347 protein-coding genes and 9 pseudogenes (2 of these 356 running past the window's edge) are annotated in these 461,373 nt (G+C 58.6%); 163 read left to right on the forward strand and 193 right to left on the reverse strand.

What is annotated here, in order from left to right:
* A protein-coding gene (locus HUW52_RS12945; RefSeq protein WP_175553850.1) for a Tc toxin subunit A crosses the window boundary here: on the reverse strand, window positions 1-1,066 show its start. 2,555 nt of this gene lie to the left of the window's left edge; 1,066 of the gene's 3,621 nt are visible here — the first part of the coding sequence; its start codon is at window positions 1,064-1,066; its stop codon lies beyond the left edge, outside the window.
* 331 nt (window positions 1,067-1,397) lie between these two features.
* Here HUW52_RS12945 and HUW52_RS12950 point away from each other — a divergent pair, with 331 nt between their 5' ends.
* Entirely contained in the window at window positions 1,398-5,645 is a 4,248-nt protein-coding gene (locus tag HUW52_RS12950) for a hypothetical protein (RefSeq protein WP_175553851.1), read from the forward strand.
* Between the two features lie 242 nt (window positions 5,646-5,887).
* Here HUW52_RS12950 and nuoN read toward each other — a convergent pair whose 3' ends face one another.
* The 23 genes and pseudogenes from nuoN to HUW52_RS13060 form a co-directional block, all read right to left on the reverse strand.
* Entirely contained in the window at window positions 5,888-7,351 is a 1,464-nt protein-coding gene (nuoN, locus tag HUW52_RS12955; RefSeq protein WP_175553852.1) for an NADH-quinone oxidoreductase subunit NuoN, read from the reverse strand.
* A 7-nt stretch (window positions 7,352-7,358) separates the two neighbouring features.
* Window positions 7,359-8,891, reverse strand: coding sequence for an NADH-quinone oxidoreductase subunit M (gene nuoM / locus HUW52_RS12960; protein ID WP_175553853.1), 1,533 nt, complete (start codon window positions 8,889-8,891; stop codon window positions 7,359-7,361).
* Between the two features lie 39 nt (window positions 8,892-8,930).
* Complete coding sequence (nuoL, locus tag HUW52_RS12965; RefSeq protein ID WP_123376613.1) at window positions 8,931-10,784, reverse strand: NADH-quinone oxidoreductase subunit L; 1,854 nt, start codon at window positions 10,782-10,784, stop codon at window positions 8,931-8,933.
* The gene (gene nuoK / locus HUW52_RS12970; protein ID WP_003223790.1) at window positions 10,781-11,089 is read right to left on the reverse strand and encodes an NADH-quinone oxidoreductase subunit NuoK; all 309 of its coding nucleotides are present in this window, start codon (window positions 11,087-11,089) and stop codon (window positions 10,781-10,783) included. The genes nuoL and nuoK overlap by 4 nt, the downstream gene beginning before the upstream one ends.
* A 3-nt stretch (window positions 11,090-11,092) precedes the next feature.
* On the reverse strand, window positions 11,093-11,593 hold the full coding sequence (gene nuoJ / locus HUW52_RS12975) for an NADH-quinone oxidoreductase subunit J (protein ID WP_007920176.1): 501 nt from the start codon (window positions 11,591-11,593) through the stop codon (window positions 11,093-11,095).
* Between the two features lie 9 nt (window positions 11,594-11,602).
* Window positions 11,603-12,151: an NADH-quinone oxidoreductase subunit NuoI gene (gene nuoI, locus HUW52_RS12980; protein ID WP_007920177.1), complete on the reverse strand. Its 549-nt coding sequence runs from the start codon at window positions 12,149-12,151 to the stop codon at window positions 11,603-11,605.
* Window positions 12,152-12,162: 11 nt separating this feature from the next.
* Window positions 12,163-13,170, reverse strand: coding sequence for an NADH-quinone oxidoreductase subunit NuoH (gene nuoH / locus HUW52_RS12985; protein WP_007920179.1), 1,008 nt, complete (start codon window positions 13,168-13,170; stop codon window positions 12,163-12,165).
* On the reverse strand, window positions 13,167-15,881 hold the full coding sequence (gene nuoG, locus HUW52_RS12990; protein WP_175553854.1) for an NADH-quinone oxidoreductase subunit NuoG: 2,715 nt from the start codon (window positions 15,879-15,881) through the stop codon (window positions 13,167-13,169). Before nuoG ends, nuoH begins: the two co-directional genes overlap by 4 nt.
* Window positions 15,882-16,017: 136 nt before the next feature.
* Entirely contained in the window at window positions 16,018-17,373 is a 1,356-nt protein-coding gene (nuoF, locus tag HUW52_RS12995; protein WP_007920184.1) for an NADH-quinone oxidoreductase subunit NuoF, read from the reverse strand.
* The gene (gene nuoE, locus HUW52_RS13000) at window positions 17,370-17,867 is read right to left on the reverse strand and encodes an NADH-quinone oxidoreductase subunit NuoE (protein WP_007920186.1); all 498 of its coding nucleotides are present in this window, start codon (window positions 17,865-17,867) and stop codon (window positions 17,370-17,372) included. Before nuoE ends, nuoF begins: the two co-directional genes overlap by 4 nt.
* A 2-nt stretch (window positions 17,868-17,869) precedes the next feature.
* Complete coding sequence (nuoC, locus tag HUW52_RS13005) at window positions 17,870-19,654, reverse strand: NADH-quinone oxidoreductase subunit C/D (RefSeq protein WP_016987416.1); 1,785 nt, start codon at window positions 19,652-19,654, stop codon at window positions 17,870-17,872.
* 73 nt (window positions 19,655-19,727) lie between these two features.
* On the reverse strand, window positions 19,728-20,402 hold the full coding sequence (locus tag HUW52_RS13010; RefSeq protein ID WP_175553855.1) for an NADH-quinone oxidoreductase subunit B family protein: 675 nt from the start codon (window positions 20,400-20,402) through the stop codon (window positions 19,728-19,730).
* 10 nt (window positions 20,403-20,412) lie between these two features.
* Window positions 20,413-20,826 carry an NADH-quinone oxidoreductase subunit A gene (locus HUW52_RS13015; protein WP_003223812.1) on the reverse strand — a complete coding sequence of 138 codons (414 nt, stop codon included), beginning with the start codon at window positions 20,824-20,826 and terminating at the stop codon, window positions 20,413-20,415.
* A 645-nt stretch (window positions 20,827-21,471) separates the two neighbouring features.
* Window positions 21,472-22,797, reverse strand: coding sequence for an isocitrate lyase (gene aceA / locus HUW52_RS13020; RefSeq protein WP_007920195.1), 1,326 nt, complete (start codon window positions 22,795-22,797; stop codon window positions 21,472-21,474).
* Window positions 22,798-23,271: 474 nt separating this feature from the next.
* Complete coding sequence (locus HUW52_RS13025) at window positions 23,272-24,033, reverse strand: secretin N-terminal domain-containing protein (RefSeq protein WP_016987415.1); 762 nt, start codon at window positions 24,031-24,033, stop codon at window positions 23,272-23,274.
* 248 nt (window positions 24,034-24,281) lie between these two features.
* Window positions 24,282-24,707 (reverse strand): GNAT family N-acetyltransferase, encoded by a 426-nt coding sequence (locus HUW52_RS13030; RefSeq protein WP_034155132.1) that lies wholly within the window; start codon window positions 24,705-24,707, stop codon window positions 24,282-24,284.
* Window positions 24,700-25,869, reverse strand: a complete 1,170-nt coding sequence (locus HUW52_RS13035; protein ID WP_175553856.1) for a cupin domain-containing protein — start codon at window positions 25,867-25,869, stop codon at window positions 24,700-24,702. The genes HUW52_RS13030 and HUW52_RS13035 overlap by 8 nt, the downstream gene beginning before the upstream one ends.
* Window positions 25,870-25,955: 86 nt before the next feature.
* Entirely contained in the window at window positions 25,956-27,326 is a 1,371-nt protein-coding gene (gene purB, locus HUW52_RS13040) for an adenylosuccinate lyase (protein ID WP_003223822.1), read from the reverse strand.
* A gap of 127 nt (window positions 27,327-27,453) precedes the next feature.
* Window positions 27,454-28,077 carry a high frequency lysogenization protein HflD gene (gene hflD / locus HUW52_RS13045; protein WP_016987411.1) on the reverse strand — a complete coding sequence of 208 codons (624 nt, stop codon included), beginning with the start codon at window positions 28,075-28,077 and terminating at the stop codon, window positions 27,454-27,456.
* Window positions 28,074-29,198, reverse strand: a complete 1,125-nt coding sequence (mnmA, locus tag HUW52_RS13050) for a tRNA 2-thiouridine(34) synthase MnmA (RefSeq protein WP_175553857.1) — start codon at window positions 29,196-29,198, stop codon at window positions 28,074-28,076. The genes hflD and mnmA overlap by 4 nt, the downstream gene beginning before the upstream one ends.
* A 59-nt stretch (window positions 29,199-29,257) precedes the next feature.
* Window positions 29,258-29,704 carry an NUDIX hydrolase gene (locus tag HUW52_RS13055; protein ID WP_175553858.1) on the reverse strand — a complete coding sequence of 149 codons (447 nt, stop codon included), beginning with the start codon at window positions 29,702-29,704 and terminating at the stop codon, window positions 29,258-29,260.
* 28 nt (window positions 29,705-29,732) lie between these two features.
* A pseudogene (locus tag HUW52_RS30340) lies at window positions 29,733-29,831 on the reverse strand (metal ABC transporter ATP-binding protein); the annotation flags it as partial.
* 71 nt (window positions 29,832-29,902) lie between these two features.
* Complete coding sequence (locus tag HUW52_RS13060; RefSeq protein ID WP_175553859.1) at window positions 29,903-32,128, reverse strand: NADP-dependent isocitrate dehydrogenase; 2,226 nt, start codon at window positions 32,126-32,128, stop codon at window positions 29,903-29,905.
* A gap of 481 nt (window positions 32,129-32,609) precedes the next feature.
* Between HUW52_RS13060 and icd the strand changes: the two genes are divergently transcribed.
* Window positions 32,610-33,866: an NADP-dependent isocitrate dehydrogenase gene (icd, locus tag HUW52_RS13065; protein ID WP_095118226.1), complete on the forward strand. Its 1,257-nt coding sequence runs from the start codon at window positions 32,610-32,612 to the stop codon at window positions 33,864-33,866.
* Window positions 33,867-33,943: 77 nt separating this feature from the next.
* Here icd and HUW52_RS13070 read toward each other — a convergent pair whose 3' ends face one another.
* The gene (locus tag HUW52_RS13070) at window positions 33,944-34,225 is read right to left on the reverse strand and encodes a cold shock domain-containing protein (RefSeq protein WP_016987406.1); all 282 of its coding nucleotides are present in this window, start codon (window positions 34,223-34,225) and stop codon (window positions 33,944-33,946) included.
* Between the two features lie 224 nt (window positions 34,226-34,449).
* Between HUW52_RS13070 and clpS the strand changes: the two genes are divergently transcribed.
* Together clpS and clpA are read left to right on the forward strand one after the other, a co-directional pair.
* Complete coding sequence (gene clpS, locus HUW52_RS13075; protein ID WP_016987405.1) at window positions 34,450-34,833, forward strand: ATP-dependent Clp protease adapter ClpS; 384 nt, start codon at window positions 34,450-34,452, stop codon at window positions 34,831-34,833.
* Window positions 34,834-34,863: 30 nt separating this feature from the next.
* Window positions 34,864-37,134, forward strand: coding sequence for an ATP-dependent Clp protease ATP-binding subunit ClpA (gene clpA, locus HUW52_RS13080; RefSeq protein ID WP_175553860.1), 2,271 nt, complete (start codon window positions 34,864-34,866; stop codon window positions 37,132-37,134).
* Between the two features lie 1,071 nt (window positions 37,135-38,205).
* Here the strand turns inward: clpA and infA are convergent.
* From infA to aat, 3 genes are all read right to left on the reverse strand, one after another.
* Entirely contained in the window at window positions 38,206-38,424 is a 219-nt protein-coding gene (infA, locus tag HUW52_RS13085; protein ID WP_002553999.1) for a translation initiation factor IF-1, read from the reverse strand.
* A 112-nt stretch (window positions 38,425-38,536) separates the two neighbouring features.
* Window positions 38,537-39,244, reverse strand: a complete 708-nt coding sequence (locus tag HUW52_RS13090; RefSeq protein WP_016987044.1) for an arginyltransferase — start codon at window positions 39,242-39,244, stop codon at window positions 38,537-38,539.
* Between the two features lie 57 nt (window positions 39,245-39,301).
* Window positions 39,302-39,982, reverse strand: coding sequence for a leucyl/phenylalanyl-tRNA--protein transferase (gene aat / locus HUW52_RS13095; protein ID WP_175553861.1), 681 nt, complete (start codon window positions 39,980-39,982; stop codon window positions 39,302-39,304).
* A 538-nt stretch (window positions 39,983-40,520) separates the two neighbouring features.
* On the opposite strand from aat, the gene HUW52_RS13100 reads away from it, so the two are divergent.
* The 6 genes from HUW52_RS13100 (at window position 40,521) to cysG (ending at window position 48,146) form a co-directional block, all read left to right on the forward strand.
* On the forward strand, window positions 40,521-42,929 hold the full coding sequence (locus HUW52_RS13100; RefSeq protein WP_016987046.1) for a DNA translocase FtsK: 2,409 nt from the start codon (window positions 40,521-40,523) through the stop codon (window positions 42,927-42,929).
* A gap of 67 nt (window positions 42,930-42,996) precedes the next feature.
* Entirely contained in the window at window positions 42,997-43,617 is a 621-nt protein-coding gene (gene lolA, locus HUW52_RS13105; RefSeq protein WP_095118231.1) for an outer membrane lipoprotein chaperone LolA, read from the forward strand.
* A gap of 141 nt (window positions 43,618-43,758) precedes the next feature.
* Window positions 43,759-45,081, forward strand: a complete 1,323-nt coding sequence (locus HUW52_RS13110) for a replication-associated recombination protein A (protein ID WP_034155144.1) — start codon at window positions 43,759-43,761, stop codon at window positions 45,079-45,081.
* On the forward strand, window positions 45,081-45,455 hold the full coding sequence (crcB, locus tag HUW52_RS13115; protein ID WP_007908079.1) for a fluoride efflux transporter CrcB: 375 nt from the start codon (window positions 45,081-45,083) through the stop codon (window positions 45,453-45,455). The genes HUW52_RS13110 and crcB overlap by 1 nt, the downstream gene beginning before the upstream one ends.
* Window positions 45,456-45,470: 15 nt before the next feature.
* A complete protein-coding gene (gene serS, locus HUW52_RS13120; RefSeq protein WP_007908080.1) occupies window positions 45,471-46,751 on the forward strand; it encodes a serine--tRNA ligase in 1,281 nt (426 codons plus the stop codon).
* The gene (gene cysG, locus HUW52_RS13125) at window positions 46,752-48,146 is read left to right on the forward strand and encodes a siroheme synthase CysG (protein WP_175553862.1); all 1,395 of its coding nucleotides are present in this window, start codon (window positions 46,752-46,754) and stop codon (window positions 48,144-48,146) included.
* A gap of 118 nt (window positions 48,147-48,264) precedes the next feature.
* Here cysG and HUW52_RS13130 read toward each other — a convergent pair whose 3' ends face one another.
* The 8 genes from HUW52_RS13130 to HUW52_RS13165 form a co-directional block, all read right to left on the reverse strand.
* Entirely contained in the window at window positions 48,265-49,266 is a 1,002-nt protein-coding gene (locus HUW52_RS13130) for a glutathione S-transferase family protein (RefSeq protein ID WP_175553863.1), read from the reverse strand.
* Between the two features lie 91 nt (window positions 49,267-49,357).
* The gene (locus tag HUW52_RS13135; protein WP_175553864.1) at window positions 49,358-50,359 is read right to left on the reverse strand and encodes a glycosyl transferase family protein; all 1,002 of its coding nucleotides are present in this window, start codon (window positions 50,357-50,359) and stop codon (window positions 49,358-49,360) included.
* Window positions 50,356-50,691: a TusE/DsrC/DsvC family sulfur relay protein gene (locus HUW52_RS13140; RefSeq protein ID WP_016987051.1), complete on the reverse strand. Its 336-nt coding sequence runs from the start codon at window positions 50,689-50,691 to the stop codon at window positions 50,356-50,358. The genes HUW52_RS13135 and HUW52_RS13140 overlap by 4 nt, the downstream gene beginning before the upstream one ends.
* On the reverse strand, window positions 50,688-50,981 hold the full coding sequence (tusB, locus tag HUW52_RS13145) for a sulfurtransferase complex subunit TusB (RefSeq protein WP_175553865.1): 294 nt from the start codon (window positions 50,979-50,981) through the stop codon (window positions 50,688-50,690). Before tusB ends, HUW52_RS13140 begins: the two co-directional genes overlap by 4 nt.
* Window positions 50,981-51,337 carry a sulfurtransferase complex subunit TusC gene (gene tusC, locus HUW52_RS13150; RefSeq protein WP_016987053.1) on the reverse strand — a complete coding sequence of 119 codons (357 nt, stop codon included), beginning with the start codon at window positions 51,335-51,337 and terminating at the stop codon, window positions 50,981-50,983. Before tusC ends, tusB begins: the two co-directional genes overlap by 1 nt.
* 1 nt (window position 51,338) lies before the next feature.
* On the reverse strand, window positions 51,339-51,731 hold the full coding sequence (tusD, locus tag HUW52_RS13155) for a sulfurtransferase complex subunit TusD (RefSeq protein WP_175553866.1): 393 nt from the start codon (window positions 51,729-51,731) through the stop codon (window positions 51,339-51,341).
* 168 nt (window positions 51,732-51,899) lie between these two features.
* Complete coding sequence (locus HUW52_RS13160; protein WP_016987054.1) at window positions 51,900-52,604, reverse strand: YoaK family protein; 705 nt, start codon at window positions 52,602-52,604, stop codon at window positions 51,900-51,902.
* A gap of 25 nt (window positions 52,605-52,629) precedes the next feature.
* Complete coding sequence (locus HUW52_RS13165) at window positions 52,630-52,959, reverse strand: DUF6388 family protein (protein WP_016987055.1); 330 nt, start codon at window positions 52,957-52,959, stop codon at window positions 52,630-52,632.
* Between the two features lie 134 nt (window positions 52,960-53,093).
* Between HUW52_RS13165 and HUW52_RS13170 the strand changes: the two genes are divergently transcribed.
* Window positions 53,094-53,444 (forward strand): hypothetical protein, encoded by a 351-nt coding sequence (locus tag HUW52_RS13170; RefSeq protein ID WP_016987056.1) that lies wholly within the window; start codon window positions 53,094-53,096, stop codon window positions 53,442-53,444.
* A gap of 115 nt (window positions 53,445-53,559) precedes the next feature.
* Here HUW52_RS13170 and HUW52_RS13175 read toward each other — a convergent pair whose 3' ends face one another.
* Complete coding sequence (locus tag HUW52_RS13175) at window positions 53,560-53,985, reverse strand: GNAT family N-acetyltransferase (RefSeq protein ID WP_016987057.1); 426 nt, start codon at window positions 53,983-53,985, stop codon at window positions 53,560-53,562.
* Between the two features lie 148 nt (window positions 53,986-54,133).
* Between HUW52_RS13175 and HUW52_RS13180 the strand changes: the two genes are divergently transcribed.
* The 3 genes from HUW52_RS13180 (at window position 54,134) to HUW52_RS13190 (ending at window position 56,525) form a co-directional block, all read left to right on the forward strand.
* Entirely contained in the window at window positions 54,134-54,571 is a 438-nt protein-coding gene (locus tag HUW52_RS13180; protein ID WP_016987058.1) for a hemerythrin domain-containing protein, read from the forward strand.
* Window positions 54,572-54,793: 222 nt separating this feature from the next.
* Complete coding sequence (locus HUW52_RS13185) at window positions 54,794-55,423, forward strand: lytic polysaccharide monooxygenase auxiliary activity family 9 protein (RefSeq protein WP_016987059.1); 630 nt, start codon at window positions 54,794-54,796, stop codon at window positions 55,421-55,423.
* Window positions 55,424-55,466: 43 nt separating this feature from the next.
* Complete coding sequence (locus HUW52_RS13190) at window positions 55,467-56,525, forward strand: chitinase (RefSeq protein WP_016987060.1); 1,059 nt, start codon at window positions 55,467-55,469, stop codon at window positions 56,523-56,525.
* A gap of 141 nt (window positions 56,526-56,666) precedes the next feature.
* Here the strand turns inward: HUW52_RS13190 and HUW52_RS13195 are convergent, their stop codons facing one another.
* Window positions 56,667-56,972: a contact-dependent growth inhibition system immunity protein gene (locus HUW52_RS13195; RefSeq protein WP_175553867.1), complete on the reverse strand. Its 306-nt coding sequence runs from the start codon at window positions 56,970-56,972 to the stop codon at window positions 56,667-56,669.
* Window positions 56,969-61,753, reverse strand: coding sequence for an RHS repeat protein (locus tag HUW52_RS30785; protein ID WP_175553868.1), 4,785 nt, complete (start codon window positions 61,751-61,753; stop codon window positions 56,969-56,971). The genes HUW52_RS13195 and HUW52_RS30785 overlap by 4 nt, the downstream gene beginning before the upstream one ends.
* 195 nt (window positions 61,754-61,948) lie before the next feature.
* Between HUW52_RS30785 and HUW52_RS13205 the strand changes: the two genes are divergently transcribed.
* A complete protein-coding gene (locus HUW52_RS13205) occupies window positions 61,949-62,539 on the forward strand; it encodes an NUDIX domain-containing protein (protein ID WP_016986922.1) in 591 nt (196 codons plus the stop codon).
* A gap of 1 nt (window position 62,540) precedes the next feature.
* On the opposite strand, the gene HUW52_RS13210 is transcribed toward HUW52_RS13205, so the two are convergent.
* Window positions 62,541-63,056: a methylated-DNA--[protein]-cysteine S-methyltransferase gene (locus tag HUW52_RS13210; RefSeq protein WP_175553869.1), complete on the reverse strand. Its 516-nt coding sequence runs from the start codon at window positions 63,054-63,056 to the stop codon at window positions 62,541-62,543.
* A 153-nt stretch (window positions 63,057-63,209) separates the two neighbouring features.
* On the opposite strand from HUW52_RS13210, the gene ggt reads away from it, so the two are divergent.
* The 3 genes from ggt (at window position 63,210) to HUW52_RS13225 (ending at window position 66,718) form a co-directional block, all read left to right on the forward strand.
* Entirely contained in the window at window positions 63,210-64,937 is a 1,728-nt protein-coding gene (gene ggt / locus HUW52_RS13215; RefSeq protein WP_016986920.1) for a gamma-glutamyltransferase, read from the forward strand.
* A gap of 67 nt (window positions 64,938-65,004) precedes the next feature.
* A complete protein-coding gene (locus HUW52_RS13220; protein ID WP_175553870.1) occupies window positions 65,005-65,538 on the forward strand; it encodes a cysteine hydrolase family protein in 534 nt (177 codons plus the stop codon).
* A 166-nt stretch (window positions 65,539-65,704) separates the two neighbouring features.
* Window positions 65,705-66,718 carry a lysozyme inhibitor LprI family protein gene (locus tag HUW52_RS13225; RefSeq protein WP_175553871.1) on the forward strand — a complete coding sequence of 338 codons (1,014 nt, stop codon included), beginning with the start codon at window positions 65,705-65,707 and terminating at the stop codon, window positions 66,716-66,718.
* Window positions 66,719-66,729: 11 nt separating this feature from the next.
* Here the strand turns inward: HUW52_RS13225 and HUW52_RS13230 are convergent, their stop codons facing one another.
* Window positions 66,730-67,374, reverse strand: coding sequence for a TetR/AcrR family transcriptional regulator (locus HUW52_RS13230; protein WP_122600594.1), 645 nt, complete (start codon window positions 67,372-67,374; stop codon window positions 66,730-66,732).
* A 143-nt stretch (window positions 67,375-67,517) separates the two neighbouring features.
* Between HUW52_RS13230 and HUW52_RS13235 the strand changes: the two genes are divergently transcribed.
* Window positions 67,518-67,976: a GNAT family N-acetyltransferase gene (locus tag HUW52_RS13235; protein ID WP_175553872.1), complete on the forward strand. Its 459-nt coding sequence runs from the start codon at window positions 67,518-67,520 to the stop codon at window positions 67,974-67,976.
* Between the two features lie 128 nt (window positions 67,977-68,104).
* Window positions 68,105-68,740 carry a hypothetical protein gene (locus HUW52_RS13240; RefSeq protein WP_016986915.1) on the forward strand — a complete coding sequence of 212 codons (636 nt, stop codon included), beginning with the start codon at window positions 68,105-68,107 and terminating at the stop codon, window positions 68,738-68,740.
* A gap of 40 nt (window positions 68,741-68,780) precedes the next feature.
* Here HUW52_RS13240 and HUW52_RS13245 read toward each other — a convergent pair whose 3' ends face one another.
* Both HUW52_RS13245 and HUW52_RS13250 read right to left on the reverse strand, forming a co-directional pair.
* Window positions 68,781-69,326 carry a hypothetical protein gene (locus tag HUW52_RS13245; RefSeq protein WP_175553873.1) on the reverse strand — a complete coding sequence of 182 codons (546 nt, stop codon included), beginning with the start codon at window positions 69,324-69,326 and terminating at the stop codon, window positions 68,781-68,783.
* A gap of 53 nt (window positions 69,327-69,379) precedes the next feature.
* Window positions 69,380-69,697, reverse strand: coding sequence for a hypothetical protein (locus tag HUW52_RS13250; RefSeq protein ID WP_175553874.1), 318 nt, complete (start codon window positions 69,695-69,697; stop codon window positions 69,380-69,382).
* Between the two features lie 156 nt (window positions 69,698-69,853).
* On the opposite strand from HUW52_RS13250, the gene HUW52_RS13255 reads away from it, so the two are divergent.
* Window positions 69,854-71,299, forward strand: a complete 1,446-nt coding sequence (locus HUW52_RS13255; protein WP_175553875.1) for a SulP family inorganic anion transporter — start codon at window positions 69,854-69,856, stop codon at window positions 71,297-71,299.
* A gap of 526 nt (window positions 71,300-71,825) precedes the next feature.
* Here HUW52_RS13255 and HUW52_RS13260 read toward each other — a convergent pair.
* A complete protein-coding gene (locus tag HUW52_RS13260) occupies window positions 71,826-72,338 on the reverse strand; it encodes a carboxymuconolactone decarboxylase family protein (protein ID WP_175553876.1) in 513 nt (170 codons plus the stop codon).
* 282 nt (window positions 72,339-72,620) lie between these two features.
* Between HUW52_RS13260 and HUW52_RS13265 the strand changes: the two genes are divergently transcribed.
* Entirely contained in the window at window positions 72,621-73,436 is an 816-nt protein-coding gene (locus tag HUW52_RS13265; RefSeq protein ID WP_175553877.1) for an AraC family transcriptional regulator, read from the forward strand.
* A 3-nt stretch (window positions 73,437-73,439) separates the two neighbouring features.
* On the opposite strand, the gene HUW52_RS13270 is transcribed toward HUW52_RS13265, so the two are convergent.
* Entirely contained in the window at window positions 73,440-74,333 is an 894-nt protein-coding gene (locus HUW52_RS13270; RefSeq protein ID WP_175553878.1) for a DMT family transporter, read from the reverse strand.
* Window positions 74,334-74,422: 89 nt separating this feature from the next.
* On the opposite strand from HUW52_RS13270, the gene HUW52_RS13275 reads away from it, so the two are divergent.
* From HUW52_RS13275 to HUW52_RS13290, 4 genes are all read left to right on the forward strand, one after another.
* The gene (locus tag HUW52_RS13275; RefSeq protein ID WP_175555677.1) at window positions 74,423-75,754 is read left to right on the forward strand and encodes a PLP-dependent aminotransferase family protein; all 1,332 of its coding nucleotides are present in this window, start codon (window positions 74,423-74,425) and stop codon (window positions 75,752-75,754) included.
* Window positions 75,755-75,806: 52 nt separating this feature from the next.
* A complete protein-coding gene (locus tag HUW52_RS13280) occupies window positions 75,807-76,193 on the forward strand; it encodes a cytochrome c family protein (RefSeq protein WP_093441176.1) in 387 nt (128 codons plus the stop codon).
* Between the two features lie 197 nt (window positions 76,194-76,390).
* Window positions 76,391-77,086 carry a hypothetical protein gene (locus tag HUW52_RS13285; RefSeq protein ID WP_175553879.1) on the forward strand — a complete coding sequence of 232 codons (696 nt, stop codon included), beginning with the start codon at window positions 76,391-76,393 and terminating at the stop codon, window positions 77,084-77,086.
* Between the two features lie 112 nt (window positions 77,087-77,198).
* Window positions 77,199-77,492 carry a hypothetical protein gene (locus HUW52_RS13290; protein WP_175553880.1) on the forward strand — a complete coding sequence of 98 codons (294 nt, stop codon included), beginning with the start codon at window positions 77,199-77,201 and terminating at the stop codon, window positions 77,490-77,492.
* Here the strand turns inward: HUW52_RS13290 and HUW52_RS13295 are convergent, their stop codons facing one another.
* From HUW52_RS13295 to HUW52_RS13305, 3 genes are all read right to left on the reverse strand, one after another.
* Window positions 77,493-79,133 carry a sensor domain-containing diguanylate cyclase gene (locus tag HUW52_RS13295; RefSeq protein ID WP_175553881.1) on the reverse strand — a complete coding sequence of 547 codons (1,641 nt, stop codon included), beginning with the start codon at window positions 79,131-79,133 and terminating at the stop codon, window positions 77,493-77,495.
* Between the two features lie 147 nt (window positions 79,134-79,280).
* Window positions 79,281-79,721 carry a phage infection protein gene (locus HUW52_RS13300; protein WP_175553882.1) on the reverse strand — a complete coding sequence of 147 codons (441 nt, stop codon included), beginning with the start codon at window positions 79,719-79,721 and terminating at the stop codon, window positions 79,281-79,283.
* 153 nt (window positions 79,722-79,874) lie between these two features.
* Window positions 79,875-80,438 carry a chorismate mutase gene (locus tag HUW52_RS13305; RefSeq protein WP_175553883.1) on the reverse strand — a complete coding sequence of 188 codons (564 nt, stop codon included), beginning with the start codon at window positions 80,436-80,438 and terminating at the stop codon, window positions 79,875-79,877.
* Between the two features lie 200 nt (window positions 80,439-80,638).
* Between HUW52_RS13305 and HUW52_RS13310 the strand changes: the two genes are divergently transcribed.
* The 4 genes from HUW52_RS13310 (at window position 80,639) to HUW52_RS13325 (ending at window position 84,520) form a co-directional block, all read left to right on the forward strand.
* On the forward strand, window positions 80,639-81,994 hold the full coding sequence (locus HUW52_RS13310) for an MATE family efflux transporter (RefSeq protein ID WP_175553884.1): 1,356 nt from the start codon (window positions 80,639-80,641) through the stop codon (window positions 81,992-81,994).
* A gap of 152 nt (window positions 81,995-82,146) precedes the next feature.
* Entirely contained in the window at window positions 82,147-83,145 is a 999-nt protein-coding gene (locus HUW52_RS13315) for an acyltransferase (RefSeq protein WP_175553885.1), read from the forward strand.
* 79 nt (window positions 83,146-83,224) lie between these two features.
* Window positions 83,225-83,782, forward strand: a complete 558-nt coding sequence (locus HUW52_RS13320) for a YceI family protein (RefSeq protein WP_175553886.1) — start codon at window positions 83,225-83,227, stop codon at window positions 83,780-83,782.
* Window positions 83,783-83,833: 51 nt separating this feature from the next.
* Window positions 83,834-84,520: a GNAT family N-acetyltransferase gene (locus HUW52_RS13325; protein ID WP_175553887.1), complete on the forward strand. Its 687-nt coding sequence runs from the start codon at window positions 83,834-83,836 to the stop codon at window positions 84,518-84,520.
* A gap of 64 nt (window positions 84,521-84,584) precedes the next feature.
* Here the strand turns inward: HUW52_RS13325 and HUW52_RS13330 are convergent, their stop codons facing one another.
* Window positions 84,585-85,025 (reverse strand): hotdog fold domain-containing protein, encoded by a 441-nt coding sequence (locus HUW52_RS13330; protein ID WP_016986896.1) that lies wholly within the window; start codon window positions 85,023-85,025, stop codon window positions 84,585-84,587.
* 163 nt (window positions 85,026-85,188) lie between these two features.
* Between HUW52_RS13330 and HUW52_RS13335 the strand changes: the two genes are divergently transcribed.
* Window positions 85,189-85,821 carry a TetR/AcrR family transcriptional regulator gene (locus tag HUW52_RS13335; protein ID WP_175553888.1) on the forward strand — a complete coding sequence of 211 codons (633 nt, stop codon included), beginning with the start codon at window positions 85,189-85,191 and terminating at the stop codon, window positions 85,819-85,821.
* 344 nt (window positions 85,822-86,165) lie between these two features.
* On the opposite strand, the gene HUW52_RS13340 is transcribed toward HUW52_RS13335, so the two are convergent.
* Window positions 86,166-87,284, reverse strand: coding sequence for a P1 family peptidase (locus tag HUW52_RS13340; protein ID WP_175553889.1), 1,119 nt, complete (start codon window positions 87,282-87,284; stop codon window positions 86,166-86,168).
* 159 nt (window positions 87,285-87,443) lie between these two features.
* Window positions 87,444-88,559, reverse strand: coding sequence for a polyamine ABC transporter substrate-binding protein (locus HUW52_RS13345; protein WP_175553890.1), 1,116 nt, complete (start codon window positions 88,557-88,559; stop codon window positions 87,444-87,446).
* 110 nt (window positions 88,560-88,669) lie between these two features.
* On the opposite strand from HUW52_RS13345, the gene HUW52_RS13350 reads away from it, so the two are divergent.
* Window positions 88,670-89,443, forward strand: a complete 774-nt coding sequence (locus HUW52_RS13350) for a helix-turn-helix transcriptional regulator (RefSeq protein WP_175553891.1) — start codon at window positions 88,670-88,672, stop codon at window positions 89,441-89,443.
* A gap of 149 nt (window positions 89,444-89,592) precedes the next feature.
* On the opposite strand, the gene HUW52_RS13355 is transcribed toward HUW52_RS13350, so the two are convergent.
* Window positions 89,593-90,534 (reverse strand): class I SAM-dependent methyltransferase, encoded by a 942-nt coding sequence (locus HUW52_RS13355; RefSeq protein WP_175553892.1) that lies wholly within the window; start codon window positions 90,532-90,534, stop codon window positions 89,593-89,595.
* A 199-nt stretch (window positions 90,535-90,733) separates the two neighbouring features.
* Between HUW52_RS13355 and HUW52_RS13360 the strand changes: the two genes are divergently transcribed.
* Window positions 90,734-91,147 carry a response regulator gene (locus HUW52_RS13360; RefSeq protein ID WP_016986890.1) on the forward strand — a complete coding sequence of 138 codons (414 nt, stop codon included), beginning with the start codon at window positions 90,734-90,736 and terminating at the stop codon, window positions 91,145-91,147.
* 56 nt (window positions 91,148-91,203) lie between these two features.
* On the forward strand, window positions 91,204-91,872 hold the full coding sequence (locus HUW52_RS13365) for an HAD-IA family hydrolase (RefSeq protein ID WP_175553893.1): 669 nt from the start codon (window positions 91,204-91,206) through the stop codon (window positions 91,870-91,872).
* A 126-nt stretch (window positions 91,873-91,998) separates the two neighbouring features.
* Here the strand turns inward: HUW52_RS13365 and HUW52_RS13370 are convergent, their stop codons facing one another.
* Window positions 91,999-92,658 (reverse strand): isoprenylcysteine carboxylmethyltransferase family protein, encoded by a 660-nt coding sequence (locus HUW52_RS13370; RefSeq protein WP_175555678.1) that lies wholly within the window; start codon window positions 92,656-92,658, stop codon window positions 91,999-92,001.
* Window positions 92,659-93,008: 350 nt separating this feature from the next.
* Window positions 93,009-93,905 carry a LysR substrate-binding domain-containing protein gene (locus HUW52_RS13375; RefSeq protein WP_016986887.1) on the reverse strand — a complete coding sequence of 299 codons (897 nt, stop codon included), beginning with the start codon at window positions 93,903-93,905 and terminating at the stop codon, window positions 93,009-93,011.
* A gap of 113 nt (window positions 93,906-94,018) precedes the next feature.
* On the opposite strand from HUW52_RS13375, the gene HUW52_RS13380 reads away from it, so the two are divergent.
* The 3 genes and pseudogenes from HUW52_RS13380 to HUW52_RS13390 all read left to right on the forward strand — a co-directional run bounded on the left by HUW52_RS13380 (window position 94,019) and on the right by HUW52_RS13390 (window position 96,269).
* A complete protein-coding gene (locus HUW52_RS13380; protein WP_175553894.1) occupies window positions 94,019-95,041 on the forward strand; it encodes an aldo/keto reductase in 1,023 nt (340 codons plus the stop codon).
* Window positions 95,038-95,835, forward strand: coding sequence for an SDR family NAD(P)-dependent oxidoreductase (locus HUW52_RS13385; RefSeq protein WP_160040906.1), 798 nt, complete (start codon window positions 95,038-95,040; stop codon window positions 95,833-95,835). The genes HUW52_RS13380 and HUW52_RS13385 overlap by 4 nt, the downstream gene beginning before the upstream one ends.
* Window positions 95,836-95,858: 23 nt before the next feature.
* Window positions 95,859-96,269 (forward strand): annotated as a pseudogene (locus tag HUW52_RS13390) (SRPBCC family protein).
* A gap of 131 nt (window positions 96,270-96,400) precedes the next feature.
* Here the strand turns inward: HUW52_RS13390 and HUW52_RS13395 are convergent.
* Both HUW52_RS13395 and HUW52_RS13400 read right to left on the reverse strand, forming a co-directional pair.
* Window positions 96,401-97,795, reverse strand: a complete 1,395-nt coding sequence (locus tag HUW52_RS13395) for a HAMP domain-containing sensor histidine kinase (RefSeq protein ID WP_016986225.1) — start codon at window positions 97,793-97,795, stop codon at window positions 96,401-96,403.
* Window positions 97,773-98,456 carry a response regulator transcription factor gene (locus HUW52_RS13400; RefSeq protein ID WP_016986226.1) on the reverse strand — a complete coding sequence of 228 codons (684 nt, stop codon included), beginning with the start codon at window positions 98,454-98,456 and terminating at the stop codon, window positions 97,773-97,775. The genes HUW52_RS13395 and HUW52_RS13400 overlap by 23 nt, the downstream gene beginning before the upstream one ends.
* A 308-nt stretch (window positions 98,457-98,764) precedes the next feature.
* Between HUW52_RS13400 and HUW52_RS13405 the strand changes: the two genes are divergently transcribed.
* Window positions 98,765-99,694, forward strand: a complete 930-nt coding sequence (locus HUW52_RS13405; protein WP_016986227.1) for a membrane protein — start codon at window positions 98,765-98,767, stop codon at window positions 99,692-99,694.
* 24 nt (window positions 99,695-99,718) lie between these two features.
* Here HUW52_RS13405 and HUW52_RS30165 read toward each other — a convergent pair whose 3' ends face one another.
* A complete protein-coding gene (locus HUW52_RS30165; RefSeq protein ID WP_150793668.1) occupies window positions 99,719-99,925 on the reverse strand; it encodes a hypothetical protein in 207 nt (68 codons plus the stop codon).
* On the opposite strand from HUW52_RS30165, the gene HUW52_RS13410 reads away from it, so the two are divergent.
* From HUW52_RS13410 to hcnC, 4 genes are all read left to right on the forward strand, one after another.
* Window positions 99,909-100,457 carry a hypothetical protein gene (locus HUW52_RS13410; RefSeq protein ID WP_306150336.1) on the forward strand — a complete coding sequence of 183 codons (549 nt, stop codon included), beginning with the start codon at window positions 99,909-99,911 and terminating at the stop codon, window positions 100,455-100,457. The genes HUW52_RS30165 and HUW52_RS13410 overlap by 17 nt on opposite strands.
* Window positions 100,458-100,699: 242 nt before the next feature.
* Window positions 100,700-101,017, forward strand: a complete 318-nt coding sequence (gene hcnA, locus HUW52_RS13415; RefSeq protein ID WP_175553895.1) for a cyanide-forming glycine dehydrogenase subunit HcnA — start codon at window positions 100,700-100,702, stop codon at window positions 101,015-101,017.
* Complete coding sequence (gene hcnB / locus HUW52_RS13420; protein ID WP_175553896.1) at window positions 101,014-102,423, forward strand: cyanide-forming glycine dehydrogenase subunit HcnB; 1,410 nt, start codon at window positions 101,014-101,016, stop codon at window positions 102,421-102,423. Before hcnA ends, hcnB begins: the two co-directional genes overlap by 4 nt.
* Window positions 102,416-103,675 carry a cyanide-forming glycine dehydrogenase subunit HcnC gene (gene hcnC / locus HUW52_RS13425; RefSeq protein WP_175553897.1) on the forward strand — a complete coding sequence of 420 codons (1,260 nt, stop codon included), beginning with the start codon at window positions 102,416-102,418 and terminating at the stop codon, window positions 103,673-103,675. Before hcnB ends, hcnC begins: the two co-directional genes overlap by 8 nt.
* Before the next feature lie 118 nt (window positions 103,676-103,793).
* On the opposite strand, the gene HUW52_RS13430 is transcribed toward hcnC, so the two are convergent.
* A complete protein-coding gene (locus HUW52_RS13430; protein WP_175553898.1) occupies window positions 103,794-105,602 on the reverse strand; it encodes a monovalent cation:proton antiporter-2 (CPA2) family protein in 1,809 nt (602 codons plus the stop codon).
* A gap of 251 nt (window positions 105,603-105,853) precedes the next feature.
* On the opposite strand from HUW52_RS13430, the gene HUW52_RS13435 reads away from it, so the two are divergent.
* On the forward strand, window positions 105,854-106,768 hold the full coding sequence (locus HUW52_RS13435; protein WP_175553899.1) for a LysR family transcriptional regulator: 915 nt from the start codon (window positions 105,854-105,856) through the stop codon (window positions 106,766-106,768).
* Here the strand turns inward: HUW52_RS13435 and HUW52_RS13440 are convergent.
* Window positions 106,758-107,528, reverse strand: a complete 771-nt coding sequence (locus HUW52_RS13440) for a substrate-binding domain-containing protein (RefSeq protein WP_175553900.1) — start codon at window positions 107,526-107,528, stop codon at window positions 106,758-106,760. The genes HUW52_RS13435 and HUW52_RS13440 overlap by 11 nt on opposite strands.
* 12 nt (window positions 107,529-107,540) lie before the next feature.
* Window positions 107,541-108,833 carry an MFS transporter gene (locus HUW52_RS13445; RefSeq protein WP_034156153.1) on the reverse strand — a complete coding sequence of 431 codons (1,293 nt, stop codon included), beginning with the start codon at window positions 108,831-108,833 and terminating at the stop codon, window positions 107,541-107,543.
* 578 nt (window positions 108,834-109,411) lie between these two features.
* Between HUW52_RS13445 and HUW52_RS13450 the strand changes: the two genes are divergently transcribed.
* Window positions 109,412-109,717 (forward strand): RcnB family protein, encoded by a 306-nt coding sequence (locus HUW52_RS13450; RefSeq protein WP_175553901.1) that lies wholly within the window; start codon window positions 109,412-109,414, stop codon window positions 109,715-109,717.
* A gap of 101 nt (window positions 109,718-109,818) precedes the next feature.
* On the forward strand, window positions 109,819-110,283 hold the full coding sequence (locus HUW52_RS13455) for a hypothetical protein (protein WP_175553902.1): 465 nt from the start codon (window positions 109,819-109,821) through the stop codon (window positions 110,281-110,283).
* A 5-nt stretch (window positions 110,284-110,288) separates the two neighbouring features.
* On the opposite strand, the gene HUW52_RS13460 is transcribed toward HUW52_RS13455, so the two are convergent.
* A complete protein-coding gene (locus HUW52_RS13460; protein WP_175553903.1) occupies window positions 110,289-111,365 on the reverse strand; it encodes a sensor domain-containing diguanylate cyclase in 1,077 nt (358 codons plus the stop codon).
* 163 nt (window positions 111,366-111,528) lie between these two features.
* Here HUW52_RS13460 and HUW52_RS13465 point away from each other — a divergent pair, with 163 nt between their 5' ends.
* Window positions 111,529-111,867, forward strand: a complete 339-nt coding sequence (locus HUW52_RS13465; protein WP_175553904.1) for an FKBP-type peptidyl-prolyl cis-trans isomerase — start codon at window positions 111,529-111,531, stop codon at window positions 111,865-111,867.
* 35 nt (window positions 111,868-111,902) lie between these two features.
* A complete protein-coding gene (locus HUW52_RS13470; RefSeq protein WP_175553905.1) occupies window positions 111,903-112,316 on the forward strand; it encodes a hypothetical protein in 414 nt (137 codons plus the stop codon).
* Window positions 112,317-112,455: 139 nt separating this feature from the next.
* On the opposite strand, the gene HUW52_RS13475 is transcribed toward HUW52_RS13470, so the two are convergent.
* From HUW52_RS13475 to ftrA, 3 genes are all read right to left on the reverse strand, one after another.
* Window positions 112,456-112,725 (reverse strand): hypothetical protein, encoded by a 270-nt coding sequence (locus HUW52_RS13475; RefSeq protein WP_095124533.1) that lies wholly within the window; start codon window positions 112,723-112,725, stop codon window positions 112,456-112,458.
* A gap of 2 nt (window positions 112,726-112,727) precedes the next feature.
* Window positions 112,728-113,108, reverse strand: coding sequence for a DUF6124 family protein (locus tag HUW52_RS13480; protein ID WP_175553906.1), 381 nt, complete (start codon window positions 113,106-113,108; stop codon window positions 112,728-112,730).
* Between the two features lie 436 nt (window positions 113,109-113,544).
* Window positions 113,545-114,519: a transcriptional regulator FtrA gene (ftrA, locus tag HUW52_RS13485; protein ID WP_175553907.1), complete on the reverse strand. Its 975-nt coding sequence runs from the start codon at window positions 114,517-114,519 to the stop codon at window positions 113,545-113,547.
* Between the two features lie 101 nt (window positions 114,520-114,620).
* Between ftrA and HUW52_RS13490 the strand changes: the two genes are divergently transcribed.
* From HUW52_RS13490 to HUW52_RS13505, 4 genes are all read left to right on the forward strand, one after another.
* The gene (locus tag HUW52_RS13490) at window positions 114,621-115,049 is read left to right on the forward strand and encodes a rhodanese-like domain-containing protein (RefSeq protein ID WP_016984245.1); all 429 of its coding nucleotides are present in this window, start codon (window positions 114,621-114,623) and stop codon (window positions 115,047-115,049) included.
* Window positions 115,050-115,296: 247 nt separating this feature from the next.
* Complete coding sequence (locus HUW52_RS13495; RefSeq protein WP_016984244.1) at window positions 115,297-116,076, forward strand: ABC transporter substrate-binding protein; 780 nt, start codon at window positions 115,297-115,299, stop codon at window positions 116,074-116,076.
* A gap of 210 nt (window positions 116,077-116,286) precedes the next feature.
* Window positions 116,287-117,399: a succinylglutamate desuccinylase/aspartoacylase family protein gene (locus HUW52_RS13500; RefSeq protein WP_175553908.1), complete on the forward strand. Its 1,113-nt coding sequence runs from the start codon at window positions 116,287-116,289 to the stop codon at window positions 117,397-117,399.
* A 180-nt stretch (window positions 117,400-117,579) separates the two neighbouring features.
* The gene (locus HUW52_RS13505; protein WP_175553909.1) at window positions 117,580-118,296 is read left to right on the forward strand and encodes an alpha/beta hydrolase; all 717 of its coding nucleotides are present in this window, start codon (window positions 117,580-117,582) and stop codon (window positions 118,294-118,296) included.
* Here the strand turns inward: HUW52_RS13505 and HUW52_RS13510 are convergent.
* Together HUW52_RS13510 and HUW52_RS13515 are read right to left on the reverse strand one after the other, a co-directional pair.
* Entirely contained in the window at window positions 118,286-118,843 is a 558-nt protein-coding gene (locus HUW52_RS13510) for a hypothetical protein (protein ID WP_175553910.1), read from the reverse strand. The genes HUW52_RS13505 and HUW52_RS13510 overlap by 11 nt on opposite strands.
* A gap of 84 nt (window positions 118,844-118,927) precedes the next feature.
* Entirely contained in the window at window positions 118,928-119,701 is a 774-nt protein-coding gene (locus HUW52_RS13515; RefSeq protein ID WP_175553911.1) for a hypothetical protein, read from the reverse strand.
* A gap of 147 nt (window positions 119,702-119,848) precedes the next feature.
* Here HUW52_RS13515 and HUW52_RS13520 point away from each other — a divergent pair, with 147 nt between their 5' ends.
* Window positions 119,849-120,385 carry a chalcone isomerase family protein gene (locus HUW52_RS13520; RefSeq protein ID WP_175553912.1) on the forward strand — a complete coding sequence of 179 codons (537 nt, stop codon included), beginning with the start codon at window positions 119,849-119,851 and terminating at the stop codon, window positions 120,383-120,385.
* A gap of 72 nt (window positions 120,386-120,457) precedes the next feature.
* Entirely contained in the window at window positions 120,458-121,777 is a 1,320-nt protein-coding gene (locus HUW52_RS13525; protein WP_175553913.1) for an Nramp family divalent metal transporter, read from the forward strand.
* A 111-nt stretch (window positions 121,778-121,888) separates the two neighbouring features.
* Here the strand turns inward: HUW52_RS13525 and HUW52_RS13530 are convergent, their stop codons facing one another.
* Window positions 121,889-122,992, reverse strand: coding sequence for a cytochrome P450 (locus HUW52_RS13530; protein WP_175553914.1), 1,104 nt, complete (start codon window positions 122,990-122,992; stop codon window positions 121,889-121,891).
* A 79-nt stretch (window positions 122,993-123,071) separates the two neighbouring features.
* Between HUW52_RS13530 and HUW52_RS13535 the strand changes: the two genes are divergently transcribed.
* The 3 genes from HUW52_RS13535 (at window position 123,072) to HUW52_RS13545 (ending at window position 126,028) form a co-directional block, all read left to right on the forward strand.
* The gene (locus HUW52_RS13535; RefSeq protein ID WP_175553915.1) at window positions 123,072-123,830 is read left to right on the forward strand and encodes a helix-turn-helix transcriptional regulator; all 759 of its coding nucleotides are present in this window, start codon (window positions 123,072-123,074) and stop codon (window positions 123,828-123,830) included.
* Between the two features lie 147 nt (window positions 123,831-123,977).
* Complete coding sequence (locus HUW52_RS13540) at window positions 123,978-125,198, forward strand: putative DNA modification/repair radical SAM protein (protein ID WP_007915071.1); 1,221 nt, start codon at window positions 123,978-123,980, stop codon at window positions 125,196-125,198.
* On the forward strand, window positions 125,195-126,028 hold the full coding sequence (locus HUW52_RS13545) for a TIGR03915 family putative DNA repair protein (protein WP_175553916.1): 834 nt from the start codon (window positions 125,195-125,197) through the stop codon (window positions 126,026-126,028). Before HUW52_RS13540 ends, HUW52_RS13545 begins: the two co-directional genes overlap by 4 nt.
* Window positions 126,029-126,278: 250 nt before the next feature.
* On the opposite strand, the gene HUW52_RS13550 is transcribed toward HUW52_RS13545, so the two are convergent.
* From HUW52_RS13550 to HUW52_RS13570, 5 genes are all read right to left on the reverse strand, one after another.
* Complete coding sequence (locus tag HUW52_RS13550) at window positions 126,279-127,298, reverse strand: branched-chain amino acid aminotransferase (RefSeq protein WP_008086978.1); 1,020 nt, start codon at window positions 127,296-127,298, stop codon at window positions 126,279-126,281.
* Window positions 127,299-127,546: 248 nt separating this feature from the next.
* Window positions 127,547-128,920 (reverse strand): dihydrolipoyl dehydrogenase, encoded by a 1,374-nt coding sequence (gene lpdA / locus HUW52_RS13555; RefSeq protein ID WP_175553917.1) that lies wholly within the window; start codon window positions 128,918-128,920, stop codon window positions 127,547-127,549.
* Between the two features lie 7 nt (window positions 128,921-128,927).
* Window positions 128,928-130,196, reverse strand: coding sequence for a dihydrolipoamide acetyltransferase family protein (locus HUW52_RS13560; protein ID WP_175553918.1), 1,269 nt, complete (start codon window positions 130,194-130,196; stop codon window positions 128,928-128,930).
* Window positions 130,197-131,255 carry an alpha-ketoacid dehydrogenase subunit beta gene (locus HUW52_RS13565; protein ID WP_003224000.1) on the reverse strand — a complete coding sequence of 353 codons (1,059 nt, stop codon included), beginning with the start codon at window positions 131,253-131,255 and terminating at the stop codon, window positions 130,197-130,199.
* Window position 131,256: 1 nt separating this feature from the next.
* Complete coding sequence (locus HUW52_RS13570; RefSeq protein WP_016985244.1) at window positions 131,257-132,492, reverse strand: 3-methyl-2-oxobutanoate dehydrogenase (2-methylpropanoyl-transferring) subunit alpha; 1,236 nt, start codon at window positions 132,490-132,492, stop codon at window positions 131,257-131,259.
* Between the two features lie 185 nt (window positions 132,493-132,677).
* Here HUW52_RS13570 and bkdR point away from each other — a divergent pair, with 185 nt between their 5' ends.
* Window positions 132,678-133,166, forward strand: coding sequence for a Bkd operon transcriptional regulator BkdR (bkdR, locus tag HUW52_RS13575; RefSeq protein WP_016985245.1), 489 nt, complete (start codon window positions 132,678-132,680; stop codon window positions 133,164-133,166).
* A 3-nt stretch (window positions 133,167-133,169) separates the two neighbouring features.
* On the opposite strand, the gene HUW52_RS13580 is transcribed toward bkdR, so the two are convergent.
* Window positions 133,170-134,027, reverse strand: coding sequence for a tyrosinase family protein (locus tag HUW52_RS13580; RefSeq protein WP_016985246.1), 858 nt, complete (start codon window positions 134,025-134,027; stop codon window positions 133,170-133,172).
* A gap of 125 nt (window positions 134,028-134,152) precedes the next feature.
* On the reverse strand, window positions 134,153-135,016 hold the full coding sequence (locus HUW52_RS13585; RefSeq protein ID WP_175553919.1) for an MBL fold metallo-hydrolase: 864 nt from the start codon (window positions 135,014-135,016) through the stop codon (window positions 134,153-134,155).
* A gap of 91 nt (window positions 135,017-135,107) precedes the next feature.
* Here HUW52_RS13585 and HUW52_RS13590 point away from each other — a divergent pair, with 91 nt between their 5' ends.
* The 3 genes from HUW52_RS13590 to HUW52_RS13600 all read left to right on the forward strand — a co-directional run bounded on the left by HUW52_RS13590 (window position 135,108) and on the right by HUW52_RS13600 (window position 137,671).
* Window positions 135,108-135,449, forward strand: coding sequence for a helix-turn-helix transcriptional regulator (locus tag HUW52_RS13590; protein WP_007915092.1), 342 nt, complete (start codon window positions 135,108-135,110; stop codon window positions 135,447-135,449).
* A 167-nt stretch (window positions 135,450-135,616) separates the two neighbouring features.
* Window positions 135,617-136,861, forward strand: coding sequence for an FAD/NAD(P)-binding oxidoreductase (locus tag HUW52_RS13595; RefSeq protein ID WP_175553920.1), 1,245 nt, complete (start codon window positions 135,617-135,619; stop codon window positions 136,859-136,861).
* Window positions 136,862-136,870: 9 nt separating this feature from the next.
* Entirely contained in the window at window positions 136,871-137,671 is an 801-nt protein-coding gene (locus tag HUW52_RS13600; protein ID WP_016986827.1) for a sulfite exporter TauE/SafE family protein, read from the forward strand.
* A 43-nt stretch (window positions 137,672-137,714) separates the two neighbouring features.
* On the opposite strand, the gene HUW52_RS13605 is transcribed toward HUW52_RS13600, so the two are convergent.
* The 6 genes from HUW52_RS13605 to HUW52_RS13630 form a co-directional block, all read right to left on the reverse strand.
* Window positions 137,715-138,995: a TRAP transporter large permease gene (locus HUW52_RS13605; RefSeq protein WP_175553921.1), complete on the reverse strand. Its 1,281-nt coding sequence runs from the start codon at window positions 138,993-138,995 to the stop codon at window positions 137,715-137,717.
* Window positions 138,995-139,522, reverse strand: a complete 528-nt coding sequence (locus HUW52_RS13610; protein ID WP_007915101.1) for a TRAP transporter small permease — start codon at window positions 139,520-139,522, stop codon at window positions 138,995-138,997. Before HUW52_RS13610 ends, HUW52_RS13605 begins: the two co-directional genes overlap by 1 nt.
* A 76-nt stretch (window positions 139,523-139,598) precedes the next feature.
* Window positions 139,599-140,570, reverse strand: coding sequence for a TRAP transporter substrate-binding protein (locus tag HUW52_RS13615; RefSeq protein ID WP_175553922.1), 972 nt, complete (start codon window positions 140,568-140,570; stop codon window positions 139,599-139,601).
* A gap of 64 nt (window positions 140,571-140,634) precedes the next feature.
* Complete coding sequence (locus HUW52_RS13620; RefSeq protein WP_175553923.1) at window positions 140,635-141,528, reverse strand: SMP-30/gluconolactonase/LRE family protein; 894 nt, start codon at window positions 141,526-141,528, stop codon at window positions 140,635-140,637.
* 30 nt (window positions 141,529-141,558) lie between these two features.
* The gene (locus HUW52_RS13625) at window positions 141,559-142,383 is read right to left on the reverse strand and encodes an NAD(P)-dependent oxidoreductase (RefSeq protein WP_175553924.1); all 825 of its coding nucleotides are present in this window, start codon (window positions 142,381-142,383) and stop codon (window positions 141,559-141,561) included.
* A gap of 282 nt (window positions 142,384-142,665) precedes the next feature.
* Window positions 142,666-143,853 (reverse strand): OprD family porin, encoded by a 1,188-nt coding sequence (locus tag HUW52_RS13630; protein ID WP_371929260.1) that lies wholly within the window; start codon window positions 143,851-143,853, stop codon window positions 142,666-142,668.
* A 413-nt stretch (window positions 143,854-144,266) separates the two neighbouring features.
* Between HUW52_RS13630 and HUW52_RS13635 the strand changes: the two genes are divergently transcribed.
* Both HUW52_RS13635 and HUW52_RS13640 read left to right on the forward strand, forming a co-directional pair.
* Complete coding sequence (locus HUW52_RS13635; protein ID WP_175553926.1) at window positions 144,267-145,922, forward strand: MFS transporter; 1,656 nt, start codon at window positions 144,267-144,269, stop codon at window positions 145,920-145,922.
* The gene (locus tag HUW52_RS13640; protein WP_175553927.1) at window positions 145,919-147,061 is read left to right on the forward strand and encodes an HlyD family secretion protein; all 1,143 of its coding nucleotides are present in this window, start codon (window positions 145,919-145,921) and stop codon (window positions 147,059-147,061) included. Before HUW52_RS13635 ends, HUW52_RS13640 begins: the two co-directional genes overlap by 4 nt.
* 114 nt (window positions 147,062-147,175) lie before the next feature.
* On the opposite strand, the gene copD is transcribed toward HUW52_RS13640, so the two are convergent.
* Window positions 147,176-148,033 (reverse strand): copper homeostasis membrane protein CopD, encoded by an 858-nt coding sequence (gene copD / locus HUW52_RS13645; protein WP_175553928.1) that lies wholly within the window; start codon window positions 148,031-148,033, stop codon window positions 147,176-147,178.
* A 3-nt stretch (window positions 148,034-148,036) separates the two neighbouring features.
* On the reverse strand, window positions 148,037-148,399 hold the full coding sequence (gene copC / locus HUW52_RS13650) for a copper homeostasis periplasmic binding protein CopC (RefSeq protein ID WP_175553929.1): 363 nt from the start codon (window positions 148,397-148,399) through the stop codon (window positions 148,037-148,039).
* 139 nt (window positions 148,400-148,538) lie between these two features.
* Between copC and HUW52_RS13655 the strand changes: the two genes are divergently transcribed.
* Complete coding sequence (locus tag HUW52_RS13655; protein WP_038365564.1) at window positions 148,539-149,159, forward strand: TetR/AcrR family transcriptional regulator; 621 nt, start codon at window positions 148,539-148,541, stop codon at window positions 149,157-149,159.
* Between the two features lie 244 nt (window positions 149,160-149,403).
* Here HUW52_RS13655 and preA read toward each other — a convergent pair whose 3' ends face one another.
* From preA to hydA, 3 genes are all read right to left on the reverse strand, one after another.
* On the reverse strand, window positions 149,404-150,678 hold the full coding sequence (gene preA, locus HUW52_RS13660) for an NAD-dependent dihydropyrimidine dehydrogenase subunit PreA (protein ID WP_099756571.1): 1,275 nt from the start codon (window positions 150,676-150,678) through the stop codon (window positions 149,404-149,406).
* On the reverse strand, window positions 150,679-152,046 hold the full coding sequence (locus HUW52_RS13665) for an NAD(P)-dependent oxidoreductase (protein ID WP_175553930.1): 1,368 nt from the start codon (window positions 152,044-152,046) through the stop codon (window positions 150,679-150,681).
* 156 nt (window positions 152,047-152,202) lie between these two features.
* Window positions 152,203-153,642, reverse strand: a complete 1,440-nt coding sequence (hydA, locus tag HUW52_RS13670; protein ID WP_175553931.1) for a dihydropyrimidinase — start codon at window positions 153,640-153,642, stop codon at window positions 152,203-152,205.
* 625 nt (window positions 153,643-154,267) lie between these two features.
* Between hydA and HUW52_RS13675 the strand changes: the two genes are divergently transcribed.
* The 3 genes from HUW52_RS13675 to HUW52_RS13685 all read left to right on the forward strand — a co-directional run bounded on the left by HUW52_RS13675 (window position 154,268) and on the right by HUW52_RS13685 (window position 158,223).
* The gene (locus tag HUW52_RS13675; protein ID WP_175553932.1) at window positions 154,268-155,752 is read left to right on the forward strand and encodes an NCS1 family nucleobase:cation symporter-1; all 1,485 of its coding nucleotides are present in this window, start codon (window positions 154,268-154,270) and stop codon (window positions 155,750-155,752) included.
* 144 nt (window positions 155,753-155,896) lie between these two features.
* Window positions 155,897-157,180 carry a Zn-dependent hydrolase gene (locus tag HUW52_RS13680; protein ID WP_093440879.1) on the forward strand — a complete coding sequence of 428 codons (1,284 nt, stop codon included), beginning with the start codon at window positions 155,897-155,899 and terminating at the stop codon, window positions 157,178-157,180.
* 101 nt (window positions 157,181-157,281) lie between these two features.
* Window positions 157,282-158,223 (forward strand): bifunctional oligoribonuclease/PAP phosphatase NrnA, encoded by a 942-nt coding sequence (locus HUW52_RS13685; RefSeq protein WP_175553933.1) that lies wholly within the window; start codon window positions 157,282-157,284, stop codon window positions 158,221-158,223.
* Here HUW52_RS13685 and HUW52_RS13690 read toward each other — a convergent pair.
* On the reverse strand, window positions 158,193-159,059 hold the full coding sequence (locus HUW52_RS13690; protein ID WP_175553934.1) for a CAP domain-containing protein: 867 nt from the start codon (window positions 159,057-159,059) through the stop codon (window positions 158,193-158,195). The two genes, HUW52_RS13685 and HUW52_RS13690, sit on opposite strands and share 31 nt — an antisense overlap.
* 88 nt (window positions 159,060-159,147) lie before the next feature.
* On the reverse strand, window positions 159,148-159,918 hold the full coding sequence (locus HUW52_RS13695) for an alpha/beta hydrolase (RefSeq protein ID WP_175553935.1): 771 nt from the start codon (window positions 159,916-159,918) through the stop codon (window positions 159,148-159,150).
* A gap of 113 nt (window positions 159,919-160,031) precedes the next feature.
* Between HUW52_RS13695 and HUW52_RS13700 the strand changes: the two genes are divergently transcribed.
* Window positions 160,032-160,976: an aldo/keto reductase gene (locus HUW52_RS13700; RefSeq protein WP_175553936.1), complete on the forward strand. Its 945-nt coding sequence runs from the start codon at window positions 160,032-160,034 to the stop codon at window positions 160,974-160,976.
* Between the two features lie 19 nt (window positions 160,977-160,995).
* Here the strand turns inward: HUW52_RS13700 and HUW52_RS13705 are convergent, their stop codons facing one another.
* Window positions 160,996-161,889, reverse strand: a complete 894-nt coding sequence (locus tag HUW52_RS13705; protein ID WP_175553937.1) for a LysR family transcriptional regulator — start codon at window positions 161,887-161,889, stop codon at window positions 160,996-160,998.
* 97 nt (window positions 161,890-161,986) lie between these two features.
* Between HUW52_RS13705 and HUW52_RS13710 the strand changes: the two genes are divergently transcribed.
* Window positions 161,987-162,463 carry a cupin domain-containing protein gene (locus HUW52_RS13710; protein WP_175553938.1) on the forward strand — a complete coding sequence of 159 codons (477 nt, stop codon included), beginning with the start codon at window positions 161,987-161,989 and terminating at the stop codon, window positions 162,461-162,463.
* Window positions 162,464-162,886: 423 nt separating this feature from the next.
* Here HUW52_RS13710 and paoC (HUW52_RS13715) read toward each other — a convergent pair whose 3' ends face one another.
* The 4 genes from paoC (HUW52_RS13715) to HUW52_RS13730 form a co-directional block, all read right to left on the reverse strand.
* Window positions 162,887-165,085, reverse strand: a complete 2,199-nt coding sequence (gene paoC / locus HUW52_RS13715; RefSeq protein ID WP_175553939.1) for an aldehyde oxidoreductase molybdenum-binding subunit PaoC — start codon at window positions 165,083-165,085, stop codon at window positions 162,887-162,889.
* Window positions 165,082-166,038, reverse strand: coding sequence for a xanthine dehydrogenase family protein subunit M (locus tag HUW52_RS13720; RefSeq protein WP_175553940.1), 957 nt, complete (start codon window positions 166,036-166,038; stop codon window positions 165,082-165,084). Before HUW52_RS13720 ends, paoC (HUW52_RS13715) begins: the two co-directional genes overlap by 4 nt.
* Window positions 166,035-166,658 carry an aldehyde dehydrogenase iron-sulfur subunit PaoA gene (gene paoA, locus HUW52_RS13725; RefSeq protein ID WP_175553941.1) on the reverse strand — a complete coding sequence of 208 codons (624 nt, stop codon included), beginning with the start codon at window positions 166,656-166,658 and terminating at the stop codon, window positions 166,035-166,037. Before paoA ends, HUW52_RS13720 begins: the two co-directional genes overlap by 4 nt.
* 308 nt (window positions 166,659-166,966) lie before the next feature.
* Window positions 166,967-168,721: an L-lactate permease gene (locus HUW52_RS13730; protein ID WP_175553942.1), complete on the reverse strand. Its 1,755-nt coding sequence runs from the start codon at window positions 168,719-168,721 to the stop codon at window positions 166,967-166,969.
* A 243-nt stretch (window positions 168,722-168,964) separates the two neighbouring features.
* On the opposite strand from HUW52_RS13730, the gene HUW52_RS13735 reads away from it, so the two are divergent.
* Window positions 168,965-169,168: a hypothetical protein gene (locus HUW52_RS13735; RefSeq protein WP_064120858.1), complete on the forward strand. Its 204-nt coding sequence runs from the start codon at window positions 168,965-168,967 to the stop codon at window positions 169,166-169,168.
* Window positions 169,169-169,223: 55 nt separating this feature from the next.
* On the opposite strand, the gene HUW52_RS13740 is transcribed toward HUW52_RS13735, so the two are convergent.
* Window positions 169,224-169,499, reverse strand: a complete 276-nt coding sequence (locus HUW52_RS13740; protein ID WP_016987679.1) for a hypothetical protein — start codon at window positions 169,497-169,499, stop codon at window positions 169,224-169,226.
* A gap of 300 nt (window positions 169,500-169,799) precedes the next feature.
* On the opposite strand from HUW52_RS13740, the gene HUW52_RS13745 reads away from it, so the two are divergent.
* Window positions 169,800-170,882: a hypothetical protein gene (locus tag HUW52_RS13745; RefSeq protein ID WP_175553943.1), complete on the forward strand. Its 1,083-nt coding sequence runs from the start codon at window positions 169,800-169,802 to the stop codon at window positions 170,880-170,882.
* Between the two features lie 2 nt (window positions 170,883-170,884).
* Entirely contained in the window at window positions 170,885-171,238 is a 354-nt protein-coding gene (locus HUW52_RS13750) for a DUF1428 domain-containing protein (RefSeq protein ID WP_175553944.1), read from the forward strand.
* 108 nt (window positions 171,239-171,346) lie between these two features.
* Here HUW52_RS13750 and HUW52_RS13755 read toward each other — a convergent pair whose 3' ends face one another.
* Window positions 171,347-171,541 carry a hypothetical protein gene (locus HUW52_RS13755; RefSeq protein WP_016987682.1) on the reverse strand — a complete coding sequence of 65 codons (195 nt, stop codon included), beginning with the start codon at window positions 171,539-171,541 and terminating at the stop codon, window positions 171,347-171,349.
* Window positions 171,542-171,647: 106 nt separating this feature from the next.
* On the opposite strand from HUW52_RS13755, the gene thpR reads away from it, so the two are divergent.
* The gene (thpR, locus tag HUW52_RS13760; protein ID WP_175553945.1) at window positions 171,648-172,169 is read left to right on the forward strand and encodes an RNA 2',3'-cyclic phosphodiesterase; all 522 of its coding nucleotides are present in this window, start codon (window positions 171,648-171,650) and stop codon (window positions 172,167-172,169) included.
* A 250-nt stretch (window positions 172,170-172,419) separates the two neighbouring features.
* Here the strand turns inward: thpR and HUW52_RS13765 are convergent, their stop codons facing one another.
* The 5 genes from HUW52_RS13765 to HUW52_RS13785 all read right to left on the reverse strand — a co-directional run bounded on the left by HUW52_RS13765 (window position 172,420) and on the right by HUW52_RS13785 (window position 177,661).
* Complete coding sequence (locus HUW52_RS13765) at window positions 172,420-173,517, reverse strand: polyamine ABC transporter substrate-binding protein (protein ID WP_123594281.1); 1,098 nt, start codon at window positions 173,515-173,517, stop codon at window positions 172,420-172,422.
* 91 nt (window positions 173,518-173,608) lie between these two features.
* Window positions 173,609-174,484: an ABC transporter permease subunit gene (locus HUW52_RS13770; RefSeq protein WP_175553946.1), complete on the reverse strand. Its 876-nt coding sequence runs from the start codon at window positions 174,482-174,484 to the stop codon at window positions 173,609-173,611.
* Complete coding sequence (locus tag HUW52_RS13775; protein WP_371042493.1) at window positions 174,481-175,362, reverse strand: ABC transporter permease subunit; 882 nt, start codon at window positions 175,360-175,362, stop codon at window positions 174,481-174,483. Before HUW52_RS13775 ends, HUW52_RS13770 begins: the two co-directional genes overlap by 4 nt.
* Window positions 175,363-175,391: 29 nt before the next feature.
* Window positions 175,392-176,534, reverse strand: coding sequence for an ABC transporter ATP-binding protein (locus tag HUW52_RS13780; RefSeq protein WP_007919249.1), 1,143 nt, complete (start codon window positions 176,532-176,534; stop codon window positions 175,392-175,394).
* A 365-nt stretch (window positions 176,535-176,899) separates the two neighbouring features.
* Window positions 176,900-177,661, reverse strand: coding sequence for a gamma-glutamyl-gamma-aminobutyrate hydrolase family protein (locus HUW52_RS13785; RefSeq protein WP_016987687.1), 762 nt, complete (start codon window positions 177,659-177,661; stop codon window positions 176,900-176,902).
* A 282-nt stretch (window positions 177,662-177,943) separates the two neighbouring features.
* Here HUW52_RS13785 and HUW52_RS13790 point away from each other — a divergent pair, with 282 nt between their 5' ends.
* The 5 genes from HUW52_RS13790 (at window position 177,944) to HUW52_RS30170 (ending at window position 184,788) form a co-directional block, all read left to right on the forward strand.
* Window positions 177,944-179,320 (forward strand): glutamine synthetase family protein, encoded by a 1,377-nt coding sequence (locus tag HUW52_RS13790; RefSeq protein WP_064120847.1) that lies wholly within the window; start codon window positions 177,944-177,946, stop codon window positions 179,318-179,320.
* Window positions 179,321-179,592: 272 nt separating this feature from the next.
* Window positions 179,593-181,083 carry an aldehyde dehydrogenase gene (locus HUW52_RS13795; protein ID WP_175553947.1) on the forward strand — a complete coding sequence of 497 codons (1,491 nt, stop codon included), beginning with the start codon at window positions 179,593-179,595 and terminating at the stop codon, window positions 181,081-181,083.
* Between the two features lie 49 nt (window positions 181,084-181,132).
* The gene (locus HUW52_RS13800; protein ID WP_016987688.1) at window positions 181,133-182,416 is read left to right on the forward strand and encodes an FAD-binding oxidoreductase; all 1,284 of its coding nucleotides are present in this window, start codon (window positions 181,133-181,135) and stop codon (window positions 182,414-182,416) included.
* A gap of 440 nt (window positions 182,417-182,856) precedes the next feature.
* On the forward strand, window positions 182,857-183,405 hold the full coding sequence (locus tag HUW52_RS13805; protein WP_042558757.1) for a cupin domain-containing protein: 549 nt from the start codon (window positions 182,857-182,859) through the stop codon (window positions 183,403-183,405).
* Between the two features lie 327 nt (window positions 183,406-183,732).
* Entirely contained in the window at window positions 183,733-184,788 is a 1,056-nt protein-coding gene (locus HUW52_RS30170) for a hypothetical protein (RefSeq protein WP_218586345.1), read from the forward strand.
* A 448-nt stretch (window positions 184,789-185,236) separates the two neighbouring features.
* Here the strand turns inward: HUW52_RS30170 and HUW52_RS13815 are convergent, their stop codons facing one another.
* Window positions 185,237-185,524, reverse strand: coding sequence for a fructose-bisphosphate aldolase (locus HUW52_RS13815; RefSeq protein WP_175553948.1), 288 nt, complete (start codon window positions 185,522-185,524; stop codon window positions 185,237-185,239).
* Between the two features lie 511 nt (window positions 185,525-186,035).
* A complete protein-coding gene (locus HUW52_RS13820) occupies window positions 186,036-186,467 on the reverse strand; it encodes a hypothetical protein (protein ID WP_150605173.1) in 432 nt (143 codons plus the stop codon).
* A 222-nt stretch (window positions 186,468-186,689) separates the two neighbouring features.
* Between HUW52_RS13820 and HUW52_RS13825 the strand changes: the two genes are divergently transcribed.
* From HUW52_RS13825 to HUW52_RS13835, 3 genes are all read left to right on the forward strand, one after another.
* Complete coding sequence (locus HUW52_RS13825) at window positions 186,690-187,112, forward strand: HD domain-containing protein (RefSeq protein WP_150605172.1); 423 nt, start codon at window positions 186,690-186,692, stop codon at window positions 187,110-187,112.
* A 46-nt stretch (window positions 187,113-187,158) separates the two neighbouring features.
* Window positions 187,159-188,178, forward strand: a complete 1,020-nt coding sequence (locus HUW52_RS13830; RefSeq protein WP_175553949.1) for an AbrB family transcriptional regulator — start codon at window positions 187,159-187,161, stop codon at window positions 188,176-188,178.
* A gap of 285 nt (window positions 188,179-188,463) precedes the next feature.
* Window positions 188,464-188,910, forward strand: a complete 447-nt coding sequence (locus tag HUW52_RS13835; protein ID WP_102899238.1) for a YMGG-like glycine zipper-containing protein — start codon at window positions 188,464-188,466, stop codon at window positions 188,908-188,910.
* Here HUW52_RS13835 and HUW52_RS13840 read toward each other — a convergent pair.
* From HUW52_RS13840 to HUW52_RS13850, 3 genes are read right to left on the reverse strand one after another with little or no spacing between them, the layout of a single operon-like run.
* On the reverse strand, window positions 188,895-189,920 hold the full coding sequence (locus HUW52_RS13840) for a DUF2955 domain-containing protein (RefSeq protein WP_175553950.1): 1,026 nt from the start codon (window positions 189,918-189,920) through the stop codon (window positions 188,895-188,897). The genes HUW52_RS13835 and HUW52_RS13840 overlap by 16 nt on opposite strands.
* Entirely contained in the window at window positions 189,910-191,034 is a 1,125-nt protein-coding gene (locus tag HUW52_RS13845; protein WP_175553951.1) for an HlyD family secretion protein, read from the reverse strand. The genes HUW52_RS13840 and HUW52_RS13845 overlap by 11 nt, the downstream gene beginning before the upstream one ends.
* The gene (locus HUW52_RS13850) at window positions 191,027-192,580 is read right to left on the reverse strand and encodes an efflux transporter outer membrane subunit (RefSeq protein ID WP_256668305.1); all 1,554 of its coding nucleotides are present in this window, start codon (window positions 192,578-192,580) and stop codon (window positions 191,027-191,029) included. Before HUW52_RS13850 ends, HUW52_RS13845 begins: the two co-directional genes overlap by 8 nt.
* A gap of 121 nt (window positions 192,581-192,701) precedes the next feature.
* Between HUW52_RS13850 and HUW52_RS13855 the strand changes: the two genes are divergently transcribed.
* Window positions 192,702-193,220, forward strand: coding sequence for a transporter suffix domain-containing protein (locus HUW52_RS13855; protein ID WP_175553952.1), 519 nt, complete (start codon window positions 192,702-192,704; stop codon window positions 193,218-193,220).
* 64 nt (window positions 193,221-193,284) lie between these two features.
* Here HUW52_RS13855 and HUW52_RS13860 read toward each other — a convergent pair whose 3' ends face one another.
* Complete coding sequence (locus HUW52_RS13860; RefSeq protein WP_175553953.1) at window positions 193,285-194,061, reverse strand: NAD(P)H-dependent oxidoreductase; 777 nt, start codon at window positions 194,059-194,061, stop codon at window positions 193,285-193,287.
* 85 nt (window positions 194,062-194,146) lie between these two features.
* Between HUW52_RS13860 and HUW52_RS13865 the strand changes: the two genes are divergently transcribed.
* Together HUW52_RS13865 and HUW52_RS13870 are read left to right on the forward strand one after the other, a co-directional pair.
* Window positions 194,147-195,040 carry a LysR family transcriptional regulator gene (locus HUW52_RS13865; protein WP_256668306.1) on the forward strand — a complete coding sequence of 298 codons (894 nt, stop codon included), beginning with the start codon at window positions 194,147-194,149 and terminating at the stop codon, window positions 195,038-195,040.
* 255 nt (window positions 195,041-195,295) lie between these two features.
* A complete protein-coding gene (locus tag HUW52_RS13870) occupies window positions 195,296-196,081 on the forward strand; it encodes a DeoR/GlpR family DNA-binding transcription regulator (protein WP_175553955.1) in 786 nt (261 codons plus the stop codon).
* A gap of 133 nt (window positions 196,082-196,214) precedes the next feature.
* Here HUW52_RS13870 and HUW52_RS13875 read toward each other — a convergent pair.
* A pseudogene (locus tag HUW52_RS13875) lies at window positions 196,215-197,279 on the reverse strand (NAD(P)/FAD-dependent oxidoreductase); the annotation flags it as partial.
* 284 nt (window positions 197,280-197,563) lie between these two features.
* Between HUW52_RS13875 and HUW52_RS13880 the strand changes: the two are divergent.
* The gene (locus HUW52_RS13880; protein ID WP_175553956.1) at window positions 197,564-199,243 is read left to right on the forward strand and encodes a hypothetical protein; all 1,680 of its coding nucleotides are present in this window, start codon (window positions 197,564-197,566) and stop codon (window positions 199,241-199,243) included.
* A gap of 59 nt (window positions 199,244-199,302) precedes the next feature.
* Window positions 199,303-201,174, forward strand: coding sequence for a hypothetical protein (locus tag HUW52_RS13885; RefSeq protein ID WP_175553957.1), 1,872 nt, complete (start codon window positions 199,303-199,305; stop codon window positions 201,172-201,174).
* A 347-nt stretch (window positions 201,175-201,521) separates the two neighbouring features.
* On the opposite strand, the gene HUW52_RS13890 is transcribed toward HUW52_RS13885, so the two are convergent.
* Window positions 201,522-202,298, reverse strand: a complete 777-nt coding sequence (locus HUW52_RS13890) for a helix-turn-helix domain-containing protein (protein WP_218586347.1) — start codon at window positions 202,296-202,298, stop codon at window positions 201,522-201,524.
* 96 nt (window positions 202,299-202,394) lie between these two features.
* On the opposite strand from HUW52_RS13890, the gene HUW52_RS13895 reads away from it, so the two are divergent.
* The 3 genes and pseudogenes from HUW52_RS13895 to HUW52_RS13905 all read left to right on the forward strand — a co-directional run bounded on the left by HUW52_RS13895 (window position 202,395) and on the right by HUW52_RS13905 (window position 203,641).
* The gene (locus tag HUW52_RS13895) at window positions 202,395-202,667 is read left to right on the forward strand and encodes a hypothetical protein (RefSeq protein WP_175553959.1); all 273 of its coding nucleotides are present in this window, start codon (window positions 202,395-202,397) and stop codon (window positions 202,665-202,667) included.
* 81 nt (window positions 202,668-202,748) lie between these two features.
* Window positions 202,749-203,054 (forward strand): aquaporin, encoded by a 306-nt coding sequence (locus HUW52_RS13900; protein ID WP_256668307.1) that lies wholly within the window; start codon window positions 202,749-202,751, stop codon window positions 203,052-203,054.
* A gap of 87 nt (window positions 203,055-203,141) precedes the next feature.
* Window positions 203,142-203,641, forward strand: a pseudogene (locus tag HUW52_RS13905) (arsinothricin resistance N-acetyltransferase ArsN1 family B).
* 108 nt (window positions 203,642-203,749) lie between these two features.
* Here HUW52_RS13905 and HUW52_RS13910 read toward each other — a convergent pair.
* On the reverse strand, window positions 203,750-204,391 hold the full coding sequence (locus HUW52_RS13910) for a hypothetical protein (protein ID WP_175553960.1): 642 nt from the start codon (window positions 204,389-204,391) through the stop codon (window positions 203,750-203,752).
* A gap of 264 nt (window positions 204,392-204,655) precedes the next feature.
* On the opposite strand from HUW52_RS13910, the gene HUW52_RS13915 reads away from it, so the two are divergent.
* A complete protein-coding gene (locus HUW52_RS13915; protein ID WP_175553961.1) occupies window positions 204,656-207,310 on the forward strand; it encodes a TrlF family AAA-like ATPase in 2,655 nt (884 codons plus the stop codon).
* On the opposite strand, the gene HUW52_RS30790 is transcribed toward HUW52_RS13915, so the two are convergent.
* Complete coding sequence (locus HUW52_RS30790; protein ID WP_371929250.1) at window positions 207,307-207,411, reverse strand: hypothetical protein; 105 nt, start codon at window positions 207,409-207,411, stop codon at window positions 207,307-207,309. The genes HUW52_RS13915 and HUW52_RS30790 overlap by 4 nt on opposite strands.
* A gap of 172 nt (window positions 207,412-207,583) precedes the next feature.
* Between HUW52_RS30790 and HUW52_RS30370 the strand changes: the two genes are divergently transcribed.
* A complete protein-coding gene (locus HUW52_RS30370; RefSeq protein WP_256668310.1) occupies window positions 207,584-207,895 on the forward strand; it encodes a hypothetical protein in 312 nt (103 codons plus the stop codon).
* Window positions 207,896-208,190: 295 nt separating this feature from the next.
* On the opposite strand, the gene HUW52_RS13920 is transcribed toward HUW52_RS30370, so the two are convergent.
* A complete protein-coding gene (locus HUW52_RS13920) occupies window positions 208,191-208,484 on the reverse strand; it encodes a helix-turn-helix domain-containing protein (protein WP_175553962.1) in 294 nt (97 codons plus the stop codon).
* A gap of 93 nt (window positions 208,485-208,577) precedes the next feature.
* Between HUW52_RS13920 and HUW52_RS13925 the strand changes: the two genes are divergently transcribed.
* From HUW52_RS13925 to HUW52_RS13945, 6 genes are all read left to right on the forward strand, one after another.
* The gene (locus HUW52_RS13925; RefSeq protein ID WP_175553963.1) at window positions 208,578-209,006 is read left to right on the forward strand and encodes a hypothetical protein; all 429 of its coding nucleotides are present in this window, start codon (window positions 208,578-208,580) and stop codon (window positions 209,004-209,006) included.
* Between the two features lie 105 nt (window positions 209,007-209,111).
* On the forward strand, window positions 209,112-209,312 hold the full coding sequence (locus tag HUW52_RS30795) for a BPSL0761 family protein (RefSeq protein ID WP_371929251.1): 201 nt from the start codon (window positions 209,112-209,114) through the stop codon (window positions 209,310-209,312).
* A 502-nt stretch (window positions 209,313-209,814) separates the two neighbouring features.
* Entirely contained in the window at window positions 209,815-212,100 is a 2,286-nt protein-coding gene (locus HUW52_RS13930; RefSeq protein ID WP_175553964.1) for a restriction endonuclease, read from the forward strand.
* Window positions 212,101-212,471: 371 nt separating this feature from the next.
* Complete coding sequence (locus HUW52_RS13935) at window positions 212,472-212,795, forward strand: transposase (RefSeq protein ID WP_175553594.1); 324 nt, start codon at window positions 212,472-212,474, stop codon at window positions 212,793-212,795.
* The gene (gene tnpB / locus HUW52_RS30375) at window positions 212,792-213,127 is read left to right on the forward strand and encodes an IS66 family insertion sequence element accessory protein TnpB (RefSeq protein ID WP_122864106.1); all 336 of its coding nucleotides are present in this window, start codon (window positions 212,792-212,794) and stop codon (window positions 213,125-213,127) included. Before HUW52_RS13935 ends, tnpB (HUW52_RS30375) begins: the two co-directional genes overlap by 4 nt.
* Before the next feature lie 60 nt (window positions 213,128-213,187).
* On the forward strand, window positions 213,188-214,714 hold the full coding sequence (locus tag HUW52_RS13945; RefSeq protein ID WP_175553596.1) for an IS66 family transposase: 1,527 nt from the start codon (window positions 213,188-213,190) through the stop codon (window positions 214,712-214,714).
* A 178-nt stretch (window positions 214,715-214,892) separates the two neighbouring features.
* On the opposite strand, the gene HUW52_RS13950 is transcribed toward HUW52_RS13945, so the two are convergent.
* Complete coding sequence (locus HUW52_RS13950) at window positions 214,893-215,795, reverse strand: LysR family transcriptional regulator (RefSeq protein ID WP_175553597.1); 903 nt, start codon at window positions 215,793-215,795, stop codon at window positions 214,893-214,895.
* Here HUW52_RS13950 and HUW52_RS13955 point away from each other — a divergent pair.
* The 6 genes and pseudogenes from HUW52_RS13955 to HUW52_RS13980 all read left to right on the forward strand — a co-directional run.
* The gene (locus tag HUW52_RS13955; RefSeq protein ID WP_256668117.1) at window positions 215,794-216,900 is read left to right on the forward strand and encodes an NADP-dependent oxidoreductase; all 1,107 of its coding nucleotides are present in this window, start codon (window positions 215,794-215,796) and stop codon (window positions 216,898-216,900) included. The two genes, HUW52_RS13950 and HUW52_RS13955, sit on opposite strands and share 2 nt — an antisense overlap.
* A gap of 60 nt (window positions 216,901-216,960) precedes the next feature.
* The gene (locus HUW52_RS13960) at window positions 216,961-217,263 is read left to right on the forward strand and encodes a putative quinol monooxygenase (protein WP_175553598.1); all 303 of its coding nucleotides are present in this window, start codon (window positions 216,961-216,963) and stop codon (window positions 217,261-217,263) included.
* A 409-nt stretch (window positions 217,264-217,672) separates the two neighbouring features.
* On the forward strand, window positions 217,673-218,005 hold the full coding sequence (locus HUW52_RS13965; RefSeq protein WP_256668311.1) for a transposase: 333 nt from the start codon (window positions 217,673-217,675) through the stop codon (window positions 218,003-218,005).
* Entirely contained in the window at window positions 218,002-218,337 is a 336-nt protein-coding gene (gene tnpB / locus HUW52_RS13970) for an IS66 family insertion sequence element accessory protein TnpB (RefSeq protein WP_175553966.1), read from the forward strand. Before HUW52_RS13965 ends, tnpB (HUW52_RS13970) begins: the two co-directional genes overlap by 4 nt.
* An 80-nt stretch (window positions 218,338-218,417) precedes the next feature.
* Window positions 218,418-219,974 carry an IS66 family transposase gene (locus tag HUW52_RS13975; RefSeq protein WP_175553967.1) on the forward strand — a complete coding sequence of 519 codons (1,557 nt, stop codon included), beginning with the start codon at window positions 218,418-218,420 and terminating at the stop codon, window positions 219,972-219,974.
* Between the two features lie 11 nt (window positions 219,975-219,985).
* A pseudogene (locus tag HUW52_RS13980) lies at window positions 219,986-220,090 on the forward strand (AAA family ATPase); the annotation flags it as partial.
* 185 nt (window positions 220,091-220,275) lie between these two features.
* Here HUW52_RS13980 and HUW52_RS13985 read toward each other — a convergent pair.
* From HUW52_RS13985 to HUW52_RS13995, 3 genes are read right to left on the reverse strand one after another with little or no spacing between them, the layout of a single operon-like run.
* Window positions 220,276-221,121, reverse strand: a complete 846-nt coding sequence (locus HUW52_RS13985; protein WP_027912985.1) for a pirin family protein — start codon at window positions 221,119-221,121, stop codon at window positions 220,276-220,278.
* A 10-nt stretch (window positions 221,122-221,131) separates the two neighbouring features.
* Window positions 221,132-221,725, reverse strand: a complete 594-nt coding sequence (locus HUW52_RS13990; protein ID WP_175553968.1) for an NADPH-dependent F420 reductase — start codon at window positions 221,723-221,725, stop codon at window positions 221,132-221,134.
* Window positions 221,726-221,762: 37 nt separating this feature from the next.
* Window positions 221,763-222,371 (reverse strand): FMN-dependent NADH-azoreductase, encoded by a 609-nt coding sequence (locus HUW52_RS13995; RefSeq protein WP_175553969.1) that lies wholly within the window; start codon window positions 222,369-222,371, stop codon window positions 221,763-221,765.
* A gap of 116 nt (window positions 222,372-222,487) precedes the next feature.
* Here HUW52_RS13995 and HUW52_RS14000 point away from each other — a divergent pair, with 116 nt between their 5' ends.
* From HUW52_RS14000 to HUW52_RS14015, 4 genes are all read left to right on the forward strand, one after another.
* Window positions 222,488-223,387, forward strand: coding sequence for a LysR family transcriptional regulator (locus HUW52_RS14000; RefSeq protein WP_003203818.1), 900 nt, complete (start codon window positions 222,488-222,490; stop codon window positions 223,385-223,387).
* A gap of 656 nt (window positions 223,388-224,043) precedes the next feature.
* Window positions 224,044-225,060 (forward strand): hypothetical protein, encoded by a 1,017-nt coding sequence (locus HUW52_RS14005; RefSeq protein ID WP_175553970.1) that lies wholly within the window; start codon window positions 224,044-224,046, stop codon window positions 225,058-225,060.
* A 571-nt stretch (window positions 225,061-225,631) separates the two neighbouring features.
* Window positions 225,632-226,957 (forward strand): lysine N(6)-hydroxylase/L-ornithine N(5)-oxygenase family protein, encoded by a 1,326-nt coding sequence (locus HUW52_RS14010; RefSeq protein ID WP_175553971.1) that lies wholly within the window; start codon window positions 225,632-225,634, stop codon window positions 226,955-226,957.
* Window positions 226,958-226,960: 3 nt separating this feature from the next.
* A complete protein-coding gene (locus HUW52_RS14015) occupies window positions 226,961-227,935 on the forward strand; it encodes a GNAT family N-acetyltransferase (protein ID WP_175553972.1) in 975 nt (324 codons plus the stop codon).
* A gap of 123 nt (window positions 227,936-228,058) precedes the next feature.
* On the opposite strand, the gene HUW52_RS14020 is transcribed toward HUW52_RS14015, so the two are convergent.
* The 3 genes from HUW52_RS14020 to HUW52_RS14030 form a co-directional block, all read right to left on the reverse strand.
* The gene (locus HUW52_RS14020) at window positions 228,059-228,871 is read right to left on the reverse strand and encodes a thioesterase II family protein (RefSeq protein WP_306150365.1); all 813 of its coding nucleotides are present in this window, start codon (window positions 228,869-228,871) and stop codon (window positions 228,059-228,061) included.
* A complete protein-coding gene (locus tag HUW52_RS30380; protein ID WP_005759447.1) occupies window positions 228,777-229,025 on the reverse strand; it encodes an MbtH family NRPS accessory protein in 249 nt (82 codons plus the stop codon). Before HUW52_RS30380 ends, HUW52_RS14020 begins: the two co-directional genes overlap by 95 nt.
* 195 nt (window positions 229,026-229,220) lie before the next feature.
* On the reverse strand, window positions 229,221-229,745 hold the full coding sequence (locus HUW52_RS14030) for a sigma-70 family RNA polymerase sigma factor (RefSeq protein ID WP_175553974.1): 525 nt from the start codon (window positions 229,743-229,745) through the stop codon (window positions 229,221-229,223).
* 705 nt (window positions 229,746-230,450) lie between these two features.
* Between HUW52_RS14030 and HUW52_RS14035 the strand changes: the two genes are divergently transcribed.
* From HUW52_RS14035 to lspA, 6 genes are all read left to right on the forward strand, one after another.
* Window positions 230,451-235,739, forward strand: coding sequence for a non-ribosomal peptide synthetase (locus HUW52_RS14035; RefSeq protein WP_175553975.1), 5,289 nt, complete (start codon window positions 230,451-230,453; stop codon window positions 235,737-235,739).
* Entirely contained in the window at window positions 235,739-261,277 is a 25,539-nt protein-coding gene (locus HUW52_RS30180; protein WP_175552661.1) for a non-ribosomal peptide synthase/polyketide synthase, read from the forward strand. Before HUW52_RS14035 ends, HUW52_RS30180 begins: the two co-directional genes overlap by 1 nt.
* 152 nt (window positions 261,278-261,429) lie before the next feature.
* Entirely contained in the window at window positions 261,430-270,864 is a 9,435-nt protein-coding gene (locus HUW52_RS30185) for a non-ribosomal peptide synthetase (protein WP_218586349.1), read from the forward strand.
* A gap of 152 nt (window positions 270,865-271,016) precedes the next feature.
* Window positions 271,017-281,153 carry a non-ribosomal peptide synthetase gene (locus HUW52_RS30190; protein ID WP_218586350.1) on the forward strand — a complete coding sequence of 3,379 codons (10,137 nt, stop codon included), beginning with the start codon at window positions 271,017-271,019 and terminating at the stop codon, window positions 281,151-281,153.
* Window positions 281,154-281,316: 163 nt separating this feature from the next.
* Entirely contained in the window at window positions 281,317-282,978 is a 1,662-nt protein-coding gene (locus HUW52_RS14055) for a cyclic peptide export ABC transporter (RefSeq protein ID WP_175553977.1), read from the forward strand.
* Window positions 282,979-283,164: 186 nt separating this feature from the next.
* On the forward strand, window positions 283,165-283,650 hold the full coding sequence (gene lspA, locus HUW52_RS14060; RefSeq protein ID WP_256668317.1) for a signal peptidase II: 486 nt from the start codon (window positions 283,165-283,167) through the stop codon (window positions 283,648-283,650).
* Between the two features lie 181 nt (window positions 283,651-283,831).
* Here lspA and HUW52_RS14065 read toward each other — a convergent pair.
* Window positions 283,832-284,731, reverse strand: a pseudogene (locus tag HUW52_RS14065) (IS3 family transposase); the annotation flags it as partial.
* Window position 284,732: 1 nt separating this feature from the next.
* Between HUW52_RS14065 and greB the strand changes: the two are divergent.
* The 6 genes and pseudogenes from greB to HUW52_RS14095 form a co-directional block, all read left to right on the forward strand.
* A pseudogene (gene greB, locus HUW52_RS14070) lies at window positions 284,733-285,086 on the forward strand (transcription elongation factor GreB); the annotation flags it as partial.
* 276 nt (window positions 285,087-285,362) lie between these two features.
* Entirely contained in the window at window positions 285,363-286,811 is a 1,449-nt protein-coding gene (locus HUW52_RS14075) for an SIR2 family protein (protein WP_175553979.1), read from the forward strand.
* Window positions 286,812-286,814: 3 nt separating this feature from the next.
* Window positions 286,815-287,291, forward strand: coding sequence for a TIR domain-containing protein (locus tag HUW52_RS14080; protein WP_175553980.1), 477 nt, complete (start codon window positions 286,815-286,817; stop codon window positions 287,289-287,291).
* 31 nt (window positions 287,292-287,322) lie between these two features.
* A complete protein-coding gene (locus HUW52_RS14085; RefSeq protein WP_175553981.1) occupies window positions 287,323-287,856 on the forward strand; it encodes a toll/interleukin-1 receptor domain-containing protein in 534 nt (177 codons plus the stop codon).
* Window positions 287,857-287,908: 52 nt separating this feature from the next.
* Window positions 287,909-288,451 carry a toll/interleukin-1 receptor domain-containing protein gene (locus HUW52_RS14090; RefSeq protein WP_175553982.1) on the forward strand — a complete coding sequence of 181 codons (543 nt, stop codon included), beginning with the start codon at window positions 287,909-287,911 and terminating at the stop codon, window positions 288,449-288,451.
* Window positions 288,452-288,505: 54 nt separating this feature from the next.
* On the forward strand, window positions 288,506-289,354 hold the full coding sequence (locus tag HUW52_RS14095) for a toll/interleukin-1 receptor domain-containing protein (RefSeq protein ID WP_175553983.1): 849 nt from the start codon (window positions 288,506-288,508) through the stop codon (window positions 289,352-289,354).
* 449 nt (window positions 289,355-289,803) lie between these two features.
* Here HUW52_RS14095 and HUW52_RS14100 read toward each other — a convergent pair whose 3' ends face one another.
* The 8 genes and pseudogenes from HUW52_RS14100 to HUW52_RS14135 all read right to left on the reverse strand — a co-directional run bounded on the left by HUW52_RS14100 (window position 289,804) and on the right by HUW52_RS14135 (window position 301,150).
* A complete protein-coding gene (locus HUW52_RS14100; protein WP_175553984.1) occupies window positions 289,804-290,190 on the reverse strand; it encodes a hypothetical protein in 387 nt (128 codons plus the stop codon).
* Window positions 290,187-293,120, reverse strand: a complete 2,934-nt coding sequence (locus HUW52_RS14105; protein ID WP_175553985.1) for a hypothetical protein — start codon at window positions 293,118-293,120, stop codon at window positions 290,187-290,189. The genes HUW52_RS14100 and HUW52_RS14105 overlap by 4 nt, the downstream gene beginning before the upstream one ends.
* The gene (locus HUW52_RS14110; protein WP_175553986.1) at window positions 293,117-294,643 is read right to left on the reverse strand and encodes a tyrosine-type recombinase/integrase; all 1,527 of its coding nucleotides are present in this window, start codon (window positions 294,641-294,643) and stop codon (window positions 293,117-293,119) included. The genes HUW52_RS14105 and HUW52_RS14110 overlap by 4 nt, the downstream gene beginning before the upstream one ends.
* Complete coding sequence (locus HUW52_RS14115) at window positions 294,621-295,841, reverse strand: site-specific integrase (RefSeq protein ID WP_175553987.1); 1,221 nt, start codon at window positions 295,839-295,841, stop codon at window positions 294,621-294,623. The genes HUW52_RS14110 and HUW52_RS14115 overlap by 23 nt, the downstream gene beginning before the upstream one ends.
* A gap of 505 nt (window positions 295,842-296,346) precedes the next feature.
* Window positions 296,347-296,565 (reverse strand): annotated as a pseudogene (locus tag HUW52_RS14120) (NAD(P)/FAD-dependent oxidoreductase); the annotation flags it as partial.
* A gap of 149 nt (window positions 296,566-296,714) precedes the next feature.
* Window positions 296,715-298,079 carry a glutamine synthetase family protein gene (locus tag HUW52_RS14125; RefSeq protein WP_175553988.1) on the reverse strand — a complete coding sequence of 455 codons (1,365 nt, stop codon included), beginning with the start codon at window positions 298,077-298,079 and terminating at the stop codon, window positions 296,715-296,717.
* Between the two features lie 409 nt (window positions 298,080-298,488).
* The gene (gene chrA, locus HUW52_RS14130; protein ID WP_175553989.1) at window positions 298,489-299,832 is read right to left on the reverse strand and encodes a chromate efflux transporter; all 1,344 of its coding nucleotides are present in this window, start codon (window positions 299,830-299,832) and stop codon (window positions 298,489-298,491) included.
* A 382-nt stretch (window positions 299,833-300,214) separates the two neighbouring features.
* Window positions 300,215-301,150, reverse strand: a complete 936-nt coding sequence (locus tag HUW52_RS14135; RefSeq protein WP_175553990.1) for a LysR family transcriptional regulator — start codon at window positions 301,148-301,150, stop codon at window positions 300,215-300,217.
* Between the two features lie 289 nt (window positions 301,151-301,439).
* On the opposite strand from HUW52_RS14135, the gene moaB reads away from it, so the two are divergent.
* Both moaB and glp read left to right on the forward strand, forming a co-directional pair.
* A complete protein-coding gene (moaB, locus tag HUW52_RS14140) occupies window positions 301,440-301,979 on the forward strand; it encodes a molybdenum cofactor biosynthesis protein B (protein WP_016985261.1) in 540 nt (179 codons plus the stop codon).
* Complete coding sequence (glp, locus tag HUW52_RS14145; protein WP_175553991.1) at window positions 301,976-303,181, forward strand: gephyrin-like molybdotransferase Glp; 1,206 nt, start codon at window positions 301,976-301,978, stop codon at window positions 303,179-303,181. Before moaB ends, glp begins: the two co-directional genes overlap by 4 nt.
* Before the next feature lie 180 nt (window positions 303,182-303,361).
* Here the strand turns inward: glp and HUW52_RS14150 are convergent, their stop codons facing one another.
* The 3 genes from HUW52_RS14150 to HUW52_RS14160 form a co-directional block, all read right to left on the reverse strand.
* Window positions 303,362-304,258 (reverse strand): bestrophin family protein, encoded by an 897-nt coding sequence (locus tag HUW52_RS14150; RefSeq protein WP_175553992.1) that lies wholly within the window; start codon window positions 304,256-304,258, stop codon window positions 303,362-303,364.
* A gap of 36 nt (window positions 304,259-304,294) precedes the next feature.
* Window positions 304,295-305,293: a GTP 3',8-cyclase MoaA gene (gene moaA / locus HUW52_RS14155; RefSeq protein WP_175553993.1), complete on the reverse strand. Its 999-nt coding sequence runs from the start codon at window positions 305,291-305,293 to the stop codon at window positions 304,295-304,297.
* 323 nt (window positions 305,294-305,616) lie between these two features.
* Window positions 305,617-306,468 (reverse strand): CAP domain-containing protein, encoded by an 852-nt coding sequence (locus HUW52_RS14160; RefSeq protein WP_175555681.1) that lies wholly within the window; start codon window positions 306,466-306,468, stop codon window positions 305,617-305,619.
* A 199-nt stretch (window positions 306,469-306,667) separates the two neighbouring features.
* Between HUW52_RS14160 and HUW52_RS14165 the strand changes: the two genes are divergently transcribed.
* Complete coding sequence (locus HUW52_RS14165) at window positions 306,668-307,288, forward strand: cell wall hydrolase (protein WP_016985266.1); 621 nt, start codon at window positions 306,668-306,670, stop codon at window positions 307,286-307,288.
* Here HUW52_RS14165 and HUW52_RS14170 read toward each other — a convergent pair.
* A complete protein-coding gene (locus tag HUW52_RS14170) occupies window positions 307,285-308,172 on the reverse strand; it encodes a LysR family transcriptional regulator (RefSeq protein WP_016985267.1) in 888 nt (295 codons plus the stop codon). The genes HUW52_RS14165 and HUW52_RS14170 overlap by 4 nt on opposite strands.
* Before the next feature lie 103 nt (window positions 308,173-308,275).
* On the opposite strand from HUW52_RS14170, the gene HUW52_RS14175 reads away from it, so the two are divergent.
* Complete coding sequence (locus tag HUW52_RS14175; protein WP_175553994.1) at window positions 308,276-309,688, forward strand: MFS transporter; 1,413 nt, start codon at window positions 308,276-308,278, stop codon at window positions 309,686-309,688.
* 190 nt (window positions 309,689-309,878) lie between these two features.
* Here the strand turns inward: HUW52_RS14175 and HUW52_RS14180 are convergent, their stop codons facing one another.
* The 4 genes from HUW52_RS14180 to HUW52_RS14195 form a co-directional block, all read right to left on the reverse strand.
* Window positions 309,879-311,282: a heavy metal sensor histidine kinase gene (locus HUW52_RS14180; protein ID WP_175553995.1), complete on the reverse strand. Its 1,404-nt coding sequence runs from the start codon at window positions 311,280-311,282 to the stop codon at window positions 309,879-309,881.
* Window positions 311,279-311,950: a heavy metal response regulator transcription factor gene (locus HUW52_RS14185; protein ID WP_064119333.1), complete on the reverse strand. Its 672-nt coding sequence runs from the start codon at window positions 311,948-311,950 to the stop codon at window positions 311,279-311,281. The genes HUW52_RS14180 and HUW52_RS14185 overlap by 4 nt, the downstream gene beginning before the upstream one ends.
* 9 nt (window positions 311,951-311,959) lie before the next feature.
* Window positions 311,960-312,217 carry a DUF2790 domain-containing protein gene (locus HUW52_RS14190; protein ID WP_077572323.1) on the reverse strand — a complete coding sequence of 86 codons (258 nt, stop codon included), beginning with the start codon at window positions 312,215-312,217 and terminating at the stop codon, window positions 311,960-311,962.
* A 262-nt stretch (window positions 312,218-312,479) separates the two neighbouring features.
* Entirely contained in the window at window positions 312,480-313,190 is a 711-nt protein-coding gene (locus HUW52_RS14195; protein ID WP_175553996.1) for a murein L,D-transpeptidase catalytic domain family protein, read from the reverse strand.
* A gap of 151 nt (window positions 313,191-313,341) precedes the next feature.
* Here HUW52_RS14195 and HUW52_RS14200 point away from each other — a divergent pair, with 151 nt between their 5' ends.
* Window positions 313,342-314,958 carry a murein L,D-transpeptidase gene (locus HUW52_RS14200; RefSeq protein WP_175553997.1) on the forward strand — a complete coding sequence of 539 codons (1,617 nt, stop codon included), beginning with the start codon at window positions 313,342-313,344 and terminating at the stop codon, window positions 314,956-314,958.
* 3 nt (window positions 314,959-314,961) lie between these two features.
* Here HUW52_RS14200 and HUW52_RS14205 read toward each other — a convergent pair whose 3' ends face one another.
* The gene (locus HUW52_RS14205) at window positions 314,962-315,477 is read right to left on the reverse strand and encodes a DoxX family protein (RefSeq protein WP_175553998.1); all 516 of its coding nucleotides are present in this window, start codon (window positions 315,475-315,477) and stop codon (window positions 314,962-314,964) included.
* 383 nt (window positions 315,478-315,860) lie between these two features.
* Between HUW52_RS14205 and HUW52_RS14210 the strand changes: the two genes are divergently transcribed.
* The 3 genes and pseudogenes from HUW52_RS14210 (at window position 315,861) to HUW52_RS14220 (ending at window position 319,063) form a co-directional block, all read left to right on the forward strand.
* Window positions 315,861-316,745 carry a LysR substrate-binding domain-containing protein gene (locus HUW52_RS14210; RefSeq protein ID WP_175553999.1) on the forward strand — a complete coding sequence of 295 codons (885 nt, stop codon included), beginning with the start codon at window positions 315,861-315,863 and terminating at the stop codon, window positions 316,743-316,745.
* 104 nt (window positions 316,746-316,849) lie between these two features.
* Complete coding sequence (gene aguA / locus HUW52_RS14215; protein ID WP_016985536.1) at window positions 316,850-317,965, forward strand: agmatine deiminase; 1,116 nt, start codon at window positions 316,850-316,852, stop codon at window positions 317,963-317,965.
* A gap of 2 nt (window positions 317,966-317,967) precedes the next feature.
* A pseudogene (locus tag HUW52_RS14220) lies at window positions 317,968-319,063 on the forward strand (extracellular solute-binding protein).
* 347 nt (window positions 319,064-319,410) lie between these two features.
* Here HUW52_RS14220 and HUW52_RS14225 read toward each other — a convergent pair.
* The 3 genes from HUW52_RS14225 to HUW52_RS14235 are packed head-to-tail and all read right to left on the reverse strand — an operon-like array spanning window position 319,411 to window position 321,954.
* Window positions 319,411-320,040, reverse strand: coding sequence for a DNA-3-methyladenine glycosylase (locus HUW52_RS14225; protein WP_175554000.1), 630 nt, complete (start codon window positions 320,038-320,040; stop codon window positions 319,411-319,413).
* Window position 320,041: 1 nt separating this feature from the next.
* Entirely contained in the window at window positions 320,042-320,839 is a 798-nt protein-coding gene (locus tag HUW52_RS14230) for an isocitrate lyase/phosphoenolpyruvate mutase family protein (protein WP_016985533.1), read from the reverse strand.
* Between the two features lie 32 nt (window positions 320,840-320,871).
* Window positions 320,872-321,954 carry a bifunctional transcriptional activator/DNA repair enzyme AdaA gene (locus tag HUW52_RS14235; RefSeq protein WP_016985532.1) on the reverse strand — a complete coding sequence of 361 codons (1,083 nt, stop codon included), beginning with the start codon at window positions 321,952-321,954 and terminating at the stop codon, window positions 320,872-320,874.
* Between the two features lie 108 nt (window positions 321,955-322,062).
* Here HUW52_RS14235 and HUW52_RS14240 point away from each other — a divergent pair, with 108 nt between their 5' ends.
* Entirely contained in the window at window positions 322,063-322,476 is a 414-nt protein-coding gene (locus HUW52_RS14240; RefSeq protein ID WP_175554001.1) for a VOC family protein, read from the forward strand.
* Here the strand turns inward: HUW52_RS14240 and HUW52_RS14245 are convergent.
* A complete protein-coding gene (locus HUW52_RS14245) occupies window positions 322,473-323,093 on the reverse strand; it encodes a LysE family translocator (protein ID WP_175554002.1) in 621 nt (206 codons plus the stop codon). The two genes, HUW52_RS14240 and HUW52_RS14245, sit on opposite strands and share 4 nt — an antisense overlap.
* A 275-nt stretch (window positions 323,094-323,368) precedes the next feature.
* Between HUW52_RS14245 and HUW52_RS14250 the strand changes: the two genes are divergently transcribed.
* From HUW52_RS14250 to HUW52_RS14260, 3 genes are all read left to right on the forward strand, one after another.
* Window positions 323,369-323,983, forward strand: coding sequence for a biliverdin-producing heme oxygenase (locus tag HUW52_RS14250; protein WP_016985530.1), 615 nt, complete (start codon window positions 323,369-323,371; stop codon window positions 323,981-323,983).
* The gene (locus tag HUW52_RS14255) at window positions 323,980-326,217 is read left to right on the forward strand and encodes an ATP-binding protein (protein ID WP_175554003.1); all 2,238 of its coding nucleotides are present in this window, start codon (window positions 323,980-323,982) and stop codon (window positions 326,215-326,217) included. Before HUW52_RS14250 ends, HUW52_RS14255 begins: the two co-directional genes overlap by 4 nt.
* A gap of 196 nt (window positions 326,218-326,413) precedes the next feature.
* Entirely contained in the window at window positions 326,414-327,001 is a 588-nt protein-coding gene (locus HUW52_RS14260; protein WP_016982918.1) for a LysE family translocator, read from the forward strand.
* Window positions 327,002-327,118: 117 nt separating this feature from the next.
* Here HUW52_RS14260 and HUW52_RS14265 read toward each other — a convergent pair whose 3' ends face one another.
* The 10 genes from HUW52_RS14265 to HUW52_RS14310 form a co-directional block, all read right to left on the reverse strand.
* Window positions 327,119-327,427 carry an antibiotic biosynthesis monooxygenase gene (locus tag HUW52_RS14265; protein ID WP_175554004.1) on the reverse strand — a complete coding sequence of 103 codons (309 nt, stop codon included), beginning with the start codon at window positions 327,425-327,427 and terminating at the stop codon, window positions 327,119-327,121.
* A 21-nt stretch (window positions 327,428-327,448) separates the two neighbouring features.
* Entirely contained in the window at window positions 327,449-328,432 is a 984-nt protein-coding gene (locus tag HUW52_RS14270; RefSeq protein WP_175554005.1) for a zinc-dependent alcohol dehydrogenase family protein, read from the reverse strand.
* A gap of 61 nt (window positions 328,433-328,493) precedes the next feature.
* On the reverse strand, window positions 328,494-328,796 hold the full coding sequence (locus tag HUW52_RS14275) for a helix-turn-helix transcriptional regulator (protein ID WP_077572353.1): 303 nt from the start codon (window positions 328,794-328,796) through the stop codon (window positions 328,494-328,496).
* Between the two features lie 94 nt (window positions 328,797-328,890).
* Window positions 328,891-329,724: an AraC family transcriptional regulator gene (locus HUW52_RS14280; RefSeq protein WP_175554006.1), complete on the reverse strand. Its 834-nt coding sequence runs from the start codon at window positions 329,722-329,724 to the stop codon at window positions 328,891-328,893.
* A gap of 35 nt (window positions 329,725-329,759) precedes the next feature.
* Complete coding sequence (locus tag HUW52_RS14285; RefSeq protein WP_016982914.1) at window positions 329,760-330,263, reverse strand: VOC family protein; 504 nt, start codon at window positions 330,261-330,263, stop codon at window positions 329,760-329,762.
* A gap of 91 nt (window positions 330,264-330,354) precedes the next feature.
* Window positions 330,355-332,775 carry a TonB-dependent receptor gene (locus tag HUW52_RS14290; protein WP_175554007.1) on the reverse strand — a complete coding sequence of 807 codons (2,421 nt, stop codon included), beginning with the start codon at window positions 332,773-332,775 and terminating at the stop codon, window positions 330,355-330,357.
* 88 nt (window positions 332,776-332,863) lie between these two features.
* Window positions 332,864-333,829, reverse strand: coding sequence for a FecR domain-containing protein (locus HUW52_RS14295; protein WP_175554008.1), 966 nt, complete (start codon window positions 333,827-333,829; stop codon window positions 332,864-332,866).
* A 4-nt stretch (window positions 333,830-333,833) separates the two neighbouring features.
* On the reverse strand, window positions 333,834-334,358 hold the full coding sequence (locus tag HUW52_RS14300; protein ID WP_016982911.1) for a sigma-70 family RNA polymerase sigma factor: 525 nt from the start codon (window positions 334,356-334,358) through the stop codon (window positions 333,834-333,836).
* 415 nt (window positions 334,359-334,773) lie between these two features.
* Entirely contained in the window at window positions 334,774-335,442 is a 669-nt protein-coding gene (locus HUW52_RS14305) for a bifunctional 2-polyprenyl-6-hydroxyphenol methylase/3-demethylubiquinol 3-O-methyltransferase UbiG (RefSeq protein ID WP_175554009.1), read from the reverse strand.
* Window positions 335,443-335,619: 177 nt separating this feature from the next.
* Window positions 335,620-335,985 carry a DUF6124 family protein gene (locus HUW52_RS14310; RefSeq protein ID WP_175554010.1) on the reverse strand — a complete coding sequence of 122 codons (366 nt, stop codon included), beginning with the start codon at window positions 335,983-335,985 and terminating at the stop codon, window positions 335,620-335,622.
* 620 nt (window positions 335,986-336,605) lie between these two features.
* Between HUW52_RS14310 and HUW52_RS14315 the strand changes: the two genes are divergently transcribed.
* Window positions 336,606-336,998 (forward strand): GFA family protein, encoded by a 393-nt coding sequence (locus HUW52_RS14315; protein ID WP_175554011.1) that lies wholly within the window; start codon window positions 336,606-336,608, stop codon window positions 336,996-336,998.
* Between the two features lie 170 nt (window positions 336,999-337,168).
* On the opposite strand, the gene HUW52_RS14320 is transcribed toward HUW52_RS14315, so the two are convergent.
* Window positions 337,169-338,008 (reverse strand): alpha/beta fold hydrolase, encoded by an 840-nt coding sequence (locus HUW52_RS14320; protein ID WP_175554012.1) that lies wholly within the window; start codon window positions 338,006-338,008, stop codon window positions 337,169-337,171.
* Window positions 338,009-338,274: 266 nt separating this feature from the next.
* Here HUW52_RS14320 and HUW52_RS14325 point away from each other — a divergent pair, with 266 nt between their 5' ends.
* From HUW52_RS14325 to HUW52_RS14340, 4 genes are read left to right on the forward strand one after another with little or no spacing between them, the layout of a single operon-like run.
* Window positions 338,275-338,730, forward strand: a complete 456-nt coding sequence (locus HUW52_RS14325) for a (2Fe-2S)-binding protein (protein ID WP_003224136.1) — start codon at window positions 338,275-338,277, stop codon at window positions 338,728-338,730.
* Between the two features lie 19 nt (window positions 338,731-338,749).
* Complete coding sequence (locus HUW52_RS14330; protein WP_175554013.1) at window positions 338,750-340,912, forward strand: xanthine dehydrogenase family protein molybdopterin-binding subunit; 2,163 nt, start codon at window positions 338,750-338,752, stop codon at window positions 340,910-340,912.
* Window position 340,913: 1 nt separating this feature from the next.
* A complete protein-coding gene (locus tag HUW52_RS14335) occupies window positions 340,914-341,492 on the forward strand; it encodes a hypothetical protein (protein WP_016986541.1) in 579 nt (192 codons plus the stop codon).
* Between the two features lie 55 nt (window positions 341,493-341,547).
* Window positions 341,548-342,513: a sensor domain-containing diguanylate cyclase gene (locus HUW52_RS14340; RefSeq protein ID WP_016986542.1), complete on the forward strand. Its 966-nt coding sequence runs from the start codon at window positions 341,548-341,550 to the stop codon at window positions 342,511-342,513.
* A gap of 574 nt (window positions 342,514-343,087) precedes the next feature.
* Here HUW52_RS14340 and fabI read toward each other — a convergent pair.
* The 8 genes from fabI to gloB all read right to left on the reverse strand — a co-directional run bounded on the left by fabI (window position 343,088) and on the right by gloB (window position 354,053).
* Window positions 343,088-343,882 (reverse strand): enoyl-ACP reductase FabI, encoded by a 795-nt coding sequence (gene fabI / locus HUW52_RS14345; RefSeq protein WP_007910591.1) that lies wholly within the window; start codon window positions 343,880-343,882, stop codon window positions 343,088-343,090.
* 19 nt (window positions 343,883-343,901) lie between these two features.
* Window positions 343,902-345,512, reverse strand: a complete 1,611-nt coding sequence (locus HUW52_RS14350; protein WP_150650479.1) for an ABC transporter ATP-binding protein — start codon at window positions 345,510-345,512, stop codon at window positions 343,902-343,904.
* Between the two features lies 1 nt (window position 345,513).
* Complete coding sequence (locus HUW52_RS14355) at window positions 345,514-346,533, reverse strand: ABC transporter permease (protein WP_007910587.1); 1,020 nt, start codon at window positions 346,531-346,533, stop codon at window positions 345,514-345,516.
* 1 nt (window position 346,534) lies between these two features.
* A complete protein-coding gene (locus HUW52_RS14360; protein WP_016987121.1) occupies window positions 346,535-347,608 on the reverse strand; it encodes a microcin C ABC transporter permease YejB in 1,074 nt (357 codons plus the stop codon).
* A gap of 4 nt (window positions 347,609-347,612) precedes the next feature.
* The gene (locus HUW52_RS14365; protein ID WP_175554014.1) at window positions 347,613-349,454 is read right to left on the reverse strand and encodes an extracellular solute-binding protein; all 1,842 of its coding nucleotides are present in this window, start codon (window positions 349,452-349,454) and stop codon (window positions 347,613-347,615) included.
* Window positions 349,451-351,283: an extracellular solute-binding protein gene (locus HUW52_RS14370; RefSeq protein ID WP_175554015.1), complete on the reverse strand. Its 1,833-nt coding sequence runs from the start codon at window positions 351,281-351,283 to the stop codon at window positions 349,451-349,453. The genes HUW52_RS14365 and HUW52_RS14370 overlap by 4 nt, the downstream gene beginning before the upstream one ends.
* Before the next feature lie 439 nt (window positions 351,284-351,722).
* Window positions 351,723-353,186 (reverse strand): transglycosylase SLT domain-containing protein, encoded by a 1,464-nt coding sequence (locus HUW52_RS14375; RefSeq protein WP_007910577.1) that lies wholly within the window; start codon window positions 353,184-353,186, stop codon window positions 351,723-351,725.
* A 99-nt stretch (window positions 353,187-353,285) separates the two neighbouring features.
* The gene (gene gloB, locus HUW52_RS14380) at window positions 353,286-354,053 is read right to left on the reverse strand and encodes a hydroxyacylglutathione hydrolase (RefSeq protein WP_175554016.1); all 768 of its coding nucleotides are present in this window, start codon (window positions 354,051-354,053) and stop codon (window positions 353,286-353,288) included.
* 66 nt (window positions 354,054-354,119) lie between these two features.
* Here gloB and HUW52_RS14385 point away from each other — a divergent pair, with 66 nt between their 5' ends.
* The 5 genes from HUW52_RS14385 (at window position 354,120) to HUW52_RS14405 (ending at window position 359,419) form a co-directional block, all read left to right on the forward strand.
* Window positions 354,120-354,878 (forward strand): class I SAM-dependent methyltransferase, encoded by a 759-nt coding sequence (locus tag HUW52_RS14385; RefSeq protein ID WP_175554017.1) that lies wholly within the window; start codon window positions 354,120-354,122, stop codon window positions 354,876-354,878.
* 91 nt (window positions 354,879-354,969) lie between these two features.
* Complete coding sequence (gene rnhA, locus HUW52_RS14390; protein ID WP_007910572.1) at window positions 354,970-355,440, forward strand: ribonuclease HI; 471 nt, start codon at window positions 354,970-354,972, stop codon at window positions 355,438-355,440.
* Between the two features lie 192 nt (window positions 355,441-355,632).
* The gene (dnaQ, locus tag HUW52_RS14395) at window positions 355,633-356,391 is read left to right on the forward strand and encodes a DNA polymerase III subunit epsilon (RefSeq protein ID WP_175554018.1); all 759 of its coding nucleotides are present in this window, start codon (window positions 355,633-355,635) and stop codon (window positions 356,389-356,391) included.
* Window positions 356,392-356,534: 143 nt separating this feature from the next.
* Window positions 356,535-358,790: an Orn/Lys/Arg decarboxylase N-terminal domain-containing protein gene (locus tag HUW52_RS14400; protein ID WP_016987128.1), complete on the forward strand. Its 2,256-nt coding sequence runs from the start codon at window positions 356,535-356,537 to the stop codon at window positions 358,788-358,790.
* A 14-nt stretch (window positions 358,791-358,804) separates the two neighbouring features.
* Window positions 358,805-359,419 (forward strand): GNAT family N-acetyltransferase, encoded by a 615-nt coding sequence (locus tag HUW52_RS14405; protein ID WP_016987129.1) that lies wholly within the window; start codon window positions 358,805-358,807, stop codon window positions 359,417-359,419.
* Here HUW52_RS14405 and HUW52_RS14410 read toward each other — a convergent pair.
* On the reverse strand, window positions 359,385-360,278 hold the full coding sequence (locus HUW52_RS14410; protein ID WP_175554019.1) for a LysR family transcriptional regulator: 894 nt from the start codon (window positions 360,276-360,278) through the stop codon (window positions 359,385-359,387). The genes HUW52_RS14405 and HUW52_RS14410 overlap by 35 nt on opposite strands.
* An 85-nt stretch (window positions 360,279-360,363) precedes the next feature.
* On the reverse strand, window positions 360,364-360,594 hold the full coding sequence (locus tag HUW52_RS14415; protein WP_095118425.1) for a hypothetical protein: 231 nt from the start codon (window positions 360,592-360,594) through the stop codon (window positions 360,364-360,366).
* 184 nt (window positions 360,595-360,778) lie between these two features.
* On the opposite strand from HUW52_RS14415, the gene HUW52_RS14420 reads away from it, so the two are divergent.
* Entirely contained in the window at window positions 360,779-361,336 is a 558-nt protein-coding gene (locus HUW52_RS14420) for an NADPH-dependent FMN reductase (protein ID WP_007910565.1), read from the forward strand.
* A gap of 165 nt (window positions 361,337-361,501) precedes the next feature.
* Window positions 361,502-362,785 (forward strand): arsenic transporter, encoded by a 1,284-nt coding sequence (locus HUW52_RS14425; protein WP_016987132.1) that lies wholly within the window; start codon window positions 361,502-361,504, stop codon window positions 362,783-362,785.
* 130 nt (window positions 362,786-362,915) lie between these two features.
* Here HUW52_RS14425 and HUW52_RS14430 read toward each other — a convergent pair whose 3' ends face one another.
* Entirely contained in the window at window positions 362,916-363,866 is a 951-nt protein-coding gene (locus HUW52_RS14430) for a DUF1853 family protein (protein ID WP_016987133.1), read from the reverse strand.
* Between the two features lie 115 nt (window positions 363,867-363,981).
* Between HUW52_RS14430 and HUW52_RS14435 the strand changes: the two genes are divergently transcribed.
* The 6 genes from HUW52_RS14435 to pepN are packed head-to-tail and all read left to right on the forward strand — an operon-like array spanning window position 363,982 to window position 370,498.
* A complete protein-coding gene (locus HUW52_RS14435) occupies window positions 363,982-364,872 on the forward strand; it encodes an NAD(+) kinase (RefSeq protein WP_003224174.1) in 891 nt (296 codons plus the stop codon).
* Entirely contained in the window at window positions 364,872-365,843 is a 972-nt protein-coding gene (locus tag HUW52_RS14440; protein WP_007919225.1) for a metallophosphoesterase, read from the forward strand. The genes HUW52_RS14435 and HUW52_RS14440 overlap by 1 nt, the downstream gene beginning before the upstream one ends.
* A complete protein-coding gene (locus tag HUW52_RS14445) occupies window positions 365,840-366,709 on the forward strand; it encodes a rhomboid family intramembrane serine protease (protein ID WP_175554020.1) in 870 nt (289 codons plus the stop codon). The genes HUW52_RS14440 and HUW52_RS14445 overlap by 4 nt, the downstream gene beginning before the upstream one ends.
* A 33-nt stretch (window positions 366,710-366,742) precedes the next feature.
* Window positions 366,743-367,003 carry a YeaC family protein gene (locus HUW52_RS14450; RefSeq protein WP_007919229.1) on the forward strand — a complete coding sequence of 87 codons (261 nt, stop codon included), beginning with the start codon at window positions 366,743-366,745 and terminating at the stop codon, window positions 367,001-367,003.
* Window positions 367,000-367,830, forward strand: a complete 831-nt coding sequence (locus tag HUW52_RS14455; RefSeq protein WP_016987135.1) for a DUF2797 domain-containing protein — start codon at window positions 367,000-367,002, stop codon at window positions 367,828-367,830. Before HUW52_RS14450 ends, HUW52_RS14455 begins: the two co-directional genes overlap by 4 nt.
* A gap of 10 nt (window positions 367,831-367,840) precedes the next feature.
* Window positions 367,841-370,498 (forward strand): aminopeptidase N, encoded by a 2,658-nt coding sequence (gene pepN, locus HUW52_RS14460; RefSeq protein WP_175554021.1) that lies wholly within the window; start codon window positions 367,841-367,843, stop codon window positions 370,496-370,498.
* Window positions 370,499-370,783: 285 nt separating this feature from the next.
* Here pepN and katG read toward each other — a convergent pair whose 3' ends face one another.
* Both katG and HUW52_RS14470 read right to left on the reverse strand, forming a co-directional pair.
* Window positions 370,784-373,054 (reverse strand): catalase/peroxidase HPI, encoded by a 2,271-nt coding sequence (gene katG, locus HUW52_RS14465; protein ID WP_175554022.1) that lies wholly within the window; start codon window positions 373,052-373,054, stop codon window positions 370,784-370,786.
* A 151-nt stretch (window positions 373,055-373,205) separates the two neighbouring features.
* Window positions 373,206-375,416: an LTA synthase family protein gene (locus HUW52_RS14470; RefSeq protein ID WP_175554023.1), complete on the reverse strand. Its 2,211-nt coding sequence runs from the start codon at window positions 375,414-375,416 to the stop codon at window positions 373,206-373,208.
* 467 nt (window positions 375,417-375,883) lie between these two features.
* Here HUW52_RS14470 and HUW52_RS14475 point away from each other — a divergent pair, with 467 nt between their 5' ends.
* Both HUW52_RS14475 and HUW52_RS14480 read left to right on the forward strand, forming a co-directional pair.
* Window positions 375,884-376,900 carry an ABC transporter substrate-binding protein gene (locus HUW52_RS14475; protein WP_175554024.1) on the forward strand — a complete coding sequence of 339 codons (1,017 nt, stop codon included), beginning with the start codon at window positions 375,884-375,886 and terminating at the stop codon, window positions 376,898-376,900.
* Between the two features lie 116 nt (window positions 376,901-377,016).
* Window positions 377,017-377,721, forward strand: a complete 705-nt coding sequence (locus HUW52_RS14480) for a hypothetical protein (protein WP_175554025.1) — start codon at window positions 377,017-377,019, stop codon at window positions 377,719-377,721.
* A gap of 26 nt (window positions 377,722-377,747) precedes the next feature.
* Here HUW52_RS14480 and HUW52_RS14485 read toward each other — a convergent pair whose 3' ends face one another.
* The 8 genes from HUW52_RS14485 to HUW52_RS14520 form a co-directional block, all read right to left on the reverse strand.
* Window positions 377,748-377,954, reverse strand: a complete 207-nt coding sequence (locus tag HUW52_RS14485; RefSeq protein ID WP_016985130.1) for a helix-turn-helix transcriptional regulator — start codon at window positions 377,952-377,954, stop codon at window positions 377,748-377,750.
* Window positions 377,951-378,325: a hypothetical protein gene (locus HUW52_RS14490; protein ID WP_016985131.1), complete on the reverse strand. Its 375-nt coding sequence runs from the start codon at window positions 378,323-378,325 to the stop codon at window positions 377,951-377,953. Before HUW52_RS14490 ends, HUW52_RS14485 begins: the two co-directional genes overlap by 4 nt.
* Before the next feature lie 90 nt (window positions 378,326-378,415).
* Window positions 378,416-378,871, reverse strand: a complete 456-nt coding sequence (locus HUW52_RS14495) for a MarR family winged helix-turn-helix transcriptional regulator (protein ID WP_016985132.1) — start codon at window positions 378,869-378,871, stop codon at window positions 378,416-378,418.
* Between the two features lie 182 nt (window positions 378,872-379,053).
* Window positions 379,054-379,506 carry an Ohr family peroxiredoxin gene (locus HUW52_RS14500; protein WP_175554026.1) on the reverse strand — a complete coding sequence of 151 codons (453 nt, stop codon included), beginning with the start codon at window positions 379,504-379,506 and terminating at the stop codon, window positions 379,054-379,056.
* A 206-nt stretch (window positions 379,507-379,712) separates the two neighbouring features.
* Window positions 379,713-380,192, reverse strand: a complete 480-nt coding sequence (locus HUW52_RS14505; protein ID WP_016985134.1) for a copper chaperone PCu(A)C — start codon at window positions 380,190-380,192, stop codon at window positions 379,713-379,715.
* Window positions 380,192-380,797, reverse strand: coding sequence for an SCO family protein (locus HUW52_RS14510; protein WP_008079652.1), 606 nt, complete (start codon window positions 380,795-380,797; stop codon window positions 380,192-380,194). Before HUW52_RS14510 ends, HUW52_RS14505 begins: the two co-directional genes overlap by 1 nt.
* A gap of 157 nt (window positions 380,798-380,954) precedes the next feature.
* On the reverse strand, window positions 380,955-382,349 hold the full coding sequence (locus HUW52_RS14515) for an efflux transporter outer membrane subunit (protein ID WP_175554027.1): 1,395 nt from the start codon (window positions 382,347-382,349) through the stop codon (window positions 380,955-380,957).
* Between the two features lie 33 nt (window positions 382,350-382,382).
* Window positions 382,383-383,177, reverse strand: coding sequence for a helix-turn-helix transcriptional regulator (locus HUW52_RS14520; protein ID WP_016985136.1), 795 nt, complete (start codon window positions 383,175-383,177; stop codon window positions 382,383-382,385).
* A 477-nt stretch (window positions 383,178-383,654) separates the two neighbouring features.
* Here HUW52_RS14520 and HUW52_RS14525 point away from each other — a divergent pair, with 477 nt between their 5' ends.
* The 5 genes from HUW52_RS14525 (at window position 383,655) to HUW52_RS14545 (ending at window position 424,355) form a co-directional block, all read left to right on the forward strand.
* On the forward strand, window positions 383,655-390,065 hold the full coding sequence (locus tag HUW52_RS14525; RefSeq protein WP_175554028.1) for a non-ribosomal peptide synthetase: 6,411 nt from the start codon (window positions 383,655-383,657) through the stop codon (window positions 390,063-390,065).
* 260 nt (window positions 390,066-390,325) lie between these two features.
* A complete protein-coding gene (locus HUW52_RS14530) occupies window positions 390,326-403,336 on the forward strand; it encodes a non-ribosomal peptide synthetase (protein WP_175554029.1) in 13,011 nt (4,336 codons plus the stop codon).
* Window positions 403,333-421,179 (forward strand): non-ribosomal peptide synthase/polyketide synthase, encoded by a 17,847-nt coding sequence (locus tag HUW52_RS14535; RefSeq protein WP_175554030.1) that lies wholly within the window; start codon window positions 403,333-403,335, stop codon window positions 421,177-421,179. Before HUW52_RS14530 ends, HUW52_RS14535 begins: the two co-directional genes overlap by 4 nt.
* A gap of 66 nt (window positions 421,180-421,245) precedes the next feature.
* Window positions 421,246-422,394, forward strand: coding sequence for a macrolide transporter subunit MacA (gene macA / locus HUW52_RS14540; RefSeq protein ID WP_095118444.1), 1,149 nt, complete (start codon window positions 421,246-421,248; stop codon window positions 422,392-422,394).
* A 2-nt stretch (window positions 422,395-422,396) separates the two neighbouring features.
* Window positions 422,397-424,355, forward strand: coding sequence for a MacB family efflux pump subunit (locus HUW52_RS14545; protein ID WP_175554031.1), 1,959 nt, complete (start codon window positions 422,397-422,399; stop codon window positions 424,353-424,355).
* A gap of 304 nt (window positions 424,356-424,659) precedes the next feature.
* On the opposite strand, the gene HUW52_RS14550 is transcribed toward HUW52_RS14545, so the two are convergent.
* Window positions 424,660-425,406 (reverse strand): helix-turn-helix transcriptional regulator, encoded by a 747-nt coding sequence (locus HUW52_RS14550; protein ID WP_175554032.1) that lies wholly within the window; start codon window positions 425,404-425,406, stop codon window positions 424,660-424,662.
* A 136-nt stretch (window positions 425,407-425,542) separates the two neighbouring features.
* Window positions 425,543-427,129, reverse strand: a complete 1,587-nt coding sequence (locus HUW52_RS14555; protein WP_175554033.1) for a sensor domain-containing diguanylate cyclase — start codon at window positions 427,127-427,129, stop codon at window positions 425,543-425,545.
* A gap of 211 nt (window positions 427,130-427,340) precedes the next feature.
* On the opposite strand from HUW52_RS14555, the gene ycaC (HUW52_RS14560) reads away from it, so the two are divergent.
* Entirely contained in the window at window positions 427,341-427,973 is a 633-nt protein-coding gene (gene ycaC, locus HUW52_RS14560; RefSeq protein ID WP_007916011.1) for an isochorismate family cysteine hydrolase YcaC, read from the forward strand.
* 87 nt (window positions 427,974-428,060) lie between these two features.
* On the opposite strand, the gene HUW52_RS14565 is transcribed toward ycaC (HUW52_RS14560), so the two are convergent.
* On the reverse strand, window positions 428,061-429,032 hold the full coding sequence (locus HUW52_RS14565) for an alpha/beta hydrolase (RefSeq protein WP_198431116.1): 972 nt from the start codon (window positions 429,030-429,032) through the stop codon (window positions 428,061-428,063).
* Window positions 429,033-429,263: 231 nt separating this feature from the next.
* The gene (locus tag HUW52_RS14570) at window positions 429,264-430,520 is read right to left on the reverse strand and encodes an MFS transporter (RefSeq protein WP_175554034.1); all 1,257 of its coding nucleotides are present in this window, start codon (window positions 430,518-430,520) and stop codon (window positions 429,264-429,266) included.
* Window positions 430,521-430,785: 265 nt separating this feature from the next.
* On the opposite strand from HUW52_RS14570, the gene HUW52_RS14575 reads away from it, so the two are divergent.
* Window positions 430,786-432,333, forward strand: a complete 1,548-nt coding sequence (locus tag HUW52_RS14575; protein WP_175554035.1) for a sensor domain-containing diguanylate cyclase — start codon at window positions 430,786-430,788, stop codon at window positions 432,331-432,333.
* Here HUW52_RS14575 and HUW52_RS14580 read toward each other — a convergent pair.
* From HUW52_RS14580 to HUW52_RS14595, 4 genes are all read right to left on the reverse strand, one after another.
* On the reverse strand, window positions 432,295-434,757 hold the full coding sequence (locus HUW52_RS14580) for a PAS domain-containing protein (RefSeq protein ID WP_175554036.1): 2,463 nt from the start codon (window positions 434,755-434,757) through the stop codon (window positions 432,295-432,297). The two genes, HUW52_RS14575 and HUW52_RS14580, sit on opposite strands and share 39 nt — an antisense overlap.
* 128 nt (window positions 434,758-434,885) lie before the next feature.
* Window positions 434,886-436,424 (reverse strand): cryptochrome/photolyase family protein, encoded by a 1,539-nt coding sequence (locus HUW52_RS14585; protein WP_175554037.1) that lies wholly within the window; start codon window positions 436,422-436,424, stop codon window positions 434,886-434,888.
* A gap of 281 nt (window positions 436,425-436,705) precedes the next feature.
* The gene (locus HUW52_RS14590; protein ID WP_175554038.1) at window positions 436,706-437,830 is read right to left on the reverse strand and encodes an alkene reductase; all 1,125 of its coding nucleotides are present in this window, start codon (window positions 437,828-437,830) and stop codon (window positions 436,706-436,708) included.
* Between the two features lie 104 nt (window positions 437,831-437,934).
* Window positions 437,935-438,612, reverse strand: a complete 678-nt coding sequence (locus tag HUW52_RS14595) for a type 1 glutamine amidotransferase domain-containing protein (RefSeq protein ID WP_175554039.1) — start codon at window positions 438,610-438,612, stop codon at window positions 437,935-437,937.
* Window positions 438,613-438,824: 212 nt separating this feature from the next.
* Here HUW52_RS14595 and HUW52_RS14600 point away from each other — a divergent pair, with 212 nt between their 5' ends.
* Window positions 438,825-439,409 (forward strand): TetR/AcrR family transcriptional regulator, encoded by a 585-nt coding sequence (locus tag HUW52_RS14600; protein WP_016987745.1) that lies wholly within the window; start codon window positions 438,825-438,827, stop codon window positions 439,407-439,409.
* 33 nt (window positions 439,410-439,442) lie between these two features.
* Here the strand turns inward: HUW52_RS14600 and HUW52_RS14605 are convergent, their stop codons facing one another.
* Window positions 439,443-440,147 carry a YafY family protein gene (locus tag HUW52_RS14605; RefSeq protein ID WP_016987746.1) on the reverse strand — a complete coding sequence of 235 codons (705 nt, stop codon included), beginning with the start codon at window positions 440,145-440,147 and terminating at the stop codon, window positions 439,443-439,445.
* Window positions 440,147-441,094 carry an NAD(P)-dependent alcohol dehydrogenase gene (locus tag HUW52_RS14610; RefSeq protein WP_016987747.1) on the reverse strand — a complete coding sequence of 316 codons (948 nt, stop codon included), beginning with the start codon at window positions 441,092-441,094 and terminating at the stop codon, window positions 440,147-440,149. Before HUW52_RS14610 ends, HUW52_RS14605 begins: the two co-directional genes overlap by 1 nt.
* A gap of 306 nt (window positions 441,095-441,400) precedes the next feature.
* Here HUW52_RS14610 and HUW52_RS14615 point away from each other — a divergent pair, with 306 nt between their 5' ends.
* On the forward strand, window positions 441,401-442,111 hold the full coding sequence (locus tag HUW52_RS14615; protein WP_256668430.1) for a carboxymuconolactone decarboxylase family protein: 711 nt from the start codon (window positions 441,401-441,403) through the stop codon (window positions 442,109-442,111).
* 12 nt (window positions 442,112-442,123) lie between these two features.
* On the opposite strand, the gene paoC (HUW52_RS14620) is transcribed toward HUW52_RS14615, so the two are convergent.
* On the reverse strand, window positions 442,124-444,334 hold the full coding sequence (gene paoC / locus HUW52_RS14620) for an aldehyde oxidoreductase molybdenum-binding subunit PaoC (protein WP_175554041.1): 2,211 nt from the start codon (window positions 444,332-444,334) through the stop codon (window positions 442,124-442,126).
* A gap of 266 nt (window positions 444,335-444,600) precedes the next feature.
* On the opposite strand from paoC (HUW52_RS14620), the gene HUW52_RS14625 reads away from it, so the two are divergent.
* Window positions 444,601-446,727, forward strand: coding sequence for a TonB-dependent siderophore receptor (locus HUW52_RS14625; protein WP_026000808.1), 2,127 nt, complete (start codon window positions 444,601-444,603; stop codon window positions 446,725-446,727).
* Between the two features lie 311 nt (window positions 446,728-447,038).
* Here the strand turns inward: HUW52_RS14625 and HUW52_RS14630 are convergent, their stop codons facing one another.
* The 4 genes from HUW52_RS14630 to HUW52_RS14645 form a co-directional block, all read right to left on the reverse strand.
* Window positions 447,039-447,995, reverse strand: a complete 957-nt coding sequence (locus HUW52_RS14630) for a 2-hydroxyacid dehydrogenase (protein ID WP_175554042.1) — start codon at window positions 447,993-447,995, stop codon at window positions 447,039-447,041.
* Between the two features lie 32 nt (window positions 447,996-448,027).
* A complete protein-coding gene (locus tag HUW52_RS14635) occupies window positions 448,028-448,786 on the reverse strand; it encodes an SDR family oxidoreductase (protein ID WP_175555682.1) in 759 nt (252 codons plus the stop codon).
* Between the two features lie 41 nt (window positions 448,787-448,827).
* On the reverse strand, window positions 448,828-449,520 hold the full coding sequence (locus HUW52_RS14640) for a fumarylacetoacetate hydrolase family protein (protein ID WP_016987753.1): 693 nt from the start codon (window positions 449,518-449,520) through the stop codon (window positions 448,828-448,830).
* Window positions 449,521-449,619: 99 nt separating this feature from the next.
* Window positions 449,620-450,969 carry an MFS transporter gene (locus tag HUW52_RS14645; protein WP_160057503.1) on the reverse strand — a complete coding sequence of 450 codons (1,350 nt, stop codon included), beginning with the start codon at window positions 450,967-450,969 and terminating at the stop codon, window positions 449,620-449,622.
* A 567-nt stretch (window positions 450,970-451,536) separates the two neighbouring features.
* Between HUW52_RS14645 and HUW52_RS14650 the strand changes: the two genes are divergently transcribed.
* On the forward strand, window positions 451,537-452,469 hold the full coding sequence (locus tag HUW52_RS14650) for an AraC family transcriptional regulator (protein WP_095111883.1): 933 nt from the start codon (window positions 451,537-451,539) through the stop codon (window positions 452,467-452,469).
* A 3-nt stretch (window positions 452,470-452,472) separates the two neighbouring features.
* Here HUW52_RS14650 and HUW52_RS14655 read toward each other — a convergent pair whose 3' ends face one another.
* The 4 genes from HUW52_RS14655 to HUW52_RS14670 form a co-directional block, all read right to left on the reverse strand.
* Window positions 452,473-453,471, reverse strand: coding sequence for an NADP-dependent oxidoreductase (locus tag HUW52_RS14655; RefSeq protein WP_175554043.1), 999 nt, complete (start codon window positions 453,469-453,471; stop codon window positions 452,473-452,475).
* A gap of 56 nt (window positions 453,472-453,527) precedes the next feature.
* Entirely contained in the window at window positions 453,528-454,367 is an 840-nt protein-coding gene (locus HUW52_RS14660; protein WP_175554044.1) for an alpha/beta fold hydrolase, read from the reverse strand.
* 5 nt (window positions 454,368-454,372) lie between these two features.
* Window positions 454,373-455,155, reverse strand: coding sequence for an SDR family oxidoreductase (locus HUW52_RS14665; RefSeq protein ID WP_016987758.1), 783 nt, complete (start codon window positions 455,153-455,155; stop codon window positions 454,373-454,375).
* A gap of 61 nt (window positions 455,156-455,216) precedes the next feature.
* A complete protein-coding gene (locus HUW52_RS14670; protein ID WP_175554045.1) occupies window positions 455,217-456,317 on the reverse strand; it encodes an alkene reductase in 1,101 nt (366 codons plus the stop codon).
* 139 nt (window positions 456,318-456,456) lie between these two features.
* Here HUW52_RS14670 and HUW52_RS14675 point away from each other — a divergent pair, with 139 nt between their 5' ends.
* Window positions 456,457-457,053 (forward strand): TetR family transcriptional regulator, encoded by a 597-nt coding sequence (locus HUW52_RS14675; RefSeq protein WP_175554046.1) that lies wholly within the window; start codon window positions 456,457-456,459, stop codon window positions 457,051-457,053.
* Window positions 457,054-457,181: 128 nt separating this feature from the next.
* A complete protein-coding gene (ycaC, locus tag HUW52_RS14680; protein ID WP_007915995.1) occupies window positions 457,182-457,814 on the forward strand; it encodes an isochorismate family cysteine hydrolase YcaC in 633 nt (210 codons plus the stop codon).
* 83 nt (window positions 457,815-457,897) lie between these two features.
* Here ycaC (HUW52_RS14680) and HUW52_RS14685 read toward each other — a convergent pair whose 3' ends face one another.
* The 3 genes in view from HUW52_RS14685 to HUW52_RS14695 are tightly spaced (at most 42 nt apart) and all read right to left on the reverse strand, a layout consistent with a single transcriptional unit that may run on beyond the window.
* Complete coding sequence (locus HUW52_RS14685; RefSeq protein WP_175554047.1) at window positions 457,898-459,136, reverse strand: nucleoside permease; 1,239 nt, start codon at window positions 459,134-459,136, stop codon at window positions 457,898-457,900.
* Between the two features lie 42 nt (window positions 459,137-459,178).
* Window positions 459,179-460,261, reverse strand: coding sequence for a sugar phosphate isomerase/epimerase (locus HUW52_RS14690; protein WP_175554048.1), 1,083 nt, complete (start codon window positions 460,259-460,261; stop codon window positions 459,179-459,181).
* A protein-coding gene (locus HUW52_RS14695; protein WP_175554049.1) for a Gfo/Idh/MocA family protein crosses the window boundary here: on the reverse strand, window positions 460,251-461,373 show its 3' portion. It continues 68 nt past the right edge of the window; the window shows 1,123 of its 1,191 coding nt (coding positions 69-1,191); its start codon lies off the right edge, out of view — the gene reads right to left on this strand; it ends in the stop codon at window positions 460,251-460,253. Before HUW52_RS14695 ends, HUW52_RS14690 begins: the two co-directional genes overlap by 11 nt.

The following is a 461,373-nucleotide window of genomic DNA, read 5'->3' on the forward strand; positions in this document are numbered from 1 at the left end:
TTGTCACGTTTGTTTCTCCGTCTCCCGACGCAAGGGTGGGGACATCCGCCGCCGGGGTAACCGTGCCGATGTCTTCTTGGGCCAAGGGGAGCAGATAACAGGTCCCCAAGGGTGCATGAGGGCGCAAATGAGTTGTGCCGGCGCTCTTCCATCCCCTGAGCAGGTCATGGCGTGTCAGATAGAAATTGCTGAACACCGAGGCTTCGATCAGCAATGCCTGCTGCTGTGGGCTCAACCCGGACAATAGCCGTTGCGCCTGCTGCACCGGCACGGTCACTCGGCCATATTGGTTGGTTGCTTGCTGCTGGATCGGCAAGACCCGACTGGCCCGGTAATTCAACTCCCCCAGTCGCGGCTTTTTTTCGGCCAGCGCCAATTGGCATTGATGGTGATAGAAGTTGTAGGGCAGTTCGAAGGGGTAACGCCGCTCGGCCAGCACCTGATGAGTGGACTTGGTTTCGTCGGCCTCATTGCCATCCAGGTAAGTGCGCAGGTTGCGGCCCAGCACTTCATTGACGATTTCCAGCATCGGCCTTGGGGTAAAGGTGTTTTCGTGGGTGATCAACAGGTCTTTCAGGTCGGGGCGGCGTCTGTCCAGCAAGATGCGTTTGGGGTCATTGCTGGTTCCCTCCAGCTGCTCGTTAAACACCTTCTGTGCAATCAGAAAAGCCACCGGCCCATCTAGAGCGGCCATGGCGCCGACCTTGCAGAACTCGTCCCAGTTCTCATTGAACAGATTGGAAAATGTCGGCCCCAGCGGCGCCAGCGCACGAATTCCCGTGCGCTGGGCAAGTTGCTGGAATGTTCCGGACGAAGTCTTGTGCTCACGATACAAGCGCGCAATCAGCACCGCGTACGCCATGGCATTGTCATAAGCCAGCCCGGCATTGGCGTCAGAGAGTGTGGCGAGTTGGCGAATGAACGCCGGCCTGGACAAACGAACGATATCGAAAACCGAGGTGAAGCCCATTTTCTGCATGGCCTTCGCAAAATCGACTCGTCCCTTTTTCAACAAACCTTCAGTTTTGACGAGCGCATTCATCAGCGAGTTGTTGTCATCGGCCATGACGGTGGTTCTCCTACCAGAAGGGTGGCATTGGGGGGATGCAATGCCCGGCAGGATCACGCTAACGGTAAATCGAGGCGCCGTAACCTGTCAGACCTGACAGGTGAGGACCATTTCCTTATACCTAATAAATTTAAAAAAACACTTTTTTATTCATTATTCTGCAAATCAATCGATCCCTTTAAAGCCCTTTAGTGCCAGCCCTAAGGGCAATGCGCAAAGACATTGTCGACCGTTCATCTGTACTGTCAGTTCTTACAGGTGGTTTTTTTCAGGTCATCCGTGAAAGTGGTGCGACATAAACACTTCACCGGGTGCAGGAGATCAAACCATGGCTAATGATGATGGAGTTGTCGGAGACGATAGTGAAGGTGATGGTGAACGTGACAATGTCTTGTGGATCGCGCCCATCATCACCAAGCCCTTAGCGGGAACAACTGTTTCTCAGGGTTTCGACATTGATGCAATCGTCACCGTGCCCCCGGGCAGCAAATGGAATATCGACATTTATATCAACAGCACCAAATTGAAGAGGTACTCAGGAACGCCTACAGCCGCTACGCTAATCTTCCAGACGGTAGAGCCTGGTTTGATTCCGCCCGGCGCACGCTTCTATTTCAAAGTTGAATATAAAAAGTTCCTTGGCTGGAGTGACTGGGCGTGGTCAGGGGACCTGACAATGGCCGGTTCGTCTAAGCCTCCACCGCCGTCCGTTTCCAACCCGGCGATAGTATGGATCCCTCGACCAACACTCAGCGGAAGAGGGGTGGCTGGTGCCTCGGTCCAACTGTTTGAGGGCGGTGTTGGCACTATAATTTTTGCGACCACGCAAGTCCTCAGCGATGGAACATGGTCGGTTCAACTGAAAGAACCTTTGTGGATGGCCAATCCTTTCAATATGACGGCCCGGCAAACGTTGAACGGTGAAACATCCGACTGGGCAGTCAACGTGCAATTTATCGTGCTGTTCAAGCCGGTCATATCCACCGTATCTGTTGATGCTGGCGGCAAACCTACGATCAGTGGGTACGGGGGGCTTCGCAATGCCAGGATTGAAATCTGGCTTTCAGGGGGGGCCGGAGGAGCCCAGTTGGTCGGGACTGTTAGGCAGGATGGCTCGTGGTCGATGACCGCTACCTCAGCGTGGGCACCCAATTCGTACCTAATCACTGCCCGACAGGTCGCAGGGGGGCACGAGTCAGATTGGGCAGTCGGTAAAACGTTCGAGGTAAAACCACTCGTACCAGCGATTACCGAACCTGCGCCAAAAACCAGTCATCTGGCCAATGTCCTGGTGAAAGGAACCCGCATGGCGGGGGCGACAGTTGTGGTGCAAGACACTGGCAGCAGGCCAATCGTGGGCACTTTGAGCTACAGCGGGAACACATGGTCCTTCGCTTACCCCTGGTTGCCCGGCGCAAAACACGTCAAAGCGGTGCAGACAGTAAATGGACAGACGTCCGCTGCTACTGGTGTGCTCGAGTTCACCATCAAACCACCCAAACCGGTGATTCAATCGCCCCCTGTTCCAGCGGCTGCGAAAGAGCTGCTGACCATCACCGGCGTAGTGTCCGGTGCGCATCTGGAAATGTTCACTGAGGCGGGTGTCCGGATTGACGGGAGTTTCAAAACCGAAGGGGCAACCAGCACGTTCACACATCCAGGCAGTTGGTTGTTGGGCACCACCAGGGTCAAGGTCACACAGACGGTGAACAATGTCCGCTCCGATGACAGCGCGCTTGTGGCTGTATCAGTGAAACCACCGGCGCCGCGGATTACGCTCCCCGAGGAGAAGGAACGCTATAACACACTTGAGGTGCAGGGCACCTGTGAGGCCGGAGCGACGGTCAATGTCTGGAGTGGCGGTACTCATCTCGGGCCGACTGAGGTAGTGGGTACGAACTGGAAGAACCGCTTCGATTGGCAACCGGGTCCCAAGGTTGTTCACGCAATCCAGACGGTCAGAGAGATGCAATCTGATCACAGTGTGGTTATCAACTTCATAGTAAAACCGCCGCCGCCGACGGTAGTTCAGCCACCCAATCCGACTGCAGCGCAACAGGTGCTGACCATTACGGATGTCTGGGCCAATGCCAGCCTTTTGCAAATGTATTCGGAGGCAGGTGCAACGATTGCCGGTGATTTCAGCCCCACTGGAACCACCCGGACGTTCACTGCGAAAGAGGACTGGGCAGCGGGTATCACCAAGGTTCAGGCCAGGCAGGTTGTAAACAATGTGGGGTCCGATCTCAGCGAGCTGGTGACGCTTGCAGTGAAACCTCAGGCTCCGCAAATTTCGCTCCCCAAGGAGGGCGAAAGCTATGTCGCCCTGCAAGTACAAGGCACCTGTGAACCTGGCGCGACGGTGACGGTCTGGAGCGGCGGTACTGATCTTGGTCCTGTGCAGGTGACCGGCACGAGCTGGACCAATGACTTCACCTGGCAACCGGGTCCCAAGGTTGTTCAGGCCAGACAGGCAGTAGCCGGGCAGGATTCTCCTGATACCGGGGTGATCAACTTCAAAATCAAACCACCGAAACCCATGATCAGCCCACCCCCCGATCCGGCGGCAGCGGACGAGGCTTTGATGATTACCGGCGTTTGGGAGGGTAGCGTCAACCTGGCCATGTTTACCGAGGCCAACCATCCGGTGGCTGGTGACTTCAGCGACGGCGGAACAAGCCGTACCTTTACACCCTTGGATGATTGGGCGCCGGGCATCAACACAGTCAAGGTTGTGCAGACCGTCAACACGGTGGCTTCCGATCCCAGTGATGAATGTACGTTCTCCGTGGAGGTGGGGGAAAAACCTGAAGCCCCGCAATTTCTACTACCGATGCCGGGCGCCAGAACCTCGACACGGCCGACCATCAAGGTCAGAGGTCTGGCCGGTGCACTGCATACCGTGCGGCTTGAGGAGGGGGCTACGTTGCATGAGTACAACGCGGACGTCGATGGCATTCTGGAGTTTACGGTCGAGACGCCGTTGACTCCCGGAACGAACGTCCTCCAGGTCAGACAAAAGGCTGGTGGACCCGTGTCCGAATGGAGTGGACCTCATCGCTTCACGGTGAAAGAGCTGCCGCAAAAACCCATCATTGAAGCGCCGGGAGAAGGCCATAATGCATCGCGCACCCCCACGATCAGAGGCACAGGTGAAACCCGAGGGGAGATAATGCTGCGTCATGCCGATTCCGAGAAGCTGATTGACACCATTACCGGTGTAAAGCCCTGGCGATGGACTGCCAGGGAGCCTTGGCCCATCGGCGACTACTCCGTTGAGGTACAGCAGACAGATGAGGGGGACAGTTCTGGATGGTCAGACGCCCGCACCTTCAAGGTGGTCGAGTCCCTGTACGGAATCGGCGACTCTACCCCGGTACTCGCCAATCCGGTGGTCGGCTCCGGGCAAAGCGTGAAGTTGCGGGTTCAGGTCTTGTCCGGTAACAGTGGCGAGGCGGCCGAAGGGGTAGCCGTGCAATGGCGCCTCAACGGCCAGGAGGACATCCTGGATACCACTGTGACCGACAGCGATGGTTGGGCTTATTACGCCTACACACCTGAAACTGTGGGCAAAAGTGAAGTCGTGGCGGATATCACCAACGATAACGACGGCGTTGTCATGACCCAGCTCTACGAGGTTAACGCCCGATTGCACGATGACTGGGCGCAGCAAGCCCAGCTAACTCTGGGCGGTCAGAACGTTAAGTTGGACTTGCACGATCTCGTGCTGGCGGCGGGAAAAACCCTCTTACTGACTCTCACATTCAAAGACGGTAATCACTTGTGGGGTACTTACGTCACCTTGCAAGACATGTGGGGCACTGCGGAGGGGCTGACCGTAGTCCCGCCACTGGGAACGCCGCAGAAAGTGGAAGCACCCATGCTGACTTGGTTCATTTCTTCGGCGGAGGGTCAAAGCGGTATTTTCGGTTTACGGCTGACCAGTCCGGTGCTGTCCGACTGGCAATTACCGGGGCGGGTGATAACGGAAGATTTTGTTCATACCCTGGATGTCGAGCTCGATACATTCCCGCAGGTATTCGGAGGTGAAGCGGTCTATCCCTGCCTGGGTGCGAGGCATACCCTAACTGTGCGACCCAAACCCGATAGCCCAATAATTGGCCTGCCCGTATTGCCGGAGTTTACCCCGGAAGCAGTAGACCTCGGGGTCACCCTGCGTCCGCTGGTCCAAACCATGAAGGAGAGTGGAGTGAGCTGGTCGCTGGATTGCTTCACCAGCAGCAAAAGTGGCAATTTCGCAATGCGCTTGGCATTGCTGGGGTGGTTCCTCAAGTCTGGCGAAATGCCAATGTCTCTTGGGCACAACAAGGTCGAGATCACTGAAAGGGACGGCCCCAGTCAGATTGATGGGCGTTGGAGGTATGGCATTCGTGTGACGTCCGCATTCTCGGGACAGCCTGCGGGGGATGTTGCGGTGACTGTCAGTGTTTCCGGTTCGGAAGATGTGCAGCGCAATACTCAGTCAGATGGTTGGATCTATGTCTACTATGACGATGGCCAGGTTGTAAGTTTCACCATTCATAATGGCTATGACGGAACGACTGTCACTGGCTGACAGCAAGGCAAACTGCAGGTGCGAACCTGCTCGCGATAGCGCAATGGCAGGCAATGAAGATGTTGGATGTGCCGACGCCTTCGCGAGCAGGCTCGCTCCCACATTAATCCGGGTGTAACTCAGGTTGCTGAGCAGCGCCGAAACCTGTGGGAGCGGGCTTCCCAAACACTCGCGATGTCGAATCCCGTAAAAACAAAAACGGCACCCGAAGGTGCCGTTTTCATGTGTAGCCAGCCAAGCAATCAGCCCGCCAGACCCGCCTGCTGAACCAGCGTCAGCAATGGCTGCGGGTACACACCCAGGAAGAACGCGACCAGGGCGATGGCCAGCAGCATCACGCCGCCTGCCTTCTGTTCCCAGTGCAGCTGGGCGTCGTGACGACGCAGGTTTGGCTCGATCAGGTACAGGGTGACCATCACGCGCAGGTAGTAGAAGACGCCGATGGCGCTGCCCAGTACCAAGGACCCGACCAGCCACCATTGATGCGATTCAACACCGGTGGCGATGATGTAGAACTTGCCGATGAAGCCAGCGGTCAGCGGGATACCCGCCAGCGACAGCATCATCACGGTCAGCACGGCGGTCAGGTACGGACGGCGCCAGAACAGGCCGCGGTATTCGTACAGGGCGTCCGCGTCACGGCCGTTGTACGGCGAGGACATCAGGGTGATCACGCCGAAGGCGCCGAGGCTGGTGATCACATAAGTCACCAGGTACACGCCGATGGCTTCCACCGCCAGACCCTTGCTAGCCACCAGCGCGATCAGCAGGTAGCCGAAGTGCGCGATGGATGAGTAACCGAGCAGACGCTTGAGGTTGCTCTGGGTCAGGGCCAGCAGGTTACCGAACAGGATCGAGGCGATGGCGATAACGGTCAGCACGTCGCTCAGGACGCCGCTGCTGGCAGCAGGGGAGATCTGGAACAGACGCACCATCACCGCAAACACCGCAACCTTCGACGCAGTCGCGAGGAACGCAGCCACCGGTGCCGGAGCACCTTCGTAAACGTCCGGCGTCCACAGGTGGAACGGTACCAGCGACAGCTTGAACGCCAGACCGATCAGCATCATGCCCAGGCCCAGTTGTGCCAGCGAGCTAGGTAGGCCAGTCGCAGCCAGAGCCTGACCGATGCCAACGAAGCTCAGCGAACCCGAATCGGCGTACAGCAGCGCCATACCGAACAACAGGAATGCAGAACCGGCGGCCGACAGCACCATGTATTTGATGCCGGCTTCCAGCGAACGCTTGTTGAAGAAGGCATAAGCCACCAGACCGTAAACCGGCACCGAGAGCAGTTCCAGACCGATGAACAACCCGGCCAGGTGCTGCGCGCTGACCAGAACCAGACCACCGGCGGCGGCCATCAGGATCAGCAGGTACAGTTCTTCACGGTTGCCCGGGTAACCCGAACCGCCGTCGCCCAGATAGGCGTGGGCGAGGGTGACGCAGGCGAGGGTGGCGACCAGGATCAGCGCCATGTACAGGCAGGCGAACGCATCGATCTGCAGCAATGGGGTCACGGCCAGAGGCGCGACTTTCAAGGCAGGCAGGATCGACAGCAAGGCCAGGTTCAGACCGGCGACCGAGATCAGGAAGGTCTGCGAGTGATTGCGGCGCCAGGCGATCGCCAGCATCACCACGATAATGGTGAGGCTGGTGATCAACAGTGGCGCAAGCGCAATAAAGTGTTGAATCGTGAATTCCATAGCGCTCTTACCGGGCCGAAGCGAGTTGAGTGAAGGCGGTGCCGAGCCACTGCTGTACGCCATGCATCGTGGCGGCAGAAGTGTCGAGGAACGGTTGCGGGTAGACGCCGAGGTAAATCAGCAGCACCGCAAGGCCTAGCACCATGATCAGTTCGCGAGCGTCCATACCGTGCAGAATCGAATCCGATTTCGACGGACCGAAGTACGCACGGTGGATCATGATCAGCGAGTAGACCGAACCGAACACCAGACCGGAGGTGGCAATCGCAGTGATCCAAGGCCAACTGGCGAAAGAACCGATCAGGATCAGGAACTCACCGACAAAGTTACCGGTACCCGGCAGACCCAAGGACGCGGCTGCAAAGAACAGGCTGATCGCCGGCAGGTAAGCAATACGCGACCACAGACCGCCCATCTCACGCATGTCACGCGTGTGCAGACGCTCGTACAACTGACCGCTGAGGATAAACAGTGCCGCCGCCGACACACCGTGCGCGAGCATCTGGATCACTGCACCTTGCAGCGCCAGTTGGCTGCCGGAGTAGATGCCGATCAACACGAAACCCATGTGGGAAACGGACGAGAAGGCAATCAGACGCTTGATGTCGGTTTGTGCGAAAGCGAGGAACGCACCGTAGAAGATCCCGACCAGACCGAGGGTCATGGCGATCGGCGCAAACTCGGCCGAAGCATTCGGGAACAGCGGCAGGGCGAAACGCAGCAGGCCGTAGGCAGCGGTTTTCAGCAAGATACCGGCGAGGTCGACGGAACCGGCAGTCGGCGCCTGGGCGTGGGCATCAGGCAACCACGAGTGGAACGGTACGACTGGCAGCTTGACCGCGAAGGCGATGAAGAAACCGAGCATCAGGATGTACTCGGTGGTCATCGACATCTTGGTTTTCAACAGGTCGGCGTAGTTGAAGGTAATCACGCCAGTGTTGTTGAAGTTGACCAGCACCAGACCGAGGATCGCCACCAGCATGATCAGGCCGGAAGCCTGAGTGAAGATGAAGAACTTGGTCGCTGCGTAGATCCGGGTTTTCTTGCCGTCCGAAGAACTGTGACCCCAGAGCGCGATGAGGAAGTACATCGGCACCAGCATCATTTCCCAGAAGAAGAAGAACATGAACAGGTCGAGGGCGAGGAACACGCCGACAACGCCGCCGAGGATCCACATCAGGTTCAGGTGGAAGAAGCCAACGTGACGTTGAATCTCTTTCCACGAGCAGAGTACCGAGAGGATACCCAGCAGACCGGTCAGCAGGATCATCAACAGCGACAGGCCGTCGAGGGCCAGGTGCACGTTGATGCCGAAGCGCTGGATCCAGACATGCTTGAACTCAAGCGCCCAGGTCGGATCGGCGCCAGGCGCCGGTGCAAATGAATAGTCACCGTGGGCCCACAGCCAGAGGCCGAGGGCGAGTTCCAGGGTCATGGTCAACAGCGCAATCCAGCGCGGGAGGGTAGCGCCGAAGCGCTCACCCATCCAGCACAGCAGGCCGCCGATGAAGGGGATCAGGATTAGCCAAGGCAGAATCATGACGGGCTCGTTTCCTTTCGCAAATTCGCAAGGTTCATATCAGACCGCTACCAGCACGATGGCGCCGATTACCAGCACGGCACCAGCAGCCATCGAAGCAGCGTACCAACGCAGTTGACCGGTCTCGGTGCGGCTCAGGGCAGTGTGACCACCCTTGGCCATACGCGGGATCAGACCGATGGTCTGGTCGAGCGGGTCTTTGCGCAGTACGTGGCTGATCGCCAGGTAAGGCTTGACGAACAGTTTGTCGTAGATCCAGTCGAAGCCCCAGGCAGCGAACCACCAGGCCGAAAGGAAGCGGCCGATGCCGCTGTTGGCGATCGCCGTGACGAAGCGACGCTTGCCGAGGAACAGCAGCGCTGCCAGCAGGATACCGGCCAGGGCAATGGCGCCCGAAGCGATTTCCAGACTGTGCTTGGCTTCGCCACCGGCATGGCCAACGCTTTCTGGCAGCACGCCGTGCAGCGGTGGCACGATCATGGCGCCGACGAAGGTCGACAGCACGATCAGCACCGACAGTGGCAGCCAGTGCGAGATGCCGTGACCGGCGTGGGCTTCAGTCTTGGCTTCACCGTGGAACGTGATGAAGATCAGGCGGAAGGTGTACAGCGACGTCATGAACGCGCCGACCAGACCTGCGTAAAGCAGACCGTGGTTGCCGCTGGCGAACGCTTCCCAAAGGATTTCGTCCTTGGAGTAGAAGCCTGCGGTGACCAGTGGCAGGGCAGCCAGTGCCGCGCCGCCGACGATGAAGCTGGCGTAGGCCAGTGGCAGTTTTTTCCACAGACCGCCCATCTTGAAGATGTTCTGCTCGTGGTGGCAGGCAACGATCACCGCACCGGAAGCAAGGAACAGCAGGGCCTTGAAGAAGGCGTGGGTCATCAGGTGGAAAATCGCGCCATCCCATGCACCAACGCCCAGCGCCAGGAACATGTAGCCGATCTGGCTCATGGTCGAGTAGGCGAGGATACGTTTGATGTCGGTTTGAACCAGCGCGGCGAAACCGGCCAGTACCAGGGTCACACCACCAACGATGCCGACCAGGTGGAGGATTTCCGGCGCCAGGGTGAACAGACCGTGGGTACGGGCGATCAGGTAAACACCGGCGGTCACCATGGTTGCGGCGTGGATCAGTGCCGAAACCGGAGTGGGGCCGGCCATCGCGTCCGCCAGCCAGGTCTGCAGTGGCAGTTGCGCCGATTTACCGACCGCGCCACCCAGCAGCATCAGGGTTGCCAGGGTGATCCAGAAGTCGCCGACCTGGAATTTCTGCGGTGCCAGCACCAGCAGTTCCTGGATGTTCAGCGTGCCCACTTGCTGGAACAGGATGAACAGGCCGATGGCCATGAACACGTCGCCGATCCGGGTCACGATGAAAGCCTTGAGTGCGGCGTTACCGTTGTTGCGGTTGCTGTAGTAGAAACCGATCAACAGGTACGAGCACAGGCCCACGCCTTCCCAGCCGAAGTACAGGAACAACAGGTTATCGCCGAGCACCAGGAACAGCATGCTGGCGATAAACAGGTTGGTGTACGAGAAGAAGCGCGAGTAGCCCGCTTCGCCGCGCATGTACCAGGACGCGAACAGGTGGATCAGGAAACCCACGCCAACGACCACGCCGAGCATGGTGATCGACAGGCCGTCGATATAGAGGGCGAAGTCAGGCTTGAAGCCTTCGACCGCCATCCACTTCCACAGTACCAGCGTGTAGTGACCGCCTTCGGGTGGTGCGACGTTGAATTGCCAGATGACGTAGGCGGCGACAATCGCCGACAAGCCAATGGAACCCACGCCGATCAGCGCCGAGAGGTTTTCCGACCAGCGTCCACGGGAGAACGACAGCAGCAGGAAACCGATCAGAGGGAATACGAAAGTCAGAAAGATAAGATTCATCCGCGCATCTCACTGGCAGCGTCGATATCGAGCGTGTGGAAGCGGCGATACAGTTGCAGCAGGATCGCCAGACCAATACTGGCCTCGGCGGCTGCAAGGCTGATCACCAGGATGAACATGATCTGTCCATCCGGCTGGCCCCAACGGGCGCCAGCAACGATGAACGCCAGTGCAGAGGCGTTCATCATCACTTCCAGACTCATCAACACGAACAAAATGTTGCGGCGGACCATCAGGCCGACCAGACCAAGGCAGAACAGGATGCCGGCAACGGCCAATCCATGTTCGAGAGGGATAGCAGGCATGTCTTACTCCTTCGCCTCGTTACGGCCCAAATGGAACGCCGTGACGGCTGCAGCAAGCAGCAGCATCGAGGCGAGTTCGACCACCAGCAGGTACGGGCCAAACAGGCTGATGCCCACGGCTTTCGCGTCTACGGTGGTGTGGCCGATGGCCTGGCCGCTCTGGTGAGCGAACAGCACATACAGCAGTTCGGCCAGCAGCAGCGCGGCGAGAATCACCGGGCCGGCCCAGATGCCGGGCTTGAGCCAGACGCGTTCTTGCTGAACCGAGGCCGGGCCGAGGTTGAGCATCATCACCACGAACACGAACAGCACCATGATGGCGCCAGCGTAAGCGATCACTTCCAGCACGCCGGCGAACGGTGCGCCGAGTGCGAAGAAGGTCATGGCCACGGCGATCAACGAGATGATCAGGTAGAGCAGGGCGTGCACAGGGTTGGTGTTGGTGACTACGCGAAGCGTGGACACAACAGCGATACCCGATGCGAAATAGAAAGCGAATTCCATCGTTCTTCCTTAAGGCAGCAAGCTCTTCACGTTGATCGGTTCGGCTTCGTTCTGCGCGGAGCCTTTCGGCTTGCCAGCGATTGCCATACCTGCAACACGATAGAAGTTGTAATCAGGGTTTTTGCCGGGGCCGGAGATCAACAGATCTTCTTTCTCGTACACCAGATCCTGACGTTTGAACTCGGCCATCTCGAAATCCGGTGTCAGCTGGATTGCGGTGGTCGGACAGGCTTCCTCGCAGAGACCGCAGAAAATGCAGCGCGAGAAGTTGATACGGAAGAAGTCCGGGTACCAGCGACCGTCTTCGGTTTCAGCTTTCTGCAGCGAGATGCAACCCACCGGGCAAGCCACGGCGCACAGGTTGCAGGCTACGCAACGCTCTTCGCCATCGGGGTCGCGGGTCAGGACGATGCGACCACGGTAGCGTGGTGGCAGGTAGACCGCTTCTTCCGGGTATTGCAGGGTGTCGCGCTTGCGAAAACCATGGCCGAAGACCATGACCAGGCTGCGCAACTGGGTACCAGTACCCTTAACGATGTCGCCAATATATTTGAACATGGGTCAAATCCTCACTGAACCGCGACTGCAGGCGTGTTCCACAACACGACCGCAGCGGTCACCAGCAAATTGATCAGGGTCAGTGGCAGGCAGAATTTCCAGCTGAAATCCATCACCTGGTCATAACGCGGACGCGGGATAGAGGCGCGCAGCAGGATGAACAGCATGATGAAGAACGCGGTCTTCAGTGCGAACCAGACGAACGCCAGTTGCGGCAAGATGCCGAACGGACCGTGCCAGCCACCGAAGAACAGGGTGACCAGCAGCGCCGAGATCAGGATGATGCCGATGTATTCACCGACGAAGAACATGCCCCATTTCATACCGGCGTATTCAATGTGGTAACCGTCGGCCAGTTCCTGTTCCGCTTCCGGCTGGTCGAACGGGTGACGGTGAGTCACGGCGACGCCAGCGATGAAGAAAGTACAGAAGCCGAAGAACTGCGGAATGATGAACCACAGGTTCTGCGCCTGGTACTCGACGATGTCGCGCATGTTGAACGAGCCGACCTGGACCACGATGCCCATCAGGGCCAGGCCCATGAACACTTCGTAGGACACGGTCTGCGCCGACGCACGCAAGCTGCCGAGCAGGGCGAACTTGTTGTTACTCGACCAGCCGGCGAACAACACCGCGTAGACCGACAGACCGGCCATGGCGAAGAAGAACAGCAAGCCGATGTTCAGATCCGCGACGCCCCAGGTCGGGGTGATCGGGATGATCGCAAACGCGATCAGCAGGGCGGACATGGCCACCACCGGTGCCAAAGTGAAGATCACCTTGTCGGCAAACGGCGGGGTCCAGTCTTCCTTGAAGAACATCTTCAGCATGTCGGCGGCGATCTGGAACATACCAAACGGGCCAACGCGGTTCGGACCGTAACGGTCCTGCCACCAGCCCAGCAGGCGACGTTCGACAAAGCTGAGCAACGCGCCTGCCACCACAACGGCCAGCAGAATCACGATGGCTTTGACGACCGAGAGGATCACATCGATCACTTCAGGGGTGAACCAGGTCATTGCGCTGCCTCCTGCAGACCGTCGACGGATACGCCGGCGAATGCCGGTGGAATGCCGGCGATGCCCGCAGGCAATGCCACCAGACCGGCGCCCAGTTCTTCATTGATGCGCAGCGGCAGACGCAGGGTCTGACCGGCCACGTTCAGGCTCAGCAGGGCACCGTCGTTGACGCCCAAACGATCCGCTTCCGACTTGGCCAGAGCCACGTATGGAGCCGGAATGCGCTCTTGAACCGGTGCGGCTTTCGAAGAGTTCTCTTCGCTGCCGAACAGGTGGAAGAACGGCACGGCTTGCCAGGTGCCCGGCGCCGGGTTGAATGCGCGCGGCGCTGCAGCGAACCAGTTGAGCGAATCACCGGTGCTTTCGATCAGGCGGGTGCCCGGGTCGCCAGCGCGGATGTGACCACCGACTTCGTCTTGGAACTTGTTCCACGCTTGTGGCGAGTTCCAGCCCGGCGACCATGCAAATGGCACCTGCTGACGCGGTTCGGCAGAGCCCGAGTAACCTTCCATGGAGAAGGCGAACGCGGTGTCTTTGTCTTGCGGGGTGCGTGGTTCGTGAACGCTGATGTCGGCGCGCATCGCGGTGCGACCGGAATAACGCAGCGGCTCACGTGCCAGTTTCAGACCCTTGATGCGGAATGCCGCCGATGGTGCAGCGTCGACGATACGCGCCAGTTGCTCGGTGCTCGAAGCAACGGCAGCGGTGACGTGGTCGAGTTGCGTCCAGTCGATCGGCTGGTTCAGCAGGGTCGCGCGCAGGGCGTGCAGCCAGCGCCAGCCTTCGTGAACCAGAATGCTCGCGTCCATGTATTGCGGGTCGAAAACCTGGAAGAAGCGCTGGGCGCGACCTTCCTGGCTGACCAGCGTACCGTCGCCTTCAGCGAAGCTTGCCGCTGGCAGAACCAGATGCGCGCGGTCGCTGGTAGCCGTCTTCTGATGGTCAGCAACGATCACCACTTGCGCAGCGTTCAGTGCAGCATCGACTTTTTCTTTGGCGGTGCGGGTGTACAGATCGTTTTCCAGCACAACGATCGCGTCAGCCTTACCGTCAATGACGGCTTGCAGCGCAGCATCCACCGATTCGCCACCGAGCATGGCCAGGCCGAGGCTATTGGCTTCCGGCACGATCAGGCTGATCGAACCGTTCTTCTCGCGCAGCTTCAGGGCTTTGGCGATGTTCGCAGCGGCTTCGATCAGGGCTTTGGAGCCCAGCGAAGTACCGGCGATGATCAGCGGACGTTTTGCAGCGAGCAGGGCGTCGGCAATGCGCTGAGCCAGTTCCAGTGCTTCGGCGTCCAGACCTTCAACGGCCGGGGCGCTGGCGTCCAGTGCGTGGGCAACGGCGAAACCGATGCGCGCCAGGTCGTCCGGAGCAGCGTGTACGCATTCTTCAGCGATGTCGTCGAGCTTGGTTTCCGCCAGGCTGGCGATGAACAGCGGGTTCAGTGCGTGCTGACCAATGTTCTTCACGGCGGCGTCGAGCCAAGGCTGAACGCGCATGGCTTCGGCCATGTCTTCAGCCTTGCCTTTGACCGATTGACGCAGCGACAGCGCCACACGGGCGGCGGTCTGGGTCAGGTCTTCACCGAGTACGAAAATCGCATCGTGGTCTTCGATGTCGCGCATGTTCGGCACTGGCAGCGGGCTGTCTTTCAGCACTTGCAGGACCAGACGGATGCGCTCCAGCTCGGAGGCTTCGATACCCGAGTAGAAGTGCTCGGCGCCAACCAGTTCGCGCAACGCATAGTTGCTTTCGAGGCTGGCGCGCGGCGAACCGATACCGACGATGTTGCGACCGCGCAGCAAGTCAGCGGCTTTATCCAGCGCAGCGTCGAGGCCCAGCTTGGTGCCGTCGGCCAGCAGCGGCTGACGTGGACGGTCGGTGCGGTTGACATAGCCATAACCGAAACGGCCACGGTCGCAGAGGAAGTACTGGTTCACCGAACCGTTGAAACGGTTTTCGATGCGACGCAGTTCACCGTAACGCTCGCCCGGGGAGATGTTGCAACCGCTCGAGCAGCCATGGCAGATGCTCGGCGCGAACTGCATGTCCCACTTACGGTTGTAGCGCTCGGAGTGAGTCTTGTCAGTGAACACACCGGTCGGGCAGACCTCGGTGAGGTTGCCGGAGAACTCGCTTTCGAGGGTGCCGTCTTCAACGCGACCGAAGTACACGTTGTCGTGGGCGCCGAATACACCGAGATCGGTGCCGCCAGCGTAATCCTTGTAGAAACGCACGCAGCGGTAGCAAGCGATGCAGCGGTTCATTTCGTGGGAAATGAACGGGCCCAGTTGCTGGTTCTGGTGGGTGCGTTTGGTGAAGCGATAACGGCGCTCGTTGTGGCCGGTCATCACAGTCATGTCTTGCAGGTGGCAATGACCGCCTTCTTCGCACACAGGGCAGTCGTGCGGGTGGTTGGTCATCAGCCATTCGACAACACTGGCGCGGAACGCCTTGGATTCTTCATCTTCGATGGAGATCCAGGTGTTGTCAGTGGCAGGGGTCATGCAGGACATGACGATGCGACCACGGGTGTCGTTCTCGTCGGTGTACTGCTTGACCGCGCACTGGCGGCAAGCCCCGACGCTACCGAGCGCGGGGTGCCAGCAGAAATATGGTATGTCGAGGCCCAGCGACAGACATGCCTGTAACAGGTTGTCTGCCCCGTCGACTTCGAGCGCTTTGCCGTCTACGTGGATAGTGGCCATGGTTCAAAGGTCTTCGTTGGCCCGGTGTCAGCGGGCGTGGCTAATGGAATCTTGTTATCCGTCCGAATCCAGTCAGCCCCGAAAGGCGTCATCGGACGAAAGGCGAAGGGCACGGACCCTTCGCCTTTTTAAGCGTTTACGCGCCGATCACGATCGGCCTTGCCAGAGGCGGGACGGCGGCGCTGACTGGCGCGATACCGGCTTCGAACTCTGGACGGAAGTATTTGATGGCACTGCCCAACGGCTCCACGGCACCCGGTGCGTGAGCACAGAAGGTCTTGCCCGGGCCGAGGAAGTTGACCAGACCCAGCAGGGTCTCGATGTCGCCCGGCTGACCGCGGCCTTGTTCGATGGCCATCAGCAGCTTGACGCTCCATGGCAAACCATCACGGCACGGGGTGCAGAAACCGCACGACTCACGGGCAAAGAACTGCTCCATGTTGCGCAGCAAGGAGACCATGTTGACGCTGTCGTCCACCGCCATGGCCAGGCCGGTACCCATACGGGTGCCCACTTTGGCGATGCCGCCGGCGTACATCTGTGCGTCAAGGTGTTCAGGCAGGAGGAAACCGGTACCGGCGCCACCTGGCTGCCAGGCCTTGAGTTTGAAACCGTCGCGCATGCCGCCGGCGTAGTCTTCGAACAACTCGCGACCGGTGACGCCGAATGGCAGTTCCCACAGGCCCGGGTTTTTGACTTTGCCGGAGAAGCCCATGAGCTTGGTGCCCATGTCTTCGCTGCCTTCGCGGGCCAACGATTTGTACCAGTCAACGCCGTCGGCAATGATCGCCGGCACGTTGCACAGGGTTTCGACGTTGTTCACGCAAGTCGGCTTGCCCCACACGCCAACAGCGGCAGGGAAGGGCGGTTTGGAGCGCGGGTTGGCGCGGCGGCCTTCGAGGGAGTTGATCAGTGCGGTTTCTTCACCGCAGATGTAACGCCCGGCGCCGGTGTGGACGAACAGCTCGAAATCGAAGCCGCTGCCGAGAATGTTCTTGCCCAGCAGGCCAGCAGCCTTGGCTTCTTCCACGGCACGATTCAAGTGCTTGGCGGCGGTGGTGTATTCGCCACGCAGGAAGATGTAGCCACGGTAGGTTTTCAGCGCGCGAGCACTGATCAGCATGCCTTCGATCAGCAGATGGGGCAGTTGCTCCATCAGCATGCGGTCTTTCCAGGTGTTCGGCTCCATTTCATCCGCATTGCACAGCAGGTAGCGGATGTTGATGGATTCGTCTTTGGGCATCAGGCCCCACTTCACGCCAGTGGGGAAGCCTGCACCGCCGCGACCTTTCAAGCCTGCGTCTTTCACGGTCTGGACGATGGCGTCCTGATCCATGTCGGCGAAGGCTTTGCGCGCCGCGGCGTAACCGTTCTTGGCCTGGTACTCGTCGAGCCACACGGCTTCGCCGTCGTCACGCAGACGCCAGGTCAGCGGGTGAGTCTCGGCCGAACGCTGAATGCGGTTGGCAGGACCGAAAGATGTCAGGGTCATACGTAGCCCTCGAGCAGTTTGGCGACGCCAGCAGGCTGCACATCACCAAAGGTGTCGTCGTCGATCATCAGCGCCGGCGCCTTGTCGCAGTTGCCGAGGCAGCAGACCGGCAGCAGGGTGAAACGACCGTCGGTGGTAGTCTGACCCAGGCCGATGCCCAGATTGTTCTGGATTTCGCTGACCACCGACTCGTGGCCGCCGATGTAGCAGACCATGCTGTCGCAGACGCGAATGATGTGACGGCCGACCGGCTGACGGAAAATCTGGCTATAGAACGTCGCCACACCTTCAACGTCGCTGGCCGGGATGCCGAGGATCTCGCCGATCGCGTACAGGGCGCCATCCGGCACCCAGCCGCGTTCTTTCTGAACGATCTTCAGGGCTTCGATCGACGCCGCGCGCGGGTCTTCGTAGTGATGCAGCTCGTGCTCGATGGCCGAGCGCTCGGTTTCACTCAAGGTGAAACGGTCTGTCTGGATAAGCGTGCTGTTCATGCTTAGCGGTCCACGTCGGCCATAACGAAATCGATACTACCCAGGTACGCAATCATGTCCGCGACCATGCTGCCTTTGATCACCGAAGGGATCTGTTGCAGATGCGGGAAGCTTGGAGTGCGGATCCGGGTACGGTAGCTCATGGTGCCGCCGTCGCTCGTCAGGTAATAACTGTTGATGCCCTTGGTCGCTTCGATCATCTGGAAGGATTCGTTGGCCGGCATCACCGGGCCCCACGAAACTTGCAGGAAGTGCGTGATCAAGGTTTCGATGTGCTGCAGCGTGCGCTCTTTCGGCGGCGGCGTGGTCAGCGGGTGATCCGCCTTGTACGGGCCTTCCGGCATGTTGCGCATGCACTGGTCGATGATCTTGATGCTCTGGCGCATTTCTTCGACGCGAACCATGCAGCGGTCGTAGGCATCGCCGTTGGCAGCCAGCGGTACTTCGAACTCGAAGTTTTCGTAGCCGGAGTACGGACGCGCTTTACGCAGGTCGAAATCGCAACCGGTCGAACGCAGGCCAGCACCGGTGACACCCCATTCCAGGGCTTCTTTGGTGTTGTACTGGGCGACGCCGATGGTACGGCCCTTGAGGATGCTGTTCTGCAGGGCAGCCTTGGTGTATTCGTCGAGGCGTTTTGGCAGCCATTCAACGAAGTCTTTCACCAGTTTTTCCCAACCGCGCGGCAGGTCGTGGGCAACACCACCGATGCGGTACCAGGCCGGGTGCAGACGGAAACCGGTAATGGCTTCAATCACCGTGTACGCCTTCTGGCGGTCGGTGAAGGTGAAGAACACCGGGGTCATCGCACCGACGTCCTGGATGTAAGTCCCGAGGAACAGCAGGTGGCTGGTGATCCGGAAGAACTCGGCCATCATGATGCGGATGACGTCGACCTTCTCGGGCACCTTGATGCCGGCCAGCTTCTCGACCGAGAGCACGTACGGCAGGTTGTTCATCACGCCGCCGAGGTAGTCGATACGGTCGGTGTACGGGATGAAGCTGTGCCACGACTGACGCTCGGCCATCTTCTCGGCACCACGGTGGTGGTAACCGATGTCCGGCACGCAGTCGACGATCTCTTCGCCGTCCAGTTGCAGAATGATGCGGAACGCGCCGTGCGCCGAAGGGTGGTTCGGGCCGAGGTTGAGGAACATGTAGTCCTCGTTCGGGCCGGAACGCTTCATGCCCCAGTCTTCCGGACGGAAACGCGCGGCTTCTTCCTCGAGCTGTTGCTTGGCGAGGTTGAGGCTGTACGGATCGAATTCGGTGGCGCGCGCCGGGAAGTCCTTGCGCAGCGGGTGACCTTCCCAGGTCGGCGGCATCATGATGCGCGACAGGTGCGGGTGACCTTTGAAGTCGATACCGAACATGTCCCAGACTTCACGCTCGTACCAGTTGGCGTTCGGCCAGATGCTGGTGACGGTCGGCAAGCTGAGGTCGCTCTCGGACAAGGCGACCTTGATCATCACGTCACTATTACGCTCCAGCGACATGAGGTGATAGAACACGGTGAACTCGGCGTCGCTCGGCAGCCCTTGACGCTTGGTGCGCAGACGCTCGTCCACGCCGTGCAGGTCATAGAGCATGACGTACGGCTTGGGCAGGTTGCGCAGGAAGGTCAGGACTTCGACGAGTTTGGCACGCGCCACCCACAGCACCGGCATGCCGGTGCGGGTCGGCTGGGCGGTGAACGCCTCCGGGCCAAAACGGTTGTTCAATTCAACGACCACATCCTGGTCGTCTGCCTTATAAGGCGGGATGTACAGAGCACTGCCTGTAGTCATGGTTATTTTTTCGCTTTCGGTCAACGTAAAGAATGAAGCCAGCTTCTCGTTTCTTTGTCAGAACAGATCTGGATCAGACTTCGTCAGGGCTGCGCAGGTTGGTGACTGCGATTCGCTGTTCGCGGCGCTCTTCCTTCTGCGAAGGCATGTCGGCGCGATACACGCCTTGATCGCCAACGACCCAGGAAAGCGGACGACGCTCCTTGCCGATCGATTCCTGCAACAGCATCAAGCCTTGCAGAAATGCTTCCGGACGAGGAGGGCAGCCAGGTACGTAGACGTCCACGGGCAGGAACTTGTCCACCCCTTGAACCACAGAGTAGATGTCGTACATGCCACCGGAGTTAGCGCACGAACCCATGGAGATAACCCACTTCGGTTCGAGCATCTGCTCGTAGAGACGCTGGATGATCGGCGCCATCTTGATGAAGCAGGTGCCGGCGATAACCATGAAGTCGGCCTGACGCGGCGATGCCCGGATCACTTCGGCGCCAAAGCGCGCGATGTCGTGGGGCGCCGTGAAGGCGGTGGTCATTTCCACGTAGCAGCACGACAGGCCGAAGTTGTACGGCCACAGGGAGTTCTTACGTCCCCAGTTGACCGCGCCACTCAGCACGTCTTCCAGCTTGCCCATGAAAATGTTTTTGTGGACTTGATCTTCTAACGGATCGGAAACGGTTTCCCGTTCGCCAATCGGATATTGCTCGTTAGGAGCATCGGGGTTGATCCTGGTGAGATTGTATTGCATTGCCAAAGCCTCATTGTTTCAGCTTCGCCTGCCGCTTGCGACGAGCTTCCGGAGCCCAGTCAAGGGCGCCCACTCGGAACAGGTAGACAAGACCTGCCAACAGAATTGCTATGAAAACGAGAGCTTCGACGAATCCGGTCCAGCCGCTTTCGCGGACGGACACAGACCATGCAAAGAGAAAGAGGGCTTCGATATCGAAGATCACGAAGAGCATCGCGACCAGATAGAATTTGGCTGAGAGCCGCAAGCGGGCGCCACCGGTAGGTAGCATGCCGGACTCGAACGGTTCGTTTTTGCTGCGACCCCAGGCTTTTGACCCAAGGAGGCTGGAGACGCCAAGCATGAAGGCACACAGGCCGACGACACCCAGAAGGAAAATGGCAAAGCCCCAGTTGTGGGCCATGAGTCCTGTCGCTTCGGGCATGCTGGTAATCCTTAACAGAGAGCAAAGGTCTCTGAGCTTGATAAAGAAATAGGCAGTGACGATATGTCGCAGCAATCAATCGCGCTGATTTTATGGCTAAACACCCTGCAAGTAAAATTCCTATAGCGAAATTATTTATTGGAATAAGGACATAGCACCTTTCCAATGCCCTGCAGCCCATGCGTTGCGGGCATTAGGCGGATTTATGCAAATAATGTTTTGTAGGGAATGTAACGAACATAGTTGCGGCTAAATGATAATTGATATCGTTTGGAGTGGTTTTGTAACTGTTTAACGGGATGTCAGTTGGGAAGTTGTCTTACTTGCACGTTACTGCAAGTAGCGACGGCGCCCGTTTTAGCGGATTTTTCTGACGGTTGTACCGCGCTGGATCAATGTTTTGATTCGCGATCACCCCCGACCCTGTGGGAGCGAGCTTGCTCGCGAATGCGGTTCATCATTCGACAGGGATAGTGACTGACATGACGCCTTCGCGAGCAAGCTCGCTCCCACAGGGGGGTTGTGGCGTCTGGGAGATTGTCTCGGGCAAAAAAAACGCCCCGAACCAGTCGGGGCGTCAGTTTTGCGGCTCTGCGGTTAGCTTTCTGTACGATCCGCAGAGGCCGTTTGCTCAGCGAAGCCGAATCAGTGGAACTGTTCTTCTTCGGTCGAACCGGTCAGTGCGGTTACCGAGGACGAGCCACCTTGAATCACAGTGGTCATGTCGTCGAAGTAGCCGGTGCCCACTTCCTGCTGGTGAGCCACGAAGGTGTAACCCTTGGCAGCGTCGGCGAATTCCTGCTCCTGCAGCTTCACGTAGGCAGTCATGTCGTTGCGGGCGTAGTCGTGCGCCAGGTTGAACATGCTGTGCCACATGTTGTGAATGCCGGCCAGGGTGATGAACTGGTGCTTGTAACCCATGGCGGACAGTTCGCGCTGGAACTTGGCGATGGTCGCGTCGTCGAGGTTTTTCTTCCAGTTGAAGGAAGGCGAGCAGTTGTACGACAGCAGTTGGTCCGGGTATTCCTTTTTGATCGCTTCGGCGAAACGACGAGCCTCGTCCAGATCCGGCTTGGCGGTTTCGCACCAGATCAGATCGGCGTATGGCGCGTAAGCCAAGCCACGAGCGATGGCTTGATCCAGACCGGCACGGACCTTGTAGAAACCTTCCTGAGTGCGCTCACCAGTCACGAACGGCTGGTCGTACGGGTCGCAATCGGAGGTCAGCAGGTCAGCGGCGTTCGCGTCGGTGCGGGCCAGAATGATGGTCGGGGTGCCGGCAACGTCAGCAGCCAGACGAGCAGCGGTCAGCTTCTGTACGGCTTCCTGAGTTGGGACCAGTACTTTGCCGCCCATGTGGCCGCATTTCTTCACGGAAGCCAGTTGGTCTTCGAAGTGAACGCCGGCGGCGCCTGCTTCGATCATGCTCTTCATCAGCTCGTAAGCGTTCAGTACGCCGCCGAAACCGGCTTCAGCGTCAGCCACGATCGGTGCGAAGTAGTCGATGTAGCCATCGTCGCCCGGGTTCTTGCCGGCTTTCCACTGGATCTGGTCAGCACGACGGAACGAGTTGTTGATGCGCTTGACCACGGTTGGCACCGAGTCCACCGGGTACAGCGACTGGTCCGGGTACATGGACTCTGCGGAGTTGTTGTCCGCAGCCACTTGCCAGCCCGACAGGTAGATAGCCTGGATACCGGCTTTGACCTGCTGAACAGCCTGGCCGCCGGTCAGGGCGCCCATGCAGTTGACGAAATCTTTCTCAGGACGGAAGGACGGCTTGGCACCCTGGGTGACCAGGTTCCACAGCTTGTCGGCGCCCATTTTTGCAAAGGTGTGCTCAGGTTGAACCGAGCCACGCAGACGGACGACGTCAGCAGCGGAGTAAGTGCGTGTCACGCCTTTCCAGCGCGGGTTTTCAGCCCAGTCTTTTTCGAGGGCTGCAATTTGCTGTTCGCGTGTCAGTGCCATGGAGATAAACCTCGTCGCGTCTTTTATGAAAAGTTGTTCTGCGGTGGAAAATTCCTGCGCTCGCTGACCAGAAGCTTAGGTGGTCAAGTCGGATTCGGCGGGGTAGGCGACGGGATGAACGATGGGCTCGAGGGGAAGTGAGCAGGTAGTGGCGGACTGCGGGCGCATGCGGGCGTCGTGGGCCTCTATACGGTCTACAGTGTGGAGCCGGGTTACCTAATTACGCTTCCGTCCCTCGGGACAACTTCGTTCCAGTCGGCAACCTCGTCAAACACACCTTGTGGGCGGTACAGACACGAAGCGGTTCGCGGGGTAGGTGCGAACATCGCTTCGAAGGCCCTTGCCAGGGCCTCTGATTAGCGGGAGCGAGGCCATCATGCCTTCGCTTTTTTACCCCGTCAAACGTTTTGTAGTGCTTTTTTTCAAGCACTACATCTTTCGTCTAATACGACTAATCAGTCAGTTTTCGGTGCTTTAGTCCAGGGCGTCGACTTTCACCCGCAAGGTCATGTCATCCCGGCCTTGAGTCGAGTAGCTGCGGGTCAGGCCCTGTTTGTCGGCTTGAGTCTGGCGATTGACGCCGGCAAGGGTGATCCACTCGCCGAGGCGCCCGCTGACAGTTGTGTCGGTGCTTTGCACGTTCACTACATCGGGACGTTCCTGGCTCATGCGGTCACGGTTGGTACTGATCGCCAGGTGAACGATGTCGCCGGTGACGCTGGCGGTGACGTAGAAACCCTGGGTGACGTTGCGGTATTGGGTCTGGCTGCTGTAATCGCCATAGGAGTTGGTCTGGCTACTGGTGATCGGCACGCTTTGCCCGACTTGAATCAGCGCCGGCATGCCATCGGTGGCCTGCACCTGCTGCACGCCGCCGTCGCGGCTGGCGGTGCTGCGGCTGATGATGCGGGTCTGGTTCGGTTGGGCGCCGTTGACCGAATAACCTTCGTCGCCACGGCCATTGTTTTCATTGGTGTCGACGCTGATCAGCAGGCGTTTCGGCGCGGTGTCCAGTTGGGTGATCAGCGCCTTGAGTTCCTGAATCTTGTCCGGCTCGGCCTTGATGATCAGTTGGTTGCCATAGGCGCTGACCTGACCGTCCTTGCCGAGGAAGTCTTGCGCCATCGGCAGCATGTCGGTGCTGGTGCGGTAATTGAGAGGCACGATTTCTGTGGCTGCCATCACCGTAAAACTGCAACCGAGCAGCAGGGTGGTGAGCAGGGTGCGTAGGGACATGTCCGTTATCTCCGCTTTCGAAAGGCTTGATATTGCCAGTTTGTCGGCCTTGGGTGGGGCAAGTTGAATCGTAGGCAGCAAAACGCCCCGGCATCCGAAAATGGCGGGGCGTTTTGTGGTGTTCTCGAGGGCCTCTTCGCGAGCAAGCTCGCTCCCACATTAAATCTCTGTCTGACACAAATATCGTGTCCGCTGGAGATCCCCTGTGGGAGTGAGCCTGCTCGCGATCGCCGCGCCGCGCCGCGGTCTTAAGCCGAATGGCGAACCATGTCGACATGCGGAATCCCGGCTTCGAGGAATTCCTCGCTGACCAGGCTGAAACCCAAGCGCTCATAGAACGCTGTGGCCTGCACCTGAGCGCTGAGCATCTGCTGCTTCAAACCACGTTCTTCGGCTTCGGCGATCACCGCTTGCATCAGCGCATCACCGACCTTCATCCCGCGCCAGTCTTTCAGCACCGAAACCCGGCCGATGTGCCCATCAGGCAACAGGCGCGCAGTACCGATCGGAAAGTCGCCTTCAAACGCCAGAAAATGCACAGCGGTCGCGTCGTCCGCGTCCCATTCCAGCTCAGGTGGCACCGATTGCTCGGCGATGAACACCGTTTCACGAATGCGCCGGATCTCGGCGATGTCCTTCTGCCAGTCTGCGACACGTACGCGAATCTTATTCATCGGCGAACCCCAGGCTCCCTTGCTTGACCAGCTGGCACAGCAGGCCGCAAGCGTCTTCGTCGTTCAGCCACTCACCGAGGTTGTCGGTGTGCAGGGCGTCAGCGGCGCAGATCAGCTTCAGCAGTTCGCGCAGCTTGCCCGGCAGGTAACGGCTCTGACCGCTGGCGAACAGCAACAGGTCGTCATCGACTTCCGACCAGGCTAGACGCGCGCTCGGGTTGCGGATCAGGATGGCACCATCCTGCAGGGCGGCGAGGAAGTCTTCTTCTTCGATTCCTTCCGGGCCGGCCACCAGTTCTGGATAACGCGGCTCGGTCATGTACTGGCCGAACCAGGTCAGCAGCAGGCGCTCGTCGCTCATGTGTTCGGCGAGTAGGGCTTTCAGGCGATCCAGTGCATCGTGTTGAATCTGATGCGGATCAGCCGCTGGTTGCGCGTCGGCGTCGGTATAGCGCTCTTCGTCAGTCAGGAACTGGCTGAGGAAGTCGGTGAAGTGGGTCAGCACTTCCGAAGCGCTCGGTGCACGGAAGCCGACCGAGTAAGTCATGCAGTTGTCGACCGCGACACCGCAGTGGGCCAGACGTGGCGGCAGGTAGAGCATGTCGCCCGGTTCCAGCACCCACTCTTCGGTCTCGTGGAATTCAGCGAGAATGCGCAGGTCTGCGTGTTGCAGCAGCGGGCTCTCGGAATCGCACATCTGGCCGATTTTCCAGTTGCGCTTGCCGTGGCCTTGCAGCAGGAACACGTCGTAGTTGTCGAAGTGCGGACCGACGCTGCCACCCGGTGCGGCGAAGCTGATCATCACATCGTCGACGCGCCAGCTCGGCAGGAAGCGGAAGTTTTCCAGCAGCTCGCTGACTTCCGGGACGAATTGGTCGACGGCCTGAACCAGCAGGGTCCACTCTTTTTCCGGCAATTTGCTGAATTCGTCTTCAGCGAACGGGCCGCGACGCAGTTCCCATGGGCGCTCGCCGTGCTCGATCACCAGGCGCGATTCGACTTCTTCTTCCAGGGCCAGGCCGGCCAGTTCGTCGGCGTCGATCGGGCTTTCGAAGTCAGGAATCGCCTGACGGATCAGCAATGGCTTTTTCTGCCAGTAGTCGCGCAGGAACTCGCGTGCCGTGATGCCGCCCAGAAGTTGAAGAGGAATATCGGGATTCATATGTAACCTATTGAAAAAAAGCACTTTTCAGACGGGAATAAAAACGCCCGGCGCGGCCGGGCGTCTCAAACGGATCAAGCGGTCGATCAGATGCGTTTGGCTTGCGCTACAGCGTTGCCGATGTAGTTGGCCGGGGTCAGTTGCTTGAGCTCGGCTTTCGCTTCGGCAGGCATGTCCAGACCATCGATGAAAGTCTGCAACGCTTCAGGGCTGATGCCCTTGCCGCGCGTCAGTTCTTTCAGCTTCTCGTACGGGTTTTCGATGTTGTAGCGGCGCATCACGGTCTGGATCGGCTCAGCCAGGACTTCCCAGCAAGCGTCGAGGTCAGCGGCAATCTTCTGCTCGTTGAGCTCGAGTTTGCTGATGCCTTTGAGGCTGGCTTCGTAGGCGATCACGCTGTGGGCGAAGCCGACACCGAGGTTACGCAGTACGGTGGAGTCGGTCAGGTCGCGCTGCCAGCGGGAGATCGGCAGTTTGCTCGCCAGATGCTGGAACAGTGCGTTGGCGATGCCCAGGTTGCCTTCGGAGTTTTCGAAGTCGATCGGGTTGACCTTGTGCGGCATGGTCGACGAACCGATTTCGCCAGCGATGGTGCGCTGCTTGAAATAACCCAGGGAGATGTAGCCCCAGATGTCACGGTCGAAGTCGATCAGGATGGTGTTGAAGCGTGCGATCGCGTCGAACAGCTCGGCGATGTAGTCGTGCGGTTCGATCTGCGTGGTGTACGGGTTGAAGCCCAGGCCCAGCTCGTCTTCGATGAAGGCGCGGGCGTTGGCTTCCCAGTCGATCTGCGGGTAGGCCGACAGGTGCGCGTTGTAGTTACCGACAGCGCCGTTGATCTTGCCCAGCAGCGGCACGGCAGCGACTTGAGCGATCTGACGCTCGAGACGGTAAACCACGTTCGCCAGCTCTTTACCCAGAGTGGTCGGCGAAGCCGGTTGACCGTGGGTGCGCGACAGCATCGGCACGTCAGCGAAACGGATGGCCAGTTCGCGGATGGCGTTGGCAGTCTGGCGCATCAGCGGCAGCATCACGTCGTCACGGCCTTCGCGCAGCATCAGGGCGTGGGACAGGTTGTTGATGTCTTCGCTGGTGCAGGCAAAGTGGATGAACTCGCTGACCTTGGCCAGCTCCGGCAACTTGGCCGCCTGCTCTTTGAGCAGGTATTCGATCGCTTTGACGTCGTGGTTGGTGGTGCGCTCGATCTCTTTGACGCGCTCGGCGTGCTCCAGCGAGAAGTTTTCAGCCAGTTCATTGAGAACGGCGTTGGCCTCGGCAGAGAAGGCTGGCACTTCAGGGATACCCGCGTGGGCGGCCAGGCGCTGGAGCCAGCGCACTTCAACCAGAACACGGGCACGGATCAGACCGTACTCGCTGAAAATCGGGCGCAGGGCCTGGGTTTTGCCGGCGTAGCGGCCGTCAACAGGGGAAACCGCAGTGAGCGAAGAAAGCTGCATGGGGTGTTCTCGGACAGTCGGGCAACGAAATGGGGCGCGTATCATACATGAAAAAATCCGCCGGTCCGTTGCCAACTGACCGGCGTATTACGCGTTACAGACTACAAAGCTTTTATTGCGCGGCGTTTTACTCGCTGCGCATCAACGGATACAGCTCTTTGAGCAGCTTGCGCCGGCTGATCACCAGCTGCCAGCGATGGCCGCCGAGCTGCCGCCAAAGGCGTGCCGAACGGATGCCGGCGAGGAGCAGGGCGCGGATCTTAGAGGCATTGCTCGGTTGCTGCAGATTGCGCATGTCGCCGTGTACCTGAATGCGTTGGCGCAGAGTGCTCAGGGTGTCCTGATACAGCGCGCCGCAAGCCGCGACCACGTTTTCGTGGGCCGGACCGAAATGCTCGACCTGCGACTGGATCTGCGGCAAGCGCTTGCCGATGATATCGAGCATGTCGTTGCGCTTGGCCAGTTGACGCTCCAGGCCGAGCATCGAAAGGGCATAGCGCAGTGGCTCGCGTTGCAAGGTGCTCGGATCGCGCTCGAGGGCGCCAATCAGTGCCCGGTAGCCCTCGCGCAGATTGATGTCGTCGCCGCCGTACACATCCAGCGTGTCCTTCGGGTCGCGCACCAGCAGGCTGCCTAGCATGCAGCTCAGGCCGGCTTCGCTGGTCTGACCGGTCTTGGCGATCCGGTCGACCAGTACAGCGGCGAGAAACACACCGCCGAGCGCCGTCAGTTGTTCCTGAGTCGGGCTCATGCCTGGCCGCTCCACGGCTCGGCGACTTCGATCACGCCGCCACCGAGGCAGATTTCACCGTCATAGAACACCACGGACTGGCCCGGCGTCACCGCGCGTTGCGGTTCGTCGAACACGGCGCGGTAGCCGCTGGCGGTTTTTTCCAGGGTGCAGGCCTGGTCGCTCTGGCGATAGCGAACCTTGGCGGTCAGGCGCAGCGGTTGGCTCAGGTCGATCGGGTTGACCCAATAGATTTCCGAGGCGAGCAGGGCGCCGGAGAACAGCCACGGATGGTTGTTGCCTTGGCCGACGATCAGTTCGTTGGTGTCCAGATCCTTGCGCAGCACGTACCACGGCTCATCGCCGGCGTCTTTCAGGCCACCGATGCCGAGGCCCTGGCGCTGACCGATGGTGTGGTACATCAAGCCGTGGTGACGGCCGATGACTTCGCTTTCGGTGGTTTTGATCTCGCCCGGTTGCGCTGGCAGGTATTGCTTGAGGAAATCGCTGAAGCGACGCTCGCCGATGAAGCAGATCCCGGTGGAATCCTTCTTCTTGGCGGTGGCCAGTTCGTATTTCTCGGCAATCGCACGGACTTCCGGCTTTTCCAGTTCGCCGACCGGGAACAGGGTCTTGGCGATCTGTTCGCCGCCAACGGCGTGCAGGAAGTAGCTCTGATCCTTGTTCGGATCGAGGCCTTTGAGCAGCTCGGTGCGGCCATCGATGTCGCGGCGGCGCACGTAGTGACCGGTGGCGATCAGGTCGGCGCCGAGCATCATGGCGTAGTCGAGGAACGCCTTGAACTTGATTTCGCGGTTGCAGAGGATGTCCGGGTTCGGCGTGCGCCCGGCCTTGTATTCGGCGAGGAAATGCTCGAACACGTTGTCCCAGTACTCGGCGGCGAAGTTGGCGGTGTGCAGCTTGATGCCGATCTTGTCGCAGACAGCCTGGGCATCCGCCAGGTCGTCCATGGCGGTGCAGTATTCCGTTCCGTCGTCTTCTTCCCAGTTCTTCATGAACAGGCCTTCCACTTCATAACCCTGCTCGATCAGCAGGAGAGCGGAAACGGAAGAGTCCACGCCGCCGGACATGCCGACAATGACGCGCTTCTTGGATGTGTCAGAAGGGGCTGGATCACGCATAGGGATTCAATGAGTGTCTTGAAAAAGGACGCGATTCTAGCAGGCTCGCGGCCTCAAGGCTAAAGAGAAGGGCGGATCAGTTCGAGGCTGAAGTGATGACCGGCCAGATAATCGTCGATGCAACGGATGATCAGCTCGCTGCGCCAGTTGTCGCGCTGGGCGATTAATTCGTCGCGGGTCAGCCACTTGGCGCCGACGATGCCGTCGTCGAGCTGGTAATCCGGGTGATGTTTGACGGCTTTGGCACTGAAACACACGCGCTGGTAAGTCACGCCGTTGCTTGGCGCGGTGTACAGGTATATGCCGATGACGCCTGTGGGCTCGACGTCCCAGCCGGTTTCTTCGAGGGTTTCGCGCACGGCGGCTTCGATCAGGGTTTCGTCCGGGTCGAGATGACCGGCGGGCTGGTTGAGCACGTTACGCCCGGCCTTGTGTTCTTCGACCATCAGGAAGCGACCGTTGTCCTCGACGATGGTGGCGACGGTGATGTGGGGGAGCCATTCCATAAAACCTTCCTCAATCTATTGGTTGAAACCCAATCCCCTGTGGGAGCGAGCTTGCTCGCGAATGCGGTTTATCATTCAACATTTTCATTGACTGACCCGCCGCCTTCGCGAGCAAGCTCGCTCCCACAGGGGAAGTGTGAACTCTGGAAACACAAACCCCGGCACGAGGCCGGGGTTTGTGATGTTCCCTTTACAACCTTAAACCAGCGCAGCAATCGCCGCGTTGAGGGTTGCGCTTGGGCGCATGGCCTTGCTGATCAGCTCGGCATTGGCGTGGTAGTAACCGCCGATGTCGACTGGCTTGCCCTGAACGGCGTTGAGCTCGGCAACGATGGTTGCTTCGTTCTCGGTCAGAGTCTTGGCCAGAGTCGCGAACTGCGCTTGCAGTGCAGCGTCTTCAGTCTGGGCAGCCAGGGCCTGGGCCCAGTACATCGCCAGATAGAAGTGGCTGCCGCGGTTGTCGATGTTGCCGACTTTGCGCGATGGCGACTTGTTGTTGTCGAGGAACTGGCCGGTGGCCTGATCCAGGGTTTTCGACAGCACCAAGGCTTTCGGGTTGTTGTAGTTCACACCCAGGTGCTCAAGGGACGCTGCCAGTGCGAGGAACTCGCCCAGCGAATCCCAGCGCAGGAAGTTCTCTTCAACCAGTTGCTGCACGTGCTTCGGTGCCGAACCGCCGGCGCCGGTTTCGAACAGGCCACCGCCGTTCATCAGCGGCACGATCGACAGCATCTTGGCGCTGGTGCCCAGTTCCATGATCGGGAACAGGTCGGTCAGGTAGTCGCGCAGTACGTTGCCGGTCACCGAAATGGTGTCCTTGCCTTCGCGGGTGCGCTGCAGGGTGAACTTCATCGCGTCGACCGGCGCCATGATCTGGATGTCCAGACCGGCGGTGTCGTGATCCTTCAGGTAGGCCTGAACTTTCTCGATCACTACGCCGTCGTGAGCGCGCATCGGGTCGAGCCAGAAGATCGCTGGAGTTGCGCTTGCACGAGCGCGGTTGACGGCCAGTTTGACCCAGTCCTGGATCGGCGCGTCTTTGGTCTGGCACATGCGGAAGATGTCGCCGGCTTCAACAGCCTGTTCCATCAGCAGGTTGCCCTTGCTGTCGGTGACGCGAACAACGCCGTCAGCCTTGATCTGGAAGGTCTTGTCGTGCGAGCCGTACTCTTCGGCTTTCTTTGCCATCAGGCCAACGTTTGGCACGCTGCCCATGGTGGTCGGATCGAAAGCGCCATTGGCTTTGCAGTCTTCGATTACGGCCTGGTAGATGGTCGCGTAGCAACGATCCGGGATCACAGCCTTGGTGTCGTGCAGCTGACCGTCGGTGCCCCACATTTTGCCGGAGTCACGGATCATTGCTGGCATCGAGGCGTCGACGATAACGTCGCTCGGCACGTGCAGGTTGGTGATGCCTTTGTCCGAGTTGACCATCGCCAGCGATGGACGAGCAGCGTAGACCGCCGCCATGTCGGCTTCGATCTGAGCCTGTTGCTCAGCCGGCAGGGCCTTGATGCGCGCGTACAGATCGCCGATGCCGTTGTTCAGGTTGAAGCCGATCTCGGCCAGCACGGCAGCGTGCTTGGTCAGCGCGTCTTTATAGAACTCGGCAACGATCTGGCCGAACATGATCGGGTCGGAGACCTTCATCATGGTCGCTTTCAAGTGAACCGAGAGCAGCACGCCCTGGGCCTTGGCGCTGTCGATTTCAGCAGCGATGAACGCGCGCAGGGCGTTTTTGCTCATCACGGCGCAGTCGAGGATCTCGCCAGCCTGAACGGTGGTTTTTTCTTTCAGAACGGTAGCGGTACCGTCCTTGGCAATCAGCTCGATCTTCACGGCGTCAGCGGCGTCGATCAGGGCAGCTTTTTCGCTGCCGTAGAAATCGCCGGTGCTCATGTGAGCGACGTGGGACTTGGAGTCTTTGGCCCAGGCGCCCATTTTGTGCGGGTGCTTGCGAGCGTAGTTCTTCACCGACAGCGGTGCGCGACGGTCGGAGTTGCCTTCACGCAGAACCGGGTTCACGGCGCTGCCCTTGACCTTGTCGTAACGCGCCTTGGCGTCTTTGTCGGCGTCGCTGGTCACGGTTTCCGGGTAGTCCGGCAGGTTGTAACCCTGAGCTTGCAGCTCTTTGATCGCAGCTTGCAGCTGTGGCACCGAAGCGCTGATGTTCGGCAGCTTGATGATGTTGGCTTCAGGCGTAACGGCCAGGTCGCCCAGTTCGGCGAGGTGGTCGGCTACGGCTTTGTCGCCCAGTTGCTCGGGGAAGCTGGCCAGAATGCGCGCTGCAAGAGAGATATCGCGGGTTTCCACGGCGATATCGGCCGAGGCGGTGTAAGCCTCGATGATCGGCAGCAGGGAATAGGTGGCGAGGGCTGGAGCTTCGTCGGTGAAGGTATAGATGATCTTCGAGCGGGTGGGCATATTCGGATTAACTCTCTCTTCTTTGCTAAAGCGTGCGCAGAAACTCGAGGGGCGCCGGGTAAGCGCGTTCGTTCAAAGTCATCCATGAACCGAATGTCGAGATTCTTCGCGGTGATGTTGGGTGCATCAGTAGAGCGTCAAGCAGTCGGACTGCGGTAACAACCCGACCAATCAGGCGGAAAGTCTCGTGCTAGAGAGGCCAGCCGTCGTGACCCTGTGGTCAGCGGCGGGCATTATACATAGGTAGCTGGCAATCTGCCGATGGTTCATATGCAACGATTCTCGTCCATTGGTCTAAAGGTCGCAGGGCAGGGTGGCGCGTAGAGTCGTTGCGAATGCTTGAGTTTGGCGCTTTTCCCTTTGCTTTCAGGCTTGTAGGAATCGAGTTGTGCGAATGCCGGGAACTGAGGGTTTGCGTGTTGATTTAACTGGGTTACGCTCGAACCAAGCCAGATGTTCAATCCAAACAATGGAGTTCAGCATGGGTTACAAGAAGATTCAGGTTCCAGCCGTCGGCGACAAAATCACCGTCAATGCAGACCATTCTCTCAATGTTCCTGATAACCCGATCATCCCCTTCATCGAAGGTGACGGCATTGGTGTCGACATCAGTCCGGTGATGATCAAGGTTGTCGATGCTGCAGTTCAAAAGGCATACGGCGGTAAGCGCAAGATTTCCTGGATGGAAGTCTACGCCGGGGAAAAAGCCACTCAGGTTTACGATCAGGACACCTGGCTGCCTCAGGAAACCCTCGATGCAGTCAAGGATTACGTGGTTTCCATCAAAGGCCCGCTGACCACTCCAGTCGGTGGCGGCATCCGCTCGCTGAACGTGGCCCTGCGTCAGCAACTCGACCTCTACGTCTGCCTGCGCCCGGTGCGCTGGTTCGAAGGTGTGCCAAGCCCGGTGAAAAAACCCGGCGACGTCGACATGACGATCTTCCGCGAGAACTCCGAAGACATCTATGCCGGCATCGAGTGGAAGGCCGGTTCGCCGGAAGCCACCAAGGTCATCAAATTCCTTAAAGAAGAAATGGGCGTCACCAAGATCCGTTTCGACGAAAACTGCGGCATCGGCGTCAAGCCGGTTTCGCTGGAAGGCACCAAGCGTCTTGCGCGCAAGGCTCTGCAATACGTAGTCGATAACGACCGCGATTCGCTGACCATCGTGCACAAAGGCAACATCATGAAGTTCACCGAAGGTGCCTTCAAAGAGTGGGCCTACGAAGTGGCCGCTGAAGAATTCGGCGCGACCCTGCTCGACGGCGGCCCGTGGATGCAGTTCAAGAATCCGAAAACCGGCAAGAACGTTGTGGTCAAGGACGCTATCGCTGACGCCATGCTCCAGCAGATCCTGCTGCGCCCGGCGGAATACGATGTGATCGCAACCCTTAACCTGAACGGCGACTACCTTTCCGACGCCCTGGCGGCGGAAGTGGGCGGTATCGGCATCGCACCGGGCGCCAACCTGTCCGACACCGTGGCGATGTTCGAAGCCACCCACGGTACTGCACCGAAGTACGCCGGCAAGGATCAGGTCAACCCGGGTTCGCTGATTCTCTCGGCTGAAATGATGCTGCGACACATGGGCTGGACGGAAGCGGCGGATCTGATCATCAAGGGCACCAACGGCGCCATTGGTGCCAAGACTGTGACGTATGACTTTGAACGTTTGATGGAGGGGGCGAAGCTGGTTTCGTCTTCGGGCTTCGGCGATGCGTTGATTTCGCATATGTAAAAATGCGGGCACACAAAAACCGCCTGACTCGATGAATTGAGTCAGGCGGTTTTTTTATGGCTGAAAATTCAGCGGCGTCAGTTGGTCACTTTTTCTTCGTGAGTGGCGACCTGGATCGCCTCTTTCACGGCGTCGGCCGCGCAAATCTTCACGGCATGAAGGCCTTTGGGGCCTTGCACGATGTCGAATTTCACTGCCTGACCCGCTTTCAGGGTTTTATACCCGTCCATTTCAATGGCCGAGTAGTGCGCAAAGAAATCGATGTCTTTGCCATCCTCATCGCGGCCTTCACGGGCGTCGGTATTGATAAAGCCGAATCCCTTGGCATTGTTGAACCATTTCACCTTGCCGACAGCCATGCTCAAATCCCTCTGCAACAGACTCCATCGCTGGAGTATCATCCAATTCATCCGCAATCTAATCCGTTAAAAGGATTGACTCCGCGGATCTTTTTTACCCACTGTGGGCTCTATTGGTTGTAACACCGTTTTCCCGATAGTCAAGGTGACCGGGCAGTCGGAGTTGAAAACGTGGACAACCGCCCCCACCACTGTATTTGCACAACTGACGAACCTTTCTTTCCATGCATGCAATCAGCCAGATTCGACTAACATTCAATCAGGATCGCCCGCTTCTCCAAAAGGATCTTCCAGAGGAGCACGACGACGATTCGGCAGGCGTTGCTGTTCAGGAAGCAAAGCCTGCGTTACAGGCGCCGCCGATGTACAAGGTGGTTTTGTTTAATGATGACTACACACCGATGGATTTCGTCGTCGAAGTGCTCGAGGTGTTTTTTAACCTGAATCGCGAGCTGGCGACCAAGGTCATGCTGGCCGTCCACACAGAAGGACGGGCAGTATGTGGAGTGTTTACCCGCGACATCGCCGAGACAAAGGCCATGCAGGTCAACCAGTACGCCAGGGAAAGCCAGCATCCGCTACTCTGTGAAATCGAGAAGGACGGTTAATCGCCGACCACTTGGGTATGAGGTGAAGCTATGTTAAACCGCGAGCTCGAAGTCACCCTCAATCTAGCCTTCAAGGAGGCTCGTTCGAAACGTCATGAATTCATGACCGTCGAACACCTTTTGCTGGCCCTATTGGACAATGAGGCTGCCGCCACCGTTTTGCGTGCCTGCGGCGCAAACCTCGACAAACTCAAGCATGACCTGCAGGAGTTCATCGACTCCACCACGCCATTGATCCCCGTTCATGACGAAGATCGCGAAACCCAGCCAACCCTGGGCTTCCAGCGTGTACTGCAACGTGCTGTTTTCCACGTACAGAGCTCGGGCAAACGCGAAGTAACCGGCGCCAACGTGCTGGTTGCCATCTTCAGTGAGCAAGAGAGTCAGGCAGTGTTCCTGCTGAAACAGCAGAGCGTTGCGCGCATCGATGTCGTCAACTACATCGCTCACGGCATTTCCAAAGTGCCGGGGCATGGCGATCACTCTGAAGGTGAACAAGATATGCAGGACGACGAGGGCGGTGAGTCTTCTTCTTCAGGCAATCCTCTGGATGCTTATGCCAGCAACCTCAACGAACTCGCGCGTCAGGGTCGAATAGATCCGCTGGTCGGCCGTGAGTCGGAAGTCGAGCGTGTCGCGCAGATTCTGGCGCGCCGGCGCAAAAACAATCCGTTGCTGGTCGGTGAAGCGGGCGTGGGTAAAACCGCGATTGCCGAAGGTCTGGCCAAGCGCATTGTCGACAACCAGGTGCCGGATCTGCTGGCCAACAGCGTTGTTTATTCGCTTGACCTTGGCGCTCTGCTCGCAGGCACCAAGTATCGCGGTGATTTCGAGAAGCGCTTCAAGGCGCTGCTCAATGAACTGAAAAAACGCCCGCAGGCGATCCTGTTCATCGACGAGATCCACACCATCATCGGTGCCGGCGCTGCGTCGGGCGGGGTCATGGACGCTTCGAATCTGCTCAAACCGTTGCTGTCGTCTGGCGACATTCGCTGCATCGGCTCGACCACGTTCCAGGAATTCCGCGGCATCTTCGAGAAGGATCGTGCCTTGGCGCGTCGCTTCCAGAAGGTCGATGTCGTCGAGCCGTCGGTGGAAGACACCATCGGTATCCTGCGCGGCCTGAAAGGGCGTTTCGAGCAGCACCACAACATCGAATACAGCGATGAGTCGTTGCGCGCCGCTGCTGAACTGGCCTCGCGCTACATCAATGACCGGCATATGCCGGACAAGGCCATCGACGTGATCGACGAGGCGGGCGCCTACCAGCGTCTGCAACCCATCGAGAAACGTGTGAAGCGCATTGAAGTGCCGCAGGTTGAAGACATCGTCGCGAAAATCGCACGGATTCCGCCGAAGCACGTCACCAGCTCCGACAAAGAGCTGCTGCGTAATCTTGAGCGTGACCTGAAGCTGACGGTGTTTGGTCAGGACGCGGCGATCGATTCGCTGTCGACCGCGATCAAACTGTCCCGTGCCGGGCTCAAATCGCCGGACAAGCCAGTCGGTTCGTTCCTGTTCGCAGGTCCGACCGGTGTCGGTAAAACCGAGGCTGCGCGGCAACTGGCCAAGGCGTTGGGGATCGAACTGGTTCGCTTCGACATGTCCGAGTACATGGAGCGTCACACCGTATCGCGTCTGATCGGTGCGCCTCCAGGCTATGTCGGTTTCGATCAGGGCGGTCTGTTGACCGAGGCGATCACCAAGCAACCGCACTGCGTATTGCTCCTCGATGAAATCGAGAAGGCGCATCCGGAAGTCTTCAACCTGCTGTTGCAGGTGATGGACCACGGTACGCTGACCGACAACAACGGGCGCAAGGCGGACTTCCGCAACGTGATTGTGATCATGACCACCAACGCCGGTGCCGAAACGGCGGCGCGTGCTTCGATCGGTTTCACCCATCAGGACCACTCGTCTGATGCGATGGAAGTGATCAAGAAGAGCTTCACGCCGGAGTTCCGTAACCGTCTGGACACCATTATCCAGTTTGGTCGCCTCAGTCATGAGGTCATCAAAAGTGTGGTGGACAAGTTCCTCACCGAGCTTCAGGCGCAGCTGGAAGACAAGCGTGTGCTGCTTGAGGTCACTGATGCCGCGCGTAGTTGGCTGGCGGCGGGTGGTTATGACTCGGCGATGGGCGCACGTCCGATGGCGCGCCTGATCCAGGACAAGATCAAGCGTCCGTTGGCGGAGGAGATTCTGTTTGGCGAGCTGGCCGAGCATGGCGGTGTGGTGCACATCGACATCAAGGATGGTGAGTTGACGTTTGACTTCGAAACTACCGCAGAAATGGCCTGATGGCCTGAGATCAAGAGGGCGCCTTCGGGCGCCTTTTTGTTATTTGTCGTTTGGGTTTTTTGGGTGAATATCCGTTGCTGCGGTGATGGCTTATTACGGTTTCGCCCTTACGGCGACTCACTTTTTTTCAAACGCCAAAAAAAGTAAGCAAAAAACGCTTGCTCCTACGTGCGGCCCGCTCGCTGAGGCTCGGGGTTCCTTCGCTGCGGGATCGATCCGGGCGCAGCGCCTACGGTTTGCTGCGCTGCACCTCCTCTCGCTGTGTTTGGCTGCGCCAAACGGTCGCTGCGCTCCCACGCCCGGATCAATCCCTCCACTCAGCCTTCCGACGTCGCCCGTGGATCAAGATCAAGAGCAGGCGAGCTGACACTCGGCCTATTGAGTGGTGAAAAGCACAGCGTGGCCGGCTTTTGATTTGCGTTGGATTCGCCCCTCATCGGAACGCCGCCCGCCCAGCCCTCTCCCGAGGGAGAGGGAGCCGATCTGTGGGCTTTTCAAAACCTGAGTTCACCGCGGTATCGCACGTCGGCGTAGCTCTCCCAAACACTTCGGTCAGTCCCCTCACCCTCCGTAAGTAGAGGGAGAGGGGCTGCTTTGTGTGCTTTTCAAAGCCTGAGTTCAACGCGGTATCGCACGTCGGCGTAGCTCTCCCAAACACTTCGGTCAGTCCCCTCACCCTCCGGGAGTAGAGGGAGAGGGGCTGCTTTGTGTGCTTTTCAAAGCCTGAGTTCAACGCGGTATCGCACGTCGGCGTAGCTCTCCCAAACACCTCGGTCAGTCCCCTCTCCCTCCGGGAGAGGGCTAGGGTGAGGGGCTCTTGATCTGGCTTTTGATCTGGCTTCGGCTTTTGATCTTTTGCCCCACCGTAGCGAGGGAACACTGAGCCTCAGCGAAGTGCCGTACGCCGGGGCAAAGCCTTTTGGGTTACCTTTTCGGCGTTTGGAAAAGGTGACTCGCTGTAAGAGCGAAACCGCCAGCAGCAACACCCGCAGCAACGGATATGCTCACAAAACCCAAATCCCAGACAAACAAAAACGCCCGGCATAAACCGGGCGTTCTGTATTGACTTGATTAACGAGCGCGGTAAGTGATGCGCCCTTTGCTCAAGTCATAGGGCGTCAGCTCGACGCGCACTTTGTCACCGGTAAGAATACGAATGTAGTTCTTGCGCATCTTGCCGGAAATATGCGCGGTTACGACGTGCCCATTTTCCAACTCCACACGAAACATGGTGTTGGGCAGGGTGTCGACGACAGTGCCTTCCATTTCGAAGCTGTCTTCTTTCGACATGCAGTAAAGCCCTCGGTATCCAATGAATGGCCCGGTGCAACTGCGCCAGGCAAAAGCGGCGTGCATTGTGCCCGAAAAATGGGGTTTACGCCAAGGGGTTTACGGCTTGGGTTTAGTTGAGGATGACCCAGCGCTGATTAATCAGCAATTCGATGGGTCGGTATTGCGTCTTGTAGTTCATCTTTTTGCAGTTCTTGATCCAGTAACCGAGGTACACCGCCTCAAGCCCGAGACGCTGTGCCTCGGCGATTTGCCAGAGGATGGCAAATCGGCCAAGGCTGCGGCGCTCTTCGTCGGGTTCGTAGAAGGTGTACACCGCTGACAAACCGTTCGGCAGTAAATCGGTCACCGCCACGGCCAGTAACCGTCCGTCGAGTCGGAATTCGTAAAAACGCGAGAAGGGCAGGTCACGTACCAGAAAAGTCGAGAATTGATCACGGCTTGGCGGGTACATATCGCCGTCGGCGTGGCGTTGTTCGATATAGCGCTGGTACAGATCGAAATATTCTTCACTGAATTGCGGTTTGGCCGGGCGCACCTGCAAATCCGCGTTGCGCTTGAAAATCCGCTTCTGCTGACGATTAGGTGTGAACTGCGCCACCGGAATGCGCGCAGGCACGCACGCATTGCAGTTCTGGCAATGCGGCCGGTACAGATGATCGCCACTGCGGCGAAAGCCCATTTCCGACAGGTCTGCGTAGACATGCACATCCATGGGCTGGCTCGGGTCGAGAAACAGGGTGGTGGCCTGCTCCTCGGGCAGATAACTGCAAGAGTGAGGCTGAGTGGCATAGAACTTCAACCGCGCCAACTCGGTCATGATCAACCCTCGGGATAAGCTGGTGAATTAAGTGTAAGCCACGCGCGCAAAAGTCGCTCAGCAAACCCAAGTGGCACGATTGGGTTGATCCAGGTGATTTGCCAGATAGTCGGCGAATTGCTGACGAGGAATGGCCCGCGCGCCGAGGCTGTGCAGATGATCGGTCGGCATTTGGCAGTCGATCAGCACGAATCCTGAGTCTTTCAGGTGGCGCACCAGGGTGGCAAAGCCGAATTTCGAGGCGTTGTCAGCGCGGCTGAACATCGATTCGCCAAAAAACAGTTGGCCCATAGTCAGTCCGTACAGGCCGCCGACCAGTTCGCCTTGATCCCACACTTCGACCGAATGAGCGAAGCCGCGGCGATGCAATTCAATGTAGGCATCCTGCATGGCTTCGGTGATCCAGGTGCCGTCGGCGTAATCCCGTGGCGCGGCGCAGGCGCGGATCACGGCGTCGAAGTCCTGATCGAAGGTCACTTGATAGCGTGCCTGGCGCAGCAGTTTGCCGAGGCTGCGCGAGACATGCAGTTCGTCGGGAAACAGCACCGTGCGCGGATCCGGCGACCACCAGAGAATCGGCTGGCCCTCGGAAAACCACGGAAAACAGCCATGACGATAAGCCGCGATCAAACGATCGGCAGACAGATCGCCGCCCGCGGCGAGCAATCCGTTGGGGTCGCGCATGGCCTTTTCCAGAGGCGGAAAAGTCAGGGAGTTACGTTGTAACCAAGTCAGCATGGTATCCGGGCTTGCAGTAGGGGTGGGCGGGGCAAGTTGTTGGGTACGCGGTAAAGTGTGCCGCTAAACGTTGCGAATGTCGTCTCGATCCTGCGCGACGTTCGCCGCATTGCAACTTGGCGAGTCGGGCGCGGTCGTAACCGAGCGCTGTGGCCCGGCACCTGGCCGGCATGGCGAGCGGTCAGTGACAGTTCAGAAGGTCTGGATGGCAATGCTTCGCTACGTTCATCAAATACACCTCATAAGCCTTTGTCACAAAAGACAATGCATGCTCAAATTGAAGCGCAGGTTTTATGCGCTTGGCTATGCTCAACGCTGGGGTTTGAAGCATGGCATCCGACGCACAAACCCGTACAATGCCGGGCTGTTACAGAATATTCGCCGGGCACTGTTTTGATACCTGTGTTTATAAAAGCAGCAGCGCAGTGTTAAAAGTAGTCTCAGTTGTGCCCGTCAACTTTTTTACCTGCCTGGATTGGGCAGTTTTTTATCGTCATTCAATAGATGGACGCGCCTCGGGCGCAGGAAAAGAAGCGTTTTGAAGAAATCCACCGAAGCACCAAAAACAGTCGTTCCGCTCTGGCGCCAACAGTTGCACTACCGGCTCAAGGAAGGTGCATTGATCGCCATCGGCGCCTTGTGCCTGTTCCTGATGATGGCTTTGCTGACCTACGGCAAGGACGATCCGGGCTGGAGTCACAACAGCAAGATCGACGACGTGCAGAATTTCGGTGGCCCGGCGGGCTCCTACAGCGCCGACATCCTGTTTATGGTGCTCGGTTACTTCGCCTATATCTTCCCGTTGCTGCTGGCGGTCAAAGCCTGGCAGATCTTCCGGCAGCGCCACGAACCGTGGCAGTGGAGCGGCTGGCTATTCTCCTGGCGCCTGATTGGTCTGGTGTTTCTGGTCTTGTCCGGCGCAGCTCTGGCGCATATCCATTTCCATGCCGCGACCGGTCTGCCGGCGGGCGCTGGTGGCGCTTTGGGCGAAAGTCTCGGCGATCTGGCGAAAAACGCGCTGAACATTCAGGGCAGCACGTTGCTGTTCATCGCGCTGTTCCTGTTTGGCCTTACGGTATTTACCGACCTGTCGTGGTTCAAGGTGATGGACATCACCGGCAAGATCACCCTCGACCTGTTTGAACTGTTCCAGGGCGCGCTGAATCGCTGGTGGTCGGCGCGTACCGAGCGCAAACAACTGGTCGCGCAACTGCGTGAAGTCGATGACCGCGTTCACGATGTGGTCGCGCCGACGGTCACCGACAAACGTGAGCAGGCCAAAGTCAAAGAACGCCTGATCGAACGTGAGCAAGCCCTGAGCAAGCACATGTCCGATCGCGAGAAACAAGTGCCGCCGGTTATCGCCCCGGCCCCGGCCAAAGCGCCCGAGCCAAGCAAGCGCGTGCAGAAAGAGAAACAGGTGCCGTTGTTCGTCGACAGCGCCGTGGAAGGCACCTTGCCGCCGATCTCGATTCTCGATCCGGCAGAAAAGAAACAACTCAATTACTCACCGGAATCCCTGGCGGCGGTCGGCCATTTGCTGGAGATCAAGCTCAAGGAGTTCGGTGTCGAAGTCACGGTGGATTCGATTCACCCGGGTCCGGTGATTACCCGTTACGAAATTCAGCCTGCCGCCGGCGTCAAAGTCAGCCGCATCGCCAACCTGGCGAAAGACCTTGCGCGTTCGCTGGCCGTGACCAGCGTACGTGTGGTCGAGGTGATTCCCGGCAAGACCACCGTAGGTATCGAGATTCCCAACGAAGACCGGCAGATCGTGCGCTTCTCCGAAGTGCTGTCGACGCCTGAGTACGACAACTTCAAATCGCCGGTCACCCTGGCACTCGGTCACGACATCGGCGGCAAGCCGGTGATCACTGACCTGGCGAAGATGCCGCACTTGCTGGTGGCCGGTACCACCGGTTCCGGTAAGTCGGTGGGTGTGAACGCGATGATCCTGTCGATCCTGTTCAAGTCCGGCCCGGAAGACGCCAAGCTGATCATGATCGACCCGAAAATGTTGGAACTGTCGATCTACGAAGGCATTCCGCACTTGCTGTGCCCGGTCGTCACCGACATGAAAGACGCCGCCAACGCCTTGCGCTGGAGCGTTGCCGAGATGGAGCGCCGCTACAAGCTGATGGCGAAAATGGGCGTGCGCAACCTGTCTGGCTTTAACGCCAAGGTCAAGGAGGCCCAGGACGCTGGCGAGCCGTTGAGCGATCCGCTGTACAAGCGCGAAAGCATTCACGACGAAGCGCCGCTGCTGCAGAAATTGCCGACCATCGTTGTGGTGGTCGACGAGTTCGCCGACATGATGATGATCGTCGGCAAGAAGGTGGAAGAACTGATCGCCCGTATTGCCCAGAAAGCGCGTGCGGCGGGTATTCACTTGATTCTCGCGACCCAGCGGCCATCGGTGGACGTGATCACCGGTCTGATCAAGGCCAACATTCCGACGCGTATGGCGTTCCAGGTGTCGAGCAAGATCGACTCCCGCACCATTATCGATCAGGGCGGCGCCGAACAACTGCTCGGTCACGGTGACATGCTCTATATGCCGCCGGGCACCAGCCTGCCGATCCGGGTTCACGGTGCGTTCGTTTCCGACGATGAAGTACACCGTGTGGTCGAAGCGTGGAAACTGCGCGGCGCGCCGGAATACAACGACGACATCCTCAACGGTGTCGAAGAAGCCGGCAGCGGTTTTGAAGGCAGCAGCGGTGGCGGTGACGGTGATGATCCGGAAGCCGACGCGCTTTACGACGAAGCTGTACAGTTCGTGCTGGAAAGCCGTCGTGCCTCGATTTCTGCGGTACAGCGCAAGCTGAAGATCGGCTACAACCGCGCCGCACGGATGATCGAAGCCATGGAAATGGCCGGCGTCGTCACCTCGATGAACACCAACGGTTCCCGTGAAGTTCTGGCTCCAGGCCCGGTACGCGACTGATTGCAAACGCAAGAGGCGGGACAATGATGTGCCGCCGCTCTCCCAACGAGTATTCAAGAGGACTCCCATGCGTCTTATCCGCATGCTGCTGCCAGTACTGGCGCTGACCACTCTCACGGCCCACGCCGATGACAAGGACGTGGCGCGTCTGACCCAATTGCTGGAAACATCCAAGACCCTGAGCGCGAACTTCTCGCAGCTGACCCTCGACGGCAGCGGCACGCAGTTGCAGGAAACCACTGGCAACATGACCCTGCAGCGTCCTGGCCTGTTCTACTGGCACACCAACGCGCCGGCCGAGCAGACCATGGTTTCCGATGGCAAGAAAGTCACCCTGTGGGACCCGGATCTGGAACAGGCGACCATCAAGAAGCTCGACGAGCGTCTGACCCAGACCCCGGCGTTGCTGCTGTCCGGTGATGTGTCGAAGATCAGCCAGAGCTTTGATATTTCCGCGAAAGAGGCGGGCGGTGTGATCGACTTCACCCTCAAGCCGAAAACCAAGGACACCCTGTTCGACAACCTGCGCTTGTCGTTCCGCAACGGTCTGCTTAACGATATGCAACTGATCGACAGCGTCGGCCAGCGCACCAATATCCTGTTTACCGGGGTCAAGGCCAACGAGCCGGTGCCAGCCTCCAAGTTCAAGTTCGACATCCCCAAGGGTGCCGATGTGATCCAGGAATAAACACAAAACCCTTTGTAGGAGTGAGCCTGCTCGCGATTCGATTTGTCAGTCACATCTTCATCGTCTGACCCACCGCTATCGCGAGCAGGCTCACTCCTACAGGGTCAATGATCGGCAAAATAGAGGTTTCAACGCTACGTGATGGATCTGTTTCGCAGTGCACCGATTGCTCAGCCACTGGCCGCGCGTTTGCGTGCGACCAATCTGGATGAGTACGTCGGTCAGGAGCACGTGCTCGCTCGCGGCAAGCCTCTGCGTGAGGCGCTGGAGCAGGGTGCCCTGCATTCGATGATCTTCTGGGGCCCGCCGGGCGTGGGTAAAACCACGTTGGCGCGGTTGCTCGCGGAAGTCTCCGATGCGCACTTCGAAACAGTCTCGGCGGTGCTCGCCGGGGTGAAAGAGATCCGTCAGGCCGTTGAAATCGCCAAGCAGCAGGCCGGCCAGTACGGCAAGCGCACGATTCTGTTCGTCGATGAAGTGCACCGCTTCAACAAATCGCAGCAGGATGCTTTTCTGCCGTACGTTGAAGATGGCACGCTGATCTTCATCGGCGCCACCACCGAAAATCCTTCGTTCGAACTCAACAACGCCTTGTTGTCGCGTGCCCGCGTCTACGTGCTGAAAAGCCTCGACGAAGCGGCGCTGCGTAAGCTGGTGCACCGTGCGCTCACCGAAGAACGTGGTTTGGGCAAGCGCAACCTGACGCTCAACGACGAAGGTTTCCAGATGCTGCTGTCCGCCGCCGATGGCGATGGCCGGCGTCTGCTCAATCTGCTGGAAAACGCCTCGGATCTGGCTGAAGACAACAGCGAAATCGGCACCGAGTTGCTGCAAAGTCTGCTCGGCGATACCCGTCGACGTTTCGACAAGGGTGGCGAAGCGTTTTACGACCAGATCTCGGCACTGCACAAATCGGTGCGTGGCTCCAACCCTGACGGCGCGCTGTACTGGTTTGCGCGGATGATCGACGGCGGTTGCGATCCGCTATACCTGGCCCGACGCGTGGTGCGCATGGCCAGCGAAGACATCGGCAACGCCGACCCGCGCGCCCTCAGCCTGTGCCTCGCGGCGTGGGAAGTGCAGGAGCGCCTCGGCAGCCCGGAAGGCGAGTTGGCGGTGGCCCAAGCCATCACTTATCTGGCCTGCGCGCCGAAAAGCAATGCGGTGTACATGGGTTTCAAAACCGCACTGCGCGCTGCGGCCGAAAATGGCTCGCTGGAAGTGCCGCTGCACCTGCGCAATGCGCCGACCAAACTGATGAAGCAGTTGGGCTACGGTGACGAATACCGTTACGCCCACGACGAGCCGGACGCGTATGCCGCCGGCGAAGATTATTTCCCGGAAGAACTCGACCCAATCCCGTTCTACCAACCAGTACCGCGCGGCCTGGAACTGAAGATCGGCGAGAAGCTCAACCATCTCGCCCAACTCGACCGTTTAAGCCCTCGGCAGCGGAGAAAATAGTGCTTCCACTGATCATTGCGGTCTCCGCCGGCGGGGTTGCCGGCACCTTGTTGCGCTTCGCCACCGGCAATTGGGTCAACGCCAATTGGCCGCGGCACTTCTATACCGCGACGCTGGCCGTTAATATCGTGGGCTGTCTGCTGATTGGCGTGTTGTACGGCCTGTTTTTGATACGCCCGGAAGTGCCGATCGAGGTGCGTGCCGGGTTGATGGTCGGCTTCCTCGGGGGGCTGACGACTTTTTCATCCTTTTCACTGGATACGGTGCGCCTGCTGGAAAGCGGGCAAGTGCCGCTGGCCTTGGGCTATGCGGCACTCAGCGTATTCGGCGGGCTGCTCGCGACGTGGGCTGGCCTGTCTTTGACCAAACTTTGATAACGAGAAACCGACATGCTCGATTCCAAACTGTTACGTAGCAACCTTCAGGACGTAGCGGACCGCCTGGCTTCCCGTGGCTTTGCCCTGGATACCGCGCGCATCGAAGCGCTGGAAGAACAGCGCAAGACCGTCCAGACCCGCACCGAAGCACTGCAGGCTGAGCGTAACGCGCGTTCCAAATCCATCGGTCAGGCCAAGCAGCGCGGCGAAGACATCGCGCCGTTGATGGCGGACGTCGAGCGCATGGCGGGCGAACTGAGCGCTGGTAAAGTCGAGCTGGACGCGATCCAGACCGAACTGGACTCGATCCTGCTCGGTATCCCGAACCTGCCACACGAATCCGTGCCGGTCGGTAAAGACGAGGACGACAACGTTGAAGTGCGCCGCTGGGGCACGCCGACTGCTTTCGATTTCGAAGTGAAAGACCACGTTGCCCTGGGCGAGAAGTTCGGCTGGCTGGACTTTGAAACTGCCGCCAAGCTGTCCGGCGCGCGTTTCGCCCTGTTGCGTGGCCCGATCGCCCGTCTGCACCGCGCACTGGCGCAGTTCATGATCAACCTGCACGTCAACGAGCACGGTTACGAGGAGGCTTACACGCCTTATCTGGTCCAGGCCCCGGCGCTGCAAGGCACCGGTCAACTGCCGAAGTTCGAAGAAGACCTGTTCAAGATCGCCCGCGAAGGCGAAGCCGATCTGTACCTGATCCCGACCGCCGAAGTGTCGCTGACCAACATCGTTGCCGGCGAAATCGTCGACTCGAAACTGCTGCCGATCAAGTTCGTCGCGCATACCCCTTGCTTCCGCAGTGAAGCCGGCGCGTCGGGTCGCGACACGCGTGGCATGATCCGTCAGCACCAGTTCGACAAGGTTGAAATGGTTCAGATCGTTGAGCCGTCGACCTCGATGGAGGCACTGGAAGGCCTGACCGCCAACGCCGAAAAAGTTTTGCAGCTGCTCGGTCTGCCTTATCGCACCTTGGCGCTGTGCACCGGCGACATGGGCTTCAGCGCGGTCAAGACTTATGACCTCGAAGTGTGGATCCCGAGCCAGGACAAGTACCGCGAAATCTCCTCGTGCTCGAACTGCGGCGACTTCCAGGCCCGTCGTATGCAAGCGCGTTTCCGCAACCCGGAAACCGGCAAGCCGGAGCTGGTGCACACCCTCAACGGTTCCGGTCTGGCGGTTGGTCGTACGCTGGTTGCCGTGCTGGAAAACTACCAGCAGGCCGACGGCTCGATTCGTGTGCCGGACGTACTGAAGCCGTACATGGGTGGCCTTGAGGTCATCGGCTAAATGAAATATCTGCCGCTGTTTCACAACCTGCGCGGCAGTCGTGTGTTGGTCGTCGGTGGGGGGGAAATTGCCTTGCGCAAATCCCGCCTGCTGGCCGATGCCGGTGCGCTGCTGCGGGTGGTCGCACCTGAAATCGAAACGCAACTGCGCGAACTGGTCACTGCCTCTGGCGGTGAATGCCTGTTGCGCGGTTACGTCGAGGCCGATCTGGACGGTTGCGGGCTGATTATCGCTGCCACCGACGATGAGACGCTGAACGCACAAGTCTCCATCGATGCTCACAAGCGCTGCGTGCCGGTCAACGTGGTCGATGCGCCGGCCTTGTGCAGCGTGATCTTCCCGGCGATCGTCGATCGCTCACCGCTGATCATCGCTGTGTCCAGCGGCGGCGACGCTCCGGTGCTGGCGCGACTGATTCGCGCCAAGATCGAAACCTGGATTCCCTCGACTTACGGTCAGTTGGCCGGGCTCGCCGCGCGTTTCCGCAATCAGGTGAAAAGCCTGTTTCCGGATGTGCAGCAGCGTCGTGGCTTCTGGGAAGACGTATTTCAGGGGCCGATCGCCGATCGGCAACTGGCCGGGCAGGGCGCCGAGGCCGAGCGTCTGCTGCAAGCCAAGATCGATGGCGAGGCCATGGTCACCACCGGCGAGGTGTATCTGGTCGGCGCTGGCCCGGGCGATCCGGATCTGCTGACCTTCAAGGCTTTGCGTCTGATGCAGCAAGCCGATGTAGTGCTGTACGACCGCTTGGTCGCGCCAGCGATTCTAGAATTGTGCCGTCGCGATGCCGAGCGGGTCTACGTCGGCAAGCGTCGGTCTGATCACGCCGTGCCGCAGGATCAGATCAACCAGCAACTGGTCGATCTGGCCAAGGCCGGCAAGCGTGTGGTGCGGTTGAAGGGCGGTGATCCGTTTATCTTTGGCCGTGGCGGCGAAGAGATCGAAGAACTAGCGGCCCACGGCATTCCGTTTCAGGTGGTGCCGGGTATCACCGCAGCCAGCGGTTGTGCGGCGTATGCCGGCATTCCGCTGACGCATCGTGATTACGCGCAATCAGTGCGGTTTGTCACCGGGCATTTGAAGGACGGTTCCACCGATCTGCCATGGGCTGACCTTGTCGCGCCGGCGCAGACACTGGTGTTCTATATGGGCCTAGTCGGCTTGCCGGTCATTTGCGAACAACTGATCAAGCATGGTCGTTCAGCCGATACCCCGGCGGCATTGATTCAGCAGGGCACCACGGTCAATCAGCGAGTCTTTACCGGCACGCTGGCCGATCTGCCGCGATTGGTGGCGGAGCATGAAGTGCATGCGCCGACATTGGTGATCGTTGGTGAAGTAGTGCAACTGCGCGAGAAGCTGGCGTGGTTCGAAGGGGCTCAGGCGCAGGTCTAGAAATACCGAGTCGCCCCATTCGCGAGCAAGCTCGCTCCCACAGGGGATTTGTGAACGACACATATCCCGTGTGGGAGCGAGCTTGCTCGCGAAGAGGCCTTTCAAGACCCTATAACTCTCAACCTTTTCGCCAAACCCCTTTGCCGCTCAACCGCGCCCGATCATGGGCCACAGTGAAATCCTGCGCCGGCCCCTTCGGCACAACCCCTGTCGGGTTGATCGTCTTGTGACTGCCGTAGTAGTGATTCTTGATGTGCTGGAAATCCACCGTCTCGGCAATCCCTGGCAGCTGATACACCTCACGCAACCAGTTCGACAGATTCGGGTAATCGGCAATCCGCCGCAGGTTGCACTTGAAGTGCCCGTGATAAACCGCGTCGAAACGAATCATCGTGGTGAACAGGCGGACGTCCGCTTCAGTCAGGTATTCCCCGCTCAGATAACGGTTGGCGCCCAAAACGCGCTCAAGGTGATCGAGCTCGGCAAACACCTCATCGAACGCTTCTTCATAAGCCTGTTGCGACGTCGCAAAGCCTGCGCGATACACGCCGTTGTTCACGGCCGGATAAATCCGCTCGTTCAGCGCATCAATCTCGCCGCGTAACGGCGCCGGGTAGAAGTCCAGATCATTGCCGGTCAGATCATCAAACGCGCTGTTGAACATGCGGATGATTTCCGCTGATTCATTGCTGACGATGCGTTTGAGCTTCTTGTCCCACAGCACCGGCACGGTGACGCGGCCGGTGTAGTCGGCAGTGTCGGCGGTGTAGCGCTGGTGCATGAATTCAAAGCCATCAAGCTTGTCGCCGGTCGAGCCGAGTGCTTGGTCGAAGGTCCAGCCGTTTTCCAGCATTAACCAACTGACCACCGAAACGTCGATCAGATTTTCCAGACCTTTGAGCTTACGCAGGATCAGCGTGCGATGCGCCCATGGACAGGCGAGAGAAACGTAGAGGTGATAGCGTCCGGCTTCAGCGGCAAACCCGCCTTCACCGCTCGGGCCCGGCTGGCCATCGGCGGTGACCCAGTTGCGGCGTTTTGCCTGTTCACGCTGGAACGCGCCGTCCTTGCTGCTTTCGTACCACTTGTCCTGCCAGCGGCCATCGACGAGTAAACCCATGATCAAGACTCCGTAAACCAATAATCGTTGGAGTCGAGTCTATTCCGATGAGTTCGAACAAAAAGCGCAAAGATCGGGCGTGAATGATCGGTTAAATCGATTTGTTCCGCGCAGCCCAGTATTGCTCGGCGGTTGTGAAGGCCTGTTCGCGGGGCTGGCCGAGGCCGCGCAAGGCCAGAGCCATGGTCGCAATCAGGGCCATTTGCGGGTAGCTGTCGACCACGTCGCCGCGCCATACGGCTTTCAAATGTTCAACGTCGAGGGTCGCCGGTTTGACGTGGCGTTGCGCCGACAATTGCGGCCATTCCTCGTCCCAGCTCTCGCCGCCGGTGGTGCCGTAGAGGTGGCTGTCGGCATCCGGGTTGATCTCGATTTCGCCGCCATCGCCCTTGACCACAATCGCCGTGTCGCCGAGCAGGCCGCTGGCATCGCGATGCACGGCTTGGTAGCCGGGGTGGAAAATGCTTTGCAGGCCGCAACGCGCGCCCAGCGGATTGAGAATCCGCGCCAGGGAATGAATCGGTGAGCGCAGACCCAAGGTGTTGCGCAGGTCGATCATCTTCTGCAACTGCGGCGCCCAGTCCACCAGCGGCATGAAGGCCAGGCCGCAGTTGTCCAGCGCTGTGCCGACCTGCTGCCAGGTGCGGCACAACGGAATGTTCAACTCACCGAGCAGTTGCTCGCTGTACAGCCGCCCGGCCGTGTGTGCGCCGCCGCCGTGCATGAAAATGCGCACGCCGTTTTGCGCCAGGCATTTGGCCGCCAGCAGATACCACGGTAGATGGCGCTTCTTGCCGGCATAGGTCGGCCAGTCCAGATCAACGTTCAGCTTCGGCGCCTGCAAGCGCTCGCGCAATGCTTCGGTGAAGCCGGCCATTTCCTCGGCGCTTTCTTCCTTGTGCCGCAGCAACATCAGGAACGCGCCGAGCTGGGTGTCTTCAACCTTGTCGTCGAGCACCATGCCCATGGCTTCGCGGGCTTCTTCACGAGTCAGATCGCGGGCGCCGCGTTTGCCCTTGCCGAGGATTCGCACGAATTGGGCGAACGGGTGTTCGGCAGGGGTTTCGAGGGTCAGTGCTGGAAAATCGATCATAAGCAATTCGTCGGTTTGGGCAGGCCCGCCAGTTTTGCGGCGAGTTTGGCGGGGGTGCCTTTGAACAGTCGGTTCAGGTGCAGGCTGTTGCCTTTGTCCGGGCCGAGTTTCAGTGCGGTGTACTTGATCAGCGGTCGGGTGGCCGGGGACAGCTGGAATTCGGCGTAGAAGCTCCGCAGCAGTTCGAGGACTTCCCAGTGTTCGGGCGTCAACTCGATGTCTTCGGCGGCCGCGAGGGCGCTGGCAACGTCGGCGGACCAGTCACTCAGGTCGACGAGAAAACCGTCCTTGTCCAGTTCGATGGCGCGGGCGCCGACGGTCATGGAATTCATAGCCAACTGTTGACCTTGTCGTGGTGGATCGACAATTCGACAAAGGCCGGATAATCGATGGCGTCGGCCCAGTCCGGGACTTCGATGGCGCGAGCCTGTGCATCTTCGGCAAGGACGAATAATTTGATTTGGCGGTGTTCCAGTGCAGTGAACGGCGCGGTGCCTGGTTGCAACGCATACACCGCATCGCCGGAGAGCAGCAATGCATCAGCGCTGCCGATCAGGCGCAGGCAACTGGTCAGGCGATCGTCGCCAAACGGGGAATGAGACAACACATGCAAAGTCGACATCAGAGGGTGATCACCTGGTCGTAACGGTCAATAAGGGCGGTGATCTGCTCGGCGGCCAGCGGCTGCGCTTCGTCCAGCGACAGATTGTTCAGTCCGCGAGTGCTGGCGCTGTCGGAGCAATAGAACAGCTCTTCAACGCCAAACATCGGCAGCGCTTGCAGGTTGGCGCTGAGGTCTTTCTGTTGCAGGGCCTTGGCGTTCTGCCCGGCGGCCAGTTGCAACACACCGTCATCGAGAAACAGTAAACCGATCGGCAGATCAAAGGCGCCACCGGCCAGCACGATATCCAGCGCTTCGCGAGCGCCGGGGCCAGACCACGGTGATTGGCGGCTGACGATCAACAGGGATTTGGCCATCTCACGCACCTCCGAAGCAGATCAGGCGGTCAGCGTCTTGCACCGCGTCATGCAACTGACCGAGACCGGACAATTCCCACGGTGCGCTGACCGAAATCGCGTCACGCTGGTAGCGCTTGGCTTCTTCAGCATTCAGCGCTCCACGGCGCAGGGCGGCGGCGATGCACACGACGCCGTCCAGTTGCTGCTCGGTGATGAACGCGCGCCATTGTTTGGGCAGGTCGAGTTCGTCCTGCGGCGTGACCACTGCATCCGAAGCGTTATAAACGCCGTCCTGATAAAAAAACAGCCGGACAATCTCATGCCCACCGGCCAGCGCAGCCTGCGCAAACAGCAGGGCACGGCGCGAGGAGGGCGCATGGGCGGCGGAAAACAGCGCGATGGCGAACTTCATGACGGACTCGATCAGCAAAACTGCGGCCATGATAAAGCTTTATCGAAGCCGCCGCGAAACCTTGTAGGCCTTCGCCTGCTCGCGATAGCGGTCTGTCAGCTGGTGAAGATGAAGAATGTGCCGGCGTCTTCGCGGACAGGCTCGCTCAGAGATTTTTGTTGTCCTCGGTTAGCGCGGCATATAGCCCAGTTGCCAGCGCCGCGGGATTTTCAGCGAGAGCAGCCCGATCATCGCCGCCAGCACACCGCTGACAAACATCGCCTTCAGTCCCAAGTGATGTTCCAGCACAGCCCCCAGAATCGCGCCGATAAACATCCCGCTCCATGGCACCAGTTGCACCCGCCAGCCGCTGCGCCGTTCGCCAAGCATCCAGCGGCCCAATCCACGGCCGAACCGCGACAGCGCGCCAGTCACGTAAGTCAGCCCGACCGGCAAGCCATTCACTTCTTCAACCGCCGCGTTGAGCATGCCCATCGCAATGATCGCCGCCAGCAGCGCAGGCAGTTGGGTTTCGAATGGCCAGAGCGCCGCCGCGCACAGCAGGGTGGCGATACACAGCAGCAGCGGCAGCGCCCGGCGTCCACCGAAACGTGCGACGACAACCCCCAAGGCATTCCCGACAATAAATGTTGCGACGAGGATCACCAGGCGCACGGTCAACCCGACATCGCCATCGCTGATCGCCACGGCGAGTCGAGTGGTGTTGCCGCTCATGAACGAGACGAAATCGCCGCTGGCCATAAAGCCGATGGCGTCGGTCATTCCGGCCAGCACCGAGAGGCTGGCCACCAGCGCCAGACCCACTCGTCCGCGCCATTTTTGCGTATGCAAGTGGCCAGGGCTGGCGCGATGAGTCGAGGCGGATGGCAACATTGCTGGCGGTGTCCTTCGGCGGCGGTTACGGTTCTATGCCATACAAATCGCAATATTCCAGCCAATCCATCCCGGCCATTTCCGCGACTTCACGATGTACTTCCAGGCGCTGCGCCTGATATTCCTCAGGCGAGTCGGCCGTCAGTTGCAAGGTCAACTCCCAAGCAAATAACCCGAGGCTTTCCGCTTCGGCTTCAAAAGCCTCATGCAGTCGTTCCTCGCGATACTGCGCTTGAGTTTCGCCCTTGGCCTGAGCCAGCAGCGGATTGAGATGGTCGAGGGTTTCGCGCAGTTCGGGACGCGCGTCGAGAAATACTTTCAGGGCATGTTCATGTCGCTGGTCGGTAGGCGCCATGTGTTTTCCTTGTGAGGCTGATGACCTTAGGTTGCCGCAGCGGCCCGCGCGTGTCGCGCTATAAATGCAGTAAAGCAGAACGATTTCTGCTGCTGCGGTGATACAGTCCGCTTTTTTCTGAATGAGCGAATGCAATGCGAATGCTGATGGTAGCGCTGGCCGCGACATTGCTGGCCGGTTGCGCAGGCTCGGTGATGGACGATGCTCGCACGAAAACCCCGTACAAGGTGTTGACGTCGAACAAAGCCGAAAAAGACGTGGCGCGGTGTGTGCAGTTTGGTTGGCAGGACGAAGCGGTATTTGGTGTCGATGCGGCGGCGTATCTGGAACCACGCAAAGCGGGTGGTACGACGGTGTACACCCGTTCGGCGGAGTCGTTTGTCGACGTGATCACCGAGGCATCGGGCACGACGTTGAATTACTACGCGCAGAAGGATGATTTTGTCGCCAAGCGCCGGTTGGCGGCGTTGGCGACTTGCCTCTGAGCATGCATTGAGGCGCCTGCCACCTTCGTCGGAACGCCGCTCGGAGCAGGCTCGCTCCCACATTGGAATACATTCCAATGTGGGAGCGAGCCTGCTCGCGAAGAGGGCGGTACATTCAACCTACAAGTCGCTTCTGGAAAAAATGCCGTTTGTGCCCCGGCGGATAATCGACGATTTCCCCAAACTGGCTATACCCCAGTTTCTTGTAGAACTCAGGTGCCTGAAAGTCGAACGTGTCGAGCCATGCGCCGATGCAGCCTTTCTCCCGCGCCAGCTCTTCGGCCATGCGCATCAGCTTCGAGCCAATTCCCTGGCCCCGGCCTGCTTCAGGCACTGACAGCAAATCGATGAACAGCCACTGGCAGACCAGTCGGCCATAGAGTCCGCCCAAAATCTGATCCTGATCGTCACGCACCAGCAAGGTGAGTGGCTCAGAGACGGCAATTCCGGCCTTGGCCACGTTATAGGCATGCAGGGGGGCCAAAATGGCCTGGCGTTCTTCTTCGGTGGAATGCTGCGACAGCTCAATGCGTAAGTTCATGCATGACTTCCTTGTTGTTTGAATTCGCAGCCTATCCTGCCCCGCGGCCATCTTCCAAGCCCTTCTTCAACCCGGTGGAACTGCCGCTCTCGCCTCGGGGTCTAGCCTTTACAGCGTCACTCCAGCACGCGGTTGATGAGGAACCTCCATGAATATTTTCGAAGCCCTTCGCGAAAGCCATGATCGCCAGCGCAGCTACGCCAAGACCTTGATCGAAACCAGTGGCGACACGCCGGAGCGGGTTGAAGCCTACAAACAGCTCAAGGCAGAACTCCAGGCCCATGAAACAGCGGAAGAGCGCCATTTCTACATTCCGTTGATGGAGCTTGATGACGGTGTCGATCTGAGCCGCCATGCCATCGCCGAACACCATGAAATGGACGAGATGATGGAAGAGCTCGATGAGACCGAGATGTCCAGCCCGGCCTGGCTGGCCATCGCGAAAAAGCTTTCTGACAAGGTTCATCACCATCTCAAGGAAGAAGAGCAGAAGTTCTTCCAGATGGCCGGCAAGTTGCTCAACGAAAAACAGAAAGAACAACTCGCCGGGCAGTACGAAAAGGAGTTCAACGCACAGTTGCCATGAGTACTGAATGGCAGCTTTTGCAGTATTGCCGTGTAATCTTTTGACCACATCTCAGGTGGGCGTTGTCGCAGAAGACTGTATATGCATCCAGTATTTGCGATGTTTTTACGGTTCAAAGCTGCTGACTGCGACAAAACCGCCGATGGACAAAAAATCCCTCTCCGTTAGCTTGAAGGCCTCTCCTCGGAAAGGAGAGTTCTTAAATCAACGGAGTGAAAAATCATGAATCAACCACAAACCCAACTGCGACACGGTCGTGTCATTTCCCCTGCAAGCCGTGGTGCGGTTGCCATTGAGCAAGGATTGCTCGGTGCCTGGCAGGTCAATGAAATGGAAGGCGGGAAGAATTTCCCGGCACTGGCAGCGGGGCCATTTCCGGCGCCTTACCAGAGCGACTCGGACAGTGTCACGCCACCGGCCGATGGCTACATCCTCAGTGGCGGCAAGACCGATGCTCGCGATTGCGTGAACTTCACCAGTGACGAAATGAGCAAGAAGCTCGCTCGTCCGTTCACCTGGCCGCTGCTTAACGTCACCCCGGGGCAGACCCTCGAAATCAAATGGGAATACACCGCGCCGCACACCACCCGCGGCTACCGCTGGCTGATCACCAAGGATGGCTGGGACCCGAAACAACGCATCAGCCGCGCGCAACTGGAAGCGCAACCGTTCTTCGAGGACTTCTACACTCAGGTGCCTTATTACAGCTATCCGAATGAGCTGAAGGCCAAGGTCAATCACGCGGTGAAACTACCGGCCAACAAGAGGGGCCATCACGTGATCGTGCTGATGTGGATCGTTGCCAACACCGGTAACGCCTTCTATCAGGCTTTCGACGTCGACTTCAAATAACGGCGCTGTGTCGCCAAACCCACACGTTCTGAAGGATTAGAACATGTCAAAAATCGATTTCTCTTTAGTGCAAAGCGCGGCGAGCGATGCCGCTTCGCTGATGCCGAGCATTGCCGGTAAAAAGATCCTCATGGGCTTCTGGCACAACTGGCCTGCGGGTCCGAGCGATGGTTACCGCCAAGGCCGCTTCGCCGGCCTATCGCTGGAGGAAGTGCCCAAGGAGTACAACGTGGTCGCGGTGGCGTTTATGAAGGGTAGCGGTATTCCTACTTTCAAACCCTTCAACGTTTCCGACGCTGAGTTCCGCCGTCAGGTTGGCGTGCTCAACAGCCAGGGACGGGCCGTGCTGATTTCCCTCGGTGGCGCCGATGCGCATATCGAGTTACGCAGCGGGCAGGAACAACCGCTGGCTAAAGAAATTATCCGTCTGGTGGAAACCTACGGCTTCGACGGGCTGGACATCGATCTTGAACAGAGCGCGATTGATTTCGCTGCCAATAAGACAGTCCTGCCGGCCGCACTGAAACTGGTCAAGGATCACTACGCAGGCCAGGGCAAGCACTTCATCATCAGCATGGCCCCGGAGTTCCCGTACCTGACCAGCACCGGCAAATACATCAGCTATTTGCAGGCACTGGAAGGCTACTACGACTTCATCGCCCCGCAGTTCTACAACCAGGGCGGCGACGGGGTCTGGGTGCCGGAAGCCAACAACGGCGCAGGTGCGTGGATTGCGCAGAACAACGATGCGCTGAAAGAGGATTTCCTCTTCTACCTGACCGAAAGTCTGGTGACCGGCACTCGCGGCTTCACGCGGATCCCGGCAGACAAGTTCGTCATCGGCCTGCCGGCCAACAACGATGCGGCGGCCACCGGTTATGTGATCGACAAAACCGTGGTCGGAAATGTCCTCAAGCGTCTAGCGATCAAGGGGCTGCCGATCAAAGGCTTGATGACCTGGTCGGTGAACTGGGACAACGGCACCAGCAAGGATGGCGTGCCGTACAACTGGGAGTTCAGCCGGCGTTATGGGCCGTTGATTCACGGGGCTCGTTCAGTCGAGCAGGGTGTCGGTGACATACAGTCGCAAGTCGCTCGTTAGCTGCAAATAAAGAAGCCCGGTAGCGCTGCCGGGCTTTTCTTTTTTTAGCGGTTGTTGCTTTAAGTAGGTGACGGGGCTGCTCTGATTAAACCGAAGCAGAAAAACTGGACCTGAAATTTGAGGCCCCTGTAAGTACGCGTACTAGTCAGCCAGGTTTTCGTTCAACTTCCTTTCGATATGGCGTAGCCATACTTCGCCGGAAGCCCATTTGTTCCAGTAACAATAGTAACAATGCATTTCTTTTAAGAGGAACGCCCGCAGGTCTGTTTCTTTTAGCTTTTTGCTGAGCAGGGCTCGCAGTTCGCTACGGACTAAAATCAGCACTTCTTTATCTGAATTTTTCAAAAAGTCGTCAATGACTTGATCCGCTGTGTCATGTTCCACCAGCCAATCTTGATGGAAATAGGCGCCAAAAAAATCTTGAGCTTCTGGAAAGTCATTTTTCATAGCTCTGGAAATCCCGTTAGTAAAAAATATCCCAAAGGCAGCGCAGGGTCTTTTTTCAAGACCAATAGCAATTTTGATGCTGATTGAGAGTGCGTAAGGCCATTGGGCATACTCACACCCACTGGTCGGCCGAGATCATGCGAAAAACTCGTTTTTCCTTTGTTGCTGTTCAAGAATTGAATCACTTTTTGCGAATTCGAGCTTAATGCTTCAGATACTGCAGCTTCAGCTTCGGCGCGATTCATGAAAGTAGAAGCTGCAGGAATGTTGGGCTCTGCATGTAGTCTTTGAGCCAGTTGGATATCAGTTCTTCCAACATGCTTGATAATCAGATGCCCACCTTGGGCTTCATGGGCAGCTAATCCCCCGCCTGGAACAATTTCACTATACGGCCCATCTGCCTGTATCGCTCCCGGGCACGGAGTGCAAGCCAATCCCAACGGATCCACCCACCCCGTCGGATTCGGCACGTACTGGTACTGATTCAGCCCACCAGCCAACTTGATGGGATCCGGCGTCAGATACCGGCCCAGCCTCGGGTCGTAATACCGGTGCCGGTTGTAATGCAGCCCGCTTTCCGCATCGAAGTACTGCCCCTGAAAGCGCAGCGGCTGGTTCAGGTAGTCGTCGCCGGCCAGGGTCAGTGCGGCGACTTTGCCGTAGGCGTCGTATTGCGCGGACCAGACGATGTCGCCGCTGTAGTCGGTGAGTTCCTGCGGGGTGCCGAGGTGGTCGAGTTGGTAGTAGAAGGGGCAGGCTTTTTTCGGGCCTTTGCCGTCGAGCAGCGCGAGCGGGCGGAAGGTGCCGGGTTCGTAGACGTAGCTGCGGTATTCGCTTTCGCTGCTTTCTGCGACGAGGTGGTCGCCTTGCCAGAAGAACTCGGTGGTCTCGCCGTTGACGGTTTTTCGGATGCGCCGGCCGAAAGCGTCGTATTGGTAAGTCGCGGTCTGGCCGTCGGGACGGGTCAGGCCGATCAGGCGGTGCTGGCTGTCGTAGCGGTATTCGGTGACGAGAGTCTGCGCGCGGCCGCGACGTTCGCGGATCAGGTTGCCGAAGGCGTCGTAGTCGTAGTGGCGGTCGCCCTGCATCAGCAGGCGGTTGCCCTTGATCTGGCTCGGGCCGGGGCGGTCCTGCATCAGCAGGTTGCCGGCCGGGTCGTGGGCGAAGCTTTCCGGCAGTTCGTCGCGTGAGTGGCGTACGCGGATGAGGCGGTCGAGCGCGTCGTAGCCGTAGGTGCGTTGGCCGTGGCGGCTGTCGGCGATGTGCGCGAGATTGCCGTTGGCGCTGTAGGCATAATCGCGGCGGTACAGCGAATCGTGCTGATGGCCTACAGCGTGCGCGAGTAAGCGTCCCTGATCGTCGTAGGCATATTCGCTGAGCAGCAGCCCCTGCTGGCGTTGTTGTTCGCGGCCCGACTGGTAGACATGGCGGGTCAGCGATGCGCCATTGAGGTCGATGGCGGCCAGTGCACCGCCCTTGGCGTAGTGATAGTCGAGTTTGCTGTTGTCCGGCAGGCGCATGCGCTGGAGCTGGCCGCAGGCGTCGTAGCGGTAACGCAGGGTGCCCCAGCCTTGATGTTCGGTGATCAGCCGGTCCTGACGGTCGTACTCGAAGGCCAGCGGGTGTTGCTGACCGTCGTCGACACTGATCAGTCGGCCGAGGCGGTCGTATTGGTAACTGACCTTGATGCCGTCGGGCAGGGTTTTGACCAGAAGACGCCCGGCAGCATCGCGCTCATAAGCGGTGAGCAAACAAGAGCCGTCATCACCGAACTCGGTCTTCTCCAGCAGATGGCCGTTGAGGTCATAGGCGTACGCCGTGCGGCGGCCGTCAAAAGCGCTTTCCTGACGAATCAGCCCGGTCGGCGTGTAATCCAGCCGATATTTTTCCCCGGATTCGTTTTCAATCTCGGTGAGCAATAACTGCGCATGGTCGTAGCGGTACTGCACCCGCGTGCCGTCGGGGTTGATCCGCCGCGAGACCAGGTGCAGGTCATCGTCGTATTCGTAGCGGGTGATGCGCCCGAGTTCATCGCGCTCGGCGGTGACCTGACCGTAGGCGCCGTAGCTGTACGCGCGGGTGCTGCCGGTAGGAAACGTCGTCTGAATCAGTCGGCCAACGGCGTCCCAATGTTGCCGGGTGACTGCACCGTGTTCGTCCGCAGTCGTGGTCCGGCGCCCCAGTGCATCGTAGGAAAAGCGCCGTACGCCACCGTCGGGCAAGGTTTCTTCGGTCAACTGGCCGAGGCTGTTCCAGACCAGTCGATGCCGACTGCTGTCCGGGTAGCGGATCGACAGCAACTGACCCCGGGTGTCGTAGTAGTAATGGGTGACCTGACCATCGGGGTCGACCGCTTCGGTGACATCGCCTTCGGCATTGCGCCGATAGATCCACTCCGCATCGCCGCGTGAACGCCGGTACAGGAAACCGTTGCGATACTCGTAGGACGTGGGCGCCTCATCCGGTGGAATCAGCGCGATCAGCCGTCCGACCTCGTCGTAGCGGTATTCGGTGATGGCACCCAAAGCATCCTGCTCGGCGATCAACCGCCCCGAAGAGTCATAGGCCTTGAGCTGCTCACCACCATCCGCCGAGACTTTACGCACCAACCGCGCACGCTCGTCGTGGACGTACGTTTCTTCAGTGCCATCGACGTAATGCACCGCCACGCTGCCGTCGTCGTTCCAGACGTAACGGGTGTCCATCTGCGAAAACGAGGCCCAATGCCTGACACAGCGAGAAGCCTTGCCCGAGCGCTCCCACTCCCAAAAGAAACTCGCGCCGCCAGCCAGTTGCCGCTGCAGAATCACGTGGGCGTCGTCGTAGTCGTAACGCTCGCTGTCGCCGACGGCGTTGGTCGCTTCGATCAGGTGCCGATAAGCGTCGTAGCGGTAACTGACCAGCGCTTGTTCAGTTACCCACTCCGCGTTCTGAAAAACCTGGTAATCCACACCCAGCAACTGCGCCCGGTCATAGCGCAACAGCAGCGAACGCCCGGCACCGTTGTCCAGTCGCTGCACCCGGTCAGACCGATCGCGCTGCACCGTCAGACGATTGCCATAGGCATCGCTGATCGCCGTCAGCCGTCCTGCACGAAAGTGATAAAACCGCGCCGTATCCCCGGCCAGCGCCAGGATCAGCTCTTCCGGTTCATCACCCAGAAAAATCGCCGCCCGCGACAAACTGTTGTGAATCGCCGGCCGCTCAATACTCGGCAGCGGAAACCGTGTTCGCCGGTTTTCGTGATCGACCCAAACAACCTCATCAGCGAAAAACTCCAGCCGATGCCCCAGCGAATGACTCCAGCCAAACCCCAACCCAACATCGATTTCGGTGGCACTGCTGCGATACAACCGCGTGAACTCAAACGGCAACACGCCATCGAGCACGGCATCGCTCAGGGTCAGCAGTTCTTCGCCAGTGACCATCGACACCGGACAACCGTTGGTGCAGGTGAAGGGCACGCAATCGGCGCTGTCACCATTGGGATTTTTCGCCTGATCTGGCGAGTCGTCGTGAGGTTCATGCCGTTGCAACCGGCTCGAACCGCCAGACTTGTCCCGCGCCAGCGGCGCCGGATTCGGCACCGTCAACACCAGCGAATCGGTCTGACGAATGTTCAGCGGTATCGACGGTGTCGGTTTCAACTCAACGTCACGCGCGTGAAACATCAGCGGCTTCAACGCGCCCGCGTGTTTGCTCAGTTCCGGCGCCGACGTCAGCTCAGCCAACCGCAACGCCGACGCCGCCAGCCATTCCCGCGCCCGCGGCGACTTGACCTTCGCCAGCACCTTGCTGCTCAAGCGCAGTGGCACGCCGATGCCACCCGACAACCCCATCAACAGAAAACTGATCAGCAGTTCGACCCGCACCTCGGCCACCACTTCGGCCAGGTATTGCGGCGGCAGCATCTTCAACCAACTGGTAAACGCGGCCAGATGAATGAACAGCAGCGGTTCGTCACTGAGGATCAGCAGACCGTTGGCAATGGCGTCGCTGGAGGCATTCAACAACGCCTCAAGCTCGGCCTCGCTGAGGTATTCCAGCAATTTTTCACTGTTGGCCTGCAGGTCGGCGAGCAGGGCGAACACTTGCCGGATGTCATCCCAGACGCCATTCAGGGCTTTCTCGAATCCGCGCCAGTCGGCCTGTTGCAATTGACCGTAACGGCCAAGAAATCCGGCGCTGGAAAACTCCGTCCACTGCGGCTGAAATTCTGTCCACTCAGCGCGCAGCCAGCCTTCCAGGCCGGCAATGACACCTTCATAAGAGGCATACAACGCCTGCACATGGTCGGTGGACACATCGGGAAAGAAGGTGATGCGATAACGCTGGCCCCGATCACAGTTGGTCACCTGCAGAATGCCGCTGGGCCCGATGGTGTGGTGCAGCGGTTCGCCAAAAGTCAGCACACCGCCGATATCGGCAATCACCGGTTCGAGGGTTACCGGGGTGTTGCCGATCGGCACAAACCGCGCGGCCTCGAACATATGCACCAGTGTCAGCGACCCACTGGCCGAGCACATGACCACCGATGAACTGAGCGGTTGGCGCGACTTGATCGGCGCGCTGAGGCGCACGTCGTTGCCGACGGTGAACACCTGCTCGACATCCAGCGCGGAGCCTGTCCAGAACTGCTCGGCCCAGGCGTCGTAGTGGTTCAGGCACAGGCGGAACTCGCGGATCAGGTGTTCGAAGTCCGGCTCGTCCGGGTTCAAAGCAGCAACAACGAGCAGGCCGATGCTGTTGTTCAGGGCCAGCAGCCGATCGGTTGGAAGCATTCGCAGTCTCTCGCGCACATCAAAAAGGTGCGGGGACTTTGCGGGGGATCAAACAGGAAAGAAGTCGGGCGAGTAGGCGACATCTGTAGGATGTTTCGACATGGTTTGTAGGGCGGTATAGGGTTTCGTTTTTTCGTTCACAAAAAAGGGCTTTTACCTACCCAGGTGCCTTCAATGACAAAAGGATCAAGTGTCATGTCAAACACAGCCGAGCGGGTCAACATCGTCGACACTCAGGTGTTGTCCCATGACTGGTATCTGCTGAAGAAAATCACCTTCGACTATCACCGCAACAATGGCGAGTGGCAGCGTCAGACCCGTGAGGTTTACGACCGCGGCAATGGCGCTGCAATTCTGTTGTTCAACCGCGAGCAGCGCACGGTGGTGCTGACCCGGCAGTTCCGCTTGCCGGTGTTCGTCAATGGTCATGATGGTTTGCTGATCGAGGTGGCGGCCGGATTACTCGAGGGCGCTGCGCCGGAGCAGCGGATTCGCGATGAAGCGGAGGAAGAAACCGGTTATCGCGTGCACGATGTGAAAAAGGTATTCGAGGCTTACATGAGCCCCGGCTCGGTGACCGAGAAGCTGCACTTTTTCATTGCCGAATACGATGCGGCGTCGAAAGTCAGCGACGGTGGTGGTCTGGAAGAGGAGACCGAAGAACTGGAAGTTCTGGAGTGGCGATTCGACGAAGCGTTGGCAGCGTTTCAGCGCGGTGAGATCTGCGACGCCAAGACCATCATGCTGTTGCAGTATGCGGCGATGAATAACCTGTTCGGCGCTTGATTCAGAACAGCTCGCCGGTTTTGCCAATTTGCGACCACGGTCCACCCTCCAGAGCCAGCAAGCGCTCTTTCGCCTCGAGCCCACCGGCAAACCCGGTCAGCTTTCCCGACGCGCCAATCACGCGATGACACGGCGCAACGATGGAAATCGGGTTGCGTCCGTTCGCTGCGCCCACTGCCCGCACGGCGCCGGGATTGCCGATCTGTTCGGCAATCTGGCTGTAGGTGCGTGTCTCGCCGAATGGAATGGTCAGCAGCGCCGCCCAGACCTTTTTCTGAAAGTCGGTGCCAGCGAAATCCAGTTCCAGATCAAAACAGTCACGCGTCCCGGAAAAATATTCTTCAAGTTGTCGAGCCGTTCGAATCAGCACCGGATTGTCGGGGGCCTCACTCATCGGCCCGAGGCGCACGCGGTTCGGTTTGTCGTTTTCCCAGAGGATGGCCGCCAGTCGTGAACCGTTCGCGACCAGCTTCAGCTCGCCGACGGGCGAGGGCAGGGTGATGAACGTGTAAGACATGACGGCAGACTCCGGATCAGGGCGGCAACAGTGCCCAGCATACTGTTTGATCGGGGAGGCGCAATACGCAAAGCCGACCATACTGCTTGGTGCTCTTGAAGCGTTCCCCCTCTGTTTTGCACAGACCCTGAAAACAAAAAAAGAGATCGACACATGAAGTACGAACCTTTGGCCAAATCGCTGATAGCGACCTCACTGGCACTCAGCTGTCTCATGGCTCACGCGGCGTCGGTAGCGCCGATTGCCGCCGAAAACGGCATGGTGGTCACCGCGCAACACCTGGCCACCCATGTGGGTGTCGACGTATTGAAAAGTGGCGGCAACGCCGTCGATGCGGCGGTCGCCGTGGGTTACGCACTGGCGGTGGTTTATCCCGCTGCAGGCAACCTCGGTGGTGGCGGTTTCATGACCATTCAATTGGCGGACGGACGCAAGACCTTCCTCGATTTCCGTGAAAAAGCGCCGCTGGCAGCGACGGCCAACATGTACCTCGACAAGGAAGGCAACGTCATTCCCGAACTGAGTACACGCGGCCATTTGGCGGTGGGCGTGCCCGGCACGGTGTCGGGCATGGAGCTGGCACTGAGCAAATACGGGACCAAACCGCGCAAAGAGATGATTGCCCCGGCGATCAAACTGGCGGAAGACGGCTTTGCGCTGGAGCAGGGTGATGTCGAGTTGCTGGAGTACGCCACCGACGTGTTCAAGAAGGACATGCGCGATTCCGGCTCGATCTTCCTGCACAACGGCGAGCCGATGCAGGTCGGGCAGAAACTGGTGCAGAAGGACCTCGGCAAAACTCTGCGGACCATTTCCGAAAAAGGCGCGGACGGCTTCTATAAAGGCTGGGTCGCCGACGCCATCGTCACCTCGAGTCAGGCCAACAAAGGCATCATCACCCAGGCCGACCTCGACAAATACAAGACCCGCGAACTGGCACCGGTGGAATGTGACTACCGTGGTTATCACGTGGTCTCGGCGCCGCCGCCAAGCTCTGGCGGGGTAGTGATCTGCCAGATCATGAACATCCTCGAAGGCTATCCAATGAAGGATCTGGGCTTCCATTCGGCTCAGGGCATGCATTATCAGATCGAAGCCATGCGCCACGCCTATGTCGATCGCAACAGCTATCTCGGTGATCCGGACTTCGTCAAAAACCCGATCGAGCATCTGCTGGACAAGAACTACGCGACCAAACTGCGCGACGCCATCCAGCCGCAAAAGGCTGGCGTGTCGGCTGAACTCAAGCCCGGCGTAGCCCCCCATGAAGGCAGCAACACCACCCACTATTCGATCGTCGACAAGTGGGGCAATGCGGTGTCGGTCACTTACACCCTCAACGACTGGTTCGGCGCGGGCGTGATGGCGAGCAAAACCGGGGTGATCCTCAACGACGAAATGGACGACTTCACCTCCAAGGTCGGCGTGCCGAACATGTACGGGCTGGTGCAGGGCGAAGCTAACGCGATTGCGCCGGGTAAGGCACCGTTGTCGTCGATGAGTCCGACCATCGTCACCAAGGACGGCAAAGTGGTAATGGTGGTCGGTACTCCGGGCGGCAGCCGTATCATCACGGCGACGCTGCTGACCATGCTCAACGTCATTGACTACGGCATGGGCCTGCAGGAGGCGGTCGATGCGCCACGCTTCCACCAGCAGTGGATGCCGGAAGAAACCAACCTCGAAGACTTCGCCGCCAGCCCGGACACGAAGAAGATCCTCGAGAGCTGGGGACACAAGTTCGCCGGGCCGCAGGACGCCAACCACATCGCCGCGATTCTGGTCGGTGCGCCGTCGCTGGGCGGTAAGCCTGTCGGCAAAAACCGCTTCTACGGCGCTAACGATCCACGCCGCAACACCGGCTTGTCACTGGGTTACTGAGGGGCGTAAAAAAGGGGGCGGGCTTACGTCCGCCCCTGTCTCAAGGACTGATCAAGGAAGGCTCATCATGACCACCGCATTACTGATCATCGACGTCCAGCGCGCCCTCTGTTCGGGCGAATACCAGTGCCATGACATTCACCGCGTGATCAACACCATCAACGGTTTAAGCGCTCGCGCCCGCAAGGCTGGCGTTCCGGTGGTGCTGATTCAGCACGAAGAGAAGGACAGCCCGTTGGCTCATGGTGCCGAAGGCTGGCAACTGGCCGAAGGGCTTGAGACATCGCCCAAAGACCTGCGCGTACGCAAAACCACCCCGGACTCGTTCTACCAGACTGACTTGCGCAAACTGCTGCCGAACGAAGATTTCGAAAAACTGGTCATCTGCGGCCTGCAAACCGATTACTGCGTCAACGCCACCGTGCGCCAGGCCCATCAACTGGGTTATGACGTGGTGCTTGCCGCCGATGCGCATTCCACTGTCGACAACGGCAACATGAGCGCCGAAGACATCATCGCCGAACACAACAAGGATCTGGCGCACCTGACTGGAGCTACTGGCCGCATCGACGTCAAACCCGCCGCCGACATCACGTTCTGACAACCCACACAAAACCTGTAGGAGTGAGCCTGCTCGCGATAGCAGTGTGTCAGTTGACGCAGCATCGTCTGACTGGACGCTATCGCGAGCAGGCTCACTCCTACAGTGGCGATTTCCGCTGGCAGCACTGGCATACTGCGCGCCATCCGAAGAATGGAATCTCTCGATGTTCGCGCTCTCCCTACGCCAAGCCTTGTTGCTGACGTCCCTTGCGTTCGCCGCTGTTACCCAAGCCAGCAGTTTCGATTGCGCCAGCGCTGCCAGCAAAACTGAAAGAGCCATTTGCGCAGATCCGTATCTTTCGCAGCTTGATGAGCAGCTTGCAGAGCGTTGGCGCTCGACCCTCGCCAACGTTCCCGATCCCAAGGCTCTCAAGACCGATCAACGGCAATGGCTGAAAAGTCGTAATGCCTGTGGCGCCCTCACGGCCTGTTTGCGCCGCCAGTATTTGATGCGTCAAGCCGAACTGGAACACGCCACTCAGCCCTTCAGTTGGGACGCGACCTGGCAGCTCATTCCGCCGAATACGTCAACGGCGGCAACGGTGACAACCCATCGTCGCGATGCGGCGCACCTCACTTTTGATATTGCAGCGGGCGAGGGTGCCAACTCGGGAAATCTCGAGGGTGTCGCCGTATTTGAAGGCAAAGAAGCGCATTACGCCGAAGGTGAGTGCGCGTTGACGTTCACCCCCATCAATGGCGTTCTGAATATCTCGCAAGTCGGCGCAGATGCCGATTGCGGTGGAGGAATGGGCGTGTATTACGCCGGCACTTATGTCGCCTCGGAACAACCACTGACGCTTGATTACGACATGCTCAGCCTTGGCTTGGCGCGAACGCCTGAGGAAAACCAGGCCCTGCATGGATTGCTCAAGGACGATTATGAAAGACTCGTCGAGGTTTCGGGCACCTTGCAAATCGGTGATCCCTCAGCCGACGTGCCGGGCAGTCAGGTGGTGGAAATGTGGATGCGTGGCCTGGGGGGCACTGGCATCATCATGAGCACAACCGACCAGCGTTTCTGGATCATCCTGCTGACCTACGATGAGCAAGGTCATCAGCGGGCGCGCTATTACACCAACGCGGTGAAATGGAAAGGGCATCTGCCCGATGTTTTGCAAGCCTGGTACCAACGCACAAATGGAAATCGCTCGATCCCACTGGATTCCATGCCCTGATTCCAAACGTCTCACGTCGCAAACAAAACCCCACGAATCTCACCCACCCGCGGCGCTACGACCACGCCCTCCAGCACCATCCGCGTAATCGTCTGCGCCGCCGTTTGATAATCCTCATCCTGCGGCACTTCGCGCCCCATGATCCGGCCCATCTGCCAGCCGATATTGGTGTAAGTGCGCGTCGCCGACCAGATGAACAGCATCAAATGTTCAGGATCCACCGGCGCCAGCAAACCGCGCTCGATCCAGCTGCGCAGGCATTCAACATTGCGCCGTGCTTCGGCCTGCAACAGATCGCGGCACTCGTCCGGCAACTGTCGACCGCCGAGCAGCAACTCGCCACTGAACACCTTGGCAATCGCCGGATGCTCGCGAGCAATGCGAATCCGCGCGGCCACGTAGGCGCGCAAACCCGTCAGCGGATCATCACTTTCACGCAGTACTGCCGAGGCTTCCAGCAGCGGTTCGACAAAACCCAGCAGCACTTTGCCGTAGAGGTTTTCCTTGGTCTGGAAGTAGTAATACAGATTGGCCTTGGGCACCCCGGCACGCGCCGCGATGTCGCGGGTCTGGGTGGCGTCGAAGCCATTGGCAGCGAACTCTTCACTGGCGGCGGCGAGGATCAACTGCTCGTTGCGTACGCGGATGGCGCTCATGGAAACACGGCTTTGCTGGACGGCATGGATAGGTTCTGGCGATTTTGGTTTCGCAATATACAAAACTATATAGCGATGAAGCCAGCACACTCGAAGGGCAACGCTATGCTGTTTCGATCACTTCAGTGAAACGGAGCACAGACATGGCCATTCATGCACTGCGGGCGAACACGACGCATCTGGATGCGCTGGCACCGTTGTTCGATGCCTACCGAGGTTTCTACGAGCAACCTTCGAACCTTGAGCAATCGCGAGCTTTCATCGCCGAGCGTATGGCCGGCAATGAGTCAGCGATTTTTCTGGTTCAGGATGCAGAGGGCGAAGCGCTGGGTTTCGTGCAGTTGTATCCGACGTTCTCGTCCATCGATGCGCACCGCACCTGGCTGCTCAGCGATCTGTTCACCACGCCCGCCGCACGTGGGCGCGGGGTGGGTCGATTGCTGATGAACACGGCGCGTGACTTTGCCTTGGCGAGCGGCGCCAAGGGGCTGGTGCTGGAAACCGCCACTGACAACTTCACGGCGCAAGGCTTGTATGAATCCCTCGGCTACGTGCGTGACAGCGGTTATTACACCTACAACCTTGACTTGCGGCAGGGCTGAGCAAATTTTTTTGCTGATTTCCTGAATTCAGACTTTCGCCCGACCGCCGCTCTCTCTAGAATCCGCCCGGCCTTCACAGTGAAGGCGCAATGCCATCATTTGGATGTGTACACATAGGGACGGACATCATGCAATTCGGGAAAATTCTGGCGCTGGGGTTGGTACTCGCGCTGGGTGGTTGTGCCAGTTTCACTAAAGACGAAGTGGCGCCGGTGACCATGCCGTCGATGGCCAACTATGCCAACAAGCCAAACGTCTACGTCGATTTCGATTTCTATCAGGGTGAGCCGAAAAGTGGTTCCGCCGTGGAAGTGCCGCAGGCACGTGATCAACTGAAACCACAGCTGCAAAAAATCCTCACCGATTCGGGTCTGTTCGGCCGTGTCACTCTGGACGAGTTCCAGAAGCAGCCGGGCGATTACAGCCTGCGTCTGAAAATGTACAACCATCCGCCGAATGCAGGTTCCATGGTGCTGGCCTTCATCAGCGGCTTCAGCATGATGGTGATCCCGGCCTATGGCACGGATCAGTACACCTTGAGCCTGGAAGGCATGGATGGCCAGGGTCAGGCCCTGACCACCGCGAGCAATCACGATGCGATCGGTACCTGGATCGGTATCTGGTTCATCCCGCTGATGGCCAACACGCCAAAAGAAGCGGTGAATGACACGTTTACCCGTCAGGTCAACGCGCTGCTCAAGCAAATGGTTGATAGCAAGAACCTGAAGTACTCGGCACTCGAAACCCGCATTCCACGGGCCTGAAGCCAAAAAAGAGCCGCAATTGCGGCTCTTTTTTTTGCCCTTACTTCAGGGCCTGAATGAACTGTGGATCGCTGTACAGTTCTTTCAGCAAGTCACGCAACATCGGGTTGTAAGCGTTGACCGCGTTCGGGATCGCAATGAAGCCGAAGAAGCTGCTGCTCCACTGGCTGCTGACATTCTTGGTCGCGTCGTACACCACATCGTTGCCGCTGAGCAGGGTGAAACGAGCAGCCAGTTTGCCGTCGCCCGTGCCCATGCCGGCGGACAGTTCGTTCTTCACCACCAGCACTTTCAACTGACGCTGAGCCTGCGGATCAAGCAGGCCGGCCTTGCGCAGCTCTTCAGTGATCGCGTCCTGAATATGCGCTGGGATGCTGCCGGACGGCGAGCGTACCGGGTTGGCGCGGACCACCAGCGAACCTTCACCGGATTCGGCGGTGACTTGAGGATTGCTGATCGCATGCAGCGGCGGGGTTTGCTTGAGCTTCTGCACGTTCTCAAAGCTCGGCTCGTAGCGGGTCATGGTCATGCCACAGCCTTGCAGCAGCACGGCCAGCATCGGGATCAACAGCAGCGACTTCTTCACGGCAGTTCCTTGCGTGGGAATAGAGGAGGGTGCGAATTATGGGCAGAGTGCCATCATTGAGCAACCTCGTTCATTTGCGCGTTGAGCAATTGTTCGATCTGCGCCAATTCCCAGGTACTGAGCAAACTCACCGGATCGGTGCCGTAACGCTGCCAGCTCTCCAGCGCACCTTGTTGCCCCGCGCCATTGCGGGCCGATTCACAGTGGTGTAACCGGCTACCTTCAAAATCCAGCAGCAACTGCCAGCCCTCGATATCGACCGCGACCCGTCCCGCCTCGTCAGGCATCTCGCAGACTTTTAAAGCGAGCACACCCAGCGCCGCTTCACGCAAACGCTGGCACACCTCGCGGGCGCTTAGAAATGCAGACATGGCAAACTCAATGACCAGAGGAGCGCGCCAGCATAAAGCCCGAGCCGACAAGTGTCAGCGTTCACTGGCCCGATCCGCGACAATTCCGTAACATCCGCAACCCTCTTTTTCTCGAACACTTGCAGTCGCGCTCAGTGGCTGCTCGATAGGTAAGCCATGAAACCGATTCGTCTGCGCGCCGATGTCCTGGCCGGACTCACCACCTCGTTTGCCCTGTTGCCCGAATGCATTGCGTTCGCGCTGGTGGCGCACCTCAATCCGCTGATGGGCCTGTATGGCGCCTTCATCATTTGCACGCTGACGGCGTTGTTCGGCGGGCGGCCGGGCATGGTCTCCGGCGCGGCGGGTTCGATGGCCGTGGTCATCGTCGCGCTGGTGGTGCAGCACGGCGTGCAGTATTTGCTGGCGACGGTGTTGCTTGGCGGTTTGATCATGATGGCGTTCGGGCTGTTGCGCCTGGGCAAACTGGTGCGCATGGTGCCGCACTCGGTGATGCTCGGCTTCGTCAATGGCTTGGCGATCATCATTGCGCTGGCGCAACTGGAGCACTTCAAGAGCGGTGAAGACTGGCTCAGCGGTACGCCGCTGTACCTGATGACCGGGTTGGTGGCGCTGACCATGGCCATCGTCTACATCCTGCCGCGCCTGACCCGCGCGGTGCCGCCGGCGCTGGTGGCGATCCTCGGCGTCGGCCTGCTGGTCTACCTGTTCGACCTGCCGACCCGCACCCTCGGCGACATGGCGCACATTGCCGGCGGCTTGCCGACGTTCGCTTTGCCGGACATCCCGTGGAATCTTGAAACCCTGCGCATCATCGCGCCTTACGCGATTCTGATGGCGCTGGTCGGTCTGCTGGAAACCCTGCTGACGTTGAACCTGACCGACGAAATCACCGAAACCCGTGGCTACCCGGATCGCGAGTGCGTGGCGCTCGGTGCGGCCAATATGGTCTCGGGCGCATTCGGTGGCATGGGCGGTTGCGCGATGATCGGCCAGACCGTGATCAATCTCAGCTCCGGTGGGCGCGGGCGCTTGTCTGGCGTGGTCGCTGGGGTGCTGATTCTGTTGTTCATTCTGTTTCTGTCGCCGCTGATCGAGCGTATTCCGCTGGCGGCGCTGGTGGGTGTGATGTTTGTGGTGTCGCAGCAGACTTTTGCCTGGGCGTCGTTGCGGGTGGTGAACAAAGTGCCGCTCAATGATGTGCTGGTGATCATTGCTGTGACTACCATCACTGTGTTCACTGATCTGGCCACCGCGGTGTTGTGCGGCATCATCATCGCTGCGCTCAACTTTGCCTGGCAGCAGGCGCGTGAGTTGTATGCCGATGAGCATCTGGAGGCTGACGGCAGCAAGCTTTATCGTTTGCATGGCACGTTGTTTTTTGCTTCGACTACGCCGTTTCTCAATCAGTTTGATCCGGCTAATGATCCGGCCCGGGTGACTTTGGATTGTCGGCATTTGAGTTTTGTTGATTATTCGGCGATTGCGGCTTTGAGGACTCTGCGCGAGCGCTATGCCAAAGCGGGTAAGCATTTGCAGGTGTTTCATTTGTCTGAGCGGTGCAAGAAATTGTTGAAGCGGGCGGGTGAGGTGCATCACTGATTGTCTGGCTGACTGGGTATATATCCGTTGCTGCGGGTGTTGCTGATTAGGGTTCCGCCCTTACGGCGGGTCACCTTTTCCAAACGCCGAAAAGGTAACCCAAAAGGCTTGCTCCTACGTGCGGCCCGCTCGCTGGGGCTCGGGGTTCCTTCGCTCCGGGATCCATCCGGGCGCAGCGCCTACGGTTTGCTGCGCTGCACCTCCTCTCGCTGTGTTTGGCTGCGCCAAACGGTCGCTGCGCTCCCACCCCCGGATGAATCCCTCCACTCAGCCTTCCGACGTCGCCCGTGGATCAAGATCAAAAGCAGGCGAGCTGACACTCGGCCTATTGGTGGCCGCGTTTACTGTGGGCTGGCTTGCCAGCGATGGCGGCCTGTCAGCCGACCAGTCTCTGGCAGATGTACTCAGATCCAACTGTGGGAGCTTGCCTGCTAGCGATGCGGTCGGTGCAATCAAAGATGCTTTGAATGACACACCGCTATCGCTAGCAGGTCAGCTCCCACAGGTTTTTGTGTTTGGCCAGAATTCAGATGGCCGGGAAGTCGATATCGGTCAGCGCTGCGTTGTTCAGGTAGTTGGTCAGGCTCTGCACGGCCACCAGTGCGATCACTTCGATGATCTTCACGTCGTCGATGCCGGCAGCGCGGGCGGCGGCGATTTGTTCATCACTCAAGTGGCCACGGCTTTCAGTCAATTGGCGGGCGAGGGTTGCGTAGGCGTTGAGCTCGCCCTGGCGTGCGGCGACGATGTCCTGCGCCGAGAGCCCGGCTTTGCCGGCAAACAAGGTGTGTGCCGCCAGGCAGTAGTCGCAACCGTTGACCTGTGAGGTGGCGAGGTACACGGCTTCTTTTTCCTGGGCGTTCAGCGAGGTCTTGCCGAGGATCGCCGAGGCTTGCACGTAGGTTTCGAGGGCCACCGGTGCTTTGGCCAGGGTGGTGAAGACGTTGGGCAGGAAACCGATTTTCCTTTTCACGCCTTCCAGTACTGGGCGGCTGGCGTCGGTGGCGGTTTCGAGGCTGATAGCGTGGATGCGGCTCATGGGGATTCTCCGAGAGTCCGGTGCGTAGTGCGCCGGGGATGGAGGTCATGTTATTGAGTGAGGCTGGTGGATTGGCGGCAAATCGTCGAGGATATGCGGCAGATCGTCCAGATCTGGTGTTCGCTGACAGATTTGTGGTGACTGGACGGGCGTCTTCGCGAGCAAGCTCACTCCCACAGGGGAATGGATTTCAAATGTGGGAGCGAGCTTGCTCGCGAAGGTCGCGGCGCAGTCTCAGCGCTGAAAAGAATACGAGCCGCCCGATAACTGTTGGAGCCGTCCATGGATCGCCTGTCTACCTTGCTCAGCCATTTCGGCGTGACTGCCGGCACTTTTCACAGCGGCACGTTTTGCGGCGTCGCGGTTCATGAAAACGAACCGGTCGGCCATGTGCATCTGTTGCAGGCCGGCGAGTTGCTGCTCAAACCGGGCAGCGAACGTGAGATCCGCCTCAGTGAACCGTCGCTGATCTTCTTCCCCAGACCCTTCGCCCATCGCATGTTTGCCGACGAAGCCATGGACACTCAGGTGGTCTGCGCAACACTGACGTTTGACGGCGGTTCAGGTAATGCACTGGCGGCGGCCCTGCCGGATTATCTGGTGCTGAAACTGACGGACATCCCGGAACTGGGCAACACCGTGGAATGGCTGTTCAAGGAAGCCTTCGAAGGGCATTGCGGCCGCGTGGCGGTGATGGATCGCCTGTTCGAACTGCTGGTGATTCTGCTGTTGCGGCATTTGATCAGCAGTCGCGAGCAGCAACCGGGGATGATCGCCGGGCTGGCTGATCCACGTCTGTCGCGCGCCTTGAACCTGATGCACGAGCAACCGCAAAAGCCATGGAGCGTGGCGGATCTGGCCTCGGTCGCCAACCTGTCCCGCGCCGGATTTGCCGAGCAGTTTCGCCGGATCGTCGGGCAGACGCCGGCCGATTATCTGCTGAGCTGGCGGGTCAGTCTGGCGCAGAAGCGCCTGCGTGAAGGCAAGCCGATTGCGCTGATTGCCGAGGAGGTCGGTTACGAAAGTCCTTCGGCGCTGGCCCGGGCGTTCCGGCGCAAGACCGGGCTCAGTCCTCGGGAGTGGAAGGCGGGAGCCTGAGGTTCATTTGGCGAATTTCTTCGCCCCGGTCACACACAGAATCACGCCCAACGTCACGGCGAGCATGCCGAGGCTGACCTGTTCATGCAGCAGCGTCGCCGCCAGCGCCAGGCCGAAAAACGGCTGCAGTAATTGCAACTGACCGACCGCCGCAATTCCGCCCTGAGCCAGGCCGCGATACCAGAACACAAAGCCGATCAGCATGCTGAACAGCGACACATAGCCCAGACACAACCACGCCGACAGGCTGATCGTGTTGAACGATGTGGGCGCCAGCCACAGACTCAGAATCGTCATCAGCGGCAGCGACAGCAGCAGAGCCCAGCAAATCACCTGCCAGCCGCCGAGGGTTCGCGACAGCTTCGCGCCTTCGGCATAACCGAGGCCGCAAGCGAGAATGGCAGCGAGCATCAACAGGTCACCGGTGGGCGAAGCGCTCAGGCCTTGCGCAAGCGCGAAGCCGACCACCAGCGCGCTGCCGAGAATCGAGAACATCCAGAACACCGGTCGCGGCCGCTCACCGCCGCGCAGCACGGCAAAAATTGCCGTGGCCAGTGGCAGCAAGCCGACAAACACAATCGAATGCGCCGACGTCACGTGTTGCAGCGCCAGTGCGGTCAACAAAGGAAAACCGAGCACCACGCCCATCGCGACAATCAACAGCGACAGCCATTGATCACGCGCCGGCCGCCGCTCGCGAAACAGCCACAGCAGTGTCACCGCCAACACTCCGGCGATGGCGGCGCGGACCACGGTGAGAAACACCGGATCGAACTCCAGCACCGCCAGACGCGTGGCCGGCAGCGAACCGCTGAAGATCACTACGCCGATAAAACCATTGATCCAGCCACTGGTTTTTTCCAGGGCTGGCGTCGTCAGATTCGAAGTCCTTTGCATCGCCGTTCACGCTCAGAAGTGGGTTGCGTTGCGGTCATGCTAGAGCCGAGAATCAGCACAATCAAAGAATTGTCATGGATACATCAGGCATGCCACGTTCGCGCTACAAGACACTGGTTGACGCCTTTGCGGCGGACATTCGCTCGGGCATGTTGCCTCCAGGTACACGGTTGCCGCCCCATCGGCAATTGGCGGCTCAGGAAGGGTTGGCGCTGGTCACGGCTTCGCGCGTGTACGCGGAGCTGGAAGCGATGGGGCTGATCAGCGGCGAGACCGGGCGCGGCACGTTTGTCCGCGAAACCTCGTTGTCGCCGGGGCAGGGCATCGATCAGAAACAAGTGGCGGTCGGCATGATCGACCTCAATTTCAATTACCCGTCGTTGCCCGGTCAGGCGGATTTGTTGCGCAGCGCGTTGCGCCAATTGGCGTTGTCGGGCGACCTGGAAGCGTTGTTGCGTTATCAGCCGCATGCCGGCCGTGCGCATGAACGCGCGTCGGTCGCTAGGCATCTGCTGATGCGCGGGGTGAAGGTCGAGGCCGAGCAAGTACTGATCGTCAACGGCGCCCAACAAGGGCTGGCAGTGACGCTGATGGCGCTGCTCAAACCTGGTGATGTGATTGCCGCCGATGCGCTGACCTATTCCGGGTTCAAGGTGCTGGCCGAAGCGCTGCATCTGGAGGTCGTAGCCATTCCGCTCGGTGCTCAGGGGCCGGATCTCGCCGCGCTGGACAAACTCTGTCGCAGCCGCTCGGTGCGCGCCGTGTACAGCATGCCGACGTTGCACAACCCGTTGGGTTGGGTGATGCCGCTGGCGCAGCGCGAGCAGTTGGTGGCGATTGCACGGCGATATGATCTGACAATAATCGAAGACGCGGCCTACGCCTTTTTGGTTGAAAACCCACCGCGTACGCTGATCGATCTGGCGCCGGAGCGCACGGTTTACGTCTCGGGCCTGTCGAAAAACATCGCCACAGGCCTGCGTGTCGGTTTCATCGCCGCCCCGACCGACGTGGTGTCAGCACTGGAACGCATCATCCGCGCCACGACCTGGAACACCCCAGGCGTCATGACTGCCATCGCCTGTGGCTGGCTCGACGACGGCACGGTGACGGTGCTTGAGGAACAGAAGCGCAACGACGCCAAGGTGCGGCAGGCACTGGCCACCGAAGTGTTGAAAGGACTGCCAAGCATTGGCCATCCGGCGTCGTATTTCCTGTGGCTACCGCTGCCGGAAGACGTGCGCGCCGATCAGATTGTCGTCGAGCTGATGCACGAGCAGATTTCCGTCACCACGGCTGAACCGTTTTCGGTGGCGGGTCATGTGCCGCATGCGATTCGCCTGGCGTTGGGCTCGGTAGAGATGGACGTGTTGCGTCAGGCGTTGAGCAAAGTCAGAAAGATCATTGGCGCTTACCTGTAAAAACAAAATGCTACCCTTGCGCGGCCCGATGCAGACCGATCCGGACCCCTCGATGAAAAACACCGCTGCACTGTCACTCGCCCTGATGCTCGCCACTGGCCTGTCCAGTACGTTCACCCTCGCCGCAGGCGACCCCGAAGCCGGCGCGAAAATTTTTCCGCGTCTGTGCGGCGGCTGCCATCAGGTCGGCGAATCGGCCCGCCCCGGATTCGGTCCGCAACTCAATGGCATCATCGGTCGGCCCGCCGGTACGTCAGCGAATTACGTGTATTCAGAGGCGATGAAGAACTCGGGAGTGACCTGGGATCGCGAAACGCTGATCGCCTATCTGAAAGATCCGAAAGGCGTGGTGCCGGGTACGCGGATGATTTTCTGGGGCTTGAGCGACGAAGAAAAACTCGACAATTTGCTGGCGTACCTCCAGACCTTCACGCAATAACGGCAGCTCCTACAGGGCGTGCGTGTTTTTGAGGTGCAGCGATGTCGGTTGATGCTCTCTGTGACAACCCCCTCCATCACGCTCGATTGATTCCGCCGCCAGGGTCATGACCGTCACCACTACGTCTTCTTCGCGACTCAAGTATTGCGATGTTCGGGCGATATGCCGGACACCCAAGTCCCTGATTGAAAAATGACATGAAAAAGCTACTCGTCGCTGTTGCTGCCCTCGTTTTGCTGACGGGTTGCGTGACCAAAGATCTCAGCGTTGAAGACCGCCAGCAGATCAAAACCGTGAAAGTGCTGCCGGTGTTTGTTGCCGTCGATAACTTTCAATACACCAGCATGACGCAGGCCTGGGGCGCCGGCCTGGGTGCTGGAGCCGGCGCAGCGGCAGGTATGGCCTCAGGTGCTTCGACTTCTGGCGCCGGTGCGTTAACGGGGGCGGGCACTGTGGCAGGGACGAAAGCGGCGGACGTGGCCACCGGCGATATCACTCTGGCGATTCGCAACAACATGAAGGCCAATGGCATCGACCTGAGCCAGTTGATCCGGCAAAGCTTCGAAAAACGCGTACAGCAGGAACATCTGTTTACCGTGGTGGGCGAGGGTGAGCGAGCCGATGCCGAGGTCGAAATTCTGGTCTCTCAATGGGGCCTCTGCCTGAAGAACTTCAGCACCGTGTTGTATCCCGTCATCGGTGCCACGGCGCAAATCAAGCGCAACGGCTCAGCGGTATGGCGTAATTTCGACACGATCTCTGTATCCAACGATGCCAACACCATCGCCTATACACCGGAGCAGTACGCCACGGATCCCGAGGCGTTGCGCAAAGCGTTCAGCCATGTGTCCGATCTGGTGGTCAACAAGCTGGTCGATCACTTGAAACAGTAATCGGCACAAGGCGATCGTGTTCGCGGAACGCTGCGGTCGGTCACGGGTCGATAGGGTACTTGTGCGGTATTTCCCTATCGTCCGGCACACCGTTGCACTCAAGGAGCTCACCATGAAATCTCTGCTACTGGCAGCCCCGCTGTTGCTTGTCAGCGCAATCGCCCATGCCGGCATCCCTATGCTCAACGCGACGTGCCCGGGCAAGATCGAAGTGCACGCCGATGAAGGCGGGCCGATCTACATCAATGGCAAGGAAGGCCAGTTGAAGAAATTCAATGAGAACTACTTCGAAACCAAAGGCGCGGGCGTGACCATTTCCCTGAGCATCAATCCCGACGGTTCGCCTGCGGTGTCGTACACCGGGAAGAACCGGGCCAACGGGATTTGCGAAGTGAAGAAGGGCTGATCACGCCACCTGATTACGACCTGCCGCCTTGGCCTGATACAACTGCTGATCGGCGCGTTTGATCAGTGCGTTGTGGTTGTTATCGGCCGGGTCCGCCAAGCCGAGGCCGATGCTGACCGTCACTTGCCCGATCACCGGGAAGTGAGCTTCGGCGACCGCCACGCGGATCTTCTCGGCGACGACTTCCGGGGTGTCGGGTTTGGCGATTTCCGGCAACAGCACAGCGAACTCTTCGCCGCCGTAACGGGCGACGAAGTCCGTGGTGCGCAAACTGCTCTGAATCAACTGCGCCAATTGTTGCAGCACATCATCACCCACTGCGTGGCCGTGGGAATCATTGATGCGCTTGAAGTGATCGGCATCGATCAGCAGCAGGGAGAACGGACGTCCGGTGCGGCGGAACAGCAGTGTGTATTCGGTGAGTTTCTCGTCGAAACGGCGACGGTTGTAAACGCCGGTCAAACTGTCGTGGGTCGCCAGGCTGAGCAATTCGGCATTGGCCTGCGTCAGCGCAGCGGTGCGTTGCGCGACGGTTGCTTCCAGCGAGGCATTGGCCTCTTGCAGCTCGCGCTCTTTGCCGAGCAGCGATTGCGTCATGGCATCAATGGACTGGCCGAGCTGGGCAATTTCCAGTACTGGGTGCTGCAGCGGGAATTGCGCACCGGGCTGTTGGTTTTGCACCTGCCGCGCCGAGCGCGCGAGCTGTTCGATCGGTCGGCTCAGGTACAGCGCCAGGTAGTAAGCCACCAAGCCGAACAGCACCGCCGCGACCACACCCAGGATCAGCAATTTGTACATCAGCAGGCGCGCCGGTTGCAGTGCTGTTTCCAATGGCTGGCGCACGGCAATCGACCATGACAGCACCGTACTCGATGGCGTCGGTACGGTGACCACGCTGGTGAGGAATCCGTTGCCCGCCGTCCAGCCTTGCCTTTTGGTGTCAATTGCCAGTTGCTGACCCATCAGCGCTTCCGGGTAGAGCACTTTGCCATCGTGATCGATGATCAACGCTTCGATATCCGGCGTTGAGTTTTTATGTGAAAGCGCCGCCGACTCAACAATGCGCGTCACCCAGCTCCAGTGTGCGTGGGCGCCAAGAACACCAATCACCTGGCCGTCTGCGTTGCGGATCGGTGCGGCGAAATCGATGAAGCGCAGCGGTTCACCGTTCGGCAGGGCCGGCAGCATTTTCGCCAGCAACACCGCCTCATGAGGATCGCCGGTGTACTCGCCGCGCAACCCGGCCTGGAACCAGGGCCGTTGCTGCACCGATTGGCCGACCAGCAAGTCGTTCACCGCCTGATGCACCTTGCCCTCGGCATCGGTGACGCCCATCCACGCATACTCGGTGCGGGCCTGGGTGCGCAGTTGCATCGATTTCAGAATCGCCGGGTTATCCAGATCACCACGCTCCAGATGCGGCGCACGGCTGAGCAGATACACCTCCAACTGGCGTTCGCGCAGTCGTTCACCCAACAACGATGCAGCCGAGCGCGCGGTGTTGAGCAACGCATTGCCGCTGGCCTGCTTCATTTGTTCCGTGGCGATATGGCCGACATAGAAGCCCACGCTCAGCAGCGTCAGCAGGGATAAACCGGCAAACCAAAGGGTGAGGTGGCTACGCAGACTGGCTTTGAGCATGGGCAGTCGAGGTCTGTTTTGGAGTTGTGGCCGCATGGTATGCGCAATGGGCGGTGGGTGGCCAGTCGGGGAATGGATGGTTGCGGGCAGGAAAAAGCCCGGCTGATCAGGCCGGGCTTTTCAGGGGATTGCAGTGAAGCCAGTGACTTATGCAACGCGGCGTTCGAGCAGACGATCAGAACCACCTTCAGCAACGCGGCGTTCGATCAGACGATCAGAACCACCTTCAGCAACGCGGCGTTCGATCAGACGATCAGAACCACCTTCAGCAACGCGGCGTTCGATCAGACGATCAGAACCACCTTCAGCAACGCGGCGTTCGATCAGACGATCAGAACCACCTTCGGCAACGCGGCGTTCGAGCAGACGATCAGAACCACCTTCAGCAACGCGGCGTTCGAGCAGGCGATCGGAACCACCTTCGGCAACGCGGCGTTCGATCAGACGATCAGAACCACCCTCAGCAACACGACTTTCAATCAACTTGTCCGAGCCGCCTTCAGCGACCTGGGTATGTGCCGGGGTGGCGGCAAAAGCGTTAATGGCGAAAACCGAAAAAGCGATGCTGAGAAGGGTTTGGCGTTTCATGATCGTGTGCTCCAAGGGGTAGTTGTTTGTCTGGAGCCGATGTTACGCCGTGGATTTTTTATGAGAACTTCATTGACGTGATGGTGAACATCGACCGCAATGATGGTTCAGCAATCCCTGGAGCTGCCGCAGGCTGCGGCCCTTTGATCTTTCTCAGAGCGACTTCGCCGCCCGAACACACAGCTCACCGGCAGCACGCGTCAAAGCCAGTTCATGCAGCGCATCGTGGGTCAGGCCGCTGCGCGCCTTGGCCAGCCACGCCGGGCAATTCGCGTCATGGCGATAGGGCGCGAACTCGGCGTATTGCTGCAGCAGACGGGTTTGCAGTTCATCCAGACGCGGGCGGATCTGTTTACCGAGGTCGGGGCGCGGGGTGTCTGGTGCGGCAGTGGCCGCCTGCCATTGTGCGAGCAACCCGTACTGCACCAATTTGTTCGCCTCCATTTGCGCCGCGATCAGTTGCGCCACGTCTTCAGGGTCGAGCTTGTGCTCGGCGGCCAGCGCTCGGGCATTGGCAATGACCTGTGCCTCACGCGGGCTGTCTTGAATCGGCTTGCCACTGTCCCATTTGGTCAGCGCGACGAGGTCGCCGATGTTCAGGCGTTCGTTGAGTGTTTCCAGCAACGGTTTCAAGGTTTCGGCGGGCGCGGCGGCGTGAGCAGTGGTGGCGAGCAGAGCGAGGAGGGTGCCGGTCAACAGATTGGCAAAGTGCGGCATGAACAGAGCCTCAATGGGAAAAATGGGAGTGGGCAGTTGTTTACCACAGCTCTGAACCGACACCTACAGATCCGTGCCAATTACACAGGCGTAGGCACTGGCAATAAACACCGATTTGAAATGTTAATTGCGCCCCGCGTGCAACTCGCCGAAGCTATCCTCCATCAGCCCTCCCGCCGTTCGAGATGGACCTCTATCCAATGCAAGCCGCCGCCCAACGACCACTCTGGCAAACCTACCTGCTGTTCCTCGCGCCGATGGTGCTGTCCAATTTTCTGCAATCGATGTCGGGCACGGTCAATAGCATCTACATCGGTCAGATGCTCGGCACTCAGGCGCTGGCGGCGGTGTCGGGGATGTTTCCCGTGGTGTTCTTTTTTATCGCCCTGGTGATCGGACTTGGCGCCGGCGCCGGTGTGTTGATCGGTCAGGCGTGGGGCGCGCGTGAGCCGCACATGGTCAAGGCGATTGCCGGGGCGACGCTGTTGCTGGGCGTATTGATCGGTCTGGTGGCTGCGGTGTTGGGCAGCGTGTTCGCGCGGCAGGCGCTGACGGGGCTGGGGACGCCGGCGGATGTGCTCGACGATGCGGTGGCGTATGCCCATGTGATGATGTGGATCTTGCCGTCGCTGCTGGTGTTCGTGTTGTTCACGCAACTGTTGCGCGGGGTCAGCGATACGCTCTCGCCGTTGCTGGCGCTGGTGGTGTCGACCTGTGTCGGGCTGGCACTGACGCCGGCGCTGATTCGCGGCTGGTTCGGCTTGCCACAAATGGGTATCCAGAGTGCGGCGTACGCGGGGCTCGCGGGTAATCTGGCGGCGATGGCGTGGCTGGCGTGGCGGCTGATTCGCAAGGGGCACCCGTTGGCGCCGGATCGCGAGTTCTTTGCCGCGCTGCGTCTCGATGGGGCGATTCTCGGCAAGGTCCTGCGCATCGGTCTGCCGACCGGCGTGCAGATGATCGTGCTTTCGCTATCGGAGCTGGTGATTCTGGCGCTGGTCAACCAGCACGGCTCGCAAGCGACGGCGGCGTATGGCGCGGTGACGCAGATCGTCAATTATGTGCAGTTTCCGGCGTTGTCGATTGCGATCACGGCGTCGATCCTCGGCGCGCAGGCCATTGGCGCCGGTCGGCTGGAACGGATGGGGCCGATTCTGCGCACCGGGCTATTGATCAACGTATGCCTGACCGGCGGTTTGATTGTGCTCGGCTATCTGCTGTCGCACTGGTTGCTGGGGCTGTTCCTGACCGAAGATTCGACCCGGGCAATGGCTGAACATCTGCTGCACATCATGTTGTGGAGCTTGTTGGTGTTCGGCTTCCAGGCGATCATCGGCGGGATCATGCGCGCCAGCGGCACGGTGTTGGTGCCAGTGGTGATTGCGATCATTTGCGTGGTCGGTGTGCAACTGCCGGCGGCGTACTGGCTGGATGGGCAATTTGGTTTGCAGGGTGTGTGGATGGCGTTTCCCGTGGCGTACCTGGGGATGCTGGTGTTGCAGACCCTTTACTACAAATTGGTCTGGCAGCATCAGAAGATCGAGCGGTTGGTGTAAACGGTGAAGGCCATCGCTCTGCAATCGTGCGACCAGGTTGGCACCACAGGCCTTTCGCACCGGGGGCAGTCAGGTTTGAAGAATCCTCTGGCATCGTCAATCAAAGCATCGTAGGTTAAGCAGCATAACTATAAGGACGATCGAGGGTGTAAGTGGGAGCTTTTCGACTGTTGTTGGCCGTTCTGGTCGCCGTGTCTCATATGGGTAAAAATCTCGCAGGGCTCAATCCCGGCGTGGTTGCCGTCATATCGTTCCTGATCATCAGCGGTTTCGTGATGACCTCGCTCATCGAACGCAACTACCGCAGCATCGAGAAAGTCGGCCTGTTTTATGTCGACAGAGCATTGCGCCTCTACCCACAGTTTCTGTTCTATTTCGTCGTGTCCTGCCTCGTGATCCATTTCCTGTTGCCCGGCACACCCCAGGCGGCTGAACTGACGGTGAAAACCATTGCTTCGAGCCTGCCCATCCTGCCTTTGGGCTTTTACATGTTTGGCATCGCCGGAACGCAAATCCTGCCACCTGCCTGGTCGCTGGGGCTGGAGATGTGTTTCTATCTGGTGATTCCGTTCCTGCTCATTTTCAACGCGCGCGGCGCTGCGTTCATTTTGTCGTTCGGTATTTTCCTGCTGGCTTGCCTTGGCTATATCGATACGGATATCTATGGTTATCGATTGCTGCCGGGCGTGCTGTTCATGTTCCTGTGTGGCAGCTATCTGTACAAGTCCGAACGCAAAGGGGTGGCGATTGCAGTTGGCACGGCGATCGTGGCGGGACTGCTGTTTGTGGCGATCATCACAGGTTTGATCGAGCGCCAGCCGTTCAACGCCGAGGTTACGCTCGGCATCGCGCTGGGCATTCCTGCCGTGTTGCTACTGAGCCGGTTCAAGTTTCATCCGCTGGATGAGTTCCTCGGCAATATCAGTTACGGCATGTTCCTCAACCACTTTGTGGTGATGTACCTGTTGCGCGGTTTTTGGCCGGTAGCCTATGACGCCCATATCGTTGCTGCGGTGCTGGCGCTGGCGTTTGTGTTCAGCACTGTCTCGTATTACTGCGTCGAGCGACCGGCGCTTAAGTGGCGTCACCGCTTGCGGGCGCGTACAGGAAAGGGCGCTGTGCCATCGCGCAGCAGCGAACTGGCCGTTTGAGCCGCGAGCTGGCATAACGGGCGGTTGTTTGCTTAAGTCAATCGAGGCCCTCGACGGCAAGCGATGCCCGGAGAATCCCATGTCGATCCGATTGCTGTTGGCTGCCGTGTTGTGCCTGTGTGTCATGCCGACTGCGCAGGCTGTCGAATACACCCGTGTCAACACCACCGCGAGCCAGATCAGCTTTACCTACAACCAGATGGGCTCAAGGATGTATGGCACTTTCAGCAGGTTCGAGGCGACGCTCGACTTCGACACCGACAATCTCGCCAACGCTCATACGACCTTGCACATCGACCTCACCAGCATCGATGCCGGCAGCGAAGACGCCAATTCCGAGCTGGTGAAGCCGGCCTGGTTCGACACTGCGAAGTTTCCTCTGGCGGTGTTCGAATCGAGTCATTTCACTCGGGTGGACGAGAGCCACTTCGTGATATCCGGCCAGCTCACGCTCAAAGGCATTACCCGCGAGGTTCAGGTCCCGGTGGAGTTGAAACCGGGCCAAACGATCGGCATTTTCGACGCAGAGCTGGTACTTCAGCGCGACGAGTTCGGTCTCGGCGCGGGGGAGTGGGCAGACACGGTGGTGTCCAAGGACATTGCCATCAAGTTCAAGGTCGTGGCGCCACAGCAGTGATGTCGCCTCACAAGGTATGATGTCGCGGTTTTCCGCCGGAGTTCACCCGTCATGCCCCGCCTCACCCACTACAAATCTCCATGCCCCGAAGGCATCAACAGCCAGATTCTACAGATGGTCGTCGACTACCTGACCGACATCAGTGCGGTCGGCCTCGGCCCGAGCAACCTGCTGTACAACGTGTATCAGTATGCCGTCGGCTATGAGGTGCACCTGTATCTGGAAGCGTTGAATGGCGAGAAGGGCACTGAGGTGGAGTTGCTGGTGGCCACCGACGAGGATGATCCGGAGCAAGTGATCGGCTTTCTACTCTATCTGCCGGTGCAGGGTGATTGGGAAGCGTGCAGCGTCGCCTACATGGCCGTGCGCGAAGGGCATCGGCGTCAGGGTGTGGCGCGGGCGATGATCGGCGAAATGCTCGGGCGGTATCCCCACGCGGAACTGGCCTGCACGGTCGGCAAAGTCCCGTACTTTGAAGCATTGGGCTTTGAGGTGACTGGCCAACGTGAAACACAGGTGTTGATGAGCACCCGGCATTACCGCAGTAATGGCCTGCGCGGATTTATCGATACCACGCCGATTTACCGGTCGCTGGAAGTGCAGCAGATCCACACCTATCTGCTGCAGAAAAACGGCAAGCGCGCGATGCTCGACGCTGAAAAACAACGCGATCGCCACCTTGATCAGACCAGCCGTCATGTCGAGGAGTTTGTTCGCCAGCGACTGACTGTGCACTGATATCTCATCAGCGAAAAAGCCCTTGCTGTGGATCCCGCAGCAAGGGCTTTTTTCTGCCCGGCATTCAGCCGAGTTTGACGTTCATGGTGATCCGCGCCGTGAACACGTGCTTGCCCTCGGTGTCGTGAATATCCACGGTGACGATCTTGTCGCCTTCGCTCTGCCAATCAACGCCCTCACCACTGGCCACCGCCGTCACATCGGTTTTTGCCTTGGCCAGATACTCCACAGTCATGCCTTTGGGGATCCAGCGTGCGCCGGCCGGGATCGACACGTCGGTCATCATCCCGGCGGCGAGTTCTGCCGCGTTGCACATGGCAATCGCATGCACCGTGCCGAGGTGGTTGGTGATCTCACGACGGAATGGCACTTGTACCGTTGCCGCGTTCGCGCGCAACTCGGTCACCAGTGGGTTGATGCTGCTGAAGTACGGCGCGACCTGGCAGGCCATCTGGCTGAACGCTTGCGGACCTGCGCTGTTGAACATGCTGAGAAACTGACTCATGGAAAGCCTCGCTGAAAGTGATTTTGCAGAATTATGTTCCGTTACAGAATAATATTCTGTAACGGAACGGTATTCTGTCTGCAGGAAATCTGTCAACCTGTGCGTGTTTTTTCCATGGGCACGACGAGTGCCTTTCAATCCCGATTTTCAGGCAGTGAGCCGCATGGACACCGCAGACTTACTTGAACGCAGCTACCCCGGCCGCCGTGCCGAACTCAAGCGCGATATCTTTCGCAAGGCGCTAAGCCTGTTCAACGAGCAGGGGATCGAAGCCACCACCATCGACATGATTCGCGCCGAGTGCGATACCAGCGTCGGGGCGATCTATCACCATTTCGGTAACAAGGAGGGCTTGGTCGCCGCGTTGTTTTTCACCGCGCTGGAGGATCAGGCGCGTCTGCGCGATGCCTATCTGGAGGCGGCTAAAACCACCGAGGAAGGTGTGCAGGCGCTGGTGTTCAGCTACGTCGATTGGGTCGAACGTCAACCGCAGTGGGCGCGCTTCCAGTACCACGCGCGGTTTGCCGTGACCAAAGGGCCGTTCAAGGACGAACTGGCCGAGCGCAACAAGACTCGCAATCTGCGTCTGCGCGACTGGCTGGCCGAATCGGGGCGCGCTGGCGAACTCAAGGCGTTGCCCGCCGAACTGTTGCCGTCGTTGATCATTGGTCAGGCCGATAGTTACTGCCGCGCCTGGTTGGCGGGGCGGGTGAAGGGCAGTCCGGCGGACTATCGCGAGTTGCTGGCACAAGCGGCCTGGCGCTCGATCCGCGCCGACTCACTGGTGGACAGCTGATTTGCGCAGACAAAAAAAGAGCCTCAAAGCTCTTTGATGGGGAGGAAGTGGAGCCCATGAGGCTCAAGATGCGCATAAAGCAAGGCGTGGGTTTGATTGTGGTTCAGAGCACCCGCGCCTACGCAGCGCTCGAAGAGCAGAGCCACTGCGTGATTCCATCCTAGGAGTGTGCAAGTGGTGGCTCAAGTACCGCCAGTCGCACGGGCGGCGGCACGAACCTGGAAATATTGACGTAATCCTTTGTGGGAGCGAGCCTGCTCGCGAAGGCGGTGTGTCAGGCAATATTGAGTCGACTGACACTCTGTCTTCGCGAGCAAGCTCGCTCCCACAGGGAAATTCGGATGTTAGCGCGATCCAGGCCAGCCTGATTGTTTGAGGGCAGCGAGCAGGGCGTCGGCATCGAGTCCCGGCACCGAATGCCCGTTGCCCTCGCTGCTGTCACTGGCCAGCAAGGCATTGATGATCGCTTCTTCAACCGCCTCGGTCGCCGCCAGAAACAACTCACTGATATGGTCATTGTTGACCATGCGCAAGCCGTCACAGGTCGGCGCGCCTTTGCCTTCGTAGGCGGCGGGCGGCACGTGAGCGTTGCCGGTGGCGAAGGCGATGAAGATGTCGCCGCTGTGATCCTCGTTGCCACCGCCAGTGCGCGCCAGGCCGAGGCTTGCGCGCTGTGCCAGGCGTGTGCACTGGTGGGGCAACAACGGCGCATCGGTCGCCAGGCAGACGACGATCGAGCCCATGCCCGGATGCGGCAATGAGGCGCGCAGGAACGGCGAATCTTTCTGTTCCATATAACGCCCGACCGGGTAGCCATCGACCCGCAACTCACTGCGAATACCGTGGTTGGCCTGCACGATGGCGCCGACGGTCCAGCCGCCCTGAGCACTGTTCAAACGCCGCGACGCAGTGCCGATGCCGCCCTTGAACTCATGGCAGATCATGCCGCTGCCACCGCCGACCGCGCCCTCTATCACAGGGCCGTCGACGGCTGCGCTCAGCGCTTGGGCAACGTGTTCAGGCCGGACGTGAAAACCGTTGATGTCGTTAAGCAAGCCGTCAAAGGTTTCCAGCACCACCGGCATGTTCCAGTAGAGGCGACCGTCGTCGGGTTGCTGCTGACGATCCAGCGCGACCAAGGCATCGCGCACCACGCCAAGGCTGTGGGTGTTGGTGAAGGCAATCGGGCTGGTCAGCAGCCCCGCCTCGCGAATCCACTCAAGCCCAGTGGCGTCGCCATTGCCATTGAGCACATGCACGCCGGCAAAACACGGTTGCTGATTGGTCGAGCCCGGACGCGGTTCGATCAGCGTGACGCCGGTGCAGATGTCACGCCCGGCGCTGCTGCGGCCGCGCACATTGCTGTGGCCGACGCGCACGCCGGGGACATCGGTGATGGCGTTGAGCGGACCAGGTGGTAGTTGGCCGATGCGGATGTTGAGGTCACGGGCACGAGGTTTCATTGGTTTCTGTCTCTCAAAAATACGTTGGGATGTTCGCCGGCCCCGGTGGGAGCGAGCTTGCTCGCGAAGGCAGTCCGACATTCAACATTGATGTCGACTGAGCCACCGCATTCGCGAGCAAGCTCGCTCCCACAGGGTTTGTGAAATATTCAAAAGGCTTTACTGCCCGTTCTTGACCTTGCTCCACACCCGCGTGCGCACTCGTTCGGTGGCTTTGGGCAGGGGTTCAAGGGTGTACAGCGTGGCCATCGCTGCGGCGGAGGGATAAACCGCTGGGTTGTCCCGCGTGGCGGCGGCCACCAGCGCTGTCGCCGCTCGGTTGCCATTGGGATACGACAGATGATCACTGACCGGCGCAATCACTTCGGGGCGCAGCAGATAGTCGATAAACGCCAGCCCTTGGGGCCGATTCGGCGCGTCCTTGAGCAGCACCAACGTGTCGAACCACACCGGCGCGCCTTCCTTGGGCAGGCTGTAGGCGATCTTCACGCCGTTGTTGGCCTGCTCGGCATTGGTCTTGGCTTCCAGCATCGCGCCCGACCAACCGACTGCCACGCAAATGTTGCCGTTGGACAGGTCGCTGATGAATTTCGACGAGTTGAAATAGGCGATGTGCGGGCGCAGTTTCAGCAGTAGCGCTTCAGCTTTTTTATAGTCTTCAGGATCCGTGCTGTTCGGTGGCAGGCCGAGATAGTGCAGGGCGACCGGCAGCATCTCCGACGGCGAATCGAGCATCGCCACACCGCACTGGCCGAGTTTGGCGAGGTTGGCTTCGTTGAACACCAGATCCCACGAGTCCACCGGCGCCTTGTCGCCCAGCGCCGCGCGCACCTTGTCGACGTTGTAGCCGATGCCGTTGGTGCCCCACAGATACGGCACGGCGTATTGATTGCCGGGATCGTTGTTGGCCAGTTTCGCCAACAGGTCGGCATCGAGATTCTTCCAGCCCGGCAGTTGCTCGCGCGGTAGTGGGGCGAGGGCGCCGGCCTTGATCAGCGTCGGCAGGCTGAAGTTGCTCGCCACCACCACGTCGTAGCCGCTGCGGCTGGTCATCAGTTTGCCTTCGAGGACTTCGGCACTGTCGAAGGTGTCGTAGACCGGTTGGATACCGCTGTCGCGCTGGAAATCGTGGAGGGTGTTCGGGCCGATGTAGTCGTACCAGTTGTAGACGTGCACGCTCGGCGCGTCGGCGGCCATGGCAATTGAGCTGGCGCTGAGACCGGCCAGCAGGCCCAGTTTTATGCCGAGGTTGATACAGCCACGGTGACGACGCATGATGCGGCACTCCTGGCCTGTGCAGGCCGGTGATGAACAGGAGTGCTCAGCCTATCGGGCCGGTCACGCCTGACCCATTCCCATCATGGGTTACTCAAAAGGGGTAGTGCGTGGAAGCGTTGCTGCAGGAACTGCCGGTGCATCAAAGCCTGGCGCGGGTGTTTGCCAAGGTCGGTCAGGAAGGTTTCTGGCGCGCGCTGGTCGATACGTTGCGGCTGCTGGTGCCGCTGGACAACGCGCTGGTGGCGCTGATGAAGGCCGGGCAGGCGCCGCAATTGCTGATCGACTTCGACAGCAAGGGCCGTCCCGACGAGCAGGAAGAACTGGCCGGTTACAGCGCCGGGATGTACCTGCTCGATCCGTTTTATCAAGCCGCATCGATTGGCATTGCCGACGGCTTGCACAGCCTGGCCTCGGTGGCGCCGGACCAGTTTCTGCACAGCGAGTACTACCAAAGCTATTTTCGTTCAGTGGTGGGCGAGGACGAGTTGCAGTTCATGATCAACGTCGAGGGCGGCGTGCTCGGATTGTCATTGGGGCGGTCGACGCCGTTCGACATGGCCGAGCAGGGCAGGTTGCTGTGCGTGCGTGACTGGGTGTTGGCGGCGATGCGTCGGCATGTGCAGTTGTTGCCGCCGCAGGGTGCGGTGGCGGAAACGCCGGTCGGTGATCTGGCGACGTTGCTCGACCGCTTCGATGCGCGACTGACGGTGCGCGAGGTCGATACGGCGCGGCTGATCTTGCAGGGCTTCTCCAGCAAGGCGATGGCCCAGCAAATGGGCATCTCGCCGGAGACGGTCAAGGTGCATCGGCGCAATCTGTATCACAAGCTCAATGTCACCGGGCATGGTGAGTTATTTGCGCTGGTGTTGCGCCCTCACTAAAGATCATCGGCCGTACACATAAACCTGTGGGAGCGAGCTTGCTCGCGAATGCGGTAGATCAGTCAACCTCACTGGCGACTGACAAAACGCTTTCGCGAGCAAGCTCGCTCCCACAGGGGATGTGTGTTGTTCAGGGGATCTTCTGGGTGTCAGGGGGTGCGCTGGAAGACCAAAGCCTTGAGGCCGCTTTCAGGATCAATATCCGCAAACTCAGGCGGGTTCTCCAGCCGCTCTACAAAACGCAGACTCGGCGCTTCCTGCGTCACGCCATCAATCAGAAAGTCCGAACCAAACGCCGGATCGTTCATGCACGCCAGCACGGTGCCTTGCGCCGTAAGCAATTCCGGCAGACGGCGCAGCACGCGCTGGTAGTCCTTGGTCAGCAGGAAACTGCCTTTCTGGAACGACGGCGGATCGATGATCACCAGGTCATACGGGCCGCTGTTGATCACCTTGCCCCACGACTTGAACAGGTCGTGGCCGAGGAAACTGACTTTGCTCAGGTCATGGCCGTTCAAGCGATGATTGTCGCGGCCACGGCTCAGGGCCGCGCGGGACATGTCCAGGTTGACCACATGGCTGGCGCCACCCTCGATGGCCGCCACGGAAAACCCGCAGGTGTAGGCAAACAGATTCAACACACGTTTGCCGCTGGCCTGTTCGCGCACCCAATTGCGCCCGTAACGCATGTCGAGAAACAGCCCGGCGTTCTGTTTGCGTCCAAGGTCGACGCGGTACTGCAAACCACCCTCGACGATGCTCATTTCATCGATCTCATCACCCAGCAGCCATTCGGCAGTGCTCTGCGGCAAATAGCGATGCTGGATCAGCAGCGTGTGCGCGCCAGACTGTTTCCATTCGGCGGAACCGGTGAGTTCCAGCAGCAACGCCTTGAGATTGTCCAGTTGCTCAGGCAGCGGTTCCTTGAACAGCGACACCAGCACCACGCCTTGCAGCCAATCCACGGTCAACTGCTCCAGCCCCGGCCAGCAGCGGCCGCGCCCGTGAAACAGGCGACGGGTTTCGCTCGGCGCCGCCGCGAGGGCCGGCAGCAGATGGGCGTGGAGGATGGCGAGGGCTTCAGGGGTCATCGGTCAGGATCGGCAAGCAAAAGGGCCGGCATTTTAACCACAAATACGCCGTCGCGAACGATTGCCGCTGAGGGGCAAAAGCGCCGTTTCGCAAAAGACCTGTATCAAAAATGAATTTCTGCAGAGCCCGCTGCTCATACCAGTTAAGCAGCGGATTCAAGCCGCTAAATCGTTCATGCAATTCAGGGAGTGCAGTTCCATGTGCCCAACACCTACGGCGAGCGCGCACCTTCCTGACGGATTGATTCTGGTGGTTGAGGATGATCCGTTGATTCTGGAGTTTCTCTGCGAAATTCTTCAGGAGGAAGGTTTCAGGGTCGAGCCGCAGACCAGTGCCGACGCCGCATCACTTTATCTTGAGCAGAACGCCCCGAACGTGGCGTTGCTACTGACCGACATCACCATGCCCGGCACCCTTAATGGCGCGGATCTGGCCAACCTGGTCGGTGACCGTTGGCCGGACAAACCGGTGATGGTCATGTCCGGCTATGAAACGCCCGAGACCTCCGGGGTCAAGCATCCGGTGGCGTTCATCAAAAAGCCCTGGGCCATTGGTCAACTGCTCGACTGCGTCGACAGCGCCTTCAAATCCAAGGCACCGCGCCTGCACTGACAAGTGCTACATTGCCGGGCACATCTGCCCGGCCCCTTGCCAGAGGAAGCGAACTTTTGCCTGCTCACGACACTCTTTTCAATCGCGCGTTCGGCGCGTTTCTGTTCGACATGGACGGCACCGTCCTCAATTCCATCGCCGCTGCCGAGCGGATCTGGTCAGCCTGGGCCGTGCGCCATGGCGTCGACGTGGAAACCTTTTTGCCGACCATTCATGGCGCGCGTGCCATCGACACGATCAATCGCCTGAACCTGCCTGACGTGGATGCCGAGGCGCAAGCGGCGTTCATCACCGAGGCGGAAATCGCAGACGTTGAAGGCATTGTCGAGATTCCCGGTGCGGCACAGTTTCTCAACAGCCTGCCCAACGATCGCTGGGCGATGGTGACGTCGGCACCAAGGGATCTGGCGTTGCGGCGGATGGCGGCGGCGGGGATTCCCGCGCCGGCGGTGATGATCACCGCTGAAGATGTGAAGGCTGGCAAACCTGATCCGGCCGGCTATCTTCTGGCAGCCAAACGTCTTGGCCTGGAAGCGCATGATTGCCTGATCTTCGAAGACGCCACGGTCGGTATTCAGGCGGCCGAAGCGGCCGGCGCGGCGTTGATGATCATCACCACCACGCATCAGCATCCGCTGGAAACGGCCCATGCGACGTTGGCCAGTTATGCTGACATCCGTGTCGCAGTCGACAGCGACGGCCAGCTCCATTTGCAAAAAAACTGACACAACACAATCCCTGTGGGAGCGAGCCTGCTCGCGAAAGCAATGTCATGGCCAATATTGATCTTGGCTGACCCACCGCTTTCGCGAGCAGGCTCGCTCCCACATTTGTCCAGTGTGGATTGGAGGTCAATAAACCCCAGGCACCAAACGCCAACTCCGCGCGCAATAAGCCTCGTACTCCGCCCCAAACTGCGCACGCAGCAGCGCTTCCTCCGAATGAATCCGGGCAATCAGCGGGATCAATGTCAGCGCCGCCAGCATCAGTCCGACCACCGAACGAAACGCCAGCGCCCAACCCACGGCATTGACCACCAAGCCCAGATAACTCGGGTTGCGCAGGTGTTGATAGATGCCATCCGTCACCAAACGATGCCCCGGCTGAATCGCCACCAGTCCACTGAACCGCCGCCCCAGCACAAACACCGGCCACAGTCGCAGGGCGCCACCGATGATAAACAGCAACGCGCCGAGCCAACGCACACCTTCAGCGCCTACCGTCCAGAAATTCACCCGGTCGCAATAGGCCGGCAAGAAACCACTGACCAGACCGATCACCCCAAACGCCGGAATCACCCAGCGATTGGCGCGGTCTTCACGTTCGCCAGAACTGAGATTGACCTCGCTGAACAGTGAGGCGAACACCATGGCCACCGTCGCCAGTGCCACGATCACCAGCGAACCGTGGGAAAAGAACATCGCCACACCGCCAATGCCCCATACCGCCAGCCCCAGCCAGGCGAGGGTGGCGAGCACCGCGACAACGGTCATTTGCGCAGACATTTTCATGGTCAACTCACGGCTGGATGCTGATCCCATGAGTGTAGATCCACCGCAAAACCTGTGGGATCGAGCCTGCTCGCGAAGGCGTTGGGTCAGTCAATTTTGATCTTGGCTGTGCCGGCCCCTTCGCGAGCAAGCTCGCTCCCACGGGGTTCTGCGTCGTACGGAGAATGCGAGATCACTTCTGAACCTGTGAGAGCGAGCTTGCTCGCGAAGGCGTTGGGTCAGTCAATTTTGATCTTGGATGTGCCGGCCCTTTCGCGAGCAAGCTCGCTCCCACAGGTTATGGGGTTGATTTCAATTCTGTGAACGACACGAATTCCTGTGGGAGCGAGCTTGCTCGCGAAGGGGCCATGTCAGTCAGCAGATATCTTGTCGTCAGTCAGGACTTTGCGGAAGGTCTCGACCAATGGCCGCAAGTTGATCCGATGCCATGCCGCCCACAACGGCGTGGTCAGCGTCAGCCACGGCAGTTCACGCAACACCACACCCGGCGGCGCGTTATGGCTCAGGCCTTTTTGAATCATCGCAATCCCCAGCCCCGATGCCACCAGTCCCAGCGCAGTAAACGGTTCGGTCGCCTGCATGCGCACATCCGGGGTGAACCCCGCACGGATGCAGGCGCTGACAAACTCATCGTTGGCATCCTGACGCGGCTGCACGCCGATCCATTCCTGCTCGGCCAGATCCTGCGGGCTCAACGAAAGCGCTCTGGCTAAAGCATGCTGTTCCGGCAACGCCAGCAGCATCGGATCATCCAGCACCTGGAAACTCAAAAGATCCGGATCGTCATCGGTCGGCGGCTCACTCACCAAGGCAATATCGAGGCTACGCTGACGCAGGCCTTCCAATTGCTCGGCGGAACTGAGGTTGTACAACGCGACGTGCACATTCGGCCGATCGGCGCGCAACACGCGCAAGGCATTGGGCAGGACGCCGGCGTGCATGGCGTTCTCGATATAGCCGATGCACAAGCCACCTTCTTCGCCTCGACCGAGACGCTTGCCGAGGGATTCCAGGCGATTGGCGTGGGTGAGCAGGGCGCGGGTTTCGGCGAGGAAGGTCTGGCCGTCGCGGGTCAGGCGAATGCGTTGCTGGCTGCGTTCGAACAGGGTCAGGCCCAAGCGCTCTTCGAGCTGGGCGATCTGTCGGCTCAGCGGCGACTGGGAAATATGCAGCCGTTCGGCGGCGCGGCCGACGTGTTCTTCCTCGGCAACGACAACGAAGTAGCGCAATTGGCGGATGTCGATCATGTCAGACCTATAGGGACTCAAGTGCTGCGCATTATGTCTTGGACGGTCTCGGTGTCGCAATCTAGGATCTGCTCAACGGTCACACAGACCCAGAACCTATTGAGGAAAAACCCATGAGCTTGAAAGACAAACTCCCCGGCCAACTGGGCTTCGGCACCGCGCCACTGGGCAACATGTTCCGCGCCATCCCCGAAGACGAAGCGCAAGCCACCGTGCATGCCGCGTGGGATGCCGGCGTGCGTTACTTCGACACCGCACCGTTTTACGGTTCGGGCCTGTCGGAAATTCGCCTTGGCGAAGCCTTGAAGCAATACAACCGCGACGACTACGTGCTGAGCAGCAAGGTCGGCCGGGTGATTCTCGATGAAGTCGAAGACGCCGCCGCCCGCGATCTCGGCGAAAAAAGTGGTGTATTCGAACACGGTCGCCCGAACAAGATCGTCAACGACTACAGCGCCGACGCGACTCTGCGCTCGATTGAAGACAGCCTCAAGCGCCTGCAAACCGATCGCCTCGACATCGTCTGGGTGCACGACATCGCTCAGGACTTCTACGGCGATCAGTGGCTGGAATACTTCAACCAGGCCCGCACCGGCGCATTCAAAGTACTGACCCGCTTGCGTGAAGAAGGCGTGATCAAAGGCTGGGGCCTGGGCGTGAACAAAGTCGAGCCATGTGAACTGACCCTCGACCTCAGCGAAGCGCAGCCGGACGGTTTTCTGTTGGCCGGGCGTTACACGCTGCTCGACCACGAACGTCCGTTGCAACGCCTGATGGATTCGGCCCTAGCGCAAAATGTTGAAATCGTCGTCGGTGGCCCTTATAGCTCGGGCATTCTCGCCGGTGGCGCGCACTTCGAATACCAGAAGGCCAGCCCTGAAGTCATCGCCAAGGTCGAGCAGATCAAACGCATCGCCGCTGCTTACAACGTCGATATCAAAGCCGCTGCGCTACAGTTCTCGCTGGCCAATCCAGCGGTTGCGGCGGTGATTCCCGGCGCCAGCAAACCCGGCCGAATTGCTGAAGACGTCGCCGCATTGTCAGCCGTTATTCCTGCCGGTTTCTGGCAGGCCATGCGCGACGCCAGACTGGTTTCCGAACGTGCACCATTGCCAATCGATGAGGTGAAAGCATGAAGATTGATCTGAGTGGAAAACTGGCCATTGTCAGCGGCAGCACTGCTGGTATCGGCTTGGGTATCAGCCAGTCGCTGGCCGAAGCTGGCGCCACGGTGGTGGTGATCGGCCGCGACACCGGCAAAGTTGAACAGGCGTTGGCGAGTATTCGCGAGAAAGTCCCGGGTGCGCAGTTGCGTGGTTTGGCTGCCGATCTGGGCACCGCGGAGGGCGCGCAGAAGCTGTTCGCTGCTGAACCGCGCGCGGACATTCTGGTGAACAACCTCGGCATCTTCGACGCCGTGGATTTCTTCGACGCGCCGGACAGCGAGTGGACGCGCTTCTATGAGGTCAACGTGATTTCCGGTGTGCGTCTGGCGCGGCATTATGTGCCGGCGATGGTCGAGCAAGGCTGGGGCCGAGTGATCTTCCTGTCCTCGGAATCCGGCGTGGCCACGCCAGCCGACATGATCAACTACGGCGTGACCAAAAGCGCCAATCTGGCGGTGTCCCACGGTCTGGCTAAACGTCTGGCTGGCACCGGGGTGACGGTCAATGCGATCCTGCCGGGACCGACCTTCACCGATGGCCTGCAAGACATGCTCAAGGATGCCGCCGCCGAATCCGGGCGCAACCTGCGCGATGAAGCCGACGCTTTTGTGCTCAAGGCCCGTCCGACTTCGATCATCCAGCGTGTCGCCGATGTTGAAGAGGTCGCGCACCTGGTCACCTACATTGCTTCGCCGCTGTCCTCGGCCACCACCGGCGCAGCCTTGCGCGTCGATGGCGGCGTGGTCGACAGCCTGACGATCTGAATTCCCGAGAGAGACGTTTATCTATGCCTACAGCATCAGCAACCATCGATATCCCGGCCTCGGCCGATCAGGTCTGGCAATTGATCGGCGGCTTCAACACGCTGCCCGATTGGCTGCCCTTTATTCCCAAGAGTGAACTTAGCGACGGTGGCCGTGTGCGCACCTTGCAAACCGCTGACGGCGCTGTGGTAATCTAGCGACTGCAAGCGTTCGACAACGCCGCGAAGACCTACAGCTATTCGATTGAACAGGCGCCGTTTCCGGCCACGGATTACTTGGCGACGATCAAGGTCGAAGCTCTGGGGCAGGGCGCACGGGTGACGTGGTCGGGGCGCTTTAACGCCAAAGGCGTGAGTGATGAGGAAGTGGTGGCGTTGTTTAACGGCATCTATCAGGGTGGCCTCGAGGCACTGCGAGCCAATTACCCAACCTGATCATTGAGCACAAAACCCTGTGGGAGCGAGCTTGCTCGCGAAGAGGGAGTATCAGGCAACATCTTTGTTGAATGACACACCGCCTTCGCGAGCAAGCTCGCTCCCACATTGATTGCGTTTCAGAGTAGGAATCAGGAATTCTCGATCAGGCTCTGCCGGCAATCGAGCAGCAGTTTCGCCCCGCCCAGATCACTGCTGCCGACTTCAAGACTGAAGCCATGCAAGCTGACAATCGCGGCGACAATCGACAGCCCCAAACCAAAACCACCCTGCGGCTGCCCACCCTCGGCGCGATAGAAACGCTGGAACACCGCCTCGCGCTCAGCCTCGGGAATCCCCGGTCCGGAATCGTGCACCTCAATCCGCGTCTGCCCACCCGCGTTCACCCCACGCAGCATCACTGTGCCGCCCGGTGGTGTGAACTTGATCGAGTTACTCAGCAGATTGGCCAAGGCCTCGAACAGCAACGCCCGATCACCATTGAGCGGCGGCAGCGTCTCCGGCATGTTCAGCTCGAAACGCAGCTCGCCTTCTTCGGCCAATGGCAAATAAAACTCGTGCAGTTCTTCCAGCAATTGCACTGGATCGAGCTCGACAAAACCTGAACGGCGCTGACGATCCTCCAGTTCGGAGATCCGCAGCAAGCCGCGAAAGCGCGCCATCAGCGTATCCGCTTCAGCCAGCACCAAATCCAGTTGCGCCGCTTCCTGCGAGCCTTCGCCGGCCTGCTGCTGCATGCGATACAACTGCGCGCGCAGGCGCGTCAGCGGCGTGCGCAAGTCATGGGCGATGTTGTCACAAACGCCTTTGACTTCATTCATCAAGCGTTCGATGCGTTCGAGCATGGCGTTGACGATCGCGGCGAGCATGTCCAGTTCATCGCGGCGGTTGGACAGGGGCAGGCGATGGGTCAGGTCGCCGGCAACAATTGCCTGGGCGCTGTCCTGAATCGCCCGGATGCGCCGCAACGGTCGACGCCGCAGCAAATGCCAACCGGCAATCCCCGGCAGAATCGTCAACGACACGCCCCAGAACAACGCATGCAAAATGATCCGCGTGACGGCGAACAGCGAGCCGTTGTCGCGCAGCAACACCAGCCAGCGACCGTCACGGGTTTGCGTGGCGACCGCATCGCAGCTGTCATTGGGCAGGGTCGGGTCATCGGAGTCGGCGCAGTCGGCGAGCATGTGGATCTTGCCGTCCAGCGGCAGGCCTTCGGGAATCTGCTGCAAGGCGCCGCCGAGGTAAACGCCGTCGGCGTCGAACAAGCCATAGGCGTCGATGCCACGAATATCGAAAGTCATGCTGGCGGCGAGGGCGTCTTCCAGTTGCTCGCCACGAAAGTGCGAAAACAGGTGCTGACGTTGCATCAGTGAGTGTTTGGCGAGGTTGTCGAGGTAGCCGGAGACCTCGTAATACATGACCCCCATGAGGATCGCGCTCCAGGCCACGAACAGCGAACTGTAAAGCGCCAGCAAGCGGCTGCTGGAGGAGCGCCAGCCGTCAGACGGGTTCGGCAATGACATAACCGGAGCCTCGTACCGTGCGGATCAGCGGCACATGGCCGACGGCGTCGATCTTCTTGCGCAGACGGCCGATGTGCACGTCGATCAGGTTGGTGCCGGGGTCGAAGTGATAACCCCAGACCTCTTCGAAAATCATCATCCGCGAGAGGATCTGGCCGCTGTTGCGCATGAGGAATTCAAGCAACTTGTATTCGGTCGGCAATAGCGTCAGCACCTGTTCGGCACGGCGCGCTTCGTGGCTGATCAAGTCCAGTTCGAGGTCGGCCACCTGCAACGTTGTCGCCTGAGTCGCGCCGCTGTTCTGTCGGCGCAGCAACACTTCGACCCGTGCGGCCATCTCGTCGGTGGCGAACGGTTTGGTCAGGTAATCATCGCCGCCGGCGCGCAAGCCGCGCACGCGCTCGTCGACATCGGAGAGGGCGCTGATCATCAGGATCGGTGTGGCCACGCCCATGGTGCGCAGGGTGGTGACGATGGCCAGACCATCGAGTTCGGGCAGCATGCGGTCGAGGGTGATCAGGTCGTAATTGCCGCTCACGGCGCGGTCGAGGCCTTCGCGGCCATTGTCGACCCAGTCGACTTCCAGCCCGTGGCTGCTCAGTTCGGCGACGATTTCCCGCGCAGTCACGGCGTCGTCTTCGATGGTCAAGATACGAGTCATAGGCAGACCTGCTGATCGGTTCAAACGGAATGGCAGCATTTTGCCAAGAAAATCCGCTGACGCTTTAAATTAACTTTCATGTTGTAGCTGTCACAAACGCAAATTTCGGATCCTGGCAAAATTCACTGCCAATGCATAAAACCCGCTGTTAATCGGCATTTGTTGCAATTTGCAAGGTTTGCGTAAGTTCATTCTTTGTAACTGTATGAAATTAATGGATTTATTTAATTTGCTCGACTGGCACGGTCACTGCAATTCCTCTGATGACGAGTTGTAACACCATTTTTCATGTTTGGAGCAGAACAACAATGAATAGATCCCCTGATGGGTTTTATCCCGCCGTTGAAGAGTCGAGCAGCGTTTCGGGCGTGTCCTGGGGCGCGATTTTCGCCGGTGCTGCGGCTGCCGCTGCACTGTCGATGATTTTGGTGTTGCTCGGGTTCGGTTTGGGTTTCTCTGCCGTTTCACCGTGGGCCGGAGAGGGCGTCAGCGCCAAGGGCCTGGGCATTTCAACGATAGTCTGGCTGGCTTTGACGCAAATCATCGCTTCCGGCATGGGCGGTTACATCGCCGGTCGTCTGCGGGTGAAGTGGGCGAACATGCACGGTGACGAAGTGTATTTCCGCGACACCGCGCACGGCTTCCTTGCCTGGTGTGTGGCGACGTTGGTCACCGCAGTTTTGGTGGTCGGTTCGGTCAGCAGCGTGATCAGCGGTGGTGTGCAGGCCGGTGCCAGTGTTGCCGGCGGTGCTGCCAGCGCGATGACCCAAGCGGCTGGTACCGCTGCGGCGAACACCGACAGCAACCAGTACGGCTACTACATCGACAGCCTGTTCCGCGATGACCGTCCGGCCTCCGTCAGCGATGACGCCGCGCATGGCGCCGTGGCGCGGATCTTCGCGCAAAGCCTGGCCAACGGTCAGCTCAGTGCCGAAGACCGTACCTACCTCGCGCAACTTGTCGCACAACGGACCAACCTGACTCAGGCCGATGCCGAGCGCCGCGTCGATGAAATCTATGCGCGCACCCAGAAAGCTCTGGCCGACGCCAAAGTCAAAGCGCAACAAGCCGCCGACACTGCTGCGAAAGTCGCTGCCTTGACCTCGCTGTGGATGTTCGTCTCGCTGTTGGCCGGTGCGTTCTTCGCCAGCCTCGCAGCTACCTTCGGCGGTCGTCGCCGCGATGCGGTCGAGTACGTTGAAGTCGACACCTACACCACGACCACTCCAGTCCGTTAAACAAGGAGCATGACCATGCGCTCACTACTGCTGTTTTTCCTCGGCGTACCGATCCCGATCATCATCCTGATCGCCCTGTTCGTGCACTGATTGCTCCATTGAGGCCCATGCCTCGGCCGCTTCCACCTTCGGGTGGAAGCGGCTTTTTGCTTTCTGGCGGGCAACAAGGCGAGAATCCGCGCTGTGCTGTATTTCGATAGACCTCTGATTAAGGATGAGAACGTTGAACAAGAAGGAAATCAAACGTCAGGTGAGCGAAATGCTCGACGCCGGTCGCTCGAAAACCGAAACCTTCAAGGCGTTGTCCGGCGGCGCAGTCAAGGACAAGGTGCTGGCGTATCTGATCGGCTCGTGGCCCGATCCAGAACTGATTGATCGTCACGCCGGCAAGATAAAGGTGCTGCTCGGGCTGACCTATATCCAGGCGTTGATCGGGCTGGTGGGCGGTTATTTCCTCGGTCTGACGATCAGCACCGGTTGGGCCATCGGTATGGGGTTGTTTGCTGGTGTCGTACCTTTGCTGTTCGCTTGGGGTTTTTACCGCAACGTGGCGCAGGCCTACACCGTGTATGTATTTCTCTCGATCACCCAGATGCCACGTATGTTCAAGGACTATGGCGAAGATCCGATAGGCACGGTGATTGGCGTAGCGATCACGTTGGCCATGGTCTTTTTCGTCGCTTGGCTGAAAAACCTGCTGTTTCCTGACCTGGGTTTCTTCGGTGCAAAAAAGATCAAAGGGCAGTTCGTCTTCTCCAACTGATCGTTGGACAATCCAACCGCTTTCACTGGCCTGGATCAATATTTCGAGCGGCGAGATCGCCTAACGTAAATGATCCCGGCCTTTGCTGAGGTATGAACTACAGTGCTTCACGCGCGCCTTGTTGCGCTGACGAAGTACCCGCGTCGACGCCACAATCACAGCAACAATAAACGCGTCGACACGCTGTAGTGCAGCAAGGAGCTGACACCACCTCAACCGAACTTTCACGGATGAACATCGCAATGCACTGCCAAGAAAGAACTTTCGATATCCAGCCATTGGCGCAGGCGGACATGACCGTCCACGTCAACGGCCAAGCGGTCACCGCCGCCATCGGCGAAACCGTCCTCAGCGTTATCCAGTCCCTCGGCGTGCGTCAGATCGCGCGCAACGATCACAACCAGATCAGCGGCGCCTACTGCGGCATGGGCGTGTGTCAGTGCTGCCTGGTGAAAATCAATGGCCGACACAAACGCCGTGCCTGCCAGACCGTGGTGCGTGACGGCATGCACATCGAAACCCAGGTCAACCGCATCACCACGCAGGAGGTGCTCGTATGAGCCTGCAACCGGTCATCGTCGGCGGCGGCCCGGCGGGGATGGCGGCAGCCATCGAGCTGGCGCGCCACGGCGTGCGCTGCACCTTGCTCGAAGAAGCTTCGCGCCTCGGCGGCGTGGTCTATCGCGGGCCGCTGCGGGACGGCGTGCAACTGGATTATCTCGGCCCGCGCTACTCCGAAGCGCTGGGCAAACTGCACGGTGATTTTCAGGAACAGTCCGGGCTGATTGACGTGCACCTCAACCATCGCGTGGTCGGCGCTGAAGGCACCCGCGCTTTAGTGGTGCTTGATGGCGACGAGCAACTGCACGAAATCGAGTACGCGCAATTGCTGTTGTCGGCCGGATGCCACGAACGCAGCGTGCCATTTCCGGGCTGGACGGTGCCGGGGGTGATCATGCTCGGCGGCCTGCAACTGCAAATCAAAAGTGGCGTGGTCAAGCCGCAAGGGCCGGTGATCATCGCCGGCACCGGGCCGTTGCTGCCGCTGGTGGCGACACAACTTCATGCGGCAGGCGTCAGCGTCGCGGGCGTGTATGAGGCCTGCGCGTTCGGCAAGATCGCCCGTGAGAGCCTGGCGTTGCTGAACAAGCCGCAACTGTTCCTCGACGGTTTGAGCATGCTCGCTTACCTGAAACTGCACGGCATCCCGATGAACTACGGCTGGGGCGTGGTCGAAGCCCACGGCGAGGGCGAGCTGAAAAGCGTCAGCGTCGCGCCGTACTCGGCCACTTGGGAACCGGACATGAGCCGCGTCGAGCGCTTCGAAGCCAAGACCCTCGCGGTCGGTTACGGCTTTATTCCGCGCACGCAACTGAGCCAGCAGATGGGCCTGGATCATGGCTTCAGCGACGACGGTTATCTGCGTGCCAACGCCAACCTCTGGCAGCAAAGCAACGAACCCCACGTGCATCTGGCCGGCGACATGGGCGGGATTCGCGGCGGTGAAGCAGCGATGCTCGCCGGCAAGATCGCGGCGACATCGATTCTGCTGCAACGCGGTGTCCTTGAAGAGGAGCTGGCGCGGGTGCGCCGCGATCGCTATTTGAGCAAACTCAAAGCCATCGTGCGTTTCCGCGCCGCCGTCGATCGCTACACCGAACGCGGCGTCGGCCAGACTGCATTGCCCGCCGCCGACACGGTGATCTGTCGCTGTGAACACGCGACCCGCGCCGACATCGATCTGGCGCTGGAGCAGGGCGTGCAAGACATCGCCAGCCTGAAAATGCGCACCCGCGTGAGCATGGGCGATTGCCAGGGGCGCATGTGCGTCGGCTATTGCAGCGATCGACTGCGCCAGGCTACCGGCCGCAAGGACGTCGGTTGGCTGCGTCCGCGATTCCCGATCGATCCGATTCCTTTTTCCGCGTTCCAGTCTGTCGGCACGGAGGCCGCTGCCCATGAGTAAGTTCTATGACGTGGTCATTGCCGGTGGCGGCGTGATCGGGGCGTCCTGCGCCTATCAACTGTCCAAGCGCAAAAACCTCAAGATCGCACTGATCGATGCCAAGCGCCCGGGCAACGCAACCCGCGCGTCGGCCGGTGGTTTGTGGGCGATCGGTGAGTCGGTCGGCCTCGGCTGCGGGGTGATTTTCTTCCGCATGATGTCGGCCAACCGCAAGCGCGAAACCCAGGGCGCGGCGGTGGCGGTGGACGCGAGCACGCCGCACATTCTGCCGGAGTCGTTCTTCGATTTTGCTTTGCAGTCCAACGCGCTGTACCCAGCGTTGCACCGAGAGCTGAAAGACAATCACGGGATGGATTTCAAGTTCGAAAAGACCGGGCTGAAATTCGTCATCTATGACGATGAAGACCGGCTCTACGCCGAGCACATCGTCGGCTGCATTCCGCACCTGGCCGATCAGGTGCGCTGGCTCGATCAGGCTGCGCTGCGCGAGTCCGAGCCGAGTGTCAGCCATGAGGCGCGCGGGGCGCTGGAGTTTCTCTGCGATCACCAGGTCAGCCCATTCCGCCTCGCCGATGCCTACATGGAAGGCGCGCGGCAGAACGGCGTCGACATCTTCGTCAACACCAACGTCACCGGTGTGTTGCATCACGGCAGTCGCGTCACCGGTGTGCAGACGGCCGAGGAGGGCGTGTTCCACTGCAAGACGCTGATCAACGCCGGTGGTGCCTGGGCGGCGGACTTGAGCGAGTGGGCCACGGGCATTCGCATCCCGGTAAAACCGGTGAAGGGCCAGATTCTGCTGACCGAGCGCATGCCGAGAATCCTTAACGGCTGCCTGACCACCAGCGATTGCTACGTGGCGCAGAAAGACAACGGCGAGATCCTGATCGGCAGCACCACTGAAGACAAAGGCTTCGACGTCACCACCACCTACCCGGAAATCGCCGGGTTGGTGCAGGGTGCGGTGCGGTGTCTGCCGGAGCTGAAAGACGTCAACCTCAAGCGTACTTGGGCGGGGTTGCGTCCGGGGTCGCCGGATGAGTTGCCGATACTCGGGCCGATGCGCGGGGTGGAGGGTTATCTGAATGCCTGCGGACATTTCCGCACCGGGATTCTGACATCGGCGATTACCGGCGTGCTGCTGGACAAACTGGTCAACGATGAACCGCTGCCGCTGGACATCACACCGTTTCTGGCGGACCGGTTTGCAGTGGCACCGGTCAAACAGGAGCGCACGCTAGAGCCGGCCTGACACAGATCCCCTGTGGGAGCGAGCTTGCTCGCGAATGCAATCTGTCAGTCATTTAGATGTTGACTGACACACCGCCTTCGCGAGCAAGCTCGCTCCCACATGGGGTTTTGTATGTGGCTCAGGTTTGGCGCGATTCTTCTTCCAGTTGGTCGGATTCAAACAACCGCGCCAGTTCCGCCCGGGCTTCCTGGGCGGTTTGCAGGACTTTCGCCGCGTCGTCGTAAATTGCGTGCTGCGCCTCCAGCACCTGTTCGTCGTGATGCTTGAAGCGCTTGATCCGCGCATCGGCCTGGGCCTGGGTCAAACCGAGGCCGACCAACGTGCGCCGGCTCATCTCGAGACTTGAATAATAAGTCTCTCGAATCGCCTCCGCGCCCACATCCACCAACCGATGCACATGCTGACGGTTACGTGCCCGAGCGATGATCTTCATGTGCGGATACAGCTTGCGCACCACCTCGGCCGTCTTGATGTTGGTCTCCGGATCATCCGTGGCAATCACGAAATATTCCGCCTCGCCGACCTTGGCCGCGTTAAGAATTTCCGGGCGCATCGGATCACCATAAAACACCGGCACACCGCCAAAACTGCGCGACAGTTCAATGGTTTCCACCGAGGTGTCCAGCGCGACGAACTTGATGTTCTGCGCACGCAGAATCCGCGCGACGATCTGGCCCATCCGGCCCATGCCGGCGATCACTACACGCGGGGAGTCAGTGTCGATCTCACGGTATTTTTCCGGCACTTCCACCGGCTGCACTTTCGGGCTAACCAGCCGCGCGCAGAGCAACAGCAACAACGGCGTCACCGCCATCGACAGGGTGATGGTCAGCACCAGCAGGTCATACAGGCGCGGTTCGAACAGACCCTGATCACGACCGATCTTGAACACCACAAAGGCGAATTCACCGCCCGCCGCCAACACGATACCGAGACGAATCGCACTGACCTTGTTCAAGCCACCGGCCAGACGCCCGACGACGAACAGCAGCGGCAATTTCAATCCGATCAACAGCAGCGTCAGCCCCAACACGGTGATCGGCGCACTCAGCAGCAAGCTGAGGTTGGCGCCCATGCCGACACTGATGAAAAACAGCCCGAGCAGCAGCCCTTTGAACGGCTCGATCTGCGCTTCCAGTTCATGGCGATATTCCGAATCCGCCAACAGCAAACCGGCAAGAAATGCCCCCAACGCCATCGACACGCCGACCAGATCCATCAACCACGCCGTGCCGATCACCACCAGCAATGCCGTGGCCGTCGACACTTCCGGCAAACCGGTTTTCGCCACCACGCGAAACACCGGACGCAGCAGATAGCGCCCACCGACCACGACCACCGCGATACCGCCGAGTACCTGCAGCGCGTGATTCAAACTTTCCGCGTTACTGGTGTCGTGAGCACCACCGGCGAGCATCGGCACCAGCGCAATCAACGGGATCGCGGCGATGTCCTGGAACAGCAGAATCGCAAACGCCAGCCGCCCATGGGGGCTGGTCAGTTCCTTGCGCTCGGCCAGACTTTGCAGACCGAATGCCGTTGAGGAAAGGGCTAAGCCGAGACCGAGCACAATCGCGCTGTTCAACGGTTGGTCAAACACCGACAACGCCAGCACGCCGATCACTGAAGCGGTCAGCAGCACCTGCGCCAGACCGACGCCGAACACCGATTTGCGCATCACCCACAAACGTCGCGGCGACAGCTCCAGACCAATGATGAACAGCAGCAACACCACGCCCAGCTCAGAAATATGCGCCACGCTTTGCGGGTTGCCGATCAGGCCCAAAACCGACGGGCCGATGATTACGCCGGCAAACAGATAACCGAGCACGGCGCCCAGTTGCAGACGTTTGGCCAAAGGCACGGTGAGCACGGCCGCGAACAGAAAGACGACGGCGGCTTGCAACAGATTGCCTTCATGGGGCATGGGGGGTTACTCCTGACAACGGTACGGCGGGGGTGACAAGGATAAGGGCTACAAAGACCTATAGGCCACTGGAGATCCAATGTGGGAGCGAGCTTGCTCGCGAAAGCGGAGTGTCAGCCAATAGTGTTTTCACTGACAGATTGCATTCGCGAGCAAGCTCGCTCCCACAGGGGTTCTGATGTTGAGTCTGTAATAATTTGCATCAATTGGTTACATTCATAACCTCTACGAATCAATCCCTGAGTCCCGCCATGGCCATCAACTTCGACCTCAACGATCTGCAAGCCTTCCGCGCCGTGGTCGAGCAGGGCAGTTTCCGCAAGGCCGCCGACACCGTGCGCCTGTCGCAACCGGCGTTGAGCCGGCGCATCGAGAAGCTCGAAGACGCCCTCGGCGTCAAACTCTTCGAACGCACCACGCGCAAGGTCAGCCTGACCCAGGCCGGGCGCGGATTCATGCCCAGTGTCGAACGTTTGCTTGATGACCTCGACGTGGCGTTGCTGGGTATCAGTGAAGTCGCCTCGACGCGGCTGGGCCACGTCACCGTCGCCTGTGTGCCCTCGGCGGCGTACTACTTCATGCCCCGCGTGGTCGCGCGTTATCACCAGCAATTTCCGCGGATCAAAGTCAAGGTGCTCGACTCCAGCGCGCACGATGTCTTGAGTGCGGTGGTCAATGGCGAGGCGGATTTCGGTTTGAGTTTTCTCGGCACGCAGGATGCCAAAGTCGAGTTCGAACCGCTTGTGCAGGAGTGCTACGTCGTTGCCTGCCGCCGCGATCATCCGTTGGCCGGGCGCAGCAGTGTGAGCTGGGACGAGTTCTATCAGCAGGATTACATCTCGCTCGACAAGACCTCCGGCAACCGCTTTCTGCTCGATCAGGCATTGAGCAGCGTGGTGCCGCAGCGCTCGAGTATCTGCGAAACCCGGCATGTGACGACGATGATTGGTCTGGTGGAGGCGGGGTTGGGCGTGGCGGCGGTGCCGCTGATGGCGATGCCCGGGCCGGATCATCCGATCCTGACGCGGGTGCCACTGACCGATCCGCAAGTGATGCGCAGTGTTGGCATTATCAAGCGCCGGGGTCGTACGTTGACCCCGGCGGCACTGGAGCTGGAGCGGCTGGTGGTGGAGATGAAAGTCCAGCCGCCAACGATCAGCGCTTGACCGAGTCCAGCCCGGTGGCCTGCACGTCCGCTTGCGCGGCTGGCGCGGCGAGGTAGGCGAGCAGGGCTTTGGCTTCTTCTGGATGCTGCGCACCGACCGGAATCCCGGCGGCAAAACGCGTCACCGACTGCACCGATTCCGGAATCTTCGCCACGAAACTCACGCCCGGCACCGGCAGCAATTCGCTGACCTGCTGGAAGCCCAATTGATAGTCGCCGGTAGCAACCACCGAGCCGACCGGGACTTTCGGGATCATTTTGGCCTTCGGTTTCAACTGATCTTCAATGCCCAGTTTCTTGAACAACTGCTGCTCGATGTACACGCCGCTGGCGCTGTCGGAGTAAGCCACCGATTGTGCGTCAAGCAAGGTTTTCTTCAAGGCGTCGACGCTGCTGATATCTGGTTTCGGCGCACCTTCACGCACCACCAGGCCGATCCGCGAATCGGCCAGCTCAACGCGCGAGGCCGGGTCGACTTTGCCTTGCTTGATCAGGTCGTCGAGGGCATAGCCGACCATGATCACCACGTCGGCGTGTTCACCGCGCGCGAGGCGATTGGGGATCGCCTCCGGCGCCTTGCCCATTGACGGGCCGAGGCTGGTGGTCAGTGTGTTGCCGCTGGTGGCGGCGAATTTCGGCCCGAGAATCTTGTAGGCGGCAGTGAAGCCTCCGGAGGTCATCACGCTCAATTCTTCGGCCTGCGCCGCGAGGTTGAACGCGAGACCGGCGAGCAGGGCGGTGACAGTAAACAGTTTTTTCATGGCGAGTTTTCCTCAGGCCGCGACAGGTTGCAGACGACCACCGGCACGGCGGTACAGATAAAGAGTGGCGCACAAGGCACACAGCGCGCCGATGCTCATCCAGTAACCCGGCGCGGCTTTGTCGCCGGTGTACTGAATCAGGAAGGTCGACATCGCCGGGGTGAAACCGCCGAAAATAGCGGTGGCCAGGCTGTAGGCGAGGGAGAAACCGGCAACGCGCACTTCCACCGGCATGATCTCGGTGAGCGCCGGAATCATCGCGCCGTTGTACAAGCCGTAGATAAACGACAGCCACAACAGCGACAGCAACATGTGGCTGAAGCTCGGCGCCTGCACCAGATACGACAGCGCCGGATAGGTCGTGGCCAAGGCCAGCAGCGACATGGCGATCAGCACCGGACGACGGCCGATACGATCCGACAGCATGCCGCCAATCGGCAGCCAGAAGAAGTTCGACACACCGACCAGCAAGGTCACCAGCAGCGCATCGGACGTGCTCAGGTGCAGCACGGTTTTGCCGAAGGTCGGCGCGTACACGGTGATCAGGTAAAACGCGGTGGTGGTCAGCGCGACCATCAACATGCCGCCGAGTACCACGCCCCAGTTCTGCCCGAGGGTGCGGAACACTTCGCCCATGCTCGGACGGTGTTTGCGTGCGGCGAACTCTTCGGTTTCCGCCAGGTTACGGCGCAGGAAAAAGATGAACGGCACGATCATGCAGCCGACGAAAAACGGAATCCGCCAGCCCCAATCGGCAATCACATCCGGCGCCATCCACGCGTTCAAGGCGTAGCCCAAAGCGGCGGCGACGATGATCGCCACTTGCTGACTGGCCGACTGCCAAGCGGTGAAGAAACCTTTGCGACCCGGCGTGGCGATCTCGGCGAGATACACCGACACACCGCCCAGTTCCGCCCCGGCCGAGAAGCCCTGCAGCAAGCGCCCGATCAACACCAGTGCGGGTGCAAACAGGCCGATGCTTTCGTATCCGGGCACCAGCACAATCAATATCGTGCCGCTGGCCATGATCGACAGCGTGACGATCAGACCTTTACGTCGACCGACATCATCGATGTACGCACCGAGCACGATGGCGCCCAGCGGACGCATCAAAAAGCCTGCGCCGAACACCGCAAAGGTCATCATCAGAGAGGCGAACTCACTGCTCGCCGGAAAGAACACCGCCGCGATCTGCGTGGCATAGAAGCCGAACAGGAAGAAATCGAACTGTTCGAGGAAGTTGCCCGAGGTCACCCGGAAAATGGCACCGGCCCGCGAGCCGTTGTGTGGGATTGAGGCTGTCATAGAAAAGTACTCCACCGCTTTTATGACGTGCGCGACGGGAGGGCGGCGCACGGTTTTTATTGAGGCGGATGGTGGCGCAGATGTAACAATCTGTTAATTGCATTGTTGGCATGGATTGATGTTCAGGGCGGATCAATGGTTTTTTGGGGTACAAATCCATTGCTGTGCTAACGGCTGCTTATGGTTTCGACTGACGGCGACGTCGCCGGTGAGAAAAGATCAAGGGCACTCGAGCTGGCGCTCATTGTAATGAGTGGTTAAAAGCGGGCGCATGGCTTTGGTTTGGTGAGGTGGCTACCCCTCACCCCAGCCCTCTCCCGAGGGAGAGGGAGCCGATTTCGGTTGGTTTTGAAACGTGCATTCGACTCGGTATCGCACATCGGCGCACTTCTGCCAAACACCTCGGTCAGTCCCCTCTCCCTCCGGGAGAGGGCTAGGGTGAGGGGCTCTTGATTTTGCTTTTGTTTACAGGACACCCAAATTCCAATGACCTCTAGCGCCCATCCCGGCAAAAAAAGGAATGATTCCCGAACCCGGCAGTCCGAGTTCAGGTAGCACACATCTCTGGAGGTTCACCGATGAACAGCAAAACCCTAATCGCCAGCCTGGCCCTCGTCGCCGGCATTGCCGGGATCAGCCCACTTGTTCAAGCGGCGCAAACCTCAAATGAACAAGCCGTGCAATCGCCGACCAGCGACCGCGAATTGAAGGTCAACGACCGCGCCCCGGACATTTATCAGCGCAGTGAAAAAGCCATCGACTGGAAAGCCAAGGGCCTGAAAAAGCCTGTTGATCAGGCGCAATGGGTACAGATCAATGACCAGTACGTCATGGTGATGATCACCAACGGGACGATTGTCGAGATGAAACCGGTCCCGCGTTAAACCTCCGGCAATAATCAGCCATGGACGGTTGATTGCAATCGAGCGCCGTTCGGGTAAAACCCGTGGGGAGTTTCGAGTGAAGGGAAGTCAGGAGCAACACGTTGGAAAAGAAACCGCTGTATCGCAAAGAAAACACCACCGCCCACAATGTCTGGCGCAACAACCCAGGCGGGCACTACCGTGATCAACGAAACACCAAAGCGCAAAGCCGCAGCGAGGCCACGCGCGGCTCGATGCATGGCATCAAACACCACGGCTACGACTACACGCCGTTGTTTCGTTTTCTGTTATCCCGCGTCGGCGGTCATTGGGATGAGATTTTCAGCGAAGCGGTTTCTCGCCTTGATCGGCCAGAGCCGGTGTTCTGGATGGTTGCCATCCACGAAGACGATCGCGAGGACATCGTGCGACTGGGCGAGTCGGCCTACTTCAACGGCCTCTTCGTCGATGAGCAAAAGCAGCTGCAAATCGTCAATCCGCAACTGAGTGTCGAGGAGATGAAGCCTCGTTGCCGTTGCTGCACGCATACCTTCAACGGTGTTCCGTTTGGCCTGCCTGCGGACTGATTTGGCTACTCAACCCGCACGTGATTCATCACCTGCCCACCCCCCAACCGATACTGATTATTGCCACTGCGCTTGGCCTCATACATCGCCAGATCGGCAATGTGCAGCAAGCGATCCATGGCCGTCGCATGGTCCGGAAACACCGCCACGCCAAGGCTGGTGCCGATGTGGCGCTGGTCGTTGCCGATGCTGATCGGTGGCGACAGTTCGATGAAGATTTTCTGGCAGATACTGCGGGCTTCGTCCTGCAAACTCAGGCTCGGCGCCAGGCCTTGCAGGATCACCACGAACTCATCGCCGCCAATGCGCGCAACGGTGTCGGTGGCGCGCAGGATGCGTTTCAGCCGCGTGGCCGTGGTGATCAGCACGCGGTCGCCGGCGGCATGGCCGTAGCGGTCGTTGATGGTTTTGAAGCCGTTGAGATCGACGAATACCAGTGCGACGCGGGTCTCGGTCTGGCGCGCTTGATCCAGCGCTTCGGACAAGCGTTGTTCCAGCACCAGGCGGTTGGGCAGGCCGGTCAGCGGATCGAAGTGGGCGAGGTGTTGCAGGTAGCTGGCCGAGGCTTTTTCTTCGGTGATGTCGCGCACCACGCCCATCATCTTCACCACCGCGTCGTGGTCGTTGCGCACCACGTTGCCGGTTTCCCGTAGCCAGCGAATCGTGCCGTCGGGCCACACCACGCGGTATTCCTCATCATGGTTTTCGCCGGTCTCTAGGCAACGCAGTTCACCTTCACGCACCTTGGTGCGATCGTCCGGATGCACGCAGGAACAAAACAGCGCATAGGACGGTGTGATTTCGCCGATCTTGAACCCGAACATGCCGTAAATCGCATCCGACCAGTACAGCCGATCCGTGTCGACTTCCCAATCCCATGTGCCGATGCGCGCAAAGTACTGGCTGCGCTTGAAGCGCTCGACGTCGCCGTCCTGCTGAATGTGTTGGCTATCGGCGGCCCGTCTCAGCAGATCCCGATACTGCGCGAGCTGCCGACGCAAATCGCGTTCGCGCCACAGCAGCAGAGCGATGATGGCGAGCAAGATCACGCCCACGGCAAGGCTGATCCAGAACAGAGTCATTCGGGTGCTGCCAGCATGGCGGGTGGATCCGTGGAGTAGTGGCGGTTGGCTATGTTAATGCTTCAATACTCGGTTCGGATACCATGTTGATCTGCGCTGGCAGGTTGCCAATCCACGGCATTTCTGGGAAAACGGCGGCCGGCTGAACAATAGAGTGAATGTTATGAATGATGAACTGCAGGTAATCGATCTTCAGGTCGGCGAAGGCAAAGCCGCCGTCAAAGGCGCGCTGATCACCACCCAATACACCGGCTGGCTTGAAGACGGCAGCGAGTTCGATTCTTCCTACAGCCGTGGCAAACCTTTTCAGTGCGTGATTGGCACCGGACGGGTGATCAAGGGTTGGGATCAGGGCTTGATGGGCATGCAAGTGGGGGGCAAGCGCAAATTGCTGGTGCCGGCGCATTTGGGGTACGGCGAACGGACGATGGGCAAGATTCCGCCGAATTCGAATCTGGTGTTTGAGATTGAGTTGTTGGAAGTGCTGACGCGGGATGATTGAAACCGGGTCGTTTTTTACGCTTGGGAATAAATGCGATGGATGTGTGGCAGTGGGTTTCACAAGTTGCCGATTGGCTGGTGGAGAGGCATGCCTCGCGCAGAGGATCGACTTACAACTACATGTATTTCGTTTCCGCTGCCACTGCAGTTGGCAGTTGGGTAGTCGCGAAAGAACTGCTCGCCAAACGCAAGGCCCTAAAAGCAAGCGTGTCTGAAGCTCTGCAAAATGAAACGTTACGTGCGATGTCCTTTGCTCAGGAGGATGGGCGACCAGTCAAACGCACTGCGACGTTGGTCCGCCAGGCAGAAACCTTTTTCGTCACGGTCATTCGCCATGACGATGAAGAATGCGTGGAGTCATCCAGTGAAGCGTTGCACTCGCTGGACGATGTCGACGTTTACTTGCGTGACCACACACCCTTTATCCTCGCGGATTTTCGAGCGTCGTGACTCGCGCGTCCGATGCAGAAAGAACGCTTTCGCGAGCAGGCTCGCTCCCACATTGGGACGGCGGTGTACTCGAATGCCGCGAGCAACCGCGAACAACTGTGGGAGCGAGCCTGCTCGCGAAGAGCGATCACGCGGTCAATCAGGCTGCGTGCGCCATTTCGGCCAGTGTGTCGGCCACGGTTCTTTGTAGTGAGGGGAACCGGCGTGTCACGCGGCGCAGTGCGGGTAGCACGGCGTCGATTTCCAGTTCATCGAGTTGGGGAAGGGCGGTGACGGCGGAGGCGACGATGGATTCGCGTTCGCTTTCGAACAGCACCAGGCAGGCGTTCTGTGCCCAGCGTCCGTCCCGTTCGTTGAAGCCCATGGCCACCAGTGCCGCGACGACTTGTGCATCGGTTTTGTTGGACATGTTTATTGCCTCAGGGCGGGGTCGATTTTGTCGAGGGCGCGGTTGACCGCGAGTTCGCCGAGCATGACCACTTGCTGGATGCCGAGCACGGTGTTGCGGTAGGGCGAGTCGAGCAGGGCCGCGAAGTCGCTGAGCATGACGCTGGCCGAGGCCATGGATTCGCAGGCGTGGGCCATGAGGTCTTCGGCGCCGGTGTTCGGGTCGACGAGGAACATGGTGCTGGGTCTGCGCGGTGGTGACGGCGGTGTGGGTTTCAGGTAGTGGTCGAGGGCGCGCTCGGCGGCTTCGTGGAGTTTTCTGGAGCCCGGTGTGGAGTAGGGGGACGTTGGATTTGGATCGTTTTCCGCGTCTGTTTCAGGTGGATTCGGCGTTACTTTGAACATGGTGTAGGTTTCCAAATTGATGCCGACACCACCTCGCGACTAAACGAAAAGGTGGCAGCTGTACGCAGGTTAGTCGACCGGTAAACCCACCAAAACCGGCGCACCCGAAGGCGCCCTGCGCACAGCTACCATTGAGTGAGGTATCGAAATACCTACTGTCTGGAACGTTGTGCAGTTTAAGTAGATTACCGAGCGACTAAACCCGATCACTGAACATTCAGTGACGCGATCCAAGTTACCGGCAGCCCCCAAGCCGCACAAGCCGGCGGATTCTGGCGTAGTTGTAGGCAAAGGCGCAAGGCGCTGTAGCCTTGTGGCTGATGTCTAAATGATGCTGCGTTTGACTGGGCGCCTTCGCGAGCAGGCTCGCTCCCACCTTTGAAATGCGTACCCCTGTGGGAGCGAGCTTGCTCGCGAAGGCGCCTTCAAAATCACCTCAGGATTCAACCCTCGCGCCCCGCCCAAACCGCTCCCGATACACCGACGGCGGCACCCCCACCACCCCACGAAACGCCACACGAAAACTCTCCACCGACCGATAACCGCAACGCTCGGCAATCTGCTCGGTGTTATGCGGCGTACTCTCCAGCAACTCCCGCGCCCGCGCCAACCGTTCGTGCTGCAACCAAGCCTTGGGCGACTGCCCACTGGCTTCGGTAAACCGCCGCAGAAATGTGCGCTCACTCATCGCCGCTTCACTGGCCAGATCGCGCACTTCCAGCGGTTCATGTAAACGCTCGCGCGCCCACTGCATCACCCGCGACAGATCATTGCGCGGTGTAGGGCTGACTGGTGTCGGAATGAACTGCGCCTGACCGCCAGTACGCTGCGGCGACATCACCAGTCGCCGCGCTACCGAGTTGGCGACTTGCGTACCGAAGTCCCGCGCCACCAGATGCAGGCAGGCATCGATCCCGGCAGCGCTGCCGGCCGAGGTGATCAACTGACCGGCGTCGACATAAAGGACATCAGCATCGACAGCAATCGCCGGGAAGCGCTGCGCCAGTTCCGCCGTGTAACGCCAATGGGTGGTGGCGCCGTGGCCATCGAGCAAACCGGTGGCCGCCAGCACAAATACACCGGAGCAGATCGACAGCAACCGCGCACCTCGGGCATGGGCCTGACACAGCGCGTCGATCAATGCTGGAGGTACCGCCGCGTTGCGATCGCGCCAGCCGGGAATGATGATGGTGCGCGCCTCGGCCAACAATTCCAGACCGCCATCGGCCAGCACTTGAATGCCGCCCAAGGCGCGCATCGGGCCTTGATCGACCGCCGCAATGGCGTGTGTGTACCACGGGAAATCGAACTCCGGCCGGGTCAGGCCGAAGACCTCCACGGCGATGCCGAACTCGAATGTGCAGAGGCCGTCGTAGGCCAGAATCGCAACCAAACCTGGTGATGTCGGCATTTGGCGGAAAATTCCCGGTGAGTGTCTTGTGCGCCACTGTAGCCGTAAGCGGCCGCTCGATAAAGTCTGTTCACACCCGTTCAGATAAAGGAGCAACACCCATGGTCAGTCTGGTTCGCGACATCCCCGCAGCACCGTCGGCAATCGCCCTGATGCACTTCAGCAATCGTCTGACTTTCGAAACCGATTGTTCCGACGTATTCAGTAGCCAAGAGGCTGGCGAGATTGATTTTGTGCTGGTTGATGTGCGCGGGCCGCTGGCCTTTGAGCGCGGGCATGTGCCGGGGGCGATCAATATTCCGAACCGCTTGCTGACGGCGGCAGAACTGGCCAGCTACCCGAAAACCACCCTGTTCGTGGTCTATTGCGCCGGCCCGCACTGCAACGGCGCGAATAAGGCAGCGGTGAAACTGGCGGCGCTGGGGTATCCGGTCAAAGAGATGATCGGCGGGGTTACCGGATGGCTGGATGAAGGCTTTCAATTGAGCGTTGAGCAAGCCGCCAAAACCGCCATCGGCTGCGAATGCTGACGTTCGTTTAAGAGATTTCCTGAGCAAAAAAAGCGCTTGTCCTACAGCCTCTGCACCACGACGGAGCACCCGTTGACCCCGGTCAATCGGTGCGCCGATTTTTCATAAGTATTTGTCGCTTAAACACAATTTACCCTGTGCGCGCCGCCATAGACTGCCGGCCACTTCGGTTTTTGTAGCCAATTGGCCATGACCGAACGCTGAATCGAAAGCTGCCAATAAAAGCCTCCGCACACAGGAGTTATAAATGAAGAAGCTAGTGATGTTCGGTGCCCTGGCACTGTCGATGTTGTCCCTGACCGCTGTGGCCGAAGACGCCAAGCCGATCCGCATCGGTATCGAAGCCGGTTACCCGCCATTCTCGATGAAAACCCCTGACGGCAAACTCGCCGGTTTCGACGTCGACATCGGCGATGCGCTGTGCGCGCAGATGAAAGTCAAATGCACCTGGGTCGAGCAGGAATTCGATGGCCTGATCCCGGCGCTGAAAGTGAAGAAAATCGACGCGATCCTGTCGTCGATGACCATCACCGACGACCGCAAAAAGAACGTCGATTTCACTATCAAGTACTACCACACCCCGGCGCGCTTCGTGATGAAGGAAGGCTCCGGTGTCAAAGACCCGCTGACCGAGCTCAAGGGCAAGAAAGTCGGTGTGCTGCGCGCCAGTACCCACGACCGTTACGCCACCGAAGTGCTGGTGCCAGCCGGGATCGACCTGGTGCGTTACGGCTCGCAGCAGGAAGCCAACCTCGACATGGTTTCCGGTCGTATCGACGCGATGCTGGCCGACTCGGTCAACCTCAGCGACGGTTTCCTGAAAACCGACGCCGGCAAAGGTTTTGAATTCGTTGGCCCGACCTACGAAGACGCCAAGTACTTCGGCGGCGGCGCTGGCATTGCGGTGCGCAAGGGCGATACCGCGCTGGCCGAGCAGTTCAACAAAGCCATCACCGAAATCCGCGCCAATGGCGAGTACAAGAAAGTCCAGGACAAGTACTTCGACTTTGATGTGTACGGCCATTAATACGCCGTAGAAAAAAGTGGCCCCGTTTGCGCGGTGGCCACTTTTTTTATGCTTTCTTTCTACAGATGGAGATCCCTGTGGGAGCGAGCTTGCTCGCGAATTCGGTTTAACATTCAACATCTTTATTGACTGTCAAATTGCATTCGCGAGCAAGCTCGCTCCCACAGGGATCTCATTGATCCAGATCTACCAGACTGCAGGAGTTTTCCCATGCAACGCATCGACCATGTTCTGCCCTGGAGCCACTTGGGCAGCGAACGCTCGCTCAGCGTGTTTCGCTACGGCGCGGGCGCCCGCAAGGTGTACATCCAGGCCAGCCTGCACGCCGATGAACTGCCGGGCATGCGCACCGCGTGGGAACTCAAGCAACGCCTCAATGAGCTGGAACAGCAAGGCCGTTTGCAGGGCGTGATCGAGCTGGTGCCGGTAGCCAACCCGATCGGCCTCGATCAACACGTGCAAGGCGCGCACATGGGCCGCTTCGAACTGGGCAGCGGCAAGAATTTCAACCGCGCTTTCGTCGAACTCAGTGCCCCGGTCGGGGCGTTGATCGGTGAGCGTCTGGGCGCTGATGCCGAGGCCAACGTTGCACTGATCCGCCAAACCATGGGCCAGGTCTTCGATGAGCTGCCGGCCCCGGCCTCGCAACTGCAAGCGTTGCATCGCTTGTTGCTGCGCCATGCCTGCGATGCCGACATCACCCTCGATCTGCATTGTGATTTCGACGCAGCGATTCACTTGTACGCGCTGCCGCAGCACTGGCCACAGTGGCAATCGCTGGCGGCACGCTTGAAGGCCGGCGTGGCGCTGTTGTGTGAAGATTCCGGCGGCAGCTCGTTCGATGAATCCTGCTCGACGCCGTGGCTGCGTCTGGCGCGGGCGTTCCCGAATGCCGCGATCCCAGCGGCGAACCTGGCGACCACGCTGGAGCTGGGCAGCATGGGCGACACCCGGGTCGATCAGGCGCAGGCCAATTGTGAGGCGATTCTCGGTTTCCTCGCCGAGCAGGGTTTTATCAGCGGCGAATGGCCGGCGGCACCGGGCGAGTGCTGTGAAGGTCTGCCGTTCGAGGGCACCGAATACCTGTTCGCGCCGCACCATGGTGTGGTCAGTTTTCTGCGCAATGCCGGAGAGTGGGTGGAGAAGGGCGATGCGTTGTTCGAGGTGGTCGATCCGTTGCAGGATCGCGTGACCACCGTGCGTGCCGGCACCAGCGGGGTGTTGTTTGCGCTGGATCGTGGGCGCTATACCGAGCCGGGGATCTGGCAGGCGAAAGTGGCGGGGCGGGTGGCGTTTCGGACCGGGAAACTGACTAACGACTGACGGATCCTTGTAGGATTCAACGGCCCTTTCGCGAGCAAGCTCGCTCCCACAGGGGAATGCATTTCCAATGTGGGAGCGAGCTTGCTCGCGAAGGGGCCATCGGCAGCACCCAACATGTTGATCCTCGCCGCAGGATGTTAGGCTCCCCCCCGAACCCGACACTCTGTGAAGGAAGGCTCTATGTTGAAGGTCTTTGCTCTGCTGACCCTGCTGGCGTCCAGCGCCGTGCAGGCGCAAACCACGCTGCAATCCGATCTGCCGCTCAAGTACCTCGAACAGGTGCACGCCGACGCCGAACCGCGGCCGCTGGTGATTTTTCTGCACGGCTACGGCAGTAACGAAGCCGACCTGATCGGCATGAAATTTCAGCTGCCGGCGCAATACAACTACCTGTCGGTGCAGGCACCGCTGTCGCTCGGTGAAGGGCGTTTCCAGTGGTTTCGCAAGAAAGGTGAAGGTGCCTACAACGGCGAGACCGATGATCTGAAGGTCAGTGGCCAGAAGCTGCGCGACTTTATCGCGCAAGCGGCGCAGAAATATCACACCACTCCGAGCAAGGTGTACCTGATCGGCTTCAGCCAAGGCGCGATGATGACCTACGAGGTCGGGCTGCGGCCGCCAGTGGCGGTCGGTGGGATCGCGGCGTTGAGCGGGCGTTTGTTGCCGGTGTTGAAGAGTGAACTCAAGACCGAACAGCAGCCATTGCCACTGAGCATCTTCATCGGCCACGGCACGGCCGATGATCCGGTGCCGTATAAGAACGGCACCGAGGCCAACGCTCAGTTACAGAAACTCGGTTATAAACCGCAGTTCCATGCCTATCCCGGCGTCGGCCACAGTATTAGTGCGGCCGAGTTGCGTGACTTGAATGGCTGGCTGCAGCAGCTCAATCCTTGAGGATGGTTTTCACCAGCGCATCGTGACCTTTCTTGTCGCTGGCGCGGGAGATCACCTGCACCAACGCCATCTTCGGGCCAGAGCCGGCCATCAGCGTGGTGTTGAGGGTCTGGCCACCGCCCTGGGTGGCGGTGCTGTCGACCTGACGCAGGCCGAGGCCGGTGCCTTTTTGGGTCAGGCTCTTCTCGCTGAGTTTGTTGAAGTCCGGCAGGGCCTTGCGCTGGTCTTCAATGAAACTCGCCACGCTGCCGTCGAGAAACTGGCCGTCGTTGTCCTTGACGTGCTGGCCTTCGGGAATCTTGTTTTCAGCGGTAATGACCACGGTTTTTGTGGCCTCGTTGGTGTACATCGTGCCCGTGGTCCCGCTCGGGCTGGTCGGCAGCGGGTCGGCGATGAAACCTTTTGGCAGCACAAAAGTGAACTTGCCATCGAGCATCGAGACTTTCTCGGTGCCGGCATTTTTCTTGGCCGCTTGCGCGTGGAAGGCGCCGAAACCGGCGAGGGCCGCCACCAGCAGGACGACGGCTTTTTTGCTCAACAATGACATGTGAATCTCCGGTGGATGGTCGCGCGAGGCGGGCGATCATCCCATGGAGGGGGGCGGGCGTTCCAGCGCGAATCGTCTGACCGGTCACTGCGCCTGAGCTTTCGCCAGCGGGTGGGCCAGCAGGCGTTTGGTCACGCCGAGCATGGCCACCGACACCGCAACGCCGACGGCAAATCCACTCAGGCCCATGCTTGGCAAGGTCACCGCCGAGACCAGACAAAACGCCGAAAACGAATACATGCCGGTGGCCGTCGCCCGTAACAATGCGGCGGTAAATGCCGGGCCGCGCGTTTGTTGCGAGAACACCGCCATCACACTGCCGAGTACCGGGAACACCGCGAGCAAACCGCTCCAGCGCTCGCCGACGGTGCTGGCGAGCATCGTCACCACCAGGGTCAACGCGGCGCCGGCGATCATCCGCCAGATCAGTTTGTCCGATTTCGGCGCCGGGCCGTTGAGCACCGGTTGCACCGTAGGAAACAGATATGGCGATGCCAACAACGCAACCGCCGCCGCTGCCACGGAAAACGGCAGCGACGCCGGGATCAGCGACAATACCCACGCAATCACGGCCCACACCGACAGCGATGCCGTCAGCGCCAATGGCCAGTTCGCCCGTTGCGCGACCTGCGCGTAGGTGATGCAGAACGCAATCATCGCGAACATCGCCGATAACGCCGCCACCGCCGACTGCGCGGCAAACGCCGGACCCTGCTCGATGGCGAGGAAAAACAGAATCGGCCCGACTACCACTGGCAATCCCGACAGCCACCCGGCCACGCTTGGCCCCCAACGTTTACCCGCCAGGGAAATCAGCAGCAGAAAACCGGGAATCAGCAGCAGTTTGAGGATCAGCACGCAGGAGTCTCCATCCGTTGAAGGTTCGCCACGTTAGCATTGTCGATCGGCGATTGCTGCCTATGTGCGCAGTTTTTGTATACAAAGTGCCGGCGACGATACCCAGCTATGCTTTGACTATCAGGGCTTGCCGGAGTCGATACCGCGATGAACAGAACACCCAAGGTGTTACGGGGATGTTGCGGCATCGGCTTGTGGGCGTTGTTGCTGACGCCAACCTGGGCCAATTGGCAGGACGCCGTGCCCGGCGCGCAGATCATTGGCACCGGCGATTACAGCGTGTTCGGTTTCGATGTCTACAACGCGCGCCTCTGGAGTGCTGCGCGGCCCTTGGTCGACGGCCAGCCGTTTGCGCTGGAGTTGATTTACCGCCGGAACATTTCCCGCGACGACCTGGTCAAGGCCAGCGTCGACGAAATCAAACGTTTGGCAGGGAGTAGCGTCAGCCCGGCGCAATTGGCCGGTTGGCAGATCCAGATGCAGCAATCGTTCGTCGATGTGCAAGCCGGCACGCGCATTACCGGCGTCTATCTGCCGGGGCAGGGCGCGCGGTTTTTTGTCGGTCAGCAGTTGCAGCATGAGATTGATGACCCGCTGTTTGCCCGCGCGTTTTTCGATATCTGGCTGGATCCGCGCACGCGCAGTCCGGAGTTGCGCGAACAGTTGTTGGGGGTGAGTCGATAGATTTTTTTGCTCTTCAAGGCACAGGCTGAAACCTCTAAGCTGCGTCTTTCCGACTTGTTTCTGGATGTGTGCGTGAAATTCAGCTTGCCCAAAATCGCCACCGCGCCGTTTTGCCCGCCGGAAGTGGCTGGCAGTGTTGCGGTTGATCCCAATGCGTCGTTCTTCAAACGCGTGCTGCGTTTTGCCGGTCCCGGGTTGCTGGTGTCGATCGGTTACATGGATCCGGGCAACTGGGCCACCGCCATCGAGGCCGGTTCACGCTTTGGTTACAGCCTGTTGTTTGTGGTGTTGCTGGCGAGTCTGGCGGGCATGGTCGTGCAATGCCTGTGTTCGCGGTTGGGCATTGCCACCGGGCGCGATCTGGCGCAGCTGTCCCGTGAGCGCTACAGCACACCGACCGCGCGCCTGCAGTGGGTGTTGGCGGAAATCTCGATCATCGCCACCGATCTGGCCGAAGTACTCGGTTGTGCGCTGGCCTTTCACTTGTTGCTCGGTTGTTCGCTGACCTTCGGCATTGCCCTGACGGCGTTCGACACCTTGCTGGTACTGGCCCTGCAAAATCGCGGTTTCCGTCGTCTGGAAGCGATCATGCTGGTGTTGGTCGCGACCATTGGCGTGTGTTTTTTCGTTGAACTGTTGCTGATCAAACCGTACTGGCCGGATGTCGCCCAAGGCTTCAAACCGTCGCTGGCGGCGATTGGTGAAGCGGCGCCGTTGTACCTGGCGATCGGTATTCTCGGCGCGACGGTGATGCCGCATAACCTCTATCTGCATACCTCGATCGTGCAGACGCGGATGATCGGCAAGGACCTGGCAAGCAAGCAGGACGCGGTGAAACTGGCACGCATCGACACCATCGGTTCGCTGGCGCTGGCGTTGCTGGTCAACGCGGCGATCCTGATTCTCGCGGCAGCGGCGTTTCACCAGTTCGGGCACACCGACGTGGTGGACATTCAGGACGCCTACCACTTGCTCGATCCGCTGGTCGGTGGCGCGCTGGCCAGCGTGTTGTTCGGCGTGGCGCTGCTGGCGTCGGGGCAGAGCTCGACCTTTACCGGCACTATCGCCGGCCAGGTGATCATGGAGGGTTACCTGAATCTGCGGATCCCGTGCTGGCAGCGGCGCTTGATTACTCGCGGACTGGCGTTGATTCCGGCGTTTATTGGCGTGTGGTTGATGGGCGATAACGCGATCGGCAAGTTGCTGGTGCTGAGTCAGGTGGTGTTGAGCCTGCAATTGCCGTTTGCCTTGTATCCGTTGATTCGCATGACCAACGACAAACAGCTGATGGGGCCGTTTGTGAACCGCTGGCCAACCCGGGTACTGGCTTGGGGGTTGTTTGTGGTGATCAGCAGCGCTAACAGCTGGTTGATTTTGCAATGGGCGGTTTGAGCCGGAATTTGCAGTGACTGGGCTGGCCTCTTCGCGAGCAAGCTCGCTCCCACAGGGTTGTGATCACCCGTTAACTAATGTGGGAGCGAGCTTGCTCGCGAAGACGGATTGTCAGGCGCCGAGTTCGCTGAATACTGGAATGCGCCCGTTGAGCGAAGGTCTGTAGTGCCAGCCCAAACGATTCAGATCAATGCCACGCCCAAGTATTTCCCTCACCGTCGCTCCGGCAATACTCATCGCCAACGCTTGCCCCGGACACTGATGCCGACCACTGCCAAAACTGAAACTGCGGCGGTTCTCGCGCTGCGGCACAAACTCCTCCGGCCGTTCGTTGAGCGCCGGATCTCGATTAGCCGAGGCCAGCAGCAGCAGAATCACATCGCCTGCCTCGACCCGCACACCGGCAATCTCGCACGGCGCGGCGACAAAGCGCCGGGTGTTCTGCACGGACGGGTCGAAGCGCTGCGCTTCGCTGAGCAGTGCATCGATGGATTCGCCGCGCAACGCCGGCTGATGACGTAGCGCCAACAGGGTATTGCCGATCAGTCCGGCGCAGGCTTCGAATGTCTGCGAACAGAGGCCGATCAGGTTGGCGATCAGGATTTCCTCATCGCCGACAAAGCGCTGCTGGATCGCGCTGAGCAAATCGCTGGCGGGTTCGGCGAGCAGTTCGATAAAGTAGCTGCGCAGTTGTTCGGCCGCCGCATCGGCTGCGGCCAGTTGCAGGTCATTGCTCAACGGCGACAGGCAGGCGACGAAGTCCGCCGTCAGCTCGCTGACTGCCCGCGCCTGCGCCGGCGTGAATCCCAGCAGCGCCGCGACCACGCACACCGGGCCACGAAACATTGCCTTGTAGACACCGACGGCGTCCGCTGTGATCAGTCGTGCGGCGACCAACGCATTGATGGGTTCAAGGTCCAGCGTTGCCAGCTCAGGCTCGATTGCCGCACGCGGGCAGCGCTGGCGTTCGCCGTCATTCATGCGCATCAGCTGGCTAAAGACTTTGCCGGCCATGCCTTTTGCAATCGCTGCGGGCACTGGCTCCTGCGCCGGACGCACCCGGCAATCGGCGTGGGCCAACACCGCACACACTGCCCGGGCACTGCTGGCGACCCACAGTTTCAGCTCTGGATGAAACGTCAGTCCACCTGCTGCGCGCAGTTCGGCGTAGTAGGGATAAGGATCGGCATGCGTTGCTGCGCTGATCGGGTTCATGGTTTGCATCCTTGTCGGTGGGGAAAGTGTTGCTACTATCTCCACTGCGCAACGACGATGATTCGTCCGGGAGCGAACTATGCACGCAGAACATCAAGACATCGGTGTATCGCAGGTAGCCGCCGCCATCGCCGAGCCGGCGCGGACGAAAATCCTCTGTTCGCTGATGGACGGCCACGCCCGCACCAGCACCGAGCTGGCGACGATCGCCGAAGTCAGCGCCTCGACCGCCAGTGTGCACCTGGCGAAACTCAAGGACCTGGCCCTGGTGCGTCTGCATGTGCAGGGTCGCCATCGCTATTACAGCCTCGCCGATCAGCGTGTGGCGCAAGCGCTGGAAGCGTTGATGGTGATTGGCCAGAATGCGGCGCCGACGTTCAAGCCGCACACCCCGGATCGCCTGCAATTCGCCCGCACTTGCTATGACCACATGGCCGGGACGCTGGCGGTGTTGCTGCATGACCGTTTGATCGAGGGCGGTTGGTTGGTGGCAACCGACGAGCAGGCGTATCGCTTGAGTGAGACGGGCGAGGCGTTGTTTCTCGGTTTGGGAATAGAAGTGCAGGATTTAACGACCCTGCGCCGCAAGTTTGCCTGTCCGTGCCTGGACTGGAGCATGCGCCGGCCGCATCTCGGTGGTTCGCTGGGCGCGGCGTTGTTGCAAACCGCGTTGAAGCGCAGGTGGGTGACGCAGGATCTGGACAGTCGGGCGCTGGCGTTGACGGCGGCGGGGCGCAAGGAGATCGGTGCACGGTTTGGTGTTGAGTGGCCGGTAGACGGGCAGATCAAAAGATCGCAGCCTTCGGCAGCTCCTACAGGAGTTGCGTACACCCGATAAATCTCGACCCTACCCAATCCATGTAGGAGCTGCCGAAGGCTGCGATCTTTTGATTTTCAGCGTCTGACCGACGAGGGGCGCATCTGCCACCTTGTAACACCGCATTCGACTCTATACTGTATATGCAAACAGTATAGAGCCCGCGCCATGCAAATCATCGACAAGCTCAGCATCCTCGCCGACGCCGCCAAGTACGACGCCTCCTGCGCGAGCAGCGGCGCGCCCAAGCGCAGCTCCGAAGGCAAGAGCGGGCTGGGTTCGACCGATGGCATGGGCATCTGCCACAGCTACACGCCGGACGGCCGCTGCGTATCGTTATTGAAGATTCTGCTGACCAACTTCTGCCTTTACGATTGCCAGTACTGCGTCAACCGCCGCTCCAGCGATGTCCCGCGCGCACGCTTCACCCCCGAAGAAGTCGTCGCGCTGACCATGGATTTCTACCGGCGCAACTGTGTCAGCGGATTGTTCCTCAGTTCGGGGATCATTCGTTCGGCGGACTACACCATGGAGCAACTGGTGCGGGTGGCGAAGCTGCTGCGCGAAGAGCATGAGTTTCGCGGGTACATCCATCTCAAGACCATTCCTGAAGCCGATCCGGCATTGATCGAAGAAGCGGGACGCTACGCTGATCGCCTGAGCGTCAATATCGAATTGCCGACCGATGCCAGCCTGCAAGTGCTGGCGCCGGAGAAGGACATCAAGTCGATCAAGCAGGCGATGAACACCATCTACACCGGCGTGCAGACGGTGTTGAACGAACCGCGCTCGGCAAAGTTCGCCCCGGCCGGGCAGAGCACGCAGTTGATTGTTGGCGCCGACGACACCGATGACAGCACCATCCTTCACAGCGCCCAGGCCTTGTACGGCAACTTCCGACTGCGGCGGGTTTACTATTCGGCCTTCAGCCCGATCCCCGACAGCCCGAAAAGCGTGCCGCTGGCCGCGCCGCCGCTGATGCGCGAACACCGTTTGTATCAGGCCGATTTTCTCTTGCGCAGTTATGGCTACAGCGCCGATGAACTGCTCAAGGGGCCGGGCAATCTGGCGCTGGACATCGACCCGAAACTCGCCTGGGCGTTGCAGAATCGCGAGGTGTTCCCGCTGGATCTGAATCGCGCCGAAGCATCCCTGATTGCGCGTATTCCCGGTATCGGCCTGCGCACCACCGAACGACTGGTGGAGTTGCGCCGACAACGACGCATTCGTTACGAAGACGTCGCGCGCATGCGCTGCGTGCTGGCTAAGGCCAAGCCGTTCATCATCACCAGCGACTACCATCCGCAGCAGGCCGAAGTCACCAGCCATTTGCTCTATCAGCAATTGCGTGACCGGCCGATGCCGCAGCAGATGGGGCTGTGGGGATGATCAATCTTGATTGCGATGATCTGTTCGACACTTGGCGCCAGCAGGCGCGCTGGCTGCTGAGCCATGAAGTCGATCCGAGTCTGGTGAGCTGGGCCTCGGAGGGTGTGGGTGATCTGTTTGCCAGTGATGAGCCGGTGCCTGAAGGGCAGGGGCCGTTTACGGCGAAGATCCCGCGCGTGTTGCTCGATACGCTGGAGCAGGCTTCGCGATATCGCGGTGATCAACGTTGGAGCTTGTTGTATGAGGTGCTGTGGCGGGTCAGCCATGGCGACCGCACGGCGATGATGGCCGGTGACAAACTCGGCAGTGAGCTGCAGCGACGGATCAAACAAGTCAATCGCGAAGCCCATCATCTGCATGCATTTGTGCGCTTCATCGAACGCCCGTCATCCAGCGCGGGTCCGCAGTACGTGGCGTGGCATGAGCCGGCCCACGACATTCTGCACAGCGCCAGCGAGCACTTCATCGGGCGCATGGGCCGCCACCGCTGGTTGATCGCCACGCCACGTGACGGGGTTTATTACGATGGCGAGCAACTGATACATCAGCGGCAATGCCCGCTGGAATGGCAGCAGTTGGCGCAGAACGTCGACGATCCTCATGGGGATCTGTGGCTGACCTATTACAGCCACATCTTTAATCCAGCGCGTTTGAACGAGAAGGTCATGCAGGGGCATTTGCCGGCGCGGTTCTGGAAGAATCTGCCGGAGGGGGAGTTGATTCCGGGGTTGATTACGCAGGCGCGGATGGGGAAACAGCAGAATGGGCAGGCGAGTGGGATTGCTGATCGACTTGGTAAACGGATAACGCTGAAAAGCCCCTCACCCTAACCCTCTCCCAGAGGGAGAGGGGACTGACCGAGGTGTTCTCGCGTACTACATCGACCTGAACGATCAGGTCGAACTCAGGTTTTGAACGGCACAAAGATCGGCCCCCTTTCCCCCTCGCCCCCCTGGGGGAGAGGGCTGGGGTGAGGGGGAAAAGATCTCCAGCCTTACCCAAAAAAACCAACAACCACAATCAAAAAAGCCCCCCACCAATCACTCGGTAGAGGGCTTTTCTACATCAACACCCGTCAGATCAAACCTTGACGATCCAGCCCGCTGGCGCTTCGATGTCGCCGGTCTGCACGCCCGTCAGCTCTTTGTAGAGCTTCTGGGTCACAGGACCCACTTCGGTCTCGCTGTGGAACACATGCAGATGGTCGTTGTAGCTGATACCACCGATCGGGGTGATCACCGCAGCCGTACCGCAAGCGCCGGCTTCCTTGAAGTCCGACAGCTTGTCGATCAGCACGTCGCCTTCAACCACTTCCAGGCCCAGACGCGATTTCGCCAGTTCGATCAGCGACAGGCGGGTGATGCCTGGCAAAACCGACGGCGAGTTCGGGGTGATGAACTTGTTGTCGTGGGTGATCCCGAAGAAGTTGGCCGAACCGACTTCTTCGATCTTGGTGTGGGTCATCGGATCCAGGTAGATCGCGTCGGCGAAGTTGGCTTTCTTCGCTTTCGAGCCTGGCATCAGGCTGGCCGCGTAGTTGCCGCCGACCTTGGCCGCGCCGGTGCCTTGTGGTGCCGCGCGGTCGTAGCTGGAGATCTGGAAGTTGTGCGGGGTCAGGCCGCCCTTGAAATAGGCACCGACCGGAATGCAGAAAATCGAGAAGATGAACTCGGGAGCAGTGCGCACGCCGATGTTGTCACCCACGCCGATCACGAACGGACGCAGGTACAGCGCGCCGCCGGTGCCGTACGGCGGGATGAAACGCTCGTTGGCGCGAACCACGGCTTTGCAGGCTTCGATGAACTGCTCGGTGTCGACTGTCGGCATCAGCAGACGCGCGCAGCTGCGTTGCATGCGCAGGGCGTTCTGGTCCGGGCGGAACAGGTTGATCGAGCCGTCCTTGCAACGATAGGCCTTCATGCCTTCGAAGCACTGTTGGCCATAGTGAAGGGCAGTCGAGCCTTCGCTGATGTGCAGCACGTTATCTTCGGTCAGGGTGCCTTTGTCCCACTCGCCATCGCGAAAGTACGACAGATAGCGTTTGTCGGTCTTGATGTAGTCAAAACCCAGCTTGTCCCAATTGATGCTTTCGTTACCCATGACACCCTCTATCACTGAACAACCGCCGAAACGGTTCAAGGCTTCTGACGTTTTTTGGATGGGCACAACAATACTTCATTCTTGAGCGGTTTCGCAGCCCGGACTATCGGATGACAGACAGATAATTCCGGTTGCCCTAGAGAATTCGCGAGCAAGTAGAATCGTCGCACCGTCGCTCCCACATTTGAAATGCATTCCCTCTGTGGGAGCGAGCTTGCTCGCGAAGGGGCCATCACTGCCACCGTTCATCACATATGCAACGCATGCCCGAGGGCACGCAACGCCGCCTCCTGCACCGCTTCACCCAATGTCGGATGCGCATGAATGGTGCCGCCGATATCTTCCAGCCGCGCGCCCATTTCCAGGCTTTGCGCAAACGCCGTGGACAGCTCGGAAACCCCGACGCCCACCGCTTGCCAGCCGACAATCACATGGTTATCCCGACGAGCGACCACGCGCACGAAGCCGCTTTTCGATTCCAGCGTCATCGCCCGGCCGTTGGCGGCGAACGGGAAGCTCGACACGATGCAGTCCAGCCCCGCAGCCTTGGCCTCGTCCGGGGTCTTGCCGACCACCACCAGTTCCGGGTCGGTGAAGCACACCGCAGCAATCGCCGTCGGGCTGAATTCACGGGTTTTGCCGCTGATCAACTCGGCAACCATTTCGCCTTGAGCCATGGCGCGGTGGGCCAGCATCGGTTCGCCGCTCAAATCGCCAATCGCGTAGACGTTACGCATGCTGGTCTGGCAGCGGCTGTCGATCTTGATTGCCGAACCGTTCATGTCCAGATTCAGCGCTTCGAGGTTCCAGCCCTGAGTATTCGGTTTGCGACCGACGGCGACCAGCACCTGATCGGTTTCCAGATTCAGGGTTTCGCCCTCCGGATCGCGCACCTGCAAAGTACCGTCGAATCCCAGCACGCTGTGTTTGAGGTACAGCTTCACGCCCAGCTGCTTCAGCGCGTCATGCACCGGTTGCGTCAGTTCAGCGTCGTAAGCCGGCAGGATGCGATCCTGCGCCTCGACCACACTGACGTCGGCGCCAAGCTTGCGATAAGCAATGCCCAGCTCCAGACCGATGTAACCGCCGCCCACCACGACCAGGCGTTTTGGCACGGATGTCGGTGCCAGTGCTTCGGTGGAGGAGATGATCGGTCCGCCAATCGGCAGGATCGGCAGATTAACGCTGGTCGAACCGGTGGCCAGCACCAAGTGCTCGCACTGGATGCGCGTGTCGCCAACGTCAACGGTTTTGCCGTCGATGACTTTGGCCCAGCCATTGATGACCTGAACCTTGTTCTTTTTCAGCAAGGCAGCGACGCCGGTGGTCAGGCGATCAACGATGCCGTCCTTCCACTCGACGCTTTTGCTGATGTCGAGGCTCGGCGCCGAAACGCTGATGCCCAGCGCCGAATGCTGGCTGTGGTGCTGGGTCTGGTGAAACTGTTCAGCCACGTGAATCAGCGCTTTCGATGGGATGCAGCCGATGTTCAGGCAGGTGCCGCCCAGCGATTGGCCTTCGACCAGAATCGTCGGGATGCCCAGTTGCCCGGCGCGGATTGCCGCTACATAACCGCCGGGGCCGCCGCCGATGATCAGCAGCGTAGTGTTCAGAGATTGCATGCGCGCCTTACTCCACAAACAAAGTGGCAGGTTGTTCGATCAAGCCACGAATGGCCTGGATGAAGAGGGCCGCGTCCATGCCGTCGACCACGCGGTGATCGAAGGAACTGGAGAGGTTCATCATCTTGCGGATCACCACCTGGCCTTTGACGACCATTGGCCGTTCGACGATTTTGTTGACGCCGACGATCGCCACTTCCGGCAGATTCAACACCGGCGTGCTGACGATACCGCCCAGCGCACCGAGGCTGGTCAGGGTGATGGTCGAGCCGGACAGCTCATCGCGGCTGGCCTTGCCATTGCGCGCGGCGTTGGCCAAACGCGAGATTTCCGTGGCGCTGTCCCACAGGCTGCGCGCCTCGGCGTGACGCACCACCGGCACCATCAGGCCAACATCGCTTTGCGTGGCTACGCCGACATGTACAGCGCCGAGGCGAGTGATGACCTGGGCTTCGTCGTCGTAACGGGCATTCATCTGCGGGAAGTCGCGCAGGGCCACAACCAGCGCGCGGACGAGGAACGGCAGCAAGGTCAACTTGCCACGGCTGGCGCCGTGTTTTTCATTGAGATGTGCGCGCAGTTCTTCAATCGCGGTGACGTCGATTTCTTCGACGTAGCTGAAATGCGCGGCACGCTGAGTAGCGTCCTGCATGCGCTGGGCGATCTTGCGGCGCATGCCGATCACTTGAATCTGTTCTTCGTCATTACGCTGGGCGTAAGCGGCAGCCGCCGGCGCTGAGGCGTTCGACTGACCTTGCGCCAGATAGGCTTCAAGGTCTTCGTGCAACACACGACCGGCCGGGCCGGAACCGCGCACCAGACGCAATTGAATACCCAGATCCAAGGCGTGTTTGCGCACGGCCGGCGAGGCGAGCGGACGCTCGTCGGCCTCGCGGGCAATCATCGGGCCTTGGCAAACTGCAGCAGGACGCGGTGCGGCAGCCGTTGTGCTTTCCACCACGGTTTCAACTTTCGGCGCCGCAGGCGCTTCTTTGACGGGAGCAGGCGCGGCCGATTCTTTCAGATTGCCGGCACCTTCAACCTCAATGCTGATCAACACACTGCCAACCGCCATCACTTCACCCGGCTGACCACCGAGCGCAATCACTTTCCCGTGGACCGGCGACGGAATATCGACCATGGCCTTGTCGGTCATCACGTCCGCCAGCACCTGATCTTCAACGACCAGATCGCCAACCTTGACGTGCCACTGCGACAGTTCTACTTCTGCGATGCCTTCGCCGATGTCCGGCATCTTGATAACGTGCGTGCCCATTCAGACCTCCATGACCCGTTTCAACGCCGCACCTACTCGGGACGGCCCTGGGAAATACGCCCACTCCTGCGCGTGCGGGTAGGGGGTGTCCCAACCGGTGACGCGTTCGATCGGCGCTTCCAGGTGATGGAAGCAATGCTCTTGCACCAGCGACACCAGTTCGGCGCCGAAACCGCAGGTGCGGGTGGCTTCGTGAACTACCACGCAACGGCCGGTTTTCTTCACCGATTTGACGATGGTTTCCAGGTCCAGCGGCCACAGGCTGCGCAGGTCGATGACTTCGGCATCGACGCCGGATTCTTCGGCCGCGACTTGCGAGACGTAAACGGTGGTGCCGTAAGTCAGCACGGTCACGTCCTTGCCGGGACGGGTGATCGCGGCAACGTCCAGCGGCACGGTGTAGTAACCGTCCGGGACCTGGGCTTGCGGGTGTTTCGACCACGGCGTTACCGGGCGGTCGTGGTGGCCGTCGAACGGGCCGTTGTACAGGCGTTTCGGCTCGAGGAAGATCACCGGGTCATCGTTTTCGATGGAGGCGATCAACAAGCCTTTGGCGTCATACGGGTTGGACGGCATCACGGTGCGCAAGCCGCACACCTGAGTGAACATCGCCTCGATGCTCTGGCTGTGGGTCTGACCGCCATAGATGCCGCCGCCGCATGGCATGCGCAGGGTCATTGGTGCTGTGAACTCGCCAGCCGAGCGATAACGCAGGCGCGCCGCTTCGGAAATGATCTGGTCGGAGGCCGGGTAGACGTAGTCGGCGAACTGAATCTCGGCGACCGGACGCAGACCGTACGCGCCCATGCCGACGGCGACGCCGACGATGCCACTTTCCGAGATCGGTGCGTCGAATACGCGGGAGGTGCCGTACTTGGTCTGCAGGCCCTCGGTGCAACGGAACACGCCGCCGAAGTAGCCGACGTCCTGACCGAACACCACCACATTGTCGTCACGCTCAAGCATCACATCCATGGCCGAGCGCAGGGCCTGGATCATGGTCATGGTGGTCGTGGTCATGGCGGTTTCCAACTGAATATTGTTGTTGTGGTCGTTCATGTCAGATCCCCAACTGCTGACGCTGGCGCTTCAAGTGCTCCGGCATCTCTTTGTAGACGTCTTCGAACATGGTTGCGGCGCTTGGAATCTGGCCGCCGGCGAGGGTGCCGTACTGTTCGGCCTGTTTCTGCGCGGCAATCACTTCGGCTTCGAGCTCGGCGCTGACGGCAGCGTGCTCTTCGTCCGACCAGTGGCCGACTTTGATCAGGTGCTGCTTGAGGCGCGCAATCGGGTCACCGAGCGGGAAGTGACTCCAGTCATCGGCCGGGCGGTATTTGGATGGATCGTCGGAGGTCGAGTGCGGGCCAGCGCGGTAGGTGACCCATTCGATCATGGTCGGGCCGAGGTTGCGGCGGGCGCGTTCGGCGGCCCAGGCAGAGGCCGCGTAAACCGCGTAGAAGTCGTTGCCATCCACGCGCAACGAGGCGATGCCGCAACCGACGCCGCGTCCGGCGAAAGTAGTGGCTTCACCACCGGCGATGGCCTGAAAGGTCGAAATCGCCCATTGGTTATTCACGACGTTGAGGATCACCGGCGCACGATAAACGTGAGCGAAGGTGAGGGCGGTGTGGAAGTCTGATTCGGCGGTGGCGCCGTCACCAATCCACGCCGAGGCGATTTTCGTGTCGCCTTTGATCGCTGAAGCCATGCCCCAGCCAACCGCCTGAATGAACTGGGTGGCGAGGTTGCCGGAGATGGTGAAGAAACCAGCGTCCTTGACCGAATACATGATCGGCAACTGGCGACCCTTGAGCGGATCGCGCTCGTTGGACAGCAGTTGGCAGATCAGGTCGACCAATGGCACTTCGCGGGCCATCAGAATGCTTTGCTGGCGGTAGGTCGGGAAGCACATGTCGTCGATGTTCAAGGCCAGCGCCTGAGCACTGCCGATGGCTTCTTCGCCGAGGCTTTGCATATAGAACGACATTTTTTTCTGACGCTGGGCGACCACCATGCGGTTGTCGTAGATGCGCGTCTTGAGCATGGCGCGCATGCCTTTACGCAGAATCTCGACCGGCACGTTTTCGGCCCATGGGCCGAGGGCGTTGCCCTGATCGTCGAGTACGCGAATCAGCCCACGCGCCAGGTCGGCGGTGTCGGCAGGTTCAACGTCAATGGAAGGTTTGCGCACCGTACCGGCATCGGTCAGATGCAGGTAGGAAAAATCGGTTTTGCAGCCTGGACGGCCCGAGGGTTCAGGGACGTGCAGACGCAGCGGTTCATACGCTTGGGTCATGGCTTCTACGCTCGATCTTGTGAATTTCTTGTAGTGAGCTGGCAGTCATTCTTCGGTAGAAGAAATCTTGTCCTACAACAATCATAGGCCCGGGCAAGAAGAATATTTATCTCTGTTTCATTGCGCTGGAGACGATTTGCAGATAGAAATTCTGCATAAACATAAAAAACAGGTGGTTTTGTCTCATGCGCAAACTGGACCGTACCGACATCGGCATTCTCAACAGCCTTCAGGAGAATGCGCGCATCACCAACGCCGACCTCGCACGCTCGGTGAATCTGTCGCCAACGCCGTGCTTCAATCGGGTCAAGGCAATGGAAGAATTGGGCCTGATTCGCGAGCAGGTGACGCTGCTGGATGCCGACCTGCTGGGGCTGCACGTGAATGTGTTCATTCACGTCAGCCTGGAAAAACAGGTCGAGGAAGCGCTGCAGCATTTCGAGGAAGCCATTTCTGATCGCCCCGAGGTGATGGAGTGCTACCTCATGGCCGGAGACCCGGATTACCTCATCCGGGTCTTGGTCCCGACCATTCAGTCGCTCGAACGCTTCATGATGGACTTCCTGACCAAAGTGCCGGGTGTGGCGAATATCCGGTCAAGCTTTGCGCTCAAGCAGGTGCGCTACAAGACCGCGCTGCCGTTACCCGCTAACGGTTTGACGCTGGGCAGCTGAGGGTCATATGTAGTCATAGCGGTAATCGAGCTCTGTGGTGAAGAGGGTTTGTTGGACGGTATAGGTTGGTACCCAGGGTGCCGGCTCATTGGCGGGATGAAAGATCAGCACGGTTTCGTTCATGCCTGTCGAGCCGGCCTCGTTGGTAAAGCCCGGAGTGCCAGGGTGTTGATGTTTCCAGCGCTCCCACAACAAGTCGAGGTAGCAGTGGTGCAGGAAGAAGATCGGATCATTGGGTGAGGCGGCTTGCGCCATGCTGCCGCCTATCCAGGCATGTACCGGATTGTGCAGTTCGGTTTCCGAGATGTTTTCCCAGCCGCTTGCCTCCATCCAGTAAGGCGTACTGTTGAGCGTCGATATGACGGTCTCTGCGGTGGGCAGTGCGCCGTTTGCCCCGAGATCTCGACGAATGCCGGTGTTGCCGATGCCCTCGTCCCAGACTCTCACTTCGAACTGCGATTGCTCTCTGGAAAACGGGCCGCTGGTGACGCGCTGATCTTGCAGGCTGTCACCGTTTGAACCCATGAAGTCCGAGGTGAAGGGGTTGTCGGCCCCGGTCAGTTGCCAGTTCCAGTAGGGCAGGGTGATGGTCGGATCATTGGCGGCGGACTGCAGGGCCAGTTCGAACTGGCGGATCAGAATCCGGTGCCACGGATAGAACAGCGGGCTTCGATGCGGGTTGGGCGTCAGCGGATTGCCGCGGCCCATCGAATTTTTGTGGATCTGGACAAAATCATCGTAGCGGCTTTGCTGTCCGGGTCGCAGCACGCTGTCGACATTGTTCTTCAGCCTCAGGATGGCATCGATGAAGGCGGATTTCTGTTGCGGTGTCATGTCACGGTGATTACGACGAATATCCATATTGCGAAAACTCCATTGAATGTTTGCCCAATGGAGTCTGCTCGCTTACAGGATTTTCACCAGTTCACCACCCTCGACAGAGTTCGTAGGAAAAATAATCCGGCGACGTCCCGAGCGATTTTTTCCTATAGGGAATTGAGCGGAATCTTCAGGTAAACCACGCCGTTTTCCTCGGCCGGTGGCAAATTCCCCGCCCGCACATTCACCTGAATCGCCGGCAGCAACAGCGTTGGCATACCCAGCCCCGCGTCACGTTTTGTGCGCATCTCGACGAACGCCGCTTCATCGATTCCGTCATGCACATGAATATTGCTTTTGCGCTGCTCACCGACCGTGCTTTGGCACTGCGATTCGCGGCCTTCTGGCGGATAGTCGTGGCAAACGTAGAGTTTCACGCTGGCGGGGAAGGCGAGCAGTTTGTGGATCGAAGCAAACAACTGATGGGCGTTGCCGCCGGGAAAGTCGCAACGCGCGGTGCCGACGTCCGGCATGAACAGCGTATCGCCCACCAGAATCTGCTCGCCATCGATCAAATAAGCCATGTCCGCCGGGGTGTGGCCGGGCACATGCAGGGCCGTGGCCTTGAGATTGCCGATACGGAACGATTCGTTCGGTGCAAACAAATGATCGAACTGCGAGCCATCAACGCAGAACTCCGGCTCCAGATTGAAAAGAGCCTTGAACACGTTCTGCACTTTGCTGATCGATTCACCGATAGCGATTTTCCCGCCCAGCTCCCGGCGCAGATAAGGCGCGGCGGACAGGTGATCGGCGTGGGCGTGGGTTTCCAGCAGCCACTGCACTTGCAGATTGTGGGTGCGGACGAAGGCGATGATCTTGTCGGCCTGCGCGGTGCAGGTGCGCCCGGCGGCGCCGTCGTAATCGAGCACCGGATCGACGATCGCGCATTGCCCGCCATCGGTTTCATAGACCACATAGCTGTAGGTCGAGGAGGCGGGGTCGAGGAAAGCTTCAATCTGCGCGGGCATGGACACCAACCTGAACAAGGAAAATGGGTTGCAACACTTTATCTAAAAACATAATGTTCGCAGCTTAAGTGACCTTGAAGGCATCGTGCAAATGCAATCCAGTCTGACCGAATGTGAAGTCGCCCAACTGCGCGCCTCGGCCTCCAAGGCCTGTGCGCTGCTCAAAGCCATGGCCAATGAGGATCGTCTGCTGATCCTGTGTCAACTGACCCAGGGCGAACGCAACGTCGGCGAACTGGAAAAGATGACCGGCGTGCGCCAGCCGACGCTGTCCCAGCAATTGGGCATCCTGCGCGATGAAGGGCTGGTCGCGACCCGTCGTGAAGGCAAGTACATTTTCTACGGGCTCGCCAGTCCGGAAGTCATCCAGGTGATGAAAACCCTCTCCGGGTTGTATTGCGGCGCCGTGCTGAAAAGTCTCGGCCATCAATAAAATGCCAGCCAACACGCTATCCCAATGTAGGAGTGAGCCTGCTCGCGATAGCGGTAGGTCAGCCAGAACATTCATTGACTGACACACCGCTATCGCGAGCAGGCTCACTCCTACAATGGATGTGTGTGAGGCCAATTAATCCTTGCGTGCAGCAAAAGGAACAAGCAATGAACGATCAACACTGGGGCCCATCCATCAGTGCAGACATCGTGGTTATCGGTGGTGGTACGGCCGGTATCGGTTTTGTCGCCAGTCTGCTCAAACGTGATCCGAGCCTGAACATCACGGTCATCGAGCCGAGCACTCACCATTACTACCAACCGGCGTGGACGCTGGTCGGCGGTGGCGCTTACGACGTGAAGGACACGGTCAGGCCGATGGCCAAAGTATTGCCGCGCCAAGCCACTTGGATACAAGCCGCCGTCACCGGCATCGATCCCGACAAAAAACAACTCACCCTCAACGACGAGCGTACGGTCAGCTATCAAAACCTGATCGTCTGCCCCGGCCTGCGTCTGGCCTGGGAGAAGATCGAAGGCTTGCAGGAAAGCCTCGGCCAGCACGGCGTTACTTCCAACTACAGCTATCAGCATGCGCAGTACACCTGGGATCAAGTGCAGAAACTGCGCGGCGGCAAAGCGCTGTTCACCCAACCGGCGATGCCGATCAAATGCGCCGGCGCGCCGCAAAAGGCGCTGTATCTGTCTTGCGATCACTGGCTTAAAAGCGGATCGCTGAACAACATCCATGTCGAATTCAATCTGGCCGGCGCCGCGCTGTTCGGCGTGGCGACGTTCGTCCCGCCGCTGATGAAGTACATCGAAAAATATCACGCGCAATTGGCCTTCAACTCGAACCTGGTCAAGGTCGACGGCCCAGCCAAAACCGCATGGTTCGAGATCAAGGACGCCGACGGCAACGTCACCCGCGAAGCGAAAACGTTCGATTTACTGCACGTGGTGCCACCCCAGGTCTCGCCGGATTTCATCGCCCAAAGTCCTCTGGCCGACGCCGCCGGTTGGTGCGAAGTCAACCCGCACAGCCTGCAACATCCGCGTTATCCCGAGGTGTTTGCACTCGGCGATATCTGCGGCACCAGTAACGCGAAAACCGCCGCAGCAGTGCGCAAACAAGTGGTGGTGGTCGCGGAAAACCTGTTGGCCGCGCGCAAGCAACAACCGCTGCCGCTGAAGTACGACGGCTATGGTTCCTGCCCGCTGACGGTGGAGAAGGGCAAGGTGATCCTTGCCGAGTTCGGATACGCCGGCAAGTTGCTGCCGACCTTTCCACTGGACCCGACGGTGGCGCGGCGTTCGGCATGGTTTCTCAAGGCGACGCTGTTGCCGTGGTTCTACTGGAACGGCATGCTCAAGGGTCGCGAGTGGCTGACAAGCCTGTCCAAGGTCGACTGAGAAAACCCTATGTTGCTGGCAAGTCTGTTTGGCGTGGTGATGGGGTTGGTGCTCGGCTTGACCGGGGCCGGCGGCGGCATTCTCGCGGTGCCGGCGCTGGTGCTCGGGTTGGGCTGGACGATGACCCAGGCAGCGCCGGTCGCATTGTTTGCGGTCGGCAGTGCGGCGGCGGTCGGCGCTATCGATGGTTTGCGTCATGGTCTGGTGCGCTATCGCGCGGCGTTGTTGATTGCCGCTTTGGGGGCGGTGTTTTCGCCGTTGGGCATTTACTTCGCGCATCAGTTGTCGGAGAAAATCCTGATGATCCTGTTCAGTCTGCTGATGGTCATGGTGGCCTGGCGCATGCTGCGCCGCGAGCGTCAGCAGGAAGGGCCGAGCGATCATGGTCACGCCAGTTGGGGCCAAAAGAATTGCATGCTCAATGAACAAACCGGGCGCTTCGACTGGACCGCCAAATGCACCGCGACGTTGGCGGCGTTAGGCGCAATTACCGGCGTGGTGTCCGGGTTGCTCGGTGTCGGTGGCGGCTTCTTGATCGTGCCGGCATTCAAGCAACTGACCGATGTGCAGATGCGCGGGATTGTCGCCACCTCGTTGATGGTGATCAGTCTGATCTCGGCGATCGGGGTGATCGGCGCGTTTCACGCCGGTGTGCGGATTGACGGGCAGGGCGCGGTGTTCATCGTCGCCAGCATTGTCGGGATGGTCATCGGCCGTAAGCTCTGCGCGCGGGTGCCGGCGCGGGCGTTGCAGGTGGGGTTTGCCAGTGTCTGTCTGGTGGTGGCGGGGTATATGTTGTTGCGGGCTTAAAGCAAAAAATCGCAGCCCGTGAGGGCTGCGATCCATTAACCGCTTACAACACCAGATGCGGCAACCACAGCGAAATCGCCGGCACGTAGGTCACCAGAAGCAACACCAGAAACAGCACCGCATAAAACGGCAGCAGCGCTTTCACAGTGCTCTCGATACTGACCTTGCCCACCGCCGAACCGACAAACAACACTGCGCCCACCGGCGGCGTTATCAGCCCGATCCCGAGGTTGACCAGCATGATCATGCCGAACTGCACCGGATCCACACCGATACCGAGAATCACCGGCATCAGGATCGGCGTCAGGATCAGGATCAGCGGCGCCATGTCCATCACCGTGCCGAGCAACAGCAGCATGACGTTGATGCACATCAGGATCACGTAGCGGTTGTCCGACAGGGTCAGGAACAGCGTGGTGATCTTTGCCGGGATCTGCATCAGGGTCATGATGTAGCCGAAGCTCGCAGCGAAACCGATCAGGATCATCACGATCGAAATCGTCCGCACGGTGCGGTGCATCAGTTTCGGCAGTTCACTCCATTTGTAGTCGCGGTAAATGAACATGGTGACGAAGAATGACCACAGCACGGCAATCGCCGCCGATTCGGTCGCGGTGAAGATCCCCGAGAGGATGCCGCCGAGGATGATCACCATCGCCATCATGCCCCAGAGGGCCTCGCCGACGATTTTCAACGCCTGGCGCATCGGGATGACTTCACCTTTGGGGTAGTTGCGCTTTTTCGCGAAGATCAGGCACAGCACCATCAGGCAGGCGCTCATCATCAAGCCCGGCACGATGCCGGCCATGAACAGCGAGGCAATCGAAACAGTACCGCCGGCGGCCAGGGAGTAGAGCACTGAGTTATGGCTTGGCGGAGTCAGCAGGGCTTGCACCGAGCCGCTGACGGTCACGGCGGTGGAGAAATCCCGTGGATAGCCCTTGCGCTCCATTTCCGGGATCAGCACCGAACCCACCGACGCGGTGTCGGCCACCGACGATCCGGAGATCGCGCCGAAGAAGGTCGAGGCGACAATGTTGACCAGTGACAGACCGCCACGGACAAACCCCACCAGCACCCCGGCACACGCCACCAACCGGCGGGACATGCCGCCCTCGGCCATGATCGCACCGGCCAGCACGAAGAACGGAATGGCCAGCAGCGAGAATTTGTTCACCCCCGAGGCGACCTGAATCATCACCGCCTGGAACGGAATGTCGATCCACCATGCACCGATCAGCGCGGCGGCGCCGAGCGCGTAGGCGACCGGCATGCCGATCAGGATCAAAGCGATAAAACTGCCCAGCAGTATCAGAGCGTCCATTAAGCGGCACCTTCACTTTCTTCAACCAGGTCGAACTGCACGACGCGTCGTTTGCTCTGGTCACCGAGCAAGAGTTTTTCCAGCACGAAAACCAGCGTCAGCAAGCCGCCCACGGGAATGGGCAAGTAGGTCACGCCAACGCGCAGATCGGGCAGGGCCGCCATGAACTGGTTCCAAGTGGACATGCACAGCTTGGCGCCCCAGATCGTCATGAAGATGCAGATCGCCGCCATGAGCAGTTGTGAAAATATCGCCGCTGCAGATCTCAGTTGTGGAGGCATGCGATCGGTGAGCATGGCCACGGCCATGTGCGCGCCGGCGCGGTAACTGGCGGCGGCGCCGATGAAGGTAAACACCATCATCAGCAGAATCGCCGTGGGCTCGGGCCAGCTCGAACCGGTGCCCAGCACGTAGCGGGCGAACACGCCCCAGGGAATCATCAGGGAAATCGCCAGGACGGAAAGGCCGGCGACCCAGATGCACGTCATGTAGATCTTGTCGTTGATACGCAGCAGTAGATTCTTCATCGGGTTCCACCGTAACCGGGCGCGCCGCAGACATCGGGCGCACCGGGCCTTGTTCATGGGGACGGAGCGGGAGGCGTTACTGAACGGCTTCGATTTTCTTGATCAGATCGGCATACGGCGCGCCATATTTCTCACGAACCGAGGCGGTGGCGTCGTAGAAGGGTTTCTTGTCAACGGTGATGAACTCGACGCCGGCGGCCTTGAGTTTTTCTTCACTGGCAGCGGACTTCTTGTCCCACAGCACGCGCTCTTCGGCCTGGGCAGCCTTGGCGGCTGTCTTGACCAGCGCCTGTTGATCCGGGGTCAGTTTTTCCCAGGTGATTTTCGACATCACGATCGGCTCGGGCAGGATCAGGTGACCCGTGAGGCTGTAGTACTTCGCATTCTGAAAGTGGTTGTGTTCGAGCAGGGTTGGCGGGTTGTTTTCCGCGCCGTCGATCACGCCGGTCTGCAGGGCACTGAAGATCTCGCCGGTGTCCATGGCGATGCCGTTACCGCCCATGGCGTTCATCATGTCGATGAACATCGGGTTGCCTTGCACGCGAATTTTCATACCCTTGAGGTCTTCGAGCTTGCGCACCGGTTTCTTGGTGTAGACGTTGCGCGTGCCGCCGTCCATCCAGGCCAGGGCCACCAGGCCGAATTCGGAATTGGTGATTTTGTCGAGGATCTCGTCGCCCACTGCGCCGTCGATGACGTTACGCATGTGTTGATGGTCGCGGAAGATGAACGGCATGTTGAACACGTTCACGTCCGGGACCACGGGGCCGACGATCCCCAGGCTGACGCGCGACAGCTGAACGGCACCGACTTGCATCTGTTCGATGACTTCCTTTTCGGAGCCCAGCACACCGCCGGGGAAGTATTGGAAGGTCAGCTCGCCGTTGGTTTCCTTGGTCAGGGTCTTGCCCATGTTTTCTTCGGCCACCACGGTGGGATAACCGGCGGGATGGATGTCAGCGAATTTGAGTTGCAGTGCCTGAGCGGCGCCAGTGACGGTAAACATCAGCGGGAGTGCAGCGGCGAGCAAGGTGCGTTTGAAGTTCATGGGGGTGAGTCTCCAGTCTTGTTATTGTTGTGTTCAAGGCGCAGCGGTGCAGCAGAGGCGGGTGTTACAGCGAATCGTTGAACTGCGGTTCCGGCAAACCTTTGACGTTGAGGTTCAGGGCGAACACGCCACCGGCGAGGGACTGCGGATCGTGGTCGTCACCGGGGCGAATCGAGGTCACGAACAAGGTGTCCATCCGGGTTCCACCGAAGGCGCACATGGTCGGTTTTTTCACTGGTACGGCCAGCGAGAAGTCGAGTCGGCCGTCCGGCGCGAAACGGTGAATGAGGCCGGCGTCGTTGGCGCAGATCCAGTAAAAACCTTCGGCATCCACGGCGGCGCCATCGGGGCGACCGGGGAAATGGTTCATGTCGACGAAAACCCGACGGTTCGACGGCGTGCCGGTCTCGGTGTCGTAATCGAACGCCCAGATCAATTGCACGTCGGGGTGCGAATCGGACAGATACATCGTCTTGCCGTCGGGGCTGAAACCAAGGCCGTTGGGCACGATGAAACCGTCGAGTTGCGCTTCAATCACGCCGGACTGCCCGGCGCCATAGCTATAGAGCCGGCCTTCGGGCGCACTCAGGCCCATGTTCAGCACCATGCTGCCGGCCCAGAAACGGCCCTGTCGGTCGCAACGACCATCGTTGAGGCGCATGTCTTTGCGGCTGTGCTCGACACTGGCGAGCCGTTCGCTGTCGAGGCTGCCGTCGCTGTGTGGGTGCAGATGAAAGAAGCCGCTTTCCATGCCGGCGACCCAGCCGCCACGGCTGTTGCGGGCGATGCAGGCGAGCATTTCCGGGGCTTTCCAGGCATGTACGTGGCCGGTGTCAGCGCTCCAGCGTTGCAGGCCGCCGTTGGGAATATCCACCCAGTACAGCGCGTTTTCCTCTGCCACCCAGACCGGGCTTTCGCCCACGGCGTTGCGGGCATCGACGATCAATTCGGCTTGCATACTCAATCCCTTGTGTCGTTGTCAGAGTGATCAGTCGCCAAACGGACCGGCCGCGACAAACGCGCCGCCCTGATAGATTCGCGCCGGGTCATCGGCCGCCGGCATTGGCTGCGCCTCGACTTTTTCGCGGAACACTTCGGAGCTGTCCTTCGCCTCGAAGCCGAGGTGGCTGGCGAATTTGTTGTCCCACCAGACGTCCTTGTTGGCGGACATGCCGTAGACCACGGTGTGGCCGACGTTGGGTGTGTACAGCGCGCGTTCGAGCAATTGGGTGAGGTCGTCGAAGCTCAGCCAGGTGTGCATCATTCGACGGTTTTGCGGTTCGGGGAACGAGGAGCCGATGCGGATGCTGACGGTCTCGATGCCGTAGCGATCGAAGTAGAAACTGGCCATGTCTTCGCCGTAGGACTTCGACAATCCGTAATAGCCATCGGGGCGGCGCGCGGAGCTGGCGTCGAGCGCCTCGTCCTGTTTGTAGAAGCCGATGACGTGGTTGGAGCTGGCGAAGATCACCCGCTTCACGCCGTGGCGGCGCGCGGCTTCGTAGATATGGAAGACGCCGCAGATGTTGGCGCCGAGGATTTCTTCAAAGGGACGTTCAACCGAAACACCGCCGAAATGCAGGATCGCATCGACGCCTTCGACCAGTTGGTGCACGGCGTGTTTGTCGGCCAGATCGCAGACGACGATTTCTTCCCGATCATCGACGGCGGGGGCGAGGGCGGCGATGTCCGACAGACGCAAGACATTGGCGTAAGGGCGCATACGTTCGCGCAGGACTTTGCCCAGGCCACCGGCAGCGCCGGTCAGCAGCAGGCGATTGAATGGAGCGTGGGGAGTAGAGGTAGACGTCATGGCAATCCCTGGACACATTGTTATTAGGTTTGTTGTAGGTTGTCGTATGACTGCGCTGAAGTATCGGTAGGGTTTCCAGAACTTGTCAACGCGACTTTCGGTGTAAATGACGGAAGGGCCAGTCCAGTCTTCAATCACCACAATTGCTTGTTTGGCAATGCAACTCCCCTGTGGGAGCGAGCTTGCTCGCGAAAGCGGTGCGTCATTGAAAGATGAATTGACTGACACGCCGCCTTCGCGAGCAAGCTCGCTCCCACAGGTAAATCGGTGTTGTGACTGGCCTTACAACAACGAAATCGGATAACTGATAAAGATCCGGTTCTCGTCAAATTCGTTGGTGCTGAAGTCCCGGCGTATCGTCGCGTTGCGCCATTTCACGTTGAGGTTTTTCAGCGGGCCGCTCTGCACGGTGTAGGCCAGTTCCGACTCGCGGCCCCATTCCTTGCCGTCATTGGTGGCGGCGGTGTGCACGTTGTCGCCGCTGATGTAGCGGTTCATCAGGGTCAGGCCCGGAACACCGAGGGCGACGAAGTTGTAGTCGTGGCGCAATTGCCAGGAGCGTTCCTTGGCATTGTCATAACTGGCGTTGTAACTGTCGTTGGCGAGGGTGCCGCCGCTGGTGCCGTTGACCCGCATCCACGCATCGTCACCGCTGAGTTTTTGCAGGCCGACATAGAACGTGTTGCCACCGTATTTGGCCGACAGCAGGGCGAACGCGGTCTTGTTGTCGAGGTCGCCGGCCTGGGCGCTGCCGTCTTCCTTGCCGGTGAAGAATCCGAGGTTGGCGCCCAGCGTCCAGTCGCCCAGCGGCTGGCTGTGGCTGAGGTTGAAATACTGCTGCTGGTAGATGTCCGTGAGTTCGGCGTACCAAACACCAACCTGCGTACGCTTGTCGTTGAAGCTGTACTCGCCGCCGCCGAAGTTGAAGCGGTCTGACGTGAACGCGCCGCGGCCGTTCATCGACATGTCTTCCATGCTCGCGTCGTTGCGCGGGCTGTTGCCACGGAACTGGCCGCCGTAGACGCTCAGGCCATTGATCTCGGTAGAGGTGATCTGGCCGCCGCGAAAGGTCTGCGGCAGCGAGCGGCCATCGTCGGAACGCAGGATCGGCAGCACCGGCATCCATTCGCCGACCTTCAATTCGGTCTTCGAGACCTTGGCCTTCAGCGCCACACCCAGCCGTCCGAAATTGTCGGCCGGACGCCCGTCATCGTGGATCGGCAACAGTTGTGTGCCGCCGGTGCCTTTGCCGCCATCGAGTTTCTGCGAATACATTCCCAGCAGATCAAGGCCGAAACCGACGGTGCCCTGAGTGAAGCCGGATTTGGCGTCGAGGATGAAGTTCTGCGTCCACTCCTCAGCCTTGCCCTGCGGGTTGGCCGGGTTGACGAAATTGCGGTTGAAGTAGGCGTTGCGCAGGTTCAGCGTGGCTTTGCTGTCTTCGAGAAAACCTTCGGCATCGGCGCTCATCGGCAGGGCGAGGGCGAGGCTGCTGCAGCCGATCAGGCCAAGTGTGGAACGGCTGGAAAAGCGGGAAGGGCGGACGGAATTGCAGACGGGTGTGCTCACTGTGACGCTCCCTGTTTCGTTTGTTGTTTTTATTATTTGTCATACGTCGTCGTACAACGATGGTGCGGATATTTCCTAGGTTTTCCGGGAATGTCAACAGTGAGTTATACGATGACTATCTGTTATCACGCAGATCCCTTTGTAGGAGCTGCGGCACGCTGCGATCTTTTGATCTGGCTTTTTAAAAATCAGAATCAAAAGATCGCAGCCTCGTTTCACTCGACAGCTCCTACAAGGATCTGTGTTGTCCATGGGATGTGTGTTGCCGGTGAGTTTGCGGCAAACTTCACCCACCTTCCGCACAAGGTCTTTCCATGGATCAATACGCCCCGCGCAACTGGCAGCCCCACGAAAAGCCCAGTCTGCCCGGTTCCCCCTCGACACCGTTGCACTCCACCCCCAAGCGCCTGGCCTATGCGCTGGTCGGCGTGCTGGTGGCGGTGACCGGTGGCTTGGGTAACTCGCTGGTGGTGGCCAACCTGCCTTATCTGCAAGGCGCGCTCGGTGCGACCACGGCGGAAATGGCCTGGCTGCCAGCGGCCTATGTGATGACCAACGTGTCGATGAACCTGTTGCTGGTGAAGTTTCGTCAGCAGTTCGGTTTGCGCGCGTTCACCGAAGTGTTCCTGGTCTTGTATGCGCTGGTGACCTTCGGCCACTTGTTCGTCAACGACTTCAATTCAGCGGTGGCGGTGCGTGCCGCCCACGGCATGGTCGGCGCGGCACTGAGTTCGCTGGGCCTGTATTACATGGTTCAGGCCTTCCCGGCGAAGTGGCGGCTGAAGGCGCTGGTGCTCGGCCTCGGCACGTCACAACTGGCGCTGCCATTGGCGCGATTATTTTCCGAAGACTTGCTGCAGATCGCCGAATGGCGCGGCTTGTACCTTTTCGAATTGGGCATGGCGTTGCTGTCGCTCGGCTGCGTTTTGCTGCTCAAATTGCCGCCGGGCGACCGCTTCAAAACCTTCGAAAAACTCGACTTCCTTACCTTCGCGATTCTCGCCACGGGCGTGGCGTTGTTGTGCGCGGTGTTGTCGCTGGGGCGGATTGACTGGTGGCTGGAGGCCGACTGGATCGGCTATGCGCTGGCCGCTTCGATTGCCTTGATCATCGCCGGTCTGGCCATCGAACATAACCGCAGCAACCCGCTGCTGATGACCCGTTGGCTTGGCAGCGGGACGATGATCCGGCTGGCGCTGGCGGTGACCCTGATTCGCATGGTCACCTCGGAGCAGTCCACCGGTGCGGTCGGTTTCATGCAGAACCTGAACATGGGCTACGAGCAGTTGCACAGCCTGTATGTGGTGATGCTGATCGGCAGTGTCGCGGGGTTGCTGACCAGCGCACTGACCATCGACCCCAAGCACCTGCTGATGCCGTTGATCATCTCGCTGGCACTGATGGCCACCGGGTCGGTGATGGACAGCTTTTCCAACAACCTGACCCGCCCGGAAAACCTCTACTTCAGTCAGTTCCTGCTGGCCTTCGGCAGCACGTTTTTCCTTGGCCCGACCATGGTCTTCGGCACCCGTAACGTGTTGACCAATCCGCGCAATCTGGTGAGCTTTTCCGTGTTGTTCGGGATCTGCAACAACCTCGGCGGCCTGCTGGGCGCGGCGCTGCTGGGCACCTTCCAGATCGTCCGGGAAAAATTTCATTCCAGTCACATCGTTGAGCACCTGACGCTGTCTGACCCTTTGGTGGCTGCACGCGTGCAGAACGGTGGCTCGGCGTATGGCTCGTTGCTGGCCGACCCGAGTCTGCGCAACCTGGCGGGTATTCGCAGCCTGGCCAACGCCGCTACCCATGAGGCCAACGTGCTGGCCTATAACGATGTGTTCATGCTGATCGCCGTGATTGCGGTGCTGACCATGATCTGGCTGTCCATTCGTGCACTGTGGCTGATGAGCACCACCAAAGCCGTCGCCCCAGCGCCATCCACACCTTCGAGCGGTGCCACTTCTTCATGACCGAACCGACCACCACGACCACCAATGCCATTGCTGCCACGCCTGAGGGTGTGGCGCCGCCGTCATCGCCAAACACCGAGCCACGCTCGCTGCGGGTGCGGATCATCTCTTCAATGGGCTTCGCGGCGATTGCCATCGTCGGTGTGTTGATCGTGCTCTATGCCTGGCAATTGCCGCCGTTCAGCAGTGCGGTCGAGACCACCGAAAACGCCCTGATTCGTGGGCAAGTGACAATCATCGGCCCGCAGCTCGCCGGTTATGTCTATGAAGTGCCGGTGCAGGATTTCCAGTACGTGAAGGCTGGCGATTTGTTGGTGCGCCTGGATGACCGCATCTATCAGCAGCGGCTCGATCAGTCACTGGCGCAATTGGCGGTGCAGAAAGCTGCGTTGGCCAACGTCGTGCAGCAACGCAACAGCGCCGAGGCGACGATCAAATTGCGTCAGGCCGTGCAGGCCGACAGCGAAGCGCAATTGCGTAAAAGCGAGGCGGATCTGCGCCGCAACAAGGAATTGGTTAGCGACGGTTCGGTGTCCAAGCGCGAGCTGGACGTCGCGCTGGCGGCGAATGGGCAGAGTGTCGCAGCGGTGGCGCAGGCCAAGGCCAATCTGGAAATTGCCCGCCAGGATCTGCAAACGGTGATCGTCAATCGCGGCTCGCTGGAAGCGGCAGTGGCCAGCGCCGAAGCAGCGGTGCAACTGGCGCGGATCGATCTGTCGAACACGCGCATCGTCGCGCCGCGTGACGGTCAGCTCGGGCAGATTGGCGTGCGCCTCGGCGCCTACGTCAACTCCGGCGCGCAGTTGATGGCGCTGGTGCCGAACCAGAAATGGGTGATCGCCAACATGAAGGAAACCCAGATGGATAACGTGCGCGTCGGGCAACCGGTGCGCTTCACCGTCGATGCGCTGAATCACCGCCGATTCACCGGGCATGTGCAGCATATTTCGCCGGGCACGGGGTCTGAATTTGCTCTGTTGCAGGCGGATAACGCCACTGGCAACTTTGTGAAAATCGCCCAGCGCGTGCCGGTGCGGATCACCATTGATGCGGATCAGCAGGAAGAGGAACGCTTGCGGCCGGGGATGTCGGTGGTGGTCAGCATCGACACCGCGGCGGGCGACACCCAACCCCACTGATCAATGCATAACCCTGTGGGAGCGAGCTTGCTCGCGAAAGCGATGTATCAGTGGCATTTCTTTATCTGACACACCGCCTTCGCGAGCAAGCTCGCTCCCACAGTTGAACGGTGTTTATCCTGTGATCATCGGGGGCAGGGTACCGAGTAGCGAGACGGCCGCCACCGCGCCAATGCCGAGTAACCACTCCAGCATCACACTGCGCCTGAGCGCGCCCATGCGCTGTTCGCAATCATCAATCCGCAAGCGGTTGAACAGCGCTAGCCCAAGCATCCCCAGCACGATCAGCGCCTTGATCAGCAGAATCAGCGCAAACCCGCTGAACAACGGCGTCGGCCACCACTGGCCGGTGAGCACGCGTACGTTGATCAAACCGGTGATCAGCAACCCCGCGACCAAGGCATAACCGACGCCGCTGAAGCGCCGCAAAACTTCACGCATCGGCTCCGTCGGCTGACGCAGAATCATCACCAGCATCAACAGTCCGCCGAGCCACGCCGCCACGCAGTTCAGATGCACGATCTGGTTGAGAATCAGCAATTGCCCACTCAACCCGTCGAGCAGGGCGCCGTGTCCGACCGGGGCCAGGGTCGCGAGCAACAATGCGCTTAAGCCCAGTCGCATCGGCATGCTTGAGCGCCAAGGCGTAAACAACAGCGCCAACAGCGCGGCATTGATCAGCAAATGCCAGCGCCATACCTGACCAAAAAACGTATTGCCCAGCACCAGCGCAACCGTGTCCGGGTCAAACGCCGCTGTAGCCGAGCCGGCCATGCTCGCAGTAATCAACAGCGCCCAGGCAATCCCGCTGAGCAGCGCCACAGCCGCCAGCCAACGCGCCAGTCGCGCCAGGTGCCGATCCACTTGTGGCGCTTCATCCTTGAGCAGCAACGGCCTGAACAGCCAGGCCCCGAACAGCATCAACACCACGATGAAATGCACAAAGCGGCACAGCACCAGCGCTTCACTCATGGGTTACTGGCCAACCTTGAACTGATAGGCGCCTTCGCTTTTGTGCGTGTCGACCGACACCGCGTGCCATTCGACTTTGTACTCGCCGGCAGTCAGCGGAGCAGCAGGGGTGACGATCAGGGTTTTCTTGTCGCCTTCGGTGGTCAGCGGCCTGATCGCGACTGCTGCGCCATCCTTGGTCACGGTGACTTTGGTGAAACTGGCCTCGACACCTTCGGAAAAGGTCAGGCGCAAATCGGCCGGGGCGGCGACGGTGCTATCGGCGGCAGGGGTCTGGCTTTTCAGGTGGGCGTGGGCAAATACGGAGGATGCGGCGAACAGCGAAGCGAGCAGGGCAGTGGTGGTCAGGACGTTCTTGAACAGCATCGCGGATACCTCTGAGGCAGGAGTAAAGAAGCGTCAGTTTAGCCATCCGCTGACGTCAGTACGAAGTTTTGTTTGCAGCGGTCGCCCGCGGACCAGAGCGGATGCTAGTCTTGGGCAACGCTGTTGTCAGGGAGCCCTCATGGGCAATCACAAGATCGAGATTCGTCGCAGTAACGTCGAGAAAATTCTCCTGGCGGCGGAAAAAGTCTTCGCCGAAAAAGGCTTCGGCGGCACGGCCATGGCCGACATCGCGGCTGAAGTGCAATTGCCGCGCTCCAACCTGCATTACTACTTCAGCACCAAGAGCGAGCTGTACAGCGCGGTGCTGTTCGACCTGTTGGAGGTGTGGAAACAGGACGCGCTGTGCTTCGAGATGTTCGACGACCCGCGCGTGGTGTTGAGCAGCTACATCCGCGCCAAGATGAACCACTCGCGCAGCCGGCCGTACGGCTCAAAAGTCTGGGCCAACGAAATCATCCACGGCGCGCCGACGTTGGGCGAGGCGCTGGATGTCAGCCTGTATGACTGGGCGAAAATGAAGGAAGCGAAGATTCGCCAGTGGGTCGAGGACAAGCGGATTCTGCCGGTGGAACCGTCGAGTCTGCTGTACATGATCTGGGCGTCGACGCAGCACTATGCTGACTTTGATCATCAGGTGAATATTCTGAATGAGCATCAGCCGTTGTCGGATATGCAGTTTGAGCGGGCGGTGCAGACGGTGACGAGTGTGATCTTGCGTGGGATCGGGTTGGAGCCCTAGAAGCAGACCCTCACCCCAGCCCTCTCCCGGAGGGAGAGGGGGCCGACCGAGGTGTCTCTCGGGTTACATCGACCTGAAGAACCGAGTCGATTGCGGATTCAAAGCAGCTCGTGCCTATGCATGTATCGATTATGGATTCAAAGCAAATCGTTCAGGTCGGCGGAGTTTGCCAACATCCCCCAATCAGTCCCCTCTCCCTTTGGGAGAGGGTTAGGGTGAGGGGGCTGTTGGATCAGTCGGCGATCTAGACCGCAACGTGATACGGATTGCGCGGATCATGATTCCAGTCCAGAAACGGCTTCCCAGTCTCCATCGGCACCATCTCGATACAGTCCGCCACCGGACACGTGATCTGACACAGATTGCAGCCCACACACTCCTCATCAATCACTTCATATTTATGCGTACCGTCCGCCTGCTTCAGACTGCTGATCGCCTGGTGTGAAGTGTCCTCGCAAGCAATGTGGCAACGCCCGCACCCAATGCACGCATCCTGATCAATCTTCGCGATCACCTGATAGTTGATGTCGAGGTACTTCCAGTCCGTGGTATTGCCCACCGCGCGCCCGGAAAACTCGCTGATGCTGGCGTAACCCTGACTGTCCATCCACCGCGACAACCCATCCTTCATCTCCTCGACAATGCGGAAACCATGCAACATCGCCGCCGTGCACACCTGCACCGCGCCGCTGCCCAGCGCCATGAATTCTGCCGCATCGCGCCAACTGCCGATGCCGCCAATCCCGCAGATCGGCAAGCCCTGGGTCTGCGGGTCGCGGGCGATTTCGGCGACCATGTTCAGCGCAATCGGCTTCACCGCCGAGCCGCAATAACCGCCGTGGGTGCTTTTGCTGCCGACGGTGGGCAGGGCGACCATGTGTTCCAGGTCGACGCTGGTGATCGAGTTGATCGTATTGATCAGCGACACCGCATCGGCGCCACCACGGTGGGCCGCGCGGGCGGCGACGCGGATGTCGGTGATGTTCGGCGTCAGTTTGACGATCACCGGCAGCGAGCAATAGGTCTTGCACCAGCGCGTGACCTGCTCGACGTACTCCGGCACCTGACCGACCGCCGCACCCATGCCACGTTCAGGCATGCCGTGCGGGCAGCCGAAGTTCAGCTCGATACCGTCAGCGCCGGTGGCTTCCACCAGCGGCAGGATGTGTTTCCACGATTCCTCCACGCACGGCACCATCAGCGAAACGATCAGCGCGCGGTCCGGCCAGTCCTTCTTCACCTGAGTGATTTCGCGCAGGTTGATCTCCAGCGAACGGTCGGTGATCAACTCGATATTGTTAATGCCGAGCACTTCACGGTTGTTGCCGTAATGCGCGGAGTAACGCGACGACACGTTGACCGCCGCCGGATCCTCTCCGAGGGTTTTCCAGACCACGCCACCCCAGCCCGCTTCGAAGGCGCGGACCACGTTGTAGGCTTTGTCGGTCGGTGGCGCAGAGGCCAGCCAGAACGGATTCGGCGCTTTGATGCCAGCGAAGACAATCGACAGATCGGCCATTTACGCAGCCTCCACGTTAAGCATCAGTTGAGCATTGATCGCCTCGGCGGCGCGTTTGCCGTGCTGCACGGCTTGCACGGTGAGGTCCTGATCGAGGCTGGTGCAGTCGCCACCGGCATACACGCCGGGGATGCTGGTGCGCAGGTTTTCATCAACGTAGATGCGTTCGCCCTGACGCTTGAGTTCACGGGCCAACGGGTCGGCGAGGGCGCTGCCATCGAACGCCTGACCGATGGCTTTGAAGATCGCGTCGGCGGCCAGCTCGAAGGTCTCGCCGGTGGTTTGCAGACGACCGTCGACCAGATCGGTGCGGGCGAAACGCATACCGCGCACCTGGCCCTGAGCGTCGAGCAGGACTTCTTCCGGTTGTGCCCAGGTCAGCAGGCGCACCTGATTGGCTTTGGCGATGTCTTGCTCATGGCCGGTGGCGCCCATGTCGGCAGCGCCACGGCGATACACCAGATTGACGTCGCGAGCCCCGAGGCGAGCCATTTGCACGGCCATGTCGATCGCCGTGTTACCAGCGCCAAGGACGATGCAGCGTTCGGCCAATGGCAATTGCGTGAGGTCATCGGCCTGGCGCAATTCGCGAATGTAGTCGGTGGCAGCGAGCAGGCCGGGGGCATCTTCGTGGGGCAGGCCGAGTTGCTTGCTGGCGTTGAGGCCGAGGCCGAGGAACACCGCGTCAAACTGTTGATGCAGTTCGCTCAGCGTCAGATTCTCGCCGAGCTTCTGCCCGTGACGAATCTCGATGCCGCCAATCTGCAGGAGAAAATCCAGTTCCTTCTGCGCGTAGTCGTCGACCAGTTTGTACTTGGCGATCCCGTATTCGTTGAGGCCGCCAGCCTTCTCCCGTGCTTCGAAAATCACCACGTCGTGACCGTGCATGGCGCTGCGATGGGCGCAGGACAAACCGGCGGGGCCGGCACCGACCACGGCAATCCTTTTGCCGGTGGCGGCGGCGCGCTGGAACGGATGTTCGCTGAAGTGTGCATTGTCGACGGCGTAGCGTTGCAGCAGGCCGATCAGCACCGGTGCGCATTCGTGAGCGTTGTTACGCACGCAGGCTTGCTGGCAGAGGATTTCGGTTGGACACACCCGTGCGCAACTGCCGCCGAGGATGTTCGCCGAGAGAATTTTCGTCGCGGCACCGGTGACGTTGTCCTGGTGAATATTGCGGATGAACGAGGGGATATCGATCTCGCTCGGGCACGCATTCACGCAGGGCGCGTCGTAGCAATACAGGCAGCGCGAGGCTTCCAGATGCGCCTGCCGATCGTTGAGCGGCGGCGCCAGATCGGTGAAATGCCCGGCGAGGGCGGCCGCGCTTTCGTGCGGGTGGGGGAGATGGTTCAGGGTCTCGATCACGGTTTATGGCCTCACGGTTATTTGAGGTGCTGCCTCTGATGGGCATTGGTTTTTGTGTTGCCTGGACTAGCCTCTTCGCGAGCAAGCTCGCTCCCACAGGGGAATGCATTTCAAATGTGGGAGCGAGCTTGCTCGCGAAGGCCGAAGGCCTGGATTTCAGCGTTTCACAGCAGTGGGCCGGTGCATCTCAGCCCGCTTGCTCAGCAAATCAAACACCGCCGGATACGCCGGCCGTTCGATATACCGCCCGGCGCCACGCTCCGCACGCAGGTCGCCGTCGGCCCAGACCACCCTGCCCTGGCTGACGGTATGGCTCGGCACGCCGCGTACGGTCTTGCCTTCGAAGATGTTGAAGTCCACCTGCTGATGGTGGGTCTTGGCAGAAATGGTGCGGCTGCCTTGCGGATCCCACAGCACCAGATCGGCATCGGCGCCGACGCGAATCGCACCTTTGCGCGGATAGAGATTGAAGATCTTCGCGGTATTGGTGGAGGTGAGGGCGACGAAATCCTGCATCGATAAACGCCCGCTGTTGACGCCTTCGTCCCACAGCACCGCCATGCGATCTTCGATGCCGGCGGTGCCATTGGGAATCTTGCTGAAGTCATCGCGCCCGGCGGCTTTTTGCTCGGCGCAGAAGCAGCAGTGGTCAGTCGCGGTGGTGTGCAGATTGCCGTTTTGCAGTCCGTGCCACAGCGCCTCTTGATGACCGCGCGGACGGAACGGCGGGCTCATCACGTAACCGGCAGCGGTCTGCCAGTCCGGGTGTTGATAGACGCTGTCATCGAGCAGCAAATGCCCGGCGAGGACTTCGCCATACACCGGTTGGCCCTTGCTGCGCGCATAGGTGATTTCGTCGAGGGCTTCTTTGGTCGAGACGTGCACCAGATACAGCGGCGTGCCGATGGTTTCGGCAATACGAATCGCCCGGCTCGCCGCTTCACCTTCAACCTGCGACGGCCGCGACAGCGGATGCGCCTCCGGGCCGGTGATGCCTTGGGCCATCAACTTGCGTTGCAGGTGATAGACCAGCTCGCCGTTTTCTGCGTGCACGGTCGGCACCGCGCCGAGTTCCAGGCAGCGCTCGAAACTCGCCACCAGCGTGTCGTCGGCGGCCATGATCGCGTTCTTGTAGGCCATGAAATGCTTGAAACTGTTGATGCCGTGATGGCTGACCAACTCGGCCATTTCCTCACGCACCTGCTCGCTCCACCAGGTAATCGCGACGTGGAAGCCATAGTCGGAGGCGGACTTTTCCGCCCAGCCGCGCCACTGATGAAAGGCTTCCATCAGCGACTGCTGCGGATTGGGAATCACGAAATCAATGATCGATGTGGTGCCACCGGCCAGTCCCGCCGCCGTGCCACTGTAAAAATCTTCACTGGCCACAGTGCCCATGAACGGAAGCTGCATGTGGGTGTGCGGGTCGATCCCGCCGGGCATCAGGTATTGGCCGCTGCCGTCGAGCACTTCGGCGCCGGCGGGAATATCAAGATTTTCACCAATGGCTTTGATCACGCCGTCGGCGCAATAGACGTCGGCGCGATAACTTTCATCATGGGTAACAACGGTGGCGCCACGGATCAACAGAGACATTCCGAGTTCCTCGCAGGCATTGACCGACTTGTGTCGGTTCTAGATGTTTTATTGATGTACGGCGGTGAAGGGCGTATTCCTGTCAGCGCTGTCAGGAATAGAAGCTAGTCGCAGATTTGCAATAGATCAAGATTATTTTTTATAAGCTTATGACTGTTTTAAGTGTATGATAAATAACGATAAAAACATCAAATCACCAAAATGGTGAGGCTGCTCACCATTTTGACGCACTTGACAGGATGGAAATATGAGCAAGATTTCCTATGTGAAATCAGCCGCTTGAAGTTGAGCTGCGGTTGCTCGCTCACAATGAAAATAAATGCAGTGCACCAGATTGAGTCCTGACAGTTCGGACAACTTGCCCTACGTTTAGCCTGAGCGTTCAGACAAGTTTCCGCGGACTCACCGGGTAAATAATTAAAACTGATGAATATCAGAAAGTTGCAAAGTGTTTGATACACCGCCCGATGCGCAAGCGGGGCCTCCGGCACGTTTATTGATGCCGCCGCTGACACCATGGCCGGTGCACGAAAGTTGTCAGTTCCTCCGGCCATCGTCCGGCTCGCACCCTCGTGTGTCAGCCGCCTGATGAGCAAAAAATAATCAGAAGAACAGTGGAGCGGCCATGCAACAGATCAGATCGCAAGTGACCGAGCGCGACGGCTTGTTTGAGCTCGAAGCCGGCAGCGACGTCCTCGACAGTCCCCGTTACAACCACGATATGGCACCGACCAAGGTGCATGAACGAACCTGGAACAAATGGCACATCACCGCGCTGTGGGTCGGCATGTCGATCTGCGTGCCGACTTATACCCTCGGTGGCGTGCTCACGGCGTACTTCGGCTTGAGCGTCGGTGAAGCGCTGCTGGCGATTCTGTTCGCCAACATCATCGTCCTGATTCCGCTGACACTTAACGCTTTCCCCGGCACCAAGTACGGCATCCCGTTTCCGGTGTTGCTGCGCTCGTCGTTCGGCATTCTCGGTTCCAACGTGCCGTGTCTGATTCGTGCGTTGGTGGCGTGTGGCTGGTTCGGCATTCAGACGATGTTTGGCGGGTTGGCGATTCACCTGTTTCTCGGCTCGGTGTTCGAGGGCTGGAAATCCCTTGGCGGCACGGGGGAGGTGATCGGTTTCATGGTGTTCTGGGCGCTGAACCTGTGGGTGGTGATTCGCGGCGCTGAGTCGATCAAGTGGCTGGAAACCTTGTCGGCGCCGTTGCTGGTGGCGGTCGGCATCGGTCTGCTGGTGTGGGCGATGCCCAATGTGTCGATGACAGAGTTGATGGCGATCCCGGCCAAACGCCCCGAAGGTGCCAGCGTCTACGGCTACTTCGCCGCCGGACTGACGGCGATGGTCGGCTTCTGGGCGACGTTGTCGTTGAACATTCCTGACTTCAGCCGTTACGCCAAGAGCCAAAAGGATCAGATTCTCGGGCAGATCATCGGCCTGCCGCTGACCATGTTTCTGTTCGCTGCGCTGGGTGTGGTGATGACCGCCGCGTCGGTGAAACTGGTCGGTGTGACGGTGTCCGATCCGGTGACGCTGATCGGCCATATCCAAAGCCCGGTGTGGGTCGCGGTAGCGATGGCACTGATCATCATCGCCACGCTATCGACCAACACTGCCGCGAACATCGTTTCGCCAACCAACGACTTTCAGAACATCGCCCCCAAGGTGATCAACCGCACCAAAGCAGTTTTGCTGACCGGGTTGGTCGGGCTGTTGCTGATGGGTCATGAACTGCTGAAAAAACTCGGCTGGATTGTTTCCGAGGTCAGTCTGGAAAGCGTCTATTCCAATTGGCTGCTGGGTTATTCGAGCCTGCTCGGACCGATCGCCGGGATCATGGTGGTGGACTATTTTCTGATCAAGAAACAGCAACTGGATCTCGCCGGGCTGTACCGCGACGACGTCTATCCAGCGTGGAACTGGGCCGGTTTTGTTGCCTTTGGCGTACCGGTGGTGTTGACCGTGATGTCGCTGGGCAGCGATGCGTTCAGCTGGTTTTACAGCTATGGCTGGTTCACTGGCTCGGCGTTGGGCGGGATTATTTATTACGGGTTGTGCGTGATGCGTGCTAGTCCGTCAGTAGTGAAATCTGCGGTGTGAATGCAGCCCTCTTCGCGAGCAAGCTCGCTCCCACATGTGAACGCATTCCAAATGTGGGAGCGAGCTTGCTCGCGAAGGCGGCCTGACTTACGGCAGAGATTTATCTGAAGAAACTCATAAGAAAAGCAGCCTGAGGAGATCCCCATGAACGCAGCCGTAGACGTTCTGCAATCGAGCCATCAGCACATCAACCGCGACCGCCTGTGGGCCTCGCTCATGGAACTGGCCAAACTCGGCGCGACGGTCAAGGGCGGGGTCTGTCGCCTGGCCCTGACCGATCTCGACCGCCAGGCCCGCGACCTCTTTGTGCAATGGTGCAAGGACGCCGGATGCAGCGTCACGGTCGATGCCGTCGGCAACATTTTCGCCCGTCGCCCGGGACGCAATCCCGACCTGCCGCCAGTGATGACCGGCAGCCACATCGACACCCAACCGACTGGCGGCAAGTTCGACGGCTGCTTCGGCGTACTCGCCGGCGTCGAAGTCCTGCGCACGCTCAACGACCTCGGCGTCGAAACTGAAGCGCCGCTGGAAGTGGTGGTCTGGACCAACGAAGAAGGCTCGCGCTTCGCCCCGTGCATGATGGGCTCCGGGGTGTTCGCCGAGAAATTCACCCTCGAAGAAACCCTCGCCAAAGTCGATGCCGATGGTGTCACCGTCGGTGAAGCGCTGAACGCCATTGGCTATGCCGGTGCGCGTAAAGTCAGCGGGCATAAGGTCGGCGCCTATTTCGAAGCACACATCGAGCAAGGTCCGATCCTCGAAGACGAACAGAAAACCATCGGCGTCGTGCTCGGCGCGCTGGGGCAGAAGTGGTTCGACCTCAAGCTGCGCGGCGTCGAAGCCCATGCTGGTCCAACGCCGATGCACTTGCGTAAAGACGCGCTGGTCGGCGCCTCGGTGATCGTCGGTGCGGTCAACCGCGCCGCCCTCGGTCATCAACCCCACGCCTGCGGCACCGTCGGTTGTCTGCAGGCCTATCCCGGTTCGCGCAACGTCATTCCCGGCGAAGTGCGCATGACCCTCGACTTCCGTCACCTGGAACCGGCGCGCCTCGACTCGATGATTGCCGAGGTTAAACAAGTCATCGAAGCCACCTGTGAAGAACACGGTCTGACTTATGAACTGACGCCGACAGCGGACTTCCCGCCGCTGTACTTCGAAAAGGGCTGCGTGGAAGCGGTGCGCGGCGCAGCGAAAGGGCTGGGTTTGTCGAATATGGACATCGTCAGTGGCGCCGGACATGACGCGATTTTCCTCGCCGAACTCGGCCCGGCCGGAATGATCTTCGTGCCGTGCGAAGGCGGCATCAGCCACAACGAAATCGAGAACGCCGCGCCGGATGATCTGGCGGCGGGGTGTGCGGTGTTATTGCGGGCGATGCTGGCGGCTTCGGCGATGGTCGCGGGAGGGCAGCGGGCGGCTTGAAGATGAAAAGATCGCAGCCTTGCAGCAGCTGTCGAGTGTAACGAGGCTGCGATCTTTTCCTGTCACCCAAACGTCACAAACCTGTGCGATGTTGCCGGCCCATGAAAATCATCACCTCCGGCGCGTCCTATCTGGACATTGACGCCTACGCCTGCTGCATTGCCTATGCCGAATTGCTCAACCTGCAAGGCATTCCCGCCCGCGCCGTCAGCAGCGCACCTGCCAACGCCAGCGTTTCGCCAAGCGTGCTCGGCTGGGGCGCGGCGTTTCACGACTACCAGCCGACATCGGACGATGAGTTTGTCTTGGTCGATGTCTCGGACTATCACCATTTCGACCCGTTGGTGGTGCTTGAACGGGTGGTTGAGGTCATCGACCATCATCCAGGCTACGAAAACTATTGGCAGCAGAAGCTTGGGTCTGCTGCCGATATCCGCCCGATCGGCGCCGCAGCAACTCAGGTTTTTCAGCGCTGGCAGGCGGCCTGTGTGCTGCCGCAGATCAGCGTGCAAAGTGCCGCTTTGCTGGCCACCGCGATTCTCGACAACACGCAGAATTTCACCGGGCAGATGACCACGCCAGCGGACATCGAGGCTTACGTCGACCTCGCTTCACGGGCAAAACTGCCGGCAGACTGGCCTCGGCAATATTTTCTCGAGTGCCAGGCCAGCATCGAATCGAACCTTGCCGCTGCATTGGCAGCCGACTCGAAACGGATGAAACCCGAGAGCAACCTGCCATGCTTTTTCGCGCAAATGACTGTTTGGGATGCCGACACCTTGCTGCAAAAGCACCTGCCGCTGATCAGGCGCTGGATGGCAGAGCAGGGCGATGACTGGCTGCTGAATGTGATCAGTATCCGCGACCGCGAAAGCTGCTTTCTGGCGCCAGCCGAGGTCAGCCAGCAAAAGCTCAATCGCTTGTTGCCACTCGACTGGCAGGGCGGATTGGCCGTGCGCGCACCGTCAATGCTGCGCAAGGAACTGTTGAAATTGGCACTGGACGCTGCCAATCACTGCGCGCCAAACACCATCGTCCAGTAAACCCCTTCATCACTGCGCGCTTCACTGGCAAACCCGGCACCGACCTGGGTAAACATCGGGTTCATCAGGTTGGCGCAGTGCCCGGGGCTGGCCAGCCATCCGGCCATGGCTTTGCCCGGTGAACTCTGTCCGGCGGCGATGTTTTCACCGATTTGCCGACCGCGATAGCCGGCTGCACGGGCGCGATCGGCAGGCAGGTCGCCGTCCGGATCACGGTGGGCGAAGTAGTTGCCGTAAGCCATGGCTTTGCTGTGCCCCTGCGCGGCTGCGCCCAGTGCTGCGTTCCAGCTCAACGGCCGGGCGGCGGCGAAGCGCTGGCGTCCGCACATCCGTGGCTGGGCGCGCGCGGCATTGACCTCAGCGAGCAAGGCCTTGCCGACGCTGCGGTTATCGCCGACACGGCTGTCGAGCACCGGTTGCGCCAACACCACTTGCCATTCATTACGCGAACGACTGACACCGATGTCGGCGTAGCTCGCATCCAGCAGCGCGGCGCAGTGTTCGTCTTGCAGCAAGTCGAAGGCCTCTTCGGCGTCCTCGGCTCCGATCACGCGAATACTGCGCACCGCGATGGCGGAATACCCGGACGACTTCAACGCTTCACGCATGCCACCGGCGTAGCGATAACCAATCGGCAAGGCCAGGTTCGACTTCAGCGCCAACGGTGCCAGCCGTTGCGCCGGGCGTCGATCACAGCGTTGTGGATGGGCGCGATAGTCGTTGATGGCGGCCACCAGTTGTCGCTCCGCACCGGCATGGGCGGTTGCAGCGAACAGCGGCGAAAGGATCAGCAGGCACAGCGAAACCAAGCGAGACGAGCGAACGGCGTGGCGCATGAGACGGGCAGCTCTGAAGAGGGACAGCGCAAAAGTTGAGTGGACCGCAGAAAGCGGCGCGGATAGGACTGGGCTTTTTGGACTTGGTTCAGCGATTCAACACATCCTCCATCCACTGCAAATACTGCGCACGGTCGGAAATCGAGTTATGCCCCGAATCCGGCACCACTCTGAGCAGTGCCACGCCTTGCGGGAAGTTCTCCAGCAAACGCTGCGTACTGGCGCGTGGAATCACCTCGTCGTCGCTGGCCGCGAGCAGCAGCGTCGGCACACGGATATGCGCGGCGTACTTGCCCGATTCAAAGCGATCCTTGAGCAACCACTTCACCGGCACCCACGGGTATTGCCGTGCCGCGATTTCTTCGAGGCTGTTGTAGGGCGTCACCAGAATCAGATTTTGCACTGGCCGTTGGCTGGCCAGACGCACGGCGACGCCCGATCCCAGGCTGCGGCCAATCAGCGAAACCTGCGGGTGGCTGGTGTACACCTGATCGAACAGCGCCAGCGCATCCTCGGCAATCGCTTCCTCAGACGGTGAACCACCGCTGCCACCAAAGCCGCGATAGTTGAGCAGATAGACCGCGTATTCAGGAAACGCCTCGGCAAACTCCGGCAGATTGCGCGAAACGTCCTCGGCATTGCCGCCAAAGTAGATCAGCGCCCGGGGCCCGACGCGCTCGCGGGTGATCACTGAAACCTGTGCGTCCGGCATCGACAGGGTCAGTTGTGAATCGGCGCTGGTGACGGCATTGGGCTGCGGAAAATAGATCAGCGAACGCTGAAAAAAGAACAGCGCCGCGCACAGCACCAGGTACACGGCAACGATCAATGCGACGAGTGACATCAGGGTTCGGGACATTCGGCTACTTTTAACGGGGTGTGAAGGGTTCGCTGTCGCAGTGTAGTCCAGCCCTGCCAGCGGATGCCCCATACACACAACAGGCAACAGATCCACGCAGCAGGAGAACCAGCATGAGCCACACTGAGGGTTACTCCCGTCGCCGATTGCTCACGCTGGCTGCCGGGGTTTCGGCGGTCTTCACCTTTGATCGGGCGTTGGCCACAACCACCACACCCGCGACCACCGGAGGCCACGCCATGCAGACCCGCGCCATCCCGTCCAGTGCCGAGTCGCTACCCATCGTCGGTCTGGGCACCTATCGCGGCTTCGACGTCGCCCCCGGTGATCCGGCCTACCGGCAATTGCCGGCGGTGCTTGATGAACTGTTCACCAAGGGCGGCACGCTGATCGACAGTTCGCCGATGTATGGCCGCGCCGAACAGACTACCGGTGAGCTGCTGTCGATCCACGAACCACGTTCGCCTGCATTTCTGGCCACCAAAGTGTGGACGCGTGGACGCGAGGAGGGCATCGCGCAGATGGAGCAGTCATTCAGCCTGTTGCGTACCGAACGCATCGACCTGATGCAGATCCACAACCTGCTCGACTGGCAGACGCACTTGCAGACGTTGCGTGAATGGAAAGCCCAGGGGCGCATCCGCTATATCGGTATCACTCACTACACGCCCTCGGCCTACGAAGAGGTCGAAGCCGTGCTGAAGGCCGAGCCACTGGATTTTCTGCAAATCAATTACGCCCTCGATGACCGAGGCGTGGAAAAACGCATTCTGCCGCTGTGCCGCGAACGTGGCGTCGCGGTGATCTGCAATCGGCCGTTTGGCGGCGGCGGTCTGCTGGCCCGGCTCAAGGGCAAGCCGTTGCCAGGCTGGGTTTCCGATGTGCAGGTCAATAGTTGGCCGCAACTGGCGTTGAAGTTTCTGCTCTCGCATTCGGCGGTGACTTGCGTGATACCCGGCACGGGCAATCCGCGCTACATGGCCGACAACGCCAAGGCCGGGTTCGGGCCGATGCTCACCGATGCACAGCGGCATCAATTGATTGCGCTGCTGGGTTGATCGATCTCGTAGACGGCACTCAGCCGCGATAGCGCAACGCCTCCAGCAACAACGCAAACGCCGGCGCCGCCTGACGCCGGCTCGGGTAGTAGAGGTGATAACCGGCAAACGTCGGGCACCAGTCTTCCAGCACTTGTCGCAATCGGCCGTCGGCCAGATAGGGTGCGACGATGTTTTCCGGGATGTAACTCAGGCCGAAACCGTCCAGCGCAGCGTCGAGCAGCGGGTAGACGCCGTTCAGGGTGATTTGCCCGGACACCCGCACTTTCAGGCTTTCGCCAGCCTTTTCGAATTCCCAACTGTACAACCCGCCGTTGGTGGGCAGGCGCAGGTTGTTGCAGGCGTGATCGGTCAGATCCCGTGGCGTTTGCGGCGCGGTTCGTTTGGCGAAATAGGTGGGTGAACCCACCACCGCCATGCGCATGTCGGGGCCGATGCGGGTGGCGATCATGCCTTGCGCGACGTCCTCGCCCAAGCGCACGCCAGCGTCGAAACCTTGGCCGGCGATGTCGACGAAACCATAGTCGCAGCTTACCTCGACGCTGATGTCCGGGTACTTCGGCAGAAAGTTCTTGAGCACCGGGCGCAGCAGCCAGTCCAGCGAATGGTCGGTGGCGTTGAGGCGGATCTTGCCGGCCGGGGTGTCGCGCAGGTTACTCAGGGCCGCGAGTTCCAGTTCGATTTCTTCGAAGCGTGGGCCGATGGTTTGCAGCAGGTGTTCGCCGGCCTCGGTGGGCGAGACGCTGCGGGTGGTACGGGTCAGCAGGCGCAGGCCTAAACGTGCCTCAAGTGCGCGAATCGTGTGACTCAGTGCCGATTGCGAAACGCCGAGTTTGGCCGCCGCTTTGGTAAAGCTGCGCTCGCGCGCTACGGCGAGGAAGGCGAGCAGGTCGGTGGCATTTTCCCGAAGCATTGATGAGTGTCCTGCATAAGTTTTTTTGAATTCTAGTCGATTATCGGAAGAGTGCGGCTGGGTAAAGTAGTGGCATTGATTATCTGGAGGAATTGCCATGAACCCGATTGCCGCTTCTGCGTTGACCCTTTCTCTGTTGGCGGGCGAGGTGCAGGCCAATGACAATCCCCGCGTGACCGTGACACCCAATGGCTCACAAGCTTCGGCCAGAGGTCCGGCGGATTGGTTCACTGGCACTGTCCGTGTCGATGCGCCGTTCAAAGGCACAGACGAGGCGCGGGTCAGTGGTGCGACGGTGACGTTTGAGCCGGGCGCGCGTACCGCGTGGCACACGCATCCGTTGGGACAGACCTTGATCGTCACGGCGGGTTTCGGTTTCGTGCAGGAGTGGGGGCAGCCGGTGCGTGAGATTCGTCCTGGGGATGCCGTGTGGATTGCGCCGGGGGCCAAGCATTGGCACGGGGCGGCGCCGACTACGGCGATGACGCATATCGCGATTGCTGAAGTGCTGGACGGCAAAGTTGTGGATTGGATGGAGCAGGTGAGTGCCGAGCAGTATCCACGAGCGGACTGAAAGCTGTCAGGTAGCGCACTTGCACCCCATGCTAGTGCGCTACCTGATTTCCCCTCACCCCAGCCCTCTCCCAGAGCGAGAGGGAGCCGACCGAGGTGTCTTGGGTCAGACATCGACCTGAGAGACCGAGTCGATTATGGATTCACATTGGAGCTTTCAGGTCGGTGAAACTCTCCAATTTCCCTCACCCCAGCCCTCTCCCAGAGGGAGAGGGGGCAGACCGAGGTGTCTGGCGTCATACATCGCCCTGAGAGACGGAGTTGATTATGGATTTACAGCAAAGCGCTATCCATCGACCTGAATGTGCTGTGTCGATTGTGGATTCACAGCAGGACGTTCAAGTCGGTGCAGCCCTCAAATATCCCCGGATCAGTCCCCTCTCCTTCTGGGAGAGGGTTAGGGTGAGGGGCTCTTTCAGGTGGTTCAGATCATCTCCGGCAGTGAAGAGAGGATTTTATCAAGGGTGATCGGATACTCCCGCACCCGTGCCCCGGTGGCGTTGTAAATCGCATTCGCCACCGCCGCACTGACCCCGCAAATTCCCAGTTCACCAACACCCTTGGCCTTCATCGGCGAAGATACCGGATCAGTCTCATCAAGAAAAATCACCTCCTGATGGGGAATGTCGGCATGCACCGGCACTTCATACCCGGCCAGATCATGGTTGACGAAAAAGCCCAGTTTCTTGTCCACCGCCAACTCTTCCATCAGCGCTGCACCGACACCCATGGTCATCGCGCCGATCACCTGACTGCGCGCCGCTTTCGGGTTGAGAATCCGTCCGGCCGCGCACACCGCCAACATGCGTCGTACACGCACTTCACCGGTCGCCGCATCCACCGCCACCTCAACGAAATGCGCACCAAACGTTGACTGCTGATACTTCTCGGCCAGGTCGGCAAATTCGATGCTGTCCTCGGCCACCACAACGCCGTCCTGCGCAGCGTTGCGCAACGGCACGCTCTTGTCGCCGAGCCGCACCTGACCGTCGATAAAATCCGCCTGATCCGCCGCCATCCCCAGTTTGCCAGCCACCGCCTCACGCAGTTTCATGCACGCGGCGTACACCCCGGCGGTCGAGCAGTTGGCACCGAATTGCCCGCCGGAGCCTGCCGACACCGGAAAACTCGAATCGCCCAGATGCACGCTGACATCCTTCAAGCCAACGCCCATCATCTCGGCCGCCGTCTGCGCAATGATCGTGTAACTGCCAGTGCCGATATCGGTCATGTCGGTTTCCACCGTGATCTTGCCATCGCGCTCCAGCCGCACCCGCGCGCCCGACTTGACCAACAGATTGTTGCGGATCGCCGCCGCGACACCCATGCCGATCAGCCAGCGACCCTCACGCCGTGTACCCGGTTGCGCAGTGCGCTGGTCCCAACCGAATTTATCGGCACCGGTCTGCAGGCATTCGATCAGGCGCCGCTGCGAAAACGGCCGCTCGGTTTTCACCGGATCGACCTGGGTGTCGTTGAGAATGCGGAACTGGATCGGATCAAGTTTGAGCTGCTCGGCCATCTCGTCCATGGCGATTTCCAGGACCATCAGCCCCGGCGTTTCGCCGGGTGCGCGCATGGCGTTGCCTTCCGGTAGGTCCAAGGGAGCCAGACGCATGCTGACCAACCGATTTTCAGCGGCGTACAACAACTGACTTGGCTGCGCCGCGACTTCGACTTTGCCTTCCGCCAGATTGCCCGACCAGCCTTCGTGAGCGATTGCGGTGAGTTTGCCGTCCGCCGTCGCGCCCATGCGAATGCGCTGAATCGTCGCCGGGCGGTGAGTGGTGTTGTTGGCGATCTGCGGGCGGGCGAGGGCGACCTTCACCGGCCTGCCAGCCATGCGCGCACCGAGGGCGGCAAGAATCGCATCGGCGCGCACGAACAATTTGCCACCGAAACCACCGCCAATGTACGGCGAAATCAGCCGGACTTTTTCCTTGGGCAGACCGAGGGTGGCGGCGATGTCGCCGACGCTCCAGGCAATCATCTGATTCGATGTCCACAGGGTCAGTTGATCGCCTTTCCACGCCGCCAGCGTGGCGTGCGGTTCCATCATCGCGTGGGACTGATCCGGCGTGGTGTAGGTCTGATCGAACTGCACCGGCGCAGCGGCGAACGCCTTGGCGAAATCACCGTGGCTGACGTCGGGCAACTCCTCTTTCGGCTCGACGCCTTGGTCGCGCACGCTGGTCAGATCGAATTCGCCGTTGCTCGCGACGTAGTCGACCTTGACCATTTGCGCAGCGGCGCGGGCTTGCTCGAACGTCTCGGCCACCACCAACGCGACAGCCTGGTGATAGTGCTGAATCTCGGGCCCGGCCAATAAATGGGCGGCGTTGTATTTGCCTTTGCCGAGTTTGCCGGCGTTGGCGGCGGTGACGATGGCCAGCACACCCGGCGCGGCTTTGGCTGCCTCAAGATCGATGTTGTTGATCCGCCCCTTGGCGATGGCCGAGCCGACCATGACACCGTAAGCCTGATTGGCCACCGCCTCATGTTGCTCGTAGGCGTAAGGCGCCTGACCGCTGGTTTTCAACGGGCCTTCGATACGGTCGGTGGGTTGGCCGATAACCTTCAACTGGTCGATCGGGTTGGTGGTGGCGGGCGTGTCGAATTTCATGCTTCATCCCTCGCTTGCGCCAACACCGAACCGAGCGTGCGCTCGACCAGGGTCAGTTTGAATTGGTTGTCGTGGGTCGGCGTGGCGCCGTCGAGCAGGCGTGCACTGACGGCTTTGGCGCCTTGGGGCAGCAACGCCTCGGCGGCTTCAACCCGCCATGGTTTCGGCGCGATACCGCCGACGGCGATGCGGCCGCTGCCGTCCTTTTGCAGGATCAGACCGACCGAGACCAGGGCGAACGCATAGGACGAGCGATCTCGCACCTTGTGATAAACGTGGGTACCGCCAAGCGGTGCGGGCAGTGTCACCGAGGTGATGAATTCGCCGGGGGTGAGGCTGGTTTCGATGTTCGGCGTGGTGCCGGGCAACTGGTGAAAGTCGGCTATCGCAATGCTGCGAGTCGTGCCATCGGGTTTCACCGTTTCAATCTGCGCATCGAGCGCGCGCATGGCAATCGCCATGTCGCTCGGGTGTGTGGCGATGCACGCGTCGCTGACGCCGATAATCCCCAACTGCCGACTGACCCCGCCGATCGCTGCACAACCGCTGCCGGGTTGGCGTTTGTTGCAGGCCTGATGGGTGTCGTAGAAGTACGGGCAGCGCGTGCGTTGCAGCAGGTTGCCGGCGGTGCTCGCCATGTTGCGCAACTGTCCGGAAGCCCCGGCGAGCAAGGCACGGGAGAGCAGGGCGTAGTCTTTTCTGATGCGCTGATCAGCCGCCAGGTCGGTATTGCGCACCAGCGCGCCGATGCGCACGCCGCCTTCGGGCGTGGCCTCGATCTGATCCAGGCCGAGGTGATTGACGTCGATCAAATGCAGCGGGGTTTCGATGTCGAGTTTCATCAGGTCGAGCAGGTTGGTGCCGCCAGCGATGAACCGCGCACCTTCGACTTGAGCGGCTTGCGCAGCGGCCGCGGCGGGGGAGTCGGCGCGGCTGTAATTGAACGGTCTCATGCCGGCACCTCCGCGACTTCAGTAATCGCTTCAATGATGTTCGAGTAAGCCCCGCAGCGGCAGATATTGCCGCTCATGCGTTCCTGAAACTCACTGGCGATCAGTTGCGGTTGCTCGGTCAGGCTCTCACTGACATGGCTGGGAATGCCGTCGCGGATCTCTTTGATCACCGCCACCGCCGAGCAGATCTGCCCCGGTGTGCAATAGCCACACTGATAGCCGTCATGCTTGATGAACGCGGCCTGCATCGGGTGCAGATTGTCCGGCATGCCGAGGCCTTCGATGGTCGTAATCTCGCTGCCTTCATGCATCACCGCCAGGGTCAGGCACGAGTTGATGCGTCGGCCATCAGCGATCACCGTACAGGCGCCACACTGGCCGTGGTCGCAGCCTTTTTTACTGCCGGTCAGGTGTAAGTGCTCGCGCAAGGCATCGAGCAGGGTGGTGCGGGTGTCGACGTCAAGCGCACGTGGCTTGCCGTTGACGTTGATGGTCACTTTACTCATGGCCGGTTTCTCCAGATTGGCGGCGTAGGCCTTGAGGCTGATAAACGGCGGCATTGCGAACGCGGTGGCGGTCACGGCGCCGAGGATCAGAAATCTGCGTCGGGAAATCGTCATGGTTCGATTCCTTTTCTCTTCATCAGGGCAGCTGGGTCGTGGATGGCCCAAGCGGGCAGCCAGCGTCATCGCCGGTCTCGTTAAGGAGTGACTGCCGGAAAGAGGAAAAGGTTTTGTCGGATTTTCGCTATAGAGTTATGCGTGTGGCTCATTAATTGTCTGGCGCTGTAAACACCTTTGCATTCACAGCCTCAGACCTGTGGGAGCGAGCTTGCTCGCGAGGAGGCCGGCACAGTCAACCTCTTCACTGACTGAACGGACGCCTTCGCGAGCAAGCTCGCTCCCACAGGGGAATGGGGTGTAGCTGGCTAATGCGAGCCAACCACCATATGTGTAAACGGCGCCACATACGCCTGCAACGTCACCAGCCCGCCGACCAGAATCGCCAGCACAATCGAGTGGAAGAACACGTAGCGCAGAATCTCGCCCTCATGCCCGTACCAGCGTGTCGCGGTGGAGGCGACCACAATCGATTGCGCATCGACCATTTTGCCCATCACCCCACCGGAACTGTTCGCCGCTGCCATGAGGATCGGACTGATGCCGAGCTGTTCCGAAGTCACTCGCTGCAAACCACCAAACAATACGTTCGACGCGGTATCCGAACCGGTCAACGCCACACCCAGCCAACCGAGCAACGTGCCGAACATCGGATAGAAAATCCCCGTCGCCGCAAACGCCAGACCCATGGTCGCGTCGAGCCCTGAATAGCGCGTGAGGAACCCCAGCGCCAACATCGCCGCAATGGTGATCAGCGAAAACCGCACCACCCACAACGTGCGCAGGTACTGCTTGATCAGTTGTGGAATCGAATAGCCCATCAGCAACCCACCGACAATCGCTGCCAGCAGAATCCCGCTGCCAGTGGCGGTGAACCAGGTGAATTTGTACACCGCTTCCTCGGCTTTCGGCGCGGCCACCACTGGCGGCACTTTTTCGATCTGCAGGTGCAGGGTGGTGAAGGTCACCGCCGGCGCGAAGATCGGATTAGCCTCGTTCACCGGTTTGCCCGAGGGGTCGAGTTTGGCCGAATGCGTGACCGGATCAATCGCCGGGCGCACGTCGAACATATTCTTGAAGCCCTGCGTGCCCCAGGCAAACACGAACACGGTGAGGATGATCCACGGCATCCACGCGCGCATCACCGCCGGACGCGCCTGATCGCTGAACGCGGCGCTGGCGGTGACTTTCTCTTCTTCGACTTTGGAGTTATCGACTCGCCCTGAAAGAGCTGCCGAGGTGTGAATGGTCGCCGGTTTCCACACCTTTAAAAACAATGTCAGACAGGCCATGGAAATCAACGCGGCGATCACGTCCACCAGCATCGGCCCGTGGTAGTTCGACACCAGAAACTGCGGCACGGCGAAGCTCACCCCAGCCACCAGAATCGCCGGCCAGATCTCCAGCATCTTGCGCCACCCGGCAAACGCCCAGATCAACCAGAACGGCACCAGCACCGAGAAGAACGGTAACTGCCGACCGACCATCATCGACAGCTCCATTTCATCCAGCCCGGTGACTTTGGCCAGGGTGATGATCGGCGTACCGAGTGCGCCGAATGCGACTGGCGCGGTGTTGGCGATCAGCGCCAGACCCGACGCGGCCAACGGCGAAAACCCGAGACCGATCAGAATCGCCCCGGTCACCGCCACCGGGGTACCGAATCCCGCCGCGCCTTCGAAAAATGCACCGAAGCAGAAGGCGATCAGCAGCAACTGCAGACGTCGGTCATCGGTGATGCGTGCGAGAGAATCCTGCAGCACTTTGAACGAGCCGTTCTCGGTGGTCAGGCGATGGAGAAAGATGATGTTGAGGACGATCCAACCGATTGGCAGCAAGCCATTCGCCGCGCCAAACAACGCCGCAGAGCCAGCCATGCTTGCCGGCATGCCGAAGGCAAAAATCGAAATCAGCAGGGCGGACGCCAGCGCCAGCAGCGCCGCCAGATGCGCCTTGACGTGGAAAAACGCCAGCGCCGCCAGCATCACCACCACCGGCACAGCGGCCATGAGCGTGGAGATCACCGGATTGCCGAACGGGTCGTAGATTTGCTGCCAGACCATGATCCACCTCTGCTTGTTGTTATTGAGGGCGCAGATCCATTGCGTGGGGCTAGGTTGCAAGGAGTATAGGTGGCATTTCGCCGCTGTTTGGGCAGCGCGGGCGGGGCGACAAACGGTCGATGGTGGCCAGTGAATCAACGGCGTTTTGCCCGGTCGTATCTGCGGCTGCGCGCACCGCGTCCTGAAGGCGTGGGCAGCGTGGCCGATTCCGTCGTCAAGACCTTGGTTTTAGGGAAGTGTTGAATGAAGCGCGCAACAACGATGCTGTTGACCGTGACCGCCGCCGTGATGCTCGGCGGCTGTGTCGCGGATTTTGATGATGACCACCGCCATGGCCGGCATTACGACCGCGATCATGGCCGCAATTACGACCACGATCGACGTTGGGATGACCGTGATGATCGCCGCGACGGGCGTCGTTACTATCGCGATCGGGATGATGATTGATTGAACGCAAAAAGGGCGTCCTGCGATGGGACGCCCTTTTTGTTTGGCCTTTTAATTAAAAGTGAGCGCTCGCCCGGACGCTGGATCGCGCAGGCACGGAGGCCTCGATGTCCAGCAAATGGGTGGCGAGAATGTCGCTCAGAAAACGGAACTGATCGTTGAGGCCGACCACTTCATTGCTGAAATGATTGCTCGCGGCGGGCATCAGCAGATCTTCGAAATCTTCGTTGAACACCAGTGCCTGCGCCTTGTGCGACACGACGTGCTGGTCGTAATAGTTGCTGCCGAACACCGGGAAACTCACCGAGAGTGTGACGTGGGTGTGAATCATGCTGTGAACTCCTCGTTGTGTTTCGGATGGGCTAATCGTGCCTTTCATGGGCGGTCGGCGGAAGGCAATCGTGGCGATGGTGAATATCGATGGCAGTGATGGTTGTCGCAGACCCCTGTGGGAGCGAGCTTGCTCGCGAAGGCGTCGAGCCAGTCGATTCATATGTGTCTGATACACCGCATTCGCGAGCAAGCTCGCTCCCACAGGGGATCTGCGGAGTTTTCGCGACAGCGGACAAATGGTCCGACGCACACACCTATACTCAAATCTGCTTGCGCCCATTTAAAGGAAATCTCAACCGTGAACCCGCGTGCGCTGCTCGTCGCCGCACTGTTGTTGCTGGCCGGCTGCGCCACTTCGGCGCGGGCCCCGGTGTCAGCGCCGCAAGCGGTGTTCGTCTCGCCGCAGACCTGGCAGCAGATCGACCGGGAAATCGTCAGCGCTTCGCAGCAGTCCACCGATCAAGTAAAGGTATTCGCCCGTGGCTCGATGGAACATTGGCGCACTCGGGTCTATCAGCAAACTGAAGAAAATTTCATTCCGTGGTTCAGCAGCTACTGGACCCAGGAATGGCTGTCGATGAAGGTCAGCTGGTACACGATCAATGCCGGCGGCGAGCAAGATGCATCGGCCAAGCGGCTGGCGGCGTATCTGCTTGAGCAATATCAGGAAAGGGTGCTGGCGCCAGTGGCGGTGGAAATCGATCCGGATGCGATTCTCGGCCAAGCGACGGCGTTCTATGCGCAACTGATGGCGCAGCAGATGCCGCTCATCGCCCAACGCCATGGTGTGCCCGTTGGTCAGCTCAACGGACGCTTGCAGAAAGTCCCGGCCATTGCGCTTGGCCCACCACCGGCGCGCGATGCTTCGCTGTATCAGGTCATCAGTACCGAGCCGCTGAACACGCTGCCGGCCTACGCCGCGCTGATCGACAAGATACACACCGAGGGCGGCGCCAAGGGCATTGCCTCGACGGATGCCGGCATGGCCCCGGTGGCTAAGCGCGCCAGCCAACGGATGGAAGCGGAAATGGCCCCGCGCGGTGCGGCCAGCGCAGTAGCCGCTGCGGCCGGAAAACTGGCTGGCGGATTGATTTCGGTGGGTGTAGCCGGCATTCGCGCGATCATTCAGGCCAATGACCGGCCCGACAGTGAAGCGCTGATCCGCAGCAGTCTGGGCAGCACCTTCGATAAAGCCTGGCTGAAGCTGGTGCAAAACCCGACCACCGGCGTCATGGCCGGCACCCTGCACATGGCCGGTCAGGTCGAGCGCAATCTGGGTGAGGGTGAAGAACCGTCGGTCGGCTTGGGCGTGAGTCCTGTCGAATGGCAGCCACCGCAATCGACCAATCAGCAGATCGAACCCAACGTGCAAGGAGAGTGATCATGGCTTACATCGATATTTTCGTAGCGCCGGTGCCGAACGCCAATCGTGAGCAGTACAAAAAACACTGTGAAATCGCGGCGAAACTGTTCAAGGAATACGGCGCACTGGATGTGGTGCAGTGCTGGGGCGATGACGTGCCGGAGGGCAAGGTCACGTCATTTCCGATGGCGGTAAAGCTCAAGGAAGGCGAAACAGTTTCATCTGGCTGGCTGATCTGGCCGGACAAAGCCACCCGTGATGCCGGCATGGCAAAAATGATGGAAGACCCGCGCATGCAACCGGACGTCAACCCGATGGGGTTTGATGGTCAGCGCATGATCTTTGGCGGTTTCAAAAACATCCTCGAACCCTGACGCTCACACACATCCCCGTAGGAGCTGCCGAAGGCTGCGATCTTTTGATGTTGATTGTAAAAAACAAGATCAAAAGATCGCAGCCTTCGGCAGCTCCTACAGGGGGCCTCACTCGGGTGAGGGGGTGATTCTGCAGCTTTTGCGGTTGCGGATCTGCTCGTCCGTCGGCCGTTCACGGACGAACTCGAAGCGCGGCTCACCCTCGCTGTAATGCACCAACCAGCCCCATTCCAGTTCGGTTTCGTCCTGTCCGGGATGCGGCGGTCGGGCCCACCACGGTTCTTTGCTGAGGATCGCGCGCATGGCGGCCTCCGGTTGATGGCAATCCTTGAACTATAGCTACCTGTCACGAGTCGTCAGATCAGGCTGTGTAGAATCCGGCGGATCACGATGAACAGGGAGCAGGGCCATGACCGATGAAGCGAAGCGACTGTTTTTTGCCCTCGATTGCCCGCCGGCGCAGCGGAAGGCGATCGCTCAGTGGCGCGGGGAGTTGGGTTTGCGAACCGGTAAGCCGGTGCCGCCGGACAATTTCCACCTCACGCTGTTGTTTCTGGGCGCTGTACCATTGGCGCAGATCAATGAAGTCTGCGAGGCCGCCGCGCAAGTGCGCACGCCGGGGGAGGCGTTAAAGGTTTCGCTGGATCGTTTGCAGGTCTGGCATCGCGCCGGGGTGTTGTCGCTGGCGCCGGAGCAGGCCCCGCAGGCGTTGCTGCGCTTGGTCTATGCGCTGGAGCAGGCAATGTTGCCGTTTGGCTTTGAAGAGACCCCCCGCGAGTTTCGCCCGCATCTGACGTTGGCTAGAGACTACCGTGCGCCGGAGCCGGAATCCGCCACGCCGCCGGAGTTCTTCATGCGCGCCGAACGTTTTGCCCTGTTCGAATCGCACAAGGGGCGCTATCGGGTTCTGCAAGACTGGCCGCTGATCTGAAGGCACAAAAAAAGGCGCCCGAAGGCGCCTGAGAATTCACCCGAGCCGAGGGAGCCAGGTGAGGCCGTTCATAGCAGGGTGCAGCGGTGGTAAGGCGCTGCGTGAACGGGAAATCAATGATTTTTCGAGTCAACACCGTCCCTGTGGGAGCGAGCTTGCTCGCGAAGGCGTCGGTTCATTCAACATCTGCATAGCCTGACCCACCGCTTTCGCGAGCAAGCTTGCTCCCACATTTGGATTTGCGCTTGTTCTATTTACCGAGTTTCACCCGCGTCCAGCCGCGGGTCATGATTCGCTGGGTGGCAATCGGCTGATCCGGCACCGCATACAACGTGGCCATCACCGCTTGCGACGGATACGAACCCGGATCGTTGCGGATCGCTTCATCCACCAATGGCGTCGCCGCCGCGTTGGCGTTGCTGTAGCCGTTGCTGTTGGTGATCTCGGCGATGATGTCCGGGCGCATCAGGAAGTCCATGAACAGGTAAGCGTTCTCGACGTTTGCCGCATCACGCGGGATCGCGACCATGTCGTAGAAACTGCCAGCACCTTCCTTGGGAATGCTGTAGTCGATGACCACGTTGTTACCCGATTCCACCGCGCGGGCCTTGGCCTGCAGCACGTCACCGGAGTAACCGACCGCGACGCAGATGTTGCCGTTGGCCAGATCCGAGATGTATTTCGAGGAGTGGAAGTACGCCACGTTCGGGCGAATCTTCATGAACAGCGCCTCGGCTTCCTTGATGTGCGCGGTGTCCCTGTCATTCACCGGGTAGCCCAGGTAGTGCAGGGCGGCCGGGATCATTTCGGTCGGCGAGTCGAGGAAACTGATGCCGCAGGCTTTCAGTTTTTCAGCGTTTTCCGGTTTGAACAACAAGTCCCAGGAATTGGTCGGGGCGTTGGCGCCGAGCACTTCCTTGACCTTGGCCGGGTTGAAACCGATGCCGATCGAGCCCCACATGTACGGGAACGCGTGGGCGTTGTCCGGATCACTGGCGGCGGCGTTTTTCAGCAGCACCGGGTTGAGATTCTTCCAGTTCGGCAGCTTCGATTTATCCAGCGTCTGATACACGCCGGCCTTGATCTGCTTGGCCAAGAAACTGTTCGACGGCACGACCAGGTCGTAACCGGATTTGCCCGCCAGCAAGCGCGCCTCAAGGGTCTCGTTGCTGTCGAAGACGTCGTAGGTCACGCGGATGCCGGTCTCGTCTTCGAACTTCTTGACGGTGTCCGGCGCGATGTAATCGGACCAGTTGTAAACACGCAGCACCTTGTCGTTGGCCTGGGCGCCCATGACCATTGCGCCCATTAAGGACAGTGTCAGCAGAGTCCTGCCAAACATTTTCATCGGTACAACTCCATTCTTTTTATTCACGTTACGCAAAGCCCCCTCACCCTGACCCTCTCCCATAGGAGAGGGGCGGGGTGAGGGATACAGGTTAAGCAGTTGCTGCGGATTGCTGAGGTTGCCACGACTCATGCGCCGTCTGATCCATCGCTTCCTGAATCGCTTTTTTGCGGTTGGCTTCTGCCTTGCGGCCGAAGTACCAGACCAGGAAAGTCACCAGCGACACCGCCAGCAGAATCAGGCTGGCCACGGCGTTGATCTCAGGCTTCACACCCAGACGTACCGCCGAGAACACTTCCATCGGCAGGGTCGTCGAACCCGGCCCGGAGACGAAGCTGGCCAACACCAGGTCATCCAGCGACAAGGCGAACGACATCATCCCGCCCGCCGCCAGCGACGGCGCAATCATGGGAATGGTGATCAGGAAAAACACCTTGAACGGCTTCGCACCGAGATCCATCGCCGCTTCTTCGATCGACAGGTCCAGTTCGCGAAGGCGGGCGGAGACTACCACCGCGACATAAGCGGCACAAAACGTGGTGTGGGCGATCCAGATCGTAACGATGCCACGTTCCTGCGGCCAGCCAATCAACTGCGCCATGGCCACGAACAGCAGCAACAGCGACAGACCGGTGATCACCTCAGGCATCACCAACGGCGCGGTGACCAGACCACCGAACAGCGTGCGGCCCTTGAAGCGTGTCACACGAGTCAGCACGAACGCGGCGAGGGTGCCCAGTGCGACGGCGGCAATCGCGGTGTAGCAGGCGATTTCCAGCGAGCGCACCACCGAGCCCATCAGTTGCGTGTTGTCGAGCAAGCCGACGTACCACTTCACCGACCAGCCACCCCACACCGTCACCAGTTTCGAGGCGTTGAACGAGTAGATCACCAGAATCAGCATCGGCAGATAAATGAACACCAGACCGAAGATCAGCATGAATTTGGAAAAACCGAAGCGTTTCATCCCCGTGCCTCCATCTCTTTGGCCTGGCTGCGGTTGAACAGCAGAATCGGCACAATCAGGATCAACAGCATCACCACCGCCAGCGCAGACGCCACCGGCCAGTCGCGGTTATTGAAGAACTCTTGCCACAGCACGCGACCGATCATCAGCGTCTCCGGGCCACCCAACAGTTCCGGAATCACGAACTCGCCGACCACCGGAATGAACACCAGCATGCAGCCGGCAATAATGCCGTTCTTGGCCAGCGGCACGGTGATTTTCCAGAAGTTGTTGAAGTTGCTCGAACCCAGATCCTGCGCGGCTTCCAGCAGGCTGCCATCGTGCTTGACCAGGTTGGCGTACAGCGGCAACACCATGAACGGCAGGTAGGCGTAAACCACACCGATATACACCGCAGTGTTGGTGTTGAGGATCTCGATCGGGTGATCGGTCAGCCCCGTCCACATCAGAAACGCGTTGAGCAAACCGTTGTTACTGAGGATGCCCATCCACGCGTAAACGCGGATCAGGATCGCGGTCCAGGTCGGCATCATGATCAACAGCAGCAGGACGTTTTGCGTTTCCTTGCCGGTCTTGGTGATCGCGTAGGCCATCGGGAAACCGATCAGCAGACACATCATCGTGCTCAGCGCCGCGACCTTCAGCGAGCCGAGGTAGGCCGACAGGTACAACTCGTCTTCGCCGAGCATGGTGTAGTTGCCGATGTTCAGCAGCAGCTGGAATTTCTGTTCGGCGTAGGTGTAGATCTCCGAGTACGGCGGGATCGACAGCGCGGCTTCCGAGAAGCTGATCTTCATCACCAGAAAGAACGGCAGCATGAAGAACAGGAACAGCCAGATGAACGGGATGCCGATCACCAGTTTTCGCCCGCTGGGCACCAGGCGCAGGAATTGCTGATTGAAGGTTTTCATGAGCGCAGTACCACGCCGCTGTCGTCTTCCCACCAGACGTAGACTTTGTCGTCCCAGGTCGGGCGCGCGCCACGGCGTTCGGCGTTGGCCATGAACGACTGGACGATTTTGCCGCCGGGCAATTCGACGTAGAACACCGAGTGACCGCCGAGGTAGGCGATGTCATGCACCTTGCCTTCGGACCAGTTGTAGCGGAACTCCGGTTGGGTGGTGCTGACGAGCATTTTTTCCGGACGGATCGCGTAGGTGACCGACTTGTCCTGCACCGAGGTGCTGACGCCGTGACCGACGTAGATCTTCTGCTGCAAGTCCGGGCTGTGGATGATCGCGTGACCTTCAAGGTCTTCCACCACGGTGCCGTCGAAGGCGTTCACATTGCCGATGAATTCGCAGACCATGCGGCTGACCGGGGCTTCATAGATGTCGACCGGACTGCCGATCTGCGCGATCCAGCCGAGGTGCATGATCGCGATGCGCTCGGCCATGGTCATGGCTTCTTCCTGGTCGTGAGTCACCATCACGCAGGTCACGCCAACGCGTTCGATGATCTGCACCAGTTCCAGTTGCATCTGCGAACGCAGCTTTTTATCCAGCGCACCCATTGGCTCGTCGAGCAGCAACAGCTTCGGACGCTTGGCCAGCGAGCGGGCGAGGGCGACGCGCTGGCGCTGGCCGCCGGACAACTGGTGCGGGCGGCGTTTGGCGTATTGGGTCATGTGCACCAGACGCAGCATTTCATCGACACGGGCATCGATTTCGCTGGCCGGCAAACGATCTTGCTTGAGGCCGAAGGCGATGTTCTGCGCAACGGTCATGTGTGGGAACAGCGCGTAGGACTGGAACATCATGTTGATCGGCCGCTCGTACGGCGGCATGTCGGTGATGTCCACGCCGTCGAGCAGAATCCGCCCTTCGGTCGGGCGCTCGAAACCGGCGAGCATGCGCAGCAGGGTCGATTTGCCCGAACCGGAGCCACCGAGCAGGGCGAAGATCTCGCCCTGATGGATCTCCAGGGACACATCGTCCACGGCCACGGTTTCGTCGAACTTCTTGGTGACACGATCGACTTTCACCAGAACCTTTTTCGGTTGCTGATGACCTTCAAGTGCCTTCCTGTAAGTGCTGGAGGCGTTTGCCATGTGAAACTCCCAACAGGTTTCGTTCGCGCGGCCAATGTGGCCGGGCTTAAGTGGATTGCAAGCCTGCAGGTGCATTCCCGCTCGGATCACATCTCCTTGTGGGAGCGAGCTTGCTCGCGAAGACGTCGTGTCAGCCGACATCGTTGTTACCTGACACACCGCTTTCGCGAGCAAGCTCGCTCCCACAGGGTTTTGTATTGATCTGACGGTCTTGCTCCTGCCATCCGGCTTGTTCGGCGCCGCCGTCCTGGCTGCCTGGGTCGTACTTGTTGTTATTACGGGTGTTGCTGTTCACGAATGACGGATGCGCGCAGGCACACCCGACTTCCGTGGGGGCAGTAAATCGTTATGGATTCTTGGTTGTGTCAGCGCTTATTGCGCCGCGCCGCCCGTTGTCGGCAAGCCGCGCCGAATGCCTGGAAAATCTTCAGGTAGTTCGGGTTGTCGAGCACTTGCCATTCCGGGTGCCATTGCACGCCGAGGGCGAAAGTCGGGCTGTGCTCGACCGAGACCGCCTCGATCAAGCCGTCCGGCGCCACCGCTTCGGCCCGCAGGCCGGGGGCGAGGCGGTCGATGCCCTGGCTGTGAATCGAGTTGACCTGGAACTCGCCCGGCAGCTCCAGCGCTTCGAACACGCCGCCGCCCAATACCGTCACCGCATGGGCCGGTGCGTATTGCACGGCCACATCAGGGCTGTCGGCTTCACGGTGATCGAGCATGCCCGGCAGCTCATGCACCTTCTGATGCAGGCTGCCGCCGAATGCCACGTTCATTTCCTGGAAGCCACGGCAAATGCCGAGCACCGGAACGCCCGCCGCAATGGCTGCACGCAATAAAGGAAGGGTGGTGGCATCCCGCGCCGGATCGTGATCCGTGCCGGGAGCGCTGGCCGGGCCTTGATAGTGGAAAGGTTCCACGTTGGAAGGCGAGCCGGTCAGCAGCAGACCGTCGAGTTGACCGAGCAGGTCTTCGATTTCAGTCAGGTTGCCAAGGGAAGGAATGACCACTGGCAACCCCTGAGCGCCAACGCTGACAGCACGTACGTACTTGTCGCCGCTGATGTGATAGGGGTGCAGGCCAATCTGTTTGACGCACGCAGTAACGCCGATCAATGGCTTGAATGCCATTTTTATTCACCTCGAAGTTTGACACTTGAACGAGCTTTTCCGGAGCTTAGCCTCGTTGATTTTAATTAACAACTGCCATGTAAAAAATTCTAAACGCCGTTCATCAAATCTTCATGAATCTCGGGGCTGCGGCGCCTGTATTGGCGCGAAGGTGTTAAAAAAAGCCCGAAAAATAAACCCTGAGCGGTCATCTGTTCGCTATTGACTTCACTTTGCCGTTCGGGTTGACTGGCTCGGCGAAACAGCAGTGAACATAATAATTAACAGCTAAATAGGTGCATCATGTCGGTCCCTCTGCGTACCGTTCAACTCAACGAAGCAAACGCATTCCTTAAGAAATATCCTGAGGTTTTGTACGTCGACCTTCTGATTGCGGATATGAACGGTGTGGTGCGCGGCAAGCGCATCGAACGCACCAGTCTTCATAAGGTTTACGAGAAAGGCATCAACCTGCCGGCCTCGCTTTTCGCGCTCGACATCAATGGCTCCACGGTGGAAAGCACTGGCCTGGGTCTGGACATCGGCGACGCTGACCGCATCTGCTACCCGATCCCCGGCACCCTGAGCATCGAGCCGTGGCAAAAGCGCCCAACCGCACAACTTCTGATGACCATGCACGAAATCGAAGGCCAGCCGTTCTTCGCTGACCCGCGTGAAGTGCTGGCCAACGTCGTGCGCAAATTCGACGACCTCGGTCTGACCATCTGCGCGGCGTTCGAACTCGAGTTCTATCTGATCGATCAGGACAACGTGAACGGCCGTCCGCAATCGCCACGTTCGCCGGTGTCCGGCAAGCGTCCGGTGTCGACTCAGGTCTATCTGATCGACGATCTCGACGAATACGTCGATTGCCTGCAAGACATCCTCGAAGGCGCGAAAGAGCAGGGCATCCCGGCTGACGCGATCGTCAAGGAAAGCGCCCCGGCGCAGTTCGAAGTCAACCTGCATCACGTCTCCGACCCGATCAAGGCGTGCGACTACGCCGTCCTGCTCAAGCGTCTGGTGAAGAACATCGCCTACGACCACGAGATGGACACCACCTTCATGGCCAAGCCGTATCCGGGCCAGGCGGGCAACGGTCTGCACGTGCACATTTCGATCCTGGACAAAGAAGGCAACAACATCTTCGCCAGCGAGGATCCCGAGCAGAACGCCGCACTGCGTCACGCGATCGGCGGTGTGCTGGAGACCCTGCCTGCGCAAATGGCGTTCCTCTGCCCGAACGTCAACTCGTACCGCCGTTTCGGCGCGCAGTTCTACGTACCGAACTCGCCGAGCTGGGGCATCGACAACCGCACCGTGGCCGTGCGGGTACCGACCGGTTCGCCGGACGCCGTGCGCATCGAACACCGTGTTGCCGGTGCCGACGCCAACCCGTATCTGTTGATGGCTTCGGTGCTGGCCGGTATTCACCACGGTCTGACCAACCAGATCGAACCGGGCGCTCCGGTTGAAGGCAACAGCTACGAGCAGAATGAACAGAGCCTGCCGAACAACCTGCGCGACGCACTGCGCGAGCTGGACGACAGCGAAGTCATGGCCCGCTATATCGACCCGATGTACATCGACGTGTTTGTCGCGTGTAAGGAGAGCGAGCTGGCCGAGTTCGAGAACTCGATTTCTGACCTTGAGTACAACTGGTATCTGCATACGGTGTGATTGGCTGAGGCCCTCAAAAGCTGAAGAGCCCCTCACCCTAACCCTCTCCCGGAGGGAGAGGGGACTGACCGGGTTGTCTTGAGATATCCGGCAACCTGAACGATCCAGCCGATTATGGATTCGGCAAAGATTTTTCAGGTCGGCGGAGATTCTGAGCATCCCCCAATCGGTCCCCTCTACCCCTGGGAGAGGGCTAGGGTGAGGGCAGCCATCTCAAGCCAGACATCGCAGCCAGACAACACCCCCAATTCCCCCCTTGTCGAGCCACAACAATGACAACGACCCGCAACGACTGGGAACAACGCTTCCAGTCCCTGACCATCGAAGCCCGCGCATTCATCAACGGTGAATACCGCCCGGCCATCAGTGGCGATACCTTCGAATGCCTGAGCCCCGTCGACGGCCGTTTCCTCGCCTCCGTGGCCAGCACCGATGAAGCCGACGCCAACCTCGCCGTTGAAGTCGCGCGCCAGTCTTTTGAATCTGGCGTGTGGGCGAAAAAAGCCCCGGCCGAGCGCAAACGCATCCTGATTCGCTTCGCCGATCTGATCCTGCAGAACCAGGAAGAACTGGCGCTGCTGGAAACCCTCGACATGGGTAAACCGATCAGCGATTCGATGAGCATCGATATCCCGGCGACCGCCAACGCGATCCGCTGGAGCGCCGAAGCCATCGACAAGATCTACGACGAAGTCGCCGCCACACCGCATGATCAACTCGGCCTCGTCACTCGCGAGCCTTCCGGCGTGGTCGCGGCCATCGTGCCGTGGAACTTCCCGTTGATCATGGCCAGCTGGAAATTCGCTCCAGCACTGGCGGCGGGCAATTCGTTTATTCTGAAACCTTCGGAAAAATCGCCGCTGACTGCAATCCGCATCGCTCAACTTGCGCTGGATGCCGGCATTCCGAAAGGCGTGTTCAACGTGCTGCCAGGCTTCGGCCACACCGTCGGCAAAGCGTTGGCGTTGCACATGGACGTCGACGTGCTGGCCTTCACTGGCTCCACGGCGATCGCCAAGCAACTGATGATTTATGCAGGCCAAAGCAACATGAAACGCGTCTGGCTCGAAGCAGGGGGCAAGAGCCCGAACGTGGTGTTTGCCGACGCTCCGGACTTGCGCGCGGCAGCACAAGCAGCGGCCGGCGCCATTGCCTTCAACCAGGGCGAAGTCTGCACTGCGGGTTCGCGCTTGCTGGTCGAGCGTTCGATCCGCGAGCAATTCATTCCGCTGTTGGTGGAAGCGCTGCAAGTGTGGAAGCCGGGTCATTCACTCGATCCAGCCACCACCGTCGGTGCCGTGGTCGATCAGCGTCAACTCGACAACGTGCTGCGCTACATCAGCATCGGTCGCGAGCAGGGCGCCGAACTGATCGCCGGCGGCCAACGCACCCTCGAAGAAACCGGCGGCCTGTATGTGCAACCGGCGCTGTTCGACGGCGTGACCAACGCGATGACCATCGCCCAGGAAGAAATCTTCGGCCCGGTGCTGTCGCTGATCACCTTCGACACCGCTGAAGAAGCGCTGCAGATCGCCAACGACAGCATCTTCGGCCTCGCCGCCGGTGTATGGACCAGCAACCTCAGCAAGGCGCACACCTTCGCCCGTGGCCTGCGTGCCGGCAGCGTCTGGGTCAACCAGTACGACGGCGGCGACATGACCGCACCGTTCGGTGGCTTCAAACAGTCGGGCAACGGTCGCGACAAATCGCTGCACGCGTTCGACAAGTACACCGAGCTGAAAGCGACCTGGATCAAGCTCTGACTCTATTACAGCGGTGGTCGCCGTTTATTGGCGGCCCTCGGAGAAACGTATGAAACAGCAACACGTAAACAGCTACTACGCCGCCACCCGCAATGAAGTCATCGACTTTCCGGTTCTGGAAGAGTCGGTCGAGTGCGACGTCTGCATCATCGGCGCCGGTTACACCGGCCTGTCCTCGGCGCTGTTCCTCACCGAAGCCGGCTATAAAGTGACGGTGCTGGAAGCGGCGAAAGTCGGCTACGGCGCCAGCGGTCGCAACGGTGGTCAACTGGTCAACTCGTACAGTCGCGACGTCGACGTGATCGAAGAACGCTACGGCGACAAGACCGCAGAAATCCTCGGCAGCATGATCTTCGAAGGCGCCGATATCATCCGTTCGCGCATCAAGGAATACGACATCCAATGCGACTACCGCCCGGGCGGTATCTTCGCAGCGATGAACAAGAAACAACTCAACGGTCTGGCTGAGCAGAAGCGTGGCTGGGAACGTTACGGCAACCGCAATCTGAAGATGCTCGACGCGGCTGAGATTCGTCGTGAAGTCGGCTCCGATGCATACGTCGGCGGCCTGCTCGACATGCAGGGCGGCCACGTTCACCCGCTGAACCTGGCCCTCGGTGAAGCTGCGGCGATTACGCGTTTGGGCGGCAAAATCTACGAGCAGTCCGCTGCTGTGGAAATCAAATACGGCGAGCCCAACGTCGTGCGCACCGCCAAAGGCCAGGTCCGCGCCAAGTACTTGCTGATCGCCGGAAACGCTTATCTGCCGCAAGGTCTCGACAACCGCGTGACCGCGAAAAGCATGCCGTGCGGCTCGCAGATCGTCGTCACCGAACCGTTGACCGAGAAACAGGCGCGCAGCCTGATCACCAACAACTACTGCGTCGAAGACTGCAACTACCTGCTGGACTACTACCGTCTGACTGCCGACAACCGTCTGCTCTACGGCGGCGGCGTGGTCTACGGCGCGCGGGAGCCGGACGACATCGAACAACTGATCCGCCCGAAGATCCTCAAGACCTTCCCGCAGCTCAAAGACGTCAAGATCGACTACCGCTGGACCGGCAACTTCCTGCTGACCATGTCACGCATGCCGCAATTCGGTCGCATCGAAAAGAACGCCTACTACATGCAAGGCTACAGCGGCCACGGCGTCACCTGCTCGCACCTCGCCGGCAAGCTGATCTCGGAAATGATCCGTGGCGACGCCGAACGTTTCGATGCTTTCGCATCGCTGCCACACATGCCAATGCTCGGCGGCCGCACCTTCTCCGCACCGCTCACCGCCCTCGGCGCCGTCTACTATTCGCTGCGCGACCGCTTCGGCATTTAAGTTACCTCCCCGGCGGCGGCCCAAGACCCCGCCGGTTTTTTACCTGCCAGTACATGCAACATCAATCCGACTGAAACACCAAAGATCCAAATGTAGGAGTGAGCCTGCTCGCGATGAGGCCTGTAAAGGCGCCATCACTCCTACAGAACAACACCAATTCCTGTGGGAGCGAGCTTGCTCGCGAAGGCGGCCATCCAGTCAAAAATAATGGTGAATGTGCCACCGAGTCGCGAGCAGGCGAAGGCCTACAGGATTGCATTACCATGGCAAGAAGGACTTTTACCCCACCGTCCATCGAACCTGCTGAGCAACACCGGCAAACGTGATTTAATAGCCGCCTTTCACGGTTCCGGGACACGGGAGCAACGTGATCCGCGCCCCTCGCGCGGCACCCGCCACCCACCCCCATTGCCCTTAAGTACTGCTCACATAAGGCTGTCATGGATACGGGTTCTCGACTCAAACTAGTACGCGAAAGCTACAAACTCTCCCAGCGCGAGCTGGCCCGGCGTAGCGGCGTGACCAATGCCACCATCTCCCTGATCGAACAGAATCGCGTCAGCCCCTCCGTCAGCTCCCTGAAAAAGCTGCTCGAAGGCATACCGATGTCCCTGGCCGACTTCTTCACCTTCGACCAACCCCCGCGCGAACACCAATACGTCTTCCGCGCCAATGAACAACCCGACCTCGGCCGCCATGGTTTGCGCCTGCTGCTGATCGGCGCCTCGGTACCAAGCCGCCAGATGCGCTTGCTGCGCGAGCAATACGCACCTGGCGCAAGTTCCGGGGAAGAGCCGATTGTTCACTCGGAAGGTGAGGAGTGTGGGTTGGTGACGCGCGGGACGGTTGAGTTGACCGTGGATGGCTCGGTGAGCGTGTTGAATGCCGGAGATGGGTATTACTTTCCGACGACATTGCCGCATAAGTTTCGCAATATCGGGGCGGACGAGGCTGAGATTATTAGTGCGAATACGCCGGCGAATTTTTGACGTTGATTTTTCGCAGCACATACTCCCTCAACAGCTTAAAAAGCCGCAGGAATGCGGTTTTTTTATATTTATTTTTATTAACTCATTCCGTTGCATGTGATAAGTTTAGTAATGTCTATGTGCTATCATCCGGGGCGGAAATGAAGATGATCGCGAAAATTTGCGATTTAGGTTTCTTCGTTGATAGCATCTTTCGTGTTGCAGGGCTTGAAAAAACGAATGCAGCTGTTCTTTAGATAGTGTCGACAAAAGATATATTGATTGGTGTGTGCGTGTTTGCGTGTTGGGTCGATAACTCTGGTCTGAATTTGTAATTGAGGTGAGTCTTTGTTTGGAAAAATTGCTGGTTTACTGGGGCTTGTGAGTGAAGATAGATCAATCCCAGCTATTATACTTAATACAAGGCGGCTCAATCGCTTCTCGAAAGGTTCCTTGTGTTTTTCATTCTTTTTGACGCTGATGGCGTATCTGCTTTGGATTTATCCAATATTTGAAGAGGTGGATGTCACTAATTCAGCAGTTGTTGGTGTGGTGACTTCGAAGGATTATCAGTCGATCACGGGGAGCCAATTTGAAAGACTTGCTTCTTACAATGAGGGTTTTTTGAGTGATGCTGATTTTGGAAGGTATGATTTACATGGTGTTGGAGCTTTTAAAGGTGTGGTTGTTAAATTTGATCTCAAGCTCGTGCCCACATCGGAGGAGAGGGTTGGAGGGGGTAAGAAATATAGGTATGAAAGTAGTTATAGAGTGGTTTTAAATTTTGGGCACTTGGTTCTGTTTTTGATGATTGAGGCGTGTATCTTGTTGTTCGGTTGGTATTTTCTTCTATTAAAGCCTCCTGCGGCTCAAATCGAGTTTGAAGAGGATGTGTTAAAAAATTTCTTTGCTTTTGAATCAGGTAAGAATGCTTCTCAAAGCGTAAGTGTTGAAGAGCGAATCGAGTTGCTGTTTCAAAGATTTCATGGTTTTGCGAAAGACTTGAGAGTGCGTCAACGTAATCGTCCGGCTCTTTTAGTAAATGATGAATATGACGTTCAGTATTTGCTTTTTGCCTTGTTGAGAATGTATTTCTCAGATGTTAAACCCGAGGATGTGGCTCCGAGCGTCATGGGCGGGGGATCAAGGGTGGATTTCTTAATTTCAGATGAGGAATTGGTTGTAGAAGTCAAGATGGCACGGGCGAGTATGGATGATCGAACTCTGGGTGATGAGTTGATTCTTGATATTGCAAGATATCGTTCGCACCCATTGTGCAAAACAATTATCTTTTTTGTATACGATCCGGACGGGCATATCAGAAATCCCGCTGCTTTAAGAAAAGAATTTCGATCGGATTCCGATGATTTGAAAGTTGTCGTCGTATTCGCTCCGGATTTTTAATGCTTCTTCGTAAAGGTGGCATATTTGTCACCTTTATAAAGTTATTTTTATTTATATCTTTGTTTTGTAACGAGCGTGTTTTTTTCTAAGGTGAGGTATGTTGTGTTCAGTCGGCTACGATGCAGTATCAATAACAATTTATAGCTGTTATGCTTATATTAAGCGAGGCCGTTCACCATCATTTGGTTTTGGTACGGTCACGTTGGCATTCAAGGGTCCTCTCTCTGAAATTTTTCTTCCTTGCATTAGTTGAAGGGGGTTAAAAGTGAAATCAGAATCTTGATTGACTAGGTGTTCGGCAACATAAGGCTCACTGAATTGCTGACGTCCAGTTGCTGATCCGGATGCTAGAAAATCGCTATCGTTATTTCCATCTCTCATTGTGAAGAAGTGTGGCTATTAAAGAAATGTGGATGCGGAATGACATCCACTTTCCATACTTATCCCGTTACGTTGTAGTCTCAAAGCCTCGCTGTTCAATTACCCGAAACACGTCACTCACGTCCTGCACCATTATCCTAGCGATGTTGGTGACGGTGTTGATGTCGTGTTCTGCGTAGTCGGGGAGGCTGGAGCAGGCGATGAGGTCGAGGTATTTGAGGACGGCGTTGAGGCGTTCGGCGAGGCAGGCGTGGAGTTCGCGTAGTGGGGAATCGGCGTCGATCAGGAGAACGGGGTGGTCGGTGGCGGGGTGGGACATGTGGGCGTAGTGGTGGAGCGGTTTTTTAATCGTCATTAGGAAAGCCCTCTCAGAAAAAAAGAGCCACCTGTCTGCTGCGAAACAAATGGGTGGCGGTTGTGAGCGGGTTCGCAGACCGAGGAGAAAGACTAAGACCCGGCAGACTCGAAAGTCTCCCGCACACAACCGCCATAAAACGTAATGCCGGCGAATTTTGCCAGAATTGTCGTTAGACGGTGTTAGTCATATCTCTTCAGGGCTGCGAAACCCTCGCTGACTGCGGTCAGCAACTGCCCCACTCTAGGTAGCAATTTCGAAAGCCACAACCGACCTGTAGGACGCAGACCCACCCCTGTGGCGAGGGAGCTTGCTCCCGCTCGACGACGCAGTTGTCGCATTCCGTGGCGTGCGGCGTGTCTGGAGAAATGAGCTCACCGGTTTGGGGCCGCTTCGCAACCCATCGGGTATGAATCCCTTCGCCACAAGGGGTGTTTTCCTACGCGTTTTTCAGACTCCAATTCGGTCGATCTCAAGGCATGGCTTTTGTTTGGTGCTCGGGCCACAAACACTACTTCGCCTTCCAATTCCCCCCACCACTTTCACAATCAATCTTCGCCTGCCCCAAATCCTCCGCGCCGTAGTAATACGTGGTCACCTGCGCACCATCCGGTATGTTCAACGCCTTGGCGTTTTTGTCCTTGCTCGTGGAGTGTGGGTTGGCGAGGGATTCCTGAGTGAGGGTGGCGATGCAAGTGGCCTGGTAGTGGTCGTCGCATTGCTGGACCTTTTTCTTGACCGCGTTGACCATGTCTTTGCTTTCGTTGCTGCACGACCAGTCGATGGCGTTGACGGGCGTGCCTTCGTATTCGTAGCAACTGTGCCCGGATACTGTCGGCACGGCGGAGCTGGATGAGCGGGTCTGGACGTCGCAGCCTTCGGCCATGACGCAGGTGGGAATGACGCTGAAGGTGGCGACCAGAAGCAGGAATCGAATGTTCATCGGTGTTTCCTCTTCAATGGCGCCGGTTCTGAGCATTCAGTTGGCGCTATAGGGTTTCGAGAGGGCGTAGATGACGGAGGTTCAATCGGGTTTTTCATTTGCGCGGTTCGCGTAGACTGCGAAACAATCGGAAACATTCGACGCGCCCAAGGAGTGGAAATTGCCCATGATTGAAATCAGCAGTCGCAACGACTCTCCCGCCTCGCGCCAACGGAGATGCTCATGACTCAAACACTCGAACGCGCCATTGCCATCGCCGCCACCGCACACGCCGGGCAGGTGGACAAGGGTGGGGCGCCGTACATTTTGCATCCGCTGAAAGTCATGCTGCGCATGACCACGCTGGAAGAACGCATCGTCGCGGTGCTGCACGATGTGGTCGAGGATTGCGAAATCAGTCTCGATGATCTGCGCAAGGAAGGTTTCAGCGAAGGCGTGCTTAGCGCCATCGAATCGGTGACCAAAGTGCCCGGCGAGTCCTACGAGGATTTCGTCGAACGCGCCGCGCAGAACCCGATCGGCCGGGTGGTGAAACTGGCTGATCTGGAAGAGAACAGCGACCTGTCGCGGATTGCCTCGCCGAGTTGGGAGGATCTGGAGCGGATCGAGAAGTATCGGCGCGCGATTGGCCGGTTGCGCTCATAAAACTACGCAATCCCCCTGTAGGAGCTTAATTGCCAGGAAGGCATCTATGAAATCCATTCTCTGTTTGTTGATCGCCGCCGGGTTTGGCGCGGTGTTGCAGTCCCTCGGCGTGCCTCACGGTTTGCTGTTGGGCTCGATTCTTGTCACTGCATTGGTCGCCACTAAATCAGGTTTCGCCCCCGTGACGCCTTATGGCCTGGGCTACATACAGGTGGCGCTGGGCATCGCCACGGGGCTGATGTTCGAAGCGTGGGACAGCGCGACGGCATCGGCCATGTTGCCCGGCCTTGGCGTATTGCTGCTGTGCTTGATCGTGCAGATTACGTTGGCTGCGCTGTGGCTGACGCGCGGGGCAGGGTGGAATCGCACTGATGCATTGTTGGCGGTATACCCGGGCGCATTGGCAGCGGTTTTCGATTTGCTGGAGTCGGAAAAGGCCTCAAGCAAAGTCATCATCGTGCACTTGATGCGGCTGTTGCTGATCACCGTGTTGGTGAGTTTTTTGATTCCGGGACAGGCATCGGTGGCGGTGATTGAAAGCGCTCCGTTGACGACCGGGATGGCACTGACCGTGTTTGCGGTGATCGGCTTGAGTGTCGTGCTTGGACGCTTGCTGCTGGTGATCGGCGTACCGGCGCCGTTTATGCTCACGGCGATCATCATCACGGCGGTTTTTGTCAAAGCAGGATGGCTGCACAGCTTCCACATGCCGGATTGGAGTTTGAATCTGGCTTCACTGATTCTGGGTGTACGCATCGGCTCGCGGTTTCAGGGTTTGGGCGTCAGGGAATTGGGCCTGCATGGCCGCACGGCGCTGGTCTCGGTCGGGTTGATGATCGTGGTGGCGGCGGCATTTGCTGAAGTGGCGGCGCGGTTGTTGGACAGTGATCCGCTGTCGCTGTGGCTGGCGTATATGCCGGGGGCGATCGAAACGATTGCAATCGTCGCGTTCGCGGGAGGGCTGAATGTGGTGTTTATTCTGACCCATCATTTGGCGCGGATGGTGCTGCTGCATTTTGCTCCGGCGTTGTTGGTGCAGGTGCGGCGGGTGCGGGAAACTTCCTGATTTGGATTGTGTCAGCTCAATCGATCCCCCTCACCCCAGCCCTCTCCCGGAGGGAGAGGGAGCCGACCGTGGTGTTTTGCGCGATGCATCGACCTGAACGACCTTATTGATTATGGATTCACTGCAAGGAATTTCACGTCGGCGTACTACTTGAATATCCCGCAATCAGTTCCCTCTCCCTCCGGGAGAGGGCTAGGGTGAGGGGGGCGCTTGATTCAACACCATGAACTACACTCCCTCATTACCCCGCAACACCGCCAACCCCAGGCCCCGCCGGAGGTAACGATGAATCGCCTAACGCCCATCGCGCTGATGATCGCTGCCCTGTACATCACTCAAGCCAGCGCCGAATCCATCGTCCCGCTCAAAGGCCAGACCTCGCAACAAACCCAGATCGACATTAACGATTGTCACTCCATCGCCTCGACTTCAACGACTTCAACACCCCAGGCGGGTGGTCGTCTCAAGGGCGCCGCTGTCGGTGCCGCCGCCGGAGCTGCAGGTTCTGAAGTCCGCGGTCGTCAACACGACGAGGTTTACGACCGCGTCGACGATGATCGCAAGCAGGATTACCGACAGAACCGTGCGCAGCAAACCGCCGCGGCCGGTGCGGTAGTCGGTGGCTCTCGACAGCGGCAAGAGCGGCGCGCGCAGAGCAAAACCGATGCAGCGGCCAGTTCCAGTGCCTACACCGGGTGTTTGCAAGGGCGCGGCTATCAGGTCACGCCTTGACGGCGGGTTCTGTGCCCATGGAGCAGGTGCATCATCAAAACGCCGTAAAGCGTTACCAGGATAAACAGGGCCATGCGCACGGCAAATGCTGTGTAGACGTCTTTGCCTGCCGCGCTGTCCTGCACCGATTGACCGAGCAGGATGATCATTGTTATCAAGTTGTTGAGCCAGAACCCCGGGCTGAATTGCGTCGGGCTGAGGCGATAGAGTTTGCGCGCCAGCCATAGCCCGATCAGCAACATCCACAGGAAGAACATCCACAAGTGCACGAAAAGGCTTAATCCGCACCACACCAGCACCGCCAAAACGCCGGAGAGCAGGGTCGAACCGACCAGTTCGCGCCCCGCGTGATGAGTGTTTGTCGTGGAGCTTTGTTGGCCGAGGCTGACGGCTTTGAGGATGATCGGCATGTAACTGGTCGGGTCGCTCAGGGCCAGCAAAAAGGTTGGCAGCACGATCAGCGTGGCGCGCAGGGCCACGCGCGGTACCTCGTCGGCGGGCATGGCGGGCGGCTTGGGTGGGACGGGGCTGTTTGCCGGTTCCGGGAATAATGCGTGGCTGACGCCAACCACCGCGACTGCCAGCAACAGGCCTTTGACCAACGCACCAATCACCGCTATCGCCAGATCGAATTCAGCGAACCCGGCGGCGGAGATCATGGTCATGCCGATCACCAGAAAGGTCACGATCAATGGGTTGCCACCGCGCAAGCCGAAGCGAAACACCAGAAACAAACCGAGGCCAATCAACAGCACGCCGCTCACCGGGTAATAACGCAGCAGTGGCACCAGCAGCAGGCCGATGCTGGTGGTGAGCGCCGCGACCAACGCCAGCACCAACGCGCCTTTCAACGGCAATGGCCGCGGCAGGCTGGCCAGCAGCAGCACCGCCAACACCGGAGAGATAAACGCCAGCGGCAAAGCCAGCGCATAACTCGCGGCAGTGCACAGCGCGGTGCCGAACGCCAGGCGCAAGGCCCTTTGCGCCGGGACGCTGCGCTCAATAGGCATAAGACAGCCAGCTCATCAAGCCGACAAACAGCCGTCCCAGCGGATTGAGCGGATTGCCTTCGCTGGGAAAGGCCATGACTTCAGCCTGGCCGCCAGCACGGATCGCGCGACTGTCGATCAGGCGTTTCTTTGCCACTGGCGTGAACTCGATGATCACCGGAAAACGCTGCGCCGGCCGTAACCAGTCGCGGCTGTTCTGAATGCTTGGCAGCGTGCCCGGCGCAGGTGTCTGGCCGACGCTGACGCCATAACCGACGCTGCGCACCTGCCCATCAAGTACTGCGCCGGGCAACGCGTCGAGGACGATGGCCACCGGCGTTCCGGGTTGCACACGGCCAAGGTTGTTTTCGGTGAGGTCGGCGCTGATCCATACGTCGTGGATGGCAATCAAGGTCATCACCGGGCTGCCGGCTGCAGTGAACTGGCCGACGTCGGTGCGCAGGTCAGTGATCAATCCGGCCGAACGCGCACCGATGCGGGTGTTGGCCAGGTCCAGTTCGGCCTTGGCCAGTGCCGAAGCGGCGCTGCGCAATTGCGCGTTGGTCTCGGTGTTGCCACCTTCCTGTTCCTGGGCGCGTTGCACCTCGGCACGGGCGGCGGCGACTTGGGCGACAGCTTGTTCGCGGTTGGCCCGAGACACTTCCAGCAAGCGCACGGAGACGGTGCCGGGATCCTGTCTGTACAAGCCCTCAAGGCGTTGATTGTCCTGCCGCGCCTTGAGTTCGTTGGCTTGCGCGGCACGCAACGAAGCCTGCGCCGAGGCGATGCCGGCGGTGCTGGCGCCGACTTGCCGACGGGTTGATTCCAGATCGGCTTTGGCGCGATCTACAGCGATTTGCAGCGGCTGCGGATCGAGTTCGAAGAGGATGTCACCCGCCTTTACGTCCTGATTGTTGCGCACGTTGACGCGGGTCACCCGACCGGCGACTTCGGCAGCGACCGGAATCACGAAAGCACCGACCCGCGCCTGCTGGGTGTAGGGCGTGTAGCGGTCGGCGAGCAGGTACCAGGCCAGGCTCAGTACGATCAGCAACAGCACCCAGCGGATGCTTTTTTTTGCCGGATCCGGTTGCGCAGGCGCGGGGGCCGGGGCGGGTGGCGCGGCTTCAGTCATGACGGGTTACCTGCGATGGGAGGGGATACGCCGGTTGGGCGGGCGGCGCGCTGAGCAGGTCGCCCCAATCAGTGCGTTGTTGCATCTGTTGCCGTGTTGGCTCATCGATCTGCGGGGCATTGCTTTGCCAACCGCCACCAAGGGCTTTGTACAGCGCGATCAGGTTGCTCACGGCGTTGCTGCGGCTGACCAGATAGTTGTCCTGCAATTCCAGCAGTGCGCGTTGCGCGTCGAGTACCCGCTGAAAGTCCGAATAGCCTTCGCGGTATTGCGTGTTGGCGAGCACCAGCGAGCGCCGCGCCGCACCTTCGGCTTCACGCAGAATGCGTTCGCGCTCCAACGCTTTGCTCAGGCCACTGGCGGCATCGTCAGCCTCGCGTGCGGCCTGGCGAACCTTGTCGCGGTAGGCCTCGATCAGTTGCTGCAAACGCGCGTCCTGGACCCGCACGTTGTTGCGGATGCGCCCGTAATCGAAGATGTTCCAGCGCAGGCTCGGGCCGCCGATCAGGTCGAAACTGCGCGGAGTGGCGCCGAGGGTATCGCTTGACCAGACGATGCTGCCGAGTAAGGTCAGCGACGGATACAGATCGGTTTCGGCGACCCCGACCAACGCCGATTGCGCGGCGACATTCAGTTCCGCCGCACGCACGTCCGGGCGGCGCAGCAGCAGGTTGGCCGGAACGTCCTGCAGTACGGCGCGATCCGTCAGCGGGATCAGCCCGGTTTGCTCGGCCAGCGATGCTGCGCCACCGGGCGGCTGGCCAACCAGCACCGCCAGAGCGTTGCGCGTGCGCAACAGTTGATCCTCGAAGGCCGGAATGCTGCTCAGCGTGCCGAGGTATTGGGTTTTCGCCTGTTGCAGGTCGAGTTCGGCCGTCTGGCCGCTGCTGAAGAGTTTTTCAGTTATCTCGAAATTGCGCTTCTGCTGGACGGCGTTTTCCCGGGCAACGCGCAGTCGTGCCTCGGTGGTGCGCAGGGAGAAATAGGTGTCGGCGACTTGCGCGCGCAGGAGTACGAGGGCGTCCTCGTAGTTGGCCTGTGCGGCGAAATAGCTGGCGTCCGAGGATTCGATGGCACGGCTGAAGCGGCCCCAGAAATCCAGCTCCCAACCGACATCGAACGCGGCGTTGTGCTGCCAGAAGTGCAGATCCTGTGGATTGCTGCCGCCCGACTGATGACGGTCGACATACAGGCTGTCGACCCCGACCTGTTGCAGTTGCGGGTAGCGACCGCTTTCGGCGATGCCCAGTTGGGCGCGGGCTTCGAGTACCCGCAGGCCGGCGATTTTCAGGCTGCTGTTATGCGCATCGGCGGCGGCGATCAGGCGGTCGAGTATCGGGTCGGCAAACACCTGCCACCACTGGCGCAGATCCGGTTGGGCAGCGCGTTCGCTGGCCTGCTCCAGTGCCGCGCTGTTCCACTGCTTGCTCCACGCTTCGCCCGGCGCCTGGAAGTCCGGCCCCAGGCGTACGCAGCTGCTGACACTCAAGGCGCCAAGCAACAACAGGTAACCGGGCCGCGTCAGCAGGGCTGTTGTTGAAGGCATTGCGTTATGTCCCTGACCCGCAAATATCAGTGGAGCATAGACGGCGAATTGCAAGTTGTTCAGGTGAATCTGCTGCTACGCTTTCCAGGCGTCTGCACCCCACCCAAACAGGTATAAAACCATGGAAACTGTCCAAGAACCGCTGACACCGACCCCCGCTGCCACATGGCGCTTCAAGGTTGGCGTGGCGATCATCTGCCTGATGCTGGGCTCGTGGCTGATGGTGCCACTGGCCGCCGCCCTCGACGTGCCCGGTTCGAAAGTCGCGGCGCTGACCGGCGTGCTCTTTATCAGTAACAAGGTGCTGTTGCTGGTGGTCATCGCAGTGATGGGCAAGGCCGGGTTTGCCGAGCTAAAACGCACCATTGGCCGACATGTCTCGGGGATGCTTCCGACGCCTGTCGCTGAAGTCTCGCCACTGCGGCATCGGGTGGGCGTGGTGATGTTTTGCCTGCCGTTGCTGTCGTCGTTTCTGGAACCGTATTTCGATAATTTCTGGCCGGGGTTGCGGCCCAATCTGTGGCAGATGCAGATGCTCGGGGATCTGATGTTCATCGGCAGCTTCTTTGTGCTGGGTGGCAATTTCTGGGACAAGGCCCATGCACTTTTTGTGCGTACGGCGAAGGTGGTGTCCGTTTGAACGTTGATTGCCAAAGCCATTGTGGCGGGGGGATAAACCCCCTCACCACAAGGTAGGCATGAAGTCAGCGGATGTGGGCGGCAAAGCCCACTAGATCCGGTGCAACGTGATCCTTGAGGGTCAACGCAGGAATGTCGTATTCCCCCCCGTTCTGCTGGCGAAATGCAATTGGCCGTGTACTCCATAACTCGTCCAGACGCTGGCCCAACGCCTCAGTCGTCTCGGTAAACCGCGCTTCATCCATCCGGCTGACACGATAGGTCAGGAAGGGCGGCAACACGTCAAAACCTGGGTAGTAGAGAACGCCATGCTGGATCGGAAACAGCAGATCATCGATTGGCCCGTTGATCCCGCGCGGGGCGTAATGCGACTCCCAGCCACCGGTGGTGACCATCAACATCGCCCGTTTGCCTTTCATTTTGCCTTCGCCATAACGCTCGCCCCAGCGGCTGTCGGAGTGTTCGCCGACGCCGTAGGCAAAGCCGTAGGCATACACGCGATCGACCCAGCCTTTGAGAATCGCCGGCATGGTGAACCACCACAGTGGAAACTGCAGGATCAGTGCATCGGCCCACAGCAGTTTTTCCTGTTCGCCAGCGATGTCGGCGGATTGGGTGTCTTCGGCGTAGGCGACCTTCGAGTCGAGGGAGGCGTGAAACGGTTTCGTCGCATCGCGTTGCGGGGCGTCATCGGCGTCAAGGGTGGCTTTCCAGTTCATCGCATACAGGTCGGATACCCGTACGGTGTGGCCGGCGGCTTGCAGGCGCTGGACGGTGAAGTCGCGCAGTGCGCCGTTGAGGGATGTTGGTTCAGGGTGGGCGTAAACCAGTAATACGTTCATGTTGAAGCTCCGTTGGCTGAGTGACAGCAGGATCAGTGTTCAACCGGTATATTGGAAATGAATGTCTGATATGTCTGGTATAGCCATGAATAATTTAAGACGGCTGGATATCAATCTGCTGTTGACCCTCGATGTGTTGCTGTCGGAGCACAACGTCACCCGCGCGGCGCAACGGCTGAATCTGTCGCAGCCTTCGGTGAGTGTGCATTTGGCCAAGCTGCGCGACATCTTTGGCGATCCGCTGCTGTTGCCCGGGCCGCGCGGCATGCGCCCGACGGCGCGGGCCGATGAGCTGCGTGAGCCGTTGCGCGAGGCACTGGAGGCGTTGGAGCGGGCAGTGGCGCCGGCCAGTGCGTTCGACCCGGCGCTAGCGACGCATACCTGGAAAATCGCCGCGACCGATTACGGCGAGTCGACGGTGGTGCTGCCCGCCCTGCGCGGTTTGCGCGAACAGGCGCCGGGCACGCGGCTGGCGGTGATCGATCTGACCCCGGCGCATTTGGTCAAACAGGCCGAGCAGGGCGTGTTCGATCTGGCGCTGCACATCAGCGAAGACGCGCCGCCGGAACTGCATCGGCGACCGCTGTTCACCGAGCGTTATGTGCTGGCCGGTCGAGTCGGGCATCCGGGGTTGAAGTCTGCACCCACGCGCACAGAATTCTGCGCGCTGGAGCACGTGATGGTGTCGCGCGCGGGTGGGGGCTTTTTCGGGGTGACTGACCGGGCGCTGGCCGATATCGGGCTGATGCGCAAAGTGGTGTTGTCGGTGCCGCACTTTCTGATGGCGATGTCGGTATTGGCCAGCACCGATCTGGTGGCGATGCTGCCGTCACGCCTGGTGCGCGGCAACCCTGCATTGCAAGTAGTCGACGCACCGCTGGAGGTGCCCGGTTACGAGATGGCGATGTTCTGGGGCGAGCGTTCGCATCGCGATCCGGCACACAAATGGCTGCGTGAGCGTTTGTTGGCGTCGGTCTGAGACGCTGTCAGGCATGGCCCAGGGCAATCGCGAACGACACGACGATCATGCATGCGAAGGCGAAATTGAGATTCATGAGGTGTTCATCCTGAGCCTTTTAGAAGTGCGACCATTCTGAACAGGCTGAAAGCAAAGAAAAAATTTCCCTTGTCGATTCCAATGATCGAAACGATTGATACCTGCCGATTTGTGTTTGCGCGGGGCTTTGTTTAGTCTCGGAGAAACCTGCAACTACAAGCATAAACAGGCATAACCATGCACGATCATTCCGCGGCTGAACTGCCATCCCTGCGCCGGCAGAAAATCCTTTTACTGCTCGAACGCGACGGCAAAGTCATGGCGTCCGAGTTGAGCCAGCACTTCGCAGTCTCCGAGGACACCATCCGCCGCGACCTAGCCGAACTGGACAATGCCGGGCTGGTGCAGCGTGTGCACGGCGGGGCGCTGCCGCGTCCGAAGGACTCCGGCAAGGATTACTTCACGCGGCTGGACGAGACCGATGAGGTCAAGATTCGCTTGGCGCAATTGGCAGCGCTGCAAATCGAGGACGGGCAGATTGTGTTGTTCGATTCCGGTTCGACCACGTTGCAGGTGGCGCGCTCGTTGCGTGCCGATATCAGCATCACGGCGGTGACCGCATCACCGATGACGGCGATTGCCTTGTCCGAATTCAAGGGTGTGAAAGTGATTCTCGCTGGCGGCCAGTTGAACCCGCGAACGATGGCGGCGAGTGGGCATGAGGCGCTGCGGTTGCTGGCCGGGATCCGGGCGGATCTGGCGATTACCGGGGTGTGTGCGATTCATCCGGAAGTGGGCATCACCTCGCTGCATTTCGACGAGGTGCCGGTGAAGCAGGCGATGCTGGAGGGCGCGGCGCGGGTGATTGCGGTGACCACGGCGGACAAATTGGGGGCGGTAGAGCCGTTTGTGGTGGCGCCGTGCACGCGTCTGCATACGCTGATTACCGAGCGGCATGTGGCGTCGGGGAGTGTTGAGGATTATCGGCGGTTGGGGATTGTGGTCGAGCAGTTGCCGGATTGAGGTTTTGCGGTGGTTTTGATGGCCCCTTCGCGAGCAAGCTCGCTCCCACATTCGAACGCGTTTCTGAGATAGAACTCGGTCAACTGTGGGAGCGAGCTTGCTCGCGAAGGGGTCGGTACATTCACCCCATCTTTCAGCGCAGGCGCTCAAGCATCTGGTAATACCACATCCCAGCAGCCAGTAACGGGTTACCGAGCAAATCCCCCATCGGCACACGAATGTGCTGGCACTGGGCAAACGTATCGAACTGCTCCATCTGCCCGGTGATCGCCCGGCTCATGATTTCGCCCATGATGTGCGTCGTCGCGATGCCGTGCCCCGAGTAGCCCTGGCAATACCAGACGTTATCCGAGAGCTTACCCACTTGCGGGATGCGGTTGATGACGATGCCCATCGCGCAGCTCCACTGGTAATCGATCTGCACGCCTTTGAGCGCCGGGAAGGTCTGCTCGATGCACGGGCGCAGTTCGGCAGCGATATCCCGTGAATCCTTGCCGCTGTAGTTGGCGCCACCACCGAACAACAAGCGGCCGTCGGCGGTGAGGCGGTAGTAGTCGAGGACGAAGCGGCAGTCGTAGACGGCCAGATCTTCCGGGTTGATCTGCTTGGCCAGATCGCCGAGCGGCGCGGTGGTGACAATGCCGCCCATGGCCGGGAAAATCTTGCCCTTGAGCTGCCCCGGTTCGAGCTTGTGATAGACGTCGCCAGCGAGCATTACTTGGTTAGCGTCGATCTGTCCGTGAGCCGTGCGCACACCGGGTGTAGCGCCGTGAATGATCTCCAGCACTTCGCTGTTCTCGAAGATCAGCGCCCCTAGACTTGCCGCCGCCCGCGCTTCACCGATGCACAGGTTGAGCGGGTGCAGATGCATGTTGCGGGTGTTTTTGATCGCGCCGTGATAGAGGTCGCTTTGCAGCAGATCGCGCACTTGGCTGCGGTCGAGCAGGCTGACCTCATCGCCCAATCCGCGCCGTACGGCTTCTTCATAATCCTTGCGCAAGTCAGTCATGTGGCTGGGCTTGTACGCCGCGTGCAAATGGCCGTGTTTGAGGTCGCATTGAATGCCGTATTTCTCGACGCGTTGCTGGATGATTTCGTGCCCGCGCCAGCGCAGGTGCCAGATGAAATCATCGACATCGTCGCCGAGTTTCGCGCGCATCTGTTTGCGCATCGCACCGTCGCCGGAGAGGCTGCCGGTGGTCCAGCTTATCCGACCCAGGCGATGTTGACTTGCAGAATAGTCAACAGATGCTGAGCCGTGTTCAGGCCTGTATTTTTTGGGACTCAAGGAAATTTTGGGGCGACGATAGTCAGTCGTTGAGCGTTTCATCGAAATGCGTCGGGTTATTGAAGTGTCACGAGCGACGGTGTCATCGACTGCTAAGGGATATCGGGTGATGGCTTTTTGATGGTGCGGGGCGGAGCCTCTACGTTACAGTGGTCCTGACTTTTTTAGCCTCTCAAACAGGATGTGTTTTAAGCATGCATGCCGCTCTTTCTGCCGATGTCATGATTAGCTTCAATAATGTTCAGACACAGCTACGCATTGTCGTTGATCAAATGTCTTTCAGTCTGAAGGAGGCCAAGGCAGCACAAAGCCAACTGACTCGATTGCCGCGAACGACGGAGGAAAATGAGCTAAAAACCGACTTGCGGTCGCCTATCGAGGAATTGCAAAAGGCCCGACAACAATTGCGTGAACTAGAGAGTGAAGGCCGGTTAGGACGGCTGATTAAAGGGTTCTCCGCCCGAAAGTTGGTTGCGACAGCAGAGCAGGTATTGGCTGACCAAAAGGGCAAAGCTAGTGGTCCTAATGAATCAGCGCGTCGCAAGGAACAGGTCGCCGCACACAACCGCCAGGTTGAGGATGTGGCCCGGCAGTTTCAGGAACTAAGCCAGAAGATGGAACGAGCCAAGGCATGGCTAATCGCTGGAAAAAAACTGCAAGAGCAGTTGCACCCGTTGGAGCAGGCGTTGTTGCGCCAGGGTTGGGTCAACGGGGACAGCGCTGCTTTACTAGACGAAATTCAGCAGCATTTAACCCGAAGCGACATATCGGCAGCACTACAAGTAGCCGGCAATTTACTCTTTCAAACGATGCCGACTACGGTGCAGATCGAAAAATGGATTGAAGAGACTGTGCGCCTCCGTACGGTGGCGTGTAGTGAGGGCGGAGTTGGGTTCACCGCGTTGGGTTCCTTCACATCGGTCGTGAGCGGTTCCACAGAATTGATGCTGGCAAGTTGCACCCGTCCGGTCCAACAAGCGGTGCATGAAGATCTAGAACCGGCAGATCGCTGGTATCACCTGGCTCACCAGTTGACCCGGCCAGAACACGTCATGCACTGGGTGCAATGGGCTTTGTATTGGGCCGGCTTTCAAACCGCACAGCGATTTTCCAAAGAGTTGTCTTTGGCCGATGCGCACGAAGAGCATTCCACGGGGGCTTTCCTGAGCAGTTTTCGCGCTGAGCTAGAGCGCTGGGCAGGGCCGAAAATCGATAGCATGGGGTTCCCCAAAGTGACGTCTTTCATGGGCACGTTGGCATTAGGCGGAACCACAGCTGAAGCACATCTGGGGGCGGATTTCGGCATCATTGTAGACGTCAACGTGGGCGGGCTGGTGGTGCGTAAGGTTGCGTTGGTACAGGGCAAGGTGAGTAAAAATGGTAAGGCTGACATCGGAAGTAAGCCTAGCGGGCCGCATAAATTGACCCAGCTGGAAAAGCTGAATGACCCGCAACGGGATTTTTACGCTTTTTATCACTGTGGATTACGGCAGGCGAGTGTTCCATGGCCAACGGTTGATCGAGCGTGTGCATTGGTCAAACCTGATACAGACGTGCAAGCCGGGTCGATCATCGTCTCAACGCGGGAAAACGGCTGGGATTGGGCCTCTTTTTTCGCTTTTGGGTTGTGCAGCGAAAGCAGTGGGGTCGGGCGGATGTTGGAGGAGCACGAGGATGCGCTGGCCGTTCTGGGCGGTGAACATCGCGAGCTTCTACCCAGTCGACTGATTGTGGTTGCAGCTGGGGGAAGTGACTACAGCTTCGAACTTCAACGTCGCGTGCAGCAACACTATTCCACCATCGGCACCGGGTATAAGCGAGCCATGGACAAAAGAGATGGTCCCAAAATGCAGGGGCCGGGCTGGGGCCGATAGCCTAGCGATAAATCAGAATTAAAAACGTTATCTGCCCAAGCAAAAAGGGACACGGTTAAATGGATATGGAACAGGATATGGATTGGCTCTTCGGCAACATTGGCGGCGGACCAGCCAAGCAAGTTGAGTCGGTTCCAGAAAGCTATGAGTCTATACAAGCAGCGTTGACTGCCATCGTTAACGCTGGCCCAATCGGTCGGTCCGAAGCACGAGGTCTGGTCAACTGGGATGCTGTGGAACAATTATTTTCTGCTGAGCTCGAAACCCTCGCCCTCAGCGATGAGATGTTTTCGAACGTATACATGGCGCTAAAAGCACATGGTTTTGCGGCCAATACCACGCGAAGCCAAATTGTGCAATACGGAAACTTTCGCTGGAGCGAGTTTTCTTCAGCCGTTAGGCGCTTGGCGTTGGAGTCGTTCGCGGCCAAAAATTTTTTGATGTTCAGCACAGCATTTCGAGAAATCATCGGGGACTTCCCGGCACTAGCCAGCGATGAGGTGATCGCTGATGAGGTTATCGACTTCATCAGGTACAACCGCACGGACTTGGAGGTTACTCTTCTTCAGCTACGGGCTCTGAGCGGTAATGAAAGACAACTCAGGCGGGTCCTGCGCGCGATCGGCGCTGCAGGACATCAATCGGCCCCTCATCAGTTTTCACTCTTGTGTGCTGAGTGGGCAGCCGCGAGTACGTTCGGTAACTTGCAATATGCGTTGTGGTACGCCCCTTCGAAGAAGCAATGTGACGAAGCTCCCATTCACCTGGAAATTTCAGGCCAGATGAGAAAGGTGGCTGACCTGCTCGTTGAGTTCGGTATTGGCGTGAATGCAGACCCAATGCATTACGCGTTGTCCAATTTAGGCGCTGCGGCTATGAGCTCTTGGAAGGAGGAGCTTGTAGCAGTGATCGTCGGGGACCGGGAGTTGGAGGAGGCCACGATCGAGACCTTATTGGTCATGGGCGCCATCGGACGAGATGAACAACTGTTGCTAACCATTATCGAACTTGCCAAGTATGCTGAAGAGACTGTGGCTGCTCACATCGACCCTGATACAACACTGGCCAACCGACGAGGCCGTGCTTGTATAAGTATGCTTCGGGGAGCTCCGGACGTGATGGACTTGATGGTTGAAGCACAGCGTGGCGTCGCTGTGCCATTAGCTGACACCGCAGTTTCTCAACCTAGAACCTGGTTGAATGATGCTCGAGTAGAACTACTTTTTGAGTTGAGTGTGAATGAGCTGGCTAAGCGGGTGGGCGGAGAAATCTTTGATAACCTCCACGCTGGTGAAGAAACGCATCTAGCTGAGCTGTTCATACAGTTGAAGCATTGCCTTGAGCAGTTATCCAACCGTCTCGTCTCTGCAGCCAAAGCGTTGGACTCACGTGAAAGATTTGAATTCAGCCTTTCGCAGAGAATCATTGGAAAACCAGAGGAAGGGGGCTCTGGCGTCGACCATCCGCGTTTCTCAACAGACATTTGCCTGATTTTTAAGGCAACGGATGAAGGTGTCTGTCTTAGCCAACGAGCAACATTAATTCAAGCTAAAAGGCTGCAGGTTAGTACCAAGAAATCGTATGCGTATTTTCTCAAACGCGATCAGCTCAACGACATTGCACAGCAGACGCTGGCCAGCTTCTTGCTGCTACTTGGTCCGGCCTATGCGAGCAGCTGTTTGCCAGTGATGCCCGCAAGGCTGATGGTCGACCTGATGAAGCAGAACGCCTCCATGTCACTTTCTATGCCTCGTGCCGCTAATCTGGGCAAAAGCCTGGGTACCTGGCTGCTCGAAGATATCATTGGGCTTTGGACCGGCGACGATTCTCATAAGCTTGTAGATAAGGCGTTAGGCGTGGGCAATGGCCGGCCACGGCTCATATACGAACTTGTCGTGCGGCGGCATTTGAAAGGATCTGACGGTTGGTAGGTTCAGTGGCAGTGTGTGCTAACGGATAGGTTCATCGCGGCTGATCGACTGCTCTGGCGCAATTAACAGTATTATTTTCTCACCCAATCTCCCAGAAGGCACCGGAACAGCTACCCAGCCCTGGTAGGGGAGAGCATACCGGTAGCTTTGACTAGATAGTATCAACAAGCCGTTCCTGACCTGAATTCAGAGTAGTCACATTTTAATCTCTTTTTGCTGATGTCGGCGCTGGCCCTCGAGTAGGGCCTGGTTTACGCAGAAGAGGCCTACACAGGAGTATTTCAGGATGAGTGCGTCACCCGTTGCGGACTGCCAGAGCGGTCGATGAAAGTCGACCGGCTCGAGGATTAGGTTTTACGGAGTCGACCGGGCGCGACTCCTCGCCAGCGTTTGAACATTGCCACAAATGCACTGGTGGTTTCATAACCTAACTCCAGTGCAATAGTGGTTACAGGGAGTTCGCTAGCAAGCAACTCAAGTGCACGCAATACTCTTGCCTGCTGCCGCCACTGGCCGAATGTCATACCCGTTTCATCAATGAAATGCCGTGAAAGGGTTTTCGAGGAGGATCCGGTCCAACGCGCCCATTCAGCAATACTTCTGTTATCCGACAGGTTAAAAGCTAGGGCATTTGCCACACGTAATGCTCTGCTGTCCTTGGGCATCGGTAACCCGATTGCATCGTGACGTAGTGAGTAGATTTCATCCAAAATCACCAGAGCGATTCGCTTCTGCGCTTCAGTGATGTCGCCGGCCTCCCAACGTGCGGCCCTGCATGCGGCTTCGTTGAGAAGGGAGGTCGTTTGCATCGTTCCCGGATCCGCGGGTAGACGCTGGCAGGCTTCTTCATCGAGGTAAATGCTCCAACTTTGAAGGGGGCCGTAGGATTGCAACGAATGGGTACAATTGGCAGGAATCCAAACCAAACGCCCAGCTGGAACGATCCAGTGATGCTCGCCCACTACTACTGCGACTAAACCACGCATAGTACCGAACAATTGACCGCAGTGATGCTGATGGGGCTGGGTGTTCTTAATCACCTGCTCGTCTATCGCGCGTACCGCTAGAACGGGACTGAATATTGATGGAGGGATGTCGATTGTTGCCGTCTTGACTGAGCTCATGACCATTCACACGTATAAGTTGACCGTTCTCAACGAGCGGCATAGATGTCTTACGCGCTAATTTGAGTCTCCCAAACTTCACGGATCCACCCAATTATGCGTGCACACGATTTACTACCCGATCATATCGACTCGATGCAGACCAATGGAATCCAAGTCCGAAAGGGCACAGTGGGTGCGTTTTTGGTAAATGCCCGCTCTTGGTTGTCAGCCGATGCCGAAAGTGAAGCCAAATTAATGGCCCAACTAGATATTCTTGATGCTTTGCCAGCATTGCAAGCCTTGGGGCTGTTCGACCTCATGACCATCAATGACATCCGATTGCGGCTGCTTGTCGACAATCACATTGAGGTTGCTGAGCGGCGATAATCATCTTGGGGCGACCATTTTCACCTCGCCATTGGAGATGGACATACTCGCCGGAGTGAGTACCTGGCAACGTCGGGATTGGTGCTTACAATTCTGCTGTGCGATAAATATCACAAGGCAAAAGTGCCTCAGGTGGTTGCCGCGTATGTTGTCGCAGCCTACTGGTTTACTTCCTCTACGAGCTTTGCAAATCCGGCGGTGACGATTGCTCGCGGGTTCACTGATACGTTCTCGGGGATACGGATATCAGACGTAGCGCCGTTCATCATTGCGCAGTTTTTCGGTGGGCTAACGGCGCTGTTCCTGGCGAAGGTTCTCGGTGGTAAAGACGTCGTCGTATATATCCCGCAGCCTGGTCTCCACGAGCAGAAGCTCCAAATTCAGTAAACGGTGCTCTCTGCGGTACGTGGATGCGGTGATCCCGTTTGAAGGAAAGTTCACGGTTCACCCGCTGATACCTCTGCCATCTAGGCTATCTACGCGCCAATGGTTTTGGACACGGTCATCTCGTTCGAGCTGATACCACCGACTGTTGATGAGATGGCCGCACGAATAGCCGCAACACTGCCGACGTATCCCTATCTGGTAGCCGAGGTGGAAGGCAAGGTCGTTGGATACGCTTACGCAAGCCAGCATCGAGCGAGAGAAGCCTATCGTTGGTCGGTGGATGTCACCGTGTACATCGATCCGGCTGTGCACCGAAAAGAGGTTGGTCGTGCGCTTATCAGCAGCTTTTACCAGTCCTAGAGAAGTAGGGGGTTCATGCCGCCTATGCCGGTATCGCCTTACCCAACGCGGGGAGCATCGGTATCCATGAGGCGCTCGGGTTCACACACATCGGCACCTATCCGGAGGTTGGGTTCAAGCACGGCCAATGGCATAGCGTGGGTTATTGGCGCAAACCACTTCGTCCTGGTACTCCGCCAATAGAAATCATTCCGTTCAGTAACTTGAAGGACGGCGTAATTGTCTGAGCTTGGCCGTCCATCAACCCGCTAGGTAGTTAGTGCCGAAGACGACGTCCTCTAAAGTGCTCACGCGAAGCCCACTGCACTAGCCCCCGTGATTGGGAGCAAGCGTTGCTACTCGGATCCAATCCGCATTGGCTTACGATCTGCAGCGTTTTGTAGGTGACAGTCTTTACACACGGCCTGTAGTGTCGCGCTTTGATGTGCCTTAAGCGTGAAAGCGAGAGCGGGGTTGTCTGCAGGTAAGATGAACGGGTTCTCGCTCCACCAATCAAAACCACGAAACGCTTTATGGAACTCAGAAGTCGTCATTAGATGCATAGCCTGATGAACTATTGCTCGAAATTCGGGATTAACGTGATCCACCTCGGTAGAGGGAGAAATGCCACAACGTTCACAAATGGGGAACGCGCGCCTTCGAGCGGTTAAGAATGGCGCGGATGCCAAGCGCAGGGCAGATTGAATCCAGTCGTTTTGATCCCTTGGATCTAAGCACTGAGACCAAGACACTTTATGCCATCTATTTGAATCAAACAGACCATAAAAGTCATAGCCGCCTCCAGGTCGGTTGAGCATGCGGAATTGGCTTGGACGCAGGTCGTGAACAGCGCAATAGTAGTGTTTTTCAGCGATAAGATCGGAAATCAATTCATCCTGAAAGGCCACCTCTAACTCTCGCACTTTCAGCCGCAATCGGATACAGGCGCGCAACTGAGCCCTGGTCATTCCTGCAAAAAAAACTGCACCTCGTGCCATGCTCTTGTCTCCCTCTACGTTGATCCATCTTCAGTCCCCATGCCACTTTGACGGCCGTATCTCACCTTATTGAAGATCTTTATCCCGTTACTTACTCGCGGTACAGATGTGTGTGAATGCAAGCGCGCTCAGAAATGCATTTGCCTCATTCCGCAGTTCGCTGAGGAGGTCTACAGTCATGGGTGGTGAACCTGCCACATTTGTCGAGTTCGCCAAGTCGGCGTATACCTCGCGCCCCTATGCCACCTATTGCGGCGGATCAAAATGGACGATTACTTTACCTTTGCTCGATTTTGGCGCTGTGCTCTACAAGTCAATCCCTTTAGTTATCAAGGTACCTACCGAGGCTCTGATCACGGCTTTGATGAGGATCAGTACAACCACGCATTGCTTGAAAAGTGCTTGGCACATGACATCAAGGTTGTTGGGATCGCTGACCATGGCAGCGTAGTCAGTGTGCATAGCTTGAGAAAGGTGCTTGAACCGAATGGGATCGTTGTGTTTCCGGGTTTCGAGATCGCCGCAAATGACAAAACCCACTACGTATGCTTGTTCCCTGAAGATACGGGTACACAGCAGCTTGAACGTTACCTCGGCAATCTCGACTTGCTTGATCCTGCGGACGGCGTTCGACCTTCTGGCTTGAGCTCTGAACAGTTGATTGACAAAGTAGATCAACTTGGAGGGTTTATTTACGCCGCGCATTGCACTCAGGATAGCGGTTTGTTGAAAAACCGACTTAACCATGTGTGGAAGCTTCCAAAACTTCGGGCGGCCCAGATACCGGGGGCTTTGGAGGATTTGGAAGGAGTCGAAAGTGATTTCTACAGCCGAGTGCTAAAAAATAAAGACGATGCCTACAAAAGAAAGCGTCTGGTCGCCTTGATCAATGCCAAGGACATCTCCAAACCATCAGATTTGGAACATGCTGGGGCGACATGTCTGATCAAGATGACACGTCCCACATTCGCGGCTTTTAAGGTGGCGTTCCTCGATCCCGCCTCCAGGATTCGGCTAAATTCTAAGTTGGCCAAGAGCCCAGTCGGCAGGGTTCTTAGCATGGTGGTCGCCGGTGGCTATCTGGATGGTTTGAAGGTCAATTTTTCTGACCATCTCAATACTGTCATTGGTGGACGCGGCACTGGTAAATCCACCCTCTTGGAATGTCTTCGTTTCGCATTGGACCTTGCGCCGAAAGGTAAGCAAGCTCAAAAACTGCATCAAGAAATTATCAAAGAAAATTTAGGAAGGGCGGCCGGTCGAGTGGAATTGGTCGTGGTCTCATCAGCGCAAAATGGTAAGCAATACACTGTGTCTCGCCGGTACGGTGAGCTGCCGGTGGTGCGAGACGTGAATGGTGACGTATCTACCATGCTGCCCAGAGAACTCCTACCTGGCTTGGATATATATGGACAGAACGAAATCTACGAGTTGGCCCAGGATGAAGCCAGCCGATTGCAACTGCTCGACCGATTTCTGCCGCAGGACGATGATTATGAGAAAAAGCGATTTGATGCGCAGAAGCGTTTAAAGGAAAACCACCTCAAATTTGTGGATTCCCTGTCTGGGCTGGACGACATTGAGTTCGAACTCAACCGGCTCCCTAATCTTGAAGAACAATTGCGTGACTACGAGACGTTGGGTGTTGCTGAAAAGTTGGCCACGACGTCTTTGCTAGCAAGGGAGCGAGTGCTAGTCGGTACCGCTAAAGACAGTTTGAAAAGCTACGAAAATGCGCTGGTTTGCCTGAGACAAGCCTTTCCGGATCTGTCTTTTATGAATGACGAGGCGGTCAACGGGGTGCCCGATAGGGACGTGCTTGTGGCAATGCGCAGAGTTTTAGAATCACTCAAGATGGATTTCGAAACCCATTTGACCGTAATGGAGGAGCTTGTTTCCAACGGTCAAACGCAGTTTTCGACTGAACACGATGCCTGGCTGCTCGCGGTCCAAGAACATGACAAGGACTTGGAAAAAGAACTCCGCAAGCTTCCTGAGACTGCCGGTAAGTCAGGGCAGGAAATTGGTGTTGCTTATCAAAAGTTGCAAGGAGATATCGAGCACATAAGGCCATTAGGGGCAAAGCTACCTTTATATCAAAAGCAATGCGAAACGCAGGAGCTGGAGCGAAGAAATATATTGGCGGAGCTTTCAGGTTTGAGAAGTCTTCGCCTTGATGCCTTACAGAAGGGGGCTAAGAAGCTAACGCGTAAGCTGGATGGAAAATTAAGAATTGAAGTTGTGCCTGAAGCTGACCGTTCACCACTGATGGCGTACCTATTGAGTTGCAAGCTGGAAGGGATTGCTGAAAAGAGATTGGCGTGGATCGAAGAAGTAGAAACGATCAGTCCATCCCTGCTGGTAGCATCGATCCGGCAAGGGAGCATGATGCTGCAACTGGAGTGGGGTTTGACACCTTTGGTCGCTGACGCATTGGCCAAGCTCCAACCGTCGCAGATAATGGAGCTTGAGGCGCTGGAATTGGAGCATCGCGTGGACATTTCTCTGAACGTTGCTCATGGAGATGCTGAGCCATTATTCCGTCCTTTGAATAAGCTTTCGACTGGTCAACAGTGCACGGCGATTCTGCACATGCTGCTTCTGGACAACATTGATCCGCTATTTATGGATCAACCGGAAGACAACCTTGATAACGCATTCATCGCTGAGAGAATTGTAACCGAGTTGAGGGACGCCAAAACTAATCGGCAATTTCTCTTCGCCACTCACAATGCGAACATCCCTGTATTCGGCGACGCAGAGTGGATCGGGGTGTTCACTACTGAAGAGAACCGCGGTTGCCTTCCACCTGATGCGCAGGGTTCCATCGACGTCACCCTAATCCGAGACCAGGTGGCGAGAATCTTGGAGGGAGGCCGAGATGCCTTCATCCAGCGCATGGAAAAGTATGAGTTTTAGCAGTCTGGTTCCATCGCAGCCACCACCTCCAGTGTTCGTCCACTGAGGTGATACTTCTTCAAAAATACATCGAAGCTGCCCAGCTCGCCCTCATGGGTCATCTCAACGCCGGGAATTTTCGTAGCGCGTAGCGTTTTTCTCTGCCGCCAAATGCATCACGTCTCTGCTGGGCACGTATAGAAACTCGGTCTGCGGATCGATATAGCGAGCCTTCGCTCCGTCCTAGAGCCTGTATGCTGAAAGTAAGAATCAAAGCCGTCGAAGGAGTCATCGATGAAAATAACCGGGAGAGTCGAAGTCGAGACCGTCACTGACGTCTTATGCGATGTGTGTCGTTGCTCCACCCGCCTGGATACTGGTGGGCACCAGTTCGGCACCCTACAAGCACACTGGGGGTGTGGCACTACCCATGAAGGGGAGCGCTATGAACTGCACCTGTGTGAAGAATGTTTCTTCCTGTCGTTGGCTCACCTTAGGCAGGAACGGCGAATTCAAAATCTATTCAGTGAGGACGGCCAAGATTTCACCGATAACTTCGGTCTTGTCGCGAAGGATGACTATTTTGGTGACGTTGGGAGTCGATAGATAATCTCCGACTGACTGGTTCAAAGTCGCAAGATAGAGGGGAGCGCCCAATTTGGGGGTATGAGGGCGCTGCTAACAAACAGGAGCTTGTCATAGCATAATCTGATGGCACTAATGGGATGAAGAATTTACAAAATCAAACGCCCTGACGGTCGGGGCGCTTAATCGAGCTTCATCAGGGTGGTGCACTGCTGTTGTCCGTGGGTGGAGACTCTCGCCTGCGTTTCCCTCGGCTAGCAATTCAATATAAAAATATGCGCTCTTGATGTCAACGCTCAGCACGTTACCCCGCTAGCTATGTTGCGGGAGCGTTTACGATGAATTGCAGCTCCCTGTTTATGCGTGCAAGGAAGGTCTCAACGTCAGTTTCGCCCTCCTTTCGCATGTAGCACGCCGATAATAGGCTGACGGGGTGAACATCAAGCACTTGGCAAAGCTCGGCTAGCTTCTCTAGGGTCGGATTGGTGGCTCCACGTTCCAACAAACTGATGTTGGTGCGGCTGCTCACAATCGAGAAGTCTTCCTGCGTGAGGCCTTTTTGATGGCGTACGTGTCTCAAGGATGCTCCAAACGCGTCTTTCAGTTCCATTTTGCGATCTCACAAAAGGAACGATGGAGCGATATTGCACAATATATGACTACAACATATATTGGTCATTCGTGATTCAGGGGGGAGGTATCGATGAGTAGAGACCGCGAAGCGTCGGAAATTCTTACCGGCCTTTTTGATACCGACTTTCTCGCTCAACCCTTCATCCGTCAGGCAATGGCGTGCCCCTGGTTTTATCTAGAAGCACAGATCCGTGAGGGTGAAAATTTCGTCGGCGAAATGCTAATGATCTCTTCATTTGAGTCATTGAAATCTATTCTCTCACTCCGACATGAGTCCTTTCGGGTCCAGTCAATAAAATTCGTCACTCCCAGTTTCGTAAATCAAACTGGAGACTGGAAAATGGAGCCTCTTTTGGAGGCGATTGAGGCAACAGACCAAAACGGGGAGCTCATTTCTCTCTTCAGGGTTTCCGGCCAAACCTACTCGAACTTAGGAGATACCCCGGAAACGAATCTGCAAAATGTCAAAGTCTTATTCCCGCTACAGCATGAGGTTTGACCACCAGTGGCTAGGCTGTCTCATCGGCGCAATCGACTCAACTTGGATGATTTTTTGGGCGCACATTGAGCTGCCTCGGAAGAACATCCATCCACTGGAGTGAGCATGACGTTGGCAGATAAACGTAAAAGATCTCTCATTCATGCCAGGGATTTTTTGATTGATCTTTCCGGTGACCACTCGGTTGCTGAACCCTTGCGCCTAAGGGCTTTTCATCTATTAAGGCACTATCCTGATCCGACTGAAATTCTGTCAGCCGTGTTTTCTGATGATCAATCACATTGCGTTGATTCACCCGCCCCTTAAGCGCCGTTACTTGCGTTCTGTTCGCCAATAAGCTGACAATTGTGAAGTGCGCGAGTCGACCCGGTTCAGCCCTTCGCCCCCAGTGGAAATTGCCGTTGCTAACTGATCGCAATGGGGCGATTCTGCTGAGCTTTAGGTCGGTGTTTACAGCGGAAAATTAAGCGTCTGATATTCAGATCCAACGGTGGCGCAGAAGTGAGCAGGTGTACCACCACCGCACCCCGTCACTTCGCGGATCGAATCTGGTAAAGAAAATAGACTTTCAGTAGAGAAATTCGATCGAGTTGACGTCATTGTATAACCGCTTGCTGTCCTGACATCGTAGTAGTATTAGCTGGCAGCGCGAAATCGTCGTTCTACCAGGCACTCCGCCTCGCCTCGTAACTCTCGTGTCATGCTGATCGCATCACGTCAGATTCGAGGGCAAAGGTACCTGTGAATGATCTTATGTCTGACGAGCATGAGCGACCTGGCTTGGCGCGGATTGGAGTAACAATGCAGCATGAGCTACGACTTCAGAAATCTCTCATCAGCGGACTTTGAGGATCTAGTCCGTGACCTCATCGGAAAAGAAGAGGGGGTTCGCTTTGAGGCATTCTGTGCAGGCCCAGATGGTGGTATTGACGGTCGGCACGCGCACGCCAGCGGGAACGTTGTTCTACAGGCGAAGCATTATGAAGGTTCGCCGTTCAGCAAGTTAACCGCGGCCATGAAGCGTGAACGTTCTTCAATCGATAGACTGGCCCCCGGCCGCTACATACTCGCGACTTCTTGTAGGTTCACGCCGCTTGGCAAAAACAGGCTCTCCCCACTCATAGGGCCAAGTTTGAAATCAGAGGCGGATATTTTCGGTCCGGAGGATCTCAATGGTCTTCTCCGGAAGTACCCAGAAATTCTCAAGTCGCACATCAAACTCTGGCTCTCGGGTGTGGGGGTTCTGGAGCGCGTAGTACATGCGGCGGCCCACACCTTTGCAGCGCTAACCCTCGAAGATATTGAACAAAAAGTTCGTGTCTACGCCGCAAACCCTAGCTTCGACGAATCACTGGTCACGCTAGAAAAGCATCGGCTTCTGATCATATCCGGGCCGCCGGGCGTCGGAAAAACCACATTGGCCGAGATGCTTTGTTACACATTTTTAAGCGAGGAGTGGGAGCTTATTCCTATACGAAGCCTTGAAGACGGTTTCGCGGCCATTAAAGACAGCAAGAAGCAAATTTTTCTTTTCGATGACTTCCTTGGAAAAGTCGCCCTCGATCGACAAGCTTTGGCGCATAAAGACTCTGATCTTGCGCGCTTTATGAGCCGCATACGTCGCTCACCGAATGCCCGTTTCATTCTGACAACAAGGGGTTATATATTTGAAGAAGCCCGTAGAGTCTCTGAACATCTTGGTGATCAGCGCCTCGATGTGACGAAATATGTGCTTGATGTTGGCATTTACACTCGTCGAATCAAGGCGCGGATTCTCTACAATCATCTTTTCGTGTCAGAGACGCCGCAGTCGCATATCCGGGCGTTACTGGAGAGTAAGAGTCTCCCAGAAATCGTTGATCACAAAAATTATAACCCACGTGTCATCGAGGCAATGACCGATGCATTTCGCGTCGGTGACATTGAACCCATCAACTATCCCGCTGCCTTTATCGGCGCCCTGAACAATCCGAGCCAGATTTGGGACACCGCGTTCCGAACGCACATTGACCATCGTTGTAGGCATCTACTGATGGCGATGTTTTTCCTCTCAGAATACGGTGTCTCAATTACGACTCTTCGCTCATCTTTCGATATCCTGCATACCTCGATGAGCATGACCTATGGTCTGCCGCACGGTCCTAAAGATTTCGAAGAAGTCCTTCGTATTCTGGAAGGTAGTTTCGTCAATGTCGTCATCTTCGATAGGCCAACGGTTTCTTTTCTTAACCCTTCGCTCAAAGACTATCTATCAACCTACCTGTTGGACACAGAACTCCTTATTCGCCTCGTTCCCACGGCGGTTTCAATCGACTGGCTGTCGAGCCTTTGGGACTTCGTGCATACGTCTGGGCTTAGCGAGGCCGACCAAGCAAAGATCGCTAGAGCCTGCGCAGATAAGGTCGAGATGATCGAAGAGCGCCCAAACTGGCGGCCGCGAGCCGGTGACGCTCGCTCGCTCGAATACAATGATGCCGCAAACTCCCGGCGACTCCGGATGCTGATGGATTGGTGGGAGATCACTGACGATCAACGGTTTGCAGATAGCATAATCAGGGTCGCGCGCAATCCACAGCAGGGCTTCAGTCCATGGTCAGATGGGGAGGCTCTGATCGAGTTCTTTTCCCTGCGAGGCGGGAGTGGTTATGACCGGCCGTTCATTTATGAAGCCGAATTTCTAGAGCTCATCGAAAAGGCACTCACCGACGTCATACGCTGGAGTTCAAGTGACATGCTCTCCACCCTTGTCGATGCAGTGGATGCTGCGAATGGACTGCCCGATAGCATCACCTGTGCCTTGCAGACGGCTGTGCTAGAGGAGTTCGAGGATAACGCTAGCCGCATTCGCGAGGACGATAGCGAGTCCTCCCTATCGGACCGGATCGATGCCTTAAAAAAGTTCGCGCCGCGGTTTGGTGTGCCGGAAACTGAGTTGAATAGCGCCGTCTCAGCCATCGAGGATCGAATGGGCGAGATTGAAGACCGAAGCAGTCGCGCACCCTCTCCGAATATCCCCTTATCGAGCAAGCGAGACGGGGAAAAATTTGACGACCGCGCTCTTCGAGACCTGTTTACCCCTCTCCTTGATCGCTAGGCCAGCTTCGCGGAATGGGTGCGTCTCCCTTCGTAACGTATTGGAACTGTCTCTTGTCGTGTTCTCTGCATCCCGACCGTCTGGTATTGATCCAGGCTGTGTGGAAACTTAAGCGTCCGGCCAAGTCACCTTCCAAAGTCCAGCATTAATGGCGAGTGGCCGCGTATTTTAAGCGGGCGCGATGACCCTTATCTCCCAACGCCTGATTGCCCACAGTCGCCCCTTAGTCGCAAGCGTCCGGTGATCTCACCTTGAAATTACATGATCCGTATGCGTCCGGCCAAGTCATCTACCCGACCCAGCAAAGCCAGGACATGGTGTGCACTTAAATTTAAGTGGACACCAGTTCTAGCCTTTTAAGCGGGTAATTCATGCAGCCAACACGCCGTTCCTATTCCAAATCCTTCAAGGCCCAAGTCATTCAAGAGTGTGCCCAGCCCGGTGCTTCGATTGCCAGCATCGCACTCAGCCATAACCTCAATGCAAACCTCGTCCACAAATGGATTCGGCTGCAATCGCAGAAAAGCACGGTGCTCCAACCTGCATTCATCCCGCTGCCTATACACGAAACAGCCCACGGATCCTCCGCGAATATCAGCGTTGAAATTCTGCACCCGCGCGGCACCGTCAAAGTGAACTGGCCAACCGATAATGCTGCTGCCTGTGCCGCATTCCTTCGAGACCTTTTGCGATGATCCGCATCGACGCCATCTGGCTTGCCACCGAGCCTATGGACATGCGTGCCGGAACTGAAACGGCGCTGGCCAGAGTGATCGCGGTGTTCGGTGCGGCAAAGCCGCACTGCGCCTATCTGTTTGCCAATCGCCGCGCGACTCGGGTCAAAGTGCTGGTACACGATGGGATTGGCGTCTGGCTGGCGGCACGTCGCTTGAACCAAGGTAAATTCCATTGGCCAGGTGTTCGGCAAGGCCATGAATTGCAGTTGGATACAGAGCAACTTCAGGCCCTGGTGCTCGGCCTACCTTGGCAACGGGTTGGCGTTGGCGGTGCAATCACGGTGCTTTAGAAACTGTAATTAGAATCTTGGTTTGCTGTCGCAGACGGTCTGCTTTGGTAAATCCACGGCATGACTCCCTCACCCAATCTCGATCAAATGACTCCCGACCAACTGCGTGCATTCGCTGCGCAATTGCTGTCGCAAGTCGAGACCATGGACAAGAAGATTAACCGCGATCAAACGGTGATAGAGAAGCTGACCTACGAGATCGCACAGCTCAAGCGTTTGAAGTTTGCCAAGCGCAGCGAGCAGATGAGCCCTGATCAGGCCAGCCTGCTTGATGACCTGATCGATACTGATATCGCGGCGATTGAGGCCGAGTTTCAGGCGTTGCAACTAGCACCAGCGGCGACCGAGGAAAAGCAAAAGCCCAAGCGCACGGCATTGCCGGCAGAATTTCCACGCACGTTGATCCATCACGAACCGAATAACACTCACTGCCCATGCGGCTGCGCACTGAAGCGCATCGGTGAAGATGTCAGTGAAAAGCTGGACTACACGCCGGGCGTGTTTACCGTTGAGCGCCATGTTCGTGGCAAGTGGGTTTGCGATGACTGCGAAACGCTGATCCAGGCGCCGGTGCCGGCGCACGTTATCGACAAGGGCATTCCGACGGCCGGGTTACTTGCCCACGTCATGATTGCGAAGTTCGCTGACCATCTTCCGCTTTACCGTCAGGAATCGATTTTTGGTCGTGCCGGCTTGGCGATTCAACGCTCCACGTTGGCTCAGTGGGTTGGCATGACAGGTGTGCAGTTGCAGCCCCTGGTTGATGCATTGCGGGAAGTAGTGATCGGGCAACAGGTCATGCACGCGGATGAAACACCCGTGCAAATGCTTGCTCCAGGCTCGAAAAAAACTCACCGATCTTATGTTTGGGCGTACGCCACCAGCCAGTTCTGTGAGACAGCCGCTGTCGTCTACGACTTCAGCCCCAGCCGCGCTGGCGAGCATGCTCGTAACTTCCTGCAAGGCTGGAAAGGCAAGTTGGTCTGCGATGATTTTGGCGGTTACAAGGCCAGCTTCGAACTCGGCGTGACTGAGATCGGCTGCATGGCCCATGCTCGGCGCAAGTTCTTCGAGTTGCACGCAACCAATAAGAGCCAGATCGCCGAGCAGGCCCTGCGCTATATCCAACTGTTGTACGAAGTCGAGAGCGAAGTGCGCGACCTGGAGCCGAATTTACGGCGCCGAATACGGCAAGAAAAAGCCGTACCGGTGATGGATAGGTTGCATGCCTGGATGATCGCGCAGCGTGATGTTGTGCCCGAAGGGGCGGCTATCAGTAGAGCGCTCGATTACAGCCTCAAACGCTGGGCAGCGCTGTCGCGCTACCTCGATGACGGGGCGGTTCCGATTGATAATAATTGGGCGGAGAACCAGATCCGGCCATGGGCTCTTGGGCGCAAGAACTGGCTCTTCGCCGGGTCGCTACACAGCGGGAAACGGGCGGCGGCGATCATGAGTTTGATCCAGTCAGCGCGGCTTAATGGTCATGACCCGTACGCCTATCTAAAGGATGTCCTCACGCGCCTGCCGACGCAGCGGGCGAGTGAAATTGATCAGTTGCTGCCGCATAAGTGGCGAGCGGCTTGATCGCGTAAGACGTGATACCGTACGCGTAAACTCACTTGCGAACGGTGTTCCAAGCTCTATGACACAGCCTCCAAAAGGCTCCGAGTGTATTTCCGCATTCCTGCGCTTCAAATAGGCAGCAGGTATAGCGCTACTATGTAAAAGCACCACAAGCGAAGGCTAACGACGTGCGGTGACTTTAGAGCGTTTCGATCAACACTTCTATGAAAGCACGCACAGCCGGGTTGGCGCGACGACTCTCTGGCCATATGGCGGTGATGTTGTGCCGGTCTACCGCAAAGTCGGACAGAATCGGGATTAACTCTTTGCGTTTCACCCAGGGAGCAGCCATAAAGCTGGCTGCCATTCCAATGCCTGCGCCCGCTGCAATTGCCACTATAACGGCCTCACTGGCATCAACGATCAACGGCGATGAGGGCAATATTTCAATCTCTTTATCCCCAATCCGAATCGGCCAGCGAAACGCTTGCCCTGTGCTTTGATAACGCAGATTTACCGTTTCGTGCGCCGCCAGCTCATCAGGATGCCTAGGGGTTCCGCACCTAGCCAAATAATCGGGCGATGCGTAGCAGCAGAGCCTGTATGGCGAGAGTCTGCGAGAAAGGAGAGATGAATCTGCAAGGTCACCGATCCGTATCGCAAGATCGACCCCCTCCTCAACGAGGCCCACGAAGTGGTCGCTCAGCCTCAAGTCGACCACCACCTTAGGGTAACGTTTGCGAAACTCCGTAATGGCCGGGACGATCATGTGCAGACCAATCGGGAGTGATGTCGCAATTCGTAAAGTCCCTGCTGGTTCGGAACGTGCTGACTTCGCTACCTGCTCAATCTCTTCTGCATGGCGCAGTAGCTGTAGCGCGCGCTCATGCAGGTCTCGGCCATCCGCTGTTAGCGTCAGGGAACGCGTCGTACGTGTGAAGAGAGATACGCCGAAATGACGCTCCAACCGCTGCACGCTTTTGCTTATAGCGGAGGGAGAGACCGCTAACGAGCGAGCTGCGGCAGTGTAGCTGCCTAGAGAACCAGCGCGGGCGAACGCGATTAAGCCTGTCAGGCTTTCGAGACCAATTTGTGCCTTCATGGCAACATTAAAGCGAACCAGAGCGCTATTATCAACCTCGCTGTATCATCATAACATCTGTCATCCAAGTGATTCTCTGAACGAGATTATGATGATCGACATGATGAAAGCGGTGCAACTGCACGAATTCGGTGGCCCCGAAGTCTTGCGCTATGAAGATGTTACTCGGCCCTTAGCGGGGCCCGGCGAAGTCTTGGTTCGCATAAACGCAGCAAGTCTCAACCCACCAGACCTCTACCTGCGAGATGGCTTTCGGTCGCTGCCGCCTGAATGGCAGCCGGATCCAACCTTTCCGCTGATCCTCGGCACTGATATATCGGGCGTCGTTGCGGCAATTGGGGACGAGGTGTCCGGGCTAAGCGTGGGTGATGAAGTCTACGCAATGGTGCGCTTCCCGGCAGACCTGATGAAGGGCAGTGGCGCCTATGCCGAATATGTCCGCGTCGCCGTATCCGAACTGGCTTTGAAACCAAATGGTATAGATCATGTACAGGCAGCCGGTGCGCCGATGTCTCTGCTAACTGCCTGGCAGTTTTTGATTGACCCTGGTCATGATTTGCCGAACCCATTCCAATCGTTCCGACATACACCGGTCTTACTGGAAGGCAAAACGATTCTGGTTAATGGCGCTGGGGGTGGAGTTGGGCACTTGGCAGTGCAAATTGCCAAATGGAAAGGTGCGCGAGTAATAGCAGTCGCCTCAGGGAAGCATGAAGGACTTCTTCGCGACCTAGGAGCCGATGAGTTCATCGACTACACCAAAGTTGCAGCCGAGACGGTCGCAAGTGATGTTGACGTAGTGATTGACGCTGTCGGCGGCCGGAATATGGAACGCTTTCTGAGTGTTATCAAAGAGGGAGGCTCGCTCTTCTTGGTTAACCCTCTAGGCTTCTCGGGACACGATGAAGCAGCTGGTTTAGGGGTCACTGTTTCCTCGACACAAGTGCGCTCCGATGGCGCCCAACTAGCAGAGGCAGGGCGCTTGCTTGAGGACGGTAGCATTCGTGTCGTGATCGACAGCATATTCCCATTGGCCGAAGCCTCGGCTGCCCATGCGCGAGCTTTACTGGACGGTATCCAGGGTAAGGTCGTGCTTATCACCTGAGTAACCGATTCCCCGACAAAACATTCGATGCTGCGTCGGGGTAGTCGCTGAAGGAAGCACATGCTTATAATTACCGGTTACCTCTACATCGCTCCAACTGATCTGTCCCAATTTCTGGCTGATTTTCATGTTCTTTCCGTCGCCACGCGACAGCGTGAGGGCAACATCTCTTATGACGCGGGGATAGATGATCAGCGGGCCGGACGGTTGATTTTATCGGAACGTTGGGCTGACCAACGCGCACTCAGCGCTCACCTTGGTTCCGTCGACACTGCTCAGTTCATCAATAAGTGGCAGGGGCGGATGCATGGTGATATTCGAAAGTACGACGCATCCAACGAGAGAGATCTTACGGAAGCGTAGGGGAATCAGTACGCGGCAGGCGTGTTTTTACACACGCTGGCAACACTATTGCAGTGTCGGTATCAACGTTACTGTCCGGCGAAGTCACCCTCTCGAACTAAGCTTTAAAGGCGATGGTGTTCACTTAAAAATTCGTGGACAACATCACTTCTATCGCCGAGATCGCCAGGTGCCATGGCATCAACGTTAACTTGCTTGAGAACGAATAGGTGACTTGGCCGGACGGTTACCATGATCCCAGGCCAGCTGTAGGATTTAGAAATTAATGCGACATTTTGGGAGTTAATGCGACAAAAGACACTGCATAGTAACCGGCCGGCTAACACACCTTACTGACCCCACCGCCAAAGGCGATGATGTCCACCTCATTTAAGTGGACACCAGTTCTAGCCTTTCAAGAGGGTCTTTCATGCAGCCACAACGCCGTTCCTATTCCAAGTCGTTCAAGGCCCAAGTCATTCAAGAGTGCGCCCAGCCCGGAGCCTCGATTGCCAGCATCGCGCTGAACCACAGCCTCAACGCGAACCTCGTCCACAAGTGGATTCGGCTGCAACCGCAGAAAAGCACGGCGCTACAACCCGCTTTTGTTTCACTGCCCATGCCACTCGCCAGCACGGTGTTACAAGCGGCATCATCGAACATCAGCGTTGAGATCCAGCATCCGAGCGGCACCGTAAAAATTAATTGGCCAGCCGACAGCGCGGCTGTCTGTGCGACCTTTCTTCGAGACCTGTTGCGATGATCCGCATCGACGCCATCTGGCTCGCCACCGACCCCATGGACATGCGCGCCGGGACTGACACCGCGCTGGCGCGGGTGGTGGCCGTGTTCGGTGCGGCGCAGCCGCACTGTGCTTATTTGTTTGCCAACCGCCGCGCCAATCGCCTGAAAGTGTTGGTGCACGATGGCCTAGGTATCTGGCTGGCGGCTCGCCGACTGCATCAAGGAAAGTTCTTCTGGCCAGGTTCTCGTCATGGCCTTCAGGTAGAGTTGAGCGATGAACAGCTTCGCGCTTTGGTGCTGGGGTTGCCTTGGCAAAGAGTCGGGCAAAATAGCGCGATTACCATGATGTAACACCTGCCATGGTCAGCGTCGTCAGGCAATTGTCCGATGAGCCTATCGTCGGTAGTGTTCTGTCCTGGCAAAATCGCGGCATGACTTCGCTACCCAATCTCGACCAACTGAGCCCTGAACAACTGCGCACTATCGCGGTGCAGTTGATGCAGCGCGTCGAGAGTCTCGATCAAAAAGTCGAGTCCATGGACAAGCAGATCCACCACTACAAAACGGTCAACGACAAGCTGACCCATGAGATCGCACAGCTCAAGCGTTTCAAGTTTGCCAAGCGCAGCGAGCAACTAAACCTGTATCAAGCCAGTCTGCTCGATGAGCATATCGACGCCGACATCGCGGCCATCGAAGCTGAGCTTGAGGCGCTGCAACCCGCTCCAACCCCTACCGTGGCCCGGCAGAAACCAAAACGCACCGCCTTGCCGTCCGAGTTTCCACGCACGAAGATCCATCACGAACCCGATAACACGCAGTGCAGCTGTGGCTGCGCTCTCAAGCGTATCGGCGAGGACGTCAGTGAGAAACTCGACTACACGCCCGGCGTGTTCACTGTCGAACAGCACATCCGTGGCAAGTGGGTCTGTGATCAAGGCGAAACGCTGATCCAGGCACCGGTTCCGGCGCAAATCATCGACAAAGGCATCCCCACGGCAGGTCTGCTGGCTCAAGTGATGATCGCCAAATACGGTGATCATTTGCCGCTGTACCGTCAGGAAAATATCTTTGGTAGGGCCGGCCTCGCCATCCCGCGCTCGACCATGGCGCAGTGGGTCGGTCTCTGCGGTGTGCAACTGCAACCGCTGGTTGATGCGCTGCGCGAAGTGGTACTTGCCCACAACGTGGTGCACTCCGATGAAACACCGGTACAGGTGCTCATGCCTGGCGAGAAGAAAACCCATCGAGCATACGTCTGGGCCTACGCGACCACCGCGTCTGCCGATGTCCGCGCGGTGGTGTACGACTTCAGCCCAAGCCGCTCGGGCGAACACTCTCGTGCCTTCCTGCAAGACTGGAAAGGCAAACTGGTGTGCGACGATTTTGGTGGCTACAAGGCCAGTTTTGCACTGGGCGTCATCGAAATTGGCTGCATGGCCCATGCCCGGCGCAAGTTCTTCGACCTGCATGCCACCAATAAAAGCACGCTCGCCGAGCAAGCCCTGGGCTATATCCAGTTGCTGTACGAAATCGAAAGTGAAATCCGCGACCTGGAGCCAGATGCACGGCGACGAATACGACAAGAAAAAGCCGTCCCCGTAATGGACATGCTGCACGCCTGGATGATCGCCCAGCGTGAGCTTGTGCACGATGCCGTGGCCATCGCCAAGGCTCTGGATTACATTCTGAAACGCTGGACGGCGTTGTCACGTTATCTGGATGACGGCGCGGTGCCTATTGATAACAACCATATAGAGCAGCAAATCCGGCCATGGGCTCTTGGACGCAAGAACTGGCTCTTTGCGGGGTCGTTACGCAGCGGTCAACGCGCGGCTGCGCTGATGAGCCTGATCCAATCGGCCAAGCTTAACGGGCATGATCCGTATGCTTATCTCAAAGATGTACTAACGCGGCTGCCTACGCAGCGCGCCAGTGGGATCGCCGAGCTGTTGCCGCATAACTGGTTGCCGTTACGCAACCTATAATGCCTTCGCTTACCTACCGCCTGCAACACAGTACCTTGGCCGCCCAGACAAAGATCAAGTCACGGGAACGAAAGCGTAAGGACGGAGATGGTATCGAGGACGATGAGCCGTTTTGATCCGCACCATAAGTGCCCTGCTGCATGCCTGCATGCGGTCGGGCCCGATGCGTCTTCAACCGGGACACTGCTGCTAAGCTTATCCACAATTGCTGGGGCAAAAGTCAGCAATCCGTCCTGGGTCAATTTTCCATCGGCAGGGTGGGTCAGTTTTCAATCAGCGCCAACACACAGTGCTTTGTTACTCAAAACCGCCCAGTCTGAAAGTCGACAAACGCCTCTTGAATCTCTTCCTCTGTATTCATCACGAAGGGGCCTCCAAGAGCGATAGGTTCGCGCAATGGACTGCCTGAGAAGAACAGCAACCGGGCATCCGTATTCTCGGCGCTGAGCGTGACCTCTGACTGCCCACTTTTCTCAGAGCGGGTCAGCCATGCCAGTTGGCTGGCCGGGACGAGCCTCCCAGCCTCCCCAATTTTCGGTATGCCTGCCAAGACGTACATGAAAGCGTTGTCTGTGGCTGGGAGCATCTGCCGAAATGACGCTCCGCGCTCAATTCGCACATCCAGCATTATGATTGGAACATGATTGAGAGTGGACGAGCTTACGCTCCCGGACTGACCCGAGAAGACTCGAACCTCGACCCCCGGCTCTCGCCTGACGGGCATCGTGCTGCCAGCTAGATCCTGATAACGCGGCTCGGACATCTTCAGTGCCGCTGGCAAGTTCACCCATAGTTGCAACGTATGGGCAATCGTTCCTGGAAGCGCATTTTCTTCGTGGTAAACCCCTCGACCCGCTGTCATCCATTGAGCGCCGTCTGCTTTGATCATGCCCCCATTCCCAGCGCTGTCACGATGCTCGACAACCCCATCAATCACAAAGGTCACTGTCTCCATGCCTCGGTGTGGATGACGAGGAAATGCTCCACGGGGCATCCAGTCCTCGGCCATCACTACGAAGGGATCGGAAAAGGTTGGATCACCATCTATCAGTCGGCGAGCCCGATGCCCGGCCATACGTCCAGCTGAGGTGTCAGGGTTAGCAACACGAGCTACCTCACGAACGAACATCGGCTCGTCAGTCTTCATGCTCATCGCCTTATTTGAGTGGATGCTCGATCAAGTTGTGAAGCACCAGTGGGCCAGGAATGTGAAGAAGGCGACCACCTTCATCGATTCGCCCGACAAGGATTGGCGAGAACCCGAGTTGCTCTGCTAAGGCTTTGACGGTCGAGGCAGCTTTTTCGTCGTTGCTAGAGACGAATACGACACGCCGTCCGCCATCCTGAGAGGGATCTCGGGCCAGTACGCCAGCCGGAAGTTGGTTGAAAGCTTTGACGACCGACGCGCCTGGCAGCGCTTGGGCAACAATGTCAGAAGAGAGCCGTCCCGCAAGTGTTTCCGGTGGTACACCATAGGCGTTGGTCTGATCGATGATGATCTTGCCAGCCCAGTCGGATCGACTACGAGCGAGAGCCTCCACTGCGATAAATGGAAGTGCCAGGAATAGAACGTCGGCAGAGAGCGCCTCTTCCAAAGAGGTGGCTGTGACCATTTCTCCCAACTCTGCTGTGAGGGGGAGAATCGTTTCTGGCCCTCTAGTGTTCGCAATAGATACTGGAATCGCGACCCGGGCAAATTGGCGAGCAATGGCGGTTCCGACGTTACCGGAACCAATAATGGCGTATTTCATTTTCGAACTCCTGAAGAAAAAATGAAAATTGATTTGATCAAGCGCCAATCGTGGCGATTTCTTGAAGAGCCCTATTTATCGCCTCATCCTTGGCCTCTGGACTTACAGCCAAGCCTTCCGCGCGCACGACTCGTGTATCCGTGACGCCCAGAAATCCCAATAGCCCGATCAAGTAGCTCTCTTGATGTTCTAAAGCTGCTGCAGGACTACCTGGCGAATACACACCACCACGTGATGAAGCGATGTAAGCCTGCTTTCCTTTCAAGAGGCCTTCTGGGCCAGTGGCGGTGTATTGGAACGATTTGCCTGCTATCGCGACCCGGTCAATCCAGGACTTGAGCGTGCTCGGGATCGTCAGGTTGTACATAGGCGCACCTATTACCACGATCTGCGAATCGAGGAGTTCTTGCAGATAGCTATTTCCCTTGAAAAGGTCGTTCACCAACATTGGGTCTTTGGTCACAGTGCCTTGCCAGGCTGATAGATGCTCCAAGGAAAGATGTAGTGCAGGGTCTTGGCCAAGATCTCGGTAAATCACCTTGCTGTCCGGGTGGAGCGCAGCGAGGCGCGCGACGATCTGCGAAGACAGGGTACGGCTGACAGACGCGTCGCCTAGGATGCTGGCGTCAAGATGGAGGATTTGCATTTCATTCACCAAGCTTACGGTTTAATGGGCATGTGAAAGATGAGCTGTTCTTGAGGATCTGAAAAGACGGTATATTGAGATGCTATGTATCGCTAATTCGGATGGATGGGGGCGGGATGCTCGACGGTGTATCGCTTGATCAGCTAAGAACATTTGTCGCTGCCGTAGACGAAGGCAGTTTTTCTGCGGCCGCGAGGAAACTCAACAGGGTGCAATCGGCAGTGAGCGGCTGGGTGAGCGGCTTGGAGGATCAGATTGGGGTAACGCTTTTTGATCGTTCAGGTCGTTTCCCCAAATTGACACCCCAAGGTGCTCTGCTGCTGACAGATGCGCGCAGCATCATTTCGGCCGTCGACACTCTGAAGGCGCGAGCCAAGCTCATGACGTCAGGGCTGGAACCTGAATTATCCGTAGTAGTTGACGTGTTCTTTCCGACGTCTGCCATTACTGCCGTAGTCAAAGAGTTTGCCGAGCGATTCCCGCATACCCGCCTAAAGATTTTCGTCGAAGGCCTCGGTGCGGGCTATCAACCGATACTCGATGGTCGGTGCAGCCTTGGTATCCTGGCATCACTGCCAGTTTCATTTCCCACCCTGTCAATCGAGAGAATTGGCGAATTCTCTTTAGTGGTGGTGGCATCAGTTGATCATCCGCTATCCAGGCTGAGTGGGAAGATTCCTCGGCGGGAATTGGCCAAGCACGTTCAACTGGTGCTGACGGATCGATCAGAACTGCTGGCGGGGAAGGACTTTGGCGTGCTGTCGCCTTCGACCTGGCGTCTGGCTGATCTATCGACGAAGTACGCGTTCCTCAAGGATGGTGTTGGATGGGGCAGCATGCCTTGGCACATGGTCGAACAGGACTTAGTTGCTGGCGCTCTGGCTACGCTCGATGTGGAAGGTTCGCCGAAGGAGGGAGTTAAAATAGATATCTGCGCAGTTCACGCGACAGACTCACTGCCGGGGCCAGCTGGACAATGGCTGATTGATCGACTCAGTTGCTCCCCAATCTATTGACCACGATGCTCGAAATTTCTGGGCCGTGGTCGCGGAGATCTTCGTGTTGACTGAAGACTGCCGATGGAGCAGGGGGTAGTGTTGCGGGGGGAGTTTGTATCAGGAGAGGCGCGGGTCAGTTTCACAAGGTGTGTTTGGTGTTCGCTTACACTGCATGAATAACCATGAGGGTTAGTTCTCCGCTGGTTGCAAAGTGAAAACGCAATCGCAGGCCGCGGGAGGTTCATTCAAGCGGCATCAAGATGTATCAAAATTAAGGAGTTTATCTTCCGGACATAAACTCACTAATTTCGATACATATGCACTGACTGAGGAGGTCAACCTGAATCGCGATGAGCGTGTTTGAGTGATCACATCCCTACACCGGCGCTTGGCCGACCAAAGACGGCCCTATCAGATCGTTCTTGATCACGTTCGGAAGAATCGCGCACTCGAACTGCTTAGTAACTCACACTCGACAATTGAAGAATTGTGACTTATGAAGTGAGATTCATCGAAGTTCACAACTTCCGCAGAGCGCTCAAGAGATGCACCGGACACGGACCACGGCAGTAAATCCAACGCGTCTTGCGCAAATTCGGCGGAATCAGCTCGAGAAATCAGTGTAAAGTCAGTACCGTTTCCAATGGGTTCTCAAATCAAAAGGATTTTGTTAAATGAAAAGTAATGCACTGTATTTCCCATCGATTGATTTACCTCAGGATGCGTGGAGCGCCAGAGCTCTATTGTATTGGGACGGTTTAGCTACCATCATTCCCATGGCTCACCTAGAGGGTCCTGAAGAAGTGAGCTATTTCATGCAAGGCCTGTTGTCAGAAGGACTTGTACGGCCCGTCATACCTGCACAGCACTTATACGAATGCCGGAGTTTTTCGGAGAATTTTATTTCTTACCTGGACGAGAAATTGCGCTTGGGTACGCTGCCGGGCCGGGATGCCCCTAATCTGGGTTTCAAACGAATTCACGCTGAAAAACTTGAAGATGTGCCCCAATTTCTTTCAAGACAGAGGCTCGCTTACGAGATAACCAATGGCTGGTATGATGTTAGGGAGGATGTAGCTGATCAGTTCATGTTTTATCTCGCCGCCTGCCTGGGAGCAATGGAACGAGTTGACGCAATACCTGTGACTGATGGCAAAGCGTTTTCAAAACGCCCATTTACCCCACCTTCATCCAGTCGTTCGCGTCACGTGGACAAAGCGCGACAAGTGGTACTGAATAACATACTTCCAGCCCCAGCTGGGGGGGTAACGGTTGATCAGTTACTGTTTTTCAAAGAGAAACATGGCCACCTTTTACCGAGGTTTCGTCAGAGTGTAGAAGAGCATTGCGTTCTGATAGCGGGCATTCTGGACGCAGAATTGCGGCTGGAAAGTACTAATAACTTCATCATGCGTTGCAAACAAGAAGTGAAGCAAATCGAGGATGCAATGAGGCCCACTTTCGGGAGCATCATGTTTACCTCGCTGTTACCTCTATTAGGTTCCGGTATAGGCTTTGATGTGAATGGGGGAGCGCGAAACTATGCGGCAGGAGCTATTACTCTCGCTACAGCCATTTACGACACGGTCTCTCTTGTTCGGGAGCATCGCGACATTGAGGTGAACCATCCGCTTGCTTATGTTGCTCGTGCTAGTGGGTTCAACTTTAATAGTTTTTACGTGCCGGAATGATTCCGCTCTAGCATTCCGGGAGTGAGGTAGCATACACGGTCTGGCTAGCGGACGAGCATCAGCGCCGAAAATGTCGGCCCTGATGCTGCTATTTCAGCCTCTTTTGACCATTTTCTGTTATGGCGAATATCAATCGCAGTTTGTGTCACTTTCACCTAGTTGGTCCTCGCATAGAAGGCGAACGATATCCCCATCCTCTGCGATAGAGTTTTTCCACCAAAGCGATATCTCCTAGTGCCTCCTCTCGAGAGCTTTTCCAATCAGTGAAGGCTACTTCTGCTTGATAAGCGGCGATTGATTTTATGAGACAGTCTGTAAAAGCGACATGTCCTTTCGCCTATGTTATTCACCAATACCAAATACTTAAGCGTTTCGGGATTTTTAGAGGCGGCAATCGGAGACCTTCCTTTGTACAGGCGGGCAAAAGGGGGGGGGACCTTGGTTTTTGGTTACGAATACGCGTATGGGATTGATAGAGCCACCTCTAGGCGATTAAACAACTCAGCAGTGTACTTCGTCTTGTTGAGCAGAAAGCTCGTTTCACGACCACAAGACATCTGGAGACTACATAATGAACCCATGCAGTGCTACGCCTTTGGACCTGATTGGTATTGGCTTTGGTCCCTCTAACTTGGCCTTGGCGATCGCTTTGCAGGAGCAAGCGGGTCTGCTAAATCGTGGTTACAGTGCGCTTTTTTTGGATAAACAAATCGACTACCGCTGGCACGGTAATACGTTGGTTAGTCAGAGTGAATTGCAAATTTCCTTCCTGAAGGACTTAGTTACATTGCGCAATCCCACTAGTCCATACACCTTCGTCAATTATTTACTTCAGCAAGGCCGTTTGGTTGATTTTATTAATCTGGGTACTTTTTACCCCTGCCGGCTCGAGTATAACGATTATCTACGTTGGGTTGCTGAGAGCTTCAATCGGCAGTCTGCCTACGGCCAGACGGTGACGGCCGTCGAACCTGTTAACAATCAAGGCAAGGTGGAATTGTTGCAGGTTTGCAGCCATGATGCGCAAGGGCGCGAGCACAAGCGCTTAGCGCGTTCGATCGTCCTCTCCACGGGAGGTACACCCCGTATTCCTAGGCAGTTTTTGCGCCTGCGTGGGGACCGCCGAGTATTTCATCACTCCCAATATTTGGAGCGGATGGCAGAGCAGCAATGTGCTCGTCATGAACCGATGCGAATCGCCGTAATTGGTGGAGGTCAGAGTGCCGCAGAGGCCTTCATTGATCTCAATGACAGCTACCCGTCCGTGCAGGTTGATATGATTACGCGGGCGGCGGTGCTCAAACCTGCCGACGACAGTCCTTTCGTCAATGCCATTTTTTCACCCGAGTACACTGAGCTTGTATTTAATGAGCCCGAGCAAGAGCGGGAAAAACTGATTGCTGAGTTTCAAAATACGAACTACTCGGTTGTCGATCTGAACCTGATCGAACGCATATACGGCATATTCTATCGACAAAAAGTTGCGCAGCAGTTTCGTCACGGTTTCCTCTGTCATCGTCAGGTAGAGTGCGCGGAAGCTACGGCCGAAGGTATCGACTTGACGCTGCGTGATACTGCTACGGGCGAGACTCGAACCCATCGCTATGACGCGATTATCCTTGCAACCGGCTATGAGCGTGTCTCGCACCATCAAATTCTGGAACCGTTACATGAGTATGTGGGCAACATGGCAGTGAGTCGCGATTATCGTGTTAAGACCGATCCGCGAATGACGGCGGGTGTTTATTTGCAGGGGTTCAGTCAGTCAAGTCACGGGCTGAGTGACACCTTGCTTTCGGTTCTTCCGGCGCGAGCCCATGAAATCGCGGTCTCTTTGTTCGATCATTGGACAGATTCCGCATCAATTGACGAAACTACTTTTCAGCGCAGGGCGTGAGACATGAATCAGACCTTGCCTTGGCCAGATGGCCGCACTTTGAGCATTGATGTAGAAACAGGATCATTCAGCCTGGATGGGCAACTCTTATTACGAGCTCATCTCGACAATCAACGCTGGTATTTAGAGTCCAGCGAAGATCTGTTTTGGGCATATTGGGCCTTAGGATATTGGCATTTTTCAAATGATCCTGAATGTCAGGTGTTGAAGCTGGGTCAGGGCCAGTTCTCCGCGGCGTTACTTTGCCAAGGCTTAATACAGTCTGATGGTCAAGATGGCTGGCAGATTGAGCGCAGTACATTTTGGCAATTGCCTTGGCCGTGTTTGCGCGGTCCTTCCAGCGCCGGCTATCCACTGCGATATGTAACGAGTGAAAGGGCGCGCCATCCATCGCGTCCACCTAAGCCTGAAGGAGAGGTGTACCGCCGATTTGATCCAGCGCTGGGCAGTTGGATTTCGTTTCGCGCACTCGACCCCTTAGCTGATCTCGCTCTGTTCCATCGCTGGCAGAACGATCCGCGAGTAAATGCGTTTTGGAATGAAGCTGGCTCCATCGAGCAGCATCGTGAATACCTTCGGAGGCAAGCTGAAGACCCACACATTTATAGTCTTATCGGTTCATTTGATGATCAACCGTTTGGCTACTTTGAAGTGTATTGGGCCAAAGAGGACCGGATTGCACCATTTTGTGATGCGGGCGACTACGATCGAGGTATGCATGTGCTTGTGGGAGAGGCTGCGCATAGAGGGGCGCACAAGGTGCATAGTTGGTTCCCAGCACTGACCCACTATTTGTTTCTAGATGAGTGTCGAACCCAGCGCATCGTGACTGAGCCTCGTGCTGACAATACGACGATTATCACTCATATGCTTCAGATGGGTTATTGGCATGAAAAAAACTTTGATTTTCCTCATAAGCGGGCTGCGCTAGTGGTGCTGAGTCGAGAGCGCTTCTTTGATCGGTGTGCGTTACGCTGATGGGTGTGTTGTAGAGAGATCCAGTGGGCGGTTTACCGCCCGCTGGGCTTGGAGATTGGAGGTTGGATTTTGCCCATAAAAACTTTGAGGGTTATTGGGATATTAGGCAGCCTCAGGTGGGGCCTAACGCCCCTTTAGCTTATTGACTACGCTGGTAACTACCTGGTGTTCGTGCTGGTTGATGAAGAAATGATTTCCTTCAAACCAATCAAGTGTGAATTCTCCGCCTGCTTCCTTCCGCCATGCCTCAATGCGCTCGGCTGCAATATCGTCTGCCTTGCCCCCGAAAACGTGCAGCGGCATGGAGTAAGGTTCAGAAAATTGGTATTGGAAACTCTCACAGATTCGGTAGTCTGCCCCTAGTGTGTCCAGAGTCATTCTCAGTAACTCATCATTCCCGAAGATCGCTTCCGGCGTACCGCCCAGCCTGCGCAAATCCTTAATCAGCGCTGCGTCATTGTTTTTATCGACAAACCGCTCTCGGAAAAAGCGCGATGGGGCAGGGCTGGCTGATGCGAAAACGGTATTAGGTTCGACATTGCCGAGCTGTCGTTGGCGCTGCACTATTGCATGTGCCAGTAAAGCGCCCATGCTGTGCCCAAACAGTGCATACCTTTCTCGCATTTTCGGCGCTTGCTCTTCACAAATTTGTTCGACGAGTCGGTCGAAGTTCTTTATGAAGGGTTCGCTCAGTCGACTTCCTCGGCCCGGCAGCTCGACTGGTACCAGGCTAATCCAATCAGGTAGTAGTCGACGCCAGCGCAGATACATGTTGGCGCTAGCACCTGCGCAAGGCAGGGCTAGCAGATTGACGTGTTGGATTTTCCTGCTATGCATTCTTTTACCGTTGCGTCGACGGTAGGAGGGTGGTGGTTTGCTCATCCATCCAGGTGCGTAGTGAAAGTGGGCGCATGTCGGTCCAGACTCGCTCGACATATTCCAATAGGGTCTTTTTATCTCCTTTGATGTTATCAACCGCTTTCCAGCCACCAGGAATTGCTTTCCAGTGTGGCCATAGTGAGTACTGTTCCTCATGGTTGATCAGAACAATGAAAGTTTCGTCTTCGCGATCGAAGCAACTCGTAGTCATGTGTAATCTCGCACGGCTATTAGGGGAGGGGCTGCCAACGAGTGGCTTGCCTTAGCATCTAGACGAAACCAACCTAAAATTTGTTTAGATGCCCAACTCTCGCATCTGGCCTTTGGCGTTTTTATCCGCTTGTCAACGTGTGCTTAAAGCTGTGGAAAGGGGTTGCATACCATATTAGGTTGTGTTCAGTGTTACTTAGCGACCTTCCATCATGTCGTTGAAGGGGGCAACGACAACTGCAGCATCCTTGAGCATAAAGTTAACCAGTGTTGCCGAGCATCCTAGCTTTAGTGCTATCTCGCGTTGAGTGAAACCTGCCAGTCGATGCATCTCAAAGGCTGTTCTTGTTCTTTTTGGTAGCACCTTGAGCGCATTATCAATTGCTTCAAGTATTCGGCGATCATGCAAAATTTGTTCGGGTGGAGTTTCATCATAAGGATGCGGAAGTTCGATATTTTCAACGTGAACACGGTATGTCGACTCCACGGTATAGCGACGGTAGTAATCGAGGGCGAGATTTCGTACGACCTGGCAGCAATATGAGTAAGGTTTATCGATCAGGGTTGCACGTAATCCCACGGTCACCTTCAAGTAGGCTTCTTGAATAACCTCATCAGCTAATTCAAATTTTCCGACAATTTTTATTGCGATACTGCGCAATTTTGCGCGGTGTGCAATGAAGACGTCGCCGAGTGAATTTGTAGATAGGTCTAGCGTCACGTGTAGCGCTTCCTTTCGCTGAGTAGCCTGCTTGGCAGGGGTAGGCGGCGGAATTGTTGCCACACTTTTGATCGAAATCAAGCTTTTCTGTAACTAATTGTTACGTGGCTAACTGCTACTATTTATGTGTTTTGTGACCAATGGCTAATTTCAGGTCACATTTTGAGCGGAAGGGGTGGGGCCAGCGAAGCCCAATAATGGGGCACTAAACAAATTTTGAGCTGGATCGTCTTGGTTAGCTACTGGCGTTATATGAACGGTTTTCGCTTGGATTTGCGATTTTTTCTTTCAAGAGGGGGGCGCTTCGTTGATCTATTTTCGGCTCCATTAGAACGATCAAGGAGCTTTCACTGGTGAGATCAATCGGTCAGTGAGCCTTATTTTGACTCATTTTAGGCAGGGGCATCTTCTCTGAGAGGAAAGCTGGAGCAGGCCTGATCAGCCTCGCCACAAAATAAAAAATTGACTTTTGTTTGTTTTTAATATTCGTGATTTTTTTTCGCTTTTTCGGTATGTACATCGTTTGGAATTTCTCTCGAAATTTAGGCTGCTACCGAAAGGCTAAGAATTGCTCGACGGTTTCGGGCGGGATGCTATTTAGCGAAAACGGATAGCTGAGTTTTAGTGATAACTCGTAAAAATGACAAGTATAGAATCCCGACAGTAATTATTTTTTAGCGCCACTTGCGTGGAATAAGGGTATCCATGAAGACATCAGTAGATAACGGTAAAGACACTTTCTTCGACATTGCACGGGCTCGAGCTCTGAAATCGAATGGTCACGCGTCTCGGCCAGTCTTCACGTATCTGAATGATGGAGAAAATGTCAGTGGGGAACTGACGTTTGCACAGTTAGATCATCAGGCAAAGAAACTAGCCGCACATCTTCAAAAGATAACCAAGCCTGGCGATCGTGTCCTTCTCGTTTATCCGCCCAGCCTTGACTATATTATCTCGTTTTATGGGTGTCTTTATGCTGGAGTGATTGCTGTTCCAGCTTTGTCGCCGGCGAATGCGAATGCGTTACGGCGTTTGTCGGCCATCGCCGACGATTGTAAGCCTGTGGTTGCCCTAACGCATGCTGGAATTGCTGAAAATGTAGCGAAAATGGAGTTTTCGGATAATAACAAGCAGCTAGAGAGTTTGATCTGGTTTGCAACAGATGATCTCGAGGATCTTTCAGAGTATTGGATACCTCCTACACTATGTGGTTCCGATATTATATTTTTGCAGTACACATCAGGCTCCACGTCTTCTCCCAAAGGAGTGATGGTGAGTCATGATAATTTGCTCGCCAATCTCGCGCTTATTACTGAATCTTGCAATGCGTCAGCGGGCGACAAGGTGGTTTTTTGGTTGCCGCCCTATCATGACTTTGGCCTAGTGTGTGGCATCGCATGGCCTATCTTCTTCGCTGGGCATTGTATTCAGTTCCCGCCCTCTGTTTTCCTGATGCGACCTATTAGATGGCTTAAGCTGGTATCTCGTTATCGAGCTCGGGTAACGGGTGCGCCCAACTTTGCGTACCAGTTGTGTGCTGAACAAATATCTGAGGCTCAAAAAAGCGAACTCGATCTAAGTTGCCTGGATCTTGCGCTAAACGGTGCGGAGCGGGTGCGAGTTTCGACGTTACGACATTTTTGTGAAGCGTTTGCTGGCCAAGGGTTCCGGCCTGAGGCGATCGCGCCTGCTTATGGTCTCGCTGAGTCGGTGCTGCTGGTTGCTATGCGTTCGCGAGCGGCGTCCGGTTTTCCCGCTGTAGAGAACATAAGCAAGGCAGCACTTGCAGTCGGTTGGATTGCGACCAGTAATGATTCACTGGATACAACACCGGTTATCTGTCTAGGGGAAACGAGGCGCGGGAATCATCACGTTGCAGTTGTCGACCCCAAAGCACTGAGGGAGTTGCCGGAAGTTAGCGTGGGCGAAATTTGGGTGAGTGGCGGGTCGGTTGCTCAAGGCTATTGGGGGCAACCCACATCTGTTTGCGACGAAACGTTCGGTGCCCGCATTGAAGGTAGTGATCGTGGCTGGTTGCGCACCGGAGACACTGGGTTTATCCGTAACGGCGAGCTATACGTAATTGGTCGCATCAAAGAGATGATGATAATTAATGGGCGTAATGTTTATCCGCAAGATGTTGAAGTAACCATTGAAGGGATTGACCCCGCTTTCCGGGCCAATGGTTGCGCCGTCTTCGCGTTAGAGGATGAGGCCAACTCTCCAGTTGTAATCGTCCAGGAAGTTAACAGTCGACAGAAGGTTGCGCATGAAACATTGATTGGAAAAGTACGGAAGGAGCTTGCTCAACAGCATGGGATTTTTGATCTCGCCGCTGTGCTGCTGGTAAAACCTGGGCGGCTTCCTCGTACGTCAAGCGGCAAGATCCAGCGAATCCAATGCAAGCAGATGTACATCACACAGACTATCGATGCTAACTGGTCTTGGCGCGCCAGTTTTGAGCAAGATGCAATATCTCTGTCGCCATACGAGGCACCGCAGGGGGAAATTGAGCAAACACTGGCGCGTTTTTGGTCGGAGCTTCTGGATGTAGAAAGGGTCGGTCGAAATAATAATTTTTTCGAGCTGGGTGGTGATTCGCTGCTAGCAGCTCGTTTGCTCGCGCGCGTACATAGCAAATGGAGTGTCTCCGTCCCGCTGGCTACGTTATTTTCAGAATCGTCATTGGGTGCGCTGGCAGTTGTGGTGAGCTCGTTACCGCCAACTAAGCACTCGGCAATCCAGCCTGCGGATCGTAGTCGACCTCTCCCGCTATCTTTATCGCAACAGCGGCTTTGGTTCTTGAACCAACTGGATGCGTCGCTTCTTGCTGCCTATCACATGCCTGTCGTTTTTGATCTACAAGGCCCGGTGAGATTTGATGTCGTACAGAAAACGCTCGCTGATATCGTCACGCGGCACGAGTCCCTGCGTACGACTTTTGTCGCAAGTGGAGAGGAGGTGTTCCAAGTCGTTGCGCAGTCAGTTCAGGATTTCGTCCTTGCGCAAAATGACCTTAGTGAGATGACTCAGTGTGCGCAACACGAATCAGTTACTGACTGGGCTAATTACGAAGCATCCAAGCCGTTTGATCTATCGGGCGGGCGGTTGATTCGTGCCCGGTTATTACGCTTGGCACACGATAAACATGTCTTACTAGTGACATTTCACCACATGGTGGCAGATGGCTGGTCTGTCGGTGTATTCGTGAGAGAGTTCAGTGCGCTATATGCTGCCTGTAATGAAGGCCGTTCGGCACCATTACCTCCTATGACCATCCAGTACCCCGATTATGCAGTTTGGCAGCGTAAATGGTTGCAGCAGGAACACCTGCAACAACAGGCTGAGTATTGGAAAGAACAATTAGCTGATGCGCCCGCATTGTTGGCTTTGCCGACGGACCGTGCTCGTCCGACCCGCCAATCGGTAGCGGGCGCCAGCGTAGAAGTTGTTCTTGATAAAGAGCTTACACATGCTTTGAAGCAACTGAGCCAACATGATGGCGTGACGCTCTTTATGACATTGCTCGCAGGCTGGTCGGCTGTCCTATCTCGTTTGGCAGGACAAGAAGATGTCATTATCGGCACGCCGACGGCGTATAGGCCACGCCAAGAGCTGGAAGCGCTCATCGGCTTTTTTGTCAACAGTTTGGCGCTGCGCATTAATGTGTCGGGTGCGACTCGACTAGATGAATTAATTTCACAGGTTCGTCGGGTCACACTGCAGGCGCAGGAGAATCAGGATCTGCCGTTTGAAAAAGTGGTAGAGATCGTGCAGCCCGCTAGAAACCTTGGGCATACCCCCTTATTTCAGGTAATGCTCACTTGGCAAAACAATGATCTGAAAGCACCCGATATTCCTGGTGTGCACTTGAATCTTCGCGGCAGTCCAATCAATGCAGTTAAGTGTGATTTAGAGTTGATACTGGCAGAGTCTAACGACACGATTGTTGGGGAGTTTGCCTACTCGACTGCATTGTTTGACGCGGAAACAATTGAGCGGCATCGCGACGCGCTGATTTGTATGTTGCGAGCAATGATCAGTGATCCAACGCAGGTCGTTTCAAGTGTAGAAATAATATCGTCGACTGAACGGGCTCTTTTGCTAGAAACGTGGAACCAGACAGACGCCTCATATTCTTCGGAATCTTGCCTGCATCAGCTTTTTGAAGCCCAAGTGAACAGGACACCCGATGCAGTTGCATTAGTGCAAGACGGATGTGAGCTGACGTATTCACAGTTGAATGTTCAGGCTAACCGACTGGCTCATTACCTGATTGCTCAAGGAGTACGTCCTGACAGTCGCGTGGGAGTGTGTGCGGAGCGACGGCCTCATATGGTTGTAGCTTTGTTGGCTACCTTGAAGGCTGGTGGCGCCTATGTACCTCTAGACCCCGATTATCCAACTGAGCGTTTGCTGGATCTGTTGTTGGATGCCAATCCCACAGTGCTTTTGATGGATGAATCAGGAGATAAGGCGTTGGGGGAAAGCGTTGAGAGGCTTTTGCCCTCTCTTTGCGTGCAACATTTGCCCAGCGCTTTAGCTAACTTGTCCGAATGTGATTCCAATCCAGACTCCGGAGTTTCGGGCGTTAACTCAAGGCACCTTGCCTACGTAATCTATACCTCCGGTTCCACCGGTAAGCCTAAGGGAGTGATGGTGGAGCATCGCAGTATCGTTAACCGTTTGGAATGGATGCAGGACGCCTTTTCACTGACCGAGAAGGATGTCGTTCTGCAGAAAACACCTTTTAGTTTCGACGTCTCTGTATGGGAGTTTTTCTGGACACTTCTCTATGGTGCGAAGCTGGTGCTCGCTGTACCGGGCGCTCATAAAGATCCGCGCGCACTCATTGATTTAATTCAGCAGCAGAACGTCACGATCTTGCATTTCGTGCCCTCAATGTTGAGTGCGTTTGTGAGTGATGATTTTGCAATGGATTGCCGTTCGCTTAGGTATGTCTTTGCCAGCGGTGAGGCATTACCCTCTTATATGGTTCGCAAGCATCAAGAATTACTGCCGGATGCTCGAATTGTTAACTTATATGGCCCTACGGAAGCGTCCGTAGACGTCACCGCATGGATCTGCCCAGAAGGGTTCAACGATATTGCGGTGCCAATGGGGCGTCCGATTTCTAACACCCGTCTTTATGTGCTGGACGGGCATTATCAACTTGTTCCAATTGGGTCAGTCGGTGAATTGTTTATTGGTGGCGTAGGCGTAGCGCGAGGTTATTTAAACCGTCCTGAACTGACTGCCGAGCGTTTCTTGAATGATCCTTTCTCTCAGAAAGAGGGCGCGCTCCTGTACCGCACGGGTGATCTGGTGCGCTATCAGGCAGATGGCAATCTGGAGTTCCTGGGACGCAATGATTATCAAGTCAAGGTTCGAGGTTTCCGTATTGAGTTGGGAGAGATAGAGGCCCAGCTGATTCAGCATGCGTCTGTCCAAGAGGCCGTTGTGATCGCGCGCGGTGAAAACGATTTCCAGCAGTTAGTCGCATACGTTGTGTTAAATCCGGAAGCTTCGGTCGAAACGCCAGCTTTGCGTGATTATTTGAGTCGGCAGTTACCGGACTACATGGTTCCTTCCGCATTTGTACAAATGCCCCAGCTACCTTTGACACCGAACGGCAAGCTCAACAGAAAAGCATTACCTGCACCGGGCGTAGAAGCAGTAGTGACCCGAGTTTATGAAGCACCGCTCGATGAGCTCGAACATACACTTGCCACCATTTGGGCAGAGCTATTGGGGGTAGTCGATGTCGGTCGGCGCGATAATTTCTTTGAATTGGGTGGCCATTCACTGTTGGCCATTCAGGTGACCACTCGACTGAGGTCAAGCCTAGGTCGAGATGTACCGCTTACAACACTTTTCAATGCGCCAGTTCTGTGCGAGTTCGCGCGGGAAATCAAATGCACCCAACGCTATGCCGATGATCAGCAATTGCTCGATCTTGATGCATTCATGAGTTCGATCGAGGAGAAAGCCTGATGAATGCGCCATTGGCTCGCCGTTTGGCGGAGCGTTTTCTTGAGTTGGCACCCTTTCAGCGTAGAGCGTTCTACGAAAAGCTGCGCAATGACGGGCAATCTTTTCAGCAATTTCCAATAGTGCCCCGTCTGAAGTCGCAAAAGCTGGCTCTCTCCTATGCACAGGCCCGTCAATGGTTTCTGTGGAGCTTGGAACCCGGTGGCTCCGCCTATCACATGACTGGGGCGATGAAGCTAACTGGAGCTCTTGATGTTGAGACCCTCAAAGCCAGCTTCGATGCGGTTATAGGACGTCACGAAGCTTTGCGCACACAATTTCGATTGGGGATGGATGGACAGGTTCAGCAGTTCATCCAGACCGACCTGCAGACTGAATGTGAAGAACTTGACCTGAGAGATATTTGCTCGCTGGAGCTTGAGGCGCGTGTTCGCGATGCTGTGGACCGGATGCATCAGCGCCCATTTGATCTAGAGGCGGGCCCACTACTGCGATTGGGGCTGATTCGACAAGCCGACGATGTACATATTCTCGTCGTGATGATGCATCACATCATCTCGGACGGTTGGTCGGTAAAGGTCATTGTCGATGAATTCGTAGCGCAGTACAGCGCGCGTGTTCAAGGCCATACGCCAGACTTGGCCCCCTTGCCGATCCAGTACGCCGATTACGGCATGTGGCAACGAATTTGGCTTGAGGCGGGAGAGAAAGAGCGGCAACTGGCCTACTGGAAGGTGCAGTTAGGTGATGAACACCCAGTTTTGCAATTGCCGACGGATAACCCTCGCCAAGTGGATGGGCGTTACCGTGCCGGTCGTCATAGCTTCGAACTACCAGAAGCGTTGATTCAGGGGTTGCATAAACAAGCTCAACGCCAAGGTGCTACCTTGTTCATGGCTCTGCTGACTGGGGTCCAGACGCTTTTGTATCGCTACAGCGGCCAGCAGGATATTCGCGTCGGTGTGCCTATCGCGAACCGCCACCGGGTGGAAACCGAAGGGGTGGTAGGTCTGTTCGTTAACACCCAAGTGCTGCGCAACGTCCTACACGGACGCCTTAGTCTGACGCAGGCACTCGAGCAAGCGAAAGCGGCCACTCTAGGCGCGCAGGCACATCAGGATCTGCCATTTGAACAACTGGTCGAAGCGCTGCAACCGGAGCGTAACCTCGGCATTAATCCGTTGTTTCAGGTAATGGTCAATCACCAACAGCAAGATCTTAGGGCGTTGCAACATTTGCCCGGAATCAACCTGGAAGATTATTCACTCGGCGAGCAAACCGCGCAGTTCGAGTTGACAATCGATACTTGCGAAGATGCAGAAGGGCGGGTGAAAGCCAGTTTTATATATGCTCAGGAGTTGTATGAAGCTTCGACCATTAAGCGCATGTCGCAGCATTATATTAGGATGCTGCAAGCGTTGGTCGATCAGCCGCAGACGGCGCTGAGTGATGTGCAACTACTGGGTGAACTGGAGCGACAGGAGCTTAAGCTCTGGAGTGAAAATGAAACACGCTCTCCCAATATGCTGCCGGTCCATTACCTGTTCGAACAAGAGGTCCGCAGGAGTGGTCATGCGACGGCGGCGGTTTTTGGCGGCGATAGCCTAACTTACGCCGAGTTAAACAAACGGGCCAACCAACTGGCGCACTACTTGATCAAACAGGGTGTGCAGCCGGAAGTGAAAGTCGGGATAGCGGTCGAGCGCTCGCTGGATATGGTGATTGGCTTGTTGGGGATTTTGAAGGCAGGGGGCGCATATGTGCCACTCGACCCTGAACTTCCTGCCGAACGTTTGACTTACATGGTGATAGACAGCGGCATTGAGTTGTTGTTGACGCAAAGCACGATAAATAAAGATTTTCCACACCCGGCCAGCCTTAAGGTGTTGGCGCTAGATACGCAGGATCTGAGCACTCAACTTCCTACGAACCCGAGCGTCGCCTTACACGGCGAAAACTTAGCCTATGTCATCTACACCTCGGGTTCCACCGGTAACCCTAAAGGCGCAGAGATTCGTCATCGTGCACTCACGAGTTGCCTGACGTGGATGCAGCAGACGTATGGGCTGACAAAGGCTGATGGGGTATTGCACAAGGCACCGTTCAGCTTTGACGTCTCGGTATGGGAAACTTTCCTGCCACTGATCGTCGGTGCACGACTGGTGGTGGCTTTTCCTGGAGATCACCGTGATCCGGAAAGGATCGTCCAGCTCATTCGTCAGCATCAAGTGACGATTCTTAGCTTTGTACCTTCGATGCTAAAAGCTTTCCTGGCCCACATCGGCAAAGATGTGCAATTACCGTTGCGTCATGTGATGTGGGGGGGAGAAGCCGTTTCTGAGAACACCCAGAGCGAGGCGTTGCGTCTTCTCAAAGGAGTCAATCTCCAAAACTTGTATGGCCCGACTGAAACCACCATCCACGTGACCCATTGGACTTGTCGTGATGATGGACGCAGTTCTGTTCCAATAGGCCAACCTGTCTCGGAAACGCAGACCTATGTACTGGATGAATATTTGAGCGAGGTGCCACCAGGTATAGCGGGTGAGCTCTATATCGGCGGCGAACTGTTGGCTCGAGGTTATCTCGGGCGGGCAGCTTTGAGTGCTGAACGCTTTGTGGCGAGCCCGTTCGCCAGGGCGGGTGAGCGTCTGTATCGCACCGGCGATCTGGTGCGCTGGAACCATGAAGGACAGTTGGAGTATCTCGGCCGGATCGACCATCAGGTCAAAATCCGCGGTTTCCGGATTGAGTTGGGTGAGGTCGAGGCGCAACTGCTGGCGCAGCCTGAAGTGACAGCGGCGGTGGTGATGGCCAAAGAAGGGCCAAGTGGGGCGCGACTGATCGGTTATGTGGTGGCGCAAGCCATCGACTCCCCGACATTACGCGAACGCTTGAGCCAGACACTGCCGGACTACATGGTGCCTGGTGTAGTCGTGTTACTGGAAAGCCTGCCGCTGAATGCCAATGGCAAGGTGGACCGCAAGGCATTACCGGAGCCAGAGTTCGAGAGCGAGCGAGCGTATGAGGCCCCGCGAGGTGCGGACGAGGAAGCTTTGGCGGCAATCTGGGCTGAAGTGCTTGGGGTTGAGCGCGTTGGACGCAATGATAATTTCTTCGAGTTGGGAGGGCATTCATTGCTTGCGCTGAGTGTTCTTGAGCGAATGCGTGCTCAAGGCATGGCAGTTCAGGTGCGCACTCTGTTTCAACAGCCCGAGCTGGCCGCTTTTACTTTGGCGGTAGCGCAGAACCGCGATCGACATGACGTAGTAGTTCCCCCGAACCTGATTCCCGACAATTGCCAGGCCATCAGGCCCGAAATGTTGCCTCTGATTGATCTCGATGCGCGGCAGATCGAGCGGATCGAAGCGGCCATTCCGGGCGGCGCAGGCAACATTCAGGATATCTATCCGCTGGCACCATTACAGGAAGGCATCCTGTTTCATCATTTGCAGCCTCAGGGTGATGTTTACGTTATTACGCACCTATTGAGTTTTGACAGCCAGGCGCGGCTGGAGAGCTTCGTTGCCAACTTCAATCAAGTCATCATGCGGCATGACATTCTCCGTACCGCTGTCCTGTGGGAAGAATTGGATCAACCGGTGCAAGTGGTTTGTCGCAAGGCGCAGATTCAGATCGAGTGGCTTTCGGATGAGACTGACGTTTCAGACACTGTTGTCGAACGGCTGAATTTCTATACCGATCCTCGATGCCCTCGGATCGATGTGAGCCGTGCGCCCATGATCCGAACAGTATGCGCTTACGATGCCGAGCAAGGACGCTGGTTACTGCAATTGATCAGCCAACATTTGGTAATGGATCATGCAACTCTGGAGCTGATTGTCGAAGAGATCAGCCTGATTCAGGATGGTCGAGAGGCAGATCTGCCTGAACCGATCCCTTTCCGCCGGTTTGTAGTGCAAGCCCAGCAGGGTATGAGTCGTGTCGAACACGAAGAATTCTTTACCCAAGTGCTTGGCGACGTGGACGAATCGACGGCACCGTTTGGTTTGCTTGATGTGCAAGGGGATGGCCAGGCCATCGTAGAGGCGCGCCTCCCATTGGCCGATGATCTGTCTATGCGGGTTCGGCAACAAGCACAACGTTATGGCGTCAGCGCAGCAGCCCTGTTCCACCTTGCCTGGGCACTGGTTCTGGCCAGAAGCACTGGCAAGGACGACGTAGTATTTGGCACGGTGTTGTTTGGGCGGATGCAAGGCGGTGAAGGTGCTGATCGTGCAATGGGCATGTTCATCAATACACTGCCAATGAGGATCAAGCTGGGCATGCGCACCGTTGCGCAAAGCCTGCAAGAGACACATGCCGGACTGACTGACCTTATGCACCACGAACACGCGAGCCTTTCGCTGGCGCAACGTTGTAGCGGGTTGGCGGGAGGCACGCCTTTATTCACGGCCTTGCTGAACTATCGGCACAGTGTGGAACCGGGTGCGGGGGGGGCAGACGGTATCTGGGAGGGCATGGCATTGATCGGTGGTGGAGAAAGAACCAACTATCCGATCGATATGACCGTGGATGATCTGGGCAGAAGCTTCCAACTGGTGGGACACATTCATGAGTCGTTCAGCGCGCAGAAACTGTGTGAGTACATGCAGTCGGCGGTTGAAGGAATCGTCGCTGCGTTGGCCGAACAGCCGCAACAAACGCTGGGTGATATCGAGCTGCTCAAAGATTCCGAACGCGCTCAACTTCAGGCCTTGGGTGAAAATCCTACCCGTTACCCACATGCACGGCCAGTCCATCGCCTGATCGAAGATCAGGTTGGCGAACGTGGCGATGCAACTGCGGTCGTGTTTGCCGGCGACAGTCTGACGTATGCCGAATTGAACCGCCGGGCTAACCAACTGGCGCATCATTTAATCGATCTGGGTGTACAACCGGAAGCGAAGGTGGGCATCGCCGTCGAGCGCTCGCTGGACATGGTGATTGGCCTGTTGGGGATCATGAAAGCTGGTGGTGCCTATGTGCCGCTGGATCCGGAGCTACCGACGGAGCGCTTGGCGTACATGGTGCGCGACAGCGGTATCAAGCTGCTGCTGACGCAGAGCACTGTGAGTGGCCGTCTCTCAAGTACCACCTCTTTGCAGGTATTGGCGCTGGATGCCATAGATTTGAGTGCGGAGTCTGCTCAAAACCCGGACGTCATCCTGCACGGCGAAAATCTGGCCTACGCGATTTATACCTCCGGCTCCACCGGCAAGCCGAAAGGCGTCATGGTAAAGCACGGTGCGCTCAGTCACTTCATGCTGGACATGCAGCAACGGCCAGGCATGACAGCGCAGGACGTGATCGTTGCAGTAACGCCGCTTTCTTTCGACATTGCTGCGCTTGAGCTTTATCTGCCATTGATCAGTGGTGCCCGGATGGTACTGGCCCCCAAAGACGTGGCACGGGATGGTGAAGCATTGGGTCGTCTCATCAATGAGAGTCACGGCACGTTGCTTCAAGCGACCCCGGCTAGCTGGCGGATGTTGCGCGATAGCGGCTGGTCGGCCGAGCACTTGGGCTTCAAGGGCCTTTGCGGAGGTGAGGCGTTGACCGCGGATCTGGCGCAGGATTTGCTCGGTAATGGTGTCGAACTCTGGAACATGTACGGCCCGACCGAAACCACCATCTGGTCATCAGTCAGTGAAGCAAAGCTGGGTCAGAACATTGGTCAAGCCATTGCCGATACCAAGCTATATGTCCTTGATGCCAGTTTGAATATGGTCCCGGCAGGGGGCGCAGGCGAGTTGTGTATTGGCGGCGTTGGATTGGCCCGAGGTTATTTGGATCAGGCAGCTTTGAGTGCTGAGCGTTTTGTAGCGAACCCGTTCGCCAAGGCGGGTGAGCGTCTGTATCGCACCGGTGATCTGGTGCGCTGGAACCACGAAGGACAGTTGGAGTATCTCGGCCGGATCGACCATCAGGTCAAAATCCGTGGTTTCCGGATTGAGCTGGGTGAAGTCGAGGCGCAACTGCTGGCGCAGCCTGAAGTGACAGCGGCGGTGGTGGTGGCCAAAGAAGGGCCAAGTGGTGCGCGACTGGTCGGTTATGTGGTGGCACAAGCCATCGACTCCCCGACATTGCGCGAGCGCTTGAGCCAGACACTGCCGGACTACATGGTGCCTGGTGTGGTCGTGATACTAGAAAGCCTGCCGCTGAATGCCAATGGCAAGGTGGACCGCAAGGCATTGCCGGAGCCAGAGTTCGAGAGCGAGCGAGTGTATGAGGCCCCGCGAGGTGCCGATGAGGAAACACTGGCGGCAATCTGGGCCGCGGTACTGGAGGTCGAGCGTGTCGGTCGTCACGACAACTTCTTCGAGCTGGGTGGCGATTCGATCCTCAGTCTGAAGGTGGTGGCGCGAGCCCGGGCCAATGGTCTTGGACTGACACCTCGTCATCTTTTCGAGCATCAGAGCTTGGCGGCTGCGGCGAAAGCTGGCGGTGGGCAGAGTGCTGTGATCGAGACGATTCCCGTACTGACGCAGCGGGACGATGTGGTTCCTTCGTATGCCCAGGCACGGCAATGGTTCTTGTGGCAACTGGAGCCGGCCAGCACGGCGTACCACATCAGTGGTGCACTGAAGCTGCGCGGTGAGCTTGATGTCGAGGCGTTGAAAGCCAGTTTTGATGCCTTGGTGGCTCGTCACGAATCGCTGCGCACGGTGTTCGGTGCCGGTGATGACGGGCAGGTGCGGCAGATCATCCGTGATTCGATGTCGACGCAAGTTGAAGTCATCAACGTAGGCGCCGAGCCCGTGAAGCAGCGAGAGGTCGCAGTACGCTTGCACCAGACGCCTTTCAATCTGGAGACTGGTCCATTGCTGCGGGTCGGCTTGATCCGTCAAGCGGCGGACGAGCATGTACTGGTGGTGGTGATGCACCACATCATCTCGGACGGTTGGTCGATGCAGATCATCGTCGACGAGTTCGTGGCGCAATACAGCGCACGTGTTCAAGGTCTCACGCCAGAACTGGCAGCCTTGCCGATCCAGTACGCCGATTACGGGGTGTGGCAACGCAATTGGCTGGAGGCGGGGGAACAGGAGCGGCAACTGGCCTACTGGAAAAACCAGTTGGGTGACGAGCATCCGATCCTGCAGTTGCCGACGGATCATCCTCGCCAAGTAGAAGGCCGCTACCGTGCTGCCCGCCACAGTCTTGAACTACCAGCTGTTTTGGTCCAAGGCCTGCACAAGCGAGCACAAGCAGAGAATGCAACGCTGTTCATGGCGTTATTGGCGGGAGCTCAGGTGTTGCTCCACCGCTACAGCGGACAAGAAGATATTAGAGTCGGGGCACCTATTGCCAACCGTGAGCGGGTGGAAACCGAAGGCGTAGTGGGGTTCTTCGTCAATACTCAGGTGCTACGGAATGTGATGAATGGGCGCCTGAGCCTGACGCAAGCGCTTGAGCAAGCGAAAGCGGCCATGCTAGGTGCACAGGCGCATCAGGATCTGCCTTTTGAACAGTTGGTAGAAGCGTTGCAGCCGGAACGTAACCTGGGCATCAACCCGCTGTTTCAGGTGATGGTCAACCATCAGCGGCAGGACCTGCGGGCGCTGCAGCAGCTGCCCGGGCTCAGCCTGGAAGACTATGTACTGGGTGAGCAAAGTGCACAGTTCGAACTGACCATCGACACCAGCGAGGATGCTGATGGCCGGGTTCAGGTGAGTTTCGCTTACGCCCAGGAGTTGTTCGAGGCTGAAAGTATTGAGCGCATGTCGCGCCATTACGTGGCGATCCTGCAAGCGTTGGTCGATCAGCCACAACAGGCACTGGGGGATGTGCAACTGCTGGATGCGATGGAGCAATGCCAGCTTCAGTCGTGGAGTGAAAATTCCACGCGCTATCCAGATGCACAACCGGTTCATCGTCTGTTTGAGCAGCAGGTACGTGAGCGCGGCGATGCAACTGCAGTCATTTTTGCAGGCAACAAACTGACTTACGCTGAATTGAATCGCCGGGCTAACCAACTGGCACATCACCTGATCAAACTGGGTGTGCAACCGGAAGTGAAGGTGGGCATTGCCGTCGAGCGCTCGCTGGACATGGTGATTGGCCTGTTGGGGATATTGAAGGCCGGGGGCGCCTATGTGCCTGTGGATCCGGATTATCCGCAGGAGCGGCAGACGTACATGATGGACGATAGTGGCATCAAATTGCTGCTGACCCAGTCCACCGTAATAAACCGTATCGCGAGCGTGCAATCTCTGCAGCTGGTGGTTTTGGATAGGCTGGAGCTGGAAGAGGAATGTGCCGAAAACCCGAAACTCGCCATCCACGAAAAAAATCTGGCATATGTGATCTACACGTCGGGATCGACAGGCAGGCCAAAGGGCACAGAAATCCTCCACCAGGCTGTAACGCGCCTGGTCTTTGCTGTTGACTATGTGCAACTTAATCCTGAGGTTCGCATGCTCCATTTTGCGCCTCTGACATTTGATGCATCAACGTTCGAAATTTGGGGCTGCTTGTGCAATGGCGGCCTTTTAGTGCAGGCCAATAACGATCGTCTGGCTCTCGACGAGCTGGCGGACTTGATCGCAGAACAGAGGGTCAATACTGCTTGGCTTACCGGAGCATTATTCAATCAGATGATTGAGAGTCGCCCTGAGCGGCTGTCGTCTTTGACGCAGTTGCTAACAGGTGGCGAGGCTATGTCGTCGATTCATGCTTGCAAGGCATTAGCAAGTCTTGAAGCCGTTTCGCTAATCAATGGATACGGACCAACAGAGTGCACGACGTTTGCCGCTTGCCACCGCGTTGATAATTCGGATCTTTCATCTGGAGTGATCCCGATCGGGCTGCCTGTCAACCAAACCAGCGCATGGGTGCTCGATGTGGATCTCAATGTCGCACCAATAGGTGTCGTCGGCGAATTGTATCTTGGCGGTACGGGAATGGCACGAGGATACTTGGGCCAGACCGGCCTGAGTGCTGAACGCTTTGTAGCCAGTCCATTGGCCAAAAATGGCGAGCGTCTGTATCGCACCGGCGATCTGGTGCGCTGGAACCGCGAAGGACAGTTGGAGTATCTCGGCCGGATCGACCATCAGGTCAAAATCCGCGGTTTCCGGATTGAGCTGGGTGAAGTCGAGGCGCAACTGCTGGCGCAGCCTGAAGTGACAGCGGCGGTGGTGGTGACCAAAGAAGGGCCAAGTGGGGCGCGACTGATCGGTTATGTGGTGGCGCAAGCTATCGACTCCCCGACATTACGCGAGCGCTTGAGCCAGACACTGCCGGACTACATGGTGCCTGGTGTAGTCGTGTTACTGGAAAGCCTGCCGCTGAATGCCAATGGCAAGGTGGACCGCAAGGCATTACCGGAGCCAGAGTTCGAGAGCGAGCGAGCGTATGAGGCCCCGCGAGGTGCGGACGAGGAAGCTTTGGCGGCAATCTGGGCTGAAGTGCTTGGGGTTGAGCGCGTTGGACGCAATGATAATTTCTTCGAGTTGGGAGGGCATTCATTGCTTGCGCTGAGTGTTCTTGAGCGAATGCGTGCTCAAGGCATGGCAGTTCAGGTGCGCACTCTGTTTCAACAGCCCGAGCTGGCCGCTTTTACTTTGGCGGTAGCGCAGAACCGCGATCGACATGACGTAGTAGTTCCCCCGAACCTGATTCCCGACAATTGCCAGGCCATCAGGCCCGAAATGTTGCCTCTGATTGATCTCGATGCGCGGCAGATCGAGCGGATCGAAGCGGCCATTCCGGGCGGCGCAGGCAACATTCAGGATATCTATCCGCTGGCACCATTACAGGAAGGCATCCTGTTTCATCATTTGCAGCCTCAGGGTGATGTTTACGTTATTACGCACCTATTGAGTTTTGACAGCCAGGCGCGGCTGGAGAGCTTCGTTGCCAACTTCAATCAAGTCATCATGCGGCATGACATTCTCCGTACCGCTGTCCTGTGGGAAGAATTGGATCAACCGGTGCAAGTGGTTTGTCGCAAGGCGCAGATTCAGATCGAGTGGCTTTCGGATGAGACTGACGTTTCAGACACTGTTGTCGAACGGCTGAATTTCTATACCGATCCTCGATGCCCTCGGATCGATGTGAGCCGTGCGCCCATGATCCGAACAGTATGCGCTTACGATGCCGAGCAAGGACGCTGGTTACTGCAATTGATCAGCCAACATTTGGTAATGGATCATGCAACTCTGGAGCTGATTGTCGAAGAGATCAGCCTGATTCAGGATGGTCGAGAGGCAGATCTGCCTGAACCGATCCCTTTCCGCCGGTTTGTAGTGCAAGCCCAGCAGGGTATGAGTCGTGTCGAACACGAAGAATTCTTTACCCAAGTGCTTGGCGACGTGGACGAATCGACGGCACCGTTTGGTTTGCTTGATGTGCAAGGGGATGGCCAGGCCATCGTAGAGGCGCGCCTCCCATTGGCCGATGATCTGTCTATGCGGGTTCGGCAACAAGCACAACGTTATGGCGTCAGCGCAGCAGCCCTGTTCCACCTTGCCTGGGCACTGGTTCTGGCCAGAAGCACTGGCAAGGACGACGTAGTATTTGGCACGGTGTTGTTTGGGCGGATGCAAGGCGGTGAAGGTGCTGATCGTGCAATGGGCATGTTCATCAATACACTGCCAATGAGGATCAAGCTGGGCATGCGCACCGTTGCGCAAAGCCTGCAAGAGACACATGCCGGACTGACTGACCTTATGCACCACGAACACGCGAGCCTTTCGCTGGCGCAACGTTGTAGCGGGTTGGCGGGAGGCACGCCTTTATTCACGGCCTTGCTGAACTATCGGCACAGTGTGGAACCGGGTGCGGGGGGGGCAGACGGTATCTGGGAGGGCATGGCATTGATCGGTGGTGGAGAAAGAACCAACTATCCGATCGATATGACCGTGGATGATCTGGGCAGAAGCTTCCAACTGGTGGGACACATTCATGAGTCGTTCAGCGCGCAGAAACTGTGTGAGTACATGCAGTCGGCGGTTGAAGGAATCGTCGCTGCGTTGGCCGAACAGCCGCAACAAACGCTGGGTGATATCGAGCTGCTCAAAGATTCCGAACGCGCTCAACTTCAGGCCTTGGGTGAAAATCCTACCCGTTACCCACATGCACGGCCAGTCCATCGCCTGATCGAAGATCAGGTTGGCGAACGTGGCGATGCAACTGCGGTCGTGTTTGCCGGCGACAGTCTGACGTATGCCGAATTGAACCGCCGGGCTAACCAACTGGCGCATCATTTAATCGATCTGGGTGTACAACCGGAAGCGAAGGTGGGCATCGCCGTCGAGCGCTCGCTGGACATGGTGATTGGCCTGTTGGGGATCATGAAAGCTGGTGGTGCCTATGTGCCGCTGGATCCGGAGCTACCGACGGAGCGCTTGGCGTACATGGTGCGCGACAGCGGTATCAAGCTGCTGCTGACGCAGAGCACTGTGAGTGGCCGTCTCTCAAGTACCACCTCTTTGCAGGTATTGGCGCTGGATGCCATAGATTTGAGTGCGGAGTCTGCTCAAAACCCGGACGTCATCCTGCACGGCGAAAATCTGGCCTACGCGATTTATACCTCCGGCTCCACCGGCAAGCCGAAAGGCGTCATGGTAAAGCACGGTGCGCTCAGTCACTTCATGCTGGACATGCAGCAACGGCCAGGCATGACAGCGCAGGACGTGATCGTTGCAGTAACGCCGCTTTCTTTCGACATTGCTGCGCTTGAGCTTTATCTGCCATTGATCAGTGGTGCCCGGATGGTACTGGCCCCCAAAGACGTGGCACGGGATGGTGAAGCATTGGGTCGTCTCATCAATGAGAGTCACGGCACGTTGCTTCAAGCGACCCCGGCTAGCTGGCGGATGTTGCGCGATAGCGGCTGGTCGGCCGAGCACTTGGGCTTCAAGGGCCTTTGCGGAGGTGAGGCGTTGACCGCGGATCTGGCGCAGGATTTGCTCGGTAATGGTGTCGAACTCTGGAACATGTACGGCCCGACCGAAACCACCATCTGGTCATCAGTCAGTGAAGCAAAGCTGGGTCAGAACATTGGTCAAGCCATTGCCGATACCAAGCTATATGTCCTTGATGCCAGTTTGAATATGGTCCCGGCAGGGGGCGCAGGCGAGTTGTGTATTGGCGGCGTTGGATTGGCCCGAGGTTATTTGGATCAGGCAGCTTTGAGTGCTGAGCGTTTTGTAGCGAACCCGTTCGCCAAGGCGGGTGAGCGTCTGTATCGCACCGGTGATCTGGTGCGCTGGAACCACGAAGGACAGTTGGAGTATCTCGGCCGGATCGACCATCAGGTCAAAATCCGTGGTTTCCGGATTGAGCTGGGTGAAGTCGAGGCGCAACTGCTGGCGCAGCCTGAAGTGACAGCGGCGGTGGTGGTGGCCAAAGAAGGGCCAAGTGGTGCGCGACTGGTCGGTTATGTGGTGGCACAAGCCATCGACTCCCCGACATTGCGCGAGCGCTTGAGCCAGACACTGCCGGACTACATGGTGCCTGGTGTGGTCGTGATACTAGAAAGCCTGCCGCTGAATGCCAATGGCAAGGTGGACCGCAAGGCATTGCCGGAGCCAGAGTTCGAGAGCGAGCGAGTGTATGAGGCCCCGCGAGGTGCCGATGAGGAAACACTGGCGGCAATCTGGGCCGCGGTACTGGAGGTCGAGCGTGTCGGTCGTCACGACAACTTCTTCGAGCTGGGTGGCGATTCGATCCTCAGTCTGAAGGTGGTGGCGCGAGCCCGGGCCAATGGTCTTGGACTGACACCTCGTCATCTTTTCGAGCATCAGAGCTTGGCGGCTGCGGCGAAAGCTGGCGGTGGGCAGAGTGCTGTGATCGAGACGATTCCCGTACTGACGCAGCGGGACGATGTGGTTCCTTCGTATGCCCAGGCACGGCAATGGTTCTTGTGGCAACTGGAGCCGGCCAGCACGGCGTACCACATCAGTGGTGCACTGAAGCTGCGCGGTGAGCTTGATGTCGAGGCGTTGAAAGCCAGTTTTGATGCCTTGGTGGCTCGTCACGAATCGCTGCGCACGGTGTTCGGTGCCGGTGATGACGGGCAGGTGCGGCAGATCATCCGTGATTCGATGTCGACGCAAGTTGAAGTCATCAACGTAGGCGCCGAGCCCGTGAAGCAGCGAGAGGTCGCAGTACGCTTGCACCAGACGCCTTTCAATCTGGAGACTGGTCCATTGCTGCGGGTCGGCTTGATCCGTCAAGCGGCGGACGAGCATGTACTGGTGGTGGTGATGCACCACATCATCTCGGACGGTTGGTCGATGCAGATCATCGTCGACGAGTTCGTGGCGCAATACAGCGCACGTGTTCAAGGTCTCACGCCAGAACTGGCAGCCTTGCCGATCCAGTACGCCGATTACGGGGTGTGGCAACGCAATTGGCTGGAGGCGGGGGAACAGGAGCGGCAACTGGCCTACTGGAAAAACCAGTTGGGTGACGAGCATCCGATCCTGCAGTTGCCGACGGATCATCCTCGCCAAGTAGAAGGCCGCTACCGTGCTGCCCGCCACAGTCTTGAACTACCAGCTGTTTTGGTCCAAGGCCTGCACAAGCGAGCACAAGCAGAGAATGCAACGCTGTTCATGGCGTTATTGGCGGGAGCTCAGGTGTTGCTCCACCGCTACAGCGGACAAGAAGATATTAGAGTCGGGGCACCTATTGCCAACCGTGAGCGGGTGGAAACCGAAGGCGTAGTGGGGTTCTTCGTCAATACTCAGGTGCTACGGAATGTGATGAATGGGCGCCTGAGCCTGACGCAAGCGCTTGAGCAAGCGAAAGCGGCCATGCTAGGTGCACAGGCGCATCAGGATCTGCCTTTTGAACAGTTGGTAGAAGCGTTGCAGCCGGAACGTAACCTGGGCATCAACCCGCTGTTTCAGGTGATGGTCAACCATCAGCGGCAGGACCTGCGGGCGCTGCAGCAGCTGCCCGGGCTCAGCCTGGAAGACTATGTACTGGGTGAGCAAAGTGCACAGTTCGAACTGACCATCGACACCAGCGAGGATGCTGATGGCCGGGTTCAGGTGAGTTTCGCTTACGCCCAGGAGTTGTTCGAGGCTGAAAGTATTGAGCGCATGTCGCGCCATTACGTGGCGATCCTGCAAGCGTTGGTCGATCAGCCACAACAGGCACTGGGGGATGTGCAACTGCTGGATGCGATGGAGCAATGCCAGCTTCAGTCGTGGAGTGAAAATTCCACGCGCTATCCAGATGCACAACCGGTTCATCGTCTGTTTGAGCAGCAGGTACGTGAGCGCGGCGATGCAACTGCAGTCATTTTTGCAGGCAACAAACTGACTTACGCTGAATTGAATCGCCGGGCTAACCAACTGGCACATCACCTGATCAAACTGGGTGTGCAACCGGAAGTGAAGGTGGGCATTGCCGTCGAGCGCTCGCTGGACATGGTGATTGGCCTGTTGGGGATATTGAAGGCCGGGGGCGCCTATGTGCCTGTGGATCCGGATTATCCGCAGGAGCGGCAGACGTACATGATGGACGATAGTGGCATCAAATTGCTGCTGACCCAGTCCACCGTAATAAACCGTATCGCGAGCGTGCAATCTCTGCAGCTGGTGGTTTTGGATAGGCTGGAGCTGGAAGAGGAATGTGCCGAAAACCCGAAACTCGCCATCCACGAAAAAAATCTGGCATATGTGATCTACACGTCGGGATCGACAGGCAGGCCAAAGGGCACAGAAATCCTCCACCAGGCTGTAACGCGCCTGGTCTTTGCTGTTGACTATGTGCAACTTAATCCTGAGGTTCGCATGCTCCATTTTGCGCCTCTGACATTTGATGCATCAACGTTCGAAATTTGGGGCTGCTTGTGCAATGGCGGCCTTTTAGTGCAGGCCAATAACGATCGTCTGGCTCTCGACGAGCTGGCGGACTTGATCGCAGAACAGAGGGTCAATACTGCTTGGCTTACCGGAGCATTATTCAATCAGATGATTGAGAGTCGCCCTGAGCGGCTGTCGTCTTTGACGCAGTTGCTAACAGGTGGCGAGGCTATGTCGTCGATTCATGCTTGCAAGGCATTAGCAAGTCTTGAAGCCGTTTCGCTAATCAATGGATACGGACCAACAGAGTGCACGACGTTTGCCGCTTGCCACCGCGTTGATAATTCGGATCTTTCATCTGGAGTGATCCCGATCGGGCTGCCTGTCAACCAAACCAGCGCATGGGTGCTCGATGTGGATCTCAATGTCGCACCAATAGGTGTCGTCGGCGAATTGTATCTTGGCGGTACGGGAATGGCACGAGGATACTTGGGCCAGACCGGCCTGAGTGCTGAACGCTTTGTAGCCAGTCCATTGGCCAAAAATGGCGAGCGTCTGTATCGCACCGGCGATCTGGTGCGCTGGAACCGCGAAGGACAGTTGGAGTATCTCGGCCGGATCGACCATCAGGTCAAAATCCGCGGTTTCCGGATTGAGCTGGGTGAAGTCGAGGCGCAACTGCTGGCGCAGCCTGAAGTGACAGCGGCGGTGGTGGTGACCAAAGAAGGGCCAAGTGGGGCGCGACTGATCGGTTATGTGGTGGCGCAAGCTATCGACTCCCCGACATTACGCGAGCGCTTGAGCCAGACACTGCCGGACTACATGGTGCCTGGTGTAGTCGTGTTACTGGAAAGCCTGCCGCTGAATGCCAATGGCAAGGTGGACCGCAAGGCATTACCGGAGCCAGAGTTCGAGAGCGAGCGAGCGTATGAGGCCCCGCGAGGTGCGGACGAGGAAGCTTTGGCGGCAATCTGGGCTGAAGTGCTTGGGGTTGAGCGCGTTGGACGCAATGATAATTTCTTCGAGTTGGGAGGGCATTCATTGCTTGCGCTGAGTGTTCTTGAGCGAATGCGTGCTCAAGGCATGGCAGTTCAGGTGCGCACTCTGTTTCAACAGCCCGAGCTGGCCGCTTTTACTTTGGCGGTAGCGCAGAACCGCGATCGACATGACGTGGTAGTTCCCCCGAACCTGATTCCCGACAATTGCCAGGCCATCAGGCCCGAAATGTTGCCTCTGATTGATCTCGATGCGCGGCAGATCGAGCGGATCGAAGCGGCCATTCCGGGCGGCGCAGGCAACATTCAGGATATCTATCCGCTGGCACCATTACAGGAAGGCATCCTGTTTCATCATTTGCAGCCTCAGGGTGATGTTTACGTTATTACACACCTATTGAGTTTTGACAGCCAGGCGCGGCTGGAGCGTTTCATCACCAATTTTAATAAGGTGATTGAACGTCACGATATCTTGCGAACGGCAGTGCTATGGGAGGACCTGGACGCACCTGTGCAAGTTGTCTGCCGACAGGCGCGGATTCAGCTTGAATGGCTACCAGACGAATTGCTCGTTTCAGGTGGAGCAGCCGAGAGGTTGAATGCATATGTCGATCCTCAATACAACCGTATTGATGTGCGCCGAGCACCTATGATTCGCGCAGTGGCTGCAAATGATGCCAAGCAATCGCGCTGGTTGTTGCAACTTCCTTGCCATCATTTGGTGCTGGACCACGCGACGCTAGAGCTGATTGTCGAAGAGATCAGCCTGATTCAGGATGGTCGAGAGGCAGATCTGCCTGAACCGATCCCGTTCCGCCGGTTTGTAGTGCAAGCCCAACAAGGTATGAGTCGTGTCGAACACGAAGAATTCTTTACCCAAGTGCTAGGCGACGTGGACGAATCGACGGCACCGTTTGGTTTGCTTGATGTGCAAGGGGATGGCCAAGTCGTCTCAGAGGCGCGTTTCCCATTGGCCGATGATCTGTCTGTGCGGGTTCGGCAACAAGCACAACGTTATGGCGTCAGCGCAGCAGCCCTGTTCCACCTTGCCTGGGCACTGGTTCTGGCCAGAAGCACCGGTAAGGACGACGTAGTATTTGGCACGGTGTTGTTTGGGCGGATGCAAGGCGGTGAAGGTGCTGATCGAGCGTTGGGAATGTTTATCAATACACTGCCAATGAGGATCAAGCTGGGCATGCGCACCGTTGTGCAAAGCCTGCAAGAGACACATGCTGGATTGACCGACCTGATGCACCACGAGCACGCGAGTCTTTCGCTGGCGCAACGCTGCAGCGGGATGGCGAGAGGTACACCGTTATTCTCGGCCTTGCTGAACTATCGTCACAGCGTGGAGCCGGGTGTGGGAGGGACGGACGGTATCTGGGAAGGCATGGCGTTGATCGGTGGTGGAGAAAGAACCAATTATCCGATCGATATGACCGTGGACGATCTGGGCAGAAGCTTCCAACTGGTGGGGCGCATTCATGAGTCGTTCAGCGCGCAGAAACTGTGTGAGTACATGCAGTCGGCGGTTGAAGGAGTCGTCGCTGCGTTGGCCGAACAGCCGCAAAAAACGCTGGGTGATATCGAACTGCTCAAAGATGCCGAACGCGCTCAACTTCAGGCCTTGGGTGAAAACCCGACCCGTTACCCACATGCACGGCCAGTCCATCGCCTGATCGAAGATCGGGTTCGCGAGTGTGGCGACGCGACTGCGGTCGTTTTTGCGGGCGACAGTCTGACTTACGCTGAATTGAATCGCCGGGCTAACCAACTGGCACATCACCTGATCAAACTGGGTGTGCAACCAGAAGCGAAGGTGGGCATCGCCGTCGAGCGCTCGCTGGACATGGTGATTGGCCTGTTGGGGATCTTGAAGGCTGGTGGGGCCTATGTGCCGCTGGATCCGGAATTACCGACGGAGCGCTTGGCGTACATGGTGCGCGACAGCCGCATCGAATTGCTCTTGACCCAGAGCACGATGATAAACCGTATCCCGGATATTTCATCTTTACAGGCAGTGTCGTTGGATGTCGTGGATCTGCATAAACAGTCCACAGAGAATCCGGACGTCATCCTGCACGGTGAAAACCTGGCGTATGTGATTTATACGTCTGGGTCGACCGGGCGCCCTAAGGGCGCGGCCAACCGGCACTGTGCACTCTATAACCGTCTCGTCTGGATGCAAGAAGCGTATCAGTTCGACGACGCGAATTTTGTTCTGCAGAAGACGCCTTTCAGTTTTGATGTGTCGGTGTGGGAGATCTTCTTGCCGCTGGCCACAGGAGGCCGGTTGGTGGTGGCCAATCCTGGGGATCATCGTGACCCACAACGTCTGGTCGAACTTGTTCGCGAACACCAAATCACGACATTGCATTTCGTACCGTCGATGCTTCAGGCATTCCTTGCGTATGACCACATCGAAGCCTGTACCAGCCTCACGCGAATTGTGTGCAGTGGCGAAGCATTGCCCATCGAAGCGCAGAATCAGGTGTTCGAACGACTCCCGCAGATCCAGCTCAACAACCTGTACGGCCCTACTGAAGCTGCTATTGAGGTTACGCATTGGACTTGCCGTGAAGGTGAAGGCTATCAAGTACCGATGGGCCAGCCGATCAGCGATGTAAAGACTTATGTGCTTGATGAAAGTCTAAACATTGTGCCTGGCGGAGTGCCTGGCGAGTTGTACCTGGGCGGTATTTGCCTGGCGCGTGGCTATCTGGGCCAGCCGGGTTTGAGTGCGGAGCGGTTCGTGGCGAATCCGTTCGCAACTACGGGCGAGCGGTTGTATCGCACGGGTGACTTGGTGCACTGGAACAGCGAGGGGCAATTAGAGTACCTCGGTCGTATCGACCATCAGGTCAAGATTCGCGGATTGCGAATTGAACTGGGAGAGGTAGAAGCCCAACTGCTGGTACAACCGGAAGTGAGGGAAGCAGTGGTAGTGGCTAAAGAAGGTCCAAATGGCGCCCGGTTAGTCGCTTATGTGTCGTTGCATTTGGGCTCGGTCATTGACTCCCTGACATTGCGCGAGCGCTTGAGCCAGACACTGCCGGACTACATGGTGCCTGGTGTGGTCGTGATACTAGAAAGCCTGCCGCTGAATGCCAATGGCAAGGTGGACCGCAAGGCATTGCCGGAGCCTGAGTTCGAGAGCGAGCAAGCGTATGAGGCCCCGCGAGGTGCCGACGAGGAAGCTTTGGCGGCAATCTGGGTTGCGGTACTGGGGGTCGAGCGTGTCGGCCGTCACGACAACTTCTTCGAGCTGGGTGGCGATTCGATCCTCAGTCTGAAGGTGGTGGCGCGAGCCCGGGCCAATGGTCTTGGACTGACACCTCGTCATCTTTTCGAGCATCAGAGCTTGGCGGCTGCGGCGAAAGCTGGCGGTGGGCAGAGTGCTGTGATCGAGACGATTCCTGTGCTGACGAAGCGGGACGATGTGGTTCCTTCGTATGCCCAGGCACGGCAATGGTTCTTGTGGCAACTGGAGCCGGCCAGCACGGCGTACCACATCAGTGGTGCACTGAAGCTGCGTGGTGAGCTGGATGTCGAGGCGTTGAAAGCCAGCTTTGATGCCTTGGTGGCTCGTCACGAATCGCTGCGCACGGTGTTCGGTGCCGGTGATGACGGGCAGGTACGGCAGATCATCCAAGCTCAGGCTTTAGCGCAGTTTGAAACGGTGGATCTGATCAGTGAGCCAGCCGCGCAGCGTGAGGCGTTGCTGAAAAAAACTGCAGTACGCTTGCACCAGACGCCTTTCAATCTGGAGACTGGTCCATTGCTGCGGGTCGGCTTGATCCGTCAGGCGGCGGACGAGCATGTGCTGGTGGTGGTGATGCACCACATCATCTCGGACGGTTGGTCGATGCAGATCATCGTCGACGAGTTCGTGGCGCAATACAGCGCACGTGTTCAAGGTCTCACGCCAGAACTGGCAGCCTTGCCGATCCAGTACGCCGATTACGGGGTGTGGCAACGCAATTGGCTGGAGGCGGGGGAACAGGAGCGGCAACTGGCCTACTGGAAAAACCAGTTGGGTGACGAGCATCCGATCCTGCAGTTGCCGACGGATCATCCTCGCCAAGTAGACGGTCGCTACCGTGCTGCCCGCCAAACTTTCGAACTGCCCGAGGCTTTGGTTCAGGGCTTACACAGACAAGTGCAAACGCAAGGCGCGACCTTATTCATGGCACTGTTGACCGGGGTGCAAACGCTTTTGCATCGCTACAGCAGTCAGCACGATATCCGCGTCGGTGTACCTATTGCCAACCGTGAGCGGGTGGAAGCCGAAGGCGTAGTGGGGTTCTTCGTCAATACTCAGGTGCTACGAAATGTGATGAATGGGCGCCTGAGCCTGACGCAAGCGCTTGAGCAAGCGAAAGCGGCCATGCTAGGTGCACAGGCGCATCAGGATCTGCCTTTTGAACAGTTGGTAGAAGCGTTGCAGCCGGAACGAAATCTAGGCATCCATCCACTATTCCAAGTTCTGGTCAACCATCAGCGGCAGGACCTGCGGGCGCTGCAGCAGCTGCCCGGGCTCAGCCTGGAAGACTATGTACTGGGTGAGCAAAGTGCACAGTTCGAACTGACCATCGACACCAGCGAGGATGCTGATGGCCGGGTTCAGGTGAGTTTCGCTTACGCCCAGGAGTTGTTCGAGGCTGAAAGTATTGAGCGCATGTCGCGCCATTACGTGGCGATCCTGCAAGCGTTGGTCGATCAGCCACAACAGGCACTGGGGGATGTGCAACTGCTGGATGCGATGGAGCAATGCCAGCTTCAGTCGTGGAGTGAAAATTCCACGCGCTATCCAGATGCACAACCGGTTCATCGTCTGTTTGAGCAGCAGGTACGTGAGCGCGGCGATGCAACTGCAGTCATTTTTGCAGGCAACAAACTGACTTACGCTGAATTGAATCGCCGGGCTAACCAACTGGCACATCACCTGATCAACCTGGGTGTGCAACCGGAAGCGAAGGTGGGCATCGCCGTCGAGCGCTCGCTGGACATGGTGATTGGCCTGTTGGGGATCTTGAAGGCTGGTGGGGCCTATGTGCCGCTGGATCCGGAGTTGCCGGCGGAGCGCTTGGCGTACATGGTGCGCGACAGTGGTATCAAGCTGCTGCTGACGCAGAGCACTGTGAGTGGCCGTCTCTCAAGTACCACCTCTTTGCAGGTATTGGCGCTGGATGCCGTGGATCTGAGGGCGGAGTCAGTAAAAAATCCAAATGTTGCTGTGCATAACGAAAACTTGGGCTATGTGATTTACACCTCTGGCTCCACTGGTAATCCGAAAGGCGCAGAGATTCGTCATCGTGCGCTGAGCAGTTGCATGACTTGGATGCAGGAAACTTATGGGCTGACGCAAGTTGATGCGGTGTTGCATAAAACGGCGTTCAGCTTTGACGTCTCTGCGTGGGAAATTTTCCTACCATTGACCGCCGGAGCACGGCTGGTGATGGCTAATCCTGGAGATCAGCGTGATCCGGAAAGAATTGCACAGCTGATTCGCCAGCATCAGGTGACAATCGTAAGTTTTGTGCCTTCGATGCTTCAGGCTTTCTTGGCCCATATTGGCAATAACGCACACTTGCCATTGCGTTATGTGATGTGGGGCGGTGAAGCCGTCTCTGCGAGTATGCAAGGTGAAGCGCTTCGTCAGCTTACGGGCGTCAGTTTGCAAAATATGTATGGGCCGACGGAAACCACTATTCACGTTACCCGCTGGACCTGTAGTGATGATGGGCGCAGCCCGGTGCCTATTGGGCACCCTATCTCTGAAACGCAAGCCTATGTGCTGGATGCCTCTTTGGGGACGGTGCCACAGGGTGTGGCCGGTGAGCTCTATATTGGTGGAGAGCTATTGGCTCGTGGTTATCTCGGGCGGGCAGGCTTGAGTGCCGAGCGCTTTGTGGCGAGCCCGTTCGCCAGGGCGGGTGAGCGTCTGTATCGCACCGGTGATCTGGTGCGCTGGAACCACGAAGGACAGTTGGAGTATCTCGGCCGGATCGACCATCAGGTCAAAATCCGTGGTTTCCGGATTGAGCTGGGTGAAGTCGAGGCGCAACTGCTGGCGCAGCCTGAAGTGACAGCGGCGGTGGTGGTGGCCAAAGAAGGGCCAAGTGGTGCGCGACTGGTCGGTTATGTGGTGGCACAAGCCATCGACTCCCCGACATTGCGCGAGCGCTTGAGCCAGACACTGCCGGACTACATGGTGCCTGGTGTGGTCGTGATACTAGAAAGCCTGCCGCTGAATGCCAATGGCAAGGTGGACCGCAAGGCATTGCCGGAGCCAGAGTTCGAGAGCGAGCGAGTGTATGAGGCCCCGCGAGGTGCCGATGAGGAAACACTGGCGGCAATCTGGGCCGCGGTACTGGAGGTCGAGCGTGTCGGTCGTCACGACAACTTCTTCGAGCTGGGTGGCGATTCGATCCTCAGTCTGAAGGTGGTGGCGCGAGCCCGGGCCAATGGTCTTGGACTGACACCTCGTCATCTTTTCGAGCATCAGAGCTTGGCGGCTGCGGCGAAAGCTGGCGGTGGGCAGAGTGCTGTGATCGAGACGATTCCCGTACTGACGCAGCGGGACGATGTGGTTCCTTCGTATGCCCAGGCACGGCAATGGTTCTTGTGGCAACTGGAGCCGGCCAGCACGGCGTACCACATCAGTGGTGCACTGAAGCTGCGTGGTGAGCTGGATGTCGAGGCGTTGAAAGCCAGCTTTGATGCCTTGGTGGCTCGTCACGAATCGCTGCGCACGGTGTTCGGTGCCGGTGATGACGGGCAGGTACGGCAGATCATCCAAGCTCAGGCTTTAGCGCAGTTTGAAACGGTGGATCTGATCAGTGAGCCAGCCGCGCAGCGTGAGGCGTTGCTGAAAAAAACTGCAGTACGCTTGCACCAGACGCCTTTCAATCTGGAGACTGGTCCATTGCTGCGGGTCGGCTTGATCCGTCAGGCGGCGGACGAGCATGTGCTGGTGGTGGTGATGCACCACATCATCTCGGACGGTTGGTCGATGCAGATCATCGTCGACGAGTTCGTGGCGCAATACAGCGCACGTGTTCAAGGTCTCACGCCAGAACTGGCAGCCTTGCCGATCCAGTACGCCGATTACGGGGTGTGGCAACGCAATTGGCTGGAGGCGGGGGAACAGGAGCGGCAACTGGCCTACTGGAAAAACCAGTTGGGTGACGAGCATCCGATCCTGCAGTTGCCGACGGATCATCCTCGCCAAGTAGACGGTCGCTACCGTGCTGCCCGCCAAACTTTCGAACTGCCCGAGGCTTTGGTTCAGGGCTTACACAGACAAGTGCAAACGCAAGGCGCGACCTTATTCATGGCACTGTTGACCGGGGTGCAAACGCTTTTGCATCGCTACAGCAGTCAGCACGATATCCGCGTCGGTGTACCTATTGCCAACCGTGAGCGGGTGGAAGCCGAAGGCGTAGTGGGGTTCTTCGTCAATACTCAGGTGCTACGAAATGTGATGAATGGGCGCCTGAGCCTGACGCAAGCGCTTGAGCAAGCGAAAGCGGCCATGCTAGGTGCACAGGCGCATCAGGATCTGCCTTTTGAACAGTTGGTAGAAGCGTTGCAGCCGGAACGAAATCTAGGCATCCATCCACTATTCCAAGTTCTGGTCAACCATCAGCGGCAGGACCTGCGGGCGCTGCAGCAGCTGCCCGGGCTCAGCCTGGAAGACTATGTACTGGGTGAGCAAAGTGCACAGTTCGAACTGACCATCGACACCAGCGAGGATGCTGATGGCCGGGTTCAGGTGAGTTTCGCTTACGCCCAGGAGTTGTTCGAGGCTGAAAGTATTGAGCGCATGTCGCGCCATTACGTGGCGATCCTGCAAGCGTTGGTCGATCAGCCACAACAGGCACTGGGGGATGTGCAACTGCTGGATGCGATGGAGCAATGCCAGCTTCAGTCGTGGAGTGAAAATTCCACGCGCTATCCAGATGCACAACCGGTTCATCGTCTGTTTGAGCAGCAGGTACGTGAGCGCGGCGATGCAACTGCAGTCATTTTTGCAGGCAACAAACTGACTTACGCTGAATTGAATCGCCGGGCTAACCAACTGGCCCATCATTTGATCGATCTGGGTGTACAACCGGAAGCGAAGGTGGGCATCGCCGTCGAGCGCTCGCTGGACATGGTGATTGGCCTGTTGGGGATATTGAAGGCTGGTGGAGCCTATGTGCCGCTGGATCCGGAATTACCGACGGAGCGCTTGGCGTACATGGTGCGCGACAGCCGCATCGAATTGCTCTTGACCCAGAGCACGATGATAAACCGTATCCCGGATATTTCATCTTTACAGGCAGTGTCGTTGGATGTCGTGGATCTGCATAAACAGTCCACAGAGAATCCGGACGTCATCCTGCACGGTGAAAACCTGGCGTATGTGATTTATACGTCTGGGTCGACCGGGCGCCCTAAGGGCGCGGCCAACCGGCACTGTGCACTCTATAACCGTCTCGTCTGGATGCAAGAAGCGTATCAGTTCGACGACGCGAATTTTGTTCTGCAGAAGACGCCTTTCAGTTTTGATGTGTCGGTGTGGGAGATCTTCTTGCCGCTGGCCACAGGAGGCCGGTTGGTGGTGGCCAATCCTGGGGATCATCGTGACCCACAACGTCTGGTCGAACTTGTTCGCGAACACCAAATCACGACATTGCATTTCGTACCGTCGATGCTTCAGGCATTCCTTGCGTATGACCACATCGAAGCCTGTACCAGCCTCACGCGAATTGTGTGCAGTGGCGAAGCATTGCCCATCGAAGCGCAGAATCAGGTGTTCGAACGACTCCCGCAGATCCAGCTCAACAACCTGTACGGCCCTACTGAAGCTGCTATTGAGGTTACGCATTGGACTTGCCGTGAAGGTGAAGGCTATCAAGTACCGATGGGCCAGCCGATCAGCGATGTAAAGACTTATGTGCTTGATGAAAGTCTAAACATTGTGCCTGGCGGAGTGCCTGGCGAGTTGTACCTGGGCGGTATTTGCCTGGCGCGTGGCTATCTGGGCCAGCCGGGTTTGAGTGCGGAGCGGTTCGTGGCGAATCCGTTCGCAACTACGGGCGAGCGGTTGTATCGCACGGGTGACTTGGTGCACTGGAACAGCGAGGGGCAATTAGAGTACCTCGGTCGTATCGACCATCAGGTCAAGATTCGCGGATTGCGAATTGAACTGGGAGAGGTAGAAGCCCAACTGCTGGTACAACCGGAAGTGAGGGAAGCAGTGGTAGTGGCTAAAGAAGGTCCAAATGGCGCCCGGTTAGTCGCTTATGTGTCGTTGCATTTGGGCTCGGTCATTGACTCCCTGACATTGCGCGAGCGCTTGAGCCAGATGCTGCCGGACTACATGGTGCCTGGTGTAGTCGTGGTGTTGGAAAGCCTGCCACTGAATGCCAGCGGTAAGGTGGATCGCAAGGCTCTACCCGAGCCCGGTTATGACAGCGTGCGGACCTATGAAGCTGCGCAGGGAGAAGTGGAGAAGGCTCTGTCGGCCATTTGGCTCGACGTGTTGGAAGTTGAACGGGTAGGGCGTCATGACAACTTCTTTGAGCTTGGAGGGCATTCTTTGTTGGTCGTGCAATTAGTCGCGCGGATTCAATCATTGCTGCATTCAGATCTGAGCATCCGGGATGTTTTCAACCAACCGACCCTAGCAGCCATGGCAGCTCTTCTGCCTGATGCCTTACATACTAAATCCAAGGCCCAGTCTCTTTCTGACATTGAGTCCTTCATTGATGGATTGGAAATCGCGTAATGAACAGTTTGACAACCCATCGAATCGCAGAGCGGTTTGCTCAGTTGAGCGTTGAGCAGCGTCGTGCGGTCTACGAAAAAATCAGACTTGAGGGCTTAGTGATCGGACAGTTTCCGATTCTAGTCCGCAATGAGTCGCTCAAAACTGTCTGCATGGCTTCCTATGCTCAGATCCGGCAATGGTTCCTGTGGCAGCTGGAACCGGCCAGCACGGCGTACCACATCAGTGGCGCACTGAAGCTGCGCGGTGAGCTGGATGTTGAGGCGTTGAAAGCCAGTTTTGATGCCTTGGTGGCTCGTCACGAATCGCTGCGCACGGTGTTCGGTGCCGGTGATGACGGGCAGGTGCGACAGATCATCCGTGATTCGATGTCGACGCAAGTTGAAGTCATCAACGTAGGCGCCGAGCCTGTGAAGCAGCGAGAGGTCGCAGTACGCCTGCACCAGACGCCTTTCAATCTGGAGACTGGTCCATTGCTGCGGGTCGGCTTGATCCGTCAGGCGGCGGACGAGCATGTGCTGGTGGTGGTGATGCACCACATCATCTCGGACGGTTGGTCGATGCAGGTCATCGTCGACGAGTTCGTGGCGCAGTACAGCGCACGTGTTCAGGACCAAACACCAGAGTTGGAGCCATTGCCGATCCAGTATGCCGATTACGGTGTATGGCAACGCCACTGGCTGGAAGCAGGTGAGAAAGAGCGACAATTGAATTACTGGAAAACGCATCTGGGCGACGAGCATCCGGTACTTCAACTACCAACGGATCATCTTCGAAGAGCGGATGGCCGCTATGTTGCTGCCCGTCACAGCCTCGAATTACCTACGGCTCTGGTTCAAGGACTGCAGCAGCGGTCACACGTTGAGGAAGCTACGCTTTTCATTGTCCTGCTTGCGGGAATACATACGCTCCTTCACCGCTACAGTGGCCAGCAAGATATTAGGGTCGGCGTTCCCATTGCCAATCGTAACCGGATAGAAACCGAATCAATAATTGGATTTTTCGTCAACACGCAAGTACTACGTAGTGCGTTGCATGGCCGGATGACCCTGTCAGAAGTACTTGAGCAAACCAAAACTGCAGTTCTTGGCGCACAAACGCACCAGGATCTGCCGTTCGAACAACTGGTGGAGGCATTGCAGCCAGAGCGCACTCTGGGCATCAACCCGCTGTTTCAGGTGATGGTCAACCATCAGAGGCAGGATCTGCGGGCGCTGCAGCACCTTCCCGGACTCAGCCTGGAAGACTATGTGCTGGGTGAGCAAAGTGCACAGTTCGAACTGACTATCGACACCAGCGAGGATGCTGACGGCCGGGTTCAGGTGAGTCTTACCTACGCCAAGGAGCTGTTTGAACCTACGACCATCGAACGCATGACGCAGCATTACGTGGCAATCCTGCAGGCGCTGGTCGATCAGCCGCAACAAACGCTGGGTGATATCGAGCTGCTCAAAGATTCCGAACGCGCTCAACTTCAGGCCTTGGGTGAAAACCCTACCCGTTACCCACATGCACGGCCAGTCCATCGCCTGATCGAAGATCAGGTTGGCGAACGTGGCGATGCAACTGCGGTCGTGTTTGCGGGCGACAGTCTGACGTACGCTGAATTGAACCGCCGGTCTAACCAACTGGCGCATCATTTAATCGATCTGGGTGTACAACCGGAAGCGAAGGTGGGCATCGCCGTCGAGCGCTCGCTGGACATGGTGATTGGCCTGCTGGGGATCTTGAAGGCTGGTGGGGCCTATGTGCCGCTGGATCCGGAGCTACCGACGGAGCGCTTGGCGTACATGGTGCGCGACAGCGGTATCAAGCTGCTGCTGACGCAGAGCACTGTGAGTGGCCGTCTCTCAAGTACCACCTCTTTGCAGGTATTGGCGCTGGATGCCATAGATTTGAGTGCGGAGTCTGCTCAAAACCCGGACGTCATCCTGCACGGCGAAAATCTGGCCTACGCGATTTATACCTCCGGCTCCACCGGCAAGCCGAAAGGCGTCATGGTAAAGCACGGTGCGCTCAGTCACTTCATGCTGGACATGCAGCAACGGCCAGGCATGACAGCGCAGGACGTGATCGTTGCAGTAACGCCGCTTTCTTTCGACATTGCTGCGCTTGAGCTTTATCTGCCATTGATCAGTGGTGCCCGGATGGTACTGGCCCCCAAAGACGTGGCACGGGATGGTGAAGCATTGGGTCGTCTCATCAATGAGAGTCACGGCACGTTGCTTCAAGCGACCCCGGCTAGCTGGCGGATGTTGCGCGATAGCGGCTGGTCGGCCGAGCACTTGGGCTTCAAGGGCCTTTGCGGAGGTGAGGCGTTGACCGCGGATCTGGCGCAGGATTTGCTCGGTAATGGTGTCGAACTCTGGAACATGTACGGCCCGACCGAAACCACCATCTGGTCATCAGTCAGTGAAGCAAAGCTGGGTCAGAACATTGGTCAAGCCATTGCCGATACCAAGCTATATGTCCTTGATGCCAGTTTGAATATGGTCCCGGCAGGGGGCGCAGGCGAGTTGTGTATTGGCGGCGTTGGATTGGCCCGAGGTTATTTGGATCAGGCAGCTTTGAGTGCTGAGCGTTTTGTAGCGAACCCGTTCGCCAAGGCGGGTGAGCGTCTGTATCGCACCGGTGATCTGGTGCGCTGGAACCACGAAGGACAGTTGGAGTATCTCGGCCGGATCGACCATCAGGTCAAAATCCGTGGTTTCCGGATTGAGCTGGGTGAAGTCGAGGCGCAACTGCTGGCGCAGCCTGAAGTGACAGCGGCGGTGGTGGTGGCCAAAGAAGGGCCAAGTGGTGCGCGACTGGTCGGTTATGTGGTGGCACAAGCCATCGACTCCCCGACATTGCGCGAGCGCTTGAGCCAGACACTGCCGGACTACATGGTGCCTGGTGTGGTCGTGATACTAGAAAGCCTGCCGCTGAATGCCAATGGCAAGGTGGACCGCAAGGCATTGCCGGAGCCAGAGTTCGAGAGCGAGCGAGTGTATGAGGCCCCGCGAGGTGCCGATGAGGAAACACTGGCGGCAATCTGGGCCGCGGTACTGGAGGTCGAGCGTGTCGGTCGTCACGACAACTTCTTCGAGCTGGGTGGCGATTCGATCCTCAGTCTGAAGGTGGTGGCGCGAGCCCGGGCCAATGGTCTTGGACTGACACCTCGTCATCTTTTCGAGCATCAGAGCTTGGCGGCTGCGGCGAAAGCTGGCGGTGGGCAGAGTGCTGTGATCGAGACGATTCCCGTACTGACGCAGCGGGACGATGTGGTTCCTTCGTATGCCCAGGCACGGCAATGGTTCTTGTGGCAACTGGAGCCGGCCAGCACGGCGTACCACATCAGTGGTGCACTGAAGCTGCGCGGTGAGCTTGATGTCGAGGCGTTGAAAGCCAGTTTTGATGCCTTGGTGGCTCGTCACGAATCGCTGCGCACGGTGTTCGGTGCCGGTGATGACGGGCAGGTGCGGCAGATCATCCGTGATTCGATGTCGACGCAAGTTGAAGTCATCAACGTAGGCGCCGAGCCCGTGAAGCAGCGAGAGGTCGCAGTACGCTTGCACCAGACGCCTTTCAATCTGGAGACTGGTCCATTGCTGCGGGTCGGCTTGATCCGTCAAGCGGCGGACGAGCATGTACTGGTGGTGGTGATGCACCACATCATCTCGGACGGTTGGTCGATGCAGATCATCGTCGACGAGTTCGTGGCGCAATACAGCGCACGTGTTCAAGGTCTCACGCCAGAACTGGCAGCCTTGCCGATCCAGTACGCCGATTACGGGGTGTGGCAACGCAATTGGCTGGAGGCGGGGGAACAGGAGCGGCAACTGGCCTACTGGAAAAACCAGTTGGGTGACGAGCATCCGATCCTGCAGTTGCCGACGGATCATCCTCGCCAAGTAGAAGGCCGCTACCGTGCTGCCCGCCACAGTCTTGAACTACCAGCTGTTTTGGTCCAAGGCCTGCACAAGCGAGCACAAGCAGAGAATGCAACGCTGTTCATGGCGTTATTGGCGGGAGCTCAGGTGTTGCTCCACCGCTACAGCGGACAAGAAGATATTAGAGTCGGGGCACCTATTGCCAACCGTGAGCGGGTGGAAACCGAAGGCGTAGTGGGGTTCTTCGTCAATACTCAGGTGCTGCGTAATGTGCTGCACAGCAGGCTCAGCCTTGTGCAAGCTCTTAGAGCGGCGAAAGCAGCGACTGCGGGCGCACAGGCGCATCAGGATCTGCCTTTTGAAAAACTGGTAGAGGCCCTGCAACCGGAACGTAACCTGGGCATCAACCCGCTGTTTCAGGTGATGGTCAACCATCAGCGGCAGGACCTGCGGGCGCTGCAGCAGCTGCCCGGGCTCAGCCTGGAAGACTATGTACTGGGTGAGCAAAGTGCACAGTTCGAACTGACCATCGACACCAGCGAGGATGCTGACGGCCGGGTTCAGGTGAGTTTCGCTTACGCCCAGGAGTTGTTCGAGGCTGAAAGTATTGAGCGCATGTCGCGCCATTACGTGGCGATCCTGCAAGCGTTGGTCGATCAGCCACAACAGGCACTGGGGGATGTGCAACTGCTGGATGCGATGGAGCAATGCCAGCTTCAGTCGTGGAGTGAAAATTCCACGCGCTTTGGGGATTTGCAGCCGGTTCATCGCCTTTTTGAGCAGCAGGTACGTGAGCGCGGCGATGCAACTGCAGTCATTTTTGCAGGCAACAAACTGACTTACGCTGAATTGAATCGCCGGGCTAACCAACTGGCACATCACCTGATCAACCTGGGTGTGCAACCGGAAGCGAAGGTGGGCATCGCCGTCGAGCGCTCGCTGGACATGGTGATTGGCCTGTTGGGGATCTTGAAGGCTGGTGGGGCCTATGTGCCGCTGGATCCGGAGTTGCCGGCGGAGCGCTTGGCGTACATGGTGCGCGACAGTGGTATCAAGCTGCTGCTGACGCAGAGCACTGTGAGTGGCCGTCTCTCAAGTACCACCTCTTTGCAGGTATTGGCGCTGGATGCCGTGGATCTGAGGGCGGAGTCAGTAAAAAATCCAAATGTTGCTGTGCATAACGAAAACTTGGGCTATGTGATTTACACCTCTGGCTCCACTGGTAATCCGAAAGGCGCAGAGATTCGTCATCGTGCGCTGAGCAGTTGCATGACTTGGATGCAGGAAACTTATGGGCTGACGCAAGTTGATGCGGTGTTGCATAAAACGGCGTTCAGCTTTGACGTCTCTGCGTGGGAAATTTTCCTACCATTGACCGCCGGAGCACGGCTGGTGATGGCTAATCCTGGAGATCAGCGTGATCCGGAAAGAATTGCACAGCTGATTCGCCAGCATCAGGTGACAATCGTAAGTTTTGTGCCTTCGATGCTTCAGGCTTTCTTGGCCCATATTGGCAATAACGCACACTTGCCATTGCGTTATGTGATGTGGGGCGGTGAAGCCGTCTCTGCGAGTATGCAAGGTGAAGCGCTTCGTCAGCTTACGGGCGTCAGTTTGCAAAATATGTATGGGCCGACGGAAACCACTATTCACGTTACCCGCTGGACCTGTAGTGATGATGGGCGCAGCCCGGTGCCTATTGGGCACCCTATCTCTGAAACGCAAGCCTATGTGCTGGATGCCTCTTTGGGGACGGTGCCACAGGGTGTGGCCGGTGAGCTCTATATTGGTGGAGAGCTATTGGCTCGTGGTTATCTCGGGCGGGCAGGCTTGAGTGCCGAGCGCTTTGTGGCGAGCCCGTTCGCCAGGGCGGGTGAGCGTCTGTATCGCACCGGTGATCTGGTGCGCTGGAACCACGAAGGACAGTTGGAGTATCTCGGCCGGATCGACCATCAGGTCAAAATCCGTGGTTTCCGGATTGAGCTGGGTGAAGTCGAGGCGCAACTGCTGGCGCAGCCTGAAGTGACAGCGGCGGTGGTGGTGGCCAAAGAAGGGCCAAGTGGTGCGCGACTGGTCGGTTATGTGGTGGCACAAGCCATCGACTCCCCGACATTGCGCGAGCGCTTGAGCCAGACACTGCCGGACTACATGGTGCCTGGTGTGGTCGTGATACTAGAAAGCCTGCCGCTGAATGCCAATGGCAAGGTGGACCGCAAGGCATTGCCGGAGCCAGAGTTCGAGAGCGAGCGAGTGTATGAGGCCCCGCGAGGTGCCGATGAGGAAACACTGGCGGCAATCTGGGCCGCGGTACTGGAGGTCGAGCGTGTCGGTCGTCACGACAACTTCTTCGAGCTGGGTGGCGATTCGATCCTCAGTCTGAAGGTGGTGGCGCGAGCCCGGGCCAATGGTCTTGGACTGACACCTCGTCATCTTTTCGAGCATCAGAGCTTGGCGGCTGCGGCGAAAGCTGGCGGTGGGCAGAGTGCTGTGATCGAGACGATTCCCGTACTGACGCAGCGGGACGATGTGGTTCCTTCGTATGCCCAGGCACGGCAATGGTTCTTGTGGCAACTGGAGCCGGCCAGCACGGCGTACCACATCAGTGGTGCACTGAAGCTGCGTGGTGAGCTGGATGTCGAGGCGTTGAAAGCCAGCTTTGATGCCTTGGTGGCTCGTCACGAATCGCTGCGCACGGTGTTCGGTGCCGGTGATGACGGGCAGGTACGGCAGATCATCCAAGCTCAGGCTTTAGCGCAGTTTGAAACGGTGGATCTGATCAGTGAGCCAGCCGCGCAGCGTGAGGCGTTGCTGAAAAAAACTGCAGTACGCTTGCACCAGACGCCTTTCAATCTGGAGACTGGTCCATTGCTGCGGGTCGGCTTGATCCGTCAGGCGGCGGACGAGCATGTGCTGGTGGTGGTGATGCACCACATCATCTCGGACGGTTGGTCGATGCAGATCATCGTCGACGAGTTCGTGGCGCAATACAGCGCACGTGTTCAAGGTCTCACGCCAGAACTGGCAGCCTTGCCGATCCAGTACGCCGATTACGGGGTGTGGCAACGCAATTGGCTGGAGGCGGGGGAACAGGAGCGGCAACTGGCCTACTGGAAAAACCAGTTGGGTGACGAGCATCCGATCCTGCAGTTGCCGACGGATCATCCTCGCCAAGTAGACGGTCGCTACCGTGCTGCCCGCCAAACTTTCGAACTGCCCGAGGCTTTGGTTCAGGGCTTACACAGACAAGTGCAAACGCAAGGCGCGACCTTATTCATGGCACTGTTGACCGGGGTGCAAACGCTTTTGCATCGCTACAGCAGTCAGCACGATATCCGCGTCGGTGTACCTATTGCCAACCGTGAGCGGGTGGAAGCCGAAGGCGTAGTGGGGTTCTTCGTCAATACTCAGGTGCTACGAAATGTGATGAATGGGCGCCTGAGCCTGACGCAAGCGCTTGAGCAAGCGAAAGCGGCCATGCTAGGTGCACAGGCGCATCAGGATCTGCCTTTTGAACAGTTGGTAGAAGCGTTGCAGCCGGAACGAAATCTAGGCATCCATCCACTATTCCAAGTTCTGGTCAACCATCAGCGGCAGGACCTGCGGGCGCTGCAGCAGCTGCCCGGGCTCAGCCTGGAAGACTATGTACTGGGTGAGCAAAGTGCACAGTTCGAACTGACCATCGACACCAGCGAGGATGCTGATGGCCGGGTTCAGGTGAGTTTCGCTTACGCCCAGGAGTTGTTCGAGGCTGAAAGTATTGAGCGCATGTCGCGCCATTACGTGGCGATCCTGCAAGCGTTGGTCGATCAGCCACAACAGGCACTGGGGGATGTGCAACTGCTGGATGCGATGGAGCAATGCCAGCTTCAGTCGTGGAGTGAAAATTCCACGCGCTATCCAGATGCACAACCGGTTCATCGTCTGTTTGAGCAGCAGGTACGTGAGCGCGGCGATGCAACTGCAGTCATTTTTGCAGGCAACAAACTGACTTACGCTGAATTGAATCGCCGGGCTAACCAACTGGCCCATCATTTGATCGATCTGGGTGTACAACCGGAAGCGAAGGTGGGCATCGCCGTCGAGCGCTCGCTGGACATGGTGATTGGCCTGTTGGGGATATTGAAGGCTGGTGGAGCCTATGTGCCGCTGGATCCGGAATTACCGACGGAGCGCTTGGCGTACATGGTGCGCGACAGCCGCATCGAATTGCTCTTGACCCAGAGCACGATGATAAACCGTATCCCGGATATTTCATCTTTACAGGCAGTGTCGTTGGATGTCGTGGATCTGCATAAACAGTCCACAGAGAATCCGGACGTCATCCTGCACGGTGAAAACCTGGCGTATGTGATTTATACGTCTGGGTCGACCGGGCGCCCTAAGGGCGCGGCCAACCGGCACTGTGCACTCTATAACCGTCTCGTCTGGATGCAAGAAGCGTATCAGTTCGACGACGCGAATTTTGTTCTGCAGAAGACGCCTTTCAGTTTTGATGTGTCGGTGTGGGAGATCTTCTTGCCGCTGGCCACAGGAGGCCGGTTGGTGGTGGCCAATCCTGGGGATCATCGTGACCCACAACGTCTGGTCGAACTTGTTCGCGAACACCAAATCACGACATTGCATTTCGTACCGTCGATGCTTCAGGCATTCCTTGCGTATGACCACATCGAAGCCTGTACCAGCCTCACGCGAATTGTGTGCAGTGGCGAAGCATTGCCCATCGAAGCGCAGAATCAGGTGTTCGAACGACTCCCGCAGATCCAGCTCAACAACCTGTACGGCCCTACTGAAGCTGCTATTGAGGTTACGCATTGGACTTGCCGTGAAGGTGAAGGCTATCAAGTACCGATGGGCCAGCCGATCAGCGATGTAAAGACTTATGTGCTTGATGAAAGTCTAAACATTGTGCCTGGCGGAGTGCCTGGCGAGTTGTACCTGGGCGGTATTTGCCTGGCGCGTGGCTATCTGGGCCAGCCGGGTTTGAGTGCGGAGCGGTTCGTGGCGAATCCGTTCGCAACTACGGGCGAGCGGTTGTATCGCACGGGTGACTTGGTGCACTGGAACAGCGAGGGGCAATTAGAGTACCTCGGTCGTATCGACCATCAGGTCAAGATTCGCGGATTGCGAATTGAACTGGGAGAGGTAGAAGCCCAACTGCTGGTACAACCGGAAGTGAGGGAAGCAGTGGTAGTGGCTAAAGAAGGTCCAAATGGCGCCCGGTTAGTCGCTTATGTGTCGTTGCATTTGGGCTCGGTCATTGACTCCCTGACATTGCGCGAGCGCTTGAGCCAGATGCTGCCGGACTACATGGTGCCTGGTGTAGTCGTGGTGTTGGAAAGCCTGCCACTGAATGCCAGCGGTAAGGTGGATCGCAAGGCTCTACCCGAGCCCGGTTATGACAGCGTGCGGACCTATGAAGCTGCGCAGGGAGAAGTGGAGAAGGCTCTGTCGGCCATTTGGCTCGACGTGTTGGAAGTTGAACGGGTAGGGCGTCATGACAACTTCTTTGAGCTTGGAGGGCATTCTTTGTTGGTCGTGCAATTAGTCGCGCGGATTCAATCATTGCTGCATTCAGATCTGAGCATCCGGGATGTTTTCAACCAACCGACCCTAGCAGCCATGGCAGCTCTTCTGCCTGATGCCTTACATACTAAATCCAAGGCCCAGTCTCTTTCTGACATTGAGTCCTTCATTGATGGATTGGAAATCGCGTAATGAACAGTTTGACAACCCATCGAATCGCAGAGCGGTTTGCTCAGTTGAGCGTTGAGCAGCGTCGTGCGGTCTACGAAAAAATCAGACTTGAGGGCTTAGTGATCGGACAGTTTCCGATTCTAGTCCGCAATGAGTCGCTCAAAACTGTCTGCATGGCTTCCTATGCTCAGATCCGGCAATGGTTCCTGTGGCAGCTGGAACCGGCCAGCACGGCGTACCACATCAGTGGCGCACTGAAGCTGCGCGGTGAGCTGGATGTTGAGGCGTTGAAAGCCAGTTTTGATGCCTTGGTGGCTCGTCACGAATCGCTGCGCACGGTGTTCGGTGCCGGTGATGACGGGCAGGTGCGACAGATCATCCGTGATTCGATGTCGACGCAAGTTGAAGTCATCAACGTAGGCGCCGAGCCTGTGAAGCAGCGAGAGGTCGCAGTACGCCTGCACCAGACGCCTTTCAATCTGGAGACTGGTCCATTGCTGCGGGTCGGCTTGATCCGTCAGGCGGCGGACGAGCATGTGCTGGTGGTGGTGATGCACCACATCATCTCGGACGGTTGGTCGATGCAGGTCATCGTCGACGAGTTCGTGGCGCAGTACAGCGCACGTGTTCAGGACCAAACACCAGAGTTGGAGCCATTGCCGATCCAGTATGCCGATTACGGTGTATGGCAACGCCACTGGCTGGAAGCAGGTGAGAAAGAGCGACAATTGAATTACTGGAAAACGCATCTGGGCGACGAGCATCCGGTACTTCAACTACCAACGGATCATCTTCGAAGAGCGGATGGCCGCTATGTTGCTGCCCGTCACAGCCTCGAATTACCTACGGCTCTGGTTCAAGGACTGCAGCAGCGGTCACACGTTGAGGAAGCTACGCTTTTCATTGTCCTGCTTGCGGGAATACATACGCTCCTTCACCGCTACAGTGGCCAGCAAGATATTAGGGTCGGCGTTCCCATTGCCAATCGTAACCGGATAGAAACCGAATCAATAATTGGATTTTTCGTCAACACGCAAGTACTACGTAGTGCGTTGCATGGCCGGATGACCCTGTCAGAAGTACTTGAGCAAACCAAAACTGCAGTTCTTGGCGCACAAACGCACCAGGATCTGCCGTTCGAACAACTGGTGGAGGCATTGCAGCCAGAGCGCACTCTGGGCATCAACCCGCTGTTTCAGGTGATGGTCAACCATCAGAGGCAGGATCTGCGGGCGCTGCAGCACCTTCCCGGACTCAGCCTGGAAGACTATGTGCTGGGTGAGCAAAGTGCACAGTTCGAACTGACTATCGACACCAGCGAGGATGCTGACGGCCGGGTTCAGGTGAGTCTTACCTACGCCAAGGAGCTGTTTGAACCTACGACCATCGAACGCATGACGCAGCATTACGTGGCAATCCTGCAGGCGCTGGTCGATCAGCCGCAACAAACGCTGGGTGATATCGAGCTGCTCAAAGATTCCGAACGCGCTCAACTTCAGGCCTTGGGTGAAAACCCTACCCGTTACCCACATGCACGGCCAGTCCATCGCCTGATCGAAGATCAGGTTGGCGAACGTGGCGATGCAACTGCGGTCGTGTTTGCGGGCGACAGTCTGACGTACGCTGAATTGAACCGCCGGTCTAACCAACTGGCGCATCATTTAATCGATCTGGGTGTACAACCGGAAGCGAAGGTGGGCATCGCCGTCGAGCGCTCGCTGGACATGGTGATTGGCCTGCTGGGGATCTTGAAGGCTGGTGGGGCCTATGTGCCGCTGGATCCGGAGCTACCGACGGAGCGCTTGGCGTACATGGTGCGCGACAGCGGTATCAAGCTGCTGCTGACGCAGAGCACTGTGAGTGGCCGTCTCTCAAGTACCACCTCTTTGCAGGTATTGGCGCTGGATGCCATAGATTTGAGTGCGGAGTCTGCTCAAAACCCGGACGTCATCCTGCACGGCGAAAATCTGGCCTACGCGATTTATACCTCCGGCTCCACCGGCAAGCCGAAAGGCGTCATGGTAAAGCACGGTGCGCTCAGTCACTTCATGCTGGACATGCAGCAACGGCCAGGCATGACAGCGCAGGACGTGATCGTTGCAGTAACGCCGCTTTCTTTCGACATTGCTGCGCTTGAGCTTTATCTGCCATTGATCAGTGGTGCCCGGATGGTACTGGCCCCCAAAGACGTGGCACGGGATGGTGAAGCATTGGGTCGTCTCATCAATGAGAGTCACGGCACGTTGCTTCAAGCGACCCCGGCTAGCTGGCGGATGTTGCGCGATAGCGGCTGGTCGGCCGAGCACTTGGGCTTCAAGGGCCTTTGCGGAGGTGAGGCGTTGACCGCGGATCTGGCGCAGGATTTGCTCGGTAATGGTGTCGAACTCTGGAACATGTACGGCCCGACCGAAACCACCATCTGGTCATCAGTCAGTGAAGCAAAGCTGGGTCAGAACATTGGTCAAGCCATTGCCGATACCAAGCTATATGTCCTTGATGCCAGTTTGAATATGGTCCCGGCAGGGGGCGCAGGCGAGTTGTGTATTGGCGGCGTTGGATTGGCCCGAGGTTATTTGGATCAGGCAGCTTTGAGTGCTGAGCGTTTTGTAGCGAACCCGTTCGCCAAGGCGGGTGAGCGTCTGTATCGCACCGGTGATCTGGTGCGCTGGAACCACGAAGGACAGTTGGAGTATCTCGGCCGGATCGACCATCAGGTCAAAATCCGTGGTTTCCGGATTGAGCTGGGTGAAGTCGAGGCGCAACTGCTGGCGCAGCCTGAAGTGACAGCGGCGGTGGTGGTGGCCAAAGAAGGGCCAAGTGGTGCGCGACTGGTCGGTTATGTGGTGGCACAAGCCATCGACTCCCCGACATTGCGCGAGCGCTTGAGCCAGACACTGCCGGACTACATGGTGCCTGGTGTGGTCGTGATACTAGAAAGCCTGCCGCTGAATGCCAATGGCAAGGTGGACCGCAAGGCATTGCCGGAGCCAGAGTTCGAGAGCGAGCGAGTGTATGAGGCCCCGCGAGGTGCCGATGAGGAAACACTGGCGGCAATCTGGGCCGCGGTACTGGAGGTCGAGCGTGTCGGTCGTCACGACAACTTCTTCGAGCTGGGTGGCGATTCGATCCTCAGTCTGAAGGTGGTGGCGCGAGCCCGGGCCAATGGTCTTGGACTGACACCTCGTCATCTTTTCGAGCATCAGAGCTTGGCGGCTGCGGCGAAAGCTGGCGGTGGGCAGAGTGCTGTGATCGAGACGATTCCCGTACTGACGCAGCGGGACGATGTGGTTCCTTCGTATGCCCAGGCACGGCAATGGTTCTTGTGGCAACTGGAGCCGGCCAGCACGGCGTACCACATCAGTGGTGCACTGAAGCTGCGCGGTGAGCTTGATGTCGAGGCGTTGAAAGCCAGTTTTGATGCCTTGGTGGCTCGTCACGAATCGCTGCGCACGGTGTTCGGTGCCGGTGATGACGGGCAGGTGCGGCAGATCATCCGTGATTCGATGTCGACGCAAGTTGAAGTCATCAACGTAGGCGCCGAGCCCGTGAAGCAGCGAGAGGTCGCAGTACGCTTGCACCAGACGCCTTTCAATCTGGAGACTGGTCCATTGCTGCGGGTCGGCTTGATCCGTCAAGCGGCGGACGAGCATGTACTGGTGGTGGTGATGCACCACATCATCTCGGACGGTTGGTCGATGCAGATCATCGTCGACGAGTTCGTGGCGCAATACAGCGCACGTGTTCAAGGTCTCACGCCAGAACTGGCAGCCTTGCCGATCCAGTACGCCGATTACGGGGTGTGGCAACGCAATTGGCTGGAGGCGGGGGAACAGGAGCGGCAACTGGCCTACTGGAAAAACCAGTTGGGTGACGAGCATCCGATCCTGCAGTTGCCGACGGATCATCCTCGCCAAGTAGAAGGCCGCTACCGTGCTGCCCGCCACAGTCTTGAACTACCAGCTGTTTTGGTCCAAGGCCTGCACAAGCGAGCACAAGCAGAGAATGCAACGCTGTTCATGGCGTTATTGGCGGGAGCTCAGGTGTTGCTCCACCGCTACAGCGGACAAGAAGATATTAGAGTCGGGGCACCTATTGCCAACCGTGAGCGGGTGGAAACCGAAGGCGTAGTGGGGTTCTTCGTCAATACTCAGGTGCTGCGTAATGTGCTGCACAGCAGGCTCAGCCTTGTGCAAGCTCTTAGAGCGGCGAAAGCAGCGACTGCGGGCGCACAGGCGCATCAGGATCTGCCTTTTGAAAAACTGGTAGAGGCCCTGCAACCGGAACGTAACCTGGGCATCAACCCGCTGTTTCAGGTGATGGTCAACCATCAGCGGCAGGACCTGCGGGCGCTGCAGCAGCTGCCCGGGCTCAGCCTGGAAGACTATGTACTGGGTGAGCAAAGTGCACAGTTCGAACTGACCATCGACACCAGCGAGGATGCTGACGGCCGGGTTCAGGTGAGTTTCGCTTACGCCCAGGAGTTGTTCGAGGCTGAAAGTATTGAGCGCATGTCGCGCCATTACGTGGCGATCCTGCAAGCGTTGGTCGATCAGCCACAACAGGCACTGGGGGATGTGCAACTGCTGGATGCGATGGAGCAATGCCAGCTTCAGTCGTGGAGTGAAAATTCCACGCGCTTTGGGGATTTGCAGCCGGTTCATCGCCTTTTTGAGCAGCAAGTTCAGAAACTTGGACAATCCACAGCGCTGCTCTTTGCGGATGAAAGACTGACTTACGCCGAGCTGAACTCTCGGGCAAACCAACTGGCACATCACCTGATCAACCTGGGTGTGCAACCGGAAGCGAAGGTGGGCATCGCCGTCGAGCGCTCGCTGGACATGGTGATTGGCCTGTTGGGGATCTTGAAGGCTGGTGGGGCCTATGTGCCGCTGGATCCGGAGTTGCCGGCGGAGCGCTTGGCGTACATGGTGCGCGACAGTGGTATCAAGCTGCTGCTGACGCAGAGCACTGTGAGTGGCCGTCTCTCAAGTACCACCTCTTTGCAGGTATTGGCGCTGGATGCCGTGGATCTGAGGGCGGAGTCAGTAAAAAATCCAAATGTTGCTGTGCATAACGAAAACTTGGGCTATGTGATTTACACCTCTGGCTCCACTGGTAATCCGAAAGGCGCAGAGATTCGTCATCGTGCGCTGAGCAGTTGCATGACTTGGATGCAGGAAACTTATGGGCTGACGCAAGTTGATGCGGTGTTGCATAAAACGGCGTTCAGCTTTGACGTCTCTGCGTGGGAAATTTTCCTACCATTGACCGCCGGAGCACGGCTGGTGATGGCTAATCCTGGAGATCAGCGTGATCCGGAAAGAATTGCACAGCTGATTCGCCAGCATCAGGTGACAATCGTAAGTTTTGTGCCTTCGATGCTTCAGGCTTTCTTGGCCCATATTGGCAATAACGCACACTTGCCATTGCGTTATGTGATGTGGGGCGGTGAAGCCGTCTCTGCGAGTATGCAAGGTGAAGCGCTTCGTCAGCTTACGGGCGTCAGTTTGCAAAATATGTATGGGCCGACGGAAACCACTATTCACGTTACCCGCTGGACCTGTAGTGATGATGGGCGCAGCCCGGTGCCTATTGGGCACCCTATCTCTGAAACGCAAGCCTATGTGCTGGATGCCTCTTTGGGGACGGTGCCACAGGGTGTGGCCGGTGAGCTCTATATTGGTGGAGAGCTATTGGCTCGTGGTTATCTCGGGCGGGCAGGCTTGAGTGCCGAGCGCTTTGTGGCGAGCCCGTTCGCCAGGGCGGGTGAGCGTCTGTATCGCACCGGTGATCTGGTGCGCTGGAACCACGAAGGACAGTTGGAGTATCTCGGCCGGATCGACCATCAGGTCAAAATCCGTGGTTTCCGGATTGAGCTGGGTGAAGTCGAGGCGCAACTGCTGGCGCAGCCTGAAGTGACAGCGGCGGTGGTGGTGGCCAAAGAAGGGCCAAGTGGTGCGCGACTGGTCGGTTATGTGGTGGCACAAGCCATCGACTCCCCGACATTGCGCGAGCGCTTGAGCCAGACACTGCCGGACTACATGGTGCCTGGTGTGGTCGTGATACTAGAAAGCCTGCCGCTGAATGCCAATGGCAAGGTGGACCGCAAGGCATTGCCGGAGCCAGAGTTCGAGAGCGAGCGAGTGTATGAGGCCCCGCGAGGTGCCGATGAGGAAACACTGGCGGCAATCTGGGCCGCGGTACTGGAGGTCGAGCGTGTCGGTCGTCACGACAACTTCTTCGAGCTGGGTGGCGATTCGATCCTCAGTCTGAAGGTGGTGGCGCGAGCCCGGGCCAATGGTCTTGGACTGACACCTCGTCATCTTTTCGAGCATCAGAGCTTGGCGGCTGCGGCGAAAGCTGGCGGTGGGCAGAGTGCTGTGATCGAGACGATTCCCGTACTGACGCAGCGGGACGATGTGGTTCCTTCGTATGCCCAGGCACGGCAATGGTTCTTGTGGCAACTGGAGCCGGCCAGCACGGCGTACCACATCAGTGGTGCACTGAAGCTGCGCGGTGAGCTTGATGTCGAGGCGTTGAAAGCCAGTTTTGATGCCTTGGTGGCTCGTCACGAATCGCTGCGCACGGTGTTCGGTGCCGGTGATGACGGGCAGGTGCGGCAGATCATCCGTGATTCGATGTCGACGCAAGTTGAAGTCATCAACGTAGGCGCCGAGCCCGTGAAGCAGCGAGAGGTCGCAGTACGCTTGCACCAGACGCCTTTCAATCTGGAGACTGGTCCATTGCTGCGGGTCGGCTTGATCCGTCAAGCGGCGGACGAGCATGTACTGGTGGTGGTGATGCACCACATCATCTCGGACGGTTGGTCGATGCAGATCATCGTCGACGAGTTCGTGGCGCAATACAGCGCACGTGTTCAAGGTCTCACGCCAGAACTGGCAGCCTTGCCGATCCAGTACGCCGATTACGGGGTGTGGCAACGCAATTGGCTGGAGGCGGGGGAACAGGAGCGGCAACTGGCCTACTGGAAAAACCAGTTGGGTGACGAGCATCCGATCCTGCAGTTGCCGACGGATCATCCTCGCCAAGTAGAAGGCCGCTACCGTGCTGCCCGCCACAGTCTTGAACTACCAGCTGTTTTGGTCCAAGGCCTGCACAAGCGAGCACAAGCAGAGAATGCAACGCTGTTCATGGCGTTATTGGCGGGAGCTCAGGTGTTGCTCCACCGCTACAGCGGACAAGAAGATATTAGAGTCGGGGCACCTATTGCCAACCGTGAGCGGGTGGAAACCGAAGGCGTAGTGGGGTTCTTCGTCAATACTCAGGTGCTGCGTAATGTGCTGCACAGCAGGCTCAGCCTTGTGCAAGCTCTTAGAGCGGCGAAAGCAGCGACTGCGGGCGCACAGGCGCATCAGGATCTGCCTTTTGAAAAACTGGTAGAGGCCCTGCAACCGGAACGTAACCTGGGCATCAACCCGCTGTTTCAGGTGATGGTCAACCATCAGCGGCAGGACCTGCGGGCGCTGCAGCAGCTGCCCGGGCTCAGCCTGGAAGACTATGTACTGGGTGAGCAAAGTGCACAGTTCGAACTGACCATCGACACCAGCGAGGATGCTGACGGCCGGGTTCAGGTGAGTCTTACCTACGCCAAGGAGCTGTTTGAACCTACGACCATCGAACGCATGACGCAGCATTACGTGGCAATCCTGCAGGCGCTGGTCGATCAGCCGCAACAAACGCTGGGTGATATCGAGCTGCTCAAAGATTCCGAACGCGCTCAACTTCAGGCCTTGGGTGAAAACCCTACCCGTTACCCACATGCACGGCCAGTCCATCGCCTGATCGAAGATCAGGTTGGCGAACGTGGCGATGCAACTGCGGTCGTGTTTGCGGGCGACAGTCTGACGTACGCTGAATTGAACCGCCGGTCTAACCAACTGGCGCATCATTTAATCGATCTGGGTGTACAACCGGAAGCGAAGGTGGGCATCGCCGTCGAGCGCTCGCTGGACATGGTGATTGGCCTGCTGGGGATCTTGAAGGCTGGTGGGGCCTATGTGCCGCTGGATCCGGAGCTACCGACGGAGCGCTTGGCGTACATGGTGCGCGACAGCGGTATCAAGCTGCTGCTGACGCAGAGCACTGTGAGTGGCCGTCTCTCAAGTACCACCTCTTTGCAGGTATTGGCGCTGGATGCCATAGATTTGAGTGCGGAGTCTGCTCAAAACCCGGACGTCATCCTGCACGGCGAAAATCTGGCCTACGCGATTTATACCTCCGGCTCCACCGGCAAGCCGAAAGGCGTCATGGTAAAGCACGGTGCGCTCAGTCACTTCATGCTGGACATGCAGCAACGGCCAGGCATGACAGCGCAGGACGTGATCGTTGCAGTAACGCCGCTTTCTTTCGACATTGCTGCGCTTGAGCTTTATCTGCCATTGATCAGTGGTGCCCGGATGGTACTGGCCCCCAAAGACGTGGCACGGGATGGTGAAGCATTGGGTCGTCTCATCAATGAGAGTCACGGCACGTTGCTTCAAGCGACCCCGGCTAGCTGGCGGATGTTGCGCGATAGCGGCTGGTCGGCCGAGCACTTGGGCTTCAAGGGCCTTTGCGGAGGTGAGGCGTTGACCGCGGATCTGGCGCAGGATTTGCTCGGTAATGGTGTCGAACTCTGGAACATGTACGGCCCGACCGAAACCACCATCTGGTCATCAGTCAGTGAAGCAAAGCTGGGTCAGAACATTGGTCAAGCCATTGCCGATACCAAGCTATATGTCCTTGATGCCAGTTTGAATATGGTCCCGGCAGGGGGCGCAGGCGAGTTGTGTATTGGCGGCGTTGGATTGGCCCGAGGTTATTTGGATCAGGCAGCTTTGAGTGCTGAGCGTTTTGTAGCGAACCCGTTCGCCAAGGCGGGTGAGCGTCTGTATCGCACCGGTGATCTGGTGCGCTGGAACCACGAAGGACAGTTGGAGTATCTCGGCCGGATCGACCATCAGGTCAAAATCCGTGGTTTCCGGATTGAGCTGGGTGAAGTCGAGGCGCAACTGCTGGCGCAGCCTGAAGTGACAGCGGCGGTGGTGGTGGCCAAAGAAGGGCCAAGTGGTGCGCGACTGGTCGGTTATGTGGTGGCACAAGCCATCGACTCCCCGACATTGCGCGAGCGCTTGAGCCAGACACTGCCGGACTACATGGTGCCTGGTGTGGTCGTGATACTAGAAAGCCTGCCGCTGAATGCCAATGGCAAGGTGGACCGCAAGGCATTGCCGGAGCCAGAGTTCGAGAGCGAGCGAGCGTATGAGGCCCCGCGAGGTGCCGATGAGGAAACACTGGCGGCAATCTGGGCTGAAGTGCTTGGTGTTGAGCGCGTTGGACGCAATGATAATTTCTTCGAGTTGGGAGGGCATTCAATTGCTGCTTTGCGAGTAATTGCTCTCGCTCGTGAAAGCAACATGACGGGGCTTCGATTAACACTTCAGGCCTTGATGACTCGACCTAGTATCAAAGGCCTTTCAGAGGCGCCCGAATCCATGACGTTGCTTAACAAAGCGATTGAGGGAAGTACTCCTCTATTTTGTATTCATCCAAAATTGGGGATGGTTTATAGCTATTTGGCTATGGCAAAACGGCTTAATGGCGCTCGGTCGGTTTATGGCTTGTCCTGCAGAACTTTAAATAACTCCAAGCACCGCGACGTATCGCTAACTCAGATGGCGGATGACTATGTAGAGTTAATAAGGGCTACTCAGCCACAGGGGCCATACTCAATATTGGGTTGGTCCTTGGGTGGGGCTTTGTCGGTACTGATTGCCGCGAAACTTGAAGCTCTCGGGCAGTCGGTTGCGTTTATCGGGTTGATTGATCCGCCGGTGTTTACTGAACTCGTTGAAGTAGTACCAGAAGAGAGCTGGCAGGATGAATTTATCGGTTTTTTCCGGCAGGTTACAGATCGTTCAGAATTAATAGTTGGTCTGCCAGCTGAAATTGTAGATCCGATGATCGACGAACAACCTTTGCTCGAGTGGTTGCGTGCTTTCGTATTTGGTTGTCAGGAGCGCCTGCAGCGTAAAGGAAGAAAAATTTCAGCTGACGAAATAGTCAGAGTGTTCTTGGTAGGAAGATGTTTAACACAAGCAACAAATCGTTCGCTAAAAGCGTTTCCTTCAGTGAGAGCCGAAGTACATTGCTGGTGGGCGAATGACAGAAAATCTGAATCTGTCGTTGATCTAACTAATCAACTTGGAGCAAGCAAGATTCATCACTATCAAATCAATGATGATCATGAGGGGATTGTGGAGAATCCAAACGTTCTTGGAGATCTTGAACGAATTCTAGGGAGGATGTAACTAGCGTTGATGGAGGACGGGCGATGGATTGCATTGCCCGACAGTTCAGGGGGGAGGCCTAAACAAAATACGCCGGTAATTCGTCCCCCTCAATTGTTATGAGCATGCCAGAGAGGCCTAAGGTGGCCATTCGCGTCCATTCTTTTTTCTAGTGGAGAAATTTTTGCTTAGCTACCTAATACGAAAATCCCGCAATCTGATGATCGCTGCCGCATTGGTAAGTATTACCAGTGGTTTGTGCAGTGTTCTTTTGTTGTCGCAGGTCAATGCCGCATTGACCGCCACATCATGGGCGGAGCGAGCTGCAGTGGCTTGGCGTTTTGCCATTTTTGCACTTGCTGCAATGTTCGGTCAGATGATTTCTTCGGTACTTTTCGAACGATTGAACCAGCGTGCTCATGCCGACCTAAGGCGTTTCATCTCCAAAAGAGTCATCTCCGCAGATTTTCGAAGGCTTGAAGAGGTTGGGAGCGCAAGAGTACAAGCGGCCTTATCCGAACACTGCACGAAGGTCGCAGAGTTTTTTGTAAGTTTTCCGAGAATCCTCGTCAATGCGATTATCGTTCTGGGTTCATTGGTTTATGTTGCTTGGCTCTCATGGCAGGCTTTTTTGGGGGCTGTGATCGTAATTGGATTGGGTTCTCTAGGTTACCACTTGGCACACCTACGTGCGATTCGGCATTTGGAAGTCGCTTCAAAAGAGCAGGGTCGCCTGTTCGACCATTTCCGGTCTTTGACGGACGGAGCCAAAGAATTAAGGCTTCATGCAAAAAAACGCAGAAAATTTACTGACGATGTACTGGATAAGTCAATTGATAAAGTTCGTCGTGAACGAACTTTCGGGATGTCTTTATTTTTGGTCTCGTCCGCATGGGGGAACTTTCTAATCTATGCATTTATAGGTTTGGTGTTGTTTGTGCTCGTAGGGGATGTTCCTGATCGTGCACAAATAGTTACCGGGTTTGCGTTGGTTTTTATTTACATGGTTGCACCTTTAGAAAGTCTACTCGTATCCCTGCCTAACGCCAATCTGGCAAAGGTTGCAGGTTTGCAGATTGACGAGATAGTCCAGCAGCTCGTGCAAGATGAAGTTGGTGGGGTGGATGCAGTTGTGTCTGGATTTGATAGTTTGGTTTTGTGTGGTGTTGAATATCAATATTATCACGAGAGTGCTGACGATTTGTTTACGTTGGGACCTATTGATCTATCCTTTTCTCCTGGAGAAATTACATATTTGGTAGGGGGGAATGGTAGCGGGAAAACATCGTTGGCAAAAATGATAGTTGGACTTTATCGGCCAGAGTTGGGAGAAATCCGTATCAACGGAGAGCAGGTTTTTGACGCTAATCGTGACAGATACAGGCAGATGTTTTCCGCTATTTTTTCAGATTTTCATTTGTTTGAGCAAATGATGGATACTTCATCGGCAGAACTAGACCAAAAAGCTAATATGTTGCTTGAGAAACTACATCTAAATCACAAAGTACATGTGCATAACGGCGCATTTTCGACGAGGTCTTTATCACAAGGACAGCGTAAGCGTCTAGCTTTGGTTGTAGCGTATCTAGAAGATAGACCTTTCATAGTGTTCGACGAGTGGGCGGCCGATCAAGACCCAGTGTTCAAGGAGGTTTTTTATCGTGAGTTACTGGTGGAACTGAAAGCTCAAGGAAAAACCGTGCTGGTCATTACACATGATGATAGATATTTCCATCTCGCAGATCGACTGATTCGCATGGAGAATGGTCAAATGCTCTCAGTCGAAGCTTCGGTTGGAGCCCTCTCAAGGAGATCGGTTTGTACAGATCCATCCAGCGTCTCCTAAACGGGGTAAGCTTATGCTTGTAGCAGGTGTGAAATGTGCTGATTCGCAGATTTTCGTGAGTGGGCGATTCAGGTAAGATTCGTCCACGACTAGCCTTGCTCTATGCGATGTAAACTGCAGGCAAAAAAGCTAGATTTTCAAAGGTTTGATTTCCGAATAAAGAGAGGGGCGAAATTGATTTCAAATGTGGGTGCTAAGCTAAAATACTTCTTTGTCTCATTGGTTGTGGTTGTTGTTGATCAGATGACTAAAAGTATTGCTAACGCAAATTTAGATTTTGGGCGTTCAGTAAAAATCTTGCCGTTTTTTGATATTCAGCTTTCTTATAACTCCGGTGCCGCTTTCGGATTTCTCAGTCGCGCAGGAGGTTGGCAGCAGATACTTTTTTCCATAGTTGCCATTTGCGCAATTATCCTGCTGGTAGGCTGGATAGCTAAACAACCTAAGCATAAAATTAGATATACCTTTGCGTTAGCTTTGCTTCTAGGTGGGGCTATAGGTAATTTAATTGATCGGATGGTATATGGGCATGTGGTAGATTTTGTGCTTCTACATTGGCAAGATCATAACTTTCCGAATTTTAATATTGCGGATTCGGCAATAACCATTGGGGTGCTATTGTTAATGCTAGACTCTTTTAAAGTCAAAGGAGTCGTGGATGACAGGCCTTGACTTTAAGTCTTGAGTAATTTTGGTAGTTGGTGACGTTTTCTGAGGCAATTGTTTCAATCTTGAAGCGCATCTATGAGTTGAGCTTTAGAGCGTCGTCACCAACTCATCGCTGACCTTATGTAGCCATCGGCGACCCCTTAAATCGGAAAGCACCACCTTGCGAAAAGCGTCTTTGTAGTGGTCAACTAATCCCGGACACGACGTTAAGTTTTTCCTCGGCCCGCGCTGGTGCCAACCCATCGTTGAATTGATGAGGCCGAATCCAGTTGTAGCGATGCATCAAAAAATGGCTGATATCGCGCTGTGCTTCCTGCGCAGTTCGATAGCCCACGGTCGGTATACATTCTGTTTTCAAACTGCGAAATACGCGCTCCATCGGTGCGTTATCCCAGCAGTTTCCTCGTCGACTCATGCTTTTGGGTATGCGGTATCGCCACAACCGCTGCCGAAAGAGTCGGCTTGCATATTGCGATCCTTGGTTTGAGTGGAATAGCAGATCCGAAGGCCTACCACGCTGCTCGTAAGCCATATCCAGCGCTTTGATCACCAACTCAGCGCCTGGCTTTTCCGACAACGCCCAGCCCACGATCCGACGCGTATAAAGATCCAGGACGACAGCCAGGTAATGTCACTTTCCTTGCGCCCAAATGTAGGTGATATCGCCGCACCAGACTTTATTGGGCGCTGGCACGTCGAACTCGCGGTTCAATGTATTCGGGATATCTAGCCTTTCTACTGTTGCTCGTTTGTAGGCGTGGGAGCCGGGTTGTTTGCTGACTAGATCAAGCTCGCGCATCAAGCTACGCACTTTGAATCGACCGAGTTGCTCACCGTCTTCATGCATCAGCGACAGGATGCTTCGACTGCCCGCAGAGCTGCGATTTTGCGAGAACTGCTCACTGACGCGACTACGCAATCGAAGCCGTTCATCGGGCGTGGGGCGCCGCAGGCGCTGGGCGTAGTAGCACGAGCGAGTGACGTCAAACACCTTGCACAGCCAATCAACCGGCTCATGCGCGCTCAACTGGTCAATCAGCGCGAACGCTCGTGATCTTCCGACATCAAGAGCGCGGTAGCCTTGTGACCGTAGTGAGAACGCGGATTATCAATACAACAAGAAGCTTCTCCGTGAGATTGATCGCAGAGTTCGATACCTACATAAGCGTCTTGAGGACGTGCGGGTTGTCGAGTATTCGCCTGAGCAGGAAGGAAAGGTTTTCTTTGGAGCCTGGGTAGAGATTGAAAACGATGTGGGAGAAGTAAAAAAATTTCGGATTGTGGGGTACGACGAAATTTACGGCCGTAACGATTACATCTCGATCGATTCGCCGATGGCGCGTGCGCTGTTAAAAAAAGAGGCGGGCGACGAGGCCGTTGTGCAGACACCAGGCGGAGAAATGTTGTGGTGGGTCAACGAAATACTTTATAGGAAATAGTATGATTTTCTAGGTATCAGTACTATTTGTAAGTGCTTGTATTTATAGGGTTTTATAGAAAATAGTACGTCAGGTGCGGTCCTTTGGTGTATACGACACTTATAGATTTTTTGGATCCTATTTTCGGAAAATTTCAAGGCGACTTTAGTCGTGCAGCGATATTCCCAGATACTAGCGTAGCGTTAATTAGCGAGCCGTTCAGTGGCTCTAGGCTGCGCCGCGTTGATTAGACCGCCGCAGATTATTTGCTGGCGCGTGTCTAAGGAAGACGCTTGTATGCGGAAAAAGTTTTCGGCAGAAATTGAAATTTTTATTCGCCGGTACGTCCGGGATCTGAATGAAGGTGTTGCCGCAGTCTTTGCGGGGGCTGGGCTTTCTCGGGATTGCGGCTACGTGAACTGGCCAGAGCTGATGCGAGAGGTAGCGGAAGAGCTCGGGCTTTCGGTTGACAAGGAGCACGACCTGGTTTCACTTGCCCAGTTTCACGTTAACGAGCGCAGCGGATCAGGTGGACTGGCTCGTCGCATCATTGACGAGTTCTCCGAGCATGCGGAGCCGTCGGATTCGCACCAAATTCTGGCCCGCTTGCCAATCAGAACATACTGGACGACCAACTACGACCAACTTATTGAAAATACGCTTCGTAAGAACCAGCGTGTTCCAGACGTTAAGCACCAGGTTTCCGACCTCTTGACCACGCGACCTAAGCGGGATGCCGTTGTTTACAAGATGCACGGAGATGCACTGTCTTCCACAGAGGCCATTCTCTATAAATCTCAATACGAGCAGTATTACAAAACGCACGAGGCCTTTGTCACGGCTTTGAGCGGTGATTTGATCTCCAAGACTTTCCTTTTCATCGGCTTCAGCTTCACCGATCCGAACCTTGATTACGTACTGAGTCGACTGCACGTGCCACCGCATGCGCGGCGTGAGCACTACTGCTTCCTGCGCCGCGAACCCTCCACTCCGTATGAAAACGAAGACGCTGAGGCGGTACGATACCGCCAGCGCAAGCAGGAATTGCACATTCGAGACCTAAAGCGGTTTGGAATCCAAACGCTCCTGGTCGAGGATTACAAAGACATTCCCAAAGTTCTGAGAGCGATTGAGGAGCAGTTCCTCAAGAAAACCATCTTTATTGCCGGCAGCGCGGAAGAATACGGTGATTGGGAAAAAAATGACGCGCTGAACTTCATCCACACACTCTCATCTAGCCTAATTCGAGCCGGCTACCGCGTAGTCAATGGATTTGGATGGGGCGTGGGAAGCGCCGTAATCAACGGTGCCTTGGATGCTATCTATTCAAATCCAGAGAAGTATTCAGAAGATCAGTTAGTTATGAGGCCGTTTCCCCAGGTGGCATCGCAGGGCCAGGATTTGGGTGTGCTATGGCAACAGTATCGCGAGCGCATGATCTCGCTGTCAGGCATCGCGCTATTTATCTTTGGTAATAAGGCTGGCCAAAACGGCATCGAAAATGCTGGGGGCGTCCAAAAGGAATTCGACATCGCCGTTGCAAAAGGCGTCGTTCCAGTACCTATTGGAGCAACGGGCTATATGGCGAAAGAACTGGCCGATAAAGTGATTGCCGATCCCGGTAGCTATATACCTGAAGATCTTTGGCTGGCCGACGAATTGAAAAAATTAAACGAAAGCTCGACTGATGCCAAAGTGATCGAGGACATAGTACTCGGGATCGTCAAGAAGCTAGCGGGGGCGTGATCCATGAAACGTAACGTTTTTTACAGCTTCCATTTTGGCCAGGACGTGTTACGCGTCCAGCAAATACGTAACATGGGTGTCATCGACGGGGATGAACCGGTCAGCCCAAACCGCTGGGAAGAGATTAAGCGCTCTGATGAAGGCGTTAAGCGTTGGATCAACGAGAATCTCCAGCGCAAGTCCTGCCTGGTGGTGTTGATCGGAGCGGAAACAGCGAGCCGTAAATGGGTGCGATACGAAATCATGAGGGCATGGGAGCTGGGTATTCCAGTTCTAGGTGTTCGTATCCATAACCTCCGATGCCCGAATGCTGGCATCGGAGTATACGGAACTAATCCCTTCAGCTCCTTGACTCTGAAGCGGGCCAACGGAACGGTCTATACACCTAAGGTGTACGATCCCCGTTCAAATGACGCGTACGGGGTCATCAAAGCGAATCTGCCTACCTGGATCGAAACAGCTATCAAAGAGTGCGCATAAGCGCCCTCTCTTATTCTTCTAAGAGGTATACATGGCTTTTTTTACCAAGGAGCAGGCAAAGGCTGCTGCGCGCCGCTCGGAAAATATGCTCGATCAAGTTGCGGGACTAGAGTCCTACTCGGATGAGAGGTTCGATGTGTTTTTGTCCCATTCGATGCTGGACCAGGATCTGGTAGTGGGCGTAGCCATGTTGCTTAAAGAGCAGGGATACAGCGTTTACATTGATTGGGTTGAAGATGAAGAGCTGGATCGCGAGCATGTTGACAAGGAAACGGCGGAGCGCTTGCGTCAGCGCATGCGCAACTGCTCAAGCCTGATCTATATAGTGACTGATCGATCAGGTCAGTCCAAATGGATGCCTTGGGAATTGGGTTATTTCGACGGTTACAAGGACGGTGGTGTCGCTATCCTTCCCCTCGTAGATACAGTGAATTCCGGATTCGATGGCCAGGAATACTTAGGCTTGTATCCCTTGGTCAACCAAGTCAATCAGCGATTGTATGTAGAGGATGCCTCTAAAGTGCACTCGGACTTTTGGGCTTTCGTAAATGACCCGTCTCGCTAGATGTCTGAAGCCCAAATTTGAAAAAATTAATTAACAGTTAACGGCTAAGAAAATGGCTCGTAACGTCACAAGAAGCGAACTAAAAAGCATTGCTGTCAGTGCCTCTCGAAGACACAATTTCACGAAGTCTCTGACTGCGTCAGCGCACAACCTGACATTTATCTCGCATTCCAGTAAAGATGAGGATTTGGTGGCGGGGGCCATTGAGGTTATCGCTAGCCATGGCGGCGTCCCCTATATCGATGAGGTAGACCCGGCAATGCCGAGTCACACGTCGGAAGAGACGGCGGAGTTGTTAAAGAAGCGGATTGTTGAGTGCAAACGGTTCGTACTCCTTACGAGTCCCAATAGCAAAGATAGCCGATGGGTGCCATGGGAGCTGGGCGTCGCCGATGGGAAAAAAGGGATTCACAAAATCGCGATTTTCGGTGCCTCTGATTCTGCAGGTCTTGATGGTTGGTCATCTTGGGAATACATGGGTTTATATCCAAGAATAATCTGGGGGAAACTTCAGGGCTACTCAAATGAGCTCTGGATGGTCTACTCACAAAAGACGGACTCAGCCGTAACGCTAGAATCTTGGTTGCGGAGCTAAATTCCAATTTTACAGGTGGTATTCGGATTCTCATCAAAATGAGCTGGGGACAATATGTATCTGGGTTTTGAAATTGAGCACTATAAAACGTTCGAGATGATCAGTAATGCGGCTATCGATGATTATCGCAAACAGGCCCGCGATGCGGCGGTCAATGACTTGGCTGACTATGTTATAGGTCAGATTGATAAAAAGGACGTGATTGACGCCAAGGAGCTCGCTAAAAAGATATTCCCGCAGCAGGACGCCCATGTGTTCTTGTCGCATTCCCATCGCGATGAACGTGAAGCTATCGAGTTTGCGCTTTCTCTGGAAAAACGGGGTGTCAAAGTCTTCGTGGACTCCTGCGTGTGGGGCTATGTGGGCGATTTGCTATTGAAGATAAATGCTCATTACTCCGATAAAGAAGAGATAGGTGGAATCACCAACTTCTCTTACGATAAATGCAATGACGTGGCAGCTTCTCTGTTTTTAATGTTGAATGAGGAGCTACATCGAATGATTGATGCATCGGAGTGTTTCATCTTTTTCAACACCCAAAACTCCGTAAGTATCAAAGGATATGAAGGGTTCGCTGAAGGCGATCGCACGTTTTCTCCCTGGATTTATTCTGAGTTGGCTTTCAGTGCTAAGACGCGATACACACTGCGGCCTCGCAAGCGCCTCCCCAGAGGCATCGTAGGAGCGATGGAGTCACACAAAGTGCATAGGGCGATGGCATCAGCATCTTTTGCGTTTGAGATCATAAACCTGCACTTACCTAAGCTCAGCGGTAACGATGTTAAATCGTTAGCTGATAAGACGCCTCATGTTGGTTTTTTCTGGCTAGATGCGCTGTATTACGAGCATGACTTAGAAAATGAGTTCAAAGACCGCTGTCAGGCTGCTATTTTAAATGGCTAACGGCAATGTGCGACTCAGGACTGATCGGCCCTGGTGATCAGGACGTAATCATCCCTGCCCATTCTCTCAAAACAAAGCTGGCCAGCGACGAGCGACTAACCACCAGTCAAAGTGATCATTTGTTTCGCGTGGCGCACACCATTGCTTTAACTGAGTCTTTTTTTGGCAACACTGATAAGGCTATGTGCTGGCTTTCCAAACCTAAGTGCAGTTTTCGCTGGAAAGTCTCGGGAGTAGCACAAACCATGTTCAGCGTTACGGGGCAGAAGAGGGAAGGGAGGATAGGGCAGATACTAGAGTTGTTATCTGCCGTGTATGAAGTTCCTACAGCAGCGGTGACACGTGCTTTATAGGTGTCAGCAGATTACTGACGAATAGCTAAAAGGCTCCGTGCCACATCCGCGACTTAACGTACTGAAGTTTTACCCTTAAAGTACTACTTTTTCGCTTTAAGAAAGGTCAGGGGTAATATCATTTTCATATAGAATTTTCAGATATTCGGTATGAAGCTGAAGTAAACTTAGGTTTTGAGAGCGAAGTTTATCAGCCTCCTGCCTCAAATTGGTATATGCCACTAGTAGACTTTGTCTTGACATGGTTTCCCCCTTTGTTTTAGGTCCGGATTTTATGACGTCTTTAGCAATCTCAAATTCCTTGTGGATTGTTCCGCTCTTCGTTTTGTATAATGAGGTTCTTTCATATAAATAACCTGTAACGCTTTGAATTTTTTTTATGAAGCTATTCCAGCTCAGATCGCCTTCTTTTTCGATATCCCAGTTTCTGAGCATTTCAATAAAAGCCGTAGTGTCCTCGTCTGTTATTCTTCTACGCTTCATTTACAATTCCTATTTTGGAGAGCTTTCAGTGCTCTTAGAACAGCACTGTAAGAGATTTTTATGCTTGGGTGCCGTGTTAGAATGTTTTTGTATATTTTAGATGTGTCGCAATCGATTTGGAACCAGTCTTCACTTGCGCAGCAAGATAGTATCAGTTGGTCTATGTTCCAAAGTGGTTTGTTTGCGCCGCTAAATTTTATTAGTCCGGTTTTTGCGCTCTTCTCTCTGATATGGTTAAAGCTTTTTAATAACGTATTGTTTGAAAAAATGTATGTCTTGTTGAATGTAAACCCTGTTTTTTTTGCAAATTTCGCTAAAACGGATTCCACGGTAGGAAGCCCATCTTCAATTCCCCATTCTCTAGCGAATTGAGAGAAGCATTCATAAATGTTTTGATTGTTGCCATCAGGTAGTACCGATTTCCTTTCGCAGACTAAGTCTCCATGCATAGAGATAAATATCAAACCAATGTCGTGAAAATATTTGCGTTTTTCTAAAAGTTTGCTGCGAATTTCAGAGTTTTTCTGAAGCGCAGCGAGAGTTATTTTTGCATATGAAAAGTTTGCTTTGATTTGCTTTGCTACTTTTGGGAGTGTAGGGCAACCATGAAGTTTGAAATTCCAGTTTTCCAAAAGTTGTGAAGCTATGTATTTATTGTTCCAGTACCATCTTGAAGATGAGTCTCTTTTAATTAGATCCGTACTGAGCATTCGATTGCCAAGGCCCTCGTAAGCGCGCTGCATGGCGTCGTTATTTATGATGGCTTGATGCCGAATTAAAGTTTTATATTTAGCCTTAAAGCTACTGCAAACGTTCTCCCAGGTGGGAAGTCCATTATGTACAGTCCATGAATCCATTAGCGATTCAAATGCTTCTAAAATGTTGTTGTCAATGCTGCGAATTAGAATTCTACCATGCTTATAAGCCTGTTTTTTTACTTGTTCTGCGTTTAGGGTGCGAGAAATAATTGCCTTTGAAACTATGTTGTCTGTTGGGGTATCTGGTACTAATGCGCATAATGCGTTGGCGGGGACCGAAGTGTCCGAGCAAATTTCTATTTGCTTTTTGTATCTTGATATTTTGTTTGTATGTGAATTAAGGAACTTTTCCGCGCCGGGTTCTCCTTTGTCTACTGCAATTTGAGTGGCGGCTATTATTGGTTGTAGTTTCTCTACCATTCTATGTGCTGCTAATAATGATTTGTCGTCACCTCTTCTAAAGCAGTGTTCAGAGCAGTCAATACATTGAAAGACATTGGGGCACGGACCTGAATTATAGTTGTGTCGGCATAGGCCAAGTTCAGTTACGTGAAGCGATCCAATTTTTATTTTGAAGAATTGTTCGGTTGATACCCCAGTTTGTTTGTGTTCTTGCTCGTATAAATCATCTAAAAAACCGCCGAACTCGAACCCTGCCCCGATTGCATTTTCATCAATGAGATCAATTTTTTCCAGAGGAGTACGATGATCATAATCGTCATTTTGTTCCACTGAGCTTCTACCAGACCACATTGCAATCAATCGCTGGTCTATGTGTTTGCTCTGCGCCAACGTATTAAGTAAATGACGCATAGCATGTGTGCCTAAGGAAAGGTCTTCACGCTTGCGGCCTCGGAAAAATAATCTACCAAACCATGATTGGAGCTTGTTTGTCGAAAAAAAACAAGGTGCGTAATGGCACTGCCAATAAATTTTGAAGTTAGGAGTTTTGGAGGAGTATGGATATACAAATAAGCAATCCTTGAATTCAACATTGGATACACCATCTACGAATGGGAAGGTAGGTGATAATTTGTTGATAACCCACTTGTATAGGTTGGTGGCGCTGATGAAAGCCGCGTCCTTCAGTAAAATTTTTTCATTGTGGCGGTAATAGTTTGAAGAATCTGACTGAAACAACCTGCCTAGTCCAGGAGGTAAAACTGCGGCAGGTAATGAACTGTTTCTGTTCGCATATAGTTTTTGAGAATACACTCCATCGCTTCGCTCATAGCCGATTAAGGCTAATGCCTCTTGAACATTATATGTTTTCCGGTCTCTTAAATGCTCGAGGCCTTTCGGGATGTAAATGACTTTGTTCTCTTTGTACCAGGCTGCTGCGTCTCTTGCGGATTGGCCAAATTTGATAAGCTTCTGGACTGCTTCCCCGATAACCTCCTCAAACTCGGCACAAGGTGGCCTCTTCACGACGGACTTACCGTTTTTGGCTGGCATAGGAAAGCATAAACCAAATCCGTCCAGAGACGTAATACAGTCAAGATTCAACGTCACTATTTCAGAGGATCTAGAAGGCGCATAGTTCAATAGTGCGAACGCTGATGAGACTATCGTTTCAAAACCATTCTGAGGAAGCCTGAATGATTCAGCCAGCATTTTGCATGCCTCGAGATCTGGTAAGAGTGTCTTTGTTGAGCGGGGTGGCCTAGTATGAGGATTCTCAGTGTATTTTATATTTTCTGGGGATAAATTATATTTCTTATAGGTTTTACCTATGTTAGCAAGTCCGGCCCCCGTGCGAAACTTTACTCCCAGTGAGAGGTTGTTTTTATTTGAGGCGCGTAGAAAGTCTGAGTTGGTGATTTCCCATGGTTTTTTAAATGAAGGTAGAGAATCAATAAGAAAATAGAATCCAGTGGCAATATCTCGAGATTTCTTTTTTTCTTCCAGTGAGCGGATAAGATGAAATAGTTTAAGCGTAACAATCCAGTCCTCGTCTGCGCAGATGAGTTTGAATACGCCACTTTCTTTTTTATAAGTGGGGGGTAGTGCATGGGCAAAATCACACGGGTCGCCTTTGAGCAACATGTTGTTCGGGAGTTTGTATTTCAATGCTAGATCTATATTTTTTCCGCTCATTATTTGGTCCTGGAATAGCGGTATAAATACTTTCTTGAATGAGTCGAAATTTAGCTGAGGTGTGTTTTTGCTCATGAGGCGCGCTCTTGGTTGACACACAATTTTGAAATCCACATGTCGCATGCCTCTACATATTCCAATACCGTATTTTTAATTTTAATGTCAGGTTGGTTTTCGTACTCGCTGATTAGATATTCTTTATATTCGCCAAACGGTGCATCTCGAAATGGTTCAAATTTCGAGCAAAGCAGGCATGCTATTGGTGCATGATCTGTACAGTTTGCCATGGTTCCGCAAACGCCAATTGGCTTTGCTTGTGCAATTCCATAATGGCGTTGTATGGAGTTGGGCATTTCCAAAACGGCTTTTTCATATCCACCCTCATAAGGTGTACCTAGAAATAATTTCGCAATGGAGGTAAGTGCCGGTCCTAATTCCTCTTTGATCCTGGCTTGTGCTTCAGGTATAGAGTCGATATAAGAGTTTGCCGAGGAAAGATTGTTGTGCAAACCTAAGTACATAAGTTCATGTGCGCTTGCTCCATTTACGGCTGCGCGTGTTAGCAAAGTGTGTTTAAATCTAATGAAGTTTAGATTTACTCTTCCTCCAGTAACTCTGCTGCTCCTAACACCCATTTCATAAATGACACTCTTAAGTCTTGTCATTAGGGAGGTAGCATTGCAACGAGTATTGGGCAGTTTTTTTATTTCCTCTTCGGTAATCGTAAGCCCAGCTATCCCAGAGGAATTATGGATTAAATAAGTTCTATTCCTGCTAATGCAAATAGGTACCATATAATCGAGCAGGGTGTTCACCAGCGGTGGAAGTCTGACATTGATGTAGACGGGTTTGTTTTTTCTTTTCTGCTTGATTATTTCAATTTTTAGTGTCCAGTTTTTCTGGGGTTCACTGTAAGTTAAGTCATCTAGCTTTATGTTGAGAATTTGGCTTTGCCTATATCCGAGTACCAGAGCCAAAAAGAAAATGGCTAAGTGTTCAATTTCCAGCAGACCATTTTCGTAACCTTTGCAGATAGCGAAGGTTACATCTCTTACCTCGGTTTCGGTCAGTGCTCCATTAACAGGGTCGGCCGAGCTTATGGCGCTCCCGTTTTTTCTTGACGATGTACGGATTATATCAACTGCTAAATTATACTCGTCGCACCATAGAACTCCTTTGTCTCCGTTGCATGCAACTAAAAAGGCTTTCATATTAGGGTTGCACTTTAACCAGTTTATGAAAGAGGACCATAGCTCTATACTTTCACTTATCTTGTGTATTGTGCGTCCTTGGCTGAGGGTGGCTTCACTAAGCAGCTTGCAAAGCTCTTTGAGTTTCGTGCAGAACGTCTTAATGGAAGATAGTGCGTAGCATTCTGCTATGCGTGAGCAAAGTTCATGGCGAAATGACTCTATGATGTCGTCGACAAGATAGTTCTGCATCTGCTTGAAATCTATCGTGCACTGGCCACTCAAGGTCTCATGTTTAATTGTTAGATTTGATCCAACAATAAAATCAAGTTTTGTCTTTTGATGGTATACAGTTATTTCTTCAAATGGCTGGTTTAATTCTTTTTTAGTCGTTTGACTGTGCGCCATCGCTAACGTCCTTGCTAAGTTTGTTGTGGAGAGATCGGTCTTCTGATAACAATCGTTCATTGCCGATTTTTTGAAAGGCATATTTTGCATAGTGTTCTGGCATTGAAGACTTCAAACTCCATCCCATCTGAACTCGGAGAACGCTTAATGCGTTGGAGATGATTCTCTCTTTTTCTCTTCCAGTGACAAAAGATGCTTTTTCATATTCGTTAAGAATAAAGTTGCATGCCCAAGAGTGTCGTAGGCTATGAGGAGTGATTTTTAATTCGATTTGCTCGCTCAGTGTTCTGAAAATCTTACCTACAGCATCGTTTGATAGCGGTTGCCCAGAAATACCGATGATTAAGAATGGGTGTTTGATACTCGCTTTTATTTTTTTTCTTTCGATAATATATCTTTCGATAAGTCCCCATAATGAGTCCGACATTTTCAGTTCTCTGTTAAATGTCTTCACGGTAGCGGGCGACGTTCTAGGGTCCAGGTTCATGTCAGTACTTGCTTCAATTTTTGTAGTTATATATCCTCGATTTGTTCGTTGAAATCCGGCCACTCTTATACCGAGTAACTCACTGTTCCTGATGCCCGATTCACGCAGAAGATGAAATACAACTAGATCCCTATGTACTAGGAATTTTTCTCTGTTTTTTGAATTTGACTTTATTGTTAAATCCATTTTTATATAGTCTTCATTTGTCCAAGGTTGAACAATATTTTCATTGTCGGAGTTGTAGCTTCTAAGTTGATTTTTGAGTCTTTCTCTGAAGTCGCTGAGGGAATTTCTTTTATCCTTGTTTGTGCCGATTATTAATTCTTCAGCGATATATCCTAGAAATTTTTTTGCGATACCGCATCTTCTGTCATAAGTGGAGTTGGATACTTTTTTCGGATTTATAATGCCTATTCCCGCGATTCGGTTTTCGAGGGTTGATTTTGTTTCCGTAAGATGACTGCGTAATTTTGTAAGCTCTCCATTGGTGAGAAAGCTTCCGTTTGAAAATCTTCTTATATAGTCAATTTTTTTATACTGAAAAAACAGTATGACTAGACACAGATCGTAACTATACGTAATTAATGACTTTGGTCGAGTTGTGGGGTGTTGATTGATAAGCCAATAGTTTGCCCAAAACACAGGCTTGTCATTGTTAAAAATCAGTGCTGTGGGATTGCCGCTTGGACTTTTGAATTCAAATACTTTCATGCTGACTCTTTCACTGGAAGTAGTGAAGGGGCGGTTGGTGTCTTTGAATTTTTTTTTAACTTGAGGAAAAGATACCCGTCAGCGATTACTGACGCAGTAGCTTTAATCTGATTGGGTGGGATGTTAGATTGATAGTTTTCACAAATAGCAGGTGCCCGGCGCATATCAACGATTCCTTGATAAAGTAAACATCAAAGTCAACGCTGATCACTCGCACACTGCCAAATTTCTTAGGGCTTTAGTGTTTCAAGTTGAACTAGCTGATGGACCAGGCAGACCTACGCCGGGGCTGCCAATACGATCAATTATGCACAGGAATTTAGATGAATCAACGGGTGATTCTTGCTTCGGCTAAATTTATATATTAGTCAACACGTTGTATGTTACGTATAAAGTCCATGTTGACTTCATGGTTTCCCTCACTTTGTTGACCGGACAACCCAATTTTCCCCGTTTACACTGAAGAATATATAAATAGTCAACAAAAGGTTCTTCGGGCGGATAATACTTGGCCGCCATTACGGCCAGTGGCGCCCCAGCCGATCTTGTGGCTTTCGACGATGGCAACTTTCAGGCCTTTTTCGGCGAGTTCTACGGCAGTGGCGACGCCGGTGAAACCGCCGCCGATGATCACCACGTCGACCTCGTGCCGCCCTTGCAGGGTCGGGTAGTCGGTGTCCTGGTTTAGGGTGGCGGTGTAGTAGGAATTGCAGCGTTCGGTCATGTCAGTGCCCACACAAAATTCGGGAGTCGGGGTGCAATTTCCTGTGGGAGCGAGCTTGCTCGCGAAAGCGGTGTGTCAGTCACCCAAAATGTTGAATGTGACGACGCCTTCGCGAGCAAGCTCGCTCCCACAGGTTCGGTGTCGGATCGTTAAGCTTCGGTGAGATACCAGCGCCAATCCTGCTCACCCACTTCAGCCATGAACTGCCGATACTCGGCACGCTTCACCGCCAGATACACCCCGAGAAATTCCTGCCCCAAGGCATCCCGCGCCCACACCGAATTCTCCAGCGCTTGCAGCGAGGTCAGCCAATCGGTCGGTAGCAATTCCTTCGCCTGCGCATAGCCATTGCCCTCGACCGGAGCACCCGGATCAAGGTCTTCACGAATGCCGCGATGAATCCCGGCAAGGATCGCCGCTGCCGCCAGATACGGGTTGGCATCGGCGCCGCAGATGCGGTGTTCGATGTGCCGGGTGTTGGCCGGGCCACCGGGTACGCGCAGGCTGACAGTACGATTGTCGACGCCCCAGGTCGGCGCCAACGGTGCGTAGCTGTTGGCCTGGAAGCGCCGGTAGGAGTTGGCGTTCGGGCAGAACAGCAGCAACGAATCGAGCAAGGATGCGAGCATGCCGCCAATCGCCGTGCGCAGCAGCGGCGTGCCGGCCGGGTCTTCCGAAGCGAACAAATTACGACCTTCGCCATCGGCCAGACTGACGTGCATGTGCATGCCAGTGCCGGCCAGATCATCGAACGGCTTGGCCATAAACGTCGCCTGCATGCCGTGCTTATGGGCAATGGCTTTTACCAGACGTTTGTAGCGCACGGCCTGGTCCATCGCCTCCAGCGCGTCACCGTGTTCAAGGGTGATTTCCACCTGACCCGGCGCGTACTCGGAGATCGCCGTGCGCGCCGGAATGCCGTGCAGCTTGCAGGCGCTGTAGAGGTCGGCGAGGAACGGTTCGATCTGCTCCAGCTCACGCAAACCGTATACCTGAGTGTGTCGCGGTCGACCTCCGTCGGCATCCAGCGCTGGTTGCGGTCGGCCGTTGTGATCGCGTTTGGCATCGAGCAAGTAGAACTCCAGCTCACACGCCATCACCGGGTGATAACCCTCGGCCTTGAGGCCGTCGATGACTCTGATCAGCAAGTGGCGTGGGTCGGCGATGCTGGCGGGCATGCCCTCGGTCGGGTGCATGCTGACCTGCACCGCGGCGGTCGGAATCTGCCGCCATGGCAGGCGCACCAGACTGCCTTCCAGCGGATAGGCGCGGCAGTCGATATCGCCGACGTCCCAGACCAGACCGGAGTTCTCGACGTCTTCACCCTGCACGGTCAGACCGAGAATAGTGCTCGGCAGCGGCCGGCCGCTTTCGTACACAGCGAGCAGTTCTTCGCGGTGCAACAGCTTGCCGCGCGGCACGCCGTTGGCGTCGAGGATGAACAGTTCGATCATGTCGATATCGGGGTTCTGTTCAAGGAACAAGCGTGCGTCTTCAAGGGCTGCGAATTTCATAATCAATCACTCACGATGGCGCCGCACAGGCGCGCAGATTCGGGCCGGACACGACGCGGCAATAGGCGTGGCTGTCCTGGCAGGGATATCAAGAAGCAGGGGGCTGTCGCGGTTCTTTAACGGACGCGATCAGACAGATCGGGCGATATCCGGCGGGCGTGCGGAGTGACGCAGCTTGGAACGGCGCAGGGCCATGGGGAGATTGACGATACGATTCATACGCCGCCCCTGTGGGAGAGGGCGCGCAGGGTAGAGACGTTCAACGATTCTGCTTGTTGTAGTGACGTACTCATAACGCGTGTTTCCGTTGGCGGAAAACGTCGGTGGCGGGGGATGCCCGCCGACCGGTGTGCCCGGATAGTAAGGGGGAATTCGCGGGCGTGTAAACGGAAGATTCGCAGGCCAGGGTTCAGCGCATCAGGTGAAAGCCCAGCCCGGCGAGGGCGCAAACGATCAACACGCTGATCACGCCGCGTTTGAAAACGAACAAGGCCAACGCCGCCGCAACCGCCAGCATCAGCGAAAACAGATCCAGTGCCCCGGCAAAACCGTTCGGCCACAACACGTGATAGGCGAAAAAACACGCCAGATTCACAATCACTCCGACCACGGCGGCAGTGATTGCCGTCAGCGGTGCGGTGAACTTCAGTTCGTTGTGCGTCGATTCCACCAACGGCCCGCCGGCGAGGATGAACAGAAACGAGGGCAGAAAGGTGAACCAGGTCACCAGCGTTGCTGCCAGTGCGCCGGCGGCAAACGCATGCTCGGGACCGAAGGCCGGTTGCACATAGGCACCGACGAAACCGACAAACGCCACCACCATGATCAGCGGTCCCGGCGTGGTTTCGCCAAGTGCGAGGCCGTCGATCATCTGCGTTGGTGTCAACCAGCCGTAATGCCCGACGGCGCCCTGATAGACGTAAGGCAGCATCGCGTAAGCGCCACCAAAAGTCAGCAGCGCGGCTTTGGTGAAGAACCAGGCCATTTGCGTGAACGTGGCGTCCCAGCCGAACAGCGCCGTCAATAACGCCATGGGCAAACACCAGAGCACTGCGCCGATCAACGCCAGACGCAGCAGCTTCGGCAGGCTGAAACGGGCATGTTCGGGCGCTGGCGTATCGTCGTCGATCAACGCTGCACCGAAGGACTTTTCGTTATTGCGTTGACCGCCATGGCTGAACTGCTGCGGCGCGAATCGTCCGCCCAGATAGCCGATCAGCGCGGCCCCGAGGACGATCAAGGGGAAGGGCACATTGAAGGAGAAAATCGCTACGAACGAAGCCGCGGCAATCGTCCATAGCCACGCATTCTTCAATGCGCGCGAACCAATGCGATGCGCGGCGTGCAGCACGATCGCGGTGATTGCCGGTTTGATTCCGTAAAACACTCCGGCTACTGCTGGCACATCACCAAAAGCGACGTACAGCCACGACAAGCCAATCAGAATGAACAACGACGGCAACACAAACAGCGCGCCGGCGATGACACCGCCCCAGCTGCGATGCAGCAGCCAGCCGATGTACGTCGCCAGTTGCTGAGCCTCGGGGCCGGGCAGCAACATGCAGTAGTTGAGCGCGTGCAGAAAACGCTTTTCGGAGATCCAGCGCCGGCGCTCGACCAGTTCCTGATGCATGATCGCGATCTGCCCGGCCGGGCCGCCGAAACCGATGCAGCCGAGTTTGAGCCAAAAGCGCCAGGCCTGGCGCAGGGTGACGGGGTCGGGGCGGGGCAGGTGGTTCGGCGCTGTGCTCAAGCGTGACTCCGGGTTGAATCCTGGCGGAACGGGTATCTAATCAGACTTTCAACCCTCACCCCAGCCCTCTCCCAGAGGGAGAGGGGGCCGACCGCGGTGTCTGGCGTTATCCATCGACCTGAAAGATCGAGTCGATTATGGATTTGGTCTTCAGCTAAGGGTCAGAGGGAGAGGGGGCCGACCGAGGTGTCTTGCGTTATCCATCGACCTGGAAGATCGAGTCGATTATGGATTTGGTTATCAGCCGCATGGGCTGACGCAGGCGTTTGGCATCGTCCATCGATCTGACAGATCCCATCGATTATGGATTCACCTCAGCCATTTCAGGTCGGCGTACTTCTGCAATATCCCCCAATCAGTCCCCTCTCCCTCGGGGAGAGGGCTAGGGTGAGGGGCTTTTGCTTTTCAGGCATGCGCCAGCCTCCAGCGCAACGCCACACCCAAACAACTTCCGCGCCTCGGCAAAACACTTCTCGGCAATCGCCGAACGCGGCTCGGTCTTGCGCATCACCAGGCCCAGCGGCGCGAGCACACTGGCATCCGGCAACTGCATGAACGACAGGTGTTCGATCGGCTCTTCCAGGCCACTGTCGAGCGGCATGATTGCGCAGCAGAAGCCTTGGTGAATCGCCTGCAACAGTTGATAAGTCGAATCGCTTTCCATGATCGGCTGCGGGCTGAGCCCACGGCTGCGAAAGCTGAAGTCGATGGATTTACGATAATGCATGCCAGTAGTGATCATCCCCAGCGGCAGTTCGGCGGCGTCTTCCCAGCTCATTTCCGTGCCTTCGAAATGGAAGTGGCGCTTGTCGTAGAGCAGGCCGACGCGGGTTTCACCGATCTCGAAAAACTCGAAATAGTTCGGGTTGACGTGATCGAGGTAGCACACGCCCAAGTCCAGTTGGTTATTGCCCAGCCCGGCGATGATCTCATCGGAACTGAGCGACGACAGGCTGAACTTCAACTCCGGATACGTCCCCGACAAACCCTGAATGTAATTGACCGGATTGAAGCTGCTCAGCGGCACCAGACCCAGACGCAAACTGCCCACCAGTTGCCCGCGACACGCCGCCGCTTCGGCAAACAAGCCATCGTGTGCCGCCAGCAAAGTGCGCGCCCAGGCCAGCACACGTTCGCCAGCCTGGGTGAAACCTTCAAAGCGCTGGCCGCGGTTGACCAGCACCAGATCCAGCTCGTCCTCCAGATTACGCAGGCGCATCGACAACGTCGGTTGGGTGATGTGGCAGCGTGCGGCGGCCTGGCCGAAGTGGCGGGTTTCGTCCAGCGCGATCAGGAACTTGAGTTGTTTGATGTCCACGATGGCACCTGCTTGATGGAGATTTTTTGATTGAGTAGTGACGCAGATGCGCGAGGCGCACGAAAAGCGCAGGGTGCGACGATCTCATCTGAACGGTTGTTCGTCCAATCAGAAGTGCTTGAAGGACTATCAATCAGCTCTATCAGGCCCGTGTTTACTGGCCTTGAACAATGTGAAAGGCACCGATAGAGCAGGTCGATAAGGTGGTTGGCCAGAGTGATTAGACAGTACTCATAAGTGGCACTTAGGCTGCTCGGCAATCTTGATTAACTGCTGCCGGAGAACTGTCATGAGCGCAAAAGCCGATGCCCTGTTTGTCCCCCTGAACATCGCCGTGCTGACGGTCAGCGATACTCGCGATTACGCCAGCGACACCTCGGGCCAGTTGCTGGTCAGTCGCTTGCTGGAGGCCGGTCATACACTGAGCGAGCGCAACCTGCTCAAGGACGATCTGTACAAGATCCGCGCCCAGGTGGCGAACTGGATTGCCGACGACACCGTTCAAGTGGTGCTGATTACTGGCGGCACTGGCTTCACCGGTCGCGACAGCACGCCGGAAGCGGTGGCCTGCTTGTTTGATAAGCAGATTGACGGCTTCGGCGAACTGTTCCGGGCGATTTCGATTCTGGATATTGGCACGTCCACCGTGCAAAGCCGCGCGCTGGCCGGGCTGTCGAACGGCACGCTGGTGTGCTGCCTGCCGGGCTCGACCGGTGCCTGCCGCACGGCGTGGGAAGGCATTCTTGCCGAGCAACTCGACAACCGTCATCGCCCGTGCAACTTCGTTCCGCACTTGAAAGCCGTGCAAGCCTGCGGAACACGTGGATGAATCGTTCACCGTTGATGCCGGTCGAAGACGCACTCGACCAGTTGTTGCGCATGGCTGATCAGCAAGCGTTGGCAGACAGTGAAGTGCTGCCGCTGGATGACGCGCGTGGGCGGGTGCTGGCCAGTGATCTGGTGGCAACACTCGACTTGCCGCCGTGGCCGAACAGCGCCATGGACGGTTACGCGCTCAATCTCGCCGATCTGCACCGTCAGCCGTTGAGGGTCTCGCAAAAGGTTTACGCCGGGCAGGCGCCGGATACCTTGCTGCCCGGCACCTGCGCACGGATTTTTACCGGCGCACCGCTGCCGCCCGGCGCCACCTGCGTCGAGATGCAGGAGAACGTCGACGTGCTGGAGGACGGCCGCGTGCGCTTCTTGCAGCCACTCAAGGCGGGGCAGAACATCCGCGCGCAAGGTCAGGAAAATCGCGTCGGCGACATCCTGCTGCGCGCCGGCAAGCGCCTTGGGCCGTTCGAACTGGCAGTCGCCGCCGGGCAAGGGCTGACGCACCTGCACGTGGTGCGTCGCCCGCGTGTGGCGCTGCTGTCGACCGGTGATGAACTGGTCGAACCGGGTCAGCCGTTGCGCCTCGGCAGCATCTACAACAGCAACCGCGTATTGCTCGGCCACTGGTTGCGAGAGCTGGGCTGCGAGGTGATCGACGCCGGTATCCTCCCGGATCGCCCGGCGCAGACGCGGCTCAAGCTTGAGCAACTGCAAGTGGCGACCGACCTGATTCTGACCACGGGCGGGGTGTCTGCCGGCGATGCCGATTGCCTCGGGCAGGTGCTGCGCGACAACGGCAAACCGCTGTTGTGGAAACTCGCGATCAAGCCTGGCAAACCGCTGACCGTGGGCCATTTCGGCACGGTGCCGGTGATTGGTCTGCCGGGCAATCCGACCTCGGCGCTGGTGACTTTTGGTTTATTGGCGCGGCCGTATCTGCTGCGTATTCAAGGCGTGGAAGAGGTCATGCCGCTGAGTTTCACCGTCAACGCAGGTTTCGATTGGCACAAGGCTGGCAGCCGTCGCGAATACCTGAGAGTGAAACTGGAGGCGGGGCGAGCGGTGCTTTATTCCAATCAAAGCTCCGGCGTCCTGCTCGGCGCGACCTGGGCCGACGGCCTGGTGGAAATCCCTGAAAACAGCACGCACAACCTCGGCGACCCGCTGCGCTTCATCCCCTTCAACGAACTGTTCTGACCTCACCACCAATCAAACTGTAGGAGTGAGCCTGCTCGCGATGAAGGAGGGTCAGTCGACGAAGATGTCGAGTGGGCCGGCGCCATCGCGAGCAGGCTCACTCCTACAATGGTTTTGTGGTTGTCATCAATATCCGCGGTGTACGCTCCCACAGGGTTTCGGGGTGCCTGGAGAGAAGGATCAGCTCAACACATAGTCCACCGGCTTCAACGCTGGCGGCACCTCTGCGCCAAGCTCGGCGAGGATGTCGCGCTCGATGGTGCGCACCAGCGCATCGGTGGGCAGGTCGTTTTCGTCGCGGCCGAACGGGTCTTCCAGCTCATCGGCAATCGCATCCAGGCCAAAAAACGTGTAGCTGACAATTGCTGTGAACAGCGGTGTCAGCCAGCCCAGCGGTTCGGCCATGGCAAACGGCAGCAGGATGCAAAACAGATAAATCGTCCGGTGCAACAACAGCGTGTAAGGAAACGGCAGTGGCGTGGTTTTGATCCGCTCACACACGGCTTGCGCTTGGGTCAGGCTGGTCAGGTGATTGGCCAGCAACATGTAGCGCCATTCCGTCAGCTCACCGTTCTGATGCAGATCGGAACACTGCTGGCCGACCGTCTGCAGAATCCGCCCGCTGTAATCCGGCGTCTGCGGATCGGGTTTGGGCATGATCCATTGGCTGCTCGCATCGGCCTCGCTTTCCTTGCGCAATCGCGCGTTCAACGCATGGGCGAAGCCGCACAGGTTGAGCAACAACGGCTTGCGCTCAGCCGATTCACGAATCACATGGGTTTCACGGATCACCGAGCGAATGTGCACGATCACCTCGCCCCAGGCCTTGCGTGCCTCGTACCAGCGGTCATAACAGGCGTTGTTGCGAAAATTCATGAAGATCGACAGCGACAAACCGAGCAAGGTAAACGGCGTGGCGTTGACCTTGGTGAAGTTGCTCGGATGAAGGATTTCCACCAGCACGATGGCCGAGGCGAGCAGGGTGACCATCAACGTGCGCATGGCGATGCGCTTGGCAATCGAACCCTTGAGGGTGAAGAGAATGGCGAACTGGCTGACCTTGGGTCTGATGATCATGCTGTGCGGTTCCGATAACCGATGAAACGGGCGGGATCAGCCGCCGGTCATGTTCATGAAGCGCACGACCTGAACATCATCGTTCACTTCGAAATTGTGCCGATACGGCTTGAGTTTCATCGCCTCGACGATGGCTTTCTCCAGCCGCTGCGGTTGCCCGGGATGCGCACGCAGCACCGCTTTCAGATCCACCGAATGCTCGTTACCCAGACACAGTAGCAGGCGCCCTTCGACGGTGAGGCGTACGCGGTTGCAGGTGCCACAAAAGTTGTGGCTGTGCGGCGAGATAAAACCCAGGCGAATCTCCGGCGCCTCGGCCAGCCGCCAGTAGCGCGACGGGCCTTGCGTCGATTCCGCCGAGTCGATCAGGGTATAGCGTTCGGCAATCTTTTCGCGCACCTGCGCACTGGAAAAAAACGACTCGGCGCGGCTGTGTTCACTGATGATCCCCAGCGGCATCTCTTCGATGAAAGAGACGTCGAGCTGCCGGTCAATGGCGAAGCTCACCAGATCGTTGATCTCTTGATCATTACGGCCCTGCATCACCACCACATTGAGTTTAGTGCGAGTAAAACCGGCCTTGCGCGCGGCATCGATGCCGTTGATCACCTGCGCCAGATCGCCGGTGCGGGTCATCTGTTTGAAGCGCTGCGGATCAAGGCTGTCGAGGCTGATGTTCAGACGTTTGACCCCGGCGTCGAACAGCGGTGCAGCGAGTTTGCCCAGTTGTGAGCCGTTGGTGGTCATGCACAGTTCGCGCAGGCCGGGCAGGGCGGCGATCTGCTCGCACAACCTGACTACGCCCGGACGGATCAGCGGCTCGCCACCGGTGAGGCGAATCTTGCGCGTGCCGAGGGCAACGAAGCTCTGCGCCACTTGATAGATCTCTTCCAGCGTCAGCACTTGCTGGCGTGGCAGAAACTGCATGTCTTCGGCCATGCAATAGACGCAGCGGAAGTCGCAGCGGTCGGTCACCGACATGCGCAGATAGTCGACGCGGCGGTTGTAACCATCGATCAAGACGCGCTCTGACAAGGAAGCCTCGCAGGAGTGAAAACCGCTGTGGAAAGAGTGGGGGCAACGTAGGTTATGGGCAACGTTCCATGGCGTCCAATCACTGTTAGTGACTGATCGATTGACGCCATCGATGACCCGATTTTTGAGTATCACAGATCATGGATACACCGCTTAGCACTGAGGGAGCTATGTTGGCCGAGAATGACGGGGATTGCACCGATCACTGTGGGAGCGAGCTTGCTCGCGAAGGCGTCAGGTCAGACAACGTTGATGTTGAATGTACTGGCCTCTTCGCGAGCAAGCTCGCTCCCACAGGGGAGGGTGATGAACTTGAGAGTGGCTTACTGAGCGCCGAACATCGCGGTCCAGTAGATGCCGGCACTGCTTTTCGGGTCGGTCGCGTAGGCGGCGCCGAGTTCCTGATATTGCGGGTTCATCAGGTTGGCGCAGTGGCCGGGGCTGGCGAGCCAGCCTTCGACGACTTTGTGCACGGTGTCTTGCCCGGCGGCGATGTTTTCGCCGACCTGTTGGCCGCTGTAACCGGCGAGTTCCGCGCGATCGCCCGGGGTGCGGCCGTCGCGGTCCTTGTGGTCGAAGTAATTGTTGTTGGCCATGTCGCGGCTGTGATCCTGGGCGATCGTGCCCAGTGTTGCATTCCAGGCCAAGGGTGCGGCAGCGGCGAAAGCCTGACCACCACACTGACGCGCCTGGCTGCGAGCGGCGTTGAGTTCACTGAGCAATTTCTGCCCCTCACTTTGCGCATCGCCCAACTTGGCCGACAGCAGTGGCCGCGCCAGCACGATGCGCCAGTCACGGTCATCGCGGCTGACACCGACATCGACAAACTGCGGATCAAGCACTACCTGACAGAAACTCTCCTGAATCGCCTGCATCGCCGACGCCGCATCGCGCGGGCCGTTGAGGGTGATCGCCTGCACATTGACCATCGGGTAGCTGGCGCTGGCCATGGCTTGCTGCAGATCGACAGCACCGGTGGCGCGTAATCTCAGCCGTGGATCAGCTGACAGCGGTGGCAGTTCATTCGACGCCTGACTGCCGCAACGCTGCGGCTGGCTGCGGTAGCTGTTGATCGACTCGATCAATTGCGATTCATCGCCGGCCAGCGCCGGGATGGCAAACACAATGCCCACGGACAACGCGGCAAGACGCAAAACGGATGGCATGAAGCGCATGGAAATCTCCCTGGAGCTGAATGCGCCCATGATGCGCGAAACGACCCCGGTGAGTGCAATGTCTTTTTTCTTCATTCGGCCGGTTTTCTGCGCAACTTTGCCGATGGATTTGCCGTCTACACTCACCGAAGACCCCGCAAACCGGGTGTCTCCCCGACGTAACACCTTGCCCGCATCGGGCGCTGCCGGAAGAACACACATGGGATTGAAAGGCTGGGCGGGTTGTCTCGTATTCACCCTGTTGGCAGGCTCTGCATGGGCCACCGATCAGGCCCCGATCAAAGCGAAGGCTGAAGAAAAAGCCCAAGTGCTGGAAGAGAAAGCGGCGGACAAGGTCAGCGCCGCACCGGCACCGAAAGCTGAAGCCATCACCCCGACCGAAGTGCAAGCGGTCGACCCCGCCGGCGCGGCGCCGCTGGACGATCCGATCACTTGTCTGGCGCGCAGTATCTACTGGGAAGCCAAAGGCAAGGACACGCCGGAAATGGAAGCGGTGGCCAGTGTGGTGATGAATCGCCTCGGTCACGAAGGCTTTCCCGACACGGTGTGTGCTGTCGTCAAACAAGGTTCGGAAACCAGGAGCTGCCAGTTTTCCTGGTGGTGCGACGGCAAACCGGATCAGGTCAAGGAAGATGCCGAATACACGCTGGCCAAGGATATTGCCCGCAAAGCGCTGAACCGCCAACTCAAGGATCGCACCAACGGCGCGCTGTATTTCCACGACCGCAACGTGCATCCGAGCTGGGCCAAGGAGTACCGCAAGACTGCCGAAACCGGGAAATTCCTTTTCTACAAACCGGCCGGTGGCGACGCGCGTTAAGCGCAGACCTGCCGCACACAATCGCGCAACCACCGATGCGCCGGGTCGGCGTCCATGCGCGGGTGCCAGAGCATCGACACGCTGATGTCCGGCATCGTGAAGGGCAGGGCGAAACTGTGCAGGCCCGTGCGTAGTTTGCTGGTATGACGCTGCGGGACAGTGGCGATCAGCTCTGATTCGCGCACCAGCGTCAGTGCCGCCGAGAATCCACCGAACGAGGTGACGATGTCCCGCGTCAGGCCGAGCGCAAGTAACGCTTCATCCACCGGGCCGCTGCTGCGCCCGCGTCGTGAGATCAGAATGTGCTGGCCACCAGCGAAGCGTTTGCTCGTGACTTTCCCCGCGCTCAACGGATGCCCTTCACGCACCACACCAATCCACTGATCCTGAAACAGGATACGGCTGTGCAGCGTCGGGTCGGTGCTGTCATCGACCACGCCGGTTTCCAGATCGACGCGGCCTTCGCGTAGCGGCGTGCTGTCCTTATCGGCTTTCTGCACAAAGCGCAGGCGCACGCCGGGCGCTTCTTCGGCGATGCGCGCGAGCAGGGCGGCGGCAAAGGTTTCGACAAAGCCGTCGGTGTTGCGCAGGGTGAAGGTGCGTTGCAAGCGGCCGGGATCAAGCACTTCGGCAGGTCGTAAAACCGCCTCGGCGTCCTGCACCAGGTGACTGACCCGTTCGCGCAATTCCAGCGCGCGCGGCGTCGGCACCAGGCCACGACCTGCGCGCACCAGCAACGGATCACCTGTGGTTTCGCGCAAACGGGCGAGGGCGCGACTCATGGCCGACGGGCTCAGCCGCAGACATTTGGCGGCACGGGCGACGCTGCCCTCGCGCAGCAAGACGTCGAGGGTGATCAGCAGGTTCAGATCCGGTGCGGTCATGACATGGCGTTCCGTGCAGGTATTGAGTGCAAAGCATGCGTCTTGCGCCGTGTTTTGTCGAGGCTCACGCTATGGCAGATCACTTTTGCACTGCGAGCCTGCCATGCCCCGAGAACCCCTGAGCACTCCCGCCCGCTGGGCGCTGACCAGTCTGGCCTTGTCGATGTTGATGCCGTCACTGGACACCAGCATCGCCAACGCGGGTTTGCCGATATTGGCGACGGCATTTGATGCGACGTTTCAACAGGTGCAATGGATCGTGCTGGCTTACCTGCTGGCGATCACCACATTGATTGTCAGTGTCGGGCGTCTGGGCGATGGTTTTGGACGGCGGCGATTGCTGTTGATCGGGATTGGCATTTTCACCAGCGCCTCGTTGGCCTGCGCAATGGCACCGGGACTCGGTTGGCTGATCGGCGCACGGGCGGTGCAAGGTGTTGGCGCGGCGATCATGTTCGCCTTGACGGTGGCGCTGGTGGCCGATGCGGTGCCCAAGGCGCGGGCGGGCAGTGCGATGGGCTTGCTGGCGACGATGTCGGCGACGGGCACCAGTCTTGGGCCGTCGCTGGGCGGGCTGTTGATGACGCATGTTGGCTGGCAGGCGATTTTTCTGCTCAACGTGCCGTTGGGCTTGCTCAATGCGTGGCTGGTGTACCGCTATTTGCCGGCGGATCGGGCCGCCGGGCCGCGAGTCGCGTTCGATTATTCTGGCAGCGTGGTGCTGGTGTTGACGCTGGCGGCTTATGCGCTGGCAATGACCCTTGAAGGTTTCACCGTGCCGTTGCTGTTGGCCAGCCTGTGCGGCGCGGGGTTGTTCGTCATGATCGAGAAGAAGGCCAAGGCGCCGCTGATTCGTTTGTCACTGTTCGCTGACCGGCGATTGAGCAGTAGCCTGGCGCTGACGTTGTTGGTGACCACCGTGATGATGACCACGCTGGTGGTCGGTCCGTTTTACCTGAGCCGTGGGTTAGGCCTCAGCAGTGCCGTGGTTGGCCTGGCGTTATCGATCGGACCGTTGTTGTCTGCGTTTGGCGGTGTACCGGCGGGGCGTCTGGTGGATCGCTTCGGTGCGCGACGGATCGTGCCGGGAGCTTTGTTCTCCATGGCTTGCGGCTGCGCTTTGTTGGCGCTGTTGCCAATGAGTCTGGGGCTGCCTGGGTATCTGTTGCCGATTGCAGTGGTCGCCGTCGGCTATGCGCTGTTTCAGGCGGCGAACAACACCGGGTTGATGGCCGGAGTTCGTCAGGAGCAACGCGGTGTGGTTTCGGCGATGCTTGGATTGGCACGTAATCTGGGGTTGATCACCGGGGCGGCTGTGATGGGTGCAGTGTTTGCGCTGGCGGCGGGCGATCCGACGCAGGCGCCGGCAACATCGATTGCCAGCGGCTTGCACATCACTTTTGGCGTCGCGGTGGCATTGATGGCTATGGCTTTGATCACAAGCCGAGCGCAGTTCAACGGTGGGAGCGAGCCTGCTCGCGAAGAGGCCGGCACAGCCAATATCTCCGGTGACTGATACACCGCTTTCGCGAGCAGGCTCGCTCCCACAGGGGATCGGGTTGATCAGTAGATCTTCGGCCGAACCGAGATCAAATGTGGGAGCGAGCTTGCTCGCGAAGAGGCCGGCAATGCCAGCATCTCCGGTGACTGACACACCGCTTTCGCGAGCAAGCTCGCTCCCACAGGGGTTGTGGTGTGTTGGCGATTTATGTTGGTTGCCGGGCGGGGAAAAACAGTTCGAAGCAGGTGATGCCATCGGCACTGCTGACGCTATAGCGGCCCTGATGCAATTGCATGATGGTCGCGACAATCGACAGGCCCAGACCATTGGATTGCGCCGAACGCTCGCGGGACTGATCAACGCGGTAGAAGCGTTCGAACAGTCGCGCCAGATGTTCAGGGGCAATGGTCGCGCCTTGGTTGCGCACCCGCAGATAACTGCCGTCCGGCTCGGCAATCGCTTCCACCTGCACCTTCGAATCCGCCGCACCGTACTTGATTGCGTTGGCGCACAGGTTGGCCAGCGCGCGTCTTAACAACATCGGTTCAGCCCAGATCACGCCGCTGCCGCGTGCCTCGATGCACACGCCGACATCCGCCGCCAGCCCTTCAAAATAATCGGCAATGCGCTGCATCTCATCCGCCGCATCCAGCTCCTGGCGCTGACTCAAGGCACTGGCCGGATCGGTGCGCGCCAGAAACAGCATGTTGTCGAGCATCCGCGTCAGGCGCTCCAGTTCTTCGACGTTGGAGGCGAGCAATTGTTGATAGGCCTCAATGCTGCGGTTCTGCTGCAGCGCGACCTGGGTTTCGCCAAGCAGATTGTTGATCGGCGTGCGCAACTCGTGGGCCATGTCGGTGGACACCTGACTCAACTGTGCAAAGCCCTTGGCGAGGCGGTCGAGCATGGCATTGAACGCTTCAATCATCGGCTGTAATTCGCGCGGCGCACCGCTGCTGGCAAGGCGTTCACCAAGGTTGCCGACACCGATGCCGTGGGCGTGTTTCGCCAGTCGTCGCAACGGCAGCAGACCGCGATACACCAGCAGACAACCGACCACCGCCAGCAACAGCGCCGCCAGCGAGGCGAGGCCATAAACACTCAAGCGGTAATTGGCGAGCATCGCCGTGCGCTCGCTCATCAGGCGCCCGGTGGTGACCTGCAGATTGCCCAGTTCGCCGGAATCGATACTCGCCGCCACCGCCGAAAACGGCACACCGTCGACGCTCGGCAGATGCTGCACGTCTTTCAGAGTCATCGCCTGATCGATGGGCACCGCCGGCAACGTCGGTGTGTTCAGATTGCCCGGGTTGACTACCAGCAGCGGCGGTTGCCCCGGCGTGCCGATGGTCAACAGCGCTTCGCGGTTGCCGAGCATGTTCTGGAACAGCGCCGGTTTGTTCTTGATCAGCTCCAGGGTGTTGCTGTCGTTGAGGAAGCTGCGCAACTGATCGACGCGGCTGACCAGCGCAGTGTCATCGCGGCGGATCAGTTGCTCCTCCAGTTCGTTGTACAGCGCGGCCCCGAGACCAGCCAGTGAGGCGAAGGCGAGCAGGGCGAACACCAGCGCCAGACGCAGGGTCAGCGAATGCGGACGATGGGCACTCATGGCTGCGTATCGAAGCGGTAGCCGATGCCGCGCACGCTGTGGATCAGCTTGAGCTGGAACGGATCATCGATCTTCGCCCGCAAGCGGCGCACGGCGACATCGACCACATTGGTGTCGCTGTCGAAATTCATGTCCCAGACCCGCGAAGCAATCAGCGAACGGGCCAGCACTTGCCCGGTATGGCTGGCGAACAATTGCAGTAACGCGAACTCCTTGTTGGTCAAGGTGATGCGCACACCGGCGCGGCTCACGCGGCGTTTCAGCACGTCAATCTGCAGGTCGGCGACTTGCAGTTGTTCGTCTTCATGGATCGGCCCGCGTCGGGTCAGGGTGCGCAGGCGCGCCACCAGTTCGGCGAAGGAAAACGGCTTGATCAGGTAATCGTCGGCACCCAGTTCGAGGCCTTTGACGCGGTCAGCGATGTCATCGCGGGCGGTGAGGAACAGCACCGGCGTGTCAGCTTCCTTGCGCAACCGGCGCAGGACTTCCCAGCCATCCATCCTGGGCATCATCACATCGAGCACAATCACGTCGAAGCTGTGTTCCAGCGCCAGGTGCAGCCCGTCGGCGCCGTCGCGGGCGAGGCTGACGCTGTAACCCAGTTCCTGCAAACCGTTGAGCAGGTAATTACCGGCCTTGGGTTCGTCTTCGACAACCAGAATATTCATCGATCAGTCTCAATGGTCATTGATGCAGCCGCTGCCTTGTACGTCATAGTTCAGCACATGCTCGCGGCCCTGATGGTCGAGGTAATTCAATTGCGCCGGGACCACGCCACACGCTTGTGAAATATCGGTGCTGGACAGGACTTTGTCGACATCCAGATTGACGTAGAAGCCGGATTTGTCATGAATCACGGCGGTGTCGGGCATGTTCGCGGCGAACACGCTGCCGGTGGCGAGGAGGGCGGTGAAAGCGAGCAGGAGGGTTTTCATGGTCAGTCACTCAGTGGTCACAGTTGATCGGCATTGGCGCCGGGACAACTTCAGGCTACCGAGCGATCCGCACGGCAAACCGACAGCTGAATGACAAAGTTGTAATGAAACGGGGTGCGCGTATTTTGCGAATTCAACACGATCTCCTGTGGGAGCGAGCTTGCTCGCGAAAGCGTCAGCTCAGGCGACATCAATGTTGAATGTGCCGGCCTCTTCGCGAGCAAGCTCGCTCCCACAGGGAGTTGCGGTGCAGGTGAAATCTTTAGCTCGCGTGGGTATTGAGAATGCTCGCCACCTGCTGCGGCTGGCAGTTCAGGTACGGCGAAGACCTCAACCAGCGCTGATCCGGGTACCAGGAAAACATGAACTGGCCATTCTTCAACCGGTCGATCACCTGCTTGGCAATCTGTGGTCGAACCGCCGGGCAACCCTGGCTGCGGCCGATGCGCCCCTGTTTCTTGCTCCACAGCGGATTCACATAACTGGCCGCATGAATGACGATCGCACGATCACGAGCCATGTCATTGAAGCCCGGCTCCAGACCGTCCATGCGCAGCGAATAACCGTGGGTGCCGCTGTAGCTTTCCTGCGTGCGGAACAGGCCGAGGCTGGACTGGTAACTGCCTTCGACATTGGAAAACTGCGTGGCGAAGTTTTCCCCGGAATTGGAACCGTGGGCGACCAGATCGCGCAGCACCAACCTCTTTTTACTGAGGTCGAAAATCCACAGTCGGCGTTCGGTGGACGGTTGCGAATAGTCGATGATCGCCAGATGGCGGGACGGTTTCGCGCCGTTGTTGACCGCGCATTGCATGGCGTTCAAAGCACCTTTCAGCGCTTGGGGATTGAGTTCTGGCGCGGCGTGCGCGAGGCTGGTGTAGAGAACCGGCGATGGTTTGCCGGCGGCAAAAACTGGACTGGTCACGACGATAGCGGTGGCAGTCAGCAGAAGTCGGCGCAAAAACGTCAACATTTTATAAAGTGTCCTCACTTGCTACTTATTTGGCACTTTGGCTCCTGACTCCCAGTCAATACCCGCAAGCCCGTCGATCGAGCCTGACTCTCAAGCGCACCTGATGTAAGGTTGGCCATCATCTGGACGGCCATGGATTGGAGTAAAGCAGTTGTTCAAAAAGTACGCATGCTACTTGAGCATTTGTTTGCTCGCTGCGCCGTTTGTCGCTTGTGCCGATGAGCCGCTGCCGCCGCTGGAGACATTGCCGACGCCACCAGCCGAGATGCCGGTCGAGCCGCAAAGTCCGTTGCAAGCTGTGTTGATCAGTCTGGCGCAGTCATGCCCGGCGATTGCTGCACAGCTCAACGGCCCGGCGCTGACGCAACTGCAAGCCTTCTACCAGCAGCAGGACTGGATGCCGGTGTGGGCGAGTGAATCTGCGCGATTGCCGATGTTGCAGGCGCAATTGCAGTTGTTGGCCGATGATGGCCTCAATCCAAAACGCTATCCGATCGCGACCACGGCGCCGCAGGATGGCGAGTTGTGTGCCGACATCGACATCAGTCGCAACTATCTTCAGGCCCTGCAGGATTTGCACTACGGTCGCCTGCTGCAATCACACTTCGAACCGCTGTGGCATGCCGACGCCACCCCGCGCGACCGTCAGGCGGAATTGTTGGCCATCGCCGTACCGGGCATGCATGACATTCCCGCTGCGTTCGATCTGGCGCGGCCGCGTCTGGCGCAATATCAGGATCTGCGTCAGCTCTACGCGGCGCAACGGCTCAAAGCCTTGCCGCAATGGCAGTCGGTGGGCAGCGGGCCGCTGCTGCGCCCGGACATGGAAGACCAACGCGTGCCGGAACTGGCTCAGCGTCTGTACAGCGAAGGTTACCTGACCCACGTCATTGGCACGCCCGGCAACGCTTATGACGGCGTGCTGGTCGATGCGGTGAAGAGTTTTCAGGCCAATCATTCCTTGCAGGCCGACGGAGTGGTCGGGCCGGGGACGATTGCCGAACTCAACATCAGTCCGCTGACCCGCCGTGAACAACTGCGGGTCAACCTTGAACGTTTCCGCTGGATGGCCCAGGACATGGAACCCAATGGCCTGTTGGTCAACGTCGCCGCTGCCGAGCTGACGCTGTATCAGGGCGGTGTTCCGGTGTGGCAAACGCGCACTCAGGTCGGCCGTGCCGAACGGCAGACGCCGCTGCTCAAATCGCGAGTCACGCGCCTGACCCTGAACCCGACCTGGACCGTGCCGCCAACCATCTGGAAGGAAGACAAGCTGCCGGCAATCCGCAAGGACCAGACCTTCCTCAGCCGGCAGAACCTGCAAGTGCTCGACGCCAACGGTCAGCCGCTGGCGGCAGCGGATATCGATTGGGACAACCCCGGCAACATCATGCTGCGTCAGGATGCCGGGCCGCGTAATCCGTTGGGACAAATGGTCATCCGCTTCCCCAACCCGTTCTCGGTGTACCTGCACGACACGCCGAGCAAGGCGCTGTTCGAAAAAGGTCCACGCGCCTTCAGCTCCGGTTGCGTGCGCGTCGAGCACCCGATGCAGCTGCGCGATCTGCTGCTGACCCCTGCGGAAAAAGACCGTACCGACACCTTGCTCGCCACGGGTACGACTCATGAATTCCGCTTGTCGGCGCCGGTCGCGATCCTGATGACCTACTGGACCGCGCAGGTCGATAGCGCTGGCCATGTGCGCTATTCGCCGGACATCTACAGTCGCGACAGCGCGTTGCTGGTGGGGCTCGATCGAGCGCATTGAGCTTCAGCGAGCATGGCGGTGCCAGAACACCCGCGCCAGCCACGCATCGATGCTCAACTTGCCAGCGCCGGCGAACACCAGCGGGATCAGCGCCGCGAGGTAAATCGCCGGCAGCTTGAAGTTGCCAAAGCCTTTGTTGGTGATCGCATAACCCTGTGCCAGCTCGCTCAGCGACGACCAGTCGGCGGGCCAGTGCACCGCGGCGGTGGCGACGACGGTGACCACGATCAGCGAGATCGCCGAGATTCGTGTGCCGACACCGACCAGGATCGCCAGGGCGCAAATCAGCTCGGCCCACATCGACAGTTCCCAGTTCAGCGTTGCCGGCAGATGGTCGAACGGGAAGGGGAATCGGTCCTGAATGTCTTCGAACCAGTTCTGCCCGTTGAATTTCTCCAGCCCCGACTCGAAGAATTCCCAGGCGATGAACAGGCGCAGGGTCAGAGGGGCGAGCCAGGTGCCGGCGCGATCGAGGTTCAGGTGCAGGCCTTTGACGGCGGTGGAAAGGGTGGTGGTCATGATGCGTCTCCGGTGGATTGGGCAAGTTGAATCGACCGGGGTATTTCAGCGTCGGGGTGTATCGGGGATGTGTCGGCGGGGTGGCGGATTGTGCTTTTGGTGTGTCTGCGGCTTCGAGGTATACAGTGCGATACAGTCAAAAGCCCCTCACCCTAACCCTCTCCCCGAGGGAGAGGGGACTGACCGCGGGATATTGAAGAGGTACGCCGACGTGAGAGTTTACTTCTGAATCCATAATCGACTCAGTCTTTCAGGTCGATGGATGACGCCAGACACCTCGGTCGGCTCCCTCTACCTCTGGGAGAGGGCTGGGGTGAGGGCAACAGGGCTGGACGCAGACCCACAGCCCAGTCAGCATGACCCAAAAAAATGGACCCCCCCACATGCGACGACTCCCCTCACTGGCCGCCCTGCGCACCTTCGAATGCGCCGCCCGCCACGCGCATTTCGGCCGGGCAGCCGCCGAACTCTGTGTCACCGACAGCGCCGTCAGCCATCAGATCCGCCAGCTCGAAGAACAACTCGGCGTCTCGCTGTTCATCCGCGAAGGCCGACAAATCCGCCCGACAATCGCCGCCGGCCGCCTGATGCAAAGCCTGCAACAGGCCTTCGAACTGATCGGCGAGGCCTGCGATGAATTGCGCGATCCATCCTCGCTAGCCGTGCTCAGGCTGGCCGTCACCGCCGAACTCGCGCAGAAATGGTTGATGAGCCGCCTCACCGATTTCTATGCACGCTACCCGCACATCACCTTGCACCTCTACGAACAACCGATCGACGCCACGGGCCCCGGCGAAGACATTGATCTGGCCATCACCTACGGCACCGGCCCGGTGGACAGCAGCGCCTACTTCGTGCGGCCGCTGCCAGCCCTGCAGTTCTTCCCGGTATGCAGCCCCGGCCTGTTCAACCAAGGCACCTTGAAAACACCCAAAGATCTGGTTCGCCACTGCCTGCTGCACGACGATCAGGACGGCAAGACCTGGACCGCTTGGCTGACCAGCCACGCCGGTGATCTGCGCCCGCAGCGTCAGTTGTATTTCGCCCACGCCGGTCTGGCGCTGGAAGCGGCGGCGCAAGGGCAGGGCGTGGCCATGGGCGACAACCTCACCGCGCAGGAAGATCTGCAAAGTGGCCGGCTGGTGCGGCCCTTCGCCTCGAGCATGACCGCCCTTGGCCAATACGCGCTGGTCTGTGAACGGCTGCGGCTGGAGCGTCCGGCGGTGGCGCAGATGCTCGAATGGTTCAACGATCAACTGGCCGATTGATGAGTTGAATTCAACTGTTCCGCAATAATCATCGTTGGCGGGCGCATGGCCTGCGCCCTTAGCCTGTGGTCATTCCATTCCTATCGCGAAGACGAGGTTTGACCATGGCACGCTTGCTCGACTCCACCCCCAAACACGACGGCTTCCGTCTACCCGGCGAATTCGAAGCCAAGTCCGGCTGCTGGCTCGGCTGGCCGGAGCGCACCGATGTCTGGCGCAACGGCGCAAAGCCTGCGCAGAAAGTCTGGGTGCAGATCGTCACCGCCATCTCCCAAAGTGAACCGGTCACCGTCTGCGCATCGGCCGCGCAATTCGCCACGGCGCGTCGGCAGTTGCCGCCGCAAGTGCGCGTGGTCGAGATGACCTGCAACGACACCTGGTTCCGCGACAGTGGCCCGTGTTTTGTGGTTAACGACCAGAGCGGTGAAGTGCGTGGCGTCGACTTCGAATTCAACGCCTACGGTGGCCTCGACGGCGGGCTGTATTACCCGTGGGACAAGGACGATCAGATCGCCAGCAAGATCCTCGAGATCGAGCGTTTCGACCGCTACCGCGCACCATTGATTGCTGAACTCGGCGGTATCCAAAGCGACGGCCAGGGCAGCATTCTCACCACCGAACAATGCCTGCTCAACCGCAATCGCAACCAGCATCTGGGCAAGGACGAAGTGACCCGGCGTCTGACCGATTACCTCGGTGCCGAGCAAGTGATCTGGCTGCCACGCGGCTGCAAGTTCGACGAAACCGACGGCCATGTCGACGACCTCGCCTGTTTCGTGCGTCCCGGCGAAGTGGTGCTGCAATGGACCGACAACCGTGACGATCCGCAGTGGGAAATCTATCAGGAAGCCTACGACATCCTGCGCAGCACCCGCGACAGCCGTGGTCGTGAGCTGATCGTGCACAAATTGCCGCAACCGGACGTGCTCGAGTGGACGGCCGAGGAAGCCGAAGGCCTCGATCAGCAGGACAGCACCCACACCCGTCAGGCCGGCACGAAAATCTGCGCGTCGTACATCAACTACTACGCCGGCAACAGCTCGATCGTGGTGCCGCTGTTTGGTGATCGCAACGATCAAGTGGCGCTGGCGACGCTGGCCGAACTGTTCCCGCAGCACAAAATCGTCGGCATCGAAAACTCCCGGGAAATTCTCCTTGGCGGCGGCAACGTCGCGTGCATCACCATGCCGCAATACGCCGGCCTGAAAAAGGGAGCCTGAACATGCGCCTGCACCAACTGACTCAAGCGTTATTGCTGGTGCTTGCACCCTTGTGTGCAGGCCGCCGACAGCGCGAAACCGGTGGTTAATCTGTACATTTGGGGCGAGTACCTGGCGGCGGATACGCTGAAGAGTTTCGAGGCGAAGACTGGTATTCATGTGGTCGCTGATCACTTCGATTCGCTGGAAACTGTCGAGACCAAACTGCTCACCGGGCGCAGCGGTTACGACCTGGTGTTGACCGCCGGCCAGCATCTGTCGCGGGCCATCGAAAGCGGCGCGATCCAGCCGCTGGACAAGGCCCGAGTCCCGCACTTTGCCGGGGTTGGCGAGGAGTTTCGCCAGCACATGGCGGTTTTCGATCCAGGCAATCGTTACGCCGGGATTTACGCTTGGGGCACCACTGGCGTCGGCTATCAGGAGCAGGCGATCAAGCAGCGTTTGCCGGATGCGCCGACGGACAGTTGGGCGATGTTGTTCGATCCGGCGGTGGTGGCGAAATTCGCTGATTGCGGGGTGAGTCTGCTCAACGATCCCAACGAAGTATTCGCCGCTGTCATGAAGTACATGGGGCTGGATATAAACCGACAGAACCTCGATGACTTGAAACGCGCCGAGCAGCAACTGGCGAAGATCCGGCCGTACATTCGCTACTTTGACAATGACCTGAATATCAGCGATCTGGCCAACGGCAATACTTGCGTGGCGATGTCGTGGAACGGCAATGTGGCGATCGCGGCGGGGCAGGCGGAAGCGGCGCAGAAGCCGTTCAAGTTGAGTTACCGGATTCCGAAAGAGGGCACGTTGATCTGGTTCGATGCCATGGTCGTGCCCAAGGACGCGCCGCATCCGCAGGCGGGGTTGGCATTGATGGATTATTTGATGACGCCGGAGGTGATTGCGCCGATCACTGACACCATTCATTACGCCAACGCTATTACGGCGGCGGATGGTTTGGTGGACGCGTCGATTCGCAATGATCCGGGGACGTATCCGTCGGCCGACGTCAGGGCCACGCTGTACAGCAAGAATGACAATGGCAAGGCGTTCAATCGGGCGCTGATCCGGGCGTTCAGTCGGTTGAAGTCGGGGCTGTGAAAAGCAGACCCTCACCCCAGCCCTCTCCCGGAGGGAGAGGGGGCCGACCGAGGTGTCTTGCGTTATACATCGACCTGAAAAACCGGGTCGATTATGGATTTAAGTCTTGGCGATCATAAATTCAGAGGCGCTATTTCAGGTCGACGTAAATCTCCAATCTCCCCCAATCAGTACCCTCTCCCTCCGGGAGAGGGGGCCGACCGAGGTGTCTGGCGTTATACATCGACCTGAAAAACCGAGTCGATTATGGATCTAAGTCTTGGCGATCATGGATTCACAGACGCTATTTCAAGTCGGCGTAAATCTCCAATATCCCCCAATCAGTTCCCTCTCCCACTGGGAGAGGGCTAGGGTGAGGGCAGCGGTTTCGGCACCCGCCACAAATACCAAGCCGCCACCGTCCGATAAGGGCTCCACCCCAATCCGATCTCGACCATCTGCCTGCGCGTCGGCTGCACCTCCAGCCCCTTCAACCGCCGATACCCCTCACGCACACCAAAATCATCCGCCGGCAAAATATCCATGCGCTCCAGGCTGTAGATCAGCAACATCTCCACCGTCCAGCGACCCACCCCGCGCAAACTGACCAAACGCTCAATCAGCGCCTCGTCATCCATCGCCAACGCCATGGCGTAATCCGGCACCACGCCATCCAGCGTCGCCTGAGCAATCCCCTGAATCGTCGCAATCTTGCTCGCCGAAAACCCACAACCGCGCATGCGATCAAACTCCGTCGCCAGAATCTGCTCGGGACGCGGAAACGACTGCCCGGGAAACAACCCCACCAGCCGCCCGACAATCGCATCTCCGGCCTTGGCATGCAGTTGCTGATAAGCAATCGCCCGCACCAGCGATTCGTACGGATCACGCGCCGGATGCGGTTGATGCAGGCACGGGCCGATCGCTGCGATATGGCGCTGCCAGTGCGGATCGAGCGCGGCCAGAAACGCGCTGGCCGCCTGATAAGCGTCAGGCATGTTATTTCAGCAAGCCGTTGACTTCGCCATAGGTGAAGGCCTTGAGGTCATGGGTATCGAGTTTGCCGCTGGCCAGAAAGCTTTTCACCAGCCCGCCCATGGCGCCATAGAGGAATTCGGCGATGCCGGAACCCGCGCTCAAGCGGCGCACGCCCAGCGCTTGCAGCTCTTGCGGCGAAGGCAGGCAAGCAAAGCCAAGCACGTTGACTGGCAGCGCAGTACCCTTGCAGATGGCCTCGATTTCATAGGCCGACGTGGCGCCCGCCGCGAACAAACCATCGGCGCCGGCCGCTTGATACAGCGCCGCGCGGCGCAGGGTTTCGGCGACGCGATCTTCGGCCGGCACCAGGCTTTTCAGATAGACATCGGTGCGCGCATTGATGAACAACTGGACATCGCGTTTGCCGGCAACCTGTCGCGCCACTTCGATCTTGCGCGCGAGCAACTCCGGATCCGCAGAGCCGTCCTCGATATTGATCCCCACGGCACCCGCCGCGATCACCGCATCCAGCACCTCGGCCACGCGTCCGAGGTCATCGGAGTAACCGGCCTCGACGTCCACGGTCAACGGAATGCTGATCACTCGCGCGATCGATTCCACCGTCGACACCAGCCGTTCGAGGGGCAGGGCGTTACCGTCCGGATAACCGTGGGCCCAGGCCACCGCCGCACTGCTGGTGGCCACGGCTTTGCCGCCCAGATGCTCGACCAGTCGCGCGCCGGTGGCGTCGGCGACGTTGGTCAGAATCAACAGGCCTTGCTGGTGCAACTGGTGAAACTGCGTAGCGAGCGCGTTCATCAAAAATCCTTCTTGTCAGTTGATGGGGTTGGTCAGAATGCCAATTGTTGGGTGAGTTGCACGGCGGCGTTTTCCAGCCGTAGCAGAAACGCCTTGCGCGGCTGCCCACCACCATAGCCGGTCAGCGAGCCGTCTGCGCCGATCACCCGATGGCAGGGCACCACGATCGACAGCCGATTGTGTCCGTTGGCCAGACCGACCGCACGACTGGCGCCAGGTTTGCCCAAACCGGCGGCGATGGCGCCGTATGTACTGGTGTGGCCGTAGGGGATTTGCAGCAACGCTGACCAGACCTGCCGGGCAAACTCGCTGCCGGGCAAGTGCAGCGGCACGCTGAACTCGCTGAGTTTGCCGGCGAAATACGCCGTCAATTGCTGCTCGATCTGCTGCAAATGCGCGTTGTGCCCCGGCGCGACTGCGTAGCCGTAGCGGTTTTGCAGCTCCTCGACTTCGCGGGTCAGCGCCGGGCGATCGAGAAACTCCAGCAATACCAGCCCACGGCGCTCGGCCATGGCGATCATCGGCCCCAGCGGTGTGGTCAACCGGGTGAACAGCAGCGGTTCACTCTGCGCGACGCGGCCGGGGGTGATGTGAAAAGACTTCTGAAAGGCATCGCGAAACCCGCTGAGCGACTCATAACCCGAATCAAACGCGGCGTGATCAATCGAGGTGCCTTGCTTGATCCCGCCCAGCGCCATGCCCAGCCGGCGCGTGCGCAACCAGGCGTGGAAGGTCATGCCGAAATGTTGCTTGAACCAGCGCCGCAGCTTCAGCGGCTCGATACCTTCGGCGAGCAGTTGCGCATCGCTCCAGCGCAGCTCCGGGTCGGTCTCCACGGCTTTGAGCAAACGCTGCACCCAGTCCGGCGCAATGGCGGCGGCGTCCAGCGGTTTGCAGCGCAGGCAGGCGCGATATCCGGCCGACAGGCATTCGTCGGCATGGGCGAAAAACTCGACGTTCTCCGGTTTCGGCTTGCGCGCCGTGCAGCTGGGGCGGCAGAAGATCCCGGTGGTTTTCACGGCCGTGAAGAACACGCCTTCATAGGCAGTGTCGCGTTCGAGCATGGCGCGAACCATCTCGGCGTGGGGCGGCAGGACAGCGGTTTGTATGTTCATGGGCTGAGAGTAAAACCAGTTTGTCGATGGCTCCACCGAAAAATCGACAGTGAATTTTCTCGATTCTGCACCACAATGACCGGGTCGCTGAATGTGAGGAACCAACCCATGCATCCCTTCACGATCCAACATATCGATCACATCGTCCTGCGCGTCGCCGATCTGCAACGCAGCATCGAATTCTACGGCCGGGTCTTCGGCGCCGAAGTGGTCAAGCGCAACGAACCGCTGGGCCTGATACACCTGCGCGCCGGCACTTCGATGATCGACCTCGTCGACCTGCAAGGCGAACTCGGCCGCAAGGGCGGCGGGGCGGCCGGGGCCGAGCGGCGTAACGTCGATCACTTCTGCCTGCGCATCGAACCGTTCGATGAAGCAGCGCTGATTGCACATCTGCAAACGTTCGGCCTGAGCGTGGCAAAAGCCGAGTCACGCTTCGGCGCCGAGGGCAAAGGCTTGTCACTGTATTGCTTCGACCCGGACGGCAATCAGGTCGAACTCAAAGGCCCGTCGGAGGCTTAAGCGCGCTTCGCCAGCAACAGCACCGAAGCCGCCGCCGAGAGCAGGCCTGCGCAGCAACGATTGAAAATCCGCTTGCCGCGCGGCTCGGCGAACCAACGACGCATGTGCAGGCCCATCCACGCGTAGGCGCTGATGGCGATCCACTCCAGCAGCAGAAACAGCACGCCCAGCACCGCAAATTGCGCAGGCACCGGGCGCGCCGGGTCGACGAACTGCGGCAGAAACGCGGTAAACAACAGGATTGCCTTCGGATTGCCCGCCGCCACCAGAAACTCCTGCCGCGCCAACGCGAAGAAGCCAACGCTCGCGCCCGTTACCAGCTGCTCGGCCTCAGGATTGGCCCGCCACAACTGCCAGGCCAGATACAGCAGATACGCCGCGCCAATGATCTTGATCGCATGGAACAGCCATTCCGAGGTCTGCAGCACCACCGACAAACCCGCGCCGGCCAGCGCAATCATCCCGGCGAACGCCAGAATCCGTCCGATACCGGCGGTGCAGGCGCGGCGAAAGCCATAACGCGTGGCGTTGCTGACCGACAGCAGATTGTTCGGTCCGGGGGCCATGTTCAGGGCGAAACAGGCCGGAAGAAACAGGATGAGCGTGGCGAGATCCATGGCGGCACTCCAGTAACGAGAGCGATATTTTTATCACAGCCCCAACGCGCTCAGACCCATACAGTCACGCAGCGCTGTCGCGGTACAGCGCCCGGCGCTGTTGGGCATCGCGGTCGAACTTTTTGCAGATGCCTTCACTCTGAATCAATCAGAGGTTGATGGTTTCGGCAGAAAAAGCTATCCATCCGGTCAGAAACGGCGATAGCCGTGTAAAATTTCGCCGGCGTTGTACCCACCCCGTTTGGCCCCAGGCGGCCCCACCAAGAGCGATCTACATGCAAGCAAAGGCCCGTGAAGTTTATGTGCCACCGGTGCTGCAAGATCTGCGAGCCGGCACTGCCGAACTGCACATCGCACTGGAAAAACGCCTTCCTTTTTTCTCCGATGCTCTCGATACGCAGGCTTTTGTGCGGCTGATGCAGGCTTATTACGGCTTCTATCTGCCGCTGGAAAACGCCTTGCTACGCAGCGATGCAATTCCTGCCGATTTTGAACTGACGCCTCGTCTCAAAACGCCAACCCTGCGCGCCGACCTGCTAGCCCTGGGCGTATCTGCCGCAGCGCTGCAAAGCCTGCCGCAGTGCGAGCAGTTGCCGCTCATCGACTCAAGCGCTGCCTGCCTTGGCGTGCTCTACGTCCTCGAAGGCGCGACGCTCGGCGGGCAGATTCTGCGCCGCGAAATCTCTTCACGATTAGGCCTGGAAGCCAATAACGGCGCGGCCTTTCTCGATATCTACGGCGCCGCCACGGGTCGGCGCTGGCGTGACTTCATCGAATACCTCGGCAGTCGACCAATGAGCGCCGCCGAGCGCGCCGCTGTCGTCACCGCCGCACAAACCACATTCAGCTGTTTCGAGCGCTGGCTCGAAAGCCGGGAGGTACTGGCATGACTCCGCAAGACAAACAAGACTTTGAAGAACTGCTGGCCAACTGTGCCGACGAACCGATTCGTTTCCCCGGTGCGATCCAGCCCCACGGATTGTTGCTGACCCTGAGTGAGCCTGAACTGGCGATCATTCAGGTCAGCGCCAACGTCGAACCTCTGCTGGCCCGGGAGCCGCAGAGCCTGATCGGCGAGCCGCTGGAAAGCCTGATCGGCGACGCCGAAGCGGTACAAGTGCGCGAAGCCTTGCTGCAACCGTCGCTGTCAGACTTGCAGCCGCTGCGCTTCAAGCTCAACGGCACCGCGTTCGAGGGCCTGCTGCATCGGCATCAGGGCGTGCTGATTCTGGAGCTGGAAATCCACGTCGAAAACTTCCAACCACGCAACGTCGCCGGCAACCAGACCCATCTGGGGCGCATGCTCCAGCGTCTGCAAGCGGCCACCACGTTACAGGCGCTGTACGACATCAGCGTCAAGGAAATCCAGGCCATGACCGGTTACGACCGGGTGCTGATCTATCGTTTCGAGGAGGAGGGCCACGGTCAGGTCATCGCCGAGGCCTCTGACCCGTCGATGGAAGTGTTCAATGGCCTGTTTTTCCCGGCCTCGGATATTCCCGAACAGGCGCGCGAGCTGTATCGCACCAACTGGCTGCGGATCATCCCCAATGCCGACTACCAACCGGTGCCGCTGTTGCCGAAGTTGCGCCCGGACACCGACACGCCGCTGGACCTGAGTTTCGCCACGCTGCGCAGCGTGTCGCCGATCCACTGCCAGTACATGAAGAACATGGGCGTGCTGTCCTCGATGAGCATTTCCCTGCTCAAGGGCGACAAGCTCTGGGGCTTGATCAGCTGCGGCAATCGCCAGCCGTTGCACGTGCCGCACGAATTGCGCGCGGCGTGTCAGACCATCGGCCAAGTGCTGTCGCTGCAGATCAGCGCCATGGAAGCGTTGGAGATCAGCCGTCAGCGTGAGGAAAAAGTCGAGGCGTTGGCGTTGCTCAATCAAGCGATGATCGACTCGCCGCAAAATGTCTTCGACGGTCTGGCCAATCAGCCGCAAACCCTGATGGCTCTGACCAATGCCGGCGGTATCGCGATCATTGAAGACAAACAACTGCATCGCTTCGGCAACTGCCCGGAACCGGAAGAGATCCGAGCTTTGCACAGATGGCTGCAGGAACGCGGCGAGGCGGTTTTCACCAGTCATAACCTGGTCAGCGTCTACCCGCCGGCCGCGCAGTATCAGCCAGTGGCCAGCGGCGTGCTCGCCATGAGCCTGCCGAAACCGGTGGACAACGGCGTGTTCTGGTTCCGGCCCGAGGTCAAGGAAAACATCAACTGGAGCGGCGATCCGCGCAAGCCGCTGGACCTGGAAAACTCCGACGCCGGCCTGCGTTTGCGCCCGCGCACCTCGTTCGAAATCTGGAAAGTCGAGATGGCCGGGATCTCTACCAAGTGGAGCCACGGTGATTTGTTCGCCGCCAATGATCTGCGCCGTTCGGCACTGGAAAACGATCTGGCCCGGCAAGTACACCGTGAACAGGAAGCGGTGCGCGCCCGCGATGAGCTGGTGGCGGTGGTGTCGCACGATCTGCGTAACCCGATGACCGTGATCTCGATGCTCTGCGGCATGATGCAGAAGGCTTTCAGCTCGGACGGCCCGCACACTTCGCGGCGGATTTCCACGGCCATCGACACCATGCAACAGGCTGCCGGACGCATGAATACGCTGCTGGAGGATTTGCTCGATACCTCGAAAATCGATGCCGGGCGCTACTCCATCACCCCGCAAAAACTCGACGTCGGGCAGATGTTCGAAGAAGCGCAGGCACTGCTTGCGCCGCTGGCGCTGGACAAGGACATCAGCATTTCCTTTGCCGCCGATCCTGATCTGCGCATCCACGCCGACCCTGAGCGGCTGTTCCAGGTGCTGTCCAATCTGGTCGGCAACGCGATCAAATTCACTCCGCGACTGGGCAGGGTGGGCGTGCATGCGACGTCGGTCGGCGATGACATTGTCTTCACCGTGCGCGACAGCGGCGAGGGCATTCCCAAGGAGCACCTGCCGCACGTGTTCGATCGTTACTGGACGGTGAAAGAGGGCAATCCGACCGGTACGGGCCTGGGTTTGTACATCACCCAAGGCATCGTCGAAGCCCATGGCGGGCGGATCTTCGCCGAGAGCGAGCTGGGGCAGGGCAGCGAGTTCCGCTTCACCGTGCCGCGCCTGGACTGAACACAGCTTTTATGTGGGAGCGAGCTTGCTCGCGAAAGCGGTGGGCCATTCAAAGTCGCGTTGACTGAACTGACGCATTCGCGAGCAGGCTCGCTCCCACAAGGGATATGTGTGGTCAGGGGCATTTTCTTCAATACCGAGGACCGGGTGCTCGCTACCGTGAGCACCTTGTTCCTCGATTTGAAGCAGGTGTGCGATGAGTCTGATTGTTTCCATGGCGGCGTTTGCGCTGGCGGCGTCGATCACGCCGGGGCCGGTGAACATTGTGGCGCTGAGTTCCGGGGCGCAGTTCGGTTTTCGCGCCAGTCAGCGGCATGTCGCCGGGGCCACGTTAGGATTTGTGTTGCTGCTGGTGCTGATGGGGCTGGGCCTGCACGAGGTGCTGAAACTCTGGCCGTTCATGACCCGGGTGGTGCAACTGGCTGGTGTCGCGTTTCTGCTGTTCATGGCGTGGAAACTGGCCATGGATGACGGGCAGTTGAATGCCGGAGATTCAGGACGGGCGCCGTCGATGCTGTACGGCGCGGTGATGCAGTGGCTCAACCCGAAAGCCTGGCTGGCCTGCGTCGCAGGGATGGGCGCATTTGTCGCCGATGGCGAGGCGCGGCTGGTCTGGCAGTTTGCGGCGGTGTATCTGGTGATCTGTTATCTGTCGGTGGGCTGCTGGGTGTATGCCGGGACGTTCTTGCGCGGGTATCTGAGCAATGCGGCGGGGATGCGCTGGTTCAATCGGAGCATGGCGGGGTTGTTGGCACTGAGCGCAATCTACTTGTTGTTCACTTGACCCTGTGGGAGCGAGCTTGCTCGCGAAAGCGGTGTGTCAGTCAATGGATGTGCTGACTGTTCCACCGCATTCGCGAGCAAGCTCGCTCCCACATTGATCGGGCGTCACTGCCGCAGATTAGTCGAACGGCTGCTGAAAAGCGCCACCCTCAATGTGATAAACCTTCGGCTCTTCGGCAAAATATTCCTCCAGCCTCAGCATGAACAGCCGATGGTCCTCACTCGCTTCAAACCCCGGCGTGTGATCCTCAAGTGATTGCCAGCGCACGATCAGATTGAAAACCTCGGGCGTCTCGATGCCTTGTGCGAGCAGGTGTCCGCCGTAACCCTGTGCGCGCATGAGCAGTGGCTCGACCTCGGCAAATGCCTGCCGGAAGGCTTCGGTTTTCCCTGTGTGAACAGGCAGTAAAGCGATTTCATAAATCATGGTGTTCTCCTTGCACTGGGTTCAGCGATTGGCGAGTTCGGGTGACGGCGCGACGGCAATCGCGATCTTCCCTTGGACGCCGTTGTTGGGCGTTTCCAGCAAGGCATGGGCGAGGCCGATGTCGGCCAGCGGATAGACCGCGCCAACGTGCGGGCGCAACTGACCGTTGGCGATCAACGCGCTCAACTCATCGAGCTTGCCGCGATTCTGTCGAGTGAACACGAAGTGGTAGCTGGCGTTCTTGCCCCAGGCCTGAATCAGGTTTTGTGGCCGGGCAAGGTCGACAATCGACACCACGCGGCCAAGCTGTGCGAGCGCGTCGGGACTGCGCGACAGGGTGTCGCCGCCGATGGTGTCGAACACCACGTCGACACCGCGGCCATCGGTTTCCCGCAGAATCGCATCAACGTAATCCTCCTTTTCGTAGTCGATCAGCACATCGGCACCCATGCGCCGTGCGAACTCGAAATTGCCTTCGCGAACGGTGGTGAAGACCTTCGCACCAATGGCTTTGGCCAACTGGATCGCCACATGGCCGACACCGCCTGCGCCGCCGTGGATCAGGATGCTTTCGCCGACTCTGAGCGCGGCTCGCACGACCAGCGCTTCCCACGCCGTTCCGCCAACCAGACTCAGGCTCGCCGCTTCAAGATGGCTCAGTGCGGACGGCTTCTTGCCGATAATGTTTTCGGCCGCGACGTGGTACTCGGCATAACTGCCTGGCCCGCCGAAAATCTGCGGGGTGTACCAGACTTCGTCACCCGGCACGAACGCCGTCACACCCGGCCCGACGGCTTCGACAACGCCGGAGACGTCGTGCCCGGTAATGGCGGGGAGGGGCACCAGATCGGCATAGTCGCCACGGCGAACCTGATAATCCAGCGGATTGATGGAGGTGGCGTGCACCCGTACCAGGACTTCTCCGGCTTGTGGCACAGGCTTGGGTACGTCGCACAGTTCGAACGATTGCGCGCCGCCAAATGATGTAAGGATCATCGCTTTCATGGCATTTCCTCGTTTCGGTAAAAAGGGATATCGGGAATTCTAGATATATTGGGGCAAAAAATTACAGCTCGCTGCCGATGATCTCGGCCAGCGCGCTGATCGCTGCTTCGTTGCGTTTGTAATAGGTCCATTGGCCGATGCGCCTGACTTCCACCAGGCCGGCGCGTTGCAGCGTCGCCAGATAATCAGACACCGTCGACTGCGACAGCCCGACGCCTTCCTGAATACTGCTGACGCAAACGCCCACCGTGTGCACGTCACCCTCATCCTGGGGAGGAAAGTGTTTCTCGGGATCCTTCAGGCCTTTGAGGATTTCCAGGCGTGTACGGTTCGAGAGGGCTTTGAAGATTTCGAGTAGTTCCATGTCGCGACGATATCGGAATTTACCGATATGTCAATATCTGAATGTGTTGGCCAGAGTTTTGTCATCTGACCCTGTGGGAGTTTCAGATGAGGTGTCAGCCGCGATACTGGCCGGGCGTTGCCGCCAGATGCTGCTTGAACGCCCGCTGAAAATGCGCCTGATCGGCAAACCCTGCCTCAAGCGCCACATCCGCAATCAACTGCCCGCTGCGCAAACGCTCGCGGGCAAACTGGATGCGCTGGTTGACCAGAAACGCGTGGGGCGTCATGCCGTAATGCTGTTTGAAGGCGCGGATCAGGTATGACGGTGACAGCTGCGCCGCCGCGCAGATGTCGTCGAGGTTCAGCAGCTCGGTGCAGTGCTCGCGGATGAAGTCAGCCGCGCGTTCAAGTTTGAAATTCGGTTCGCGCAGCGACGGCCCGGCAGGGTTGAGGTGCAGTTGCAGGTCGCTGAAGAATTCCACTGCCGCGCTTTGTTTACGCAAGACATCCTGTTGCTCGTCGACCAATACCTCGTAAAGCGCGATCAGGTCGCGAAACAATCCTGCGTCCTGCAGATGCGTGTCGGAAAACCGCCGAAACTCGAGTTCGGCACTGAACCCCAACTGATGCTGCAAATCCGTCAGCCAAGGCGTTTCGACATACAGCATCACATACGACCAGGGCAGGTCATCGATCGGATTGCACGCATGCACATCGCCGGGGTTCATCAGCACCACGGTGCCCGCCGCGACCTCGAACTGCGCCTGCTCATGCACATACGTGCTGCGCCCGGCGGTGATTGCGCCAATGGAAAAGTGCGCGTGGGAGTGCCGCGCGTAGCAGACTTCACGACCATCGGCGATGGCCCGCGCTTCAATGAATGGCAGCGCCGCGTCGCGCCAGAAACGCGGGGCTTTTTCAGGGTTTTTGGCGGCAACGTGTTTCATTGTTGTTATTCCCGGCAGGCCAGGACGCCAGTGTATTAGCTCTGGCCGGCAAAGGCCCGTTCGAGTTCGGCAATGTCGAGTTTTTTCATCTGGAACATGGCCTGCATCGCCCGCTGCGACTTGGCGGTGTCCGGGTCCAGCATCATGTGCATGAAGGCCACCGGCACGATCTGCCACGACACGCCGAACTTGTCCTTGAGCCAGCCGCATTGCTGGGCTTCGACGGGGCCGCCCTCGGACAGATGGCCCCAGAAATGGTCGACTTCTTCCTGATTCTGACAATTGACCTGAAACGAAATCGCCTCGCTGAATTTGAACATCGGCCCACCGTTGAGCCCAGTGAAGGTCTGGCCGTCGAGCTCGAAACTGACGGTCATCACCGCACCTTCCGGCTTGCCGTGAAATTCCTGGCCGACCTTGCTGTAGTGGGTCAGGCCGGTGATTTTCGAGTGATCGAAGATCGAGCAGTAGAACTTCGCGGCGGCTTCGGCCTGATCGTCGAACCACAGGCACGGGGTGAGTTTTTGAAAGCGTTGCATGGCAGTCGTCCTCGGCAGGTTAGACACGCAGGATTTACAGCGTAGTCAGTCCTTGGTCGATTGCCGGTGCCGTAGATCGACAAAATGCGCGTCAGAAATCCCAGCGCGCCGTCAGTTGCAGGTTGCGCGGTTCGCCGTAGAAACCGGTGCCGAAGTTGCCAAGGCCGGTGTAGTAGCTCTTGTCGAAGAGGTTCTTGATGTTGAGCGACGTGCTCAGGTGCTCGTTGAAACGGTAACGGGCCATCGCGTCGACCAGGTAGTAACTGTCCTGCGTGATGCGCACGTTTTGGTTGGCCCCGGGCTGGAATACGTCGCCGAAAAACTCACTCTGCCAACTGACGCCGCCACCCAGCGTCAGGTGTTGCCAGACGCCGGGGAGGCGATAGCTGCTGAACAGCCGCACCAATTGCTCCGGCGCGGTGGTTTGCAGGATCGAAGCGTAAACCGCATCACCCTTGGCATCGCGGGTGTGGTTGTAGGCGTAGCCGGCGGAGAGGTTCCAGCCGTCGGCGATTTCACCGGCCAGTTCGAACTCGAAACCCTTTGTAGTCGCACCTTGCACGGCGCGGTACACCGCCTGATTGTCGAAGCCGCTGACCTGTTCGGCGACGTTGTCCTGCTCGATGCGAAACACGGCGAAACTGGCGTTGACCCGACCGTCGAAATACTCGGCTTTTATCCCAGCCTCATAGCTGTCGCCCTGCACCGGGTCGAGCACCTGACGCGCGGCGTCCTTGCTCAATTGCGGTTGATAAATGCGCGTGTAACTGGTGTAGAGCGAGTAGGTGTCATCGAGGTCATAGACCGCACCGGTATACGGCGTGATCACACCGGTCTGGCGGTAGCCGTCGCGGACATTGGCCGTATTCGGGTCGCTGTAGTCGAGGTGATCGCTGGCGCTGAAATCGCTGACCCGTGCGCCGAGGATCAGCGCCAGATCGTCGCTGGCCCTCAAGCGCGTCGAGACGTATGCGCCGGTCTGACGCTGGCGGATGGCATCCGTACCGATCTGCGGGATATCGGGTTTGGCGAACTCGCCGTGCCAGTCGAAAATGCTGCCGTTCAGGGGCGGATACACCGAGCCATAGACCGGGTTGTCCTGGCGGGTATTCATCGACATGAAGCCGACCAGCAACTGGTGCTCGCGACCGAACAGGTTGAACGGCCCGCCGAGGTTGATATCGAGGTTGTCCTGCACCTCGTCGCCCTTGAATTTGCCCATGTAGAGGAACATGCCGTCGCCGCTCACCGGGTCCGGATTGCCGCCGCTGGCAGAGCCGAGCAAGATGTCGTGCTCGCGGTGTTTGCGGTCGTAGCTGATTTTCAGTGCCCAGTCGTTTTGCAATTGCCGGGTGACGGCGGCAAACAAAGTCTGATTGATGAAATCGCGGCGGCTCCAGTCGGTTGCCGGGTTGAACGAGCGCGAGAAATTCGTCCGCGAACCGTCGCTGTTGAACATCGGGAAACCGGTCCAGGTGGCGCCGCGTGAGCGGGTGTTCTGTTGATCGAAACCAACGGTCAACAGAGTGTCCGGGGTCAGGTCGGTTTCGACGATGGCGTAGGCGATGTCTTTGCTGTTCTGGTAGTGATCGGCGTAGGCGCTGCGCTCTTGATGGACACCGACGAAGCGCGCGCGCAGCTTGTCGTTGAACGGCCCCGCGATGTCGAATTCGCTGCGGTAGTTGTCCCACGAACCAACGCTGGCGCTGAGTGAGGCTTTGAACGCGGGCGTCGGTCGTTTGCGGATCAGGTTGACCGTGGCCGACGGGTCGCCCGAGCCGGTCATCAGGCCCGTGGCACCCTTGATGATTTCGACGCGGTCGAAGGTCGCCATGTCGGTGCTGGTTGTGCCGTAATCGTAGACGCCGTCGTAGTCGGTGTTGACCCCGTCGTACTGGAAATTGCTGATCGGCGTGCCACGGCTGGAAAACTCCCAGCGCTCGCTGTCGTAGTTCTGCACGCTGATGCCCGGCGCGCGGCGCAACACGTCGGCAATGCCGTTGGCGCCCTGGTCGTCGAGTTGCTGACGGGTGATCACCGTGACCGATTGCGGGGTTTCGCGCAGGGACAGTGGCAGGCCGGTGGCGGAGGCGCTGAGGCCGGTGGTGTAGGCGTGAGTGTCCTCGGTGATGGCGCCGAGGGTTTTGCCGCTGATGTTGGTGGCGTCCAGTTGCAATGGATCTGCAGTGGCTGTGCCGCGCAGGACATAACCGCCGCCGCTCAGGCGCTGCGCTTGCAAGCCGCTGCCCTTGAGGAGGATTTGCAGGGCCTGTTGCGGGGTGTAATCGCCGTTCAGGCCGGGACTGTGTTTGTTCGCTGCCAGATCATTGTGACCGGCGATAAACACACCGCTCTGTTCGGCGAAATGGTTGAGTACCGCGACCAAGGAGCCTGGCGCCACTGCGTAATGCTGCTTCTGCACATCTGCCAGCGCCATCGACACGCACAACCCCGGCACGGCAGATGCCATGGCCAGAGCAAAACGACAGCGGGCGAGGGTGACGCGCAACATGGAGTTTCCGGGGGTGATCAACGAAATGAGGGCTGCTGAGGGTTAACCGAATGAACCCGCAAAAAGGGAACCTTGATGGGAAAAATCCTCAGGCTGTGGGTCCGACGCTGACCCACCAGTTGAAGGTTTTATCGACGCGGATCGGCAGCGCCGCTTCCAGCAGACGCAAGGCTTGATCGGTGTCGTTGAGCGGGAATGAACCCATCACCGGCAGCGCGGCCACGGTCGGATCGCAATGCAGATGCCCCGGCCGATATTCGCTGAGTTGTTCGATCAGTTCGCCCAGCGGCAGGTTATCGGCCAGCAACACGCCCCGGCGCCAGGCTTCGCGGGATGGATCCGCTTTGGTCGGGGCGTGGAAGCGGCCTGCGCTGAATACCAGTTGCTGACCGGCCTGCACCACTTGGCTTTCGCCTTGGTGGTTAGTGGCCTCAACGGCGCCCTCGTAGACATTCAGCAGCGTGTTGCGATCCGTCTGGCGTACGCTGAAGCGCGTACCCAGCGCACGCATCCGGCCCTGTTCGGTCTCGACCCAAAAGGTTCGGCCGAGGTCTTTCGCGGTGTCGATCAGCACTTCGCCGGCGCGCAGTTGCAGCAAACGCTGGCGGGCATCGAAACGCACATTCAAGGCGCTCAAGGCGTTGAGCCAGATTCGACTGCCGTCGCTTAGTGTGGCTTCGCGGGTTTCCCCGGTGCCGGTGGAGAGGTCCGCGTTCAGGCGTTCGACCGAGTCCAGCAGCGGCGTATTGCGCCCGACCGCCCAGCCCGCCAGCCCGGTGGCCGCGAGAATCAGCAAACCTTTGAGCGACTGGCGGCGGCTGATCGAGTTGCGCGCACTGTTGCGCAGGGCGTGGCTGACGGCTTCGCTTTCGTTCTGCAATGGCGCAAACCGCTGACCCACCCGTTCGACATAGCGCCATGCGGCCTGATGCTCGGGGCTTTGCGCCAGCCACGCCTGCCAACGCAGACGCTCAGGCTCGGCGAGCTGTTCGTCATGCAATTGCACGTACCAGTTCGCGGCTTGCTCAAGGCTGGCGTGGCTGAGTTTGTTCACCGGGCTATTCAATCAACAAGCCGTCGAGTTCAGCTTCGAGGATCGCGCAATGCATCATCGCCTGCGCCAGATATTTCTTGATCATCCGCTCGCTGACGCCGATCTGTGCGGCGATCAGTTTGTACGGCATGCCGTGCAGCTGGGCGAGGATGAACGCCGCGCTGACCCGTTGCGGCAAGCGCTGGAGCATGGCGTCCACTTCGTGCAAGGTTTCGACGATGATCGCCCGTTGCTCGGGCGACGGCTGCACAGCGGGCGGGCGGCTGGCGAGGGTGTCGAGCCAGGTCTGCTCGAGTTGCCGACGGCGCCAGTGATCGACGCACAAACCCCTGGCAATGGTCGCCAGATGGGAGCGCTCGTGGACTTCACCATTGAAGGTTTGCGGGCGCTTGAGCACGCGGACGAAGGTGTCGTGGGCGAGGTCGGCGGCATCCATCGCATTGCTCAGGCGTCGACGCAATAGCTCGTGCAGCCAACGGTGGTGGCTGAGGTAGAGATTTTGCACGAGCGAGGCATCGGCGACGGTCATTTGCGCAAGCGTCCAAGACGACCGTTACCGGTCTAAATAAGAATGGGTCGCGATTAAAGCAAAAGGACGGGGAGTGCGCAAATGATATTGGTTTGCTTTTAGGCGGAGGGTTTCGAATTCTGGCTTGGCGTAGTCGTAATAACCAGTGATCCACCACCTTGCTTGATTCCTGTGGGAGCGAGCCTGCTCGCGAAGGCGTCAGCACGGTCTGCATTTGTATGGCCTGACACGCCGCTTTCGCGAGCAGGCTCGCTCCCACAGTGGGCAGCAGCGTTCCCTGGATATTTGGTTAACGCAAAACCCTGTGGGAGCGAGCTTGCTCGCGAAGGCGTCGGCACAGTCGGAATCTGCGTTGCCTGACACACCGCTTTCGCGAGCAAGCTCGCTCCCACCGTGTGGTGGTGTTACTGAAATTTCAGCGGCGCTCGGCAACCATCAGCAATGACTGCGGCACTGGACTTTGCGGGTGTTGTGGCTCTTGCAGGCTGGCCAATTGGAACCCGGCCATATCGAGCGCATTCAGCCAACTCGACAACGTGCGGAAATACCACGGCATCGGCTGCCACTGGCCTTTGAATCCCGCGAAGGTTTCTTCGCGCCAGCCATCCTGGTAATCGCCTGCCGCGACAGACCAAGGATGCAGTGTCTGAATGAGCAACGTGCCGCCGGGAACCAGCAGCGCATTCATCGCCGCCAGCAGCGAGATGATGTCCTGATGCAGCAAAGAGAAGTTGGCGCAGATCAGCTCATAGTCGCGCCCGATGTCGATCTTGCCATCGGCCAGCGCGTCATAGTTCGCGACATGCACTCGCGCCGCCCCCGCCAAACGCGCCGCTTCGACCAGCCGCGCATCGCCATCCACGCCGACGGCATCTATCCCGCGTTCCGCCAGTGCCCGCAATAACCAGCCTTCGCCGCAGCCAAGATCAAGTACGCGCTGCGGCTGCCGGCCCATGATCGTCAGCAGAATCGCCTGATCGGTAACCTGCTGGCGGCTTTCAATGGCGCCGCTGCGGATCACTTCGATCCAGGCATCAGCGTTGTCGTGCCAGCTCTGCAAAAGACTGGATTCGGGGGAGGGCATGGCGGTGTCCCGACTTTTGAAAAACCACAGTATGGACGCTGATCGCAAGCCAGGGCTTGTAGATCAGCGCAACCACCACAACCCCCGAACGCCGACGAATGTTCACGGCGATTCGGGCAATAAGGATGATAGCCCGCAAAGGTGAGGGGTAACCCCCTCACTCATTCCGTTTTTTGACTACTGCGGTACGCGCAGCTTGTCCAGCAGTCGGTTGACCAACAGCTCGTTCAGCATGATCACCTGTTGCAGCGCCAGCAGCGGTTTGCGCTCCGGGCCGCCTATTGAGTTGGCGATGTTACCGGCCATGGAGTGGGCGTAGGAAAGCGACTCACAGGCTTCGACCAACAAAGTTTCTTCATCCCGCGTGGGGTCGACCAGATAGACCGGGCGAAACGGGGGCGAGCTTGGCGGAGCGCCCAGTGCTTCGGGTCGCAGGTAGTAGTCGAGGGCGCGGTCGGTTGCCTCTTTGACCTTTTGCGGGTTGAGCGCGGGGTCGTGAGGGATTGGATCGGTGATCGGTGGGTTGGGCGTGATTTTGAACATGGATGAAACTCCTATCGCAGTTTAAGGAGCCATCACTCTCGCTACCAAACGAGTGGGTGGTGGCCATACGCGGGTTGGTAGACCGGCTGCAATAGGAACCCGGCGCTCACGAGTGAGCCCCACGCATGACTACCATTGAACTGAGCTCCACAAAGAGACAGCACAGGGTGTTGTCACACGGCTATTACAGACGGGCTACCAAACCCGATCACTGTTTTGCAGTGACAGGCCAACGATATAACCCGGCCCATAGCCGTGTAAGCCGGCGGATTCTGGCGTACGCGTAGGTAACGACGCAAGGTGTTGTAGGGAGGATGGCGTAACGGTTTGTGTGCTTTAAACGTGATAACCGGATGACGTTTACACATGAGCAATGCCGGTTGGTGGCGGCTTTCGGTTTTGCGTGAGTCCGTGAGATTTTTCCCCCTCACCCCAGCCCTCTCCCCCAAAGGGGGCGAGGGGGAAGGGAGCAGATCTCCATGTACTTCCAGGCCAGAGTTCGACTCGGTATTTCAAGTCGGTGCAACTTGCACATTCAGCGCGGTCAGTTCCCTCTCCCTCTGGGAGAGGGTTAGGGTGAGGGCTGTCGGTAATTTCAAATTCTGAAGAGGAGGTGTGACATGAATCTATTGACCGGCGGTTGCCTGTGCGGCGATGTCCGTTTCGAAGTGACAGGTCAGCCCTACCGCGTCGGCATTTGCCACTGCCTCGACTGCCGCAAGCGCCATGGCGCGCTGTTCGGCACCTCGGCCATATTTCCCGAGGATGCGCTGAAAGTCACCGGTGAAACCCGCGACTACAACGGGCGCTTTTTCTGCCCGCGCTGCGGCTCTCCGGTGTTCGCGCGTTCCGAAGATGAAGTAGAGGTCAACGTCGGATCGCTCGATGAGCCTAATCAGTTCAAACCCACCTACGAACTCTGGACCATCCGCCGCGAGTCGTGGCTGCCGGCGCTGCCACTGGCTCACCACTACGAGCGTGATCGCGAAAGCACGGAGCGTACAGAGGATTAGAGGGGGCAGAAAACTTCTGGGACTTGGAATGGAGTGACGATTTTTGGCATGTCACATAGTCCCAGTGGGAGCGAGCTTGCTCGCGAAGGCGTCGTGTCAGTCGACATCAATATTGAAAGTAATGACGCTTTCGCGAGCAAGCTCGCTCCCACAGGGTGCAGTACATAAACTTACAGATCTTCACCGCGAATAAAGGCCAACAGATCCGCGTTAATCGTCTCGGCCTCCGTCGTCGGCATCCCGTGCGGAAACCCCGGATACGATTTCAGCGTGCCATTGGGCAGCAACTTCGCCGACAAAGGCCCTGAATCCGCATACGGCACAATCTGATCATCCTCACCATGCATCACCAGCACAGGCACCGTGACCTTTTTCAAGTCCTCGGTGAAGTCTGTCTGCGAGAACGCGACGATCCCGTCGTAATGCGCCTTCGCCCCGCCAATCATCCCTTGACGCCACCAGTTGGCAATAATCCCTTCCGAAGGCGTGGCGCCCGGCCGGTTGTAGCCGTAGAAAGGCCCGGTCGGAATATCCCGATAGAACTGCGCCCGGTTCGCCGCCAGTTGCGCCTGAAAATCATCGAATACCGATTTCGGCAGCCCACCCGGATTGCTCTCGGTCTGCACCATCAGCGGCGGCACCGCACTGATCAGCACGCCTTTGGCGACGTTGGCCTGACCATGCCGGGCGATGTAATGAATCACCTCACCGCCACCGGTCGAGTGACCGACATGCACCACGTTCTTCAGGCCCAGATGATTAACCACGGCCAGCGTATCGTCGGCGTAATGATCCATATCGTGGCCGTCCCAGACCTGACTCGAACGCCCATGCCCACGCCGATCATGGGCAACCACCCGGAAGCCTTTGCCGAGAAAAAACAGCATCTGCGCATCCCAATCGTCGGAACTGAGCGGCCAGCCGTGGTGGAAATGGATCACTGGCGCGTCTTTCGGGCCCCAGTCCTTGTAGAAAACCTCGACGCCGTCTTTGCTGGTGACAAATCCCATGTTTGCTACTCCAGACCAGTGTGATGGGTAACCCGCGCGGTAGTCGCGGACCGGTTTCGCTCATGACGAGTTTTCTACAGCGCAGGCTCGGTGAGAGCCGTTATCAACTGTAGGATTAAAGTCGACATCTGCATGACCGGTGGTCGCAACGTCTGACTTCACGCGCAAATTAGGCTTTGCTGAAAGGGATAAGCCGAGGCGCGCGTAGGCATCGATGGCCACAGCGACGCCCCTTCAGAACACCGTGAGTCTGAGGAATATCCCCGATGCTGACCTTGAATATCAATGGCAAGGATCAGGAGCTCGATGTCCCCGCGGACATGCCGTTGCTCTGGGTCCTGCGCGATGTCGCGCACCTGACCGGTACCAAATTCGGCTGTGGCATGGCCCAGTGCGGGGCCTGCACCGTGCACGTTGACGGGGCGCCGTTGCGCGCCTGCATCACACCCGCGACGGCCGTGGCGCATGGACAGAAAATCCTCACCATCGAAGGCCTGTCCACCGACGGTTCGCACCCGGTGCAGCAAGCCTGGGCCGAGCTCGATGTGGTGCAGTGCGGTTACTGCCAGTCGGGGCAGATCATGTCTGCGGCGGCACTGCTGGCGAAAATCCCCAAACCCACCGACAGCGATATCGATCAGGCGCTCTCCGGCAATATCTGCCGTTGCGGCACCTATCCCCGGATCCGCGCAGCTGTGAAGCGTGCGTCCGAAATCGGTTGATTGATGTGGGAGATAGACGATGAACAGTCCGGTATCACGTCGGGGGTTTCTCAAGGGCAGCGCCGTGTTGGGCGGCGGGTTGGTGGTGGCGTTTGTTGTACCTGGCGGCCACAAGTTTGCCTATGCGGCCGAGAATGAAGGCAAGGTGTTTGCGCCGAACGCATTTTTGCGAATAGCGGCGGACAACAGCGTCACGGTGCTGCTCGGGCATTCGGAAATGGGCCAGGGCATCTGGACCGGCCTGACCATGTTGATTGCCGAGGAGCTGGACGCTGACTGGTCGAAGATCCGCGTTGAGCATTCCCCCGCATCGGCGGCGGATTACGGCATGCCGGGGTTTGGCGGCATGCAGATTACCGGCGGCTCGACGTCGACGTGGATGGAGTTCGACCGTTATCGCCTGGCAGGCGCGACGGCGCGACAGATGCTGGTAGAGGCAGCGGCGAAGCGCTTTGAAGTGGCACCGTCGGCGATTCGCACTGAATCGGGTGTGGTGATCGCGGGCGACAAACGCGCCACTTACGGCGAGCTGGCGGACGCCGCCGGGCAACTGCCGGTGCCGGATCCGAAGTCGATCACCTTCAAGGAGGCCAAGGACTGGAAAGTCATTGGCAAACCGACCAAACGCCTCGACACACCGGAGAAAATCACCGGCCGCGCCAAGTTCGGCATGGATGTGCAGTTTGAAGGCCTGATGACCGCGATGGTCGCGCGCCCACCGGTATTCGGTGCCAGCGTCAAATCCTTTGAAGGCGCTGAAGCGCTGGCGGTGCCGGGCGTACACAAAGTGGTGCAAGTGCCGACGGGCGTGGCGGTGATTGCCGAGCATTACTGGGCGGCTAAATTGGGCCGTGATGCGCTGAAGGTCGATTGGGATCTGGGGCCGAATGCAGATCTGAGCAGCGAGAAATTGCTGGCAAGTTTCCGCAAACTGGCCGCGACGCAGGGCACATCGGCGAGTCAGGCCGGCGATGCCAAGGGCAGTTTCGGCAAAGCCGCGAAGAAGATCGATGTCGAATACAGCGTGCCGTATCTCGCCCACGCGCCGATGGAACCGCTCAACTGTACGGTGAAGATCAGCGCGGAAAAATGCGAGATCTGGACCGGCACACAATTCCAGACACTGGATCAGATGGTCGCCGGCAAGATCACCGGGCTGAAACCCGAGCAAGTCGAAATCCACACCGAATTCCTTGGCGGCGGTTTTGGCCGTCGGGCCAATCCGACATCAGATTTTGTCGCCGAAGCCGTGCAGGTGGCGAAAGCTGCCGCTATGCCGGTGAAAACCGTGTGGTCGCGCGAGGATGACATTCGTGGCGGTTATTACCGTTCGATGTTCCTGCATCAAGCCAAGATCGGTTTGGGCGCCGATGGTTTACCGTCGAGCTGGCAACACGTGCTGGTCGGCCAGTCGATCATGACTGGCACGCTGATGGAAGCGATGATGGTCAAGAACGGTATCGACCCGACTTCGGTCGAAGGCGTTGCCGACAGTCCTTACGTCAAAGGCCTGGCCAATCATCAGGTCGATCTGCATTCGCCGCAAACCGGCATCAATGTGTTGTGGCTGCGCTCGGTGGGCCATAGCCACACCGGTTTCGTCATGGAATCGCTGATCGACGAGATGGCCACGGCGGCGGGCAAGGACCCGGTCGAGTACCGACGAACGCTGCTCAAGGATCATCCTCGGCATTTGGGCGTACTGAATCTGGCGGTGGAAAAAGCCAACTGGAAAGCACCGTTGCCGGACGGCCATGCCCTCGGCGTGGCGGTGCACGAGTCATTCGGCAGTTACGTGGCGCAGGTCGCCGAGGTGTCACAGGACAATCTGAAGATTCGCGTGCACCGCGTGGTTTGTGCGGTGGACTGCGGGATTGCGGTGAATCCGCAAAGCATCGCCGCGCAGATGGAGTCGTGCATCACCTTCGGTCTGGGTATGGCGCTGCACAGCAAACTGACACTCAAGGATGGCGCGGTCGTGCAGTCCAACTATCACGATTATCAGGTGCTGCGGCTCAACGAAATGCCGGTGGTGGAAGTGCACATCGTGCCCAGCAGCGACAAACCCGGCGGCATCGGCGAGGCCGGTGTGCCGCCGACCGCGCCAGCCGTGGCCAATGCGGTGTACGCCCTGACCGGGCAGCGCCTGCGCGAGTTGCCGCTGCAACTGTCGGGGGTGTGAGATGAAACGACATCTAGTGTTGGGCACGGTGATTTTGCTGGGGCTGGGCGGTTATGCCTCGGACCTGTTTGCCGATGATCAGGAAGCGTTGAAGGCGTTCGGCACGGTGCAGAAAGTCTTTCAGAGTCCGCGCTGCCAGAACTGTCATATTCCCGGTGATTCGCCGCTGCAGTTCGACGCCGGCATTCCCCACGCGATGAACGTCGTGCGCGGTATGGACGGCAAGGGCGCGGCCGGTTTGCCCTGTGCAACCTGCCATGCGGAAAACAATCCGCCGGCCAGTTACGGCCCGCATGCACCGCCGGGTGCGCCGCACTGGAGCCTGCCGCCGGCGGCGCACAAAATGGCCTGGATCGGCCTGCCGCCGGACAAGCTCTGCGCGATGATCAAGGACCGTTCGAGCAATGGCGATCGCGATTTTGCTGCGCTGATCAAGCACGTCAGCGAAGACAAACTGGTGCTCTGGGGCTGGAATCCCGGAGCAGGGCGCGCACCGGTGCCGGTGCCGCACGATATTTTTGTGGCGCAATTCAAGCTCTGGGCCGACGCGGGCGGGCCGTGTCCGGTGGCGCAAATGTGAGCCATTGCCAAATTAGCGCTACGCTTGAAAGCATTGTTGCCAATGGAGTGTGCTGATGCTGGTTCCAGGAAAACCTGCGAATGAAACGGCGCGAGTTCAAGCGCTGCACGGTCTCGAACTGCTCGATTCCGCCCCTGAAGAGCGTTTCGACCGACTGACACGATTGGCGAAACGACTGTTCAATGTGCCGATTGCACTGGTGACGCTGGTCGACACCAATCGGCAGTGGTTCAAGTCCTGTGTGGGCCTGGATGCCACTGAAACGCCGAGGGATGTTTCATTCTGCGGACACGCGATTTTGCAGAACGACCTGCTGTTGGTGCCTGACGCCCGCGAAGATGTGCGCTTCCATGACAACCCGCTGGTCACTGGCGCGCCGAACATCCGCTTCTACGCCGGCTACCCGCTGACCGTGCCCAATGGCAATAAAATGGGCACGCTGTGCCTGATCGACACCAAGCCCCGCGACCTCGACGAGGAAGAGCGCGCGCTGTTGCGTGATCTGGCGGAAATGGCCGAGCAAGAGCTGACCGCCGTGCAGATGGCGAGCATGGATGAACTGACGCTGCTGTCCAACCGTCGCGGCTTCAAGCAACTGGCCCAGCATGCGCTGGACGCCTGTGCACGGCTGGAGCGGCCGGCGACCTTGCTGTTTTTCGACCTCAATGACTTCAAGCAGATCAACGATCTGTACGGCCATGCCGAGGGTGACAGTGCGCTGAAGACCTTTGCCGATGTGCTGCGCATTGCCTTTCGCGAGAGTGATGTGGTCGGACGCCTGGGCGGGGATGAGTTTGTCGCGTTGCTGACCGGCTCCAGCCATGTCGAAACCACGACGATCATGGCGCGGCTCAAGGATATCCTCGAAGAGCGTAATGCCACACTGCATCGCGGCTATGCGATTCGCTTCAGCGTGGGCCAGATTGAATATGATTCGAAACGCCATGAAACCGTGGATCGCTTGCTGGCGGATGCGGATGGCGCGATGTATGCGCATAAGCAGGCGTTGAAGGGTTGTTAGTGAATGCACCGCAGATCCCCTGTAGGAGTGAGCCTGCTCGCGATAGCGTCCACACTTTCAACATCTTCATCGGCTGACCCAGCGCTATCGCGAGCAGGCTCACTCCTACAGGGGGGGGGCGGTGTTCACAACATCCCGGTTCACCACAAATCCATGTGGGAGCGAGCTTGCTCGCGAAGACGTCCGGTCAGGCAACATCTCTGTTGAATGTGCCGGCCTCTTCGCGAGCAGGCTCACTCCTACAGGGGGGCGGTGTTCACAACATCCCGGTTCACCACAAATCCATGTGGAAGCGAGCTTGCTCGCGAAGACGTCCGGTCAGGCAACATCTCTGTTGAATGTGCCGGCCTCTTCGTGAGCAAGCTCACTCCCACAGGTACTTCGGTGTTCACAACATCTGGTTCACCACAAATCCATGTGGGAGCGAGCTTGCTCGCGAAAGCGCTGGGTCAGGCAATGAACAGGTGACTGAATGGACGCCTTCGCGAGCAGGCTCACTCCCACAGGGGACAGTGTTGCAGGCATAAAAAAACCCGCCTGAGATCGGCGGGTTTTTTTATCGGCTAAGCGAAGATCACTCTTCGATGTTGCCCATGGCGGTGGTGTTGAAGCCGCCGTCGACGTACATGATTTCACCGCTGATGCCCGACGCCAGGTCGGAGCACAGGAAGGCGCCGGCGTTGCCGACTTCGTCGATGGTGACGTTGCGACGCAGCGGGGTTTGCGCTTCGTTGGCGGCCAGCATCTTGCGGAAGTTCTTGATGCCCGAGGCTGCCAGGGTGCGGATCGGGCCAGCCGATACGCAGTTTACGCGGGTGCCGTCCGGGCCCAGGGAGCCGGCCAGGTAACGTACGCCAGCTTCCAGCGAAGCCTTGGCCATGCCCATCACGTTGTAGTTCGGCATGGTGCGCTCGGCGCCCAGGTACGACAGGGTCAGCAGGCTGCCGTTGCGGCCTTTCATCATTTCGCGACCGGCTTTGGCCAGGGCCACGAAGCTGTAGGCGCTGATGTCGTGCGCGATGCGGAAACCGTCACGGGTGGTGGCTTCGGTGAAGTCGCCGTCCAGTTGGTCGCCCGGGGCGAAACCTACGGAGTGAACGATGCAGTCCAGGCCGTCCCACTTCTTGCTCAGTGCTTCGAAGACCTTGGCGATTTCTTCATCGCTGGCCACGTCGCACGGGAAGCACAGCTCAGGGCTCGAACCCCAGCCTTGGGCGAATTCTTCAACACGACCTTTCAGTTTGTCGTTCTGATAAGTGAAGGCAAGCTCAGCGCCCTCGCGATGCATGGCGGCAGCGATGCCGGATGCGATGGACAGCTTGCTGGCGACACCGACGATCAGTACGCGCTTACCGGCGAGAAAACCCATGTGTTGCTCCTCTTTCAGGTTATTGCGCAGTGGCTGGTGCCAAAAAAGCGGCTTCCAGCAACTGCTGTGTATACGGATGTTGGGGGGCGGCAAAAATACTTTGCGCGTCTCCCTGTTCGACCACTTGGCCATGCTTGACCACCATCAACTGGTGGCTCAGCGCTTTGACGACAGCCAAATCATGGCTGATAAACAAATACGTCAGGTTGTACTTGGCTTGCAGTGAACGCAACAGCTCCACCACTTGCCGCTGCACCGTCCGGTCGAGCGCCGACGTCGGCTCGTCCAGCAGGATCAGCGCCGGTTTCAGCACCAAAGCCCGGGCAATGGCGATTCGTTGCCGTTGCCCACCGGAAAATTCGTGGGGGTAGCGGTGCCGGGTTTCCGGATCCAGACCTACCTCCTTCAATGCCGCAATAATCGCCGCCTGTTGCTCCTCGGCGGTGCCCATCTTGTGAATTCGCAGGCCTTCGCCAACGATATCGCTGACGCACATGCGCGGGCTCAGGCTGCCAAACGGGTCCTGAAACACCACCTGCATCTCCCGACGCAACGGGCGAACCTCGTTCTGCGTCAGGCAGTCTAGCTGTTTGCCTTCAAAGCGGATCGCGCCTTTGCTGCCGATCAGCCGCAAAATCGCCAGACCCAGCGTGGATTTGCCGGAACCGCTTTCGCCCACAATCCCCAGGGTCTGACCCTGCGGCAGGCTGAAATTGATGCCGTCCACTGCCTTGACGTGATCCACCGTGCGCTTGAGCAGGCCTTTCTTGATCGGGAACCAGACTTTCAGGTCCTCGACTTCAAGCAGCGGCGCGCCGATTTTATTGCTCGCCGGGCCTCCGCTGGGCTCCGCGCCGAGCAATTCCCGAGTGTACGGATGCTGCGGCGAACGGAACAGCTCTTCGCACGATGCCTGTTCGACGATGCAACCGCGCTGCATGACACATACGCGATGCGCAATTCTTCGCACCAGGTTCAAATCGTGACTGATCAGTAACAGCGACATGCCCAATCTGGCCTGCAATTCCTTGAGCAGATCGAGAATTTTCAGCTGAACGGTCACGTCCAGCGCCGTGGTCGGTTCGTCGGCAATCAGCAGTTCCGGCTCGTTGGCCAGGGCCATGGCGATCATCACCCGCTGGCGTTGGCCGCCGGACAATTCGTGGGGCAGGGCCTTGAGGCGCTTGTGCGGCTCGGGGATGCCGACCATCTCCAGCAGCTCCAGCGTACGCTTGGTCGCGACTTTGCCGGTCAGGCCCTTGTGGATGCCGAGGACTTCGTTGATCTGCTTCTCGATCGAGTGCAGCGGATTCAGCGAGGTCATCGGCTCCTGAAAAATCATCGCGATGCGGTTACCGCGAATATGGCGAATGGTTTTTTCGCTCAGGCCCAGCAGGTTTTGCCCGGCATAGTTGATGCTTCCGGCCGGATGGCGGGCCATCGGGTAGGGCAGCAAACGCAGAATCGAGTGCGCGGTCACCGATTTGCCCGAGCCGGATTCGCCGACCAGCGCGAGGGTTTCACCACGCTTGATGTCGAAACTCACGCCTTCGACGACCCGGTGCACGCGCTCGCCAAAACCGAATTCGACGGCGAGGTCGCGCACTTCGATCAGATTGTCCTGATTCATTTCACTTCCTCGGGTCGAAGGCATCGCGAGCGGACTCGCCGATAAACACCAGCAAACTCAACATCAACGCCAGCACGGCGAAGGCACTCATGCCCAGCCACGGCGCTTGCAGGTTGGATTTGCCCTGCGCGACCAGTTCACCCAGCGACGGACTGCCGGCCGGCAAGCCGAAACCGAGGAAGTCCAAAGCGGTGAGGGTGCCGATGGCGCCGGTGAGGATGAACGGCATAAACGTCATGGTCGAGACCATCGCATTGGGCAGGATGTGGCGGAACATGATCGCGCCGTTCTGCATGCCCAGCGCCCGCGCCGCACGCACGTATTCGAGGTTACGGCCACGGAGGAACTCGGCGCGCACCACGTCGACCAGGCTCATCCACGAGAACAGCAGCATGATCCCCAGCAGCCACCAGAAGTTCGGCTGGACGAAACTGGCGAGAATGATCAGCAGGTACAGCACCGGTAACCCCGACCAGATCTCCAGGAAACGCTGCCCGGCCAGATCGACCCAGCCGCCATAGAAACCCTGCAACGCGCCGGCAATCACGCCGATGATCGAACTCAACACAGTCAAGGTCAGCGCAAACAGCACCGAAATGCGGAAACCGTAAATCACCCGCGCCAGCACGTCGCGGCCCTGGTCGTCAGTGCCCAGTAAATTGTCCGCCGAGGGCGGCGCCGGTGCCGGGACTTTCAGGTCGTAATTGATGCTCTGGTAGCTGTAGGGAATCGGCGCCCACAGCACCCACGCATCCTTGGCCTTGAGCAGTTCGCGGATGTACGGGCTCTTGTAGTTGGCTTCCAGCGGGAATTCGCCGCCGAAGGCGGTTTCCGGGTAGCGCTTGATCGCCGGGAAGTACCAGTTGTTGTCGTAATGCACCACCAACGGCTTGTCGTTGGCGATCAGCTCGGCGCCGAGGCTCAGCCCGAACAGGATCAGAAACAGCCACAGCGACCACCAGCCACGTTTGTTGGCCTTGAACAGTTCGAAGCGGCGGCGGTTGAGAGGGGACAGGTTCATCTCAATGCTCCCGGCTTTCGAAGTCGATGCGCGGATCGACCAGGGTGTAGGTGAGGTCGCCGATCAATTTCACCACCAACCCCAGCAGGGTGAAGATGAACAGGGTGCCGAACACCACCGGGTAATCGCGGTTGATCGCCGCTTCGAAACTCATCAGGCCCAAACCGTCGAGGGAGAAGATCACTTCCACCAGCAAGGAGCCGGTGAAGAAGATGCCGATGAACGCCGACGGGAAACCGGCAATCACCAGCAGCATGGCGTTGCGGAACACATGGCCGTAGAGCACGCGATGGCGGGTCAGGCCTTTGGCCTTGGCGGTGACCACGTACTGTTTGTTGATTTCGTCGAGGAAGCTGTTTTTGGTCAGCAGGGTCATGGTCGCGAAGTTGCCGATCACCAGTGCCGTCACTGGCAGCGCGAGGTGCCAGAAGTAGTCAAGAATCTTGCCGCCGAAACTCAGCTCATCGAAGTTGTTCGAGGTCAGTCCTCTCAGCGGGAACCAGTCGAGATAACTGCCGCCGGCAAACACCACGATCAGCAGGATCGCGAAGAGGAACGCCGGGATCGCATAGCCGACGATGATCGCCGAACTGGTCCAGACGTCGAAGTGGCTGCCATGCCGCGTGGCCTTGGCGATCCCCAGCGGGATCGACACCAGGTACATGATCAGCGTGCTCCACAGCCCCAGCGAGATCGACACCGGCATCTTTTCCTTGATCAGGTCGATGACCTTGGCGTCGCGGAAAAAGCTGTCGCCGAAATCCAGGGTCGCGTAGTTCTTGACCATGATCCACAGGCGTTCCGGGGCCGATTTGTCGAACCCGTACATGTGCTCGATTTCCTTGATCAGCGCCGGGTCCAGCCCCTGTGCGCCGCGATAGGAGGAGCCGGCCACCGACACTTCGGCACCGCCGCCGGCAATGCGGCTGGTGGCGCCTTCGAAGCCTTCGAGCTTGGCGATCATCTGTTCCACCGGGCCACCGGGCGCGGCCTGGATGATCACGAAGTTGATCAGCAAGATGCCGAACAGGGTCGGGATGATCAGCAGCAGTCGCCGAAAAATATACGCCAGCATCTGATTACTCCGTGCCCGCAGGGTCGGCTTGCAATTTGGTTTCGACTTCTACCGCCGGTTTCGCGTCAGGCTTGACCCACCAGGTGTTGATGCCGATGTCGTATTTCGGTGAGACCTTCGGGTGGCCGATGTGATTCCAATAAGCCACGCGCCAAGTCTTGATGTGCCAGTTGGGGATCACGTAATAGCCCCATTGCAGCACACGATCCAGGGCGCGGGCGTGGGCCACCAGGCTTTTGCGCGAATCGGCGTTGATCAGGTTTTCCACCAGTTGATCGACGATCGGCTCCTTCAGACCCATGGTGTTACGGCTGCTGGCCTTATCGGCAGCGGCGCTCATCCAGTATTCGCGCTGCTCGTTGCCTGGCGAGTTGGACTGCGGGAAGCTGCCGACCATCATGTCGAAGTCCCGCGAACGCACGCGGTTGATGTACTGCGAGACGTCGACGCGACGGATCACCAGTTCGATGCCGAGGTCGCTGAGGTTGCGCTTGAACGGCAGCAAAACCCGTTCGAACTCGGTCTGCGCGAGCAGGAATTCAATCACTACAGGCTTGCCCGTGGCGTCGACCATTTTATCGTCGACGATCTTCCAGCCAGCCTCTTGCAGCAGTTGATAGGCCTCGCGCTGCTGGGTGCGGATCATGCCGCTGGCGTCGGTCTTGGGGTTGTCGAACGCTTCGCTGAAGACCTGCGCCGGCAGTTTGCTGCGGAACGGCTCAAGGATCGTCCGTTGATCGGCATCGGGCAGGCCAGTGGCGGCCATTTCCGAGTTCTCGAAATAGCTGCGGGTGCGGAAGTAGGCGCCGTTGAACAGTTGTTTGTTGGTCCATTCGAAATCGAACAGCAGGCCCAGTGCCTGACGTACGCGCACATCCTGAAACACCGGGCGGCGCAGGTTGAAGACGAACCCCTGCATGCCGGTCGGGTTGCTGTTGGCGATCTGTTCCTTGATCAGGCGGCCTTCAGTGACGGCCGGAATGTTGTAGGCGTTGGCCCAGTTTTTTGCGGCCATCTCCAGCCAGTAATCGAACTGGCCGGCTTTCAGGGCTTCGAGGGCGACGGTGTTGTCGCGGTAGTAATCGGTGGTCATCGTGTCGAAGTTGTAGAAACCGCGATTGACCGGCAGGTCCTTGCCCCAGTAATCCTTGACCCGCTCGTAACGCACTGAGCGGCCGGCCTTCACTTCGGCAACTTTGTACGGGCCGCTGCCCATAGGAATCTCGAGATTGCCCTTGTTGAAATCGCGATCGGCCCACCAGTGTTTCGGCAGCACCGGCAATTGGCCGAGGATCAGCGGCAACTCGCGGTTGTTGGTGTGTTTGAACTTGAACAGCACTTTGAGAGGGTCTTCGGCGACGACTTCGGCGACATCGTTGTAGTAGCCGCGAAACAGTGGCGAGCCTTCCTTGGTCAGGGTGTTGAAGCTGAACACCACGTCGTCGGCGCGCACCGGGTGGCCGTCATGAAAACGAGCTTCGGGACGCAGGTAGAAACGCACCCAGCTGTTGTCCGGGGCTTTTTCGATTTTGCCGGCGATCAGGCCGTATTCGGTGAACGGCTCGTCGAGGCTGTGCTTGGTCAGGGTGTCGTAGATTTGCCCGACGTCATCGGCAGGCACGCCTTTGCTGATAAACGGGTTGAGGCTGTCGAAGCCGCCGAATCCGGCCTGACGGAACACGCCGCCCTTGGGCGCGTCGGGATTCACGTAATCGAAATGCTTGAAATCGGCAGGGTATTTCGGCGGCTCGTTGTACAGGGTCACGGCGTGTTGCGGGGCGGCAAAGGCCAGCCCGGCGAACAGCAAGCCGCTGGCCTGGACGAGCAGGGCGCGGATAGGTTTCATCGATCTTTCTCCGAAGACTTCAGCCACCACGCGCTCAGGCCCAGGGTGTAGGGCGGCGTGGTGACGAAGGCCAACCGGTTGCGGTAGGCCAGACGGTGATAATTGAGGTACCAGTTGGGAATGCTGTAGTGCTGCCAGAGCAGCACGCGGTCGAGCGCCTTGCCGGCGGCGACCTGCTCGTCGCGAGTGCGTGCGGCGAGCAATTGTTCAAGCAGGTGATCGACCACCGGATTGGCGATGCCCGCGTAATTCTTGCTGCCCTTGACTCCGACCTGGCTGGAGTGGAAGTACTGCCACTGCTCAAGGCCCGGGCTAAGGGTCTGGTTGAGTGTCATCGAGATCATGTCGAAATCAAATTGATCGAGGCGCTGTTTGTATTGGGCGCGATCCACCGTGCGCAGGCGCGCGTCGATGCCGATGCTGTTGAGGTTCTCGATGTAAGGCTGGTAAAGGCGCTCCAGGTTCGGATTGACCAGCAACAGCTCGAACCGCAGCGGTTGGCCGTCAGCGTTTTGCAGGCGTTGGCCGTTGAGCTTCCAGCCGGCTTCGGCGAGCAATGCCAGTGCCTTGCGCATGGTTTCCCGGGGGATGCCGCGACCGTCGGTTTGCGGCAACGTGAACGGTTCGGTGAACAGCTTGGCCGGCAGTTGCTCCTTGTAAGGCTTGAGCATCAGCCATTCATGCCCGACCGGCAGGCCGGTAGTTGTGAATTCACTGTTGGGGTAGTAACTGGTGGTGCGCTTGTAGGCATCGCTGAACAGTGCGCGGTTGGTCCACTCGAAGTCGAACATCAGACCCAGCGCTTCGCGGGTCTTCACGTCCGAGAACGTAGCGCGGCGGGTGTTCATGAACAGGCCCTGAGTCTGAGTCGGGATCTGGTGCGGGATCTGCGCCTTGATCACGTCGCCACGGCGCACGGCGGGGAAGTTGTAGCCGTTGGCCCAGTTCTTCGCCTGATGCTCGATGTAGATGTCGAATTCGCCAGCCTTGAACGCTTCGAAGGCGACATCGCTGTCGCGATAGAATTCGACTTCCATGCGATCGAAGTTGTACTTGCCGCGATTGACCGCCAGGTCCTTGCCCCAGTAATCCTTGACCCGTTCGAAGATCAACTGCCGGCCCGGCGTCACCGAAGTGATGCGATAGGGGCCGCTGCCCAGTGGCGGTTCGAAGGTGGTGGCCTTGAAATCGCGGTCTTTCCAGTAATGCTGCGGCAGCACCGGCAGTTCACCGAGGCGCAGGATCAACAGCGGATTGCCCGAGCGCTTGAGCACGAAGCGAATGCGCTGTTTGTTGAGAATGTCGACCCGCAGCACTTCCTGCAGGGCGGTGCGGTACAACGGATGACCGTCCTTGAGCAGCGTTCGATAGGAGAACGCTACGTCATAGGCTGTGATCGGTGTGCCGTCGTGGAAACGCGCTTCCGGGCGCAAATTGAACACCACCCAGCTGCGATCTTCGCTGTACTCCACCGATTGCGCGATCAAGCCGTAACTCGACGCCGGTTCGTCGCCGGACGGCGAATACTGGCCGGTGCCGACCATCAACGGCTCGTTCAGCTCATTGATGCCGTACTGGAGGAAGTTCGCCGTGGTCACCGGGCTGGTGCCCTTGAAGGTGTACGGGTTGACCGTATCGAAGGTGCCGAACGCCATCACCCGCAACGTACCGCCCTTGGGCGCTTGCGGGTTGACCCAGTCGAAGTGGGTAAATCTGGCCGGGTACTTGAGCGTGCCGAACTGCGCATAACCGTGACTTTCGGTAATCGTCGCGCTTGCGGTTGAGCTCAAGGCCAGGCTGATCAGGAGCAGGAGGAGGGGACGCTTCAAGTCAGATCTGATCCAGGCGGCTTGGGCTTTGTGGGCCGTACAGTAACAGCTTGTCTGGACAGGAAAAAGATGCGGGTTAATGCGGGGTTAATCGTTTGCGCGAAGAGCCCCTCACCCTAACCCTCTCCCAGAGGGAGAGGGGACTGACCGAGTTGTTTCTTCGAGCTACGCCGACCTGAACTGTCGAGCCGAACTTACGTTTTGAAAAGCCCCTCACCCTAACCCTCTCCCGGAGGGCGAGGGGACTGAACGCGGTGCATTGGAGGGTTGCACCGACGTGCGATACCAAGTCGAACTCAGATTTTGAAAAGCCCCCGATCGGCTCCCTCACCCCAGCCCTCGCCCCTTGGGGAGAGGGCTGGGGTGAGGGGGATGGATCTAAAGCACACCACAAAAACGTGATCAAAAAAAAGCCCCCGAAATCTCAGGGGCTCTTCTGTCAGTGCGGCTGATAAACCGTGAGCATCTGCCCAGGCTTGAGTGCCTTGCCCGCACCCGGATTCCAGCGCTTGAGATGCTGCATCTCAACGTTGAATCGCTTGGCCACTACATACAGCGTGTCGCCGCGTTTGACCTTGTACTGAGTCTGCTGCGCGCTGTCGTCCTTGCCTTTGCTCTTGCTGTTGGCCGCAATCACTGTATTGACGCGCCCAGACTTGCGAGCCGGCGCGCGCTTGGTGGTGTCTTGCATCACCAGCGTCTGGCCAACCTTGAGGTTCTTGCCGGTCAGCTTGTTCCAGCGTTGCAGATCCTTGACTTCGACCTTGTTGGCCTTGGCGATGGAACCAAGGTTGTCGCCACGCTTCACGCGATAAGCACGCTTGAGCTTGGCCACTTCCGATGGGTCAGCGCCTTCGAACACCGGTTTCAGCGAACGCGGGCTGATCAGTTCGTCAGGTCGCATGGTCTGCAAACTGGCGGTCAGCAATTGCGCCTTCGACGTCGGCACCAGCAAATGCTGAGGGCCGTCGATGGTGGTGCGCTGCTTGAACGCCGGGTTGAGCTGGAACAGTTCGTCTTCGTCGATATTGGCCACCGCTGCAACCTTGGACAAATCCATGCGCTGGTTGATTTCGACGACCTGGAAGTATGGTTCGTTGGCAATCGGGTTGAGGTTCACCCCGTAAGCTTCTGGCGCCAGCACCACTTGCGACAGTGCCAGCAACTTCGGCACGTACGCCTGGGTTTCCGCCGGCAGCGGCAGGTTCCAGTAGTCGGTTGGCAGGCCGAGCTTTTCGTTACGCTCGATGGCGCGGCTGACCGTGCCTTCGCCGGCGTTGTACGCCGCCAGGGCCAGCAACCAGTCGCCGTTGAACATGTCGTGCAGACGGGTCAGGTAATCCATCGCTGCTGTGGTCGATGCGGTGATATCGCGACGGCCGTCATAGAAGCGGGTCTGCCGCAGGTTGAAGTAACGCCCGGTGGACGGAATGAATTGCCACAGTCCGACAGCGTCGGCCCGGGAATAGGCCATCGGGTTATAGGCGCTTTCAATCACTGGCAGCAGGGCCAGTTCCAACGGCATGTTGCGTTCTTCGAGGCGTTCGACGATGTAGTGAATATAGAGACTGCCGCGTTCACCGGCGTTCTCGAGGAAAGAGGGATTGCTGGCGAACCACAGGCGCTGTTGCTCGATGCGCGGGTTGACGCCGAGGCCTTCCTGCAGCTGAAAGCCCTGGCGCATGCGTTCCCAGATGTCCTGAGGAACCTGTGGGCTGGGCTTTTCGGTCAGCCAGATCGGCTTCTGCTTGGCTCGCGCAGCAATGTTCGGCGTATGGGTCGCTTCAGTCTGCGGAGCATGGCTGGAGCAGCCCGCCAGCGTGGCGGACACAGCCACCGCGATGGCTTGCGCCAAGCGGGTCAATGCGTCTGAATTGACGGACTTACGTATGGATGACGACATTGGCTGGAAGTAAGTTCCGGGCAAAAATGTCGGGCGATTCTAGAAAGCGCACCCCCCTAGGTCAACCATTCAGAATTTTTGTACCAAGTGGCGGGTCACTTAGAACGTATCTTTCCAGGCCCGCAGAGCCGCAAATACCTCACTCGGCGCCCGGTTTTGAGCGCCTGCCCGTTCGTCCACTTTTTGTGTAACTAATGTTTCAGTGGTCCGCAAAAACGGGTTTGTGAGCTTTTCCAGGGCCAGAGTCGAGGGCAGGGTCATCACACCGTTTTGCCGTTGCTGGCTGACTTTTTCCAGACGGGCGGCAATGTCCGGGTTGCTCGGCTCGACGGCAGCGGCAAACTTCAGATTGCTCAGGGTGTATTCATGGGTGCAGTAGACCAGCGTATCTTCGGGCAAAGCGGCGAGGCGGCTGAGCGAGTGGTGCATTTGCTCCGGCGTACCTTCAAACAAACGTCCGCAACCGGCAGCGAACAGCGTGTCGCCGCAGAACAGCAAGCCGTGGTGGTAATAGGCAATGTGGCCCAAAGTGTGACCGGGCACCGCATAGACATCGAAGTCCCAGCCGAGCACGCTGACCGTGTCGTTGTCCTTGAGCGCCACATCGCGCTCTGGAATGCTTTCGCTGGCGGGGCCGTAGACTTTCGCACCGCTCAGCGCTTTCAGGCGTTCGACGCCGCCGACGTGATCATGATGGTGGTGAGTGATCAGAATATCGCTCAACACCCAGCCCGGATGCGCTTCGAGCCACGCCTGCACCGGCGCGGCATCGCCCGGGTCGACCACCGCGCAGCGCTGGGTGCGGTGATCCTGTAACAACCAGATGTAGTTGTCGGTGAACGCGGGCAGGGCACTGATCTGTATCATCGTCGGAATTCGCCAAGCGGAAAACATTGGCGCATCTTAGTAGTTCCTGGCGCTTTGGAGAATGCGATGAGTGATAAAGCGTTCGCACAGGCTGATCCTGACTGGCTGGCCCTGATCGGTGCAGCCCGTGAATGGCTGTCCGGCCCGCTCGGGCAATTTCTGCTCGATGAAGAGCGGCGCATGCTCGAAGACGAGTTGGGCCGCTTCTTTGGCGGCTATCTGGTGCACTACGGGCCATCGGCCGAAACCCCGCCGGCAGCGCCGCAAGTGCAGCGTAACGTGCGTCTTGGCGCGCCGTTGCCCGGCGTCGAGATCGTCTGCGAAGAGCAGGCCTGGCCGCTGAGCGAGCACGCCGCCGACGTGGTGGTGATGCAGCACGGTCTGGATTTCTGCCTGTCACCCCACGGTTTGTTGCGTGAAGCGGCGAGCAGCGTGCGCCCCGGTGGGCATTTGCTGATCATCGGAATCAACCCGTGGAGCACTTGGGGCTTGCGCCATGTTTTTGCTCACGACGCCTTGCGTCAGGCGCGCTGCATCTCACCGGCACGGGTCGCCGACTGGCTCAATCTGCTGGGCTTCGCGCTGGAGAAACGCCGCTTCGGGTGCTATCGTCCGCCGCTCGCGTCAGCCAAGTGGCAGGCCCGACTGGCCGGCTGGGAACGCAAGGCTGGTGACTGGCAACTGTCGGGCGGCGGCTTCTATTTACTGGTCGCGCGCAAGATTGTGGTCGGGCTGCGGCCGTTACGTCAGGAGCGTCGCGAGCCGATGGGCAAGCTAATTCCGCTGCCGATGGCCAAGGTCAATCGTCGGCGCATCGAACCGTAAACCTTCTTTTATTCGTGGCCGGGCTTGTCCTGGCCTCGGTCATTGTCGGTCCGTGATCGGCAAGACAGGCATTTATTCTGGATAGAGTGGCATGAGCGAAAGCGTTGAAAGTGTCGACACCGTAGAGCTGTTTACTGACGGCGCCTGCAAGGGCAACCCCGGCCCGGGCGGCTGGGGCGCCTTGCTGGTGTGCAAGGGCGTCGAGAAGGAACTGTGGGGTGGCGAAGCCAACACCACCAATAACCGCATGGAACTGCTCGGCGCGATTCGCGGCCTCGAGGCCTTGAAGCGACCGTGTGAAGTGCTGTTGGTGACCGACTCGCAGTACGTGATGAAGGGCATCAACGAGTGGATGGCCAACTGGAAAAAGCGTGGCTGGAAAACCGCAGCGAAAGAGCCGGTGAAAAACGCTGATCTGTGGAAAGAGCTGGACGAGCAGGTCAACCGCCACAAGGTCACCTGGAAATGGGTGCGTGGGCATATTGGCCATCACGGTAACGAGCGAGCGGACCAGTTGGCGAATCGTGGGGTGGATGAGGTTCGCGGTTACAAGCAGTCCTGATTTCGCTTCTGAACCGTGGTGCGGCCATTCGCGAGCAAGCTCGCTCCCACACTGGATCGTGTTCACAACACACATCCACTGTGGGAGCGAGCTTGCTCGCGAATGGGACGCCACGGTCTGCCTGAAACACCCCGCCGAGCGTGTTAACATCCGCGTTTTTTGCAAGATCGACCCGTTGAGAGCTGAACACTGATGGCCACCAGATCCGTTGTACTCGATACCGAAACCACCGGCATGCCGGTGACCGATGGTCACCGGATCATTGAAATCGGTTGTGTCGAACTGATCGGTCGGCGCCTGACCGGCCGGCATTTTCACGTTTACCTGCAACCGGATCGCGAGAGTGATGAAGGCGCCATCGGCGTTCACGGCATCACCAACGAATTCCTCGTCGGCAAGCCGCGTTTCGCCGAAGTCGCCGATGAGTTCTTCGAGTTCATCAAAGGCGCGCAGCTGATCATCCACAACGCGGCGTTCGACGTTGGCTTCATCAACAACGAATTCGCCTTGATGGGCCGGCAGGATCGCGCCGACATCACCCAGCACTGCTCGATTCTCGACACCCTGATGATGGCCCGGGAACGTCACCCGGGGCAGCGCAACAGCCTCGATGCGTTGTGCAAACGTTATGGTGTCGACAACTCCGGCCGTGAATTGCACGGCGCCTTGCTCGACTCGGAGATTCTCGCCGACGTCTACCTGACCATGACCGGTGGCCAGACCAGTCTGTCGCTGGCGGGCAATGCGTCGGATGGTAATGGCTCGGGCGAGGGCGCAGACAACTCCGCGACCGAGATTCGTCGCTTGCCGGCCGATCGCCAGCCTGCGCGGATCATTCGTGCGACTGAAGATGAATTGGCGGCGCATCTGGTGCGGCTGGAGATTATCGCCAAGTCTGCCGGTGGACCGGCGATGTGGACGCAGATTGCCGAAGCCGACGCGCAGGCTTGAAAGACCAAAAGATCGCAGCCCAGGCTGCGATCTTTGCTTTTGGCGGCATGAAGCCAAGTGGCCACCCTCGCCACTTTCGCTGCAACCCTCTACCCTGAGTGCATTGGCAGCTGCAAACCTGCCGCCTCAGGACACTGAGCCTCATGTACAAAGATTTGAAGTTTCCGGTGTTGATCGTCCATCGCGACATCAAGGCCGACACGGTCGCCGGTGACCGTATCCGTGGCATCGCCCGGGAGTTGGAGCAGGAAGGTTTCAATATCGTTTCGGCCATCGACTACGCCGAAGGGCGGTTGGTGGCGTCGACCCATCATGGCCTCGCGTGCATGCTGATCGCCGCCGAGGACGCCAGCACCAACTCGCACCTTTTGCAGAACATGGCTGAATTGATCGGACTGGCGCGGGTGCGTGCGCCGGATCTGCCGATCTTCGCCCTTGGCGAGCAAGTCACCCTGGAAAACGCGCCGGCCGATGCCATGGCCGAGCTCAATCAACTGCGTGGCATCCTCTATCTGTTCGAAGACACCGTGCCGTTTCTGGCCCGGCAAGTAGCACGGGCGGCGCGCAAGTATCTGGATGGTTTGCTGCCGCCGTTTTTCAAGGCGCTGGTGCAGCACACCGCCGATTCCAATTATTCCTGGCACACCCCCGGACATGGCGGCGGTGTGGCCTATCACAAGAGTCCGGTGGGGCAGGCGTTTCACCAGTTTTTTGGCGAAAACACCCTGCGTTCGGATTTGTCGGTGTCGGTGCCGGAACTCGGCTCGCTGCTCGATCACACCGGGCCGCTCGCCGAAGCAGAAGCACGTGCTGCGCGCAATTTCGGCGCCGATCACACCTTTTTCGTGATCAATGGCACCTCGACCGCCAACAAGATTGTCTGGCACTCGATGGTCGGGCGCGATGATCTGGTGCTGGTCGATCGCAACTGCCACAAGTCGGTGTTGCACGCGATCATCATGACCGGGGCGATTCCGCTGTACCTGTGCCCGGAGCGCAATGAGCTGGGCATTATCGGGCCGATTCCGCTGAGCGAATTCAGCCGCGAATCGATTCAAGCGAAGATCGACGCCAGTCCGTTGACCAAGGGCCGTGCGCCGAAAGTCAAACTCGCCGTGGTGACTAACTCGACCTACGACGGCCTCTGCTACAACGCCGAACTGATCAAGCAAAGCCTCGGCAACAGCGTCGAGGTCCTGCATTTCGACGAAGCCTGGTACGCCTACGCGGCGTTTCATGAGTTTTTCGCCGGGCGCTATGGCATGGCCACTTCGCGTAGCGAAGACAGCCCGCTGGTGTTCACCACCCATTCCACGCACAAACTGCTCGCCGCGTTCAGTCAGGCGTCGATGATTCATGTGCAGGATGGCGGTGCGCGGCAGCTGGATCGCGACCGTTTCAACGAAGCGTTCATGATGCACATCTCGACGTCGCCGCAGTACAGCATCATCGCCTCGCTGGACGTCGCGTCGGCGATGATGGAAGGCCCGGCCGGTCGTTCGCTGTTGCAGGAAACCTTTGATGAAGCCCTGAGCTTTCGTCGCGCGCTGGCCAATTTGCGTCAGCACATTGCCGCTGATGACTGGTGGTTTTCGATCTGGCAGCCGCCGGGTGTCGAAGGCATCGACCGCGTGCAGACCGCAGACTGGTTATTGCAACCGGATGCCGAATGGCACGGCTTTGGTGAGGTCAGTGACGATTACGTTTTGCTCGATCCGATCAAAGTCACGCTGGTGATGCCAGGGCTGAACGCTGGCGGTGCGCTGAGCGAGAAGGGCATTCCGGCGGCGGTGGTCAGCAAGTTTCTCTGGGAGCGTGGGTTGGTCGTCGAAAAAACAGGCTTGTATTCCTTTCTGGTGTTGTTTTCGATGGGCATCACCAAAGGCAAGTGGAGCACGCTGCTCACTGAACTGCTGGAGTTCAAGCGCAGTTACGACGCCAACGTGCGCCTCGACAGTTGCCTGCCGTGCGTCGCCCAGCAAGACACCGCGCGTTATCGCGGCATGGGCCTGCGTGATTTGTGCGATCAACTGCACACCTGCTACCGCAGCAACGCCACAGCCAAACACCTCAAACGCATGTACACCGTGCTTCCGGAAATTGCCATGAAACCGGCTCACGCCTACGATCATCTGGTGCGCGGCGAAGTCGAGGCGGTGCCGATCGATGAGCTGGAAGGCAGGATTGCTGCGGTCATGCTAGTACCGTATCCGCCGGGGATTCCATTGATCATGCCCGGCGAACGCTTTACCGAATCGACCCGCTCGATCATTGATTATCTGAAATTCGCTCGCACGTTCGATAGCAGCTTCCCCGGTTTTGTCGCGGATGTGCATGGATTGCAGCACGAAGACGAGGGCAATGGACGGCAATACACCGTCGATTGCGTCAAGGAATGAGGACTTTTCCCAGTATGCAACCGGTCATGAATCCGAAATACCCAGGGCTGTCGGTGCGGGTTGCCGATGAAGGCTTTGCGCCGTATATCTGGGGCAGCGACTTCAGTTTCGAGGTTGCCGCCTATGGCGCTGCCGTGATTGGCCAGCCAGTCGAGCAGTGGCGGGTGACGCCAATCGTGCCGTATCGCAAGTGCTACGGCATCGATCCGGAGGAATTCAGCGCTTTCCACAACGCGCCGGCCAGCGCGATTTTCATGGCCTATCTCGACGATGAGCCGGTTGGCCATCTGGTGATCAGCACCAACTGGAACGGCTTCGCGCATATCGATGAGCTGGCGGTGCATGCGCCGGCCCGGCGGCATGGCGTGGCCAAGGCGTTGCTGGATGTCGCGCAGTTCTGGAGCCGCAAGAAAAAACTGCCGGGGATCATGCTCGAAACCCAGAACAACAACCTTGGCGCTTGTCGGTTGTATGAGCGTTGCGGCTACGTGATTGGTGGCGTGGACCAGTTGCGTTATCGCGGCATTGATCCAAACACCGCCGAAGTAGCGCTGTTCTGGTACCGATTGTTCGATAATCCTCTGGAAAATTCGCTTAGCTCGCCAGCATCGCCTCGGCTTGTTCCGTGACGATGGTGAGCAGAGTCTGAATCGCCGCTGACGGCGCGGCGTGCTTGAAGGTCAGGGCGTAGAGGCTGATCGGTACGGCCGGTGACAGCGGGCAGACATCCAGCCCGGCAGAGCGTGCGCCCAGTGCGGTGAACGGGTCGACGATGGCCAGGCCTTCGCCGGCCTCGACCATGCTGCGCATCATCTGATGGGTTTGCACGCGGGTCTGGATGCTCGGTGCCGGGCGCAACGCCTGGAGTTTGTTTTCCAGCGCCGGGCTCAGCGGGTCCTGGCCTTCGAGGCCGACCATCGTCTGACCGGCCAGGTCCTGCAGGGAAATGTATTTCTGTTTTGGTTGCAGCCAGCCGTGGGGTGCGAGCAGTTGCAGCTTGCCCTGGGAAAGTGGCCGGCAATCAATGTCGGGGTGTTCGGGATCGTGCAGGCTCAAGCCCAGATCGCTTTCGCGCAACAACAGGCTGCGGACGATATCGCGGGTCGGCGCGCTGAGCAGGCTGCACGGTGCATCGGGCAGGCGTCGGCGCAGGGCGGCGAGACTTTGCGGGAGTAATTGTTGCGCCAGCGGCGGTGTGCCGATGATGCGCAGTGGCGGGGCGAGGTATTGCTTGAGGCTGCTGGCCAGGCGTTGCACCGGTTCCAGCGCTTCATAAACGTGGGCGATTTCCACCTGCAACGCTCGTGCTTCCGGCGTCGATTGCAGGCGTCCGCGCACGCTGGCGAACAGCATGAACCCCAACTGACTCTCGGCTTCGCGCAAACGCTCTTCGACCTCGGCCACCGGCAACTGCAACCATTCGGCGGCGGTGCCCAGGTGACCGGTCTGCAAGAGCGCCTGAATCACTTCGATATGACGTAAACGCATGCGTGAAGTCCATGTTCAGCAGGTGGGGTCAGTGGCTGAATCCTACCCCAAGTCTGCGCATATGACTTCTGCTCATAACGGTCAGTTATGAAGCGACGGTTGGCTCGGGTTCGCGGATCAGGGTGATGCCTGACTGAACCAGAAGAAACTCGTTCTCGTTGACCTTGTTGACGCGATCGCCAATGGCCAGTTTGTAAATGGGCTCCGAGCCAGTGGAACCGTCTGCCGACGGGTTGGATTCCTGGAACTCATGCACGGAATAAACGCGGCCTTCCGCATCTCTTGCATGGAACTGACCGACCAGTACTGCTGCCATCTGCTTAGAACCTCTGGAGATAAAACGCTTGATTTGCGGCTTGGTAGACCGCCATCAAGGCCTGTAAGTTTTCCTACAGGAAAAAAATAATCAGCGCGCGGGAATTTCCCATTGTGTGCTGGTGGAATCGTCACCGGATCATCTATAACTACGGGCTCCTCCCACGGACCATCGAGAGTCTCCCATGAGCAATGTCTACAACGTCGCTGTAGTGGTCGGTAGCCTGCGAAAAGCATCGATCAATCGCAAAGTCGCCCTGGCACTGGCGGAGCTGGCGCCGGCGAACCTCAAGCTTGAGATTGTCGAAATTGGCGATCTGCCACTTTATAACGAAGATATCGACGGTGATTCACCGCCGGCAGCCTACAGCACTTTCCGGGAAAAAGTGGGTTCATCCGACGCGGTGCTGTTTGTCACGCCCGAATACAACCGTTCGGTGCCGGCGCCGTTGAAGAATGCCATCGATGTCGGCTCGCGGCCTTACGGCAAAGCTGTCTGGAGTGGCAAACCGGGGGCGGTGATCAGTGTATCGCCCGGCGCCATCGGTGGTTTCGGCGCGAATCAGCATCTGCGGCAGTCGTTCGTGTTTCTCAATGTGCCGTGCATGCAGCAGCCGGAAGCGTATCTGGGCGGGGCAGGTTCGGCGTTTGATGAGGCGGGCAAATTGAGTGAGTCGGTGAAACCTTTTCTGCAGAGTTTTATCAATGCTTACGGACAATTCGTAGAGCAACACAAGAAGTAAGCTCACCCAAATCCCTGGCACAACAGAGATCCTGTGGGAGCGAGCTTGCTCGCGAAGGGGCCATCAGTCACCCATGATGGGTGACTGACAGTCCGCCTTCGCGAGCAAGCTCGCTCCCACAGTTTTTAGTGTTTATCTCTTCTACTTAATTTAAGGCTGTCGCGGATGCTCGCTGCGTCACTGATTTTCCTGCTGACCATCACCCTTGTCATCTGGCAACCCAAAGGCCTTGGCGTCGGCTGGAGTGCGACGCTTGGCGCGGTGCTGGCGCTGATCTTCGGCGTTGTACACCTGAGCGATATCCCGCTGGTGTGGCAGATCATCTGGAACGCTACCGGCACCTTCGTCGCGCTGATCATCATCAGTCTGTTGCTCGACGAAGCCGGTTTCTTCAATTGGGCCGCATTGCACGTGGCGCGCTGGGGACGGGGCAGTGGGCGTAAGCTGTTTGCCTTTATGGTGCTGCTCGGCGCGCTGGTGTCGGCACTGTTTGCCAACGACGGCGCGGCATTGATTCTCACGCCGATCGTGATTTCGATGCTGCTGGCACTGCGCTTTTCTCCGGCGGCGACATTGGCCTTCGTCATGGGCGCAGGCTTCATCGCCGATACCGCGAGCCTGCCGCTGGTGGTGTCGAACCTGGTCAACATCGTCTCGGCGGATTTCTTTCACATCGGCTTCAACCGCTACGCGGCGGTGATGGTGCCGGTGAACTTCGTCAGCGTGGCGGCGACGCTGGGCATGTTGCTATGGTTTTTCCGCCGTGACATTCCGGCGGCTTACGACCCCGAACAACTCGAACATCCAGAGACGGCGATCCACGACAAAGCCACGTTTTATGCCGGTTGGGCGGTGCTGGTGATCCTGCTGATCGGTTGCTTTGCGCTGGAACCATTGGGCATTCCGATCAGTGCGATTTCCGCCGTGTGCGCCGCGCTGCTGCTGGGCATCGCCGCCCGTGGCCACAAGATTTCCACGCGCAAGGTGATGAAAGAAGCGCCGTGGCAGATCGTGATTTTCTCGCTGGGCATGTACCTGGTGGTCTATGGCCTGCGCAATGCCGGGCTGACCGGGTATCTGGCCGGTTGGCTGGATGTCTTCGCCGGTCATGGTGTGTGGGGCGCTGCGATGGGCACCGGGGTGCTGACGGCGTTGCTGTCGTCGATCATGAATAACTTGCCGACGGTGTTGATTGGTTTGTTGTCGATCGATGCCAGTCAGGCCAGCGGAGTGGTCAAGGAGGCGATGATCTATGCCAACGTGATTGGCAGTGATCTGGGGCCGAAGATTACGCCGATTGGCAGTCTGGCCACTTTGCTGTGGCTGCATGTGCTGGAGCGCAAGGGCATTCACATTGGCTGGGGGTATTACTTCCGGGTCGGGATTGTGTTGACGGTGCCGGTGTTGTTGGTGACGTTGGCGGCATTGGCTTTGCGGCTTTCCCTGTAGACCGAGTCGACCCCTTCGCGAGCAAGCTCGCTCCCACAGGGGAATGCATCTCATCTCCCTACATTTGAAATGCAGTCCAAATGTGGGAGCGAGCTTGCTCGCGAAGGGGTCATATCAAACGCCAAAAATCTCAGGCCTGGCCGGGCACATTCGGCCAAAGGTCCGAGACCAGAAACAACCGCTCAGCCTCTTCCCATTCCCCCTGCGCATTCTCGATCAGGCGCACCATCAGCTGTGCCGGTGCCAGCGGCTCCAGGTCTTCCAGCCACATCCGTAAATGCTCCAAAGTCCACGTCTGATCCGCCGGATAATGCGCCGGCGCCAGCCAGGCGTGGCGGGGCAGGGGTTGCCAGCGTCCGGCCGGGCGTTGCGCGACAAACGCCTGCCAATCCTTTTGATGCAACCAGCTACCGCGCAAATGCTGCGGATGCGCACCGCTCGGTGACTCGGACTGCCCCGGCCACGGGTAGAGCAGATATCCGCCCAGCCACAGCTGCGCGCTGAACACCTCGATATCCAGCGCCGCGAGCACTTCGCGACTTTCCGGACGCGCCGAGATCGGCAACTGATGCTCGGCCAGATGCGCCAGTTTACGATCGAGCCGATCATGACAACCCGGCCCCAGCCACTGCGCCGAATCACGGCCATCGCCATTCTGCGGGCCGAGGTAAAGCTTGATCGCCAGTTCGAGGTGATGCACGCCATCGCGGTCACGCAGCAACATGTCCAGTTCACCGAGGGTGTGGCCCTCGCGGCGGATCGGCAGATTGGCCGCGATCAGTTCAATCCCCGGCGCATGCTCCACGGCAAACTGCCACAGCCGCTCGTAATACAGGCCAAGGCGCCGCGTGCGCGCCTGCGACAACCAATGCAGCAGGCCATAACTGTCGCGGTCGAGCTGGCGCAACCAGTGTTCCAGGCGTTCGGGATCGTGCACCCAATCGCTGCCGGCCAGCGGATGGCGCTGCGGCCACGGCGTGCTGGCGAGCATCGGCGGGGCGAGGATCACCCACGCCAGATCACGCACTTCCGGATGGCGTAATTGGTGGGGCAACTGCAGCAAGTCGGGAAATAGGATCATCTTGCGAGCATAGCCGTAAACACGAGCACACCCTTGAGGCTGAAAGGATTTTGTCTAACCGGCGCTTTCGCCCATAATCGGTTTTTTCGCGTTTTCGATTGTCCGCAGAGGTCTCATGGAGCAATTTCGCAATATCGGCATCATCGGTCGCCTGGGCAGTTCCCAGGTGCTGGATACCGTCCGCCGACTGAAACGGTTTCTGCTCGATCGTCACCTGCATGTGATCCTCGAAGACACCATCGCCGAAGTCCTGCCGGGCCACGGCCTGCAAACCTCGTCGCGCAAGATGCTCGGTGAAGTCTGCGACATGGTCATCGTCGTCGGCGGTGACGGCAGCCTGCTCGGCGCCGCGCGAGCGCTGGCCAAACACAATATCCCGGTGCTGGGAATCAACCGTGGCAGCCTCGGCTTCCTCACCGATATTCGCCCGGACGAGCTGGAAGTCGAAGTCGCCAAAGTGCTCGACGGCCACTATCTGGTGGAAAACCGCTTCCTGCTGCAAGCCGAAGTGCGCCGGCATGCCGAGGCCATCGGCCAGGGCGATGCGCTCAACGACGTGGTGCTGCACCCCGGCAAATCGACGCGGATGATTGAGTTCGAGTTGTACATCGACGGCCAGTTCGTTTGCAGCCAGAAGGCCGACGGCCTGATCGTCGCGACGCCGACCGGTTCAACCGCGTACGCGCTGTCTGCCGGCGGGCCGATCATGCATCCCAAGCTCGATGCCATTGTGATCGTGCCGATGTACCCCCATATGTTGTCGAGCAGGCCAATTGTGGTCGATGGCAACAGTGAGCTGAAAATCGTCGTGTCGAAAAACATGCAGATTTACCCGCAAGTCTCCTGCGACGGGCAGAACCATTTCACCTGCGCGCCGGGCGACACCATCACCGTCAGCAAGAAAGCGCAGAAACTGCGGCTGATTCATCCTCTGGATCACAACTACTACGAAGTCTGCCGCACCAAGCTCGGCTGGGGCAGCAAGCTGGGCGGTGGAGGCGACTGATGCTCGATCCCGCGCGCAGTTATGACCTGATCGGTGACGTGCACGGATGCGCCCTGACCCTCGAACACTTGCTTGACCGACTCGGTTATCACAAGCAGGGCGGGGTCTGGCGGCATCCATCGCGCATGGCCGTGTTCGTCGGCGACATTATCGACCGTGGCCCGCGCATTCGCGAGGCGCTGCACATCGTCCACGATATGGTCGAGGCCGGTCAGGCCTTGTGCATCATGGGCAACCACGAATTCAATGCTCTGGGCTGGAGCACGCCGGCGCTGCCGGGCAGCGGCAAGCAGTTCGTCCGCGAACACACGCCGCGCCATGCGCGCCTGCTGCACGAAACCCTGACCCAGTTCGAAGATCATCCCGGCGACTGGCATGATTTCCAGCGCTGGTTCTATGAGCTGCCGCTGTTTGTCGACGCCGGACGCTTCCGGGTTGTGCATGCCTGTTGGGATGCCGGCCTGATCGAACCGCTGCGCGCGCTGTTCCCCAATGGCTGCATCGATGAACACTTCCTGCAGGCCTCGGCCGTGCCGGACAGCTTCGCCTGCACCGTGTTCGACCGCCTGCTGCGCGGCACCGACATGCGCCTGCCGGATGGCCTGACCATGACCAGCGGCGATGGTCTGGTGCGCTCGTTCTTCCGCACCAAGTTCTGGGAAGACGACCCGAAGACTTACGGCGATATCGTTTTCCAGCCTGATGCACTGCCAGATCCGGTGGCGCAGAAGCCGCTGACCTCCAGTGAAAAAAACAACTTGCTGCGCTACGGCGTCGACGAGCCGTTGCTCTTCGTCGGCCACTACTGGCGCAGCGGCAAACCGGCGCCGATCCGCCCGAACCTCGCGTGTCTGGATTACAGCGCGGTGCTCTACGGCAAACTGGTCGCCTATCGTCTGGATCAGGAAACCCGTCTGGATCCGCATAAATTTGTCTGGGTCGATGTCGAGCGGCCGGAGGTGCTGCAATGACTGCGGTAGCGGTATTGCGTCTGCCGTTGGCGGTGGACCTGAGTGGTTTCGTCAAGCTGCTGCAACGCATGCAAGTGCCACATCGCGTCAGCGAAGAGGCCGGCGAACAAGTGCTGTGGGCACCCGCGGAAATCAGCGAAGACGTGCGCTCGTTGTACGAACGCTTCCCGGCGGGTGATCCCGAGCAAACACTGGACATCCCCGTTGCGCAGACCTTCAAGCGGCCGAGCTTTGCCGAGCAACTGAAATACGCCAAGGCCACCGGGTTCATCCTGTTGTTGTGCCTGATCGTTGGCGGGCTGACGTATCTCGGCGAAAACCTGCAAACGCTGCGCTGGCTGACCTTCCTCGATTTTCAGGTAGTCGGCGAGTACATCCATTTCACACCGCTGGCCGACAGCCTCGCGGCGGGGCAGTGGTGGCGTCTGGTCACGCCGATGCTGATCCACTTCGGCATTCTCCATCTGGCCATGAACGGCATGTGGTACTGGGAGCTGGGCCGGCGTATCGAGTCCCGCCAGGGCAGCATCAACCTGATCGGTCTGACGCTGCTGTTCAGCCTCGTTTCCAATTACGCGCAATTTGCCTGGAGCGGCGCGACCCTGTTCGGCGGCCTGTCCGGCGTACTCTACGGTTTGCTCGGGCATTGCTGGATCTTCCAGCTGCTGGCGCCGAACCCGGCTTATCGCCTGCCGCGCGGCGTGCTGGTAATGATGCTGGTGTGGTTGCTGGTGTGCATGTCCGGGCTGATCTCGATGATCGGTTTCGGCGAAATCGCCAACGCCGCCCACGTCGGCGGGTTACTCATCGGATGCTTCACCGGTTTGTTGGGCGGTTTGTATAACCGCCGTAAACTGGCCGCCTAAAATTTTCAGTGAATAAAGAGCACGGAGACCCTGATGTCCTCTTTTAACGACATGATCAACAACATTACCCCAGACATCTACGAGAGCCTGAAACTGGCCGTGGAAATTGGCAAGTGGTCGGACGGTGGCAAACTCACCGCCGAACAGCGCGAGCTGTCGTTGCAGGCGATGATCGCCTGGGAAATCCAGAACCTGCCTGAAGACCAGCGCACCGGTTACATGGGCCCGCAGGAATGTGCATCGAAGTCGATCGAAGTGCCGAACATCCTGTTCAAGTCGGATGCCATCCATTGATCGAGATTGGCCGCGGTGCAATCAGCAAAATGTCGGCGCGCCTGGACGGGCCGAACGTGCAATACGCGTTTCGTCTGGATGACGTCGAAGTGCCGGTCAACCCGTTGATCGGCAGCACGGTGCGTCTGGAATACCTGGGGGCGATCCACTGCACCCATTGCGGGCGCAAGACCAAAACCAGTTTCAGTCAGGGTTATTGCTACCCGTGCATGACCAAACTGGCACAGTGCGACCTGTGCATCATGAGCCCGGAGCGTTGCCACTATGACGCCGGCACGTGCCGCGATCCTGCGTGGGGCGAGCAGTTCTGCATGACCGATCACGTGGTTTACCTGTCCAATTCGTCGGGCATCAAGGTTGGCATTACTCGTGCTACGCAACTGCCGACTCGCTGGATCGATCAGGGAGCGTGCCAGGCGTTGCCGATCATGCGCGTTTCGACGCGGCAGCAGTCGGGCTTCGTCGAGGATCTGTTTCGCAGTCAGGTAGCCGACAAGACCAACTGGCGCGCGTTGCTCAAGGGCGATGCGGTGGCAGTCGATCTGGCACAGGTGCGCGATCAACTGTTCGAGAGTTGCGCTGAAGGTCTGCAAGGCCTGCAAGAGCGATTCGGCCTACAGGCGATTCAGACCATTGCCGATGTCGAACCGCTGGAAATCCGCTACCCGGTCGAGCAATACCCGGCGAAAATCGTCAGCTTCAACCTGGACAAGAACCCGATTGCCGAAGGCACGTTGTTGGGGATCAAGGGCCAGTACCTGATCTTCGATACCGGCGTGATCAATATTCGCAAGTACACGGCTTATCAGCTCGCCGTGCATCAATAAGGACTCCAGCATGCGCACCGAACAACCGAAGATGATTTACCTCAAGGACTATCAGGCGCCCGAGTACCTGATCGACGAAACACACCTGACCTTCGAGTTGTTCGAGGATCACAGCCTGGTGCACGCGCAGTTGGTGATGCGCCGCAACCCGGCACGTGGCCCGGGCCTGCCGCCGCTGGTGCTCGATGGCCAGCAGCTGGAGCTGCTGTCGGTGACCCTGGCCGATAAAGAGCTTGGCGCTGCTGACTATCAATTGTCCGAGAATCATCTGACCCTGCAACCGGCCAGCGAAATCTTCACAGTCGACACCAGCGTCAGGATCCACCCGGAAACCAACACCGCGCTGGAAGGCCTGTACAAGTCCGGCACGATGTTCTGCACCCAGTGCGAAGCCGAAGGTTTCCGCAAGATCACTTATTACCTCGACCGCCCGGACGTGATGAGCAAGTTCACCACCACCGTGGTCGCCGAACAGCACAGCTACCCGGTGCTGCTTTCCAACGGCAACCCGATCGCCTCGGGCCCGGGCGAAGACGGCCGGCACTGGGCGACGTGGGAAGACCCGTTCATGAAACCGGCGTACCTGTTTGCGCTGGTGGCCGGTGACTTGTGGTGCGTCGAAGACACCTTTACCACCATGACCGACCGCAACGTCGCGCTGCGCATTTATGTCGAGCCGGAAAACATCGACAAGTGCCAGCACGCGATGACCAGCCTGAAGAAGTCGATGCGCTGGGACGAAGAGGTTTACGGTCGCGAGTACGATCTGGACATCTTCATGATCGTCGCGGTCAACGACTTCAACATGGGCGCGATGGAGAACAAGGGCCTCAACATCTTCAACTCCAGCGCCGTGCTCGCTCGCGCCGAAACCGCCACCGACGCTGCACACCAGCGCGTTGAAGCAATCGTCGCCCACGAATATTTCCACAACTGGTCGGGCAACCGCGTGACCTGCCGCGACTGGTTCCAGCTGTCGCTCAAGGAAGGCTTCACCGTGTTCCGTGATTCCGGCTTCTCTGCTGACATGAACTCGGCCACGGTCAAGCGCATTCAGGACGTGGCTTATCTGCGCACCCATCAGTTCGCCGAAGATGCCGGCCCGATGGCTCACGCCGTGCGCCCGGACAGCTTCATCGAAATCTCCAACTTCTACACCCTGACCGTGTACGAAAAGGGTTCGGAAGTGGTCGGCATGATCCACACCTTGCTCGGTGCCGAAGGCTTCCGTAAGGGCAGCGATCTGTACTTTGAACGCCATGACGGCCAAGCGGTAACCTGCGACGACTTCATCAAAGCGATGGAAGACGCCAACGGCGTCGATCTGAGCCAGTTCAAGCGCTGGTACAGCCAGGCTGGCACGCCACGTCTGGCGGTGAGCGAGTCGTACGACGCCGCCGCGAAAACCTACAGCCTGACCTTCCGCCAGAGCTGCCCGGAAACCCCGGACAAAGTTGAAAAACTGCCGTTCGTGATTCCGGTCGAACTCGGCCTGCTCGACAGCCAAGGTAACGAGATTGCTCTGCGTCTGAGCGGCGAAGCATCGGCGCAAGTCACCACCCGCGTGATCTCGGTGACCGAAGCCGAGCAGACCTTCACCTTCGTCGACATCGCTGAACAGCCGCTGCCATCGCTGCTGCGCGGCTTCTCGGCGCCGGTGAAACTGAGCTTCCCGTACAACCGCGATCAATTGATGTTCCTGATGCAGCACGACAGCGATGGCTTCAACCGCTGGGATGCCGGTCAGCAACTGTCGGTGCAGATACTGCAAGAGCTGATCGGTCAGCAGCAGAAGGGCGAGAGCCTGAAGCTCGACCCACGTCTGGTCTCGGCACTGCGCACGGTGCTGTCGGATGAATCGCTGGATCAGGCGATGGTCGCTGAAATGCTTTCGTTGCCGGGTGAGGCGTACCTCACTGAAATCAGCGAAGTGGCGGATGTCGATGCGATTCATATCGCCCGTGAGTTCGCCCGTCAGCAACTGGCGGAAGGTCTGTTCGAAGCGCTGTGGCTGCGTTATCAGGCCAACCGTGACCTGTCGAAGCAAACCCCGTACGTGGCCGAAGCCGAGCATTTCGCCCGTCGCGCGCTGCAGAACATAGCGCTGTCGTATCTGATGCTCAGCGGCAAGCCGGAAGTCCTCGCGGCGGCGCTGGAGCAATTCGAAACGGCCGACAACATGACCGAGCGCCTGACCGCGCTGGCGGTGTTGGTCAACTCGCCATTCGAAGAACAGAAAGCCTTGGCGCTGGCGAGCTTCGCCGAGCACTTCAAGGACAACCCGCTGGTCATGGATCAGTGGTTCAGCGTGCAGGCCGGCAGCACTTTGCCGGGCGGGCTGGAGCGGGTGAAAGCGTTGATGCAGCATCCGGCGTTCAACATCAAGAACCCGAACAAGGTGCGTGCGCTGGTCGGCGCGTTTGCCGGGCAGAACCTGATCAACTTCCACGCGGCGGATGGCTCGGGTTATCGCTTCCTCGCGGATCTGGTGATCGAGCTGAACGGCTTCAATCCGCAGATCGCTTCGCGCCAACTGGCGCCGCTGACGCGCTGGCGCAAATATGACGATGCGCGTCAGGCGTTGATGAAAGGCGAGCTGGAGCGGATTCGGGCGTCGGGGCAGTTGTCGAGTGACGTGTTTGAAGTGGTGAGCAAGAGTCTGGCTTGATGGTGTGTTGGAGTCGGTGTTCCAGCTGTGGACCGGCCCTCACCCTAACCCTCTCCCAGTGGGAGAGGGGACTGACCGAGGTGTCTTTGCGCTATACACCGACCTGAACGACCGAGTCGAACTCAGGTTTTGAACAACACGAAGATCGGCTCCCTCTCCCCCTCGCCCCCCCTGGGGGAGAGGGCTGGGGTGAGGGGGTAGGGCTTACGCATCACCATAAAACCCAAGCCGTACACACAAAAAACGCCGCATTGAAACAATGCGGCGTTTTCATTTTCCGAAAAATTACTTCAAATCAAACCGATCCAAATTCGTCACCTTCGTCCAGGCCGCAACAAAGTCCTTAACAAACTGCTCTTTCGCATCCGAACTGGCATACACCTCCGCCAGCGCGCGCAGTTGCGCATTGGAACCAAACACCAGATCAACCCGTGTCGCCGTCCACTTCACGCTACCGGTTTTACGGTCGCGTCCTTCAAACTCATCCGCATCCCTTGAATTCGGCTTCCACTCCACCCCCATGTCCAACAGGTTGGTGAAGAAGTCGTTGGTCAGCGTCTCGGTTTGCGAGGTGAACACGCCATGCCGGGTTTGCCCGACGTTGGTGTTCAACACCCGCAAGCCACCCAGCAGCACAGTCATTTCCGGAGCGGTGAGGGTCAGCAGTTGTGCCTTGTCGATCAGCAGCGCCTCAGCCGATACGGTGTATTTGCCCTTGCTGTAGTTGCGGAAACCATCGGCAATCGGTTCAAGGAAGCCAAACGAGTCGACGTCGGTTTGCTCTTGGCTGGCGTCCGTACGCCCTGGATTGAACGGCACTGAGACGGAGTGTCCGGCGTTTTTCGCTGCTTGCTCAATCCCGGCATTCCCTGCCAACACGATCAGGTCTGCCAACGAGACTTTCTTGCCCGCGCCGCCGCCATTGAACTCGTTCTGAATACCTTCAAGGGTTTGCAGCACTTTGGCCAGTTGCTCAGGCTGGTTGACCTGCCAGAACTTCTGCGGTGCCAGACGCAGGCGACCGCCGTTGGCGCCGCCGCGCTTGTCTGAACCGCGGAATGTCGAGAGTGCCGCCCAGGCGGTGGAGACCAGTTGCGACACCGACAGGCCTGAGGCGAGTACTTTGCTTTTCAGCGCTGCGGCATCGTTGTCGTCGATCAGTGGGTGAGTGACGGCGGGAATCGGATCCTGCCACAGCAGTTCTTCGTTCGGCAGTTCCGGGCCGAGGTAGCGCGACAGCGGGCCCATGTCACGGTGGATGAGCTTGTACCAAGCGCGAGCGAAAGCATCGGCCAACTGATCCGGGTTGGCGAGGAAGCGCCGGGAGATCTGCTCGTAGGCAGGGTCGAAACGCAGCGCCAGGTCAGAAGTGAGCATGGTTGGTGAGAGTTTCTTGTTCGGATCATGGGCGTGGGGAACAGTGCCGGCACCGGCGCCGTTTTTCGGAGTCCACTGATGCGCACCTGCCGGGCTTTTGCTCAATTCCCACTCGAAGCCGAACAGGTTTTCCAGGTAGTTGTTGCTCCACTGTGTCGGTGTGGTGGTCCAGGTCACTTCGAGGCCGCTGGTGATGGTGTCCGCCCCCTTGCCGGTACCAAAAGCGTTGCGCCAGCCCAGACCTTGCTCTTCAAGCCCGGCGGCCTCCGGTTCGGCGCCGACATTATCGGCCGGACCGGCGCCGTGGGTTTTCCCGAAGGCGTGACCGCCGGCGATCAAGGCGACGGTTTCTTCATCGTTCATGGCCATGCGGCCAAAGGTTTCGCGGATATCGTGGGCTGAAGCAACCGGGTCAGGATTGCCTTCCGGACCTTCGGGGTTCACATAGATCAGGCCCATTTGCACTGCGGCAAGCGGATTTTCCAGATTGCGTTCGCCCTGATCGGTGCGGCTCTCTTCTCTGCCATGCAAATCCGGCTCGGCGACCAACGTGCCGTCACCGGGTTCCTGCATGGCGGACTTGTCCTTGCCGTAACGGCTGTCGCCACCGAGCCATTCGTGTTCCGAACCCCAGTAGACGTCTTCGTCCGGCTCCCACACATCAGGACGGCCCCCGGAGAAACCAAAGGTTTTGAAACCCATCGATTCCAGGGCGACGTTACCGGTGAGAACGATCAGGTCGGCCCAGGAAATGTTCCGTCCGTATTTCTGTTTGATCGGCCACAGCAGGCGGCGGGCCTTGTCGAGACTGACGTTGTCCGGCCAGCTGTTGAGCGGCGCAAAACGTTGCTGGCCGGAACCGGCGCCACCACGGCCATCAGCGGTGCGGTAGGTGCCGGCGCTGTGCCAGGCCATACGGATGAAGAGGGGGCCATAGTGGCCGAAGTCGGCCGGCCACCAGTCCTGGGAGTCGGTCATCAGCGCGTTGAGGTCTTGTTTCAGTGCCTGGAAGTCCAGGCTTTTGAAAGCTTTGGCGTAGTCGAAATCCTTGCCCAGCGGGTCGGACTTGGGCGAGTGCTGACTGAGGATTTTCAGGTTGAGTTGATTCGGCCACCAGTCACGGTTCGTCGTACCACCACCGGCGGCGTGGTTGAACGGGCATTTCGATTCGTTTGCCATGTTCGGGTCCTTATCAGGTCTGCTACGGCCGGCTCGTGCCGACTTCGGACTAGTAAGGCTAGACCCGACTGGGGAAGTCAGCTAATAGGCCGACTATTGGACATTGATAGTCAGAACCTTTTACTGCGCGCTCGCCCTTATAGAATCCTGGTCAGGTGGATTGAGCCGTGTCGTCCTCCGGCACGTCGTCAAGGATGTCCTCTTGCCCCGGCAACTCGGTAATCACACTGAAATCCGTCACCTCAACCGCGCCCAAGCCATAACCCAGCAAATGGAAAGAAAACGCTTTGCGTTCTTGCGGGTTGTCGAAGCTGAAGTTCATTTCCAGTGGTTGCTCGGCGGTTGCAACCATCTCCTGTGGCAAACCGATCTGCACGTCCTGTTCAAACTCCTTGGCCTTGAGCTGAATGTACGCCGCCTGCTGCGGATCGACCGAGCGCACGGTCAGGCGCACGCGAGTGTGCGAGCCTTTGGGCATTTCCAGGTACTGCGCGCCGATCAGGTTGTCGGCCCAGTCATCGTTGATCTGCGCTTGCAGCGGGATGACGTTGGTGCTGCCGAATTGATAGCGGTGATTGAGCGGTGTGCGCAGCAGCGACAGGTCCAGCGCGTTGGCGCGGGCGGCAATTTGCCGGGCCGGTTGGCCGCTGTAGTTGCCCTTGTATTTGGCGCTTTCGGCGATGAAACCGGCGCTTTCGTAATAGCGGCAGCGGCGCGGCATGTCGCATTCGGAGAAGATCCCCTGACCGTTGTGATAGCGCAGCTTGCCGTTGGTGAACGACATGATTTCGCGGCCGGTGTCGTAGTCGCGAAACAGTGAGCGGCCGCTCAGTGCGGTGGGCACCGGCAAGTCGAAATAGTCGAGGATCGAGGCGCTCAGATCGACGTGGCCGTAAACCCCGGCATTCAGGCGCGGCAGTTGCTCATGCTCCGGCGTCAGGGTCAGATTGAATCCCCACGCCGAGGCCAGACGTACGCCATCGATGCCGTGGGATTCATCCGAGGTGATGACCACCAACGTGTCTTTGAGCACACCTTGACGCTCCAGGCCGGTGAGGAACTGATCCAGCGCATCATCGAGATAGCCGACCGCGGCCTGCTTCGGTGTCTCGTAGCGCTCCAGATAGTCATCCGGCGCGGAGTAGGGCTGATGGGTGCCCACGGTCAGCAGCGTCAGCATCCACGGCTGCTTCTGCTTTTTCAGTTGGCCGACATAATCCAGAGCACCTTCGAAAAACGCCTTGTCATCCTTGCCCCACGGGAATTCCAGATAATTGCTGTTGGTGAACCATTCCAGGCCATGGGTCGCATCGAAACCGATGTGCGGCATGATCTTGTCTTTGGCCATGAAGCGCAGACCGGCGCCTTGCAGATAATGCGTGCTGAAGCCGTTCTGGCGCAGCTGCGCCGGCAGACAGGCCTGATTGCGCTCTCGCTGGGTGAGCATCTCCACGCCTTTGGGCGTGCCGTTGTTGAGTTTGTCGTAATCGCCGCAAAGCATCGCGTACAGACCTCGAATGGTCTGGTGCGTGTGCAGCACGTAATCGGGGGTGTTCATGCCGCGCTCGGCCCAGCGGCTGAGGTTGGGCATCAGGTCTTGCTGGTAGTGGCTGCCGATGGCCTCGCGGTTGGCGCGGATGTAAGCCCCGGGAATGCCTTCCAAGGCGATGATCAGCACGTTGCGCGCTTGTCCCGGTGCCCCCAGCAATTTGTGCCCGCTGAGGTCGACATCGGTCAGCCCGGCCATGGCCGGTGCGGCTTCTTCAACATCGCCGTCCAGCCATTCCTCGGCCTGGATCTGCAGGTCAGCGACCTCGCTCGCGAGCAATTGATGCGGCAGGTTGTAAACGCGCCAGGGATCAGCTTCGCTCGGCCACAGGTTTTGCGCACCCCAATGCGCGGCGAACAGCACCAGCGGTGCGGCCCAGACCGCGCGGGGCAGGGCCGGGAGGGAGACGTCGCGTCCGGCAAATTGCATGAGCAGCCAGAACAACAAGGCCAGCAGCAAGGTGACGGCTAATGCCGGATGCGCCAGACCACCGCCAGTGGAGTTTTCCACGAACTGCGGATCGATCAGGTAATGAATATCGGAAGGCGTCGGCAGGCGGCCCACCGCGCTGACCAGTTCCGCCGTGGCCACCGCCAGCAGCCCCCAGAACAGCAGCACCGGCAGGGCCAGCCACCACGCCCGGCGATGCAATAACATCACCAGCAGACTGCCAATCGCCAGATCCGACAAGTACCCCGGCAGGGTCGACCAGCCGAGTGCCGCGCGCAGGCACACCGGTACGATCAGCACCAGAACTATCAGTGAAAAGAGGCGGGGGTGCGACTGTCGCAACCGGTGAAAAAGAGCGCTCACAAAAAAAGACCTTCCAGTCATCAAAACGTCAAAAAAGTGTGCGCGATGATATCAAGGGTCGGCTGTCTGATCGCCTTTTTAAACGCACAGCTGACACGCTGGCCAAGCACCGACTGCCGGGACTGGAATGTCTGCAGCCCTGATGTTCGTACGTGTTGCGCGACAATGGAGGCTATTGATGCCGCAGAGTCTCGACGGATTTATTGTTTCAGGCTGTTTAACAGCCCCCACAAACAGTCAGCGTGGGACCGGATGTTCGGCACCTTGCATGTCACCACTTCAACCCCGGAGCGAGTGCTATCTCACCTTGTACAGCTTGATCGTCACGCCTTCGTGGCAACCGCACGGCGTGTTCTGCCGGGCAGACGTTCGCGTGCTATCGATATGCGATAAAGGTATTTAATTTCTATTTTTTATAGCGATAAAGTCAGGCCTTTCAGCACACCATCCCCTGCTGCGAGGTTGTCATGGCCACACCGTTCAAACGTTCTGCACTGACTCTGCTGGCCACTTCTCTGGCGGCGAGTGCGTTGTTCAGCACCGGCGCTCAGGCCGAAGGCAAGATCAGCATCGCCCAGCAATTCGGTATCGGTTATCTGATCCTCGATGTGGTGCGCGACCAGAACCTCATCGAAAAACACGGTAAAGAACAGGGCCTCGACATCAAGGTCGACTGGAACAGCATTTCCGGTGCCACGGCGATGAACGAAGCGTTGCTCACCGGCTCGCTCGATGTGGTTTCCGCCGGTGTACCGCCGATGCTCACCGTGTGGGATCGCACCAAAGGCAAGCAGAACGTCAAAGCCATCGCCGCACTGGGCTCGATGCCCAACTATTTGTTGACCAATAACCCGAACATCAAGACCCTCAAGGACTTCACCGACAAGGACCGGATTGCCGTGCCTGCCGCCGGCGTAGGCTTCCAGTCGCGCACCTTGCAGATCGAAACCGCCAAGGAATTCGGTGATGCGCAGTACAAGAAATTCGACGACATCTCAGTCAGCCTGCCGCACCCCGATGCGACGGCGGCCCTGATTGCCGGCGGCTCGGAAATCAACTCGCATTTCTCCAGCCCGCCGTTCCAGTACCAAGCCTTGCAGAATCCCAACGTGCACAAAGTGCTGAGTTCCTATGACGTGCTCGGCGGTCAAGCGACGTTCAACGTGCTCTATACCACGGAAAAATTCCACGACGAAAACCCTAAAACCTACAAGGCGTTCTACGACGCGCTGGCCGAGGCCGAGAAGATCATCAAGGCTGACAAACCGGCGGCGGCTCAGGCGTACATTCGTGTCGAACAGTCGAAGTTGCCGCTGGCCCTGGTTGAGCAAATCGTCAAGGACCCGGAAATCGATTTCACCGTGGTGCCGCAGCGTACGTTCATTTACGCGGAGAAATTGCAGGAGCTGGGTGTGCTGAAAAACAAGGCGGGCAGTTGGAAGGATTACTTCTTTGAAGAGGCGCATGGTGGCGCGGGGAGCTAAGTGGGCGATTGATGACGAGGGGGCGTGGCGTTCTGGACAGGGAGATGGCCACTTAGTAGCATTCGCGGCTTATGGATTTCTATCCCGAACGTCGAACGACGCATCAAGGACCCCCAATGCACAAGTTCACCCATGGCGATCTGACCGTTGACTTCACTGTGTTGAGCGGTGAAGTGGTGGGCAGCGACAAAATGAGCGAAACCCACATCACCTCCACCGGTGGTAACGGACAAGTCAACAGCCTTGGCCAACCTGTCGCACTTCAGATCAACACTGTGTTGGTCGTCAATCATGAGTTCTGGATCAAAACGGCCGACGGCATCGAACACGATATCCATTTGCGCGGTCTCGATATTCCTCTGCGCAGCGGGCAGGACATTTCGCTGATCAGCGCCGTCAGCAACGATGGCAAGACCGTTTTGCACACTCACCTGCAAAACCAGACCTCAGCCAAGACATATCAGATTCGCGATGGCAAGGCGCTGAACACCGAACTCGAACTGTCACCGTTTCGCTGGAAGCCTTTGCTGATTGCTTTTGTCTTGTGGGTTGGCATCGGTTTCGTTTCAGGCGTACTGGGTTTTCTGGTGGGGGCGGGCTACTACATTTATCAGTGCGTCAAAGGTTCCAAGCGCAAGAAGCTGCTGATCACGGCACTGGATAGCTTTCTTGCCCAATTGAATCAGCGGGTCGAAAGCCAATATCACGCACCGCAACCTGCCCAGGCACAAGCGCCCGATCAGCCCGAGGTGCAGGCACCGACCCAGCCCGCAGCCGTGACCAGCATCAATGTGCGCAAGGCGTTGTCACGCAACGGCTGAGCACGTCGTCGAGCCACGTGCGACGGTCAGTCGCGCGCAGGTTCGCCATCATCAAAAATGCTTTCAATCGACATTTCGAACGCCCGGGCAATCTGAAAAGCCAATGGCAGACTCGGGTCGTAGCGTTCGTTTTCAATCGCGTTGATGGTCTGGCGTGACACGTTCAAGCGTTGCGCCAGATCGACCTGCGACCATTTGCGCTCGGCGCGCAGTGCCTTGAGTCGGTTTTTCATTGGTAGCGGCGTCGCGCAATTTGCAGGCCGACAATCCACATCAGCCCCATCACCGGCCACACGCACGTCCACGGAATGTGCGGAGCGCCGACGTTTTCCAGAAAGCCATAACTGAACGTCAGCAGTGCCGAGGCGGCAAAGGCAAAACCCAAAGCTTCGAACTGGATGCGCAGATGCATTTCATCCATGCGCCGCATGTTGCGCACGATGGCCCAGCACATCAGGCCTGCTGGAAGGATCGGGGTCAGTGCGACAACGGATCGCAGAATAATGTTGGCATCCAGCAGGTACTGGCTGGCGATCAGTGAAATCGTCAGCACCAGCATGTAGAGGATCGTTGCGGCGCCCAGTTCGAGGTAGTAGCGGTTCATTCTTCACTTCCTATGTAAAAGACCCTTTACATGGTCGTCGAAGATTTATTCGATGTAAAGCACGCTTTCCATCATGGCCGCAACGGCCGATCAATCGGCGCCATTCACCGATTTGATCAGGTTGTTGCGCAACTTGACGATCGATTGCTGCATCTGGGTGAACTCGTCCGGGGTCAGTCCGGTGGCGTCGAACAGGCTGCTGCCCGACGACACTTCGCGCAAGTCGCGACCGCTCTGGGTCAAGCTGATTCGCACCTGGCGTTCATCCGCCGGGTCGCGCTGGCGTTGCAGGTAACCCATGGCTTCGAGTTTTTTCAGGATCGGGGTGAGGGTATTGGATTCCAAAAACAGCTTTTCGCCGAGGCTGCCGACGGTCTGATCGTCCTGTTCCCAGAGCGCCACCACGGTGATGTATTGAGTGTAAGTCAGGCCGAGCCGTTCGAGGATCGGCTTGTAGGCTTTGCCGAAGGCGAGGTTTGTCGAATAGACGGCAAAGCACAGAAAGTCGCTGAGCTTGAGATCGGTGGGAGCGTTGCTGTTCTTCATGTTCATCCTCATGGGTCGGGTGACCGTTGAACCGTATGGAGCGAACTATACGTCGGATGCGATTTTATCGGGAGTGTTGAGTATTTGATCAAGCCAATCGGTTCGCCCAAGAGAGCAGGGCGAGCCGATCGCATCTTTATCTTATGCGCCTACATCGCATGCGATGTATTACTTGAATCAAATCATTCAGTAATGACGTTCAACGCCACATTAATATTGCCGCGAGTGGCTTTCGAGTAAGGGCAGATCTGGTCGGCGGTGTGCGCCAGGTTTTTCGCGACGTCTTCGGCAATGCCCGGTACCCGCAGGGTCAGGCGAGCCTGAAGGAAGTAGGCCGGGCCGGTCTGGCCGAGGTCGACTTCGATGTCCACCGACATGTCGGCTGGCAGCACCACATTCAGGTCGTTGGCAACCAGGCCGACGGCGGCGGTGTAGCAAGCTGACCAGGCACCGGCAAACAGTTGCTCAGCGGTTGGATGCGGCAAGGCGTTGGCAAATACGTGCGCCGGTTTGGCACTGCCCGGGGAGGACAGTTGAATGTCGAGATTACCGTTGTGCCCGCGGGAGGTGATGCCGGCACTGGCAGCGGTGGTGTGGGTTTTGCCGGTGGCGAGTACTTTTTCGATCGTGTGCATGGGATTAATCCTCAGAGACATAATGGTTGGATTTGTTATCGCATGCGGTTAGATCGCATGCGATGTAATAAATATCCTCTCACAGCCTTTCCCTGTCAATCCACCGAATGCGCTCTGTCGACCAGCGGTAATCCTTGTGTGTGCGCAAAAAAAACGGGACGGCCTGATCATCGATCAGGCCGCCCCGCGGGTCTTGCAGTCAGCGATCAGTGCATTTTGCTGTGATCGTGACCTTCCATGTTGGTCAGCGCGCGCACCGGCGCTTTGACTTCGATGGTCTCTTTCTCGCCCTTGGCGTTTTCCACGGTCAGGGTCAGCGGCACGCTTTCGCCTTCCTTCAACTGCGCGGTCAGGCCCATCAGCATCACGTGGTAGCCGTTCGGATCAAGCTTGACGGCTTTGCCGGCCGGCAGTTCGACGAACTTCACCGGGCCCATGCTCATGACGTCGTTCTTCATGGTCATTTCGTGGATCTGCACGTCTCGGGCCGCTGGCGTCGCGACGCTGAGCAACTTGCTGTCGCTGTCGGCGGTGAGGGTCATGAACGCGCCGCTGGCGGACTGGGTCGGCACGGTGGCACGGACCCAGGCATCGTCGACTTTGGTCGCTGCGGTCGCCTGGAATGCCAGACCCAGCAGAGAAAAACCGATGACAGCGCGTTTGATGTGGTTCAGAACAGGTTGCATCAGCAAACCTCCATAACAGTAAGCAAATCTTCCGTGCATTGTTCTGCCGAAAGCGAGGTGGACAGACCCAGGCGCAAGCCGCCGTTGGAGTCGTAAACGTAACTGGTGGCGGTATGCGAGATGGTGTACGTGTCGCCGGCCGGGACTTTCTCGTAGAACACGTCGAATTCCTTGGCCGTGGCTGCGGTTTCCTCGAGCGTGCCGTACAGCGCAACGAACGTCGGGTCGAAGGCTTTCATGTAGGCGTCGAGGATTTCCGGGGTGTCGCGCTCGGGATCGAGGCTGATGAAGATCACCTGCAAACGATCGCCATCGGCGCCCATCAGTTTCTTGATTTTCGCCGCGCGGGCGAGGGTGGTCGGGCAGACTGCCGGGCACTGGGTGAACCCGAAGAACACCATCGGCATCATGCCGCGAAAGCTCGACAGCGTCATGGTTTCGCCATCGGTGTTCTTCAGTTTGAAGGTGCGCCCCATGATCTTGTTACTCAGATCCTTGCCGTACTTGTACGACAGTTGGCCGCGGGTGTCGCAGCCGGCGAGCAGGCCTAGCCCGAGCACGCCCATTCCCGCAAGCACCTTGCGGCGAGTCAACAAAGCCGTCATCTAATACCGCCTTTTGCAGCCCGTCAGTCAGCAGGACTGGCGGGGGGTTAACCGTAAAAGCGGCGCATGATACCAAACTGAGGGCAGACGCCGGCCACGGATCGCCGCGCGGCACAGGATCGAGCGACAAAAGGTGTAAGAAAAAGTGACGACGGACTCACTGCACCCGCGAATCCTCAACGCCCCAGCCGCCGCCCAGCGCGGTGTACAGATTGACCTCGGCGACCAGTTGCGCGAGGCGATCGGTGATCAGACCTTGCTGCGAACTGAACAGCGAACGCTGCGCATCGAGGAACGTCAGGCTGCTGTCGACGCCATTCTGATAGCGGTTCTGCGCCAGGTTGTAATAGGTCTGCGTGGCTTGGACCAGATCACGCTGCGCCTGCAATTGCTGCTGATACGTGCTGCGTGCGGCGAGGCCGTCGGCGACTTCCTGAAACGCGGTTTGGATCGATTTTTCGTATTCGGCCACTGCCACTTCTTTCTGCAACTTCGAATAATCCAGACTGGCGCGCAGGCTGCCGGCATTGAAGATCGGCAGGCTGATCTGCGGCTGAAAGGTCCATGCCCCGGAACCGGCGCCGAACAAACCGGAAAGGTCTCGACTGGAGGTGCCAGCATTCGCCGTCAGGCTGACGCTGGGGAAAAACGCCGCGCGCGCTGCGCCGATATTGGCGTTGGCCGCTTTCAGTTTGTACTCCGCTTGAAGAATGTCCGGACGCCTTTGCAGCAGATCCGACGGTAAACCGGCCGGCAGTTGTTGCACCAGATCGCTGGCCAGTGGCCGGGCGGGCAGGGCCTCGGGCACCGGCGCGCCAACCAGCAAGGTCAGGCTGTTCAAGTCCTGCGCGACCTGGCGCTGATAACGCGCCAGATTGGCCCGTGAACTGTCGACGCTGGTCTGCGCCTGCGCCTGCTCCAGCGCCGAAGACTTGCCCGCCTCGCGGTTGCGCGTGGTCAGGTGCAGGCTCTGTTCATCGGCAGCAAGGGTCTCGCGAGTGAGAACCAGTAGCTCTTGATCGGCGCGCCAGGTCAGGTAAGCATTGGCGACGTTGGCCACCAGACTCAGTTCGGCACTGCGCCGCGCCTCTTCAGTCGAGAGCCAGGTCTGCAAGGCCTCCTCGCTGAGGCTGCGCACGCGACCGAAGAAGTCCAGCTCATAAGCGCTGATGCCGAGATTGACCGAGTACGTCGAATTGATCAGCGCCTTGCCTTGGGTCACGCTCGGCGGCATGCGCTGGCGCAGTTCATTGGCATTGGCCGACACCGCCGGCAGCAGGTCGGCGCGCTGAATGCGGTATTGCGCCTGAAAGGCTTCGACGTTGAGAGCCGCTACGCGCAGGTCGCGGTTGTTGACCAGCGCGCTTTCAATCAGCTGTTGCAGCGCCGGGTCGGTGAACAGTGTGCGCCAGTCCTCGCTGCTCGTTGCAGCCTGCGTCGCTGTTGGATATTGCGCGGCACTGGGTGAAACGGGCCGCTGATACTCGGGAATCAATGAACAACCGCCCATCAGCATTGCCATGGACAGCAGGGAAAGTCGCAACGTCAACATCGAACTGCCTCATGCATATAAAGAGCGTTGTGCTCAGGCCCCGGCCATCCATTTCGCCAGACCATGGCGGCCACTGACGCCGAGTTTGGCCGTGGCACGTTTCAGGTACGTCTCGATCGAGCTGTTTTTGACCCGCAGTTGTTCCGCCATTTGCGGTACGGTGCCGCCGGTCAACAGGCCGAGGCAGACTTCTTTTTCGCGCGCCGAGAGCGCGATATCGCTGATCGCCAGACGCTCGTCGAATACCTGCGCCAGTGGTGCCTGATCCAGCTCGGCCAAGGGCTGGCGTGGTTGTCTGGCGAGGGATTGTCGACTGATTTGCGCATGTCGTTCGATCAGCGGCAGCAGGGTGTCGGACAGACGCTTGAGAAACGACAGCTCCGGCAGAGAAAAAACTCGCTGGGTGTGCGGACGGTAAAACGAGATGACGCAGCGGCGGTTTGAAGTGCGCGACACCAGGTTGCACTGATGCACGCTGTGCTGCGGATGACGGGGTAGCAGTGAAGCTTTCAACTGGATCAGCAACGAGTCATTCATTTCGATTATTTTCTGCAACAACGGATGATCGTCCGGTCTCTCCAGCGGATCGGGCGGGGGGAAAGTCTGCGGTAAGCCGGCACTGCCCAACGGCTTGATTTCAACCACGCTGGCCTGACGCTCATCGAGCGTCCATTCACTGAGGTCGACCCGATTGACCGGCACCAACGTGTCCACCAACTGAAACATGTTCGTGGCGAAGTGATCATCGCCGGTGCTGGCGATCAGTTCCCCCAGTTGCCAGTAGAAGTGCGGGTTTTCCATATTGCGAATACTGCCGGTCAGATTCATATCCTTGTCATCCCTGGTTCAGAACCCTCACTGAATCGTCTGCCGTCTCTGCAAAAACCGCCCACGCCGTCATTTCTCCTTGAGCACGATCTGGAGCGGGATTTAAGCCTATGGATTTGTCCTACGTCTGTAGGGGAAAACAGGGACACAAAATGCCATCATTTCTGATTGTTGGCGCCGGGGTTCTGACGGTGAGGAGATCAGGAGTGTTGTCGTCAGTGACTGATCAGTCACGCCGCAGGCCGCGAAAACCGGTAGATGCTGATTTCTGATCGATGGCGCTCGGGCAAATGGCGGCGCTGGTATGTGGCTTTTTTCCTACAAGCTTTTCAGTATTTCCTCTCCGAATTTTTAGACCTTGCCTGCGATAAGCACGCTCATGGCGCTTATCAGGGTGGTGGTTGTCCGGGTTTCAGGTGTCATGTCGGTGGCGGGGCCGATGCTTGAATACCGGCAAAATTTCATGAGAAGGATCTTATGCAGCCTACTTCTGCCAACGTGGCGGGCGATCTGTCCGTGCCTGTCGAGACATTCGCGCTGACCGCTGCCCAACGGGATATCTGGCTGGACCAACTGAGCCGCGGAGATTCGCCGCTGTATAACATTGGCGGTTACGTCGAACTGAGCGGGCCGCTGGATCCGGCATTGCTGCAATCGGCACTTGAGTCTCTGGTGGAAACGCACGATGCCTTGCGGATTGTTCTGTTATCGGACGTTGGTCACGACGGGCTGCCGCTGCAAGGATTTGCGCAGACGCTGCCGGTGGCCATGCCGGTGCATGATGTCAGCGGGCAACCCGATCCGCAGTCGGCAGCCCGGGCGCTGGTCGAAGCGCAGATGGCGCAGGTCTTTGTATATAGCGGGCAAGCGTTGTTCCGCTTGAGTCTGATTCGCCTCGACCACCATCGCCACTGGCTGGCAGCCCAGGCCCACCACTTGATTATCGATGGCTGGGCGTTCGCGCTGCTGTTCAAGGCGGTCGGCGAGATCTACGGCGCGTTGTGCCGTGGCGAGCGCCCGCGTATTGCGGCACCGTCCTATGTCGGTTTTATCGAAGATGATGCGCGCTACCATCAGTCACCTCGCTATGAGCGCGATCAACGTTACTGGCTGGACAAGTACCGTAGCCTTCCCGAGCCCTTGTTGACGCCCCGCCATCGCGAATCCCCCGACGCTGAAGCAGCGCCCAGTCGCATCCACGTCGAGGTTTTTCCAGCCGTGCTGCACGAGCGCATGAAAGACTGCGCGCGACAATTCGGTAGCTCGGCATTTCATGTCTTGCTGGCGGCGCTGCATGTGTATTTCAGTCGCACCGCTCAGCGTGACGAGTGGGTGGTCGGTTTGCCGATTCTCAATCGCTCCGGTGCCCGCTTCAAGCGCACTTTGGGCTTGTTCACCCAGGTCAGTGCAATGCGCATGGGCTTTGGCCGAACGTTGTCATTCGCTGAGTTGATCAAGGCAATCGGCGATAGCCTGAAGCAGGATTTTCGCCATCAACGCTACCCGCTGAGCGAGATGAACCGCGCGCTGGGTCTGTTGCGTGAAGACCGAGCGCAACTGTTCGAACTGTCGGTGTCCTACGAGCAGGACGACCACGAATATTGCTACGGTGAGGCGTCGGGACACTCGGTCAAGGTGTCCAACCAGCATGAAACAACACCGCTGGCCCTTCACCTGCGCAGCAACCGTTTCAACGACAAAGCCTGGTTGCACCTGGTGTACTCGCCGGCCTATTTCACGGCTGACGAGATTGCGTCGTTGACCGAGCGCTTGTTGCTGATTCTGCAGCAAGGTCTGGAATGCCCAGCGCTGGCGATCGCCGATTTCAATCTCAATAGCCCGGCAGAGCTGGCGCTGCTCGATGAGTGGAACGACACCCGCGTCAGTTATCCGCAAGGTCAACTGATTCATCAGCGATTCGCGTCGCGGGTAGCCGAACAGCCGGACGCGGTGGTCGCGACTTATCAAGACCGCACGCTGACCTATAGCGAACTGAATCAGCAAGCCAATGCCTTGGCCCATCATCTGCTGGGCCTCGGTGTACGGCCGGATGACCGGGTGGCAATCGTTGCCCGCAGAGGCCTCGATACATTGGTCGGGCTACTGGCGATTCTCAAGGCGGGTGCCGCTTATGTGCCGATTGACCCGGCGCATCCGCCCGAGCGCCTGAATTATCTGCTCAGCGACAGTGCTCCAGTGGCGCTGCTGACGCAAAGCGGTCTGCGTGATCGTCTGCCCGCCACAGCGCTGCCGGTGATCGAACTTGATCGGCGCGAGTGGTCGCTCGACAACTTGACCGATCCCGACCTGCCGGAGTTGACCACGAACAACCTCGCTTATGTGATTTACACCTCCGGTTCAACCGGGTTACCCAAAGGCGTGATGGTCGAGCACCGCACACTCGGCAATCTGGTCGACTGGCACTGCGCGGCGTTCGGCCTCGGCACCGGACAGCAAACCTCGAGCCTTGCCGGCTTCGGTTTCGACGCGATGGCGTGGGAGGTCTGGCCGGCGTTATGTGCCGGGGCGACGCTGCACTTGTCGCCCGCAAGCGAAGGCAACGAAGACATCGACGCGCTGCTCGACTGGTGGCGTGCGCAGCCGCTGGACGTGAGCTTCCTGCCAACGCCGATTGCCGAATACGCCTTCAGCAAACAACTCGATCACCCGACCTTGCGCACCTTGCTGATCGGCGGCGATCGTCTGCGCCAGTTCAACCGTGCGCAGTCGTTTGCGGTGGTCAACAACTATGGCCCGACCGAAGCCACGGTGGTCGCTACTTCAGGACTGATCGCACCGGGGCAGGCCTTGCACATCGGCAAACCCGTGAGCAATGCCACGGCTTACCTGCTCGATGATCAGCAGCGCCCGGTGCCGATCGGCATCATCGGTGAGTTGTATGTCGGCGGCGCCGGGGTCGCCCGGGGTTATCTGAATCGCCCGGACCTGACTGCCGAACGCTTCCTCGACGACCCGTTCAGTGTGCAGCCGGATGCGCGCATGTACCGCACCGGCGATCTCGCCCGTTGGCGTTTCGACGGCAACCTTGAGTACATCGGTCGTAACGATGATCAGGTGAAAGTCCGCGGTGTGCGTGTCGAGCTGGGCGAAATCGAAGTGGCGCTCAGCAGTCATGACGCGGTACAGGAAGCCGTGGTGCTGGTGCGCGACGGTCAGCTGTTGGCATGGTTCACCGAGCATGAGGCGCTGGATATCCTGCAACTGCACGCGCACCTGACCTCGCGCTTGCCGTCCGCCCTGTTGCCGGCGGCTTACGTGCGCTTGGCAACGTTGCCTCTGACGGCCAACGGCAAACTCGACCGTCAGGCCTTGCCGGCGCCGGGTCCGGAAGCGCTGATCCGTCGTCAATACGAGGCGCCACAAGGTGACGTCGAAATCGCTTTGGCAAAGATCTGGGCCGAAATCCTGCAGGTCGAACGAGTAGGGCGTCACGACCATTTCTTCGAGCTGGGTGGCCACTCGTTGTTGGCTGTCGGCCTGATCGAACGTATGCGCCAGATTGGCATGAGCAGCGATGTGCGGGTGCTGTTCAGTCAGCCGACACTGGCCGCGCTGGCAGCGGCGGAGGGCAGTGGCCGCGAAGTCGAAGTGCCGGCCAACCGCATTCCTGCCGATTGCACGCACATCACCCCTGAGCTGCTGCCGCTGGTGCAACTGGATCAGCCGATGATCGAGCGTATCGTTGCAACAGTGCCGGGTGGTGCCGCCAATGTGCAGGACATCTACCCGTTGGCACCATTGCAGGAAGGCATTCTCTATCACCACATCACTGCTGCGCAGGGCGATCCGTATCTGCTGCAATCACTGCTGGCGTTCGACAGTCTCGAACGGGTCGAGGCCTTCGCTGCTGCGCTGCGTCAGGTCATGGCGCGCCACGACATCCTGCGTACGGCAGTGGTCTGGGAGGGGCTGACGTCACCGGTGCAAGTGGTCTGGCGCGAGGCCATTTTGCCGGTGCACGAGGTTGAACTGGATCCTGCCCATGGCGCGATCCTCGATCAATTGCATGCGCGCTTCGATGCACGGCGCTATCGTCTGGATGTCAGTCAGGCGCCGCTGCTGCGCCTGATGTATGCCCGTGACCCCGCGCACAACCGGGTGGTCGGGATCTTGTTGTTCCATCATTTAGCGATGGATCACATCGCGCTGGAGGCCATGCGCGAAGAAATCCACGCCTGCCTGTCCGGGAGCGCTGAACCGCTGGCGGCGCCGGTGCCATACCGCAACTATGTGGCGCAGACGCGATTGGGTGTCAGTGAACAGGAGCATGAAGCGTTTTTCCGCCAGATGCTCGCCGACATCGACGAGCCGACCTTGCCGTTCGCTTTGCAGAACGTACAAGGTGACGGCAGCAACATCGAGGAGGCCGAGCAAACCCTGACGAGCGATCTGTATCAACGTCTGCAGCAGCAGGCGCGTCTGGCCGGCGTCAGCGTCGCCAGCCTGATCCACCTCGCCTGGGCGCAAGTATTGGCGGCGACATCCGGCCAGCCAAGCGTGGTGTTCGGGACGGTGCTGATGGGGCGTATGCAGGGCGGCGCGGGTGCGGACCGGGCTTTGGGGGTGTTCATCAACACCTTGCCGCTGCGCGTCGATGTCGGTGAAGGCGCGCGCGCGGCGGTTAAGTCCACGCATGCCCGGCTGACAGCGTTGCTCGCCCATGAACACGCCTCTTTGGCGCTGGCCCAGCGTTGCAGTGGCGTCGCTGCGCCGGCGCCGCTGTTCAGCGCCTTGCTCAACTATCGGCACAGCGATGACGTCGAGCAAAAGAACTCCCGGCAAACCTGGGAGGGCATCGAGACCCTGGCCAACGAGGAACGCACCAATTACCCGTTTACCCTGAGTGTTGATGACCTCGGTACAGGCTTGCGTCTGACCACCAGAACCTTGTCGAGCATTGGCGCGCAGCGGATTTGCGCATACGTGCAGTCAGCGCTGAAAGGCTTGGTCGAGGCGCTGGAAAACACGCCGCAGCGGCCGCTGAACAGCCTGCCGTTGTTACCGCAGGAAGAGCTGCAACGGCTGCTGATCGAGTTCAACGATACGGCGGTCGATTGCCCGATGGACCAGCCGCTGCAGACGCTGTTCGAACAACAGGTGCAGCGCAAGCCGGATGCCATCGCCGTGCAGTTCGCCGAGCAACGCCTGACCTATCGCGAGCTGAACGAACAGGCCAACCGCCTGGCCCATCATCTGCGCGGGCTCGGCGTAAAACCGGATTCGCGAGTAGCGATCTGCGTCGAGCGCGGGCCTGAGCTGGTGATCGGTCTGCTGGGCATTCTCAAGGCCGGCGGTGCTTACGTGCCGCTCGATCCCGATTATCCGCTGCAACGCCTGAACTACATGTTGCAGGACAGCACGCCGGTTGCGCTGCTGGTGCATGAGGCGACGCGCGATCTGCTTGGCGAAACCGGCGTGCCGCTGATCGACCTCGACCTCGGCGTCTGGCAGGACCATCCCTTCGACAATCCGCAGGTGCCGGATCTCGGCGCGACGAATCTGGCCTACATGATCTACACCTCCGGCTCCACCGGCACGCCGAAGGGCGTGATGATCGAGCACCGCAGCGCCTGCAACATGGTGCACTGGGGCTCGCAGTTGTCGCCGCCGACTGAACACGGGGCGTTGCTGCAAAAAGCACCGTACAGTTTCGACAGTTCGGTGTGGGAGATCTTCTGGCCACTGTGCTCGGGCATGCGTTTGGTGCTGGCCCGAGCCGACGGTAATCGCGATTCGGCGTATGTCACGCAAGTGATCCGCGAGCAGAACATTACCGTGGTCAAGTTTGTACCGGCGTTGTTGCAGCAGTTCATCGAACAGGACGATGTCAGCCAGTGCACCAGCCTCACTGACGTGCTCAACGGTGGCGGCGAGTTGACCGTCGCGCTGGCCCGGCAAGTGCGCGAGCGCCTGCCGTGGGTGCGCCTGCACAACGTCTACGGGCCGACCGAAACCACCGTCGACAGCAGTGGCTGGACGCTGCAACCCGGCAAACCGGTGCCGCGGACACTGGTGCCGATCGGCAAGGCGCTGAGCAACACGCGGTTGTATGTGCTCGATGCCTGCGATCAACCGGTGCCGCTTGGCGTCAGTGGACATTTGCACATTGGTGGAGTGGGCGTAGCGCGCGGGTATCTGGGACTGCCGCAATTGCAGGCCGAGCGCTTTATCGACAGCCCGTTCGTGGCCGGTGACCGCTTGTATCGCACTGGGGATCTGGTGCGTTACGGCGCCGATGGCAACCTCGAATTCCTCGGTCGCAATGACTTCCAGGTCAAGCTGCGCGGGGTTCGTCTTGAGCTGGGCGAGATTGAAGCGCGGCTGCTTGAACACCCGGCCGTCCGCGAGGCGGTGGTGCTGGTGCGCGATGAGCGGCTGGTGGCGTATTACAGCGTACGGGCCGAGTCGCCTGAACCGACGCTGGAGGCGCTGCGTACGCATGTGTTGGCGCAGTTGCCGGAGTTCATGGTGCCCGGCGCCTACGTGATGCTGGCGGCGTTGCCCCTGACGCCCAACGACAAAATTGACCGCAAGGCATTGCCGGAACCGGGGGCGGAAGCGCTGCTCAGTCGGCCTTATGCGCCACCTGAAGGCGACGTGGAAATTGCCTTGGCGCAGATCTGGGCGCAGGTGCTCAAGGTCGAGCAGGTGGGGCGCGACGACAACTTCTTCGAACTGGGCGGGCATTCGTTGCTGGCGGTGAGTCTGGTCGCGCGCATGCGTCTGGCCGGCCTGCATGTCGACGCGCGGACGCTGTTCAGCCAGCCGACACTGGCGGCGCTGGCGGCACAGACCTCACGGCAAGCGAAGCACGTCGAGATCGCCCAGACCACCATCCCCAACCTCAACCGCAAACGCCGTCTCTGACGGCGCACACAAAACCTGTAGGAGTGAGCCTGCTCGCGATTGCGGTGGGTCAGTCACGAACATATCGCCTGACCTGACGCCATCGCGAGCAGGCTCACTGCTACAGGGGCCGGTTGTGTGGCCCATATCCGATATGGCTTGTCCCCGCTTCCCATGTCAGACACCCACGCCCCGATGTTTTAGTTTTTCCAAGCTGCGCGCCGTCTGCACGGACTCGCTGCTGCGCGCTCCTTTTTTCCGTATTTACAGCAGGTTACCTCATGCATTTCAGCGAACTGATGGCTGCCATTTCCACCCATGCGATCCGCCTTCAACAGGAAGATGAAGACCTGGTCATTCTGGGCAGTGACGACGCGCTGGATGACGCGTTGTGGGACAGCCTCGCGGCGCACAAGGCGCAACTGCTGGAGCTGGTCGCCGAACACGGCGGTGATTGGCTGAGCCCGGCCTTTCGCATCACCCCTGACATGCTGCCGCTGGTGAATCTGCAGCAGGATGCCCTCGACCGCATCGTCGCCACGGTGCCGGGTGGCGCCGCCAACGTACAGGACATTTATCCGTTGTCCGCGTTGCAGGAAGGCATGCTTTATCACCATCTCTCGGCGGTTGCCGGTGACCCCTACAGCTCTCAGGCGCTTTTCGTATTCGCCAGCCAGGAACGGCTTGATGCGTTCGCGCAGGCACTGCGTTGGGTGGTCAAACGTCACGACATCCTGCGCACCTCGTTCGTATGGGAATACCTCGACGAGGCCGTGCAAGTGGTCTGGCGCGAGGCGCCGCTGGTGTGTCAGGAAATCACCGTGAACAGCGCCACCGACGTTTTGGCGCAACTGCTCGAACGTCATGAGCCACAGAACTTCTGTCTCGACCTGCAGCAAGCGCCGCTGCTGCGCATCGTCTATGCGCAGGATCCCGCCGAGGGCCGCGTGGTCGCGCTGTTGCTGTTTCATCACATGATCATTGATCACGTGGCGCTCGATGTGATGCGCCAGGAAATTCAGGCATATCTGCTCGGGCAGACCGCGCATGTGTCTGCGGCGGTGCCGTATCGCGATCATTTGGCCAGGGCACGCAATGCTGGCAACGAGCAGGCGCAGGAAGGGTTTTTCCGCGAGATGCTCGCCGACATCGACGAGCCAACGCTGCCGTGCGGTTTGCAGGATGTACAGGGCGACGGCCACACCATCGAGCAAGCCTCGTTGATGCTCGACGGTCGCTTGATCCGGCGGTTGCGCGAGCAGGCCCGGCAGTTGGGCGTAAGTGTTGCAAGCCTGACGCACTTGGCTCTGGCGCGGGTGCTGGGGCAATTGTCCGGGCGCACTTCGGTAGTGTTCGGCACAGTGCTTTTGGGGCGGATGGACGCAGGCGAGGGGGGTGAACAGGCGTTGGGGATGTTCATCAACACGTTGCCGCTGCGGGTCGATGTTGGCGAGCAAAGCGTGCGTGCTGGCGTGCTGGCGACCCATCGGCGCCTGACCGCGTTGTTGGCCCATGAGCAAGCCTCGCTGGCGCTGGCGCAACGCTGCAGCGCGGTGGCAGTGCCGACGCCGCTGTTCAGTGCGATCCTCAATTACCGGCACAACAGCGTCGAAGCCGTCGCTGATGTCGTCGACATTGCCCCCGGTGTGCAAATGGTGGGCGTGCGCGGGCGCACCAACTATCCGCTGACCATCAATATCGATGATCTCGGCGAAGACTTGCGCCTCACTGCGCTGGCAGATTCCGTGCTCGGTGCCGAGCGCATGACGACTTATCTGAATACGGCGCTGGAACGCCTGGCCGCAGCCTTGCAAGACGCTCCCTACGCCCCGATGCACACGCTGCAAATCCTACCCGCCCGCGAACGCGAACAACTGCTGCTCGGCGTTAACTCTCCGTTGGCGCAGTTCCCCGAAACACCACTGATCCACCAACAGTTCGAAGCTCACGCGCAGGCCCGACCAGACGCCACGGCGCTGATTTTTGAAGGGCAAACGCTCTGCTATGGCGAACTCAATCGTCGCGCCAACCAGGTAGCGCATCATCTGTTGGCCCTGAACATTCGTCCCGATGACCGCGTGGCAATCTGCGTGGAACGCGGCCCGCAAATGCTCATCGGCCTGCTCGCTGTGCTCAAGGCGGGCGCCGGTTATGTGCCGATCGATCCGGCCTATCCGCTCGACAGAATCAGTTTCACCATGCAAGACAGCGCCCCGGCAGCGGTGCTGATGCAGTCCGCGACGCGTGATCGCGTGGCTGATCTCGAGGTGCCGCAAATTGACCTCGGCAGCGCTCACCTCAAGGCCGAACTCGACAGCAATCCGCAAATTCCCGAGCTGACTCCGGCGCATCTGGCGTACGTGATCTACACCTCTGGCTCCACTGGTCTGCCCAAAGGCGTGATGGTCGAGCACCGCAACGTGACGCGGCTGTTTTCTGCTACCCATGACTGGTTCCAGTTCAATCAGCAGGACACCTGGGCGCTGTTCCATTCCTTCGCCTTCGACTTCTCGGTGTGGGAAATCTGGGGCGCGCTGGCCTTCGGTGGGCAATTGCTGCTGGTCCCGCAAGCTGTCAGCCGTTCGCCGGACGACTGCTATGCATTGCTCTGCGAATCCGGCGTGACCGTGCTCAACCAGACGCCGAGTGCGTTCCGCCAACTGATCGCCGCGCAGGGTCGCAGTCAGTTGCAGCACTCCTTGCGGGATGTGATTTTTGGTGGTGAAGCGCTGGAACCGGGCCTGCTCAAACCGTGGTACGCGCGGGTCGGCAATGCCGGTACACGGCTGGTGAACATGTACGGCATCACCGAAACCACGGTGCACGTGACCTATCGGCCGCTGCAAGCCGCCGACGCGCAGTTGCTCGGCGTCAGCCCGATTGGTGTGCGCATTCCCGACCTGCAACTGTATGTCCTTGATGCGCGGCGTGAACCGGTTCCGGTCGGCGTGATTGGCGAGTTGTACGTCGGTGGCGCGGGCGTGGCGCGTGGTTATCTGAATCGCGAAGCGCTGACCGCCGAACGCTTTATCAATGATCCGTTCGGCGAAAACGCCGAGGCGCGCTTGTACAAAACCGGCGACCTGGCGCGCTGGGCCGCTGACGGCAACCTCGAGTACCTGGGGCGCAACGACGATCAGGTGAAAATTCGCGGTTTCCGCATTGAACTGGGCGAAATCGAAGCACGCCTGTCTGCCTGCGCAGGCGTGCGCGAAGCCGTGGTGATCGCCCGCGAAGACAGACCCGGCGATCAGCGTCTGGTCGCGTACTGGCTGGCCGACGAAGGCGTCGCGCCGGATGTGGCGCAATTGCGCGATCAACTGCTGGCTTCGCTGGCTGAGTACATGGTGCCGAGCGCCTTCGTGCGTCTCGACGCTTTGCCGCTGACCGCCAACGGCAAGCTCGACCGCAAAGCCCTGCCTGCGCCGGACAGCGAAGCCTTCGCCCGTCGTGGTTTTGAAGCGCCAGTCGGCGCCGTGGAAAACCTGATCGCCGGGCTCTGGCAGACATTGCTCGGTGTCGAGCAGGTCGGCCGCCATGACAATTTCTTCGAACTCGGTGGTCATTCGTTACTGGCGGTGAAGCTGATCGAACGCATGCGACAACAGGATCTTCACTGTGACGTTCGCGTGCTGTTCGGTCAGCCTAGCGTGGCAGCGCTGGCGGCGACTCTGAGCAGCGAACGCGTCATCGTCGTTCCCGACAACCAGATCGAACCGGGTTGCACACGCATTACTCCGGCGATGCTGCCGCTGGCCAATCTCGATCAAACCGCAATCGATCGTGTCGTTGCAACTGTGCCGGGCGGCATCGCCAATGTGCAGGACATCTATGGGTTGGCGCCGTTGCAGGCGGGGATTCTCTATCACCATCTGGCGACCAGTGCTGGCGATCCGTATGTGTTGCAGACGCAATTCGCCTTCGACGGTCTGGCGCAGATCAAAGAGTTTGTCCGAGTCTTGAACGGCGTGATCAAACGTCATGACATTCTGCGCACCGGCATCGTCTGGGAAGGACTGGAAGAGGCGGTGCAAGTGGTCTGGCGCGAGGCGCCACTGGCGCTGGAGCGCGTCGATGCCGATGAACTCGACGGCGACGTGCTGGAGCAGATGCAGGCGCGTTTCGATCCACGCCACTATCGTCTGGACCTCGATCGAGCGCCGCTGATGCGCTTTGTCTACACCGAAGATCAGTCGCACAACCGTTGGATCGGCATCCTCCTGATGCACCATATCGTCCTTGATCACACCGCACTGGAAGTGCTGGTCGCGGAAATGAGCGATGTAATGCTCGGCCATAGCGTCGATCTGCCGCCGCCGGTGCAGTACCGCCACTTCGTCGCACAGGCGCGGCTCGGCGCCGATGATCGGGCCCACGAAGCGTTCTTTCGCGAGATGCTCGCCGACATTGACGAGCCGACCGTGGCCTTCGGTTTGCAGGACGTGCACGGCGACGGCAGCGCCATCCTCGACAGTCATGCCGAGCTGGACGCCGGCCTCGGCCAACGTCTGCGCGAGCAGGCGCGGCGGATGGGTGTCAGCGTTGCCAGCCTGGTGCATCAGGCCTGGGCTCAGGTGTTGGCGCAGGTTTCCGGCCAGCCAGACGTGGTGTTCGGCACTGTATTACTGGGGCGCATGCAGGGCGGAGAAGGTGCAGATCGGGCGCTGGGCATGTTCATCAACACCTTGCCGTTACGCGTCAGCGTCGGTGCTGATGCGGTAGAACACGGCGTGCGTGCGACGCATGCGCGTCTGGCGCAGTTGCTCGGCCATGAGCAGGCGTCATTGGCGCTGGCCCAGCGTTGCAGCGGTGTCGGCGGTGCGCAGACGCTGTTCAGCACCTTGCTCAACTACCGCCACAGTGCGCCGGAGTCGGCCGCTGTAGCGTGGCAAGGCGTGCAGATTCTCAGCTCGCGCGAGCGCAGCAATTATCCACTGGTGGTCAGTGTCGACGACCTCGGCGAAGGTTTCCGCCTGAACGTGCAAGCGGTGCCGCAGGTGGACGGTGCGCGGGTCTGCGATTACTTGCAAACCGCGTTGCACAGTCTGGTCACGGCACTTGAGTACACGCCGACGGCGCCGTTGCAGCAACTGACGATCGTGTCGCCAAGCGAACGGCAACGGGTGCTGGTTGGCTTCAACATCAGCGGTCGTGAATACCCGCCCGCGCAGACCGTGCCGCGTCTCTTTGAAGCGCAAGTCCTGGCGCACCCCGAGGCGCTGGCGGTGGTGCAGGGCGAGCAACAGTTCAGCTACCGCGAACTGAATCAGCGCGCCAATCGCCTCGCCCATCACCTGATCGGCCTCGGCGTGCAAGTCGATGACCGTGTTGCGCTGTGCCTGCGTCGCGGCCCGGACATGCTCGTTGCGCTGCTGGCGATTCTCAAGGCCGGCGCCGGTTACGTGCCGATTGACCCCGATTACCCGGCTGAACGCATCGCCTACCTGTTGCAGGACAGCGACCCGATCGCGGTGCTGGCGCAGGCCTCGACGCGCGACCTGCTCGGCGCCGTCCCGGTGATTGATTTGCACGCCAGCGACTGGCGCCACCTGCCTGACGATAATCCGCAACGGCCGGGGCTGACTCCGGAAAACCTGGCTTACGTGATCTACACCTCGGGTTCTACCGGGCAACCGAAAGGCGTGATGGTCGAGCAGCGTACCCTGGAAAACCTCGTGCACTGGCACGCCGAAGCCTTCGACCTGCACGCCGGCAGCCACACTGCCAGCGTCGCCGGTTGCGGCTTCGATGCCATGGCGTGGGAGGTCTGGCCAGCGCTGTGCGTCGGCGCGACGGTGCATCTGCCGCCGGTGTCGATCGGCAACGAACACCTCGATGAATTGCTCGAATGGTGGCGCGCGCAGCCGTTGCAAGTGAGCTTTCTGCCGACCCCGGTGGCCGAATACGCGTTCAGTCGCGGGCTGGGTCATCCGACCCTGCGCACGTTGTTGATCGGCGGCGACAAGTTGCGCCAGTTCCCGCGTGATCAGACCTTCGACGTAATCAACAACTACGGCCCGACCGAAGCCACGGTGGTCGCGACTTCCGGGCGCATCGAGCTCGGGCGGGTTCTGCACATTGGCCGGCCGATTGCCAATGCCAAAGTCTATCTGTTGGACCGTCAGCAACAGCCCGTGCCAACCGGTGTGCAGGGCGAGTTGTATGTCGGTGGCGCCGGGGTAGCGCGCGGCTATCTTAATCGTCCGGAACTGACCGCAGCGCAGTTCCTCGACGATCCGTTCAGCGACGAACCGCACGCGCGGATGTACCGCACTGGCGACCTCGCGCGCTGGCTGGACGATGGCAACATCGAATACCTGGGACGCAATGACGATCAGGTGAAACTGCGCGGTGTACGGATTGAACTGGGTGAAATCGAGGCGGTGCTGAGTGCCCACGATGCGGTTCGCGAATGCGTGGTGCTGGTGCGTGACGGCCGTCTCGTCGCTTGGTTCACTGAAATCGAGTCGGTCGAGATCAGCGCCTTGCACCAGCATCTGCAAGCGCGACTGCCGGACACTTTAGTGCCCGCGGCTTACGTGCGCCTGGACAGCCTGCCGCTGACCGCCCACGGCAAACTCGACCGCAAGGCCTTGCCCGAGCCGGATCAGGACGCGTGGCTCAGCCGTGAATATGCAGCGCCACAAGGCCCGGTCGAAGTGGCACTCGCGCAGATCTGGGCCGACGTACTGAACATCGAGCAGATCGGCCGCCACGACAATTTCTTCGAACTGGGCGGCCATTCGCTTTTGGCGGTTAGCCTGATCGAGCGCATGCGTCAGGTCGGTCTGAGCGCCGATGTGCGCGTGCTGTTCAATCAGCCGAACCTGGCTGCGCTGGCACGGGCCTTGGGCAGTGGACGGGAAATCGTAGTACCGGCCAATCTGATTCCGGCTGCTTGCACCCGCATCACGCCCGACATGCTCACCCTGACCACGCTGGATCAGGCCAGCATCGAGCGCATCGTCGCGACGGTGCCCGGCGGCGCTGCCAATGTGCAGGACATCTATCCGCTGGCACCGCTGCAGGAAGGCATTCTTTATCACCACCTGAGTGCCGAGCAGGGCGATCCGTACCTGCTGCAATCGCGTCTGGCCTTCGACAGCCTCCAACGTTTGCAGACCTTCGCCGAACACTTGCAGCAGGTCATCGTCCGCCACGACATTCTGCGCACCAGCGTGGTCTGGGAAGGTTTGCCCAACCCGCAGCAAGTGGTCTGGCGCGAGGCCCGGATGGTCGTCCAGCAGGTGCTGCTGGATGCGCAGGACGGCGACATTCTCGAGCAGTTGCACGCGCGTTTCGATGCCCGACATTTCCGTCTCGACCTCAATCAGGCACCGCTGATCCGCATGGTCTACGCCGAAGATCCGGCGCAACAGCAAGTCGTCGCCATCGTGCTGTTCCATCACTCGATTCTCGACCACACCGCCATGGACGTGATCGGTCGGGAAATGCACGCGTTGATGTTCGATCAACTCGACACGCTGACGCCGCCGATGCCTTACCGCAACTACGTGGCGCAGGCCCGCCTGGGCACCGATGAGCAGGCGCACGAAGCATTCTTCCGCGAGATGCTCGGCGATATCGACGAGCCGACCTTGCCCTTCGGCCTGCAGGATGTGCAGGGCGACGGGCGTGGCATCGAAGAAGCGCTGCAAGCGGTCGATGCCGCTCTCAATTTGCGTCTGCGCGAACAGGCGCGGCAATTGGGGGTGAGCCCGGCGAGCCTGATGCACATGGCCTGGGCTCAGGTGCTGGGCGTGGTCTCCGGCCGCCGCGACGTGGTCTTCGGCACGGTGTTGATGGGGCGCATGCAGGGCGGTGAGGGTGCCGACCGCACGCTCGGGGTGTTTATCAATACCTTGCCGTTGCGGGTTGATCTCGCTGAAGGCGTGCGTGCCGGGGTGAAAACCACCCATGCGCGGCTGACGGCGCTGCTCGGCCATGAACATGCGTCGCTGGCGCTGGCCCAGCGTTGCAGCGCCATGACCGGTTCTGCACCGCTGTTCAGCGCCTTGCTCAACTATCGACACAGCGCCGCCGCACAACAGCCGCGCGACAACCAGGGTATCTGGCAGGGCGTGCGCATGCTCGGTGGCGAGGAGCGCAGCAATTATCCGCTGACCCTGTCGGTGGATGATCTGGGCGAAGGGTTTGCCCTCGACGTGCTGGCAGTCGCCGAGATTGGTGCGCAACGGATCTGCAGTTACATGCACACCGCACTGGAACATCTGGTGACGGCACTGGAGGAGGCACCGCAACGCCCGCTCAACCGTTTGCCGGTGCTTTCGGTGGCGGAATACGAACACTTGCTGGTCGGTTTCAACCAACAAGGCGCGGCCTACCCGCGTGGCGCGACGATTCAGCGCTTGGTCGAGGCGCAGGCCGAGCAGCAGCCGGATGCACTGGCGGTGGTTCAAGGCGTGCAGCAACTGACTTACGCGCAACTCAATCAGCGTGCCAATCGCCTGGCCCATCACTTGCTCGGCCTCGGCGTGCAGCCCGATGACCGTATCGCCGTGTGCCTGCGCCGTGGCCCGGACATGCTCGTCGCGTTGCTGGCGATCCTCAAGGCCGGCGCCGGTTATGTGCCGGTCGATCCGGCGTACCCGGCAGAACGCATCGCCTATCTGTTGCAGGACAGCGCGCCGATGGCGGTGCTGGCGCAGGCTGCGACGGCTGATTTGCTCGGCGCAGTGCCGCTGATTGATCTGGACAATCCGACCTGGCAACAGCTGTCCGCGAGCAATCCGCAAGTGCCGACGCTGACCCCGGCGCATCTGGCCTACGTGATTTACACCTCCGGCTCCACCGGCCAGCCGAAGGGCGTGATGGTCGAACACGCGACGCTGGAAAACCTCGTGCACTGGCACTGCGAGGCCTTCGACCTGCGCGCCGGCAGCCACACGTCTAGCGTCGCCGGCTTCGGTTTCGATGCCATGGCGTGGGAGGTCTGGCCGGCGCTGTGTGTCGGCGCGACCCTGCACTTGCCGCCGCAAACGGTGAGCAACGAGCACCTCGACGAGTTACTGCAATGGTGGCGTACGCAGCCGTTGCAGGTGAGTTTCCTGCCGACGCCGGTGGCCGAATATGCGTTCAGTCGCGACCTCGGCCACCCGACCTTGCGCACGCTGTTGATCGGTGGCGACAAACTGCGCCAGTTCCCCCGCGAGCAGACCTTCGCGGTGATCAATAACTACGGCCCGACCGAAGCCACGGTGGTTGCCACCTCCGGCGCGGTCGAGGCCGGGCAGGTGCTGCACATCGGTCGACCGATGGCCAACGCGAAAATTTATCTGCTCGACGACCAGCAGCGCCCCGTGCCGGTCGGCGTCGCCGGCGAGTTGTATGTCGGCGGTGCCGGTGTGGCGCGCGGTTATCTGCATCGTCCCGAGCTGACGGCCGAACGCTTCCTCGACGACCCGTTCAGCGACGAACCGCAGGCGCGCATGTACCGCACTGGTGACCTTGCACGCTGGCTGGCTGACGGCAGCGTCGAATACCTGGGGCGCAACGATGATCAGGTCAAACTGCGCGGCGTGCGCATCGAACTGGGAGAAATCGAAGCGGCGTTGACCGGTCACGAAGCCGTGCAGGATTGCGTGGTGCTAGTGCGCGACGGGCAGTTGCTGGCGTGGTTTACCGAACGGCTGAACGTCGACATCGAGGACTTGCGCAGTCATCTGCAAGCGCAGTTGCCGCAAGCGCTGGTGCCCGCTGCTTACGTGCGCCTGCAAGCTCTGCCGCTGACCGCCAATGGCAAACTCGACCGCAAGGCGTTGCCGGAGCCTGATCAGACGGCGTGGCTGAGCCGCGAATATGCCGCACCGCAAGGTTCGGTGGAAATCGTGCTGGCACAGATCTGGTCCGAAGTTCTCAACATCGAACAGGTCGGACGTCACGACAACTTCTTTGAATTGGGCGGGCATTCCCTGCTGGCGGTGACGCTGATCGAGCGCATGCGCCAGGTCGATCTGAGCACCGACGTGCGCGTGCTGTTCAGCCAACCGACCCTGGCCGCGCTGGCGGCGGCGGTGGGCAGCGGCCGCGAGGTTGCAGTGCCGGACAATCTGATTCCCGCCGATTGCACACAGATCAACCCGGACATGTTGACGCTGGTACAACTGGATCAGGCCAGCCTCGAGCGCATCGTCGCCACGGTGCCGGGTGGCGCTGCCAACGTGCAGGACATTTATCCGCTGGCGCCGTTGCAGGAAGGGATTCTTTATCACCACCTCAGCGCCGTGAAAGGCGATCCGTACCTGCTGCAATCGTGTCTGGCGTTCGACAGCGTCGAGCGTGTTCAAGCGTTCGCGGCGGCGCTGCGTCAAGTCATGACCCGCCACGATATCCTGCGTACTTCGATAGTCTGGCAAGGCCTGCCGGCGCCGGTGCAAGTGGTCTGGCGGCATGCGGAGCTACCGGTCCAAGCCGTGGCGCTGGAGCCGGCGCAGGGCGAAGCCATCGATCAGTTGCGGGCGCGCTTCGATGCACGGCATTGCCGTCTGGAACTTGATCAGGCACCGCTGCTGCGTCTGGTATATGCCCTCGACGCAGACCATCAGCGCGTCGTCGCCATGCTGTTGTTCCATCACATCGCCATGGACCACACCGCGCTGGCGGTGGTCAGCGAAGAAATGCAGGCGATTTTGCGCGGCGATGAGCGATTGCCGGCGCCCGCTGTGCCATACCGCAATTATGTCGCGCAGACCCGTCTTGGTGTCAGTGAACAAGAGCACGAAATATTCTTCCGCGAGATGCTCGGCGACATCGACGAACCGACGCTGCCGTTCGGCTTGCAGGATGTGCACGGCGACGGCAATGACATCGAGGAAGTCTGCCAGCCGCTGCCTGCTGCGGTGGCACAGCGGCTGCGCAGTCAGGCGCGTTTGCTCGGTGTCAGCGTCGCCAGTCTGTTCCATCTCGCCTGGGCGCGGGTGCTGGCGGCAACGTCCGCTCAGGAGCGCGTGGTCTTCGGCACGGTGTTGCTCGGCCGCATGCAGGGCGGGGCGGGCGCGGATCGTGGGCTGGGCATGTTCATCAACACCTTGCCATTGCGCGTGGATGTTGACGAAAGCGACGTGCGCGCCGGGGTCAAGGCGACCCATGCGCGGCTCAGTGCGCTGTTGGCCCACGAACATGCCTCGCTGGCGTTGGCCCAGCGTTGCAGCGGTGTCGCGGCGCCGTCGCCGCTGTTCAGCGCGATGCTCAATTACCGCCATAGCGACAGCGAAGCTCGGCAAAATACCAAACGTGAGGCCTGGCAGGGCATCGAATCCCTCGCCGGTGAGGAACGCACCAATTACCCGTTGACCCTCAACGTCGATGATCTGGGCAGCGGCTTCCAACTGACAGTGATGACCCCGTCGCACATCGGTGCGGCACGTATTGGCCAGTACATGGAGAACGCGCTGTTCGCGCTGGTTGAAGCGCTGGAGCACACACCGCAGCAACCGTTGAACCGCCTGACGGTGTTGGCGGACGAGGAGCGGCAGGCGTTGCTGTTCGGCCGCAACGACACCGCCGTCGATTACGACTTGCAGCAGACGCTGCACGGCTTGTTCGAAGCGCAGGTGCTGCGCACGCCACAAGCTGTCGCAGTAGGCGCCGACGATCAGACATTGAGCTACGCGCAGTTGAACGAGCGCGCCAACCGCTTGGCCCGGCACTTGATCAGCCTCGGCGTGCAAGTGGATTCACGGGTGGCGATCTGCGTCGAACGCAGCCTGGAAATGGTTGTTGGCTTGCTGGCGATCAACAAGGCCGGTGCCGGTTATGTGCCGCTCGACCCGGCCTATCCACCGGAGCGCCTTGCCTACATGCTCCAAGACAGCGCGCCGGCCGTGGTGTTGGTGCACGGGGCGACCCGCGAGTTGCTGGGGGATATCAAGGCGGTCGATCTTGACCAGAACACCTGGCAATCCCTGTCCGCCGACAATCCGCAAATCCCGGCGCTGACCCCACAGCACACTGCCTACGTGATCTACACCTCCGGCTCCACAGGTCAACCGAAAGGCGTGGTCAATGAGCATGCCGGTGTGGTCAACCGCTTGTTGTGGATGCAGGACGCTTATCGCCTGACGGCTGCCGACTCGGTGTTGCAGAAAACCCCGTTCAGCTTCGACGTATCGGTGTGGGAGTTCTTCTGGCCGTTGATGACCGGCGCGCGACTGGTCATGGCGCGGCCCGACGGGCACAAGGATCCGCAATATCTGAGCGAAGTGATCGAACGTGAAAACATCACCACGCTGCACTTTGTGCCGTCGATGCTCGACGTGTTCCTCGCCAACAGCGACACCACACGCTGCGACGGCGTGCGTCGGGTGATGTGCAGCGGTGAAGCGTTGCCGGGCAGTCTGGTGCGGCGTTTCAAACTCCAGTTAATGGGCAGCGAGTTGCATAACCTCTACGGCCCGACTGAAGCCGCCGTCGATGTCACCGCATGGGACTGCACCGGATCCATCGAGCAGACCCCGGACAACACGCCGATCGGCAAACCGATCGCCAACACCCGCCTGTACATCCTCGATGCGCAGCAGCAACCGGTGCCGCAAGGCGTGATCGGCGAGTTGTACATCGCCGGTGTGCAGGTGGCGCGCGGTTATCTGAACCGGCCTGAGCTGAGTGCCGAGCGCTTCCTCGAGGATCCGTTTCATCCGCACGGGCGCATGTACCGCACTGGCGACGTCGCGCGCTATCGGCCGGACGGCAATATCGAGTACCTGGGCCGTAACGATGATCAGGTGAAGATTCGCGGTCTGCGCATTGAACTGGGCGAAATTCAGGCACGTCTTGCCCAGATCGAAGGTGTGCAGGAAGCCGTGGTGGTCGCCCGCGAAGAGGTGCCCGGCGACAAACGTCTGGTCGCGTATTACACCGGTGAACGCCTGGAAATCGACGTGCTGCGCGCCCAACTGTTGGAAAATTTGCCGGATTACATGGTGCCTGCGGTGTTTGTGCATCTCGACGCTTTGCCGCTGAGCCCCAACGGCAAACTCGACCGCAAGGCCCTGCCGGCGCCGGACCGGCAAGCGCTGAAAACCCGCGAATACGAAGCGCCGGTCGGCGACGTCGAAATCACCCTCGCACGGCTCTGGGCCGAGCTGCTCAACGTCGAACGGGTAGGGCGTCACGACCATTTCTTTGAACTGGGTGGTCACTCATTACTGGCGGTCAGTCTGATCGGCCGGTTGCGTCAGGAAGGCATGGAAGCCGACGTCAGGGCGTTGTTTGAACAACCGACCCTGGCCGGCTACGCCGCAATTACCGAAAGAATGGAGATCGTCCTGTGAATGTGCTCGAACTGTTGGCAACCCTGAAGGCAAAAGACATTCAGTTGGCGGTGACCGATGAGCAATTGCGCGTCAACGGCAACAAACAGGCGTTGAGCGATCCGGCGCTGCTGGCGGCGCTGCGCGAGCACAAACCGGCACTGATCGAACTGATCAAGGCCGGGCAATACTCGGCCACCCGCGTTGGCCAGATCGATGTGCCAGCCAACGGCATTCTTCCCGGCACCACGCACATCACGCCAGCGATGGTGACTCTGGCTGACGTGGATCAGCCGACCCTTGACCGCTTGCTCGCCGAGGTACCGGGCGGCGCCGCCAATGTGCAGGATATCTACCCACTGGCGCCGTTGCAGGAAGGCATCCTCTATCACCACGCGAGCAACGAGCAGGGCGATCCCTACGTCATGCAATCGTACTTCGCGTTCAGCAGCCGCGAGCGTCTGCAGGACTTCGCGCAAGCCTTGCAAAAGGTCATCGATCGCCACGATATCCTGCGCACGGCGGTGCATTGGGAGGGGCTGGACGTGCCGCTGCAAGTGGTCTGGCGCCAGGCACAGTTGCCGATGGAAGAGGTCGTGCTGGCAGACGGCGCAAATGATGCGCTGCAGCAACTGCACGAACGTTTCGATGCGCGGCATTTCCGTCTGGACGTGCGGTGTGCGCCGATGATGCGTCTGGCCTACGCGTGGGACGAGGATGGTCAGCGCGTGGTCGCGACGTTGTTGTTCCATCACATGGCGCTGGATCACTCGGCGCTCGACGTGGTGCGTCATGAACTGCTCGCCTGCCTCACCGGCCAGGATCAATCGCTCGGGCGCCCGGTGCCGTTTCGCAATTACGTGGCGCAGGCGCGGCTGGGTATCAGCGAAACCGAACACGAGGCGTTTTTCCGCGAGATGCTCGCTGACATTGCCGAGCCGACGCTGCCCTACGGTTTGCAGGATGTGCAGGGCGACGGCCTCGGCATCGCCGAGCTGAGCCTGCCGATCAACCCGCTGCTCGGGCAACGTCTGCGGGCGCAGGCGCGGCAGCTCGGCGTGAGTGTCGCGAGCCTGTTTCATCTGGGCTGGGCGCAGGTATTGGCCACGCTCACCAGCAAACAAAACGTAGTATTCGGTACGGTGCTGATGGGGCGTATGCAAGGCGCCGAAGCCACCGAGCGGGCGCTGGGGATTTTCATCAACACCTTGCCGCTGCGCGTTGATGTCGATGCGCAGGGCGTGCGTGCGGCGGTGGAGGCGACGCACAAACGCCTGACCACGCTGATGCGCCACGAGCACGCGCCGCTGGCACTGGCCCAGCGTTGCAGTGGCGTGGTCGCGCCGACGCCGTTGTTCAGTGCCTTGCTCAATTACCGCCACAGCCACACGGCGGCGACCGCAAGTGCCGAGACCCTGGCGGCGTGGGAAGGCATCAGCACGATCAGTTCCGAAGAACGCACCAACTATCCGCTGACCCTGAGCATCGACGATTTCGGCGATGCCTTCAGCCTGACGTTACTGGCCACCACCGAGGTCGATCCACAGCGCATCTGCGATTACTTGCACTGCGCCCTGGAAAGTCTGGTGTTGGCGTTGGAACTGGCGCCGGACAGCGCGCTCAACCAATTACCGATTCTGCCGGCGGCAGAGCGCGAGCAGCTGCTGCTGGCGTTCAATGACAACCACGCCGAATTCCCGGCAATGTTGACCATCGCCCAGCGTTTCGAGGCGCAAGTGGCGCAGCGGCCCGAAGCCGTGGCCGCGCAATACCTCGGTGAGCAACTGAGTTATGCCGAGCTCAACCGGCATGCCAACGCCTTGGCCCATCATCTGATCGCGCTCGGGGTGAAACCTGACGATCGCGTCGCCATTGTCGCCCGTCGTGGCCTCGATACGCTGGTCGGACTAGTGGCGATTCTCAAGGCCGGCGCCGGTTATGTGCCGGTCGACCCGGCGCACCCGGCCGAGCGTCTGCACTACTTGCTCAGCGACAGCGCCCCCGTCGCCGTGCTCACCCAGAATAATCTGCGGGAGCGCCTGCCGGCGCTGCAGGTGCCGGTGATCGATCTCGATCCGCTGACCTGGCCGCTGAGCGAGACCCTTGACCCGCAGGTGCCGGGCCTGACCGTCGCACATCTGGCCTACGTGATCTACACCTCCGGTTCCACCGGCCTGCCCAAAGGCGTGATGGTCGAACACCGCACTTTGTCGAATCTGGTCGACTGGCATTGCTCAGCGTTTGATCTGTGCGCCGGTCGCCACACTTCAAGCCTTGCCGGGTTCGGTTTCGACGCCATGGCCTGGGAAGTCTGGCCGGCGTTGTGTGCCGGCGCGACCCTGCACTTGGCACCGACTCACGAAGGCAGCGAGGATATCGATGCGTTGCTCGAGTGGTGGCGCGCGCAGCCACTGGACGTGAGTTTCCTGCCGACGCCCGTCGCTGAATACGCCTTCAGCCAGAACCTTGAACACCCGACGTTGCGTACATTGCTGATCGGTGGCGACCGCTTGCGCCAGTTCAGCCGCAACCAGCAATTCGACGTGATCAACAACTACGGTCCGACCGAAGCCACCGTGGTCGCGACCTCTGGACGCATCGAGGCAGGCGATGCCTTGCACATCGGCAAACCGGTGACCAATGCCACGGTGTATCTGCTCGATGCACAGCAGCGTCCGGTGCCGATTGGCGTCATGGGCGAGTTGTACGTTGGCGGTGCCGGGGTTGCTCGCGGCTATTTGAATCGCGCCGACCTGAGCGCTGAGCGCTTCCTCCATGACCCGTTCAGCCCCGTGCCGAATGCCCGCATGTATCGCACCGGCGATCTCGCACGCTGGCGTGCGGACGGCACGATCGAGTACCTGGGGCGTAACGACGATCAGGTGAAAATCCGCGGCGTGCGCATCGAACTCGGCGAAATCGAAACTCGCCTCAATCAGTTGCCTGGCATTCAGGAAGCGGTGTTGCTGGCGCGTGAAGATGAACCCGGCCAGCCGCGCCTGGTGGCGTATTTTACCGAGCAGAGTCAGGTTGAACCGCTGGCCGTAGCCGAGTTGCGCACGCACCTGTTGAGCCAGTTGCCGGAGTACATGGTGCCGGTGGCCTTCGTCAAACTCGACGCACTGCCGTTGACCGCCAATGGCAAGGTCGACCGCAAGGCCCTGCCGAAACCTGAGCGTGCGGCGCTGTTCACCCGCGAATACGAGGCACCGCACAACGAACTGGAAAGCGCCTTGGCGCAGATCTGGGCGCAGGTGCTGCACGTCGAGCGAGTAGGGCGTCAGGATCACTTCTTCGAGCTCGGCGGCCATTCGCTGTTGGCCATGCGCATGGTGTCCCAGGTTCGCCAGCGCCTTGGCGTGGAGCTGGCACTGGGCGATCTGTTTGCCAACGCCGAACTGGCAGCGGTTGCCGAGGCGGTGGCGCAGGCCGGGCGCAGCACGCAACCGGAGATTGTCGCGGTGGCCCGAGACGGCGCCTTGCCGCTGTCATTCGCTCAGCAACGCTTGTGGTTTCTCGCACAAATGGAAGGCGCCAACACCGCGTACAACATTCCCATCGGCCTGCGCCTGCGTGGGCAGTTGAATGAACCGGCCCTGCAACAAGCCTTGGCGCGCATCGTCGCGCGGCATGAAACCCTGCGCAGCCGTTTCGCCCAGTTCAACGACGAGGCGCAAGTGCTGATCGCCCCGGTCGACAGCGGTTTGCTGCTGCGCGTTGAAGACCTGCGCCAGCACCCGCAACCCGATGAAACCTTGCAGGCGCTGATTCAGGGCGAAGCCTCGGGGCCGTTCGATTTACAGGACGATGCGCTGATTCGCGGTCGGTTGGTGCGGCTCGCCGACGATCACCATGTGCTGTTGCTGACCCTGCACCACATCATCTCCGACGGCTGGTCGATGGGAGTTCTGACCCGTGAACTGATGGCGTTGTATCAGGCCTTCAGCCATGGCCAGCCGGATCCCCTGCCACCGCTGGCGCTGCAATACAGCGATTACGCGGTGTGGCAGCGACGCTGGCTCAGTGGTGAGGTGCTACAGCGTCAAAGCGAATACTGGCAACAGACCCTGGCCGGCGCTCCGGCACTGTTGACGTTGCCGACTGACCGCGTGCGCCCGGCGCAGCAGGATTACGCCGGCAGCACCGTCGACGTGGTGCTCGACGAACGCCTGAGCGCCGCACTCAAGGCCTTGGCTCAGCGTCACGGCGTGACGATGTACATGCTCCTGCTCAGTGCCTGGGCGAGTCTGTTGAGTCGTTTGTCCGGGCAAGCCGAAGTGGTCATCGGTTCGCCGGTGGCCAACCGTACCCGCGCCGAGATCGAAGGCTTGATCGGCATGTTCGTCAACACGCTGGCCTTGCGCATCGATACCTCGGGCGAGTTGAGCACTGAAGCGCTGCTGGCAAGGGTCAAGACGCGCACGCTGCAAGCGCAGGCGCATCAGGATCTGCCGTTCGAGCAAGTGGTGGAAATCACCAAGCCTGCGCGCAGCATGGCGCACAGCCCGTTGTTTCAAGCGATGTTCAGTTGGGACAGCGGCCATGGCGCGAGCCTGAGTCTGGGTGAGCTGACGCTGGAAAGCGTCGCCGAACCGAGCCACTTTGCCAAATTCGATCTGTCGCTGACGCTGGCAGACGCGCCGGGCGGGATTCGCGGTGTGCTGGAGTACGCCGTTGCCCTGTTCGACGAGTCGACCATTGAGCGTTATGTCGATTACTTCCAGCGACTGTTGCAGGCGATGGTCAGCAATGATCAAGCGGTACTGGAGCAGGTGGCGTTGTTGGCGGATGACGAGCGTCAGCACCTGCTGGTCGATCTGAACGCAACCGCCGTCACCCACGATCTCGAGTTGACCGTTCATGGTCGCTTCGAGGCGCAGGTGTTGCGCACGCCCGACGCTGACGCCGTGGTCGCCGGTGAGCAGCGTTTGAGTTACACCGAACTGAACCGCCGCGCCAACCAACTCGCCCATCACCTGCGCCAGTGCGGCGTGGGCAGCGATTCGCGGGTGGCGATCTGCGTCGAACGCGGGCCGGAGTTGTTGGTCGGTCTGCTGGCGATTCTCAAGGCCGGCGGCGCTTATGTGCCGCTCGACCCGGGTTATCCCGCCGAGCGTCTGGCCTACATGCTTGAGGACAGCGCGCCAGTGGCCGTGTTGATGCATGCGCCGACGCGCGCGCTGATCGGCGAGTGGGCCGGCGTGTTGGTCGATTTCGACCATTGCACCTGGCAAGACCTTGCGCAAAGCAACCCTCAGGTACCGGGCCTGAGTGCCGCGAACCTGGCTTATGTGATTTACACCTCGGGCTCCACCGGCACGCCGAAAGGCGTGATGGTCGAGCACCGCAATCTGGGTAATCTGCTGCACTGGAGCACCGGCCTGTGTCCGCTGCCGACTGGCGCCGCGCTGTTGCAGAAAACCCCGTTCAGCTTCGACGCTTCGGTGTGGGAGCTGTTCTGGCCGTTGTCCTGCGGCATGCGCCTGGTCCTCGCCGGCCCGGATGACCACCGCGATCCGGCCGCGCTGGTGCAACTGATTCGTGAGCAACAGGTCAATGTCGTCCAGTTCGTGCCGGCGCTATTGCAGCAATTCCTTGAAGTGGAAGAGGTCGGCGAGTGCAGCAGTCTTTCCGATGTGTTCTGTGGTGGCGGTGAGCTGACGGCCGCGTTGGTGCGCAGCGTCCGCGAGCGTCTGCCGCAGGTGCGCCTGCACAACGTTTATGGTCCGACCGAAGCCACCGTCGACAGTACGGTGTGGACGCTGGAACCGTATGCACCGGTGCCGCAAGGCGCGCCGCCGATTGGCAAACCGCTGTGCAACACCCGCGTGTACATCCTCGATGCTCATCGGCAACCGACGCCATTGGGTGTGGTCGGCGAGATGTATCTGGGCGGGGTGCAGGTGGCGCGGGGTTATCTGCATCGACCTGAGCTGACGGCCGAACGCTTTCTCGACGATCCGTTCAGTGACCAGCCTAGCGGGCGTTTGTACCGCACCGGCGACGTCGCGCGGTATCTGGCCGATGGCAACATCGAGTATCTGGGGCGCAATGACGATCAGGTCAAGATCCGTGGTCTGCGCATCGAATTGGGCGAGATTCAGGCGCATCTGGCGCACATCGACGGCGTGCGCGAAGCGGTGGTGCTCGCTCGTGAAGACGTGCCAGGCGATCAGCGTCTGGTCGCGTACTACAGCGGCGAGCCGCTGGAAATCGATCAATTGCGCAGCCAACTGCTCAAGCACTTGCCGGATTACATGGTGCCTGCGGTGTTTGTGCATTTGCAGGCCTTGCCACTGAGCCCCAACGGCAAACTGGACCGCCAGGCCTTGCCGGCCCCTGACCCGTCGGCGCTGCTGACCCGCGCGTACGAAGCCCCGGTCGGTGAAGTCGAAACCGTGATTGCCGGTATCTGGGCCGAGTTGCTGAAGGTTGAGCGGGTCGGGCGCTTCGATCATTTCTTCGAGCTGGGCGGCCACTCGCTGCTGGCGGTCAATCTGGTTGCGCGCATGCGCCGGGCCGGGCTGTCGGCGGATATTCGCGTGCTGTTCGACCAACCGACGCTGGCCGCGCTCGCTGCAGCAGTGGGTGGAGAACCCGAAGCGGCGGTGCCGGCAAATCTTGTTCCGGCCGATTGCACGCGCATCACGCCCGAACTGCTGCCACTGGTGGCGCTGGATCAAGCGAAGATTGACCGCATCGTTGCGAGTGTCCCCGGCGGTGCGTGCAACGTGCAGGACATCTACCCGCTGGCACCGTTGCAGACCGGTATCCTGTTCCATCATCTTTCCGCTGCGCAGGGTGATCCGTATGTGCTGCAGGCGCAGTTTGCCTTCGCCGATGAACAGCGTTTGCAAGCCTTCACCACTGCCCTGCAACGGGTGATTGAACGCCATGACATTCTGCGCACTTCGCTGTTCTGGGAAGGCCTTGAAGAGCCGGTGCAAGTGGTCTGGCGTCAGGCTTCGCTGAGCTGCGAGGCTTTGGAGCTCGATGCTGAAGCGGGCGATGCGCTGAGCCAGTTGCGTGACCGCTTCACCATCGATAACTACCGCATGCCCGTCACCGAGGCACCGCTGATGCGCGTGGTGTACAGCCGTGATGCCGTCAATCAACGGGTGGTGGCGTTGTTGCTGTTCCATCATTTGGTCATGGATCACGTCGCGCTCGAGGTGTTGCAGCACGAGATGCAGGCGTTTCTGCTCGACAACGCCGGGCACTTGAGCGAACCGGTGCCGTATCGCAACTACGTGGCGCATACCAAGGCCGGTGTGAGTGAACAGGAGCACGAAAGCTTCTTCCGCGAAATGCTCGGCGCGATCGATGAGCCGACTTTGCCCTATGGTCAGAATCTGGCCCATGACGGGCCCGCGCAAGAAGCGCAGTTGACGCTGGAAAACACACTCAGCCACAGCGTAAGGCAACAGGCACGGCGCTTGGGTGTCAGCGCTGCCAGCCTGATGCACCTCGCCTGGGCGCAGGTGCTGGGGCAATTGTCCGGGCGCGACGCCGTGGTGTTCGGCACGGTGTTGCTCGGGCGATTGCAGGGCGGTGAAGGATCGGAGCGGGCGCTGGGTGTGTTCATCAACACCTTGCCGCTGTGCATCGAACTCAATGCGCACAGCGTTAAAGGGGCGGCGCTGGCGACCCATCAACGCTTGAGTCAGTTGCTTGCTCACGAGCACGCGCAACTGGCGCAGGTGCAGCAGTGCAGCGCGATGCCGGCGGGTACGCCGCTGTTCAGCACGTTGCTCAACTATCGTCACAGCACCCCGGTCGGGCCGATATCGGCCGAGGTGCAAGCGGCGTGGCACGGCATGCAATTGCTCGATGCCGAGGAGCACACCAACTATCGCCTGACCCTCAGCGTTGATGATCTCGGCGAAGACTTCCGCCTGAAGGTATTGGCCGGTGCGGGGATTGATGCACAGCGTATCTGCGGGTACATGCAGGGTGCGTTGTGCACCTTGATTGATGCGCTGGAGCACACGCCGCATGTGGGTTTTGATCGGTTGTCGATTCTGCCGGTGCACGAGCGTGAACAGTTGCTGGCGGGCTTCAACGCGACCGGGGCTGACTACCCAAGTGGGCTGACGATTGCGCAGCGCTTCGAAGCGCAGGTCGCCGAGCGTCCGCAAGCCGTGGCCGCGCTGTTTGGCGGACAGCCACTGACGTACTTGCAGCTCAATCGTCAGGCCAATGCGTTGGCGCATCACTTGATCGCCATCGGGGTGAAAGCCGATGACCGCGTGGCCATCGTTGCCCGTCGGGGTCTGGATACGTTGGTCGGTCTGGTCGCCATCCTCAAGGCTGGTGCCGGCTATGTGCCGATCGATCCGGCGCATCCCGCCGAGCGGATCAGTTATTTGCTGAGCGACAGCGCACCGGTCGCGGTGCTCACGCAAAGCGATCTGCACGAGAAACTGCCGCAACTGAAGGTGCCAGTGATCGATGTCGACCTGTGCGCCTGGCCAGCGCAGGCGCAACACAACCCTGCGGTGCCGGACCTGAGCGCTACGCATCTGGCGTACGTGATCTACACCTCGGGTTCGACCGGTCTGCCCAAAGGGGTCATGGTCGAGCATCAGACGCTGTCCAATCTGGTCGACTGGCACTGTGAAGCGTTCGACCTGCGCGCCGGCAGCCACACCTCAAGCCTTGCCGGATTTGGCTTCGATGCGATGGCGTGGGAAGTCTGGCCGGCCCTGTGCGCGGGCGCGACGGTGCATCTGGCTCCTACTCACGACGGCGCGGAAGACGTCGATGCCTTGCTCGACTGGTGGCGCGGGCAACCACTGGATGTGAGCTTCCTGCCAACGCCGATTGCTGAGTACGCGTTCAGCCAGAACTTCGACCATCCGACTTTGCATACGCTACTGATCGGTGGCGATCGCTTGCGTCAGTTCAGCCGTCAGCAGCGCTTCGCGGTGATCAACAACTACGGCCCGACCGAGGCCACTGTGGTCGCCACTTCGGGACGTATTGAAGTCGGTGCGGCGTTGCACATCGGCCAACCGGTGGCGAACGCGGCGGTCTACTTGCTCGACGAGCAGCAACGTCCGGTGCCCATGGGCGTCATGGGCGAGTTGTACGTCGGTGGGGCGGGGGTGGCCCGGGGTTATCTGAACCGCGCCGACCTGACCACCGAGCGCTTCTTGCGCGACCCGTTCAGCCCCTTGCCGAATGCGCGCATGTACCGCACCGGTGACCTTGCCCGCTGGCGCGAAGACGGCTCGCTCGACTACCTGGGGCGTAACGACGACCAGGTAAAAATCCGTGGCATGCGCATTGAATTGGGAGAAATCGAGACCCGCCTCAATCAGCTCCCCGGTATCAACGAAGCGGTGCTGCTGGCCCGTGAGGACCAACCCGGCCAGCCGCGACTGGTGGCGTACTTCACCGAACAGACCGGGGCCGAGCCACTGGCAGTGGGCGACTTGCGCGCACAGCTGTTGACGCAGTTGCCGGATTACATGGTGCCGGCAGCGTTTGTCCGGCTCGAGGCTTTACCGCTGACCGCCAATGGCAAGGTCGACCGCAAGGCGTTGCCGAAACCGGATCTGGCCGCGTTGCCGACCCGCGAATACGTGGCGCCGCAAGGCGAGCTGGAAACCGCACTGGCACAGATCTGGGCCGAAGTGCTGCAAGTCGAACAGGTCGGTCGTCACGATCATTTCTTCGAACTCGGCGGTCATTCGCTGTTGGCGATGCGCATGGTCTCGCTGATCCGTCAGCGCCTCGGCGTGGAACTGGCGCTGAGTGACCTGTTTGCCGACGCGCAATTGAGCGCAGTCGCTGAAGTATTGAATCGCGCCGGGCGCAGTGCGCTACCGGACATTGTGCCGGCACCGCGTGATCAACCGTTGCCGATGTCCTTCGCCCAACAACGTCTGTGGTTCCTGGCGCAGATGACGGGTGGCAACTCGGCGTACAACATCCCCATTGGCCTGCGTCTGCGCGGTCGACTTGACATCGATGCCCTGCAAGCGGCGCTGGCGCAAATCGTTGCCCGCCACGAAACCCTGCGCAGCCGTTTCATCCGCATCGACGCCAGCGCCCACGTGTCGATTGCTCCGGTCGACAGCGGTTTGCTCTTGCGCGTGGAAGATCTGCGCCAGGACTTGCAAGCCGATCACACCGTGCAGGGATTGATGGCGCAGGAAGCCTCGACAGCGTTTGATCTGCACAACGATCCGTTGATTCGCGGACGGTTGGTGCGCCTGGCCGACGATCACTGTGTGTTGCTGTTGACCGTGCATCACATCGTCGCCGACGGCTGGTCGATGGGCGTGCTGACCCGCGAGTTGACGGCGTTGTATCAAGCGTTCAGCCACGGTCAGCCTGATCCGCTGCCGCCACTGACCTTGCAATACGGTGACTACGCCGTGTGGCAACGTCAGTGGCTCAGCGGTGAAGTGCTGCAGCGGCAAAGCGACTATTGGCAGCAGACCCTCGACGGCGCGCCGGCCTTGTTGACGTTGCCCACCGATCGCCCGCGACCGGCGCAGCAGGATTACACCGGCGGCAACGTCGAGGTGTTGCTGGACGAACGCTTGAGCACTGGCCTTAAAACGTTGAGCCAGCGTCACGGCGCGACCCTGTTCATGACCTTGACGAGCGCCTGGGCGCTGTTGATGAGTCGTCTGTCCGGGCAAACCGATGTGGTGATCGGTGCGCCGGTGGCCAACCGCAGCCGCGCTGAAATCGAAGGCCTGATCGGCATGTTCGTCAATACGCTGGCCGTGCGCATCGACACCTCGGGCGCCCCGAGCGTCGAAGCGCTGCTGGCACAGGTCAAGGCGCGGACACTTGAGGCGCAGGCGCACCAGGACCTGCCGTTCGAGCAGGTGGTGGAAATCGCCCGACCGGTGCGCAGTCTGGCGCACAGCCCGTTGTTCCAGACCACGCTGAGCTGGGACAGCAGCGTCGGCCCGCAACTGGCGTTGGGCGAGCTGACACTGGAGGGTGTTGCCGGGCCGGGCGAGGTCGCCAAGTTTGACCTGACGCTGACACTGGGCGAGGTCAACGGGGTGATTCGTGGCACGCTGAACTACGCCACGGCGCTGTTCGATGCGCTGACGATCAAGCGTTACATCGGCTACTTCGAGCGTCTGCTCGACGCGATGGTTGCCGATGATCAAACGGTGCTGGAACGTGTGCCATTGCTGGCAAACGACGAGCGCCAGCGCTTGCTGTACGACTTCAATGCCACCGCGCGTGACTACCCGCAAACACTGACCGTGCACGGAATTTTCCAACAGCAGGCTGCGGCGCATCCCAAAGCTGTGGCAGCGGTGCATGGCGCACATTCACTGAGCTACTTTGAGCTGAACGCTCAGGCCAACCGTTTGGCCCATCATTTGATCGTCGAAGAGGGCGTGCAACCGGGCGACCACGTGGCGATCCTGCTGCCGCGTTCGCTGGAGTTGCTGGTGGCGCAACTGGCCGTTGCCAAATGCGCGGCGGCCTATGTGCCGCTGGACATCAATGCACCGAGCGAGCGCCAGGCGTTCATGGTCGAGGACTGTCACGCAGTGGCGCTGTTGACCTTGAGCGGCGAAGTCATCGACTACGCCGCACCGCGTATCGATCTGGACATGCTGACCCTCAGCGGCCAGCCGACGCACAATCCGAACCTGTTGCAGTCGTCGGAGACGCTGGCATACATCATGTACACCTCGGGTTCCACCGGCACGCCGAAAGGGGTGATGGTGCCGCATCGGGGCATCGGCCGCTTGGTGCTTAATAACGGTTATGCCGATTTCAATGCTCAGGATCGTGTGGTCTTCGCCTCGAACCCGGCGTTCGATGCTAGCACCATGGACATCTGGGGGCCGCTGCTCAATGGCGGTCGCGTAGTGATCATTGACCATCAAACCCTGCTCGATCCGAATGCCTTCGGCCGCGAACTGAGTGCCAGTGGCGCGACGATCCTGTTCGTCACCACCGCGCTGTTCAACCAGTACGTGCAATTGATTGCGCAGGCGCTCAAGGGCTTGCGCATCCTCTTGTGTGGCGGTGAACGTGGTGATCCGGCGGCGTTCCGTCGTCTGTTGGCCGAAGCACCCGCGTTGCGCATCGTGCATTGCTACGGCCCGACCGAAACCACCACCTACGCCACCACCTTTGAAGTGCGCGAAGTGGCAGAAAACGCCGAGAGCGTGCCGATTGGCGGGCCGATCGGCAATACGCAGGTATACGTGCTCGATGCCTGGCAGCAACCGGTGCCGCTGGGCGTCACCGGCGAGTTGTACATCGGCGGGCAGGGTGTGGCGCTGGGTTACCTGAACCGGCCGGATCTGACTGCCGAGAAGTTCCTCCGCGATCCGTTCAGCGAGACGCCGGGCGCGTTGCTCTATCGCACCGGCGACCTTGCGCGCTGGCTGGCGCCGGGGCAACTCGACTGCATCGGCCGCAACGACGATCAGGTGAAAATTCGTGGTTTCCGCATCGAACTGGGGGAAATCGAAAATCGCCTGCTCAATTGCCCGGGGATCAAGGAAGCAGTGGTGCTGGCGCGCCGTGACGGTCAGGACAGCCCGCGTCTGGTGGCGTACTACACGGCGCACGATGAGCAATTGGACAGCGCTGAACTGCACGCCCAATTGCACGCGCGTCTGCCGGAATACATGCTGCCGACAGCGTGGGTGCAACTCGATGTCTTGCCGTTGAACAACAACGGCAAGGTTGATCGCAAGGCGCTGCCGGCACCGACGCAGGAGGCGCTGCTCAGTCGGGCCTACGAGGCACCGGCCAATCCACTCGAAGCAAGCCTGGCGCAGGTCTGGGCCGAGGTGTTGCAGGTCGAACAGGTCGGTCGCCATGACAACTTCTTCGAACTCGGCGGCCATTCATTGCTGGCCATGCGCATGCTCTCCCAGGTGCGCCAGCAATTGGGTGTGGAACTGGCGCTGGCCGATCTGTTTGCCAACCCGGAACTGGCGGCAGTCGCTGACGTGTTGAGTCAGGCCGAACGCAGCAGTTTGCCGCAGATTCTGCCGGCGCCGCGCGATCAGGTGCTGCCGTTGTCGTTCGCCCAGCAACGCTTGTGGTTCCTCGCGCAGATGGACGGCGGCAATACCGCCTACAACATTCCTTTGGGCCTGCATTTGCGCGGCCGACTCGACGCTGTGGCCCTGCAACGGGCATTGGCGCGGATCGTCGCTCGTCACGAAACCCTGCGCAGTCGTTTCAGACAATTGAATGACGAAGCACAGGTTTTGATTGCCCCGGTTGACAGTGGCCTGCCGCTGATCGAGGAAGATTGGCGGCAACAGCCGCAGAGCGAAGAGGCCTTGCGCACCTTGCTCGAAACAGAAGCGCGCGCGCCGTTCAACTTGCAGGATGACGCATTGATTCGCGGGCGGCTGGTGCGTCTGGCCGATGATCACCATGTGCTGTTACTGACGATGCACCACATCATCTCCGACGGCTGGTCGATGGGCGTGCTGACCCGCGAACTGATGGCGCTGTATCAGGCGTTCAGCCGTGGCGAGGCAGATCCACTGCCAGCGCTGGCCTTGCAATACGCGGATTACGCGGTGTGGCAGCGGCGCTGGCTCAGCGGCGAGGTGCTGCAGCGCCAGAGCAATTACTGGCAGCAGACGCTGGCCGGTGCCCCGGCCTTGTTGAGCCTGCCGACCGACCGTCCGCGCCCGGCGCAACAGGATCACCACGGCGGCAGTGTCGAGATCGTGCTGGACACGCAGACCAGCGTCGGTCTCAAGGCGTTGTGTCAGCGCCACGGCGTGACGCCGTACATGGTGCTCATGAGCGCCTGGGCAATGTTGCTCGCGCGCCTGTCCGGGCAATCCGATGTGGTCATTGGCTCGCCGGTGGCCAACCGCACCCGCGCCGAAATCGAAGGGTTGATCGGCATGTTCGTCAATACCCTTGCGTTGCGCATCGATACCTCGGGCGATCTGACCGGTGCAGCGCTGCTGGCACGGGTCAAGGCGCAGACGCTGGCGGCGCAGGCGCATCAGGATCTGCCGTTCGAACACGTGGTGGAAATTACCCGGCCGGTGCGCAGCCTTTCCCACTCCCCGTTGTTCCAGACCCTGGTGAGCTGGGACAGCAGCGTCGCGCCCGCCCTGGCGTTGGGCGGTCTGACGCTGGAAGGTCTGGCCGGGGAAAATCACTTTGTGAAGTTCGACCTGTCGCTGAGCCTGGGGGAAAACCCGCAAGGCATCCGTGGCGCACTGCGCTATGCCACGGCGTTGTTCGATGAGGCGACCGTACAGCGTTTTAGCGGTTACTTGCAGCGCTTGCTGGCGGCGCTGGTCAGTGATGATCAGACCGTGTTGGCGCAGGTCAATCTGCTTGCGGCGGATGAACAGCAGCGCTTGCTCGGTGATTTCAACGCGACGCAAGTCGATTGCCCGGTCGAACAACCGGTCCAGAGCCTGTTTGAAGCACAGGTGCGTCGTCAGCCGGACGCCATCGCCGTGCAGTCGGGCGAACACAGCCTGACCTATCGCGAGCTGAATGCCCGTGCCAACCGCCTCGCGCATCACCTGCGTGAGCAAGGCGTGGGGCCGGATGCGCGGGTGGCGCTGTGCGTCGAGCGTGGACTCGATCTGGTGGTCGGGCTGCTCGGCATTCTCAAGGCCGGTGGTGCCTATGTGCCGCTGGACCCGACTTACCCGGCGGAGCGCCTCGACTTCATGCTTAGGGACTGCGCGCCGGTGGTGGTGTTGGTACACACCGCCACCCGATCGCTGTTCGTCGAGAGCGAAGTGGCGCTGATCGATTTTGACCAATGCACCTGGCACCAACAATCGGCGAGCAATCCGCAGGTGTCTGGCCTGACGCCTTCGAATCTGGCGTACATGATCTACACCTCGGGTTCGACCGGTACACCGAAAGGCGTGATGCTCGAACACCGTGGCCTGTGCAATCTGATGCATTGGGGCTCGCAGATCTGCTCGCCGACCCCGGAAGGCGCGTTGTTGCAGAAAGCGCCGTTCAGTTTCGATGGCTCGGTGTGGGAGTTCTTCTGGCCGCTGACGGCCGGTGTGCGCCTGGTGCTGGCACGGCCCGGCGGCCATCGGGAACCGGCGTATCTGGCGCAAGTGATTCGTCAGCAACGGATTACGGTGGTCAAGTTTGTGCCGGCGCTGTTGCAGCAATTTCTAGAACTGCAGGATGTCAGTGAATGCACCAGCCTGACCGATGTTTTTTGCGGTGGCGGCGAGCTGACGGCGGCGCTGGCCGCTGCTGTGCGCCAGCACCTGCCGTGGGTGCGCCTGCATAACGTGTATGGCCCGACCGAAGCCACGGTCGACAGCACGGCATGGACACTGGAACCGCACATGCCCGTGCCGTCCACTGAATTGCCGATCGGCAAAGCCATCTGTAATACCCGCCTGTATGTGCTCGATGCCCATGACCAACCGGTGCCGCTGAGCGTCATTGGCCAGTTGCACATCGGCGGTATCGGCGTGGCGCGAGGGTATATGGGACTGCCGCAGATGCAGGCCGAGCGCTTTATCGACAGTCCGTTCGTGGCCGGCGATCGCCTGTATCGCACCGGCGATCTGGTGCGTTACCGCGCTGACGGCAACCTCGAATTCCTCGGGCGCAACGACTTCCAGGTCAAGCTGCATGGTTTGCGTCTGGAGCTCGGTGAAATCGAAGCGCGGTTGATCCAGCATCCGCAGGTGCGCGAGGTGGTGGTGCTGATGCGCGACGAGCGTCTGGTCGCGTATTTCACTGTCCGTGACGGCAGTGCAGTGCCCACTATCGACACGCTGCGCGCGTTCATCCTTGAACAATTGCCCGAGTACATGGTGCCGGGCGCGTTTGTCGCGCTCGACGTTTTGCCGTTGAGCCCAAACGGCAAGATCGACCGTCAGGCGCTGCCGGCACCGAGCTTGGACGCGGTGCTTAGCCGCCACTACGAAGCACCGCAAGGCGAGATTGAAACCTTGCTTGCGCAGGTGTGGGGCGAGGTGCTCAAGGTCGATCAGGTCGGGCGCCATGACAACTTCTTCGAATTGGGCGGGCATTCGCTGCTGGCGATTCGTCTGGTCAACCTGCTGCAACGTGCGGGGCAACAGGTGACGCTGGCGGAGCTGTTCCAGCGTCCGAGTATCGAAGCGCTGGCCGCGTTGCTCAGTCAGCGCAGCGAAGCGCCCGAACATCCGGAAGGACTGGTCGTGGTGCGACCGGGCGAGGGCGGCAATGCGCTGTTCCTGATTCATGAGTTCAGCGGCCGGGACGTCTATTTCCCGGCATTGGGCCTGCATATCGAGGGCGAATTTCCGATTTACGGTTTACCCGGCGTGCCACTGGGGCAGCCGCAACTGCGCACCCTCGAGTGCATGGCCGCGCGGCTGGTCGGGATTATCCGCTCGGTGCAACCGCATGGGCCGTATCGTCTGGCCGGGTGGTCGTTCGGCGGCTTGCTGGCGTATGAAGTCGCGCAGCAATTGCTCGGTCTCGATGAGGCGGTGGCGTTTGTCGGCCTGCTCGATACCTACGCGCCGCATCCGGCCAGCCAGGATAAAACCCGCTGGAGCGGCGAGCATCGCGACAAGCGTCAATTGCTTGAGCACTGCCGCGCGCGTTCGCAGATGCGTGGAGAAGAAGGGCTGCCAGCATTGACTGACGTCGAAAGGCTTGAGGCTGAAGTCGAGCTGATCGGCTTCGACGAACTATTTCAGCGCTGCTGCGAAGAGCAATTGCCTGACCCGGAACTGGCTGCACTGTCGGCGGCGGATGCCTGGAGTTACTTCGATCGTGAGGCCGCTCATGGCCTGGCGCTGGCGCATTATCGGGTCAGCCCGGCCAGCCAGCCGGTGCACTTGTTCCGCGCGCAGGGATTGATGCCGGGGCAGGCACAGCCGAGTCCGACCCGTGGCTGGGAGCAGAAAGTCGCCAGCGACTGGCTGCACTGCATCGATGTGCCGGGGGATCACCGCAGCATGATGAAAAACCCGGATATCCAGGCACTCGGCCAGGCCTTGAGTCAGGCGATGGCCGCTGCGCAGGCCCCGGAGCCACAGGCCTATCAGCCGCTGTTGACGATCCAGAGCGGGCACGCCGGGCATGCGCCGATCTTCTGTGTGCCGGGGGCGGGCGACAGTGTCACCGGGTTCATTCACCTGACCGAAGCGCTCGGCCCGGAATGGCCGATCTATGGCCTGCAACCGCGCGGGCTGGATGGCAGCGGCGTGCCGCACAGTCAGGTAGAAGCGGCAGCCGCGTGTTATCTGCAAGCCGTCGAGCAGTTGTATCCGCAAGGCCCGGTGCACCTGATCGGCCATTCGTTCGGCGGTTGGGTCGCGCATGCCATGGCGGCGCAGTTGCAGGCGATCGGGCGCGAGGTGGCGTCGTTGACGCTGATCGACAGTGAATCGCCCGGCGGCAACGGTACGGCGGGCAAGCCGTACACCACGACTGCCGCGCTGGAACGTTTGATCGAGACGCTGCAACTGTCCAGCGGCAAGTCGTTGGGCATTGATCCGCTGGCGTTCGCCGAGGCTGATGACGCCACGCAAATGCGCCTGTTGCACGAGGGCATGGTGCGTGCCGGTGTGTTGTCTGCGCGTTCGTCAGCGCAGGCGATGTATGGCCCGGTGCGCACCTTCGCCACGGCCTTGCGCACGGTCTATCAACCGCAACGGGCCTACACCGGGCCGGTGCGGCTGGCGCTGGTCGATGACCCGACGCTGGATGCGTGGGGCAATCAGCGCGAGCAAGCGGCGATGGTCGAAGGCTGGCAACGCCAGGTTGCGGATCTGGCGGTGTGGTACGGGCCGGGCAACCACTTCACGATTCTCAAGGCGCCCAACGTCTTCAGTCTCGCGGCGTGGTGGCATGACGGCCTGAAAGTGCCGGCCGGGCAAGTGGTTTCCTGATTGTTGTTTATCTACCAGAGCCCGGCCGCTGGCCGGGCTCACCCCTGAACGGACTTGTGGTTATTTATGGAAAAGTCGAAGTTGCGCAAAGTCGGTATGGGTCTGGCGTTGGTGGCAGTGGCGGGATTGGCGTTCTACGCGGTGCAGGCACCGGCCGAGGCGCCGCAATACCTGACCGCGCCGGTTGAACGCAGTGATATTGAAAACGCGGTGCTGGCCACCGGGTTGCTCGAAGGCATCAAGCAAGTGGACGTCGGCGCGCAAGTGTCCGGGCAGTTGAAGTCGCTCAAGGTCAAGGTTGGCGACAAGGTGAAGAAGGGCCAGTGGCTGGCGGAAATTGATCCGCTGGTGTTACAGAACACCCTGCGTCAGGCCCAGGTCGATGAGGAAAACCTGCAAGCGCAAAAACGCGCGACCCAGGCTCAACTGAGGCAGACCAAAGCGATTTACGAGCGCTACAAGAACTTGCAGGACGACGCGTCGATCTCGCGCCAGGATTTCGAAACCGCCGAGTCGGATTATCAGGTGCAGCAGGCCAACCTGATGTCGCTGGATGCGCAGATCAAAAGTGCGCATATCCAGATCGACACGGCCAAGGTCAATCTGGCGTATACGCGCATCGTCGCGCCGATCGATGGCGATGTGGTCGGCGTGGTGACACAGGAAGGGCAAACGGTGATCGCCAGCCAACTGGCGCCGGTCCTGCTGAAACTGGCGGATCTGGACACTATGACGGTCAAGGCGCAGGTGTCCGAGGCCGATGTGATCCACATTGCACCGGGGCAAGAGGTCTATTTCACCATTCTTGGCGAGGACAAACGTTACTACGCGAAATTGCGCGGCACCGATCCGGCGCCACAGAACTTTCTTGAAACGCCGCCCGCCGGTACACCGAAGCAAAGCAGCGCGGTGTTCTACAACGCCTTGTTCGAGGTGCCCAATCCCGACCATCGTTTGCGCATCTCGATGACCGCGCAGGTGCGCATTATCCTCGACACCGCCAAGGCAGTGCTGACCGTGCCGGTGGCGGCGCTCGGCCCGCGCAATGCCGATGGCAGTTTTCCGGTACGGGTGCTGGACGCCAAGGGCCACGCGCAGTCGCGCAATGTGCAGACCGGGATCAACAACAATGTCAAAGTGCAGATCAACGATGGTCTGGCTGAAGGCGATCGCGTGGTCATCGGTGATCCGCTGACCAATGTGGCGGGGGCCTGAGCATGACTGAGCCGCTGCTCCAACTGACCGGCATCACCCGCAGTTTCACCGCTGGCGACCGCGAGTTTCTCGCGCTGAAAAACATCAACCTGACGATCAATGCCGGGGAAATGGTCGCGATCATCGGCGCTTCGGGTTCCGGTAAATCGACGCTGATGAACATCCTCGGTTGCCTCGATTACGCTACCGCCGGCAGCTACAAGATCAACGGCCAGGAAACCCGTGATCTGGACAATCAGGCACTCGCCGAACTGCGCCGTGACTACTTCGGTTTCATCTTCCAGCGTTACCACTTGCTGCCGCATTTGAGCGCGATGCACAACGTCGAGATGCCGGCGATCTATGCCGGCACGCCGCAGCTTCAGCGCCATGCCCGCGCCCGTGAATTGTTGGCGCGGCTGGGACTGGAGGGGCACCTGACGCATCGGCCGAGCCAGCTTTCCGGTGGTCAGCAGCAGCGCGTGAGTATCGCTCGCGCCTTGATGAACGGCGGCGAAGTGATCCTCGCCGACGAACCGACCGGCGCTCTCGACACCGCCAGCGGCAAGGAGGTGATGCGCATCCTGCTGGAGCTGCACGCGGCGGGGCACACGGTGATTCTGGTGACTCACGACCCGAAAGTCGCGGCCAACGCCGAGCGCATCATCGAAGTCAGTGACGGCGAAATTCTCAGCGACCGCGCCAACGAGCGCGACACCACGCACCTGCTCAGCGAAGAACCGGTGGCACCGAAAGCGGCTGCGTCGCGGCGTTTGGTCGCCAGTCTCGGGTTGTTCAAAGAAGCGTTCGCCATGGCCTGGGTAGCATTGATCTCGCACCGCATGCGTACCTTGCTGACCATGCTCGGCATCGTCATCGGCATCACCTCGGTGGTGTCTATTTCGGCGGTTGGGGAGGGCGCGAAGAACTACGTACTCAAGGACATCGCCGCGATTGGCAGCAACACCATCGATGTCTATCCCGGCAGCAGTTACGGCGACAAACGTGCAGCGGCCATCGAAACCCTGACACCTGCCGATGTCACCGCGCTGAATCAGTTGTATTACGTCGACAGCGCCACGCCGATGATCGGCCGCAGTCTGTTGCTGCGCTATCGCAATATTGACCTGGATGCACAGGTCAACGGCGTCAGCGATCAGTACTTCAAGGTGCGCGGGATCAAGATGGCGGCGGGTATCCCGTTCAGCGAAAACGATGCGCGGCGCCAGGCGCAGGTGGTGGTCATCGATCACAACACCCGGCAGCGCCTGTTCGGGCAAGACGTGGATCCGTTGGGACAGGTGATCCTGATCGGCAACCTGCCGTGCACGGTGATCGGTGTGGCCGCGCAGGATAAAAGCCTTTTTGCCTCCGGCAAGACCCTCAACGTCTGGGTGCCCTACGAAACCGCCGCCGGACGAGTGCTGGGCCAACGATATCTGGACAGCATCAGCGTGCGCATGAAGGACGGCCAGCCGAGCAAAGTGGTGGAAGAGCACGTCACTCAACTGCTGCTGCAACGCCACGGCACCAAGGATTTCTTCACCAACAACCTCGACAGCGTCTTGCAGACCGTGCAGAAAACCAGCCGCTCGCTGGCGTTGTTGCTGTCGCTGATTGCGGTGATTTCCCTGGTGGTTGGTGGTATCGGGGTGATGAATATCATGCTGGTGTCGGTGACCGAGCGTACGCGGGAAATCGGTATTCGCATGGCGGTGGGCGCGCGGCAGTCGGACATTCGTCAGCAGTTTTTGGTGGAGGCGGTGATGGTGTGCCTGTTGGGCGGGGCGATCGGGATTTCCCTGTCGTATGCGATCGGGCATTTGTTTTCGGTGTTTATCAAAGAGTGGGAGATGGTGTTTTCGCTGGCGTCGGTGCTGACGGCGGTGGTGTGCTCGACGTTGATCGGGATTGTGTTTGGCTTTGTGCCGGCGCGGAATGCTTCGCGGCTTGATCCGATCGAGGCGTTGGCGCGGGATTAAAAGCGGCCCTCATCAAACCTGTTGGGGCATTGCTCAGGTCGTGATGTTGGGGGAATTGGCGGTGAATCAGGCATTGGTGCACGTCGCGGGATTGCCCTCACCCTAACCCTCTCCCAGAGGGAGAGGGGACTGATCGCGGTGTTCTTTCGAGTTACACCGACGTGAGATGCCGAGCCGAACTCAGGTTTGAAAAGCACAAAGATCGGCTCCCTTTCCCCCTCGCCCCCTTGGGGGAGAGGGCTGGGGTGAGGGGGTAGATCCAACTGACCCACCCAAATACCAAAGGCGTCGCAATCCCTGCGTATCAAGCCGCACTCGACGCCAACGTCTCCAACGGCGAATACATCCAGCGCATCAACGAATGCCGCCCACTGATGCCCAACTTGATCGCCGCCCGTTTCAGATAACTCTCCACGGTGTTGACCTTCAACGCCAGTTGTTCAGCCAGTTCCGGCGCCGTGCGCCCGGCGAGCAGGCCGACACACACTTCGGTTTCGCGGTTCGACAGGCTCAGGCCCAGTTGCACCAAGCGTTCATCGAAGCGCAGGCGCAAGGTTTCCAGGCCGGTGCCTTCGGCGGCGTCGGATGGGGTCTCTGGCTCGAGGCTGGCCGGTTGCAGGGCGTTGATGTGTTTTTCCACCATCGGCAGCAGCACCGGGGAAATGTCCTGCAACAGGCTGCGCTCCTGCGCGGAGAAGCGCTGCGACTCGCCGTTGCGGTAGACCGAAATCACGTAACGGTAACCGTCCTTGCGCCGGGTCAGATGCAGTTGTGAGGCTTCCGCACTGGCCGAGGCCGGCGGGCTTTGCAAATGATGGGCAGCCGCACTGTGTTCGGAAAATACCGTTTCGGCGAGCAGGGCCGGCTCTTTCAGCGGCTCCGGCTCATTGCGGCTCGACGCGCGGCCCACCGGTTCGACACGCATCTGCCGGATGTGCGTGGCGTCTACCGCCAGTTGCGTCAGGATCAGGTCATGCAGCATGCGCGGAAAGTGCCGGCTGCCGGTGCTCGCGATGACTTTGCCGATGTGGGGGAACAGGTGTGAATTCATATGCGTGTCGTCCATGAGTTGCGTTAATACAAAAATGCCGGCGGTACCGTCGACGATCTCCTTGAGCGACGGAAAACCTCAGGCATTGGATCCTATCCTAGTACAACGTTTGAGCGACGGTTTAATGAAGGTGTTATTAGCTCATAACCGCGACGTCGGGTTGCTTGCCCTGTGAGCGCCAGCAGTTGCGGCCTTGCTGCTTGGCTTGATACAGACAGGTATCGGCCGCTTTCAACAGGGTCGCCGGGGTTACCGTGTCATCGACTGGATGCCAAGTGGTAATCCCGGCGCTGGCGGTGACATAGCCCAATGGATGCCCGGCGTGCTCCAGTTTCAGTGCGCGGATGGCCTGCAGTATGTCTTCGGTAACCTGAATGGCGCCGGCATTGTCGGTGTTGGGCAGCAGCACGGTGAACTCTTCGCCGCCGTAGCGCACCGCCAGGTCGCTCGGTCGTTTGACCGCTTGCTGGATCGCCTGCCCGACAGCGCTCAGGCAATCATCGCCCGCCGCATGGCCATACTGGTCGTTGTAGCGTTTGAAGTGGTCGACATCGAGCATGATCAATGACAGCGCCGAACCCTGTCGCCGCGCCAGACGGATTTCGTCCACCAGCGCGTTGTCCAGGCGTCGGCGGTTGCCCAGCCCGGTGAGGCTGTCGGTCAGCGCCATGTCGCGCATGGTCTGGTGCGCGTAGCGAATTTCCCGCTCCATGGCCATGCGCTGGCGCAACTGATGCAGCACCACCAGGCCGAAACCGCTGAGCACCAAAATCAGAAACACCAGCACGAAGCCGTTTTTCAGCAAATCCTGCTGCCACGGTTCGATGATCGAGTCCCGTGAAAGCCCGGCCTCGACCACCAGCGGATAGGTGGTGAGCGCGCGATAGCCATACAACCGCTCAGTGTCGTCGACCACCGCGCGGACTTGCGCAATACCGGCGTTGGCGTTGGGCAGGTAGACCTTGAAGATCTCGCTGTTGGCCAGGCTTTTGCCGATCACCGAGGCGATGAACGGCCGGCGCACGAGGATGGTGCCGTCGCGTCTGGCCAGCACCAGTGCGCCTTTGTCATCAATCCTGAAGTCGCCGTAATAGTCGACAAAGTAGCTGACCTTGACCGTGCCCAGCAGCACCCCGGCGAACGAGCCATCGGGATTGTTCAGGCGGCGGGATACGGGAATGATCAGGTCATGGGTCGATCGGCTTTCCACCACATCACCGATGCGCACCTGCCGATCATCATGGCTGCGGTGATATTGAAAGTAATCGCGATCGGCATTGTTGGCGGTCTCGGGCGTGACCTCCTTGTCGGTAACGATCCACTGCCCATCCGCCCCGTAGATAAACAAGCCATGCAGCTGCGGCATGATTTTCGATTGCTGCACCAGCAGTTTGTGAATACGCGGCACATTGAGGTTCTGCAGGCCATCGCCTTCGATCCGCTCACTCAGGGCGGCGGTCAGCACATCCATTTGCCGAATGGTGTCTTCGGCATGCTGTGCAGTGGCGCGGGCCAGGTTGGTCACCGAATCGCGCGCGGAGGCGAATGCAGCGCGATAGTCGCGCCAGGTGCGCCAACTCTCGACCGTCAGAAAGGCCAGTACCACCACCAGCATAAAGCTGACCGTAAGGCGGAATGTCGAGCCGGCGCGCACGGCGTTGCGGGCAGAGGCGGCTCTGCTTGGGTCTTCGGTGTTCGGCTCTGGCGGACGGCGTCCGAGCATGAACCTCTCCTTTATTCATACGCAATGCATCGCAACAGTATGACAAGGATCGCCAGGAAGTTCGGAGCGGAGCATGTTTTATTGCCTGATTGTCCTGTTTGAGTGGACGGTGAAACGCTTTTCAGCCGATTTATCCCGTCCCCGTGCGTCAGTAATCTGTACCCAACTTGAACGCAACAACAACTTCAAAAACTCAAAAGGGACGCAGACCATGACCACTCCAACCTACAACCGCCTGAACAAAGACGACGCCATCGTGCTGCTGGTCGACCACCAGACCGGCCTGATTTCCCTGGTGCAGGACTTCTCGCCCAACGAATTCAAGAACAACGTGCTGGCTCTGGCGGATCTGGCCAAGTTCTTCGAACTGCCGACCATCCTCACCACCAGTTTCGAACAAGGCCCGAACGGCCCGCTGGTACCGGAACTGAAAGAAATGTTCCCGGATGCGCCGTACATCGCTCGTCCAGGCCAGATCAACGCCTGGGACAACGAAGATTTTGTGAAGGCGATCAAAGCCACCGGCCGTAAGCAGATCATCATTGCCGGTGTGGTGACGGATGTGTGTGTAGCGTTCCCGACCCTGTCGGCGCTGGCGGAAGGGTTTGATGTGTTTGTGGTGACCGATGCGTCGGGCACTTTCAATACCACCGTGCAACAAGCCGCGTGGAGCCGCATGACTCAGGCCGGTGCGCAGATGATGAACTGGTTCTCGGTGGCGTGTGAGCTGCACCGCGACTGGCGCAACGACATTGAAGGGCTGGGTAATCTGCTGTCGCAGCGGATCCCGAACTACCGCAACCTGATGAACAGCTACTCGGCGCTGACCGCTCAGCAAAAGTAAGCCTGCGCGCTGCAAACGAAAAGCCTGCCCTGAAAAGCAGGCTTTGTCGTGTCTGCGCTTTAAAGCGCTGGCAGCGTTACGATGGCGTTACTTCAGGTTTTGGCTGAAAAACGTGGTCAATTTGGCAAAGGGAATCAGGTTGACCCGGTCGTACAAGTCGACATGGCCGGCCCCTGGAATGATCAGCAGTTCTTTGGGCTCGGCCGCGCGCTGGTAAGCGTCTTCACTGAATTCGCGGGAGTGCGCCTGAGCACCGGCAATGAACAGCAGCGGGCGCGGGGAGATGCTCTCGATGTCATTGAACGGGTAGAAGTTCATGAACTTCACATTGCTGATCAGCGTCGGCATGGTGGTGGTCTGCGGTGAAGCGCCGGCTGGCGTGACCTGACCACGCGGTGTGCGGTAGAAGTCGTAGAACTCGTCACCCACCGCGTTGCCGGTGAGTTTCAGCGGTGTGCCGCCGGTGTAGCGGACCGGGCCGCCCCAGAACTGCGCGTTACGCTGCTGCGCCGCCTGTTCAATGATGGATTGGCGTTGCGCTAGCGTGAGCGAATGCTTGAGGCCGTTACGGTTGGCGGCGCCCATGTCGTACATGCTGACAGTGGCAATCGCCTTCAAACGTGGGTCGATCTTCGCGGCACTGATGGCGAAGCTGCCGCTGCCGCAAATACCGATCACGCCGATACGCTCGCGATCGACCAGTGGGCGAGTGCCGAGAAAGTCCACCGCCGCGCTGAAGTCTTCGGCGTAAATGTCCGGCGCAACCGACTGGCGTGGCAGGCCCTCGCTTTCGCCCCAGAAGGACAAGTCGAACGACAGCGTGACGAAGCCTTGTTCGGCCATTTTGGTCGCGTAGAGATTGGCACTTTGCTCCTTCACTGCGCCCATCGGGTGGCCGACGATGATTGCGGCATTTTTTGACTGTGGGTCGAGGTTTTTCAGGCTGAACAGATTGCCTGCGACCTTCATCCCGTACTGGTTCTTGAAGGTGACCTTTTCCACGGTCACTTTATCGCTGGTGTAGAAGTTGTCTGCGCCGTTCGACATATCGGCTCCCATGGCTGAAAAAGTACTGAAGAGCAGCCCGAAGGCCAAGCAAAAACCTTTCACTGGAATGTCCTTGCGATTGAGGGTTTATTCGTCTGAGCCTGTGCACGAACATTCTCTCGATCAGCGCCTCGGCGCCGAAGTGCATTCCTCTGGATTGCTTGCCTGATCCACTGAATCTGGATTTTCAACGCCGCGCAGACACGAGATGGCGGCAATGAGAGGGCAGGGAAGGGATAGGGATTACACAGAGGATTCGGTGCTGGCCTCGACCAATCCGCTTTCAGCCTGACGACCGCTGCGCTGGGTTTCCGGAACCCCGACCCCAAGCAACACAACCGCCACCGCCGCAATAGCGGCCAGGGTCAGAAACGCCGCGCTGTAACCAGCCTGTTGCACAACGAACCCGGCAAGGCCGTTGCTCAATGCCGCGCCCAGTCCGAAGGCCGTTGTCAGTGCGCCGAGGCTGACATTGAAGTGGCCAGTGCCTTGCGTAAGGTCTTTGACCATGATCGGAAACAAGGCGCCGAACAGACCCGCGCCGACGCCGTCGAGCAGTTGCACCGCGACCAGCCAATAAGCATCGTCCGACAGCGTATAGAGCACACCGCGCAATGGCAGGATCAGAAATCCGGCCAGCAGCAGCGGCTTGCGTCCCCACACATCGGCTTTCGCCCCGACCAGTAATGCCGCCGGCACCATCACCAGTTGCGCCGCGACGATGCAGGCCGAGGTCAGCGGGGTGGCCATCTGCAAATTCGCTTGCGCCAGTTTTTGGCTCACCAACGGCAACATCGCTGCGTTGGCGAGGTGGAACAGCGCACAGCAAATGGCGAACAGCAGCAGCGGCCGGTTGCTCAACAGCACCGACAAACCGGAAGGCTGGCGATGCCCAGCGTCGGCCGGGTCCAGTCCGCGGGCCTGATCATGGTCGATCGCTTCTGGCGATACGCAGGCAATGGCGATGACACTGGCCAGGGCCATGGCCGCCATCAGATAGAACACCGCCACCGGGCCGAACAGATAGGCGAATACGCCGGCGAGGAGGGCGGCGCAGGCATTGCCGGCATGATTGAAGGTTTCATTGCGCCCGGTTCGCCGGGTGAACGCCCGTGGCCCGGTCATGCCCAGGGTAATCGCACAAATGGCCGGGGCGAATATCGACGCGGCCATCGCACTCAGGGTTTGCGTCAACGCCACCCAAGTGAACGACGTCACGAACGGCAGCAGCAGGCAACTGCCGGTCACCAGCAGCGCGGCGATCGCAATCAGCGCACGTTTGCGCCGGCTGTTGTCGACCCAGGCGCCGGCGGGTGTCTGGGTGATCAGCGCGGCGACCCCGGCGATGGTCATCACCAGGCCAATGCTCGCCGGTTCCCAGTGATGCACCGCCAACAGGTAAATGGCCAGGTAGGGGCCGAGGCCGTCGCGCACGTCAGCGAGGAAGAAGTTCAGGCTGTCCAGTGACAGATTATTGCGGCGATCGAGGTCAGCGGCCACGGCGGTGTCTTCAATGTTCGAGGTCTGCGGATGGATTCAACCTCAGCAAGCCTAATGACCAGCGGCCGTGAATATAAGTTGCAGGCCGCTGCCTTGTCGTTGCGAAACAACGCCAAGGGGTTGAAAACGACGTTCCGTCACATGGTTGCTGCGCGTTCGTCGCGCTACTTGTATCCTTGCGCCGGTCGAGGACATACGACCGCTGTTATTGCCTTGAATCAGTAACGGCCGGAACCGGAAACCGGACTTTCCATTAGGTACTTTCGTGAAGCGTGATACCCACCTCGTCATCCTCTTGCTGCTGGTCATCGGCTGCTCCCTGGCGTCGCTGACCATCTGGAAAGTGCTGTCCTCGCGCGATCGCGCGCTGGAGGAAGTCAATGTGCACGGGTTGAACCTGACCCAGGCACTCGAGACCTATTCCGAGGGCATTGTCCGGCAAAGTTCGCTGCTGTTGCTCGGGCTGGTCGAACGCCTGGAAACCGAAGGCAGTGGCCCCACGCAGATCCAGCGCCTGAGTGCGCTGATCAACCGCCAGCAGCCGTTGATGCCACAAATGAGCGGTATCACCATCTATGACCGTCAGGGCCATTGGCTGATGTCGTCCAATCGACCGATCCCGGCGGGGGCCAATAGCAGTGATCGGGCCTATTTCATTCATCATCGTGACGACCCGAGCCGCGAACCTTTTATCGGGCCACCCATCCGTAGCCGCTCCAATCAGGAGTGGGTGATCACCGTCAGCCGCCGTTTCAACGATGATCGTGGCGAGTTCGCCGGGGTGGTGGCCGTGACGTTGGGCGTGGAAAACTTCCTGCGCCTGTTCGGCAAACTCGACGTCGGGCAGGAAGGGGCCATCGGTTTGTCGTACACCGACGGCACGTTGCTGGTGCGCTATCCGTTCCGCGAGCAGGACATGGGCCGCAACTTTTCCAAGTCGCCGATCTACGCCAAGTACCTGGTCGATCAATCGGTCGGCACCGCTTCTTATACCTCCAGCCTGGATGGCGTCGAACGCCTCTACGCCTTCCGCAAAAGCGAGAAATTGCCGCTGATCACCACGGTTGCCATCGGCAAGCGTGAAGCGCTCACCGCGTGGCGTACGGAGGCGCTGTTGTCGGCGGTGGTGGTGGCGGGGTTGTTGGGGCTTACTGGTCTGATCGGTTGGTTTTTGATCCTCGACATCCGGCGCCGGACCCAGATTGAAGGCGAACTGCGCATCGCTCAGCAGCAGTTGCTCGGCTCCAATCGACAGCTGGAACTGTTGGCCATGAAGGATGCGCTGACCGGTCTGGCGAATCGGCGCTGCTTCGACCAGACCCTGGCCACAGAGGCGCGGCGGGCAAAGCGCGACGGCTCATCGCTGGCCTTGCTGATGATCGATATCGACTATTTCAAACTGTTCAATGATGCGCTCGGGCACGTTGCCGGTGACGCCTGTCTGCAAACCGTCGGTCACATGCTGGATGAGTGTGTGCGGCGGCCGTCGGACCTGGTGGCGCGCTACGGCGGCGAAGAGTTCGCGGTGATCATGCCCGACACCGATATTGACGGTGCCGAGGTGGTGGCGCAGCTGATAATCGAGCGCTTGCAGCAAGCCAACATTGCCCACCCCACCAGTCCCGAGACCCGCGTGAGCCTGAGCATCGGCATCGCCGCCGCGCGGGGTCCGCGCCTGGATCCGGTGAGCGCTCTGATCGAGTGCGCCGATCAAGCGCTGTATCAAGCGAAAACGGCAGGGCGCAACAGGTTCATGACATCCACTGCGCAACCCTCATTCGACGTCAATGGACAGCAGGCCACTAACCCGTGACACCAACGTGTCGACGGCAAACGGTTTGGTCAGCACCTGCATGCCCGGGCCGAGTTGACCGTTGCCGATCACCGAGTTTTCCGCGTACCCGGTAATGAACAGGGTCTTCAGCTTCGGCCGGATTTGCCTGCCCGCATCGGCCATTTGCCGGCCGTTCATGCCGCCCGGCAAACCGACATCGGTGATGAGCAAATCGATGTGCGCGCTGGAACGCAGTGCTTCCAGACCTTCAACGCTGTCGGCCGCTTCGAGCAAGTTGTAGCCGAGGTCGTTCAGCACGTCTTTGAGCAGCGTGCGAACGGTGGGTTCGTCGTCGACAATCAGGATGGTCTCACCGGCCTTGGCATGAGGCGTCGCTGAGCTTTGCGTGTCATCCTGATTGCGCTGCGTTTCGCCGAGGTAGCGCGGCAGGTAAATGCACATGACGGTGCCTTGCCCCACGGTCGATTGCACCCGCACCTGCCCGCCGGATTGCTTGGTGAAACCGTAGATCATCGACAGCCCCAAGCCCGTTCCCTGGCCCAGTGGCTTGGTGGTGAAAAACGGGTCGAAGGCCTTGGCGATCACTTCGGCGCTCATACCGGTACCGGTGTCGGCGACCGACAAGCACAGGTATTGTCCTTCGGGCATTTCCCGTACGCGCGCGGATTCCGCATCCAGGATTCGATTGGCGGTCTCGACGGTGATGCTGCCGCCATCGGGCATCGCGTCGCGAGCGTTGATGCACAGGTTGAGCAGGGCGTTTTCCAGTTGGCTGGCATCGACCAGCGCCGGCCACAGATCGGCGGCGGCGACCGTCTTCAGGCGAATACTCGGGCCGACGGTGCGCTGGATCAGTTCGCTCATGCCGGCAATCAGTGCGTTGACTTCAGTCGGCCGTGGATCGAGGGTCTGGCGGCGGGAGAAGGCCAGCAGACGATGGGTCAGGGCGGTGGCGCGTTTGGCGGCGTCCTGGGCGATCTGCATGTATTTGTCGATGTCGTTCAGGCGACCCTGGGCAATGCGTTTGTCCATCAGCTCAAGGGAGGCGCAGATGCCCGCCAGCAGGTTGTTGAAGTCATGGGCCAGACCACCGGTGAGTTGTCCGACCGCTTCCATTTTCTGCGATTGCCGCAACTTTTCTTCGGCCTGCATCAGGTCTGCGGTGCGCGCCGAGACCCGTTGTTCCAGTGTGTCGTTGAGGGCTTTTAACGCGGCGGTGACCCGGTCGCGCTCGGCTTCGACATTGCGCCGGTCTTCGACATCAATGAGCACGCCAGGAAAGCGCAAAGGCGTGCCGTCTTCGGCGCACTCGACGCGGCCGTTCGCTTCAATCCAGGTGTATTGGCCGTCCGCGCCGCGCACTCGGTATTGGTGCGAATAGGCACCTCCACGGGCAATGACTTCGTTGATCGCGGTGGTGAGTCCTTCCCTGTCGTCCGGGTGCACGGTCATCACCACTTGTTCCAGGCTCAGACCGTCAAGACCCCAAGCCGGATTGAGGTCGAACACCCGCGCGAAGGCTTCATCGACGCTGAAACGATCGCTGGGCAGGTGCCAGTGCCAGGTGCCGATAATGGCGCCGGCGGACAGGGCCAGTTGTACCCGCTCGACGTTTTCCCGGGCGACGGCCTCGCTGATGCGCAAGCGTTCTTGCGCGTCGCGGCGCTCGGTGACATCGCTGAAGAAGATCGCAATCTGCCGATCGGCCGGGTCGCCGACACGCACGGCGCGCACGTCGAACCAGCGTTCGAAGGTGTTGGCATAGTTTTCGAAGTTTGCTGGCTCGCCGGTTTTGGCCACATGGCCGTAGGTCTCGAACCAGAATTTTTCGAGGTTGGGCGCAAACTCGGTGACCCACTTGCCCCGCAGGTTGACCCCGGCCTGACGCTCGAACGCCGGGTTGGCCTCGACAAAGAAATAGTCGATGGGTTGGTCGTCGGCGTCGAATTTGACTTTGACGATGGCGAAAGCTGCTTCGATGGTTTCCAGAATGGTGCTGAAGCGCTCTTCACTCTGGCGCAATGCCGTCTCGGCGCTGCGCGAACGGGTCAGGTCGAGCATCGCACCGATCATGCGTTCGGCTTTGCCATCGGCATTGCGGATCAGATGTCCGCGATCCAGGACTTCGGCGTATGAACCATCGTGGCAGAGGAAGCGGTACTCAGCGCTCCAGGTCGTGCCAGAGCCGTCAATGGCCGAGCGAATCGAGGTTGTCACGCGCGCGCGATCCTGCGTGTGAATCTGCGCAAATCGCCAGTCACAGGTCGGCTCGATGGCTGCTGACGCGTAGCCATACGCCTGTTGCAGCGAGTCGTTCCAGATGACCTGATTGGTTTTCAGATCCCAGTCCCAGACGGCGTCGCAGGTCGCCTTGACGGCCAGACGCAGGCGCGTGACCTCAGACTCAAGCTCCTCGCGAGTAAGCTGTTTCAGGATGTTCACCCTTCATGCGTTGATGGTTGGCTTGCGTTCAATTGGCGTGTCTCAAGCCATCGGCCTCACAAGCTTTGTCAGCCATTGACCCGGGGCCCCATGTTTAAGTTGCACACGGGCCAAAGGCACACGCGTTTTCATAGCGATTCGCCGCGATCCAGTCTGTCGAGCAGACTCTGCCCGCGTTGCCACAAAGCCTGCTGTTTTTCCAACGGCATGCGATCAAGGTTTTTGTACATCATGCCCATGCGCTGATTGCTGCGCAGAAGGTCGCCGTGGCGCATCAGAAAATGCCAGTACAGGGCATTGAAAGGGCACGCATTGTCAGTGGTGGTTTCGCGCACCGAGTAAGCACAGCCGCGACAGTAGTCGGACATCCGGTTGATGTAATGGCCGCTGGCGCAATAAGGCTTGGAACCGAGGTAGCCGCCGTCGGCGTGCATGACCATGCCGAGGGTGTTGGGCAGTTCGACCCAATCGAAAGCGTCCATGTAAATGGCCAGATACCACTCACAGATCTGGCTCGGCGCGATGCCGGCGAGCAGGGCGAAATTGCCGGTCACCATCAGGCGCTGGATGTGATGGGCGTAGGCGTGTTTGAGGCTTTGGCCGATGGCCTGGCGCATGCAGTTCATCTGTGTGTCGCCGGTCCAGTAGAACTCAGGCAAGCGCCGTGTGTTACCGAAGGCATTGCCCTCGGCGTACTCCGGCATGTGCAGCCAGTAAACGCCCCGCACATATTCGCGCCAGCCGATCAGTTGCCGGATGAAGCCTTCAGCTGCATTCAGGGCAATGTTGCCGGACCAATAGGCCGACTCCACATCGGCGCAGAGTTGGCGCAGATCGAGCAAGCCAATGTTCAGTGCAGCGCTGATGCGGGCATGAAACAGAAACGGTTCGTTGCTGGCCATCGCGTCCTGATAATCGCCGAATCCGGCCAGGCCGTAATCGAGAAAGTACGCCCACAATGCCTGGGCATCGGCATGCGTCACCGGATAGTTGAAATCATCCAGGCTGCCGTAGTGACTGGCGAAGCGTTCCTTGACCAGAGCGAGAACTTCGAGGGTGATGGCGTCGTTGGTAAAACCCGCCGGGTAGGGCGCCTTGACGGATTTGGGCAGGGCTTTGCGATTGTCGGCATCAAAGTTCCACGCGCCGCCGACCGGCGTGCCGTCACCGTTGAGCAACAGGCGACTTTTGCGGCGCATCTCGCGATAGAAGAACTCCATGCGCAGCTGCTTTTTGCCAGCGGCCCACGCACGGAATTCGTCGCGGCTGCACAGGAAACGGTTGTCGGCATGCCAATGGATCGGCAAGCCACATTCCTTGAGCGATTGCTCCAGACGCCAGTCGCCGCATTCGGTCATGTGCAATTCGTTGGCTTGTAGCAGCGCCTGCCAGCGCTTTAACTCGCCGGGCACCGAGCCGCTGTTGTGCGGATCGTCGAGGGTTACGTACTGCACTTGGAAGCCCTGCTGCTCCAACGCCTGAGCGAAATGACGCATGGCGCTGAAAATCAGCGCGATCTTCTGCGGGTGATGGGCAACATGGCTGGCTTCTTCCATGACCTCGACCAGCAGCACACGGTCCTGTTCGCGATCCAGACCGGCCAATGAAGCCAGATCAAACGATAACTGGTCGCCCAGAACGAGGCACAGCCGATGGGTTTTGTTCATTTCACGGATTCAGCGTAGTGAGCAGCAGGCTGCCGAGTGGACGTTTAAGTGTTTAGTCCAGATAGTTGTACAGATTGTAGTCTGTGTATAGGTTTTTGTGCGGTGAATATTCACATCCCCCCCTGTGGGAGCGAGCCTGCTCGCGAAGGCGTCGTCACATTCAACATTGTGAATGACTGACCCGCCGCTTTCGCGAGCAGGCTCGCTCCCACAAGGGTTTGCACTCCGACTCGGATGAACGTTCCCGCTGTTGCGGGAGCGTTTACTGTGTCTTGAAAGGCTTAGCCGGGATAAACGGGGTAATCCACATAGCCCTCGGCGTTACCGCCATACACCGTCGCCGGATTCAACGCATTCAACGGCCAGTCATTGGCAATTCGCGCCGGCAGATCGGGGTTGGCCATGAACGGGCGGCCGAAAGCGACGAAGTCTGCCAGCCCGGAATCGAGCAGTTGCGCGCCGGATTCGGCGGTGTAGCGCCCGGCATAAATGATCGCGCCGCTGAAGGTCTCGCGCACCGCCTGACGGAACGTTTGTGGCATCGCCGGGGCGTTGTCCCAATCGGCTTCGGCGATGGACAGATAAGCAATGCCGACGTCTTGCAGGATTTTGATCGCTTCGATGTAAGTGGCGTGCGGATCTTCCTCGACCATACCCAGGTAGGTGCGCGCTTCATCGGTGGTGGTGAACAACGGGGCAAAACGCACGCCGACTTTTTCCTTGCCGATGCACTCGGCGACGCCAGCCACCACTTCCTTCAAAAAGCGCAGGCGATTGTGCAGCGAACCGCCGTACTGATCGTCGCGCAGGTTGCTGTGAGCCGAGATGAACTGGTTGACCAGATAACCGTTGGCGCAGTGCAATTCGATACCATCAAAACCCGCGTCCATGGCGTTGCGCGCCGCCTGAATGTACAGCTGAACCAACTCCTGAACTTCATCGGTGCTCAGTGCGCGCGGTGCCGACGGGGTGACCAGTTCTCCGGCGCCAGGCGCGGTTTCGATAAACACGCTGACCCGCTCGGTGGCCACGGCGGAGGCCGAAACCGGCGCTGCGCCGTCGGGTTGCAGCGCGGTGTGCGAGACACGGCCAACGTGCCACAACTGGGCGAAAATCACCCCGTCCACGGCATGTACGGCCTCGGTGACTTTGCGCCAGCCAGCGATTTGCTCAGGCGTATGAATCCCTGGCGTCCACGCATAGCCCTGACCTCGGGGTTCGATCTGCGTGCCTTCGGTGACCAGCAAACCGGCGCCGGCGCGCTGTTGGTAATACTCGGCCATCAACTCATTGGCGATGTTGCCCGGTTGGGTGCTGCGCTGGCGGGTGAGGGGCGGCAGAACGATGCGGTTTTTCAGGGTGTGATGACCGAGTTTGGCCGGGGTGAAGAACGGGCTGCTATTCATGGATTACCTTGTCTTGGGTTTATTAGACCAGTCGACTATTTATCAGGTGAAAAAATAACGCCGGGTAACACACACCCGGCGTTAGGAAGGTTGGAAGCGAGGTTTTAGCCCAGCATCTCCAGCAGTTTTTTCGCGACAGCGGCAGAGCTGGCAGGGTTCTGGCCGGTGACCAGCTGCCCGTCGGCGACCACATGAACCTGCCAGTCAGCCACTTTCGAATAATGGCCGCCGAGACGCTGGAACTCGTCCTCAATCAGGAACGGCACCACGTCCGTCAGGCCAACGGCCTCTTCTTCGGCATTGGCGAAACCGGTGACCTGGCGATGCTGGACCAGCGGTTTGCCGTCAGCGGTGAGGGCGTGACGCAATACACCCGGCGCATGGCAGACAAAACCGTGGGGCTTGTTGGCGCGGTCAAACGCTTCGATCAACGCGATCGATTGCTTGTCTTCGGCCAGGTCCCACAGTGGGCCGTGGCCGCCCGGGTAAAACACGGCATCGAAATCATCGGCGCTGACGTCGGCCAAGCGCCCGGTATTGGCCAGTGCCTGTTGCGCGGCGGAGTCTTTGCGGAAGCGATCAGTCTCGGCGGTCTGGGCATCGGGCTCATCGCTTTTCGGGTCCAGCGGCGGCAGGCCACCAGCCGGCGAAACCAGCGTGACGTCGGCACCGGCATCCTTGAAGGCGTAGTAGGGCGCGGCGAACTCTTCCAGCCAGAAGCCGGTTTTCTTGCCGGTGTCGCCGAGTTGATCGTGGGAAGTCAAAACCATCAGGATTTTCATAGAGCACCTTGAGTCGATCAGGTGTCTTCGATTGAGCGAAGGATTCGCCCATCGGCCACACCGGTCAGAAAACGTTTGTCGGGGCGCAGCATAGATTCCAATTAGACCAGTCGTCTAGTAATTTTTTATCCTGCGGTTTTTCATCGACAGGTATGGCAAACTTCCGTTCCTCCAAATATACGACTGGTCTATTGCCTGGTAATGTGCGCCCGATGAAACCGACCTACGACGACACCCGCCAACATTTGCTCGACACCGGCCACCGGATGATGGCCGAGAAGGGCTTCACCAGTGTCGGCCTCAACGAAATCCTGCAAACCGCCGGCGTGCCCAAGGGTTCGTTCTATCACTACTTCAAATCCAAAGAGTTGTACGGTCAGGCGTTGCTGGCGGATTACTTCGTCGGCTACCTCGCCGACATGGAGCGGCGCCTGACGCTGCCAGGGCTGAGCGCCTATGAGCGGCTGATGGATTACTGGCAGGGCTGGCAGAACCGCTGCACCCTCGAAGGGCATGGCGATGAGTGTCTGGTGGTCAAGCTCAGCGCCGAAGTCGCCGACTTGTCGGAGTCAATGCGCCTCACCCTGCGTGATGGTGCCGAGCAAGTGGTGGCGCGCATCAGCCTGTGCATCGAGCAGGGCCAGGCCGAGAACAGCCTGCCCAAGGGCGATGCCCGGCATCTGGCGGAAACCCTGTATCAGCTGTGGTTGGGCGCGAGTTTGCTGAACAAATTACAGCGTACCGGGCAGTCGCTGCAGACCTCGATGGCGATGACCCGACAACTGCTGGCGGTGTGAGCGGCGGGGCCGTTGTGGCCCAGGTTACATGGCTCAACACACCTCGCCCTGACTGTTGCAGGGCCGCACATCCTCGGCACGCCATTGTTTGATCAAGCGCCGGCGGTCAGGCGCGTAGTGTTCGACGAGCACCTGCACCGTCGCAAGGTCAGCCATATCGATCACGCGAAACCGGCTGTCGCCTTCGCACCACGCTGCGATGCAGCGCTGGCCCTCGATAAAACCCAACATGATCGGCCAGATGATGTGTTCGGCGGCCTCCGCATGTTCGAGCGCTAGCGCGATGCGCAGCTTGTTCTGCTCGCGCAGCGCCCGACGAATCTCGCTGAGGTCGATGGTTGTGCCGGGCTTTTGCGGCTTGGCCACGTAAAAGGTTTCGTCTTCGAAGATCGGCCGCATCTGCGCGGGCAGCACGGCACTGATTTTCGCCAGGGCATTGTTGACGGCGCCCGCGAGTTGGCTGTCGGTCTGCCGGCTGACCCATTGCGCGCCGATGACCAAGGCTTGTATTTCCTCGGCGCTGAACGATAGCGGCGGCAGGACAAAACCGGGCTTGAGCACATACCCAAGGCCCGGCTCGCCGTCGATCTCGGCCCCCATGCCTTGCAGCGTGACGATGTCGCGGCGAATCGTGCGCAACGACACGCCCAATTCAGCCGCCAAGGCTTTGCCGGACACCGTACGACGATGACGCCGCAGCGCTTGCATCAGCTCAAACAGACGATGACTTCTGGCCATTAACGCTCCATGGCGACGACACCTTTGCCGCCGAGTTTGCGGCCCTGTTCGAGCTCGCGGATCAGTTGTATGGCGCCGTCCAGCGGCACCACTTCTCCTAGCCGAATTTTCAAGCGTGCCTCACTGGCGGCACTGGCCAGTGTTTCGAGGATTTCGTGTCGCGGTGTGCCAATGACCAGTTTCAGTCGCCGATCAATCAAGCCACGCAGGAATTTACCCGGCCCCGGATTGAGATCAAGCAAACAGCCGCCCGGACGCAGCAATCCGATACCGGTCGAGACCGTCATCGTCGCGGCCGTGTCATACACCACATCGAAGCGCGCCGGCAGCCTCTTCAGGTCCGTTAACCGGTAGTCGTAGACGGTCGATACCCCCAGCGCCTGTGCCCGGGCAACGTCCGACGCGCTGCAACTGCCCGATACCGTGGCCCCCGACATCAGGGCGATCTGCACCGCCGCTTCGCCGACTGCCCCCGCGCAACCATTGATGAAAACCTGCTGACCGGCTTGCAGTCTGGCCTTGTCGATCAACCCGTTCCACGCGGTAATGCCCGGTGTGCCGAGGCACGCCGCATCGGCGAAGGAAAGAGTATCCGGTTTGCTCGCCAGAAAGTCCTCCCTGGTCACGACGGCTTCGCCCAATGCGCCACTTTCTTTGAAGCGGGATAGCCCGAAAACCGCGTCGCCGACCTGGAAGCGTCTGACACTCGCCCCAACCGCAAGAACCACGCCAGAGAAATCCATACCCATCGCGCGCGGAAATGTTCTGCCGGTGATCAGCTTCATCCGGCCCTGACGCAACTTCCAGTCAATGGGGTTGATCGCTGCAAATCTGACCTGCACGAGCACTTCATCCTTGCCGGGTGCCGGCAGCGGGAATGCTTCAACGCGCATCACGTCCGGGCCGCCGTAGCGCGAATACTGAATACGTTTATAGCCTGCTGACATGTTGGGTTCGCCTTCCGAGAGTGGACATGACACCGACTCTATAACGGGGCAGTGCCAGTTTTTGGCACCATTCGCTTTCTATCGGGGAGGCGGATTGATGAACGGTGTTCATGACTTCATGACGCTGAGCGCAGATAGTCGCAAGATCCTCGTCGGTTTACCGTAGCGGCTGATTATCCCGTCAGCAGGAGCTTAACGATGGCAGCACTCCCGGTTCGTAGCGTGACCCACTCCAGCCGACTTCTGTTGACGGCCATCGCACTGATGCTGACAGCCTGTGCTTCAACTGAAAAAGGTTCGACCTCCATGAAACGTTCACCCGCAATAACTTCCGATGCCGCGGCTGCCGTGTCCCCGGCACTGGCTCATAACACCGATGCAATGTTGTTTGGCGAAGTATGGAAACGCCCGGGATTGTCACCGCGTGACCGCAGTCTGGTGACGATTGCGGTGTTGATCGCACGCGGGCAAACCGCCGAGATGGCCGGGCAATTCAACCTTGCGCTGGACAACGGTGTCACGCCGCTTGAGCTGTCCGAAACGCTCAATCACCTGGCGTTTTATTCCGGTTGGGGCAATGCGTCAGCAGCTCTGCCTATCGCCGGCGAGGTGTTCTCCGCGCGCAACATCGATGCTGAGAAACTGGCACCGGTTGCGCCGTCATTGCTGCCGCTGGACCAGGCTCGCGAAGCTGACCGCGTGGAGCGCGTGAATGCGGCGGTGGGATCAGTGGCGCCGGGGCTGGTCGAGTTCACCACCAAAGCGCTGTTCCGCGATCTGTGGTTGCGGCCAGGTCTGGCGCCCCGTGATCGTAGCCTGATCACGGTCAGTTCGTTGGTGGCCAACGGGCAGACCGGCCAGGTCGGGTATCACCTGGGTCGGGCGATGGACAACGGTTTGAGCCAGACCGAAGCGGCGGAAATGATTACCCAACTGGCGTTCTATGCCGGATGGCCGAATGCGTTTTCCGCCGTGCCGGTGTTCAAGGAAGTGTTCAGCCAGCGCGCGCCGGGCTGACTGAACAGGGCGTCAGATCTGCTCCGGCAAGTGCGCGATAAGTTTGTCCAGCGTGATCGGATAATCGCGCACGCGCACCCCGGTGGCGTTGTAAATCGCATTGGCGATGGCCGCTGCGGCGCCACTGATGCCCAACTCGCCGACACCTTTGGCCTTGAGCGGCGTGGCGTAGGGGTCGACCTCATCGAGAAAAATCACCTGCTGATGGGGAATGTCGGCGTGCACCGGCACTTCGTAACCGGCGAGGTCATGGTTGACGAAAAAACCACGGCGCTTGTCGACCTGCAGTTCTTCCATCAGTGCGGCCCCGGCGCCCATGGTCATGCCGCCGATGATCTGGCTGCGCGCGGTCTTCGGATTGAGAATCCGCCCTGCTGCGCAGACCGCCAATTGGCGACGCAGGCGAATCTCGCCGGTCGCCGCGTTGACCGCGACTTCGGCGAAATGTGCGCCAAAGGTCTGCTGGGCAAAGCGCTGGGCCAGATCGCCGAATTCCATGCGGTCTTCGCCAACGAGATCCCCTGCGGCCGCCGCCTGAGCCAAAGGAACATGTCGCGTGCCATCGTGCACCTCGCCGTGGGCAAATTCGGCCGTTTGCGGATCAAGTCCGACCGCACGGGCAGCGGCTTCGCGCAACTTGACGCAAGCGGCATAGACCCCGGCGGTAGACGAAGCCGCACCCCATTGCCCACCCGATCCCGACGACTCCGGAAAGCGCGAGTCGCCAAGGTGCACTTCGACCCGGTCCAGTTCCACACCCATCATCTCGGCGGCGGTCTGCGCAATGATCGTGTAGCTGCCGGTGCCGATATCCGTCATGTCGGTTTCGACGGTGATTGTGCCGTGCCGATCAAGGCGCACACGGGCCGCCGATGCGGTGGTTGGCGCGCCACGTATGGCGGACGCCAGACCGATGCCGATCAGCCAGCCATTCTCCAGGCGTTGGCCGGCGCTTGCGTTGCGCTGGTGCCAGCCGAATTGCTCGGCACCGGTTTGTAAACACGCGACGAGTTGCCGTGTGGAGAACGGGCGTGATGGCTGTTCGGGGTCGACCTGTGTGTCGTTGAGCAAGCGCAACTGCAGTGGGTCGATGCCGAGTTTTTCCGCCAGTTCATCCATGGCAATTTCCAGCGCCATCATGCCCGGTGCTTCCCCCGGCGCGCGCATGGCCGAGCCTTCGGCCAGGTCCAGCACGGCAAGATTCAAGCGGGTCATGCGGTTGGCGCCAGCGTAGAGCAAACGTGTCGAGGCCGTCGCGGCTTCGGCCCGGCCCCCGGGCAGGTTGCCTGACCAACTCTCATGGCCGATGGCAGTGATTAAACCTTCGCGGCTGGCACCGAGGCGAATGCGTTGGAGCGTCGCGGGGCGATGGGTCAAATTGTTGAACATCAGCGGACGTGGCAGCGCGACTTTCACCGGACGCCCGGCGTGTCGCGCCGCCAGCGCCGCCAGCACCGCGTCACACAGGATCGTACCTTTGCCACCGAAACCGCCGCCGATGTAGGGCGATATCAAACGAATATCTTCTTTGTTTATGCCGAGTGTCCTGGCCAGATCGCGCACGCCCCAGTTGATCTGCTGGATCGACGTCCACAACGTCAGCGAATTGCCGTTCCACTGGGCGATGGTGGCGTGGGGTTCCATCATCGCGTGCGCCTGATCCGGCGTGCTGTAGTGCTGGTCGATCTGGACCGGCGCGGCGCTGAAGGCACCTTCGAAATCTCCGGTCTGCGTCTGCGGCGGTGGGCCGAAGCCGGCGGGTGGGGGCGGAGTAGCCGAATCCTTGGCGGCAGCCAGATCGAACGCGCCGGGTTCGGCGACATAGGTGATTTCCAGCAGGTTGGCGGCGCTGCGGGCCTCTTCAAATGTCTGCGCGACGACAATCGCGACAGCCTGGTGATAGTGGTCCACCTGCGGGCCGGCCAAGGCGCGCGCGACATAAAACTCGCCCTTGGCCAAAGGCCCGGCATTCTCGTAGGTGACGATGGCAATCACCCCGGAACTGTTGCTCGCCTGCGTCGAGTCGATCGAGGCAATTCGTCCCTTGCCGATCCCGGCGCCGACCACATAGCCATAGGCGGGGTTGGGCACTGCGGCATGTTGTTCGTACGCGTAGGGCGCGGTCCCGGTGGTTTTCAACTTGCCATCGATGCGGTCGGCGGGCTGGCCGATGACGTTCAATTGATCGATCGGATTAGTGCCGGCCGGTGTGTCGAATTTCATCGCTGATTTCCTCTTCAGGCGGGCTGACGGCCAGCGCCGGGCGCCTCAGCACCAGCGTTGCAGGCCATATCGCCTACGAGCCTAGGCCATTGAACCGCCTCTGATAATGCTCGTTGACGGGATGGAGTCATGAGTCCGGCTCACGAATCCTGACCAATATGACAAATAAGAATAAGTTTCAATTACACGACCTCTGGTATACCATCCGCGCCGCTGTTCTGGCGGTTTCACCCTTCGTTCTGGCCTATTCACAAGGTTTTCATTTCATGCGTCGTACTCTGCTTTCCATTTGCGTGCTGCAGGCGTTGTCTTCTTCCTCGTGGGCCGAACAGGCCGATTCAACCACCTCAGCGCTTGAGCTGGACGCAACCGATGTGGTCGGTACAGCGGATTACGAACGAGCCGACGGCCCGGTGCAGGGCTATCGCGCGACGCGTTCTGCCAGTGCCACCCGTACCGACACCTCGATCCATGAAACCCCGCAATCGATCAGCGTGGTGACTAAAGATGCTGTCGAAGACCTCGGCGCCACGCGTCTGCAAGATGCACTGGACTATGCCGGCGGCGTAGGCCGGGCAAACAATTTCGGCGGGCAGGGGCTGACCACATTCACCGTGCGTGGCTTCACCACCGGCGAGTTCTACCGCAACGGTTTCCCGATCAATCGCGGCTACCCGAACATGCCCGACGCCAACACCATCGAGCGTCTGGAAGTGCTGCGCGGGCCGGCGACAATGCTCTACGGCCGTGGCGATCCCGGCGGCACCTTCAATGTGGTTTCCAAGCAGCCGTTGGCCGAGCGCACGGTGACCCTCGGTAGTCAGTTGAATGATCAAGGCATGAAGCGCGGCACGCTGGACGCCTCCGGCCCACTGGACGAGGAAGGGCGTCTGGCCTATCGACTGAACGTGGTGGGCGAGGGCGGTGATACCTTTCGCGATCACGTCGAGACCGAGCGCTACGGCGTGACGCCGGTGCTGACCTGGCAGGCCAGTGATGCCACCCGGGTGATCTTCGAAGGCGATTTCATGCGCAACAATCATCCGCTGGATCGCGGCGTGACGCGTTACGCCAAGCAGATCGGCACCGCCTCGCGTGACACGTTTTTCGGCGAAAAAGACGCCGGCAAGTTGCACAACGACAACAACATGGCGCAGCTTCGTTTCGAACATCTGCTCAATGATGACTGGACGCTGGGCGGTGGCTTCCAGTGGCTCGACGGCTCGCTTGAAGGCAATGCCATCGAAGCCAACGGCATTGCCGCTGACGGTCGAACCCTGGGGCGCAACTTCAACTACCGCAAACTGGAGTGGACCGACAAGGACACCCAGCTCAATCTGACCGGCCACTTCGCCACCGGTGGTTTGCAGCACACCTTGCTGACCGGTATCGAGTATGAAGATTACGACTACAAGTCGATCATTCAGCGCTCCAGCGGCGCGGTCGGCGCCTACCCGATCGACATCTTCGATCCGGTTTACGGCCAGCCGCGTCCGGCATTGACCCGCACGCCGACCCACGACAAGGAAAACCTCAAGACCTATGCCGCGTTCGTGCAGGATCAGGTGGCGTTGACCGAGCGTCTGAAGGTACTGGCTGGGGCGCGGTTCGAGCGATTCGAGCACGACTATGAAACCTACGTGCCGGGCGGCAAAAACTGGCAGGCCAGCGACAACGCGGTGACCCCGCGCCTCGGCGTGACCTACGACCTGACCGACACGCTGGCGGTCTACGCCGACACCGCCCGCTCTTTCAAGCCCAACACCGGGGCGAGCCGCGTGGGCGGAGGCTTTGCACCGGAGAAAGGCAAGTCTTACGAAATGGGCATCAAGTGGGAAGCGCTGGATCATCAGTTGAGCGTCGACGCGGCGATCTATCAGATCGAAAAACGCAACGTGCTGACCACCGACCCGGTGGACTCGACCTTCAGTGTGGCGGCCGGGGAAGTGCGCAGCCGTGGTTTCGACCTGAACGTCGCCGGCAACCTGACACCCGAATGGCGCGTCATCGGCGGCTACGCCTACGTGGATGCCGAAGTGACCAAGGACAACGTGATCCGCTCGGGCACGCGGCTGATGAACATTCCGCAGAACAGCTTCAGCCTGCTCAATGTCTATGAGTTTCAGGACGGAGCGCTCAAAGGTCTGGGCCTGGGCACCGGACTCAAATACGTCGACGAACGCGCGGGGCAAACCGCCAATACTGCGTTCTCGATGGACAGCTACACCGTCGTCGATTTGCTCGGCTTCTATAAGGTCAACGAGAAAGTGCGGCTCAATCTTGACGTGAAGAATCTGTTTGATCGGGATTATGAAGAGGGCGCGTTCGGCAATGTCTACGCCTATCCGGGTGCGCCGCGAACGGTGCAGGTGGGGATTTCCTACACGTTATAAGCCGGAGCAAAGCGGCCCCTCACCCCAGCCCTCTCCCAGAGGGAGAGGGAGCCGACCGAGGTGTCTGGCGTTATACATCGACCTGAAACAACGCGTCGATTATGGATTTCATCGGTAATGCCTGACGGTAGTGGATTCACAGGCGCTATTGCACGTTGGCGTTCATCCACTACGGATTCATCGGTAATGCCTGGCGGCATTGGATTCACAGCCGCTATTGCACGTCGGCGTCCATCGCCAATATCCCCCAATCGGTTCCCTCTCCTGGGGGAGAGGGCTAGGGTGAGGGCAGCTGTTTCGGCACCCGCCACTTAGCCAGTGACACAACCTTGCGGCGTTTTCCCGGCAAAGCTGTCCAGCAAGCTCGCCACCACCATTTCTCCCATTCGCGTGCGCGTCTGCAAGGTGGCGCTGGCGCGGTGCGGTTGCAGCACCACTTGCTCATTACCGAACAGGGCTTCTGGCACATTCGGTTCATCGACAAACACATCCAGCCCTGCACCGGCGATCTCGCCGGCATTCAGCGCCGCCAGCAAATCAACCTCGTTGACCAGTTTGCCCCGTGCCACGTTGATCAGATAACCGTCCTTGCCCAAGGCCTGTAGCACGGAAGCATCGATGATGGCTTCGGCCTTGTCGGCAGCGGCGGCAAGAATCAGCGCATCGCTGTCGCGGGCCAATTGCTTGAGGTCGGCGACGAAAGTGTGCGGGACATCGCTCATCGGTTGCAGGTCGGTGTAACTGATCGGGCAGCCGAAGGCCACCGCACGACTGGCCACCGCGCGGCCAACCCGGCCCATGCCGACGATGCCGATACGCATGCCGGACACCTGACGCGCGAGGGGCAGTGGCGCCAGCGGCGTCGGACTTTGCGGCCATTGGCCGGAGCGTACGTAACGATCGCTGGTGCACAGCCCGCGACACACGGAAATCAGCAAACCGATGGCAAGGTCGGCGACGTCTTCGGTCAGCGCGCCAATGGTCGCCGTTACGCGGATGCCGCGATCCCGAGCGTAAGCCAGGTCAACCGCATCGGTGCCGACGCCGTTGATCGCCACCACTTCAAGTTTCGGCAGTTGCGCCATGACGGCTTGGGTGATGCCGGTATGGCCACCGGTGATCACTCCGCGAATATTCGCGCCGTGTTCCTGCAAATACGCCTGTTTGTCCGCCTGCTGGAAATAGCGTCGGACCGTAAACAGTTCATCGAGACGCGTGTTGATTTCAGGAATCAGGATCGGGCTCAACTGCAAGACTTCTGGCTTCATGTAAACCTCTCTTACCGAATAAAAAGGCCGGTTCAACCGCGACCGGCAAACGGCATGGCGGTGGCCATGACGGTCATGTTCAGAACGTTGGCCGACAGCGGCAGGCCGGCGATGTAGCGCACGGCATCAGCGACATGCTTGACGTCGACCATCGGCTCGACGGCGATGCTGCCGTTGGCCTGGCGAACACCCTTGGTCATGCGCACCGACATTTCGGTGAGGGCGTTGCCGATGTCGATCTGGCTGCAGGCGATGTTGAATTCGCGACCGTCCAGCGCCAGCGATTTGGTCAGGCCCAGCACCGCATGTTTGCTGGCGGTGTAGGCGCTGCTGAACGGGCGCGGGGTGTGTGCCGAAATCGAACCGTTATTGATGATGCGTCCGCCCTGAGGCTGTTGACGGCCCATCAGTCCGAAGGCGCCACGGGCACACAGGAAAACCCCGTTGAGGTTGGTGTCGATCACGTTGCGCCACTGTTCGAACGTCAGCTCATCAAGCGGCACGGCCGGGGCATTGACTCCGGCATTGTTGAAGACCACATCCAGCCGTCCGTAGACCTCGGCAATGGTTGCGAACAGCGCATCGACACTCGCCGGGTCGCGCACATCGGTCGGCACGGCCAAGGCTGCGTGGCCCTCGCTCGCCGCCAGTTCGACCAGCGCTTGCAACGGTTCCGGCCGGCGCCCGGCAAGCACCACGGTGTAACCGTCGGCCATCAGGCCAAGCGCCACAGAGCGGCCAATGCCGCTCCCGGCGCCGGTGACCAGCGCGACTTTCAAAGGTTGAGTGATGGACATCTTGTTGTTCTCCTGTCTTCAAATTACTGCGGCGTTCAGGCTCGCGGGCCGACGCGCATTTCCAGTTGGCCGATACCGTCGATTCCGGCGTTGATCACATCGCCCGGTTGCAGGCCGTCGACGCCGGCCGGGCTGCCGGTCATGATCAGGTCGCCGGCCCTGAGCGCGACTGACCGGGAGATCCGGCTGATCACTTCAGCCACCGACCAGATCTGGCTGTCGAGGCTGTCGCGCTGACGCTCCTCGCCGTTGACGTTCAACCATAATTCGCCTTCGGGATGGCCAGCGCGGGTCACTGGCACGATGGCGGTCATCGGCGCGGCGCCGTCAAACACCTTGGCGCCTTCCCACGGCAAACCATTGCTCTTGGCGGCGCGCTGAACATCACGGCGGGTCAGGTCGAGGCCGGCGGCGTAACCCCAGACATAAGCCAGCGCCTCGCTTTCGGGGATATTCGCGCCACCTTCACCGATGGCCACCACCAGTTCGATTTCGTGGGCGAAATCATCGGTCAGCGAAGGGAATGCCACCTCACCAATGGCGTCGACGACATTGCTGGCCGGTTTCATGAAAAACACCGGTGGCTGGCGCGACTGGCCGACAGCATCTGGCCACGGGTAGTTGCGCCCGACACAAAATACCCGGCCAACGGGAAAGCGCTGCTTACTGCCGACTACGGGCAAGGTCACGGGCAGATCCGGCGTGAAGACGTATTCAGTCATGTTCATCCTGGTAATAGTCCTGTTGGTAGCTTCAGCGTACGGCGGCAGTCGTTGGTGAAGTTGGACGAAAGCCGCCTCCAGTTGGAGAAAACGGTGCTGTTGGCTTTAGCGCACCTTCAATTCGATGCGGTACAAGCGGCCGAGCAGCAGCGAGTAGGAGAGGGTGCCAATCAGCGCCACGCCGCCAATGAACCAGAAGGCCCAGGCGAATGAACCGGTGGCATGCACAATCGCGCCAATCACGATCGGCGTGACGATGCCGCCAATGTTGGCGGCGAGGCTGGTGATCCCGCCGGTCAAACCGATCAGCTCCTTGGGCGCAACTTCCGATACCGCCGCCCACGAAGACGACGCGATGCCTTGGGCGAAGAACGCAATGGTCAGCACGGCAATGCAGATCGTGTTCGAGTCGGTGAAATTCACCAGCACGATGGACATGCCCAGCATCGAGCCGATCACCAGCGGCAACTTGCGGGCGAACGACATCGAGTAACCACGGCGGATCAACAAGTCCGACACGATGCCCGCGAGAAGGATGCCGACCGTCGCGCCTACAAATGGCAACACGGCGAAGATCCCGGCCTTGATCATGGTCAGCTTGCGTTCTTCGATCAGGTAGGTGGGGAACCAGGTCAGGAAGAAGTACAGCGCCGAGGTGCTGGCGAACTTGCCGATGCAAATCGCCCAGATTTGCCGGTAGCTGAACAACTCGGCGATTTGCCGCCAGTTGAAACGCGTACGTTCCTGACTGCTTTTGACCAGGCCGCCGCCGGCTTCGATGTACTTCAGTTCTTCTTTGCTGACTTTCTTGCAGTTCAGCGGGTCGCGATACAGGTACAGCCACAACACCCCGAAGACGATGCCGAGTACGCCGGTGCTGTAGAACACATGACGCCAGTCGAAGGTGGTCGCCAGCCAGAGCAGGGCACCGGTAAACAGCGCCGTTCCCAGGTATTGCCCGCAGACATAAATACTGCTGGCCAGACCGCGTTCCCGCGCCGGGAACCACACCGTCACCGCACGGCTGTTGGCCGGAAACGCCGGTGCTTCCATCGCACCGACCGCCAGACGCAAACCGAACAATGACGCGAAGCCTGTGGCAAAGCCCTGGCACACGGTTACCGTCGACCAACTGATCAGGGAAACCCCGTAAGTGAAGCGCGAACCGAAGCGGTCGGCGATGAACCCGGCCGGCACCAGGGCCAAGGCGTAAGTCCAGGCAAATGCCGAAAAAATCAGGCCCATCTCGATCTTGTCCAAGCCAAGATCCTTGGCCATGAACGGTGCGGCAATCGAGATATTGACCCGGTCGATGTAGTTGATGATCGTCGCAATCAGCAGCAACGAGAGCATGAACCAGCGTCGCCGCGAGGGCAGACGTTGCGGCACGACGGCGTCCCGGGCGCCGTCTATCACCGGTGGCACGGTGGCTTGGGAAGCGTGTGAATTCGACATGTAGAGACCTCGTTATTGTTAGAAGAGTCGAGATGTTTTCGCCCAGCCGAAGGCGTTGCCCACGATGGTCGGGGCATGCCAATCGATACTTGAACGAACGGTGCGAACAGCCAGCGTCAGACGTTCAGAAACGTCTTCCAGTCGGCGTGATCGGGACAATGTCGGGAGGGGTGGCGAGGGGGAATAGCAGAATCATGACGTGCACACCTGTGATTGTTTTTGGAAGAGGTTGGCTGCGTCGGCTCACAGTGGTCGTACAACATTGGTAAAGCAATGGAGGGGTTAGAACGTTTTTTTTCTATGGATGCGGCGCTACTAAACCTGTCCAAGAAATAAAATCGTTAATTTCTTAATAGAAATTTGAGATATATGCCATATGTAATTGAATTTAATAAATAAAAATATGCAATTTGTTTTCTATGGTTTTGGACAGGCTAAACGCCATATCGAAGATGAAAAATCCTTGGAGAGGCAGGTCGTCGTATGACTGCTTGCGTGCACTGCGTACATGTCTGCAAGATGACGGTCGTCAGTTCACTGCAAATACCTGTCGAGGATTCTGCGCAGATGTCGTCACTCAGTCGTATTCCCACCTATGTCATGCAGCAGCGCAGCGAATTGACCGACTTCTACATTCGCGACAAAAAGGGCCGGCGCGCCGAGACCAGTCCCCATCGGCACGAGTATTTCCAGATTCAGATCAACCTCGGTGGCGACACCGTGCAACACATCGGCAACGTCGAGCGTCCGTTTCCGCGCAATACCCTGGCATTCATCCTGCCGCACCGAGTGCACGTAATCCCGCATCCAGCGGACAGCAATTTCATGGTGATCAATTTTTCCCAGACCTTTCTGTTGCCGCATTTGCAGTGCGACCCGATGGACCTGGAGGAGGTGTCGATCCTGCTGGCGCCGGAGTTATCGCCATTCCGTTTTCAGGAACATCTGGATTTCATTCTCGGGGATGAGGATTTCGCCAAGGTCTGTGCCTTGATCGAGCAGATGCGCACGCTGGACGAGAACCGTCAGTTTGGTACGCGCGAGATGCTCAAAGGCTTGCTGCTGCAACTGATTGGCAGCGTGTGTTTCCTTTATGCCGAGCCACTCAAGCGTCTGGCCGAGGAGAATGCGGCGGAGGTCAGCCGCCGGGATGCGCTGGGCCGCATGTTCGAATACTTGCGCAAGAACATTGCCGATCCCGATCTCAATCTGATCAAGGTGGCTGCGGCGACGTACCTGTCGCCGACCTATCTGACGCACTGGTTGCGCAAGGAGATCGGCAAGACCTTCACCGAACTGGTGCTCGAACGCAGGATGCACGCGGCACGCAATTTCCTGCTCAACAGCACGCGCTCGGTGGGCGAGGTCGCACGGTTGTGCGGCTTTGCTGACGAGGCGTATTTCTCGCGACGCTTTCGGCAGATTCACGGTCAGCCGCCGGGACAGTTTCGCCGCCGGCAACTCAATCCGGATACGCCGCAATCGCCGTTGAACACATAAGGATTATTTGATCCGAACGATCACTTTGCCTTTTGCGCGACCTTGCTCAACGTAGTTCAGTGCTTCGCCGGTCGACTCGAAGGCGAAGGTGCGGTCAAGCACAGGACTTATTTCGCCGGCTTCAATCAGCGTGGTGATTTCTTGCAGTTGTGCACCGTTGGCCCGCATGAACAGGAAGCTGTAACGAACATCCTGCTTGCGCGCCTTGCGCCGAATGCTCAGGCTCAACAAGCGCATGACTTGCCGCAGCGGCCACGCCAGGCCTTGCGCCTTGGCGAACTCGGCAGTTGGCGGGCCTGATATGGAAATCAGCTGACCGCCCGGCTTGATTACTTTGAGCGAGTTTTCCAGCACGTCGGTGCCGAGGCTGTTGAGCACCACGTCGTAGTCGCGCAATTCGCGCTCAAAGTGCTGCTGTTTGTAATCAATCACCACGTCTGCGCCCAACGCTTTAACCCACTCGACATTCGCGGTGCTGGTGGTGGTCGCGACAACAGCGCCGAGGTGCTTGGCCAGTTGAATGGCGATGGTTCCGACACCGCCGGAACCGGCGTGAATCAAGACCTTCTGCCCCTTTTGCAAACGGGCGATGTCGACCAGCGCTTGCCAGGCTGTCAGGGCAACCAAGGGAATGCCGGCGGCTTGTTCCATGCTGAGGTTGGCGGGTTTCAATGCCACGGCGTTTTGCTCGACGGCGATTCGCTCGGCGAATGTGCCGATTCGTTGTTCGGGCACGCGCGCATACACCGCATCGCCGGGCCTGAAACCCTTGACCGCTGCGCCAACCTCAATCACCACGCCGGCACAATCGTTGCCCAGCACCAAGGGGAATGAGTACGGCAGAATCAGTTTGAATTCGCCGCTGCGAATCTTCGAATCGAGTACGTTGACGCTGGCCGCATGGACTTCAATCAGCACGTCATGGGCGCCGGGTACAGTCTCGGAGACATCGCCCAGACGCCCGTTCTGCTTGCCGTAGCGATCGATAAAATAAGCTTTCATGGTGGGAGCGGCTCTCACGGTTCTGGGGGAGGGCAGGGTTGCCTGAGCAGATTGGCTCAGCTGTCGAGAAACGCCTGCGCCTTGCTGACAAAGTCAGCGTAGTTCTGGAAAATCGCGCCATGTCCGGCGTCTTCATAAATGATCAGTTGCGCGTGGGGAATACGGTTCGCCAGATCAATCGAGTTGACCGTGGGCACCATGATGTCGCTGTCACCGTTGACCACCAGCGTCGGGATTTGCAGGCCGCCAAGGTTCTGCGGCAGCTGTTTTCCCCATGCCTTGATGGCTTTCAACTGCCGCAGAAAAGCGCTGGGTGTCGGGCGCTTGTCGCGATCTTTGCGGCGTTCTTTCAAACGTTGCAGAAAGTCTGTCGCGGCCCGCCGTCCGTTGGCGGTTGTGGTGAAAAACAAGTGGAACTTGGGATCGCGCAGGGTCAGCAAACCCTTGAACATCAGTGGCCAGGAAACCGCACCGACCTTGGCGATACCGACTCCGCCAGCAGGTCCGGTGCCGGTCAGAATCAGCCGCCGCACCAAGGCGGGATCTTTGAGCGCGATGTCCTGAGCAACGAATCCGCCGAGGGAAAAACCCAGCAGATCGACGCTGCTGAATTCCAGCGCGCCGATCAGGCTGATGACGTCGTCGGCCATCTGCGCGACGGTCAGGGGCGCGGTGCCGCCTGAGCCACCGACACCGCGATAGTCAATGGCGATCACGCGCCGGGTTCGCGCCAGACCATCGACGATTTGCGGGTCGAAGTCGTCCAGTACCGCGCCCCAATGATTGAGCAGGATCAGCGGCACAGCCGTTTTCGGGCCGAGGTCTCGATAGGCGAACGCCGTGCCGCCAACCAAAATCGATTGGTTGGCGGCGTTGACGAAAGGCATCTGCTTCATTGCACTCACGCCAGATAGCGCTGCGCGACTGCCGACTGGCGGATCTGTGCCAGCAGGCCCTGCCGCGCGGTCTGCAAGGCATCCCAGCGCTCACCTTCATGCAGCGGCGGAATGGTCACCGGCTCGCGCCGATCAAAGCCGACCAGCGCCGCATCGACCAGATCGGTGACTTCCATGATCTCGCTCAAGGTGTTGATGTCGATGCCCGCGCGATCCCAGATCTCGGTACGCGTCGCGGCCGGCAGCACGGCTTGCACGTAAACGCCCAACGGCGACAGTTCCAGGCTCAGGCCTTGAGACAGGAACAGGACAAACGCCTTGGTGGCCCCGTACACCGACATGCCGAACTCCGGAGCGAGACCGACCACCGAGCCGATGTTGATAATCGCGCCGTCACCGGCCTTCGCCAGACGGGGAGCGATGGCACTGGCGAGCCGCACCAGTGCCGTGGTGTTGAGGGCGACCAGATTGGCCACTTTGTCGGTGCTCTGCTCGATGAAGTTGCCGGACTGCGCGGCGCCCGCGTTATTGACGAGGATGCCAATACGCGCATCGTCGCGCAGGCGCGTTTCGACGGTGTGCAGATCGCTGAGTTGGGTGAGGTCGGCCTGAAGCACATCGACGGCGACGCTGTGCTCGCTGCGCAGTTTCGCGGCGAGTGTTTCCAGGCGCTCAAGATCGCGGGCGACCAGCACCAGATCATGCCCGCGTTGGGCGAAACGTTCGGCGTAAACCGCGCCAATACCGGTGGAGGCGCCAGTGATAAGAACAGTAGGGTGGGCGTTCATAGGGTCATCTCTTTTCAAAAAAATCGATTAAGGAGAGGCAGTAAATGCGCTGAAGCGCGGCTTACTGAGCAGCAGCGCTCCATTCAGCCAGGGTCGGGTAGTCGATGTAGCCTTCTGCGCCACCGCCATACAGGGTAGCGGGGTTGAATCCGGCCAACGGCGCACCGGCCGCCAGGCGCTCGACCAGATCGGGATTGCCAATGAACGGGCGACCGAAGGCGATCAGATCGGTCTGGTCTTCGGCAATCCGTGTGTTCGCCAGGTCGAGGTCGTAGCCGTTGTTGGCGATGTAGGTGTTTTTGAAACGCTGGCGCAGAGCTGCGAAATCGAACGGTGCGACATCGCGCGGCCCGCCCGTTGCGCCTTCGACCATGTGCAGATAAACGATGCCCAGCGCATCGAGTTGCTCGACGATGTAATCGAATTGCCCTTGCGGGTCGCTGCTCGAAACCCCGTTGGCCGGCGACACCGGCGAGAGGCGAATGCCGGTGCGATCTGCGCCAATCTCGGCGACGACCGCGGCCGTCACTTCCAGCAACAAGCGCGCACGATTTTCAATCGAGCCGCCGTAGGCATCGGTGCGCACGTTGGCGCCGTCCTTGATGAATTGATCGAGCAAATAGCCGTTGGCACCGTGGATTTCCACGCCATCAAACCCGGCAGCGATAGCGTTGACCGCTGCCTGGCGGAAATCGTTGACGATCCCCGGAAGTTCGCTGATCTCCAGCGCGCGCGGCGCAGAAACGTCTTCAAAGCGGTTGTTGACGAACACTTTGGTCGCCGGGCGCAGCGCCGAGGGTGCTACGGGTGCGGCGCCGTTTTCTTGAAGATCAACGTGTGAAACGCGGCCGACATGCCACAGTTGCAGAAAGATCTTCGCGCCTTTTTCGTGCACGGCAGCGGTCACCTTGCGCCAGCCATCGATCTGCGCCTGCGTGTAAATCCCCGGGGTGTCCTGATAGCCCTGGCCCTGTCGGGAGATCTGTGTGGCCTCGGAGATCAGCAGGCCGGCGGACGCGCGCTGGCTGTAATAGGTGGTTGCGAATTCACTGGGCACGAAGCCTTCACCTGCCCGATTGCGGGTCAGCGGCGCGAGAACGATTCGATTCGCCAGCGTCAGGGAGCCAAGCGTGTACGGCGTGAACAGATTTTGATCGGTCATGGGGTTGATCCGTGCCTGTGAGTGAGCAGCGATAATTCTGCAATTAGGATGATGATCGAAATCTAAACTGTCAATGGTTTTGATTATGGCTGACATCTATGTATCATCTGCGCATGATTTTTCAGCGGAGGTATTGCACGTGAGAGTCACCAAAGCCCAGGCGCAGGCAAACCGCGAGCACATCGTCGAGACCGCTTCGGTGTTGTTTCGTGAGCGCGGTTTCGACGGTGTTGGCGTCGCGGACCTGATGGCGGCGGCCGGATTCACCCATGGCGGTTTCTACAAGCACTTCGGCTCGAAGGCCGACCTGATGTCCGAAGCCTCGGCCAACAGCCTTGCGCGCTCGTTGGCCAGTGCCGAAATGGTCGATGTTCAGGGCTTCATTGACGCTTATGTCTCGAAAGAACACCGGGACGGGCGGGGCAGCGGCTGCACCATGGCTGCGTTGTGCGGCGACGCTGCGCGCCAGTCTGACGAAGTGAAAACGGCGTTTGCCGACGGGATCGAGTGCACGCTGCAGACGCTTGGCGACAAGTACCCGACAGGGCCCGACGCGGCATCTGGTGAGGGTCGAGTGAAAATGATCGACATGCTGGCACGGGCGGTGGGCGCTATTGTTCTGTCGCGTGCCTGCCCGGATGACTCAGCGCTGGCCGATGAAATACTTGCGGTATGCCACGCTGAAATGACCGCGTCATTGCTGATGTCCGCCGACAGTGCAGAAGTGCCTGGTTGATCGGTATTGTCCTTTTTGAGTTGACGGTGAAACGCTTTTCAACCGATTTATCCCGTCCCTGTGCGTCAGTAATCTGTACCCAACTTGAACGCAACAACAAATTCAAAAACTCAAAAGGGAAGCAGACCATGACCACTCCAACCTACAACCGCCTCAACAAAGACGACGCCATCGTGCTGCTGGTCGACCACCAGACCGGCCTGATTTCGCTGGTGCAGGACTTCTCGCCAAACGAGTTCAAGAACAACGTGCTGGCCCTGGCCGATCTGGCCAAGTTCTTCGAACTGCCGACCATCCTCACCACCAGTTTCGAACAAGGCCCGAACGGCCCGCTGGTGCCGGAATTGAAAGAGATGTTCCCGGACGCGCCGTACATCGCTCGTCCAGGCCAGATCAACGCGTGGGACAACGAAGATTTTGTGAAGGCAATCAAGGCCACCGGCCGCAAGCAGATCATCATTGCCGGTGTAGTAACGGATGTGTGCGTAGCGTTCCCGACCTTGTCGGCGCTGGCGGAAGGGTTTGAGGTGTTTGTGGTGACCGATGCGTCCGGCACTTTCAACACCACCGTGCAACAAGCCGCGTGGAGCCGCATGACTCAGGCTGGTGCGCAGATGATGAACTGGTTCTCGGTGGCGTGTGAGCTGCACCGCGACTGGCGCAACGACATTGAAGGGCTGGGTAACTTGCTGTCGCAGCGCATCCCGAACTACCGCAACCTGATGAACAGCTACTCGGCGCTGACCGCGCAGCAGAAGTAGGCCTGCGCGCTGCAAACGAAAAGCCTGCCCTGAAAAGCAGGCTTTTTCTGTTTTCTGCCGCTGCGCCTATCAGAACGGCGTTTCTAGACGGTCGACGGCATCCCCTCCTTTTCGCCGCCACGGCTTTTGAACGCCAGTGCGAAACACAGCAGAACCCCCACCGAAAATCCTGCCGGGAACAGCCATATACTTCTCCAGTCGTGGCCATTTTGCGCGGTGAAGTGGTCAGTGATCTGACCCGCCACCCAGAATCCGATCAGCATGCCCACACCGTAAGTGGCCAAGGTGATCAGGCCCTGAGCCGAGCTGCGGAAGCGCTCGGGCGCTTTGGCATCGGTGTAGATCTGCCCACAGACGAAGAAAAAGTCATAACACACGCCATGCAGCGCAATACCGATCAGCAGCATGAACGCTTGGTCACCATTGTTGCCGTAGGCGAACAACACATAGCGCAAGGCCCAGGCCAGCATGCCGACCAGCAAGGCAATCTTGATTCCGAAACGCTGGATGAACAGGGGTAGCAGAAGCATGAACAGCACTTCGGAGACCTGACCGAGGGCCATCTTCGCAGTGGGATTGGTGACACCGATTTCGGCCAGAAACGGATTGGCATTCTGGTAATAGAACGCCAGAGGAATGCAAATCAGGATGGATGCGAGAAAGAACACCAGATAGCTGCGATCCTTGAGCAGACCCAACGCGTCCGCCCCCAGCATCTGTTTGATGCCAGGCGCATCGGCGGTGGATTTCAACGGTGCGGTTTTCGGCAGGCTGAAGCTGTAGAGCCCCAACACCAGCGAAGCCACGGCAGACATCAGGAATGTGTTGCGCAAACCGCCCGCAGCAATCGCCTGTTGAGCGTCCCAGGCAAAGCCGAAACTGATCACGATGCCGGCGACGATCCAGCCAACGGTGCCCCACACGCGGATGCGGGAAAACTCCCGGGCCGGGTCTTTGATCTGTCGGAAGGCTACCGCGTTGACCAGGGCCAGGGTTGGCATGTAGACCAGCATGTAGGCCAGCACATAGGGATAAAACGCGCTGAAATCAGCTGCCCGATAAAGCTGAAAGAGCAGCACCGCACCCACTAGGTGCAACACCGCCAAGATGCGTTCGGCATTGAAAAAACGATCAGCAATCAGACCAACGACAAACGGCGCAATGATCGCCCCCCACGACTGCGTGGAGAACGCCATTCCCACCTGGCCGCCGCTTGCTGCCAGTGTCGTGGTGAGAAAGGTGCCGAGGGTGACGAACCAGCCGCCCCAGATAAAAAACTGCAGAAACATCATGACGCTGAGTCGCGCATTCATTGCGTTCATTTCAATCACCGTATTATTTTTATGTCGGTAACAGCGTTGTCATCAGCGCTCGCCAAGGCCCAGCAGACGCCGGTTGGATAGCTCGTCAGCGCTCACACCGGCGAAATCGTCGAATGCCTTCAGGGTTCGGGTGATCATGTGTCGTTCGATGAAGGCCGCCCCTTCGGCAGCGCCTTGTGCCGCGTCTTTCAGGCAGCATTCCCACTCCAGCACGGCCCATCCGTTGAAGTCGTATTGAGTCAGTTTGCTGAAGATCGCCTTGAAGTCGATCTGGCCATCGCCCAGTGAACGAAACCGGCCCGGGCGATCAACCCAACCCTGATAGCCGCCGTAGACGCCGGATCGCGCGCTGGCGTGAAACTCCGCGTCCTTGACGTGGAACATGCGGATGCGCGCGTGGTAGCGATCGATGAAACCCAGGTAGTCCATTTGCTGCAGCAACAGATGGCTCGGGTCATACAGAATCGCCGCGCGTGGATGATGATTCACCGCTTCGAGGAATTGCTCGAAAGAGGCGCCATCGTGCAAGTCTTCACCGGGGTGGATCTCGTAGCAGAGGTCGACTCCGGCCCCATCGAAGCACTCGAGGATCGGCAACCAGCGTTTCGCCAATTCGGCAAAGCCCTGTTCCACAAGGCCGGCAGGACGTTGCGGCCACGGGTAGACGTATGGCCAGAGCAGGGCGCCGGAAAAGGTCGCGTGGGCCGTCAGCCCCAAGCGCTGACTGGCGCGCGCCGCCAGTTTCAACTGATTGATCGCCCATTCGGTGCGTGCTTGCGGATTGCCACGCAGCGCTGCCGGGGCAAAGTCGTCGAAAAGTGCGTCGAACGCCGGATGCACCGCGACCAGTTGGCCTTGCAGGTGTGTCGACAGCTCGCTGATCACCACGCCGGCCTTGGCGCATACGGCGATGAGTTCGTCGCAGTAATCCTGACTGTCGGCGGCGCGTTCAAGGTCGATGAAGCGGGTGCCGAGGGTTGGCAACTGAATGGCTTTGTAGCCTTGGGAAGCGGCCCATTGCGCGATGTTGGCCAAGGTATCGAAAGGCGCTTCGTCGGTGATGAATTGGGCGAGAAAGATGCCGGGGCCGCGCATCCCGCTCGGGCGTTGTTGATTAACGTTCATTGGCGGTTGCTCCATTGGCAAGGTCAGGTATTGCAGTCCATTTGGCTTCGCCACAATGATTGGCGATGGCGGTCTCGATGAAGGCCATGCCACGCAACCCGGTGGCTATGCCGGGAACGCCCGGTGCGTCAGGACCGCTCGCATCGTTGAAAATGGCCTGCGCGAGGTCACCGTAGAGATTGGCCATAGCCTCGAGGTAGCCTTCCGGGTGTCCGGCGGGCAAGCGCATGCGCCGCGTGGCGTTTGCGCACAGCCAAGGTTGACCAAGGCCCGAGCGCAGCACGCGCATCGGTTCATTCAAGGGTCGATGGATCAGACTGGCGGGCTCTTCCTGACGCCACTCCAGCCCGCCCTTGTCGCCATACAGACGAATCTTCAGCGGGTTCTCTTCGCCGGCGCACACTTGGCTGGCGATCAATACGCCGCTGGCGCCGTCGGCCATTTTGAAAAGCATCGAGGCGTCGTCATCCAGTTGGCGACTGCTCAAATGTGACCCGAGCATCGCGCTGATGAACTGGATGGGTTGACCGGCGACAAACTCCGCGAGGGAGAACGCGTGCGTGCCGATGTCACCGATGCAGCCACCGATGCCGGATTGTTCAGGATTGTCGCGCCAGCCCGCCTGTTTGTTGCCTTGGCCAGCCACATCGCTGCTGAGCCAGCCTTGCGGGTATTCGACGAGGACTTTGCGCAGACGCCCGATTTCACCGCAGGCGACCATCTCGCGTGCCTGCCAGACCATCGCATACCCCAGGTAGGTATGTGCCAGGGCGTAGATCCGCTGGCTGTTGTTGACCACACGGGCCAAGTCCTGCACTTGCGCCAGATTGAGCGCAGCAGGCTTTTCACTGAACACATGGAAGCCCGCAATCAGTGCTGCACTGGCGATAGGGGCGTGCAGATGATTGGGCGTGACGATCACCAGCAGTTCCATGCGCTGATCGGCCGGCAGTGCGTGTTCGGCGGCCAGCATGTTCTGCCAGGTGTCATAGCAGCGTTGCGCAGGCAGCCCGAGCGCCGCACCACTGCGTTGATTGTTGTGGGCGTCGCGGCTGAACGCACCGCAGACCAGTTCGAAGCGTCCATCGAGGCCGGCGGCTTGCCGGTGCGCC

Source organism: Pseudomonas sp. 43A, from assembly GCF_013363935.1.
In the GTDB taxonomy this organism is placed as follows: domain Bacteria; phylum Pseudomonadota; class Gammaproteobacteria; order Pseudomonadales; family Pseudomonadaceae; genus Aquipseudomonas; species Aquipseudomonas crudilactis.

What these genes read in the sequence shown, in the direction of transcription:
- HUW52_RS12950 (WP_175553851.1), top strand. Translation starts at nt 1,398, where the DNA reads ATGGCTAATGATGATGGAGTTGTCGGAGACGATAGTGAAGGTGATGGT.
- nuoN (WP_175553852.1), bottom strand. Translation starts at nt 7,351, where the DNA reads ATGGAATTCACGATTCAACACTTTATTGCGCTTGCGCCACTGTTGATC.
- nuoM (WP_175553853.1), bottom strand. Translation starts at nt 8,891, where the DNA reads ATGATTCTGCCTTGGCTAATCCTGATCCCCTTCATCGGCGGCCTGCTG.
- nuoL (WP_123376613.1), bottom strand. Translation starts at nt 10,784, where the DNA reads ATGAATCTTATCTTTCTGACTTTCGTATTCCCTCTGATCGGTTTCCTG.
- nuoK (WP_003223790.1), bottom strand. Translation starts at nt 11,089, where the DNA reads ATGCCTGCTATCCCTCTCGAACATGGATTGGCCGTTGCCGGCATCCTG.
- nuoJ (WP_007920176.1), bottom strand. Translation starts at nt 11,593, where the DNA reads ATGGAATTCGCTTTCTATTTCGCATCGGGTATCGCTGTTGTGTCCACG.
- nuoI (WP_007920177.1), bottom strand. Translation starts at nt 12,151, where the DNA reads ATGTTCAAATATATTGGCGACATCGTTAAGGGTACTGGTACCCAGTTG.
- nuoH (WP_007920179.1), bottom strand. Translation starts at nt 13,170, where the DNA reads ATGACCTGGTTCACCCCTGAAGTGATCGATGTGATCCTCTCGGTCGTC.
- nuoG (WP_175553854.1), bottom strand. Translation starts at nt 15,881, where the DNA reads ATGGCCACTATCCACGTAGACGGCAAAGCGCTCGAAGTCGACGGGGCA.
- nuoF (WP_007920184.1), bottom strand. Translation starts at nt 17,373, where the DNA reads ATGACCCTGACATCTTTCGGTCCTGCCAACCGCATTCAGCGTTCGGCC.
- nuoE (WP_007920186.1), bottom strand. Translation starts at nt 17,867, where the DNA reads ATGAACAGCACGCTTATCCAGACAGACCGTTTCACCTTGAGTGAAACC.
- nuoC (WP_016987416.1), bottom strand. Translation starts at nt 19,654, where the DNA reads ATGACTACAGGCAGTGCTCTGTACATCCCGCCTTATAAGGCAGACGAC.
- HUW52_RS13010 (WP_175553855.1), bottom strand. Translation starts at nt 20,402, where the DNA reads ATGCAATACAATCTCACCAGGATCAACCCCGATGCTCCTAACGAGCAA.
- HUW52_RS13015 (WP_003223812.1), bottom strand. Translation starts at nt 20,826, where the DNA reads ATGCCCGAAGCGACAGGACTCATGGCCCACAACTGGGGCTTTGCCATT.
- aceA (WP_007920195.1), bottom strand. Translation starts at nt 22,797, where the DNA reads ATGGCACTGACACGCGAACAGCAAATTGCAGCCCTCGAAAAAGACTGG.
- HUW52_RS13025 (WP_016987415.1), bottom strand. Translation starts at nt 24,033, where the DNA reads ATGTCCCTACGCACCCTGCTCACCACCCTGCTGCTCGGTTGCAGTTTT.
- HUW52_RS13030 (WP_034155132.1), bottom strand. Translation starts at nt 24,707, where the DNA reads ATGAATAAGATTCGCGTACGTGTCGCAGACTGGCAGAAGGACATCGCC.
- HUW52_RS13035 (WP_175553856.1), bottom strand. Translation starts at nt 25,869, where the DNA reads ATGAATCCCGATATTCCTCTTCAACTTCTGGGCGGCATCACGGCACGC.
- purB (WP_003223822.1), bottom strand. Translation starts at nt 27,326, where the DNA reads ATGCAGCTTTCTTCGCTCACTGCGGTTTCCCCTGTTGACGGCCGCTAC.
- hflD (WP_016987411.1), bottom strand. Translation starts at nt 28,077, where the DNA reads ATGAGCCCGACTCAGGAACAACTGACGGCGCTCGGCGGTGTGTTTCTC.
- mnmA (WP_175553857.1), bottom strand. Translation starts at nt 29,198, where the DNA reads ATGCGTGATCCAGCCCCTTCTGACACATCCAAGAAGCGCGTCATTGTC.
- HUW52_RS13055 (WP_175553858.1), bottom strand. Translation starts at nt 29,704, where the DNA reads ATGGAATGGCTCCCCCACATCACCGTCGCCACCATCGTCGAGGACAAC.
- HUW52_RS13060 (WP_175553859.1), bottom strand. Translation starts at nt 32,128, where the DNA reads ATGCCCACCCGCTCGAAGATCATCTATACCTTCACCGACGAAGCTCCA.
- icd (WP_095118226.1), top strand. Translation starts at nt 32,610, where the DNA reads ATGGGTTACAAGAAGATTCAGGTTCCAGCCGTCGGCGACAAAATCACC.
- HUW52_RS13070 (WP_016987406.1), bottom strand. Translation starts at nt 34,225, where the DNA reads ATGGCTGTCGGCAAGGTGAAATGGTTCAACAATGCCAAGGGATTCGGC.
- clpS (WP_016987405.1), top strand. Translation starts at nt 34,450, where the DNA reads ATGCATGCAATCAGCCAGATTCGACTAACATTCAATCAGGATCGCCCG.
- clpA (WP_175553860.1), top strand. Translation starts at nt 34,864, where the DNA reads ATGTTAAACCGCGAGCTCGAAGTCACCCTCAATCTAGCCTTCAAGGAG.
- infA (WP_002553999.1), bottom strand. Translation starts at nt 38,424, where the DNA reads ATGTCGAAAGAAGACAGCTTCGAAATGGAAGGCACTGTCGTCGACACC.
- HUW52_RS13090 (WP_016987044.1), bottom strand. Translation starts at nt 39,244, where the DNA reads ATGACCGAGTTGGCGCGGTTGAAGTTCTATGCCACTCAGCCTCACTCT.
- aat (WP_175553861.1), bottom strand. Translation starts at nt 39,982, where the DNA reads ATGCTGACTTGGTTACAACGTAACTCCCTGACTTTTCCGCCTCTGGAA.
- lolA (WP_095118231.1), top strand. Translation starts at nt 42,997, where the DNA reads ATGCGTCTTATCCGCATGCTGCTGCCAGTACTGGCGCTGACCACTCTC.
- HUW52_RS13110 (WP_034155144.1), top strand. Translation starts at nt 43,759, where the DNA reads ATGGATCTGTTTCGCAGTGCACCGATTGCTCAGCCACTGGCCGCGCGT.
- serS (WP_007908080.1), top strand. Translation starts at nt 45,471, where the DNA reads ATGCTCGATTCCAAACTGTTACGTAGCAACCTTCAGGACGTAGCGGAC.
- cysG (WP_175553862.1), top strand. Translation starts at nt 46,752, where the DNA reads ATGAAATATCTGCCGCTGTTTCACAACCTGCGCGGCAGTCGTGTGTTG.
- HUW52_RS13130 (WP_175553863.1), bottom strand. Translation starts at nt 49,266, where the DNA reads ATGGGTTTACTCGTCGATGGCCGCTGGCAGGACAAGTGGTACGAAAGC.
- HUW52_RS13135 (WP_175553864.1), bottom strand. Translation starts at nt 50,359, where the DNA reads ATGATCGATTTTCCAGCACTGACCCTCGAAACCCCTGCCGAACACCCG.
- HUW52_RS13140 (WP_016987051.1), bottom strand. Translation starts at nt 50,691, where the DNA reads ATGAATTCCATGACCGTCGGCGCCCGCGCCATCGAACTGGACAAGGAC.
- tusB (WP_175553865.1), bottom strand. Translation starts at nt 50,981, where the DNA reads ATGTCGACTTTGCATGTGTTGTCTCATTCCCCGTTTGGCGACGATCGC.
- tusC (WP_016987053.1), bottom strand. Translation starts at nt 51,337, where the DNA reads ATGGCCAAATCCCTGTTGATCGTCAGCCGCCAATCACCGTGGTCTGGC.
- tusD (WP_175553866.1), bottom strand. Translation starts at nt 51,731, where the DNA reads ATGAAGTTCGCCATCGCGCTGTTTTCCGCCGCCCATGCGCCCTCCTCG.
- HUW52_RS13160 (WP_016987054.1), bottom strand. Translation starts at nt 52,604, where the DNA reads ATGTTGCCATCCGCCTCGACTCATCGCGCCAGCCCTGGCCACTTGCAT.
- HUW52_RS13165 (WP_016987055.1), bottom strand. Translation starts at nt 52,959, where the DNA reads ATGGCGCCTACCGACCAGCGACATGAACATGCCCTGAAAGTATTTCTC.
- HUW52_RS13170 (WP_016987056.1), top strand. Translation starts at nt 53,094, where the DNA reads ATGCGAATGCTGATGGTAGCGCTGGCCGCGACATTGCTGGCCGGTTGC.
- HUW52_RS13175 (WP_016987057.1), bottom strand. Translation starts at nt 53,985, where the DNA reads ATGAACTTACGCATTGAGCTGTCGCAGCATTCCACCGAAGAAGAACGC.
- HUW52_RS13180 (WP_016987058.1), top strand. Translation starts at nt 54,134, where the DNA reads ATGAATATTTTCGAAGCCCTTCGCGAAAGCCATGATCGCCAGCGCAGC.
- HUW52_RS13185 (WP_016987059.1), top strand. Translation starts at nt 54,794, where the DNA reads ATGAATCAACCACAAACCCAACTGCGACACGGTCGTGTCATTTCCCCT.
- HUW52_RS13190 (WP_016987060.1), top strand. Translation starts at nt 55,467, where the DNA reads ATGTCAAAAATCGATTTCTCTTTAGTGCAAAGCGCGGCGAGCGATGCC.
- HUW52_RS13195 (WP_175553867.1), bottom strand. Translation starts at nt 56,972, where the DNA reads ATGAAAAATGACTTTCCAGAAGCTCAAGATTTTTTTGGCGCCTATTTC.
- HUW52_RS30785 (WP_175553868.1), bottom strand. Translation starts at nt 61,753, where the DNA reads ATGCTTCCAACCGATCGGCTGCTGGCCCTGAACAACAGCATCGGCCTG.
- HUW52_RS13205 (WP_016986922.1), top strand. Translation starts at nt 61,949, where the DNA reads ATGTCAAACACAGCCGAGCGGGTCAACATCGTCGACACTCAGGTGTTG.
- HUW52_RS13210 (WP_175553869.1), bottom strand. Translation starts at nt 63,056, where the DNA reads ATGTCTTACACGTTCATCACCCTGCCCTCGCCCGTCGGCGAGCTGAAG.
- ggt (WP_016986920.1), top strand. Translation starts at nt 63,210, where the DNA reads ATGAAGTACGAACCTTTGGCCAAATCGCTGATAGCGACCTCACTGGCA.
- HUW52_RS13220 (WP_175553870.1), top strand. Translation starts at nt 65,005, where the DNA reads ATGACCACCGCATTACTGATCATCGACGTCCAGCGCGCCCTCTGTTCG.
- HUW52_RS13225 (WP_175553871.1), top strand. Translation starts at nt 65,705, where the DNA reads ATGTTCGCGCTCTCCCTACGCCAAGCCTTGTTGCTGACGTCCCTTGCG.
- HUW52_RS13230 (WP_122600594.1), bottom strand. Translation starts at nt 67,374, where the DNA reads ATGAGCGCCATCCGCGTACGCAACGAGCAGTTGATCCTCGCCGCCGCC.
- HUW52_RS13235 (WP_175553872.1), top strand. Translation starts at nt 67,518, where the DNA reads ATGGCCATTCATGCACTGCGGGCGAACACGACGCATCTGGATGCGCTG.
- HUW52_RS13240 (WP_016986915.1), top strand. Translation starts at nt 68,105, where the DNA reads ATGCAATTCGGGAAAATTCTGGCGCTGGGGTTGGTACTCGCGCTGGGT.
- HUW52_RS13250 (WP_175553874.1), bottom strand. Translation starts at nt 69,697, where the DNA reads ATGTCTGCATTTCTAAGCGCCCGCGAGGTGTGCCAGCGTTTGCGTGAA.
- HUW52_RS13255 (WP_175553875.1), top strand. Translation starts at nt 69,854, where the DNA reads ATGAAACCGATTCGTCTGCGCGCCGATGTCCTGGCCGGACTCACCACC.
- HUW52_RS13260 (WP_175553876.1), bottom strand. Translation starts at nt 72,338, where the DNA reads ATGAGCCGCATCCACGCTATCAGCCTCGAAACCGCCACCGACGCCAGC.
- HUW52_RS13265 (WP_175553877.1), top strand. Translation starts at nt 72,621, where the DNA reads ATGGATCGCCTGTCTACCTTGCTCAGCCATTTCGGCGTGACTGCCGGC.
- HUW52_RS13270 (WP_175553878.1), bottom strand. Translation starts at nt 74,333, where the DNA reads ATGCAAAGGACTTCGAATCTGACGACGCCAGCCCTGGAAAAAACCAGT.
- HUW52_RS13275 (WP_175555677.1), top strand. Translation starts at nt 74,423, where the DNA reads ATGCCACGTTCGCGCTACAAGACACTGGTTGACGCCTTTGCGGCGGAC.
- HUW52_RS13280 (WP_093441176.1), top strand. Translation starts at nt 75,807, where the DNA reads ATGAAAAACACCGCTGCACTGTCACTCGCCCTGATGCTCGCCACTGGC.
- HUW52_RS13285 (WP_175553879.1), top strand. Translation starts at nt 76,391, where the DNA reads ATGAAAAAGCTACTCGTCGCTGTTGCTGCCCTCGTTTTGCTGACGGGT.
- HUW52_RS13290 (WP_175553880.1), top strand. Translation starts at nt 77,199, where the DNA reads ATGAAATCTCTGCTACTGGCAGCCCCGCTGTTGCTTGTCAGCGCAATC.
- HUW52_RS13295 (WP_175553881.1), bottom strand. Translation starts at nt 79,133, where the DNA reads ATGCTCAAAGCCAGTCTGCGTAGCCACCTCACCCTTTGGTTTGCCGGT.
- HUW52_RS13300 (WP_175553882.1), bottom strand. Translation starts at nt 79,721, where the DNA reads ATGAAACGCCAAACCCTTCTCAGCATCGCTTTTTCGGTTTTCGCCATT.
- HUW52_RS13305 (WP_175553883.1), bottom strand. Translation starts at nt 80,438, where the DNA reads ATGCCGCACTTTGCCAATCTGTTGACCGGCACCCTCCTCGCTCTGCTC.
- HUW52_RS13310 (WP_175553884.1), top strand. Translation starts at nt 80,639, where the DNA reads ATGCAAGCCGCCGCCCAACGACCACTCTGGCAAACCTACCTGCTGTTC.
- HUW52_RS13320 (WP_175553886.1), top strand. Translation starts at nt 83,225, where the DNA reads ATGTCGATCCGATTGCTGTTGGCTGCCGTGTTGTGCCTGTGTGTCATG.
- HUW52_RS13325 (WP_175553887.1), top strand. Translation starts at nt 83,834, where the DNA reads ATGCCCCGCCTCACCCACTACAAATCTCCATGCCCCGAAGGCATCAAC.
- HUW52_RS13330 (WP_016986896.1), bottom strand. Translation starts at nt 85,025, where the DNA reads ATGAGTCAGTTTCTCAGCATGTTCAACAGCGCAGGTCCGCAAGCGTTC.
- HUW52_RS13335 (WP_175553888.1), top strand. Translation starts at nt 85,189, where the DNA reads ATGGACACCGCAGACTTACTTGAACGCAGCTACCCCGGCCGCCGTGCC.
- HUW52_RS13340 (WP_175553889.1), bottom strand. Translation starts at nt 87,284, where the DNA reads ATGAAACCTCGTGCCCGTGACCTCAACATCCGCATCGGCCAACTACCA.
- HUW52_RS13345 (WP_175553890.1), bottom strand. Translation starts at nt 88,559, where the DNA reads ATGCGTCGTCACCGTGGCTGTATCAACCTCGGCATAAAACTGGGCCTG.
- HUW52_RS13355 (WP_175553892.1), bottom strand. Translation starts at nt 90,534, where the DNA reads ATGACCCCTGAAGCCCTCGCCATCCTCCACGCCCATCTGCTGCCGGCC.
- HUW52_RS13360 (WP_016986890.1), top strand. Translation starts at nt 90,734, where the DNA reads ATGTGCCCAACACCTACGGCGAGCGCGCACCTTCCTGACGGATTGATT.
- HUW52_RS13370 (WP_175555678.1), bottom strand. Translation starts at nt 92,658, where the DNA reads ATGAAAATGTCTGCGCAAATGACCGTTGTCGCGGTGCTCGCCACCCTC.
- HUW52_RS13375 (WP_016986887.1), bottom strand. Translation starts at nt 93,905, where the DNA reads ATGATCGACATCCGCCAATTGCGCTACTTCGTTGTCGTTGCCGAGGAA.
- HUW52_RS13380 (WP_175553894.1), top strand. Translation starts at nt 94,019, where the DNA reads ATGAGCTTGAAAGACAAACTCCCCGGCCAACTGGGCTTCGGCACCGCG.
- HUW52_RS13385 (WP_160040906.1), top strand. Translation starts at nt 95,038, where the DNA reads ATGAAGATTGATCTGAGTGGAAAACTGGCCATTGTCAGCGGCAGCACT.
- HUW52_RS13395 (WP_016986225.1), bottom strand. Translation starts at nt 97,795, where the DNA reads ATGTCATTGCCGAACCCGTCTGACGGCTGGCGCTCCTCCAGCAGCCGC.
- HUW52_RS13400 (WP_016986226.1), bottom strand. Translation starts at nt 98,456, where the DNA reads ATGACTCGTATCTTGACCATCGAAGACGACGCCGTGACTGCGCGGGAA.
- HUW52_RS13405 (WP_016986227.1), top strand. Translation starts at nt 98,765, where the DNA reads ATGAATAGATCCCCTGATGGGTTTTATCCCGCCGTTGAAGAGTCGAGC.
- HUW52_RS13410 (WP_306150336.1), top strand. Translation starts at nt 99,909, where the DNA reads ATGAGAACGTTGAACAAGAAGGAAATCAAACGTCAGGTGAGCGAAATG.
- hcnA (WP_175553895.1), top strand. Translation starts at nt 100,700, where the DNA reads ATGCACTGCCAAGAAAGAACTTTCGATATCCAGCCATTGGCGCAGGCG.
- hcnB (WP_175553896.1), top strand. Translation starts at nt 101,014, where the DNA reads ATGAGCCTGCAACCGGTCATCGTCGGCGGCGGCCCGGCGGGGATGGCG.
- hcnC (WP_175553897.1), top strand. Translation starts at nt 102,416, where the DNA reads ATGAGTAAGTTCTATGACGTGGTCATTGCCGGTGGCGGCGTGATCGGG.
- HUW52_RS13430 (WP_175553898.1), bottom strand. Translation starts at nt 105,602, where the DNA reads ATGCCCCATGAAGGCAATCTGTTGCAAGCCGCCGTCGTCTTTCTGTTC.
- HUW52_RS13435 (WP_175553899.1), top strand. Translation starts at nt 105,854, where the DNA reads ATGGCCATCAACTTCGACCTCAACGATCTGCAAGCCTTCCGCGCCGTG.
- HUW52_RS13440 (WP_175553900.1), bottom strand. Translation starts at nt 107,528, where the DNA reads ATGAAAAAACTGTTTACTGTCACCGCCCTGCTCGCCGGTCTCGCGTTC.
- HUW52_RS13445 (WP_034156153.1), bottom strand. Translation starts at nt 108,833, where the DNA reads ATGACAGCCTCAATCCCACACAACGGCTCGCGGGCCGGTGCCATTTTC.
- HUW52_RS13450 (WP_175553901.1), top strand. Translation starts at nt 109,412, where the DNA reads ATGAACAGCAAAACCCTAATCGCCAGCCTGGCCCTCGTCGCCGGCATT.
- HUW52_RS13460 (WP_175553903.1), bottom strand. Translation starts at nt 111,365, where the DNA reads ATGACTCTGTTCTGGATCAGCCTTGCCGTGGGCGTGATCTTGCTCGCC.
- HUW52_RS13465 (WP_175553904.1), top strand. Translation starts at nt 111,529, where the DNA reads ATGAATGATGAACTGCAGGTAATCGATCTTCAGGTCGGCGAAGGCAAA.
- HUW52_RS13470 (WP_175553905.1), top strand. Translation starts at nt 111,903, where the DNA reads ATGGATGTGTGGCAGTGGGTTTCACAAGTTGCCGATTGGCTGGTGGAG.
- HUW52_RS13475 (WP_095124533.1), bottom strand. Translation starts at nt 112,725, where the DNA reads ATGTCCAACAAAACCGATGCACAAGTCGTCGCGGCACTGGTGGCCATG.
- HUW52_RS13480 (WP_175553906.1), bottom strand. Translation starts at nt 113,108, where the DNA reads ATGTTCAAAGTAACGCCGAATCCACCTGAAACAGACGCGGAAAACGAT.
- ftrA (WP_175553907.1), bottom strand. Translation starts at nt 114,519, where the DNA reads ATGCCGACATCACCAGGTTTGGTTGCGATTCTGGCCTACGACGGCCTC.
- HUW52_RS13490 (WP_016984245.1), top strand. Translation starts at nt 114,621, where the DNA reads ATGGTCAGTCTGGTTCGCGACATCCCCGCAGCACCGTCGGCAATCGCC.
- HUW52_RS13495 (WP_016984244.1), top strand. Translation starts at nt 115,297, where the DNA reads ATGAAGAAGCTAGTGATGTTCGGTGCCCTGGCACTGTCGATGTTGTCC.
- HUW52_RS13500 (WP_175553908.1), top strand. Translation starts at nt 116,287, where the DNA reads ATGCAACGCATCGACCATGTTCTGCCCTGGAGCCACTTGGGCAGCGAA.
- HUW52_RS13505 (WP_175553909.1), top strand. Translation starts at nt 117,580, where the DNA reads ATGTTGAAGGTCTTTGCTCTGCTGACCCTGCTGGCGTCCAGCGCCGTG.
- HUW52_RS13510 (WP_175553910.1), bottom strand. Translation starts at nt 118,843, where the DNA reads ATGTCATTGTTGAGCAAAAAAGCCGTCGTCCTGCTGGTGGCGGCCCTC.
- HUW52_RS13520 (WP_175553912.1), top strand. Translation starts at nt 119,849, where the DNA reads ATGAACAGAACACCCAAGGTGTTACGGGGATGTTGCGGCATCGGCTTG.
- HUW52_RS13530 (WP_175553914.1), bottom strand. Translation starts at nt 122,992, where the DNA reads ATGAACCCGATCAGCGCAGCAACGCATGCCGATCCTTATCCCTACTAC.
- HUW52_RS13535 (WP_175553915.1), top strand. Translation starts at nt 123,072, where the DNA reads ATGCACGCAGAACATCAAGACATCGGTGTATCGCAGGTAGCCGCCGCC.
- HUW52_RS13540 (WP_007915071.1), top strand. Translation starts at nt 123,978, where the DNA reads ATGCAAATCATCGACAAGCTCAGCATCCTCGCCGACGCCGCCAAGTAC.
- HUW52_RS13545 (WP_175553916.1), top strand. Translation starts at nt 125,195, where the DNA reads ATGATCAATCTTGATTGCGATGATCTGTTCGACACTTGGCGCCAGCAG.
- HUW52_RS13550 (WP_008086978.1), bottom strand. Translation starts at nt 127,298, where the DNA reads ATGGGTAACGAAAGCATCAATTGGGACAAGCTGGGTTTTGACTACATC.
- lpdA (WP_175553917.1), bottom strand. Translation starts at nt 128,920, where the DNA reads ATGCAATCTCTGAACACTACGCTGCTGATCATCGGCGGCGGCCCCGGC.
- HUW52_RS13560 (WP_175553918.1), bottom strand. Translation starts at nt 130,196, where the DNA reads ATGGGCACGCACGTTATCAAGATGCCGGACATCGGCGAAGGCATCGCA.
- HUW52_RS13565 (WP_003224000.1), bottom strand. Translation starts at nt 131,255, where the DNA reads ATGAACGACCACAACAACAATATTCAGTTGGAAACCGCCATGACCACG.
- HUW52_RS13570 (WP_016985244.1), bottom strand. Translation starts at nt 132,492, where the DNA reads ATGACCCAAGCGTATGAACCGCTGCGTCTGCACGTCCCTGAACCCTCG.
- bkdR (WP_016985245.1), top strand. Translation starts at nt 132,678, where the DNA reads ATGCGCAAACTGGACCGTACCGACATCGGCATTCTCAACAGCCTTCAG.
- HUW52_RS13580 (WP_016985246.1), bottom strand. Translation starts at nt 134,027, where the DNA reads ATGGATATTCGTCGTAATCACCGTGACATGACACCGCAACAGAAATCC.
- HUW52_RS13585 (WP_175553919.1), bottom strand. Translation starts at nt 135,016, where the DNA reads ATGCCCGCGCAGATTGAAGCTTTCCTCGACCCCGCCTCCTCGACCTAC.
- HUW52_RS13590 (WP_007915092.1), top strand. Translation starts at nt 135,108, where the DNA reads ATGCAATCCAGTCTGACCGAATGTGAAGTCGCCCAACTGCGCGCCTCG.
- HUW52_RS13595 (WP_175553920.1), top strand. Translation starts at nt 135,617, where the DNA reads ATGAACGATCAACACTGGGGCCCATCCATCAGTGCAGACATCGTGGTT.
- HUW52_RS13600 (WP_016986827.1), top strand. Translation starts at nt 136,871, where the DNA reads ATGTTGCTGGCAAGTCTGTTTGGCGTGGTGATGGGGTTGGTGCTCGGC.
- HUW52_RS13605 (WP_175553921.1), bottom strand. Translation starts at nt 138,995, where the DNA reads ATGGACGCTCTGATACTGCTGGGCAGTTTTATCGCTTTGATCCTGATC.
- HUW52_RS13610 (WP_007915101.1), bottom strand. Translation starts at nt 139,522, where the DNA reads ATGAAGAATCTACTGCTGCGTATCAACGACAAGATCTACATGACGTGC.
- HUW52_RS13615 (WP_175553922.1), bottom strand. Translation starts at nt 140,570, where the DNA reads ATGAACTTCAAACGCACCTTGCTCGCCGCTGCACTCCCGCTGATGTTT.
- HUW52_RS13620 (WP_175553923.1), bottom strand. Translation starts at nt 141,528, where the DNA reads ATGCAAGCCGAATTGATCGTCGATGCCCGCAACGCCGTGGGCGAAAGC.
- HUW52_RS13625 (WP_175553924.1), bottom strand. Translation starts at nt 142,383, where the DNA reads ATGACGTCTACCTCTACTCCCCACGCTCCATTCAATCGCCTGCTGCTG.
- HUW52_RS13630 (WP_371929260.1), bottom strand. Translation starts at nt 143,853, where the DNA reads ATGAGCGCCGATGCCGAAGGTTTTCTCGAAGACAGCAAAGCCACGCTG.
- HUW52_RS13635 (WP_175553926.1), top strand. Translation starts at nt 144,267, where the DNA reads ATGGATCAATACGCCCCGCGCAACTGGCAGCCCCACGAAAAGCCCAGT.
- HUW52_RS13640 (WP_175553927.1), top strand. Translation starts at nt 145,919, where the DNA reads ATGACCGAACCGACCACCACGACCACCAATGCCATTGCTGCCACGCCT.
- copD (WP_175553928.1), bottom strand. Translation starts at nt 148,033, where the DNA reads ATGAGTGAAGCGCTGGTGCTGTGCCGCTTTGTGCATTTCATCGTGGTG.
- copC (WP_175553929.1), bottom strand. Translation starts at nt 148,399, where the DNA reads ATGCTGTTCAAGAACGTCCTGACCACCACTGCCCTGCTCGCTTCGCTG.
- HUW52_RS13655 (WP_038365564.1), top strand. Translation starts at nt 148,539, where the DNA reads ATGGGCAATCACAAGATCGAGATTCGTCGCAGTAACGTCGAGAAAATT.
- preA (WP_099756571.1), bottom strand. Translation starts at nt 150,678, where the DNA reads ATGGCCGATCTGTCGATTGTCTTCGCTGGCATCAAAGCGCCGAATCCG.
- hydA (WP_175553931.1), bottom strand. Translation starts at nt 153,642, where the DNA reads ATGTCTCTGTTGATCCGTGGCGCCACCGTTGTTACCCATGATGAAAGT.
- HUW52_RS13675 (WP_175553932.1), top strand. Translation starts at nt 154,268, where the DNA reads ATGCAACAGATCAGATCGCAAGTGACCGAGCGCGACGGCTTGTTTGAG.
- HUW52_RS13680 (WP_093440879.1), top strand. Translation starts at nt 155,897, where the DNA reads ATGAACGCAGCCGTAGACGTTCTGCAATCGAGCCATCAGCACATCAAC.
- HUW52_RS13685 (WP_175553933.1), top strand. Translation starts at nt 157,282, where the DNA reads ATGAAAATCATCACCTCCGGCGCGTCCTATCTGGACATTGACGCCTAC.
- HUW52_RS13690 (WP_175553934.1), bottom strand. Translation starts at nt 159,059, where the DNA reads ATGCGCCACGCCGTTCGCTCGTCTCGCTTGGTTTCGCTGTGCCTGCTG.
- HUW52_RS13695 (WP_175553935.1), bottom strand. Translation starts at nt 159,918, where the DNA reads ATGTCCCGAACCCTGATGTCACTCGTCGCATTGATCGTTGCCGTGTAC.
- HUW52_RS13700 (WP_175553936.1), top strand. Translation starts at nt 160,032, where the DNA reads ATGAGCCACACTGAGGGTTACTCCCGTCGCCGATTGCTCACGCTGGCT.
- HUW52_RS13705 (WP_175553937.1), bottom strand. Translation starts at nt 161,889, where the DNA reads ATGCTTCGGGAAAATGCCACCGACCTGCTCGCCTTCCTCGCCGTAGCG.
- HUW52_RS13710 (WP_175553938.1), top strand. Translation starts at nt 161,987, where the DNA reads ATGAACCCGATTGCCGCTTCTGCGTTGACCCTTTCTCTGTTGGCGGGC.
- paoC (WP_175553939.1), bottom strand. Translation starts at nt 165,085, where the DNA reads ATGAAATTCGACACGCCCGCCACCACCAACCCGATCGACCAGTTGAAG.
- HUW52_RS13720 (WP_175553940.1), bottom strand. Translation starts at nt 166,038, where the DNA reads ATGAGACCGTTCAATTACAGCCGCGCCGACTCCCCCGCCGCGGCCGCT.
- paoA (WP_175553941.1), bottom strand. Translation starts at nt 166,658, where the DNA reads ATGACGATTTCCCGACGCAGATTTCTGATCCTCGGCGCCGTGACCGCC.
- HUW52_RS13730 (WP_175553942.1), bottom strand. Translation starts at nt 168,721, where the DNA reads ATGGTCTGGCAGCAAATCTACGACCCGTTCGGCAATCCGGTGATCTCC.
- HUW52_RS13735 (WP_064120858.1), top strand. Translation starts at nt 168,965, where the DNA reads ATGAAGCGCGCAACAACGATGCTGTTGACCGTGACCGCCGCCGTGATG.
- HUW52_RS13740 (WP_016987679.1), bottom strand. Translation starts at nt 169,499, where the DNA reads ATGATTCACACCCACGTCACACTCTCGGTGAGTTTCCCGGTGTTCGGC.
- HUW52_RS13750 (WP_175553944.1), top strand. Translation starts at nt 170,885, where the DNA reads ATGGCTTACATCGATATTTTCGTAGCGCCGGTGCCGAACGCCAATCGT.
- HUW52_RS13755 (WP_016987682.1), bottom strand. Translation starts at nt 171,541, where the DNA reads ATGCGCGCGATCCTCAGCAAAGAACCGTGGTGGGCCCGACCGCCGCAT.
- thpR (WP_175553945.1), top strand. Translation starts at nt 171,648, where the DNA reads ATGACCGATGAAGCGAAGCGACTGTTTTTTGCCCTCGATTGCCCGCCG.
- HUW52_RS13765 (WP_123594281.1), bottom strand. Translation starts at nt 173,517, where the DNA reads ATGAAAATGTTTGGCAGGACTCTGCTGACACTGTCCTTAATGGGCGCA.
- HUW52_RS13770 (WP_175553946.1), bottom strand. Translation starts at nt 174,484, where the DNA reads ATGAAACGCTTCGGTTTTTCCAAATTCATGCTGATCTTCGGTCTGGTG.
- HUW52_RS13780 (WP_007919249.1), bottom strand. Translation starts at nt 176,534, where the DNA reads ATGGCAAACGCCTCCAGCACTTACAGGAAGGCACTTGAAGGTCATCAG.
- HUW52_RS13785 (WP_016987687.1), bottom strand. Translation starts at nt 177,661, where the DNA reads ATGGCATTCAAGCCATTGATCGGCGTTACTGCGTGCGTCAAACAGATT.
- HUW52_RS13790 (WP_064120847.1), top strand. Translation starts at nt 177,944, where the DNA reads ATGTCGGTCCCTCTGCGTACCGTTCAACTCAACGAAGCAAACGCATTC.
- HUW52_RS13795 (WP_175553947.1), top strand. Translation starts at nt 179,593, where the DNA reads ATGACAACGACCCGCAACGACTGGGAACAACGCTTCCAGTCCCTGACC.
- HUW52_RS13800 (WP_016987688.1), top strand. Translation starts at nt 181,133, where the DNA reads ATGAAACAGCAACACGTAAACAGCTACTACGCCGCCACCCGCAATGAA.
- HUW52_RS13805 (WP_042558757.1), top strand. Translation starts at nt 182,857, where the DNA reads ATGGATACGGGTTCTCGACTCAAACTAGTACGCGAAAGCTACAAACTC.
- HUW52_RS13815 (WP_175553948.1), bottom strand. Translation starts at nt 185,524, where the DNA reads ATGACGATTAAAAAACCGCTCCACCACTACGCCCACATGTCCCACCCC.
- HUW52_RS13820 (WP_150605173.1), bottom strand. Translation starts at nt 186,467, where the DNA reads ATGAACATTCGATTCCTGCTTCTGGTCGCCACCTTCAGCGTCATTCCC.
- HUW52_RS13825 (WP_150605172.1), top strand. Translation starts at nt 186,690, where the DNA reads ATGACTCAAACACTCGAACGCGCCATTGCCATCGCCGCCACCGCACAC.
- HUW52_RS13830 (WP_175553949.1), top strand. Translation starts at nt 187,159, where the DNA reads ATGAAATCCATTCTCTGTTTGTTGATCGCCGCCGGGTTTGGCGCGGTG.
- HUW52_RS13835 (WP_102899238.1), top strand. Translation starts at nt 188,464, where the DNA reads ATGAATCGCCTAACGCCCATCGCGCTGATGATCGCTGCCCTGTACATC.
- HUW52_RS13840 (WP_175553950.1), bottom strand. Translation starts at nt 189,920, where the DNA reads ATGCCTATTGAGCGCAGCGTCCCGGCGCAAAGGGCCTTGCGCCTGGCG.
- HUW52_RS13845 (WP_175553951.1), bottom strand. Translation starts at nt 191,034, where the DNA reads ATGACTGAAGCCGCGCCACCCGCCCCGGCCCCCGCGCCTGCGCAACCG.
- HUW52_RS13850 (WP_256668305.1), bottom strand. Translation starts at nt 192,580, where the DNA reads ATGCCTTCAACAACAGCCCTGCTGACGCGGCCCGGTTACCTGTTGTTG.
- HUW52_RS13855 (WP_175553952.1), top strand. Translation starts at nt 192,702, where the DNA reads ATGGAAACTGTCCAAGAACCGCTGACACCGACCCCCGCTGCCACATGG.
- HUW52_RS13860 (WP_175553953.1), bottom strand. Translation starts at nt 194,061, where the DNA reads ATGAACGTATTACTGGTTTACGCCCACCCTGAACCAACATCCCTCAAC.
- HUW52_RS13865 (WP_256668306.1), top strand. Translation starts at nt 194,147, where the DNA reads ATGAATAATTTAAGACGGCTGGATATCAATCTGCTGTTGACCCTCGAT.
- HUW52_RS13870 (WP_175553955.1), top strand. Translation starts at nt 195,296, where the DNA reads ATGCACGATCATTCCGCGGCTGAACTGCCATCCCTGCGCCGGCAGAAA.
- HUW52_RS13880 (WP_175553956.1), top strand. Translation starts at nt 197,564, where the DNA reads ATGCATGCCGCTCTTTCTGCCGATGTCATGATTAGCTTCAATAATGTT.
- HUW52_RS13885 (WP_175553957.1), top strand. Translation starts at nt 199,303, where the DNA reads ATGGATATGGAACAGGATATGGATTGGCTCTTCGGCAACATTGGCGGC.
- HUW52_RS13890 (WP_218586347.1), bottom strand. Translation starts at nt 202,298, where the DNA reads ATGAGCTCAGTCAAGACGGCAACAATCGACATCCCTCCATCAATATTC.
- HUW52_RS13895 (WP_175553959.1), top strand. Translation starts at nt 202,395, where the DNA reads ATGCGTGCACACGATTTACTACCCGATCATATCGACTCGATGCAGACC.
- HUW52_RS13910 (WP_175553960.1), bottom strand. Translation starts at nt 204,391, where the DNA reads ATGGCACGAGGTGCAGTTTTTTTTGCAGGAATGACCAGGGCTCAGTTG.
- HUW52_RS13915 (WP_175553961.1), top strand. Translation starts at nt 204,656, where the DNA reads ATGGACGATTACTTTACCTTTGCTCGATTTTGGCGCTGTGCTCTACAA.
- HUW52_RS30790 (WP_371929250.1), bottom strand. Translation starts at nt 207,411, where the DNA reads ATGACCCATGAGGGCGAGCTGGGCAGCTTCGATGTATTTTTGAAGAAG.
- HUW52_RS30370 (WP_256668310.1), top strand. Translation starts at nt 207,584, where the DNA reads ATGAAAATAACCGGGAGAGTCGAAGTCGAGACCGTCACTGACGTCTTA.
- HUW52_RS13920 (WP_175553962.1), bottom strand. Translation starts at nt 208,484, where the DNA reads ATGGAACTGAAAGACGCGTTTGGAGCATCCTTGAGACACGTACGCCAT.
- HUW52_RS13925 (WP_175553963.1), top strand. Translation starts at nt 208,578, where the DNA reads ATGAGTAGAGACCGCGAAGCGTCGGAAATTCTTACCGGCCTTTTTGAT.
- HUW52_RS30795 (WP_371929251.1), top strand. Translation starts at nt 209,112, where the DNA reads ATGACGTTGGCAGATAAACGTAAAAGATCTCTCATTCATGCCAGGGAT.
- HUW52_RS13930 (WP_175553964.1), top strand. Translation starts at nt 209,815, where the DNA reads ATGAGCTACGACTTCAGAAATCTCTCATCAGCGGACTTTGAGGATCTA.
- HUW52_RS13935 (WP_175553594.1), top strand. Translation starts at nt 212,472, where the DNA reads ATGCAGCCAACACGCCGTTCCTATTCCAAATCCTTCAAGGCCCAAGTC.
- tnpB (WP_122864106.1), top strand. Translation starts at nt 212,792, where the DNA reads ATGATCCGCATCGACGCCATCTGGCTTGCCACCGAGCCTATGGACATG.
- HUW52_RS13945 (WP_175553596.1), top strand. Translation starts at nt 213,188, where the DNA reads ATGACTCCCTCACCCAATCTCGATCAAATGACTCCCGACCAACTGCGT.
- HUW52_RS13955 (WP_256668117.1), top strand. Translation starts at nt 215,794, where the DNA reads ATGGCAACATTAAAGCGAACCAGAGCGCTATTATCAACCTCGCTGTAT.
- HUW52_RS13950 (WP_175553597.1), bottom strand. Translation starts at nt 215,795, where the DNA reads ATGAAGGCACAAATTGGTCTCGAAAGCCTGACAGGCTTAATCGCGTTC.
- HUW52_RS13960 (WP_175553598.1), top strand. Translation starts at nt 216,961, where the DNA reads ATGCTTATAATTACCGGTTACCTCTACATCGCTCCAACTGATCTGTCC.
- HUW52_RS13965 (WP_256668311.1), top strand. Translation starts at nt 217,673, where the DNA reads ATGCAGCCACAACGCCGTTCCTATTCCAAGTCGTTCAAGGCCCAAGTC.
- tnpB (WP_175553966.1), top strand. Translation starts at nt 218,002, where the DNA reads ATGATCCGCATCGACGCCATCTGGCTCGCCACCGACCCCATGGACATG.
- HUW52_RS13975 (WP_175553967.1), top strand. Translation starts at nt 218,418, where the DNA reads ATGACTTCGCTACCCAATCTCGACCAACTGAGCCCTGAACAACTGCGC.
- HUW52_RS13985 (WP_027912985.1), bottom strand. Translation starts at nt 221,121, where the DNA reads ATGAAGACTGACGAGCCGATGTTCGTTCGTGAGGTAGCTCGTGTTGCT.
- HUW52_RS13990 (WP_175553968.1), bottom strand. Translation starts at nt 221,725, where the DNA reads ATGAAATACGCCATTATTGGTTCCGGTAACGTCGGAACCGCCATTGCT.
- HUW52_RS13995 (WP_175553969.1), bottom strand. Translation starts at nt 222,371, where the DNA reads ATGCAAATCCTCCATCTTGACGCCAGCATCCTAGGCGACGCGTCTGTC.
- HUW52_RS14000 (WP_003203818.1), top strand. Translation starts at nt 222,488, where the DNA reads ATGCTCGACGGTGTATCGCTTGATCAGCTAAGAACATTTGTCGCTGCC.
- HUW52_RS14005 (WP_175553970.1), top strand. Translation starts at nt 224,044, where the DNA reads ATGAAAAGTAATGCACTGTATTTCCCATCGATTGATTTACCTCAGGAT.
- HUW52_RS14010 (WP_175553971.1), top strand. Translation starts at nt 225,632, where the DNA reads ATGAACCCATGCAGTGCTACGCCTTTGGACCTGATTGGTATTGGCTTT.
- HUW52_RS14015 (WP_175553972.1), top strand. Translation starts at nt 226,961, where the DNA reads ATGAATCAGACCTTGCCTTGGCCAGATGGCCGCACTTTGAGCATTGAT.
- HUW52_RS14020 (WP_306150365.1), bottom strand. Translation starts at nt 228,871, where the DNA reads ATGTCGAGCGAGTCTGGACCGACATGCGCCCACTTTCACTACGCACCT.
- HUW52_RS30380 (WP_005759447.1), bottom strand. Translation starts at nt 229,025, where the DNA reads ATGACTACGAGTTGCTTCGATCGCGAAGACGAAACTTTCATTGTTCTG.
- HUW52_RS14035 (WP_175553975.1), top strand. Translation starts at nt 230,451, where the DNA reads ATGAAGACATCAGTAGATAACGGTAAAGACACTTTCTTCGACATTGCA.
- HUW52_RS30180 (WP_175552661.1), top strand. Translation starts at nt 235,739, where the DNA reads ATGAATGCGCCATTGGCTCGCCGTTTGGCGGAGCGTTTTCTTGAGTTG.
- HUW52_RS30185 (WP_218586349.1), top strand. Translation starts at nt 261,430, where the DNA reads ATGGCTTCCTATGCTCAGATCCGGCAATGGTTCCTGTGGCAGCTGGAA.
- HUW52_RS30190 (WP_218586350.1), top strand. Translation starts at nt 271,017, where the DNA reads ATGGCTTCCTATGCTCAGATCCGGCAATGGTTCCTGTGGCAGCTGGAA.
- HUW52_RS14075 (WP_175553979.1), top strand. Translation starts at nt 285,363, where the DNA reads ATGCGGAAAAAGTTTTCGGCAGAAATTGAAATTTTTATTCGCCGGTAC.
- HUW52_RS14080 (WP_175553980.1), top strand. Translation starts at nt 286,815, where the DNA reads ATGAAACGTAACGTTTTTTACAGCTTCCATTTTGGCCAGGACGTGTTA.
- HUW52_RS14085 (WP_175553981.1), top strand. Translation starts at nt 287,323, where the DNA reads ATGGCTTTTTTTACCAAGGAGCAGGCAAAGGCTGCTGCGCGCCGCTCG.
- HUW52_RS14090 (WP_175553982.1), top strand. Translation starts at nt 287,909, where the DNA reads ATGGCTCGTAACGTCACAAGAAGCGAACTAAAAAGCATTGCTGTCAGT.
- HUW52_RS14095 (WP_175553983.1), top strand. Translation starts at nt 288,506, where the DNA reads ATGTATCTGGGTTTTGAAATTGAGCACTATAAAACGTTCGAGATGATC.
- HUW52_RS14100 (WP_175553984.1), bottom strand. Translation starts at nt 290,190, where the DNA reads ATGAAGCGTAGAAGAATAACAGACGAGGACACTACGGCTTTTATTGAA.
- HUW52_RS14105 (WP_175553985.1), bottom strand. Translation starts at nt 293,120, where the DNA reads ATGAGCAAAAACACACCTCAGCTAAATTTCGACTCATTCAAGAAAGTA.
- HUW52_RS14110 (WP_175553986.1), bottom strand. Translation starts at nt 294,643, where the DNA reads ATGGCGCACAGTCAAACGACTAAAAAAGAATTAAACCAGCCATTTGAA.
- HUW52_RS14115 (WP_175553987.1), bottom strand. Translation starts at nt 295,841, where the DNA reads ATGAAAGTATTTGAATTCAAAAGTCCAAGCGGCAATCCCACAGCACTG.
- HUW52_RS14125 (WP_175553988.1), bottom strand. Translation starts at nt 298,079, where the DNA reads ATGAAATTCGCAGCCCTTGAAGACGCACGCTTGTTCCTTGAACAGAAC.
- moaB (WP_016985261.1), top strand. Translation starts at nt 301,440, where the DNA reads ATGAGCGCAAAAGCCGATGCCCTGTTTGTCCCCCTGAACATCGCCGTG.
- glp (WP_175553991.1), top strand. Translation starts at nt 301,976, where the DNA reads ATGAATCGTTCACCGTTGATGCCGGTCGAAGACGCACTCGACCAGTTG.
- HUW52_RS14150 (WP_175553992.1), bottom strand. Translation starts at nt 304,258, where the DNA reads ATGATCATCAGACCCAAGGTCAGCCAGTTCGCCATTCTCTTCACCCTC.
- HUW52_RS14160 (WP_175555681.1), bottom strand. Translation starts at nt 306,468, where the DNA reads ATGCGCTTCATGCCATCCGTTTTGCGTCTTGCCGCGTTGTCCGTGGGC.
- HUW52_RS14165 (WP_016985266.1), top strand. Translation starts at nt 306,668, where the DNA reads ATGGGATTGAAAGGCTGGGCGGGTTGTCTCGTATTCACCCTGTTGGCA.
- HUW52_RS14170 (WP_016985267.1), bottom strand. Translation starts at nt 308,172, where the DNA reads ATGACCGCACCGGATCTGAACCTGCTGATCACCCTCGACGTCTTGCTG.
- HUW52_RS14175 (WP_175553994.1), top strand. Translation starts at nt 308,276, where the DNA reads ATGCCCCGAGAACCCCTGAGCACTCCCGCCCGCTGGGCGCTGACCAGT.
- HUW52_RS14180 (WP_175553995.1), bottom strand. Translation starts at nt 311,282, where the DNA reads ATGAGTGCCCATCGTCCGCATTCGCTGACCCTGCGTCTGGCGCTGGTG.
- HUW52_RS14185 (WP_064119333.1), bottom strand. Translation starts at nt 311,950, where the DNA reads ATGAATATTCTGGTTGTCGAAGACGAACCCAAGGCCGGTAATTACCTG.
- HUW52_RS14190 (WP_077572323.1), bottom strand. Translation starts at nt 312,217, where the DNA reads ATGAAAACCCTCCTGCTCGCTTTCACCGCCCTCCTCGCCACCGGCAGC.
- HUW52_RS14195 (WP_175553996.1), bottom strand. Translation starts at nt 313,190, where the DNA reads ATGTTGACGTTTTTGCGCCGACTTCTGCTGACTGCCACCGCTATCGTC.
- HUW52_RS14205 (WP_175553998.1), bottom strand. Translation starts at nt 315,477, where the DNA reads ATGACCACCACCCTTTCCACCGCCGTCAAAGGCCTGCACCTGAACCTC.
- HUW52_RS14210 (WP_175553999.1), top strand. Translation starts at nt 315,861, where the DNA reads ATGCGACGACTCCCCTCACTGGCCGCCCTGCGCACCTTCGAATGCGCC.
- aguA (WP_016985536.1), top strand. Translation starts at nt 316,850, where the DNA reads ATGGCACGCTTGCTCGACTCCACCCCCAAACACGACGGCTTCCGTCTA.
- HUW52_RS14225 (WP_175554000.1), bottom strand. Translation starts at nt 320,040, where the DNA reads ATGCCTGACGCTTATCAGGCGGCCAGCGCGTTTCTGGCCGCGCTCGAT.
- HUW52_RS14230 (WP_016985533.1), bottom strand. Translation starts at nt 320,839, where the DNA reads ATGAACGCGCTCGCTACGCAGTTTCACCAGTTGCACCAGCAAGGCCTG.
- HUW52_RS14235 (WP_016985532.1), bottom strand. Translation starts at nt 321,954, where the DNA reads ATGAACATACAAACCGCTGTCCTGCCGCCCCACGCCGAGATGGTTCGC.
- HUW52_RS14240 (WP_175554001.1), top strand. Translation starts at nt 322,063, where the DNA reads ATGCATCCCTTCACGATCCAACATATCGATCACATCGTCCTGCGCGTC.
- HUW52_RS14245 (WP_175554002.1), bottom strand. Translation starts at nt 323,093, where the DNA reads ATGGATCTCGCCACGCTCATCCTGTTTCTTCCGGCCTGTTTCGCCCTG.
- HUW52_RS14250 (WP_016985530.1), top strand. Translation starts at nt 323,369, where the DNA reads ATGCAAGCAAAGGCCCGTGAAGTTTATGTGCCACCGGTGCTGCAAGAT.
- HUW52_RS14255 (WP_175554003.1), top strand. Translation starts at nt 323,980, where the DNA reads ATGACTCCGCAAGACAAACAAGACTTTGAAGAACTGCTGGCCAACTGT.
- HUW52_RS14260 (WP_016982918.1), top strand. Translation starts at nt 326,414, where the DNA reads ATGAGTCTGATTGTTTCCATGGCGGCGTTTGCGCTGGCGGCGTCGATC.
- HUW52_RS14265 (WP_175554004.1), bottom strand. Translation starts at nt 327,427, where the DNA reads ATGATTTATGAAATCGCTTTACTGCCTGTTCACACAGGGAAAACCGAA.
- HUW52_RS14270 (WP_175554005.1), bottom strand. Translation starts at nt 328,432, where the DNA reads ATGAAAGCGATGATCCTTACATCATTTGGCGGCGCGCAATCGTTCGAA.
- HUW52_RS14275 (WP_077572353.1), bottom strand. Translation starts at nt 328,796, where the DNA reads ATGGAACTACTCGAAATCTTCAAAGCCCTCTCGAACCGTACACGCCTG.
- HUW52_RS14280 (WP_175554006.1), bottom strand. Translation starts at nt 329,724, where the DNA reads ATGAAACACGTTGCCGCCAAAAACCCTGAAAAAGCCCCGCGTTTCTGG.
- HUW52_RS14285 (WP_016982914.1), bottom strand. Translation starts at nt 330,263, where the DNA reads ATGCAACGCTTTCAAAAACTCACCCCGTGCCTGTGGTTCGACGATCAG.
- HUW52_RS14290 (WP_175554007.1), bottom strand. Translation starts at nt 332,775, where the DNA reads ATGTTGCGCGTCACCCTCGCCCGCTGTCGTTTTGCTCTGGCCATGGCA.
- HUW52_RS14300 (WP_016982911.1), bottom strand. Translation starts at nt 334,358, where the DNA reads ATGACCGTCGCCGATGCCTCGCTCGTGCAAAATCTCTACCTCAGCCAC.
- HUW52_RS14305 (WP_175554009.1), bottom strand. Translation starts at nt 335,442, where the DNA reads ATGCCCTCCCCCGAATCCAGTCTTTTGCAGAGCTGGCACGACAACGCT.
- HUW52_RS14310 (WP_175554010.1), bottom strand. Translation starts at nt 335,985, where the DNA reads ATGTTCAAAATCACGCCCAACCCACCGATCACCGATCCAATCCCTCAC.
- HUW52_RS14315 (WP_175554011.1), top strand. Translation starts at nt 336,606, where the DNA reads ATGAATCTATTGACCGGCGGTTGCCTGTGCGGCGATGTCCGTTTCGAA.
- HUW52_RS14320 (WP_175554012.1), bottom strand. Translation starts at nt 338,008, where the DNA reads ATGGGATTTGTCACCAGCAAAGACGGCGTCGAGGTTTTCTACAAGGAC.
- HUW52_RS14325 (WP_003224136.1), top strand. Translation starts at nt 338,275, where the DNA reads ATGCTGACCTTGAATATCAATGGCAAGGATCAGGAGCTCGATGTCCCC.
- HUW52_RS14330 (WP_175554013.1), top strand. Translation starts at nt 338,750, where the DNA reads ATGAACAGTCCGGTATCACGTCGGGGGTTTCTCAAGGGCAGCGCCGTG.
- HUW52_RS14335 (WP_016986541.1), top strand. Translation starts at nt 340,914, where the DNA reads ATGAAACGACATCTAGTGTTGGGCACGGTGATTTTGCTGGGGCTGGGC.
- HUW52_RS14340 (WP_016986542.1), top strand. Translation starts at nt 341,548, where the DNA reads ATGCTGGTTCCAGGAAAACCTGCGAATGAAACGGCGCGAGTTCAAGCG.
- fabI (WP_007910591.1), bottom strand. Translation starts at nt 343,882, where the DNA reads ATGGGTTTTCTCGCCGGTAAGCGCGTACTGATCGTCGGTGTCGCCAGC.
- HUW52_RS14350 (WP_150650479.1), bottom strand. Translation starts at nt 345,512, where the DNA reads ATGAATCAGGACAATCTGATCGAAGTGCGCGACCTCGCCGTCGAATTC.
- HUW52_RS14355 (WP_007910587.1), bottom strand. Translation starts at nt 346,533, where the DNA reads ATGAACCTGTCCCCTCTCAACCGCCGCCGCTTCGAACTGTTCAAGGCC.
- HUW52_RS14360 (WP_016987121.1), bottom strand. Translation starts at nt 347,608, where the DNA reads ATGCTGGCGTATATTTTTCGGCGACTGCTGCTGATCATCCCGACCCTG.
- HUW52_RS14365 (WP_175554014.1), bottom strand. Translation starts at nt 349,454, where the DNA reads ATGAAACCTATCCGCGCCCTGCTCGTCCAGGCCAGCGGCTTGCTGTTC.
- HUW52_RS14375 (WP_007910577.1), bottom strand. Translation starts at nt 353,186, where the DNA reads ATGTCGTCATCCATACGTAAGTCCGTCAATTCAGACGCATTGACCCGC.
- gloB (WP_175554016.1), bottom strand. Translation starts at nt 354,053, where the DNA reads ATGATACAGATCAGTGCCCTGCCCGCGTTCACCGACAACTACATCTGG.
- HUW52_RS14385 (WP_175554017.1), top strand. Translation starts at nt 354,120, where the DNA reads ATGAGTGATAAAGCGTTCGCACAGGCTGATCCTGACTGGCTGGCCCTG.
- rnhA (WP_007910572.1), top strand. Translation starts at nt 354,970, where the DNA reads ATGAGCGAAAGCGTTGAAAGTGTCGACACCGTAGAGCTGTTTACTGAC.
- dnaQ (WP_175554018.1), top strand. Translation starts at nt 355,633, where the DNA reads ATGGCCACCAGATCCGTTGTACTCGATACCGAAACCACCGGCATGCCG.
- HUW52_RS14400 (WP_016987128.1), top strand. Translation starts at nt 356,535, where the DNA reads ATGTACAAAGATTTGAAGTTTCCGGTGTTGATCGTCCATCGCGACATC.
- HUW52_RS14405 (WP_016987129.1), top strand. Translation starts at nt 358,805, where the DNA reads ATGCAACCGGTCATGAATCCGAAATACCCAGGGCTGTCGGTGCGGGTT.
- HUW52_RS14410 (WP_175554019.1), bottom strand. Translation starts at nt 360,278, where the DNA reads ATGCGTTTACGTCATATCGAAGTGATTCAGGCGCTCTTGCAGACCGGT.
- HUW52_RS14415 (WP_095118425.1), bottom strand. Translation starts at nt 360,594, where the DNA reads ATGGCAGCAGTACTGGTCGGTCAGTTCCATGCAAGAGATGCGGAAGGC.
- HUW52_RS14420 (WP_007910565.1), top strand. Translation starts at nt 360,779, where the DNA reads ATGAGCAATGTCTACAACGTCGCTGTAGTGGTCGGTAGCCTGCGAAAA.
- HUW52_RS14425 (WP_016987132.1), top strand. Translation starts at nt 361,502, where the DNA reads ATGCTCGCTGCGTCACTGATTTTCCTGCTGACCATCACCCTTGTCATC.
- HUW52_RS14430 (WP_016987133.1), bottom strand. Translation starts at nt 363,866, where the DNA reads ATGATCCTATTTCCCGACTTGCTGCAGTTGCCCCACCAATTACGCCAT.
- HUW52_RS14435 (WP_003224174.1), top strand. Translation starts at nt 363,982, where the DNA reads ATGGAGCAATTTCGCAATATCGGCATCATCGGTCGCCTGGGCAGTTCC.
- HUW52_RS14440 (WP_007919225.1), top strand. Translation starts at nt 364,872, where the DNA reads ATGCTCGATCCCGCGCGCAGTTATGACCTGATCGGTGACGTGCACGGA.
- HUW52_RS14445 (WP_175554020.1), top strand. Translation starts at nt 365,840, where the DNA reads ATGACTGCGGTAGCGGTATTGCGTCTGCCGTTGGCGGTGGACCTGAGT.
- HUW52_RS14450 (WP_007919229.1), top strand. Translation starts at nt 366,743, where the DNA reads ATGTCCTCTTTTAACGACATGATCAACAACATTACCCCAGACATCTAC.
- pepN (WP_175554021.1), top strand. Translation starts at nt 367,841, where the DNA reads ATGCGCACCGAACAACCGAAGATGATTTACCTCAAGGACTATCAGGCG.
- katG (WP_175554022.1), bottom strand. Translation starts at nt 373,054, where the DNA reads ATGGCAAACGAATCGAAATGCCCGTTCAACCACGCCGCCGGTGGTGGT.
- HUW52_RS14475 (WP_175554024.1), top strand. Translation starts at nt 375,884, where the DNA reads ATGGCCACACCGTTCAAACGTTCTGCACTGACTCTGCTGGCCACTTCT.
- HUW52_RS14480 (WP_175554025.1), top strand. Translation starts at nt 377,017, where the DNA reads ATGCACAAGTTCACCCATGGCGATCTGACCGTTGACTTCACTGTGTTG.
- HUW52_RS14485 (WP_016985130.1), bottom strand. Translation starts at nt 377,954, where the DNA reads ATGAAAAACCGACTCAAGGCACTGCGCGCCGAGCGCAAATGGTCGCAG.
- HUW52_RS14490 (WP_016985131.1), bottom strand. Translation starts at nt 378,325, where the DNA reads ATGAACCGCTACTACCTCGAACTGGGCGCCGCAACGATCCTCTACATG.
- HUW52_RS14495 (WP_016985132.1), bottom strand. Translation starts at nt 378,871, where the DNA reads ATGAAGAACAGCAACGCTCCCACCGATCTCAAGCTCAGCGACTTTCTG.
- HUW52_RS14500 (WP_175554026.1), bottom strand. Translation starts at nt 379,506, where the DNA reads ATGCACACGATCGAAAAAGTACTCGCCACCGGCAAAACCCACACCACC.
- HUW52_RS14505 (WP_016985134.1), bottom strand. Translation starts at nt 380,192, where the DNA reads ATGCAACCTGTTCTGAACCACATCAAACGCGCTGTCATCGGTTTTTCT.
- HUW52_RS14510 (WP_008079652.1), bottom strand. Translation starts at nt 380,797, where the DNA reads ATGACGGCTTTGTTGACTCGCCGCAAGGTGCTTGCGGGAATGGGCGTG.
- HUW52_RS14515 (WP_175554027.1), bottom strand. Translation starts at nt 382,349, where the DNA reads ATGTTGACGTTGCGACTTTCCCTGCTGTCCATGGCAATGCTGATGGGC.
- HUW52_RS14520 (WP_016985136.1), bottom strand. Translation starts at nt 383,177, where the DNA reads ATGAATCTGACCGGCAGTATTCGCAATATGGAAAACCCGCACTTCTAC.
- HUW52_RS14525 (WP_175554028.1), top strand. Translation starts at nt 383,655, where the DNA reads ATGCAGCCTACTTCTGCCAACGTGGCGGGCGATCTGTCCGTGCCTGTC.
- HUW52_RS14530 (WP_175554029.1), top strand. Translation starts at nt 390,326, where the DNA reads ATGCATTTCAGCGAACTGATGGCTGCCATTTCCACCCATGCGATCCGC.
- macA (WP_095118444.1), top strand. Translation starts at nt 421,246, where the DNA reads ATGGAAAAGTCGAAGTTGCGCAAAGTCGGTATGGGTCTGGCGTTGGTG.
- HUW52_RS14545 (WP_175554031.1), top strand. Translation starts at nt 422,397, where the DNA reads ATGACTGAGCCGCTGCTCCAACTGACCGGCATCACCCGCAGTTTCACC.
- HUW52_RS14550 (WP_175554032.1), bottom strand. Translation starts at nt 425,406, where the DNA reads ATGAATTCACACCTGTTCCCCCACATCGGCAAAGTCATCGCGAGCACC.
- HUW52_RS14555 (WP_175554033.1), bottom strand. Translation starts at nt 427,129, where the DNA reads ATGCTCGGACGCCGTCCGCCAGAGCCGAACACCGAAGACCCAAGCAGA.
- ycaC (WP_007916011.1), top strand. Translation starts at nt 427,341, where the DNA reads ATGACCACTCCAACCTACAACCGCCTGAACAAAGACGACGCCATCGTG.
- HUW52_RS14565 (WP_198431116.1), bottom strand. Translation starts at nt 429,032, where the DNA reads ATGGGAGCCGATATGTCGAACGGCGCAGACAACTTCTACACCAGCGAT.
- HUW52_RS14585 (WP_175554037.1), bottom strand. Translation starts at nt 436,424, where the DNA reads ATGAACAAAACCCATCGGCTGTGCCTCGTTCTGGGCGACCAGTTATCG.
- HUW52_RS14590 (WP_175554038.1), bottom strand. Translation starts at nt 437,830, where the DNA reads ATGAATAGCAGCCCGTTCTTCACCCCGGCCAAACTCGGTCATCACACC.
- HUW52_RS14595 (WP_175554039.1), bottom strand. Translation starts at nt 438,612, where the DNA reads ATGAAAATCCTGATGGTTTTGACTTCCCACGATCAACTCGGCGACACC.
- HUW52_RS14600 (WP_016987745.1), top strand. Translation starts at nt 438,825, where the DNA reads ATGAAACCGACCTACGACGACACCCGCCAACATTTGCTCGACACCGGC.
- HUW52_RS14605 (WP_016987746.1), bottom strand. Translation starts at nt 440,147, where the DNA reads ATGGCCAGAAGTCATCGTCTGTTTGAGCTGATGCAAGCGCTGCGGCGT.
- HUW52_RS14610 (WP_016987747.1), bottom strand. Translation starts at nt 441,094, where the DNA reads ATGTCAGCAGGCTATAAACGTATTCAGTATTCGCGCTACGGCGGCCCG.
- HUW52_RS14615 (WP_256668430.1), top strand. Translation starts at nt 441,401, where the DNA reads ATGAAACGTTCACCCGCAATAACTTCCGATGCCGCGGCTGCCGTGTCC.
- paoC (WP_175554041.1), bottom strand. Translation starts at nt 444,334, where the DNA reads ATGAAATTCGACACACCGGCCGGCACTAATCCGATCGATCAATTGAAC.
- HUW52_RS14625 (WP_026000808.1), top strand. Translation starts at nt 444,601, where the DNA reads ATGCGTCGTACTCTGCTTTCCATTTGCGTGCTGCAGGCGTTGTCTTCT.
- HUW52_RS14630 (WP_175554042.1), bottom strand. Translation starts at nt 447,995, where the DNA reads ATGAAGCCAGAAGTCTTGCAGTTGAGCCCGATCCTGATTCCTGAAATC.
- HUW52_RS14640 (WP_016987753.1), bottom strand. Translation starts at nt 449,520, where the DNA reads ATGAACATGACTGAATACGTCTTCACGCCGGATCTGCCCGTGACCTTG.
- HUW52_RS14645 (WP_160057503.1), bottom strand. Translation starts at nt 450,969, where the DNA reads ATGTCGAATTCACACGCTTCCCAAGCCACCGTGCCACCGGTGATAGAC.
- HUW52_RS14650 (WP_095111883.1), top strand. Translation starts at nt 451,537, where the DNA reads ATGTCGTCACTCAGTCGTATTCCCACCTATGTCATGCAGCAGCGCAGC.
- HUW52_RS14655 (WP_175554043.1), bottom strand. Translation starts at nt 453,471, where the DNA reads ATGAAAGCTTATTTTATCGATCGCTACGGCAAGCAGAACGGGCGTCTG.
- HUW52_RS14660 (WP_175554044.1), bottom strand. Translation starts at nt 454,367, where the DNA reads ATGAAGCAGATGCCTTTCGTCAACGCCGCCAACCAATCGATTTTGGTT.
- HUW52_RS14665 (WP_016987758.1), bottom strand. Translation starts at nt 455,155, where the DNA reads ATGAACGCCCACCCTACTGTTCTTATCACTGGCGCCTCCACCGGTATT.
- HUW52_RS14670 (WP_175554045.1), bottom strand. Translation starts at nt 456,317, where the DNA reads ATGACCGATCAAAATCTGTTCACGCCGTACACGCTTGGCTCCCTGACG.
- ycaC (WP_007915995.1), top strand. Translation starts at nt 457,182, where the DNA reads ATGACCACTCCAACCTACAACCGCCTCAACAAAGACGACGCCATCGTG.
- HUW52_RS14685 (WP_175554047.1), bottom strand. Translation starts at nt 459,136, where the DNA reads ATGAACGCAATGAATGCGCGACTCAGCGTCATGATGTTTCTGCAGTTT.
- HUW52_RS14690 (WP_175554048.1), bottom strand. Translation starts at nt 460,261, where the DNA reads ATGAACGTTAATCAACAACGCCCGAGCGGGATGCGCGGCCCCGGCATC.